406 protein-coding genes, 7 tRNA genes and 1 pseudogene (1 of these 414 running past the window's edge) are annotated in these 442176 nt (G+C 63.4%); 259 read left to right on the top strand and 155 right to left on the bottom strand.

Annotated features, from left to right (window positions below):
- The first annotated feature begins 191 nt into the window (after positions 1 to 191).
- Positions 192 to 875, top strand: a complete 684-nt coding sequence (locus I5R65_RS05935) for an ImmA/IrrE family metallo-endopeptidase (protein ID WP_231395063.1) — start codon at positions 192 to 194, stop codon at positions 873 to 875.
- Positions 876 to 925: 50 nt separating this feature from the next.
- On the opposite strand, the gene I5R65_RS05930 is transcribed toward I5R65_RS05935, so the two are convergent.
- The 5 genes from I5R65_RS05930 to I5R65_RS05905 all read right to left on the bottom strand — a co-directional run bounded on the left by I5R65_RS05930 (position 926) and on the right by I5R65_RS05905 (position 5408).
- Complete coding sequence (locus I5R65_RS05930) at positions 926 to 2140, bottom strand: integrase arm-type DNA-binding domain-containing protein (RefSeq protein WP_180667082.1); 1215 nt, start codon at positions 2138 to 2140, stop codon at positions 926 to 928.
- A 171-nt stretch (positions 2141 to 2311) separates the two neighbouring features.
- Positions 2312 to 2396, bottom strand: a tRNA-Leu gene (locus tag I5R65_RS05925).
- 78 nt (positions 2397 to 2474) lie between these two features.
- Positions 2475 to 2927 carry a surface-adhesin E family protein gene (locus I5R65_RS05920; RefSeq protein WP_102661369.1) on the bottom strand — a complete coding sequence of 151 codons (453 nt, stop codon included), beginning with the start codon at positions 2925 to 2927 and terminating at the stop codon, positions 2475 to 2477.
- 274 nt (positions 2928 to 3201) lie between these two features.
- Positions 3202 to 4281 carry a tartrate dehydrogenase gene (locus tag I5R65_RS05910; RefSeq protein WP_180667084.1) on the bottom strand — a complete coding sequence of 360 codons (1080 nt, stop codon included), beginning with the start codon at positions 4279 to 4281 and terminating at the stop codon, positions 3202 to 3204.
- A gap of 188 nt (positions 4282 to 4469) precedes the next feature.
- Positions 4470 to 5408 carry a D-hexose-6-phosphate mutarotase gene (locus tag I5R65_RS05905; protein WP_180667086.1) on the bottom strand — a complete coding sequence of 313 codons (939 nt, stop codon included), beginning with the start codon at positions 5406 to 5408 and terminating at the stop codon, positions 4470 to 4472.
- A gap of 183 nt (positions 5409 to 5591) precedes the next feature.
- Here I5R65_RS05905 and I5R65_RS05900 point away from each other — a divergent pair, with 183 nt between their 5' ends.
- Positions 5592 to 6506: a LysR family transcriptional regulator gene (locus I5R65_RS05900; RefSeq protein ID WP_180667088.1), complete on the top strand. Its 915-nt coding sequence runs from the start codon at positions 5592 to 5594 to the stop codon at positions 6504 to 6506.
- Between the two features lie 45 nt (positions 6507 to 6551).
- Here I5R65_RS05900 and I5R65_RS05895 read toward each other — a convergent pair whose 3' ends face one another.
- Positions 6552 to 7505: a LysR family transcriptional regulator gene (locus I5R65_RS05895; protein ID WP_180667090.1), complete on the bottom strand. Its 954-nt coding sequence runs from the start codon at positions 7503 to 7505 to the stop codon at positions 6552 to 6554.
- A gap of 112 nt (positions 7506 to 7617) precedes the next feature.
- On the bottom strand, positions 7618 to 8685 hold the full coding sequence (locus tag I5R65_RS05890; protein ID WP_180667092.1) for a substrate-binding domain-containing protein: 1068 nt from the start codon (positions 8683 to 8685) through the stop codon (positions 7618 to 7620).
- A 228-nt stretch (positions 8686 to 8913) separates the two neighbouring features.
- On the opposite strand from I5R65_RS05890, the gene I5R65_RS05885 reads away from it, so the two are divergent.
- The 6 genes from I5R65_RS05885 to I5R65_RS05860 all read left to right on the top strand — a co-directional run bounded on the left by I5R65_RS05885 (position 8914) and on the right by I5R65_RS05860 (position 17187).
- A complete protein-coding gene (locus I5R65_RS05885; RefSeq protein ID WP_180667094.1) occupies positions 8914 to 10560 on the top strand; it encodes an OFA family MFS transporter in 1647 nt (548 codons plus the stop codon).
- A gap of 440 nt (positions 10561 to 11000) precedes the next feature.
- Positions 11001 to 11477 carry a formate dehydrogenase subunit gamma gene (locus I5R65_RS05880; RefSeq protein ID WP_180667097.1) on the top strand — a complete coding sequence of 159 codons (477 nt, stop codon included), beginning with the start codon at positions 11001 to 11003 and terminating at the stop codon, positions 11475 to 11477.
- Complete coding sequence (locus tag I5R65_RS05875; RefSeq protein ID WP_180667099.1) at positions 11477 to 13039, top strand: NADH-quinone oxidoreductase subunit NuoF; 1563 nt, start codon at positions 11477 to 11479, stop codon at positions 13037 to 13039. The genes I5R65_RS05880 and I5R65_RS05875 overlap by 1 nt, the downstream gene beginning before the upstream one ends.
- A gap of 30 nt (positions 13040 to 13069) precedes the next feature.
- Positions 13070 to 15955, top strand: a complete 2886-nt coding sequence (gene fdhF, locus I5R65_RS05870; RefSeq protein ID WP_180667101.1) for a formate dehydrogenase subunit alpha — start codon at positions 13070 to 13072, stop codon at positions 15953 to 15955.
- Between the two features lie 81 nt (positions 15956 to 16036).
- Complete coding sequence (fdhD, locus tag I5R65_RS05865) at positions 16037 to 16897, top strand: formate dehydrogenase accessory sulfurtransferase FdhD (RefSeq protein ID WP_180667103.1); 861 nt, start codon at positions 16037 to 16039, stop codon at positions 16895 to 16897.
- A gap of 62 nt (positions 16898 to 16959) precedes the next feature.
- On the top strand, positions 16960 to 17187 hold the full coding sequence (locus tag I5R65_RS05860) for a formate dehydrogenase subunit delta (protein ID WP_180667105.1): 228 nt from the start codon (positions 16960 to 16962) through the stop codon (positions 17185 to 17187).
- Positions 17188 to 17287: 100 nt separating this feature from the next.
- Here I5R65_RS05860 and I5R65_RS05855 read toward each other — a convergent pair whose 3' ends face one another.
- On the bottom strand, positions 17288 to 17797 hold the full coding sequence (locus tag I5R65_RS05855) for a flavin reductase (RefSeq protein WP_180667107.1): 510 nt from the start codon (positions 17795 to 17797) through the stop codon (positions 17288 to 17290).
- Between the two features lie 194 nt (positions 17798 to 17991).
- On the opposite strand from I5R65_RS05855, the gene I5R65_RS05850 reads away from it, so the two are divergent.
- The 3 genes from I5R65_RS05850 to I5R65_RS05840 all read left to right on the top strand — a co-directional run bounded on the left by I5R65_RS05850 (position 17992) and on the right by I5R65_RS05840 (position 20425).
- Positions 17992 to 18918: a LysR family transcriptional regulator gene (locus I5R65_RS05850; RefSeq protein WP_180667109.1), complete on the top strand. Its 927-nt coding sequence runs from the start codon at positions 17992 to 17994 to the stop codon at positions 18916 to 18918.
- A 129-nt stretch (positions 18919 to 19047) separates the two neighbouring features.
- A complete protein-coding gene (locus I5R65_RS05845) occupies positions 19048 to 19977 on the top strand; it encodes an NADP-dependent oxidoreductase (protein WP_180667111.1) in 930 nt (309 codons plus the stop codon).
- Positions 19978 to 20101: 124 nt separating this feature from the next.
- Positions 20102 to 20425, top strand: a complete 324-nt coding sequence (locus I5R65_RS05840; protein WP_102661382.1) for an antibiotic biosynthesis monooxygenase — start codon at positions 20102 to 20104, stop codon at positions 20423 to 20425.
- 24 nt (positions 20426 to 20449) lie between these two features.
- On the opposite strand, the gene I5R65_RS05835 is transcribed toward I5R65_RS05840, so the two are convergent.
- From I5R65_RS05835 to I5R65_RS05810, 6 genes are all read right to left on the bottom strand, one after another.
- A complete protein-coding gene (locus I5R65_RS05835) occupies positions 20450 to 21262 on the bottom strand; it encodes an alpha/beta fold hydrolase (RefSeq protein WP_180667113.1) in 813 nt (270 codons plus the stop codon).
- 41 nt (positions 21263 to 21303) lie between these two features.
- Complete coding sequence (locus tag I5R65_RS05830) at positions 21304 to 21867, bottom strand: nuclear transport factor 2 family protein (RefSeq protein WP_180667115.1); 564 nt, start codon at positions 21865 to 21867, stop codon at positions 21304 to 21306.
- A 114-nt stretch (positions 21868 to 21981) separates the two neighbouring features.
- Positions 21982 to 22800, bottom strand: a complete 819-nt coding sequence (locus I5R65_RS05825; RefSeq protein WP_006462387.1) for an ABC transporter permease — start codon at positions 22798 to 22800, stop codon at positions 21982 to 21984.
- The gene (locus I5R65_RS05820; RefSeq protein WP_180667117.1) at positions 22797 to 23594 is read right to left on the bottom strand and encodes an ABC transporter ATP-binding protein; all 798 of its coding nucleotides are present in this window, start codon (positions 23592 to 23594) and stop codon (positions 22797 to 22799) included. The genes I5R65_RS05825 and I5R65_RS05820 overlap by 4 nt, the downstream gene beginning before the upstream one ends.
- 3 nt (positions 23595 to 23597) lie before the next feature.
- Positions 23598 to 24557, bottom strand: coding sequence for an ABC transporter substrate-binding protein (locus tag I5R65_RS05815; RefSeq protein WP_180667119.1), 960 nt, complete (start codon positions 24555 to 24557; stop codon positions 23598 to 23600).
- 133 nt (positions 24558 to 24690) lie between these two features.
- Positions 24691 to 25878 carry an acyl-CoA dehydrogenase family protein gene (locus I5R65_RS05810; protein ID WP_180667121.1) on the bottom strand — a complete coding sequence of 396 codons (1188 nt, stop codon included), beginning with the start codon at positions 25876 to 25878 and terminating at the stop codon, positions 24691 to 24693.
- A 942-nt stretch (positions 25879 to 26820) separates the two neighbouring features.
- On the opposite strand from I5R65_RS05810, the gene I5R65_RS05805 reads away from it, so the two are divergent.
- Positions 26821 to 28299, top strand: coding sequence for a S41 family peptidase (locus I5R65_RS05805; protein ID WP_180667123.1), 1479 nt, complete (start codon positions 26821 to 26823; stop codon positions 28297 to 28299).
- A gap of 222 nt (positions 28300 to 28521) precedes the next feature.
- Here I5R65_RS05805 and mchS3 read toward each other — a convergent pair whose 3' ends face one another.
- Positions 28522 to 28962, bottom strand: coding sequence for an MchS3 family protein (gene mchS3 / locus I5R65_RS05800; RefSeq protein ID WP_180667125.1), 441 nt, complete (start codon positions 28960 to 28962; stop codon positions 28522 to 28524).
- Between the two features lie 184 nt (positions 28963 to 29146).
- A complete protein-coding gene (locus I5R65_RS05795) occupies positions 29147 to 31267 on the bottom strand; it encodes a TonB-dependent siderophore receptor (RefSeq protein ID WP_180667128.1) in 2121 nt (706 codons plus the stop codon).
- 374 nt (positions 31268 to 31641) lie between these two features.
- Here I5R65_RS05795 and I5R65_RS05790 point away from each other — a divergent pair, with 374 nt between their 5' ends.
- The 11 genes from I5R65_RS05790 to I5R65_RS05740 all read left to right on the top strand — a co-directional run bounded on the left by I5R65_RS05790 (position 31642) and on the right by I5R65_RS05740 (position 42530).
- Positions 31642 to 32769 carry a LacI family DNA-binding transcriptional regulator gene (locus I5R65_RS05790; protein WP_180667130.1) on the top strand — a complete coding sequence of 376 codons (1128 nt, stop codon included), beginning with the start codon at positions 31642 to 31644 and terminating at the stop codon, positions 32767 to 32769.
- A gap of 262 nt (positions 32770 to 33031) precedes the next feature.
- Positions 33032 to 33835 (top strand): transporter substrate-binding domain-containing protein, encoded by an 804-nt coding sequence (locus I5R65_RS05785; RefSeq protein ID WP_006462394.1) that lies wholly within the window; start codon positions 33032 to 33034, stop codon positions 33833 to 33835.
- A 150-nt stretch (positions 33836 to 33985) separates the two neighbouring features.
- The gene (locus I5R65_RS05780; RefSeq protein ID WP_006462395.1) at positions 33986 to 34681 is read left to right on the top strand and encodes an amino acid ABC transporter permease; all 696 of its coding nucleotides are present in this window, start codon (positions 33986 to 33988) and stop codon (positions 34679 to 34681) included.
- Positions 34681 to 35331 carry an amino acid ABC transporter permease gene (locus I5R65_RS05775; protein WP_006462396.1) on the top strand — a complete coding sequence of 217 codons (651 nt, stop codon included), beginning with the start codon at positions 34681 to 34683 and terminating at the stop codon, positions 35329 to 35331. Before I5R65_RS05780 ends, I5R65_RS05775 begins: the two co-directional genes overlap by 1 nt.
- Positions 35318 to 36052 carry an amino acid ABC transporter ATP-binding protein gene (locus tag I5R65_RS05770; protein WP_180667132.1) on the top strand — a complete coding sequence of 245 codons (735 nt, stop codon included), beginning with the start codon at positions 35318 to 35320 and terminating at the stop codon, positions 36050 to 36052. The genes I5R65_RS05775 and I5R65_RS05770 overlap by 14 nt, the downstream gene beginning before the upstream one ends.
- Positions 36049 to 36792 (top strand): sugar phosphate isomerase, encoded by a 744-nt coding sequence (locus I5R65_RS05765; RefSeq protein WP_180667134.1) that lies wholly within the window; start codon positions 36049 to 36051, stop codon positions 36790 to 36792. The genes I5R65_RS05770 and I5R65_RS05765 overlap by 4 nt, the downstream gene beginning before the upstream one ends.
- 11 nt (positions 36793 to 36803) lie before the next feature.
- Entirely contained in the window at positions 36804 to 37748 is a 945-nt protein-coding gene (locus tag I5R65_RS05760; RefSeq protein WP_180667136.1) for a sugar kinase, read from the top strand.
- 35 nt (positions 37749 to 37783) lie between these two features.
- Positions 37784 to 38743, top strand: coding sequence for a D-glycerate dehydrogenase (locus I5R65_RS05755; protein WP_180667138.1), 960 nt, complete (start codon positions 37784 to 37786; stop codon positions 38741 to 38743).
- A gap of 220 nt (positions 38744 to 38963) precedes the next feature.
- On the top strand, positions 38964 to 39719 hold the full coding sequence (locus tag I5R65_RS05750; protein WP_006462401.1) for an electron transfer flavoprotein subunit beta/FixA family protein: 756 nt from the start codon (positions 38964 to 38966) through the stop codon (positions 39717 to 39719).
- A 2-nt stretch (positions 39720 to 39721) separates the two neighbouring features.
- A complete protein-coding gene (locus I5R65_RS05745; protein WP_180667140.1) occupies positions 39722 to 40651 on the top strand; it encodes an electron transfer flavoprotein subunit alpha/FixB family protein in 930 nt (309 codons plus the stop codon).
- 94 nt (positions 40652 to 40745) lie between these two features.
- A complete protein-coding gene (locus tag I5R65_RS05740; protein ID WP_180667142.1) occupies positions 40746 to 42530 on the top strand; it encodes an acyl-CoA dehydrogenase in 1785 nt (594 codons plus the stop codon).
- Between the two features lie 98 nt (positions 42531 to 42628).
- On the opposite strand, the gene I5R65_RS05735 is transcribed toward I5R65_RS05740, so the two are convergent.
- Complete coding sequence (locus I5R65_RS05735; protein WP_180667144.1) at positions 42629 to 43051, bottom strand: hypothetical protein; 423 nt, start codon at positions 43049 to 43051, stop codon at positions 42629 to 42631.
- 304 nt (positions 43052 to 43355) lie between these two features.
- Between I5R65_RS05735 and rpsP the strand changes: the two genes are divergently transcribed.
- From rpsP to trpS, 11 genes are all read left to right on the top strand, one after another.
- The gene (rpsP, locus tag I5R65_RS05730; protein WP_006462405.1) at positions 43356 to 43610 is read left to right on the top strand and encodes a 30S ribosomal protein S16; all 255 of its coding nucleotides are present in this window, start codon (positions 43356 to 43358) and stop codon (positions 43608 to 43610) included.
- A 73-nt stretch (positions 43611 to 43683) separates the two neighbouring features.
- On the top strand, positions 43684 to 44298 hold the full coding sequence (gene rimM / locus I5R65_RS05725) for a ribosome maturation factor RimM (RefSeq protein ID WP_180667146.1): 615 nt from the start codon (positions 43684 to 43686) through the stop codon (positions 44296 to 44298).
- An 84-nt stretch (positions 44299 to 44382) separates the two neighbouring features.
- Positions 44383 to 45138, top strand: a complete 756-nt coding sequence (gene trmD / locus I5R65_RS05720) for a tRNA (guanosine(37)-N1)-methyltransferase TrmD (RefSeq protein ID WP_180667148.1) — start codon at positions 44383 to 44385, stop codon at positions 45136 to 45138.
- A 177-nt stretch (positions 45139 to 45315) separates the two neighbouring features.
- The gene (gene rplS, locus I5R65_RS05715) at positions 45316 to 45699 is read left to right on the top strand and encodes a 50S ribosomal protein L19 (RefSeq protein WP_006462408.1); all 384 of its coding nucleotides are present in this window, start codon (positions 45316 to 45318) and stop codon (positions 45697 to 45699) included.
- A gap of 123 nt (positions 45700 to 45822) precedes the next feature.
- The gene (locus I5R65_RS05710; protein WP_180667150.1) at positions 45823 to 46494 is read left to right on the top strand and encodes a CoA pyrophosphatase; all 672 of its coding nucleotides are present in this window, start codon (positions 45823 to 45825) and stop codon (positions 46492 to 46494) included.
- A 180-nt stretch (positions 46495 to 46674) separates the two neighbouring features.
- Positions 46675 to 47634 carry a CobD/CbiB family protein gene (locus I5R65_RS05705; protein WP_180667152.1) on the top strand — a complete coding sequence of 320 codons (960 nt, stop codon included), beginning with the start codon at positions 46675 to 46677 and terminating at the stop codon, positions 47632 to 47634.
- 334 nt (positions 47635 to 47968) lie between these two features.
- Positions 47969 to 48319 carry a DUF3579 domain-containing protein gene (locus I5R65_RS05700; protein WP_180667154.1) on the top strand — a complete coding sequence of 117 codons (351 nt, stop codon included), beginning with the start codon at positions 47969 to 47971 and terminating at the stop codon, positions 48317 to 48319.
- Between the two features lie 199 nt (positions 48320 to 48518).
- Positions 48519 to 49907 (top strand): class II fumarate hydratase, encoded by a 1389-nt coding sequence (gene fumC / locus I5R65_RS05695; RefSeq protein WP_180667156.1) that lies wholly within the window; start codon positions 48519 to 48521, stop codon positions 49905 to 49907.
- A 378-nt stretch (positions 49908 to 50285) separates the two neighbouring features.
- Positions 50286 to 50612, top strand: a complete 327-nt coding sequence (locus I5R65_RS05690; protein WP_180667158.1) for a hypothetical protein — start codon at positions 50286 to 50288, stop codon at positions 50610 to 50612.
- 78 nt (positions 50613 to 50690) lie between these two features.
- Positions 50691 to 51251, top strand: coding sequence for a glycine zipper family protein (locus I5R65_RS05685; protein WP_180667160.1), 561 nt, complete (start codon positions 50691 to 50693; stop codon positions 51249 to 51251).
- 264 nt (positions 51252 to 51515) lie between these two features.
- Positions 51516 to 52565, top strand: a complete 1050-nt coding sequence (trpS, locus tag I5R65_RS05680; protein WP_180667162.1) for a tryptophan--tRNA ligase — start codon at positions 51516 to 51518, stop codon at positions 52563 to 52565.
- An 84-nt stretch (positions 52566 to 52649) separates the two neighbouring features.
- Here the strand turns inward: trpS and I5R65_RS05675 are convergent, their stop codons facing one another.
- Positions 52650 to 54026, bottom strand: coding sequence for an ATP-binding protein (locus tag I5R65_RS05675; RefSeq protein WP_180667164.1), 1377 nt, complete (start codon positions 54024 to 54026; stop codon positions 52650 to 52652).
- Positions 54023 to 54760, bottom strand: coding sequence for a response regulator (locus tag I5R65_RS05670; protein WP_196872126.1), 738 nt, complete (start codon positions 54758 to 54760; stop codon positions 54023 to 54025). The genes I5R65_RS05675 and I5R65_RS05670 overlap by 4 nt, the downstream gene beginning before the upstream one ends.
- A 248-nt stretch (positions 54761 to 55008) precedes the next feature.
- On the opposite strand from I5R65_RS05670, the gene I5R65_RS05665 reads away from it, so the two are divergent.
- From I5R65_RS05665 to I5R65_RS05645, 5 genes are all read left to right on the top strand, one after another.
- A complete protein-coding gene (locus tag I5R65_RS05665) occupies positions 55009 to 55545 on the top strand; it encodes a Spy/CpxP family protein refolding chaperone (RefSeq protein WP_180667168.1) in 537 nt (178 codons plus the stop codon).
- A 350-nt stretch (positions 55546 to 55895) separates the two neighbouring features.
- Positions 55896 to 57485: an MdtA/MuxA family multidrug efflux RND transporter periplasmic adaptor subunit gene (locus tag I5R65_RS05660; protein ID WP_180667170.1), complete on the top strand. Its 1590-nt coding sequence runs from the start codon at positions 55896 to 55898 to the stop codon at positions 57483 to 57485.
- A gap of 15 nt (positions 57486 to 57500) precedes the next feature.
- Entirely contained in the window at positions 57501 to 60656 is a 3156-nt protein-coding gene (locus tag I5R65_RS05655; RefSeq protein WP_180667172.1) for an MdtB/MuxB family multidrug efflux RND transporter permease subunit, read from the top strand.
- Positions 60657 to 60668: 12 nt separating this feature from the next.
- Positions 60669 to 63905 carry an efflux RND transporter permease subunit gene (locus I5R65_RS05650; RefSeq protein ID WP_180667174.1) on the top strand — a complete coding sequence of 1079 codons (3237 nt, stop codon included), beginning with the start codon at positions 60669 to 60671 and terminating at the stop codon, positions 63903 to 63905.
- Positions 63906 to 63927: 22 nt separating this feature from the next.
- On the top strand, positions 63928 to 65466 hold the full coding sequence (locus tag I5R65_RS05645) for an efflux transporter outer membrane subunit (protein WP_180667176.1): 1539 nt from the start codon (positions 63928 to 63930) through the stop codon (positions 65464 to 65466).
- A gap of 26 nt (positions 65467 to 65492) precedes the next feature.
- On the opposite strand, the gene pabB is transcribed toward I5R65_RS05645, so the two are convergent.
- Positions 65493 to 67319, bottom strand: a complete 1827-nt coding sequence (gene pabB / locus I5R65_RS05640) for an aminodeoxychorismate synthase component I (RefSeq protein ID WP_180667179.1) — start codon at positions 67317 to 67319, stop codon at positions 65493 to 65495.
- 149 nt (positions 67320 to 67468) lie between these two features.
- Between pabB and I5R65_RS05635 the strand changes: the two genes are divergently transcribed.
- The 8 genes from I5R65_RS05635 (at position 67469) to I5R65_RS05600 (ending at position 78120) form a co-directional block, all read left to right on the top strand.
- Positions 67469 to 68872, top strand: a complete 1404-nt coding sequence (locus I5R65_RS05635) for an MFS transporter (protein WP_180667181.1) — start codon at positions 67469 to 67471, stop codon at positions 68870 to 68872.
- Positions 68873 to 68897: 25 nt separating this feature from the next.
- Complete coding sequence (locus I5R65_RS05630; protein WP_180667183.1) at positions 68898 to 69800, top strand: DMT family transporter; 903 nt, start codon at positions 68898 to 68900, stop codon at positions 69798 to 69800.
- A gap of 62 nt (positions 69801 to 69862) precedes the next feature.
- On the top strand, positions 69863 to 70849 hold the full coding sequence (locus I5R65_RS05625; RefSeq protein ID WP_006462433.1) for a magnesium and cobalt transport protein CorA: 987 nt from the start codon (positions 69863 to 69865) through the stop codon (positions 70847 to 70849).
- Between the two features lie 292 nt (positions 70850 to 71141).
- Positions 71142 to 73265: a TonB-dependent siderophore receptor gene (locus I5R65_RS05620; protein WP_180667185.1), complete on the top strand. Its 2124-nt coding sequence runs from the start codon at positions 71142 to 71144 to the stop codon at positions 73263 to 73265.
- A 10-nt stretch (positions 73266 to 73275) separates the two neighbouring features.
- Positions 73276 to 74868, top strand: coding sequence for an ABC transporter substrate-binding protein (locus tag I5R65_RS05615; protein WP_180667187.1), 1593 nt, complete (start codon positions 73276 to 73278; stop codon positions 74866 to 74868).
- The gene (locus I5R65_RS05610; protein WP_180667189.1) at positions 74859 to 75833 is read left to right on the top strand and encodes an ABC transporter permease; all 975 of its coding nucleotides are present in this window, start codon (positions 74859 to 74861) and stop codon (positions 75831 to 75833) included. Before I5R65_RS05615 ends, I5R65_RS05610 begins: the two co-directional genes overlap by 10 nt.
- On the top strand, positions 75830 to 76663 hold the full coding sequence (locus I5R65_RS05605; RefSeq protein WP_180667191.1) for an ABC transporter permease: 834 nt from the start codon (positions 75830 to 75832) through the stop codon (positions 76661 to 76663). Before I5R65_RS05610 ends, I5R65_RS05605 begins: the two co-directional genes overlap by 4 nt.
- The gene (locus I5R65_RS05600; protein WP_180667193.1) at positions 76660 to 78120 is read left to right on the top strand and encodes an ABC transporter ATP-binding protein; all 1461 of its coding nucleotides are present in this window, start codon (positions 76660 to 76662) and stop codon (positions 78118 to 78120) included. Before I5R65_RS05605 ends, I5R65_RS05600 begins: the two co-directional genes overlap by 4 nt.
- Positions 78121 to 78123: 3 nt before the next feature.
- Here the strand turns inward: I5R65_RS05600 and I5R65_RS05595 are convergent, their stop codons facing one another.
- The 6 genes from I5R65_RS05595 to I5R65_RS05570 all read right to left on the bottom strand — a co-directional run bounded on the left by I5R65_RS05595 (position 78124) and on the right by I5R65_RS05570 (position 89981).
- Positions 78124 to 79629, bottom strand: a complete 1506-nt coding sequence (locus I5R65_RS05595) for a PepSY domain-containing protein (protein WP_180667195.1) — start codon at positions 79627 to 79629, stop codon at positions 78124 to 78126.
- A gap of 3 nt (positions 79630 to 79632) precedes the next feature.
- Positions 79633 to 81813 (bottom strand): TonB-dependent receptor, encoded by a 2181-nt coding sequence (locus tag I5R65_RS05590; protein ID WP_180667665.1) that lies wholly within the window; start codon positions 81811 to 81813, stop codon positions 79633 to 79635.
- A gap of 221 nt (positions 81814 to 82034) precedes the next feature.
- Entirely contained in the window at positions 82035 to 82370 is a 336-nt protein-coding gene (locus tag I5R65_RS05585; RefSeq protein WP_180667196.1) for a hypothetical protein, read from the bottom strand.
- A 2-nt stretch (positions 82371 to 82372) separates the two neighbouring features.
- Positions 82373 to 83929 carry a sensor domain-containing diguanylate cyclase gene (locus I5R65_RS05580; RefSeq protein WP_180667198.1) on the bottom strand — a complete coding sequence of 519 codons (1557 nt, stop codon included), beginning with the start codon at positions 83927 to 83929 and terminating at the stop codon, positions 82373 to 82375.
- A gap of 172 nt (positions 83930 to 84101) precedes the next feature.
- Positions 84102 to 88061: a translocation/assembly module TamB domain-containing protein gene (locus tag I5R65_RS05575; protein WP_370460933.1), complete on the bottom strand. Its 3960-nt coding sequence runs from the start codon at positions 88059 to 88061 to the stop codon at positions 84102 to 84104.
- A gap of 144 nt (positions 88062 to 88205) precedes the next feature.
- Positions 88206 to 89981, bottom strand: coding sequence for an autotransporter assembly complex family protein (locus I5R65_RS05570; protein ID WP_180667202.1), 1776 nt, complete (start codon positions 89979 to 89981; stop codon positions 88206 to 88208).
- Between the two features lie 354 nt (positions 89982 to 90335).
- Between I5R65_RS05570 and I5R65_RS05565 the strand changes: the two genes are divergently transcribed.
- Both I5R65_RS05565 and I5R65_RS05560 read left to right on the top strand, forming a co-directional pair.
- Complete coding sequence (locus I5R65_RS05565; RefSeq protein ID WP_180667205.1) at positions 90336 to 91145, top strand: ferredoxin--NADP reductase; 810 nt, start codon at positions 90336 to 90338, stop codon at positions 91143 to 91145.
- 410 nt (positions 91146 to 91555) lie between these two features.
- Positions 91556 to 92221, top strand: coding sequence for a response regulator transcription factor (locus I5R65_RS05560; protein WP_180667207.1), 666 nt, complete (start codon positions 91556 to 91558; stop codon positions 92219 to 92221).
- A gap of 160 nt (positions 92222 to 92381) precedes the next feature.
- On the opposite strand, the gene I5R65_RS05555 is transcribed toward I5R65_RS05560, so the two are convergent.
- From I5R65_RS05555 to I5R65_RS05540, 4 genes are all read right to left on the bottom strand, one after another.
- A tRNA-His gene (locus I5R65_RS05555) sits at positions 92382 to 92457 on the bottom strand.
- A gap of 126 nt (positions 92458 to 92583) precedes the next feature.
- Positions 92584 to 93477, bottom strand: a complete 894-nt coding sequence (gene murI, locus I5R65_RS05550; protein WP_180667209.1) for a glutamate racemase — start codon at positions 93475 to 93477, stop codon at positions 92584 to 92586.
- Positions 93478 to 93514: 37 nt separating this feature from the next.
- On the bottom strand, positions 93515 to 95056 hold the full coding sequence (locus I5R65_RS05545; protein WP_180667211.1) for a fumarate hydratase: 1542 nt from the start codon (positions 95054 to 95056) through the stop codon (positions 93515 to 93517).
- A gap of 32 nt (positions 95057 to 95088) precedes the next feature.
- On the bottom strand, positions 95089 to 95709 hold the full coding sequence (locus tag I5R65_RS05540) for a YqhA family protein (RefSeq protein WP_180667213.1): 621 nt from the start codon (positions 95707 to 95709) through the stop codon (positions 95089 to 95091).
- Positions 95710 to 96132: 423 nt separating this feature from the next.
- Between I5R65_RS05540 and acs the strand changes: the two genes are divergently transcribed.
- The 3 genes from acs (at position 96133) to I5R65_RS05525 (ending at position 99426) form a co-directional block, all read left to right on the top strand.
- Positions 96133 to 98115 carry an acetate--CoA ligase gene (gene acs / locus I5R65_RS05535; RefSeq protein ID WP_180667215.1) on the top strand — a complete coding sequence of 661 codons (1983 nt, stop codon included), beginning with the start codon at positions 96133 to 96135 and terminating at the stop codon, positions 98113 to 98115.
- A 184-nt stretch (positions 98116 to 98299) separates the two neighbouring features.
- Positions 98300 to 98390, top strand: a tRNA-Ser gene (locus tag I5R65_RS05530).
- Positions 98391 to 98715: 325 nt separating this feature from the next.
- Positions 98716 to 99426, top strand: a complete 711-nt coding sequence (locus tag I5R65_RS05525) for a GntR family transcriptional regulator (protein WP_219341782.1) — start codon at positions 98716 to 98718, stop codon at positions 99424 to 99426.
- A gap of 140 nt (positions 99427 to 99566) precedes the next feature.
- Here I5R65_RS05525 and I5R65_RS05520 read toward each other — a convergent pair whose 3' ends face one another.
- The 4 genes from I5R65_RS05520 to I5R65_RS05505 all read right to left on the bottom strand — a co-directional run bounded on the left by I5R65_RS05520 (position 99567) and on the right by I5R65_RS05505 (position 103086).
- On the bottom strand, positions 99567 to 100577 hold the full coding sequence (locus I5R65_RS05520) for a TRAP transporter substrate-binding protein (RefSeq protein WP_180667217.1): 1011 nt from the start codon (positions 100575 to 100577) through the stop codon (positions 99567 to 99569).
- Between the two features lie 36 nt (positions 100578 to 100613).
- Positions 100614 to 101411 carry an SDR family NAD(P)-dependent oxidoreductase gene (locus I5R65_RS05515; RefSeq protein WP_180667219.1) on the bottom strand — a complete coding sequence of 266 codons (798 nt, stop codon included), beginning with the start codon at positions 101409 to 101411 and terminating at the stop codon, positions 100614 to 100616.
- Between the two features lie 110 nt (positions 101412 to 101521).
- Positions 101522 to 102316, bottom strand: coding sequence for a phytanoyl-CoA dioxygenase family protein (locus I5R65_RS05510; RefSeq protein ID WP_180667221.1), 795 nt, complete (start codon positions 102314 to 102316; stop codon positions 101522 to 101524).
- Positions 102317 to 102399: 83 nt separating this feature from the next.
- Positions 102400 to 103086: a GntR family transcriptional regulator gene (locus I5R65_RS05505; RefSeq protein WP_180667223.1), complete on the bottom strand. Its 687-nt coding sequence runs from the start codon at positions 103084 to 103086 to the stop codon at positions 102400 to 102402.
- Between the two features lie 346 nt (positions 103087 to 103432).
- Here I5R65_RS05505 and I5R65_RS05500 point away from each other — a divergent pair, with 346 nt between their 5' ends.
- Positions 103433 to 103711 carry a hypothetical protein gene (locus I5R65_RS05500; RefSeq protein WP_180667225.1) on the top strand — a complete coding sequence of 93 codons (279 nt, stop codon included), beginning with the start codon at positions 103433 to 103435 and terminating at the stop codon, positions 103709 to 103711.
- A 225-nt stretch (positions 103712 to 103936) separates the two neighbouring features.
- Here I5R65_RS05500 and I5R65_RS05495 read toward each other — a convergent pair whose 3' ends face one another.
- Both I5R65_RS05495 and I5R65_RS05490 read right to left on the bottom strand, forming a co-directional pair.
- On the bottom strand, positions 103937 to 104350 hold the full coding sequence (locus tag I5R65_RS05495; RefSeq protein WP_180667227.1) for a response regulator: 414 nt from the start codon (positions 104348 to 104350) through the stop codon (positions 103937 to 103939).
- 87 nt (positions 104351 to 104437) lie between these two features.
- Positions 104438 to 104785: a hypothetical protein gene (locus tag I5R65_RS05490; protein WP_180667229.1), complete on the bottom strand. Its 348-nt coding sequence runs from the start codon at positions 104783 to 104785 to the stop codon at positions 104438 to 104440.
- Between the two features lie 191 nt (positions 104786 to 104976).
- On the opposite strand from I5R65_RS05490, the gene I5R65_RS05485 reads away from it, so the two are divergent.
- Positions 104977 to 106536, top strand: coding sequence for a sensor domain-containing diguanylate cyclase (locus I5R65_RS05485; RefSeq protein WP_180667231.1), 1560 nt, complete (start codon positions 104977 to 104979; stop codon positions 106534 to 106536).
- Between the two features lie 117 nt (positions 106537 to 106653).
- Entirely contained in the window at positions 106654 to 106800 is a 147-nt protein-coding gene (locus I5R65_RS05480; protein WP_180667233.1) for a hypothetical protein, read from the top strand.
- A 165-nt stretch (positions 106801 to 106965) separates the two neighbouring features.
- Here the strand turns inward: I5R65_RS05480 and dinB are convergent, their stop codons facing one another.
- On the bottom strand, positions 106966 to 108111 hold the full coding sequence (dinB, locus tag I5R65_RS05475) for a DNA polymerase IV (RefSeq protein WP_180667235.1): 1146 nt from the start codon (positions 108109 to 108111) through the stop codon (positions 106966 to 106968).
- A gap of 295 nt (positions 108112 to 108406) precedes the next feature.
- On the opposite strand from dinB, the gene I5R65_RS05470 reads away from it, so the two are divergent.
- Positions 108407 to 108829, top strand: a complete 423-nt coding sequence (locus I5R65_RS05470) for an EamA family transporter (RefSeq protein ID WP_180667669.1) — start codon at positions 108407 to 108409, stop codon at positions 108827 to 108829.
- Between the two features lie 90 nt (positions 108830 to 108919).
- Here I5R65_RS05470 and I5R65_RS05465 read toward each other — a convergent pair whose 3' ends face one another.
- Both I5R65_RS05465 and I5R65_RS05460 read right to left on the bottom strand, forming a co-directional pair.
- Positions 108920 to 109165: a hypothetical protein gene (locus I5R65_RS05465; RefSeq protein ID WP_180667237.1), complete on the bottom strand. Its 246-nt coding sequence runs from the start codon at positions 109163 to 109165 to the stop codon at positions 108920 to 108922.
- Between the two features lie 108 nt (positions 109166 to 109273).
- Positions 109274 to 109714: a MarR family winged helix-turn-helix transcriptional regulator gene (locus I5R65_RS05460; RefSeq protein WP_180667239.1), complete on the bottom strand. Its 441-nt coding sequence runs from the start codon at positions 109712 to 109714 to the stop codon at positions 109274 to 109276.
- A gap of 176 nt (positions 109715 to 109890) precedes the next feature.
- On the opposite strand from I5R65_RS05460, the gene I5R65_RS05455 reads away from it, so the two are divergent.
- On the top strand, positions 109891 to 110436 hold the full coding sequence (locus I5R65_RS05455; protein WP_180667241.1) for a VOC family protein: 546 nt from the start codon (positions 109891 to 109893) through the stop codon (positions 110434 to 110436).
- A gap of 39 nt (positions 110437 to 110475) precedes the next feature.
- Positions 110476 to 112110, top strand: coding sequence for an FAD-dependent oxidoreductase (locus I5R65_RS05450; RefSeq protein WP_180667243.1), 1635 nt, complete (start codon positions 110476 to 110478; stop codon positions 112108 to 112110).
- On the opposite strand, the gene I5R65_RS05445 is transcribed toward I5R65_RS05450, so the two are convergent.
- The 4 genes from I5R65_RS05445 to I5R65_RS05430 all read right to left on the bottom strand — a co-directional run bounded on the left by I5R65_RS05445 (position 112095) and on the right by I5R65_RS05430 (position 114471).
- On the bottom strand, positions 112095 to 112763 hold the full coding sequence (locus I5R65_RS05445; RefSeq protein WP_231395060.1) for a GGDEF domain-containing protein: 669 nt from the start codon (positions 112761 to 112763) through the stop codon (positions 112095 to 112097). The genes I5R65_RS05450 and I5R65_RS05445 overlap by 16 nt on opposite strands.
- On the bottom strand, positions 112747 to 113247 hold the full coding sequence (locus I5R65_RS05440) for a response regulator transcription factor (RefSeq protein ID WP_180667245.1): 501 nt from the start codon (positions 113245 to 113247) through the stop codon (positions 112747 to 112749). The genes I5R65_RS05445 and I5R65_RS05440 overlap by 17 nt, the downstream gene beginning before the upstream one ends.
- A gap of 583 nt (positions 113248 to 113830) precedes the next feature.
- Entirely contained in the window at positions 113831 to 114061 is a 231-nt protein-coding gene (locus tag I5R65_RS05435) for a hypothetical protein (RefSeq protein ID WP_180667247.1), read from the bottom strand.
- Between the two features lie 8 nt (positions 114062 to 114069).
- Complete coding sequence (locus I5R65_RS05430; RefSeq protein ID WP_180667249.1) at positions 114070 to 114471, bottom strand: response regulator; 402 nt, start codon at positions 114469 to 114471, stop codon at positions 114070 to 114072.
- A 553-nt stretch (positions 114472 to 115024) separates the two neighbouring features.
- On the opposite strand from I5R65_RS05430, the gene I5R65_RS05425 reads away from it, so the two are divergent.
- Positions 115025 to 116596, top strand: coding sequence for a methyl-accepting chemotaxis protein (locus I5R65_RS05425; protein ID WP_180667251.1), 1572 nt, complete (start codon positions 115025 to 115027; stop codon positions 116594 to 116596).
- Between the two features lie 253 nt (positions 116597 to 116849).
- Here I5R65_RS05425 and I5R65_RS05420 read toward each other — a convergent pair whose 3' ends face one another.
- Positions 116850 to 117068 carry a hypothetical protein gene (locus I5R65_RS05420; RefSeq protein ID WP_180667253.1) on the bottom strand — a complete coding sequence of 73 codons (219 nt, stop codon included), beginning with the start codon at positions 117066 to 117068 and terminating at the stop codon, positions 116850 to 116852.
- Positions 117069 to 117728: 660 nt separating this feature from the next.
- Between I5R65_RS05420 and I5R65_RS05415 the strand changes: the two genes are divergently transcribed.
- A complete protein-coding gene (locus I5R65_RS05415; protein WP_180667673.1) occupies positions 117729 to 118526 on the top strand; it encodes a transporter substrate-binding domain-containing protein in 798 nt (265 codons plus the stop codon).
- Positions 118527 to 118744: 218 nt separating this feature from the next.
- A complete protein-coding gene (locus I5R65_RS05410; RefSeq protein ID WP_231395059.1) occupies positions 118745 to 120397 on the top strand; it encodes a methyl-accepting chemotaxis protein in 1653 nt (550 codons plus the stop codon).
- 99 nt (positions 120398 to 120496) lie between these two features.
- Here I5R65_RS05410 and I5R65_RS05405 read toward each other — a convergent pair whose 3' ends face one another.
- A complete protein-coding gene (locus tag I5R65_RS05405) occupies positions 120497 to 121294 on the bottom strand; it encodes a transporter substrate-binding domain-containing protein (protein WP_180667257.1) in 798 nt (265 codons plus the stop codon).
- Between the two features lie 397 nt (positions 121295 to 121691).
- On the opposite strand from I5R65_RS05405, the gene I5R65_RS05400 reads away from it, so the two are divergent.
- From I5R65_RS05400 to I5R65_RS05360, 9 genes and pseudogenes are all read left to right on the top strand, one after another.
- Complete coding sequence (locus tag I5R65_RS05400; RefSeq protein ID WP_152486647.1) at positions 121692 to 121970, top strand: type II toxin-antitoxin system RelE/ParE family toxin; 279 nt, start codon at positions 121692 to 121694, stop codon at positions 121968 to 121970.
- Positions 121971 to 121979: 9 nt separating this feature from the next.
- Positions 121980 to 122285: a HigA family addiction module antitoxin gene (locus I5R65_RS05395; RefSeq protein ID WP_180667259.1), complete on the top strand. Its 306-nt coding sequence runs from the start codon at positions 121980 to 121982 to the stop codon at positions 122283 to 122285.
- 113 nt (positions 122286 to 122398) lie between these two features.
- Positions 122399 to 124699 carry a nitric-oxide reductase large subunit gene (locus I5R65_RS05390; protein WP_180667261.1) on the top strand — a complete coding sequence of 767 codons (2301 nt, stop codon included), beginning with the start codon at positions 122399 to 122401 and terminating at the stop codon, positions 124697 to 124699.
- Between the two features lie 22 nt (positions 124700 to 124721).
- Complete coding sequence (locus I5R65_RS05385; protein WP_180667263.1) at positions 124722 to 125171, top strand: Rrf2 family transcriptional regulator; 450 nt, start codon at positions 124722 to 124724, stop codon at positions 125169 to 125171.
- A gap of 34 nt (positions 125172 to 125205) precedes the next feature.
- Complete coding sequence (locus I5R65_RS05380) at positions 125206 to 125553, top strand: metal-sulfur cluster assembly factor (RefSeq protein WP_180667265.1); 348 nt, start codon at positions 125206 to 125208, stop codon at positions 125551 to 125553.
- 1 nt (position 125554) lies between these two features.
- Complete coding sequence (locus I5R65_RS05375; RefSeq protein WP_180667267.1) at positions 125555 to 126709, top strand: hypothetical protein; 1155 nt, start codon at positions 125555 to 125557, stop codon at positions 126707 to 126709.
- 68 nt (positions 126710 to 126777) lie between these two features.
- Positions 126778 to 128298, top strand: a complete 1521-nt coding sequence (gene nirK, locus I5R65_RS05370; RefSeq protein WP_196872155.1) for a copper-containing nitrite reductase — start codon at positions 126778 to 126780, stop codon at positions 128296 to 128298.
- A 20-nt stretch (positions 128299 to 128318) separates the two neighbouring features.
- Positions 128319 to 129127: pseudogene (locus tag I5R65_RS05365) on the top strand (formylglycine-generating enzyme family protein).
- Positions 129124 to 129762: an SCO family protein gene (locus I5R65_RS05360; protein WP_180667271.1), complete on the top strand. Its 639-nt coding sequence runs from the start codon at positions 129124 to 129126 to the stop codon at positions 129760 to 129762. The pseudogene I5R65_RS05365 and the gene I5R65_RS05360 overlap by 4 nt, the downstream one beginning before the upstream one ends.
- Positions 129763 to 129848: 86 nt before the next feature.
- Here I5R65_RS05360 and I5R65_RS05355 read toward each other — a convergent pair whose 3' ends face one another.
- Positions 129849 to 131048: an aminotransferase class V-fold PLP-dependent enzyme gene (locus I5R65_RS05355; RefSeq protein ID WP_180667273.1), complete on the bottom strand. Its 1200-nt coding sequence runs from the start codon at positions 131046 to 131048 to the stop codon at positions 129849 to 129851.
- A 331-nt stretch (positions 131049 to 131379) separates the two neighbouring features.
- On the opposite strand from I5R65_RS05355, the gene I5R65_RS05350 reads away from it, so the two are divergent.
- The 11 genes from I5R65_RS05350 (at position 131380) to gcvH (ending at position 142406) form a co-directional block, all read left to right on the top strand.
- Positions 131380 to 132318: a LysR family transcriptional regulator gene (locus tag I5R65_RS05350; protein WP_180667275.1), complete on the top strand. Its 939-nt coding sequence runs from the start codon at positions 131380 to 131382 to the stop codon at positions 132316 to 132318.
- Between the two features lie 137 nt (positions 132319 to 132455).
- On the top strand, positions 132456 to 133937 hold the full coding sequence (locus tag I5R65_RS05345) for an NAD(P)-binding domain-containing protein (RefSeq protein WP_180667277.1): 1482 nt from the start codon (positions 132456 to 132458) through the stop codon (positions 133935 to 133937).
- Positions 133934 to 134908, top strand: a complete 975-nt coding sequence (locus tag I5R65_RS05340; RefSeq protein WP_180667279.1) for an ABC transporter permease — start codon at positions 133934 to 133936, stop codon at positions 134906 to 134908. The genes I5R65_RS05345 and I5R65_RS05340 overlap by 4 nt, the downstream gene beginning before the upstream one ends.
- Positions 134909 to 134925: 17 nt before the next feature.
- Positions 134926 to 135870 carry an ABC transporter permease gene (locus I5R65_RS05335; RefSeq protein ID WP_370460929.1) on the top strand — a complete coding sequence of 315 codons (945 nt, stop codon included), beginning with the start codon at positions 134926 to 134928 and terminating at the stop codon, positions 135868 to 135870.
- The gene (locus I5R65_RS05330) at positions 135867 to 136859 is read left to right on the top strand and encodes an ABC transporter ATP-binding protein (RefSeq protein WP_180667283.1); all 993 of its coding nucleotides are present in this window, start codon (positions 135867 to 135869) and stop codon (positions 136857 to 136859) included. Before I5R65_RS05335 ends, I5R65_RS05330 begins: the two co-directional genes overlap by 4 nt.
- Positions 136852 to 137859, top strand: a complete 1008-nt coding sequence (locus I5R65_RS05325; RefSeq protein WP_180667681.1) for an ABC transporter ATP-binding protein — start codon at positions 136852 to 136854, stop codon at positions 137857 to 137859. Before I5R65_RS05330 ends, I5R65_RS05325 begins: the two co-directional genes overlap by 8 nt.
- 86 nt (positions 137860 to 137945) lie before the next feature.
- Entirely contained in the window at positions 137946 to 139532 is a 1587-nt protein-coding gene (locus tag I5R65_RS05320) for an ABC transporter substrate-binding protein (RefSeq protein WP_180667285.1), read from the top strand.
- A 4-nt stretch (positions 139533 to 139536) separates the two neighbouring features.
- On the top strand, positions 139537 to 140868 hold the full coding sequence (locus tag I5R65_RS05315) for an acyl-CoA thioester hydrolase/BAAT C-terminal domain-containing protein (RefSeq protein ID WP_180667287.1): 1332 nt from the start codon (positions 139537 to 139539) through the stop codon (positions 140866 to 140868).
- Complete coding sequence (locus I5R65_RS05310; RefSeq protein ID WP_180667289.1) at positions 140865 to 141386, top strand: CMD domain protein; 522 nt, start codon at positions 140865 to 140867, stop codon at positions 141384 to 141386. The genes I5R65_RS05315 and I5R65_RS05310 overlap by 4 nt, the downstream gene beginning before the upstream one ends.
- A gap of 11 nt (positions 141387 to 141397) precedes the next feature.
- Positions 141398 to 142000 carry a peroxidase-related enzyme gene (locus I5R65_RS05305; protein ID WP_180667291.1) on the top strand — a complete coding sequence of 201 codons (603 nt, stop codon included), beginning with the start codon at positions 141398 to 141400 and terminating at the stop codon, positions 141998 to 142000.
- Between the two features lie 28 nt (positions 142001 to 142028).
- Positions 142029 to 142406, top strand: a complete 378-nt coding sequence (gene gcvH / locus I5R65_RS05300; protein ID WP_180667293.1) for a glycine cleavage system protein GcvH — start codon at positions 142029 to 142031, stop codon at positions 142404 to 142406.
- 881 nt (positions 142407 to 143287) lie between these two features.
- Here gcvH and I5R65_RS05295 read toward each other — a convergent pair.
- Positions 143288 to 144184: a LysR substrate-binding domain-containing protein gene (locus I5R65_RS05295; protein ID WP_006462500.1), complete on the bottom strand. Its 897-nt coding sequence runs from the start codon at positions 144182 to 144184 to the stop codon at positions 143288 to 143290.
- Between the two features lie 76 nt (positions 144185 to 144260).
- Between I5R65_RS05295 and I5R65_RS05290 the strand changes: the two genes are divergently transcribed.
- Together I5R65_RS05290 and I5R65_RS05285 are read left to right on the top strand one after the other, a co-directional pair.
- Positions 144261 to 145406 carry an MFS transporter gene (locus I5R65_RS05290; protein WP_180667295.1) on the top strand — a complete coding sequence of 382 codons (1146 nt, stop codon included), beginning with the start codon at positions 144261 to 144263 and terminating at the stop codon, positions 145404 to 145406.
- 108 nt (positions 145407 to 145514) lie between these two features.
- Positions 145515 to 145670, top strand: a complete 156-nt coding sequence (locus I5R65_RS05285) for a hypothetical protein (protein ID WP_180667297.1) — start codon at positions 145515 to 145517, stop codon at positions 145668 to 145670.
- Positions 145671 to 145694: 24 nt separating this feature from the next.
- Here I5R65_RS05285 and epsC read toward each other — a convergent pair whose 3' ends face one another.
- Positions 145695 to 146630 (bottom strand): serine O-acetyltransferase EpsC, encoded by a 936-nt coding sequence (gene epsC / locus I5R65_RS05280; protein WP_180667299.1) that lies wholly within the window; start codon positions 146628 to 146630, stop codon positions 145695 to 145697.
- A 507-nt stretch (positions 146631 to 147137) separates the two neighbouring features.
- Here epsC and I5R65_RS05275 point away from each other — a divergent pair.
- Positions 147138 to 147638, top strand: coding sequence for a spore coat U domain-containing protein (locus tag I5R65_RS05275; RefSeq protein WP_180667301.1), 501 nt, complete (start codon positions 147138 to 147140; stop codon positions 147636 to 147638).
- A 176-nt stretch (positions 147639 to 147814) separates the two neighbouring features.
- The gene (locus tag I5R65_RS05270) at positions 147815 to 148195 is read left to right on the top strand and encodes a hypothetical protein (RefSeq protein ID WP_231395058.1); all 381 of its coding nucleotides are present in this window, start codon (positions 147815 to 147817) and stop codon (positions 148193 to 148195) included.
- Here I5R65_RS05270 and I5R65_RS05265 read toward each other — a convergent pair.
- The 3 genes from I5R65_RS05265 to I5R65_RS05255 form a co-directional block, all read right to left on the bottom strand.
- Complete coding sequence (locus I5R65_RS05265; protein WP_180667303.1) at positions 148176 to 149915, bottom strand: chloride channel protein; 1740 nt, start codon at positions 149913 to 149915, stop codon at positions 148176 to 148178. The genes I5R65_RS05270 and I5R65_RS05265 overlap by 20 nt on opposite strands.
- Before the next feature lie 256 nt (positions 149916 to 150171).
- A complete protein-coding gene (locus I5R65_RS05260) occupies positions 150172 to 151884 on the bottom strand; it encodes an acid phosphatase (RefSeq protein WP_180667305.1) in 1713 nt (570 codons plus the stop codon).
- A 441-nt stretch (positions 151885 to 152325) separates the two neighbouring features.
- The gene (locus tag I5R65_RS05255) at positions 152326 to 153042 is read right to left on the bottom strand and encodes a Pr6Pr family membrane protein (protein ID WP_180667307.1); all 717 of its coding nucleotides are present in this window, start codon (positions 153040 to 153042) and stop codon (positions 152326 to 152328) included.
- 806 nt (positions 153043 to 153848) lie between these two features.
- On the opposite strand from I5R65_RS05255, the gene I5R65_RS05250 reads away from it, so the two are divergent.
- Together I5R65_RS05250 and purU are read left to right on the top strand one after the other, a co-directional pair.
- Positions 153849 to 154382, top strand: a complete 534-nt coding sequence (locus tag I5R65_RS05250) for a polymer-forming cytoskeletal protein (RefSeq protein WP_180667309.1) — start codon at positions 153849 to 153851, stop codon at positions 154380 to 154382.
- 332 nt (positions 154383 to 154714) lie between these two features.
- Positions 154715 to 155584, top strand: a complete 870-nt coding sequence (purU, locus tag I5R65_RS05245) for a formyltetrahydrofolate deformylase (protein WP_180667311.1) — start codon at positions 154715 to 154717, stop codon at positions 155582 to 155584.
- Between the two features lie 453 nt (positions 155585 to 156037).
- On the opposite strand, the gene I5R65_RS05240 is transcribed toward purU, so the two are convergent.
- From I5R65_RS05240 to I5R65_RS05215, 6 genes are all read right to left on the bottom strand, one after another.
- A complete protein-coding gene (locus tag I5R65_RS05240; protein WP_180667313.1) occupies positions 156038 to 157684 on the bottom strand; it encodes a fatty acid--CoA ligase in 1647 nt (548 codons plus the stop codon).
- 151 nt (positions 157685 to 157835) lie between these two features.
- Positions 157836 to 158126 (bottom strand): copper-binding protein, encoded by a 291-nt coding sequence (locus I5R65_RS05235; RefSeq protein ID WP_180667315.1) that lies wholly within the window; start codon positions 158124 to 158126, stop codon positions 157836 to 157838.
- 62 nt (positions 158127 to 158188) lie between these two features.
- Positions 158189 to 159574 carry a multicopper oxidase family protein gene (locus I5R65_RS05230; protein WP_180667317.1) on the bottom strand — a complete coding sequence of 462 codons (1386 nt, stop codon included), beginning with the start codon at positions 159572 to 159574 and terminating at the stop codon, positions 158189 to 158191.
- Positions 159571 to 160965, bottom strand: coding sequence for a TolC family protein (locus tag I5R65_RS05225; RefSeq protein WP_180667318.1), 1395 nt, complete (start codon positions 160963 to 160965; stop codon positions 159571 to 159573). The genes I5R65_RS05230 and I5R65_RS05225 overlap by 4 nt, the downstream gene beginning before the upstream one ends.
- A 111-nt stretch (positions 160966 to 161076) precedes the next feature.
- On the bottom strand, positions 161077 to 161520 hold the full coding sequence (locus tag I5R65_RS05220; protein WP_231395057.1) for a hypothetical protein: 444 nt from the start codon (positions 161518 to 161520) through the stop codon (positions 161077 to 161079).
- Positions 161521 to 161556: 36 nt separating this feature from the next.
- Complete coding sequence (locus I5R65_RS05215) at positions 161557 to 163917, bottom strand: heavy metal translocating P-type ATPase (protein ID WP_180667320.1); 2361 nt, start codon at positions 163915 to 163917, stop codon at positions 161557 to 161559.
- An 80-nt stretch (positions 163918 to 163997) separates the two neighbouring features.
- On the opposite strand from I5R65_RS05215, the gene cadR reads away from it, so the two are divergent.
- Positions 163998 to 164450, top strand: a complete 453-nt coding sequence (gene cadR, locus I5R65_RS05210) for a Cd(II)/Pb(II)-responsive transcriptional regulator (protein ID WP_180667321.1) — start codon at positions 163998 to 164000, stop codon at positions 164448 to 164450.
- Between the two features lie 9 nt (positions 164451 to 164459).
- On the opposite strand, the gene I5R65_RS05205 is transcribed toward cadR, so the two are convergent.
- The 4 genes from I5R65_RS05205 to I5R65_RS05190 all read right to left on the bottom strand — a co-directional run bounded on the left by I5R65_RS05205 (position 164460) and on the right by I5R65_RS05190 (position 169149).
- A complete protein-coding gene (locus tag I5R65_RS05205; protein ID WP_180667322.1) occupies positions 164460 to 165362 on the bottom strand; it encodes an alpha/beta fold hydrolase in 903 nt (300 codons plus the stop codon).
- A 126-nt stretch (positions 165363 to 165488) separates the two neighbouring features.
- Positions 165489 to 166460 carry a Gfo/Idh/MocA family protein gene (locus I5R65_RS05200; protein ID WP_180667323.1) on the bottom strand — a complete coding sequence of 324 codons (972 nt, stop codon included), beginning with the start codon at positions 166458 to 166460 and terminating at the stop codon, positions 165489 to 165491.
- On the bottom strand, positions 166457 to 166879 hold the full coding sequence (gene cueR / locus I5R65_RS05195) for a Cu(I)-responsive transcriptional regulator (RefSeq protein WP_180667324.1): 423 nt from the start codon (positions 166877 to 166879) through the stop codon (positions 166457 to 166459). The genes I5R65_RS05200 and cueR overlap by 4 nt, the downstream gene beginning before the upstream one ends.
- Positions 166876 to 169149 carry a cation-translocating P-type ATPase gene (locus tag I5R65_RS05190; RefSeq protein ID WP_180667325.1) on the bottom strand — a complete coding sequence of 758 codons (2274 nt, stop codon included), beginning with the start codon at positions 169147 to 169149 and terminating at the stop codon, positions 166876 to 166878. Before I5R65_RS05190 ends, cueR begins: the two co-directional genes overlap by 4 nt.
- Positions 169150 to 169313: 164 nt before the next feature.
- Between I5R65_RS05190 and I5R65_RS05185 the strand changes: the two genes are divergently transcribed.
- Positions 169314 to 169520: a heavy-metal-associated domain-containing protein gene (locus I5R65_RS05185; RefSeq protein WP_102661468.1), complete on the top strand. Its 207-nt coding sequence runs from the start codon at positions 169314 to 169316 to the stop codon at positions 169518 to 169520.
- 13 nt (positions 169521 to 169533) lie between these two features.
- Here the strand turns inward: I5R65_RS05185 and I5R65_RS05180 are convergent, their stop codons facing one another.
- From I5R65_RS05180 to I5R65_RS05170, 3 genes are read right to left on the bottom strand one after another with little or no spacing between them, the layout of a single operon-like run.
- Positions 169534 to 170703, bottom strand: a complete 1170-nt coding sequence (locus I5R65_RS05180; protein WP_180667326.1) for a VWA domain-containing protein — start codon at positions 170701 to 170703, stop codon at positions 169534 to 169536.
- Between the two features lie 12 nt (positions 170704 to 170715).
- The gene (locus I5R65_RS05175; protein WP_180667327.1) at positions 170716 to 171303 is read right to left on the bottom strand and encodes a GNAT family N-acetyltransferase; all 588 of its coding nucleotides are present in this window, start codon (positions 171301 to 171303) and stop codon (positions 170716 to 170718) included.
- Between the two features lie 50 nt (positions 171304 to 171353).
- A complete protein-coding gene (locus I5R65_RS05170; RefSeq protein ID WP_180667328.1) occupies positions 171354 to 172235 on the bottom strand; it encodes a MoxR family ATPase in 882 nt (293 codons plus the stop codon).
- Between the two features lie 253 nt (positions 172236 to 172488).
- Here I5R65_RS05170 and I5R65_RS05165 point away from each other — a divergent pair, with 253 nt between their 5' ends.
- From I5R65_RS05165 to I5R65_RS05155, 3 genes are all read left to right on the top strand, one after another.
- Positions 172489 to 174726 carry a preprotein translocase subunit TatB gene (locus I5R65_RS05165; protein ID WP_180667329.1) on the top strand — a complete coding sequence of 746 codons (2238 nt, stop codon included), beginning with the start codon at positions 172489 to 172491 and terminating at the stop codon, positions 174724 to 174726.
- A 366-nt stretch (positions 174727 to 175092) separates the two neighbouring features.
- Positions 175093 to 175413, top strand: coding sequence for a cytochrome c (locus I5R65_RS05160; protein WP_039877055.1), 321 nt, complete (start codon positions 175093 to 175095; stop codon positions 175411 to 175413).
- A gap of 14 nt (positions 175414 to 175427) precedes the next feature.
- On the top strand, positions 175428 to 175781 hold the full coding sequence (locus I5R65_RS05155) for a cytochrome c (protein ID WP_006465377.1): 354 nt from the start codon (positions 175428 to 175430) through the stop codon (positions 175779 to 175781).
- Between the two features lie 22 nt (positions 175782 to 175803).
- Here the strand turns inward: I5R65_RS05155 and I5R65_RS05150 are convergent, their stop codons facing one another.
- Positions 175804 to 176235: a DUF1841 family protein gene (locus tag I5R65_RS05150; RefSeq protein WP_006465380.1), complete on the bottom strand. Its 432-nt coding sequence runs from the start codon at positions 176233 to 176235 to the stop codon at positions 175804 to 175806.
- Between the two features lie 343 nt (positions 176236 to 176578).
- Between I5R65_RS05150 and I5R65_RS05145 the strand changes: the two genes are divergently transcribed.
- Positions 176579 to 177718, top strand: a complete 1140-nt coding sequence (locus I5R65_RS05145) for a branched-chain amino acid ABC transporter substrate-binding protein (protein WP_231395056.1) — start codon at positions 176579 to 176581, stop codon at positions 177716 to 177718.
- Between the two features lie 39 nt (positions 177719 to 177757).
- On the opposite strand, the gene nth is transcribed toward I5R65_RS05145, so the two are convergent.
- The 6 genes from nth to I5R65_RS05115 form a co-directional block, all read right to left on the bottom strand.
- Positions 177758 to 178408, bottom strand: coding sequence for an endonuclease III (nth, locus tag I5R65_RS05140; protein ID WP_180667331.1), 651 nt, complete (start codon positions 178406 to 178408; stop codon positions 177758 to 177760).
- Positions 178405 to 179139, bottom strand: a complete 735-nt coding sequence (rsxB, locus tag I5R65_RS05135; protein ID WP_180667332.1) for an electron transport complex subunit RsxB — start codon at positions 179137 to 179139, stop codon at positions 178405 to 178407. The genes nth and rsxB overlap by 4 nt, the downstream gene beginning before the upstream one ends.
- A gap of 184 nt (positions 179140 to 179323) precedes the next feature.
- Entirely contained in the window at positions 179324 to 180559 is a 1236-nt protein-coding gene (locus tag I5R65_RS05130; protein WP_180667333.1) for a polyhydroxyalkanoate depolymerase, read from the bottom strand.
- Positions 180560 to 180899: 340 nt separating this feature from the next.
- A complete protein-coding gene (locus tag I5R65_RS05125) occupies positions 180900 to 181973 on the bottom strand; it encodes an NAD(P)/FAD-dependent oxidoreductase (RefSeq protein ID WP_180667334.1) in 1074 nt (357 codons plus the stop codon).
- A gap of 308 nt (positions 181974 to 182281) precedes the next feature.
- Positions 182282 to 182605: a ferredoxin FdxA gene (gene fdxA / locus I5R65_RS05120; protein WP_180667335.1), complete on the bottom strand. Its 324-nt coding sequence runs from the start codon at positions 182603 to 182605 to the stop codon at positions 182282 to 182284.
- Between the two features lie 7 nt (positions 182606 to 182612).
- A complete protein-coding gene (locus I5R65_RS05115) occupies positions 182613 to 182996 on the bottom strand; it encodes a hypothetical protein (RefSeq protein WP_180667336.1) in 384 nt (127 codons plus the stop codon).
- A 37-nt stretch (positions 182997 to 183033) separates the two neighbouring features.
- Here I5R65_RS05115 and I5R65_RS05110 point away from each other — a divergent pair, with 37 nt between their 5' ends.
- The 4 genes from I5R65_RS05110 (at position 183034) to I5R65_RS05095 (ending at position 188202) form a co-directional block, all read left to right on the top strand.
- Complete coding sequence (locus tag I5R65_RS05110) at positions 183034 to 184233, top strand: ABC transporter substrate-binding protein (RefSeq protein WP_180667685.1); 1200 nt, start codon at positions 183034 to 183036, stop codon at positions 184231 to 184233.
- 186 nt (positions 184234 to 184419) lie between these two features.
- On the top strand, positions 184420 to 185595 hold the full coding sequence (gene pncB, locus I5R65_RS05105) for a nicotinate phosphoribosyltransferase (RefSeq protein WP_180667337.1): 1176 nt from the start codon (positions 184420 to 184422) through the stop codon (positions 185593 to 185595).
- Between the two features lie 150 nt (positions 185596 to 185745).
- Complete coding sequence (locus tag I5R65_RS05100; protein WP_180667338.1) at positions 185746 to 187149, top strand: sodium:proton antiporter; 1404 nt, start codon at positions 185746 to 185748, stop codon at positions 187147 to 187149.
- A 72-nt stretch (positions 187150 to 187221) separates the two neighbouring features.
- Positions 187222 to 188202: a D-glycerate dehydrogenase gene (locus I5R65_RS05095; RefSeq protein WP_180667339.1), complete on the top strand. Its 981-nt coding sequence runs from the start codon at positions 187222 to 187224 to the stop codon at positions 188200 to 188202.
- Between the two features lie 111 nt (positions 188203 to 188313).
- Here I5R65_RS05095 and I5R65_RS05090 read toward each other — a convergent pair whose 3' ends face one another.
- The gene (locus I5R65_RS05090) at positions 188314 to 188571 is read right to left on the bottom strand and encodes an acyl-CoA-binding protein (protein WP_077235077.1); all 258 of its coding nucleotides are present in this window, start codon (positions 188569 to 188571) and stop codon (positions 188314 to 188316) included.
- A gap of 20 nt (positions 188572 to 188591) precedes the next feature.
- A complete protein-coding gene (locus I5R65_RS05085) occupies positions 188592 to 188948 on the bottom strand; it encodes an FKBP-type peptidyl-prolyl cis-trans isomerase (protein WP_180667687.1) in 357 nt (118 codons plus the stop codon).
- A gap of 312 nt (positions 188949 to 189260) precedes the next feature.
- Between I5R65_RS05085 and I5R65_RS05080 the strand changes: the two genes are divergently transcribed.
- From I5R65_RS05080 to I5R65_RS05060, 5 genes are all read left to right on the top strand, one after another.
- Positions 189261 to 190253, top strand: a complete 993-nt coding sequence (locus tag I5R65_RS05080) for a beta-propeller fold lactonase family protein (RefSeq protein ID WP_180667340.1) — start codon at positions 189261 to 189263, stop codon at positions 190251 to 190253.
- 22 nt (positions 190254 to 190275) lie between these two features.
- Positions 190276 to 191097 (top strand): polysaccharide deacetylase family protein, encoded by an 822-nt coding sequence (locus I5R65_RS05075; protein ID WP_180667341.1) that lies wholly within the window; start codon positions 190276 to 190278, stop codon positions 191095 to 191097.
- A 111-nt stretch (positions 191098 to 191208) separates the two neighbouring features.
- Positions 191209 to 192195: a sterol desaturase family protein gene (locus I5R65_RS05070; RefSeq protein WP_180667342.1), complete on the top strand. Its 987-nt coding sequence runs from the start codon at positions 191209 to 191211 to the stop codon at positions 192193 to 192195.
- Positions 192195 to 193040, top strand: a complete 846-nt coding sequence (locus I5R65_RS05065; protein ID WP_180667343.1) for an EI24 domain-containing protein — start codon at positions 192195 to 192197, stop codon at positions 193038 to 193040. The genes I5R65_RS05070 and I5R65_RS05065 overlap by 1 nt, the downstream gene beginning before the upstream one ends.
- Positions 193041 to 193162: 122 nt before the next feature.
- On the top strand, positions 193163 to 193969 hold the full coding sequence (locus tag I5R65_RS05060) for a molybdopterin-binding protein (RefSeq protein WP_180667344.1): 807 nt from the start codon (positions 193163 to 193165) through the stop codon (positions 193967 to 193969).
- A gap of 88 nt (positions 193970 to 194057) precedes the next feature.
- Here the strand turns inward: I5R65_RS05060 and I5R65_RS05055 are convergent, their stop codons facing one another.
- Positions 194058 to 194621, bottom strand: a complete 564-nt coding sequence (locus I5R65_RS05055) for a phasin family protein (RefSeq protein ID WP_180667345.1) — start codon at positions 194619 to 194621, stop codon at positions 194058 to 194060.
- A gap of 375 nt (positions 194622 to 194996) precedes the next feature.
- On the opposite strand from I5R65_RS05055, the gene I5R65_RS05050 reads away from it, so the two are divergent.
- Together I5R65_RS05050 and I5R65_RS05045 are read left to right on the top strand one after the other, a co-directional pair.
- Positions 194997 to 195905 carry a histone deacetylase gene (locus tag I5R65_RS05050; protein WP_180667346.1) on the top strand — a complete coding sequence of 303 codons (909 nt, stop codon included), beginning with the start codon at positions 194997 to 194999 and terminating at the stop codon, positions 195903 to 195905.
- A 59-nt stretch (positions 195906 to 195964) separates the two neighbouring features.
- A complete protein-coding gene (locus tag I5R65_RS05045) occupies positions 195965 to 196864 on the top strand; it encodes a DMT family transporter (RefSeq protein WP_180667347.1) in 900 nt (299 codons plus the stop codon).
- A gap of 3 nt (positions 196865 to 196867) precedes the next feature.
- On the opposite strand, the gene I5R65_RS05040 is transcribed toward I5R65_RS05045, so the two are convergent.
- A complete protein-coding gene (locus tag I5R65_RS05040; RefSeq protein WP_180667348.1) occupies positions 196868 to 197674 on the bottom strand; it encodes a helix-turn-helix transcriptional regulator in 807 nt (268 codons plus the stop codon).
- Positions 197675 to 197835: 161 nt separating this feature from the next.
- Here I5R65_RS05040 and I5R65_RS05035 point away from each other — a divergent pair, with 161 nt between their 5' ends.
- The gene (locus tag I5R65_RS05035) at positions 197836 to 198597 is read left to right on the top strand and encodes a class I SAM-dependent methyltransferase (protein WP_180667349.1); all 762 of its coding nucleotides are present in this window, start codon (positions 197836 to 197838) and stop codon (positions 198595 to 198597) included.
- Between the two features lie 426 nt (positions 198598 to 199023).
- On the top strand, positions 199024 to 200127 hold the full coding sequence (gene pbpG / locus I5R65_RS05030; protein ID WP_180667350.1) for a D-alanyl-D-alanine endopeptidase: 1104 nt from the start codon (positions 199024 to 199026) through the stop codon (positions 200125 to 200127).
- A gap of 94 nt (positions 200128 to 200221) precedes the next feature.
- On the opposite strand, the gene I5R65_RS05025 is transcribed toward pbpG, so the two are convergent.
- Entirely contained in the window at positions 200222 to 201007 is a 786-nt protein-coding gene (locus I5R65_RS05025; RefSeq protein WP_180667351.1) for an IclR family transcriptional regulator, read from the bottom strand.
- A 334-nt stretch (positions 201008 to 201341) separates the two neighbouring features.
- Here I5R65_RS05025 and I5R65_RS05020 point away from each other — a divergent pair, with 334 nt between their 5' ends.
- The 13 genes from I5R65_RS05020 (at position 201342) to I5R65_RS04960 (ending at position 212828) form a co-directional block, all read left to right on the top strand.
- Positions 201342 to 202355, top strand: a complete 1014-nt coding sequence (locus I5R65_RS05020; RefSeq protein WP_180667352.1) for a sulfate ABC transporter substrate-binding protein — start codon at positions 201342 to 201344, stop codon at positions 202353 to 202355.
- 63 nt (positions 202356 to 202418) lie between these two features.
- Positions 202419 to 203015, top strand: a complete 597-nt coding sequence (gene ssuE, locus I5R65_RS05015) for an NADPH-dependent FMN reductase (RefSeq protein WP_180667353.1) — start codon at positions 202419 to 202421, stop codon at positions 203013 to 203015.
- 108 nt (positions 203016 to 203123) lie between these two features.
- Entirely contained in the window at positions 203124 to 204107 is a 984-nt protein-coding gene (locus I5R65_RS05010) for a sulfonate ABC transporter substrate-binding protein (protein WP_180667354.1), read from the top strand.
- Between the two features lie 34 nt (positions 204108 to 204141).
- On the top strand, positions 204142 to 205308 hold the full coding sequence (gene ssuD / locus I5R65_RS05005) for an FMNH2-dependent alkanesulfonate monooxygenase (protein ID WP_180667355.1): 1167 nt from the start codon (positions 204142 to 204144) through the stop codon (positions 205306 to 205308).
- A 7-nt stretch (positions 205309 to 205315) separates the two neighbouring features.
- Complete coding sequence (gene ssuC, locus I5R65_RS05000) at positions 205316 to 206167, top strand: aliphatic sulfonate ABC transporter permease SsuC (RefSeq protein WP_180667356.1); 852 nt, start codon at positions 205316 to 205318, stop codon at positions 206165 to 206167.
- 20 nt (positions 206168 to 206187) lie between these two features.
- Positions 206188 to 207021, top strand: coding sequence for an ATP-binding cassette domain-containing protein (locus I5R65_RS04995; RefSeq protein WP_180667357.1), 834 nt, complete (start codon positions 206188 to 206190; stop codon positions 207019 to 207021).
- Between the two features lie 92 nt (positions 207022 to 207113).
- Positions 207114 to 207329 (top strand): molybdopterin-binding protein, encoded by a 216-nt coding sequence (locus I5R65_RS04990; protein ID WP_006464491.1) that lies wholly within the window; start codon positions 207114 to 207116, stop codon positions 207327 to 207329.
- 62 nt (positions 207330 to 207391) lie between these two features.
- A complete protein-coding gene (locus I5R65_RS04985; RefSeq protein ID WP_180667358.1) occupies positions 207392 to 208237 on the top strand; it encodes an EAL domain-containing protein in 846 nt (281 codons plus the stop codon).
- 40 nt (positions 208238 to 208277) lie between these two features.
- Positions 208278 to 208856 carry an alpha/beta hydrolase gene (locus I5R65_RS04980; RefSeq protein ID WP_180667359.1) on the top strand — a complete coding sequence of 193 codons (579 nt, stop codon included), beginning with the start codon at positions 208278 to 208280 and terminating at the stop codon, positions 208854 to 208856.
- Between the two features lie 159 nt (positions 208857 to 209015).
- A complete protein-coding gene (gene cysT / locus I5R65_RS04975; RefSeq protein ID WP_180667360.1) occupies positions 209016 to 209906 on the top strand; it encodes a sulfate ABC transporter permease subunit CysT in 891 nt (296 codons plus the stop codon).
- Between the two features lies 1 nt (position 209907).
- Positions 209908 to 210807 carry a sulfate ABC transporter permease subunit CysW gene (gene cysW, locus I5R65_RS04970; RefSeq protein ID WP_077235103.1) on the top strand — a complete coding sequence of 300 codons (900 nt, stop codon included), beginning with the start codon at positions 209908 to 209910 and terminating at the stop codon, positions 210805 to 210807.
- A 9-nt stretch (positions 210808 to 210816) separates the two neighbouring features.
- A complete protein-coding gene (locus tag I5R65_RS04965; RefSeq protein WP_180667361.1) occupies positions 210817 to 211896 on the top strand; it encodes a sulfate/molybdate ABC transporter ATP-binding protein in 1080 nt (359 codons plus the stop codon).
- Positions 211893 to 212828, top strand: coding sequence for a CysB family HTH-type transcriptional regulator (locus I5R65_RS04960; protein WP_180667362.1), 936 nt, complete (start codon positions 211893 to 211895; stop codon positions 212826 to 212828). The genes I5R65_RS04965 and I5R65_RS04960 overlap by 4 nt, the downstream gene beginning before the upstream one ends.
- Positions 212829 to 212855: 27 nt before the next feature.
- Here I5R65_RS04960 and I5R65_RS04955 read toward each other — a convergent pair whose 3' ends face one another.
- The 3 genes from I5R65_RS04955 to I5R65_RS04945 form a co-directional block, all read right to left on the bottom strand.
- Positions 212856 to 213332, bottom strand: a complete 477-nt coding sequence (locus I5R65_RS04955) for a GNAT family N-acetyltransferase (RefSeq protein ID WP_180667363.1) — start codon at positions 213330 to 213332, stop codon at positions 212856 to 212858.
- Between the two features lie 160 nt (positions 213333 to 213492).
- Positions 213493 to 213687: a hypothetical protein gene (locus I5R65_RS04950; RefSeq protein ID WP_180667364.1), complete on the bottom strand. Its 195-nt coding sequence runs from the start codon at positions 213685 to 213687 to the stop codon at positions 213493 to 213495.
- Positions 213688 to 213836: 149 nt separating this feature from the next.
- The gene (locus I5R65_RS04945) at positions 213837 to 214706 is read right to left on the bottom strand and encodes a M15 family metallopeptidase (RefSeq protein ID WP_180667365.1); all 870 of its coding nucleotides are present in this window, start codon (positions 214704 to 214706) and stop codon (positions 213837 to 213839) included.
- A 208-nt stretch (positions 214707 to 214914) separates the two neighbouring features.
- On the opposite strand from I5R65_RS04945, the gene I5R65_RS04940 reads away from it, so the two are divergent.
- Positions 214915 to 215196, top strand: coding sequence for a hypothetical protein (locus I5R65_RS04940; protein WP_039876100.1), 282 nt, complete (start codon positions 214915 to 214917; stop codon positions 215194 to 215196).
- A 324-nt stretch (positions 215197 to 215520) separates the two neighbouring features.
- Here the strand turns inward: I5R65_RS04940 and I5R65_RS04935 are convergent, their stop codons facing one another.
- The gene (locus tag I5R65_RS04935) at positions 215521 to 216306 is read right to left on the bottom strand and encodes a phosphodiester glycosidase family protein (RefSeq protein WP_180667366.1); all 786 of its coding nucleotides are present in this window, start codon (positions 216304 to 216306) and stop codon (positions 215521 to 215523) included.
- A gap of 413 nt (positions 216307 to 216719) precedes the next feature.
- Between I5R65_RS04935 and I5R65_RS04930 the strand changes: the two genes are divergently transcribed.
- From I5R65_RS04930 to I5R65_RS04905, 6 genes are all read left to right on the top strand, one after another.
- Positions 216720 to 217841: a branched-chain amino acid ABC transporter substrate-binding protein gene (locus I5R65_RS04930; RefSeq protein WP_180667367.1), complete on the top strand. Its 1122-nt coding sequence runs from the start codon at positions 216720 to 216722 to the stop codon at positions 217839 to 217841.
- A 103-nt stretch (positions 217842 to 217944) separates the two neighbouring features.
- The gene (gene livH, locus I5R65_RS04925; protein ID WP_006464506.1) at positions 217945 to 218871 is read left to right on the top strand and encodes a high-affinity branched-chain amino acid ABC transporter permease LivH; all 927 of its coding nucleotides are present in this window, start codon (positions 217945 to 217947) and stop codon (positions 218869 to 218871) included.
- Positions 218872 to 218914: 43 nt separating this feature from the next.
- The gene (locus I5R65_RS04920) at positions 218915 to 220141 is read left to right on the top strand and encodes a high-affinity branched-chain amino acid ABC transporter permease LivM (protein WP_180667368.1); all 1227 of its coding nucleotides are present in this window, start codon (positions 218915 to 218917) and stop codon (positions 220139 to 220141) included.
- Positions 220138 to 220914: a high-affinity branched-chain amino acid ABC transporter ATP-binding protein LivG gene (livG, locus tag I5R65_RS04915; RefSeq protein WP_180667369.1), complete on the top strand. Its 777-nt coding sequence runs from the start codon at positions 220138 to 220140 to the stop codon at positions 220912 to 220914. The genes I5R65_RS04920 and livG overlap by 4 nt, the downstream gene beginning before the upstream one ends.
- Entirely contained in the window at positions 220914 to 221618 is a 705-nt protein-coding gene (locus I5R65_RS04910; protein ID WP_180667370.1) for an ABC transporter ATP-binding protein, read from the top strand. The genes livG and I5R65_RS04910 overlap by 1 nt, the downstream gene beginning before the upstream one ends.
- A gap of 227 nt (positions 221619 to 221845) precedes the next feature.
- Entirely contained in the window at positions 221846 to 222685 is an 840-nt protein-coding gene (locus I5R65_RS04905) for an ABC transporter substrate-binding protein (protein WP_180667371.1), read from the top strand.
- 84 nt (positions 222686 to 222769) lie between these two features.
- On the opposite strand, the gene I5R65_RS04900 is transcribed toward I5R65_RS04905, so the two are convergent.
- Positions 222770 to 223579, bottom strand: a complete 810-nt coding sequence (locus tag I5R65_RS04900) for an IclR family transcriptional regulator (RefSeq protein ID WP_180667372.1) — start codon at positions 223577 to 223579, stop codon at positions 222770 to 222772.
- Between the two features lie 287 nt (positions 223580 to 223866).
- On the opposite strand from I5R65_RS04900, the gene I5R65_RS04895 reads away from it, so the two are divergent.
- From I5R65_RS04895 to I5R65_RS04860, 8 genes are all read left to right on the top strand, one after another.
- On the top strand, positions 223867 to 224670 hold the full coding sequence (locus I5R65_RS04895) for an ABC transporter substrate-binding protein (protein ID WP_231395055.1): 804 nt from the start codon (positions 223867 to 223869) through the stop codon (positions 224668 to 224670).
- Between the two features lie 133 nt (positions 224671 to 224803).
- Positions 224804 to 225502, top strand: a complete 699-nt coding sequence (locus I5R65_RS04890; protein ID WP_180667374.1) for an amino acid ABC transporter permease — start codon at positions 224804 to 224806, stop codon at positions 225500 to 225502.
- A 1-nt stretch (position 225503) separates the two neighbouring features.
- Positions 225504 to 226217 (top strand): amino acid ABC transporter permease, encoded by a 714-nt coding sequence (locus tag I5R65_RS04885; RefSeq protein WP_180667375.1) that lies wholly within the window; start codon positions 225504 to 225506, stop codon positions 226215 to 226217.
- Positions 226217 to 226945, top strand: a complete 729-nt coding sequence (locus I5R65_RS04880) for an amino acid ABC transporter ATP-binding protein (RefSeq protein ID WP_006464515.1) — start codon at positions 226217 to 226219, stop codon at positions 226943 to 226945. Before I5R65_RS04885 ends, I5R65_RS04880 begins: the two co-directional genes overlap by 1 nt.
- Positions 226946 to 226999: 54 nt before the next feature.
- Positions 227000 to 228202, top strand: coding sequence for a pyridoxal phosphate-dependent aminotransferase (locus I5R65_RS04875; protein ID WP_180667376.1), 1203 nt, complete (start codon positions 227000 to 227002; stop codon positions 228200 to 228202).
- A 34-nt stretch (positions 228203 to 228236) separates the two neighbouring features.
- A complete protein-coding gene (locus I5R65_RS04870) occupies positions 228237 to 228935 on the top strand; it encodes an RraA family protein (protein ID WP_180667377.1) in 699 nt (232 codons plus the stop codon).
- Positions 228928 to 229971: an amidohydrolase gene (locus I5R65_RS04865; RefSeq protein WP_180667379.1), complete on the top strand. Its 1044-nt coding sequence runs from the start codon at positions 228928 to 228930 to the stop codon at positions 229969 to 229971. Before I5R65_RS04870 ends, I5R65_RS04865 begins: the two co-directional genes overlap by 8 nt.
- A gap of 66 nt (positions 229972 to 230037) precedes the next feature.
- On the top strand, positions 230038 to 231405 hold the full coding sequence (locus tag I5R65_RS04860) for an MFS transporter (protein WP_180667380.1): 1368 nt from the start codon (positions 230038 to 230040) through the stop codon (positions 231403 to 231405).
- Between the two features lie 22 nt (positions 231406 to 231427).
- Here the strand turns inward: I5R65_RS04860 and I5R65_RS04855 are convergent, their stop codons facing one another.
- A complete protein-coding gene (locus I5R65_RS04855; RefSeq protein ID WP_180667382.1) occupies positions 231428 to 231778 on the bottom strand; it encodes a hypothetical protein in 351 nt (116 codons plus the stop codon).
- Between the two features lie 184 nt (positions 231779 to 231962).
- Positions 231963 to 233063 (bottom strand): 4-hydroxyphenylpyruvate dioxygenase, encoded by a 1101-nt coding sequence (gene hppD, locus I5R65_RS04850; RefSeq protein ID WP_180667383.1) that lies wholly within the window; start codon positions 233061 to 233063, stop codon positions 231963 to 231965.
- Positions 233064 to 233209: 146 nt separating this feature from the next.
- Here hppD and I5R65_RS04845 point away from each other — a divergent pair, with 146 nt between their 5' ends.
- The 4 genes from I5R65_RS04845 (at position 233210) to alkB (ending at position 236616) form a co-directional block, all read left to right on the top strand.
- Positions 233210 to 233728, top strand: coding sequence for an Lrp/AsnC family transcriptional regulator (locus I5R65_RS04845; protein WP_006464522.1), 519 nt, complete (start codon positions 233210 to 233212; stop codon positions 233726 to 233728).
- 110 nt (positions 233729 to 233838) lie between these two features.
- Complete coding sequence (gene ada / locus I5R65_RS04840) at positions 233839 to 234996, top strand: bifunctional DNA-binding transcriptional regulator/O6-methylguanine-DNA methyltransferase Ada (RefSeq protein ID WP_231395054.1); 1158 nt, start codon at positions 233839 to 233841, stop codon at positions 234994 to 234996.
- Between the two features lie 55 nt (positions 234997 to 235051).
- Positions 235052 to 235966, top strand: coding sequence for an alpha/beta hydrolase (locus I5R65_RS04835; RefSeq protein WP_180667384.1), 915 nt, complete (start codon positions 235052 to 235054; stop codon positions 235964 to 235966).
- The gene (alkB, locus tag I5R65_RS04830) at positions 235963 to 236616 is read left to right on the top strand and encodes a DNA oxidative demethylase AlkB (protein ID WP_180667386.1); all 654 of its coding nucleotides are present in this window, start codon (positions 235963 to 235965) and stop codon (positions 236614 to 236616) included. Before I5R65_RS04835 ends, alkB begins: the two co-directional genes overlap by 4 nt.
- 9 nt (positions 236617 to 236625) lie before the next feature.
- Here the strand turns inward: alkB and I5R65_RS04825 are convergent, their stop codons facing one another.
- Together I5R65_RS04825 and I5R65_RS04820 are read right to left on the bottom strand one after the other, a co-directional pair.
- A complete protein-coding gene (locus tag I5R65_RS04825) occupies positions 236626 to 237813 on the bottom strand; it encodes a DNA topoisomerase IB (RefSeq protein ID WP_180667387.1) in 1188 nt (395 codons plus the stop codon).
- Positions 237814 to 237948: 135 nt separating this feature from the next.
- Complete coding sequence (locus tag I5R65_RS04820; protein WP_370460930.1) at positions 237949 to 238347, bottom strand: ShlB/FhaC/HecB family hemolysin secretion/activation protein; 399 nt, start codon at positions 238345 to 238347, stop codon at positions 237949 to 237951.
- Between the two features lie 199 nt (positions 238348 to 238546).
- Between I5R65_RS04820 and I5R65_RS04815 the strand changes: the two genes are divergently transcribed.
- Together I5R65_RS04815 and I5R65_RS04810 are read left to right on the top strand one after the other, a co-directional pair.
- Complete coding sequence (locus I5R65_RS04815) at positions 238547 to 239047, top strand: hypothetical protein (protein ID WP_231395053.1); 501 nt, start codon at positions 238547 to 238549, stop codon at positions 239045 to 239047.
- Positions 239048 to 239242: 195 nt separating this feature from the next.
- Entirely contained in the window at positions 239243 to 241441 is a 2199-nt protein-coding gene (locus I5R65_RS04810) for a hemagglutinin repeat-containing protein (protein ID WP_370460931.1), read from the top strand.
- Positions 241442 to 241524: 83 nt separating this feature from the next.
- Here I5R65_RS04810 and I5R65_RS04805 read toward each other — a convergent pair whose 3' ends face one another.
- Entirely contained in the window at positions 241525 to 242406 is an 882-nt protein-coding gene (locus I5R65_RS04805; RefSeq protein ID WP_180667389.1) for a DMT family transporter, read from the bottom strand.
- Positions 242407 to 242523: 117 nt separating this feature from the next.
- On the opposite strand from I5R65_RS04805, the gene I5R65_RS04800 reads away from it, so the two are divergent.
- Positions 242524 to 243336, top strand: coding sequence for a helix-turn-helix domain-containing protein (locus I5R65_RS04800; protein ID WP_180667391.1), 813 nt, complete (start codon positions 242524 to 242526; stop codon positions 243334 to 243336).
- Positions 243337 to 243453: 117 nt separating this feature from the next.
- Here the strand turns inward: I5R65_RS04800 and I5R65_RS04795 are convergent, their stop codons facing one another.
- Entirely contained in the window at positions 243454 to 244755 is a 1302-nt protein-coding gene (locus tag I5R65_RS04795; RefSeq protein ID WP_180667392.1) for a D-amino acid dehydrogenase, read from the bottom strand.
- A 152-nt stretch (positions 244756 to 244907) separates the two neighbouring features.
- Here I5R65_RS04795 and I5R65_RS04790 point away from each other — a divergent pair, with 152 nt between their 5' ends.
- The 3 genes from I5R65_RS04790 (at position 244908) to I5R65_RS04780 (ending at position 248205) form a co-directional block, all read left to right on the top strand.
- Positions 244908 to 245396: an Lrp/AsnC ligand binding domain-containing protein gene (locus I5R65_RS04790; RefSeq protein ID WP_006464533.1), complete on the top strand. Its 489-nt coding sequence runs from the start codon at positions 244908 to 244910 to the stop codon at positions 245394 to 245396.
- Positions 245397 to 245581: 185 nt separating this feature from the next.
- A complete protein-coding gene (locus I5R65_RS04785) occupies positions 245582 to 247909 on the top strand; it encodes an FdhF/YdeP family oxidoreductase (RefSeq protein ID WP_180667394.1) in 2328 nt (775 codons plus the stop codon).
- 14 nt (positions 247910 to 247923) lie between these two features.
- Positions 247924 to 248205 (top strand): helix-turn-helix domain-containing protein, encoded by a 282-nt coding sequence (locus tag I5R65_RS04780; protein ID WP_180667395.1) that lies wholly within the window; start codon positions 247924 to 247926, stop codon positions 248203 to 248205.
- 69 nt (positions 248206 to 248274) lie between these two features.
- Here the strand turns inward: I5R65_RS04780 and I5R65_RS04775 are convergent, their stop codons facing one another.
- Entirely contained in the window at positions 248275 to 249714 is a 1440-nt protein-coding gene (locus tag I5R65_RS04775; RefSeq protein ID WP_180667397.1) for a PLP-dependent aminotransferase family protein, read from the bottom strand.
- A 330-nt stretch (positions 249715 to 250044) separates the two neighbouring features.
- Between I5R65_RS04775 and I5R65_RS04770 the strand changes: the two genes are divergently transcribed.
- The 8 genes from I5R65_RS04770 to I5R65_RS04735 all read left to right on the top strand — a co-directional run bounded on the left by I5R65_RS04770 (position 250045) and on the right by I5R65_RS04735 (position 257633).
- Positions 250045 to 250716, top strand: a complete 672-nt coding sequence (locus I5R65_RS04770; RefSeq protein ID WP_180667399.1) for a glutathione S-transferase family protein — start codon at positions 250045 to 250047, stop codon at positions 250714 to 250716.
- A 164-nt stretch (positions 250717 to 250880) separates the two neighbouring features.
- Positions 250881 to 251525: a PepSY-associated TM helix domain-containing protein gene (locus I5R65_RS04765; RefSeq protein ID WP_180667400.1), complete on the top strand. Its 645-nt coding sequence runs from the start codon at positions 250881 to 250883 to the stop codon at positions 251523 to 251525.
- A gap of 76 nt (positions 251526 to 251601) precedes the next feature.
- Positions 251602 to 252147, top strand: coding sequence for a DUF2271 domain-containing protein (locus tag I5R65_RS04760; protein ID WP_180667401.1), 546 nt, complete (start codon positions 251602 to 251604; stop codon positions 252145 to 252147).
- A 53-nt stretch (positions 252148 to 252200) separates the two neighbouring features.
- Entirely contained in the window at positions 252201 to 253031 is an 831-nt protein-coding gene (locus I5R65_RS04755; RefSeq protein WP_180667403.1) for a DUF4198 domain-containing protein, read from the top strand.
- An 84-nt stretch (positions 253032 to 253115) separates the two neighbouring features.
- Positions 253116 to 254123, top strand: coding sequence for an FAD:protein FMN transferase (locus tag I5R65_RS04750; protein ID WP_180667695.1), 1008 nt, complete (start codon positions 253116 to 253118; stop codon positions 254121 to 254123).
- A 2-nt stretch (positions 254124 to 254125) separates the two neighbouring features.
- On the top strand, positions 254126 to 255652 hold the full coding sequence (locus I5R65_RS04745) for a sulfite reductase subunit alpha (RefSeq protein ID WP_180667404.1): 1527 nt from the start codon (positions 254126 to 254128) through the stop codon (positions 255650 to 255652).
- 129 nt (positions 255653 to 255781) lie between these two features.
- A complete protein-coding gene (locus I5R65_RS04740; protein ID WP_180667406.1) occupies positions 255782 to 257140 on the top strand; it encodes a hemolysin family protein in 1359 nt (452 codons plus the stop codon).
- Positions 257141 to 257450: 310 nt separating this feature from the next.
- Entirely contained in the window at positions 257451 to 257633 is a 183-nt protein-coding gene (locus tag I5R65_RS04735) for a DUF1289 domain-containing protein (RefSeq protein WP_370460932.1), read from the top strand.
- A gap of 24 nt (positions 257634 to 257657) precedes the next feature.
- Here the strand turns inward: I5R65_RS04735 and I5R65_RS04730 are convergent, their stop codons facing one another.
- On the bottom strand, positions 257658 to 258056 hold the full coding sequence (locus I5R65_RS04730; protein ID WP_180667407.1) for an NINE protein: 399 nt from the start codon (positions 258054 to 258056) through the stop codon (positions 257658 to 257660).
- Between the two features lie 288 nt (positions 258057 to 258344).
- Between I5R65_RS04730 and I5R65_RS04725 the strand changes: the two genes are divergently transcribed.
- The 6 genes from I5R65_RS04725 to I5R65_RS04700 all read left to right on the top strand — a co-directional run bounded on the left by I5R65_RS04725 (position 258345) and on the right by I5R65_RS04700 (position 264552).
- Entirely contained in the window at positions 258345 to 259679 is a 1335-nt protein-coding gene (locus I5R65_RS04725) for an MFS transporter (protein WP_180667409.1), read from the top strand.
- A 73-nt stretch (positions 259680 to 259752) separates the two neighbouring features.
- A complete protein-coding gene (locus I5R65_RS04720; protein WP_006464551.1) occupies positions 259753 to 260451 on the top strand; it encodes a DUF4197 domain-containing protein in 699 nt (232 codons plus the stop codon).
- A gap of 599 nt (positions 260452 to 261050) precedes the next feature.
- Positions 261051 to 261764, top strand: a complete 714-nt coding sequence (locus I5R65_RS04715; protein ID WP_180667410.1) for an ABC transporter permease — start codon at positions 261051 to 261053, stop codon at positions 261762 to 261764.
- A gap of 82 nt (positions 261765 to 261846) precedes the next feature.
- Positions 261847 to 262761, top strand: a complete 915-nt coding sequence (locus tag I5R65_RS04710; RefSeq protein WP_180667412.1) for a glycine betaine ABC transporter substrate-binding protein — start codon at positions 261847 to 261849, stop codon at positions 262759 to 262761.
- A gap of 10 nt (positions 262762 to 262771) precedes the next feature.
- Entirely contained in the window at positions 262772 to 263422 is a 651-nt protein-coding gene (locus tag I5R65_RS04705) for an ABC transporter permease (protein ID WP_006464554.1), read from the top strand.
- Positions 263419 to 264552: an ABC transporter ATP-binding protein gene (locus tag I5R65_RS04700; protein WP_180667414.1), complete on the top strand. Its 1134-nt coding sequence runs from the start codon at positions 263419 to 263421 to the stop codon at positions 264550 to 264552. The genes I5R65_RS04705 and I5R65_RS04700 overlap by 4 nt, the downstream gene beginning before the upstream one ends.
- An 82-nt stretch (positions 264553 to 264634) precedes the next feature.
- Here I5R65_RS04700 and I5R65_RS04695 read toward each other — a convergent pair whose 3' ends face one another.
- Positions 264635 to 265528: a LysR family transcriptional regulator gene (locus I5R65_RS04695; protein ID WP_180667415.1), complete on the bottom strand. Its 894-nt coding sequence runs from the start codon at positions 265526 to 265528 to the stop codon at positions 264635 to 264637.
- 138 nt (positions 265529 to 265666) lie between these two features.
- On the opposite strand from I5R65_RS04695, the gene speB reads away from it, so the two are divergent.
- From speB to I5R65_RS04665, 6 genes are all read left to right on the top strand, one after another.
- Complete coding sequence (gene speB / locus I5R65_RS04690; RefSeq protein ID WP_180667417.1) at positions 265667 to 266620, top strand: agmatinase; 954 nt, start codon at positions 265667 to 265669, stop codon at positions 266618 to 266620.
- 63 nt (positions 266621 to 266683) lie between these two features.
- Positions 266684 to 268132, top strand: a complete 1449-nt coding sequence (gene argH / locus I5R65_RS04685) for an argininosuccinate lyase (RefSeq protein WP_180667418.1) — start codon at positions 266684 to 266686, stop codon at positions 268130 to 268132.
- The gene (locus I5R65_RS04680) at positions 268129 to 269004 is read left to right on the top strand and encodes an amino acid ABC transporter permease (protein WP_180667420.1); all 876 of its coding nucleotides are present in this window, start codon (positions 268129 to 268131) and stop codon (positions 269002 to 269004) included. Before argH ends, I5R65_RS04680 begins: the two co-directional genes overlap by 4 nt.
- The gene (locus I5R65_RS04675) at positions 269001 to 269768 is read left to right on the top strand and encodes an amino acid ABC transporter ATP-binding protein (RefSeq protein ID WP_305037732.1); all 768 of its coding nucleotides are present in this window, start codon (positions 269001 to 269003) and stop codon (positions 269766 to 269768) included. Before I5R65_RS04680 ends, I5R65_RS04675 begins: the two co-directional genes overlap by 4 nt.
- A gap of 37 nt (positions 269769 to 269805) precedes the next feature.
- On the top strand, positions 269806 to 270648 hold the full coding sequence (locus I5R65_RS04670) for an ABC transporter substrate-binding protein (protein ID WP_006464565.1): 843 nt from the start codon (positions 269806 to 269808) through the stop codon (positions 270646 to 270648).
- A gap of 3 nt (positions 270649 to 270651) precedes the next feature.
- Positions 270652 to 271461 (top strand): class II aldolase/adducin family protein, encoded by an 810-nt coding sequence (locus I5R65_RS04665; protein WP_231395051.1) that lies wholly within the window; start codon positions 270652 to 270654, stop codon positions 271459 to 271461.
- A gap of 88 nt (positions 271462 to 271549) precedes the next feature.
- On the opposite strand, the gene I5R65_RS04660 is transcribed toward I5R65_RS04665, so the two are convergent.
- The 5 genes from I5R65_RS04660 to I5R65_RS04640 form a co-directional block, all read right to left on the bottom strand.
- Complete coding sequence (locus I5R65_RS04660; RefSeq protein ID WP_180667422.1) at positions 271550 to 272035, bottom strand: N-acetyltransferase; 486 nt, start codon at positions 272033 to 272035, stop codon at positions 271550 to 271552.
- 79 nt (positions 272036 to 272114) lie between these two features.
- A complete protein-coding gene (locus tag I5R65_RS04655; protein ID WP_180667423.1) occupies positions 272115 to 273647 on the bottom strand; it encodes a DEAD/DEAH box helicase in 1533 nt (510 codons plus the stop codon).
- A gap of 171 nt (positions 273648 to 273818) precedes the next feature.
- On the bottom strand, positions 273819 to 274574 hold the full coding sequence (locus I5R65_RS04650; RefSeq protein ID WP_180667424.1) for an alpha/beta fold hydrolase: 756 nt from the start codon (positions 274572 to 274574) through the stop codon (positions 273819 to 273821).
- Positions 274575 to 274604: 30 nt separating this feature from the next.
- A complete protein-coding gene (locus tag I5R65_RS04645) occupies positions 274605 to 275138 on the bottom strand; it encodes a VOC family protein (protein WP_180667425.1) in 534 nt (177 codons plus the stop codon).
- A 100-nt stretch (positions 275139 to 275238) separates the two neighbouring features.
- Positions 275239 to 276036 (bottom strand): inositol monophosphatase family protein, encoded by a 798-nt coding sequence (locus I5R65_RS04640; RefSeq protein WP_180667427.1) that lies wholly within the window; start codon positions 276034 to 276036, stop codon positions 275239 to 275241.
- Between the two features lie 309 nt (positions 276037 to 276345).
- On the opposite strand from I5R65_RS04640, the gene I5R65_RS04635 reads away from it, so the two are divergent.
- Both I5R65_RS04635 and I5R65_RS04630 read left to right on the top strand, forming a co-directional pair.
- Positions 276346 to 277173: an RNA methyltransferase gene (locus tag I5R65_RS04635; protein ID WP_180667429.1), complete on the top strand. Its 828-nt coding sequence runs from the start codon at positions 276346 to 276348 to the stop codon at positions 277171 to 277173.
- Between the two features lies 1 nt (position 277174).
- On the top strand, positions 277175 to 277897 hold the full coding sequence (locus I5R65_RS04630; RefSeq protein WP_180667430.1) for a pseudouridine synthase: 723 nt from the start codon (positions 277175 to 277177) through the stop codon (positions 277895 to 277897).
- Positions 277898 to 277977: 80 nt separating this feature from the next.
- Here the strand turns inward: I5R65_RS04630 and hslO are convergent, their stop codons facing one another.
- The gene (hslO, locus tag I5R65_RS04625) at positions 277978 to 278907 is read right to left on the bottom strand and encodes an Hsp33 family molecular chaperone HslO (protein ID WP_180667431.1); all 930 of its coding nucleotides are present in this window, start codon (positions 278905 to 278907) and stop codon (positions 277978 to 277980) included.
- A 20-nt stretch (positions 278908 to 278927) separates the two neighbouring features.
- Positions 278928 to 279452 (bottom strand): gamma carbonic anhydrase family protein, encoded by a 525-nt coding sequence (locus I5R65_RS04620; RefSeq protein WP_180667432.1) that lies wholly within the window; start codon positions 279450 to 279452, stop codon positions 278928 to 278930.
- Between the two features lie 128 nt (positions 279453 to 279580).
- Here I5R65_RS04620 and I5R65_RS04615 point away from each other — a divergent pair, with 128 nt between their 5' ends.
- Together I5R65_RS04615 and I5R65_RS04610 are read left to right on the top strand one after the other, a co-directional pair.
- Positions 279581 to 280426 carry a ferritin-like domain-containing protein gene (locus tag I5R65_RS04615; protein ID WP_180667433.1) on the top strand — a complete coding sequence of 282 codons (846 nt, stop codon included), beginning with the start codon at positions 279581 to 279583 and terminating at the stop codon, positions 280424 to 280426.
- A 124-nt stretch (positions 280427 to 280550) separates the two neighbouring features.
- Positions 280551 to 280898 carry a hypothetical protein gene (locus I5R65_RS04610; protein WP_231395050.1) on the top strand — a complete coding sequence of 116 codons (348 nt, stop codon included), beginning with the start codon at positions 280551 to 280553 and terminating at the stop codon, positions 280896 to 280898.
- Between the two features lie 113 nt (positions 280899 to 281011).
- Here the strand turns inward: I5R65_RS04610 and I5R65_RS04605 are convergent, their stop codons facing one another.
- From I5R65_RS04605 to I5R65_RS04585, 5 genes are all read right to left on the bottom strand, one after another.
- Positions 281012 to 281941 carry an alpha/beta fold hydrolase gene (locus I5R65_RS04605; protein WP_180667435.1) on the bottom strand — a complete coding sequence of 310 codons (930 nt, stop codon included), beginning with the start codon at positions 281939 to 281941 and terminating at the stop codon, positions 281012 to 281014.
- Positions 281942 to 282037: 96 nt separating this feature from the next.
- On the bottom strand, positions 282038 to 282562 hold the full coding sequence (locus tag I5R65_RS04600; protein WP_180667436.1) for an RDD family protein: 525 nt from the start codon (positions 282560 to 282562) through the stop codon (positions 282038 to 282040).
- A gap of 268 nt (positions 282563 to 282830) precedes the next feature.
- A complete protein-coding gene (locus tag I5R65_RS04595; protein WP_180667438.1) occupies positions 282831 to 283682 on the bottom strand; it encodes a DUF3106 domain-containing protein in 852 nt (283 codons plus the stop codon).
- Between the two features lie 4 nt (positions 283683 to 283686).
- Positions 283687 to 284094: a DUF3619 family protein gene (locus I5R65_RS04590; protein WP_180667439.1), complete on the bottom strand. Its 408-nt coding sequence runs from the start codon at positions 284092 to 284094 to the stop codon at positions 283687 to 283689.
- Complete coding sequence (locus I5R65_RS04585) at positions 284091 to 284669, bottom strand: RNA polymerase sigma factor (protein WP_180667440.1); 579 nt, start codon at positions 284667 to 284669, stop codon at positions 284091 to 284093. The genes I5R65_RS04590 and I5R65_RS04585 overlap by 4 nt, the downstream gene beginning before the upstream one ends.
- 556 nt (positions 284670 to 285225) lie before the next feature.
- On the opposite strand from I5R65_RS04585, the gene I5R65_RS04580 reads away from it, so the two are divergent.
- The 8 genes from I5R65_RS04580 (at position 285226) to I5R65_RS04545 (ending at position 292688) form a co-directional block, all read left to right on the top strand.
- A complete protein-coding gene (locus I5R65_RS04580) occupies positions 285226 to 286944 on the top strand; it encodes an acetolactate synthase 3 catalytic subunit (RefSeq protein WP_180667443.1) in 1719 nt (572 codons plus the stop codon).
- A 1-nt stretch (position 286945) separates the two neighbouring features.
- On the top strand, positions 286946 to 287437 hold the full coding sequence (ilvN, locus tag I5R65_RS04575; RefSeq protein ID WP_008327594.1) for an acetolactate synthase small subunit: 492 nt from the start codon (positions 286946 to 286948) through the stop codon (positions 287435 to 287437).
- 72 nt (positions 287438 to 287509) lie between these two features.
- Positions 287510 to 288526, top strand: a complete 1017-nt coding sequence (gene ilvC, locus I5R65_RS04570; protein WP_180666437.1) for a ketol-acid reductoisomerase — start codon at positions 287510 to 287512, stop codon at positions 288524 to 288526.
- 223 nt (positions 288527 to 288749) lie between these two features.
- Entirely contained in the window at positions 288750 to 289559 is an 810-nt protein-coding gene (locus I5R65_RS04565; RefSeq protein WP_180667445.1) for an SIMPL domain-containing protein, read from the top strand.
- An 89-nt stretch (positions 289560 to 289648) separates the two neighbouring features.
- Positions 289649 to 290179, top strand: coding sequence for a vesicle formation protein (locus tag I5R65_RS04560; RefSeq protein ID WP_180667446.1), 531 nt, complete (start codon positions 289649 to 289651; stop codon positions 290177 to 290179).
- Between the two features lie 226 nt (positions 290180 to 290405).
- Entirely contained in the window at positions 290406 to 291050 is a 645-nt protein-coding gene (locus I5R65_RS04555) for a phosphatidylserine decarboxylase (RefSeq protein ID WP_006712895.1), read from the top strand.
- 76 nt (positions 291051 to 291126) lie between these two features.
- Positions 291127 to 291987: a CDP-diacylglycerol--serine O-phosphatidyltransferase gene (pssA, locus tag I5R65_RS04550; protein WP_180667447.1), complete on the top strand. Its 861-nt coding sequence runs from the start codon at positions 291127 to 291129 to the stop codon at positions 291985 to 291987.
- A gap of 197 nt (positions 291988 to 292184) precedes the next feature.
- The gene (locus tag I5R65_RS04545; RefSeq protein WP_180667448.1) at positions 292185 to 292688 is read left to right on the top strand and encodes a hypothetical protein; all 504 of its coding nucleotides are present in this window, start codon (positions 292185 to 292187) and stop codon (positions 292686 to 292688) included.
- 4 nt (positions 292689 to 292692) lie between these two features.
- Here the strand turns inward: I5R65_RS04545 and I5R65_RS04540 are convergent, their stop codons facing one another.
- The 3 genes from I5R65_RS04540 to I5R65_RS04530 form a co-directional block, all read right to left on the bottom strand.
- A complete protein-coding gene (locus tag I5R65_RS04540; protein ID WP_231395049.1) occupies positions 292693 to 293469 on the bottom strand; it encodes an alpha/beta hydrolase in 777 nt (258 codons plus the stop codon).
- Complete coding sequence (locus I5R65_RS04535; RefSeq protein WP_180667449.1) at positions 293426 to 294925, bottom strand: sensor domain-containing diguanylate cyclase; 1500 nt, start codon at positions 294923 to 294925, stop codon at positions 293426 to 293428. The genes I5R65_RS04540 and I5R65_RS04535 overlap by 44 nt, the downstream gene beginning before the upstream one ends.
- A 193-nt stretch (positions 294926 to 295118) precedes the next feature.
- Entirely contained in the window at positions 295119 to 295487 is a 369-nt protein-coding gene (locus I5R65_RS04530; RefSeq protein ID WP_180667450.1) for a hypothetical protein, read from the bottom strand.
- A 175-nt stretch (positions 295488 to 295662) separates the two neighbouring features.
- Between I5R65_RS04530 and I5R65_RS04525 the strand changes: the two genes are divergently transcribed.
- Together I5R65_RS04525 and I5R65_RS04520 are read left to right on the top strand one after the other, a co-directional pair.
- Positions 295663 to 297204 (top strand): PLP-dependent aminotransferase family protein, encoded by a 1542-nt coding sequence (locus I5R65_RS04525; protein WP_180667451.1) that lies wholly within the window; start codon positions 295663 to 295665, stop codon positions 297202 to 297204.
- 217 nt (positions 297205 to 297421) lie between these two features.
- A complete protein-coding gene (locus I5R65_RS04520) occupies positions 297422 to 298750 on the top strand; it encodes a tetratricopeptide repeat protein (RefSeq protein ID WP_180667452.1) in 1329 nt (442 codons plus the stop codon).
- A 14-nt stretch (positions 298751 to 298764) separates the two neighbouring features.
- Here I5R65_RS04520 and I5R65_RS04515 read toward each other — a convergent pair whose 3' ends face one another.
- Both I5R65_RS04515 and I5R65_RS04510 read right to left on the bottom strand, forming a co-directional pair.
- Positions 298765 to 299688 carry a sugar kinase gene (locus tag I5R65_RS04515; protein WP_180667453.1) on the bottom strand — a complete coding sequence of 308 codons (924 nt, stop codon included), beginning with the start codon at positions 299686 to 299688 and terminating at the stop codon, positions 298765 to 298767.
- Positions 299689 to 299768: 80 nt separating this feature from the next.
- Positions 299769 to 301061, bottom strand: a complete 1293-nt coding sequence (locus I5R65_RS04510; RefSeq protein ID WP_180667454.1) for an amino acid deaminase — start codon at positions 301059 to 301061, stop codon at positions 299769 to 299771.
- Positions 301062 to 301219: 158 nt separating this feature from the next.
- On the opposite strand from I5R65_RS04510, the gene I5R65_RS04505 reads away from it, so the two are divergent.
- The 4 genes from I5R65_RS04505 to I5R65_RS04490 all read left to right on the top strand — a co-directional run bounded on the left by I5R65_RS04505 (position 301220) and on the right by I5R65_RS04490 (position 305658).
- On the top strand, positions 301220 to 302104 hold the full coding sequence (locus I5R65_RS04505) for a MurR/RpiR family transcriptional regulator (protein ID WP_006712912.1): 885 nt from the start codon (positions 301220 to 301222) through the stop codon (positions 302102 to 302104).
- A gap of 1 nt (position 302105) precedes the next feature.
- The gene (locus I5R65_RS04500; RefSeq protein WP_180667455.1) at positions 302106 to 303596 is read left to right on the top strand and encodes an amidohydrolase family protein; all 1491 of its coding nucleotides are present in this window, start codon (positions 302106 to 302108) and stop codon (positions 303594 to 303596) included.
- Between the two features lie 72 nt (positions 303597 to 303668).
- Entirely contained in the window at positions 303669 to 304052 is a 384-nt protein-coding gene (locus I5R65_RS04495) for a RidA family protein (protein ID WP_006712914.1), read from the top strand.
- Positions 304053 to 304305: 253 nt separating this feature from the next.
- A complete protein-coding gene (locus I5R65_RS04490) occupies positions 304306 to 305658 on the top strand; it encodes a GntP family permease (protein WP_180667456.1) in 1353 nt (450 codons plus the stop codon).
- Positions 305659 to 305738: 80 nt separating this feature from the next.
- On the opposite strand, the gene I5R65_RS04485 is transcribed toward I5R65_RS04490, so the two are convergent.
- Positions 305739 to 306263 (bottom strand): hypothetical protein, encoded by a 525-nt coding sequence (locus I5R65_RS04485; RefSeq protein WP_180667457.1) that lies wholly within the window; start codon positions 306261 to 306263, stop codon positions 305739 to 305741.
- A gap of 212 nt (positions 306264 to 306475) precedes the next feature.
- Here I5R65_RS04485 and rpsO point away from each other — a divergent pair, with 212 nt between their 5' ends.
- From rpsO to I5R65_RS04470, 3 genes are all read left to right on the top strand, one after another.
- Positions 306476 to 306745: a 30S ribosomal protein S15 gene (rpsO, locus tag I5R65_RS04480; RefSeq protein ID WP_006712917.1), complete on the top strand. Its 270-nt coding sequence runs from the start codon at positions 306476 to 306478 to the stop codon at positions 306743 to 306745.
- A 325-nt stretch (positions 306746 to 307070) separates the two neighbouring features.
- Positions 307071 to 309209: a polyribonucleotide nucleotidyltransferase gene (gene pnp, locus I5R65_RS04475; RefSeq protein ID WP_180667458.1), complete on the top strand. Its 2139-nt coding sequence runs from the start codon at positions 307071 to 307073 to the stop codon at positions 309207 to 309209.
- A 348-nt stretch (positions 309210 to 309557) separates the two neighbouring features.
- Positions 309558 to 310850 (top strand): NAD(P)/FAD-dependent oxidoreductase, encoded by a 1293-nt coding sequence (locus tag I5R65_RS04470; protein WP_180667459.1) that lies wholly within the window; start codon positions 309558 to 309560, stop codon positions 310848 to 310850.
- 84 nt (positions 310851 to 310934) lie between these two features.
- On the opposite strand, the gene I5R65_RS04465 is transcribed toward I5R65_RS04470, so the two are convergent.
- From I5R65_RS04465 to pxpB, 6 genes are all read right to left on the bottom strand, one after another.
- A complete protein-coding gene (locus tag I5R65_RS04465; protein WP_180667461.1) occupies positions 310935 to 311939 on the bottom strand; it encodes a DUF2891 domain-containing protein in 1005 nt (334 codons plus the stop codon).
- 77 nt (positions 311940 to 312016) lie between these two features.
- A complete protein-coding gene (locus I5R65_RS04460; RefSeq protein WP_180667462.1) occupies positions 312017 to 313003 on the bottom strand; it encodes a DUF979 domain-containing protein in 987 nt (328 codons plus the stop codon).
- Positions 313000 to 313728 (bottom strand): DUF969 domain-containing protein, encoded by a 729-nt coding sequence (locus I5R65_RS04455; RefSeq protein WP_180667464.1) that lies wholly within the window; start codon positions 313726 to 313728, stop codon positions 313000 to 313002. The genes I5R65_RS04460 and I5R65_RS04455 overlap by 4 nt, the downstream gene beginning before the upstream one ends.
- A gap of 213 nt (positions 313729 to 313941) precedes the next feature.
- Complete coding sequence (gene pxpA, locus I5R65_RS04450) at positions 313942 to 314682, bottom strand: 5-oxoprolinase subunit PxpA (protein WP_180667465.1); 741 nt, start codon at positions 314680 to 314682, stop codon at positions 313942 to 313944.
- A 10-nt stretch (positions 314683 to 314692) separates the two neighbouring features.
- The gene (locus tag I5R65_RS04445; RefSeq protein WP_180667467.1) at positions 314693 to 315727 is read right to left on the bottom strand and encodes a biotin-dependent carboxyltransferase family protein; all 1035 of its coding nucleotides are present in this window, start codon (positions 315725 to 315727) and stop codon (positions 314693 to 314695) included.
- Entirely contained in the window at positions 315724 to 316377 is a 654-nt protein-coding gene (gene pxpB / locus I5R65_RS04440; RefSeq protein WP_180667469.1) for a 5-oxoprolinase subunit PxpB, read from the bottom strand. Before pxpB ends, I5R65_RS04445 begins: the two co-directional genes overlap by 4 nt.
- 211 nt (positions 316378 to 316588) lie before the next feature.
- Between pxpB and I5R65_RS04435 the strand changes: the two genes are divergently transcribed.
- The 21 genes from I5R65_RS04435 to I5R65_RS04335 all read left to right on the top strand — a co-directional run bounded on the left by I5R65_RS04435 (position 316589) and on the right by I5R65_RS04335 (position 335857).
- On the top strand, positions 316589 to 317116 hold the full coding sequence (locus tag I5R65_RS04435) for a winged helix DNA-binding protein (RefSeq protein WP_102664574.1): 528 nt from the start codon (positions 316589 to 316591) through the stop codon (positions 317114 to 317116).
- Positions 317117 to 317143: 27 nt separating this feature from the next.
- Positions 317144 to 318121: an NAD(P)H-quinone oxidoreductase gene (locus I5R65_RS04430; protein ID WP_180667470.1), complete on the top strand. Its 978-nt coding sequence runs from the start codon at positions 317144 to 317146 to the stop codon at positions 318119 to 318121.
- Positions 318122 to 318222: 101 nt separating this feature from the next.
- Positions 318223 to 318972 carry a triose-phosphate isomerase gene (tpiA, locus tag I5R65_RS04425; RefSeq protein WP_180667472.1) on the top strand — a complete coding sequence of 250 codons (750 nt, stop codon included), beginning with the start codon at positions 318223 to 318225 and terminating at the stop codon, positions 318970 to 318972.
- Between the two features lie 82 nt (positions 318973 to 319054).
- On the top strand, positions 319055 to 319438 hold the full coding sequence (secG, locus tag I5R65_RS04420) for a preprotein translocase subunit SecG (protein WP_180667473.1): 384 nt from the start codon (positions 319055 to 319057) through the stop codon (positions 319436 to 319438).
- A gap of 109 nt (positions 319439 to 319547) precedes the next feature.
- Positions 319548 to 319632: transfer RNA gene (locus I5R65_RS04415), tRNA-Leu, on the top strand.
- Between the two features lie 119 nt (positions 319633 to 319751).
- Positions 319752 to 320111: an NADH-quinone oxidoreductase subunit A gene (locus I5R65_RS04410; protein WP_006712939.1), complete on the top strand. Its 360-nt coding sequence runs from the start codon at positions 319752 to 319754 to the stop codon at positions 320109 to 320111.
- A 3-nt stretch (positions 320112 to 320114) separates the two neighbouring features.
- Positions 320115 to 320591, top strand: coding sequence for an NADH-quinone oxidoreductase subunit B family protein (locus tag I5R65_RS04405; protein WP_006712940.1), 477 nt, complete (start codon positions 320115 to 320117; stop codon positions 320589 to 320591).
- Positions 320592 to 320600: 9 nt separating this feature from the next.
- Entirely contained in the window at positions 320601 to 321197 is a 597-nt protein-coding gene (locus tag I5R65_RS04400; RefSeq protein ID WP_180667474.1) for an NADH-quinone oxidoreductase subunit C, read from the top strand.
- The gene (locus tag I5R65_RS04395) at positions 321197 to 322450 is read left to right on the top strand and encodes an NADH-quinone oxidoreductase subunit D (RefSeq protein WP_102664570.1); all 1254 of its coding nucleotides are present in this window, start codon (positions 321197 to 321199) and stop codon (positions 322448 to 322450) included. Before I5R65_RS04400 ends, I5R65_RS04395 begins: the two co-directional genes overlap by 1 nt.
- A gap of 92 nt (positions 322451 to 322542) precedes the next feature.
- Positions 322543 to 323034: an NADH-quinone oxidoreductase subunit NuoE gene (gene nuoE / locus I5R65_RS04390; protein WP_180667476.1), complete on the top strand. Its 492-nt coding sequence runs from the start codon at positions 322543 to 322545 to the stop codon at positions 323032 to 323034.
- Positions 323031 to 324326, top strand: coding sequence for an NADH-quinone oxidoreductase subunit NuoF (gene nuoF / locus I5R65_RS04385; protein WP_180667478.1), 1296 nt, complete (start codon positions 323031 to 323033; stop codon positions 324324 to 324326). Before nuoE ends, nuoF begins: the two co-directional genes overlap by 4 nt.
- An 83-nt stretch (positions 324327 to 324409) precedes the next feature.
- On the top strand, positions 324410 to 326737 hold the full coding sequence (gene nuoG, locus I5R65_RS04380) for an NADH-quinone oxidoreductase subunit NuoG (RefSeq protein ID WP_180667479.1): 2328 nt from the start codon (positions 324410 to 324412) through the stop codon (positions 326735 to 326737).
- Between the two features lie 2 nt (positions 326738 to 326739).
- Positions 326740 to 327810: an NADH-quinone oxidoreductase subunit NuoH gene (gene nuoH, locus I5R65_RS04375; protein ID WP_180667481.1), complete on the top strand. Its 1071-nt coding sequence runs from the start codon at positions 326740 to 326742 to the stop codon at positions 327808 to 327810.
- 22 nt (positions 327811 to 327832) lie between these two features.
- The gene (gene nuoI, locus I5R65_RS04370; protein WP_006712947.1) at positions 327833 to 328321 is read left to right on the top strand and encodes an NADH-quinone oxidoreductase subunit NuoI; all 489 of its coding nucleotides are present in this window, start codon (positions 327833 to 327835) and stop codon (positions 328319 to 328321) included.
- Positions 328322 to 328456: 135 nt separating this feature from the next.
- Positions 328457 to 329116, top strand: a complete 660-nt coding sequence (locus I5R65_RS04365; protein WP_180667482.1) for an NADH-quinone oxidoreductase subunit J — start codon at positions 328457 to 328459, stop codon at positions 329114 to 329116.
- 18 nt (positions 329117 to 329134) lie between these two features.
- Positions 329135 to 329443: an NADH-quinone oxidoreductase subunit NuoK gene (gene nuoK / locus I5R65_RS04360; RefSeq protein ID WP_006712949.1), complete on the top strand. Its 309-nt coding sequence runs from the start codon at positions 329135 to 329137 to the stop codon at positions 329441 to 329443.
- 114 nt (positions 329444 to 329557) lie between these two features.
- Positions 329558 to 331657 (top strand): NADH-quinone oxidoreductase subunit L, encoded by a 2100-nt coding sequence (gene nuoL, locus I5R65_RS04355; RefSeq protein ID WP_180667484.1) that lies wholly within the window; start codon positions 329558 to 329560, stop codon positions 331655 to 331657.
- 22 nt (positions 331658 to 331679) lie between these two features.
- Positions 331680 to 333170, top strand: coding sequence for an NADH-quinone oxidoreductase subunit M (locus I5R65_RS04350; RefSeq protein WP_102664567.1), 1491 nt, complete (start codon positions 331680 to 331682; stop codon positions 333168 to 333170).
- Positions 333171 to 333328: 158 nt separating this feature from the next.
- Positions 333329 to 334837 (top strand): NADH-quinone oxidoreductase subunit NuoN, encoded by a 1509-nt coding sequence (gene nuoN / locus I5R65_RS04345; RefSeq protein ID WP_039876426.1) that lies wholly within the window; start codon positions 333329 to 333331, stop codon positions 334835 to 334837.
- A 12-nt stretch (positions 334838 to 334849) separates the two neighbouring features.
- Positions 334850 to 335164, top strand: coding sequence for a DUF2818 family protein (locus I5R65_RS04340; protein ID WP_180667485.1), 315 nt, complete (start codon positions 334850 to 334852; stop codon positions 335162 to 335164).
- 117 nt (positions 335165 to 335281) lie between these two features.
- On the top strand, positions 335282 to 335857 hold the full coding sequence (locus I5R65_RS04335) for an NUDIX domain-containing protein (protein WP_180667487.1): 576 nt from the start codon (positions 335282 to 335284) through the stop codon (positions 335855 to 335857).
- 73 nt (positions 335858 to 335930) lie between these two features.
- Here the strand turns inward: I5R65_RS04335 and I5R65_RS04330 are convergent, their stop codons facing one another.
- Entirely contained in the window at positions 335931 to 337607 is a 1677-nt protein-coding gene (locus I5R65_RS04330; RefSeq protein ID WP_180667488.1) for an electron transfer flavoprotein-ubiquinone oxidoreductase, read from the bottom strand.
- A gap of 446 nt (positions 337608 to 338053) precedes the next feature.
- Here I5R65_RS04330 and I5R65_RS04325 point away from each other — a divergent pair, with 446 nt between their 5' ends.
- The 6 genes from I5R65_RS04325 to I5R65_RS04300 all read left to right on the top strand — a co-directional run bounded on the left by I5R65_RS04325 (position 338054) and on the right by I5R65_RS04300 (position 344547).
- Entirely contained in the window at positions 338054 to 338479 is a 426-nt protein-coding gene (locus I5R65_RS04325) for a thioesterase family protein (RefSeq protein ID WP_180667704.1), read from the top strand.
- A gap of 159 nt (positions 338480 to 338638) precedes the next feature.
- The gene (locus tag I5R65_RS04320) at positions 338639 to 339790 is read left to right on the top strand and encodes an ABC transporter substrate-binding protein (protein ID WP_180667490.1); all 1152 of its coding nucleotides are present in this window, start codon (positions 338639 to 338641) and stop codon (positions 339788 to 339790) included.
- 171 nt (positions 339791 to 339961) lie between these two features.
- A complete protein-coding gene (locus I5R65_RS04315; RefSeq protein ID WP_180667491.1) occupies positions 339962 to 340852 on the top strand; it encodes a branched-chain amino acid ABC transporter permease in 891 nt (296 codons plus the stop codon).
- 4 nt (positions 340853 to 340856) lie between these two features.
- Entirely contained in the window at positions 340857 to 342824 is a 1968-nt protein-coding gene (locus tag I5R65_RS04310) for an ATP-binding cassette domain-containing protein (protein WP_180667493.1), read from the top strand.
- Between the two features lie 2 nt (positions 342825 to 342826).
- The gene (locus I5R65_RS04305; RefSeq protein WP_180667495.1) at positions 342827 to 343555 is read left to right on the top strand and encodes an ABC transporter ATP-binding protein; all 729 of its coding nucleotides are present in this window, start codon (positions 342827 to 342829) and stop codon (positions 343553 to 343555) included.
- A gap of 167 nt (positions 343556 to 343722) precedes the next feature.
- On the top strand, positions 343723 to 344547 hold the full coding sequence (locus I5R65_RS04300; RefSeq protein ID WP_180667496.1) for an alpha/beta fold hydrolase: 825 nt from the start codon (positions 343723 to 343725) through the stop codon (positions 344545 to 344547).
- Positions 344548 to 344564: 17 nt separating this feature from the next.
- Here the strand turns inward: I5R65_RS04300 and I5R65_RS04295 are convergent, their stop codons facing one another.
- Positions 344565 to 344759 (bottom strand): hypothetical protein, encoded by a 195-nt coding sequence (locus tag I5R65_RS04295; RefSeq protein WP_180667498.1) that lies wholly within the window; start codon positions 344757 to 344759, stop codon positions 344565 to 344567.
- 57 nt (positions 344760 to 344816) lie between these two features.
- Here I5R65_RS04295 and I5R65_RS04290 point away from each other — a divergent pair, with 57 nt between their 5' ends.
- The gene (locus I5R65_RS04290; protein WP_231395048.1) at positions 344817 to 345308 is read left to right on the top strand and encodes a helix-turn-helix domain-containing protein; all 492 of its coding nucleotides are present in this window, start codon (positions 344817 to 344819) and stop codon (positions 345306 to 345308) included.
- A gap of 225 nt (positions 345309 to 345533) precedes the next feature.
- Here I5R65_RS04290 and I5R65_RS04285 read toward each other — a convergent pair.
- The 3 genes from I5R65_RS04285 to I5R65_RS04275 all read right to left on the bottom strand — a co-directional run bounded on the left by I5R65_RS04285 (position 345534) and on the right by I5R65_RS04275 (position 346796).
- Positions 345534 to 345609 (bottom strand) — tRNA-Lys (locus I5R65_RS04285).
- 72 nt (positions 345610 to 345681) lie between these two features.
- A tRNA-Lys gene (locus I5R65_RS04280) sits at positions 345682 to 345757 on the bottom strand.
- Positions 345758 to 345971: 214 nt separating this feature from the next.
- On the bottom strand, positions 345972 to 346796 hold the full coding sequence (locus I5R65_RS04275) for a spermidine synthase (protein ID WP_180667500.1): 825 nt from the start codon (positions 346794 to 346796) through the stop codon (positions 345972 to 345974).
- A gap of 184 nt (positions 346797 to 346980) precedes the next feature.
- Between I5R65_RS04275 and I5R65_RS04270 the strand changes: the two genes are divergently transcribed.
- Together I5R65_RS04270 and I5R65_RS04265 are read left to right on the top strand one after the other, a co-directional pair.
- Positions 346981 to 347796: a MetQ/NlpA family ABC transporter substrate-binding protein gene (locus tag I5R65_RS04270; RefSeq protein WP_180667501.1), complete on the top strand. Its 816-nt coding sequence runs from the start codon at positions 346981 to 346983 to the stop codon at positions 347794 to 347796.
- 82 nt (positions 347797 to 347878) lie between these two features.
- Positions 347879 to 348019, top strand: coding sequence for a hypothetical protein (locus tag I5R65_RS04265; RefSeq protein WP_180667503.1), 141 nt, complete (start codon positions 347879 to 347881; stop codon positions 348017 to 348019).
- A 16-nt stretch (positions 348020 to 348035) separates the two neighbouring features.
- On the opposite strand, the gene I5R65_RS04260 is transcribed toward I5R65_RS04265, so the two are convergent.
- Positions 348036 to 348620 carry a DNA-deoxyinosine glycosylase gene (locus I5R65_RS04260; protein ID WP_180667505.1) on the bottom strand — a complete coding sequence of 195 codons (585 nt, stop codon included), beginning with the start codon at positions 348618 to 348620 and terminating at the stop codon, positions 348036 to 348038.
- Positions 348621 to 348786: 166 nt separating this feature from the next.
- On the opposite strand from I5R65_RS04260, the gene I5R65_RS04255 reads away from it, so the two are divergent.
- The 3 genes from I5R65_RS04255 to I5R65_RS04245 all read left to right on the top strand — a co-directional run bounded on the left by I5R65_RS04255 (position 348787) and on the right by I5R65_RS04245 (position 350627).
- Positions 348787 to 349536 (top strand): SDR family oxidoreductase, encoded by a 750-nt coding sequence (locus I5R65_RS04255; protein ID WP_180667507.1) that lies wholly within the window; start codon positions 348787 to 348789, stop codon positions 349534 to 349536.
- Positions 349537 to 349570: 34 nt separating this feature from the next.
- Complete coding sequence (locus I5R65_RS04250) at positions 349571 to 350017, top strand: DUF962 domain-containing protein (RefSeq protein WP_180667509.1); 447 nt, start codon at positions 349571 to 349573, stop codon at positions 350015 to 350017.
- 157 nt (positions 350018 to 350174) lie between these two features.
- Complete coding sequence (locus I5R65_RS04245) at positions 350175 to 350627, top strand: glycine zipper 2TM domain-containing protein (protein WP_180667510.1); 453 nt, start codon at positions 350175 to 350177, stop codon at positions 350625 to 350627.
- Between the two features lie 61 nt (positions 350628 to 350688).
- Here the strand turns inward: I5R65_RS04245 and I5R65_RS04240 are convergent, their stop codons facing one another.
- The 3 genes from I5R65_RS04240 to htpG form a co-directional block, all read right to left on the bottom strand.
- Positions 350689 to 351267, bottom strand: a complete 579-nt coding sequence (locus I5R65_RS04240; protein WP_180667512.1) for a GNAT family N-acetyltransferase — start codon at positions 351265 to 351267, stop codon at positions 350689 to 350691.
- Entirely contained in the window at positions 351251 to 351778 is a 528-nt protein-coding gene (locus tag I5R65_RS04235) for an FUSC family protein (protein ID WP_180667707.1), read from the bottom strand. Before I5R65_RS04235 ends, I5R65_RS04240 begins: the two co-directional genes overlap by 17 nt.
- Positions 351779 to 351940: 162 nt before the next feature.
- Positions 351941 to 353851 carry a molecular chaperone HtpG gene (htpG, locus tag I5R65_RS04230; RefSeq protein WP_180667514.1) on the bottom strand — a complete coding sequence of 637 codons (1911 nt, stop codon included), beginning with the start codon at positions 353849 to 353851 and terminating at the stop codon, positions 351941 to 351943.
- 457 nt (positions 353852 to 354308) lie between these two features.
- Between htpG and I5R65_RS04225 the strand changes: the two genes are divergently transcribed.
- The 6 genes from I5R65_RS04225 to I5R65_RS04200 all read left to right on the top strand — a co-directional run bounded on the left by I5R65_RS04225 (position 354309) and on the right by I5R65_RS04200 (position 369761).
- The gene (locus I5R65_RS04225) at positions 354309 to 355946 is read left to right on the top strand and encodes a TolC family protein (protein WP_219341784.1); all 1638 of its coding nucleotides are present in this window, start codon (positions 354309 to 354311) and stop codon (positions 355944 to 355946) included.
- Positions 355947 to 355958: 12 nt separating this feature from the next.
- Entirely contained in the window at positions 355959 to 356798 is an 840-nt protein-coding gene (locus tag I5R65_RS04220; protein WP_180667516.1) for an OmpA family protein, read from the top strand.
- A complete protein-coding gene (locus I5R65_RS04215) occupies positions 356795 to 358168 on the top strand; it encodes an HlyD family type I secretion periplasmic adaptor subunit (protein WP_180667518.1) in 1374 nt (457 codons plus the stop codon). Before I5R65_RS04220 ends, I5R65_RS04215 begins: the two co-directional genes overlap by 4 nt.
- Positions 358169 to 358295: 127 nt before the next feature.
- Complete coding sequence (locus I5R65_RS04210; RefSeq protein WP_180667519.1) at positions 358296 to 359966, top strand: biopolymer transporter ExbB; 1671 nt, start codon at positions 358296 to 358298, stop codon at positions 359964 to 359966.
- Positions 359967 to 360016: 50 nt separating this feature from the next.
- Positions 360017 to 361720 carry a peptidase domain-containing ABC transporter gene (locus I5R65_RS04205; RefSeq protein WP_180667521.1) on the top strand — a complete coding sequence of 568 codons (1704 nt, stop codon included), beginning with the start codon at positions 360017 to 360019 and terminating at the stop codon, positions 361718 to 361720.
- Positions 361721 to 361775: 55 nt separating this feature from the next.
- On the top strand, positions 361776 to 369761 hold the full coding sequence (locus I5R65_RS04200; protein WP_180667523.1) for an S-layer family protein: 7986 nt from the start codon (positions 361776 to 361778) through the stop codon (positions 369759 to 369761).
- Positions 369762 to 369791: 30 nt separating this feature from the next.
- Here the strand turns inward: I5R65_RS04200 and I5R65_RS04195 are convergent, their stop codons facing one another.
- Positions 369792 to 371288, bottom strand: a complete 1497-nt coding sequence (locus tag I5R65_RS04195; protein WP_180667525.1) for a PLP-dependent aminotransferase family protein — start codon at positions 371286 to 371288, stop codon at positions 369792 to 369794.
- Between the two features lie 168 nt (positions 371289 to 371456).
- On the opposite strand from I5R65_RS04195, the gene I5R65_RS04190 reads away from it, so the two are divergent.
- From I5R65_RS04190 to I5R65_RS04165, 6 genes are all read left to right on the top strand, one after another.
- On the top strand, positions 371457 to 372548 hold the full coding sequence (locus tag I5R65_RS04190; RefSeq protein ID WP_180667526.1) for a threonine dehydratase: 1092 nt from the start codon (positions 371457 to 371459) through the stop codon (positions 372546 to 372548).
- On the top strand, positions 372545 to 373144 hold the full coding sequence (locus tag I5R65_RS04185) for a LysE family translocator (protein WP_180667528.1): 600 nt from the start codon (positions 372545 to 372547) through the stop codon (positions 373142 to 373144). Before I5R65_RS04190 ends, I5R65_RS04185 begins: the two co-directional genes overlap by 4 nt.
- A 102-nt stretch (positions 373145 to 373246) precedes the next feature.
- A complete protein-coding gene (locus I5R65_RS04180) occupies positions 373247 to 374167 on the top strand; it encodes a DMT family transporter (RefSeq protein ID WP_180667529.1) in 921 nt (306 codons plus the stop codon).
- 162 nt (positions 374168 to 374329) lie between these two features.
- Positions 374330 to 374788, top strand: coding sequence for a RidA family protein (locus I5R65_RS04175; protein WP_180667530.1), 459 nt, complete (start codon positions 374330 to 374332; stop codon positions 374786 to 374788).
- Positions 374789 to 374895: 107 nt separating this feature from the next.
- Positions 374896 to 376092, top strand: coding sequence for a PLP-dependent aminotransferase family protein (locus I5R65_RS04170; protein ID WP_180667531.1), 1197 nt, complete (start codon positions 374896 to 374898; stop codon positions 376090 to 376092).
- 19 nt (positions 376093 to 376111) lie between these two features.
- Positions 376112 to 376441, top strand: coding sequence for a DHCW motif cupin fold protein (locus tag I5R65_RS04165; protein WP_180667532.1), 330 nt, complete (start codon positions 376112 to 376114; stop codon positions 376439 to 376441).
- Positions 376442 to 376514: 73 nt separating this feature from the next.
- On the opposite strand, the gene I5R65_RS04160 is transcribed toward I5R65_RS04165, so the two are convergent.
- Together I5R65_RS04160 and I5R65_RS04155 are read right to left on the bottom strand one after the other, a co-directional pair.
- A complete protein-coding gene (locus I5R65_RS04160; RefSeq protein ID WP_231395047.1) occupies positions 376515 to 377627 on the bottom strand; it encodes an MBL fold metallo-hydrolase in 1113 nt (370 codons plus the stop codon).
- 115 nt (positions 377628 to 377742) lie between these two features.
- Positions 377743 to 378126 (bottom strand): tautomerase family protein, encoded by a 384-nt coding sequence (locus I5R65_RS04155; protein WP_180667534.1) that lies wholly within the window; start codon positions 378124 to 378126, stop codon positions 377743 to 377745.
- A 196-nt stretch (positions 378127 to 378322) separates the two neighbouring features.
- Here I5R65_RS04155 and I5R65_RS04150 point away from each other — a divergent pair, with 196 nt between their 5' ends.
- Entirely contained in the window at positions 378323 to 379168 is an 846-nt protein-coding gene (locus tag I5R65_RS04150) for a LysR family transcriptional regulator (protein WP_180667535.1), read from the top strand.
- Positions 379169 to 379186: 18 nt separating this feature from the next.
- Here I5R65_RS04150 and I5R65_RS04145 read toward each other — a convergent pair whose 3' ends face one another.
- Together I5R65_RS04145 and I5R65_RS04140 are read right to left on the bottom strand one after the other, a co-directional pair.
- A complete protein-coding gene (locus I5R65_RS04145; protein ID WP_180667537.1) occupies positions 379187 to 379639 on the bottom strand; it encodes a carboxymuconolactone decarboxylase family protein in 453 nt (150 codons plus the stop codon).
- Positions 379640 to 379738: 99 nt separating this feature from the next.
- The gene (locus tag I5R65_RS04140; protein ID WP_180667538.1) at positions 379739 to 381211 is read right to left on the bottom strand and encodes a PLP-dependent aminotransferase family protein; all 1473 of its coding nucleotides are present in this window, start codon (positions 381209 to 381211) and stop codon (positions 379739 to 379741) included.
- A gap of 96 nt (positions 381212 to 381307) precedes the next feature.
- Here I5R65_RS04140 and I5R65_RS04135 point away from each other — a divergent pair, with 96 nt between their 5' ends.
- The 9 genes from I5R65_RS04135 (at position 381308) to I5R65_RS04095 (ending at position 390473) form a co-directional block, all read left to right on the top strand.
- Positions 381308 to 381793: a GNAT family N-acetyltransferase gene (locus I5R65_RS04135; protein WP_180667540.1), complete on the top strand. Its 486-nt coding sequence runs from the start codon at positions 381308 to 381310 to the stop codon at positions 381791 to 381793.
- Positions 381790 to 382407 carry an FMN-dependent NADH-azoreductase gene (locus I5R65_RS04130; protein WP_180667542.1) on the top strand — a complete coding sequence of 206 codons (618 nt, stop codon included), beginning with the start codon at positions 381790 to 381792 and terminating at the stop codon, positions 382405 to 382407. The genes I5R65_RS04135 and I5R65_RS04130 overlap by 4 nt, the downstream gene beginning before the upstream one ends.
- A gap of 158 nt (positions 382408 to 382565) precedes the next feature.
- Positions 382566 to 383024, top strand: coding sequence for an Hsp20 family protein (locus I5R65_RS04125; protein WP_180667543.1), 459 nt, complete (start codon positions 382566 to 382568; stop codon positions 383022 to 383024).
- Positions 383025 to 383302: 278 nt separating this feature from the next.
- Positions 383303 to 383671, top strand: a complete 369-nt coding sequence (locus tag I5R65_RS04120) for an Hpt domain-containing protein (RefSeq protein ID WP_180667545.1) — start codon at positions 383303 to 383305, stop codon at positions 383669 to 383671.
- A gap of 160 nt (positions 383672 to 383831) precedes the next feature.
- Positions 383832 to 385277: an efflux transporter outer membrane subunit gene (locus I5R65_RS04115; RefSeq protein WP_180667547.1), complete on the top strand. Its 1446-nt coding sequence runs from the start codon at positions 383832 to 383834 to the stop codon at positions 385275 to 385277.
- Positions 385278 to 385279: 2 nt separating this feature from the next.
- A complete protein-coding gene (locus I5R65_RS04110; protein ID WP_180667549.1) occupies positions 385280 to 386359 on the top strand; it encodes an HlyD family secretion protein in 1080 nt (359 codons plus the stop codon).
- On the top strand, positions 386356 to 389115 hold the full coding sequence (gene rbbA / locus I5R65_RS04105; protein ID WP_180667551.1) for a ribosome-associated ATPase/putative transporter RbbA: 2760 nt from the start codon (positions 386356 to 386358) through the stop codon (positions 389113 to 389115). Before I5R65_RS04110 ends, rbbA begins: the two co-directional genes overlap by 4 nt.
- A 1-nt stretch (position 389116) precedes the next feature.
- A complete protein-coding gene (locus I5R65_RS04100) occupies positions 389117 to 390244 on the top strand; it encodes an ABC transporter permease (protein ID WP_180667553.1) in 1128 nt (375 codons plus the stop codon).
- A gap of 64 nt (positions 390245 to 390308) precedes the next feature.
- Positions 390309 to 390473, top strand: a complete 165-nt coding sequence (locus I5R65_RS04095) for a hypothetical protein (RefSeq protein ID WP_180667554.1) — start codon at positions 390309 to 390311, stop codon at positions 390471 to 390473.
- 198 nt (positions 390474 to 390671) lie between these two features.
- Here the strand turns inward: I5R65_RS04095 and I5R65_RS04090 are convergent, their stop codons facing one another.
- The 9 genes from I5R65_RS04090 to I5R65_RS04050 all read right to left on the bottom strand — a co-directional run bounded on the left by I5R65_RS04090 (position 390672) and on the right by I5R65_RS04050 (position 401745).
- The gene (locus tag I5R65_RS04090; protein ID WP_180667556.1) at positions 390672 to 391001 is read right to left on the bottom strand and encodes an addiction module antidote protein; all 330 of its coding nucleotides are present in this window, start codon (positions 390999 to 391001) and stop codon (positions 390672 to 390674) included.
- Positions 390998 to 391321, bottom strand: coding sequence for a type II toxin-antitoxin system RelE/ParE family toxin (locus tag I5R65_RS04085; protein ID WP_180667557.1), 324 nt, complete (start codon positions 391319 to 391321; stop codon positions 390998 to 391000). Before I5R65_RS04085 ends, I5R65_RS04090 begins: the two co-directional genes overlap by 4 nt.
- A 142-nt stretch (positions 391322 to 391463) precedes the next feature.
- Positions 391464 to 393779 carry a DNA topoisomerase IV subunit A gene (gene parC / locus I5R65_RS04080; RefSeq protein ID WP_180667558.1) on the bottom strand — a complete coding sequence of 772 codons (2316 nt, stop codon included), beginning with the start codon at positions 393777 to 393779 and terminating at the stop codon, positions 391464 to 391466.
- A 34-nt stretch (positions 393780 to 393813) separates the two neighbouring features.
- Positions 393814 to 394707: a lytic transglycosylase domain-containing protein gene (locus tag I5R65_RS04075; protein ID WP_180667560.1), complete on the bottom strand. Its 894-nt coding sequence runs from the start codon at positions 394705 to 394707 to the stop codon at positions 393814 to 393816.
- A gap of 1 nt (position 394708) precedes the next feature.
- Entirely contained in the window at positions 394709 to 396697 is a 1989-nt protein-coding gene (locus tag I5R65_RS04070) for a DNA topoisomerase IV subunit B (RefSeq protein ID WP_180667561.1), read from the bottom strand.
- 267 nt (positions 396698 to 396964) lie between these two features.
- On the bottom strand, positions 396965 to 398317 hold the full coding sequence (locus I5R65_RS04065; protein WP_180667563.1) for an amidase: 1353 nt from the start codon (positions 398315 to 398317) through the stop codon (positions 396965 to 396967).
- Between the two features lie 132 nt (positions 398318 to 398449).
- Positions 398450 to 399127, bottom strand: coding sequence for a DUF2848 domain-containing protein (locus tag I5R65_RS04060; protein ID WP_180667565.1), 678 nt, complete (start codon positions 399125 to 399127; stop codon positions 398450 to 398452).
- A 68-nt stretch (positions 399128 to 399195) separates the two neighbouring features.
- On the bottom strand, positions 399196 to 400509 hold the full coding sequence (locus I5R65_RS04055) for an MFS transporter (protein ID WP_180667566.1): 1314 nt from the start codon (positions 400507 to 400509) through the stop codon (positions 399196 to 399198).
- A 300-nt stretch (positions 400510 to 400809) separates the two neighbouring features.
- A complete protein-coding gene (locus I5R65_RS04050) occupies positions 400810 to 401745 on the bottom strand; it encodes a LysR family transcriptional regulator (protein WP_180667568.1) in 936 nt (311 codons plus the stop codon).
- A gap of 368 nt (positions 401746 to 402113) precedes the next feature.
- On the opposite strand from I5R65_RS04050, the gene I5R65_RS04045 reads away from it, so the two are divergent.
- The 10 genes from I5R65_RS04045 (at position 402114) to I5R65_RS04000 (ending at position 412604) form a co-directional block, all read left to right on the top strand.
- Positions 402114 to 403082 carry a MurR/RpiR family transcriptional regulator gene (locus tag I5R65_RS04045; RefSeq protein WP_180667570.1) on the top strand — a complete coding sequence of 323 codons (969 nt, stop codon included), beginning with the start codon at positions 402114 to 402116 and terminating at the stop codon, positions 403080 to 403082.
- Positions 403079 to 404092 (top strand): isoaspartyl peptidase/L-asparaginase family protein, encoded by a 1014-nt coding sequence (locus I5R65_RS04040; RefSeq protein ID WP_180667571.1) that lies wholly within the window; start codon positions 403079 to 403081, stop codon positions 404090 to 404092. Before I5R65_RS04045 ends, I5R65_RS04040 begins: the two co-directional genes overlap by 4 nt.
- A 25-nt stretch (positions 404093 to 404117) precedes the next feature.
- On the top strand, positions 404118 to 405971 hold the full coding sequence (locus tag I5R65_RS04035) for a dipeptide ABC transporter ATP-binding protein (RefSeq protein ID WP_180667573.1): 1854 nt from the start codon (positions 404118 to 404120) through the stop codon (positions 405969 to 405971).
- Between the two features lie 90 nt (positions 405972 to 406061).
- The gene (gene gsiB, locus I5R65_RS04030) at positions 406062 to 407633 is read left to right on the top strand and encodes a glutathione ABC transporter substrate-binding protein GsiB (RefSeq protein WP_180667574.1); all 1572 of its coding nucleotides are present in this window, start codon (positions 406062 to 406064) and stop codon (positions 407631 to 407633) included.
- A gap of 129 nt (positions 407634 to 407762) precedes the next feature.
- The gene (gene gsiC / locus I5R65_RS04025; protein ID WP_180667576.1) at positions 407763 to 408683 is read left to right on the top strand and encodes a glutathione ABC transporter permease GsiC; all 921 of its coding nucleotides are present in this window, start codon (positions 407763 to 407765) and stop codon (positions 408681 to 408683) included.
- Positions 408684 to 408691: 8 nt separating this feature from the next.
- A complete protein-coding gene (gene gsiD, locus I5R65_RS04020; RefSeq protein WP_231395046.1) occupies positions 408692 to 409636 on the top strand; it encodes a glutathione ABC transporter permease GsiD in 945 nt (314 codons plus the stop codon).
- A gap of 35 nt (positions 409637 to 409671) precedes the next feature.
- Positions 409672 to 410700, top strand: a complete 1029-nt coding sequence (locus I5R65_RS04015) for a P1 family peptidase (protein WP_180667578.1) — start codon at positions 409672 to 409674, stop codon at positions 410698 to 410700.
- Between the two features lie 24 nt (positions 410701 to 410724).
- Positions 410725 to 411570 (top strand): M55 family metallopeptidase, encoded by an 846-nt coding sequence (locus I5R65_RS04010; RefSeq protein ID WP_180667579.1) that lies wholly within the window; start codon positions 410725 to 410727, stop codon positions 411568 to 411570.
- A gap of 84 nt (positions 411571 to 411654) precedes the next feature.
- The gene (locus tag I5R65_RS04005) at positions 411655 to 412128 is read left to right on the top strand and encodes an antitoxin Xre/MbcA/ParS toxin-binding domain-containing protein (RefSeq protein ID WP_180667581.1); all 474 of its coding nucleotides are present in this window, start codon (positions 411655 to 411657) and stop codon (positions 412126 to 412128) included.
- Positions 412125 to 412604, top strand: a complete 480-nt coding sequence (locus tag I5R65_RS04000; protein WP_180667583.1) for an RES family NAD+ phosphorylase — start codon at positions 412125 to 412127, stop codon at positions 412602 to 412604. Before I5R65_RS04005 ends, I5R65_RS04000 begins: the two co-directional genes overlap by 4 nt.
- Before the next feature lie 26 nt (positions 412605 to 412630).
- Here the strand turns inward: I5R65_RS04000 and I5R65_RS03995 are convergent, their stop codons facing one another.
- From I5R65_RS03995 to I5R65_RS03960, 8 genes are all read right to left on the bottom strand, one after another.
- On the bottom strand, positions 412631 to 413524 hold the full coding sequence (locus I5R65_RS03995; RefSeq protein ID WP_180667585.1) for a ketopantoate reductase family protein: 894 nt from the start codon (positions 413522 to 413524) through the stop codon (positions 412631 to 412633).
- A gap of 84 nt (positions 413525 to 413608) precedes the next feature.
- Complete coding sequence (locus I5R65_RS03990) at positions 413609 to 414409, bottom strand: GntR family transcriptional regulator (protein WP_180667586.1); 801 nt, start codon at positions 414407 to 414409, stop codon at positions 413609 to 413611.
- A 13-nt stretch (positions 414410 to 414422) separates the two neighbouring features.
- The gene (locus I5R65_RS03985) at positions 414423 to 416042 is read right to left on the bottom strand and encodes a gamma-glutamyltransferase family protein (RefSeq protein ID WP_180667587.1); all 1620 of its coding nucleotides are present in this window, start codon (positions 416040 to 416042) and stop codon (positions 414423 to 414425) included.
- A gap of 33 nt (positions 416043 to 416075) precedes the next feature.
- The gene (locus tag I5R65_RS03980) at positions 416076 to 417023 is read right to left on the bottom strand and encodes an ABC transporter ATP-binding protein (RefSeq protein WP_180667588.1); all 948 of its coding nucleotides are present in this window, start codon (positions 417021 to 417023) and stop codon (positions 416076 to 416078) included.
- 16 nt (positions 417024 to 417039) lie between these two features.
- The gene (locus I5R65_RS03975) at positions 417040 to 417999 is read right to left on the bottom strand and encodes an ABC transporter ATP-binding protein (RefSeq protein WP_180667590.1); all 960 of its coding nucleotides are present in this window, start codon (positions 417997 to 417999) and stop codon (positions 417040 to 417042) included.
- 44 nt (positions 418000 to 418043) lie between these two features.
- Positions 418044 to 418925, bottom strand: a complete 882-nt coding sequence (locus tag I5R65_RS03970) for an ABC transporter permease (protein WP_180667592.1) — start codon at positions 418923 to 418925, stop codon at positions 418044 to 418046.
- 97 nt (positions 418926 to 419022) lie between these two features.
- A complete protein-coding gene (locus I5R65_RS03965) occupies positions 419023 to 419961 on the bottom strand; it encodes an ABC transporter permease (RefSeq protein ID WP_180667593.1) in 939 nt (312 codons plus the stop codon).
- Between the two features lie 65 nt (positions 419962 to 420026).
- Positions 420027 to 421526 carry an ABC transporter substrate-binding protein gene (locus I5R65_RS03960; protein ID WP_077238505.1) on the bottom strand — a complete coding sequence of 500 codons (1500 nt, stop codon included), beginning with the start codon at positions 421524 to 421526 and terminating at the stop codon, positions 420027 to 420029.
- 439 nt (positions 421527 to 421965) lie between these two features.
- On the opposite strand from I5R65_RS03960, the gene I5R65_RS03955 reads away from it, so the two are divergent.
- Positions 421966 to 422427, top strand: a complete 462-nt coding sequence (locus tag I5R65_RS03955; RefSeq protein ID WP_006463580.1) for a MarR family winged helix-turn-helix transcriptional regulator — start codon at positions 421966 to 421968, stop codon at positions 422425 to 422427.
- Between the two features lie 335 nt (positions 422428 to 422762).
- Positions 422763 to 423785: an alpha/beta hydrolase gene (locus tag I5R65_RS03950; RefSeq protein ID WP_180667595.1), complete on the top strand. Its 1023-nt coding sequence runs from the start codon at positions 422763 to 422765 to the stop codon at positions 423783 to 423785.
- A gap of 138 nt (positions 423786 to 423923) precedes the next feature.
- Here I5R65_RS03950 and I5R65_RS03945 read toward each other — a convergent pair whose 3' ends face one another.
- Complete coding sequence (locus tag I5R65_RS03945; RefSeq protein WP_180667597.1) at positions 423924 to 424592, bottom strand: alpha/beta hydrolase; 669 nt, start codon at positions 424590 to 424592, stop codon at positions 423924 to 423926.
- Between the two features lie 205 nt (positions 424593 to 424797).
- Between I5R65_RS03945 and I5R65_RS03940 the strand changes: the two genes are divergently transcribed.
- Positions 424798 to 425460: a hypothetical protein gene (locus I5R65_RS03940; protein ID WP_180667599.1), complete on the top strand. Its 663-nt coding sequence runs from the start codon at positions 424798 to 424800 to the stop codon at positions 425458 to 425460.
- A 3-nt stretch (positions 425461 to 425463) separates the two neighbouring features.
- On the opposite strand, the gene mog is transcribed toward I5R65_RS03940, so the two are convergent.
- Positions 425464 to 426090 carry a molybdopterin adenylyltransferase gene (gene mog / locus I5R65_RS03935; RefSeq protein WP_180667601.1) on the bottom strand — a complete coding sequence of 209 codons (627 nt, stop codon included), beginning with the start codon at positions 426088 to 426090 and terminating at the stop codon, positions 425464 to 425466.
- A complete protein-coding gene (gene yjgA / locus I5R65_RS03930) occupies positions 426080 to 426682 on the bottom strand; it encodes a ribosome biogenesis factor YjgA (protein ID WP_180667602.1) in 603 nt (200 codons plus the stop codon). Before yjgA ends, mog begins: the two co-directional genes overlap by 11 nt.
- Before the next feature lie 75 nt (positions 426683 to 426757).
- Here yjgA and pmbA point away from each other — a divergent pair, with 75 nt between their 5' ends.
- Together pmbA and I5R65_RS03920 are read left to right on the top strand one after the other, a co-directional pair.
- Positions 426758 to 428122: a metalloprotease PmbA gene (pmbA, locus tag I5R65_RS03925; RefSeq protein ID WP_180667604.1), complete on the top strand. Its 1365-nt coding sequence runs from the start codon at positions 426758 to 426760 to the stop codon at positions 428120 to 428122.
- A gap of 238 nt (positions 428123 to 428360) precedes the next feature.
- Positions 428361 to 429959, top strand: a complete 1599-nt coding sequence (locus I5R65_RS03920) for an MDR family MFS transporter (RefSeq protein WP_006463572.1) — start codon at positions 428361 to 428363, stop codon at positions 429957 to 429959.
- An 80-nt stretch (positions 429960 to 430039) separates the two neighbouring features.
- Here the strand turns inward: I5R65_RS03920 and I5R65_RS03915 are convergent, their stop codons facing one another.
- The gene (locus I5R65_RS03915; protein ID WP_180667606.1) at positions 430040 to 431524 is read right to left on the bottom strand and encodes a deoxyribodipyrimidine photo-lyase; all 1485 of its coding nucleotides are present in this window, start codon (positions 431522 to 431524) and stop codon (positions 430040 to 430042) included.
- Positions 431525 to 431771: 247 nt separating this feature from the next.
- On the opposite strand from I5R65_RS03915, the gene I5R65_RS24410 reads away from it, so the two are divergent.
- Positions 431772 to 433304, top strand: coding sequence for a methyl-accepting chemotaxis protein (locus I5R65_RS24410; protein WP_305037789.1), 1533 nt, complete (start codon positions 431772 to 431774; stop codon positions 433302 to 433304).
- Positions 433305 to 433408: 104 nt separating this feature from the next.
- Here I5R65_RS24410 and I5R65_RS03905 read toward each other — a convergent pair.
- Positions 433409 to 433493 (bottom strand) — tRNA-Leu (locus I5R65_RS03905).
- A 236-nt stretch (positions 433494 to 433729) separates the two neighbouring features.
- Here I5R65_RS03905 and rnr point away from each other — a divergent pair.
- The 3 genes from rnr (at position 433730) to cysE (ending at position 437923) form a co-directional block, all read left to right on the top strand.
- The gene (rnr, locus tag I5R65_RS03900) at positions 433730 to 436243 is read left to right on the top strand and encodes a ribonuclease R (RefSeq protein WP_180667610.1); all 2514 of its coding nucleotides are present in this window, start codon (positions 433730 to 433732) and stop codon (positions 436241 to 436243) included.
- A gap of 90 nt (positions 436244 to 436333) precedes the next feature.
- On the top strand, positions 436334 to 437071 hold the full coding sequence (gene rlmB, locus I5R65_RS03895) for a 23S rRNA (guanosine(2251)-2'-O)-methyltransferase RlmB (protein ID WP_006463568.1): 738 nt from the start codon (positions 436334 to 436336) through the stop codon (positions 437069 to 437071).
- Between the two features lie 99 nt (positions 437072 to 437170).
- Positions 437171 to 437923 (top strand): serine O-acetyltransferase, encoded by a 753-nt coding sequence (gene cysE / locus I5R65_RS03890; RefSeq protein WP_180667612.1) that lies wholly within the window; start codon positions 437171 to 437173, stop codon positions 437921 to 437923.
- Positions 437924 to 437983: 60 nt separating this feature from the next.
- On the opposite strand, the gene I5R65_RS03885 is transcribed toward cysE, so the two are convergent.
- The 5 genes from I5R65_RS03885 to I5R65_RS03865 all read right to left on the bottom strand — a co-directional run.
- Positions 437984 to 438775 (bottom strand): UDP-2,3-diacylglucosamine diphosphatase, encoded by a 792-nt coding sequence (locus I5R65_RS03885; protein WP_180667615.1) that lies wholly within the window; start codon positions 438773 to 438775, stop codon positions 437984 to 437986.
- A 22-nt stretch (positions 438776 to 438797) separates the two neighbouring features.
- Positions 438798 to 439286, bottom strand: coding sequence for a peptidylprolyl isomerase (locus I5R65_RS03880; RefSeq protein ID WP_077238520.1), 489 nt, complete (start codon positions 439284 to 439286; stop codon positions 438798 to 438800).
- 82 nt (positions 439287 to 439368) lie between these two features.
- Positions 439369 to 439938 carry a peptidylprolyl isomerase gene (locus I5R65_RS03875; protein WP_180667617.1) on the bottom strand — a complete coding sequence of 190 codons (570 nt, stop codon included), beginning with the start codon at positions 439936 to 439938 and terminating at the stop codon, positions 439369 to 439371.
- Positions 439935 to 441152, bottom strand: coding sequence for a L,D-transpeptidase (locus I5R65_RS03870; protein ID WP_180667713.1), 1218 nt, complete (start codon positions 441150 to 441152; stop codon positions 439935 to 439937). Before I5R65_RS03870 ends, I5R65_RS03875 begins: the two co-directional genes overlap by 4 nt.
- Before the next feature lie 36 nt (positions 441153 to 441188).
- On the bottom strand, positions 441189 to 442176 hold the 3' portion of the coding sequence (locus I5R65_RS03865) for a nuclear transport factor 2 family protein (RefSeq protein WP_180667619.1). Its footprint extends 524 nt past the window's final position; only the last 988 of its 1512 coding nucleotides appear in the window; the start codon falls outside the window, past its right edge; it ends in the stop codon at positions 441189 to 441191.

Below are 442176 nucleotides of genomic sequence, written 5' to 3'. Positions count from 1 at the left end.
CCTGAAACAGATGTTCCTGGACCTGAAAGAGCTGGGATATGAGGGGTCGTATGACCGCGTAGCTGCCTTCGGAAGGCAGTGGAAAGTGGGTCAGATGGCGAGGGTCAATTCTGCGAGCAAATCAACAGCCTGAAGAAGCAGCGGTTACATTGCGGCGTATGTGGGGGCTTGGAAACGCGCCTATACCGAATATGGTTCACTTACTGGAGTCAAAAGGTATTCGCGTTTTTTCGTTGGCGGAAGAGGTTCGAGAGGTAGATGCTTTTTGCACTTGGTATGACAGCAAGCCATTTGTCTTTCTGAATACCATGAAATCTGTAGAGCGGAGCCGTTTTGATGCGGCACATGAACTGGGGCATTTGGTTCGTGACGTGTACAGCATGTCTCACGGTGAGAGTCATAGTCCTGAGATGGAGCGTGAGGCAAACGAATTTGCTGCAGCTTTCCTGATGCCGAAGGAGAGTGTTATTGCTAACCGGCCGCCTGCTTTTACGATTCGGTATTTGATTAAGTTGAAGCGCTATTGGGGCGTGTCGTTGGCAGCTATGGCTTATCGCTATAGTTCGCTACGTCAAATAACTGAGTGGTCTTATCGCAATCTGTGTATTGAGATCGCTAAGAATGGATATCGTACAACGGAGCCTGATCCGATTGAGGAGCGCGAAACCTCTCAATTGTTTAGTAAAGTACTCGAGTTTCTGCAAAGCCAAAAAATAGGGCGAAGCGAGATAGCTAAAAAGCTGTTCATCAGCATCGATGAAGTCAATGCATTGACGTTCAATCTCACTCGGTTGTCTGTTGTCTCAGGAGTGGGATCTATTGAAGATGCTTCAGAAGCAGATTTAAAGCAGCCACCTACGCTTCGACTGGTTTAGGTAGCTAGGGCTGTACGCAATACTGCGTACAGCCCTATCGCTCTCACCAACTACGCTTCTCGTAGTTGTATCACTTCAGCCCCTTTGCGCAACTTATCCAGATAGTCAGCCCAAGCCTGCATCATCCGCTTCCGTTCCGGTAAGTGGGACGTGCGGTTGTAGGCGCGCCCGTTGGGATCGCGTACCGCATGCGCTAATTGGTGCTCAATGAGGTCAGGACGTTCTCCGAGGACTTCATCAAGAATGGTGCGGGCCATTGCTCGGAAGCCGTGGGCTGTCATCACCTCTTTAGCATAACCCATGCCCCGCAAGGCTGCATTGACCGTGTTCTCGCTCATGCAGCGTTCGCCAGTTCGGATACTTGGGAAGACGTAACGCCCATGACCACTAAGGGCATGGAGGCCTCGCAGCACCTCTACCGCTTGAGTAGGGAGAGGAACTAGATGCTCTACCCCCATCTTCATCTTGGTTGCAGGAATACGCCATTCGGCAGCGTCAAGGTCAAACTCTGACCACTCGGCAGCGCGTAGCTCGCCCGGTCTGACGAAAACCATTGGGGACAGCTTGAGCGCCGCTACGGTGTATGGGTGTCCGGTATATCCGTAGATGGCTCGCAGCAGTTCCGCTACCTGCTTGGGTTCCGTGATGGCTGCAAAGTGGCCCTTGGGGACGGCTGCCAACGCACCGCGCAGGTCTGTGGTCACGTCGCGTTCGGCTGCGCCCTCGGCCACTGCAAACCTGAAAACTTGACCGCAAATCTGTTTCACTCGATGCGCGGAGTCGATGGCGCCCCTTGCTTCCATTCTACGGACGGCCGCGAGCACGTCACGCGGCCCGATGGTTGAAATGGCTTGTTTACCGATGACCGGGAACACGTTGCTTTCCAGCCAGTTAGTGATTTTCTCTTGTGTGGTGGCAGCGCGATTTGCTGCCGTCTTGGAAAGCCATTGGCGGGCGACAATCTCAAATGTGTTTCCTGCTGCGATGATTTGTGCCTGCTTCACGTCCCGCTTGCTTTGAGCGGGATCAATGCCATCTGCCAGCAGTTCGCGAGCTTCTTCCCGACGCTTTCTGGCTTTGGCTAGAGAGACTTCAGGATAGACTCCTAAAGCCAATGTCTTACGTTTGTTTAAGTGCCGATAGTCCAAGCGCCAGTATTTCCCCGTCGCCTTAACGAGAAGATACATGCCACCGCCATCGGCGTATTTGTCGCCATTGGGTTTAATGGCCTTTACTTGCTTCACGAAGGTATCAGTCAGGGACATAGCGTGTTTGACGGTATCTGGAGTTGGAGGGGAGGGAGATACCGTCAAAAATGACGGTATTAACCGTGGATGTAATGCTACGTCCTTGGACGGACGCGGACAAGAAAAAGCCCGCTGTGTCAGCAGACACGCGGGCTTTAGAACATCGTTGGACTTCTTTGAATAATTGGTTGGTGCCGGGAGCCGGAATCGAACCGGCACGCCTTGCGGCGCGGGATTTTGAGTCCCGTGCGTCTACCTATTCCGCCATCCCGGCAACGCAAGCCCGAGATTATTGCCGATTTCGCTTCCTGGGGCAAGCCCCTGAAGCGGCCTCATCAAAGAACGATGAAAATTATTTTCCACATACCGCCTCGATGGCGCGCTCGCCGGTCGAGCCCGGGATGGGGTCCTGCAGCTTCACGTCCGAGTAGGCCAGCTGCGGGGCCAGCAGCATCTGCCCACGGCCGTCAGCCTGCGCGTACATCTTGCGGCTGCCAAAGCCGAGCTGGCGGCTGGTGCAATCGAAGTAGGCAGTCGAGACCTCCGACAGGTAATAGGTCTTGCTGCCCTGGCCCATCAACAGTTGCGGACGGCTCCAGTTCAGCAGGATCTGCGCCTGGCGCACGCTGCGGGTGACGACGATGCTGCTCTTGTCGATGAAGAAGCTGCCGATGGTGTTCTCGCCCAGTGGCGACCATTCGGCGCGCGCGGGCAGGCAGGTCGCGGCCAGGAGCAAGGCCAGCGGCGCCGCCAGCAGCAGGGCGGGGCGGGGAGCGCGCAGGCGGTGAGGGGACGGTCTATCCATATCGCAGGGCTTCGCGTCAGGTCAGCATCATGGCCAGCATGGCGACATCGTCTTCCAGCAGCAGTATCAGCGGGATGCTCCAGAAGAGCAGTTCGGCCAGTACGCGGTGTCCCGTCATGCGCAGGCTTGCAGCCATGTCCAACTCATCGATCACGAAAATTGAAAGAGCGGCAATCCTAACATGCCCTTTGCAAATCATCATGGGGCCGCCATAGGAAAATGGCCCGCACGCGGCGAGCCATCTTCTCTTTCAGTGACGAGCGGTCAGGGGCGCTCAGATCGCTGCAGCCACCGCCTTGCCGACTTCGGTGGTGTTGCTCTTGCCGCCCAGGTCCGGCGTGGTCGGTCCATTGACCAGCACTTCCTCGATGGCCGCCAGCATGGCGTCGTGGGCCTGGCGATACTTGCCTTCGCCGTTGCCCAGGAAGTCCAGCATCATGGCGCCGGACCAGATCATGGCGACCGGGTTGGCGATGTTCTTGCCGAAGATGTCCGGGGCCGAGCCGTGCACCGGTTCGAACAGCGAGGGCAGTTCACGGGTTGGGTTGATGTTGGCCGAGGGGGCGATGCCGATGGTGCCGGCGCAGGCCGGGCCGAGGTCGGAGAGGATGTCGCCGAACAGGTTGGAGGCCACCACCACGTCGAAGCGGTCCGGGTTCAGGACGAAGTGCGCGGTCAGGATGTCGATGTGGTACTTGTCGCGGCGCACGTCGGGGTACTTGGCGCCCATGGCTTCGACGCGCTCATCCCAGTAGGGCATGGTGATGGCAATGCCGTTGGACTTGGTGGCCGAGGTCAGGTGCTTCTTGGGGCGGCTTTGCGCCAGGTCGAAGGCGAACTTGAGGATGCGGTCGGTGCCCTTGCGGCTGAAGACCGATTCCTGGATCACAGTCTCGCGCTCGGTGCCTTCGAACATGCGGCCGCCGATGGAGGAATATTCGCCTTCGGTGTTTTCGCGGACCACGTAGAAATCGATGTCGCCCGGTTTGCGGTTGGCCAGTGGGCAGGGCACGCCAGGCATCAGGCGCACCGGGCGCAGGTTGACGTAGAGGTCGAAGTCGCGGCGGAACTTGAGCAGCGAACCCCACAGCGAGACGTGGTCGGGCACCGTGGCCGGCCAGCCGACGGCGCCGAAGAAGATGGCGTCGAAGCCCTTCAGTTGCTCGAACCAGTCGTCCGGCATCATCTGGCCGTGCTGGGCGTAGTAGTTGCAGTGCGCCCAGTCGAAATGGGTGAAGGCGATGTCGATGCCGAACTTCTTGCTGGCGGCCTCGACGGCGCGCAGGCCTTCGGGCATCACTTCCTGGCCGATGCCGTCACCGGCGATGACGGCGATCTTGTGGGTCTTGCTCATGTTGTGTGCTCCTATGGTCTGTTCTGGGCGGTGGAAACGGTGTCCATCATAGAACGCTTCGGGCGGGGGATCATCCACGATCTGGTGATTTTATAAAACACGATCCGTGAATGATGCGCAAAACCTCAGCCCATGAAAAAGGCACTGCCCGGACTGCGGCAGTGCCTTGGTGATGCCTTAAGAGCGGTTCAGCCGCCCAGTGCTTCGCCCCACAGGCTCACGCCCATGCTGTGCTCGGCACCCGGTTCGAGTTCCACCAGGTCGTCCATCACATTGGCGGTCTCGATGCAGAGCATGCGCTGCCAGGCGTCGTCGGCGAACTGCGACAGGCGGCGTGCCTTGCTGACCCAGGGGTTCCACACCACGGCCGAGGTCGAGCCGCTGGCTTCGATATGGATGCGGCGGTTCCAGCCTTCGTCGCGGATGGCCAGGTGCGGCGGCAGGTCGAGGTAGATGCGGTCGGTTTCGCTGCTGACCACCAGCGGGCGCTTCTGTTCGCGCTCGGCCCAGCCTTCCAGGGTTTCGATGTAGCGCTGGCCTTCCAGGCCTTCCACGGTGACGTCGTGGATGCTGCTGACGGCGAAGTAGCTGTGCAGTGCCTGGGTGAGGGCGATGTGCTGTTCGCTGCCGTTACGGGTGGTGAGCTTGAGATGCAGGCGGTCGTCGAGGAGGATTTCCAGGCGCAGTTCCAGGCCCGGGGGCAGGTGGCGCAGGGCCGGTGAATCGGTGGTGGGAGGGATGGCCAGCACCAGGCGCACGGTATCGCCTTCGATGGCGTTTTCCATCAGCAGCCAGGGGATGCCGCGTACCAGTCCGTGCGCCGGCAGGCGGCCGCCGGCATGCAGGGCCTGCACCTGCGGTGGGTTACGCATCAGGTCGCCGAACCAGGGCCAGCAGACGGGAATGCCGCCGCGCACCGAGTTGCCGGCTTCGAAGGCGGCTTCCTCGCTCATCCAGATGATGGGCTCCTGGCCGTGGACCTGGTAACGCAGGACCTGGGCGCCCTGTTCGGCGATCAGTACTTCGGCGCGCGCAGTCTGCACGCGCAGGCACTGCAGCTGGTTGACCTCGATACGCTGGATGTGGGGAAGGTCGGGTGGGACCTCCTGCTCCTCGATGATGCTCATGCCGGTGACTCCAAGAATTCGTTGCGATAGCGCAAGACTGCCACAATTCGGGCGCTTGCGGGTGGTTTGGCGCACTGGGCGAGGCGCGCCGTCTCGACTTGGCTGCCGTACTTGCCCTGCTTGTTCCGGGGGATATTGACCCGACTATAATCCACATATCGTGGATTTCAATGGCTACAGATCGTGAACAATTCTCCCCTGCTGGAAGACCTGCGCCTGTTCTGCGTGGTGGCGCGCCATAGTAACTTCGCCGAATCGGCGCGCGAGGTCGGCGCTTCACCGGCCTATATCAGCAAGCGCATTGCGCTGCTGGAACAGGCGCTGGGGGTGCGGCTGTTCCATCGCACCACGCGTAGCGTGGTCATGACCGAGGATGGCGGCAACGTCCATGAGTGGGCGCGCAAGATTCTCGAGGATGTCGAGCAGATGATGGAAACCGTCAGCAGCGCCAAGCGGGTGCCGCGCGGGCTGCTCAAGATCAGTACCAGCTTCGGGCTGGGGCGCAAGGTGGTCTCGCCCCTGCTGTCGCGCTTTGCCAGCGAACATCCGGAACTGAAGATCCAGCTGGAACTGGTGGACCGGCAGATCGACCTGGTCAACGAAGGCATCGATCTGGATATCCGGGTGGGCGCGGGGCATGAGCCACATCTGTTTTCCAAGCGCATCCTGCCTAGCCAGCGGGTGCTGTGCGCCAGTCCGGCCTATCTGAAGAAGCATGGTGCGCCGGCCGACCTGGCGGCGCTGCGCCAGCACCAGTGCCTGGTGATCCGCGAGCGCAACCAGTCCTTCGGCATCTGGCGCATGATGGGTCCGAAGGGGCAGGAGACGGTCAAGGTCTCGGGCGGGCTGGCGTCCAACCATGGCGAAATCATCCACCAGTGGGCGGTGGACGGGCACGGCATCATCCTGCGGTCGATCTGGGACGTGGCCGATAGTCTCAAGCGCGGGCGGCTGGTGCGAGTGCTGCCGCAGTATTTCCAGGAGGCCGACCTGTGCGCGGTCTATCCCGTGCAGCTGAAGAATTCGGCCAAGGTGCGCGAGTGCGTGCGCTTCCTGCAAAAGCATCTGGATCTGACGACGCCGGTGATGACGGTGTGACGGTCCGGCGGACCGGCCTGCCGTGAACCTCCGGTTCAGTGCAGCTCAACGCGCATCGAAGCGCTGGCGCACGATGCGCTCCAGCCCTTGCGCCACGTGGGCCACGGCCTGGTCCTCGGCATGGCGGCGATGATGCAGCAGGCGCAGCGGCGGCGCTTCCAGTGGCAGGGGCGGGCGCAGGCAGGCCAGTACCACCGGATGGGCAGCGGTGGCGGCCGGTACGCAGTACATGGGCATCACCGCGATCAACTCCGAGCCCTGCAGCAGGGCCGGCGCCATCAGGAAGTTGGGGATCACCATGCCGATGCGGCGGCGCAGGCCCTGGGTGGCGAGCTGATCGTCGATGCGGCGATTGAGCGTGTCATGGCAGGCTATCTGCAGATGGGGATAGTCCAGCCAGCGCGCCATGGTCAGCTGTTGCGCCGCCGGATGGTCACGCCGCATCACCACCACGCAGCGTTCCTGCAGCACTTCGCGGCCGCGCAGGGTATTGGTCGGCGTGGTCGCACCCAGCACCAGGTCGGTCTCGCCGCGCTCCAGGCGGGCAGCAGCATCGGCGTCACCTTGCCAGGTCTGGAATTCCAGGTCCAGCAGAGGGGCGGTGGCGTTCAATTCCTGATACAACGGCTGGGCTACCACCTGGGCGGGATAGTCCGGCATCAGGATGCGCACTCGGCGCGCCAGCGTGGCCAGGTCCTGCTCGTGCGGTGTAGACGCGATGTCATCGCCACCCAGCGTCTGGCGTAGCGGCTCGCGCAGGGTTTGCGCGAGGCTGGTCAGGCGCATGTGCTGGCCGCCATCTTCCAGCAGGGGATCGCGCAGCAGCTGGCGACAGCGTTCCAGTGCATTGGCGGCAGCCGGCAAGGGCCAGCCCACGCGGGCGGCGGCGCGTGCCAGGTGGACTTCATCGAGGATGGCGTCGAGCAGGCGCAGCAGACGTTGATCCATGGTGGCCAGCGCCAGCAGGGCCGGTGAAGAGGTGGGAGCAGCGGAATTCATGACGCGATCAGGCCAAAAGAAAATGGCCCGTCGCCAGGACGGCAACGAGCCAGGGGCGGGAGTGTAGCCTGATCGTCGCAGGGCTACAAGCGTCCAGAAGTGAAAGTGAAGCCTAGCCGAAGGCTTCCTTGATGGTCTGTATCTTGCCCATGTCGGTGGCGTCGTAGCCGGCCAGGTTGTTGACCACCTTGCGGAAGCTATCCGATTGCAGGATGTCGATCACGGCGCGGATCAGTGGGTCCTGCAGGGACGCCGCCGGCAGCGCGAAGAAGTAGCGCTCGCGCACCAGCGGGATGAAGCCCAGGCCGAAGCGGTGGGCCGCCGTCTGCACGCCGAAGCCGACATCGGCCATGCCGCTGGCGATGAAGGCCGCCACCGCCGAGTGGGTGAATTCGGTGTTCTCGAAGCCGTTGATCTTCTTGTGGGCGATGCCGGCGCCGGCCAGCATCAGCTCCAGCAGCATGCGCGTGCCGGAGCCGGCTTCGCGGTTGACGAAGCGCAGGTCGCTGCGAATGAGGTCGGGTAGCCCGCGCAGGCCCTTGGGGTTGTCCGGTTCGACGAACAGCCCCTGGTTGCGGATGGCCAGATGGATCAGGCAATCGCTGCGCTTGTTGAGCCACTTGGCATAGGTGGCGATGGCCGGTTTCTCGAATTCGCCCAGCGGGACGTGAAAGCCGGCCAGGTCGCACTCCTGGCGCGACAGTGCGGCCACGGCGTCGGTGCTGTGGCGGTAGCGCACTTCCACCGGCAGGCGTGCCTCGTTGATCTTGCCCAGCAGCGCCGCGACCGCAAAGCCGTGGCTGGCATTGAGCCGCACCTTCTCGGACTGGCCTTCGACCGTCTTGCCCAGTTCCACTTCCAGCTCCGAGGCCAGGCTGTCGAGGGTCGGCGACAGGCGCGCCGTCACCAGGCGGTCGGCCCATAACAGCTTGCTGGCGAAATCGGTGAGTGTGGTGCCACGGCCACGGCCGCTTTCTATCAGTGCGTTGCCAAACATCTTTTCCGCATCGCGCAATAGGCCCCAGGCGTGCCGATAGGAATAGCGCGTCAATTGCGCGGCACGCGCAATGGAGCCGCTTTGCTGGATCGCCGTGAGCAGTTGCAGCAGGTTGGCCGTGTCCAGTGCCACCTGATTGTCGTAGGCGATTTCCCAGTGCGGTTTGATGTGGACTTTGAACATTTAGGCAAAATAAAGCATATTGAAACGGCAGTTTATCGGTGATAATTTCGCGTCACTCCGCATAAATGATAAAAAATATATGCGGCGTTGTACATATATAAATAAATTAAAAGAGAAGGATAGCGCCGCAAAGATGGGTCGGTTTCACGATCCGGCCCTACCGGCTTTGCGATGCAGTCCTTCCTTCGATTTACCCACCACACACACTCAAAAATATTCGGAGGAATAATGGCTTTCGATTTCCTGAACAAGGAACATACAGTCGCCAAGCCTGGCTTCAATCGCTGGCTGGTACCGCCAGCAGCTCTCGCAATCCACCTTTGCATCGGCATGGCCTACGGTTTTTCCGTGTTCTGGCTGCCGTTGTCCAAGGCACTGGGCGTGACCGCGCCCATCGCCTGCGGCGCTGATGTCGGTTTCTTCGCCCAGGTCTTCTCGTCCTCCTGTGACTGGAAGATCTCCATGCTGGGCTGGATGTACACCATGTTCTTCGTCCTGCTGGGCATCTCCGCCGCGCTGTGGGGTGGCTGGCTGGAACACGCCGGTCCCCGCAAGGCCGGTGTGGTCGCTGCCATCTGCTGGTGCGGCGGCCTGCTGATCTCGGCCCTGGGCGTGAAGACGCACCAGATCTGGCTGATGTGGCTGGGCTCGGGCGTGATCGGCGGCGTCGGTCTGGGCCTGGGCTATATCTCGCCCGTGTCCACGCTGATCAAGTGGTTCCCCGACCGGCGCGGCATGGCCACCGGCATGGCCATCATGGGCTTCGGTGGTGGTGCGCTGGTGGGTACTCCGCTGGCCGATGCCCTGATGAAGAAGTTCGCCACCCCCACTTCCGTGGGCGTGTGGGAAACCTTCGTGGTCATGGCCATCATCTATTTCGTCTTCATGATGGCGGGTGCCTTCGGTTACCGCGTGCCGCCTTCGGGCTGGAAGCCGGCCGGCTGGACTCCGCCGGTGGCCAAGTCCTCGGCCACGATGATCACCCAGAACCACGTGCACGTCTCCAAGGTCTGGGGCATTCCCCAGTTCTGGCTGGTGTGGCTGGTGCTCTGCCTGAACGTGTCGGCCGGTATCGGCGTCATCGGTATCGCCTCGCCGATGCTGCAGGAAGTGTTCGGCGGCAAGCTGCTGGGTGTGGACATCGGTTTCAATGACCTGTCGATCGAGCAAAAGGCGGCGATTGCTGCGCTGGCTGCCGGCTTCACCGGTCTGATCTCGCTGTTCAACATCGGCGGCCGTTTTGCCTGGGCTTCGTGCTCGGACTTCTTCGGTCGCAAGATGACCTACGCCATCTTCTTCGTGCTCGGCTTCGTGCTGTACGTGAGCCTGCCGTGGTCGGCCAAGGCCGGCAACATCCCGCTGTTCGTGGGTGCGGTCTGCATCATCCTGTCGATGTACGGCGGCGGTTTCGCGACCGTGCCGGCTTACCTGGCCGACCTGTTCGGCACCCAGATGGTGGGCGCCATCCACGGCCGCCTGCTGACCGCGTGGGCGACTGCCGGCATCCTGGGCCCGGTGGTGGTGAACTACATGCGTGAATACCAGCTCTCCCTGGGCATGCCCAAGAGCCAGGTCTACAACACCACCATGTACATCCTGGCCGGCATGCTGGTACTGGGTCTGATCTGCAACCTGCTGATCCGTCCGGTCGCGGCCAAGCATTTCATGACGCCGGAAGAACTGGCCCGCGAAAAGCAGCTGGCCCACGAAAAGTCGGCTGCCGATGCGGCTGCCACCGCTGGTTCCGGCGACATGTCGCAGATCGGTTCCGGCGGCAACCCCGCTGTGATCGGTCTGGCCTGGGCGGCCGTCGGTATTCCGCTGGTCTGGGGTATCACCCTGGTGTTGCAGAAGTCGGCCGTGCTGTTCCGCTGATCGCGTAGTCCCTGTTTCAAACTCGACTGCAGGCCGGCTCCACCCGGCCTGCACGAGAGACCCCAGCGGCGAAAGCCGCTGACACAAGCTGCCCTGCAACGTGAGCAGCGGCAGCTTGTGTCAGCGACTATCAAAAAATCAGGAGCGCAGTCCGTCCACCCGGTAGGGGCAGGCCCGCATCCTCAGTGTTCACACCAACCCCGAAGGCAGGGCGAACATGCAACAACGGAGACCAGCTGTTCCACCAAGCACGACCTTGCGCGCCCATCCCCGGGCCTGCGCTTCGCTGCTGCATGCCGCTTCCCTTCGCCTGATCTGTTTCCAGCAGGCCGCCCCTCCGTAGGCGCGGTCCCACCCCTTTCATTCGTCATTTGCGCGGTCCAGAGAAGATCCTCCGGGAGAAGGACGAGGTCCGCATCAAGGCAACACAGGAGGCAACAATGAAGCGGCAACAAGTTTTCGACGTGGCGGCGGTGCGCAGCATCATCGCCGATCGCAAGGACATGGCCGGTGCCATGCTCCCCATCCTGCACGGCATCCAGGAAAAGGTGGGTTACATCCCTGCCGATGCGGTGCCCATGATCGCCGGCGAGCTCAATGTCTCGCGCGCCGAAGTACACGGGGTGATCTCGTTCTATCACTTCTTCCACCAGGAGCCGGCCGGCCAGCACGTGGTGCAGGTCTGCCGTGCCGAGGCCTGCCAGGCACGCGGCAGCGAAGCCCTGGCCGAACATGCGCAGAACGTGCTGGGCTGCGGCTTCCATGAGACCAGCGCCGACGGCAAGTTCACGCTGGAACCCGTGTATTGCCTGGGCCAGTGCGCCATCGGCCCCAACCTGACCATCAATGACGAGCTGCACGCCCGCGTCGATGCCGACAAGTTCAAGCGCCTGATCCAGGCCAAGCGGGAGGCATGATGAGCGCCAACGATATCGTCACCATCTACGTCCCCCGCGACTCCACCGCGCTGGCCCTGGGCGCCAATGAGGTGGCTGCTGCCATCGCCGCAGAGGCCGACAAGCGCGGCCAGTCCATCAGGCTGGTGCGCAATGGTTCGCGCGGCATGTTCTGGCTGGAGCCGCTGGTGGAGGTGGCTACCGCCGCCGGTCGTGTGGCCTATGGACCGGTGGCGCCGGAGGATGTGGCGGGCCTGTTCGATGCCGGCCTGCTGGCGGGCGGAAAGCATGCGCTGCATCTGGGCCCGACCGAGGACATCCCCTTCTTGAAGAACCAGGAGCGCCTGACCTTCGCCCGCGTCGGCATCATCGATCCGCTCTCGCTGGACGATTACCTGGCCCATGAAGGTTATGTCGGCCTGAAGAATGCCCTGGCCAAGACGCCCGAGGCCATCGTCGAGGAAATGATCGCCTCCGGCCTGCGCGGCCGCGGTGGTGCGGCTTTCCCCACCGGCATCAAGTGGCAGACCGTGCTGCGCGCAGCTGCCGCGCAGAAGTACGTGGTCTGCAATGCCGACGAGGGCGATTCCGGCACCTTCTCGGATCGCATGATCATGGAAGACGACCCCTTCACCCTGATCGAGGGCATGACCATCGCCGCGCTGGCCGTGGGCGCGACCGAGGGTTATGTCTACGTGCGCTCCGAATATCCGCATTCGATTGCCACGATGAACGAGGCCATCGCCATCGCCACGGCGCGTGGCTATCTTGGCGAAAACATCCTGGGCTCGGGCAAGTCCTTCCGCCTGGAAGTGCGCAAGGGGGCGGGAGCCTACATCTGCGGCGAAGAGACCGCCATGCTCGAAAGCCTGGAAGGCAAGCGCGGCGTGGTGCGCGCCAAGCCGCCGCTGCCGGCCATCGAAGGCCTGTTCGGCAAGCCCACCGTAATCAACAACCTGATCTCGCTGGCCTCGGTGCCGGTGATACTGGCGCGGGGCGCGGACTTCTACAAGAACTTTGGCGTGGGTCGTTCGCACGGCACCTTGCCATTCCAGCTGGCCGGCAACATCCGCCAGGGCGGGCTGGTGGAAAAGGCCTTCGGTCTCACCCTGCGCCAGTTGCTGGACGACTTCGGTGGCGGCAGCGCCAGCGGTCGTGCTATCCGCGCAGTGCAGATGGGCGGCCCGCTGGGCGCCTACATGCCGCAGTCGCAATTCGATACCCCGCTCGACTATGAGGCCTTTGCCGCCATCGGCGCCATGATCGGTCACGGCGGCCTGGTGGCCTTCGACGATACCGTGGACATGGCCCGCCAGGCCCGTTACGCCATGCAGTTCTGTGCCGTGGAATCCTGCGGCAAGTGCACGCCTTGCCGCATCGGCTCCACCCGGGGCGTAGAGGTGATCGACAAGATCATCGCCAACGATGAGCGGCCACAACAGATCCATCTGTTGAAGAGCCTGTGCGACACCATGGTCAATGGCTCCCTGTGCGCCATGGGCGGCATGACGCCGTTCCCGGTGCTGTCGGCGTTGAACCATTTCCCGGAAGACTTCGGCGCGCCCAGCGAACAGGCAGCCTGATCCCATCACCGAATGCAGAGGAGTTGCAACATGAACCAGCTCAATGAAACGGATTACGGCACGCCGGCGCGTGTCTCGGAAAACATGGTCACGCTGGAGATCGACGGCGTGGCCGTGACGGTCCCGGCCGGCACCTCGGTGATGCGCGCTTCAGTGGATGCTGGCATCAACGTACCCAAGCTGTGCGCCACCGACAGCCTGGAACCCTTCGGTTCCTGCCGCCTGTGCCTGGTGGAAATCGAAAAGGATGGCCGCAAGATGAAGGGCTATCCGGCCTCCTGCACCACGCCCTGCGAACCGGGCATGAAGGTGCAGACCCAGACCCCCAAGCTGGCCGAGATCCGCCGTGGCGTGATGGAGCTCTATATCTCCGACCACCCGCTGGATTGCCTGACCTGTCCCACCAACGGCAACTGCGAACTGCAGGACATGGCCGGCGTGGTCGGCCTGCGCGAAGTGCGCTACGGCTACGAGGGTGAGAACCACCTCAAGCTGAAGAAGGATGAATCCAATCCCTACTTCACCTATGACGCCTCCAAGTGCATCGTCTGCAACCGCTGCGTGCGGGCCTGCGAGGAAACGCAAGGCACCTTTGCCCTGACCATCAACGGTCGGGGCTTCGAATCGCGCGTCTCGGCCGGGCAGATGGAAAGCTTCATGGAATCCGAATGCGTCTCCTGCGGCGCCTGCGTGGAAGCCTGCCCGACCGCGACCCTGACCGAGAAGACCGTCATCATGCTGGGCCAGGCCGAGCACAGCGCCGTCACCACCTGCGCCTACTGCGGCGTGGGTTGCTCCTTCAAGGCCGAGATGAAGGGCAATGAAGTGGTGCGCATGGTGCCTTACAAGGACGGCAAGGCCAACCAGGGCCACTCCTGCGTCAAGGGCCGCTTCGCCTGGGGCTATGCGACCCACAAGGACCGCATCCTCAACCCCATGATCCGCAAGAGCATCAACGATCCCTGGCGTGAAGTCTCGTGGGAAGAGGCGCTGTCCTATGCGGCCAGCGAATTCCGCCGTATCCAGGCCAAGCATGGCAAGGATTCCATCGGCGGCATTACTTCCTCGCGCTGCACCAACGAAGAAACCTACCTGGTCCAGAAGCTGGTGCGCGCCGCCTTCGGCAACAACAACGTCGACACCTGCGCCCGCGTGTGCCACTCGCCCACCGGCTATGGCTTGAAGCAGACCCTGGGCGAATCGGCCGGCACCCAGACCTTCGAATCGGTGATGAAGTCCGACGTCATCCTCATCATGGGCGCCAACCCGGCCTCCGGCCACCCGGTGTTCGCCTCGCAGATCAAGCGTCGCGTGCGCCAGGGCGCCAAGCTGATCGTGATCGACCCGCGTACCACCGAGATGGTCAAGTCGCCGCACGTGCAGGCCGACTATCACTTGAAGCTGCGGCCCGGCACCAACACCGCCATCATCACCGCACTGGCCCATGTGATCCTGTCCGAGGGACTGCAGGACGAGAGCTACATCCAGGAACGCTGCGACCTGCAGTCGTACCAGGACTGGAAGGAGTTCGTGCTGCGCGAGGACAACTCCCCCGAAGCCATGGCCGCCATCACCGGCGTGCCGGCCGAGACCCTGCGTGGCGCGGCCCGGCTGTATGCCACCGGCGGCAATGCGGCGATCTACTACGGCCTGGGTGTGACAGAGCATGCACAGGGTTCGACCACGGTGATGGGCATCGCCAATCTGGCCATGTGTACCGGCAACGTCGGCCGTGAAGGCGTGGGCGTGAACCCGCTGCGTGGCCAGAACAATGTCCAGGGTTCCTGCGACATGGGCTCCTTCCCGCATGAGCTGCCGGGTTATCGGCATATCTCGGACTCCACCGTGCGCAGCCAGTTCGAACAGGCCTGGGGCGTGACGCTGAACCCGGAACCGGGTCTGCGCATTCCCAACATGTTCGATGCGGCGCTGGATGGCAGCTTCAAGGGCCTGTACTGCGAAGGCGAGGACATCGTCCAGTCCGACCCCAACACCCAGCACGTCGCCGCCGCCCTGCAGGCGATGGAATGCATCGTGGTGCAGGACCTGTTCCTGAACGAAACGGCCAAGTACGCGCACGTGTTCCTGCCCGGTTCCTCCTTCCTGGAAAAGGATGGCACCTTCACCAACGCCGAGCGCCGCATCTCGCGCGTGCGCAAGGTGATGCCGGCCAAGGCCGGCAAGTCCGACTGGGAAGTCACGGTGGCCCTGGCCGAAGCGCTGGGTTACCCGATGCCTTACAATCATCCCTCGGAAATCATGGACGAGATCGCCGCCCTGACCCCCAGCTTCCATGGCGTGAGCTACGACAAGCTGGAAAAACTGGGCAGCATCCAGTGGCCCTGCAACGAAGCGGCACCGGAAGGCACGCCCATCATGCACGTCGGCAGCTTCATCCGTGGCAAGGGCAAGTTCATCAACACGCAATACTTCGCCACCGACGAGAAGGTGACCCAGCGTTATCCGCTGATCCTGACCACCGGTCGCATCCTGTCGCAGTACAACGTGGGCGCGCAGACGCGCCGCACCGAGAACTCGCAATGGCATAGTGAAGACCGGCTGGAAATCCACCCGCACGATGCCGAGGATCGCGGCATCCGCGAGGGTGACTGGGTCGGCGTGGAGTCGCGGGCCGGCCAGACGGTGTTGCGCGCCACGGTGACCGAGAACGTGCAGCCGGGCGTGGTCTACACCACCTTCCACTTCCCGGAGTCCGGCGCCAATGTGATCACCACCGACAACTCCGACTGGGCCACCAACTGCCCCGAGTACAAGGTGACGGCGGTGCAGGTCTTGCCGGTATCGCAGCCGTCGGAATGGCAGCAGCACTACGAGCGCTTCAACCGCGAGCAGCTGGATTTGCTCAAGGGAGACAGGCAGGCTGCCCCGCAGGCCGAACCACTGGTGACCAAGTAAGCAGCGCAGCGATGGCGGGCTCGCGCTGCCATGATTGTTTCAGATGTGCAGACGAGCCCAACCCAAATCGCGCAGGACAGCATGAACACACGCAACAGCAGCAACCCCAGCAGCCCCAGCAGCCCCAGTATCGATGAAACCACCGGCGAGTACGCCACCTTTGCCCGCGTCCAGGTGGATCGCTGGCGGGATGGACAGCGTGAGACGGTGGAAGACGTGGTGGCCGAAGAGGTCCCCATCGCACTGGAGTACAACGGCATTTCGCACGCGGTGATGATGGCCACGCCCGCCGACCTGGAAGATTTCGCATTGGGTTTTTCGCTCACCGAAGGCATCCTTGCCAGCCCGGGCGAAATGTACGAATGCGACATCGTCCCCGGTTGCGAAGGGGTGCAGGTACAGATGCGCATCGCCACGGAGCGCTTCGTGGCGTTGAAGGAAAAGCGTCGCAACCTGACCGGCCGTACCGGTTGCGGTCTGTGCGGCGCCGAGACGCTGGAGCAGGCGGTACGCCATCCGCAGGCAGTACAGGGTGGCGCCGGCTTTATGGTGGCGCAGGTGCATGCCGCCTTCGAGCAGATGCAGGCCGGCCAGCAACTGCAGCAGGCCACCGGTGCCACCCATGCGGCGGCATGGATGGATGCAGCGGGTCGTATCGTGCTGGTGCGGGAGGATGTCGGCCGCCACAATGCGCTGGACAAGCTGATCGGCGCACTGGCCGAAGAGAAGACCGATTTCTCGCAGGGTGCGGCCATCATCACCAGCCGCGCCAGCTACGAGATGGTGCAGAAGGCGGCCACGGTCGGCATCGGCTTCATCGCCGCCGTCTCGGCCCCGACGGCACTGGCCATCCGACTGGCTGAGGAAACCGATGTCACGCTGCTGGGCTTTGTGCGCAAGCAGGGCCACGTGGTGTATGCGCGCCCGCATCGTCTGCGTTGAACCGTCCGCGCCGGGCTGCATGCCCGGGCGAACCGATTGAACAATATTGCAGGAGGAGACTCATGAATACCGAACACCTGGTCAAGATGGCCAACCAGATTGGCAGTTTCTTTTCCACCATGCCGGACCGCGACCAGGCCATGGCCGACCTCGCCAGCCATCTCAAGCGTTTCTGGGAACCGCGCATGCGCAAGGCTTTCCTGGAGCATATCGACAAGACGCAAGGGGAGGGCGTGGATGCCATCGTGCTGGAGGCGGTGAATCGGCATCTGCAGCAGTTGGCTGCCTGATTCCCGTTGAGGCCATGGTGCCGATGTCTGCATGGTATCGGTGCCAGTGCTCCGATAAGCGCCGTCCGCCCCTGTGTCGGACGGCGTTTTCATTTCCCGTTCACGCCGCCAGCGCCGCTTCCGCCACCTCCGCTGCAATCCGGTGGAACCTGCGCCCGAAATAGGCCAGGCCATCTTCTGCGGTCGAGGCCAGGCGGATGTGTCGCACTTCCACGAACAGCACGCTGTGGGTACCGGCCTGTTGCTGCAGCACGATATCCCCCTCCAGCACCGCCAGGGCATCGGGCAGGACCGGCTGGCCGTAGTCGCCGGTGATCCACTGCACCTGGCTCATCCGTTCTTCGGGCGCCACGCCGGTCATACCGGCGATCATGCGCGCCAGTTCTTCCTGGTGCGCGGCCAGGATGTTGATGCACAGGCGACCGTTGCCCACCAGGGTCGCGTGCGCGGCACTCTTGACGTTGATGCACACCAGCACGGTAGCCGGATCGTCCGAGACCGAGCTGACCGCGCTCACGGTCATCGCCGCGCGTCCGGCGGGGCCGTCGGTGGTGATGATGTTGACGGCCGCCGACAGGCGCGCCATGGCATCGCGAAAGTCTTTCTTCATGGTATGTCCATCCAAAAAAGAGATGACATCCGGCACAAGGCTTCGTTATCCTTTGCGCAATCTGCGGCAAGGGTCGGGCGGACGTCGATCAGCAGGTGAGAGGGAGAACGCATCGCTTGGCAAAGCCTGCGTCCTGGGATGAACAATAGACCCTGAGCAAATCAAGGGTCAAATGATTGTCTGGAATGTTCGGCATGAAGCAAATGAATATCGGTGCAGTGGACCTGAACCTGCTCAAGACTTTCATCGTCATCTGGGAGCTGCGCAGCCTCACCGCCGCCGCCGATCGCCTGCACCTGACGCAACCGGCGGTGAGCCATGCGCTGCGCCGCCTGCGCGAGATGTTCGACGATCCTCTGTTCGTGCGCAGTACCACCTCCATGGTGCCCACCGAGACGGCGATCCGCCTGCACGAACCGATTGCCCGTGCCCTGGGCATCATCCACGAGGCCCTGCACACCCATTCCAGTTTTGATCCGGCCACGGCCACGCGCAGCTTCCATCTGGTGATGTCGGACATGTCCTGTAGCCACGTGCTGCCGCTGCTGATGGAAGAGCTGGCCCATGCGGCACCGCATGTCTCCATCGAGGTGCAGCAGATGGCCATGGAAAACCTGGGCGCGGCCATGCGCAACGGCGACATCGACCTGGCCTTTGGTTACCTGCCGGGCTTGCCGGAGGATTGCCAGAGCCAGCTGGTGCTCAATGACGACTACATCTGCATGTTGCGCAAGGAACATCCGATGGTGGGGCAGGCCCTGACCATGGAAAACCTGCTGCAGCTGCGCTACGTCTATACCAACACCAATACCACCGGCCACCAGCTGGCCGAGGATGTGTTGCGCAATGCCGGTGTGAAGCGCGACTTCGCGCTGCGCATGCCGCATTTCACGGTGGCACCGGAGATCGTGCGCCATACCGACCTGGCGCTGTTCCTGCCACGCAGCATCGCCGAGCGCCACAATCTGGACGGCGCCTTCGTGCTGCTGGACCTGCCGCTGGAGATGCCACGCATTCCGGTGAGTCTCTATACCCACACCCGTTTCTCGGCCGACTCGGGTATCCAGTGGCTGCGCAGCCTGTTGATCGAAATGTTCGGGCGCGAAGAGATCGCGCCGTGATGCTTCGCTGAGCCCTGCCCACGGCAGCGGATGACTGCCGCAAATACAGGCCATCAGCGGCGCGGATTTGACCATGCAGCTGCCTGCAACGACACTGCAGGCTGTTCATTTTTCTGCCCCTGCCAGCCCGTGCGCGCCATTGTCTATCACCGTTACGGACCGCCGTCCGTGCTCGAACCGAGCGATCTCGATGAACTTCCCCTGGCGCCTGACCAGGTGCAGGTGGCCATGCAGGCGGCCGGCGTGGCGCCGGTCGATACCAAGCTGCGTGCCGGCCTGCTGCAGCATCTGCTGCCGCTGAACCTGCCCAAGGTTCCCGGTCGGGACGGGGCCGGGGTGATCACGGCCATCGGTGCCGAGGTGCAGGGCTTGCAGGTGGGTGACGAGGTCTGCGTCATGCCCGGCATGCTGGGGCGTGGCACCACCCTGGAGTGCGCCGTGCTGCCGCAGCAGCAGGTGGTGTGCAAGCCGGCCAGTTTGTCGATGCAGGAAGGTGCGGCCTTGTTGCAGCCGGGGGCGAGTGCCTGGATTCCGCTGCTGCGCACGGCACGCATCCAGCCCGGCATGCGGGTGCTGATCCACGCCGGCTCCGGTGCGGTGGGTAGCTTGATGGTGCAGTTGGCGGCGCATCTGGGCGCCGATGTGACGGCGACCTGTCGCAGCAGCAACGTCGATTACGTGGCTGGCCTGGGCGCCAGGCAGGTGATTGCCTATGACCGTGACGACTTTTCTGCTGTGCCTGAACAGGATGTGGTGATCGACCTGGTCGGCGGCGCCACCCATGATCGTTCCTACCCGCTGCTGCGGCGTGGCGGTCATCTGGTGTGGCTGGTGGCGGCACCCATCCGCGACAGGGGCAGCGAGTTCGGCGTGACCGTCACCCGCTCCCTGATCGAGGAAGACCAGCAGGTCCTGCAGCAGGTGGTGGACCTGGCCGCGCAAGGCGTGTGGCGTCCGGCCATCAGTGCGGTGCTGCCCATGGCGGAGATCGCCCGGGCACACCAGATGCTGGAAGAGGGCGTGGTGACGCGAGGGCGGTTGGTGCTGGCGATCCGCTGAGTCGGCCCGGACATCTCCATGGGAGCGGTCGGCGGCATCGCCATAATGCAGGCACAATGGCGCGGTCCGGCGGTTGACGCTCCCGTTCCCCGCCGTTGATCCATCCCCCCTTCAGGAGAGATTCATGTCGATCGCAGTCACCGGCGACGTTCCCTACTACGCCGTCATCTTCACTTCCTTGCGTACGCCCGGCGACCATGGCTATGGCCGCATGGCCGAGACCATGGTCGAGGCGGCATCGCGTCAGCCGGGCTTCCTGGGCGTGGAGTCGGCGCGGGAAGAGGTCGGCATCACGGTCTCCTACTGGCAGAGCCTGGAGGCCATCGCCGCCTGGAAACGCGATCTCGATCACCTGATGGCCCAGCGCCTAGGGCGGGAGCAGTGGTACCAGGCCTATCGCACGCGCATCTGCAAGGTCGAGCGCGATTACGGGTTTGTGCGGGATTAAGCTGCGGATGGAGCAGCACGCTGCTCAGCAATGCTGTTGCAGGAATTCCATCACCGCCTGCGCAAAGCGGGCGGGAATCTGGTCCGGCATGGGGACCATGCCTTCGTCCAGCGTCTGCAGGCGGCTGCCATCGATGGCAGCGGCGATAGGGTCGGCATAGGGTGCGGCATGCGGGTCGCGGCCGGCGCGCAGTACCAGCGTGGGTGCGCGCACGTGGCCGATGCGCTCTTCCATGTGGTAATTGCGCACCACGATGTGGCCGTGCGAGGCCATGGCACCAGCCTTGATGGCGTCGCCGATGAAACGCGTGAGCAGGTCGGTATCGCCCTCGGGATAGAAGGGCTGCCGGCGCTGCCACAGTTCTTGCAGGTGGCTGCCGTCGGCGCGGACGTCCACGTCGTCGATGCTGCGCTTGCCGGCGTGCGCGGTGCGGCGCGCTGCATCGTTGAAAGGGCAGGAGGACAGCACCAGCGCCGCCACCCGCTGCGGTGCCGCAGCCGCCATTTCCATGGCGGTGACGGCGCCGGTGTGGTGGCCCACGACGGCCGCCTTCTGCAATCCCAGTCCATCCATCACTTCCAGCGCCAGTTGCACCCAGCGTTCAATGCTGTGTTGTTCCAGCGGCAGCTTGCAGGAGTCGCCGAAGCCGATGGTATCGATGGCAATGGCATGAAAGCCCTGCCCCAGCAGCGGCAGCACCTCCCTGAATTCATCCCAGGAACGCGGAGTCTGGTGCAGCAACAGCACCGGAAAACCCGCCCCTGCACTGGCAACGTGAAGCGGGCCAGCGCTGGTGTCGATGAACTGGCGGCGAATGGGAGAGAGGGCGGGCTGCATCAGGCGCGTCTTTCAGGGAATAAAATAAACGATATAAAAAATTATTCCTTCATCAGTACCGAATAGGTCGGCACAGTGTTGGCCCAGCCTGAGGTCAGCGGCGCCACGAACACATTCTCGGTGCGGGTGCGGGCGATCTTCCAGACGCCATCGACCTTCTTGAACAGGTTGTTGAGCCGGCTGGAGCGCAGCAGCGAGGAACCGTCGCCGAAAATCCAGGGCTGGCAATGGACCCACTGGCCATCGGCATGGGTGCATTCGGCGTTGACGTGGATCTGTTCCGAGGTGAGGTAGTGCACGTTCAAGAGCAGTTCGGGGTCTTTCTTCTGGCCCCAGAAGGCCTGGAAGTGCTTGCGGATGGCGTCCTTGCCGACGGCCTGGCCGAACTGGCCTTCGTAGTAGGCGCCCACGCCTTCCCAGATGGCATCCTCGGCGTAGAGTTCGAGGATCTTCTCGATGCGCTCGGCGTCGTCGGCCACCGGTTCGGGGCAGGGGGTGTCGCACAGGAACATGTAGCGTGCCTGGATGCGACGGATGTCGGCTTCGGCTTCGAGCACGTCGAGACGGCGTTTGAGTTGCAGGATTTCCTGGCTGATGTCGGTCATGGTGGGAGGTCTCTGGTTGTTATGGAAAAGCCACCGTACACGCATACACGTACGGTGGGTGCCGACGATGAGCGCAGCGCTGCATCGTCGGCGGGACTTGCGGCGGCTTGCGCCTTACAGATAGCGCGCCAGCAGCTTGCGGGTGGCCACGCGCAGGACGCGGTCGAACAGGTAGCCCAGCAGGCCCAGGGCGATGATGCCCACGAACACCCATTCGGTACGGCTGAAGTTGCGTGCCGTCCAGATCAGCGCGCCCAGGCCTTCGCGGGCCGAGACGATTTCCGCCGAGACCACGGTCAGGAAGGAATTGCCCATGGCGATGCGGGCCCCGGTGACCATGAAGGGTACGGTCGAGGGCAGGATCACGGTGGTCAGGATCTTCCATTGTCCGGCACCCAGCGAGGCCGCGGCGCGCAGGCGCAGCGGGTTCACCGCCTGGACCCCGGCAATGGTGTTCAGGGTGACGATGAAGACGGTGGTATAGAAGATCAGTGCGATTTTCGACAATTCGCCCGGGCCAAGCCAGATCACGGCCAGGGTGACGAAGGCGATCGGCGGGATGAAACGGAAGAACTCGATATAGGGATCGAGCAGTTGTCGTACCGTTTCGAAGCGGCCCATGAAGATGCCCAGCGGCACGCCGATCACCACGCCTGCGCCCCAGCCGGCCAGGATGCGGCCGGAGGAGGCCAGCACCGACTGTTGCAGGGTGCCGTCGCTGATCAGTTCCAGCGCGGCGGCCCAGGTCATCGAGACCGAGGGCAGGAACAGTGGCGAGGTGGTCATCGAGACCAGTTGCCACAGGACCAGACCACCGACGATGGCAATCACCGAAATCAGGAAAGGACGGGCTGCTTTCATACGACGCCCCAGGTTGGATGGCATGGCCGACTCTTGTGCCGTCGGGGTGGCTGTCTGCGAGAGCTGCGTCATTTCACTAATTCCTCTTCGATCAATCCTTGGGCGCGCAGTACGCGGTTCACTTCGGCGCCGATATCGTCGCGGATGCGGGCGTACAGTGCCATGCAGGCCGGATCGGCCGGATCGCGTGGATGCGGCAGGTCGATGGTTTCGATGGTCTTGATATGGGCACGCGGGCCGGCGGTCATGGTCACCACACGGTCGGCCAGGAGGATGGCTTCCCAGATGTCGTGGGTGACGAAGACGATAGTGCAGCCGGTACTCTTCCAGATGCGGTCCAGTTCGCTTTGCAGCACTTCGCGGGTCTGCGCATCGAGGGCGCCGAAGGGCTCATCCATCAGCACCACCGAAGGCTCGTTGACCAGCACCCGGGCGATCTGGGCGCGCTGGCGCATGCCCCCCGACAGTTCGGCGGGAAACTTGTCGATGGCATGCTTCAGGCCCACCAGCGAGACGTAGCGCTCGGCGGCCGAACGTCGTTCGGCCGCCGGCACGCTGCGCAGCTTGAGGCCGTATTCGACGTTCTCGCGCACGCTCAGCCAGGGAAACAGCGCTTCCGAGGACTGGAACACCACGCCGCGATCCAGCCCCGGTCCCTTGACGCGCTTGCCATCGATACTGATCTCGCCGGCCACGTCCTGGAACCCGGCAATGGCATTGAGCAGCGTGGACTTGCCGCAGCCCGACGGACCCAGCAGACAGACGAATTCACCGGCGCGGATATCGAGGTCGATGCCGGCCATGATTTCATTGTTGCCGATGGTCAGGCCGACCCGCTTGATGGAAACAGAGGATCCATGTGCCATGACTTACCCCTTGTAGAAGCCGCGCTGCAGTACCTTGCTCATGTCCAACGGCGCCTTGATGGCCTGCTTGGAGAGCAGGAAGTCGCCGATGGCGTTGGCGGTCTTGAGATCGGTATCGGTGAAGTCGCGCACCACCGGTTCCATGTCCTTGAGCGAGTTCAGCGTCTGCGGCACCGGGATGCGGGTCACGGCCTGCACCGATTGCGCCGCGCGTGGTGGGTCCTTGCGGGTGATCTCGGCCGCTTCGGCCAGGGCCTTGAGAATATTGCCGGCCACTTCCTTGTTGGCGGCCAGCCAGCCGGCGGTGGCCGAGAGCCACAGCGTGCTGGTATAGCCGACGTCGCCACAGGTCATGAGCACATGGCCGCCCTGTTGCACGCCCAGTGTGGGCCACGGTTCCCAGACGAAGTAGGCGTCGATGTCGCCGCGCGCCAGCAGGGCAGGGAGCTCCGGCGGGCCGGAGCGTACCATCTCGATCTTGCTGGCGTCGAGCTTGAGTTGCTTGATGGTCAGGCCGGTGACGTATTCCGAGACCGAGCCGGCGACGATGCCGAACTTCCTGATCTTGTCGGCCGAGGCGATTTCCTTGCGGGCCACCAGCTTGAGGTAGGTCTTGGACTGGTAGGTCACCGCCAGCGGACGCAACTCGGCGCGCGACAGGCGCACGATGTGCGTGGGTTCGCCGGCGCAGCCCAGGTTGACCTGGTTGGCCACCAGCGCGTTGAGCGCCTCGCCGCCATCGGTGTAGGACTGCACCGTGACATTGGGGGCGCCGTGCTTGGCGAAGAGCTTCTCGTTGGCCGCCACGAAGAAGGCTGTGAACACGGGATCGGCGCCGACGCCGATGGTGACGGGGGCTCCCTGTGCCAGGGCTGGCAGGGCAGGGGCGGCCCCTGCGGCGAGCATCGAAGCGGCGCCGAGCAGAAGCTTGCGGCGTTGTGGCGAGACGGTGGAGTGGGTCACGAGCTTGGTCCTCTTTGTAAGGTGGGTGAAACGCCAGTGGAGTTGGCAGGCACAGCAGTAACAAAGGCAAAAACGTCACGGATGCTTGCGGCGGCGAGCGATGCGCAGGCAAGACTTGAGAAGGGAATGCGCCTTAGCGCTTGATCCCCAGCTTTGCAAAAAACGCGCCAGCGCTTTCGTAGTTCAGTTCCGATAGTGCTGCGTGCTGGGTGACCACCATCGCGTCGCGCACGATGCGTTGCATGCGGTGGGTGCGCTGGATGGCCGCCATGCCGGCCGCCTGGTAGGCGTCGTTGACCACTTCCATCGAGACCCGGGCGGCATAGGTGGCGGAGAGCTTGAGCATCATGTCGATCTCTTCGGTGATGGGATTGCCGGCCACGATCTGTTCCCAGGCCTGTTCGCAGGCGTCGTAGAAGAACATGCGGGCGCTGCGCCACTTGGCTTCGGATAGGCCCAGCTTGATCTTGTAGTAGGCGCGGTCGGCCAGTCGCAGTGCGCCGGGCATGATCTTGGCGCCGCCGGCCATGTCGGTGACGATGTCCAGCGCGGCGCGGGCCAGGCCGATGTTGACGGCGGCATGCACCTCGGCCTGGTAGGCCAGTGCCGGGTAGCGATACAGGGGTTCATCGATCAGGCCGGCGGCGCCGCGTGCGCAGGTCCATTCATGGGCGACGAACTTGTCCTTGAGGCGGGTGTCGTGGCTGCCGGTGCCTTGCATGCCGACCACGTTCCAGTTGTCGATGATCTCCACTTCCTGTGCCGGCATGACGGCCATGAGCGCCGGTTTTTGCGTGCCGTCATCGGCACCGGTGTTGTCCTTGATGCCCACGCCGATCCAGTCGGCGCCCTTGCAGCCGCTGGCGAAGTGCCAGCGTCCGGTGATTTCCCAGCCGCCGGGGACGGCCTTGGCTTCCTGCAGCGGATAGAGGCCGCCGGCATAGACCTGGTCGGGACCATCGGCGTAGATCTTGCGTTGTGTTTCAATCGGCAGGGCGGCCAGATAGGTGTTGGCCGAACCGAAGGCGGCGACCCAGCCGGCCGAGCCATCGGCCTTGGAGATGCGCTCGACCATGGCCAGGAAGGCCGCCGGTGCCAGGGCCTCACCGCCGAACTTGCGCGGCGTGCCGCTACGGAAGATGCCGGCCTTCTTCATCGTCGCGACGATGTCGCGCGGCACGTGGCCGAGCTGGTCGAATTCATCCCGACGGGCGGTCACTTCCTCGATGAGGACATCCATTTCGGGGGAGTCCGCATGCGGCGGCGCGGCGGTGACGACTTTCTTCTGGACGGGATAAACATCGAGCGTAATCGAATTCATGGCACACCACTTTGGTTGAAAGAAGGTAGCTGAGTGTCATCCTCGGTCAAAGCAGGGTCAAATTCTATTTAGGAATTGTCCCAATGAATATTAGTAATAATGAGTAGAGCGCTCCGTAATCGCGCACGGCGCCTCCGGGCGGTGCACTTGCATGAGGCGAAAAGCCGCTTCAGTCAAGGGTTTGCGGCCAGTCATGCACCAAACGCGAGAGCGCTGGCGGCACGCCGGGCAAATCATTTACGTTATTTATGGAGCTAATCCGCCGTGCGGATTTGCCTTGGGCGGGAGAGGCTGACTACCATCAGGGCCGAGATTGAAATGAACGTCGTTCAGTTTCGTCATAGGCTCCTTCTGGCCTTCTTTTCAGGCGGACTTCGCGAGGAGTTCGCCTGCTTTCTTTTCGGGCCGTTGCACGGTCCTGGGGATGTCTACTCTCTTTTCGCTAGATATCGATTCAGGCTGCCAGCGCGGCGTGAAACCATGTTGCCCTCCCAGCCGGTGTGTTATCGCGTTGGGCTAACTTCTGCGAATTTCTTCTGAGTTATGGCGATCTTAAGCAGAAGTTGTTAAACCAATTCCTATTTGCGATAGATTCTCATTCTTCATGAAAATGACGGCTACGCCAGCGATGCTCTCGCCTCAGATGTCCTTTTGAAGTAGGCATACATCCTTCCGACTTCGTAGGTCATTCCAAGTGCATACGCGCCAATTTTCTGCCTTGCCTGATGGTATGCAAGCGCTTTCCTCGCCCGAGACAAGCAGTCGCGCGGCGGACTTGGATGCAGGGGTGGCGTGCGCCAAGCATTTTCTGATCGGAATAATTTCACTTTGTTTTCGGCTTTCGTGTTTGACCTGCTGCTTGTAGAACTCAGCTACGGCTTTGATGTGATTAACCGGATGCCGTTACCAGAGATGCCTCGAACTTAATCGAAGGGGTGTTGCGTGATTGACTTGAAGTATGTGAGTAAGAAATTTTTTAAATTGTTCATCGTTGTGGTTGCAACATTGGGGGAGGGCATGGCTACAGAAAGAATACATCTACAAGAAGATAACGAGGGGACAGCATGGGCGATGGTGGCGCGCCGTGACTTGGCCTTCATGCGCCAAGCGATCGACTCTGCGCATCCCGCCATACTGGATAGGAGCGATACCGACTTTCATGCTTGGCTGGACGATGGATATGCTCAAGCTCAGGCGCTGGCCGCAACGGCATCCAATGAACGCCAAGCATTGGCTGCCTTGCGTTTTTATGCGGTGGGCTTCAGGGATGGGCATCTCGTGGTGGCGCCAGACCCAGAGCACCTGGGAAAAATTTCTTGGGCGGGATGGATTACGCAGGAGCGCGATGGTGATTTCTTCGTCGCGGAGCGGGCACGTCATTGGCCGGTTGCCTTGCCGCCTGTAGGCGCAAAAATACTGGAATGTGATGGCCTGGCAGTTTCAACACTTGTCAGAGAACACATCCTGCCATTTACGGATCGCCGCATTTTTTTGCCGAGTGTGCGGCGTAAGTTGGCCGCACATTTAACGCTGGAGATTCCGTTCGAGCCGTTATGGAAGTCTAAACGTAGCCAGTCGTGCTTGGCCGAGATGCCCGATGGAAGACACGCACGTTTCAGCATGCTCTGGCGCAAGGGAGACGAAGGCTTCCGGCGTGCATATGGAATGTTGAGCCATCCCCAAAGGTTGCATGCCATGGGCGGGGGCGTTTACTGGATCAATGTTTCTGATTTCCAGTTAGATCAATCTGGACTTGCTCAACTCGAACTCCTGCTGGAGCAGATTCGGCAGCTCGATACTGCAGATGTGGTTGTTCTGGATACGCGAGGCAATAATGGAGGCAATAGCGGTATAGGTGATCGTATCCTGCGTGCACTATTGAAACAGGATATACCGCCCGAGCCAGAGGGTGTCAGTGCTTCATGGCGGGTGTCAGACATTGCAATCAACACCTTGCAAGCGCATGTTGATCGCTTTCGAACGCTTGAAGGTGAGACAGGTCCCGATTTTCGATCCATTAGTAAGCTACTTGCGAAGATGCGGGAAGCACATGCTCGTGGCCTCAATTGGCTCGAGGACGAGTATACGGGCGCCCTCAGCGAGCAGGGCTTGCCTTTTAGGGGGCGAGTAGGACTGGTCACGGACGCGTTTTGTGCGAGTGCCTGCCTCGATTTCGCCGATGCCGTATTGCGTATTCCAGGCGCGTTACATTTTGGTGAGTCGACTAGCGCCGATACCAATTATCTTGACGTTACCCAATTGCACTTGCCTAGCGGATTGATGATGTGGTTGCCGTTGAAGGTATATCGCGGGCGAGCTCGGCGCAGTAATGAGGCCCTGGTTCCGCATTTCATCTATGCCGGAGACATGGACGATACGGCAAGTCTGCAACGGTGGGTACTGGAGCACATGCGAAAGTAAGGATGTGATATTGCGGTCCAGCTGCAATCTACCGAGATCGCATGCATTGGATTCCTGCCAAGATTGAAATGACCGTCACTTTGTTTCGTCATCGGCGCCATCGAAATTTTTTTCAGGCGGACTTCGCAAGGAGTCTGCCTGTTTTCTTTCTGGTTGTCTTTCCGCTGAGAATGCGGGTGGAGTGACTTCCTGTTTGCTCTTCTTCGATTTCCCGTCCCACGCTCATCGCCAGTAGGCGTCGTTGCAGCCGGATTCCCCAATCATGCGCAACTGATATTGCAGCGGCTCGCGCTTGAGGATGTCGGTACGCAATATGGACACTGACCTGCCGGAAAGACGCAAGGTCCTGGTGAGAGTATCGAACTCGCTCGCAGCCAGCGCACGGACGCCGCAGGCGGCGTAGAGCCTGGCTTCATCGGTGGCGCTGTCGTCATCGAGCATGCGCCGGAAATCTTCCAGCGCGGTGGGGTTTTGCAGGATGCGGCGATAACGTTGCTCGCTTTCGCTGATGTGGCCGATGAAGCCGACCTGGCCTATGGCGAAGACCGAGGTCTGTTTCAAAGCACGGATATCGTCTTCCAGCGGACCAGTGGGCCATGCCGGAGCCGTCGTGGCGATGCTGACAAATGATAGGGACAATGACAGAAGCAGGTGCGGTCTCATTGGTCTTCTTTTCCTTGATTGTCTGGGGCGGGTGAGTGCGCATGATGACGCGACCTTGCGCATCAATCGATCTACCCCAGGCATCACGTTAAAAAAGTACAGTTTCTTCAAACAATATGTAGAACGAAAAAACGGCCGCTCTTATCAAGCGGCCGTCTTCAATGCGCGGGAATGGATAACGGTCTTAGTACCGATACCCCAGCGTCAGCATCACGGTCCGATCATCCCCCAGCGCCACCGCCTTCGCCAGGCCGCCGGCATAGTAGTGGGTGTTGAAGATGTTCTTCACGTTCAGCGCGGCGCGCCAGCGTTCGGCGTTGTAGGCTACGCCGGCATCGGTGAGGACGTAGCCGGGGAGGGTGTAGCCGTTGGTGCGCATCATGCTCTGGCCATGCACTCCGCCATTCAATTCCCAACCACTGAGTTCGCCCTTGAGGCGGTAGCGGGCGCTGGCGGTGAAGTTGTGGCGCGGGACGTTGTCCAGCCACTGGCCGACCGTGGTGCTGCGTTGTCCGCCGTCGTCGGTGACGATGGCAGCAGTGTAGGAATAACCGGCATTCAGGCTCAGGCCGTTGCGCAGGTCGGAGGTGATGCTGATCTCGCCGCCTTGCGAACGTTGTTCGCCCACCGCGATGTTGAAGCCGGTATTGACCGGATCGCTCACCAGCACGTTGCGACGGCGCAGGTCGAATACGGCGACGTTGAGGCTGGTGCGGCCTTCGTCGAGATCGAACTTCACGCCTGCTTCCCATTGCTTGCCGGTCTCGGGCTCGAAGGTGCCGCCGCTGACATCGGTGCCGCTGTTGGGATAGAACGAGGTGGCATAGCTGATGTAGGGGCGCACGCCCTGCAGTACCTCGACCATCAGCGCAGCCGAGCCGGTGGTGGCGCTGGACGGGTTGTCGGTGTGGGTGCCGGTGCGCTGGTTGGTGGAATAGGTGGAGGCGTTGTCGTAGCGCAGTCCGGTCAGCAGTTGCCAGCGCTGGCCGAAGCTGATCTTGTCGCGTGCATACAGGCCGGTGTCGCGCACCGTGGTGGAGGTGTTGGTGGTGGCCGCAGTGGGGCAGGTCATGCGCGCGCCATAGACCGGGTTATACACATTGAGCGCAGCAATGCTGCAGGTGTAGGACAGGTTGTCTTCGCGGGAATTCAGGTAGTCCGTGCCGAGGGTGATCTCGTGCTTGCCCAGCACGGTGTTGAAGCTGCGCTGTACGTTGGTGTCCATCGTGAAGGTCTGGCCTTCGAAGGTCTGGTCGGTGGCCTGGCGGGTGAGGTTGCGGCTGGTGCTGGCGAGCGCGTTGTTGGTGATGACCTGTCCGCTCATCTCGAACTGCTGGTAGCGCACATTGTTGTTGAGCGTCCAGCCATCGTCGAAGCGGTGTGTCAGGGCATAGCCGATGCGGGTCTCGTTGGCGGCATAGGGGCGCGCACCCGGTTCGCCGATGAAGAGGCTGCGCGGCAGGGCGCCGTTGACGTTGGAGTTGATCGAACCGGACAGCGGCAGGCCTTGCTGGCGCACGTAGTTGCGTTCCTGGTAGCTGGTCAGGATGGTGAAGTCGGTGCGCGCACCCAGGTCCAGCGAGAGCGAAGGAGCGATGTAGCGGTTCTTGAACCAGACGTGGTCGGTAGCATCGTCCGAATTGGAAATCAGGCCATTGATGCGGAAGGCCTGCTTGCCGTTCTCCGACAGCGATTTGTTGAGATCCACCGTGGTCTGGTAGAAGTTGTGGCTGCCTGCGGTCACGTCGACGTTGGCGAAGTCCGTCCCCTGCGGGCGCTTGCTGACCATGTTGACCAGCCCGCCCGGCAGCACCAGGCCATAGAGCAGGGAGCCCGGTCCCTTGAGCACTTCCACCTGCTGCAGCCCGAACAGCTGCTCGGCCACGCGCGAGCTGGCGGTGGTGCGCAAGCCATCCAGGTAGAGCGAATCGGAGGCGACCTGGCCGCGGATGATCAGGTCGTCCCAGCCGCGTCGGCCATATTGCTGCGCCACCACGCCGGGGACGTTTTCCAGGGCGTCGGCCAGGGACACGGCTTGCTGGCTGTCCAGCATGGCGCGGGTGACCACGGAGACCGACTGCGGGGTCTGCGACAGTGGGGTGTCGGATTTGTTGACCTGGGTCCGCGTGGCCTTGAACTGGGTGTCGTTCACGCCGTCGGCAACCACGTCCACCGTGGGCAGTTGAGATGTTGCGGTAGTGGCGGTGTCATTTGGGGCCGTGACCGGGGCGACAGTCTGGGCGTAGGCACCAGCAGATGAGAATGCGAGCAGGACGGCGAGGGCGCCAGGTGAAAGCAAAGGCATATTTTCTGATAATAATGAGAATAATTATTATTCATGATATCTCATCTGTGTGCGAAGCAATAGACTTTTCCGGTCTGGAACAAGTTGGCCGTGCAGGCCTTGGTGGAACACAGGCAATGCAGTGCAGCATGGGCAAGGGTTTGCAAGGGAGAGAAGGGGCGCGGCGAGCGTTGCAATTCCGCAGCCCGCTTTTGCTGGCAGGAAATGCGGGGCGAACTTCATCTCGGTCCGTCAAATTTTTCATGTGAAATTGGTTTGACCGGAGCAATTGTCACTGCTATCTTGGAACCGGTTCCAAAAGATTCAAATAAATGAGCAGCCCGGAACCTGAAGCACAAATCAACCCACGCAGTACAACGATTTGGCGGGCAACAGTGAGACAAAGCATCAAGACCGGCACCGACCGGGTCACCATCGCAGAGGTTGCGCAGGAGGCCGGGGTGTCCAAGACCAGCGTATCGCGTTACCTGGGCGGCGAGTTCGACGCGCTGTCGGTGCGACTGCGCGACCAGATCGGCAAGACCATTGCGCGCCTGGGCTATCAGCCCAGCCAGATGGCGCGTGGTCTCAAAGGCGGACGGACGCGGCTCATCGGCATGCTGGTGGCCGATATCCTCAATCCCTATTCGGTGGCGGTGCTGCATGGCGCCGAGGCGGCCTGCCAGAAGCATGGCTATACGCTCATGCTGTGCAACACCGGTAACGACGAGGCTCGCGAGAAGCAATCGCTGGCGGCACTGCATTCCTACAGCGTGGAAGGCCTGCTGTTCAATACTCAGGGGCGCAATGTGACGCCGCTGCGTGAGCTGGGGCAGGCGGCCTTTCCGGTGGTGCTGCTGGACCGCCATGTGGAGGGTTGTGACTTCGACCTGGTGGGCCTCGATAACGTGAAGGCCGCGCAGTTGGGGACGCGCCACCTGCTGGCGCAGGGTTATACCGATATCGCGCTGGTGGTGCAGCCGCTGTATGGCGTGAGTTCGCGCCAGGGGCGGCAGGCCGGGTTCCTGCAGGCGATGTCGGAGCGGCCCGATTGCCATGGCGAGACGCTGGAAGTGGACCTGGAGCAGCCGGGCCATGTGGCCACGGTGTTGCGCGAGTTCTTCCTGCGGCGCGCGGCAGCCGGCAGCCAGGGACGGGTGGCGATCCTGGCCGGCAACGGCATGGTGTCGCTACAGATCGCGCTGGCCTTGCAGAGCATGAAGCTGCGCTTCCCCGATGACCTGGGGCTGTTGTGCTTCGATGAACTGGCCTGGTCGCCGCTGGTCGGTAGCGGCATCAGTACCATCGAACAACCGACTTACGAAATCGGCTTTACCGCCATCGAGCGCCTCTTGGTGCGTATTCAGGGCGAGCGTTCGGTGCGCATGGAACTCCTGCTGGATGGGCGACTGATCCATCGCGGGTCATCGGCCAGCCTGGACGGCCATCCAGAGCGCGCCCGGGCGGCAGGCATCAGCGAAAAAATCCACACGACGAACACGCTCCAGTACGCCACGGCTTAACGCGGCGCTGGAACCGGTACCAACGGCAGGGCGTGTATACGCGCTGCTGGTAAGACCTTAAAACAGGACGGAGGATCAAATGCCGTCGGTGTTCGTCAAGAGCAGCAATCCCGGCCTGGCGGCCGGGCCACAGACCTGGGATCGCGGGATCAAAGCAGGCAACGGTAACAAAGAGGGGCACAAGAATTCGTCCGGCGACCAGCGGGAGGGGTTCCGAGCCAAACGGACTGCCGTCACCACGGCAACTATTCAGGAGACCTACATGAGCATCAAGAAGATTTTCAACGCCAAATTCGTCGCACTGACGCTGGCAGCCGCCTGCGCGGTCGCCGGTGCCGCCAGCGCCAGCGCGCAGAGCATCGCCGAGCTGACCAAGAAGGGCAAGATCACCATCGGCGTGGTCAGCGGCACGCCGCCATTCGGTTCGGTCGATGCCAAGGGCGTACCCATCGGCTATGACGTGGATGTGGCCAACCTGATCGGCAAGTACCTGGGCCTGCCGGTGGAAATCGTGCCGCTGGTGCCGCCGGCCCGTATCCCGGCGCTGGAGTCGGGCAAGGTCGACATGCTGGCCGCGACCCTGGCGCCCACGCCTGAGCGCGCCAAGTCGGTGCTGTTCACGATCCCCTACAGCGGTTTCGAGCTGTCCATCGTTGGTCCGGTCGGTTCCAACTACAAGAAGCTGGACGACCTGGTGAAGAAGAAGGTGGGTGTCTCGCGTGGTTCGACCAACGATACCGCGCTGACCCGCCTGGCGCCTCCGGGTACCGTACTGGTGCGCTTCGAGGATGACTCCACCGTGACCCAGGCCCTGCTGTCGAACCAGGTCGATGCGATCTCGATTCCCAACACCATGGCCAATGAAATCGTGAAGTCGCGTGGCCAGGGCAAGATCGAAGTCAAGTTCCCGTACTCGGTGCAACCGAACTCGATGACCGTGCGCAAGGGTTCGTACGAACTGCAGCAGTGGCTCAACAACTTCATCTACTACGTCAAGCTCAATGGCGAACTGGATGCGATCTCGCGCAAGTGGTCCGGCCCGCTGCCGAACCTGCCGGTGTTCTGATGGCTGGTGCCGGTTGCGTCGCATTTGACGGAACCGGTCTGGCAGAAGCGGCTGCACGCAAGGCCTGGCCCTGCGGTGCAGCCTGGGTAGAACAGATCACGCGCCGGTCGGGAGGTAACCGCCGGCGCGGGTTTGTGGGAGGAGCACACGATGCATTACGATTTTCAGTTCGCGTTCATCTTCCAGCATCTTGATCAGTTGCTGGTTGGCGCGCTGCTCACCATACGCTTGAGCGCGCTGTCGATGATCTGCGGTTTGGCGGTGGGTATCTTCGGCGCCATCATTTCCATCCACGGCAGCGCGCCGGCGCGCTTTGCGGTCACGTCCTATGTGGAACTGATCCGCAGCACGCCTTTCCTGGTGCAACTGTTCATCATCTTCTTCGGCCTGCCTTCGATCGGGGTGCAGGTCGATGCCAACATTGCCGCGCTGGTGGCGATGACGGTCAACCTCGGGGCCTATTCGACCGAGATCGTGCGGGCCGGCATGATGGCCATCCATCCCTCGCAGATCGAGGCGGCGCAGGCGCTGGCCATGACGCGCGGGCAGGTGATCCGCCACGTGGTGCTCACGCCCGCGCTGGAAAAGGTCTATCCGGCCCTGGCCAGCCAGTTCACGCTGATGATGCTGGCCTCCAGTATCGTCTCGGCGATTTCGGCGGAAGAACTCACGGCCACGGCCAACCTGCTGGACGCCGAGACCTTCCGCAGCTTCGAGATCTACCTGGTGGTGATGGTGCTCTACATCCTGCTGGCATTGCTGTTCCGACTGGCCTTCTGGCTGATCGGCCTGGTGGTCTTCAAACGCCGTCGCCGTCTGGGCGTGGCGCGTCCAAGGAGAATGTAATGCTCGCCGAATTTTCCCTTGATAACTTCATCTTCCTGCTGGAAGCGGCGCAGTGGACGCTGTTGCTGTCGGTGCTGGCCTTCGTGGGCGGTGGCATCGCCGGCTTCATCGTGGCGCTGATGCGCACTTCCCATATCGGCGCGCTGCGCGTGCTCTCGACGGTCTATATCCAGATCATCCAGGGCACGCCGGTGCTGATCATCCTGTTCCTGTCCTTCTACGGGCTGGCGATCTTCGGTTACAAGCTGCCGCCGATGGTGGCGGCCACCATCGCCATGACGATCTACTCCAGCGCCTATCTGGGCGAGATCTGGCGTGGTTGCATCGAGGCCGTGCCGGTCCAGCAGTGGGAAGCCTCGACCGCGCTGGCGATGACGCGCTGGCAGCAGTTGCGCTACGTGATCCTGCCGCAGGCGGTGCGCATTTCCCTGCCGCCTACCGTGGGCTTCCTGGTGCAGATCGTCAAGAACACTTCGATCGCCTCCATCATCGGTCTGGTGGAATTGGCCCAGGCCGGCAAGCTGGTCAGCAATGCGACCTTCCAGCCCTTCCTGGTCTTCCCCATCGTGGCCGGTATCTACTTCGTTTTCTGCTATCCGCTGTCGCGCTTCAGCTTTGCCTTAGAGAGGAAATTACATGCCCATCGTTGAAATTGACAACATCACCAAGCGCTTCGGCAGCAACCAGGTGTTGAACGGCATTTCGCTGTCGGTCGAGCGCGGCCAGGTGGTGGCCATCATCGGCCGTTCCGGGTCCGGCAAGAGCACCATGCTGCGTTGTATCAACGGGCTGGAATCCATTGATGGCGGCAGCATTACGGTGGCCGGCCACAAGCTGACCAACAAGCATGAACACCTGATCGAGTTGCGCAAGGATGTGGGCATGGTGTTCCAGCATTACAATCTCTTTCCGCACCTGACCGTGGAGGAGAACATCATGCTGTCACCCCGCATCGTGAAGAAGACTGCCACCGAGACTGCCCGCGAGACCGCCATCAAGGTCTTGAAGCAGGTCGGCCTGGACCACAAGCGTGACGCCTATCCCGAGCAGCTTTCGGGTGGTCAGCAGCAGCGCGTGGCGATTGCCCGCTCGCTGGCCATGGAGCCGCAGGTGATGCTGTTCGATGAGGTGACCTCGGCGCTGGACCCGGAATTGACGGCCGAAGTGCTGAAGGTGATGGAAGAGCTGGCCCGTGGCGGCATGACCATGCTGCTGGTGACGCACGAGATGGAGTTTGCGCGCCGGGTGGCGGACCTGACGGTCTTCATGCACCAGGGCAAGGTGTGGGAGGCCCGTCCTTCCAAGGAGTTCTTCGCCGACCCGCAGACGCCGGAGGCCAAGCAGTTCATCGGCGCCGGAGCCATCAAGTGAGCCCGGTCCTGGTCGCTGCTTCGGCCTATGGCGCCGACCTGGTGCGACGGGTCGGCCATGCCGATCTGGTGCCGATGGTGGCGGCGGCCGGGGCGGCGGGTCTGGAGATACGACGCGAGCTGTTCGATGGGCCGCAGGACCTGACGGCGCTGCGTGAGCTGCTGGCGCAGCACAAGCTGTTCGCGGTGTATTCGGCACCGCTGGAGCTGTTCGGCGCCGATGGCCGTTTTGACCACGAACAGATGACCCAGGCGATGGCCGAGGCCGAAGAGGTGGGGGCGCGTTTCCTGAAGGTGTCGCTGGGGCATTTCTCGGCAGGCAGCGATCTGCAGTCGCTGTTGCGCTTCCTCTCGCACGCCCCCATCGAAGTCCTGCTGGAAAACGACCAGACTCCGCAAGGTGGCCGGCTGGAGCCCATCGTCAGCTTCCTGGCGCTGTGTACCGGCAATGGCTATGCCTTCGGCATGACCTTCGACATGGGCAACTGGCGCTGGCAGGGGGTTGATCCCGAGACCGCCGCGCGTTCACTGGCGCCGCACGTGCGTTACGTGCATTGCAAGGGCGTGCAGGAGGATCGCGGCAAGCTCAAGGCGGTGCCGCTGCAGGCGCAGGACAGCCACTGGCAGGCCATGCTGGCGCATTTCCCCACGGGCATCCTGCGGGCCATCGAATTTCCCCTGGTGGGCAGCGATCTGGAAGAGACCACGCGCCGCCATGTCGCCATGCTGGCGGCAGTCTGAGGACAACAACAATGACGATGCAACTGGATGTGGTGACCTGGGGTGAAGCCCTGGCACTGCTGGTGGCCGATGAGGTCGGCCCCTTCGAGGAAGTGGAAAAATACACGCGCCGCCTGGCCGGGGCCGAGACCAATGTGGCCATCGGGCTGGCGCGCCTGGGCCTGAAGGTGGGCTGGGCCAGCCGGGTGGGCAATGATGCCTTCGGGCGTTTCATCCGCCAGCGGGTGGCGCAGGAGGGCGTGGATGTCAGTCGTGTACTGACCGACAGTGAATTCCGTACCGCCATCCAGTTGAAGGCCAAGGCCGTGGATGGGGCCGATCCGGCCATCGAGTATTACCGCAAGGGCTCGGCGGCCAGTCATCTGTCGCTGGCTGATTTCGATGCCGACTACTTCGGCGCGGCGCGGCACTTGCATGCCACCGGCATTGCACCGGCGCTGTCGGCCAGCACCATGGCGTTTGCCCATCATGCGATGGACTTCATGCGCAACCAGGGCAAGACGATTTCCTTCGACCCCAACCTGCGGCCCATGCTATGGCCTTCGCAGGAAGTGATGGCGCAGCAGTTGAATGCGTTGGCCTTCAAGGCTGACTGGGTGTTGCCGGGCCTGGCCGAAGGCAGGATTCTGACCGGCCACTGCGAGGCGCGCGATATCGCCGCCTTCTATCTCGAACGCGGCGTGCAGATGGTGGTCATCAAGCTGGGTGCAGAAGGCGCCTACTGGCGCAATGCGCAGGGCGAGGGCAGGGTGGTCGGCGTCGCGGTCAAGGAAGTGGTCGACACCGTGGGGGCCGGTGACGGCTTTGCCGTGGGCGTGATCAGCGGCATGCTGGAAGGCTTGCCGGTGGAGCAGGCGGTGATGCGGGGCAACCGCATCGGTGCCTTCGCCATCCAGGTGGTGGGCGATATGGAAGGCCTGCCCACGCGGGCCGAGCTGGAGGCGGCTTCGGCCTAGTGCCCTCCGCCAGGTTTCAACAAACAGGAAATACGATGAAGCAGCGTGTAGTGGTCTACAAGAAATTGCCCGAAGCGTTGGCGCAGCGGCTGCAGTCGGCGTTCGACGTGAGCTGGTTCGACCGCGTCACCGAGGCCAATCGTGCCGACTTCATCGCCGCGCTCAAGACCGCGCACGGCATGATCGGGGCCAGCCTGCCAATCACCAATGCCATGCTGGAGGGCGCGCCGGAGTTGAAGATCGCCTCCACCATCTCGGTCGGGGTCGATAATTTCGACCTGGATTATTTCCGCCAGCGCGGCCTGATGCTGGCGCATACGCCCGGCGTGCTGACCGAGGCGACCGCCGACACCATCTTTGCCCTGATCCTGTCCACCGCCCGCCGGGTGGTGGAGCTGGCCGGGTACGTCAAGGCCGGTCAGTGGAAGGGCAGTATCGGCGAGGCCCAGTTCGGCGTGAACGTGCACGGCAAGACCCTAGGCCTGATCGGCATGGGACGCATCGGCAGCGCGGTGGCGCGCCGGGCGCATCATGGTTTCGGCATGCCCATCCTGTATCACAATACCCGCCCCAATCCCGAGGCCGAGCGCGAACTCGATGTGCGTTATGTCAGCAAGGAAGAGCTGCTGGCGCAGGCCGATTTCGTCTGCCTGATGCTGCCATTGACGCCCGCCACCGAGCGCATGATCGGCGCGCGCGAATTCGGGATGATGAAGCGCAGTGCCATCTTCATCAATGCCTCGCGGGGTCGTATCGTCGATGAGGCGGCGCTGATCCGGGCGCTGCAGGACAAGACCATCTACGGCGCCGGCCTGGATGTGTTCGAGGTCGAGCCGCTGCCAGTCGAGTCGCCCCTGCTGACATTGTCGAACGTGGTGGCCTTGCCCCACATCGGTTCGGCCACCCATGAAACCCGCCTGGCCATGGCCGAACTGGCCGTCACCAACCTGATTGCCGGCCTGCACGGCGAACCGGTTCCCCACCTGGCAGTCTGATCCCACGGATATTGCCCGGAGGTATGTTTCCGGGCGATTCCGCTGCATGAAGTTTTTTTCACTTATGCAGCCTTTCCTCTTCCGTTCACGTGAATCTTTGGTGTATGCTGCGAACATTAAAAAGAACGATCGTGCTAAAAAACGGTAGGCAGTTCGTTTTGCTTTTATAATCCTGCGGAAGTTTACGTTTACGTCAATTCCTTTTTGCAAGGGCCATGCGATGAAAGTATTAGTACCAGTCAAGCGCGTCGTGGATTACAACGTCAAGGTGCGCGTCAAGAGTGACGGCAGCGGCGTCGATATCGCCAACGTCAAGATGTCGATGAACCCGTTTGACGAAATCGCGGTGGAAGAAGCCGTGCGCCTCAAGGAAGGCGGCAAGGTCACCGAGGTGATCGCCGTTTCCGCCGGCGTCACCCAGTGCCAGGAAACCCTGCGCACCGCCATGGCCATTGGTGCCGATCGCGGCATCCTGGCCGAAGTCGGTGCCGATGTGGAACTGCAACCGCTGGCCGTGGCCAAGATCCTCAAGGCGCTGGCCGAGAAGGAGCAGCCGCAGCTGATCATCCTGGGCAAGCAGGCCATCGATGACGACTGCAACCAGACCGGCCAGATGCTGGCGGCCCTGCTGGGCTGGCCGCAAGCCACCTTCGCCTCCAAGGTCGTGCTGGAAGACGGCAAGGTCAGCGTGACCCGCGAAGTGGACGGCGGCCTGGAAACCCTGGCCCTGACCCTGCCGGCCATCATCACCACCGACCTGCGCCTGAACGAGCCGCGTTATGTGACGCTGCCCAACATCATGAAGGCCAAGAAGAAGCAACTGGACACCGTCAAGCCCGAGGAACTGGGCGTGGACGTCACCCCGCGCGTGAAGACGCTCAAGGTCACCGAGCCGGCCAAGCGCAGCGCCGGCGTGAAGGTGCCGGATGTCGCGACCCTGGTCGCCAAACTGAAAAATGAAGCCAAGGTGATCTGATCATGACCGCACTCGTTATTGCCGAACACGACAACGCCAGCCTCAAGGGCAGCACCCTCAACACCATCACCGCCGCCGTGCAGGCCGGTGGTGACGTCCACGTGCTGGTGGCCGGTTCCAATGCCAAGGCCGTGGCCGACGCCGTTGCGCAAGTCGCCGGTGTGGCCAAGGTCCTGTTGGCCGATGGCGCGCAATTTGCCGATGGCCTGGCCGAGAACGTGGCCGAACAGGTCCTGGCCATTGCCAAGGATTACAGCCACATCCTGGCGCCCGCTACCGCCTACGGCAAGAACATCCTGCCGCGCGTGGCCGCCCGCCTGGACGTGGGTCAGATTTCGGAGATCACCAAGGTCGACTCGCCGGATACCTTCGAGCGTCCGATCTACGCCGGCAACGCCATCGCGACCGTGCAATCGACCGATGCGATCAAGGTCATCACTGTGCGTACCACCGGTTTCGATGCGGCTGCACAAGGTGGTTCGGCGGCCGTGGAGAGCATCCCGGCGGTGGCCGATTCGGGCAAGTCCAGCTTCGTCGGCCGTGAGGTCGCCAAGTCGGATCGTCCTGAGCTGACCGCCGCCAAGATCATCGTCTCCGGTGGCCGCGGCATGGGCTCGTCGGAAAGCTTCAAGATCCTGGAACCGCTGGCCGACAAGTTGAATGCCGCCATGGGTGCCTCCCGCGCCGCTGTGGATGCGGGTTACGTGCCCAACGACTGGCAGGTCGGCCAGACCGGCAAGATCGTGGCGCCGCAGCTGTACATTGCCGTCGGTATCTCCGGCGCGATCCAGCATCTGGCCGGGATGAAGGACTCCAAGGTCATCGTCGCCATCAACAAGGACGAGGAAGCGCCGATCTTCTCGGTGGCCGATTACGGCCTGGTGGGCGACCTCTTCGAGGTCGTGCCGGAGCTGGTCAAGCAGCTCGGTTGATCACCCCGCATAGCAGTATCCGCCCCGGCTTTCGCCGGGGTGTTTTCATGCAAGCAAGGAATGCCGCAAGAGCGTTCCCTATTGGAGGTTGGAGATGAGTTACACCGCGCCCGTGAAGGATATGTTGTTCGTCATGAACGAACTGGCCGGCCTGGCTGCCGTCAATGCGCTGCCCGGCTGCGACGATGCCACGCCAGAGACGGCCGAGGCCATCCTGGAGGAAAACGCCAGGTTCTGCAGCGAAGTGATCGCCCCGCTGAATCACCCGGCCGACAAGCAACCCAGTTCCTGGGCCGATGGCAAGGTGACTACCAGCCCTGGATTCAAGGAAGCCTTCCGGCAGTTCGGCGAGGCCGGCTGGCAAGGTGTGCAGCACCCGGTGGAGTTTGGTGGACAAGGCCTGCCCAAGCTGCTGGCCACACCTTGCATCGAGATGCTGAACTCGGCCAACCTGTCCTTCGCGCTGTGCCCGCTGTTGACCGATGGCACCATCGAGGCGCTGATGACGGCCGGTACCCAGCAGCAGAAGGAAACCTTCATCGCCAACTTCATCTCCGGCAAGTGGACCGGCACCATGAACCTGACCGAGCCGCAGGCCGGCTCCGACCTGGCGCTGGTGCGTACCCGCGCCGTGCCGGAAGGGGATGGTACCTACAAGCTCTTCGGCACCAAGATCTTCATCACCTACGGTGAGCACGACATGGCCGAGAACATCGTCCATCTGGTGCTGGCCCGTACCCCCAATGCACCCGAAGGCGTGAAGGGGATTTCGCTGTTCGTCGTGCCCAAGTTCCTGGTCAATGCCGATGGTTCGCTGGGCGAGCGCAACGACGTGCATTGCGTGTCCATCGAACACAAGCTGGGCATCAAGGCCAGCCCGACGGCCGTGCTGCAGTTCGGCGACCATGGTGGCGCTATCGGCACGCTGGTGGGCGAAGAGAATCGCGGCCTGGAATACATGTTCATCATGATGAACGCGGCGCGCTTCGCCGTGGGCATCCAGGGTCTGTCGGTGTCGGAGCGCGCCTATCAACAGGCGGTGGCCTACGCCCGCGACCGCGTGCAGTCGCGGGACCTGGCAGGCTCGCCGGGGCCGGTGGCCATCATCCGCCAGCCGGACGTGCGCCGCATGCTCATGTCCATGCGCGCCCAGATCGAGGCGGCGCGTGCGCTGGCCTACGTGGCCGCGGCCACCTCGGATGCCGCCCATTTCAGCGACGACGACGCCACCCGCAAGGCCAATCAGGCTTTCTATGAATACCTGGTGCCCATCGTCAAGGGCTGGATCACCGAGCTGTCCATCGATGTCACTTCCACCGGTGTGCAGGTGCATGGCGGCATGGGCTTCATCGAAGAGACCGGCGCTGCGCAGTATTACCGCGATGCCCGCATCCTGCCGATCTACGAGGGCACTACGGCCATCCAGGCCAATGACCTGGTCGGCCGCAAGACCACCCGCGATGGTGGCGCAGTGGCCAAGGGCATCCTGGGTCAGGTGCGTCAGACCGTGTCCGAGTTGCAGGGCGATGCGCAATTGCAGCCCATCGCCACGCGGCTGGCCGAGGCCGCCGATGCGTTGGAACAGGTGGTCGATTATGTGGTGGGCAACGTCAAGGGCGACATCAAGGCGGTTTTCGCCGGCAGCGTGCCTTACCTGAAGATGGCCGGCGTGGTGCTGGGCGGCTGGCAGATGGCGCGCGCGGCGGCGGTGTCGGCCTCCAGGCTCAAGTCCGGCGAGGGTGACAGCAAGTTCTACCAAGCCAAGCTGGCCACGGCGCGTTTCTATGCCGAGCAGATCCTGCCGCAGGCGCTGGCCTATCGCACGGCCATCGTCGAGGGTGGCCAGGCGGTGATGGCGCTGGACGAAGACCAGTTCTGATCCGGCCTGTCAGTCGTCAGCCCGGAAAGCCGCACTGGCGGTTTTCCGGGCTTGTGTCTTTCTGGGGAGTGCGTTCAGGCGTTCAGGCGTACTGGCGTTCAGCCGAAGGCGCCGCCGGTGAAGAGCAGGTCGAAGCTGCGCGCCAGCAGGGCGATCACGCCCATGGCGCCCAGGCCGACGGTGAGCACCAGGATCACCGCCAGTATCCAGTGCGACTCCGAGGTCTTGCCACTGCCCGCATTGTGCCGGGCATCCCATTTCTCGTCAGGCGTGAGACCGATCACCAGCGCTTCCAGGCAGGCGATCAGCGCGGATAGCACGAAGGGCAGGGCAGTGAACAGCCAGGGAGCTTCCGGTTGCGCCGCCATCAGGCCCAGCGACAGCGGAATGGCCAGGATGTGCAGCCAGCCGAAGCGGTCGCGTCCGCCGTACAGGTAGAAGCGGTGCAGGCCGATGCTGCCGGCCACGGTGGCCAGGAAGGTCGTCAGGGTCTTGTTCTTGTGGCGGATTGCTGAAGGCATGCCTGTTGTCTCTTTGTTCTGGTTGTTGCCATGGCGCATGAGGCGTCCGGCAATGTTGTCGTCAGGGTATCGGGGCAGTATAGCCGAGGCGCTGGCACACCGGGCTTGCGTCCGGGATAGGTCATCAAGGCCCGCGGTTGCCGGTGGCGGCGCTGTTCTGATGCCATTTGGCATCAGATTCGCAGGTTTTTAGCGTGTTTCTGCGTTGGTCAACTGCACAAAAGCGCCAAGCGGCTTGCCCGAGGGTGGGGAAGTCCGTTATAATCATCGGCTTTTCCGTGTCCGTATTCTTACTGGAACCATTATGGTCGTTATTCGTTTAGCTCGTGGCGGCGCCAAGAAGCGCCCCTTCTACAACATCGTTGCAACCGACTCGCGCAATCGTCGCGATGGCCGTTTCATCGAGCGCATCGGCTTCTACAACCCGGTTGCCTCGGGCAAGGAAGAAGCAGTGCGTATCGCTGCTGACCGCCTGGCTCACTGGCAAGGCGTTGGCGCACAACTGTCGCCGACCGTTGCTCGCCTGGTTGCCCAAGCTGGTACCAAGGCTGCTGCCTGATCAAGTTTTTCCTGTCTGATCCAGCGCTGCGACCTGTCGTGGCGCAAGTGTGAAGAACAGGTCTGGCGTACTCATGACTTATCCAGCCCCGGCGGGTTTCTCCGCACCCGACGATCTCGTGACCGTCGGCCATGTGATAGGAGCCTACGGAATCCAGGGCTGGATTCGCGTGCGTCCCTATTCTTCGGAAGCGGATGCCTTGTTGAATGCCAAGACCTGGTGGCTGGAGAAATCCGGCCAGCCCAAGCAGGACGTCGATGTCATGCAGTCCAAGGGGCATAGCGGCGATATCGTCGCGCGCCTGACCGGGGTAGCCGACCGCAATGCGGCCGAAGCGATGAAGGGAACGGTGGTCTCCATCTCCCGCAAGCACTTCCCGGTGCTGGATGACAATGAATTCTACTGGGTCGATCTGATCGGCTCGGCGGTGGAAAATCTCCAGGGTGAACAGCTGGGCGTGGTGTCCGACATGATGGACAACGGCGCCCATCCCATCCTGAAGGTGACGGCTCCGACGCAGGAAACTGCGGTCGAGCCCGAAGATGCTGCCGAAGCAAAGCCCAGGAAGGGCGCCAGGGAGAAGTCCGTGGCTGCGCCTGAGATGCTGATTCCGTTCGTCGACCAGTTCGTCAAGACGGTACTGCCGAAGGACAAGAAGATTGTCGTCGACTGGGGCAAGGATTACTGAATGTTGGAGAACTACTGACCGCCAAGGTCAGTTTTTCTTTTCCGCCCTGGTCGATGTCGAGAGTTACCTGGAAATGGAGGCGTGATGCAGTTTGATGTCGTCACTCTGTTTCCCGAAATGTTTGCCGCGCTGACGCAATCCGGCATTACCCGCCGGGCGCTGGAGCAGAAGCGCTGGGGCTTGTCGCTGTGGAATCCACGTGAATTCACGACCGACAACCATCGCACCGTGGATGACCGTCCCTATGGGGGTGGTCCCGGCATGGTGATGCTGGCCAAGCCCCTGCAGGCGGCCATCGAGGCTGCCCAGGCGCGCCAGCAGACGCTGGGTCTGGACAAGCCACGGGTGATCTACCTGTCGCCGCAAGGTGCGCCACTGACGCATGAGCGTGTAGTGCGGCTGTCGCAGGATAGCGGGGCCGTGTTGCTGTGCGGCCGCTATGAAGCCATCGACCAGCGCTTGCTCGACAAGTGCGTGGACGAAGAAATCAGCATCGGTGATTTCGTGCTTTCCGGCGGCGAACTGCCAGCCATGGCGCTGATGGATGCAGTGATCCGGCTATTGCCGGGTGCGCTCAACGATAGCGCCTCGGCCGTGGAAGACAGCTTCGTCAACGGGCTGCTGGATTCGCCGCATTACACGCGTCCGGAAGTCTATGAAGGTGAGCCGGTGCCCGCCATCCTGTTGGGGGGGCACCATGCCGAGATCCAGAAATGGCGTCGGCAGCGTGCGCTGGAAGCCACCTTGACCAAGCGCCCCGATCTGATCGTCAGGGCCAGGGAGCAGGGCCTGTTGAGCAAGACCGATGAAAAGTTTCTGAGCAGCCTGCAACAGCCGTAGTCAGTATCGCCGGCATGCAGTCCGCCAAATCGAAGTCGTACCAGCAGTACCGCAGGTCCAGCGATGGACCCGCACCGTGCAGCGGCCTGGCCGCTGCGTTTGAAACCCCATCCTCTACCGGGCTACACAATCAGCCTTCGGGCAACGGCGCCGGCAAGATGGTTACAGGAGCAAAAAATGGATCTGATCCAGCAACTCGAGCAAGAAGAGATCGCGCGTCTCGCCAAGAACATTCCCGACTTCGCCCCCGGCGACACCGTGATTGTCAGCGTCAACGTGGTTGAAGGCACCCGCAAGCGCGCCCAGGCCTACGAAGGCGTGGTCATCGCCCGCCGCAACCGTGGTCTGAATTCCAACTTCATCGTGCGCAAGATTTCGTCCGGTGAAGGCGTTGAGCGTACCTTCCAGCTGTACTCGCCGCTGATCGCTTCGATCGAAGTCAAGCGTCGTGGCGACGTGCGTCGCGCCAAGCTGTACTACCTGCGCGAACGTTCGGGCAAGTCGGCACGTATCAAGGAAAAGCTGCCCAGCCGCGCTGCAAAGGCTGCTGCTGCCGAGTAATCGGTTGCATGTTGATGCGTCAGAAAAAGGGGTGTCTCGCGACACCCCTTTTTCGTTTCCGTCACCTGCATTGAGTCCTTCGTTGAATTCCTATTAACAGATCACAGATCAAGCGAGCACATCGTGGCCAGTTTCGATCCCGTCAACCTGCCGGTGGATACCGTTGCCGGCGAGAGCGCCCTGGAAGCGGCGCGCCTGAACGCCGACTGGCTGCGCCAGCGCTTTGCCGACCCGCCGCGCTGGGAGCCCGAGCACAGTGGCGACCAGATGGCACGCATGGCCGAGGCGAAGGGGCGATTCCGACTTGCTTCGGTGTTGATCCCGATCGTACTGCGGGAAGAGGGGATGACGGTACTCTTCACGCGCCGCACCGCTGACCTGAAGGATCATGCTGGCCAGATCAGCTTCCCCGGTGGTCGTCGGGAAGACTATGACGACTCGGCCATCGAGACCGCCTTGCGCGAGACCGAGGAAGAAATCGGACTGGCCCGCCAGCACATCGAGGTCATCGGCTCCTTGCCCGACTACTTCACTGGTACCGGGTATCGCGTCACGCCCGTGGCGGGGCTGATCCAGCCGCCGTTCGAGGCTGTCGGTGAGCCGCGCGAGGTGGCGGAGATCTTCGAGGTCCCGCTAGCCTTCCTGATGGACGGCGTTAACCACCAGCGCCGCTCGGTGGAACTGCCGCAGCCAGTGGGCCGTCGTAGCTTCTACACGATGCCCTATGAACGTTATTTCATCTGGGGTGCTACCGCTGGAATGTTGCGCAATCTCTTTCATTTCCTTCGCAGCTGAACTGCGTGCAGCATTTGGCTGTCAGTCTGTATCGAATAAGATACGCAAAGTCTTTGTTGATGTTCAAATACGTAAATATTGATGACATGGCGAGCTTGATTCTCGTCAACAAATCAATTGTTTGATTCCCCTCTTGCACTGCGCTATCGTACGGGCTACCGAGACACCTAAGGCTGCTTGATGACATTTCTTTCCATTCTCTTTGCGCTGTTAATCGAACAACTCAAACCACTGCGTGCGGACAATCCGGTTTATGCATCGATCAAGTCTTTCGCGGCCACGATAGAGGGCTGGTTCAACGCCGGCCACGTTCATCACGGCCGCCTGGGTTGGGTGGTGATGGTCGGTGCGCTGACCGTGCCGGTGGCGCTGGTGTACTGGTTGCTGCTGCATGTGAGCCTGGTGGCGGCATTCGCCTGGAACGTCCTGGTGGTCTACATGACCCTGGGCTTCCGTCATTACAGTCATTACTTCACTTCGATCCAATTGGCGCTGAACACCGGCGACGAGATGACTGCCCGCACCCTGTTGGCCGAATGGACCAAGCTGGATACCACCGGCATGGACGTCAGCGAGATTTCGCGCATCGCCTCCGAACGCGCCCTGATCACCACGCATCGCCATGTGTTTGGCGTGTTCTTCTGGTTCCTGATGCCGGTCGGCCCGGCGCTGGCGGTGATGTACCGGGTGGCCGAGTACCTGTCGCGGGCCTGGAACGAGCCGGATCACATGAAGTTCGAGGCCTTCGGCCGCTTTGCGGCCCAGGCGTTTTACTGGATCGACTGGATTCCGGCCCGCCTGACCGCCTCGGCCTTCGCCGTGGTGGGTAACTTCGAGGATGCCATCTATGCCTGGCGCAACTTCGCCAACCGTTGGGAGGACGAGGCCGCGGGCATCATCCTGGCCGCCGGTGGGGGCGCCATGGGCGTGCGCTTCGGCACCGAAAATCAGGCCGCCGCCGGCATCATTCTCCCGGCCGATGCTGCCACGGTCGATTCCATGCCCGAGGAAACCGACGGCCTGCCCGGCGACACACCGTCCCCGCGTACCCTGCAGAGCACCGTGGGCCTGGTCTGGCGTGCCTTGCTGCTGTGGATGTTCCTGTTGCTGCTGCTCTCGGTAGCGGTCTGGATGGGCTAGTTCTTTTGCATTGAGACGAGCGGGCGGTGGCCCGCTTCGTTTTTTGGGGGAACGCGATTCCCGCCAACCCGGTATACTTCCGGATTCACATCACCAAGATCGCATCCCGCCCGGCAGCAGCTCAGCCCGGGCCAGGAACGAGCGACGCGCAGGGCCAGGCAGGGCAGAATGGCTGGAGGCGAGGAGACCGGTAGAAGCCAAGTCTTCTATAAGATATAATACTCAACACCGCAGGCACCCACGCGACAGGTCGCGCCGGCACCGCGGAATCCAGGGCTCGGGTCTCACCAGGACCGGGGCATTCGGTTGCAAGCGCTATAGAAGAACTGCATGTATGGCTGATCCCATCAAACCCGCAAACGCACCGGCCAAAGAATTCATCATCCTTGGCAAGACCTCGGATGGCCGGCAGTTCCGCCCCAGCGACTGGGCGGAGCGCCTGTGCGGCGTGATGTCGTGTTTCCGTCCGGAAGGCAGTGGCGGGCGCAACGCGCACCTGAAGTATTCCCCCTACGTCTTGCCGACCCACATCGATGGCGTGCGCTCGGTGGTGGTCAACGAAGCCCTGCGCGAGCTGGACCCGCTGGCGTATCACTTCGTGGTCAACTTCGCCAAGGACAACGATCTGCAGGTGATCGAGGCCTGTGTCCTGCCCGACGCTCCCAAGGAAAACAAGGCGCCCTGAGCCTTGTTGCTCTTCACCGGGCGGTTCGTGCCGCCCGCGCAATATCCCGCCAGCTTCATGCCGCCGCCTGCAGGCGGCCCCGCCAGCAGTTACACTGGAACTTACCGCCTTCACTTCCCGCGCTCAGCCGGACACATCAGCCAGAGCCAGCGGAATCACCTGGCCGCACGCGGCCGCCTAATCACGGAGAAGAAGCATCATGAACCACCGCATGGAGCGCGATACCTTTGGCTTGATCGAAGTCCCGGCCGACCGCCTGTGGGGCGCGCAGACCGAACGTTCGCTGCACCACTTCCATATTTCCACCGAGCGCATGCCGGCCGAGCTGATCGTGGCCCTGGCCGCCGTCAAGCGCGCCTGTGCTGCCGTCAATCGCGACCTCGGCAAGCTGGACGGCAAGAAAGCCGAGGCCATCATCGCTGCGGCTGACGAAGTGATCGCCGGCAAGCATCCGCTGGAATTCCCGCTGTCGGTCTGGCAGACCGGCTCCGGCACCCAGAGCAACATGAACATGAACGAGGTGCTGGCCAATCGCGCCTCCGAGCTGCTGGGAGGCGTGCGTGGCGAAGACCGGCTGATCCACCCCAATGACGACGTCAATCGCAGCCAGTCGTCCAACGACATCTTCCCGACCGCCATGCACGTGGCTGCCTGCATGGCCGTGGCGACCCACCTGATTCCCTCGCTGCACAAGCTGCGCGGCACCCTGGCGGAGAAATCCACCCAGTTCGCCGACATCGTCAAGATCGGCCGCACCCACCTGCAGGACGCCACTCCGCTGACCCTGGGCCAGGAATTCTCCGGTTACGTGGCCCAGCTGGAACATGCGGAGTCGGCCATCATCGCCACCCTCAATGCCATCTCCGAACTGGCCGCCGGCGGCACCGCGGTCGGTACGGGCCTGAATGCCCATCCCGAATTCGGCGAGCGCGTTGCCGCCGAGCTGGCCAAGTTCTTCGGCTTCCCTTTCAAGACCGCCCCCAACAAGTTCGCGGCACTGGCCGGCCATGATGCCCTGGTGGCGTCGCATGGCGGTCTGAAGACGCTGGCGGCGGCGATGATGAAGATTGCCAACGACGTGCGCTGGCTGGCTTCCGGCCCGCGTTCGGGCCTGGGCGAGATCACCATCCCCGAGAACGAACCGGGCAGTTCCATCATGCCGGGCAAGGTCAATCCTACCCAATGCGAGGCCATGACCATGCTGTGCGCCCAGGTCTTCGGCAACGATGTGGCCCTCAACATCGGCGGCGCCAGCGGCAACTTCGAACTCAACGTCTTCAAGCCGGTGATCATCCACAACTTCCTGCAGAGCGTGCGTCTGCTGGCCGACGGCATGGCCAGTTTCGAAGAGCACTGCGCCCGCGGCATCGAGGCCAACCGCAGCCGCATCGGCGAGCTGATGGAAAAGTCGCTCATGCTGGTGACCGCCCTGGCACCGCACATCGGCTACGACAAGGCTGCCAAGATCGCCAAGCAGGCGCATCACGATGGCACGACCCTGAAGCAGGCCGCGCTGGCTCTGGGCTATGTCACTGAAGAGCAGTTTGTCGAGTGGATCAAGCCGGAGCAGATGACGCGGCCGGGTTGAGCCAGGTTTCAGTGTTGCCGGGGCGCTGGCATTGCTGAGTTGCCCTGGCGTGATGCGCATCAACGGCCTTGCGAAAGGCCGTTTTTGTTTTTGTGGACCTAGGCGGCAGGGCCTGGTCCAGCTTAAGTAGCGCGCTGCACATTGCTGCGGAGCACGGTGATTTGCAAAGCCTTTTCAACCCCATGTATATCAATATTGATTAGGGTTACGAATTGAAACATCTCAAGATTTAAGACCAGGCGCGGCGTATATTGCTTTCATGCGCCAGATGCGTCTGCAAGCCGCGCCCGACAAGGAGTTTCGGGCGATCGGGGAAAGCGGCGGCGATGTCATCGGCGATAATTCCAGACATTCAGAGACACTCCCAAAGGCAATAACATGAAGAAAATAGCGGCAATTGGCGTCTGCGGCGTGCTGGCGGTGGCCGGCCTGGTGGCCAGCGCGTCGGTGTATGCGCATGGGCGCTTCTATGGCGGCGTGGTGATCGGCGGGCCGATCTGGGTGCCGCCACCGGTCTACTATCCGCCGCCGGTCTATGTGGAACGGGTGCCGGCACCGGTCTACGTGGAGCCGCCGCGCCAGGACTATTGGTATTACTGCGCAGAGTCCAAGGCGTACTACCCCTACGTGCAGAACTGCCCCAGTCCCTGGATGAAGGTGGTTCCCAATACCCCGGCCGTGCCGGGCGGGGCGCCGCCGCAATAGTCTGCCGGCCGGACCGCGTCGGCAGTTGTCAGATGCTTCGGGCGCTTAAGCAATACCTTCACAGATAAAGGAATCAACGTGAAACCCATCTACAAGACCGCCGCTACCGTCACCGCTGTCGGCGCCATGCTGGCGCTTGGTGGTTGCGTGAGCGTGCCGACTGGCCCCTCGGTGATGGCGATGCCGGGCAAGGATAAGAGCTACGAGCAATTCCGTGCCGACCAGCAGCAGTGCCAGCAGTACGCCCAGGACGCCATCGGCGGGCAGGCGGCGCAGACCCAGAACAATGCGGCCAACAGCGCCGCGGTCGGTACCGCCGTGGGTGCGGTGGCCGGCGCACTGATCGGCGCGGCTTCCGGCAATGCCGGGGCAGGGGCCGCCATCGGTGCCGGTGGTGGCCTGCTGGTGGGCAGCGCCGCCGGCAGCGATGCGGCTGCGGGAGGCAACTATTCGATGCAGCAGCGCTATGACATGACCTATACCCAGTGCATGTACAGCAAGGGCAATCAGGTGCAGCAGCCGGTCCAGACCACCACGGTCTATACCTACCACCCGCGCTACTACTACGCTCCGCCGCCGCCTCCGGGCTACTATGGCCCGTCGCCGACGTATTACGGCCCGCCGCCGGGTGCTTACTGAGGCCGACCAGGCTCGGATGGAAGGCAAACCGCATCCCCGGATGCGGTTTTTTCTTATGCAACGCAACATGGCTGCCCGCCAGTGCTATACTCGCCGCCATGCTTTTCCGAACCCAACTTGCGAAAACCCAGCATTGGTGGCGCGCCTGACCCAGGCGGCCCGTTTTCACACAGCTTGACCATGTGATGCCGCCGGTTCCGGCGGCATGTTTTTTTCAGCTTCGGACCGGCGGCATTCCAGACAGATTAACGATCAGGAATGACCATGTCTTCGAACGCCACTAGTTCTGCCTCCAGCATTACCTCCGCTTCCACCTTGCCCGTGGTCCTCACCGGCGACCGTCCTACCGGTCCGCTGCATCTGGGTCACTACATCGGCTCCCTCAAGTCGCGCGTGGCGCTGCAGGAGACATCCCGCCAGTTCCTGCTGCTGGCCGACACGCAAGCCATGACCGACAACGTCGGTCGCCACCAGAAGGTCACCGACAACGTGCTGGAGGTGGCGCTGGACTATCTGGCCGTGGGCATCGATCCCGAGAAATCGACCATCTTCATCCAGTCCCAGGTGCGCGAGCTCTACGAATTGTCGATGGTGTTACTGAACCTGGTGACGGTGTCGCGCCTGGAGCGCAATCCCACCATCAAGGAAGAGATCCGCCTGCGCGGCTTCGAGCGCGATATCCCGGCCGGTTTCCTGACCTATCCGGTCAGCCAGGCGGCTGACATCACCGCCTTCAAGGGCCAACTGGTGCCGGTGGGCAGCGATCAGTTGCCGATGATCGAGCAGACCAATGAACTGGTGCGCAAATTCAACGCCACCGTCGATCGTGAGGTGCTGGTGGAATGCAAGGAAGTGCTCTCCGAAACCGGCCGCCTGCCCGGCATCGACGGCAAGGCCAAGATGAGCAAGTCCCTGGGCAATTCCATCGCACTGGGTGCCAGCCCGGCGGAGATCAAGCAGGCCGTGCACCGCATGTACACCGACCCCAATCACCTGCGCGTGGACGATCCGGGTCAGGTCGAGGGCAATGTGGTCTTCACCTTCCTGGATGCCTTCGACACCGACCGCGATGCCGTGGCCGAGTTGAAGGCCCACTACACCCGGGGTGGTCTGGGCGACAGCGTGGTCAAGCGTCGCCTGGAAGGCATTCTGCAGGAATTGCTGGAGCCCATCCGCACCCGTCGTGAAGAATTCGCCAAGGACCGCGGCGAGGTGCTGGCCATCCTCAAGCGCGGCACCGAGCGCGCCAGCGCCGTGGCCGCGCAGACCATGTCGGAAGTCAATGCCGCGCTGGGCCTGAACTATTTCGGCTAAGGCCCCCAGGCGACCGCGGGCACAAAACGAAACCGCCGCTTCCCGGCAAGGGGAGCGGCGGTTTTTTCATGCCTGCGGAGGAGTTCAGCGTGCCTTGGACGGCGTCATCTGCGGCAATTCCAGCAAGACCTCCAGCCCGCCCTCCGGCAGGTTGCGCAGGCGCAGCTGGCCGTGATGGTTTTCGGCGATATTGAGCGCGATGGTCAGGCCCAGTCCGGTGCCACCGGTATCGCGTGAACGCGAGGCTTCGAGGCGATAGAAGGGCTCGAAGACCGCCTCCAGCTCGGCATCGGGGATGCCCGGCCCCTGGTCGCGGATACGGATGGCGATCCGCTGTTGCTCCAGGGCGATGCTGACCCGTGCCTGGCGGCCGTACTTGCAGGCATTGTCGATCAGGTTGGTCAGGCAGCGCCGCAGCGCCCCCGGCTGGGCCATCACGAAGGCGCGGGTGCTGCCCTGCAGGCTCACGTCCTGGCCGGCATCGGCGGCATCGGCGCAGACGCTGTCGAGCAGGGAGTCGATATCCAGCGCCTGTACCTTTTCCGAGGAATCCATGCTGCGCGCCAGGTCCAGCCCCTCGCGCACCATGCCGTGCATCACGCCCAGGTCGTCGATCAGCTTTTGCTGCAGTTCGGCGTCGGAGACCTTTTCCAGTCGCAGGCGCATGCGTGTCAGCGGCGTCTGCAGGTCGTGGGTGATGGCCGCCAGCATGTGGGTGCGATGCTGGATCTGACGCCGGATACGGCCCTGCATGGCATTGAAGGCATGCGCCGCCTGCCGGATTTCGGTGGGGCCGGTCTCGGCCAGCGGCGCGTGGTCGATGTCGCTGCCCAGGCGCGATGCGGCCTGGGCCAGCTGGCGGATCGGGCGGGTCGCCATGCGCGCCACCAGCCAGGCCAGCATTGCGATCAGCGCCAGGAACAGCAGGATGTACTGCAGCCCGAACGGGCCACCCGGTCCGCCGCGGCCGCGCAGGGCGGGGGGCTCGCCCGGCTGATGCAGGCGCAGGCGCATCAGGGCCTGGTCGTGCAGGCTCACGTAGATCACGCGGCAGGTGTCGCGGCGCGGGGCGTGGGCATCATCGGCCCGCAACGGCGGGCATTCGCTCTCGCGCTGGACGGCGATCTTGCGATCCTCCCCCAGACGCGACTGCAACATCTCGATGATCGGACTGGTGCTGGCGTTGGGCCCGATGGCGTCATTCATGTCGTCCACCATGCGCGCCTCGAAACCGAAGTTGGTGGCGGCCTGCAGCACGATGGGACGTTGCGGCGGCGGGATGTCGTCCACCGCCTGGACGATCTGCTCGACGCGGTCAGCCAGATGCTGGAAGCGCAGTTCGCGCAAGGTGCTGCGGCGCTCGTTGCCAGACAACCAGGTGGTGGCCATGACCGCCACCACGATGCCCGCCAGCAGCAGGAAGAAGATGCGGTTGCCGATGGAACCCAGGAAGTCCTTCATGCCGGCCGGCCCGTACCTTCTGCGGTGACCGTGGTGGCCAGCACATAACCCTCGTTGCGCACGGTCTTGATGATGGTGGGCGTGCGCGCATCGTCACCCAGCTTCTGGCGCAGGCGGCTGATCTGGATATCCACCGAGCGGTCGAAGGGATCGGATTCGCGGCCCTGGGTCAGCTCCAGCAACTGGTCGCGATTGAGCACCCGGTTGGGATGATCCAGAAACACCTTCAGCAGCCGGAACTCCGCCCCCGACAGCGCCACCACCACGCCATCGCGGTTCACCAGGTGGCGCGCCGTCAGGTCCAGCATCCAGCCGGCAAAGCGCATGGCCGCCACGTCCGGCTGGGCCATGTTGGGCGGCAGTGCCTGAGTACGGCGCAGCACGCTGCGGATGCGGGCGAACAGCTCACGCGGCTCGAAGGGCTTGGCCAGGTAGTCGTCGGCGCCCATCTCCAGCCCCAGGATGCGGTCCAGCGGCTCGCCGCGCGCGGTCAGCATGATCACCGGCACCGATGAGGTGGCGCGCAGGTTGCGACACAGCGTCAGGCCGTCTTCCCCGGGCAGGGTCAGGTCCAGCACGATCAGGTCCACCCGCGATTCTTCCAGCACCCGCCGCATTTCGTTGCCATTGGTCGCGGTCAGGGTGCGCAGGCCGTTGCTGTCCAGGTATTCGGCCAGCAGGGTGCGGATGTCGCGGTCGTCGTCGACGACGAGGATGTGAGTATTTGTATCCATGGGACGCATTATGCCGAACTTGTCCGTACGTGCAGGATGGATTTGTATCGGGTCTTTACAAGGAGGGGGGTGGAAATAAAACGATACCTGGGAGGCCTGCGGATATACAAAACGATACAAATGACGGCACAGCGGAAAAATCGCCGATACACGGCGCCGGTTTAATGGGAACCGTGCCAAGACAGCACTTCGCTGTACGACAGTACAAGCGCAGTACCAAGCGCAAGACCCACTGAAAGGAGCAACACATGTTGACATTCAAGAACCGTATCCTGGCCGGCATCGCCGCCGTAAGCATCAGCGCCGTGACCCTGTCGGCCTTCGCCCAGATGCCCCCGGGCGGCCCGCAAGGCCACGCCCCGAGCCCGGAACAGATCGCCAAGTTCGAGCAGATGCGCGCCAAGCACCAGGCCCAGCTGCACGACAAGCTCAAGATCACCGCCGCCCAGGAAGCCGGCTGGAAGCTGTTCCTGGACAAGACCAAGCCGGCCCCGTTTGACCGTGCCGCCCGTCCCAACAAGGAAGAATGGGCCAAGCTGTCCACCCCGGAACGCCTGGACAAGCAGCTGGACATGATGCGCAAGCGCGAATCCTTCGCCGAACAGCGCATCGCCGCCACCAAGGAGTTCTACGCCACCCTGTCGCCGGAGCAGCAGAAGACCTTCGACGCCGAGTTCGCCAAGATGCAGCACCATCGCTGGGAACAGATGCATCACGGCCAGCGTGGCGAGCACAAGGGCCCGCCGCGTGATGGCAAGCCCGCTCCCGACGCACCGGCCGAGTAAGGCGCGCGGCAGCATTCGCCCGCAGTGGTAATCGCGGGCGTTTTCCACCCCGACAGCCTTGCGCTTGACCCGCAAGGCTGTTCTCATTGGCGCGGCCGGCAATAGCTGGGTACACTGCGTGCCAGCCAGTGCAGGTGGCATGCGTTGTTGCAGAACTGTAAGCCGGCCAGGAGAGAATAGCGGTAGGCGGCCCGATCCGGCAGGATGGGCCGCCTTCCCTTATGCTCTTGCCTGCCCGTGACCGGATAGCGGCACGGCAACGTGGTAGCAGACCGCTGCATCGACTTCCCATTAGACAAGGCTGCCTGGTAGCGGCCTGCATACGTGATCGGTTTACTGGTTTCCCTGACATGACAAATACTCCCAATCCCGGCCAGCCATCTCCCTCCCCATCTCCTTCTCCCTCACGTTCCCGTGGCAGCATCCTGCGGCGCTGGTGGTTCTGGGTACTGGTGGCCGCGCTGGCCGCCGGTGGCGGCTACAAATACTGGTCCAAGAAGAAGGCCGAACAGGAGCAGATGAGTGCCATGGGTGGTCCCGGTGGCCCCGGAGGCCGTCCAGGTGCTGGCGGTCCAGGCGCCCGCCGCCCCGGAGCCGGCGCCTTCGCCGGCCAGACCATGCCGGTTGGCGTGGCCAAGGCCCGGGTGCAGGATGTGGATGTCTTCCTCAACGGACTGGGGGCAGTCACCCCCACGGCCACGGCCACCGTGCGCGCCCGGGTCGATGGCCAGTTGATGAAGCTGCATTACAAGGAAGGCCAGGTGGTCAAGGCCGGTGATCTGCTGGCCGAGATCGACCCGCGCTCGCTGCAGGCCGCGCTGACCCAGGCCGAAGGCCAGCTGGCGCGCGACCGCGCACTGCTGAGCTCGGCCCGGCTCGACCTGAAGCGCTACCAGACCCTGCTGGCCCAGGATTCCATCGCCAGCCAGCAGGTCGACACCCAGGCTGCGCTGGTCAAGCAATACGAGGGAACGGTCAAGGCCGACGAAGGCAGTGTCGCCAGCGCCCGCCTGCAGTTGTCGTTCACCCGCGTGACGGCTCCCATCAGCGGCCGTCTGGGCCTGCGCCAGGCCGATGTCGGCAACAACGTCACCACCAGCGACACCAACGGCCTGGTCATCATCACCCAGCTGCAGCCGATCACCGCCATCTTCAGCATTCCCGAAGACAATATCCCCAAGGTCTTGCAGCAGTTGCAGAGCGGTCGCAAGCTGCCGGCCCAGGCCTGGGACCGCGAGCAGAAGAAGAAACTGGCCGACGGCGTGCTGCTGACCATCGACAACGTGGTTGATTCCACCACCGGCACGGTCAAGCTCAAGGCGCAGTTCCCCAATACCGACTACGCGCTGTTCCCCAGCCAGTTCATCAATATCCGCCTGCAGCTCAATACCGAACAAGGCGCTACCGTCATCCCGACGGCCGCCATCCAGCGCGGGGCCAAGGGTTTGTTCGTCTATGTGGTCAAGGAAGACAACACCGTCACCGTGCGCCCGGTCAAGACCGGTCCGGTGCAGGATGACCTGACCGTCATCACCGACGGCGTGGCCGCTGGCGAGACCGTGGTCATCGACGGCATCGACCGCCTGCGCGAAGGCGCCAAGGTCGAGGCCGTGGCACGCGGCGGCGCCGACGATCCGGCCAACAAGCTCACCACCGAGAACCCCGATGCACGCCGCCATGGCAAGCGTGGCCAGGGGCAGGCAGCAGGGCAGGGCGCAGAAGGCGGCCAGACCGGCATGAGCCCAGAAGAGCGCCAGAAGCGCTGGGCCGAGCTCAACAAGCGCATCGACGCCGGCGAATTCGGCGAAGAGATCAAGAAGCTGCCCGAAGACCAGCGCCGCCAGAAGATGATGGAACTGCGCCGCCAGCGCGAGGCGGGCAATGCCAATGGCAGCACTGGTGGCGCCAGCAACGCAGGCAACGCCAACGGCGCCAAGTAAGCACAAGGCTCACGCATGAATCCCTCGCGCCAGTTCATTCTGCGGCCGGTCGCCACATCCTTGCTGATGCTGGCGATCCTGCTGGTGGGCATCGTCGCCTACCGGCTCCTGCCGCTGTCGGCCCTGCCGGAAGTCGATTACCCCACCATCCAGGTGGTCACCCTCTATCCCGGGGCCAGCCCGGATGTGATGACCTCCTCGGTCACCGCGCCGCTGGAGCGCCAGTTCGGCCAGATGCCGGGCCTGAAGCAGATGTCTTCCACCAGTTCCGGCGGGGCCTCGGTGATCACGCTGCAGTTCAACCTCGACCTGAGCCTGGACGTAGCCGAGCAGGAGGTGCAGGCCGCCATCAACGCCGGCAGCAACCTGCTGCCCTCGGACCTGCCGATGCCGCCGGTCTACAGCAAGGTCAACCCGGCCGATACCCCCATCATCACCCTGGCGGTCACCTCCAAGACCATGCCCCTGCCCAAGGTCCAGGACCTGATCGACACCCGCCTGGCGCAGAAGATTTCGCAATTGTCGGGCGTGGGTCTGGTGAGCCTGTCGGGCGGTCAGCGTCCGGCCGTGCGCATGCAGTTGAACCCGCGTGCCGTGGCCGCACTGGGCCTGAACCTGGATGACGTGCGTACCGCCATCGGCAATGCCAACGTCAACCAGGCCAAGGGCAGCTTCGACGGCCCCACCCGCGCCTCCACCATCGATGCCAACGACCAGTTGCGTACGGCCGACGAATATCGCAACCTCATCATCGCCTACAAGAACGGTGCGCCGATCCGGGTGTCCGACGTGGCCGATGTGGTCGATGGCGCAGAAAATGTCCGCCTGGGTGCCTGGGCCAACCAGCAGCCAGCGGTGATCGTGAACATCCAGCGCCAGCCCGGTGCCAACGTGATCGCCGTGGTCGACAGCATCAAGAAGATCCTGCCGCAGCTGAAGGCCAGCCTGCCCGGTTCCATCGACGTCCACATCCTGACCGACCGCACCACCACCATCCGTGCCTCGGTGGCCGATGTGAAGTTCGAGCTGCTGCTGTCGGTGGCGCTGGTGGTGATGGTGATCTTCGTCTTCCTGCGCAACGTGCCGGCCACCATCATCCCCAGCGTGGCGGTACCGCTGTCGCTGGTGGGTACCTTCGCCATCATGTATCTGGCCGGTTTCTCGATCAACAACCTGACCCTGATGGCGCTGACGATTGCCACCGGTTTCGTGGTCGACGATGCCATCGTCATGATCGAGAACATCTCGCGCTACATCGAAGAAGGCATGAAGCCCATGCAGGCAGCCCTGAAGGGCGCCGAGCAGATCGGCTTCACCATCATCTCGCTGACCTTCTCGCTGATCGCGGTGCTGATCCCGCTGCTGTTCATGGGTGACGTGGTGGGGCGCCTGTTCCACGAATTCGCGGTGACCCTGGCGGTCTCCATCCTGATCTCGGCCGTGGTCTCGCTCACGCTGACCCCCATGATGTGCGCGCGCCTGCTGCGTCATCAGCCGGAAGAACAACAGGGCTGGTTCTACCACAAGAGCCAGGTCTTCTTCGACCGCATCATCGCCCGCTACGGCGTCATGCTGGAATGGGTGCTGGAGCGCCAGAAGCTGACCCTGCTGGTGGCCGTGGCCACGCTGGGCCTGACGGTGCTGCTGTACATGTTCGTGCCCAAGGGCTTCTTCCCGCTGCAGGACACCGGCGTCATCCAGGGTATCTCGGAAGCCACGCAGTCGATTTCCTTCAGTGCCATGGGCGAAAAACAGCAGCAACTGGCCAAGGTGGTGCTGCAGGACCCGGCCGTGGAGAGCCTGTCCTCCTTCATCGGCGTGGATGGCACCAATGCCACCTTGAACAGCGGACGCATGCTGATCAACCTGAAGCCGCACGAAGAACGCGACGTCTCCGCCGCCGACGTGATCCGCCGCCTGCAGCCGACGCTGGCGCGGGAAGTCCCGGGCGTCACCCTGTACATGCAGCCGGTGCAGGACCTGACCATCGAGGATAGCGTCTCCCGCACGCAATACCAGTTCACCCTGGAAGACGCCGATCCGGCCCTGCTCAGTACCTGGGTACCGAAGCTGATCGCACGCCTGCAGCAGGTGCCGGAATTGGCCGACGTGGCCACCAACCTGCAGGACCAGGGCTTGCAGGCCTACATCCTGATCGACCGCAACGCCGCCTCGCGCCTGGGCATCACCACCGCCGCCATCGACAACGCGCTCTACAACGCCTTCGGTCAGCGCCTCATTTCCACCATCTATACGCAATCGAACCTGTATCGCGTGGTGATGGAGGTCAAGCCGGAATTCCAGCGCGGTCCCGAAGCGCTGGACAGCATCTACCTGGTCACCTCCGGTGGCGGCAAGGTGCCGCTGTCGTCGATTGCCACCGTCAGCGAACGCACCGCGCCGCTGGTGGTGAACCACATCGGCCAGTTCCCGGCGGCCACCGTATCCTTCAACCTGGCCAAGGGCGCCTCGCTGGGCAAGGCGGTCGAGGCTATCAAGGCGGCCGAGGCCGAGATCGGCATGCCGGCCTCCACCGTGACCAACTTCCAGGGTGCCGCGCTGGCCTTCCAGGCCTCGCTGTCCAATACGCTGTGGCTGATCCTGGCGGCCATCATCACCATGTACATCGTGCTGGGCGTGCTCTACGAGAGCTACATCCATCCCATCACCATCCTCTCCACGCTGCCCTCGGCCGGGGTGGGCGCGCTGCTGTCGCTGATGATCTCCGGCACGGATCTTGGCATCATCGGCATCATCGGCATCATCCTGCTGATCGGCATCGTCAAGAAGAATGCCATCATGATGATCGACTTCGCGCTGGAAGCCGAACGGCACCAGGGCAAGAGCCCGCGCGAGGCGATCTACCAGGCCTGCCTGCTGCGCTTCCGACCGATTTTGATGACCACCATGGCCGCGCTGCTGGGCGCCTTGCCGCTGATGCTGGGCACCGGCGTGGGCTCTGAACTGCGCCAGCCGCTGGGCATCACCATGGTGGGCGGCCTGCTGGTGTCGCAGGTGCTCACGCTCTTCACCACGCCGGTGATCTACCTCGGCTTCGACAGCCTGGGCCGTCGCCTGCGCGCCCGCTTCGGGCAGCGCGCACCGGGGCAGGGCGGCGAGGACGATGATGGCGAAGACGGCAAGCCGGCCGCGTTGCCGCCGGCGGTGTAGGCGGATGCGCGCATGAATATCTCGCTTCCCTTCATCAAGCGGCCCATTGCCACCACGCTCCTGACCATCGGCATCGCGCTGGCGGGCATGGTGGCCTTCCGCCTGCTGCCGGTCTCGCCGTTGCCGCAGGTGGATTACCCGACCATCTCGATCTCTGCCTCGCTGCCCGGCGCCAGCCCCGAGACCATGGCCGCGACCGTGGCTACGCCGCTGGAGCGGGCCATGGGCGCCATCGCCGGGGTCACCGAGATGACCTCCACCAGTTCCCAGAACTCCACTCGCATCACCCTGCAGTTCGACCTGAGCCGCGACATCGATGGCGCCGCCCGCGACGTGCAGGCCGCGCTCAATGCCGCGCGCAGCCTGCTGCCCACCGGCATGCCGAGCAACCCGACCTATCGCAAGGTCAACCCGGCCGACGCCCCCATCCTGATCCTGGCCATGACCTCCGACACCATGACCCAGGGGCAGATGTACGACGCCGCCGACAGCATCGTGGCGCAGAAGCTGTCGCAGGTGCGCGGGGTAGGGCAGGTCAGTGTGGGCGGCAGTTCACAGCCGGCCGTGCGCATCGAACTGAACCCGACCGCCCTCAACAAGTACGGCATCGGCAGCGCCGACGTGCGCACCGCGGTGGCCGCCACCAATGCCAATCGCCCCAAGGGTTTGCTGGAAGACGATGGTCGCAACTGGCAGATCTATGCCAACGACCAGGCCAAGACCGCCGCCGAATATGCGCCGTTGATCGTGTCCTACCGCAACGGCACGCCGGTGCGGGTGCAGGACGTGGCCGAGGTGCGCGACTCGGTGGCCGATGTGCGCAACGCCGGCTCCTCCAACGGCAAGCCCTCGGTGCTGATCATCATCAACCGCCAGCCCGGCGCCAACATCATCGACACCGTCGACAACGTGCGCGAGCTCTTGCCGCAGTTGCAGGCCTCGATCCCGTCCGCCATCGACATGAAGGTCGTGCTGGATCGCACCCCCACCATCCGCGCTTCGTTGAAGGAAACCGAATTCACCCTGATCCTCTCGGTGGCGCTGGTGATCATGGTGGTATTCCTGTTCCTGCGTAACGCCCGTGCCACGCTGATCCCGGCGGTGGCCGTGCCGGTCTCGCTGATCGGCACCTTCGGCGTGATGTACCTGGCCGGCTTCAGCCTGGACAACCTGTCGCTGATGGCACTGACGATTGCCACCGGCTTCGTGGTGGACGATGCCATCGTGGTGCTGGAGAACATCTCGCGCCATATCGAGTCCGGCATGAAGCCCTACAAGGCGGCCCTGCTCGGTGCGCGCGAGGTCGGCTTCACCGTGCTGTCGATGAGCATTTCGCTGATCGCCGTGTTCATCCCCATCCTGCTGATGGAAGGCATCGTCGGCCGCCTGTTCCGCGAATTCGCCATCACCCTGTCGGTGGCCATCCTGGTCTCGCTGGTGGTATCCCTGACCACCACGCCGATGATGTGCGCGCAGTTGCTGCGCCATGACCCGGAGGCCGACGCAGCGCGTCGCCAGCGGCGCCATCCCTGGCTGCAGAAGATTTCCGACCAGACCGCCGCCATCTTCGAAGACATGCTGCTGGCCTACGAACGCACCCTGGCCTGGGCCTTGCGGGCGGCTCCCCTGATGATGCTGATCCTGCTGGCCACGATTGCCCTGAACGTGTATCTCTACAAGGCCATCCCCAAGGGCTTCTTTCCGCAGCAGGACACGGGACGCCTGATCGGCGGCATCCGCGGCGACCAGGCCATTTCCTTCCAGGCCATGCGTACCAAGCTCAACGATTTCATCGACATCGTCAAGGCCGACCCCGCCGTGTCCGATGTGGTGGCCTTTACCGGTGGGCAGCGGCGCAATGGTGGCTTCATGTACGTGACCCTGAAGCCCCTCACCGAACGCAAGGACAGCGCCGACAAGGTGGTGGCGCGGCTGCGCATGAAGACGGCCAAGGTGGCTGGCGCCCGGGTGTTCCTGGTGCCGGTGCAGGACATCCGCATCGGTGCCCGCCAGAGCGACTCGCAATATGAATACTCGCTCAAGTCCGACGATGTCGGTCTGCTGCGCATCTGGGAGCCCAAGATCCGCCTGGCCCTGTCCAACCTCAAGGAACTGGAAGACATCAGCACCGACCAGCAGGACAACGGCCTGCAGACCACCCTGACCATCGACCGCGAGACCGCCATGCGGGCCGGAGTCACGCCACAACTGATCGATTCCACGCTGTCCGACCTGTTCGGCCAGCGCCAGATCTCGACCATCTACAGCGGTATGAACCAGTACCACGTGGTGATGGAAGCCGCGCCGCAATACTGGCAGAGCCCGGAAACCCTGCGCGATACCTATGTCAGCCTGGCCGGCTCGTCCAACCTGTCGCCGACCACCTCCAGCCTGTCCACCCCACCGGCCCTGTCGGCGGCCGGCAAGCTCAATGCCAACACCGGCCTGGCGCAGACCATTTCCACCGCGCCCTCGCGCCAGATTCCGCTGGCCGCGTTCTCGCGCTTCGAGCCGACCACTACCGCGCTCTCGGTCAGCCACGAGGGGCAGTTCGTGGCCTCCACGCTGTCCTTCAACCTGGCCGAGGGGGTCTCGCTGTCGCAGGCCACGGAAGCCATCGACCGTGCCATGGCGCAACTGGGCGTGCCCACCAATGTGCTGGGCACCTTCGCCGGTACCGCCAATGCCTTCCAGTCCTCCACCTCCAGCCAGCCCATCCTGATCCTGACGGCATTGCTGGCCGTGTACATCGTGCTGGGCATTCTCTATGAGAGCCTGATCCATCCCATCACCATCATTTCCACCTTGCCCTCGGCCGGCGTGGGCGCCTTGCTGGCGCTGATGGTCACCGGTACCGACTTCAGCCTGATCGCGCTGATCGGCGTGATCCTGCTGATCGGCATCGTCAAGAAGAACGCCATCATGATGGTGGACTTCGCTATCGACGCCGAACGCAATCGTGGCCTGTCCCCGCGTGACGCCATCTTCGAAGCCTGCCGGCTACGCTTCCGCCCGATCATGATGACCACCATGGCCGCTTTGCTGGGCGCGATCCCGCTGGCCATCGGCCACGGCGACGGCGCCGAGCTGCGCCAGCCGCTGGGCATTTCCATCGTCGGCGGACTGGTGGTCAGCCAACTGCTCACCCTCTATACGACCCCGGTGGTGTACCTGTACATGGAACGCCTGCGCGCCTGGGGCCAGCGCCGCTTCGGCCGCAAGAACCAGACAGAAACCTCGGCGGCCTGAGGCTGCCGCCATGGAGAAACGCATGACGCAACAAGACCTGCTCAAACTCAAGCCCGTGCTGATGGCGCTGGCGATCAGCCTGGCGCTGACGGCCTGCGCGGTCGGCCCCGATTACGTCCGGCCGCAGATGGACGAGGCCACCATGGCCCCGGCCGTCTTCAAGGAAGGCCAGAACTGGAAGCCCGCCCAGCCGCGCGACCTGATGGCCGACGGCAAGTGGTGGGAGATGTTCAACGATGCCCAATTGAATGCGCTGGTGGCACAGGTGGACGTCTCCAACCAGAACCTGGCGCTGGCCGAAGCCAACTTCCGCAGCGCCGTGGCGCTGGTGCAGAGTTCGCGCTCGGCCTATTCGCCCACCTTGTCGGCTTCGGCCGGCGCTTCGCGAGGCCGCTCCGGCTCGGCCGGGTCTTCGACCTCGTCCGGTACCTCGTCGTCGTCCGGATCGTCCGGCGGCGTGCGCAATTCCTATACCTTCTCGCTCACCGCCGCCTGGGAAGCCGACATCTGGGGCAAGGTCCGGCGCGACGTCGAATCCAGCCAGGCCAGCGCCCAGGCCAGCGCAGCGGACCTGGCCGGCGCCCGCTTGTCGGCGCAGGCGCAAGTGGCGCAGAACTACCTGCAGCTACGCGTGCTGGACGCCCAGCAGCAGTTGCTGGATGACACCGTGCAGGCCTACCAGCGCTCGCTGGAGGTGGCGCAGAACCAGTACAACGCCGGCATGGTCGCCAAGTCCGACGTGATCCAGGCGCAGACCCAGCTGAAATCGGCCCAGGCCTCGGCCCTGGACAACGGCGTCACCCGCGCCCAGATCGAGCATGCCATCGCCCTGCTGGTGGGCAAGACGCCCGCCAGTTTCTCCCTGCCCAGGTCGCCGCTGACGGCAGTGGCGCCACCGGTCCCGCAGGGTGTGCCGTCGATGCTGCTGGAGCGTCGTCCCGACGTGGCCGCCGCCGAGCGCCGCGTGGCCTCCGCCAATGCCAAGATCGGCGTAGCCAAGGCCGCCTATTTCCCCAGCCTGACCCTGTCAGCCTCGGGCGGTTACCAGAGTTCCACCTTTGCCGACTGGTTCACACTGCCCGGCCGGGTGTGGTCGCTGGGGCCACAGCTGGCGCAGACCATCTTCGACGGCGGCGCGCGCCAGGCCGCCACCGAGCAGGCCATCGCCAGCTATGACGGCACGGTGGCCACCTACAAGCAGACGGTGCTGACCGCCTTCCAGGAGGTGGAAGACAACCTGGCCGCATTGCGCATCCTGGAGCAGGAAGCCGCGGTGCAGGGCGAGGCACTGCAGGCGGCGCGCCAGGCCGTCACGCTGGTGACCAACCAGTACAAGGCCGGCACGGTCAGCTACGTCAACGTCATCACCGCCCAGGCCACGGCCCTGTCGGCCGAACTGAATTCATTGAACATCCTCAACCGCCGCATGGCCGCCAGCGTGCTGCTGGCCAAGGCCCTGGGCGGTGGCTGGGACGGACATAGTCTGGATGACCTGGGGCCGCTGGAGCAGCAGAGTGCAGAGCGGGCCAGGGGGTTGAAGGAGAATGCGGCGCTGCGTTAGCAGGCGAGAGTGTCACTGACTGGCTATTACGTTGCCAGTCGGGCCGGCAGCACGCCCCGCAACGCATTGCACACCACCACCTCCTGCGCGCGCATCAGATCGGCGCGGGTGATGACGGCTTCGCGGGCCTGCCAGTTCGGGTCGGCCAGCAGGACGCGGCGCATCACACCCGGCAACAGGCCGGCGGACAAGGGTGGGGTGCGCCACTGCCCGTCGAGCTTGACGAAGACATTGCTGCGCCCACCCTCGGTCAATTCATCGCGCTCATTGAAGAACAGCATGTCGAAACCGCCGCGCCGTTCGGCTTCCTTCCAGGCAGCGTCGTAGCGTGCGCGCCGCGTGCTCTTGTGGCGCAGGAAAAAGTCGTCGCTGGCGCTCCGCTGTTCGGCCAGGAATACCTTCACCGGTCCCGCCAGCGGCAGCAACGGCGCATGCTGCAGGCTGATGTTGCCGCCGGCATCCAATGCCAGCCGCAGGCGCAGGACGACGTCTTTCGGCAGGCCGGCGCAGAGCGCATCGATCTGCTGGCGCATCGCCTTCTCATCGCAGGGAAAACCGAACACCGCCGCCGAGGCTTGCAGGCGCTGCAGGTGCAAGTCCAGATGGCGGCAGCCGGCGTGGCTGGCGTGCATGGTTTCGAAGAGGCTGAACTCCTGTTCCAGCCCGGTGAGGAAGGCCGATTTCAGGCGGCATTCTGCAAATTCTGAGGCAGCGTCGCTGTCGTAGACGATGCCGGCCCCCACGCCCATCACGCCCTGTCGCAGGCCATGTTCAGGCGCTTGCAGTTCCAGCGTACGAATGGGTACCGACAGGCAGAAGTCGCCGATGGTGCCGCCGCCTTCGCGTGGCGCGTCGAACCATCCGACGGCGCCGGTGTACAGGCCACGGGCCTCGGTTTCCAGCTCGTCGATGATTTCCATGGTGCGCCGCTTGGGCGCGCCGGTGATGGAGCCGCAGGGATAGAGCGCGGCGATGACGCTCGCCAGCGTGGCGTCCTCGCGCAGGCGGGCGCGGATGGTGGAGGTCATCTGCAGCACCTGCCCATAGCGGCGTACGTCGAACAGGTGCGGCACCTGGACCGAACCGGAGCGTGCCACGCGGCCCAGGTCGTTGCGCAGCAGGTCCACGATCATCAGGTTCTCGGCCCGGTTCTTTTCATCGTTGGCCAGGGCCAGGGCGCGTTGGGCATTGATTGTTTCCGCACCCTCGGTCTGCGTGTCCATGGCGCGTGCGGTACCTTTCATCGGCTTGGCTTTCAACATGCCATCCTGGTGCGCGACGAACAGTTCCGGCGAGCAGGACAACACCATGCCACCCTGCGCATCGCGCACCAGCGCGCCGTAGGGCACCGGCTGGCGTGCCCGCAGGCGGCGATAGAGCGTGATGGCGTCACCATGGACCTGGAAGTGCAGGCGATAGGTGTAATTGACCTGGTAGGTGTCACCGGCCGCGATGTAGTCGCGGATGCGTCCGATGGCGGCGTTGAAGGCGGCCTCATCGACGCTGCTGCGCAGGTTGACGATGCCGGCCGCTTCGGCGTCGCACTGGCCGGCCAGCCAGGCATCGATCTCGGCCGCCCCCAGGCGCTGGCAGCGTTCGAACAGCAGGACCCGTGCCAGCGGGCCCGCCAGCGGCCGATGCGGCAAGCCCTGCAGTGCCGCGCCCAGTTCGTAGCTCCACAGGGCGACCGCATGCTGGCCAGCGGCCAGTGCCGCCTGCATCTGCGCCAACAAAGCCGGGAAGCCGGCGGCGTCGATGCAGGCCAGCGTGCGCAGATGACCGGTGTAGAGGCGCGAGCGCGGTTCTGCCGGCGTGGCGAGATGGTCGTCGAGGAGGGCGAAGCAATCGGTCATGGAACAGTGGCGCGAGGACAGGCAAATGCAGGCAAATGTGGGCAAATGCAGGCAGGGCAGCGGAGCCCCGCCGGCAGCATGATAGCGTAAAAGGTATACTTGAAGGCTTGTCACGCTGCCAGGGCGCTGTCCCTTCATTTCCCAGTCCGATGCCCATTCCACGCACCTTCATCATTCCCCTGATCGTCGCCTGTGCGCTGTTCATGGAACAGATGGATTCCACCGTCATCTCGACCTCCCTGCCGGCGCTGGCGCTGGACATGAATGTCGATCCCATTTCGCTCAAGCTGGCGTTGACCTCCTACCTGGTCAGCCTGGCCGTCTTCATTCCCATCTCGGGCTGGATGGCCGACCGCTTCGGCTCGCTCACCATCTTCCGCACCGCCATCTGTGTCTTCATGCTGGGTTCCATCCTGTGCGGGGCTTCCTCGACCCTGCCGCAGTTCGTGGCGGCGCGTTTCCTGCAGGGCATCGGCGGCGCCATGATGGTGCCGGTGGGGCGCCTGGTGATCCTGCGCAGCGTGGAGAAGGTCAACCTGGTCAAGGCGCTGTCCTACCTGACCATTCCCGCCCTGTTCGGGCCGGTGCTGGGGCCGCCGCTGGGGGGCTTCATCACGACCTACTTCCACTGGCGCTGGATCTTCTTCATCAATATCCCGATCAGCATCCTCGGTCTCTACCTGGCCACGCGCTTCATTCCCGACCTCAAGGCCGAGCAGGTGGCGCCGCTGGATTTCAAGGGCTTCGTGCTCTCGGCGCTGGGTTGCTCGCTGCTGATGATGGGGCTGGCGACCTCCGGCCGGCATCTGGTGTCGGGCGATGTCTCGCTGGCCTGCGTGGTGGCCGGCGTGCTGTTCCTGGTCGGTTACGTGTGGCATGCGCGGCGTGCCACGGCGCCGCTGATCGACCTGGCGCTGTTGAAGATTCCCACCCTGCGCGCCGGCGTCTTCGGCGGCTCGCTCTATCGCGTGGGGATCGGCGCCATCCCCTTCCTGCTGCCGCTGATGCTGCAACTGGGTTTTGGCTACACGCCTTTCCATTCGGGCCTGTTGACCTGTGCCTCGGCGGCCGGAGCGATGTTCATGAAGACCATCGCCGCCCGCTTCCTGCGGCGCTATGGTTTTCGGCGGGTGCTGCTGGTCAATGGCGCGCTGGGCGTGCTGGGGCTGTGGGCCATCGCCGGCTTCACGCCGCAGACGCCGTATCTGCTGATGGTGCTGGTCTTGCTCATCGGTGGCTGCTTCCGTTCGCTGCAGTTCACCAGCCTCAATGCGATTTCCTACGCCGATGTCGACAAGCAGCGCCTGAGCCAGGCCACCAGCATGGCCAGCGTGGCGCAGCAGTTGTCCATCGGCATGGGTGTGGTGCTGGCTGGGTTCGCCCTGCAGATGTCCAACGACCTCCAGGGGCATGCCACGCTGGTGGCGCAGGACTTCTGGCCGGCCTTCCTGGTGGTGGGCGCGGTGGCGTCGCTGGCGCTGCTGATGCTGCGCCAGTTGCCGCATGATGCCGGGGCCGAGATGGCCGGGCAGCAACAGAACAAGTCGGCCTGACACGGCCGCCACGACGAGGAGCGCCATGCGTAGCGATCAGCCCTACAAAGCCCTGTGGTTCCCGCTGGGTGCCGTCCTGATCTGGGCCGGCAACACGGTCATCAGCAAGATGTCGGCCAGTGTCATCGCGCCGGAGGATATTTCCTTCTACCGCTGGGTGCTGGCGGCGGCGCTGATGTCGCCCTTCCTGGCGCGCTCGACCTGGGCCGCACGCGCGCAGATCCGCCCCCACCTGGGCAAGATCCTGGTGCTGGCGCTGCTGGGCATGGTGCTGTTCCAGAGCCTGGCCTATTTCGCCGCCGCCACCGCCTCGGCCACCAGCATGGGCATCATTGCCTCGCTGATGCCCTTGCTGACACTGGTGCTGAGCATCAAGCTGCTGTCCGAACCGCCCACCATCGGCACCCTGGCCGGCGGGGTGCTATCGCTGTTCGGCCTGGCGGTGCTGATCGGGCGCGGTCACCCGCAGAACCTGTTCGAGCAGGGTGTGGTCACCGGGGATCTACTGATGCTGCTGGCCACCATCGCCTATGGCCTGTATGGCGTGATGCTGCGGCGCTGGGCGCTGCCCCTGCGCACCTGGCAATTGCTGTACATGCAGGTGCTCATGGCGGTGGTGCTGCTGTTCCCGGGCTTCGTGCTGGGCCATCATTCGCCCATCACCCGCGACAACCTGCCCATCCTGCTGTATGCCGGCATTGCCGCTTCCATCCTCTCGCAGTTCCTGTGGATGCGCGGCGTGGCCTACCTGGGTGCCAGCCGCTGTTCCATTTTCGTGAACCTGATGCCGGTGTTCACTGTCATCATTGCGGTGGCGGTGCTGGGCGAGCAATTGCATGGCTATCACGCCATCGGCGGCCTGATCACGCTGGCCGGGGTGATCATGGCGCAGGTGTTCAAGCAGCGCCTGCGCTGGCGTACCAGCTGACCCAATGTCGCTGACAGAACCCGGTTGATCCGACAAGACCAGGAAGAGAACAGGAAAGAGACATGATCGATCCCACCATGATCGTCAATTGCACGGTCTACAAGAAGGGCAAGAAGCTGCGGGACATCACCCTCGATGAAATCAGTGACGTGCTGGAAGAGGAGGGGACCTTCGTCTGGCTGGGCCTGCTGGAACCCAATGTCGAGCTGATGAACAAGATCAAGGAAGAGTTCTGCCTGCACGAACTGGCAGTGGAAGACGCCTACGCCGCCCACCAGCGGCCCAAGATCGAGGAATACGGCGATACCCTTTTCGTGGTCCTGCACACGGCCCAGCTGGCCGGCGGCGAGGTGCAGTTTGGCGAGACCCACATCCTCACCGGCCCGCGCTTCGTGGTCACGGTGCGGCACGGCGCCTCGCGCAGCTACGCCAAGGTGCGCGAACATTGCGAGATGCTGCCCGAGCGCCTGGTGCGCGGTCCCAGCTTCGTGCTCTATTCCATCATGGACTTCGTGGTCGACAACTACCGACCCATCATGGATGACCTGGAAGCCAAGTTCAGCCAGTACGAGGAACAGCTCTTCAACCCAGGTGCCATCAGCGGCAAGGCCTACCTGCAGGAGCTCTACCAGTTGAAGCGGCAGCTGATCCGCCTGCGCTCGGCGGCCTCGCCGCTGCTGGATGTCTGCACCCAGCTGCTGCGTTTCCATGAAGGCCTGATCACCAAGGATGGCAAGGCCTACTTCCGCGACATCTACGACCACGTGGTGCGCTTCATCGACACCGGCGACCGCTTGCGCGAAATGGTGGAGTCGGCGGTGCAGATCAATCTGGCCCAGGTCACCATCCACCAGAACGAGATCGTGCAGACCCTGGCTGGCTGGGGTGCCATCCTGGCCATCCCGACCATGATCTTCAGCCTCTACGGCATGAACTTCGCCCATATGCCCGGCTTGTCCTGGCAGTGGAGCTTCCCGCTGGTCTTGGGCGGCATCATCACCGCCTGCACGCTGTTGTGGCGGCGCTTGCGCAAGGCCGGCTGGCTCTAGGCCGGTCTTTCCTTTCGGGCAAACCGAGGTGGGTGCGACAATTGGTCGCAGCCGCCGGCTCGCCTGCGCTTTTATACTCGCGCCTGCCTTGATCGGCGGCACGATGAGGCGTCTTCAGGCATGCGGGACCGGGACGGGGCCAGCTTGCTCGTATTCCCGGTGAACGTCTTTTTTCTTGCTAAATGCAACACTGTTGCATAAAATGCCGCCCTGACCGCGTAGCACGGTCACCACTCTCGCGGCAAGGCAGCTCAGCACCCAGCCGCAACACACAAAAAACACAAGGGAAAAGATGAAAATGACCGCACTGCGGGCGGCCGTGCTGGGCGCGCTCGCCATGAGCCAGGCCCAGAATCTGGCCTGGGGCGCCGATACCACCACCACCGTCGGCGCTGACGGTGGACTGGGGCAGGTCGTGGTGACCGGCACCGGCGAGCGCCAGCAATATCGCCAGAATACGACCTCCAGTGCCACCCGCAGCGAGACCCCCTTGCAGGAATTGCCGCAATCGGTCCAGGTGGTGTCGCGCCAGCTGATCGACGACCTGGCCGCCACGCGGCTGGATGACGTGCTGCTCTACGTGAGCGGCGTGGCCAGGCAGAACAATTTCGGCGGCCTGTGGGACAACTATTCCATCCGCGGCTTTTCCGGCAACGAAAACGGCGGCATGAATATCCTCTGGAACGGCTTCGCCTCCAATCGTGGCTATGCGCCGCCGCGTGACATGGCCAACGTCGAGAGTGTGGACTTCCTCAAGGGACCGGCAGCGGCCCTGTACGGCAATAGCGAACCGGGCGGCACCATCAACGTGGTCAGCAAGAAGCCGCAGTTCAAGTCGGCCAATGCGCTGGACCTGTCCATCGGCACCAACAACACCTATCGCAGTGCCGTCGATTCCACCGGCGCCCTCAACAGCGAAGTGGCCTACCGCATCAACGCCGCCCTGGAGCACAAGGGCAGCATGCGCGACAACATCACCGGCCAGCGCGAATTCCTGGCGCCGGCCTTCACCTGGGTGTTGTCGGATCGCACGGTACTGAACTACGAAGGTGAGTTCGTGCGGCAGAAGGCCCCGCTGGATCGCGGCATCGTTGCCGTCAATGGCAATCCGGGCGTGTTGCCGGTGTCGCGCTTCCTGGGCGAACCGAACGATGGCGACATCAAGATGGAAAACCGCAACCACCTGCTGACGCTGGAACACCGCCTCAGCGAAGATTGGCATGTGCGTACCGGCGTGTTTCACAAGGACGGCAGCCTGGACGGTTTTTCCACCGAAGCCTCCGCACTGCAGGCCGACAACGCCACCCTGCGCCGCCAGCGCCGTTATCGCGACTACAGCTGGCACGACACCTCGCTGCAGGCCGAACTGGGCGGCAAGCTGCACACCGGCGGCATCGGCCATGAAGTGTTGATCGGTACCGAGATCGACCGGCTGACGCTGGACCAGCGCATGCTGCGCATCAACCCCAGCGCCGCTGCGCCCTATGCGGTCAACATCTACGCCCCGGTTGACGGCCAGGCGCAACCCACGCCCCTGCCCAATACCGATACCAGCGAGCGCCAGATCAGCACCGCACTCTACCTGCAGGACCAGGTCAGCCTGTCGGATCGCTGGAAATTGCTGGCCGGCGTGCGTGCCGATTCCTTCCGCTCCACCCTGAACAACTGGCGCAGCGGCGCGACCACGCGCCAGGACAAGAGCGCCGTTTCGCCGCGCCTGGGCCTGACCTACCTGATCACGCCCGCCTGGTCGGTCTATGCCAGCGCCAGCAAATCCTTCCGCCCCAACACCGGCAGCGACGTCCAGGGCAATGCCTTCAGCCCCGAGACCGCACGCGCCGCCGAAGTGGGGTTGAAGTTCCAGAGCGAAGACCAGCGTAGTGGCGCCACCCTGGCGGTGTTCGATATCACCAAGCAGAATGTGCTGACCACCGATCCGTCCAATCCCTCGTTCTCGATCGCTGCCGGTGAAGTGCGCAGCAAGGGCGTGGAACTGGATGCCAATGCCAAGCTCGGACGCCACTGGCGCCTGACCGGCAACCTGGCCTATACCGACGCCTATGTCGCCAAGGACAACACCCTCACCGTCGGTGCGCGGCTGGTCAACGTGCCGCGCGTGTCGGGCAGCCTGCTGGCGGTGTTCGAGGATGTCGATGCGCACGGCTCGCCCTATGGCGTGGGTGGCGGCGCCAGCTATGTGGGGGCGCGCACCGGCGACCAGGCCGGCAGCTTCCAGCTGCCTGGCTATGCCACTGCGCGGGCGCTGGCCTACTGGCAGTTCACGCCGCGCATGAAGCTCTCGCTGGACGTCAACAATCTTTTCAACAAGCGTTACTACAGCAGTTCCTACAACAACCTGTGGATCATGCCGGGTGACGAGCGCAATGCCATGCTGGCGTTGAACGTCCGGTTCTGAGGGCCGCCCCGTGTCCCGCGACCTGAACGCAGCACGCCGCCGGGCCCTGCTGGCGGCCGCCGCCCTGGCTGCTGCCCATCCCTGGCGTAGTGCACTGGCGCATGGCGACGATGCGCCGCATGCCCATGCCATCGCCCGGGCGGATGCCAGCGTGCTGACCGTGGTCGGCCCCTGGGAAATGACCGGACTCGATCCCTCGCGCTCCGGCTACATGTTCGCCCGCATGGAAGTGGTGGAGACGCTGCTGGAGGTGGATGACAGCGGCCACTTGCGTGCGGGCCTGGCCACTACCTGGCGGGTCAGCAATGACGGTCTGCAATGGCGCTTCGCACTGCGCAGCGGGCGGCGCTACCACGACGGTAGTGCGCTCACGCCGGCCAGCGTGCTGGCCTGTCTGCAACGGGCTGCCGAGCGGCCGGGCGTATTGCGGCTGGCGTCAATCGCGACGATGCACCTGGAGGGCAGCGAACTGGTGATCAGCTTGCGCCAGCCGTTCGGTCCCTTTCCCTATCTGCTGACCCATTACACGACGCAGATCCTGGCACCGGCCTCCTTCGATGCCAAGGGCAATGTCCATGCCATCATCGGCAGCGGGCCTTATCGCATTCGCTCCCTGAGCCTGCCGCAGCAGTTCGATGTCGAACGCGTGGCCTTGATCGAGTCCGGGCAGGGCAGGCCGATCCAGCGGGCGCGCTACATCAGCGTATCGCGGGCGGAGACGCGCACCCTGCTGGTCCAGAGCGGTCAGGCCGATCTCGCCTTCTCGCTGGACCCGCCCAGCATCCGGGCGCTGCAAGACCATCCACGCGCGGCCCTGCTGTCGACCATGCTGCCGCGTACCACCATTCTCAAGCTCAACGCCGGTCATCCCTTCCTGGCCGATGTGCGCGTGCGACGCGCCATCGCTCTATGCATCGAACGCGAGGGCATCGCCCGCGCCCTGCTGCGCGACTCCGACCTCGGTGCCACGCAACTGTTTCCCCCCGCGCTGGCGCGCTGGCACGATGCCGGCCTGCCGCCCTTGCATACCGACCTGAAGCAGGCGCGCCGCTTGCTGGAAGAGGCCGGCTGGCGCCTCGGTGCCGACGGCGTGCGGCGGCGCGAGGGTCAGCGGCTTGAGTTGAGCCTGACCACCTTCGTCGATCGTCCCGAGCTGCCCCTGATCGCCACCGCGTTGCAGGAAGAGATGCGCCAAGTCGGCATCGCTGTACGGGTGCTGATCGGCAATTCCGGTGATATCCCGGCCGGTCATCGCAGCGGGCTGCTGCAGATGGCACTGGCGGCGCGCAATTACGGCAACCTGCCCGAACCGGTGGCCAGCCTGCTGCAGGATTTCGGTCCCGAGGGCGGTGACTGGGGCGCCATGGGCTGGCGCAATGCCGAGGTGCCGGCGCTGCTGGCGCAACTGGCGACCACGCCCACTGTCGACGCCGACCGGAGCCGCAGCCTGCGCCAGCGCATCGCCGCTGTGCTGCAGGAGCAGTTGCCGGTGATTCCGGTGGTCTGGTACCGCCAGACCTGCGCCGTCAGCCGGCGCCTGCGCGGTGCCAGCATCGACCCCTTTGAACGCAGTTACCGGATCTCTTCCCTGCAATGGACTTGAATCGATTATTGAGCGCTTCCATCCGGCGCCACCTGTTGCTCGCGCTGGGACAGCGCCTGCTGCAGGCCGGCCTGGTGGCGCTGCTGGTGGGCACGCTATGTTTCTTCATGACGCGCCTGCTGCCGGGCGACATGGCCTACCGCATCGCCGCCGGCCGTTATGGCTATGACATGGTCACCGCCGAGGCGGCGCTGGCCGTGCGCGAGGAGCTGGGCCTGGACCGTCCGTGGTTCATGGCCCTGAGCGAATGGTGGAGTCGCCTGTTGCACCTGGACCTGGGGATCTCCCAGGTGACTGCCTTGCCGGTGCTGGTGGAAATCGGCCATCAGCTGGGGCCGACGCTGCGCCTGTCCCTGCTGGCGATGGCGCTGTCGCTGGCCATCGGCCCCACTGCCGGCGTGTTGGCCGGACTGAATCCGGGCGGCTGGCTGGACCGTGCCACGCTGGCCGTGTCGGTGGTCTTGCGGGCCTTGCCGTCCTTCCTGCTGGGCTTGCTGCTGGTGCTGCTGTTTTCGGTGCAGTTGGGCGCCTTGCCCGCGGCCGGCCATGGTGACCAGGGCGGCATCCTGCTGCCGGCCCTGACGCTGGCGCTGGGTCTGGCGGCGGTCTCCTGCCGCGTGGCGCGGGATGCCATGGTGCAGGTCCGGCGTGCCGAATACTTCAGTTTTGCGCTGACCAAAGGTCTCACGCCCACCCAGGCGCTGGCGCGCCATGGCCTGCGCAATGTGGCCGTGCCGGTGGTGGCCTACCTGGGCGTGCAATTGGTGATGCTGGTCGAAGGCGTGGTGCTGGTGGAAACCATCTTTGCCTGGCCCGGCATCGGCCACGCGCTGGTGCACGCCATCTTCGGCCGCGACGTGCCAATGATCCAGGGCACGGCCCTGGTGCTGGGCCTGATGTTCGTCCTCTTCAATGCGCTGGTGGATGCCGCCTGCGCCTTCCTGGATCCGCGAGGCCGAGCATGAGCCGTCTTTCTCCTTCCGATAGCCTTGTCGAACTCCGCGCGCCCCGCTGGACCTGCGGCCAGTTCGCCGGACTGCTGCTGTTGCTGGCGGTGGCGCTGCTGGCGCTGGTCGGACCGGTTGCCATCGACATCGATCCGGCGCGTCAGCATCTGGAGCGCTTTCTTGAGGCGCCCAGCCTGGCGCAGCCGCTGGGTTACGACCAGCTCGGGCGCAGCATGCTGGCCCGACTGGCACATGGCGCCCGGCTATCCTTGTCGCTGGCGCTGGTGAGCGTGCTGTCGGCGGCTGTTCCTGGCTTGCTCATCGGTCTGCTGGCGGCCTGGTGCGGCGGCTGGACCGAGCGCCTGCTGGCGGCGCTGGCCGATGCCGTGCTGGCCTTGCCGGGCTTGTTGCTGGTGCTGCTGCTGGCGGCCCTGGCGCCGGGTGGTTTCTGGCCGCTGTACGTGGGCATTTCGCTGGCGCTCTGGGTGGAATATTTCCGCGTGGTGCGTGCCGCATGCCGCGTCCTGCTGGCCAGCCCCCAGGTGGAGGCCTCGCGGCTGCTGGGCTTTGGGCCTGCTTACATCATCCGCCGTCACGTATTGCCGGCCTTGCTGCCGCGCCTGCTGACGCTGATGCGCTTCGGCCTGGCCGGCGCGGTGCTGGCGATGTCGGCACTGGGCTTCGTGGGCGTGGGTCTGCAGCCGCCGACGCCGGAACTGGGCGTCATGATGATCGAACTGTTGCCCTATTACCGTGAAGCGCCCTGGCTGGTGGGTGCGCCGGTGCTGGTGCTGTTCATGACCCTGCTGGGTTTGCTGCTGCTGTCGCCGCAGAAGGAGGCCGCATGAGTGCGCTGGCGCCAGTGCCGGCGCTGTGCGTAGAAGACCTCGCGGTGCTGCACGGGGAGGACGTGCTGGTCGATGCGATCAGTTTTTCCATCCCGGCTGGTGGCGTGCTGACCCTGCTGGGCGAGAGTGGCTCCGGCAAGTCGCTGCTGGCCCAGGCCGTCATGGGTCATCTGCCGGCCAACCTGCGCTGTACCGGGCGCATCAGCATCGATGGCGAATCCGGCGAGGCTGCCGATGTCGTCCCGCGACAGGCCGGCTGGGGCCGGCGCATCGCGCTGCTGCCACAGGAACCCTGGCTGGCGCTGGACCCGACCATGACCGTGGTGCAGCAGGTGGCCGAGACCTATGAGCTGGTCAGCCGGCCCGCCGTCGATGGCCAGAACGACAGCCTGCGGGCTGCCCGCGTCAATGCCCGGACGTCGGCGCTGGATGCGCTGGCCAGCCTGGGCCTGCAGGATGCGGCGGACAAATATCCTTTCATGATCTCCGGTGGCATGGCGCAGCGGGTGGCGTTCCTGGCCACGCATGCGGCCGGCGCACCGTTGCTGATCATCGACGAACCCACCAAAGGACTGGATGCCGACCGCCGTGGCGAAGTGCTGGCCCTGCTGCAGGCGGCACGCAAGGAGGGCATGAGCCTCTTGTGCATCACCCATGACGTCTGGCTGGCGCGGGCGCTGGGCGGACAACTGGCGGTGATGCTGGAGGGACGCATGGTGGAGCGGGGCGAGGCCGAGGCGGTACTGGCCGCGCCGCGGCACACCTATACCCGGCGCCTGCTGGCGGCCGATCCGGCTTGCTGGCCAATGCCTGTGCCAGCGCAGGCCGCACCGTCTGGTCGCGCTGGCCGGGTCATCGCCGAGATCAGCGGCGTCGGCAAGGCCTTCGGCGAGCGTGTGTTGTTCAGCGATGTCAGTGCGCGCATCCACGCCGGTGAAATCCTGGCCATCAGCGGTCCCAGCGGCGCGGGCAAGACCAGTTTCGGCAATCTCCTGCTGGGCCTGCTCAAGCCCGATACGGGGACAGTTACACGCTCCCCTGGTCTGTCAGGTACGGCATTCCAGAAGATCTATCAGGACCCGGCGGCGGCCTTTGCGCCCACCGTCAGCCTGCGCCAATCCCTGCAAGACGTGGTGCGCCTGCACCAGCTGGACTGGAACCGGCTGGAAGCGCTGCTGGCGCGCATGCGCGTCGATACCGGGCTGCTGGATCGCCTGCCGCGCCAGGTATCGGGTGGCGAACTGCAGCGCATTGCATTGGCACGGGTGCTGTTGATGAAACCGACGCTGATCTTTGCCGACGAGCCCACCTCGCGGCTGGACCCGCTGACCCAGCAGGAAGTGATCAGCCTCTTGGTGGAAGAGGCCAGGGCAGCGGGGTGTGCGGTGCTGCTGGTGACGCACGATGCCGATATCGTGCGCTGCGTGGCGGACCGGCAGATACGCCTGGGCAGCTGACCCTCAGGCGCGGGCGCCGAACTTGCGGCGCAGCCGCCGCCAGCCGATCACCACGCCACTGCCGGACAAGGCCAGCCCGCCGAGGCTCAGCAGGATCAACACAGCCTCACGCAACCAGCCCGCGGCCAGCATCGGCCCCAGGTCCCAGCTATGCAGCAGGCTGAACAGCCAGCGCCCGATGCGCTGGGCGCGGTCTGCGCTCATTTCGACCTGGCCGCTTTGCAGGTTGAGGTAGACCAGGGTATGACCGGCATCGGCAAACCTCAGTCTAAGCACGGGCAACTGTCGTTGCGCGCCCCCCATCATGGCCTCGCTGTCGCGGCGATAGTAATAGGCGTCGTAATGATCCATGCGCTCCACCGCCACCAGCGGTGCGGACATCAGCCGGGTACCGGCCTGTTCCAGCGTGGCGCGAGACCAATGCTGCGCCACCAGCAGGCGCTGCCCCTGCGCATCGGCCGCCAGTACCAGGCGCGTGCCGTCATGCGCGTCGCGGGCCAGTACGAAGGGCTGGCCGGCCAGCGTCAGCCATTCCAGTTCCACCGGGCGGAACCCGCTCTCGGCCAGGCTTTGCAGGATGGCGTCGGTAGGGGCCGCCAGCAGGCCGCCTTGTGCCGGCACCGCGGCATAGCGCGCCAGGTCGGGCCGTTGCGCGGCCGAGAAGATGCCCAGCGGGTTCATCGACATCAGGCCGCTGAAGATCCAGGTCAGGGTGATGGCCGCGAAACCCAGGCCGAGCAGGTGATGCCAGCGCATCCAGCCGGGCGTGAAGGGTGAGTGCGAGCCGGACTTGTAGGGCCGGCCGAAGCGCCAGCGCCACAGTCCCACCACGATGCCGCTGCAGGCCACCAGCACGCAGCCGGCCGAGAGCGCAATCACGGTCCAGGTCCAGACCGGATCGACCGGCTGGTCCTTGAAGACGTAGAGCCAGTGCAGCCAGGCGCCGACATAGTTCCAGCCGCGTTGCAGGCGGGTCGCCTGCATCACCACTTCGCCGCTATGCGAGGAGACGTAGACCAGGGTGTGGGCGGCATCGTCCAGCATGATCTGGTGCATTGGTCGATGCGCGTCCAGCGACCGGGCATGGGTCCAGCGGTCTTCGTGCAACTGGCCCAGGTAATGGGCCTCGGCACCCGGACGGAACAGGCGTGCCGCGCGCAGCGCGGCATCGCGGTCGAATTGCGCTTGCGCCGCTCCGGAAGCTGCATCCAGCGATAGCAGGCTGCCATCCTCCCTGCGTAGCAGATAACGCGGCTGGCCACTGGCGGCGTTGAGCACCAGTGCGCCGGCACGCGCCTGCGGGGGTGGTCCCTGCAGCTTGCTGCCGGCTTCCAGCGCAGGGAGGGCCGCCAGCCTGTCCCAGGGCGTGAGCTTGGGATAGCCGACGAACAGCATCACCACGCCGCTGGCGAACCACAGGGCCATCAGCAGGCAGCCTGCCACGCCGCACCAGCGGTGGGTCAGGTAGGTCCAGCGGCGCAGGCGCGCCGGCCAGGAAGTCGCCACCATCGATCAGAAGCGGTGGTTCACGCTCAACTGCAACTCGCGTCCCGGTCCGACCAGCCACTGCGTATTGGTGTAGTAGGCGGTGGTGAAGTAGTGCTTGTCGAACACGTTGTTGGCACGCAGGGTCAGGGTGGTGGCTTGCGTGGCCTTCCAGCGCAGGGCCAGGTCGGTAGTGGTGTAGGCCGGCAGCTTGAGGGTATTGGCGTTGTCGGCATAGCGCGCGCCCACGTACTGCAGGCCGCCGCTGGCGGTCCAGGTGGGCAGGAAGTCCCAGCCCAGCCAGACGTTGGCCAGCCGTTCCGGCACGTTGGTGGGGACGTTGCCGCTGCGCGAAATAGCCACGCCCGACACCGCTTCGGCGAAGTCGTCGAAGCGCGCCCGCAGCACGGTGGCGTTGGCATCCAGCTTCACGGTATCGGTCAGTGCCAGCGACAGGCTGGCTTCGACGCCGCGCGAGGATTGTTGGCCGACCTGGATGCTCTGGCTGGCATTGGCCGGGTCGCGGGTGACCAGGTTGTTCTTGCGGATGTCGTAGAGGGCCAGGGTCCATTGGCCGCGCTTGTTCCAGAACACCTGCTTGACGCCCACTTCCACCTGGCGACCGGTGGACAAGGCGAAGCGGCTGTTGGACTGGGTCAGCATGAGCAGGCCCGACACCGGCGCGGCGGCCTTGGCGTACTGGCCATAGACGGACAGTTCCGGCGTGATGGCATACACCGAGCCCAGGCGCCAGCCGAGGTTGGCGTAGCTCTGGCTGAAGTCATTGGCGCTGTTGATCAAATCGCTGCGGGAGACGTCGGCGTGGTCGAAGCGCAAGCCGGCCAGCACGCTCAGGCGCTCGGTCAGGTCCAGCTTGTCCTCGGAGAAGACCGAATACTGCGAGGCACTGTTGCGATAGCGCGGCCGGAAGGCCGGGATGCCGGTGCCGCTGGCGTAGACGCCGGGGTCGAAGTCGTAGGGATTGACGCTGCTGAAGTTGCCCACATAGGTGTTGTTGGTGTGGGTGAAGCTGCTGGAGTTGATGTCGAAGCCGACCGAGACCTGGTTGCTCAGACCCAGCAGATGGCCCTTGAAAGTGGCGTCGGTGGTGTTGCCGGTCTGCGACTGGTCATGCCGGATCTGGGTGGCGCCGCTGCGGTCGACCAGCCCGGAGGCCGGGTTGTAGACATAGGATTCGGCGTTGCGCCAGTTGCGCTCGCTATTGATCTGGTAGAAGCGGGTGCGCACGGTGGTGTCGGCATTGGGCGTCCATTGCGCTTCCAGTTGCGCCCAACGGTCCTTGTAGTCGATGTTGCCGTCGCCGACATTGAAGTTCTTGTCACGTAGCGCATCGACCTGCTGGCCATTGATCAGCGGCGTGCCGAAATAGGCCATGGGACGCTGGTGGCCCTGGGCGTAGCTCAATTGCACGAACAGGTCGGGATTGACGTCCAGCCGCAGCGCACCGGAGAAACTGAGGTTGTTGGAATAGCCGCGGTCGACCCAGCCATCGGAGCGGTCACCGCTGATGTCCACGCGGTAGGACAGCATGTCGTTGATGGCGCCACCACTGCCCAGGCCCAGGCGCTCCGTGTTGTGGCTGCCGATGCTGGCTTCGACTTCATTTTCGATCTTGCCGCGTGAAGGTTTCTTTGGCACCACGTTGACCACGCCACCGATGGCGCCATCGCCATAGATCACCGAGGCCGGCCCGCGCAGCACTTCGATGCGCTCCACGCTCCAGGTGTCGAAGGGGAAGCTCACGCCGACGCCGCCATACTGGCGCACGCCGTCGTACAGGCGCATCACCGAGGTGGTATCGGTAAAACCGCGCACCGACAGCGAACTGCCACTGTTGCCTGGATGCGCCAGGCTGCTGTAGCCGGGGGCGCGGGTGATGGCATCGACGATGCTGGCGTCGCCGCGTTCTTCCAGCTGGCGACGGTCGATCACGCTCACGCTGGCGGGAATCTGCAGGGGCGTCAGATCAAGGTTGGAACCGGTACTCACCGGATTCTGCAAGGGCGCGGTGCTGCTGGCGCTCACCGAGATGGTGGGCAGGGCGGCGTCGTTCTGTTGTGCCGCTGTGGGCGCCACGGACTGTGCCTGAGCACCGGCTGCCAGGCATAGCAGAGGCAGTGCCAGGTGAAATTGGGAACGCTGCTGGTGGCCGGGGCTACCCCGGCGCTGTGGTGTGGTCGTGGTCATCGTCGCAGTCTGAGCGGACATGCCAGGGCATGCCTGCAGGAAGTAAAGAAATCGGAGCGCGGCCGATTCTAACAACGCACGGGGTCGGACTGGGGCTGGCGTGAATCTGGCGGAAATGCAGTGTTGAAGATGTGAAAGCCGCGCCAGTAAAGGCTTTGCGACTGGTTTTGGGAGATGTCAGAAGGGCTTGGGTGCGACAATTAGCCGCAGTCGGGCGGGTCTTAGGGGCTGACGGTCGTCGGCTCACTGCCACCCAGCAGCAGGGTCGTCCATTTCCCCTGGGCCGAGGATGCACCCTCGGGGAGGACCATGTAGGCGAGGCTTTTCAGTCCGCAATACTGTTCCAGGTAGTCACGTGCATGGGCCATGCGGTCGCGCAACTGGGTGATGCCGTCCCGGGCGCCGGGCTGCACGGGAAGGAATTCGAACATCACTTCGGGATGCAGGAACTCGGTGAGATGCTGGATCACCTGGTCGGTATCGGGGTGCTCGGCATTGAACTCATGATGGGACGGCAGTTCTTCCTCGCGCAGTTGATAGCGGATCAGGCAACGCATGATCACCTCGATCCGGTATGGTCTGAGAGCAGGGTCAGGCGTGGATACTCATGCTGGATGGCACGGTCACGGCCCTGTTCCTTGGCGCGATAGAGCGCGGCATCGGCACTGTCGATCAGGTCGCGGGCATCGACCTGCGCACCCTTGCCGCTGGCCAGACTGGCCGCCCCCACGCTGATGGTGACCTGGCCCACCGGGCTGCCCTCGTGGGGAATGCGCAATGCCCGTACGGCCTGCACCAGCCGACCGGAAATGGCGGCCGCGCTGGCGGCATTGCAGTTGGGCAGGATCAGGGCGAATTCCTCGCCGCCATAGCGGGCCACGATGTCACCCTGGCGGCGCGCTACGCCATTGAGGGCGGCAGCCACCTGCTTGAGACAGATATCACCGGCGGCATGGCCATAGGTGTCGTTGTAGCGCTTGAAATGGTCCACGTCCACCATGATCAGCGAGAGCGATTCGCCGGAGCGGTTCAGGCGTGCCAGTTCGGCCGTGAGCGCGGCATCGAAGTAGCGGCGGTTGAAGACATCGGTCAGGCCATCCTTCTGCGACTGCGCTTCCAGGGTTCGGTAGAGACGCTCCAGTTCGGTACGGGCGGTGATGGCTTCCAGCTCCGCCGTTTCGCGGCCAGCCACCTGCGCCACCAGCCGGTTGCCGCCATAGCCGATGACGATCAACAGCAACAGGACGGCAATGCCGCGTATCCAGACCCGGCGCGACCAGTCTTCCAGGATGTCGTCCTTGGCCAGCGCCACGGCCACGAACAGGGGGTACAGGTTGCAATGCTGGAAGCTGGTCAGACGCTCGATGTCATCGCGCGGTGAACGCATCTCGAAGGAGCCCTGTTCGGACTTGGTCAGGTATTGCTGTAGCAGCGACTTGGAGATGTCCAAGCCGATCGAATAGCTCAATAGCGGTTGGCGGTAGATCACCGTACCTTCGTTCAAGCCGAACAGGATGGCGCCGTTGCGGCCGATGGCAAACTGTTCGTAGTAACGCTGGAAGTGCGACAGGTCGATGTCGGCCACCACCACGCCGGCGAAGCTGCCGTCGGGGTGATTGATGCGTCGGCTCATGGTGACCACCCACTGACCACTGACGCGGCTGCGCATGGGCTTGCCGAGATAGGCGTGGTTGGTGCGCAGGCGCTGATGGTGAAGGAAGTAATCGTCCTGGATATAGCGGTGTTCCAGGGTGGCCTGGGAGGTGCCGACGGCCAGCCCGGTTTCGTCGTACACCATCAGCATGGCCAGTTGCGGTACCGCTGCAACCGAGGTGACCATGAAATCGTGGGTACGCTGCCGCCCGGCGCTCTTGGTACCGTCGTAGTCGAGATGCTCCTGCACGCCGAGCAGCACCACGTCGACTTCCTTGAAGGTCTGGTCGGCCTGCTGGGTCAGTGCCAGGGCCATGTTGGAGGCGTCGCGGGTGGCTTCGTCCAGCGCCACCTCGTAGGCGCGCCAGGCCGACCATGCTTCCAGCAGCAGGATGATCAGGCAGACCACGACCACGAACAGCTTGGCTGTTCGTGATGCGCGCTGGATTCTGTGTTCTGGCATGTCGCTTTCCCCGGAAACGGCCTTTCCCCGGTGCCATTGTTATGAAGTCCTGCTGGACCGGCTATCGGGGAATACCTGAACTTGTGAGGAGATTAACAGATTCCCCTTCCCCAAGGGGAAGCTTTGCCTGCCGGAAAGCACGCTCGGCGTGCTTTCCGTGGCTTTTGCGCTCCTAGTCGTAGCGCCGGCTGAAAAGAATGTTCAGGCCATTGATGGTGCCGGCACGGGCGACCACCGACCAGCGCCGCGAAATCTGCCAGGTGGCCTTGGCGACGCTGGCGGCGCCCTGCAGGCTTTGCTCGTAGCCCAGCGTGATCTTCTGGGTGATGGCCTTGCCCAGGTTGACCACCTGATCGTCGGTCAGCCCCGATTCGCTGGAGCCGATGCTGAACTGGTCCAGCCCGATGTCCTTGGCGATGCGCTTGCCGCCCATGTTGCCCACCAGCGCCAGGGCCTGGCTGCTGGCATTGCGCTGGCCGATGTTGGAGCTGTCGGTGCCGTGGCCGAACATCATCCAGGACAGCTTTTCATCGTCCGGGACGTTGGGTTCGGACACCAGTTGCACGCGCGGCTGGTTGGCATTGCCGGTCACCGAGACACCGGCCTCGACGTCCTGGTTGCGGCGCATGGCCAGGATGTTGATGTTGGGATTGGCGATCGGCCCCTGGAAGTTGATGATGCCCCGCTCGATGTTGAGCTTGGTGCCAAAGGCTTCATAGCTGCCCTCGGCCACGTTGATGGTACCGGTGGCGCGCAGCGGGGAGAGCGGTTCGCTGCGCACCATCATGTCGCCGCGCAGCAGCAGGTCGGCGCCACTGCCGCGGAAGCGGAAGTCATTGCCCAGGTCGACCGCCAGGTTGATGACCGGTGCGAACTTGCTGGCCGGCTTTTCGGTCGCGGCTTCCAGCTTCTGCTGCGAAGAGGCGGCCGCGCCGACGCGGTTCCTGCCGCTGCGACTGACGATGACCACGTCGTCCCCCAGCTTGGGCGCGCTGCTCTTGGGCAGGTCGAACAGCCCACGGTCGACGATGAACTTGCCGTCCACGCGCAATTGTTCGTTGACGTTGCTGATCTTGCCTTCGCCGGAGAGCATCAATTGCCGGTCGGGACTGGCGAAGAGCTCCAGGTGATCGGCGGTGAGGGTGGCGTTGAGGTCGGGATTGTCGGCGCCGAGCTGGATCTTGCCACCCGCGCGCAGGGTGCCGCGCCCGCCATGGAACTCGATCTGGCGCAGTTCGATGACATTGCTGTCCATGACGATGCGCACGATGCCGTCCTTCAACTGGATGCCCTGGTCGAATTCGGTCACGGCCAGGTTGTCGCCGTTGATGGCACCCGACAGGCTGGGCTGGCCGAGCGTACCGGCGGCGTTGAGGTCGGCTGACAGCTTGCCGTTGAGGCTGAGTTGCGGGCCGATCAGATCGCCGACCCGCTTGAGTTGCGGGACATCCAGGCGGGCCTTGAGATTCAGGGGGGACGCCGCATCCAGGGTCAGCAACTGGTCGATGCGACGCAGACCGACCTCGCCACCCAGGTCCAGGCTGCCGATGCGTGCGGCATCGACGCGGCCGCTCACGCGCATCTGTTCGCCCTGGAAATCACTGCGCAGCTTGAGTTCAGACAGGCCCAGCGTGGCCTCGCCGGCACTGGTGGTGACCCTGACATCGCCCGACTTGCGGGCGATCTGCAGGTAGCCGCTGGCGCGCTCGGCCAGCGTAAAGTCCCAGTCGCTGTCCAGCACCAGATCGGTCTTGACCGGGGCCGGCGTACCGCTGAATTGCTGCATCAGTTCCAGCACCCGGCCCAGGTCCAGCGCCCGTACCTGGCCGGCCGATGCCAGCCGGCCCTGTTGGTAGGACAGGCGTTTCAGTTCGATCGCGGTACGGTCGATCTCGATGCGGGTGCTGCCGGCCTCGATGCCGTCAGCCGAGGCGTCCAGTGCCAGCGGACTGGCCAACGCGATGCGCGGGAAGCCCTGGTTGCTGAACTGGTCGAGACTGCCGGCCCAGCCATAATGGCCCTTGGTCTTTTCGGTGACCTGGCCGTGGGCGCCCACGCTCAGGTCCAGCGTCTGCTCCTGCAGCTTGCCCTTGGCCTGCAGGGTCAGCGCGTGCTTGGCATAGGTGCCGTCCAGCTTGATCGCCAGGCGCGACAGAGTGGCCTGCGGGCCGCTGTAGCCATCGCCCTCCAGCGTCAGCGCCAGGCGGTTGTCGGGCGAGGCCACGCCGGCGGCCAGGTTGCTGTGGAGTTCGCTCTGGCCGGCCAGGTGGTGCAGCTTGTGTGCGCCGAATTGCAATTGCTCGGCCTGGAAACTGGCCACCACATCGGGGCGCTGGCGCGTGCCGCTGACGGTGCCGTCCAGGCGCAGCAGGCCGGACAAGCCATAGCCCAGGCGCGCCAGTTGCGGCGCATCGACCTTGAGCCGCAACTTGTCCCCGGCCTTGCCGAAGCTGCCGTCCAGGTCCAGCGTATTGCCGGCGACCTGCAGATTGGCTTTGGAAGGCAAGAGGCGCGTGCCAGCCAGTTGGAGGTCGCCGCGGCCGCTCATGGGCAGGTCTCCATAGCTGCTGTCATGAATGCGGAAACCGAGCTTGACCTTCAGCTCCGGCGAGAGGGCGCCGGCTGCGTCGAAGTCCATGTTGATGCGCGCGCGCACCGGTTGCGAGGGCGCGCTGCTGCTGGTGCGACGCCCCTTGTTGACTGGTGGCGGCGTGACGGCTTGCAGCACGGCCGTGGGGTCGAAGTCCAGCAGCCTGCCCTTGAAGGCGTAATCCATCGCGCCCACGGTCTGCAGGGTGCCGGCGGTTTCCAGGCGAGATTTGCCAGCGGTCAGGGAAGCCTCCCGCACCTGTACCCGTTCGGCGCCGATGACGGTATCCACGTGGAGCTTCAGGGCGCTGTCCTGCAGGGTCAGCAGCAGTTGCTGGGCGTCAGGCGCCAGCGTCACGTCGACCGGCCCGGACAGCCGGGTGGGACGTACCTGCCGATGGATCTGGCTGAGATCGAGTTCGCTCACGCGCAGCTTGAACTGGCCGGCCATGGGGGACTCCTTGCCGGGCTCCGTGCTACCGGGGCGGAACTGGCCGCCGCCTTCGATGCGGGCGTTGCGGGGCAGGCGGATATCCAGTCGCGACAGGGTCTGCTGTTGCAGGTCCAGTTGCAGATCGGCGCTGGCCGAGAGCAGGGGCAGCAGTTGCTGGTCCAGGCTGCCAGGGCGGGCATTGGTGATGTCCACCCGGCCGGCCACCTGCAGCGGGGCATTGGCGGGGAGTCCGGCCGGTGGGGCAAGGTCGGCGCGCAGGTTGAGGTCGGCTGCTGGCGCTGCGACGTTGAAGGCCTGCGGGTTGAGGTGCTGCAGATCGACCCGGGCGCGCTTGAGCGGGACTGCGGCAAAGGGCGTGGCGACGATGTCGGCATTGCCCTTGAGCTTGTCGCCCCCGGCGGTGAGGGCGATGCCCAGTTCCTCCAGCGAGCCCGACAACTGGGCGGCCAACTGGTATTGCTCCTTGAGCTCGCCTTGCTGGTAGGCGCCTGCCAGTTCCAGCCCGCCGCCGATGGCGAAGGGGCGCTTGCCGTTCAGGTGTAGCAGGGCCGTGGCCTGGCCGTAGGGGGTGACGAGGCGGTCCAGCACCAGCGTGTGTTGCACGCCATCGGAGCTGCCGTGCAGTTTCAGGTCCGACAGTTCGGTGGTGGAAGTCCCCTGGGTCAGGCTCAGGTGGCCCAGGCTGATCTCGCCGATCTCCACGGCCAGGGGGATCTCCAGCGAGCTCGGCAGGGTGGTCGGCTCGGATGGTGACGGCTGCTGTTTCAACTGCACCGAGCCGACACGCAGGTAGTCGATGCTGAACTTGCGCTGCAGCGCGGCCAGGTGCCAGCGGGCGTCGATGCTGTCGATATCCAGGATGCGCTGCTCATCCTGGTAGTGCAGGGCGCGCAGGCGCAGTCCGTCGGCCACGGTGCCGCCCAGCAACTGGCCGGAGAGCTTGCCGTCCAGCGCCTTGACCGCGCCGTTCCACAGCAGGCGCGCGCCGCTTTCGGTCTTCAGGGCGTACAGGATGGTACCGGCGGTGGCCAGCAGCAGAAGGGCGAGCGTGCCGCCGCTCCAGGCCAGGACGCGGCCCGCGCGGCGCATGCTGCCAGCGCGCTTGCGCGAGCGCCGTGAGCCCTGCGGCGGCTCCGGTGGAGAGGAAGAATCCTGCGATGCTTGTGGCTGGTCGCTCATGCGTGCCTGTCGTTCGAAATCATATAAATCGTTTGCGCGATTCTGGCGTCTGCATCAGAACGCGATGCCCAGCGAGATGTGAGGACGGATCTGGTGCTTCTGGATGCCATAGGCCAGGTCCAGGTTCAGGGTACCCACCGGACTGCGCCAGCGCGCCCCGGTGCCCACGCCGTGATAGAAGGTCTTGTTGTTCCAGTTGTCGGCAGCCGCGCCGATGTCGTAGAACACCGCCGCGCCCCATTGCTCGCTGAACCAGCGCTGGTATTCGGAGCTACCCACGGCCAGGTACTTGGTCGGGTAGACGGTGCCGTTCTGCTCGTTGCCGATGCTCTGGTAGCTATAGCCGCGCACCGAGTCGTTGCCGCCGGTGCGAAACAGCAGCGAGGGTGGCACCGCCCCGGCGCTGCCGGCCGTGAAGACGCCACCCAGCTCGGCACGCAAGACCACGATGTCGCGCTTGCCCACCGGCACGAACTGCTTGAAGCGGCCATACAGGCGACTGAAGCTCTGGTCGGTCAGCAAGCCCTTGAGCGCGAAACCGGCTTCCAGCGTCAGCAGGTTGCCCCGGCGCGGAAAGATCGGGTTGTCCACATTGCGGCGCGACCAGGCGAAGCCGGGCACCAGCGCCCGGTGCTTGCCGGGGGTGACAATGGTATTGGCGGGCAGGGTGCTGCCGTCCTCCTGGCTCAGCTCATCGCGGTAATAGGTCAGCGAATAGGTGGTGTCGTAGTTCTCGCTGTTGCGGGCGCGCTTGAGTCCGATCTGCTGGCTGCGCAGGTCGATGCCTTCCAGCTTGGTGCGGTCGTAGGAGGTATTGAGGCTGTTGACGAAGGCCTTGTCGTCCGGCGGCATGGCCAGCGACATCATGCCGTACTGGCGTTTCTGCTCCAGCCGTGCCTGGCTGTCGAAGACATAGGCCTTGTCGAATACGTTGTAATGCGAATAGCGACCTTCGACCTGGGCGCCGGTATCGGTGCTATAGCCCACGCCGGTGCGGATGCGCTGGGTCGGGAACTCGGTGACCTGCACCTTCACCGGTGTCAGGTCCGGATGTTCGGGGTCATCGTCGATGGCCACGATGGCGTTGGAAAAATAGGGCGTGTTCTGGATCTGCCGCTGCAGCGCCAGCAGGCGGTCGATGTCATACGCTTCGCCGATGTTGAGCGGATTGACGTTGCGGATGATGGTCTCGGGATAGCGGCGCGTGCCGGTGATCTGCAAGGGCCCCAGGGTGAAGGGCGGGCCGCTGTCATAGCGCACCGACACATCGGCCTGGTGTTCGTCCGGATCGACCCGGGCCTGGGAGGAGGCGATGCGGGCGGCCGCGTATTTCTTTTGCTGCAGTTGGTCCAGGCCGGCGTTCTTGGCCTTGTCCCAGTCTTCCTGGCGGAAGGGCTGGCTGGTCGGCAACGACCAGTTGTTGCGGATGGCGGCTACCCGGGCCGGGTCCTCGCTGGCGGCCGCGCCGGTGACGGTGATGTCGGTGCTGCTGATCTCGGTGCGCGGTCCCGGCTCGACGCTGAGCTTGATGCGGCGCTGCGGTGGCTGATCGGCCGCTGCCGGTTCGCTGGTCATGCTGACCTTGGTGACGGGGGCAAAATATCCCTCGGTCGAGGTCAGTTCGCGCACCTGGTCGCCGACGGTATCCATCATGAACTTGAGCTGTTCGTCGCTGATGTCGTCGCGGTCCTGGTAGCGCGAGAGGTCCAGGAAATCCTTGAGCAGCGACTGCACCGGCTTGGGCGCTTCGATTTCCACCTTGTAGGCGGCATAGGCGGTATCGGCGGCGCACCAGAGAAAGGCGATGGCCAGGTGGCGGGTCCATGTCATTGATTCACTGCATCATCGGTTATCGGTTGAGACGGCCGGCCGGCCGCCTCTTGGGGCAAGTCGGGTAGGATGAGGACTTGGCGGCGCATGCCACCAAGCCCTGACCAGCATGCGGCGCGGATAGTTCCTGGGCCGTGGTGCCGGTGGCGGGTGCTTCATTCCAGGGTCAGCCGGACTGCGCCGTCGCTGCTCCGCTGTTACGCTGGCCCGACGACCTGTGCAGGGCGATCTACCGTCTTGTTCATCCCGCTATTGTAATGTGCCTGTAGCATCGCCCGGGTGGGTATTGAGAATCAGATATGCACGTCGGCCGCTCTGCGGGCGGGCGCGCACCGTAAATCGAAGGAGAGTAGTGTGAGTAGTGTGAGTAGTGTGAATATTGATGCGTATTCGGAGAAGGCCAGTTGCGAACGCTTGTTGTCGGTACATCGTTGGACCGACAAGTTGCTCAGTTTCCGTACTACGCGGCCTGCCGGCTATCGCTTTACGGCCGGCCAGTTTGCCCGCCTGGGGCTGGAGATCGATGGCCAGATCGTCTCGCGTGCCTATTCCATCACCTCGGCCGAGCATGAGGACCAGTTGGAGTATTACGCCATCGTCGTCCCCGGCGGCCAGTTCACCACGCGCCTGGATGCCTTGCAGCCGGGCGATCCGGTGTGGGTGGAAAAGCTCAGCTATGGCTTCATGACGGCCGATCGCTTCGTCGATGGCCGCCAGTTGTGGATGCTGGCCACCGGCACCGGCCTGGGGCCCTATGTCTCGATCCTGCGGCAGCCCGACGTCTGGCAGCGCTTCGATGACCTGGTCGTGGTGCATGGCGTGCGTCAGCGCGAGGAGCTGGCCTATGCCGATCAATTCGAACAGCTGCGTCAGCAGGCCCGGCAGCAGGGCCGGCCGGCGCGCCTGCAGCTGCTGCGCTGCGTGACGCGTGACGACTCCCTGCCGGACGAGCCGGGCTGGCTGGCCGGTCGCATCACCACGCTGCTCAAGCAAGGCTCGCTGGAACAGGCCGCCGGCCTGCCACTGAACGTGGAGCAGACACGCGTCATGGTCTGCGGTAACCCCGACATGGTCACCGAGGTGCGCGAACTGCTGCGCGAGCGTGGCATGGGGCCATTGCGGCGCACCGGTGGCGGTCAGTTCGTGACTGAAGACTATTGGTGACATCTGCCTGGCCGGCAGCAGCCATGCTGCCGAGCCTTCTCCCACCTTCTCCCGCCCACCTCCTCCCATCTTCTATTCCGCATATTCTCGATATCCATCGATGGTGGGGCTCGATTGTTGTTGAAATCACCATGAAAAGTGAAGGTTGTTGACCTTTCTGGTATTGACGTCTCGTATAAATTCGATTTTGAGCTGCAATATTGCGATTTCCTTTCTATTTTCCGTGGATTTTGTCTATCTCCTATTGATGGAAGTTTTTCGATATCGCCATGATGTCGACAAACGCGGGGAGCCGACATCGATGAAAGGAAATCGAGGGCATCAAGCCACGGCACTTCATGGGAGAGCGATTTCGGGCGAAGGCCTGCGAAGTCGTCACCTGTCAGTTAATTGAACCATTTGGGGGTAGTATGAATTTGAAGAAGATCCTGCACGTAGCCATTGCCGATGACCATCCTATCGTGCTGGGCGCGCTCAGGAGCGAGCTGGCGCGCCTGCCGGAAATACGCATCGATCTGGAGGTGGACACAGGTGAAGCGCTGCTGTCGGCGCTCAAACGCGCGCCGTGCGAGATCGTCATCACCGATTTCGCGATGCCAGCCGACGATAGCGACGATTCCGACGGTTTCGCACTGGTCAAGCGGATCAAGACCGAACATCCATCGACCAAGCTGATCGTCTACACGGCAATGAACAATGGCGCGGTGATCCGGCGTCTCTACCGGATGGGGGTATTCGCCGTCATCAACAAGCGCGAGAAGACCGATGAACTGATCAATGCCTGCCTGGCCACGCAGAGCAGCAAGCAACTGTACTTCCCGGTCTCGCTGCGCGGCGAGCTGGAGATGAGCTGGGCCCAGGGAGAGGGCTTCGGGCTGGTGCGCGAGCTGACCCAGAGCGAGCTGGAGGTGGTCCGGCTGTTCGTGGAGGGGCAGTCGCTGGGTGAGATATGTGAACGTCTGTCTCGCACGCCCAGTACCATCAGCACGCACAAGAACAATGCGATGCGCAAGCTGGGTTTGAGTACCGATGCCGACCTGATCAAGTATGCGTATTCGACCGGGATGATCAACTAGGAGGGCACCGCCGGATGTCCCCGCCACAAGGGACGGGACATCCCGCAGTGAACGTGATGGGAACGAGGCAATGCGGGTGCGAGGAATGACGGCGCGCCTGATGCAGCACGATGAAAACAAAAAGCCCGGTCACCAGGACCGGGCTTTTTGCTTGAATACTTGGGGTGGCTGATGGGACTCGAACCCACGACGACAGGAATCACAATCCTGGACTCTACCAACTGAGCTACAGCCACCGTCGACTGTCAGACAGACTTGCGTCCGTCATCAAGTAAGCAAAAGATTATACAAACACTTGCCGGGAATGGCAACATAATTTCGATGCAAAAAGGAAAGTTCGACGAACATTTCTTTTTTTCCGTTCACGCGCTGCCTTGCGGCTGCAGGGCCTGTACCAGTGGCGCCAGCTGCAGCAGGCTGCCGAAGGCATTTTCCAGCGTGGACTGGCTGGCCGTGGTGTAGCCGGCCAGCGAGCCGGTGGCGGCCTGCGCCAGCAAGCCTTGCGTTTCCAGCAGGCGCGCCAGTTGCCGGGTGACGGCCTGGCCGGTATCGATGATGTCCGGTACTTCGCCTGCCAGGCGCTGGCACACGCTTTCGATGGCCGGACGTACGAAGGGGTAGTGGGTACAGCCCAGTACCAGAGTATCGGCGCCCTGATCCAGCAGCGGCTGCAGGTAGCGCTCCAGCAATTGCACCGTGGCCGGCGAGTACAGTTCACCTTTTTCGATCAGGTCCACCAGGCCGACGCAGGCTTGCGGCAGGAAGCGCACCCGATACTGGCTCTCCATCTGCTGCTGCAGCAAGGCAAAGCGCTTGCTGGCCAGCGTGCTGCGGGTCGCCAGCACGCCGACGCTGCCGCTGCGGGTCTGCTGGGCTGCCGGTTTCAGGCCGGGCTCGATGCCGACCACCACCAGCCGAGGCCACTGTGCGCGGATGGCCTGGATGGCGGCAGCGGTGGCGGTATTGCAGGCCACCACCAGTGCCTTGACCTGCTGGCCGACGAAGAACGAGGCAATGGCCAGCGACCGCTCCACGATCTGCGCCTCGGTCTTGTCGCCATAGGGGGCGTAGCCGGAGTCGGCGAAGTAGAGCAGTTTTTCGCGGGGCAGGGCGGCGTGGATGTGGCGCAGCACCGACAAGCCGCCGACGCCCGAATCAAAAATGCCGACCGCAGCATCGGCTGCGATCGGCATCAGGGTCGGGCTGGCAGCGTGTCCTGCAGAAGGCGCGGCGGCTTGCTTGACTGCTTCATTCATGGTGCTGCGCGCGCTCCTGCGGATCGTCTGGCGTGGCTCAGGCGGTGGTGACGGGGATCTTGGACAGGGAGACGCTCTGGGCGATCTTTTCCTTCCACTCGGCCGGCCCGGTGTTGTGCACCGAGATGCCATTGGCATCCACCGCCACGGTCACCGGCATGTCCTTGACGTCGAACTCGTAGATCGCTTCCATGCCCAGATCGGCAAAGCCCAGCACCTTGGCCGACTTGATCGCCTTGGACACCAGATAGGCCGAACCACCGACGGCCATCAGGTAGGCCGACTTGTGCTTCTTGATCGCCTCGATGGCGGCCGGGCCGCGTTCGGACTTGCCGATCATGGAGATCAGACCGGTCTGCTCCAGCATCATGTCGGTGAACTTGTCCATGCGGGTGGCGGTGGTCGGGCCGGCCGGGCCCACCACTTCGTCGCGCACCGGATCGACCGGGCCGACGTAGTAGATCACGCGGTTGGTGAAGTCCACCGGCAGCTTCTCGCCCTTGGCCAGCATGTCCTGGATGCGCTTGTGGGCGGCATCGCGGCCGGTCAGCATCTTGCCGTTCAGCAGCAGGGTCTGGCCCGGCTTCCAGGAGGCGACTTCTTCCTTGGTCAGGGTGTCCAGGTTGACGCGCTGGGACTTCTCGGTGTCGGCCACCCAGTGCACTTCGGGCCAGTCCGACAGCGACGGCGGTTCCATGTAGGCCGGGCCGGAGCCGTCCAGCACGAAGTGGCCGTGACGGGTGGCGGCGCAGTTGGGGATCATGGCGACCGGCTTGGAAGCAGCATGGGTCGGGTGCATCATGATCTTCACATCCAGTACCGTGGTCAGGCCGCCCAGGCCCTGTGCACCGATGCCCAGTGCGTTGACCTTCTCATAGAGCTCGATACGCAGCTCTTCAGTCTTGTTCTGCGGGCCGCGCTTCAGAAGCTCGTACATATCGATGTCTTCCATCAGCACTTGCTTGGCCATCAGCATGGCCTTCTCGGCGGTGCCGCCGATGCCGATGCCCAGCATGCCCGGCGGGCACCAGCCGGCGCCCATGGTCGGCACCGTCTTCAGGATCCAGTCCACCAGATTGTCGGAGGGGTTCAGCATGACGAACTTGGTCTTGTTTTCCGAGCCACCCCCCTTGGCGGCGATCTGCACGTCAACCGTGTTGCCCGGCACCAGTTCCATGTGGATCACGGCGGGGGTATTGTCCTTGGTGTTCTTGCGCTCGAACTGGGGGTCGGCCACGATGGAGGCGCGCAGCACGTTGTCCGGGTGCGAGTAGCCGCGACGCACGCCTTCGTTGACGGCGTCGGCGATCGAGCCCGAGAAGCCCTCGAAGCGCACGCCCATGCCGATCTTCAGGAACACGTTGACGATGCCGGTATCCTGGCAGATCGGACGCTTGCCCTCGGCGCACATGCGCGAGTTGGTCAGGATCTGCGCGATCGCATCCTTGGCTGCCGGGCTCTGCTCGGTTTCGTAGGCGCGGGCCAGATGCTGGATGTAGTCGGCCGGGTGGTAGTAGCTGATGTACTGCAGCGCAGCGGCTACCGATTCGATGAGATCGTCTTGCTTGATGATGGTCATGGCTGGTTCTCTCAGGTTTGGATGATACGGGTTCAGTGCTTGTCGGAGGGCTCGTCGTCGTGCGCGCCGGGATGCACCATCAATCGGTCGCAATAGGCAATGGCCATGGCCGAGAGCAGGAAGGCGATATGGATGCCGGTCTGCGCGATGAGCGTCTTGGCGTCATACAGGTTGGCGTTGATGAAGGTCTTCAACAGGTGGATCGAGGAAATGCCGATGATGGCCGTGGCCAGCTTGACCTTCAATACCGAGGCGTTCACGTGCGACAGCCACTCCGGCTGGTCGGGATGGCCTTCCAGGTTCATGCGCGAGACGAAGGTCTCGTAGCCGCCCACGATCACCATGATCAGCAGGTTGGAGATCATCACCACGTCGATCAGCGCCAGCACCACCAGCATGATGGTCTGCTCGTTGAGCTTGTCGGGGCGGATGGCGCCAGGGATGGCTACCGCATCGAGGATATGGTCCAGCGAACTGGCGCTGCCCATGGCCGCGCCGATCAGGTCCGACAGCTCGACCCAGAAGTGATACACGTAGACGCATTGCGCCAGGATCAGGCCCAGGTACAGCGGCAGCTGCAGCCAGCGGCTCATGAAAATCAGGTTGGGCAGGATGCCGATCTTGCGGGGAGTCTTGGGCGACGGGCTGGTCATGGTGTCAGGAGTACGCTGGATTGATTCTGGCGAGTGAGTGCGGTATCCGATTATCTCGCCGCGCGAAAGCTGCCCGCGCGGCCTCGGATTTGGGGCCGTATTTTACACGCCCTTGGGCGGAATCCGTTGTGATAGCTTCATCCAGGCATGGATCAAATGTGAGTACATGGGTGCCTGCGGGAAACACCGGCCTGTGCCAAAATGCAGAAATGTTGTTCTGAACATAAGCGCAATATGAAGGTCTTCGTCAAAGGTGGCTGGCATCCACCTGATCCGCCATGACCTGCGCAAGCCGCAGTACGGCCCGCCAGGCCTGGATGCAGGCGGCTTTGCGCGCCACGACGGCGCAGCATGTGTAAGGACTGAGTAAGTGAAACGGCCTATGTTTTGCGGAAAGCAAAAACAAACCTAGTGGAGACTACCGTGGCAGACATTGAAACTTTCAAGCAAGAGAACCGCGTATTTGCACCGCCGGCCGAGCTGGTCAAGCACGCCGCCATTTCCGGCATGGAGGCCTACCAGGCCCTGAACGCCGAATTCGCCAAGGATTACGAAGGCACCTGGGCCAGGCTGGCCAAGGACAACCTCAAGTGGCACAAGCCCTTCACCCAGACCCTGGATGAATCGAACGCACCGTTCTACAAATGGTTCGCCGATGGCCAGGTCAACGTCTCGTACAACTGCCTGGACGTGAACCTGGAGAATGGCAATGCCGACAAGACCGCCGTCATCTTCGAATCCGACGATGGCAAGGTCACCCGCGTGTCCTACCGCGAGCTGCACCAGAAGGTCTGTCAGTTCGCCAACGGCCTGAAGTCGCTGGGTATCAAGAAGGGTGACCGTGTGGTCATCTACATGCCGATGTCGGTCGAAGGCGTAGCCGCCATGCAGGCCTGCGCCCGCATCGGTGCCACCCACTCGGTGGTGTTTGGCGGCTTCTCCGCCAAGTCCCTGCATGAGCGCGTGATCGATGCCGGTGCCGTGGCCGTGCTGACCGCCGACTACCAGGTCCGCGGCGGCAAGCAGTTGCCCCTGAAGTCCATCGTCGACGAAGCCCTGGCCATGGGCGGCTGCGATACCCTCAAGCACGTGGTCGTCTACCAGCGCGCCGGTGCCGAGATCAACTGGGTCGAGGGCCGTGACCTCTGGCTCTCCGACGTGCTGGCCAACCAGTCCGATGTCTGCGAGCCGGAATGGGTGGATGCCGAGCACCCCCTGTTCATCCTCTACACCTCCGGTTCCACCGGCAAGCCCAAGGGCGTGCAGCACGCTTCGGCCGGCTACCTGCTGTGGGCCGTGCTGACCATGAAGTGGACCTTCGACATCAAGCCCGACGATGTCTACTGGTGTACCGCCGACATCGGCTGGATCACCGGCCACACCTATATCGCCTATGGCCCGCTGGCCGTGGGCGCGACCCAGATCGTCTTCGAGGGCGTGCCGACCTATCCCAACGCCGGACGCTTCTGGGACATGGTGGCGCGTCACAAGGCCACCATCTTCTACACCGCACCCACCGCCATCCGCTCGCTGATCAAGGCCGCCGATGCCGACGAGAAGGTCCATCCCAGGCAGTATGACCTGTCGTCCCTGCGCATCCTGGGCTCGGTGGGCGAGCCCATCAACCCGGAAGCCTGGATGTGGTACTACAAGAACGTCGGCCAGGAAAAATGCCCCATCGTCGATACCTTCTGGCAGACCGAGACCGGCGGTCACATGATCTCGCCCCTGCCGGGCGCCACGCCGCAGGTGCCGGGTTCGTGCACGCTGCCGCTGCCGGGTATCACCGCGGCCATCGTCGACGAGACCGGCAATGACATCCCCAATGGCAACGGCGGCATCTTGGTCGTCAAGCGCCCGTGGCCCTCGATGATCCGTACCATCTGGAACGACCCCGAGCGCTTCAAGAAGAGCTATTTCCCCGAGGAACTGGGCGGCAACATCTACCTGGCCGGCGACGGCGCGGTGCGCAACAAGGACACCGGCTACTTCACCATCACCGGCCGCATCGATGACGTGCTGAACGTCTCCGGCCACCGCATGGGCACCATGGAAATCGAATCGGCGCTGGTGGCCAACAGCATGGTGGCCGAGGCCGCCGTGGTGGGCAAGCCGGACGAGACCACCGGCGAATCGATCTGCGCCTTCGTGGTCCTGAAACGTCCGCGCCCCATCGGTGATGAAGCCAAGCAGATCGCCAAGGAGTTGCGCGACTGGGTCGCCAAGGAAATCGGCCCGATCGCCAAGCCCAAGGAAATCCGCTTCGGCGACAACCTGCCCAAGACCCGCTCCGGCAAGATCATGCGCCGCCTGCTGCGCGTGCTGGCCAAGGGCGAGGCGATCACGCAGGACGTTTCCACGCTGGAAAACCCGGCCATTCTGGATCAGTTGAAGGAAGCGCAGTAAGCAAGCCAGTACCGCGGGCGGCAGCAAGTCGCTGCCCGCAAGCCGGCAGGGCAGGGCGAGCAGGATCCGGCCCATACCTGCCGGCTTTTTTATGGTCTTTTTTGGAAAAATGTTTAGAAAAGACTTGGCTTCTTTCTGAAGCTTGCTATAATGCATGGCTTCGCTGAACGCGAACTCAAATCCAGGAGAGGTGGATGAGTGGTTTAAGTCGCACGCCTGGAAAGCGTGTATAGGTTCATAGCCTATCGGGGGTTCGAATCCCCCCTTCTCCGCCAGGTTTTACTAAGCCCTTGATTATTCAAGGGCTTTTTTATTGGCTTCACGACACGAGTGATGAGTGCACCAAGCCTGTGTCCCCCCCCCCGCATTTCCCATGTCCCTTCGTTGCGTGGAGTCCTCTTGAGATGACCGCTTCGGATGGCTTTGCGTGATGCCTGTAAGCTTGGTCCGTCGACGCGAAATCGCTTGTTACAATACCGCTGCAATCCTGAGACTCATCAAAATCGGTTTGCAAATCAGGATTTGATCCAACAAGTGGTAACCGCGCATCCTCGGGGATCTCCCGTGGGATGGCTCACTCAGCACCGATAATCAACAAGCATGGAATCAAATACAAGCCTCGAAGCAGTGGAGGACAGCCCACCGTTTATCGAGCAAGTCTTCGATGCGCTCCTCTTCGACATTGCGTTCTGCAAGCTTGAGCCGGGCGAGAGAATTCGTCAGTCGGTATTGGCGAGCCAGCTCAAGGTTTCTCGCCAACCCATCAGCCATGCCTTGCAGCTGCTCAAACATGAGGGGTTGTTGCAGGATTCTGGCCGTCAAGGGCTTCAGGTCACACCGATTGAGCCAGAGTACATGCGCTTGCTATTTCAGGCGCGCAGACCGCTGGAGGCGAGCGCAGCGGCTCTTGCGGCCCAACGTGTTGCAGATCATCGTGCGAGTGAAGAGGAGTGCGAATTCCTGCGACGCATGCTTGTCGCCGGTCAGGGTAAGGTGAGAGAACATGCGCCGGCGCCGGAGATTGCCATGGCGGAGTTCCAGTTTCACGTCGCGCTTTACAGGCTGTCGGGAAATACTGTGATTGAGCAGATGATGAATGGCCGATGGGCTCACATCATGCGGGCCTTGATCACCATCCATGCCAGCGCGGATATCCCGGTTGCATGGGAAGAGCATGCTGCCATCGCAGATTGCGTGTTGCGTGGTTCCGTTCTGGAAGCCTCTGAGCTGGTATCCGGGCACGTCCAGCGAGGTGGCATTGCGCTGTGCAAGCACCTTGAGGCGGTCCTTGTTCAGCCCTCTCATCTCTGAAAGTCTTGGTATTGGTCACCTCAGGATGATCGTCCTGGTCCGTGAAGATCGCGGAACCGCGAACATCAATCTCGCCGCTTCCTGATGGATTGGGGCGCTATTGACTGTCGTCTGGATCCGCGATCTTCATCCGCGCCTAGTTACCCGAGCTTGCCGGAATAGGTCTCCAGGACCGCCCATGCTTCCGCGCCGAACTTCTTCTTCCACTCGGTGTAAAAGCCAGCCTCCGCGAGTTTTTTCCTGAAAGGCGCCGGATCGGGTTTATTGAATTTGAGTCCTTTTTGTTCGAGCTCTTTCATGAGCGTGGTGGCCAGCTTCTCGCTGTCGGCACGCTGTGCGATCGCGGCGGCATTCATATTCTTTGCGACGATTTCGCGGAGATCTTGCGGTAGTCCCTGCCAGGCGCGACCGTTTGCCAGTAGCCAGTACCCATCCCAAACATGAGAAGTCTGCGAGCAGAATTTTTGCACCTCATATAGCTTGGCTGTAGCAACGATGGGGAGGGGGTTCTCCTGGGCTTCCACGATTCTGGTTTGGAGCGCGGAATACAACTCGCTGAAGTTGATCGGCGTAGGCGCGGCTCCCAGCGACTTGAAGAGTGATACCAGCAGCGGACTGACAGGCACACGAATGCGTGCTTTCTGCAGATCGGCGGGGCTGCTGATCGGGAATTGCGAGGTGATCTCCCGGAAGCCGTTGTCCCAGACTTTGTCCATGACCACCAGTCCGGTCGCCTTGATTTTGTCCCGGATCAGATCGCCGACACCGCCATCCATGGCCTTCCAGACAGAGGGATAATCGGAGAACGCAAAGCCTACGCTGTTCAGCGATGCCATCGGAACCATCGTCGCCAGAATCACGCCGGGCAACGTAAGGAAGTCCATTCCGCCACTGCGTACCTGGCTGAGCATTTCGGTATCACCGCCCAGCTGGCCATTGGGGAAAATGCGCATTTCCACTTTCCCGCCGGTGTCCGATTTCACCCGCTCGGCCGACTCCGTCAGGCGTAGGTAGATTGGATGGCTGACCGGTACGTTTGTCCCGACCTTGAAAGAGTAGGTGGGGCCAGCGGCGTATAAGGGTGCGGCGGTGATGCCGGAAAGCCCGAGCGCGGCGCCGGCGGCGATGATGGTGCGACGTTTTTGATCCATGATTGTCTCCGCATTATTTTAGTGGGGTGCCATTTTTCAAGTGCAGCGTGCTGTCAGCCCGCCGTCGACCACAAGACTCGTTCCCGTGATGTATTTGGATTCCTCAGAGGCGAGGAATAGTGCTGCATAAGCCGTATCCCATCCATCGCCCATCTTTCCCATTGGAACCTGCTTATCTCTTTTGTCGATCATCTCGTCGACATTGCCGCCGTAGGTTTCTTTGAGCGGTTCCTGGATCAATGGCGTATTCATGAATCCCGGCAAGATGCAATTTGCCCGTATCCCTTGTGGGGCGTACTGCACTGCCATGTTCTGGGTCATTGCAATCATTGCCGCCTTGGCGGCGCTGTATGCCAGGTAGGGGAAGCCGAGCCAGCGAATTGCAGCAATTGAGGCAATGTTCACAATCGAACCGCCACCTGCATCAAGCAGGTGCGGAATGACGTGCTTGCAGGTCAGAAAGACACTCGACTGGTTGATTGCGATCACCCGATTCCAGGACTCTTCTTCAGTCTCGATCGGCCCACCGACTTCGACGATGCCCACGTTGTTATGCAAGACATTGATGCGGCCGAATTGCCTGACGCATAGCTCTGCCATTGCTTTGACGTCTTCGGAGCTGGCGACATTGGCCCGGGCGGCGACGCACTTTCCTCCTTCGGCAGAAATCAGCTCGGCCGTCTCCAGTGCGGCTTCCATTCGATGGTCTACTGCGAACACCGATGCTCCGTGCCGGGCGTACAGTACTGCCGCGGCTTTTCCATTTCCCCACCCTGGTCCGGACGAGCCGGCTCCAGTGACAATGACCACCTTGCCCTTCATTCTTTGCGACATACAAATCCTTTGGCTCTTGCGGTTTCATAAGATGGCAAGGCGGCGTCCTGCATGCCGCTTCGCCGATATATCGAGGCATTACTCGGCCAACCCCATCGAGTCTTCCGGTATCAGGCCGCTACTTCCCTGGAGAGAAACTCCTCGAAGTCCTTCGGAGATGTTTTTTGGACAGGCGTGAAATCGCGGTGAGCAATGAAGTCGGGACGAGTCGGCTTCACGATCGCGTTAGAGAGTGCTGACAGGGTCAGATAGGCAATGCGGCGAGGGTAGGGTGTGATATTTCCGGCAGAACCATGCACGATATTGGCATGGAACATCAGCACTCCGCCCTTCTTGCCGGTCGGAGTCACGATGCCGTTTCGCTCAACCAGATCGGTAACCGTCTTGTTGTCCAGGGTCCAGAGCGGATAGGACGTGGTCTTGACGTCGTGAGACGACTCCAGTGCTCCGGCCTTGTGGCTACGGGGAACGACCATCAGGGGGCCATTGATCGGCATGACGTCATCCAGAAAGACGGCGATGTTCATCGCACGAGGTTCCGGCATTCCGTCGTCCTTATGCCATGTGGGGAAGTCTTGGTGCCATTGCCACACGTCGCCCGTGAATGCGGCTTTCGCGTTGATTTTGAATTGATGGAGATAGCAGCTCTCGCCAAACAATTGCTCTACGGGGGTGACCAGACGCTCGTCTGATGCAAGCAGCTGGCACGCTTCGCTATATTGATGGCACGCGAAGGCCATCCGGGGTGCGCCATCCTTTTCACGCCAGACTTCAGCGCGATGTTGAGCAAAGACATCGCTGGCCGCTGCACGAAGCGCTTCCACTTGCTCCACGGGGAAGCACTCCGGCAAAAAGATGTAGCCCAGTTCGTCAAACTCGGCGAGTTGTTGCTTGGTCAGTTGCATGTTGCGTCTCCATTTTTTTAAGAAAAAGCGGCCCCATGACCCGGTGCAATCGAGCCAGTCAGTCGCTACCGTGAATACCGAAACTAATCGGCGGATTCCCTGAACTTCGTAAGTCGTCGGTACATGTCGTTGCTCGCCCTCTGCATGTGACGCGCAGCCAAATCGCTTCCTTCGAGGACGTTTCCCGACAGGAGGTATTCGGTCAGTTCCTCATGTTCTTCCCAGGCTCTTCCTGGGGTTTCCGGCTCATCCAATACGATGAGCATGGATCTCATCAGGTGCGCCCAGCGCGTATTCATCATTTGCTCGATGACGTGATTTCCGGAGAGGCGATAGATGGCGCGATGGAATTCCAGATCTGCTCTCACCAGGTTCGCCAGTGGCTCGCCGGCTGCGTAGACTCTTTTTCCTTCCATGAGCGCGCCCTTCAGCGCCATGACCTGTTCGGGCGTGGCGATCCTGTCGGCCACACGTTGTGCGGCAAGCCCTGCAACGGTGACTTCCAGCGCCTTTCGGGCCTGGTACATCTGCTTCATGTAATCCGGATCGATAGGGGACACGACCAGCCCTTGCCGCCCCGAATCCTGTACCAGGCCTTCGTGTTTAAGGAGCTGTAGTGCGTGACTTATCGGCTGCCGGGATACGCTCAGTTCCGCCGCCAACTCGGCTTGCCGAATTCGTTGCCCGGGCTTCAATGTTCCGAGGGCGATCGAGGTCAGCAACTGCTCGAATACCTGATCAATGAACGGGGAGGTGTCTTCGATAGCCATGATTATTGAATTCCGTATTCCGAACTCGAATAATAGGCAGCGGTTTTTGGGCTGTCAACGATGCTTGGCGCGAAAAGCGCCATAATTATGGGATAAATGGCGGATGGGTCTTGAATTGTATTGCACGCCTCAGATGCAAAAACTTCATCAGACTCCAGTTGTATTGTTATTTTAATAAATATTTCTTGGCTATTTCGAGGAAAATATTTCAATTAATGCAATTGAGTCGCAAAAATGGAATTCTGAATTTAACGGAAATCACTCGGCGCAGCGCCTGGATTCGGCTGGCACTGTTCAAAGGTGGATATGCGAAACGGCTTAATTTTTGACAAGGAGGAGATTGAGGATGGAGAACGAAGAACAAAGGAGGGTCGTGGAACATTGCGTCGCCACGGTCATGCAGCCGGCGATCGATGCGGAAACAGTGCTGATTCAGAGGCCGATTGAGGAGGCCCAGCGGGCAGGTGATGGATGTGCAAACAATGAAAACCGAACGAGGGCGATGCTCGGAGAGTTGCTACGGGCCAAGGCGAACTTGTTGGCAGTTGCAGAGCCCGAGATCGCAGAAATGAGGATGCGGGCACATCAGGCGGCACAAATCTTGCCGGCACATCCTAATCGCTGAGGCCAAGGCCCATCCCCCGTCCCCAATCTCGATGGCGCCGTCATTGCCATCCTTGTCCCGCCGCTCTTGGTGCAATTGCGGTTTTTGTCTTTGGTCGCCCCGTCCTCAGGGCGCGACCACCAGCTGTTCCCAGGTGCGATGCACGTGGCGGCAAGCAGCGTAGGCCGCTTCGGCGGTGTGGGCTGCTTGCCCTTGGCAGCAGCTTTTTTGACCGACCCCGCCGGTCTAGGCTGCCGGCTTGCCGATATCCAGATTTCCACTCGCATCAAGCTGCACCTGGCGTACCGTGTGAATGATTTCCTCCAGCGGGCTGGGCTTCCAAAGGAACGCGGAAAACAACTTCAGCGTAGCCCGTGAGTCGATCAGCGGCGTGGCGCTCAGCAACACGATGGGAATGTGCCGATAACGGGCATCCGCCCTGACCGCCGTGGCGAACGTCAGCCCATCCATGACCGGCATGCGCAGGTCCGTCAGGATGACGTCGATCTGCTTGCCCTCCATGACCGCCAATGCTTCAGCGCCTTGTCCGGCCTGGAGCACGCTATAGCCCTCCATCTCGAACACATCGGCGAGCAGGGACCTGACATACACATTGTCTTCGATCACCAGGATGGTAGCGGCAGGCGACTTCGGGTTCATGTGGAGCCTACGAGCGAAAATGAATAAGACATATCTGTGCGGACCGAGGCATGGCTTGCCCATGTCCTTCCTGCACGATTGCGCGACTCAATGGAAAGTCGTCGCTCTGTGCGCATTGAAGCCGGCGCGTCCCGCCAGCTCATCGTGCTCTTCGATGAAGAGCAGGAATTCCATGTGATTTCTGGCATTGACCCACGTGTCCATCGCTCGCGGATCCGGAATCGCCGATGAGCTGATGTGATCGCCGATCAGGCTGCCGACACAGCGCCGGATTTCAGCGCACTCCGCTCCCGCAGCATGCATCGCGACGAGACAATTCCTTGTGGCCGCCCGGACCAGATCTCCTACGATCAGGTTGGCGCCAGCCATCTCCGCCAGTCTGGTCACGATCAACATGTACCGGCTGGCGATCTCCTGCGAATGACTATTCAGCATTTTTTCTCCCATGGGCGTCGTTATACGCCCCTGGAGAATTCATGCCATCAGGAGAATCCTTAGCTCCTGCGCAACGTCGATTCTGCCGCTTCGCCCCTTCAGATGTTGCAGCTCAGGTAATTTCTGATACTTGAGTCTTAACAGCCAGTAAATAATGGATCCATTGGACGTCACCGTTGAAAGGAGCAGTTATGGACGTTTGTGCGATCAAGGTGGCGTCGAGAGCGGCCAAGCGATTCGTCATTGTCGTGTGTCTGATCATCGTCGCTCTGGAAGGCTGGTCCAGCTGGCACGAGCGTAGAACGGTGGTCGAGGAATCGTTCCGATCGACGGCCAACATGGCCGTGGCGCTTTCGCAGCATGCGGACCAGGCGCTGGACGAAGTCGATATCGTGCTCAAGGCTGCGCTGGAACAGGCGGCAAGCACGCGCAAGACGTCAGGCGACAGGGCGCGCCTGCACAACTTCCTGGTCGAGAACGTCAGCGACGTCCCCCAATTGGCGGGCCTCTTCATCTATGACGAGAAGGGCGCCTGGATCGCTTCGTCGCAACCGGTCCTGGAAACCAGGTTCAATAACAGTGACCGCGACTACTTCATCCATCACAAGGACCAGCGCTTGAACACCGCTTTCATCGGCAAGCCTGTACGCAGTAAATCGACCGGACATTGGGTGCTGACGATGAGCAGGCGCATCAACAAGCCCGATGGCACCTTCGGCGGCGTCGCATTGGCGACGCTGGATATCAATTTCTTCGAACGCTTTTATCACCAATTCGATATCGGACGGAAGGGGGCCATTCTCTTCGGCACCAATAACGCCACCGTGTTGTATCGGCGCCCGCTGCTGGCGGATTCGATGGGTAAGGTCTTGAGCGGTTCGCCCCTGTTCCAGCAGCACGTCAAGCTTGCCGATTCGGGCTCGGTCGAAATTCATTCGACCCAGGATGGCGAGCTGCGGATCAACAGCTTCAAGCATCTGAGCAATTACCCGCTGGTCATGATTGTCGCGGTGTCGAAGGGCGAGGTCCTCCGGGCCTGGACCCGGCATGCCATCGAGAAGGCACTGGGCATCGGCTTTCTCCTGATGGCCATCTGCTACGGCGGCAGCAAGATGGTGACCCAGGTTGCCCTGCGTGAGCGCGCACAGGCCGAGGCCGTGACGGCCCAGGAGAATATGGAAAAGCTGTTCCAGCTCCTGCAGGTGCAGTCGCGCCGGGATGGGCTGACCGGCGCCATCAACCGGCGCTATTTCGACGAGTTGCTGGAGCTGGAAGTGGCGCGCTTCGGCCGCTCAGGTGGAGCGATCTCATTGCTCATGATCGATGTCGATCACTTCAAGAAATACAACGACAGCTATGGGCACGTTGCCGGGGACCAGTGTCTGCAGCAAGTGGCTGCTGCAATATCGGAAGCCGCCAGGCGCGAAGTCGATGCAGTTGCGCGGTACGGTGGCGAGGAATTCGTGGTGCTCTTGCCAGCATGCGGCCGGGCGGGCGCAACTGTCGTCGCCGAAAGGATCTGCGCCGCCGTCAGATCGCTGGCGATTGCTCACCCATTCAGTGAAGGCGCTGTGGTAAGCGTCAGCGTAGGCATCAGCTCGATCGAGTCGGGCAAGGGATTCACATTCCAGCCTCGCGAGATCGTGGAGGTAGCAGACAAGGCGCTCTATACAGCCAAGGAGGAGGGACGTGGAAGGGCCGTCTATCGTGAGTTCATTTACCGGCCGCCGGTACTGGTCTGGTCGGCGTAAGTGTGCCATCACCGCGCGTGTTTCAACTGTAACGTTTTCCCGTCCCGCTGCAATGTCGCAGTAACCAGCGCAGCCGAAGATGACTACCTATCGAAACCCCAGTCATCGGAGAACACCATGCGCTTCTACCTCTTCTACTTCGTCGCCGTCGTCAGCCTGATGGCAAGCACCTTGGCCGAAGCGGCCACTGCCGGCCAATATCACAGCCCGGATGAATGGTGGTTCTTCCAGGTCATGGGCGCCCTCGGCGGTTTCTCGTTTTAACTGATCCGACAAGGAGAACATCATGGCCGCAGTATTGCTTCGTCTCGTCAGCGAGATCTGCACCCGCTTTGCACCAGCCGTACAGGAGATGGTCGCGCATACGTTTTGAACGAGGTACAAGGCAAGTGGGAGTTCCCTGCCCCGGCGAGGACCGGACAGTCCGTATCAGATGTCCAGCTGGAACTGCACCGGTTGCGCCCGTTCGGCAGCACCTGGCTTGAGCAGGCCGCTGGCCTTGACCCCCAGCAGGCGAATGGATTGGTCGAAAGCGATGCGCTTGAGGCAATTGCCGGCTGCCTTCCTGATCTCCCGTGCATCGGCGGTCGCCGCCGCCAGGGTGGCATCGCGGGTCACGGTCGAGAAATCCTTGAAGCGCAGCTTGATCCCGACCTTGCGGCAGAGGTAGCCTTTGCGGTCGAGATCGGCCGCCACCTGCTCGCACAGTCGCGTGAAGATCGCGCCCAGTTCATTCCGGTCGCGGATGGCATCGAGATCACGTTCGAAGGTGGTCTCGCGGCTCATGGACACCGGTTCGGACTCGGTAACCACCGGCCGATCATCGATGCCATGGGAGACGCGATACAACCAGGCGCCATAGCTGCGGCCGAAATTCTCCGTCAGCCAGTCTTCCCGGCAGGCGGCCAGTTCGCCGATGGTCCTGATCGCCAGCGCATCAAGCTTCTTGGCAGACTTGGGGCCAATACCGTTGATCTTGCTCACCGGCATGGGCCAGATGCGATCAGGAATGTCATCCATCGTCACAATGGTGAATCCGTCCGGCTTCTGGATATCGGAGCACAGTTTCGCAAGCAGCTTGTTGGGGGCGATGCCGACCGAACAGGTGAGTTGTGTCGCCTCCAGGACCGAGGTCTTGAACATCGCCACAATGTCTTCCGAGGTCGCCTCGAGCGAAGAGATATCGGTATAGATTTCATCGATGCCGACATCCTGGATGATGGGGCTGATGGCCCTGATGGCATCCTTGAAGCGGCGTGAATACTGGCGGTACAGCTCGAAATTCACCGGTAACAGGATGGCCTCCGGCGCCAGCCGTGCCGCCCGCATGGTGGGCATGCCGGAATGCACGCCCAGGGCGCGGGCCTCGTAGGTCGCCGTGGTCAGCACACCCCGGCCCACGTAATCCTTGAGCTTCGCGAATTCCAGAGTGCCATCGTCCAGCGCCTTGGGGGCATGCGTCTGTCGTCCGCCGACGACCATGGGCAGGCCGCGCAGTTGTGGATAACGCGAAAGTTCGCAAGACGCAAAGAATGCATCCATGTCGATATGAGCTATGCGCCGCGCAGGGGACATGTTCTTCAGGGACCGAACTGCCAGGGTTCGTGATGGGGGAAGCCGGAAAAGGGGAGATTGTATCCACAATCCGCTGATTCCTGCGAAAGCAGGCGTATCCCGTCCCGCTCGTCCTGTTGATCGTGTCCGGGCAGGGGAGGGGGGAAGAACACAGTGAAGTCCTTGCAGCAGAAAACAGGCTCCTCATGGTAATTTGACGGTTCACACCGGGCTGTGGCGTGGGCATGCGATGACCGAGTTCGCAGGCCCACGTCATAGCCCGGGCATCAATCAACCTGCCTTGAGGGATTACAAGATGGAGCGCTGGGTCGCTTACGCATTCATTTCGATGGCCTTCGCCGGCTTCACTTCAGTCATTGCAAAGCTTGGATTGACCGGCATTTCGGGCGACTTGGGATTGGCGATACGGACCTGTTTCGTGTTCCTGTTCGTGCTGGTGTTCGCAGGCGTCGTCGTGCCGACCTCTCAGCTGGAAGCACTGACCTGGAAGAACTTCTTCTGGCTCGGCCTCTCCGGGGTGACGACCGCCGGTTCATGGATTTTCTACTACAAGGCGATCAAGATGGGTGACGTCTCCACGGTCGCGCTGATCGACAAGGGCAGCGTGATCGTTGCCGTCCTGCTGGCGTGGTGGATTCTGCACGAGGCAATCACGCCGGCCAAGCTGGCGGGGGCGGGTTTGATCGCGCTGGGGCTGGTGGTGATATCGCGGGGGTAATATTTACTCGGAGGCGTTGGACCGCAGGCGCATCCGAATGTGTGGGGGAGCGACTGCCCACCCACTCCGAATGCCCCTCCCGTCCTGGCGTCAGGGCCTGGGCGTTTCAGGCTTGCCTGCCAGGGCGCCTTCCTCGACCAGTACACCACCCCGACCGCTGCGCTGGATTCCGGCCGGGGCATGCAGCGGTGCTTGTCCGCCCAGCGTGCCTTCGTGGCCTTGCTCTTCCTTCTCGAACTGCGTTACCGTCGGCGCCTCACCGGGGCGCGCTGGTTGGTCTGTGCTCGCGTTGGCGGGATTGCGGTGATTTTCTGGCCGATTTTCAAGCTGATTCATCGCGGTTCTCCTCAAGATAGTCCAGAGCGTTCACGATAGCGCCAGCGAGCCACCGCGTGCATCAGGCAGGCTCGCAATCCTGCGTCAGCCAAGGCCTGACAAGGCTCATCATTCTGCAGCGTCCTTTTCCACGGCCCGTGCGCGTATCGTTTGCATGGCACGCAGCAGGACCTCCCGCTCACTCGCGCTCAGCGCCTGCAGCAGGAAGGCTTCGCGTTCTTCGACCATCGGCACGATCTTGCGGTAGAGCCTGCGCGCCTGGGCGGTCGGCTTGACAATGCGCGCACGCGCGTCCTCCGGGCTGGGTTCACGCAGGATCAGCCCCGCCGTTTCCATCCGACCCAATGCACGGCTGACCTGCATCTTGTCCAGTGAGGTATGTGGCACCAGGTCGCTGGCCTGCATCTGGCCCTGTTCGGCCAATGCGGCCAGGATGCGCCACTCGTCGCGACTCAGGCCGAAGCGGTCGGCGTAGACCGAGGCAACCGAGCGACTGACCGCCTCGGCCAGTTGCGCCAACTGATAGGGAAAGAATGCTTGCAGTTTCATTCCGACATGGTAACAGACGTTACCAAGCCGCCAAAGCCGGGCAGGGCTTGATGCAGATCAATTCGCGCTGCGAAGCTTGCCCTTCCGGGGCGCTTGCGCGTTGACCACTCTCCTCATGCATCCATATAGTAACAAACGTTACTAATTAGGGCCGCGCCCGTCCGAGGAGATCCACCATGCATATCGATCGTATCCACCACGTCGCCTACCGCTGCAAGGACGCCAGGCAGACCGTGGAGTGGTATGGAAAATACCTGAACATGAATTTCATCCTGGCCATTGCTGAAGACCAGGTTCCCTCGACCAAGGCGCCCGATCCCTACATGCATGTGTTCCTGGATGCCGGCCAGGGCAACGTACTGGCCTTCTTTGAGATTCCCGCATCGCCGCCCATGGGGCGCGATGCCAATACCCCCGCCTGGGTCCAGCACATTGCCTTCAAGGTCGATAGCGAAGCCACGCTGCACGACGTCATGCAGCGACTGCAGGCCGACGGCATCGACGTGGTCGGCATCACCGACCACACCATCTTCAAGTCCATCTATTTCTTCGATCCCAATGGTCATCGGGTCGAACTGGCCGCCGACTGTGCCACGCCGGAACAGTTGCAGCGGCTGGACGCGGTGAAATGGGACATGCTGGAAGAGTGGTCGCGCACCCGTCGCGCGCCCCGCCATGCCGCATGGATGCATGCGGACGAATTCAGTGAGCAGGCCCACTGAAGCAAGCCGTCGTGACAACAATAATCCAAGGAGACTTCTGTGCAGAGCACCTATACCTACCCACGCTTTACCTATCGGCAATCCGACGAGCAGCGCGACGGCAAGCCGCAGCTTCATCCCGTGGTCATCATCGGCGCCGGGCCGATCGGCCTGACCGCCGCCCTGGAATGCGCCGCGCGCGGCCTGCCGGTGGTGGTGCTGGATGACAACGACACCGTCAGCATCGGTTCACGCGCGGTCTGCTATGCGCAGCGCCCGCTGGAGATATGGGACCGGCTGGGCGTGGCCAGGCGCATGGTGGACAAGGGCGTGAGCTGGCAGGTGGGCAAGGTGTTCTTCGAGGACCGCCAGGTCTATCGCTTCGACCTGCAGCCCGAGGCGGGGTACAAGATGCCGGCCATGATCAATCTCCAGCAATACTATCTGGAGCAATACATGGTCGAAGCTTGCCAGGCCCATCCACTGATCGAGTTGCGCTGGAAGCACAAGGTGCTCAACCTGAATCAGGACGATCTCTGCGCCACGCTGTCGCTGGAGACACCGGATGGCTTCTACCACACGCAGGCGCAATGGATCATCGCCTGCGATGGCGCCAACAGCGATACCCGCAGGATGGTGGGCGCAGGATTCAGCGGGCAGTTCTTCCAGGACCGTTTCCTGATTGCCGATGTCGTCATGAAGGCGGAGTTTCCGGCCGAGCGCTGGTTCTGGTTCGATCCACCTTTCCATCGCGGCCAGAGCGTGCTGTTGCACAAGCAATGCGACAACGTCTGGCGCATCGACTTCCAGTTGGGCTGGGATGCCGATCCCGAAGTGGAAAAGAAGCCCGAAAACGTCATCCCGCGCATCCAGGCCATGCTGGGCAAGGAAGTGGAATTCGAACTGGAATGGGTATCGGTGTACCAGTTCGCCTGCCGTCGCATCGACAACATGCGCTACCAGCGCGTGCTCTTCGCCGGAGACGCTGCACACCAGGTCTCGCCCTTCGGCGCCCGCGGCGCCAATACCGGGGTTCAGGATATCGACAACCTGGTCTGGAAACTCAAGCTGGTCATCGACGGCCATGCACCCGTCAGCTTCATCGACAGCTACCATGAAGAGCGCGCCCGGGCGGCCGACGACAACTTGCGACAATCGACCCGCTCGACCGATTTCATCACGCCCAAGAGTCAGGTCAGCAGGCTCTTGCGCGATGCCGTCCTGGGCCTGGCCGAGACCGAGGAGTTCGCGCGTACGCTGGTCAACAGCGGTCGCCTGTCCACGCCCACGCCGTATCGCGACTCGTCCCTCAATACGCCCGACAGCGTATTGTTCAGCAGCCACATGGCGCCTGGTACCGCCTGCGCCGATGCACCCATCCTGCGCGATGGTCGTCCGGGCTGGTTGCTGGAGGAACTGGGGGAGGGCTTCACCGTGCTGGTGTTCGGGGCCGAGGCGCCGGATCTGGTCGTCGATATTCCCGGCGTCGAGCTCAGGATCAAGACCATCGCGGCACCTGGCTCAGGCGCCGACCTGATCGACCGCGAAGGCCTGGCAGCGCGGCGTTACGCGGCCCGCACCGGCAGCGTCTACCTGATCCGTCCCGACCAGCATGTGGCGGCCCGCTGGCATCGGGCCGATGCCGCTGCGATCACTGCGGCCGTGGCGCACTGCATCTGTCATTGCGTGGCGTAGCTGGTCGTGCTCTGGCGCTGGCGCTTGAGGTGATACATGCCCTGGTCGGCACGCGCCAGCAGTGCGTCGATGCTGTTGCCGTCGTCCGGGTAGCGGGCGTGGCCCAGGCTGGCGCTGATGCAAAGTGCATCGGCGCCGATCTGGAAGGGGTGCGACAAGGCCTGATGCAGCTTGTCGCGGATGATGCCGATGTCACCGGAGGAAACGATCTCGGTGAGCACCACGAACTCATCGCCCCCGATACGCGCAATCGTATCCGCGTGGCGCAGGCTGTCTGACAGGCGGCTGGCGATCTGCATCAGCAGCAGGTCGCCCGCCGCATGACCATAACGGTCGTTGACCGTCTTGAAACCATCCAGGTCCAGAAACAGCAGGGCGAACGCGCCCTGTTCGCGCTCGGCGCGGGTGAGGGCGGAGCTGATCCGCTCTTCCAGCAGCAGGCGGTTGGGCAGCCCGGTGAGGCCATCGTAGAGTGCTTGCCGGCGCAGGCTTTCATTGAGCGCGCAGGCCTGTCGCAACTGTTCACTGAGATGCCGACAGCGACGACGCGCATGCCGCAGCAGTCCGCCGAAGATGCCCATGGCACCCAGGCAGGCGCCGCTGACGGCCAGTTGCCCGATCAGGGCCAGTTCGCTGTTATCCATCCCAAACATAGAAGACCGCACCTTCCTTCATTGCTACGCACATGAATCCCCGGCCATAGATGTTCCTGATCTCGAACCGGGTGTGGACAAGTTGCGCCAGCTTCTTCCGGATGCGATAGATGATGGTATCGATGCGGTGAGGATCGAAAATCTCTGCCGTGATGTTGAGCGCATGCAGCAACTGTTCCGAGCTGACCGGAAAATGCGGGCTGAGAAACAGCGTGGTCAGGACCGCGCACTCCTTGTCGCTCAGCGCAAGCCGCTCGTTATGCGGACTCACCAGTGTCCCGTGGCGACGATACAGGCTCCAGGCTTCGGCAGCACCATTGGTCGGCGCATGCCGGATGTGCAGGCGACGCAGGAAAGAGCGTATCGTCGCCAGCAGCACGGAGTCCCTGATCGGCTTGTGCAGGAAATAGTCGGCGCCATCGTGCAGTGCATTTTCGTGCGCTGCTTCGCTGACATTGTCGGCGACGACGACGATTCCCAGCATCGGGAATTTCTGGCGCAGATCCGCTACCAGCGGACGGAAACTGCTGGTGAGCCGATGCGTCTCGAGAACGAGGATGGTCGGTTTTTTTTTTGAACCTCGCCCTCCAGTTGCGACAGTGCCGCTACCGCCCTGACCGGAAGTCCGCTCGCTTCAAGGACCTTCAGCACGCTCCCCGGTCCCGTGTCTGGATGCTCTACGATTAACACTGCCACGTCGACTCACATCCCCAAAATGAAACAGCCCTGATCTGTTATAGCGCTCTCAACGGATGAGTCTGATTATTGGTTACGTTATACCCGCTTTTGTAAGCGGGGAGATTCACAGAAAATCTCTTGAAAATTTCTATTTTGCAACAAATCGTCTCTGCATGATCATGCAAGGTGCAAAGGCTTACAGGCCTGACGACGCTCAAGACGGCGTAATAGACATGTGGGAGGGAGATGGAGGCGGCAGGCCGGGCGGCCCTGGCATGACGTCATGTTCGCAGGCGAGCGAGCGTGCATGCGAGCAAGAGGGAAGGGGGAGAGCTGGTACGGCAGTTGCGGCGCGGTGGCCTTGCGGACCACCGGCTGCGGTCATGCATTCATTCGATGTCCCGACCGAAATACTGGGCCACGTCACCCTCGGTCCAGTCCTTGATGACGTCGCGCTCCAGCAGCACGCGATACTCAGAACGGACCGCACCGGCGGCTAGCCGGATCGTGCGGTTTTCCAGCGTGTAGACGGTCTGGTGGATGCGGGTGGTCATCGAGACATGCGTGATGACGGCGCCGATCCCCGGCTCCTGCTGGTCGTCGTTGGCGGGAATGTCCATGGCGCCTCCTATTTCATCTGCGCGCGCCGGGACAGGATCTTCTCGATCTTTTCCTTCAGCGTGGCAGCGTTGAATGGTTTGACGATGTAGCCGTCGGCCCCTTCCTGGGCAGCCATGACGATGTTCTCCTTCTTTGCCTCGGCGGTGATCATCAGCACCGGCAGGTGCGCCAGCGAGGGTGACGAGCGAATCTTCTTGAGCAGTGTCAGACCGTCCATGACAGGCATGTTCCAGTCGGTGAGCACGAAGGTGATACTGGAGGCACCGGACTCCAGTATCTTCAGCGCCGTGGAGCCATCGTCGGCTTCCGCGATCTTGGTGTATTCCAGTTCCTTGAGCAGGCCGCTGACAATGCGGCGCATGGTCGAAAAATCGTCGACGACGAGAAAATGCTGGTCTGTATCTGCCATGTGACTTGTGCCTCGAGCGGTGACGTATCTCCCCCTCGGGTCAGCAAGATGCGTGCCGACAGGTGCGGCCGGCCGCGCGCCCGCGTCATCATGACGATTCGGGTGAGCAGTGGCGCTCGTGCCAGCCAGTGCAGACGTCGCCGTGGCCAGTGGGCCGGAGGGGGAGGGACGACGAAGCCCTTGTTATACCAGAAGTCAATTGGCCACCAAACCTGTGCGTAAGCGAGAAAGCGCCCGCTTTTTCCGCTTTGCCAATTTGTCCGCATCGGCATGTAATACAAACTGTCGCTCCATGCGCTGGGTGGTGCATATCATGAAAGACGGGGGGGAATGCAAGCTGACAGTGAAATCCGGCAGTCGCGCAAACGCGAATATCTCCCGGGCTCAGTGCTTGCCCTGCAGCGATGTTGCCGGCCGCGCGCCACGGCCATGAGCCGATAAGGTCGAACTCTACCCCTCTGTTCGGGGCAGGGTGCCGTCGGCGTCCGACGTATCATCTCCTGCGCGCCGACGTGACCCCACCGGCCTCGTTCCAATCCTCAACAAGACTCACATGAATCCTCTCCGTCGTCTCCGCCTGGGCACGCGCCTGGGTGCCGGCTTCGCGGCTCTCCTGTCGCTGCTGGTCATCATCACTCTCATCGGTATCATCCGCATGTCGTCGCTGGATACGACTGCCAGCGACCTGAGCAGTCGCATCTATCCCAAGGTCAACGCCGCCCAGAAGATGCAATACCTGATGATGAATATTGCCCGTTCGGCACGTAACATCATCATCCTGTCGGACCAGGCCCAGATGGACAGTAACAAGCAATCCATCGACAAGGACCTGGCGGAATTCCTGAAGTCCCTGGAATACCTGCGCAGCAGCGTTACCACCGAAGAGGGAAGACGCCTGGTCGGTACTGTCGATGAGGCCGGAAAGAACTACTTTGCCTTCACCGCCGATGTGGTCGCGCTTGGACTGAAGAACCAGAATGAAGAAGGCCAGCGTCTGCTGTTCGGTCCGCGCTACAAGACCCAGGGCGAGTTGCTCGAATCCCTGCGCCTGCTGGTGGGACGCTACGAGCAACAGATGAACGAGGCGACTGCCGCTGCGCATGCCACCTATGTCAACTCAGCCACCATTCTGGGCGTGTCGGCCGTCGTGGCGATTCTGATCGGCCTGATCGCTGCATTCATGATCAGCCGTTCCATCACCGTGCCAATGGCGGATGCGCTGGACGCCGCGCGCAAGGTGGCCAACGGCGACCTGACCAAGCACATCGATGATCGCGCTTCTGATGAGACCGGTGAACTGCTCGGCGCCCTGCGCGAGATGAACCGTTCGCTGGTCGATATTGTCTCCAGCGTGCGCACCGGGGCCGATACCATTGCCACTGCCTCGCAGGAGATCGCAGCCGGCAACCAGGACCTGTCGGCACGCACCGAACACCAGGCCAGTTCGCTGGAAGAAACCGCCTCCTCCATGGAAGAACTGACATCCACCGTCCAGCAGAACAGCGCCAATGCCCGCCAGGCCGCCGAGATGGCGCAGGCTGCTTCGCACATTGCCGGCCAGGGCGGCGAGATCGTCGGCGAAGTGGTCGCCACGATGGACGACATCGACGCCTCCGCCCGCAAGATCGTCGACATCATCGGCGTGATCGATGGCATCGCCTTCCAGACCAATATCCTGGCCTTGAATGCCGCGGTGGAAGCAGCCCGTGCAGGTGAACAGGGCCGTGGTTTCGCGGTGGTCGCCACCGAAGTGCGCAGCCTGGCCCAGCGTTCGGCTGCCGCTGCCAAGGAGATCAAGGTGCTCATCGGCGACTCGGTGGAGAAGGTCGATTCAGGCGCGCATCTGGTCAAGAAGGCTGGACAGACCATGCAAGAGATCGTACAGAGCGTGGCCCAGGTCAATACCATCATCGGACAGATCAGCGCCGCCGGCGAAGAGCAGCGCGCCGGTATCGAGCAGGTCCATCAGGCGGTCACGCAGATGGACGAGGTCACGCAACAGAATGCGGCGCTGGTCGAGCAGGCCGCCGCGGCTTCGCGCGCCATGCAGGGACAGGCGGCAGAACTGGCCGAACAGGTCAGCATCTTCCGTCTGCCGGTGCAGACCACTGCGCGCATGACCTGATTCGTCCTCATCGCCGGGACCGAAGTTTCCCGCGCCGGTCGTGGGAGCGCACCGAGCGGTTGCCTGAAGAACAGGCAGCCGCTTTTTTTTCGTCCTGTGCGTGAGTAATGGCGAGGATGCTGCCGGTCGCAAAGACCGGGCCGTGAAAGCCGGAGGAAGAGGGTGGGCGGCGCAGCCTGGAAGCGGTCACTCGCAGTGGAGGATGTCGCGACCGGAGCCGGTCGCGACCAGGTTTGGGCGTCTCCGCCCGGCTTTACTCCTCGCCGCGTGCGGCCAGATCGATCGCGCGCACGATGGCCACGGCTTTTTCGATCACTTCCGCCTGGCTGGTCACGCGCATGCTTTTCTTGAGATGATGGATGTCATCCCGTGTCTTGCGGCTCACCGGGACGTTGAGGAAGCCGTCCGGCTCGACCAGGAAGCGCGGCGGGGTCGCAGCAACGGGTTCAGGTGTCTTGGAACGTCTGGGCATGGGTCTCTCCCTTTTGATTGGTCTGGATGACGGCAGCGGAGTGCCTGCGGCAATATAACTGCGAACTGAAAAATATTAGAACTTATTTTTTCGATTTTACGTTTTTTCCCCATCTTCTCCTATTCTGTGGGAATGGAAAGCTGATCTATAGCGCCACCGCAACGATGTGGGGAGCCGGGAAAGATCTCCTGCCGGGACTGCGTCATGGAGATGATTTTCATTCTTCCCCGGCGCAATCCGGTCATGGTGGATCAATTAGTTTTTGGCGCGACACCCAGCTTGCCGGTGCTGAGCTGTCGCGGGTGTAGACGCCTGTAGGGGCAGCTCGTGTCAGAAATGGCGAGCCGCTTGCAGCGGTGGAGGAAAACTAATATTTTCTCCCCATTGTGCGCCGGTTTTTGTCAGGCGGCGACTTTGTTTGATTCGCCCTGTGAATCGACACCGACGGGAACAGGCGGGCATGGTAATTGCATCAGCGCGGTGGCGTCCTGTGCGCTGCCCGATAGGGGTGGATGCGCATCGCTCGGGACGGGTAATCGGGGCCATTTTTCTAAGTCGTTGTTCGACATTGCCTGCATCACCACGAGTGATACCGAAACAGGCGCCCGACGTTTGCCCGTCAGCATGGATCATCATTTCAACGACAACAAGGGAACCACCATGAAGTTCGTCAAGACCGTAATCGCTGCATCCCTGGGCCTGATGGCCGGTTTGGCCGGATCGGCCAGTGCCGACAACCTGGCCGATATCCAGAAGGCCGGGGTCGTGAAGATCGGCGTGCCCCAGGATTTCGCACCCTACGGTTCGGTCAATTCCGACCTGCAGTTGCAAGGTCTGGACATCGAGGTCGCCAAGCTGGTGGCCAAGGGCATGGGCGTCAAGGCCGAGCTGGTCCCGGTCCCCATTTCCAGTCGCATGGCCTTCCTGCAGACGCACAAGATCGACCTCATCATCTCGACCCTGGGCAAGAACGCCGAGCGCGAAAAGGTCATCGACTTCTCGCAGGGTTATGCGCCCTATAACAACAGCGTCTTTGGCGTAGCCGCCATCAAGGTGGCCGGTCCGGCTGACCTGGCGAACCAGACCGTGGGCGTGGCGCGCTCTACCTTCGAAGATCTGATGCTCACCGACAGTGTCCCCAAGAGCACCGTCATCAAGCGCTATGAAGACAACAACGGCCTGATCTCGGCCTATGTCTCGGGCCAGGTCCAGATCGTCGGCACCGGTGACTTCGTGGCCTATGCGCTGGCCGAGAAGACCCCCAACAACAAGCCGCTGCTGAAGTACATCATCAATGTCTCCACTTGCTACGTCGGCATGAACAAGGGCGAGCCGGCGCTCATGGCCAAGGTCAACGAGGCCCTGACCGCCTCCAAGAAGAGTGGCGAGCTCAATGGCATCGTCAAGAAGTGGCTCAACGTGCCGCTGCCGGAAAAGATGGCCACGACCTACCAGTAAGAAGCATGGTCCGGTCCGCGTCGCGGACCGGTACTTGCCGTCTGCACTGCGCGCCGCGTCCTGCGGCGCGACACGCCCCATTCTCCATGTCACCGCCTGCCGTTCCGCCCAAGCTCCGTCCTCGGCCGTTGCCTTCGCAGGCGGGTACGTTTCTTGCTGGAAAAATGACAAGCGGCAACCTCGGGGGCGGCCGCATGCACCATTACTGGGGAATCATCATGAAGGTCTTTGGGAACCTGCGTATCGGCAGCCGTCTGGCTGGCGGTTTCGCGCTGGTATTGGCGTTGTCCATCCTGATCATGGGCATTGGCGTCTGGCGCCTGCAGGTGGTCAGCAATGTGACGCAGGAGATGGTCAGCCAGTCGGTGCGCAAGGAGCGCCTGATCTCGGGCTGGTATGGCAACCTGCGTGCGGCCATCCTGCGCACCATCGCCATGTCGCGCAGCACCGACCCCACGCTCAATAATTATTTCCTCAACGAGGAACTGGCTTCGGTCAAGGAGAGCGCCGATCTGCAGAAGGAACTGGTGCCGATGTTCGACACCGCTACCGAAAAGGCGCTCTACGCCGAGATCGAGGCCATGCAGAAGGACTACAGGGCGATCACCCTGAAGATGATGGATCTCAAGTCCACCGGCGAACAGGATGCCGCCAACAGCGTGCTGATCCAGGAGTTCATGCCGCTGTCCAAGAAGTACCAGGCCGCCATGCGCAAACTGCAGCAGACCGAGCAGGCCGAGATTGATGACACGGCCGCCAACATCGTCGCACTGGCCGCGCGCAGCCGCATCCTGCTGATGGTGCTGGAGGCCGCCGCGCTGGTGTTCGGCGTGCTGTGTGCCTGGCTGCTCACGCGCAGCATCGTGCGTCCGCTCAAGCAGGCCGTGGGCCTCTCGCAGCGGGTGGCCGCAGGTGACCTGACGGCGCAGATCAGTGTGACTTCACGCGATGAAGTCGGCCAGTTGCTGGCCTCGCTGCAGGACATGAACGCCCGCCTGCGTGACCTCGTGGCGCGGGTGCGTCATGGCACCGACGCCATTGCCACGGCATCCGGCGAAATCGCCGAGGGCAACCAGGACCTGTCGGCCCGCACCGAGCAGCAGGCCGGTGCGCTGGAGCAGACCGCCTCGGCCATGGAAGAACTGATCTCCACCGTCCGCACCAATGCCGACAATGCCCAGCAGGCCAGTCGCCTGGCGGCCTCGGCTGCCGGCATTGCCGGCGAGGGCGGGGTGGTGGTGGGGCGCGTGGTCGATACCATGGAGGCGATCAACAGCGCGTCGCGCAAGATCGTGGACATCATCAGCGTGATCGACAGCATTGCCTTCCAGACCAATATCCTGGCCTTGAATGCCGCCGTGGAAGCCGCTCGCGCCGGCGAGCAGGGCCGTGGCTTTGCCGTGGTGGCTTCTGAAGTGCGCAGCCTGGCGCAGCGTTCGGCGGCGGCGGCCAAGGAAATCAAGTCGCTCATCGATGATTCGGTGGACAAGGTCAGTGCCGGTAGCACGTTGGTGGAACAGGCCGGCGCCACCATGTCACGCGTGGTCCAGAGCGTGGAGCAGGTCAATGCCATCGTCAACGAGATCAGCGTAGCCAGCACCGAGCAGAGTGAAGGGATCCAGCTGGTCAATGACGCCGTCGCACAACTGGATGACATGACCCAGCAGAACGCCGCACTGGTGGAGCAGGCTGCAGCTGCTGCGGCTTCCATGCGTGGTCAGGCGGGAGAATTGACGGAACTGGTCAGCGTGTTCCGGGTAGAGGGGCAGGCTGGGGGCCCGCCAGCGGGTGAGTCCGATGAGCCTGGAGCCGTTGCCGGAGGTCGCCGGCTAGCCTTGTTCTCCCGTCGTCGGCCGCTGCTTGCGGCGTGAGAGAATCAAGGCAGGGTAGAGCGGATGAAGCAAGGGATATAGAACATGGCAGGCCTGACGGGACGCCCTTGCGGTCATCCCGTCGCCTGCCGTGGTGGCTTACTGGAAGGTCGTTGCCATCTTGGTCGGCAGCGGCACATTGAGCCACTTCTGCACGATGCCATTGAGCTCGCCGCTCTTCTTGGCGGCGGTCAGCACCTCGTTGACCTTGGCCAGCAAGGCGGCTTCGCCCTTGTTGAGGCCCACGCTGCAGCTGGATTCGTTGATGATGTACTTCAGCACGGGCTTGTTGTCCGGTGCTTTTTCCGCCAGAGCATAGGCCACGAAGTCACCCGTGCCCACCAGTTGCACCTGGCCCGAGACATAGGCCGAGATCATGGCGTTGTTGTCTTCGTAGCGCTTGATGGTGGCACTCTTGGGCGCGGTGTCGGTCAGTTGCAGGTCCTGGAAGGTGCCACGCGCCACGCCCACGGTCTTGCCGGCCAGGTCGGCTGCACCGCTGACCTTCACTGCCGCCACGCCGAAGACGCTGTTGTTGTAGGGCGCATAGGCCTGCGAGAAATCGATGACCTTTTCACGCTCGGCATTCTTGCCCAGAGTGGAAATGACCAGGTCGGCCTTGTGCGTCTGCAGGTAGGCGATGCGATTGGCGCTGGCCACCGGAACCAGCTGCACCTTCACGCCCATCTTCTGCGCGATCAGTTTGGCCACGTCGATGTCCAGCCCTTGCAATTGCAGGTCGGCGTTGACCGAACCGAAGGGGGCGAAATCCTGCGGCACGGCGATGCGCAGGGTGCCCGACTTCTGGATATCGGCCAGTGCGTCGGCGTGGGCAGTATTGACGGCCAGTGACAGCAGGGCCAGGGAAACGGCCAGGGCCGGTTTTGCAAACTTCATGGAAACCCCTTGAAAAATAGATGCGTCTGGAGCTTTCCCAATTGCAATGAGCGTGCCAGACACTATGGACAGGTAATCGGCCGGAATTGAATCGGTAATCGACCCGGAAGCGGCTGATCGGGGATGATACGCCAGGATGCCCTTCCTGGGCGGGTGTTGATGGGGCATGGAAGGGACGAACTTGGGGCGGGGGTTCACCAAGTTCGGGCTTGTCTCGTTGATTGATAATCGACAGATAAGCGACCGCCAAGGGGCGGAAATCCAAAAAATTCCGAATGCCGGATGAAAATGCCCCGCTTTTGCCAGCTGCCTTGCCTGTTCGACTAGGATGGCGCCTGTTCTTTCGCGAAGTTTCTGTTTAACGGAAACTGTTTGGCGGTATAAAATCATCCTAAAAATGATCCTTTCATTTTCTTGCGCAGATACTGAATCTCTGTTCCATAGCTTGCCGGTCAAGCGCTTCAGGAATATTGAACGCGTGGCGCGCCGCAAACTTCTGATGATTCACGCTGCTTCTGCATTGTCGGTGCTACAGGTGCCTCCAGGGAATCATCTTGAATCATTGCGCGGAAACCGGAAGGGGCAATACAGCATTCGCATCAGCGGCCAGTGGCGAATTTGTTTTCGTTGGACCGCTGAAGGCGTACACGACGTTGAAATCGTCGATTACCACTAGGAGTGCACGATGACGAAGAAACTGGACGAAATTCATCCAGGTGAAATCCTGCTGGAAGAATTCATCAAACCCATGGGGATGACGGCGGCGCGCGTGGCGGCCGATATCGACGTACCGGTGTCGCGTATCAGTGAAATCGTACGTGGCAAGCGGCCTGTCACTGTTGATACGGCGGTACGCCTGGGCATCTACTTCAGGATGGATCCCAAATTCTGGCTCAACCTGCAGACCGAATACGATGTGCGGATTGCCCAACGTGAACTGCTGCCGATCATCAAGGCCCGTATCCGTCCCATGATGGTGTCCGGTGCGTGAGCCGAACACGTCGCTGCCCGCTGCGAGCGGATTTGTTTGATATGCCGCAAGGTTGACGGGCAGGGCGGCTCCTACCATAGATTCATCTGAAATGAACCTTATGGAGGAGGCGCATGAAATCAGTCCACAGGCTCTGGCGTTGGCTGGGGCTTATCTTTATCCTGTCATTCGGGATACTGGGTTTTCTCGGCTACCAGATCCATCTGCAGGCGCCACCCATTCCCAAGGCCGTGATGTCGTCCGAGGGCGAGCCGCTCTACACGGGCGAGCAAATCCAGGCCGGGCAACAGGCCTGGCTGTCCGCCGGTGGCCAGCAGATCGGTACCGTCTGGGGCCATGGCGCCTACGTGGCGCCGGACTGGTCGGCTGACTGGCTGCATCGTGAAGCGCTGGCGCTGCGGGAGTTGCTGCTTGAGCAGCGCGGTGCAGGACTGGTCGGCGCGCAGTCTGCTTCTACTGCATCCCCGTCCACTTCATCCGCAGCGGCCCTCGATGCAGCAGTGCGCGATGCAATGCGCCGTAACGGCTACGATGCGACCACCCAGGTACTGACCGTCTCCCGCCAGCGGGCGCAGGCCATCCGTGCCACGGCCGCGCATTACGAGGGCCTGTTCGGCAACGACCCGGCGCTGCAGCCACTGCGCGAACAATACGCCATGGTGGCCGGCAGCCTGCCCGAGGCCACCGATCGCCGGGCGCTGGGCGCGTTCTTCTTCTGGTCTTCCTGGGCTGCTGCGGCTGACCGCCCCGGTGAAACCGGTCTTTCCTATACCAGCAACTGGCCGCACGAGCCGCTGGTGGGCAACAAGATGAGCGTGTCCGCCGCCATGTGGTCCATGGCCAGCATCGTACTGCTCATTGCCGGGATTGCCGCCATGGTGTGGTTCCATGGCGGCCAGAAGCACGCAGAGCAGAGCGTGTTGCCCAAGGTCGATCCCTTCCTCGATGTCGTCGCCACGCCGTCCATGAAGGCCACGCGCAAATACTTCTTTGCCGTCATCGGCCTGCTCCTGCTGCAGATCGGCATGGGCGCCATCACGGCCCACTATGCGGTGGAAGGAGAGGGCTTCTTCGGCATCCCGCTGGCGCAACTGCTGCCTTATGTCGTCAGTCGCACGGTCCACACACAGGTGGGCATCTTCTGGATCGCCACGGCGTGGCTGGCCACGGGCCTGTACATCGCGCCACTGCTGTCGGGGCGGGAGCCGCGTTTCCAGAAACTCGGCGTGGATGTGCTGTTCTGGGCGCTGATCGCCATCGTGGTCGGCTCGACCGCTACCGGCTGGATCGGCAGCCTGCAGCACGCCGGTGCCGATTTCAGCTTCTGGATCGGCAACCAGGGCCTTGAATACACCAGCATGGGCCGCCTCTGGCAGATCCTGTTGTTCGCAGGTCTGCTGTTCTGGCTTCTGCTGCTGGGACGCGCGCTGTGGCCGGCATTGAAGACGCCTTCTGAAAGCCGCGGCCTGATCGCCATGGTGTTCCTCTCGGCCACCTGCATCGGCGGCTTCTACGCCAGTTCCCTGATGTGGGGGCAGCATACCCATTACTCGATGATCGAATACTGGCGCTGGTGGCTGGTCCACCTGTGGGTGGAGGGCTTCTTCGAGGTCTTCGCCACCGCCGTGGTCGCCCTGATCTTCACCCGCCTGGGCCTGGTGCAGACTGCCAGCGCCAACCGCGCCATCGTTGCCGAGACCATCGTCTTCCTGTTCGGCGGCATCCTGGGGACCCTGCATCACCTGTACTTCACCGGTACGCCGACCTCGGTGATCGCCGTGGGCGCGGTGTTTTCCGCACTTGAAGTCGTGCCGCTGGCCATGATTGGTCTTGAGGCGGTGCAGACCTATCGGCGCGCCCAGGGGGCCGCCTGGATGCGCGCCTACAAGTGGCCCATCCTGTGTTTCGTGGCGGTCGGCTTCTGGAACACCGTAGGCGCGGGCGTGCTCGGTTTCGCCATCAATCCGCCGGCCTCGCTGTACTACGTACAAGGCCTGAACATGACTCCGGCACATGGTCACGCGGCCCTGTTCGGTGTCTATGGCATGCTGGGCATCGGCCTCATGCTGTTCTGCCTGCGCGGCCTGTATGCACGGGAGCGGCACGCCGATGGCTGGCTCAAGCCCGCCTATCTGTGCCTGAACATCGGCCTGGCGATGATGGTCTTCCTGTCCTTGCTGCCGGCCGGCATCTACCAGGCCTGGGCCAGCATCGACCGGGGCATGTGGTTTGCACGCTCGCCCGAGGTGCTGCATTCCAGGGTCATGGAAACGCTGGTCTGGTTGCGCGTGCCGGGTGATATCGTCTTTGCCGCAGGCGGGCTGATGCTGGCCTGCTACGCCATCGGCCTGCTGCGTCGGCCCGGCCATCGTGGTGCCAGGGATGCCGTGGCGGCCCCTGTGAAACAAGCTTGAGACCTCATCTGGAGCATTGCCCATGAAACTGACCCAGTTCACCGACTACAGCCTGCGCGTACTGATGTACCTGGCCGCGCAGCCAGAGCGGCGCGCCACCATCGCCGAGATCGCCACCAGCTTCGACATCTCCGAAAGTCATTTGACCAAGGTCGTGCATTTCCTCGCGCAGCAGGGCTGGCTGGCTACCATCAGGGGCAAGGGCGGGGGGATGAGCCTGGCGGTGCCGCCGGCCAGGATCGTCATCGGCCAGGTCGTGCGCGCCACCGAAGGGCCGGCCATTCCGGCAGAGTGCTTCGGTCCGCACCCGGATCAATGCGTGATCGTCGACGCCTGCCGGCTCAAGGCGGCGCTCCAGAAGGCGGCCCGGGCCTTTTATGCCGTGCTGGATGAATACACTCTGGCCGACATCACGCGCAACCGCACCGTACTGGCCCAACTACTCCAACTCCCGCCGGTGCGCGCGGCCTGAGTGGCCGCGTCCGGCGTCACCTTTTTCGCTTGCCATGGCCACCATCACAGACGATTTCGTTGCATTCCCTTACGACGGCCCGCGCGAACTGCAAGGGCCGATACAGCAGGCCTTGACGCGCGTGGTGGACCCCGAGCTGTCGCTGTCCATCGTCGATGTCGGACTGATCTACAGCGTGCGCGTGGTCGACGGCGTGGCGCATGTCGAGTTGACGATGACCAGTCCGGCCTGTCCCTTGTCGGAGGTCGTGCTCGATGACGCTCGCGCCGAGTTGCACAAGGTACTCCCCGCCGGTCATGGGCTGGATATCCGACTGGTCTGGGAGCCGCCCTGGGCGCCCACCCGCATGAGCGCCAAGGCGCGCTATTTCATGGGGTGGTGAGATGCCGTCGCAGGTGAAGACGGCGCGCCTTGGTGTTGCGATCGTTCTGCTCTTCTTGCTGGCATGCGCGGGGCTTGGCGGCTTGTTACGGGCCGGCGCGCTGCCGCCATTGCCTTACGTCGACCCACTGATCGGCCGGGCTGCCGGCCAGCACGCCACCTTGATGCTGTCGGTCTTCCTGGGCAGCGTCATCGCCATCGAGCGGGCAGTGGCTGTGCGCCTTCGGTGGGCGTATCTCGCGCCGCTGTGCAGCGTGGCGCATGGCGTGCTGCTTCTGGGTGCCGATGATCAACTGGCGTTCCTGTGGGCGCCTGGGTTTGGCGTGGCGTCGTCGCTGTGTTTCGTGGCGGTCAGCGGGCTGCTGCTGGCGCGTCAGCCGATGGCGCATACGGTGCTGATGTCCATGGCTTCGCTGGCCTGGCTAGGGGGCAATATGGTGTTTGCCTGGCAGCGCGATGCCAACGTTGCGCTGCTCTGGTGGTTCGCCTTCGTGGTGTTGACCATCACGGCTGAACGTCTGGAAATGTCACGTCTCCTGCCCCGACATCCGGTATCGCGTCCTTTATTGCTCTCGACCGTGTTGTGCCTGCTGACGGCTCTGGTCGCGGCACTGGCCGACCTGCGCCAGGGATGGCTGCTCTTCGGCATGGCCTTGCTTGTCCTGGCAGGCTGGCTCGCTGCCTTCGATGTCGCCCGCCGGACTATACGCGCGGGCGGCTTGAGTCGTTACATGGCGGTGTGCCTGCTGAGCGGTTACGGGTGGCTGGCGGTCTCCGGCTTCGGCTGGGTCGGCCTCGGGCTGGCATGGGAAGCTCATCCCGCAGGTGGCCTGGCACTGCGCGATCTCGCGCTGCATGCGCTCGGGCTCGGTTTCATCTGGAGCATGGTCATGGCGCATGCGCCGGTCATCCTGCCGGCAGTCGCCCGCGTGAAGGTGCTGTATGGCCCTTGGTTCTACGGGCCGTTGCTGCTCATGCATGCCTCCTTGCTGTTGCGTTGCGCAGGTGGATGGTGGCACGCCGACCTGCGTGCGTTGGGCGCTTCGCTCAATGCGATTGCCATCACCTCGTTTGCACTGACGATGCTGGTGTCGATACCGGGACAGATGCCGTTTGACGTGCCTCAATTCAATCTCGGCTGCGCGTTCTTACTATGAAGATTCATTCCGCATGAATGTTTATAGGCGCCGACCCCCGACGCCTCATCAAGGAGAACGTCGTGAGATTGAAGATCAGGCAAACACTCATCCCCGCATTGTTCGTACTGGGCCTCGCAGTCACGCTGCCGGCTACGACCGCGACGTCAGCAACCGCGGTTTCGGCCAAGCCGGTCCAGGTCGGCAAGACTGGCAAGCCCGGCGACTTCGGGCCACCGCAGGGCGCACCCATCCGGGCCGTGCTGACCAGCCCGCCGGAAGTGCCGCCGCCTACCAACCGCCATTACCCGGCCAAGGTGATCGTCGATCTGGAAGTGGTGGAGAAGGAAATGCAGATTTCCGAGGGCGTCTCCTATACCTTCTGGACCTTCGGCGGCACCGTGCCCGGCAGCTTCATCCGCGTACGCCAGGGCGATACGGTGGAGTTCCATCTCAAGAACCATCCCGACAGCAAGATGCCGCACAACATCGACCTGCACGGCGTGACTGGTCCCGGTGGCGGCGCCGCCTCCAGCTTTACCGCACCGGGTCACGCGTCGCAGTTCAGCTTCAAGGCGCTCAACGAAGGCCTCTACGTCTATCACTGCGCCACCGCTCCGGTGGGCATGCACGTGGCCAATGGCATGTACGGTCTGATCCTGGTCGAACCCCCGCAGGGCTTGAGCAAGGTTGACCGCGAGTACTACGTCATGCAGGGCGACTTCTACACCACCGGCAAATATCGCGAGAAGGGGGCGCAGCCGTTTGACATGGAAAAGGCCATCGATGAGCGCCCGACCTACGTGCTCTTCAACGGTGCCGAAGGTGCGCTCACCGGCGACAAGGCCATCACCGCCAAGGTCAATGAAACCGTGCGCCTGTTCGTGGGCAACGGTGGTCCCAACCTGGTATCCAGCTTCCACGTGATCGGTGCCATCTTCGACAAGGTGCAATTCGAAGGTGGCTCACTGGCGCAGAAGAATGTGCAGACCACGCTGATCCCGGCCGGCGGCGCCGCCATCGTCGAGTTCCGTACCAAGGTGCCGGGTAGCTACGTGCTGGTCGATCATTCCATCTTCCGGGCCTTCAACAAGGGCGCCTTGGCCATCCTCAAGGTCAATGGCGCCGAGAACAAGGCCATCTATTCCGGCAAGGAACTGGACTCGGTCTACCTGGGCGACCGCGCCCAGCCCAATCTGACCGCCGTGACCACGGCCACCGCCAACGCCGCCAGCGGCAAGCTGACGCTGCAAGACCAGGTGCAGGCCGGCAAGGCCTTGTTCGCCGGCACCTGTTCGGTGTGCCACCAGAGCAATGGCGCAGGCCTGCCGGGCGTGTTTCCGCCGCTGGCCAAGTCCGACTACCTCACCGGTAGCTATGACCGCGCCATCAAGGCCGTGCTGCACGGGCTCAGCGGCAAGGTCGTGGTCAATGGCACTGCCTACGATTCGGTCATGCCGCCGATGAACCAGCTCAATGACGACGAGATCGCCAACATCCTGACCTACGTGGCCAATGAATGGGGTAATCCCGGTGGGCGCGTTTCCACCGAGGAGGTCAGGAAGCTGCGCGCCAGCAAGCCCGGTAGCGCGGCCAAGGCTGACCATTGAGCCACCCGGTGATCGACCCGATGGGGCAGCCGGTGTGCCACTTCATCGCAGCGGCCTGCCTGCTTGCCGCGGCGTGCAGCCTATCCCTGCAAGCCCGGGCGCAGGATGCCACCTACGTGCGGGTGCCGGTCGGCGTCCTGGTCAGTGTCCTGGCGGGGGACGCCGATCGCAGTGCGGCACCGGTGGACGCGTTTGACATGCGCGTCATGCCAGTGACCCAGGACGAATTTCGTGCTTTCGTGATCACCCACCCGCTGTGGCGACGCGGGCAGGCGGTCCGGACGTTTGTCGACGGCGGCTACCTGAAGGACTGGGCCACGCCTGAGCACCCGACGGTGGGTGCCACCAGCGCCCGGCCGGTCGTCAACGTCAGCTGGTTCGCGGCGCAGGCCTATTGCGAAGCCGAGGGCGCGCGCCTGCCGACCTGGCAGGAATGGGAATACGTGGCCGCCGCCGATGCCAGTCGCCACGATGCCCGTGACGACCCGGCGTGGCGCGCCCGCATCCTCAACTGGTACGCACGACCGGTCGCAGCGGACCTGCCGACGTCGGTGGTGCGGCCAACGTCTACGGCGTGCGTGACATGCATGGCCTGATCTGGGAATGGGTGGACGACTTCAACGCGCTGCTGGTCAGCCCGGACAGCCGCTCGGCCGACGACCCGGACAAGCTCCAGTTCTGCGGTGCCGGTGCCATCAACCTGCAGCAGCGCGACAACTACGCCGTGCTGATGCGCATCGCGCTGCTGTCATCCCTGGGCGCCGCCGACAGCACCAGTAGTCTGGGCTTTCGCTGCGTGCGCCCGATTCCATCCAAGGAGAATCCATGAAAATACCCACGTTGCCAGCAACGCTGGCGACCATGACCCTCGTCGTTGCCGCGCTCACTGGCATCACGGCGATGGCTGCTGCGCCGCAGGCCGGTCCCGCGTCAGCGTCTTCAAGCCCGCAGGGAACCGTCGCGGCGGCCTTGCCCGCTGATTCGGTCTACCAGCTCGATGCCCGCCTTACCGATCAGGATGGCAAGTCATTCAACCTGGCGCAAAGGCGCGGCCAGCCGATGCTGGTCGGCATGTTCTATACCTCGTGCGAATTCGTTTGCCCATTGCTGGTGGAGGCGCTGCGCAATACGGAGGCCAGGCTCACGGCGCAGGAGCGCGCCAGGCTGAGCGTGTTGCTGATCACCATCGATCCCGTGCGTGACACGGTGGCTGTGCTCAAGCGCACCGCCAGCCAGCGTGAGATCGAGGCGCCCCACTGGACCCTGGCCCGCAGCGACGCCGCTACCACGCGCAAGCTCGCCGCCGTGTTGGGGCTGCAGTACCGGGCCTTGCCCAATGGCGATTTCAACCACAGCACCGACCTCATCCTGCTGGATGCGGAGGGAAGCGTGGCCGCCCGCACCGCGCAGCTCAGCGGCGTCGATCCGGAATTCCTGAGGAGGGTGAAGCTGAGCGCGCAGTAGTCGCAGTAGTCCTTGGGCGATTCGTGAAAGACGGAGGTGATCAGGCTCCGGCACCATGCAAGGTCGGAGCACAGGGCAAGGCTGTGTCAGGCCGGCAGCGGTGCCGCCCGTTCGCAGGCCAGTACTTGCCGCACGGCGGCGACCACGTAATCGATCTCCGCTTCGGTGGTGCCGCGTCCCAGCGAGAAGCGTACGGCATTGCGCGCCACTTCCGGTGAACGGCCGATGGCCAGCAGCACGAAGGAAGGTGCCGAGGCGGCCGAGTTGCAGGCCGAGCCGGCCGATACCGCGATGCCCAGCAACTGGCTGCCCAGCGTGCCATAGCGCGTGGGCGGGAAGCTCACGTTCAGATTGTGCGGCACGCGCTGTTGGGCGCTGCCGTTGAGCTCTACCCCAGGCAGGTCGGCCAGCCCGGCCCACAGGCGGTCGCGCAGGGCGCGGATGCGCCCCCCTTCTTCCGCCTGCAACTGGCCCGCCAGGGCGAAGGCTTCGCCCATGCCGACGATCTGGTGCGTGGCGAGGGTGCCGGAACGCATGCCGTTTTCATGGCCACCACCATCGATCTGGGCTTCCAGCTTCAGGTCCGGATTGGTGCGCACGTAGAGCGCGCCTATGCCCTTGGGGCCATACACCTTGTGCGCGGAGAAGGACATCAGGTCCACCTTCAGTCGCGTCAGGTCGATATCGATCTTGCCGGCCGCCTGTACCGCATCGACATGGAATATCACGCCATGTTCGGCGCAGATCTCGCCCAGTTCGGCAATGGGCTGGATCACGCCGATCTCGTTGTTGACGTACATGACCGAGGCCAGCAGCGTATCGTCACGCAGGGCGGCGCGGAACTGCCCGGGGGTGACCAGGCCATCGGCGCCGGGCTGCAGATAGGTAACGTCGAAGCCGGCCTTTTCCAGCGTATGCATGGTATCGAGCACGGCCTTGTGCTCGGTGGCCACGGTGATCAGGTGCTTGCCGCGTCCACGGGCGCGCAGGGCGTGGGCGCATCCCTTCAGGGCCAGGTTGTTGGATTCGGTGGCACCGGAGGTCCAGACGATCTCCTCGGCTCGCGCGCCCACCAGATCGGCCACCTGCGCCCGCGCATGATCCACGGCGCGTCGCGCCTCCCAGCCGAAGGGATGGGAGCTGCTGGCGGCATTGCCGAACTTGTCGGTGAGGAAATCGCACATCACCCGTGCCACCTGTGGATCGACCGGCGTGGTCGCGCCGTAGTCGAGATAGATGGGGAATCGCAGATCGGCCGGCGGGCGACAGGGAGCAGGGGAGTTCATGTGGGTGTAGTCGGACTAGTCGGAATAATCGAAGCTCGGGGTTGATCCAGCCGTGCGGCCGGCACATCGTATCCATAAATTAACGCGCCTGGCCGTGCCGGGAAAAGGACTTTGAAGGTATTTGTCTATACGCTTCACGGTTTTTTCCTGGTGGCAATGCCACTGCAGCGAGCGCAATGGAGCCAGCGGCGGCGAGGATTCCCTCGCATTCCCGGTCAACCAGTGCTGGCATACATTTGCTTATACAAAATTATTATACTGAAATAGAATACAGGCAAACCTATAATTCGAAAATCATATGCAAGCACTTTGATCAAGGAAAGCGATTTCGATGGACCTGAACCAGCTGGAGGCATTTGCGGCGGTAATGACCCTGGGTAGTGTGACCGGTGCCGGTCGCAGCCTGGGTCGTTCGCAGCCGGCTGTCAGCAAGGCCGTCGGTGATCTGGAGGCCGAACTGGGCTACGCCCTGTTCGACCGCAATGGCCCGCGGGTGACACCCACCGCCAAGGCCTTCCTGCTCTATGAAGAAGTGGAGCGCTCGCTGGTGGGCCTGCGCAGCATCCGCGAACGTGCCCAGGAAATCGCCCGCGAAGAAGTCCATCCGCTGCACCTGGTAGCGACCCCCGCGCTGGCCTCGACCATTGCGCCGGCCGCCCTGCAGTTGCTGGCCGGCGACAAGGAGCGGGCCTTTCCCGAACACATCCATCTGCGCAGCGCCTCGGCCGAGCAGGTGGTGCACGCCGTCCTGCACCGCACCGTGAGCCTGGGCCTGACCTCGCTGCCGGTGGCCCATCGTGGACTGGAGCTGCACTGGATCGGCGAGGCCCCCTGCGTGGCGGTGGTGCGCGCCGACCATCCGCTGGCCGGGCGCGACAAGCTGACCCGCGCTGCCCTGCGCGGGCAGCGCGTCATCACGATGTCCAATCGCTACCGCCTGCGCCAGCGCGTGGAGAGCGCCCTGGGCGAAGACAGCCAGCTGGACGTGGCCATCGATACCAATACCTCCTTCAACGCCATCATGGCCGCCCGCGCCGGGCTGGGGGTGGCGCTGGTGGAGCCGTCCACGGCCTATGGCATGCCCATCGAGGGGATGGTGGTCAAGCGGCTGGCGGTGGATATCCCTTTCTATTTCGGCGTGGTCACGCCCTATGGCAAGCCGGTCGAGGGGGTCACGCAACGTCTGATCGACGCGGTGGAACAGGCCGCCCGTCATACCCTGCAGGGCTTCGTCAAGCGCGATGCCAGCCTGCATGACGAACTGTTGTAAATGATTTCGCAGTACGCAGTGCCGTAGCAAGCCAGCAGCAGCGTCAACCGGGAAGGGCGTTGCATCATAAAACCCGAAACGAGACGATCGCCCGCCAGTGTGCAGGCGGGGTCTTTTCATGCTTTTGACGAGGCGATATGCAAGATACCGAACCGACATCGACCCTGACCGCCGGCGCGCCCGGCCCGAGCGGGCTGGCTGCCCTGGAGGCGCGTCTGCGCCAGGACCTGGAATGGCTGGCGCTGCCCGGCAAGTCGTGGACCCCGACTCTGCAGCGCGATGGCCAGGCCGTGATCGACGTGGCCATCATCGGCGGTGGCCAGGCTGGCATGGCGGCCTCGGTGGCGCTGTCACACCTGGGCATTCCCAATGTCATCTATGACCAGTCGCCGCGTGACTTCGAAGGCCCCTGGGCCACCACGGCGCGCATGGAAACCCTGCGTTCGCCCAAGACCCTGACCGGCCCGGCCCTGGGCTTTCCCGCGCTGACCTTCCGCGCCTGGTTCGAGGCGCAGTTCGGGCTGGCGGCGTGGGACGCGCTGGACAAGATTCCGCGCCTGCAGTGGATGGATTACCTGCGCTGGTTCCGCCGCGTGATGCAACTGGATATCCGCAACGAGCACCGCGTGCTGGCCGTGCAGCCGCGCGCCGATGGCATCGTCGCATTGAAGCTGCAGTCGCCTGCGGGGGAGTCCACCGTGCTGGCGCGCCGCGTGGTATTGGCCACCGGGCGCGATGGCCTGGGTGGCGCCTACCTGCCGCCGCTGGTGGAACAACTGCCGCGCGACCGCTGGGCACATTCCTCCGACGTATTCGACTACGCCAGCCTCAAGGGCAAGCGCGTGGGCGTGGTCGGCGGCGGCTCCTCGGCCATGGACAGTGCCGCCACCGCCCTGGAAGAGGGGGCAGCCCGCGTCGACCTGCTGATCCGTCGCCGGCAACTGCCGCGCATCAACAAGGGTAAAGGTTCCGGCAATCCGGGCTTGGTCAATGGTCACCTGCACCTGCCGGATGCATGGAAATGGCGCATCCGCCATTACGTCAACGTGCAGCAGGTGCCGCCGCCTTCGGGCAGCACGCGCCGCGTCTCGCGCTTTGCCAATGCGCGCTTCCTGCTGGGCACTGCCATCGAGAAGGTGGACGTCAACAACGACGGTTCGCTGCTGCTGCAGACCAACCGTGGCCCGCTGGAACTGGATTTCCTGTTCTTTTCGACCGGCTTCAAGATCGACTGGAGCATCCGACCCGAATTCAAGGACATCGCGCCGCATATCCTCAACTGGAGTGATCGTTACACGCCGCCCGCCGGTGAGGAAGACCGGGAACTGGCCGATTCTCCCTACCTGGGTCCGGTGTTCGAGTTCCAGCAGAAGACCCCGGGCAGCCTGCCGGGGCTGGAGCGCATCCACTGCTTCTGCTACCCGGCCGCGGCCAGCCAAGGCACGGTATCCGGTGACATTCCCGCCATCAGCGACGGTGCCTATCGCCTGGCGCAGGGCATCGCCGCGCTGATGTACAGCGAAGACGTCGAGTACCACTACCGCAATATCCAGTCCTATGAAGAGCCGGAACTGGAAGGCGACGAGTGGACCGAATCGCCCTGGGAGCTGCCCGCATGAGCGCAGCGATTGCAAAGAGTGTGCTGCAGGCGCTGATGGTGGTGCTGTTGATGACGGTGATCGTCTTCTTCGGCCTGCACATGATCGGCAATCCGGTCGATATCCTGATCGGCCAGGACGTCGACCAGGTGGACCGCCTGCGCATCATCCAGGAGCTGGGGCTGGACCAGCCGGTCTGGCGCCAGTACCTGTCTTTCCTCAATGGCGCCCTGCATGGCAACCTGGGTAACAGCTTCGTCTACAACACCCCGGCCATCATCCTGATCTTCCAGCGCCTGCCGGCCACGCTGGAACTGGCCTTCGCGGCCCTGTTCCTGGCCTTGCTGGTGGGCGTGCCGCTGGGTCTGCTGGCGGGGATGAAGCCTGATCACCCGCTCTCGCGGGTGGTCATGACCACCAGCATCCTGGGCTTTTCACTGCCCACCTTCTGGATCGGCCTGATGCTCATCATGGCCTTCTCGGTCACGCTGGGCTGGCTGCCCTCCGGCGGGCGCGGCCAGACTGCCGAGCTGTTCGGGGTGCAGTGGTCGTGGCTGACGGCGGATGGCTGGCGTCACATGATCCTGCCGGCCATCAACCTGTCGCTGTTCAAGATTTCGCTGGTGATCCGCCTGACCCGCGCCAACGTGCGCGAGGTGCTGCCGATGGACTTCGTCAAGTTCGCCCGTGCCAAGGGCCTCTCGCCGGCGCGAGTGGTGCTGATGTATGTGCTGCGCAATACCCTGATCCCGCTGGTGACCGTGGTCGGCCTGGAGTTCGGTTCCACCATCGCCTTTGCGGTGGTGACCGAGAGCATCTTCGCCTGGCCCGGTGCCGGCAAGCTGATCCTCGATAGCATCAATGCCCTGGACCGGCCCGTGATCGTGGCCTACCTGATGGTGATCGTCTGCATGTTCGTCACCATCAACCTGGTGGTCGACGTGCTCTACAAGATACTGGACCCGCGCGTGCGGGTGGAGGCCAAGGCATGAGCGTGCCGCAGACCGAAATGAGCCCAATGACCCAGGAGCAGGTGCGCGCCCGCGTGGCCGAGCTGTCGGCCTTCCAGGCGCCGCGCCGCGAGTCGCCCTGGCGCCGCGTGCTGCGCCACTTCGTGGCCTCGCGCTCGGCAGTGCTGGGGCTGGTGATCGTGCTGCTCCTGATCGTTGGCGCCATTGCCGCGCCCTGGATCACGCCGCAGAACCCCTATGACCTGATGCAGCTGGACGTGCTCGATGCCCGCCTGCATCCCGGCACCATCAACGGCCTGGGCACCTATACCTACTGGCTGGGCACCGACGGCCAGGGCCGCGACCTGGTCTCGGCCATCCTCTACGGCCTGCGCATCAGCGTGGGCATCGGTGTGGGCTCGGCGCTGATCGCCGGCGTGATCGGCACGCTCGTCGGCCTGCTGGCTGCCTACGCCGGGGGCAAGGTGGACACGGTGCTGATGCGTTTTGCCGATCTGGTGCTGTCCTTTCCGTCGATTCTCGTGGCCATGCTGATCCTGGCCTATGTCGGCAAGGGCATCTTCAACGTCATGGCCACGCTGGTGGTGCTGGAATGGGCCTACTATGCCCGCACCGCCCGGGGCCAGGCGCTGGTGGAACGACGCAAGGAATACGTCGAGGCCGCACGCGGACTGAACCTGTCGTCCTGGCGCATCATGGTGCGCCACATCCTGCCCAACTGCCTGCCGCCGCTGATCGTCATCGGCACCCTGCAGGTGGCCCGTGCCATCACGCTGGAAGCCACGCTGTCCTTCCTCGGCCTGGGTGTTCCCATTACCGAGCCCTCGCTGGGCCTGCTCATCTCCAACGGTTACCAATACATGCTCTCGGGCGAATACTGGATCAGCTTCTATCCCGGCATCACGCTGTTGGTTGTGATCGTCGCCATCAACCTGGTGGGCGACCGCCTGCGCGACATCCTCAATCCAAGGTGGCAGAAATGAGCGCGCTCACGCTGGAAGTGCGCAATCTGCGCACCCATTTCTTCACGCCCGATGGTGTGCTGCCTGCGGTCGATGACGTCTCCCTGTCGGTCGCCCGCGGCCGCATCCTGGGGCTGGTGGGCGAATCGGGCTCGGGCAAGAGCGTGACCGGTTTTTCCATCCTCGGCATGGTCGATGCCCCGGGCCGCATCGTCGGTGGCGAAATCCTGTTCCAGGGACGCGACCTGGTGCGCATGGACAAGACTTCCCTGCGCGAGCTGCAGGGCAATCGTATTGCCATGATCTTCCAGGATCCGATGATGACCTTGAACCCGGTGCTCAAGGTCGAGGCGCAGATGGTCGATGCCGTGCTCGCGCACAGCAAGGTGAGCCGCCAGCAGGCCCGTGAACTGGCCCGCGACACCCTGGGCATGATGGGTATCGCCAGCCCCGAGGAGCGTCTGCAGGCCTATCCGCACCAGTTGTCGGGCGGCATGCGCCAGCGCGTGGCCATTGCCATCGCCATGCTGCACAAGCCCGACCTGATCATTGCCGACGAGCCGACTACCGCGCTGGATGTGACCATCCAGGCGCAGATCCTGTCGGAAGTGCAGAAACTGGCGCGCCAGCATGGCACGGCGCTGATCTGGATCACCCACGACCTGTCGGTAGTGGCCGGTCTGGCCGATGAAGTGGCGGTGATGTATGCCGGACGCATCGTCGAGCAGGGCAGCGTGGAGGTGGTGCTGGATGCGCCGCTGCATCCCTATACCCAGGGCCTGATCGGCAGCCTGCCCAGCAACAACCGGCGCGGTGCACGCTTGCGCCAGATTCCCGGAATGACGCCCAATCTGCTGCACCTGCCCCCGACCTGCGCCTTTGCGGCGCGCTGCGAGCGCGTTAGCCAGCACTGCCTGGAAGCCCCCGGAGTCAGCGAACCGCTGCCGGGCCACCGCGTACGCTGCTACCACCCCACCACCAGCCCAGAGGGCAATGCGCAACATGGATAAGGCCGTCATTCCCCTGATCGAAACCCGCGCCGTCAGCCGTCGCTTCGGTGAGCGCCGCCAGGGCTGGCTGGAGCGCCAGTTGCAGGCACGTGGCTGGAGCCGTCCGCCGGCCGTCACCCACGCCCTCGACCAGGTCGATCTGAAGGTGCTACCCGGCGAAGTGGTGGGGCTGGTCGGCGAGTCCGGTTGCGGCAAGTCCACCCTGGGTCGCGTGGCCTGTGGCCTGCTTGATCCTTCGAATGGACAGGTGCTGGTCAACGGTCGCCAGCGTTCCACGCTGACCAGCAAGGAAGAGGCCGAAGCCCGCCTGCAGGTGCAGATGATCTTCCAGAACCCCTATGCCAGCCTGAACCCGCGCCTGCGCATCGACCAGATCGTGGGCGAGGCCGCGCAGGTCAATGGCAAGGTCGAGGGCGACCTGGATGAGTACGTCTGCCGCCAGTTGCTGCGCGCCGGTCTCGATCCGGCGCTGCGTGACCGCTACCCGCACCAGTTTTCCGGCGGCCAGCGCCAGCGCATCGGCATCGCCCGTGCCCTGGCGGTGCAGCCGCAGATGCTGGTGTGCGATGAGGCCGTGGCGGCGCTGGATGTGTCGATCCAGGCGCAGATCCTGAACCTGTTCATGGACCTGCGCGAAGAACTGGGCCTGACCTATCTCTTCATCAGCCATGACCTGGGCGTGGTGGAGCATGTCTCCGACCGCGTGGTCATCATGTACCTGGGCCGGGTGGTGGAGAGTGCGCCGGTGGGCGAGCTCTTCGGCCAGCCCAACCATCCCTACACGCAAGCCCTGCTGGCCGAGGTGCCGCGCATGGCGGCGCGCAAGAAGGAGTTCACCGCCATCAAGGGTGAGATTCCCAGCCCGCTCAATCCACCCACGGGCTGCCATTTCAATCCGCGCTGCCCGCATGCGATGGCGCGCTGCCGTGAAGAACAACCGCTCCTGCGCGAGATCGCGCCGGGGCATAGCAGTGCCTGCCATCTCAACGATGGCCGCTGAAGCAGATGCAAGAAACTAGAACCGAGCAGTCAAGAACTTGGAAATCCCGTAGTGCCTCCACCATGACCACACAGAGGAACCCGACCATGAAGAAGACCCTCCTGACCCGCCTGCTGGCCATTGCCCTGACCGGCGTGGCCCTGGCCACCGCTGCCGATGCAGCGCGTGCGCAGAACCTCAACATCGCCTTTGCCGACCCGCTGTCGTCGCTGGACCCGCAGCTGAACAACCACGCCGGCGACCGCTCGGTGGACCTGCATTTCTGGGACCTGCTGGTCCAGAACGACTACAACAAGCTGGTCCCCGGCCTGGCCGTGAGCTGGAAGAACATCGACCCCAAGACCTGGGAATTCAAGCTGCGCCCCAACGTCAAGTGGCAGGACGGCAAGCCCTTCACCGCTGACGATGTGATCTTCTCCTACCAGCGCGCCCGCGTCGTGCCGGGCAGCGTGGCGACCTTCGCCGGCTACCTGCGCACGGTCGAATCGGTCACCGCCAAGGATCCGCTGACCCTGGTCATCAAGACCAATATCCCCAACCCCGACCTGCCGCTGAACCTGGCGTCGGTGCACATCGTCAGCAAGCACGTGGGCGAGAAGTCCACCACCGAGAACTACAACAGCGGCGCGGCCATGGTGGGTACCGGCCCCTACAAGTTCGTCGCCTACACCCCGGGCGACCGCGTGGTCATGCAGCGCAACGACGACTACTGGAACGGCAAGGCCCTCTGGGACAAGGTCAACTACCGCTACATCAACAACGGTGCGGCCCGCACGGCGGCGCTGCTCTCCGGAGATGTCGACGTGATCGACAAGGTCTCGGTGTCCGACCTGGCCAAGCTGAAGCAGTCGCCCAACGTCACGGTCTATCCCTACAACGGCCTGCGCGTACTGCTGATCCAGCCGAGCTTCCATGAAGGCCCCAGCCCCTTCATCACCGACAACAACGGCAAGCAGCTGGACAAGAACCCGCTTTTGGACGTGCGCGTGCGTCGCGCCATGTCGCTGGCCATCAACCGCAAGGCCGTGATCGACCGTATCCTGCAGGGCGCGGCCACCGAGGCCAACCAGTGGATGCCGGCCGACACCTTCGGCTATAACCCCGAGATCAAGAACATCCCCTTCGACGCCACCCAGGCCAAGAAGCTGCTGGCCGAGGCCGGTTTCCCGGACGGTTTCAAGCTGACCATCCACGTCCCCAACGACCGTTATCCGCAAGCGCCGGAAACCATGCAGGCCGTGGCCCAGTTCTGGACCCGCATCGGCATCAAGACCCAGGTCGAGGTGCTGCCATGGGCGTCGTATTCCTCGCGTGCCAACAAGAACGAGTTCGCGGTCTCGGTCCTGGCCTGGGGTAACGGCACCGGCGAAGCCAGCTATGCCCTGGTCAACGTGCTGGGCTCGGTCGATCCCAAGAAGGGCATCGGCGCCTCCAACTGGAACCACTACAGCAGCCCGGCCGTGGACAAGGCCCTGGCCGACTCCACCGCGGAATTCGATCCCGCCAAGCGTGAAGCCATCCTGCGTGGCGCCGCCAAGACGGTGTCGGAAGAAGTGGGCGTGATCCCGCTGTATCACTACCAGAACATCTGGGCCGCCAAGAAGGGCCTGAAGGTCACTCCCATCAGCAGCGATCGCACCACCGCCATGATGGTCACCCAGGACAAGAAGTAAGCCCATGCCCAACTTCTCCATCGAGGTCAGCCCGGCCGACGACCTGATCGACGTGCCACGCCGCATCATCGTGCGTGGCGCGCATCCGGGCGAGCCGGTGCGGATTTCATCGGCGACCCTGCGCAATGGCGCCCAGTGGCAGAGCAGCGCCTGCTACATCGCCGATGCGTATGGCAACGTGGATGTGAGCATGAACCCGGCCATCGATGGCGACTACTACGGCATCGATCCGATGGGCCCGCTGTGGTCGCAGCAACCGGTGCAGGCCGGGCGCCGCGACAACTTCCATTCCGATGTGATGGCGCCGCTGGTGACGACGCTGACCGTGTCGTCGCTGGACCAGCCGGGCCTGGCCCGCTGCACCCCGGCCAGCACGGAACTGGTGCAGCGCCTGGCGGCCGAGGGCGTGACCCGGCGCGAGGTGCGTGAGCAGGGGCTGGTCGGCACGCTCTTCCTGCCGGCTACGCCGGGGCCGCACCCTGCGGTGATGATCGTCAACGGTTCCGGCGGCGGCATCAACGAACCGCGCGCGGCGCTGTATGCCTCGCGCGGTTATGCTGCCTTCGCGTTGGCTTACTTCAAGGCGCCAGGGCTGTCCAACTACATCTCCAACACGCCGCTGGAATATTTCGAACGTGGCCTGGACTGGCTGCGTGCCGAGGTACAGCCGCTGCACGACTTCGTGGCCATCAGCGGCCAGTCGCGAGGTGGCGAACTGGTGCTGTTGCTGGGCGCGACCTTTCCGCAGAAGGTATCGGCCGTGCTGGCCTATGTGCCCAGCGCGCTGGTGCACAGCGGTCAGAACGCGGCCGACCCGGCCGTGGGCCGCGAAGGCCCGACCTGGCTGCTGCATGGCGAGCCGCTGCCACACCAGTGGCAGGACAACCGCAGCGCCAGCTGGGCGCCCTTCGACGAAGGCCCGGCACCGCATCGCCATGAACTGGCGATGCTGACCGCCTTGCAGGACGAGGAGGCGGTGGCCCGTGCCCGCATCCCGGTGGAAAAGATCGCCGGCCCGGTGCTGTTGCTGTCGGCCACCGACGATGGTTCCTGGCCCTCCAGCCTCTATTGCAGCATGGTGCGCGACAAGCTGGCCGAGGTGGCGCACCCCTGGCCGGTGGTATGGCGCAATTACGCCAATGCCGGCCATTCCATCCTGTTCCCGTTCGTGCCGACCACGCAGACCACCTATGCCCACCCGGTATCGGGCCGCATCAGCACCGGTGGTGGCGAGCCGGCTGCGAACGCCCGCGCCGATCTCGACTCCTGGCAGCAGGCGCAGCACTTCCTGCGCGACGCGCTGACCAGGCATTCATCCAACAAGGAGACCTCATGAGTACCCCCGCCTACGACATCAGCAAGGATGTCATCGACCAACTGTCCGGCCTCGCCGCCGGCAGCCCGCTGCACAGTCTGCGCCACCAGCGCGAGAAGGTGGCGGTGGCTTCGCAGGGCAGCTACGACACATTGTTCGATCCGGCGCTGGAAGGTATCGGCCTGGACGAGCGCCTGCTGGTGGCGCTGTACGCGTGCCGGCTGGCCGGTGCTACCGACCTGGCCGGGCATTATCGTGCGCGTGCGCAGGCGGTGTCGGCCGCGGCCGCGCAACTGGCCGTGGCCGACGGTGGCGAGCCTGAACAGTTGCCCCAGGGGCGGCTGCGCGCCATGCTGGAATTCACCCGTGCGCTGACGCAGCGCCCGGTCGACGGTGACAAGGCCGCCATCGAGAAGCTGCCGGCGGCCGGCATCAGCACCCCTGCGGTGGTGGCGCTGTCACAGCTGATCGCCTTCGTGTCCTATCAATTGCGCGTGGTCGCGGGCCTGAAGGCCATGCGTGCTGCGGCGGCTCAGTAAGGAGAATCGACATGAGCGACATCATCAAGGCCAACGGCTTTACCAATGAAACCCTGGAGTGGGATGCGTGGCTGGATGTGATCCAGCTGGACCAGGCCAGCGAAGACCAGGTGAAGGTGCTGGAGGAGAGCCATCCCAAGGCGAAGACCTCGGACTATTACCTGTTCCTGGCGCACCAGCCGGACATCCTGCGCCAGCGTTCGGCGGCCTTCAACGCCATCATGTATGCGCCGGGGGGCTTGTCGCGGGCGGAGCGTGAGCTGGGTTCGCTGGTGGTCTCGCGCATCAATGGCTGCGTGTATTGCGCGTCGGTGCATGCGCAGCGTTTCGAGCAGTTGGCCAAGCGCAATGACACGGTGAAGCAGGTGTTCGATTCGCCTTATGGCGCGGGCGTGGATGCGCGTGAGCAGGCGGTGGCGAAGTTTTCTGCGGAGTTGACGGAGGCGTCGGGCGAGGTCGGTGCGGCGCAGATCAAGGCGCTGTATGACGTGGGTCTGTCCGAGCTGGAGGTGCTGGACCTGATCCATTCGGTGGCGATCTTTGCCTGGGCCAATCGCTTGATGCTCAATCTGGGTGAGCCGGTGTTTGCGGACGGGTCCCAGGCTGAGGCCTGAGGTTCATCTTTATTTTTAGGAGGCTGTGATGCTGATTCCCGATCATCTTGTCTATGCCCAGACCCATGAGTGGGTGCGGGTGGAGGAGGACGGTTCGCTGACCATCGGTATTACCGATTTTGGGCAGGAGCAGTTGGGGCCGCTGGTCTATGTTGAGATGCCGGCTGTTGGGCGTTCTTTGGTGCGGGGGGAGGAGTCGGGGATTGTTGAGTCCAACAAGACGGCTTCGGATTTGCATGCGCCTGTTGATGGGGTCGTGCTGGCGGTCAATGAGGCCCTTGTCGAGACGCCTGATGCTGTCAATGATGTGCCCTATGAACAGTGGATCTTCAAGCTGCAGCCGGCTGTGGCGTTTTCTTCTGAGGGGTTTTTGGATGCTCAGGGGTATTTGAAGCTGGTTTCCTGATTTGTTGTTTGTTGTTTGTTGCTGGGGCTTGGGTAGTCTGCACGGAATTTCTTCCTCCGCCCTGGCTTAATTCCTATCTTTCTCCGGTCGCAGGGGAGCGCCGGGGGCGGCCCGGCAGCCGCTCACTTTCTTTGGCCCGCCAAAGAAAGTAAGCAAAGAAAACGGCCCCCAAGAGCCAGCCCTCCTGCGGAGGGTTCCCGCCGGAGTGAAGCCGCAAGTGGGAAAAATAGAGTCGCTTCGCTCCCACTATTTTTCTGATCCACTTGCGGCTTCACTCCGGCGGCTGGCTCCCAAGGGGGAAAGCGTGACCGGCTCGCCTTCGGCCTCGCGGAGGGCTCGCCTTCGGCTTCGTAGGGGGAGGCTGCACTTGCCGCTGCCGTTGGGGCGCTGCGGGTGCTTTTTCTCTCTTGATTTTCACATCTGTTCGACTGAGTAGGGCCGTATCGGGATACTCCGCCAGCATTAAGTTTTGATTAATGCACCTACCAAGATCATTAAATCCGTGGCATTCCGAAGCCGGAGGCGAGCCCTCCGCGAGGCCGAAGGCGAGCCGGATCGGCTGTCCGCTTCTGGCCCGCCGCGTTGGTCACCACGAGAACGGATCAGGAAAATAGTGGGAGCGAAGCGACTCTATTTTTCCCGTTCTCGTGGTGACCAACGTGGGGACCCTCCGAAGGAGGGCGGGGCAGTAGCGGTCGCCTTCTTTTGCTTACTTTTCTTGGCGAAGCAAGAAAAGTGAGCGGCTGCCGGGCCGCCCCCGGCGCTCCGTTCCGCCCGGAGAAAGATAGAAATTAAGCCAGGGCGGAGGAAGAAATTCCGTGCAGACTACCCAGAAGTTCGCAGACTACCCAGAAGTTAAAAGACAGAGCCGGCAAAAAAGCTCAGCCATAAAAACCAGCCATCCCCCGATACTCCCCCAACCACTTCGCAAACAGCAAAGCCTCCGCCCCCGCCTGCGGAGAAATCCCCAGGTAATAAGGCGCCAAGGCCATCCGCAAATCAGGCAGCGGACACACCAGCCGCCCCGAACGCAGATCATTGTCCGCCAGCGACACTGGCGACAACGCCAGCCCCAGCCCATCCACCACCGCCTGCAATACAAAATGCACGTGATCGAAATACAGCATCGCCTGCCCCCGCGACCGCTTCAAGCCCGCCAGCCTGCGCCAGTCCTCCCAGTCATTGCGCCGACTGCGCGACAGCAACAGCGTATGCCGCCCGATGCCCGCCACACCCTCCAGCGGCATTGACTTCAACAAAGCAGGCGAAGCCACCAGCACCAGCTCGTCCTCCATGAAACGCTGAACCTTCAAACTCTCCGGCCAATTGGTCTCACCCCGCCGCACCGCGATATCGAAGGAAGACCCGGCCCGGCCCACCGCCGCCGTGCTGGTCACCACCTGCGGCGCAATGCCCGGATAACGCTCCACGAAATCGGAAAGATGCGGAATCAGCCAGCGCACCGCAAAGGACGGCCGCACATTGATCACCACCGTGCGGGTAGGGGCGTCGCGCATCACGCGGCGCGCCGCCGTGGCCAGGATGTCCAGCGCCGGGCTGGCTTCCTCGAAGAACTGGCGGCCACGCTCGGTCAGCAATACCTGGCGCACGCGGCGCTCGAAGAGCGGCATGCCCAGGTAGTCTTCGAGATTCTTGATCTGGCGACTGATGGCGCCATGGGTGACATTGAGCTCGTGCGCGGCCAGCGTGAAACTCTGATGGCGGGCCGCCGCCAGGAAGGCCCGGATGGCGTTGAGCGGAAGGGAAAGGTCGGCCATGCGTCAGATTTTATCACGCATGTCCGGAATTAATATCGTTTGTCAGTGCCGCCGCAGGCGGCGCATCATCAGGCCCATGACCACGCCAGACCTCCGCCAGGCCGATCTCGATTCGCGCCACGCCGCCATGTCGCTGTCGGCCGCCTTGCCCTGCGACATTGTTCTCTACCTCCTGCTGCCGATGTATGCCGACCAGTTCCACGTGAGCCTGGCCGAGGCCGGGGTGCTGCTGGCGGCCAACCGGCTGGTGCGCATCGCCGGCTATCGCTGGGTGGCGGCCTTCTATGCCAGACGCGGTGATCGACCCACCTGCACCCTGGCGGTGTGCGCGGCGATCCTGTGTGCGCTGGGCTATACGGTGGCCAGCGGTTTCTGGGCGCTGCTGCCGCTGCGGCTGCTGTGGGGCATGGCGTTTGCCGGGCTCAACCTGTCGACCCAGGCCATGTCGACCGCCAATCCGCAAGGCGCGGCGCGGCGCTCCGGGCGCTCGCGCGGGGTGATCGCCATCGGCCCGATGCTGTGGTTGCCCACGGCGGCCTTGCTGGCCGCGCATGTCGGGCCGCGCACGGTGTTCCTGCTGGTGGCCTGCACTGCCGTGCTGGGCCTGCTGGCCGCGCGCCGCTTGCCGGCCCATGGTTACGCACCCCCGCAGCCACGCCGCTGGAAGCTGCCCAATGCGCTGGACTGGTGGTCTTTCCTGGAAGGGCTGACGCTGGACGGGCTGTTCATCGTCGGGCTGGCCTACATGAGCAAGCAATCCTTCGGCGCCGATGGCGAGTTGGTGGCCGGGGTGCTGATGGCGCTGCGCTATGCCGGGGAGATCGTATTGAGTCCGCTGGGCGGGTGGCTGGCCGAGCGTTTCGGTGCGGTGAAGGTGCTGGTGACGCTGTCGCTGGCGACCTGCGTGGCATTGGTGGGGTTCGGGGGCGGGCTGCTGTGGCTGTTCGCCGGGCTGATCGTGATCCTGCGCGCCTTGCAACTGCCGCTGCTGGCGCCCATCGTGGCGGCCCGCACGCCCCCGGCACAACGGGTGCATGCCCTGGCCGGGCGGGCCATCTGGCGCGATATCGGGGCCGGCATGGGGCCGATGATGGCGGGGCTGCTGTTGCCGGTGATGTCTTCGCTCTGGCTGTATGGCCTGGCGGCTGCAGCGCTGGCTGTGGCGGCGCTGGCCTGCGGCCGGGAACCGGCGCCGTTGCACAAGCCCTCGGCCGCGCCCTAGTCGGGCCGGCTTATGCGCCCAGCGGATATCGATGCGTTGATCGCTTCGTTCACAGCCGCGCAGCGCTTCGCTAGCATTGGGCTCCTTGTCCTTCGACCCGGAGTCCGCATGCAAGACCATCACATCTACCAGGAACTCGGCAGCTTCGCGCTGGAACCCCTGCAACCGGCCGAGCGCAAGCTGATCGGCACGGTCTTCCTGTTCGGCCTGGCCTTGCTGGGTGTGCTGTACCTGCTGCAGCGCTGCCTGCCACTGGGCGCTTGACGCCCACATGACCGACGGCAGGGCTCAGGACTGCTGGCAGTCGCTCAGCATTTCCGCCTGCGAGATATTGCTGGCCGGTGGCACGCTGTGGGTGAGCCAGACATTGCCGCCGATGACCGAGCCGCGGCCGATGGTGATGCGTCCCAGCAGGGTGGCACCGGCATAGACCACCACGTCGTCCTCGACGATGGGGTGGCGCGGGATCCCCTTGACCAGAGAACCATCCGGCTCCTGCGGGAAGCGCTTGGCGCCCAGCGTCACCGCCTGGTACAGGCGCACGTTGCGTCCGATGATGGTGGTTTCGCCGATCACCACGCCGGTGCCGTGGTCGATGAAGAAGCTGGGGCCGATCTGCGCCGCCGGGTGGATGTCGATGCCGGTGGCCGAGTGCGCGATGTCGGCGATCAGGCGCGCCAGCAAGGGGGCGCCCAACTGGTGCAGGGCATGGGCCAGCCGGTGGTAGATGATGGCCGTGGTGCCGGGATAGCAGAGCAGGATTTCCGAAATGCTGGAGGCCGCCGGGTCGCCGTGGTAGGCCGCCTGGATATCGCTGACCAGCACGTCGCGAATGTCGGGCAACTGGTGCGCGAACTCACGCGTGATCACGGCAGCGCGCTCGCGCAGCAGCGCGTCTTCTTCACTGTCGCTGCTGAAATAGAGGCTGCGGCGGACTTGTTCCTTCAGGATGCACAGCGCCGCATTCAATTGACTCCCGACGAAGTAATCGATGGTCTCGTCCGACAGGTCGGTGTGGCCGTAATGCGTGGGGAACAGCGCCGCCTGCAGGTGCGCCAGCAGCGTCTTCATCGCCTCGCGTGAAGGTAATTCGCGGATTTCGCCACGATAGCGGATCTTGTGGGTCACTTCGCGTGAGGTACGCAGCCCGGCCACTACGGCAGACAGGCCCATCCCGGCCGATTCGGCCAGGGCGTTCAATTCGGGGGTATGTGAAGTATCCATCCCGGCATGCTATCAAAAATGCAGGCAGCGCGTCGGCGGGCTGTTCCAGCGCGGGCGGGGAGGAAATTGTCGGATCTGCAAGGGGCTGGCACCGCATGCCGTCGGGCAGGGACCAGTGGAAGGGAGGGAGTGGGTAACCGGGAGAGCGATTCGCGGCGCCCAGTTCTATCTGAAAAGTGGCGCCGCAATTGAATTGCTCTGGGAACGTACTTTATCGGCTAATAGATGTTGATGCAAACACTCATTTGACATATCTATATGCAGGATTTGATCTGGCGCAAAGCCAGTGTGGGTGAGCCTCTCGGGCAGATCATGGACATTTTTCGTGATTTCCCGGCCTGTGACATCCCCGCATCACTCAGGGAATTCCTGACGCATTTCCCCTCCGCTCTCAGGAAGCGCCCGATACTTGGCGGTACAACAAAAACGTAAAGTTCTCTCCATACCAGCTGCACAGCGAAGTCCGAGCAAGGGGCGAGGACCAGGCAGCGATCAGGGAGAGATCACATGTTCAATGCCAAGAAAAACCGCTTCGTTGCCGCCACCGTCGCCGCCGTCGTCCTGGCCTCCAGCGCACCTGCTTCCTTCGCCGCCACCGCCAGCGGCACGCTGACCATCAGCGCCTCGGTGGTTGCCGCCTGCACCGTGGTCGGTTCGGCCATCGCCTTCGGCGCCTACACCCAGAGTGTGGTCAACCAGTCCGGCACCATCACCGTGCTTTGCACCAACGGTACCGCCTACAACGTCGGTCTGGATGCCGGCACCGGCACCGGTTCCACCGTCGGCAACCGCAAGATGAGCGCGGCCGGCGGCGGCACCCTGAACTACGCGCTGTACCGCGATGCAGCCCGCACCAGCAACTGGGGTTCGACCATCGGCACCGATACCGCTACCGGTACCGGCTCGGGCCTGACCCAGACGCTGACCGTGTATGGCCAGATCGCCGCCGCACAGACACCACTGGCAGGCGCCTATTCGGACACCGTCACCGTCACCTTGACCTACTGATTTTGTAACGGCGAGGCCGCCTGCGTTCACCGCAGCGGCCCTCGTCGCGCCACACCGGATTACCGGGTAGCCCTGAGGGGGGCTGACTTTTGGGCGTGCTTCCGCAAGGAGGTGCGCCTTTTTTTTGTTTGTGATGCAATAGCGGCCTGATTGTTTGCGAGAAGGGTAGGCAAGCCATGCGTATGGTCCGCTCCATCTGTTGCGCCCTGGTGGCATTTTCCTTGCTGAGCTTGCCCTGGGTGGCGGCGCAGGCACAGGCAGCACCCGCTACCCCGGCCGTCGTCCCGGTACCGGTGCCAGCCGGGGGCACGGCCGCGCCCACGCCGGTGGCCAGTGACATCACGCGCAGTTGCGCCGCCGGGGCCGGTTGCGTGCTCACCTGCCTGAACATGGCCGGCGAGACCGTGCTCACCGAAACCGCGACGCGGGCGGTGCGTAGCATTTCGCTCTCGAATGGCAACAGTGAGTTCCGTCTGGATAATGGCAATGCCGGCATCAACGTGGTGCTGGTCTCGCATGACAACCTGATGTGCAAGCTCAGCGGTGGGGTGCTGTAAGGCCCTGGTTGCCCAGCAGTTTTTCCCGCACCGATTCTTCCTCCGCATGGGCGGCGCTGGCGCGGGCCAGGTCGGACAGGGAAAGCATCCCCACCAGCTGCCGGCGTTCCGGGCCGGCCACCACCGGCAGTCGCGCCACGCCCAGTCGCGCCATCATGCCGGCGGCGGTGCGCGCGCTCAGGTGCGGCAGCAGATAGCCACGATCCGGTTCCAGCAGCAGGCCGCAGACCTGGGCCGGATCGGCCGCCTCCAGCGTGCGCAGGGCCAGTATGCCCAGCAGCTGACGTCCATGGGTCACCGGATAGTAGCGATGCACGTGGGCGGCAGCGCGGCAGTGCGCCAGCGCGGCGCCGGCCGGCAGGGCCGCATCCAGCGTCTGCGGGGCGGACATCAGGTCTTCCACATGCATGCGCTCCAGCGGATCGACGCCGTATTCGCGATGCACGTGCAGGCCACGCCGGGCAATCTTCTCGGTCATGATGGAGCGCTTCATCCATAGCACGTTGACCCCGTAGGCCACGGCGGTGGTGGCGATCAGGGGCAGCAGGGCGTTGCTGGCATGGGTCAGGCCGAAGGCGAAGACGATAGCGGTGAGCGGTGCGCCCAGCACGCTGCCCAGCACACCGGCCATGCACACCAGCGGCCACAGCCCGGGGGAGCCGCCCGGCAGCCACGGGGCCAGCACCAGTCCCAGGCCGGCACCCATCATCAGCAGCGGCGCCAGTACCCCGCCCGAGGTCCCTGAGCCCAGCGCCAGCAACCAGATCACCGCCTTGACCAGCAGCAGCGCCAGCGCCGCCGAGATCAGCATGTGCTGGTTCAGCAGGTCGGCGATGACGTCATAGCCCACGCCCAGCGCACGCGGCTGCAGCAGTCCGCCCAGGCCGACGGCAATGCCGCCCAGGGCCGGCCACCACATCCAGTGCAGCGGCAGGCGATGGAAACCATCCTCGATGCGATACAGCGCCAGCGTCAGCAGCGCCGCCAGGCTGCCGCTGGCCAGGCCGGCCGCCAGGCAGGAGAGCAGGGCCATCGGGGCCGGTGCGGTCACCTGCAAGGGAAACAGCACCCCCGCCTCCAGCACCCAGGGCCGCAGGAAGCCGGCGACCGCGCAGGCCAGCGTCACCGGCAAGAGGCTGCGCGGACGCAGTTCGAACAGCAGCAGCTCCACCGCCAGCAACACCGCCGCCAGCGGCGTGCCAAAGATTGCCGTCATGCCCGCGCAGGCGCCGCAGACCAGCAGGGTCTTGCGCTCGGCCGCCGTCAGGTGCAGCCATTGCCCCAGCAGCGAACCCACCGAGCCGCCGGTCATGATGATCGGCCCTTCGGCGCCAAAGGGGCCACCGCTGCCGATGACGATGCCCGAGGACAGGGGCTTGAGCACGGCCACCTTGGGCGACATGCGGCTCTTGCCGAACAGGATGGCCTCGATGGCTTCGGGGATGCCGTGACCGCGGATCTTGTCACTGCCATAACGGGCCATCAGGCCGACGATCAGGCCGCCCGCCACCGGCAGCAGCGCGGCGATCCAGCCCAGCGTATGCGAGGCCGGGGAACTGGCGGCAAAGGACAGGCGCTGGAAGTAGAACAGGTTGGTGAAGAGCGCGATGAGCTTCAGCAGCAGCCAGGCGGCGCCGGTGGAGAGGGCGCCGATCAGCAGTGCGATGACGCACAGGTAGGGTAGCCGCCGGTCGGCAGTGTAGTCGCGTTTGTGTTTCATGCCGGAGTCAGGATGAGGCGCTGCCTGCCAGACTCACTGCGAGTGAAGGCCGGCCAGCGCAAAGGGATAGGCCTGAAATATATCACACTATGATATAAGTGGTTGAAACGTGCCTGCCTGCTTGCCTCTGCTCTTTTTGATGCGCTGGTGGAACCTTGAATCCTGCAGCAACCGCCAGAACGACAACGCCGCCGCAGGTTGACCCTGGGGCGGCGTTGGCTGGCCGGCGATTAGCGAGAAACGCAGTCGCGGCGGATCAGGCCTTGAACTGCAAGGCGTTGGTCAGGTCGCCCATGGGCTGCTGGCCACGCGCGATCATGGCTTCGTCGCGTTGCTTGAGACCGTCCAGCTTTTCCAGGCCGAAGGTGCGGGTGATCAGGCGCAGGATGGAGGCGGTGTCGTAGATGGTGTGGTCCACCGTCCCCTTGCGGGCAAAGGGCGAGACCACCAGCGCCGGCACGCGGGTGCCGGGTCCCCAGCGATCGCCCTTGGGCGGGGCCACGTGATCCCACCAGCCGCCGTTTTCGTCGAAGGTGATCACCACCACCATGTTCTTCCACTGCGGGCTGGCCTGCAGGCTCTTGATGATGTGCGCGATGTGACGGTCGCCGGAGGCGATGTCGGCATAGCCGGCGTGCAGGTTGAGGTTGCCCTGGGGCTTGTAGAAGCTCACCGGCGGCAGGCGGCCAGCCTCGACATCGGCCAGGAAGCGGTTGCTGCGCGATTCGTCGCCCAGGCCACCGTCACGCAGGCGCTTGTTGCGCTCGGCCGGGTTGTCCGGCCCCAGATTCTTGAAGTAGTTGAAGGGCTGGTGGTGGTATTGGAAATTGGGAATCTTGGGAATGCCCTTGGAGTCCTTGAACTCGTCCAGCGTGGCCTGCCAGGCGCCGGCATACCAGGCCCAGTCGATGCCCTTCTTGTTGAGCTTGTCGCCGATGTGTTCGTGCACCTGCGGCACCAGCACGCTGGGCTGGTTGGGTTCGGCATAGGCCGGGTTGTTGCGGTCGCGGCTCCAGGTCGGCCAGTACGGCGGGGCCATGGTGTTGACCGCGTAGCCGTCCGGGGTGAGTGCGCTGGGGCCGAACTTGGGCGGACCTTGCAGGGCGCTGGCCGGGCTGTTTTCGGCCGGTACCAGTTGGGGCGAGAGCGGATCGTTGTTGCGGGTCTTGGCCACCTGGGTGCGCGAGACCGAATTCATCACGTCCGGATAGAAGGGCGGGGCTGCGCAGATCAGGTACTGGTGGTTCAGGAAGGAACCACCGAAGGCGCCCTGGAAGAAGTTGTCGCACAGCACGAACTCACGTGCTACGTCCCACAGGCGCAGGTTGTAGCGGGTGTCGGCGTAATGTCCCATGGTCAGGCCGCCGGAGTCGGCCCAGGCCACGAAACCGTCATTCTTGCCGCCGTTGATCTGCATCTGGTTCTGGTAGAACACGTGCCACAGGTCACGCGTGACCAGGCCCAGCGGCAGGGCTTCGCCTTGCGGTCCCTTGAGCGCGTAGGGTGCATTGGGCAAGTCGGTCTGGTATTGCTTGCCGGCCGGGTAGGTCACGCCTTCAATGCTCTGTTCCTGGATCGCCACACCGCTCCAGACCGGTGGCAATTGCTTGAGCAGGCTGCCGTCGCGGTCACGCTGCTGGTAGTCGGAGGCCTTGACCGAGGACAGCGGCTTTTCCAGGCCGGGGAAATCGGCGAAGAGATTGTTGAAGCTGCGGTTTTCGGCGTAGATGACCACGACGGTCTTGACGTTATCGCGCAGGGCGCGATCCAGCGCGGCGGCGTCGGCCGGATTGCCGCTGGGGTAAGGGGCCGGTCCCTGGCCCTCGGTGGCGCAGGCGGCCAGCGCGCTGCCGGCACCCAGCGCGGCCATGCCGCCCAGGAAGCGGCGGCGGCCAGGATGAGGGAAGGGCGTGGAGGAATCTTCGGACGCGGGCTGACTGCCGGCGATGTCGTCGTCGTGCTGGCTCATGGATGAGTTTCCTGTCGGATATTGTTGTGGGGTTGGCGCGTAGCGGGGGGGAGCTTAGCGCGACCATATGACAAGGATGTGTCGTTTTGCCTTATCGGGCAAGTTGCTAGCGAAAAATGTGAAGAAACCTACACCAAGAGACAATGAAAAATTGCGTAAAGTAAAAGGTAGGATACCGGGCGCTCGGCTGGATGCCTCTACAATGACACGACGTTATCCGGCTGCGCTCAAGGCGCAGCAGGGCCCGCCAGGCGGGCCTGACCGGGGCGACGGGCCAAGGGACGGGTCGCGGCGCCCAGGTTGCTGCGGATCAGTTTGTCGAGGGGATCATTTTGCTCAGAGCTTTTCAATACCTGTTCATCGCTGCGGGTTTTACCGTTTTCATGTTGTTCACGCTGCTGCTGGCCGTCACCGAGCCCATGGTGTAGGCGAAGCCCCGCGCTAGCGGCGCTGCAGGACCGGCTTGCCGGACCGGTTCACGGCAACGAACAAGCCCATCAGTGCAATGAAGCTGGCCAGCAGCAGGCTGGCGTTGAGCAGCACGCGCGGATAACCGAGCGCATTGACATCGATGAAGGGGTAGGGGTAGAAGCCCGACAAGGCCCCGCGCCATAGCGTGAGCACCAGGTAGCCCAGCGGATACACCAGCCACAGCAGGGACTTGCGCAGCGAGGTCCTGAACACCGGCACGAAAAAAATCCAGTAGGCAATGGCCAGCAGCGGCACCACCGTATGCAGGCTCTCATTGACCAGCGCACGGAAACCCGTCGGCGTCCACAGGTGACGCAACAAGAGGTTGTACGCAATCCCCACGAAGGCCAGATAGGCCACCACTGCCGAAATCACCGAGGGCTGCCGGAAGAAGCGGCTCAGGGGCGTCTTCAGCGAAAAAGCCAGCGAGGTAAAGCACAGTGCGCTCATCAGGATGGTGAGGTTGGTCAGGTACATGCTCAGCCGGTCCAGTCCGTCGAGCACGCCGCCGCCGCGTGCCAGCAGGCGGCCGATGGTGATGTCGGTCTGCGCCACGAAGGCAAACCAGCTGATGACGGCGATCAGCGTCGCCACCGCCCGCGCTGCGGCCGAGTCGCGGCGGGCCGGGAAAAGTTGGGCGCCAAAGGAATCCAGCGATTCCGGCAAGGGGATCTGTTCGTGGCTCATGGTGTGGTCAGGGGTGCGGGAGAACAGCGGCGCGCAGGCAGGGGCCTGGCAGCGCAACGTCAAAGAGCATCATCATAAATCGGCTGGGCCGGATGTGCTGGTGCGATGACATTCACTTTCATCGCTTACATCGGCTCACATCCTCAAGATCTTTCGCCGCGTTGCCGTATGTATTTTTGTACTCGTCCGGCGCGCCGGGATGACGGTTTTCGATGATCCTCTTCGGCCCCATGGAGCGAGAAAGGAAGAGAATGTTTGGGGCGCAAAAGACTAAGTTTTTTAAGTGTCGTTCAGCTCCTGAAAGTCCTTTGATAAAAAACGCTGATGGCCTTGCGAGGCATATCCAGAGCGGATTGCAACAGGGTTCGTGTCGCCTGCAGGCGACGCATCGTCGAAGGTAACTGTTACATTTTTTTTAGTTACAAGGCGCTTCAAAATATAAATAATTTGCTCTGTATTCACTGCGGCGAAACAGGTTCTTCGCTGTTACAAAATTGTCGTGAACTTTGCAAAAGGCATCCTGCCGAACCGCACAGGTTTCCTCCCGGACAATGCCTGACGGCATCGCTTCGAGGTGGCGCATCCTGGTCCTAGACCGTTGTCGCCACTTCGGGAGGGTTCAACCTGACGGCGTTGCGACGTGTCGCTGATCATTCGCTCGGAGATCCGCATCACATCCGGTTCCCTGCAGCGGCTCTCTCAGGGCATCGCAACGTTTTCGTGCGCACTGTTGTGCACGCTCATCTTCGCGCGTCATTTCGCGTGTAGTTTTTTTCGCCTCAGGCACCACCATTTCAGGAGATCACATGCTTCGCTCGGAATCCCTCTTCGGCAAACGCGAAACCAGCTCGACCAACTCCCCGTTCAGCAGTGCGGGCAACAGCGTCTCTTCTTCTACAGGCGGCAATGTGACCAGCGTCAATAAACCCAACCAGTATCCCTCTTCCGTTTCCAGCACCTCTGGCAGCGCGCCTGCGGCGAGTGAAGAGACCGGCAGCAAGCTCACCGTCGGCCCCAACATCAAGGTCAAGGGGGAGATCGAGGACTGCGACACCCTGGTGGTGGAAGGCAAGGTGCAGGCCACCATCAACTGCCGCGTGGTGCAGATCGCCGAACGTGGCGCCTTCAAGGGCTCGGCCGAGATCGACCTGGCCGAGATCCGTGGCGAGTTCGATGGCGACCTGACGGTGCGCCAGAAGCTGGTCATCTATGCTAGCGGCAAGGTCACCGGCAAGATCCGCTACGGCAAGCTGGTCATCGAAGAGGGCGGCCAACTGGCGGGTGATCTGCAGGTCGGTGGCGGGCACGAGCAGAAGGATCTGCTGCAGAAGACTGCCTGAGAGCCACTGCGGGTGGTGGCGGGTGCGGCGCACCGGCCGCCATCCAGGGATGGGCTGACGTAGGGGCTTAGGCGATGGTGTAGCCGGGTTTCTTTATGGAAACCTAGTTGTGCTTGGCGTCATCTGTGCACTTCGACGCTCAATTACGCTCATTTTTTCGTAATTGACGGGTTGGCTTGCGTGCATGGCGTCTCATCGTGGCGCGGGATTTGTCCGCGTCGCCCGGCCGTGCGACAATAGCGCCTTTCGTCCTTTTAGCCGGCCTGCCAGGCCGGTGGTGACGCCAGCCCGGCGTTACCTGTGGGGACGCTGGCGCTTTTCAGTACATTCTCATGGCTCACCCGGAATACATCCTTACCTTGTCCTGCCTGGACCAGCGCGGCATCGTGCATCGCGTCTCGGGCTTCCTGGCCGATCACGGCTGCAACATCATCGATTCGGCGCAGTTTGGCGATGCGCAATCCAAGCTTTTCTTCATGCGCGTGCATTTCTCTTCGGAGGACGCGGCGGTGTCGGATGCGGCGCTGCGGGCCGATTTCGGGCTGCTGGGGGATGCGCTGCAGATGAACTGGCAGTTGCATGATGCGGGCAAGAAGCCCCGCGTGATGCTGATGGTGTCCAAGATCGGGCATTGTCTGAACGATCTGCTGTTCCGCTATAAGAGTGGTCTGCTGCCGGTGGAGATTCCGGCGATCGTGTCGAACCATACGGATTTCTATCAGCTGGCGGCGAGCTATAACATTCCTTTCCATCATCTGCCGTTGGCGACCGGTGCGCCGGCTGAGGTGAAGCGGGTGCAGGAGCAGCGCATCATGGAAATCGTGGATGCGAACCAGATCGATCTGGTGGTGCTGGCGCGTTATATGCAGATTCTGTCGCCGGAGATGTGCGAGGCTTTGCGTGGGCGGGCGATCAATATCCACCATTCCTTCCTGCCGAGTTTCAAGGGGGCGAAGCCTTATTATCAGGCCCATGATCGGGGGGTGAAGCTGATCGGGGCGACGGCGCACTTTGTGACGGGTGATCTGGATGAGGGGCCGATCATCGAGCAAGGGGTGGAGCGGGTGGATCACTCCATGGGGCCGGATACGCTGACTGCCATCGGGCGGGATATCGAGTGTGTGGTGTTGGCGCGGGCTGTGAAGTGGTTTACCGAGCATCGGATTCTGCTCAATGGGCATAAGACCGTGATCTTCAACTGATCCTTGCTGTATTGAACTTGGACGCCGTCTGGCTTTGGCTGGGCGGCGTTTTTGTTTTCTTGGTTCTGTGTCGGTTTTGCTGTTGGAGGGCCGGTAGCCTGCACGGGCTGCTGTGCCGCGCTCTGGCTTAAGCTCTTTCTTTCTCCGGTCGCAAGGGAGCGCCGGGGGCGGCCCGGCAGCCGCTCACTTTCTTTGGCCCGCCAAAGAAAGTAAGCAAAGAAAACGGCCCCCAAGAGCCAGCCCTCCTGCGGAGGGTTCCCGCCGGAGTGAAGCCGCAAGTGGGAAAAATAGAGTCGCTTCGCTCCCACTATTTTTCTGATCCACTTGCGGCTTCACTCCGGCGGCTGGCTCCCAAGGGGGAAAGCGTGACCGGCTCGCCTTCGGCCTCGCGGTGCGTCGCTCGCCTTCGGCTTCGCGCTCTTGCCATCCTTGGGAATTGCTTCCGGGCTTACTTCACTTATTTTCTCTTGCCGGGTACTGCTCGCGCATGACGCGCTTGTTCAGCTTGCCTACGCTGGTGCGGGCCAGTTCGGTGACGAACTGGACGCGGTCAGGTACGCCGTAGCGGGAGATGGTGCCGGCTTCGGCGGCAGCCATGACGTGGCGGCGGATGTCTTCTTCATTCACGCCTGTGCTGTCTTTCTTCAGTACTACCAGGGCGATCGGGCGCTCTCCCCATTTGCCGTCCTGGATGCCAATGACCGCGGTTTCGGCGACGGCGGGGTGGCGGGTGATGATGTCTTCGATCTGAAGCGATGAGACCCATTCGCCTCCGGTCTTGATGACGTCCTTGATGCGGTCGGTGACCTGCAGGTAGCCTTCGGCGTCAATGTGGCCAATGTCCTGGGTGTGCAGCCAGCCACCGTGCCAGAGGTCTTCCGAGGCTTCGGGCTGGTGCAGGTAGCCCTGGGTGAGCCAGGGGGCGCGGACGACGACTTCTCCTGTGCTCTTGCCGTCATGCGGGCAGTCGTTCATCTCGCCGTCGACCGTGCGTAGCGCTACCAGGGGCAGCGGGCGGCCAGTCTTCAGGCGCAGGGTGGTTTCTCGGTCGCTGCCAAGGTCGGCGGTGGCGACCTGGGCCAGGGTCAGGACCGGGCAGGTCTCGGACATGCCGTAGCCGGTGAAGACGTCAAGTCCGCGCTCCAATGCGGCCTTGGCCAGGGCGCCGGTCATGGCGGAGCCGCCGATGATCATCTTCCAGCCGGAGAGGTCGGTCTCGCGGGCCTGTTCCGATGACAGGATCATCTGCAGGATGGTCGGTACGCAATGCGAGAAGGTGACCTTTTCTTCGCGGATCAGGCGGCAGATGGTGTCGGGGACGTAGCGGCCAGGGTAGACCTGCTTGACGCCGGCCATGGTCGCGACATACGGCAGGCCCCATGCGTGGACGTGGAACATCGGGGTCAGTGGCATGTAGACGTCGTCGCGGTGCAGGCGGCCTTGCTGCGGGGCCAGCGCCAGGCCGGCGGTGGTGCCCAGGGTGTGCAGGACCAGTTGCCGGTGGCTGAAGTAGACGCCCTTGGGCAGGCCGGTGGTGCCGGTGGTGTAGAAGGTGGTGGCGCGGGCGTTTTCGTCGAAGTCGGGGAAGCTGTAGCGGGCGTCGGCCTCGGCCAGCAGTTCTTCGTATTCGCCGGCAAAGCCAGGGCCGCGGGGGCAGGGGGTGCCGTCGTCGGTGAGCAGTACGCAGCGGGTCAGGGTGGTGAGTTCGCCCCGGATCTGCTTGAGTACCGGCATGAAATCGGAATTGACCAGCAGGACGTCGGCCTGCGCATGGTTCAGGGTGTAGGCGATCTGCTCCGGCGACAGGCGCACGTTGACCGTCTGCAGCACGCATCCCATCATCGGTACGGCAAAGAAGCATTCGAGATAGCGGTTGCTGTCCCAGTCCATCACCGCCACGGTGTTGCCGGCCTGGACGCCCATTTCCTTGAGCACGTTGGCCAGGCGCTGTACCCGCTGGTAGAAGCCGGCATAGGTGAGGCGGCGCTGGCCGTAAATGATTTCCTGGTCGGGGGCGGTGGACAGGGCGCTGTGCAGCAATTGCTTGATCAGCAGTGGATAGCCATAGGCCGAGGGCGTTTGCTGGATCACTTGGGGCATACCGGGTCTCCTCTGTTGTGTCGGCGCGATGGCCTGTTATGGAAAAAAACCGATGATACCGCCAACGCCCCAGGGGAATGGTCGTCGGGACGACGAAATTTACATCCGGCAATGTGCCTTCAGTCCGCCGCCCCGCACCCGTCGGTGCTGATCAGTTCCGGCTTTCCAGCGAGGTGACGGTGAGGGCGCCATCGATACGGTCGGCGGTGAAGCTGATCTTCTCGCCTTCGTGGGCGCGTCCGATGATCTCCGGTGTGGCCTTGAAGACCATGGTCATGCCCGACATCTGCAGGTTGGGGATGTCGCCGTGGCGGATGGTGAGCTTGCCGGCGGCGGCGTCGACCTTGCGGATTTCGCCATCGACCTTGGGGGCGGTGCCCTGGGCATGGAGGCCCAGCGCGGGCAGCGAGAGAGCCAGGGTGAGGAGGAGGGTGCGTAACATGATGCTTCCTTTCTTGATGGTGTAAAGCTGAAGTTGTCGGGGTGGCTGGTTCAGTGGCCTGGTCAGTGGCCGTGATGGCCGCCCGGCTTGACCACGTCCAGCGTGGCTGGCGTGGTATGACTGCCGACCGCGCGCCTGGCCTCGGGCATCTCTCCCCGCCATTCGCGGGCCACCGTGCCGCTGGGGGCGCGGTACCAGCCGGGGTCGCGATAATCGTCGCGGGCCAGGTGGCGGCGTACCTTGACGGTGCTGAACATGCCGCCCATTTCGATGGGACCGTAGGGGCCGGTCCCGGTCATCATCGGCAAGGTGTTCTCGGGCAGTGGCATCTCCATGCCGTCCATCGAGCCACCCTTGTCACCCATGGCCATGTAGTCGGGAATGAGCTTGCTGATCTTCTCGACCACCCGTGACTGGTCCACGCCGATCATGGTCGGGACGTCGTGACCCATGGCGTTCATGGTGTGGTGGGCCTTGTGACAGTGCAGCGCCCAGTCGCCTTCCTCGGTGGCGTCGAACTCGATGGCGCGCATCTGGCCCACGGCGATGTCGGTGGTGACCTCGGGCCAGCGTGCCGCCGGAGGCACCCAGCCACCATCGGTGCCGGTGACGCTGAATTCGTGACCGTGCAGGTGCAGGGGGTGGTTGGTCATGGTCAGGTTGCCCACGCGGATGCGCACGCGGTCGTTCTGTCGCACCACCAGCGGGTCGATGCCGGGGAAGGCGCGGCTGTTCCAGGTCCACAGATTGAAGTCCAGCATGGTGCTGACCTTGGGCACGGCCGCACCGGGTGCGATGTCGTAGGCATTCATCAGGAATACGAAGTCGCGGTCCACCCGCATTGCATTGGGGTCCTTGGGATGGGTGACCCAGAAGCCCATCATGCCCATGGCCATCTGCACCATTTCGTCGGCATGCGGGTGGTACATGAAGGTACCGGCGCGCCGGGCGGTGAATTCATAGACATAGGTCTTGCCCGGCGGGATGGCCGGTTGGGTCAGGCCGGACACACCGTCCATGCCGTTGGGCAGGCGCTGGCCGTGCCAGTGCACCGAGGTCGCCTCGGGCAGCTTGTTGGTGACGAAGATGCGCACCCGGTCGCCTTCCACCACTTCGATGGTGGGGCCGGGGCTCTGGCCGTTATAGCCCCACAGATTGGCTTTCATGCCGGGGGCGATTTCACGCACTACCGGTTCGGCCACCAGGTGGAATTCCTTGACGCCGTTCTTCATGCGCCAGGGCAAGGTCCAGCCGTTGAGCGTGACCACCGCTTGATAGGGGCGGCCAGTGGCCGGTTGCAGCGGTGGCTGGGTGGCGGCGCTGGTCTGCAGTGCGGCCTCGGGCAGGCTGGCCGCGCCGACGCGGCTGACGGCGCCGGCCGTCACGGCGGTGGCGGCCAGGGCGGCGCCGCGCAGGAAGTGGCGGCGGTCCTTATCGCTCGGGTTCATGGTTGCTTTCCTTGGGTGGGGCGGCCGTTCAGGGCCAGTTGCAGGGCTGCGTCGGCGATCCAGAAATCGCGCTGGGCGTCGATGGCGGCGTTGACGGTGCTGGCCTGTTCGCGGGCATCGGCCAGCAGCGCGAAGACGCTCAGCAGCATGCCGTTGTAGCGCAGCAGGTTTTCTTCGGCGATGCGCTGGCGCAGCGGCAGCAACTGGTCGCGATAGCGTCGTGCCAGGGCGTAGGCATCCTGTCGTTGGCGCCAGGCTAGGCGCGCCTGGGCGCGGGCGTCCAGCACGGCGCCGGCCAGCTTGTGGGCGCCTTGCAGGTAGATCGCCTCGGCCTTGGCGACGCGGGCCTCGCCCCAGTCGAAGAGCGGGATCTCGATGGAGATCTCGTAGCCGATTTCGGGCGGCTTGCTGCTTTCGGACGTGCGCAGCGCGCCCAGGTCCAGCACGTTCACCAGGCGCGTGGCGCGGGTCAGGCCCAGCGAGCCTTGCAGACCTTCCAGTTCGGTGCGGGCGGCCTGTACGTCCAGCCGCTGTTGCAATGCCTGCTGCTCGACGTCGCCCAGGGCATCCAGTTGTGCGGGCAGGGCGGGCAGTTGGGCCGGCAGGGCGAAGTCGGGCGCCAGGCCCAGCAGGCGGGCCAGGGTTTCCTTGTCCTGTGCGGCCAGGCGCTGGGCCTGTTGCAGGCTGGCTTGCGCCTGGCCGTAGAAGAACTGCTCGCGGGCGGCGTCCAGTTTGCTGATGTTGCCCAGGCGGGCCATCTGCGCGGCCAGTTCGTGCGCGGCGTCGGCGGCGTCGGCGACCTGCTGCTGGTAGGTCAGGCCCTGTTGCGCGGCCACGGCCTGGTAATAGGCTTGCCGGGTCTGTGCGGCCAGCGCCAGCACGCGTGCGGCCAGCGACAGGCGGACCTGTTCGAAACGGCGCTGTTCGATGCGGGCGGTGGCCGGCATGGTCAGCAGGCGCATCAGGCCCAGCGACAGGCTGCGTTCGATCTTGATGTCATCACCGGCATGGGTGCGGGCAAAGGAAAAGCCGGGGTTGGGCAGGCGCCCGGCCTGGACCAGATCGGCTTCTGCCACGCCGAGTTCGGCGAAGGCGGCCTGCAGTTCGGGGTTGTTGATCAGGGCGATCTGTACCGCGTCATCGGCATTGGCCAGTCGGTTGGCCGTGGGGCCAGCGCTGCCATCGGCCTGCAAGAGCCGGGTGACGCGGTCCTGGCTGGCTTGGCGTTGTTCGGGCGTGCGGTTCCAGGCAGGTGCCTGGCCCAGGCGCTCGGTGCTGGTCTGCGCGAGCCGGTCGAAGCCGGCGTCGGGCGACAGCTGCGCGCAGCCGGCCAGCATGGCGCAGGCGGCCACGGCGGCCGCCCGCAAGGGGCGTGAAACATGGGGGATCATGAAATCCTCGTCTGATGATGATCGTCATCCGTGGCGCGCAGCACCGGGAGCAAAGGATGCGACGCGCAACGGGTCCAGGCTCAGGCGCACAGGGACGTGCGCAGGGCGGGATCAGGCGAGGGCAGGGGGACGGTCGGGGTTTTCCGGCAGGTGGCCGACGAAGCCGGCAGCCGGCTGCACGAGATAGTCGTGCGAGGGAAGATCGGGCGCGGGAACGGTAGCCAGCGCCAGCGGCAGGATGGCGCCCACCGTGCAGGCGGCGCAGAAGCTGCAGGAGGCGTTGGCGTGCTGCGTGCCATGCGGGGAAGCCGGTGCAGGATCGCTATCGGCCAGGGTTTGCGCCATCGGGTGATGGTGGGCGTGATGCTGTGCAGCCTGGTCGACAGGGGCGGCTTCGGCGGTCATGGCAGTGTCGCTCACCTGGCCGGCGTGGTGTTGTCCATGATGTTGTGTCGCTTGCATCGCCGGCGCGCAGGCCTGCAGCACGGCGGCGAAACCCTGGAGGGGGATCGCCAGCGCCAGCAGCCAGAGCAGGAGGATTTTTGCGCGCAGCATCATGGGCGCCAGTATAGTCGCTGTGCCGGTCGTGGATCAACCGGCCGGTTTGCGCTGGCGCAAGCCGCGCACCAGCCGCAGGCCGTTGAAGACCACGATCAGGCTGGCGCCCATGTCGGCGAACACGGCCATCCACAGCGAGCTCATCCCCACCAGCGCCAGCACCAGGAACACCGCCTTGATGCCCAGCGCGATGCTGATGTTCTGCACCAGCACGGCATGGGCCTGGCGCGAGAGGCCGATGAAGTCGGCGATCTTGCGCAGGTCGTCGTCCATCAGGGCGACATCGGCCGTCTCCAGGGCGGTGTCGGTACCAGCGGCGCCCATGGCAAAGCCGATATCGGCGCGTGCCAGGGCCGGGGCGTCGTTGATGCCGTCGCCGACCATGCCCACGCTGCGCTCGCCATGGCGCTGGCGCAACTGCTCGATGGCCTGCAGCTTGTCTTCCGGCAGCTGGTCGCCACGGACATCGGTGATGCCGGTCTGCCCGGCAATCGCCTGGGCAGTATGGCTGTTGTCGCCGGTCAGCATGACCACCTGCACGCCCATGGCCTGCAGTTCACTCACCGCCTGGCGGCTGCTGGGGCGCACCGTGTCGGCTACCGCCATCAGCAGTTCCGGGCGGCCGTCGCGGCACAGCAGGGTGGTGGTCTTGCCCTGCTTTTCGAAGCCTTGCAGGCGCGCCTCCAGTTCCGGGCTGCACTGGCCCAGTTCATGCACCAGGCGGTGGTTGCCCAGGTGCAGCAATTGCCCGTCGATGCGGCCTTGCACGCCGCGTCCGGCCAGGGCGGCGAATTCCTGCACCTCCAGTGCCTGCCTATCCTCTTGCATCTCCTCTTGCATCTCCTCTTGCATCTCCTCCTGCACGGCGATGGCGCGCGAGACCGGGTGGTCCGAGCGTGCCGCCAGCGACACGGCCAGTTGCAGCAGGGCCTGCTGGTCAGCGCCGGCCTGCAGCGAGACCACGTCGGTCAGGCGCGGCTTGCCGAAGGTCAGGGTACCGGTCTTGTCCACCGCCAGGGCGCGCAGGCGGCGTCCCTGTTCCAGATAGACGCCACCCTTGATCAGGATGCCGTGCCGGGCCGCCGAGGCCAGCCCGCTGACGATGGTCACCGGCGTGGAAATGACCAGTGCGCAGGGGCAGGCGATGACCAGCAGCACCAGCGCCTTGTACAGCCAGGGCTGGAAGGGCGCGCCGGCCAGCAAGGGCGGCAGCAGGGCCACCAGCACGGCCATCATCACCACCGCCGGGATGTAGTAGCGCGCGAAGTTGTCCACGAAGCGCTGGGTCGGGGCGCGCTGGCCCTGGGCCTGCTGCACACTCCTGACGATGCGCGAGAGGGTGGAGTCGGCCTGGGCGGCGCTGACCTGCATCTCGAAGGCGCCCTGTTCATTGATGGTGCCGGCGAAGACCGGATCGCCGGCCTGCTTGGCCACCGGGAGGCTCTCGCCGGTGATCGGCGCCTGGTTGATGCTGGTGCTGCCGCTGACCAGCAGGCCATCGAGCGGCACGCGCTCGCCCGGGGCCACGCGCACCATGGCGTCGACGGCCACGCTGGCGGCCGGCACGCTGTTCCAGCTGCCCTCGGCGCTGCGCACGGTAGCCATGTCCGGGGTCATCGCCATCAGGCCGGCGATGGCGTTGCGGGCGCGGTCCAGCGACAGCGCCTCGATCATCTCGGCCAGGGTGAACAGCACGATCACCACCGCCGCTTCCGGCCACTGACCGATCACGGCGGCGCCGATGACGGCCAGCGACATCAGGAAATTCATGTTCAGCGAGAAGTTGCGCAGGGCGATCCAGCCCTTCTTGAGCGTGCCCAGCCCACCCAGCAAGATGGCCGCCAGCGCCAGCGCGATCACCGGCAGCGAGCGTTCGTCGCCGCTGGTCCAGGCCAGCACCTCGGCGCCCAGGGCAGCCACGCTGGCCAGGCCCAGCAGCGCCCAGCGCCGGGCCGGGATGCGGTAGGCGGCCGCCTGGTCGGGCGCGTCGCGGCCGGCGTCGGCATCCAGCGAATCGGACTTCACGGCCGGCAGCATGTCCAGCGCCGTGAGGGTCGCGACCAGCGGCGCGATGGAGGGCAACTGGTGTTGCACCGTCAGTTCGCGCTGGATCAGGTTGAATTCCAGCGTACCCACTCCCTTCATATTGGAGAGGCGTTCACGGATCAGTTTTTCTTCAGTCGGGCAGTCCATCTTCTGAATGAAGAAGACCGCCTGTTCGGTCGCGCCGTCCAGCTTGTGCGGTGCCGCCACCGTTGCAACACTGTCGCAGGCGTGGCTGCCGCAGCAGGCTTGCGGCTGGGCGTGCTGGTGCTGCCCATGATCATGATGGTGATCGTGATCGTGATGATCGTGCTGGTGGTCATGCGCGTGCTTGTGATGGGTTCCGGTCATGCCTTGCTCCTTGTGCAGCCAACGGGTTTCAGGGGTATATTAAAAACCCTGAAGTAACTACAAGGTCAAGCGAGGATCGCATGGATACGCTCAAGATAGGCGAACTGGCCGGCCAGGCCGATTGCCCGGTGGAAACCATCCGTTATTACGAGAAAGAGGCATTGCTGCCCGAGCCGACGCGTTCATCGTCGAACTACCGGCTCTACGGCGAGCGGCACGTCGAACGCCTGCAGTTCATCCGCCATTGCCGTTCGCTGGACATGACGCTGGACGAGGTGCGCGAACTGCTGCGCCTGCGCGATGCGCCCGAGCAGAACTGCGGCGAGGTCAATGCCCTGCTGGACAAGCACATCGGCCACGTGGCGCAGCGCATCGTGCAATTGCAGGCGCTGCAGGAGCAACTGCACCAGTTGCGCGCCCAGTGCGAGGTGGAACAGCCGGCGCGGGATTGCGGCATCCTGCAGGGGCTGGCCAGCCTGCCGGATGAGATGAAGCCAGCCAATCTGGGCAGCCACGGCGGTGGCTGCCACTGAGGCCGTGGATCAGGCCGGGCGGGCCAGCCAGGCCATGATTTCCTCGGTGACCTCGTCCGGCCGTTCGCGCTGCGGGAAGTGGCCGGCACCGGGGATCAGCACGCGCCGATAGTCTTTGCCGAAGAACTTGTCGCGGCCCTCGGAGGTGGCAGGAGCGTTGGCGCCATCCTCGGCGCCATGCAGCACCAGCGTGGGCACCATGATGCGTGGCGTGTCCTGCAGCCGGGCTTCCAGGGCGGCATAGGTCGGGTCACCCTCGGCGAAGCCCCAGCGATGACGGTAGGAGTGCAGGCAGATATCGACCCAGTCCGGATGGTCGAAGGAGGCGGCGGTATTGTTGAACTCGCTCTCGGCAAACTTCCACGACGGTGACCAGCTATGCCACATGAAGCGCGTGAAGGCCCGACGGTCCTCGCGCAGTTCGGCCGCGCCACGTTCGGTGGCGAAATACCAGTGGTACCAGTAATTACGCGATTGCTGCAGCGTCAGTTTCTGGTCCGGCCGGTTGGTCCCCCAGCCCACCGACAGGGCGATGCAGTGGCTGATGCGTTCGGGGGTCTGCGAGGCCGCGATATAGGCGGCGCGGGCGCCCCAGTCGTGGCCGATGAGCGCGTAACGCTGCAGGCCGAGGGCGTCGACGAAGGCCATCAGGTCACTGCCCAGCGCGGCCAGCTGGCCGCTCCTCGGGGTGCTGTCGGCGTGGAAGCGGGTCGGTCCGTAGCCGCGCAGGTAGGGGCGGATCACCTGGTAGCCGGCTGCGCGTAGCGGACGCAGCAGGGCATCCCAGGTCCGCACGTCGTCCGGCCAGCCATGCAGCAAGACCACCGGCGGGGCGTCGGGCGGGCCGCTGACCTCGAAGCCGATGCGCAACTGGTCGGTGTCGACGAAACTCAGATGATTGGTCTGGGGCATGGCAAGCAGTCTCCCTCTTCTGTGTTCTGGTGAGTGATAGCTGAGTAATGGGTGGCGTCCGAGCGCAATCATCCCGCAGCCAGCGATACCGTCGGTCCCCCCGTTGGCAACGCCGCAGACATTATGTCATTTTGGCCGCAGGATGGTTTCCATCATCCAGGCCGTATGGGCGGCGCTGTCGCCGCAGGAAGGATGGCGCGCACCGCCGTCCAGGTGAAGCTGCATGTTCCTGACGTGATGCAGCTGGATCGGGTCGGGGTTGGCGACCTCCAGGTGCAGCGTGGTATCGGCCGTGTGCAGTTGCAGGGCCGCTTCCTCGAATACCGAAAAAACGATCTTGCCGGCGCTGCCCGTGATCTCCACCCGGTCGGCGCGCTCGAAGCTGCCGAAATGCCAGCTGCCGCTGCCGGTCACGCCGCTGCGATAGCGCCAGCTTGCGGCCACCGCATCGCAGGCGCTGTACAGGCCTTGCTGATTGGTGCCGCAGCCGGATACCTCGGCCACTTCGCCGAAGAAGTACGAAAACAGGTTCAGCCCATGACTGCCGAGGTCGTCGAAATAACCCCCCGGGGCGATGCGGGCGTCGGTGCGCCAGCGGTAGCGTCGCTGCAGGTCGTCCGGCCCCGGTGGGCGCGCCAGTTGCCAGTGGATGTGGCGCGCAGTGCCGATGCGGCCTTCGGCCAGCCACTGGCGCACTTGTTCGAAGCGTGGCAGCGAGCGCCGGTAATAGGCCACGAACAAGGGCTGCTGTGCCCGTTCGAAGGCGGCCAGCATCTCCAGGCATTGCGCGTAGCTGGGGGCCATCGGCTTTTCCACGCAGCAGGGTTTGCCGGCGGCGGCGACCTTGAGTGCGTAATGGCAGTGGCTGTCGGGCGGGGTGGCGACATAGACGGCGTCGATGTCGGGGTCTTGGATCAGCGCGTCGGCGTCGTCGAACCAGCGTGCTACACCATGGCGTTGCGCATAATCGGCCGCCAGTGCGGCATCGCGTCGCATCACGCCGGCCAGCGCGAAGCTGGGTGTACGCTGATAGGCCGGACCGCTCTTGCGCTCGGTCACGGCGCCGCAGCCGATGATGCCCCAGCGCAGCATCGTCATGCCGGCGTTCCCTGGCTGGCGCAGCAATCTCCCGCGCTGCCCAGTGCATCGAGGATGGGGCAGTCGGGACGGCTGTCGCCATGGCAGTCCTGGGCCAGGCGTTCCAGCGTGGCCTTCATGGTCTGCAGTTCGCGGATGCGCTGGTCCAGTTCGCCGATGTGGGTCTGTGCCAGTTGCTTGACCTTGCGGCTGGAGCGCGACTGGTCCAGCCAGAGCCCGATCAGGTCGCTCACCTGGGCCATGGAAAACCCGAGCTGGCGCGCCTGCCGGATGAAGCGCAGCAGGTGCACGTCACGCTCGCCATAGACGCGATAACCGGCGTCGGTGCGGCCGGCACGCGGGATCAGGCCGGTCTCTTCATAGTGGCGGATCATCTTGGCCGAGACGCCCGAGGCGCTGGCGGCTTCTCCGATATTCATGGCTGGGTTCCCTCTTTGCTCAGGTTTTGCTGCACATCCTGTGGATGCGGGCGCCAGCGACGCAGCAGCAATGCATTGCTGACCACGCTGACGCTGGAAAAGGCCATCGCCGCGCCCGCCAGCATGGGGTTGAGCAGGCCGAAGGCCGCCAGCGGAATGCCGATCAGGTTGTAGATGAAGGCCCAGAACAGGTTCTGGCGGATCTTGCCGTAGGTGCGGCGGGAGATGTCGATGGCGTCCGCCGCCAGGCCGGGGTCGCCATGCATCAGGGTCACGCCGGCCGCCTGCATGGCCACGTCGGTCCCGGTGGACATGGCGATGCCGACGTCGGCGGCCGCCAGCGCCGGCGCATCGTTGATGCCGTCGCCGACCATCGCCACCACGTGGGCGCCATTCTCGCGCAAGGCCGTGACCGCTGCGGCCTTGTCGCCCGGCAGCACTTCGGCGCGCACATCCTGGATGCCCAGCACATCGGCGACCTGTTGCGCGGCGCCCCGGTTGTCGCCGCTCAGCATGGCGGTACGGATGCCCAGCGCATGCAGGGTGGCGATGGCCTGCCGGGCGCCGGGCTTGATCTGGTCACCGAAGGCCAGCAGGCCCAGCACCGTCACGCCCTCGGCGTCGCGTTGCGCCAGCCAGGACAGGGTGCGTCCCTGTGCCTGCAACTGCGTTGCGCGCGCCTGCAAGGCTGGGGCCGAGGCCTGCAGTTGTTGCATCCAGCGGCTGCTGCCCAGATACAGCGTGCGACCCTCGACCTCGCCCTCGATACCCAGTCCGGCAACGCTGCGCACGTTATTGGCCTGCAGCGTCGCCAGGCCGGGTTCCGCCGCTGCGGCGTCCAGCACCGCGCGGGCCAGCGGATGTTCGCTGCGCGCCTGCAGGGCAGCGGCCAGGGCCAGCAGCCCTGCCTTGCCGGACGGGCCGGCGCCTTCTCCTTCCTCCAGTTCGGTCAGGCGCGGCCGACCCAGGGTCAGGGTGCCGGTCTTGTCGAAGGCGATCACATCCACCCGGTGCGCGATTTCCAGTGCCTGCGCATCCTTGATGAGGATGCCGTGGCGCGCCGCCACGCCGGTACCGGCCATGATGGCGGTCGGTGTGGCCAGTCCCAGGGCGCAGGGGCAGGCGATCACCATCACCGCCACCGCATTGAGCAGGGCCTGTTCCCAGTCGCCCACCGCCAGGCCCCAGCCGAGGAAGGTCAGCAAGGACAGCAGCAGCACGGCCGGCACGAAGACCGCGCTGACCTTGTCCACCAGGCGCTGGATCGGCGCCTTGGCGGCCTGGGCCTGCTCCACCATGCGCACGATGCGCGCCAGCACGGTCTCGGCACCGATGGCGGTGGTTTCGAACACCAGTACGCCTTCGGCATTGATGGCGCCGGCTGACAGGGTGTCGCCGACTTCCTTGGCCTGCGGCTGGCTCTCACCGGTGAGCATGGCTTCGTCCAGATGGCTGCGACCCTCGCGCACCACGCCGTCTACCGGCACCCGCTCGCCGGCGCGCAGCACCACCAGGTCGCCCACCTTCACCTGGGCCAGCGGCACCTCGACATCCTGCCCGTGGCGACGCACGCGGGCACGGTCCGGGCGCAGCGCATTGAGGGCGGCGATGGCGTCGGCGGTCTGGCGCTTGGCGCGGCCTTCCAGCCATTTTCCCAGCAACACCAGGGTGATGACCACGGCCGAGCTTTCAAAGTAGAGATGCGGCATCGCCATGGCATGGCCATCCATGGCCGGCATGCGCAGCCATTGCCAGAGCGACAGGCCGTAGGCGGCGCTGGTCCCCAGCGCCACCAGCAGGTCCATGTTGCCCGAGCGGGCGCGCAGCGCGCCCCAGCCGGCGTGGTAGAAGCGCCAGCCCAGCCAGAACTGCACGGGCGTGGCCAGCAGCCATTGCCACAGCGGCGGCAGGCTCCAGCTGCTGCCCAGGGGCGCCAACAACATGGGCAGCACCAGCGGCAGCGAGAGCGCGGCCGCCAGCGCCACCGGCCACCAGGAGGGCAGGGTACGGCCGCTGGGCGGGGTGCTAGCCTGTTCGGGCAGATGTTCGCGGGCCTGGTAGCCGGCCTTTTCGATGGCGGCGATCAGGGTGGCAGGCGGGACCGCGTCGGCCGTGGCGATGCTGGCGCGTTCGGTGGCCAGGTTGACGCTGACCTCGGTCACGCCGGGGATTTTCTTCAGGGCTTTCTCGACGCGCATCACGCACGAGGCGCAGCTCATGCCTTCGATATCGAGGCTGATCTCGGCCGTGGCAGTGGAGGAATCATTCATGGCGAACTCCGGGAGGATGAATCGGATGCCTTCATCTTCATCCTTCCCATGATGGTAAGGTCAAGCCCGATTTTCGCACGGATGGCGAATTCTTGCGCTTGACCTTGCCACGGTAGGAAGGTTTAAGCTTCCCTCATTGCCATCACTTCATGAAAGGAAATGCCATGAGCACCCCCCTCACCTTTACCGTCAACGACATGACCTGCAACCACTGCGCCGGTGTCATCACCAAGGCCGTCAAGGACGTGGATGCCAATGCCCGGGTCGATATCACGGTGGCCGACAAGCGCGTGGTCATCGACAGCAGCCTGCCGGCGCAGTCCTTCGCCGAGGCGATCGAGGAAGCCGGTTATACCCCGGTGGCGGCCTGAGCCTTCATACCCTTCATTTGCTGAGCAGCCGCATCGCCCGCTCCAGCCCATCCATGGTGAGCGGGAACATGCGCTCGTTCATCAGCTGGCGGATCAGCGCGATCGACTGGCGGTATTGCCATAGCCCTTCCGGCTCGGGATTCAACCAGACGAAATGCGGGAAGGCGGCCGTGAAACGCTGCAGCCAGTCGGCGCCGGCTTCGGCATTGTTGTATTCCACCGCGCCGCCCGGCTGCACGATCTCGTAGGGGCTCATGGTGGCGTCGCCCACGAAGATGAGCTTGGTGTCCGGCGTGTACTTGCGCAGCACGTCCCAGGTCGGGAAGCGTTCGGCGTGGCGCCGCCGGTTGTTCTTCCACAGGTAGTCATAGACGCAGTTGTGGAAATAGAAGAACTCCATGTTCTTGAACTCGGTACGGGCGGCCGAGAACAGCTCTTCGGTGCGGGCGATGTGGTCGTCCATGGAGCCGCCGACGTCGAACAACATCAAGACCTTGATCTTGTTCTTGCGCTCGGGCTGCATGCGGATGTCGAGATAGCCGGCATTGCTGGCGGTGGCGCGGATGGTGTCGTCCAGCGCCAGTTCTTCCTCCAGCCCTTCGCGGGCAAAGCGGCGCAGGCGGCGCAGCGCCACCTTGATGTTGCGCGTACCCAGTTCGCGCTCGCCGTCGTAATCCTGGTACTGGCGTTCTTCCCATACCTTCACCGCGCTGCGCTGGCCACCCTTGCCACCGATGCGGATGCCTTCCGGGTTGAAACCGCCATGGCCGAAGGGCGAGACGCCACCGGTGCCGATCCACTTGCTGCCGCCTTCGTGGCGTTCCTTCTGTTCTTCCAGCAATTGCTTCAAGCGATCCATCAGCTTGTCGTAGCCAAACTTTTCGATGGCGGCCTTCTGTTCCGGGGTCAGGTCACGCTGCAGTTGCTTGACCAGCCATTCCAGCGGGATGTCGGGCCGCTTCTCGAAGAGCGTTTCCACACCCTTGAAGTAAGCCCCGAAGGCGCGGTCGAACTTGTCGAAGTGGGCTTCGTCCTTGACCAGCGTCAGCCGCGCCAGATAGTAGAACTCGTCCAGGGAAGGGTGGATGACCTGGCGGTCCATGGCTTCCAGCAGGGTCAGGAATTCCTTGATCGAGGCCGGCACCCCGGCCTGCTTCACGGTATAGAAGAAATCGATGAGCATGGGCAGGCGGGCTCAGCGCCCCAGCTTGAACTGCAGATGGCGGCGCACCGTCGGCCATTCCGATTCGATGATGGAAAACACCACCGTATCGCGATAGGACCCGTCCGGCATGCGCTGGTGATTGCGCAGGATGCCATCCTGCTTGGCGCCCAGGCGGGCGATGGCCGCACGCGATTGCTGGTTCATCCAGTGGGTGCGGAACTCGACGGCGATGCAGTGCATGTCCTCGAAGGCATGGGTCAGCATCATCAGCTTGCACTCGGTATTGATGCCGGTGCGCTGGGCACTGGCGGCATACCAGGTGGAACCGATCTCCACGCGCCGGTGGGCGACGTCGGCGTTCATGTAGGTGGTCATGCCGCACAGGGCGCCGGTGTCGTTGCGGCGGATCACGAAGGGCAGCATGCTGCCTTGCTGCTGCAGCTGCAGGCGCCGTTCGATCTCGGCGCGCATGTTTTCCGGCTTGGGAATGGCGGTGTACCAGAGCTTCCACAGCTTGCCGTCCGACACGGCGGCGATGAGCGCATCGTGATGCTCGTGATGCAGCGGCTCGACGGTGGCGAACTGGCCCTTCAAAGTGATCGGCGAGAGGAATTGCATGACGGCTCCTGGGGCGGGTGCAGCGTACTCGGTGGAGGTTCAGCGGTGGTTCAGCGATTGGTGCGGGACATGAAGACCAGCCTTTCGAACAGGTGCACATCCTGCTCGTTCTTGAGCAGGGCGCCGTGCAGCGGCGGCACCACGGCCTTGTTGTCCGGGTTGTGCAGGGCCTCGGGCGGGATGTCCTCGGCCATGAGCAGCTTGAGCCAGTCGATCAGCTCCGAGGTCGATGGCTTCTTCTTGATACCGGGCACCTCCCGCACCTGGTAGAAGGCTTCCAGCGCCTGCGCCAGCAGCTCACGTTTGATATGCGGGAAGTGCACATCGACGATGCTCTGCATGGTCGCCTTGTCGGGGAACTTGATGTAGTGGAAGAAGCAGCGGCGCAGGAAGGCGTCCGGCAATTCCTTCTCGTTGTTGGAGGTGATCACCACCAGCGGACGATGGCGGGCGCGCACCAGTTCGCGCGTCTCGTAGACGTAGAACTCCATGCGGTCGATCTCGCGCAGCAGATCGTTGGGGAATTCGATGTCGGCCTTGTCGATCTCGTCGATCAGCAGCACCACCGGTTCCTCGGCGGTGAAGGCTTGCCACAGGACACCCTTGACGATGTAGTTGTGAATATCCTTGACGCGCTCGTCACCCAGCTGCGAATCCCGCAGGCGCGATACCGCGTCATATTCATACAGGCCCTGCTGGGCCTTGGTGGTGGACTTGATGTGCCACTGCAGTAGCGGCCGGCCAAGCGCGGCCGCCACTTCCTCGGCCAGCATGGTCTTGCCGGTGCCGGGCTCGCCCTTGATCAGCAGGGGCCGTTGCAGGGTGAGGGCGGCATTGACGGCCAGCTTGAGGTCATCGGTGGCGACGTAGTTTTCGCTACCGTTGAAGCGCGCGGATTGAGGGGCGGGGGACGATGCGGAATGATCTGGCATGGATGCTGTCCTTGTCAGGTTGCTGGAGGCAAAGCGTGATTGTGTCTGGCAGAAGCGGCGGTGCAGATGCGGCAGTGCAGCGTCACGGCAGGGGGCAGTGCAGTGTAAGGGCGACTCCACCTGTTTCTTCCTGTTTCTCCGAGTATAAGGGAAAACCCATGCCATCCCGAGGGGGCTTGAATTTGGTGCAATCGTTCATATATATCTGGCTACGCATGCAACAAAATGGAAGCGCTCCCGGCGCTCAGTGCCCATGAAATTCCTGTTCTTCAAGATGCTGGTGGTGTGGAGACGAATGCGCCACGGCATGCAGGCGCGCTACATGGACCGGCAGGATGTCGGCCGCCAGCTGGAGGTGTTGATGCGTCGCATCGATCCCGCGGCGAGCTGGCATGAACGCGCCAACTGGATGATCGACGTGGCCGAGTGGCTGCGGCATCGCCCGGCGGTGTCGCTGCTGGACCGCCAGAGCTGGCACAAGGTGCGGCGCCAGCGGCTGGCGATCATGCTGGACTGGCTGGACCAGCACCGCGACGTGCGGCGCGAGGTCCAGAAGGCGCTGCAAAAGACCCTGCGCGAAGCCAACGGCCCCGAACTCTTTTCCACCACCGGTCTGCCGCACGAGCCCGGCTTCTTCGGCGAGCTCTCGGAGCGTCTGGCGCGCCTGGTGCTGCCGCGCCACCTGTCGCCGACCGACCTGTCCTCGCTGTTTACCGCCATGTTCCCCGATCCGGAGGATGCCGCCTGGCTGGTGGAGCTGGACAATGACTTGCTGGTCCGCCTGTGGAAACTGATGGCCGACGACGGCATCTCGCACATGTACTGGCAACAGATCGAGGAGGCCGTCACCTACCTCACCATGACGGTGGTGGCCGATGGCATCAGCCCGGCCTTCCGCCAGCGGCTGGAGCCCAAGATGCCGATGCGCGCCACGCCCTTCCTGGCGCTGCGGCACGAGATGGAGACCTGGCTGCGCTCGCAGCCGGGTGACCTGGGGGCGCTGCGCAGCGTGCGCATGCTGGTGGCGGTGTGCCACGCCCAGACCGACCGCATCTATGCCCACCTGGATGAATATGGCGTCTCGGTCAGCCTGGTGTACCGGGTCGAGCGCATGCGCGCGCACCTGCAACGCATCGGGCGCCTGATCGACGTGCGCTCCGGCGTACCCGGTCCGGCCATCAGCCCGGCGGTGCCAGGGTTGGCGGCCAAGGCCGGCGCCGGCCGCATGCAATTGTTGCTGTGCGACCTGATTTCCGCGCACCACCACCGTGACTCCGTCCGGGGCCTGATGCGGCGCAGTTTCGCGCTGCTGGCGCGCAAGATGGTGGAGCGCAATGCCGATCATCGCGAGCAGGCCATCGCCCGCGACGGTACCGGCTATCGCAAGGTGATGCGGGCCGGTCTGATCGGCGGGGCCGTGATCGCCGGGACCGCCCTGGTCAAGACAAGCCTGTCGTCCTTGGGCGTGGGGCACTTCGTCGATGGCGCGTTGGCCTCGCTGAACTACGCTGCCAGTTTCCTGCTGATCGCCGCCCTGGGCGGCGTGCTGGCCACGCGCCAGCCGGCCGTGACCGCACCGGCCCTGGCCTCGCGCATGGGCGAGCTGGACGGGCAGGGCATGCGCGAGCTGATCGCGGAGTCGGGCCAACTGTTGCGTTCGCAATCGGCCGGCATCTTCGGCAACCTGTTGGCGGTGGTGCCGGTCACGGCCGCGCTGTGCGCCCTGGGCTGGTTTGCGCTGGGCGGCAGGTCCATGCCGGTGGAGACGGCGCGCCAGACCCTGGCCAGCCTGTCACTGGTCGGCCCCACGCCGCTGTATGCCGCCCTGACCGGGATACTGCTGTGGCTGGCCAGCCTGGCCGCCGGCTTTGCCGACAACTGGTTTGCCCTGCGCCGGGTGCGCGAGGTGGTATCCAACCATCGTCGCCTGGTGCATGGCCTGGGGGCCATGCGCGCCCAGCGCTGTGCCGCCTGGCTGGAGCGCAATGTCGCCACCATCGCCGGCAGCCTGGCGCTGGCCGTGCTGCTGGGCATGGCGCCGGTGGTGGCGGCCTTCTTCAGCCTGCCGCTGGATATACGCCATGTCAGCCTGGCCGCCGGAGCGCTGACCGCTGCCGCCTTCAGCCTGGGCTGGGAATCCCTGATGACGCCGGCCTTCTGGCTGGCCGCCGGGGGCGTGGCCATCACCGCCCTGCTGTCGGTGGCGGTGGCCTTCGCCTGCGCCCTGGCGCTGGCGCTGCGCTCGCGTGACCTGCCACGCCGTGCGCGCAATGTGGCCATGCGGGCAGTGTTGCGCCGTTTCGTCGTCCGGCCGTGGTATTTCATTCTCCCCGAGCGTTCACATGCCGCGCTGCAAGATGAAGCGGAAGACGAGCAGGATGACGATGACGACGAGGGAGACGATGCCGGTCCAGCCGACGGGGAGCCGCACCAGGCTTCACGTGGGCAATCGCAGGATCTGCATCATCAGGCCAGGCACCATGTCGCCTGAAGCTGACATCATCCACATTCCATATCCCTGATATTGCAGCGCATATAACACCCCATCCGCCCGCCAGGCCGCAGCTGGCGGGCTGTTGCGCCTGATCGGCCGGTGCTGCGGGCAGGGATGACGCTGCCGGTTTTATTGGTTAGAATCAAAAGCGTTTTTTGCGCAAGGCAGGGGGAGTGGAGAGACAAGCTTGAGCCAAAACACCGGTTGAGCCATAGCAGAACAGCCAAACCTGCAAGACCAGCACAATCTAACAAGTACGATAAAGTTTGCCGCTGGTAGCAAAAGATGCGTTTCGTCGGGTGTCCGTTGCGCAGCCGTTACATGCGGGACGGATGGCAAGTCCAATCATCTTAGCCAGCTCACATGAAAAAACACCTCGTGTTTCTTGCCTTGACCGGCATGCTCGGCAGTGCGTCTGCGGCGGACATCGTCGGCAATGCCAAGGCCGCTGAAAACAAAGTCTCCATGTGCATCGGTTGCCATGGCATCCCCGGCTACAAAGCCAGTTTCCCCGAGGTTTATCAGGTACCGATGCTGGGCGGCCAGTCTGCCAAGTACATCGAGAACGCGCTGCGGGCCTACCAGAAGGGAGAGCGCAAGCATCCCTCCATGATGGGCATTTCGGCCAGCCTGTCGGACCAGGACATTGCCGACCTGGCCGCCTACTATTCGCAGCAGAAGTGAAGGGGAGCCACGAGATGAACAACAAGCTGATCGCTCTGGCACTGCTGGCGGCTGCCACGCTGCTGTCGCAGGCCGCCACCGCGGCCGATATCGCCAACGGCCGTGCGCTGATGGAAAAGTACAATTGCGCCTCCTGCCACGGCAAGGACTACACCTCACCCACCGACCCCGCCTATCCCAAGCTGGCCGGCCAGCACGAGGACTACATCAAGCACGCCCTGACCGCCTACCGGCGCGGCGACAGCGCCATGAACGGCCGCAACAACGCCATCATGTCGCCGCTGGCCAAGCCGCTGTCGGACCGGGATATCGCCGATATCGCGGCCTTCCTGCACAGCCTGCCGGGGACGCTGGTGTTGCGCAAGTAGACGACCTGGAAATCGCCCGGGCTCAACCCTGGGCGCGCCGCTTGATATTCTCGATATAGGCGGCCCCATCCGGGGGCAGGCCATTGCGCTGGGCGTTCCAGATCATCTCGCCCAGGGCTTCCATGATCTCGTGATGGGCCTCGTGCTCCGAGCCACGGCGCTGCGCCAGCAACTGGAAGGCGGCGCGGATGCCGGGCGGCTGGTCGATGGAGATCTGTTCCGTGATCGACAGGTGCATCGACAGGTGCAGGAAGGGATTGCTCTGGCCCTGCTCGACCGAGTAATCGGCGGCGATGGCGGCCTCGACGTCGCGCAGGCCGTCGTGATATTCCGGATGCTGCATGATCCAGTCGCGGGCGATGGCCTCCAGCGGCGTGAGGATTTCATGGCCCTGGTGCTTGCGATAGGCTTCGCAGAAGAAGCGGCGGACATCGTGCTGGGACGGCGTGAACATGGCGGTGCGCAATTCGGTGGCAAAGCGCTATTTTACGCTGGTCTGCTGGGGCTTTCAGGCGGCCCCGGCAGAGCGGCCCCGCAGCGGCCGCAGATGAAGTAATATTCTTTCCACACAACAAGCATCTGAATAATCCATCCAAGGACCAACCTGGCCGCATCGCCATATGGCGATGACAGGGGGCGCGAGGCCGGGCAGAGAGAAGGGATAGTGCATGCGTTTTGTTGGAAGCCTGATTCGACATCTCCTCCACGGGATGTCATGGCCGGGGCGCGGGTCGACTGTGCTGCTGCCATGGGCCGCCGTGGCTGTAATGGCTGTGACGGCGGCGAATACGATCAGCATGCCGGCCTGGGCAGCACCTGCCAAGGCAGCCGTGCCAGCAGCGGCCGATGCGCCCGACAGCGCGGACGATACATTGGCCATCGGCTTTGCCGGCCCCCTGAGCGGGGCATCGATGGCGGTGGGCCGCAGCATGCAGAACGGTGTGCAACTGGCGGTGGACGAAGCCAACCAGCGCGGCCTGCGCATAGCCGGTCAATCCTACCGGCTCAAGCTGGTGTCCCAGGATGACCGGGCCGATCCTGGCACGGCCGAATACGTGGCCCGCTATCTGGTGGGCCAGCGCGTCATCGGCGTGGTCGGCCACTGGACCAGCGGTACCAGCCTGGTGGCCGCGCCCGTCTATCATGCGGCCGGCGTGATCCAGGTCACCCCTTCGGCGATGAGCCGCAAGCTGACTTCCCTGTCTTATCCGCGCATCTTTCGCACCATCCCCAACAATGAAAGCGTGGGACGGCTGTCGGCCGATTATGCGATCGCCAGGCTGGGTGTCAAAACCGTGGTGACCATCGACGACCGTACTCCCTTCGGCCAGGGCCTGGCCGAGCAGTTTGCCCGCCAGGCCGAAGCGCAGGGGGCGAGGGTGCTGGGCCGCTATTCGGTCAGCGACAAGACCTCGGACTTCAACGCTCCATTGATGGAGGCGCGCAAGCAGGCGCCCGACCTGATCTTCTTCGGCGGCCTGGACTGGCAGGCGGGCATCCTGGCCAAAGCCATTCGCCGGCTCAAGCTGGAGGCCCGATTGATGGCCTCTGCTGGCACCGTCGGCTTGCCCTTCCTGATGCGTGCCGGCGCCGATGCCAATGGCGCGCTGGTGCTGGAGCCGGGTCCGCCGCAGGACAAGATGCCGGGCTGGAAAGGCTTCCGCCAGCGCTATAGCCAGAGTTTCGATTCCAATATCGATCTCTATGCCGTGTTCGCCTATGAGGCGGCGCAGGCCATCATCCAGGGCATCCGCCAGGCCGGCAGCAGTGACCCGGAGCTGGTGGCGCTGGCCATGCATCGCCTGCGCTTCGAGGGCGTCAGCGGCACGGTCGCGTTCAATGAGGAGGGGGACTTGCTCAATCCCACCTTTACCATGTATGAGGTGAAGGATCAGCGCTGGGTGCCGGTGGAGCGCTTCAGCGGACTGCCGCGCTGAAGCGGCCGCGCCGGATCAGCAAGCGGCCGACTCAGTGTTTCACACACCCTTGGCTGGAAGTGGCGTCTTCTGCTTGAATTCGCACAGGTCGGCGATGATGCAGTTCCAGCACTGGGGCTTGCGCGCCATACAGGTATAGCGGCCGTGCAGGATCAGCCAGTGGTGCGCATCCAGGCGGAATTCCGGGGCGACGAACTTGATGAGCTTGCGTTCGACCTCGTCCACATCCTTGCCCGGGGCGAGGCCGGTGCGGTTGGAGACCCGGAAGATATGCGTATCCACCGCAATGGTGGGATGACCGAAGGCCGTGTTCAGGACCACGTTGGCGGTCTTGCGGCCGACCCCCGGCAGGGCTTCCAGCGCCTCGCGCGATTCCGGCACCTGGCCGCCGTGCTGTTCGATCAGGATGCGGCAGGTCTCGATCACGTTCTTGGCCTTGGTGCGATACAGGCCAATGGTCTGGATATAGGGCATGAGCTGGTCCACCCCCATCCTGAAGATCGCTTCGGGCGTATTGGCCACCGGGTAGAGCTTGCGGGTGGCCTTGTTGACCGAGACGTCGGTAGCCTGGGCCGAGAGCAGTACGGCGATCAGCAGCTCGAACGGGGTGGAGTATTCCAGCTCGGTGGTCGGCGTGGGATTGGCCTGGCGCAGGCGTTCGAAGATTTCGCGGCGTTTGGTCGGGTTCATGCTGGCTCGCTGTCGGTCGGGTTGGCCGGCGGGGCCGGCGTGTCTTGACTGTCTTGCGCCGCCTGCAGCTTCTTTTGCCGCGCACGTTCCATGGCGGCCTGGATGATGGCCTTCTTGCGGGCCAGTTCGGCCTGCTCTTCGGGCGTGCCGGCGGCAGCCGCTTCCACTTCCTTCAATTTGGCGGCGGCCTTGGCGGCCAGGCGGGCATCGTTTTCCAGCTTGTCGCGACGCAGGCGTGCCGTGCGCCAGTCGTGGCGGGCACGGGCCTCGTCGGCCTGCTGCTGGCTCCAGGCCTGCCAGCCGGTGCGACCGGGCGTGACCTCGACCATGCTGATGCAGTCCACCGGGCAAGGCGCCACGCACAGGTCGCAACCGGTGCACAGGGCATCGATCACGGTATGCATCTGCTTGGCCGCGCCGGCAATGGCATCCACCGGGCAGGCCTGGATGCACAGGGTGCAGCCGATACAGACCTGTTCATCGATCACGGCCAGGCGACGTGGCTGTTCGCTGCCATGGACGGGATTGAGCGGGATCACCGGCCGGCCCAGCAACTGCGCCAGTCGCGCCACCCCTTCGGCACCACCGGGCGGGCACTGGTTGTACTCGGCACGTCCTTCGGCAATGGCTTCGGCATAGGGACGGCAGGCGGGGTAGCCGCACTTGGTGCACTGGGTCTGCGGCAGCAGGTCTTCGATGCGGTCGGCCAGCGAGGCTGACGAAGTTGCCAACGTAGACAAAGGGGACGAGAAGGAGGCGGATGGCGGCACGTCGGTCGGGCAGTTCTGCAGAATAAGGGCGCTATTATCCGGCCAAACCGCGCCGAAGTCATGCCGCCAGCGCAAAGCAGAACGGCGCCGCGTTTTCACGGGCGCCGTTCCGAGGGGCGTGGCGGATCAGTCGTGCCAGCGCCGATCAGGCATTGGCGCGGATGAATTCGCCGATCTTGGGACAGACGATCTCGCGCCAGCGACGGCCCGAGAAGATACCGTAGTGGCCTGCCTTGGGCACGGTGAAGTGCTGCTTGCGGGCCTTCGGGATGCTGCTACACAGTTCCTGCGCCGCCTGGGTCTGGCCGGAGCCGGAGATGTCGTCCAGTTCGCCTTCGATGGTGAAGAGGGCGACCGACTTGATGTCCTGCGGGCGCACCGGCTTGCCTTCGATTTCCCAGGTGCCACGGGCCAGGTTGAAGTCCTGGAATACCACCTTGATGGTTTCCAGGTAGAACTCGGCCGGCATGTCCAGCACGGCGTTGTACTCGTCGTAGAACTTGCGGTGTTCCTCGGCCGAGGCATCGTCGCCATCGCGCAGGTGCATGTAGAAATCCCAGTGGCTCTGGGCATGGCGGCGCGGGTTCATGGCCACGAAGCCGGCGTGCTGCAGGAAGCCCGGGTAGACCTTGCGACCGAAGCCCGGATAGTTGGCCGGGACGCTGTAGATCACCGTGTTCTCGAACCAGGAGAAGGGCTTTTCGGTGGCCAGGTCGTTCACCGAGGTGGGCGACTTGCGGGCATCGATAGGGCCGCCCATCATGGTCATGCTTTTGGGCAGCTTGGGATCGTTGGCGCTGGCCATCAGCGCGATGGCCGCCAGCACCGGCACGGTCGGCTGGCAGACCGAGATCACGTGCACGTCCGGACCCAGGGTGCGGATGAAGTCCTGCACGTAGTAGACGTAGTCATGCAGGTGGAAATCGCCCTGCTCGACGGGCACCATGCGGGCATCGGTCCAGTCGGTGATGAAAACGTCATGTTCCTGCAGCAGGGCGCGCACGGTTTCGCGCAGCAGGGTGGAGTGGTGGCCGGACAGCGGCGCTACCACCAGCACGGTAGGCTGCTTGAGGGCGGCAATCTGGCGCGCGTTGAGATCCTTCTTGAAGTGGATCAGGCGGGCGAAGGGTTTTTCCTCCACCACTTCCTCGACGATGCCGGTGGGCTTGCCATCGACCGGCACTTCGCCGATGTTGAACTGCGGCTTTTCGTATTCCTTGGACAGGCGATACAGCAACTCATAGCCGGCGGCGATGCGTTGCGAGAAAGGGGTATGGGCAAGCGGGGAAACCGGGTCCGAGAAGAGTTTGGCCGAGGTTTCGGCCCATTGCATCATCGGGTTCAGAAACGCGCGATTGAGTTCATGCAGTTGATAAAGCATAGCTGACCTTTATACAAGCACTGGCTGGCCTGCCTGCCAGGCGGATAGCCCGGACCAGGTGCGCAGCAAGCATGTGCCACAAACGTTTGGCGACGATTATCGGCTGACAAATTCATATTGTGATTAATTTGTCAACCTTTTCCTTGTTGCGACGCAGTAGCATAGCACGCTTTGCCTTACGCCCCGCTTGCTGGTCAGACCAGTGGCTTGCAGTCCACAAGTTCATGCAAAACCCTGCAGAAACAAAAAGCCCCCGTGCGGGACGGGGGCCTTGGGTGGCAGCGCGGCTGCCGTAGTGCGGGTGGTGCCGGTGGTGCAGCGCGCCGCCACCAGCGCAGGCTCAGTCGAAGACCGGGCTTTCCACACCCAGGATCTTGTGCAGCTTGGGCGAGGTGGTGGTGTACTGCATGTGGATCTTCTTTTCCGGGAAGATATAGGGCGCAGCGCCGAAGGCGGCCAGCGCGGCTTCGTGGAAGCCCGACAGGATCAGCTTCTTCTTGCCCGGATAGGTGTTGATGTCGCCCACGGCGAAGATGCCCGGGACATTGGTCTCGAACTTCTCGGTATCCATCACCTTCAGTTGCTTGCGCTCGATCTCCAGGCCCCACTCGGCGATCGGGCCCAGCTTGGGCGACAGGCCGAAGAAGACCAGCAGCATGTCCAGCGGCAGGCGGCGGGTGACGCCGTCGGCACCGGTGACCTTGACCTCGGCCAGCTTGCCGTCCTTGATCTCGGTGCCGGTGACCTGGCCGATCAGCAGTTGCATCTCGTACTGTTCGCACAGTTCCTTCATCTTGGCCACCGACGCCGGCGCGGCGCGGAATTCGTCGCGACGGTGCAGCAGGATCACCGATTCGGCCTTGCCCACGAAGTTCAGCGCCCAGTCCAGGGCGGAGTCGCCGCCGCCGCAGATGACGATGTTCTTGCCTTCGAACACGGCCGGGTCCTTGACCCGGTAGAACACCTGCGAGCCTTCGAACTGCTCGATGCCTTCGACCTTCAGGGTACGCGGCTGGAACGAACCCACGCCGGCGGCAATGAAGATGGTCTTGGTGATGAAGCGGGTGCCGGTGGAGGTCTCGACATCGAAACGTCCATCTTCGCGCTTGTTGACCAGGGTCACTTCCTGGCCCAGGTGGAAGGTGGGCGAGAAGGGCTCGATCTGCTTCAGCAGGTTGTCGGTCAGTTCCTGGCCGGTGCAGACCGGCACGGCCGGGATGTCATAGATGGGCTTGTCCGGATACAGCTCCACGCACTGGCCGCCGACGACCGGCAGCGAATCGATCACGTGCGCCTTGATTTCCAAGAGGCCGAGTTCGAACACCTGGAACAGGCCGACCGGGCCGGCGCCGATGATGACGGCATCGGCATCGATGACGCCGTTGACTGCCGCGCTCTGGACATTGTTTTCCATGATTTTCTTGATATTCCTGTTTCAGTAGATCAGATCAGTAGAGAGGCTTTTCGCACTTGCGCGTTGCGCGTCTGGCTAGCGGCGTGGGCCGCATGGCGGTGGATCGGCCAGATAAAGAAGGTGCATAAAGAGGGCACTGCAGGCCTGCACCGCTTCGACGACGCCAACCCATGAGGCTGACAGGGGCTTTGCGGAGGGCCAAATACAAACGGCTGCGCATCTGGCTGGGGCGATGGTGCTGCCAGGCTGGATGCGCAACCGCAATTCTGGGTGGGTTCGGGCCCGACCGGCTTGATCTGCCGCAGCGATCAGCGCTGCAGGTATTGCAGCTTGTCGGTCTTGTCCTTCCATTCCTCGGCGTCCGGCAGCGGTGCCTTGGTCTTGGTGATGGAGGGCCAGTTGCGGGACAGGTCGGCGTTCAGGGCAATGTATGGCTGCTGGTCGGCCGGCACGTCTTCTTCCGCGTAGATCGCATTGACCGGGCATTCGGCCACGCACACGGCGCAGTCGATGCATTCGTCCGGGTCAATCGCGAGGAAATTGGGGCCTTCGCGGAAACAATCCACCGGGCAAACATCCACGCAATCCGTGTAGCGGCAACGGACGCAGGAATCGGTGACAACGTGGGTCATAACTGTCCTATCTGTAAAATTTCTTCAAACCGATGGCTAACTGCGCCGCAATTGATGGCAATATGGCACGGTTAAAATCATGTTGCGGCTGGTCAACCTGTTGTCGAGGTCCATTTTGCGCGCATCTGGTAGCATCCTCCGCCTTGTGGGCGCCCTTGGGATGCCGCTGCGCAACCCGCCGCAAAGCCTTGTATTTTAAGGTAATTCGATTTTTCCCACAAATGAGGCTTATACAGTTTACGTATAAGTAAATAAACAAGCTCGCCACCAGACCCGCCGCCGCCAAGGTCTTCCGGATGCCGCCGCCGCGCACGGAACAAGGCCGCCAGGCGTGCCGGTCGATGCCGCGCATCAACTGATAAGGAAGTCCCGGCGTGAACGCTGAAGACACCAGACCCTCCTCCCTCCGTCGTTCCCTGCTGCCGGCCATGCTGGGCCTGCTGGCCGCGCTGGCCTTGCCGCTGGTGCCGGTCCTCCCCGCCAAGGCCGCCGAAGCCATCCGCATCGGCGAGATCAACAGCCAGGGGCGCCAGTCACTTTCCGGGCAAGCCTACCGCAATGGGCTGGCGCTGGCCCTGGAGCAGATCAATGAAGCCGGTGGTGTCCACGGCCGGCCGCTGCAGCTGGTGGTGCGTGATGACGACGGCGACGCCGACCAGGCCGCCCGCAACGCCAGGGAACTGGTCAGCAAGGAACACGTCGAGGTGCTGACCGGCACCATGCTCTCCGACGTGGCCCTGGCGGTGGCGCGCGAAGCCGCCCGCGGCAAGACTGTGCTGGTGGTGGGCGATGCCCTGTCGGACGCCATCACCCTGGACAAGGGCAACCGCTTCACCTTCCGTGTGCGACCCTCGACCTACATGCAGGCTGCCATGCTGGCCGAACAGGCCGCGCGTCTGCCCGGACGGCGCTGGGCGGTGGTGGCCCCCAACTATGAATACGGCCAGAGCGCCGTGGCCAGCTTCAAGATGCTGTTGAAGCAGGCCCGCCCGGATGTGGAATTCGTCAGCGACCAATGGCCGGCGCTGGGCAAGATCAAGGCCGACGACGTGGCGCGGGCGATCCGCCAGTCGCGCCCGGACGGCATCTTCAACGCCACCTTCGGCGACGACCTGCAGAAGTTCGTCCAGGCCGGCAATCGTCTGCAATTGTTCAATGGCGTGCAAGTGGTGTCGCTGGCCTCGGCCGGCGCGCAGAGTCTGGACCCTTCGCAGAGCGAGGCGATCCGCGACTGGCTGGCCGTCGGCTACCCCTGGGACCAGATCAACACACCCGAACACCAGCGCTTCCTGGAAGCCTATCTGAAGAAATTCAGCGAACGCCCGCAGCTGTCGTCCGTCCTGGGCTATTCCACGATGATGGCCATCGCCGCCGGCCTGAAGAAAAGTGAAGGAAATGACGGCGAGGCTCTGGTAGAGGCGCTGCGTGGCCTGCGCTGGTCTTCACCGCTGGGTGAACTCAGCTTCCGCGCCCTGGACCAGCAAGCCTCCATGGGCGCCTTCGTCGGGCTGGTCTCGCAGAAGGAGGGGCGCAGCACCATGCGCGAGTGGCGCTACCTGGATGGCAACGCCTATCTGCCCCCGGCCACCTACGTGCGCAGTCGCCGTCCGGGCTCGGCCACCAAGTGATCTCCTGGCTGTACGCTCAAAGCCCCCCTTGGAGCAGGGGGCTTTGCCATCGCCGATCTCGGTTAAGATAGCGCACGCGGTGCCCGAGGGTGCCGCCAAGGCATGGCGCGGGACCGCTCCGGGGCGACCCGCCATGCACGTGGACCATCAACATGGCAGCATGCGGCGCATCCGCATCCGGACTTCATGATCATCACTTCCTTACTCGACACCGACCTGTACAAATTCACGATGATGCAGGTGGTGCTGCATCACTTTCCCGGCGCGCAAGTCGAATATCGCTTCAAATGCCGCAACGAGCACATCGATCTGACCCCCTACGTCGAGGAAATTCGCGCCGAGATCGCCGCGCTGTGCCGCTTGCGCTTCAAGGAAGACGAACTGAACTACCTGCGCGGCCTGCGCTTCATCAAGAGTGACTTCGTCGACTTCCTCGACCTGTTCCACCTGAACGAAAAGTACATCACCGTCCAGCCCGATCCGGCTGGCAACGGCGAGATCGAGATCAGCGTCAAGGGCCCGTGGCTGCACACCATCATGTTCGAAGTGCCGGTGCTGGCCATCGTCAATGAAGTCTATTTCCGCGCCACCCAGCGCTCGCCCGACCTGGAAGAGGGCAGGGCGCGCCTGCGCCGGAAGATGTCGGTCATCACCGACGACGCCGAACTGGCCGGCTGCAAGATCGCCGACTACGGCACCCGCCGCCGCTTCTCGCGCAGCTGGCATGCCGAAGTCATCGACGAGATGAAGCAGCACATGGGCGAGCATTTCGCCGGTACCTCCAACGTGATGTACGCCATGCAGCACGACCTCACGCCCCTGGGCACCATGGCCCACGAATACCTGCAGGCCTGCCAGGCCCTCGGTCCGCGCCTGCGCGATTCACAGACCTTCGCTTTCGAGATGTGGGCGCGTGAATATCGCGGCGACCTGGGTATTACGCTCTCCGACGTCTATGGCATGGATGCCTTCCTGCGCGATTACGACATGTATTTCTGCAAGCTCTTCGACGGTGCCCGCCACGACTCGGGCGACCCCTTCGAATGGGGCGAGCGCCTGATCCAGCATTACCGCGACAATCGCGTCGATCCCTCCAGCAAGGTGCTGGTGTTCTCCGACAGCCTGGACTTCGACAAGGTGCGCGCCCTGTACCTGCGCTTCAAGGACCGCGCCAAGGTGGCCTTCGGTGTGGGCACCAACCTGACCAACGACCTGGGATATACGCCCCTGCAGGTGGTCATGAAGATGGTGCGCTGCAACGGCCAGCCGGTGGCGAAGCTCTCCGACACCCCGTCCAAGAACATGTGCGATGACCCGGCTTATGTGAACTATCTGCGCCAGGTGTTCCAGATCAAGGCCTGACCGGATTTGAGCGGATTTGGTCAATAGCTGAAAGTTTTTTCACTGGCCGGTTTTCGCGCGCCGGCGGCAAGTCGGCTGCTATAGTGTGGCTCCCCGTCGTCGGCTGTCATGGTGGCGGGGTTTTCTTCACTGCCATCTTGAGGACGACACTTGCCGCTCAACGCCATCCTCCTTGCCCTGCTGGGTTTGACGCTTCCTCTGTCCGCTCAGGCCGCCGATCTTGACGGTGCCGGGCTGTCGCTGGTCTGGGCTCTCCCATTTGCCGGCGTGCTGCTCTCCATCGCCGTGCTGCCACTGCTGGCGCCGTCGCTATGGCATCACCATTTCGGCAAGATCGCCGGTGCCTGGGCGCTGGCCCTGCTGCTGCCGCTGGCCGCCACGCAGGGCCTGCACGCCGCACTGGCCATCAGCGTGCATGCGCTGGTGGCGGAATATCTTCCCTTCATCATCCTGCTGACCGCCCTCTTCACGGTGGCCGGTGGCATCTGCGTACGCGGCAACCTGCACGGCACGCCGGCCTTGAATACCGGACTGCTGGCGCTGGGGACCCTGCTGGCCAGCATCATGGGCACCACCGGCGCGGCCATGCTGCTGATCCGCCCACTGATCCGCGCCAACGACGACCGCAAGCACTCCGTGCATGTGGTGGTGTTCTTCATCTTCCTGGTGGCCAATGCCGGCGGTTCGCTCACGCCGTTGGGTGATCCGCCCCTGTTCCTGGGCTTCCTGAAGGGGGTGGACTTCTTCTGGACCGCACGCCACCTGCTGGTGCCGATGGTCTTCCTGTGTGGCGCGCTGCTGCTGATCTTCTACCTGCTGGACCGGCACTTCTACCTCAACCGGGAAGAGCGCCGCCCGCTCGACCCCACGCCTGACTCGTCGCTGCAGCTGGAAGGCAGCGTCAACTTCCTGCTGCTGGCAGCGGTGGTCGGGCTGGTGCTCATGAGCGGCCTGTGGAAGCCCGGCGTGGCCACCGAGTTGATGGGGGCGCCGCTGGAATGGCAGAACCTGCTGCGTGATGGCGCCTTGCTGCTGGTGATTCTGCTGTCGCTGTGGCTGACCCCCGGCAGCGCCCGTGCCGGCAACGAGTTCGGCTGGGGGCCGATGCTGGAGGTGGGCAAGCTGTTCGCCGCCATCTTCCTCACCATCGCCCCGGTCATCGCCATGCTGCGCGCCGGCGAGCAGGGCGCCTTTGCCGCCGTGGTGCGCGCCGTGACCGGTCCCGACGGGCGGCCGGACGATGTGATGTATTTCTGGATGACGGGCCTGCTGTCCTCCTTCCTCGACAATGCACCGACCTATCTGGTGTTCTTCAACACCGCCTCGGGCGATGCACGCGAACTCATGGGGCCGCTGGCCTCGACGCTGGCGGCCATTTCCGCCGGTGCCGTCTTCATGGGGGCCAACAGCTATATCGGCAATGCACCCAACATGATGGTCAAGGCCATTGCCGAGGAGCGCGGCATCCGCATGCCCAGTTTCTTCGGTTACATGGCATGGTCGGTGGGCATCCTGGTACCGCTGTTCATCATCATGAGCTTTCTGTTCTTCTGATCTTCCGAATTCCTGAATTTCTGTTCAGTCACGCGAATCCAACCAGACATTTCGAGACACTACGAGCCTCCTATGAAACCAAAGATCTTCGTCGCCCGCGCCGTCTTCCCTGAAGTATTGGCGCGCCTGGAGCAGCACTTCGAGGTCGAGTCCAACCAGGACGACCGCATCTACACTGCCGATGAACTGCAGGCCAGGGCCCAGGGCAAGGTCGGCCTCTTCACCACCCCCAGCGAACCGGTCACGGCGGCGCTGTTCGCCGCCAATCCGCAACTCAAGGCGGTCTGCAACATGGCCGTGGGCTACAACAACATCGACGTGGCCGCCGCCACCCGCGCTGGCGTGATGGCCACCAACACGCCCGATGTGCTCAACGAGACCACCGCCGATTTCGGCTGGGCGCTGATGATGGCGGCCGCCCGCCGCATCACCGAATCCGAGCACTTCCTGCGCGCCGGCCAGTGGAAGAAATGGAGCTACGACAGCTTCGTCGGCCCCGACATCCATGGCGCCACCCTGGGCATCATCGGCATGGGCCGCATCGGCCAGGCCATCGCCCGCCGCTCGCTGGGCTTCGACATGCAGGTGCTGTACCACAATCGGTCGCGCCTGGCGCCGGAGCAGGAGGCGCGTGCCAACAACGCGCGCTACGTCAGCAAGGAAGATCTGCTCCGGCAGGCCGACCACGTGGTGCTGGTGCTGCCCTATTCGAAGGACACCCACCACACCATCGGCGCCACCGAGCTGGCGCTGATGAAGCCGACCGCCACCCTGACCAATATCGCCCGTGGCGGCATCGTCGATGACGCCGCCTTGATCGCGGCCTTGCGTGAAGGCCGCATCGCCGCTGCCGGCGTGGACGTGTTCGAGAACGAGCCGGCCTTCAAGCCGGAATTCCTCGATCTCAGCAATGTGGTGCTCACCCCCCACATCGCCAGCGCCTCCACCCCCACGCGCCTGGCCATGGCCAATTGCGCCGCCGGCAACCTGATTGCCGCCTTGTCCGGCCAGCGCCCGCCCAACCTGCTCAACCCGGACGTGGTCAAGGGCTGATCCTGCCACATTGCGACAAAGCAAAATGGGCGCACCCGATCAAGGGTGCGCCCATTTTTCTACGCTTTCGCTTCCGGTATGCGGCAACAGCTAACGGATGCCGCGCCCGCATCAACCCTTCAGGTCATTGAAGATATCGATGTATTCCTGCTGCGCTTCGGCTTGCGGCTTGCCCTTGAGCGCGGCCCAGGCGTCGAACTTGGCGCGGGCCACGAAATCGGTCATGCCGGGGCGCTCGCCCTGCACGTCGCCGTTGCTGCCCTGCTTGTAGAGGCCATACATCTTCAGCAGGGTCATGTTGTCGGGACGCTCGGGCAGGCTCTTGGATTCGGCCACGGCCGCTTCGAACTGTTCTTGCAGGGTGCTCATGTCTCTCTCCTCCCGTGGGCTCAGACGCCCAGCAGTTCGACTTCGAAGATCAGGGTGGCATTGGGCGGAATCACGCCGCCGGCGCCACGGGCGCCATAGCCCAGTTCCGCCGGGATGATCAGCTTGCGGGTGCCGCCGATCTTCATGCCCTGCACGCCTTCGTCCCAGCCCTTGATCACATGACCTGCGCCCAGCGGGAAGGCGAACGGGTCATTACGGTCCTTGCTGGAATCGAACTTGCTGCCGGCGCTGCCGTCTGCATTCTGCAGCCAGCCGGTGTAATGCACGGTGACATGGCTGCCGGCCTTGGCTTCGTCGCCTGCGCCTACGGTGATTTCTTCATATTGCAGCCCGGAAGCTGTGGTGATCGTGGACATCATGTTCCTTTCGGTGAGGGGATAGGGTGTGTGCGGCCTGTCTGTTCATCTTGGATGGAGCCGGACTGATGGATAGTGCTCGCAAGCAAGTTTCCTGTTGTCCGCCACCACGTGCGCGTCGGCGCCTGGCGACAGGCTTGCAGGCCGCTCCGGCTGCGGCATGCGACCGGAACGGCAGGCAGTGTAAACCAAAAATTGAATTTTTTTCATATTGCCTCAGCGCGCTGTCAGCGGGATGCTCCCGGCATGCGTTAAGAGCCCAGGACGTGCTCCGTGCACGATGAGATCAGGCATTTTTGTGTAAAGTTCGTCATGTTGCGTCGATTCAGCCAACTTTTATCCCTTTCTTCCCTTTCCCTCCGCGCAGCATGTGTGTCGGCCGTTCTCGCGGTGTCCGCCCATGCCAACGTGGTGGTGGTGCTCAACTCCGGCGACGCCTCGGTGTCGCTGCTGGACCAGAGCGGTGAGAAGGAGCTCTCCACCTTCTCGGTCGGCAAGGAGCCGCACCACCTGATGGCCACCCCGGACAACAAGTCCCTGATCGTGGCCAGCGCCACCGGCAACCAGTTGCTGTTCCTGGACCCCAAGACCGGTACCGTGCAGCGCAAGATCCGCGACATCATCGATCCCTACCAGATCGGCTTCACCCCCGACCAGAAGTGGTTCGTGGCCACCGGCCTGCGCCTGGACCGGGTCGATGTCTACAGTTATGACGGCCAGGACCTGAAGCTGTCCAAGCGCATCCCGCTGGCCAAGACGCCCAGCCACATCGCCTTCGACAACGACAGCACCATCGCCTTCATCACCCAGCAGGGCAGCGACCAGATCAGCGCCATCGACCTGGCCACCCAGCAGGTCAAGTGGACCATGCCGGTGGGCAAGCTGCCGGCCGGTATCGTCATGACCCCGGACAACAAGTACCTGCTGGTGGGCATCATGGGGTCGGACTATGTCGAGGTGATCGACTGGCGCACCCAGAAGATGGTCAAGAAGATCAAGACCGGCATCGGCGCCCACAACTTCCGTGGTCAGGGTGACAAGCGCTTCATCTATGTCTCCAACCGGGTGGCCAATACCATCAGCATCGTTGACATGACCACGCTGGAAAACGTCGGTACCATCAAGGTTCCCGGCGGCCCGGATTGCATGGAAGTCACCGCCGACGGCAAGACCATGTGGGCCACGCTGCGCTGGAGCAAGAAGGTGGCAGTGATCGACCTGGCCAGCCGTTCGGTGACCAAGGTGATCCCGGTAGGCCGTTCGCCGCACGGCATCTACCTGTACAACCGGGCGCCCGATATCTGACCCCGCCGATGACCGCTCCACGATGACGCTGTCCCTCTCGAACCAGACCCTGCGCGGCCTGTGCCTGTTCGCCGTCCTGGCGGCCGGCCAGGCCGTTGCGCAATCCACCGCGCCCGAGGCCGCCGCCTGCAAGGGGCACATCTATCTCACCTTCGATACCGGCAGCCAGTCCCAGGCCGAACTGATCGAACAGACCCTGCTGCGCCACCATATCAAGGCCACCTTCTTCCTGGCCAACGAGAAGACCATCCACGGTGACTACTCCCTGGACCCGGCCTGGGCGCCGCTGTGGAAGCGGCTGGTGGCCGAGGGCCATGCCTTTGGTACCCATACCTTCGACCATGTCTACGTGGTTCGCGACCTGCCGGACGGCAAGGTCGAGGTGCGGCCGCAATTCGGCGCGCAGGCCGGCAAGAAGCTGCAATGGACCCCGGCCCAGTATTGCCAGGAGATGCAGCGCGTGGACCAGCGCTTCCAGCAGCTGACCGGGCACAAGCTCGACCCGCTGTGGCGCGCCCCCGGCGGGCGCCTGACGCACAACCTGCTCAAGGCCGGCGAAGCCTGCGGCTATGCCCATGTGGCCTGGGCGCCGGCCGGTTTTTCCGGCGACGAACTGCCCAGCGACAAATTCCCCAACGAGATGCTGCTGAAAAAGGCGCTCGATGGCCTCAAGGATGGTGATATCTTCCTGGCCCATATGGGCATCTGGTCGCGCCAGGATCCCTGGGCGCCGGCCGTGCTGGAACCCTTGATCAGCGGGCTGGAGCAGAAGGGGTACTGCTTTGCCACCCTGCGCGAGCATCCAGCCTACCGCCACCTGTTTGGCGCCGCCAAGGAACACTGAACGCCGCTGCCAGTCGAACCGGCGCCGACGGCAGGAGGCAGGGGGCCTTCTGGACCGTCGGCCCGCAGCCCGTCCACAGCGGCATACCGTCATACCGATTCAAGCCTATCCATGATCCAGACCATTTCCGACCTCTTTGCCTCCGTCCAGGGCTGGCTGTTCGAGACCCTGATACAGCCGCTGGTGTTTTTCACCGGCATGGGCGAATTCGTCGAAGAAGCCTTCACCGGCACCGAATTCGTGCTGGTGGGCCTGTGCGAACTGGTGATCCTGTTCCTGATCCTGCGCCCGCTGGAGGCCGCGATCCCGGTCCATCCCATCACCGACCCGCGCGCGCGCTGGAACGATTTCATCTATACCGTCCTGCAGCGGCTGGGCATCATCCCCATCGTCGCTTTCCTGCTGCTCGATCCGTCCCTGTCCTATCTGTCCGAGGCATTGCACCTGGAAGGCTGGGGTACCTTCAATCTGGACCAGATCTGGCCTGGCGTGACCGACCGCGCGCTGGTCAGCTTCCTGCTCTACATGGTGGTGCTGGACCTGTGCGAGTACGTCTACCACTGGGCGCAGCACAACGTGCGCTGGATGTGGGCCCTGCACAGCCTGCACCACAGTCAGCAGAACATGAACCTGTGGAGCGATGACCGCAACCACATGCTCGACAACCTGGTGCACGACATGATCTTCGGCCTGATCGCCGTGCTGATCGGCGTGGAGCCCTCGCAATACATCCTGCTGGTCTCGCTCTCGCGCATGCTGCAAAGCCTGCAGCACGCCAATGTGCGCATCCATTTCGGCCGCATCGGCGAATACCTGCTGGTCTCGCCGCGCTTCCATCGCACCCATCACGCCATCGGCCTGGGCCATGAAAGCCGGGGCCGCAATTCGCTGGGCGGGCATAACTTCGCCGTGCTCTTCCCGATCTGGGATGTGATCTTCCGTACCGCCCACTTCAGCCAGGGTTTTGCCATGACCGGCGTGCGCGACCAGCTGCCGCCACCGGCCGGCCGTGGTCGCGACTATGGCCGCGGCTTCTGGATGCAGCAATGGCTGGGCTTGAAGCGCCTGGTTGAATTCACCCGCAGGAAGCCACGCTGATGCGCCTCTTCCTCGCCTCCTTCGGTCGCGCCCTGCTGGCGCAGCTGCACATCCGCATGCTGTGGCTGACCGTGCTGCCTTTCCTGGTTTCCCTGGCGCTGTGGGCGGTCTGTCTGTGGCTGGGCCTGCAACCCATCATCGACTGGCTGCAAGCCTATTTCGTCACCAACAGCCTGTTCGGGGAAATCGGCAGCATGCTGGCATGGTTCGGCATGGCGACCTTGAAGACGGTGCTGGTACCGCTCCTGGCGATGTGGACGCTGCTGCCGCTGATGATCATCACGGCGCTGGTCTTCGTCGGCCTGTTCACGATCCCGGCCATTTCCCGCCACATCGGTGCGCGTCACTATCCCATGCTCTCCAAGCGCCACGGCGGCAGCGTCGCCGGCAGTCTGTGGACCTCGCTGTGGTGCTTTGCGGTATTCACCCTCCTGTGGCTGGCCACGATCTGGGTGTTCCTGATCCCGCCGCTGGCCTTCGTGATCCATTCGCTGCTCTGGGGCTGGCTGACCTATCGCGTCATGGCCTACGACACCCTGGCCGACTACGCCAGCACCGAAGAGCGGCACGCCGTGCTGCGCCTGCATCGCTGGCCGCTGCTGGCGGTGGGTACCATCGCCGGCGCACTGGGCGCGGCGCCCACGCTGCTGTGGCTGGGCGGGGTGCTGTCGGTGATCCTGCTGCCGGCACTGGCCGCGCTGGCGATCTGGCTGTATGTGCTGGTGTTCGTCTTTACCGCGCTGTGGTTCCAGTTCTATTGCCTGGAAGCGCTGCTGCGCTACCGCAGCGGCCAGGCACCCGATGGTCCGGTGGATGGTGCAGTCATCGATGTGACGCCACGTTGAAGCCTGATTGACGCCAGCTGGATGCACCTGCTGTGCGGCGGGGCAGGGCGCGGCCAGCCACGTCCCTGTCGAATGGGGCATAATCGCCGCAGTGTTTCAACAACTTTCTGGCAGGTTCTCTCATGGCATTCGGACTCATCATCATCGGCGACGAGATTCTCTCCGGTCGTCGCATCGACAAGCATTTCCCCAAGGTCTTGGAGCTGCTCAGCCAGCGTGGCCTGCAATTGTCCTGGGCGGAATACCTGGGCGACGACCCGGCCCGCATCACCGCCACCCTGAAGCGCACGCTGGCCACCCAGGACGTGGTGTTCTGCACCGGCGGCATCGGCGCCACCCCGGACGACCATACCCGCCAGTGCGCTGCGGCCGCACTGGGCGTGCCGGTGGTGCTGCATCCCCAGGCCAAGGAAAAGATCCAGGAGCGTATCGCCGACATGGCCCGCGAAACCGGTGCCACACCCGACTTCGACGCGCCGGAGAACCAGCACCGCCTGAAGATGGGCGAGTTCCCGCAGGGCGCCTCCATCATCCCCAATCCCTACAACAAGATTCCCGGCTTCTCCCTGCCCAATACCAGCGGCGAGGGCGCCCATTACTTCGCGCCCGGGTTCCCGGTGATGGCCTGGCCGATGTTCGAATGGGTGCTGGAGAACCACTACGCCGACCAGTTCCACCGCAACGCCTGGGCCGAACGTTCGATGCTGGTGTACGAGGCGATGGAATCGACCCTGACTCCGCTGATGGAAGCCATCGAGGCGCAATTCCCGCTGGTGAAGGTCTTCAGCCTGCCGCACGTGGGCGACCAGCAGACCCGCCGCCATATCGACCTGGGCGTGAAGGGTGACCCGACACAAGTGGAGCCGGCCTTCGAGAAGATGCAGGAAGGCCTGCGCATCCTGCGTGCCGAGTTCCAGATCAGCGCCTGAAACACGGAGCGTCAGACGGCAAAAGGCCCCGGTCCAGCCGGGGCCTTTCAGCAATCGGCGCGAGCGCCGGATTGTTGATTACTTTTGATTACTTCTTGGCAGCGCGGGTCACCTTGGCGCCAGCCTGGGACATCTGGTCCACGGCGTTGCTGACATTGGCTTCCAGCGCTTCGGCCGCTTGCTTGGCGTTCTTGGTGAACTGTTCGTAGCCGGCGCTCATGTTGCCGATGGCCGACTTGAACATCGAGATGGCCTGTTCCGAACCGGCCGGGGCGTTCTTGGCGACTTCGTCGATCATTGCCACCACCTTGCGGTTGGCTTCGGCGATCTGCGCTTCGGCAGCCTTGGTCAGTTCCGACTGGGTGCTGGAGAAGATGCCGCTCAGGTGACGGCCGTAGGCGACCGACTTTTCCAGCGTCGGCTGGGCCTGCGCGCTGCTGAGGGCGAAGAATTCCTGCGGGTCCTTGGCAGCAAACAGCTTCTGGGCTGCAGCCTGGCTTTCTTCGAGCGAGGACTTGGTCGCCTTCAGGTTCAGCTCCACCAGTTTTTCCATGCCTTCAAAGGTCTTGCTCGCCAGCTGGCTGAACAGCGCGATCTGGGCTTCGGCATTGGCTTTGGCAGCAGCAGAAAATTGCTCGGTGTAGTTCGTCATGTTGAAACATCCTTCTCGGTGATAGGTTGATGAACAATGCTGCGACAGTGATTGCTTACGGACCAATCTGAAGGGAAAGGTGGATCTCCGCTGTAATTTCTTATTTGAATATGATGCATTGCACAAGGCGGATTCTAGTTTAATCGTGCATAAAGTCAAACGTTTCATCGCGTGAGAACTGCGAAAAGTGTTTCAAAATTGATCCACGTCTAATCAAGGACTTACGCGATCTTTGATGAGGAATTCGATTCTTTTCCAGCTTGCTGTCCAGCCAATGAAATTACGTTATCAGTATCGTGCGCGCAATCGTTTGCGCCGCATCGCAAAACGCTTGTTGCAATGCAGAAACCCGTATCAACAGGAAGGAATTTGTTCTTGAAGGCCTTTTACAGCGACCATTTCGTGCTGCCCCTGCCACCGGGCCACCGCTTCCCCATGATCAAGTACCGCATGATCCGTGAAGGGGCGGCCAGCCTGCAGCCTGCCATCGATTTCCATGAAGCCCGGGCCGCCAGCGATGGCGAGCTGGCGCTGGCGCACCATCCCGATTACATCGACCGTGCCAGCCGTGGCGAACTGAGCGCAGCCGAACAGCGCGAGATCGGTTTTCCGTGGTCGCCGCAGATGGTGGAGCGCTCGCGCCGCTCTTCCGGCGCTACCATCGCCGCCTGTCGCACTGCCTTCGAGGAGGGGGTTGCGGTCAACCTGGCCGGCGGCACCCACCACGCCTATGCCGACCATGGCGCCGGCTTCTGCGTCTTCAATGACGCTGCCATCGCCGCCCGCCTCATGCAGGCCGAGCGCCGGGCCGCCCGGGTCGCCATCGTCGACCTGGACGTGCATCAGGGCAACGGCACCGCATCGATCCTGGCGCGGGATGAATCGGTATTCACTTTGTCTCTGCACGGAGAGAATAATTACCCCTTTGAAAAGGAGCGCAGCGATCTCGACGTCGCCCTGCCCGACGGCGTCGGTGACGCCGACTATCTGGCTGCCCTGCAGGGCGCCCTGACGACGCTGCAGCAGCGCTTCGCCCCGCAGTTGCTGATCTACCTGGCCGGCGCGGATCCGCACGAGGGCGACCGCCTGGGCAAGATGAAACTGAGCATGGCCGGATTGGCGGCCCGTGACGAGACCGTGTTCGCCTATGCACGCGAGCACAAAATTCCGGTTGCGGTTACGATGGCGGGCGGCTACGGCAGAGATATCGAACAAACCGTCGCCGTCCACCTGCAAACGATAAGACTCGCCGGCCTCCACGCTGCCCGCTGGAGCGCACGGTGAAATGACCCGGGCCTATTCGCGCATGAGCATGACGCATGCGGCCCGCCCACGGAAAAGAAATGATGCAATCCTCCGCCGGCACCAGTCGGTCGCGCCAGCTTCTGATGAGCCTGGTGCCCCTGTTGTTCGTATTGATCTGGAGCACCGGCTTCATCGTCGCCAAGTTCGGCCTGCCATATGCGCCCCCGCTGACCTTCCTGCTGTTGCGCTTCACCGGCGTGCTGATCGTGCTGCTGCCGCTGGTGCTGTTGTTTCGCGCTCCCTGGCCGCATGGCCGCATCCGTCACGTGGCCGTGGCCGGCGTGTTGCTGCAGGCCGGCTACCTGGCCGGTGTCTGGTGCGCCATCAAGATCGGCATGCCGGCTGGCCTGTCGGCCCTGATCGTCGGTCTGCAACCCATCCTGACCGCCTTCGCTGCGCCCTTGCTGGGCGAATCGGTGCGTGGCCGGCAATGGGTGGGACTGGCACTAGGCCTGTGCGGGGTAGGGCTGGTGGTGGCCAACAAGATTTCGCTGATCGGCCTGTCCACGGCCAGCATCGGCCTGTGCCTGTTTGCGCTCCTGTGTATCACGATCGGTACCTTGTACCAGAAGCGCTACTGCGCCCACTTCGATCTGCGCACCGGCACCGTGATCCAGTTCGCGGCCTCCATCGTGGTGGTGCTGCCTTTTGCCGTGGCCGTGGAAGGCCTGGATTGGCATCTTGGCAAGGTCCACTGGACGCCACAATTCATCGCTGCGCTGCTGTGGTCGGTGCTGGCCCTGTCGATTGGCGCCATCTTCCTGCTGTTTGCACTGATCCGCCGCAGCGCCGCCACCAGCGTCACCAGTTTGCTCTATCTCACGCCCCCGACCACCGCCGTGATGGCCTGGCTGATGTTCGGCGAAGCCTTCAGCCTGATCGGTGCGCTCGGCATGCTGGTGGGGGTGATTGGCGTGGCCTTCGTGGTCCGCAAATGAAGATCAGCCGGGCGCGGCAGCGTCCGGCATCAGTGTCACCAGTTTCAGGTCCGGCCGGTTGGCCACGCGGAAGTTGACCTGGCGATAGCGCAGTTCCCCCGCCTGCGGGTGTCGGAAGCGGCGCTCGCCGCCTTCACGTTCCACCACATCCTGCAGATGCCAGGCCCGCTTGAACAGCGGGCTGGCGGCAGACAATTCTTCCACCAGCGCCAGCAGGTCCGGATCGTCCAGCAGGCTGGCACTGTCGGCCCGGAACTCGGCCACCAGCCGGCGCGCGCGCTGCTCCCAGTCGACTGTCAAGGCCTGCGCCGTGGTGTTGGCGAACATGAAGCGCAGCAGGCTGGGCGCGGCATGGCCCTCATCCAGCCACCCCACAAAGAGCTTGCGCGCCGCCGGGTTCCAGGCCACCGCATTCCAGTAGCGATCCAGCAGATAGGCCGGGGCGCGGAAGTTGCCGACCGCTTCCAGGATTTCCGCCGCAATCACCGCCACCGCCTGCTGCTCGGGTAGCACCGGGTCCTTCTTGCCGGCCAGTTCGAACAGGTAGGCCCGCTTGGCGCGGGGCAGGTGCAGTGCGTCGGCGATGCGCGCCAGCGCCTGCGGCGAGACGGAGTCGGTCCGCCCCTGTTCGATCCAGGTGTACCAGGTCACGCTGATGCCGCACAACTGCGCCACTTCTTCACGTCGCAAGCCGGGTGTGCGACGTCGGCCATGGGCCAGATGCGGCAGGCCGGCTTGGGACGGCGCCGTCTGTTCGCGCTGGGATTTGAGGAAAGCGCCGAGGGCGCGGCGGGCGGGATCGGGTTCCATGCGGAGGGAGAGGGTGGTGGTTGGTGTAATAGTATAAATGATGAACTTGTAACAGGATAAGGATTCGCTAGACTGGCGGCTCATCCATGGCAATCGCATCATGCGATTGCCTGCTTTGTGTTTTTCTTCACCCCACCTTACCTCGTCTCAGGAGCCCCGCCATGCGCAGCCACCAGCAAGTCGTCACCGAACAGTTCGGCAGTACCGCCGCCGCCTATCTCACCAGCGCCGTGCATGCCCAGGGGGCTGATCTGCAAGAGCTCGCCGCCATCGCCGCCACCATTCCCGGCGCCCGCGTGCTGGACTTGGGATGCGGTGGCGGGCACGCCAGCTTTGCCGTGGCGCCGGTGGTGGAAAAAGTGATTGCCTACGACATTGCCGCCGAAATGCTGGACGTGGTCGCTCGCGCCGCCCGCGAGCGCGGCCTGGACAACCTGGCCGTGCGCCAGGGCAGCGCCGACCGGCTGGAATTTCCCGATGCCAGCTTCGACCTGGTCTGCACCCGCTTTTCGGTGCACCACTGGCGCAATCTGCCGCAGGCGCTCGCTGAAGTGTTCCGGGTGCTCAAACCGGGCGGACGCTTCATCGTCATCGACACCGCCGCACCGGCCGACGTGCTGGCCGATACCTATGTGCAGGCCATCGAATTGCTGCGTGATACTTCACATGTCCGCAATATCAGCCCGAACTCCTGGCGCAAGCTGCTGCAGGCCGCCGGTTTCGCCATCGCCAGCGACAAGACCTGGAAACTGCGCCTGGAATTCGACAGCTGGGTGGCCCGCATGCGCACTCCGCAGGACAACATCACCGCCATCAAGGCACTCTGGAGGGCGGCGCCGGAAGAGGTGAAGCAGTATTTCGCGCTGGACGAGGCTTGCTCCTTCTCCATCGACGTCGCCATGCTGGATGCCCGCAAGGCCTGATCTCCCGCTGCAGTGGCCGTGCCGGCCACAGATGCACTACGCGGTCAACGGCGCCCTCCGATTGTTCGTTAGTGATGCATTCCAGATGTCTCTAAAGTGAACTAAAAAGCGCGAAAACGAGCATCTGGGGCCGGTATTACCTTCTGTTATCGTTTTCAGGACCTGAAAGGGAAGGTTAGACTGGTATCATGTCGCCTCGTTGGCGTGGATCTTGCTCAAAAATAAATCGAAGAAAATCGAGCAGGATGGTCAGGAAACTGCAGAAAATTGGCCGAAAGCAGGGGATGCTTCGGCCGGCCGCAAGATAGAAAGCCGTTTAAATAAATGCGCTAACATCTTAATTCTCTTGCGAAAATTCTGCTTTTTGCTACACTGCCAACGTTTCTCTTGTGTACTATCAGGGTAAATTCGGGGGGAGATCCACCTATGTTCAAATCAGCGCTGGCCATTTTCACATCACTACTTTTCATCCACGCTGGTTTGGCACCTGCCGCAGCCCAGACGGTCAACAACGCCGCCAAGAAGGCCCCGGCCAAGAAGGTGATCGCCAAGCGGCCGGCCGCGGCCGTGAGCAGGACGGTCGCCAAAGGCTCGCTGAACAATCGCGAAAAGCTGGTGCGCAAGGTCAGCGTGGTCAAGGGCAAGCGCCAGATCAGCTACCAGCGCGTCTCGGCCGCCCCTTCGGTGCCGGTGGTGCCACCGGTCATGACCGCCGGCGACCTGGCCGGCCTGAACCTCACGCCCGATCCCTTGGCCCTGCGCTCCAATGTCGCCCTGGTGATCGACCAGGCCAGCTCGCAGGTCCTGTTTGAAAAGAATTCCTCGGTGGCCCTGCCCATCGCCTCGGTCACCAAGCTGATGACCGCACTGGTGGTAGTGGAAGCGCGCCTGAACATGGAAGAAACCCTGACCGTCACCGATGACGACGTCGACCGCGAAAAGCACAGCAGCTCGCGCCTGCGCGTGGGTGCCACCCTGAGCCGCGACGACATGCTGCACATCGCCTTGATGAGCTCCGAGAACCGTGCTGCTTCGGCGTTGGGTCGCAACTATCCGGGCGGCCTGCCGGCCTTCGTGGCGGCCATGAACGCCAAGGCCCGCTCGCTGGGCATGACTGAAACCCACTATGTCGATTCGACCGGCCTGTCCAGCCAGAACGTGGCCAGCGCCCGCGACCTGGCCAAGCTGGTGGTGGCGGCCTACAACTACCCCATCATCCGCCAGTACTCCACCGATCCCAAGTACATGGTCGAACCCAGCGGCCACGCCATGCAGTACAACAGCTCCAACCGCCTGACCTCCAACAAGGAATGGGACATCGGCCTGCAGAAGACCGGTTTCATCAACGAAGCCGGCCACTGCCTGGTGATGTACACCCGTATCGAAGGTCGTCCCATCGTGATGGTGTTCCTGGACTCCAAGGGCCGCCTGTCGCACGTGGGCGATGCCGCCCGCATGCGCAAGTGGCTGGTGGAAGACCAGCCGAATAACCTGACCCGTGTGAAGATGGTCAGGGCCGACGAGGGTTGATCGTCGCAGGAACCTTACGGCACCAACAAAAAAGCGAACCTGATGGTTCGCTTTTTTGTTTTTCAATCGGATTGAATGCGAACAGACCCTCGCATCAGTCCCGGTCCCGGCGATGTCCCAGCGCCGACGAAATCTGGTTGGCCGTGCTGACCAGGTCATCCACCCACTCCTCCTGCAGCCGATCGGCCGGGGCCGAGATCGACAGGCCGGCCACCAGCTTGCCGCTGTCGTCGCAGATGCCGGCGGCCATGCAGCGCACGCCCAGCTCCAGTTCCTCGTTGTCGCGGGCATAACCGAGGGCGCGCACCATGGACAGTTCGCGTTCCAGCTTGGTCAGGTCGGTGATGGAATTCTTGTTATGCCCGGCCAACCCGGTGCGGGTGGCATAGGCACGCACGTTCTTGGGGTCGTCCACCGAGAGGAAAAGCTTGCCGGTGGAGGTCAGGTGCAACGGCGCGCGGCCGCCGATGGCGCGTACCACCTGCATGCCGGAGCGCTCGGAAAAGGAACGGTCGATATAGACGATTTCGTCGGCCTGCCGCACCGACAGGTTGATGGTCTGGTGGGTCTTGCGATGCAGGGCACGCATGAAGTCCAGCGCCGCCTCGCGCACCGATAGCCGGCTCTTGACGATATTGCCCAGCTCCAGCAGGCGCATGCCCAGGCGGTAGGTGCCGGGTTCCACGCGGTCCACGAAGCGCTTCACCACCAGGTCGTTGAGGATGCGGTGCGCGGTCGACGGGTGCAGGTCGGTCGCCGCCGACAATTCCTTCAGGCTGACCGGGTCCGGATAATCGGCCAGCGCATCAAGCAGCGATACCAGTCGCTCGATGACCTGGATGGAAATGTGTTCTGTCTCGCCTGCAGCTTCTTTTTTCATGGCGCAGCCTGGTGCGTTGCAATATGAGGGTTATACCACAATGTGAAAAGAACAAAAAGTTCGACCGTGCGTTTTTGATCTGCCTCAAGCCGGTCAACAGCCGTTGCAATGCACTGTAGGGCAGGGCTGATCGGCCTGCTCGACCACCGAACGCCCGTTCCCTCTTCCTGGCCCGTCCCCGCTATTTGGTTATAAAGACCGGCCGCCTTATTCCGGCGGCTTGTGCTTGCATATCTGTTTTCCGCATATCGAGAGAAGAAAGTATTCGTTCTTTTCAGGCAGCAGGCTCATTAACCTGTGTGCTCCAAAACAACTAACACTTTCGGGAACGGACATGCTGAAGAACATCATCAAATCGGTCGTCGCCACCCTGGTGCTGGCACAAGCCGCCCACGTCGCGCAGGCGGCCGATCTCTCGCTGCTCAACGTCTCCTACGACCCGACCCGCGAACTCTACGCCGACTACAACAAGGCCTTCGCCAAGTATTGGAAGGAAAAGGCCGGCGATAACGTGACCATCAAGGCCTCCCATGGCGGCTCCGGCAAGCAGGGGCGCTCGGTCATCGACGGCATCGATGCCGACGTGGTGACCCTGGCCCTGGCCTACGACATCGACGAAATCTCGGAAAAGGCCAAGCTGCTGCCGGCCGACTGGCAAAAGCGCCTGCCACACAACAGTTCGCCCTATACCTCTACCATCGTGTTCCTGGTGCGCAAGGGCAATCCCAAGGGCATCAAGGACTGGGGCGACCTGATCAAGCCGGGCGTGTCCGTCATCACCCCCAACCCCAAGACCTCGGGCGGTGCGCGCTGGAACTACCTGGCCGCCTGGGCCTATGCCAAGCAGAAGGGCGGGAGCGACGATGCCGCCCGCGACTACATCGCCAAGCTCTTCAAGAACGTGCCGGTGCTGGATTCGGGTGCCCGTGGCGCCACCATCACCTTCGTCGAACGCGGCATCGGCGATGTCCTGCTGGCCTGGGAAAACGAAGCCCTGATTTCGTTGAAGGAATGGGGGCCGGACAAGTTCGACATCGTCGCGCCCTCGATCTCCATCCTGACCGAACCCCCGGTGGCCGTGGTGGACAAGGTGGTCGACCGTCGCGGTACCCGCAAGGTGGCCGAGGAATACCTCAAGCACCTGTATTCGGAGGAGGGCCAGGAAATCATCGCCAAGAACTACTACCGCCCCATCGATCCAAAGATCGCCGCCAAGTACGCTGCGCAGTTCCCCAAGCTGAACCTGGTGACCATCGACAAGGACTTCGGCGGCTGGCAAAAGGCCCAGAAGACCCACTTCGCCGACGGCGGTACCTTCGACCAGCTCTACGCACCCAACAAGAAGTGATCTGAAACCAGGCAGGGCGCCGGCGCCGCCGGTTCCCTCCCGCTCAACGCTCAAGCACACGACATGACCATCCTGCTCCTGGCCGGCAGCCCTTCGGCGCCTTCCCGCTCCACCCGTCTGCTGCACCACGTCGGCGACAAGCTGGCCCAGCTCGGCCACCGCCATGCCCGCCTGGACGTGCGCGACCTGCCGGGCCAGGCCATCCTGCGCGCCGACTGGAACAATGCCGAGATCAAGGCGGCCCTGTCCGCCCTCGAGGAAGCCTCGGCCGTGGTGGTCGCCACCCCGGTCTACAAGGCGGCCTACAGCGGCATCCTCAAGGCCTTCCTCGACCTGCTGCCGCAGTTCGGCCTGACCAACAAGCTGGTGCTGCCGCTGGCCACCGGTGGCAGTCAGTCGCACATGCTGGCGCTGGACTATGCCTTGCGCCCGGTGCTGTCCTCGCTCAATCCCAAGCATGTGCTGCCCAGCATCTACGCCACCGAAGCCCAGGTGACCTGGAGCGAAGAGCAGGGCCTGGTGCTGGACGCCCCCATCGCCACCCGCGTCGATGAAGGCGTGGCGCAGTTGTCGGCCAGCCTCCTGGCCCTGCACAAGGCCGCACCGGAAGAGTTCCGCGAAATACCGTTCTCGCAACTGCAGTACAGCGTCTCTTATTGACGCCTCTTGCTGAACACGGCCGCAGCGATCCGGCCTAGATCAAACGCCTGACAACATCACCGGCTGATGCAGCCGAAGGCCCTCTGTACGCCCAAATCTGGAGAAAACGTGTCTGCCAACAAGAACAAGATTGTCCATTCCTCCCGTCGTCGCACGCTGGCCGGCCTGTCGGCCCTGGCGCTGGCGACCACGGCCCTCGCCCTGGGCGCCGCCGCGGTGCAGGCCCAGGAAGCCCGTGTCCTGCGCATCGGCTACCAGAAGGCGGCCAATACCCTGGTCTTGCTCAAGGCTCACGGCACGCTGGAAAAGCGCCTGCAGCCGCTGGGCGTGGAAGTGAAATGGGCCGAGTTCGCGGCCGGTCCGCAATTGCTGGAAGCGCTCAATGTCGGCTCGGTCGATTTCGGCTACGTCGGTGAGGCGCCGCCGGTGTTCGCCCAGGCTGCCGGTGCCGACTTCGTCTATACCGCCTACGAAATCCCGACCCCGGATGCCGAAGGCCTGCTGGTGCAAAAAAATTCACCTATCAAAAGCGTAGCTGAACTGAAGGGAAAGAAGATCGCCTTCAACAAGGGTTCCGACGTGCACTGGCTGGTGGTGGCCCTGCTCAAGAAGGCCGGCCTGCAATACAGCGACATCCAGCCGGTCTACCTGGCGCCGGCCGATGCCCGCGCCGCCTTCGAGCGCGGTGCCGTGGATGCCTGGGCGATCTGGGACCCGTTCCAGGCGGCCGCCGAAAAGCAGGTCGGCGCGCGGCGACTGGCCAGCGGCGTGGGCGCGGTCAGTCATCACCAGTTCTTCCTGAGCGCGCGTCCTTTCGCGGCGAAGAATCCGCAGGTGCAGAAGGTCCTGCTGGAAGAGATCACCCGTGAAGGGGAGTGGGTGCGTACCCATACCGCCGAGGCCGCGGCCCAGCTGGCCCCCATCCAGGGCCTGGATGCCGACATCATCGAAACCGGCTTGAAGCGCTATGCCCACGTCTACAAGCCGGTCGATGCTCAGGTGCTGGCCGAGCAGCAGAAGATCGCCGATGCCTTCTATGAACTGAAGCTGATCCCCAAACAACTCAAGGTCAGCGATGCCGTCCTCAAATGATGTCCACCCGGTTGCCGCAGCGCAGGAGTCAAGCATGAACGTTTTCTGGTTTATCCCCACCCATGGCGACAGCCGCTACCTCGGCACCACCGAAGGCGCGCGTCCGGTCAGTCATGACTACATGAAGCAGGTCGCCGTGGCCGCCGATACGCTGGGCTATGACGGCGTGCTGCTGCCCACCGGCCGTTCCTGCGAAGACGCCTGGGTGGCCGCCGCCAGCCTGATCGACGCCACCCGCCGCCTGAAATTCCTGGTGGCGGTGCGCCCAGGCCTGACCGCGCCGACCCTGTCGGCGCGCATGGCCGCCACCTTCGACCGTCTTTCGAACGGCCGCCTGCTGATCAACGTCGTCACCGGTGGCGATCCGGTGGAACAGGAGAGTGATGGCATCTTCGGCACCCATGCCGAGCGGTACGAGATTTCCGACGAGTTCCTCAAGATCTGGCGCGAGGTGCTGGCCAAGACCCATACCGGCGAAGAGACCCATTTCGAGGGCAAGCATCTGAGCGTCAAGGGTGCCAAGGCGCTTTATCCGCCCCTGCAGAAACCCTATCCGCCGCTGTATTTCGGCGGTTCCTCGGACGAGGCCATCGACCTGGCTGCCGAGCAGGTGGACGTCTATCTGACTTGGGGCGAGCCGCCGGCCGCCGTGGCCGAGAAGATCGCCCGCGTGCGCGAACGCGCCGCCCGCGCCGGTCGCACCCTGCGTTTCGGCATCCGCCTGCACGTGATCGTGCGCGAGACCAACGAAGCCGCCTGGCGCGCCGCCGATGAACTGATCAGCCGCCTGGACGACGAGACCATCGCCAAGGCCCAGGCCAACTTCGCCCGCATGGATTCGGAAGGGCAGCGTCGCATGGCGGCCCTGCACGGCGGCCGGCGCGACAAGCTGGAAGTGAGCCCCAACCTCTGGGCCGGGGTCGGCCTGGTGCGCGGCGGTGCCGGTACGGCGCTGGTGGGCGATGGCCCCACGGTCGCCGAACGGCTCAAGGAATATGCGGCGCTGGGCATCGATACCTTCATCCTCTCGGGCTATCCGCACCTGGAAGAATCGTATCGCTTTGCCGAGCTGGTCTTCCCGCTGTTGCCACGTCCGCAGCGCGAGACCCTGCCGGGATTCAACCTGACCGGTCCCTTCGGCGAGATCGTCGGCAATACCGAACTCCCCAAGGCCGCGCCGGTGCGCGTGTCGGCCAGCTGAGGCAGGCATGACGAGCGCATCCAATCCGCTGAACAGCGCTACCACTGGTACCACCAGCGCGCCCGCCGGCAAGGCCGCCCGTGCGGCCGGCCGCTCGCCGCGCAAGCTGCGTGGCGCCTGGGTGGGCTGGCTGTTGCCGGTGCTGCTGCTGGCGTGGTGGCAATTGGCCTCGCAGGCCGGCTGGCTGTCCAGCCGCATCCTGCCGGAACCGTTTGCGGTCCTCACGGCGGCCTGGAAACTGTCTGCCTCCGGGGAGCTATGGCGCCACCTGGCCGTCTCCAGCGGTCGTGCGGCCTCGGGCTTTGCGGTCGGTGCCGGCCTGGGTCTGGTGCTCGGCCTGCTCTCCGGCAGCCTGCGCTCGGCCGAACTGCTGCTCGATACCACCCTGCAGATGGTGCGCAATATTCCGGCCCTGGCCTTGATCCCGCTGGTGATCCTGTGGTTCGGCATCGACGAGACGGCCAAGCTGTTCCTGGTCTCGGTGGGCGTGTTCTTTCCGGTCTACCTCAATACTTTCCACGGCATCCGTTCGGTGGACCAGGGGCTCATCGAGATGGCCAGGAGCTATGGCCTGTCGGGCTGGCCGCTGTATCGCGACGTGATCCTGCCGGGCGCCTTGCCGTCCATCCTGGTCGGGCTGCGCTTCGCGCTGGGCCTGGTGTGGGTGCTGCTGATCGTGGCCGAGACCATCTCTGCCCAGGCCGGCATCGGCTACATGACCATGAATGCCCGTGAATTCCTGCAGACCGATGTGGTGCTGGTCGGCATCCTGCTCTATGCCCTGCTGGGCAAGCTGGCCGATACCGCCGCCCGTACGCTGGAGCGCTTCTGGCTGCGCTGGCATCCGGGTTACCAATGACTTCGCATCAGGAGAACGGCATGCGTCACGACCAACAGGAAAGCCAGGCACTGGGCCGCGCCGCCGGCCGCGGTGTGGGCCTGAAGCTGCGCGCCCTGTCCAAGGCCTTCAGCGGGCGTACGGTATTGCACGACATCGACCTGGACATCGCCCCCGGCGAATTCGTGGCCATCGTCGGTCGCAGTGGTTGCGGCAAGAGCACGCTGCTGCGCCTGGTGGCGCAACTGGATGCGGCCAGCGGCGGCGAGGTGGTCTATGAACACGGTGCCGGCGGTGAGCCCGAAGTGCGCATCATGTTCCAGGATGCGCGTCTGCTGCCGTGGAAGCGGGTCCAGGCCAATGTGGCGCTGGGTCTGCCGAAGCAGCAAGCGCCGCTCGCCCTGCAGGCCCTGCAGCAGGTCGGGCTGGAACAGCGCGCCGGCGAATGGCCGGCGGTGCTCTCGGGTGGCCAGCGACAGCGCGTGGCCCTGGCCCGGGCGCTGGTGCACGATCCGCAATTGCTGTTGCTGGACGAGCCGCTGGGTGCGCTTGATGCCCTGACCCGCATCGAGATGCAGGCCCTGATCGAATCGCTGTGGCGCGAGCGTGGCTTCACTGCCTTGCTGGTGACCCACGACGTGCAGGAAGCCATCGCCCTGGCCGACCGCGTGCTGCTCATCGAAGACGGCCGGGTAGCGCTGGACCGGCGCATCGTACTGGACCGCCCGCGCTCACGTGGACAGGCGCAGTTCGCTGCGCTGGAAGAGGCGATCCTGGCGCGCGTGTTGCGCCATCCCGGCAGCGATGCCGCTACCGCGCCGCTGGAGCCTGCTTTCGTTCCACGCGGCGTGCAGCAGGTGCAGTGGGCGGTCTGATCCACCGTCGAAGCAAACATTTTCCGTAGTAACGAGCATTTCAACCCATGCGGCGCGGCAGGTGCCGCCGCCGTTTCATCAAGGAGCAGAGCATGACCATTCAAGCGATCAACGTACGTAACCAGTTCAAGGGCAAGGTCAAGGCCATCATCGAAGGTTCGGTGGTGTCCGAGGTGGATGTCGAGACCCCGGCCGGCATCGTCACCTCCGTCATCACCACCCGTTCGGTCAAGGACCTGGGCCTGACCATCGGCAGCGAAGTCGTGGCGCTGGTCAAGGCCACCGAAGTGTCGATCGCCAAGCTGTGATCCTCCCCGCCGCCCATGGCTGAAACTCGCCCGGGCGGCCACTTTTTCCAGGAGCAGGCCCGATGGCATATCAGGCTTTGGATGCTTACCTGGCGCGTCTGCAAGCCACCCAGTCGACCTCCTCCAAGGTCTGGCTGGATGAGCAGGGACGCGCTGCAGGGCGTTTCTTCAATACATCGCTGACCTCGGCCTTCCAGCCGGTGCGCAGCTTCGAACAGGGCGACATCGTTGCATGTGAAGCTTTCGCCCGCAGCCATTCGGCGGTCGATGACGGACTCCACCTCTGGAAGCTGCTCGACCAGGCCGCCAGCGACGACGAATCGGTCGAGCTGGACCGCCTGTGCCGCATGCTGCATGCCATCAACTATTATCGTCAGGTCGGCCAGGCCGGCCAGGGCGGTACTGACGCCCCCGAGCTGCATCTCTCGGTGCATGCGCGCCTGCTGGCAGCGGTCAACAACAACCATGGTGTGGCCTACCGTCGCATCCTGGCGGCACTGGAACTGCCGCACGAGCGCATCGTGCTGCAATTGCCGGTGGTCACGCCCAACCAGCGCTGGCTGCTCAACTATGTGCTGGACAATTACCGTCGCAATGGCTTCCGCCTCGGGGTGTCGGCCAATAGTCCGCTGGAGGCGCTGGGCCTGCTGGACAAGATCAAGCCGGACCTGATCAAGGTCGATGCCCGCGAACTGCCCGATCCCGACAGCGTAGCCTTGCTCTTGCTGCGGGCGGCGGAGCAGGGTGTGCGCATCTTCTTCAAGCGCGTCGAGAGCCGCGAGGTCTTCGACAAGCTGAGCCAGTTCGGCCAGGCCCTGGCCCAACCCATCCTCGCCCAGGGGTACCTGTGGGATACGCCGGGCGCAAGACTGCCGGACCAGATAGCGGGTATCCGGAATGCCGCTTGAGGCATACTCGGTCTTCCCTATCCTCAACAGCGAGGCCTGCATGAGTCTGTCGTCCCACGTTTCCCCGGCCCCGGCGCGGCTGTCCGATTTCCGCGTGCTGGTGGCACCGGGCTTGTCCGATAGTGGGCCCGAGCACTGGCAATCGCGCTGGCAGCGGCTCTACCCGGCCTTCGAACGGGTGCGGCAAGACGATTGGGAAACCCCTGACCTGTCGGCCTGGTCGCAGCGCCTGGGCGAAGTGCTGGCCCGCGATGGCCGGCCCACGGTGATCGTGGCGCACAGCTTCGGCTGCCTGACCACCGTACAGCGCACCGCTGCCCTGCTGGCCGAAGGCGGCTCGGCCCATCCCATCGTGGCGGCCCTGCTGGTGGCGCCGGCCGATCCGGCCAAATTCAGCGTGAGCACGGCGGTACGCCACCGGCTGCCGTATCCGGCACTGGTGGTCGGCAGCGACAACGACCCCTGGATGCGCGCCGACCGCGCCCGCCACTGGGCCGAGGCCTGGGGCGCACAGTTCCGCTCCATCGGTCCCCGCGGGCATATCAATGCCGAGTCCGGCCTGGGTGATTGGACGCAGGGCCAGCAGTGGCTGCTGGAGCTGCTGGAACAGATTCCCTGAGGTTTTTCCCGGCGGCGGGGCAGGGCGCAAAAAGACGGTTTTCGGCCGCTCTTTATGCGCTTTCCTTCTAAAGGCATGCAAAAAACTTCGTTCTCTTTATAACCTGCGAATGCGATTATCGGTCACCTATAGTCGCATTTGTAATAAAAAGAGAACGACATGTCCGCAACCCCTGTTTCCCTGGCCGCCCCCCGGGCCGCGCCAGTGGCCGCTTCCGGCGGGACCGGCCGGCGCGTATTGCCCGGTTTCCGATTGTCGCTGGGCTTCACCATCTTTTACCTGGCGCTGATCGTCCTGATCCCGCTGTCGGCCCTGTTCCTGAAGACCTTCACGCTGACCTGGGGCGGTTTCATCGATGCCGTGACCTCGCCACGGGTGATGGCCTCCTATCGCCTGAGCTTCGGCGCTTCGCTGATCGGCGCCTTCCTCAATGTGATCTTCGGCGGCATCGTGGCCTGGGTGCTGGTGCGCTACCGCTTTCCCGGCAAACACATCATCGATGCCCTGGTGGACCTGCCGTTCGCCCTGCCCACGGCCGTGGCCGGCATCGCCCTGACGACCCTGTATTCGCAGAACGGCTGGCTGGGCAAGCTGCTCGCGCCCCTGGGCATCAAGGTCGCCTTCACCCCGTTGGGCGTGCTGGTGGCGCTGACCTTCATTGGCCTGCCGTTCGTGGTGCGCACCGTGCAGCCGGTACTGGAAGAGGCCGAGCGCGAGCTCGAAGAGGCCGCCGCCAGCCTGGGTGCGAACCGCTGGCAGACCTTCATCCGCGTGGTGTTCCCGACCATCCTGCCGGCGCTGCTGACCGGGTTTGCCCTGGCCTTTGCGCGCGCCTCCGGCGAATACGGCTCGGTGGTCTTCATCGCCGGCAACATGCCGATGGTGTCCGAGATCACGCCGCTGTTCATCGTCACCAAGCTGGAGCAGTACGACTACGCCGGCGCCACCGCGATTGCCATGGTGATGCTGCTGGTGTCCTTCGTCTTGCTGCTGACCATCAACCTGTTGCAAGCCTGGACCCGCAAGCGTGGCCGGGCAGAGAGGACCTGAGATGAGTGGCGCGCCTGTTTCCCTCGCCGGCCAGAACATCGCCCGCGGCGAGCCGCCGATCACCCCCGGAGCCACCCTGGAGCCGTTCTGGGTGCGTGCCCTGTTGATCGGCATTGCCCTGGTGTTCTTGACGCTCTTCCTGTTCGTGCCGCTGGTGGCGGTGTTCTATGAAGCCTTGCGCAAGGGCTGGGATGTCTATGTGGCCTCCATCACCGAGGCCGACGCCTGGTCGGCCATCAAGCTGACCGTGATCACGGCGGCCATCGCCGTGCCGCTGAACCTGGTGTTCGGCGTGGCGGCGGCGTGGGCCATCGCCAAGTTCGAGTTCCGTGGCAAGAACGTACTGCTGACCCTGATCGACCTGCCGTTCTCGGTCTCACCGGTGATCTCGGGCCTGATCTACGTGCTGCTGTTCGGCCTGCAAGGCTATCTGGGTCCCTGGCTGCGCGAACATGACATCAAGATCCTCTTCGCCGTGCCGGGCATCGTGCTGGCCACCATCTTCGTGACCTTCCCGTTCGTGGCGCGCGAGCTGATCCCGCTGATGCAGTCGCAGGGCAGCGAGGAAGAGGAGGCCGCGCTGGTGCTGGGCGCCTCCGGCTGGCGTACCTTCTGGCACGTGACCCTGCCCAATATCAAGTGGGGCCTGCTGTATGGCGTGATCCTCTGCAACGCCCGCGCCATGGGCGAGTTCGGCGCGGTGTCGGTGGTCTCCGGTCATATTCGGGGCGAGACCAACACCATCCCGCTGCAGGTGGAAATCCTCTACAACGAATTCAACATCACCGGCGCCTTCGCCGTGGCCTCGCTGCTGGCTTTCCTGGCCTTGGTCACGCTGGCCATCAAGAGTGTCATCGAGTGGCGACTGCATCAGCAGCACAGCGCCAGCGAGCAAGTCTAAGGAGTTCCCATGAGCATTGAAGTCCATCACATCCAAAAGCGTTTCGGCAGCTTTACCGCACTCAACGACGTGTCGCTCAACTTCCCGGCCGGCGAACTGACCGCGCTGCTGGGGCCCTCGGGCTGCGGCAAGACCACGCTGTTGCGCATCATCGCCGGGCTGGAATCACCCGATGCCGGGCAGGTACTGCTGGATGGCGAAGACGCCTCGGCACGCCATGTGCGCGAGCGCCAGGTCGGGTTCGTGTTCCAGCACTATGCGCTGTTCAAGCACATGACCGTGTTCGAGAACATCGCCTTCGGCCTGCGCGTGAAACCGCGCGCCCAGCGCCCCTCGGAAGCGGCCATCCGCGAGAAGGTCAAGAGCCTGCTGGAACTGGTGCAACTGGACTGGCTCGCCGACCGCTATCCGCCGCAACTCTCGGGCGGCCAGCGCCAGCGCATCGCCCTGGCGCGCGCACTGGCCGTGGAGCCACGCGTGCTGCTGCTGGACGAACCCTTCGGCGCACTCGATGCCAAGGTGCGCAAGGAACTGCGCCGTTGGCTGCGACGCCTGCATGATGAATTGCATGTCACCAGCATCTTCGTCACCCACGACCAGGAAGAAGCATTGGAAGTGGCCGATCAGGTGGTGCTGATGAACAAGGGTCAGGTGGAACAGATCGGCACGCCCGAAGCGGTCTACAACCATCCGGCCTCGCCCTTTGTCTACGGCTTCCTGGGCAACGTGAACCTGTTCCACGGTCGCCTGCACGAGGGCGTGCTGGACGCCGCCGGCGCCCGTTTCGAGGCACCCGGCCATGACGATACCCGCGATGCCGCCGGCGTCGGTTACGTGCGGCCGCACGATCTGGATGTGGAACGCTATGCGCCCGGTGCCCAGGGCATCGTGGTGCAACTGCGCCGCGCCCATGCCATCGGCCCGCTGGCCCAGCTGGAACTGGAACGCGACGACAACGCCGAACTGATTGAGGCCGTCATCCCCAATGAACGCTTTGCGCAGCTGGGACTGAAGAATGGCGACACCCTGGTGGTGCGCCCGCGCCGCCTGCAGGTGTTTGCCCAGCAGGACGGAGGGACGGCACGATGAACTTCCAGCAACTGCGCTCCATCCGCGAAGCCGCCCGCTGCGGCTTCAACCTGACCGAAGTGGCCAATGTGCTGTTCACCTCGCAACCCGGCGTGAGTCGCCAGATTCGCGAGCTGGAAGAAGAACTGGGCGTGGAAATCTTCGAACGCAACGGCAAGCGCCTGACCGGCCTGACCGAGCCCGGCAAGGGCATCCTGGGCATCGTCGAACGGCTGCTGCTGGAGGCCGAGAACCTGCGCCGCGCCAGCAAGGAATACGCCGGCGAGCAGAGCGGCACGCTCTCCATCGCCACCACCCACACCCAGGCCCGCTACGTGCTGCCGCGTATCGTGCAGGCCTTCCGCGACGCCTTTCCGCAGGTGCGCATTGCGCTCCAGCAGAGCGCGCCGGAACACATCGCCGAATGGGTCATCTCCGGCAAGGCCGACATCGGCATCGCCACCGAAGGCCTGTCGCAGTTCAAGGAATTGGTGTCCTTCCCCTGTTATACCTGGAGCCACGTGATCGTGGTGCCGAAGGGCCATCCGCTGCTGGGTCTGGAACAGGTGACCCTGGAAGACCTGGGGACCTGGCCGCTGATCACCTATGACGTCGGCTTCACCGGTCGTGGCCATATCGACGACGCCTTCCGCCAGGCCGGCATTGAGCCCGACATCGTCCTCACCGCGATGGATTCGGACGTGATCCAGCAATACGTGTCGCTGGGCATGGGCGTGGGCCTGGTGGCCTCGATGGCAGTGGACCAGGGCAAGCACCAGGACATGGTCGCCATCAATGCGGCGCATCTGTTCAAGGCTAACATCGCCCGACTGGCGGTGCGCCGCGGCGCCTACCTGCGCGGCTATGCGCTGGACTTCATCCAGCAGTTCGCCCCCGAGCTCAAGCGCGCCGACATTGTCGCGGCCCTCAATGAAGCCAATGCTCCGACCTGAACGGCCGCGGCATCACGGTGATTTGCATCAGAGATTCTTGCGATAGACGATGAAGCCGGAGTCGATGGCCAGCGTGTCATAGAGCCGACGCGCCGTCGCATTGCCGTGGTGGGTGTGCCAGTAGACGCGCTCGGCGCCCGCGGTGGCAGCGCGACGATAGAGTTCTTCGATCAATGCGCGCCCCACGCCCCGGCCACGTGCGGCTTCGGTGGTGAACAGGTCCTGCAGATAGCAGGTCGGGCCGATCAGGATGGTATTGCGGTGGTAGAGGTAGTGCGCCAGGCCCAGCAGTTTGCCATCGGCCTCGGCCACCAGCGCATGTACTGGCTCGCCGGCATCGTGGATGCGCGCCCAGGTGGCCTGGGTGATCGCCAGGGGCAGGGCGGTGGCGCCGCTGCGACCGTAGAAGGCATTGTAGTCATCCCACAGGATCTTCCATTGCGGGTAATCGTCGTGGTCTACGCCGCGAATCTGCAGCGCGCTGTCAGGGGCTTGCTCAGGCATCGGGTCTCCAGGGCGCCGGTCAGGCGCGTGAAGCCGCAGTATAGCCTTGCGCGGGCAAGTCAAAGGCCGGAAAGCGTATGAACACACAGACGCTTTACGGCCTTTTTTGATGGGCTGTTTGCCCGGGGTGATGCGTGAATTCCGATCTTCTCAGACCATGTCAGACCGTGCGGGTCGGCGTGGTGGTGAAGGTGTCAGTGCTATTGGGCTGGGTGCTGGCAGCCTGTGCTACCTGGGCGGATTGACCGGCCGCATTGAGCAGGTCATTGAAATTGACGGCGGGCTTCTTCGGCGTTTGCTGCGAGCTGGCGGGCGTATTACCGTGGTAGATGGCAGAAATGGAATTGATCGACATGCGTGCACTCCTCAAGTAAGGCTGTCCCCCCGGGCGAGCGCCCAGACCGATATTGCCGGGCCAGTATAGGGGCGTGACGGCTTGCTGCTGCGCCGGTTTACCCAAACTTGCGCATCTTTACCTGTGCTGGCTTGCTGCGCCGGACTGCCTCATTTGCGCAGGCGCGCCGCGCACTGGTCGCGCAGGGTGGTGTCTTCCTCAGTGTCATCGTCGCTGACTGCGGCTGCGGTTGCCTGCGCGCTGGGTGCACCCGGATGCGCACATCGGCGATAGGCCGCCACGTAGCGCTCGAACTCGGCCCGGGCCTGCGCCCTGGGCAGGCTGGCCAGCCGGACGATGAAGCCGCGGCTGCCGATCTCGAAGTGCTGGTAGTCGATCGGCTGTTTCCACTGACCGCCCCAGATCAGAAAACCGTGATCGTAGAACACGCTCACCACCTCCTCGGCCATGCCGGCTTGCGCGGGCGTGCGCTGCAGGTAGCTGCTGCCCTTGGGTGGAAGCACTTCCTGCGCACTGCTGCCGGCCTGGCTGACATAGGGGTTCTGCAGGGGATTGATGTCGATGGCCGCGCCGTAGGCATGCTTGGACCAGCTACCGCCGCCGGTCATGGGCCGACCGTTGAAGGCGGAACTGTTATTGGCGGCCATGGAGCGCTGGTCATCGCCATCGAACTCTTCCAGTGCGCGTGCGCCGGCCAGCGGGAAGGCGCGCAACAGCAGTTCGCCGAACAGCGACTCCACCTGTGGCGCCACCGCATCGAGCACCACCACCGCGCCCTGGCGGGTGGCACCGTCGAAGTCGGTGTAGTCGAAGCTGACCCGCGCCAGGCGCGCACAGGGGACCGGGTTGGCCGCCGTGATGACCTTGCCTGCCCTCATGTCGGCACACTGCGCCGGCGAGACAGGTGTGATGTCGGCATGGGCTGCAGGCACCATGGACCAGCCTGCGAGCAGGGCGGTGATCATGGCAATCCGGCGGCCAAGGCAGGGCGTCAGGAGGAGGGCGGGCAAGGTCGTCATAGGCGGCGATGATACGGGTTTTTAGGCGGGAAAGTGTTGCCTTTCATGCCACATTGCCGCCGATGGCTGACATCAAGATGCGCCATTTTCTGACATCCTGCGGCCGCCGGAGCGGGAATAATCCGTATCCAGAAGCAGTCGAACTTCGGCAAAGATGCATTTGGCCCGAATTTCGGCACATCCCATCAACAACTTTTGGAGGCAAAACATGCAGATTCGCCACACCCTCTTGGCTGCCGCCGTCTTTACTGCCGTGCTCGCCGGCTGCAACAAGCGCGACGAAGCGCCCGCCACGCCGGCTGCCACCCCGCCGGCCGCATCGGAACCGGCTCCGGCCACGACCACCCCGACTACACCGGCACCGGCTGACTCCGGCTCGACCGCGACTCCGGCCACCCCGACCCCGACCACGCCGTCGGATTCCTCGGCCACCAGCCCGAGCACGCCGCCGGCCACCACTGGCGACACTGCCGGTGGCGAGAAGAAGTAACCAGGCCCGCTCAAGCGCCAGCCTTCGATAACAAGACCCAACAAGAACGGCAGCAGCCGCCCCATCATCCCGCAGTGGGAACAGCACTGCATGCGCCGCGTCAGGTAACTGTCGCGGCGCTTTCTTTTGATGTACGGCAGTGAGACGGGCAGGGCGCGACTGGCCCGTCGGGCAAGCCGGTCTGCCCCCTTGGGAGGGCGTTGAAATCTTTCCGAACTTTTTTTTGCGGCCTGCAGTCGTACAGGTGGTTGAACTGTTCCTTCAACCTCCCTCTTGATAGGGAACTTGCCCGCAGTTTATTGGCTGCGGGCTTTTTTTCGCCGCTCACTTTGCGCCGTGCTGCTTCACCACCGCGATCATGGCGCCGAAGGCCGGGCCCATATTCGCTTCCAGGGTGGGGTACATGCGCGAGATGCTGCCGTCCAGGTAGAGCGCGTCGCTACATTTCAGTTCATCGCGCAAAAAACTGGCGAAGTCGTGGAAGCTGATCGGATTGCGCGCAATGGCCAGGGTGACTACCCCGGCCGCGTCCAGGCAGGCGGCATTGCGCACCACCGTATTGGCCGAATCCGGATCGAAGCGCGGGTTGATCTTGCCATCCACGATCAGCAGTGGTCCCGATTGCGTGGCATAGCGCGCCACCGAATTCCACAGTCCCAGCTCGGCCTCGTAGTCCGACGTCTCCACGATATAGGCCTGGCGCTCGCTCAGGACGAACACCCCATTGGGCTGCAGGTAGAAATTGCCATAGGCGTTCTTGCGCGTATTGAGCCGGCGCAGCTGCGTGCCGCCCTCGACATACAGGCCCAGCGGCTGCAGCTGCTTGTCGTAGATGCCGGCATTGGTGGCGCACACCATGTCCAGCCCCTGGCTGCGCAGATGGGCGTCCAGCCGCAGGAAATTGCCCAGCGGCGCGCCGTTGGCATCCTTCCAGTACATGCGGATGGTGTCGCTGCGGGGATCGGCGCGGCAGGTGCTGATGAAGACCTGGTGATACTGGTACTGCTTGATCTCAGCGGCCGGGACCGACGCCGGGCTGAGCAAGGAAGCTGCCAGGGCGAGCGGGGCCAGGCGGCGCGACAGGGGGAAGCGAAAGAGGTAATGAAGCATCGGAACCGGGTCTTGTTCTGCGGGAACGCGCGGGGCGAGGCGGTATTGTAATTGCGGGCAGCGCAGCCTGCCACCGGTTTCCCTGTGTCGGCTGGAAATCGGCCACCAGAAAGGCTTTGCGTCATCTGCACCGAAATCGCTCATGCTGCAGTGCGAGTTTGCACCAAATTTAGGAAAATGAATAAAAACAGCATGAAATGTGCGGAAAAACTAATTTTAAAGGGTGAAAATGACGGACTGTAGCCAATTATCAAAAAAAAGTTGCCCTTCATGACGAGGGTGTTACACTCTGGCCCCATGCTTCGGCCGGCCCCCGGAATTATCAGGGCCAGAGAACCGGAGCCCTACGCGCGCCGGCCTGCTGGCCAGGTTACGGCGCCTCTTGAATCCGTTCCATCCTGGAGGAAACGTCAATGAAATCTGCAAGCCGTCTGACCAAGATCGCCCTGGCCGCTGCCACCTTCGCCGCCTTTGCCGGCGTGGCGCATGCCGAGACCGTCAAGATCGCGATCGCCGGTCCCCTGACCGGTGCCGTGGCCCAGTACGGTGACATGGTCAAGGCCGGTGCCCTGACCGCGATCGAACAGATCAACGCCGCCGGTGGCGCCAATGGCAACAAGTTCGAAGCCGTGATGATGGACGACGCCTGCGAACCCAAGCAAGCCGTGGCCGTGGCCAACAAGATCGTCAGCCAGGGCATCAAGTACGTGATCGGTCACGTCTGCTCCGGCTCGACCATCCCGGCCTCCGACATCTATGAAAACGAAGGCGTGGTCATGATCACCCCGTCGGCCACCGCTCCCCAACTGACCGAAGCCAAGCCGCACAAGTTCATCTTCCGCACCATCGGTCGTGACGACCAGCAAGGTCCTGCCGCAGCCCGCTACGTGATCGAAAAGCTCAAGCCCAAGAAGGTCGCCGTGCTGCACGACAAGCAGTCCTACGGCCAGGGCGTGGCTTCCTCGGTCAAGGGCGCACTGGACGCCGCCAAGGTGCCGGTGGTGCTGTTCGAAGGCATCAATGCCGGTGACAGCGACTACTCCGCCATCGTCACCAAGCTCAAGTCGCAGGGCGTGGACTTCGTCTACTTCGGCGGCTACCACCCGGAAATGGGCCTGATCATGCGCCAGGCGCGTGAGCAGGGCGTCAAGGCCGTGTTCATGGGCCCCGAAGGCGTGGGCAACAAGGACATCACTGCCATCGCCGGCCCGGCTTCCGAAGGCATGCTGGTGACGCTGCCGGCCGACTTCGCCGCCGATCCGGCCAATGCCGCCCTGGTCAAGGCCTTCGCCGCCGCCAAGCGCGACCCCAACGGCCCGTTCCAGATGCCGGCCTATTCCGGCGTGAAGATCATTGCCGACGCCATCACCGGCGCCAAGTCCACCGATCCGGAAAAGGTCGCGGCCTACATCCACGCCAACAGCTTCAAGACCCCCATCGGCAACGTCGAATACGACAAGAAGGGCGACCTGAAGTCCTTCAAGTTCGTCGTCTTCACCTGGCACAAGGACGCCACCAAGACCGAAGCCAAGTGATTCCCCGCGAATCGTTGGCATGACCGTCTGACCTGACGTCAAACAGCGAAATGCCCCACCGCGAAATTCTCGGATGGGGCATTTCCACTTCTGGACCCTGCACATGAATGAATTGCTCCCTCAACTGACCCAGCAGCTCGTCAACGGGCTTTCGCTGGGCGCGATCTATGCCTTGATCGCCATCGGCTACACCATGGTCTACGGCATCATCGGCATGATCAACTTCGCCCACGGCGAGATCTACATGATCGCCTCCTACGTGGGCCTGGTGACCCTGACCGCCATCGGCGTGCAATCCGGCTACCCCTTGCCGTTGCTGCTGGGCGGTGCGCTGATCGTATCGGTACTGGTCACGGGCCTGTATGGCTGGACCGTGGAACGCGTGGCCTATCGCCCCTTGCGCGGTGGTCCGCGTCTGGTACCGCTGATCTCGGCCATCGGCATGTCCATCTTCCTGCAGAACTACGTACAGATCGGCCAGGGTGCCCGCGACATGTCGGTGCCGGTGCTGATCTCGGGCGCGCTGGAATTCCAGATGGGTAGCGACTTCACGGTCACCGTGCCGTATTCGCGCATGGTCATCGTCGGTGTCACGCTGCTGCTGATGGTGGCGCTCACGCTGTTCATCGCGCGCTCGCGCATGGGTCGCGCCTGCCGCGCCTGCGCCGAGGACATGGGCATGGCCAACCTGCTGGGTATCGACACCAACAAGGTCATTTCCTTCACCTTTGTATTGGGTGCGATGCTGGCCGCAGTGGGCGGTGTGCTCATCGCGCTGACCATCGGCAAGCTCAATCCCTACATCGGCTTCATCGCCGGCATCAAGGCCTTCACGGCGGCGGTGCTGGGTGGTATCGGCAGCATTCCCGGCGCCATGCTGGGTGGCGTCCTGCTGGGCCTGGCCGAGACCTTTGCCGCCGGCTACCTGCCGTCGGAATACAAGGACGTGGTGTCCTTCGGCCTGCTGGTGCTGATCCTGCTGTTCCGTCCCACGGGCCTGTTGGGTAAGCCCGATATCGAAAAGGTCTGAGCGCAGCGCGCCTGACGGACAACGAATTATTCAAGGAGGCGTGATGCCTGAGACTTTCAAGAATGCCGTGGCGGCGGCGCTGGTCACCGCCGTACTGACCATCCCGCTGCTGGGCATGCAGTTGCAGCTGGAAGGTTACCGCGTGGTGCTCAATACCCACTGGACCCCGGTGCTGGTGGCGGTGATCGCCGTGTTCCTGTTCCAGCTGGTCAAGCCGGCGCTGTCGCGCTCGGCCGCCGGCGTGAAGCTGCCGGCCCTGCCGCGCATGCAGCCGCGCCAGCAGCGCGCCGCCGTGATCATCCTGCTGATGGCGGCGCTGATATGGCCGTTCTTCGGTTCGCGTGGCTACGTGGACGTGATGACCCTGGCGCTGATCTACGTGGTGCTCGGCCTGGGCCTGAACATCGTGGTCGGCTTCGCCGGCCTGCTGGACCTGGGCTACGTGGGCTTCTACGCCGTGGGCGCCTATACCTATGCACTGCTGAACCAGTATGTCGGCCTCTCGTTCTGGGAGTGCCTGCCGCTGTCGGCGGCGGCCGCGGCGCTGTTCGGCTTCCTGCTGGGCTTCCCGGTGCTGCGCCTGCGCGGTGACTACCTGGCCATCGTCACGCTGGGCTTCGGCGAGATCATCCGCCTGCTGCTCAACAACATGACCAGCCTGACCGGCGGCCCCGATGGCGTCTCCGGCATCCCCAAGCCCACCGTGTTCGGCCTGGTGATGGCGCGCAATCCCCTGACCGAGGGCGGTACCACCTTCCACCAGGTGTTCGGTCTGTCGTACCAGGGTGGACACATGGTGATCTTCCTGTACTTCCTGGCCTTGCTGATGGTGTTGTTCACCTACCTGGTCACCAGCCGCCTGCTGCGCATGCCCATGGGCCGCGCCTGGGAAGCCCTGCGCGAAGACGAGATCGCCTGCCGCTCGCTGGGCATCAACCCGACCAAGGTCAAGCTCTCGGCCTTCACGCTGGGCGCCGCCTTCGCCGGCCTGGCCGGTTCCTTCTTCGCCGCCCGCCAGGGACTGGTGACACCGGAATCCTTCACCTTCATCGAATCCGCCCTGATCCTGGCCATCGTCGTGCTGGGTGGCATGGGTTCGCAGCTGGGCGTGATCCTGGCCGCCATCCTGCTGACCGTGCTGCCGGAAGTGGCGCGCAGCTTCGCCGAATACCGCATGCTCATCTTCGGTCTGGTGATGGTGCTGATGATGATGTGGCGTCCGCAAGGACTGCTGCCTGCCACCCGTCCGCATGTGGAGCTGCCGCAATGAACCAACCTGTGAACACCATGCTGGAAGTGGCCAACCTGTCGATGCGCTTCGGCGGCCTGCTGGCGGTCGATGGCGTTTCGCTGTCGGTCAAGGAAGGCGAAGTCTTCGCCATCATCGGCCCCAACGGCGCCGGCAAGACCACCGTCTTCAACTGCATCAGCGGCTTCTACCAGCCGACCTCGGGCGAGATCGCGCTCGATGGCGTCTCCATCGCCCGCCGTCCCAGCCACCAGGTGGCACAGCAGGGACTGGTGCGCACCTTTCAGAACATCCGTCTCTTCAAGTCCATGACAGTGGTGGAAAACCTGCTGGTGGCGCAACACCAGCAGGTCAATACCAACCTGCTGGCAGGCCTCTTGAAGACCCCCGGCTACCGCCGTTCCGAGCAGGAGGCGCTGCAACGCGCCGCCTTCTGGCTGGACCAGCTGGGCCTGACGGCGCTGGCCAACCGCGAAGCCGGTACGCTCTCCTACGGCCTGCAGCGCCGGGTGGAAATCGCCCGCTGCATGATCACCCGGCCGCGCCTGCTGCTGTTGGACGAACCCGCCGCCGGCCTGAACCCGCAGGAAAAGCAGGCGCTTTCGCAGCTGATCGACCGTCTGCGTCGCCAACACGGCGTGGCTGTCCTGCTGATCGAACACGACATGAGCCTCATCATGGGCATCTCCGACCGCATCCTCGTCATGGAGCACGGCAAGCCCATCGTCACCGGCACCCCGGACGAGGTGCGCAGCGACGAGCGCGTGATCAAGGCCTACCTGGGAGAAGAATGATGCTGCAGTTTGACAAGGTGCATACCCACTACGGCGCCATCGAGGCGCTGCACGGCGTGTCGCTGAATGTGGAAAAGGGCGAGATCGTCACCCTGATCGGCGCTAACGGGGCCGGCAAGACCACGCTGCTGATGACGCTATGCGGACGTCCGCGTGCCTCCAGCGGCCGCGTGCTCTTCGAGGGGCAGGACATCACCGCATTGCCGACCCACGAGATCATGCGCGGTGGCCTGGCGATCTCGCCGGAAGGCCGGCGCGTCTTCCCCAGCCTGACCGTGCTGGAAAACCTCAAGATGGGCGCCTTCTTCGCCAGCAACGAGGTCATCGAAGAGGGCATCGCGTATGTCTTCGGCCTGTTCCCGCGCCTGAAGGAACGTGCCGCCCAGCGCGCCGGCACCATGTCCGGTGGCGAGCAGCAGATGCTGGCCATCGGCCGTGCGCTGATGAGCAAGCCGCGCCTGCTGTTGCTGGACGAGCCCACGCTGGGCCTGGCACCGCTGGTGATCGCGCAGATCTTCGAGATCATCCGCACCATCCGCGCAAGCGGCGTGACGGTGTTCCTGGTCGAGCAGAACGCCAACAAGGCGCTGGGTGTGGCCGATCGCGGCTATGTGCTGGAGAACGGTCACGTGGTCATGTCCGACACCGGCGCCAACCTGCTGGCCAACAGCGACGTGCGCAAGGCGTATCTGGGACACGGTTGATCCCCTTGCAGCGCTTGCGGATGACGGCCCGGTCGCTCTCAGACCGGGCCGTTTTTTTTCGCGCTACAAGAGCGGCCAGCCGGGCTGACATGTCATACCAGATGATGACCCGTACCTGGCAGTGTGCAGATGCAGCCGGTTTTTAGGACAGGTGTGCATGCAGCCGTCTGCTGTAAGTGACATTTGGGATTGTTTCAGGCTATTCTCGATATTCAATGAGGAAAAGCATGAAAATGATTTCGCAGGATCTGAAGAAACTGGGCATGGGCAGCTTGCTGTTGGCCAGTGCCTGGCTTTTTCCGGCAGCGGCGCATGCCGACCGGTTGGCCGACATTCAGGCACGTGGCACCCTGGTCTGTGCCACGCTGGCCAATAACGAGCCACTGGGCTATCCCGATCCGCAGAGCCGGCAGGTGGTCGGCTTCGATGTCGACATGTGCGCGGCGGTGGCGCGCAAGCTGGGCGTGCAGATGCAACAGAAGAGCGTGACCGTGGAAGCGCGCCTGCCGGCGCTGATCCATGGCGAGGCCGACCTGGTCTCGGCGGCGCTGGGTTACACCCGGGAACGGGCGCACCAGATCGATTTCACCGCATCCCATTATCAGAACCCGATCAAGCTGATCGTGCAATCCGATTCGGGCCTGAATCTGGTCACCGACCTGGCCGACAAGCGCATCAGCGCCAATCGCAGCTCCACCCCGGAACAGGCAGCGCGACGCGTGCTGCCCAGGGCCACCGTGCTGACCTTTGTCGATACGCCGCAAGCCTTCCTGGCGCTGGCGCAGGGCAAGGTGGATGCACTGGCCATTTCCATGCCTTCGGGGGTGCGCTTCGTCAACGAATCCACCGGACGCTTCCGCTTCGTGGAAGGAGCACTGGCCTGGGAGCCCACCGCGCTGGGCGTCAAGAAGGGCGAGCGCCGGTTGCTGGCCGCCGTCAACCAGGGTTTGGCAGAGATGGAAAAAGAGGGCGAGATCGATGCGCTCTGGAGCCGCTGGTTCGGTCCCAAGACCAAGTTCAACATCCCCCGCGACAAGAAGCTCACGCCCATTGCCAGCCTGCGCTAGCCGCCGTTGGTGTAAGGAAGAAACGATGCCACGGCATCGTTTTTTTTATCCGTCGCCGACCGTGGCCTGGGCGGGTGGCGCCGATTATGCTGATTGTGTCGCTTGTGCCGCCAGTGTTGCCAGTGCCATCTGCGCAGCGGCTTCATCGAAGATATCCGCACTCGGCGTCTGATAGACCTGTGGCGATGCGCCCAGTCGTGCCGACAATTCCTGCGCCATCTGCAGCAGCGTGGCGCGCATGGCTCCGCTGGCGGCCGGATCGAAACGCAGGGTCAGGCCGAAGATGGTCAGCGAACCCACCAGCGCGTTGCCAGGACCGAACACCGGGGCCGACATCGATGACGACAGTGGATTGTTGATCCCCACCGAAATACAGACATAGCGCCCACCCGAACGCGCTGCATTGCCCGGCACCGAGAAGAAGCGCAGTACCTGCGCACTGGAGGTCTGGTCAATGGGGAAGAGGCTGCCCGCCTTGACGGTGGCCTTCACCGAGGCCGGTGTCTCGGCCGCATACAGGCATAGCCGCTGCTCCTGCTGGCGAATGTAGAAGGCGGTGCTTTCGCCGGTCTCGCGCACCAGCTTTTCCAGCGTGGGCATGATGAAGTCGGCATAGTCGAACCGGGCCTCGAAGGCCTTGCCCAGCTGGTAGGCGCGCGGCCCCAGCTGGTAGGAGTTGTCGGCCCGCTGCACCACATACCCCGCCTTGATGAAGGACATCAGGTAGCGGTGGATCACACTCTTGAACAATCCGGTACGGGCTTCCAGCTCGGTCAGGCCGAACGGCTCGGGGGCCTCGATGAAGGCACTCAGGATGGCCAGGCTGCGTTCGGCACCCAGCACGGTACGGTCGGGCGCCGCATCCTTTTTGTCGGGCTCATTCTCTTTTTTCATAAATCGACTTCGAATTTCGGAATGGGGCGAGGTTATCACCTTTTTCGATTGGCGCATCGCACCAAAAAAACTCTTCGACAGCGTTTTTTTGCACCGTCGCCGGGAGTCTGCACGCCCCTTTCAGGGTTTTTTGCACCGCCGCGATGCAAGTGCTAAGTGACTGAAATATAAGGACAAATTGTGCTTGTTTAAAAATCATAATGCAATTATGATTTATTTCATCGATGTTCGTTGTTCAACCTGGGAAAGGATAGAAAATGACTTTGGGGCGCTTAAACAAGACCTGTATGGCAATCGCGGCGGCGGCCGTTTCGCTGATGTTTTCGACGGCCGCGCACGCTGACCGGCTGGCCGATATCAAGGCACGCGGCACCCTGGTGTGCGCCACGCTGACCAGCAGCGAGCCCTTGGGCTTTCCCGATCCGGCCACGCGCCAGGTGGTCGGCTTCGATGTCGACATGTGCAATGCGGTCGCCAAGCAGCTGGGCGTGAAGCTGGAACACAAGGGGGTCTCGGTGGAGGCCCGCATTCCGGAGCTGACGCTGGGCCGGGTGGATCTGGTGGTGGCGGCGCTGGGCTATACCAAGGAGCGCGCCCAGCAGATCGATTTCACCGCCGCGCACTATCAGACCCCGATCAAGCTGATCGCCCACAGCAATGGCGGCTTCAACAAGATCGAGGACCTGGCCGAAAAGCGCATCAGCGCCAACAAAGGTTCCACCCCTGAGCTGTATGCCCGCCGTGTGCTGCCCAAGGCCACCATCCTGACCTTCCAGGACACCCCGGCGGCCTTCCTGGCACTGGCCCAGAACAAGGTGCAGGGACTGGCGCTGTCGCAGCCTTCGGGCATCCGCTTCGTCAACGAATCCGAGGGCAAGTACAAGTTCCTCAATGGCGAGCTGGCCTGGGAGCCGACCGCCATGGGCGTGAAGAAGGATGAGCCGGCGCTGCTGGCCGCCGTCAACGACGCCCTGGAAAAGCTGGAAAAGAGTGGCGAGACCGATGCCCTCTGGAATAAGTGGTTCGGCCCCACTACCAAGTTCAACATCCCGCGCGAGAAGAAGCTCACGCCGATCTCGGCCTTCCAGTAAGCCCTTCAGTCAAGCCGTCGTTCCCGCCGCATCAAGGATCCCGCGCACCGGCCCGGCCGGTGCGTGCGGGACCGGCTTACCCTTCGCTTGGCGATTTTCCTGCGCCAGGCTGTTCTAGCAAGGAAGCGCTCACATGCTCAATCTTGATTTCGGCGCGGTGCTGCATGGCCAGTACCTGGACTGGCTCATCGGCGGCGCCTTCACCACGCTGTGGCTGTTCGCCGCGGCCTGGGTCTGCGCTTTTCTGCTGGCGGTGCTGCTGGTCAGCCTGCGCACTCTTGCGCTGCCACCGCTGGAGTGGCTCATCGCCGGCTACGTCAACTACCACCGCAATGTGCCGGGGCTGGTGCAGATCTTCGTCTGGTATTTCGGCATCCCCGAGCTGCTGCCAGCCTCCATCACCGACTTCATCAACAACCACAACGGTGAATTCATCTTCGCCCTGATCGCGCTGTCCCTCAACAGTGCGGCCTATATGTCGGAAGACCTGCGCAGCGGTATGCGCTCGGTGGCGGCCACGCAGATGGAAGCGGCCCGCGCGCTGGGCCTGTCCTACCTGCAATCGATGCGCGACGTGCTCTTGCCGCAGGCCATCCGCATCTCGATACCGCCGCTGGTGAACCAGTCGCTGTCGCTGTTCAAGTCCACCAGCCTGGCCATGGCCATCGGCGTGGCCGAGATGACCTACTCCAGCCGTCAGATCGAAAACGAAACCTACCGCACCTTCGAAACCTTCGCCCTGGCATCGGCCTTCTACCTGCTGATGTCGTGGTCGATCATGGCCGCCGGCGCCTGGTACAACGGCCGCCATCTGAAAGTGAAGGGGCGCTGACATGCACACCATCCTCGATATCCTCGGCATCCTCCACACCTACGGCCTGCAGCTGCTGATCGGCGAATTCCCGCATGGTCCGCTGGGCGGCCTGGCCCTGACGTTGATCCTGGCCGTCAGCGGACTGGTCTGTGCCTTCCCGCTGGCGGTGCTGTTCGGCATCGCCCGTACCAGCAGCGTGCGCTGGGTGGCCTGGCCGGCCGGTGCCATCGTGCATACCCTGCGCGGCTTGCCGGTGCTGATGCTGATCTTCTGGGCCTACTTCATCGTGCCGCTGCTGACCGGCAAGTCCATCTCCGGCACGACCACGGTGATCTGTGCGCTGGTGGCCTATGAGACCGCCTTCCTGGGCGAGGTCATCAAGGCCGGCATCCAGGCCATCCCGCAGGGGCAGGTCGAGGCCTCGCGCTCGTTGGGCATGAGCTACTTCACCACGCTGCGCGAGGTGGTGCTGCCGCAGGCGCTGTTCAACATGATCCCCAGCATCCTCAACCAGCTGATCTCGCTGATCAAGAACACCTCGCTGGCCTACATCATCAGCGTCAACGAACTCACCTATGCGGCCTACCAGGTCAATGCGCAACTGCTGACCAAGCCCTTCCAGGTGTACTTCCTGCTGGCCATGACCTATTTCGTGCTGTGCTACCTGCTCAGCTCGTTGGTGGGCCTGGCCGAGCGCCGCATCAAGCAAAAACGTCAATTCAGGAGTCTCTGATGATCCGATTCAACAATGTGAACAAGTGGTACGGCGACTACCACGCCCTGCGCGGCGTCAACGAAGAAATCAAGCGCGGCGAAGTGGTCATCGTCTGCGGCCCCTCGGGCTCGGGCAAGTCGACCCTGATCCGCACCATCAACCGGCTCGAACCCATCAACGACGGTCACATCTACGTGGACGGGCAGGACGTGCACGGCAACGGGGTCGATATCAACCGCCTGCGCAGCCGCATCGGCTTCGTGTTCCAGTCCTTCAACCTGTTCCCGCACATGAGCGTGGAGCGCAATGTGATGCTGGCCACCATGCGGGTGTTGAAACTGTCCGAGAAAGCCGCCCGCGACAGCGCCATGGCCCTGCTGGAGAAGGTGGGCCTGGCCGGCAAGGCGCAGTCCTATCCCGGCCAGCTCTCGGGCGGCCAGCAGCAGCGTGTGGCGATTGCCCGCGCCCTGGCCATGAAGCCGCCGGTGATGCTGTTCGACGAGCCGACCTCGGCACTGGACCCGGAGATGGTGGGCGAGGTGCTGCAGGTGATGAAGCAGCTGGCCGCCGAGGGCATGACCATGGTGTGCGTCACCCACGAGATGGGCTTTGCCCGCGAAGTGGCCGACCGCCTCATCTTCATGGCCGATGGCCAGGTACTGGAGCGTGCCACCCCGCAGGACTTCTTCGAGCGGCCACAGCATGAACGCGCCCGCAAGTTCGTGGCCGACATCCGCCACGCCTGATTGCACCATCCCCAAGATTTCCCGGAGTTCCGGGATCAACAAGACGAGACCACCATGGCATTCATTTCCGATTCCCTCTCCCGCATCAAGGCTTCAGCCACCATCGCCGTCACCCAGAAGGCGCGCGAACTGGCCGCCCAGGGCCGCAACGTGATCGCCCTCAGTTCGGGCCAGCCCGACTTCGACACCCCCGACAACATCAAGCAGGCCGCCTACGCCGCCATCGCCCGGGGCGAGACCCGCTATACGGCGGTGGCCGGCATCACCGAACTGCGCGAGGCAGTGGTCGCCAAGTTCAAGCGCGAGAACCAGCTCGACTACAGCGTGGCCCAGACCATCGTCTCCAACGGCGGCAAGCAGGTCATCGCCAACGCCCTGATGGCCACCATCAACGCCGGCGACGAGGTGATCGTGCCGGCTCCTTACTGGGTGTCCTATCCCGAACTGGTGGCCCTGTGCGGCGGCCACGTGGTGTACGCCAAGACCACCCGCGAAGCCGGCTACAAGCTGCGCCCGGAAGCGCTGGAGGCTGCCATCACCCCGCGCACCAAGTGGCTGATGTTCAACTCGCCCTGCAACCCCAGCGGCGCGGCCTACACCCGTGCCGAGATCAGCGCCCTGGCCGAGGTGCTCAAGCGCCATCCGCAGGTCTGGATCCTCTCCGACGACATCTACGAACACCTGACCTACGGCGACTTCGAATTCACCACCCCGGCCCAGATCGCGCCCGAACTCTACGAGCGCACCCTGACCATGAACGGCGTCTCCAAGGCCTATGCCATGACCGGCTGGCGCATCGGCTATGCGGCCGGTCCGCTGGCATTGATCAAGGCCATGGAAAAGATCCAGGGCCAACTGACCTCGGGCGCCAGCTCGGTCTCGCAATGGGCCGCGCTGGAGGCCCTGAACGGTCCCCAGGATTACATCCATGAAAGCCGCAAGGTATTCCAGGGCCGTCGCGACCTGGTGGTGTCGCTGCTGAACCAGGCCGAGGGTCTGGATTGCCCGGTGCCGGAAGGCGCCTTCTATGTCTTCCCCTCCTGCGAACGCGTGATCGGCAAGCGTACCGAAGACGGCCAGGTCATCGGCAGTGACGAGGACTTCGTCTCGGCCCTGCTGCAGGCCGAGGGTGTGGCCCTGGTGCATGGCAGCGCCTTCGGCCAGGGGCCGAACTTCCGTCTGTCCTATGCCGATTCCACCGAGCGCCTGCGCGAGGCTTGCGTGCGCGTCCAGCGCTTCTGCGCAGGCTTGCGCTGAATCTTTCACTTTTTATTCTTGCAGGGAGAACACCATGTCAGCAGGATTCCGCATTCTTGAGCGCGTGCGCAAGGTCAGCGCGCAGGACGTCAAGAACTTCGCCGCCATCCCGGTGGCCAACATCAGCGATTCGATGGCACGCATGACCGCCGCCGGTGCGCGCCTGCGGCCACTGCATCGCGGCGGCAAGCTGGCCGGCGCGGCCATCACGGTGAAGTCGCGCCCGGGGGATAACCTGATGGTGCACAAGGCCCTGGACCTGGCCGAGCCAGGCGACATCGTAGTGGTCGATGCCGGGGGCGACCTGTCCAATGCCATCATCGGCGAGCTGATGGTGGCGCACGCCATCCAGCGTGGCCTGGGCGGCATCGTCATCTACGGCGCGGTGCGCGACCTGGACGCCATCCAGGGCGGCAGCTTCCCGGTGTTCGCTGCCGGTGTCACGCATCGCGGTCCCTACAAGGATGGCCCGGGCGAGATCAATGTCCCCATCGCCATCGACGGCATGGTGATTGCCCCGGGCGACCTGCTCGTGGGCGACTACGATGGCCTGCTGTGCGTGGGCTATGACGACATCGCTGCCGTCTATGCGGCGGCGAAGGCGAAGAATGATGCCGAGGTGGCGCAGATGGCTGCCATCCAGGCTGGCACCAGCGACCGCGGCTGGATCGATGCGAGCCTGAAGCGACTGGGCTGCGAACAGCCTGCCCAGGCGGTGCCGCGCCATGGCTGATGCCGCCGCCTCGCCGCACCTGCAGGTACGGCCGGACTGGCTAGCCCTGATGCAGGAAGCGGCGCTGGAGCCGGAATTGCCCATCATCGATGCCCACCACCACCTGTGGGATCGTGTCGGCAACCGCTACCTGTTCGGGGAGTGGATGGCCGATCTGTCCAGCGGTCATCGCGTCACCGAGACGGTGTTCGTGCAATGCCGCTCGATGTACCGACAGGAGGGGCCGCAGGCCATGCAGCCGGTGGGTGAGGTGGAGTTCATCAACGGCGTGGCGGCGCAATCGGCCAGCGGCCTGTATGGGCCGGTGCGCGCCTGTGCGGCCATCGTCGGCTTTGCCGACCTGATGCTCGGCGCCGAAGTGCAAGCGGTGCTGGAAGCGCTGCAGCAGGCCGGCAACGGCCGCCTGCGCGGTATCCGCAATACCACGGCCTGGCATGCCGATCCGTCCATCCGTAGCAATCCGCAGCCGCCACCGCCCGGCCTGCTGGCGCAGGACAGGTTCCGCACCGGTGCGCGCCTGCTGGCGCGCTACGATCTGTCGCTGGACATCTGGGCCTATCACACCCAGCTGGATGAAGTGCTGGCGCTGGCCCAGGCTTGCCCGGATACCCGTTTCGTCCTGGATCACTGCGGCGGCCCGCTGGGCGCCGGCCCCTACGCCGACCAGCGCGAGACAGCACGGCGCGAGTGGGAGCGCGGCATGCGCGCCATCGCCGCCTTGCCCAATGTCTGGCTCAAGCTGGGTGGCCTGGGCATGCCCGTGGGCGGCTGGGATTTCCATCGGCAGGCCGTACCTCCGGATTCGATTCAACTGGCCCAGGCCTGGCGGCCCTATATCGACACCTGCATCGATCTCTTCGGTCCGCAGCGCTGCATGTTCGAGAGCAATTTCCCGGTGGACAAGGGCATGTTCGGCTACGTCAGCCTGTGGAATGCATTCAAGCGGCTGACCGTGGACTTGTCCGCGCCCGAGCGCACTGCGCTCTTCAGTGCTACCGCCCGGGAGGTCTACCGCATGCAGGAGGCAGGGCGGTGATAGCATAACGCCCTCGTTTGGACGCCCCCGGCGTCCCTGGTTCATCTCAAGCCTTGAAAGCAGATAGTGCAAGTACAGACCCGCAGCGGTGTCCCGCATGACGCCGACGGCCTGCCGCCCCGGCAGCGCTTCCTCGCCATCGCCACCGTAGTGCTGGGCATCACCATTGCGGTCCTGGACGGTTCCATCGCCAACCTGGCGCTGCCGTCCATGGCGGCCGACCTCAAGGCCAGCGATGCCGATGCCATCTGGGTCATCAACAGCTACCAGATCGCCATGGCGGTGTGCCTGCTGCCACTGGCTTCGCTGGGGGAGGTGGTGGGCTACCGGCGCGTCTATCTGGGCGGGCTGCTCCTCTTTACGCTGGCCTCGCTGGCCTGTGCCGCCAGCAATGACATGCTGCAGCTGAGCCTGGCGCGGGTGCTGCAGGGGCTGGGCGCGGCCGGCATCCTGTCGGTCAATACCGCGTTGATCCGTTTCATCTACCCGGCGCGCCTGCTGGGCCGCGCCATTGGCTACAACGCCCTGGTGGCCGGGACCGGCAATGCCCTGGGCCCGACCGTGGCCGGCTTCATCCTGCACCTGGCGTCCTGGCACTGGCTGTTCCTGATCAATATCCCGCTTGGACTGGTGGCGCTCCTGGTGGGTAGCAAGGCGCTGCCTACCAACCCGCTGGCGGCACGTCGCTTCGACCGGCAGAGCGCGCTCCTGTGCATGTGCTTCATCGGCTTGCTGCTCTATACCATCGATGCGGTCGGCCACCTGCAGGGCGTCTGGGTGGTGGCCGGTTGCGCCGTACTGACCGCGCTGAGCCTGTTCCTGCTGCTCAAGCTGCAGTCGACCAGCGCCCCCATGCTGCCACTGGACCTGTTGCGCATTCCCTTGTTTGCGCTCTCCATCGGTACCTCCTTCTGTTCCTTTGCGGCGCAGATGGCGGTGTTCGTGATGCTGCCTTTCATGTTGCAGAACTACCTGGGCATCAGCGCCGCCCGTGCCGGGCTGTTGCTGACGGCATGGCCGATTGCGGTGGCCCTGACCGGGGTGGTGGCGGGCAAGCTGTCGGACCGCATTGCGGCCGGCTTGCTGGGCGGGATCGGGCTGGCCGTGATGTGCCTGGGCCTGCTGTCGCTGCTGACGATCGACCACGGCACGCCGGACGGCCTGATGGCGCTGCAGTTCGCGGTGTGCGGGTTCGGCTTCGGGCTGTTCCAGTCGCCCAACAACCGCACCATGATCAGCGCCGCCCCGCGTGAACGCACCGGGGGCGCCAGCGGCATGCTGGGCACGGCGCGCCTGACCGGGCAGACCGTCGGCGCCTCGGTGGTGGCTCTGCTGTTGGGGTGGTCGGACGCACCGTATGCGCTGGTGCTGTGGTGCGCCGCCGGGCTGGCCGCGGCGGCGTGTGCGGTCAGCCTGTCACGGCTGCGCTATTGAGCAATACGGGGAAGGGCGCGGCTCAGGCGGCTGCAGCCTGGGCTTCGCTCTGGGCGTGATGGTGTGCCGCGTGGGCCGCGACCGACAGGGCCATGCTGAGGTAATTCTCGCTGCGCATGCGTTGGCGCGCCTGTTGCTGCTCCAGCACGAACAGCTGCTGGTAGAGGGTGCGGATCTGCTGCTGTAGCAACTGGCGTTGCTGCTTGCCGTCGCGATTGGCCGGGAAGCGTGCCAGTGACTGTGCCTGCTGTTGCAGGATCAGGATGCGATGGCTCAGTTGCTCGATCAGTTCTGCGGGGTCATGGTCCAGCGTGTCTGCACGGACGGCCTGGCGGGCTTCGGCAGTTTTTTCTTGTTCATACGCGACGTTCATGCGAACTCCAGCCCCGGTCGAGGCGCCAGTCTTGCAGGTTCAGGCGGGTTTGCCTTTGGATACTGTTACGGCAGCTTCCCGCAAAGCTTGAGTCGCACAAGGTAAAAAAACCAAAAGGCGCAGGCCCGCGAGGGCGCTGCGCCTTGCTTGCAGGGCCGGGCCGGCAGCGATGCCGGCTTGCCCGTCAGATCACGCCGCGGCGCATCTGGTCCAGTTCGATGGATTCGAAGAGGGCCTTGAAATTGCCCTCGCCGAAGCCGTCGTTGCCCTTGCGCTGGATGATTTCATAGAACACCGGGCCGATCAGGTTCTGGGTGAAGATCTGCAGCAGCAGGCCTTGGCCGGCGGTGGGCGCGCCGTCGATCAGGATCTTCAGTTCGCGCAGGGCGGCCAGGTCTTCGCCATGGCCGGGAATGCGGCGTTCCACCAGGTCGTAATAGGTGGCGATGGTGTCCTGCAGGGGGACGCCGCGGGTGTGCAGGTCGCGCACGGTCTGGTAGATGTCATCGGTCCCCAGGGCGATGTGCTGGATGCCTTCGCCGTTGTACTGCTTGATGAATTCCTCGATCTGCGACTTGTCGTCCGCGCTCTCGTTGATGGGGATGCGGATCTTGCCGCACGGGCTGGTCATGGCGCGCGAGCGCAGGCCGGTGACCTTGCCCTCGATGTCGAAATACTTGATCTCGCGGAAGTTGAACAGCCGCGTATAGAACGATGACCAGGTATCCATCGCGCCACGCATGACGTTGTGGGTCAGGTGGTCGATATAGGTCAGGCCCACGCCCTTGGGATTGCGCTCCACGCCGGGGAAGAACTGGAAATCGACGTCATAGATGGAGCCATTGTCGCCATAGCGGTCCACCAGATACAGCAGCGAGCCGCCGATGCCGCGGATGGCCGGGATGTTGAGCTCCATCGGCCCCAGGCGGGCTTCCACGCCTTCGGCGCCCAGTTCCAGCGCGCGTTTGTAGACGAAGGCCGCATCCTTGACGCGGAAGGCCATGGCATTCACCGAGGCCCCATGCACCTGGGCGAAGGCGGCGGCGTTGCTGTCGGGTTCACCGTTGAGGATGAAGTTGATCTGGCCCTGGCGATACAGGGTCACGTTCTTGGAACGGTGACGCGCCACGGCGATAAAGCCCATCAGTTCCAGTACGCCGGCAATGGCGGCCGGGTCGGCGGCGGTATATTCGACGAACTCGAAGCCGTCGGTCCCCATGGGGTTGTCGAACAGGTCCGTGCTGGCGGGGGCGAATTGGCTGATTTGGCTGTCTGCGTGGCCCATCTGTGTCTCCTCGGATTGGAAAGGCCGGCAAGCCCGGCCCATGAGAGGAGTTTATTGCGTCATCACTGCAATTTGTGATTGTTTTTTGCGCAAATTAGGGGGTAATATGCACAAATAAATCTTAAATAAGAAAATTGGAGAGATAAATGAGCATCATCAATGTGGATCGCTACGATCTGGCCTTGCTGACCGAGCTGCAGCGTGACGGACATATTACCAATAGTGCACTGGGTCTGAAAGTTCACTTGTCCACCTCCCAGATCAGTCGTCGCGTGCAGCGCCTGGAAGAAGCCCACGTCATCGAACGCTACACCGCCGTGCTGGACCCGGCAGTGGTTGGCCTGGGCGTGACGGCCTTCACCACCGTCACCCTGGATCGCCAGGGCGAAACCCGGGGCGAGCTGTTCGAAAAAGCCGTGGAAACGATGCCAGAGGTCACCGAGTGCTTCTCCGTTACGGGGGAGGGCGATTATATCCTGCGCATCGTGGCCCCCGACCTGGCGGCGTTTTCCGAATTCATGATGAGCCGCCTGTTGCGCCTGCCCGGCGTGACCAACGTCAAATCCAACATCACCCTCAAGAAGGTCAAGCAATCGCACGAACTGCCGCTGGAACACGTCATGCAGCCGGTGAAGTCGCGCCAGCGCATTCGCTTCTCCCAGTGAGAAAGTGAACGCAAAGGGTGGGGCGGCCTGCGAATTCAAAAGCAAGCGCCCGAGTGCGACGCCGGCAGGGGGCGCCTAGAATCATCCTGACCCGATAGCAGGAGCCCCCCATGCCGAGTTTGACCTCCCCGATGATTTCCACGCCCACTCTGCCTACTCCGGATGTGACCAGCGCGTCCGCTGACCCGTCCCCCGTCGACCAGCAGCGCTGGCAGGCCGTGCAGCGCCGCGACCCGGCCTGCGATGGCTTGTTCTGGTATTCGGTCAAGAGCACGGGCGTCTACTGCAAGCCCTCCTGCGGTGCACGCACGCCCTTGCGCAAGAACGTGGCCTTCCACGCCAGTTGCGCGGCCGCCGAGGCCGCCGGTTTTCGCCCTTGCAAGCGCTGCCGGCCCGACCTGCCGCCGTTGCAGGAACGTCAGGCCGAAGCCATCGCCCAGGCCTGCCGCCTGATCGACGCTGCCGAGCAGGCGCCCGCCACCGTGGACCTGGCCCAGGCCGTGGGCTTGAGCCGCTTTCATTTTCATCGGCTCTTCAAGGTCCACACCGGCCTGACCCCCAAGGCCTATGGCGATGCCAGGCGGGCGCAGCGCCTGCGCCAGCAATTGGCCTCACGCGCCAGCGTGACCGAGGCCTTCTACGAAGCCGGCTTCAATTCCAGCGGTGGCTTCTATGCCCACCGCAATGCCGACCTGGGCATGAAGCCGGCGGCCTACCGACACGGCGGCCGTGGCGAGAAAATCCGGTTCGCGGTCGCCCAATGCTGGCTGGGCGCCTTGCTGGTGGCGGCCACCGAGCAGGGCATCTGTGCCGTCACCCTGGGCGAGGATGCCGACGCGCTGGTGCAGCAACTGCAGGACCGTTTTTCCCAGGCCGAACTGGCGCCCGGCGACGCCGCCTTCGAGCAGACGCTGGCACAGGTGCTGGCCGCCCTGGATGACCCGCAGCGCGGCGCCGCCCTGCCGCTGGATGTACGTGGCACAGCCTTCCAGCAGCGCGTGTGGCGGGCCCTGCGCGAGATACCGCCGGGAGTGACCCTGAGCTATGCCGAACTGGCCACCCGTATCGGCCAGCCGGCGGCGGTGAGGGCAGTGGCCAGCGCCTGCGCGCGCAACGAGATCGCCTTGCTGATTCCTTGTCATCGCATCGTGCGTCAGGACGGTTCGCCTTCCGGATACCGCTGGGGCATCGAGCGCAAAGCGGCCTTGCTGGCGCGTGAGGCGGTGGCGCGCCAGCAGCCCGCAGCGGCCAGTGCCGAGCCTGCCTGAAGGCGAAGGCAGAGGCGGCTACAATGGCCGTTACTTCATATTGCAGGAGTCGTGCATGCATGTTCTCGGCAAGGCCGGCCTCGCCCTCACGGGGGCGGTCCTGGTCCTGGGTGGCCTGATCGCCTGTTCGCCGCTGACGGCCATCAACGCCGTCACCCCCAGCTCGGGTTACATCAAGACCGAAGGCGTGGCCTACGCCGGCAGCGACAATCCGCGCCAAAAGCTGGACATCTACCGGCTGGCCGCCGCGACCGATGTGACCCACGCCGGACCGGGCTTGCCGGTGGTGGTCTTTTTCTACGGTGGCAGCTGGAACGAAGGCAGCCGCAAGGACTATGCCTTCGTCGGTGAAGCCTTGAGCTCACGCGGCATCATCGCCGTGCTGCCGGATTACCGCGTCTATCCCGAAGTGCGCTATCCGGATTTCCTCAAGGACAGCGCCCAGGCCCTGGCCTGGACCCTGCGCTCGCTGCGCGAACTGGGCGGCGATCCGCAACGGGTCTTCGTCATGGGACATAGCGCCGGCGCCTACAACGCGGCCATGCTGGCGCTGGATGCACGCTGGCTGCGCCAGGCCGGCGCCTCGCCGGAGGCCCTGCGCGGGTGGATCGGCCTGGCCGGGCCGTACGACTTCCTGCCCATCGAAAACCCGGACGTCAAGCCAGTCTTCTTCGCTCCCGACTCGCCGCCAGATTCGCAACCGGTGCGCCACGTCCAGGCCGGTGCGCCCCCCGCTTTGCTGATCGCCTCCCACAAGGACAAGCTGGTGTCGGCCACCCGCAATACGGCCGGGCTGGCCGCCCTGCTGCGCGCACAGCAGGTGGCGGTGGAGGAACATTACTTCGACAACACGTCGCACGCCTCGCTGGTGGGCAGCCTGGCCCGGCCGCTGCGCTTTTTGGCACCCACGCTGGAGACGGTCGCCGAGTTCATCGCCGCGCCACCCCCGCGCACCAAGGCCGCGCCGTGACCGGTGACCTCTTCGCTGCGCTGCCCCGCGAGCCGGCCATCGACCCCATCGCAGAAGGCGCGACCTTGCTGCGTGCCTTCGTCAGCGACGAGGAGGCTGCGACGCTGGTGGCTGCCATCGATACGGTGCTGGCCCAATCGCCCCTGCGCAACATGCAGACGCCGGGCGGTTTTCGCATGTCGGTGGCGATGAGCAATTGTGGGCAGTTCGGCTGGGTCACTGACCGCCGTGGCTATCGCTACCAGACGCTGGACCCGGTGACCGGGCAGGACTGGCCCGAGATGCCTGCGGCATTCGTCGCACTGGCACAGCGGGCGGCCGAGGCGGGCGGGTTTGCTCCCTTCGTGCCGGACGCCTGCCTGGTCAACCGCTACGACCCCGGCGCCCGCATGTCGCTGCACCAGGACCGTAACGAAGAAGACATGGAACAGCCCATCGTCTCGGTCTCGCTCGGCTTGCCGGCGACCTTCCTCTTTGGCGGCATGGAGCGCAGCGACAAGCCGCAACGCATGCGGCTGGAGAGTGGGGATGTGGTGGTCTGGGGCGGCCCGGCGCGGCTGGCCTTTCATGGCGTGGATGTGCTGCGCGACGGCGAGCATGCGCTTACCGGCCGCTGCCGTTATAACCTGACCTTCCGCCGCGCCCGCTGAGGGCGGTGCTCAGGCCTGCGCGGCGTGTGCGCCAGCGTGTGGCGCCTTGCGTGCCGCCGTGCTCGCCCGGCGGCCGTTCTTGCGCGCCGGCCGGCGTGCAGGGGGCGCATCGGCTTCGTGCAGACGCTGTTGCAGCAGTGCCAGCACCGCTGCCTCTTCCGGCGACAGCGCGTGCAACTCCTGCACCAGTTCGGCCTGCACCCGCTTTTCCAGTCGCTCGGCGAAACTGCCATCGAGATAGCTCTCGATCACCGCCGGGTGCACATAGCATTTACGGCAGATGGAGGGCGTATTGCCCAGCCGGCGTGCCACGTTCTCGATGGCGCGCACCACGTTCTGCTTGGCCTGGGCCTGCGAGTCCACCTGTTCGAAAGCCTGCAACGCCAGCGTGGCCAGCACCGTGCCGGCCCAGGTGCGGAAATCCTTGGCGCTGAAATCCTCGCCCGCCGCCTCGCGCAGATAGGCATTGACGTCGCCGGAGTCGATGCAATGCCGCTGCCCCTCGTCATCCACATACTGGAATAGCTCCTGCCCCGGTAACTCGCGCATCTTGCGGATGATGCGCGCCACATAGGGATCATGCAGCTTGATGTCATGCTGCACTCCGCTCTTGCCACGGAAGTGGAACAGCACATCGCTGCCATCCACCCGCACGTGGCGATGCTGTAGCGTAGTCAGTCCGAAGGACTTGTTCTGGCGGGCATATTCGTCATTGCCCACCCGCATGAAGGTGCTCTGCAGCAGGTGCACCACCGCCGCCAATACCTTCTGCCGATGCAGGCCGGGCCGCTGCAGGTCCTGCTCCACCACCTTGCGGATGGTGGGCAGGGCGCGGGCGAAGCTGATCATGCGCAGGTATTTGGCATCGTCGCGCACCAGGCGCCAGCGGGCGTGATAGCGGTACTGCTTGCGTCCCCGCGCATCGCGCCCGGTGGCCTGGATATGGCCGTTGTGATGGGGGCTGATCCACACTTCTTCCCAGGCCGGTGGAATGGCCAGCGACTTCAAGCGCACCAGCTCCTGGGCATCGCGGATCAGTTCGCCCCGGGCATCATGATAGGCAAAGCCCTTGCCATGGCGGCTGCGGCGTATGCCCGGCATCTCGTCGTTGACGTAGCGCAGCTGGTTGGCGCGGGCGATGACGACAGCCTCGTCCTGAGGACGGGCATCGGCGGGGGGCGCGGCATTGCGGTGCATGATGGTCTCCTCGGACGCAGGGCCGGGACATCCGGCAATGGTCCATGGCGGCCATTATTGAGCAAGCCGCGCCGATGGGCAGTCAGCCATTGGCCGGGGATGGTGTGGGACTTTTCCCGCACGCCCTGGCCAGACTCAGAACGACCACTGCAGGCTGAAGCCGCCGGTCAGCGCGGCCGTGGCAAAGCCGTCCGGCCTGGCCAACGGGGTGGCCAGCGATATCTCGTAGCTCATCTTCGCCAGGCTGCCGCGCAAGCCCAGCGCCGCACCGGTGAGCCGGCGCCCGGTCAGGTACTGCGTCATCGGCCCGGCGACCGCACCGGTATCGACCCCCGCAAACAGTTCTTGTCCGCTGTCTCCCAAGGCCAGTGCCAGCTCATTGCGCAGGAACCAGCCCCGTTCGGCCTGCAGGGTCAGCTCGCCATCGAAGCCGCGCACGGTATAGCGGCCGCCGATGGAAAACTGGTCCTGTGGCGGCAACTGTCCCCGGTTCCACTGCGCCCGCAGCGTGCTGCTGTATTCGAAGGGGGGCAAGAGTGGCGGCAGTGCGGTCGCGATGGCCTATATCGAAGGATGGCAGGAGGGGAGCGCTGGCGGTGATTCGTCTGGTTCAGCAAGTGGTTATTGATGTTAGAGGGCAGATAGTTACGGATGGTCAGAAAATGCAGATTATTCAAGAAATAGTACAGAAATCAAAAGGCATAATTAGTCCGACATCTATAAGGTTTAAACAATGATGAGAGTCATAGGAATTGACGGTGGGCATTCCGTTTACGAAACAGGTACCACGTCAGATTTCGTCCTGTTTTTCGAGTGCCTTGAGTATTTTGTCGCTAAGAAGAACCCCGACCAAGATTGGACTTTGTTGACTGATCGTTTATATCGCCGCTACCTCAAACTAGAGGAGTTAAATCCTGCTGCAATTTTAATGAAGGAGGTAGAGGAGATTTTTAATAAAACATCTAGCTCCGAGGTGGCTTGGAAACAGGAGCTAATTGGCGACAAAAGCAAAACATGGCTTGATCCAAGTCGTGCCAACTTGGCTGATGTATTTAGTGGATTTTTTGATAATTTCAAAAAGGCAAGGGAGTCGTCACTCTCCTTTTTTGAGGTTTTTAAAATATATCAGCCGGTCAAAATTGTGCCTGCGGATCTAGCTGGTATCGCGACAGAAAAAGTACGCTCTTTACAGGAATACGACGTGTTGGAAGGGAAGCCATTCTGGTTACGTTAATGAGTGGCCCGATGCTGGAGGTGGCTACGCGAATACGGGTGGATTGATGGCCGTAGGAGCAGTCAGCGGCATTGGCTTCTCTCTGATGTGAAGCGCCCCGACTTTCGCGGAATCTACAGCAGCAATGAAGCGTAATACCAGGCGCTGATGAATGCGGGCGTACAGGTGTAACAATCGTAGCGTTACACCGTGGGCGTGGCGCTGACCGATGCGCAGATTGCGGAACTGAAGACCGATATCGTCTGGCTGGTCAAGCAGAACGTCACGCTGGCCGACGGCAGCACACAGGAAGTGCTGATGCCACAGGTCTACCTCCATGCCTCCAATGTGGAAGTGACCGGCCAGGGCACGCTGATCGCGGGCAATGACGTGGCCTTCCAGGCGGCGCAGGATATCGTCAACAGCGGCGGTACGATTGCCGGGCGGCAGAGTGTGTCGCTGGCGGGTAACAATGTCCAGAACCTGGGCGGGCGCATCAGTGGCAGCGCCGTGACGGTCGCGGCTGCGCAGGACGTCAACAACCTCGGCGGCGCCATCGACGGCAGCAGCAGCGTCACGCTGGCAGCCGGACGCGACATCAACGTCAACAGCACCAGCGTCAGCACGGCCAATGCGGTCACCAGCGGCACCAACATCAACCAGGTCGCCAGTGTCAGCGGCAAGGACATCACGATGGCCGCAGGCCGTGACCTGACGGCCAATGCAGCCGTGGTTGCGGGCACGGGCAACGTCAGCCTGGCCGCAGGCCGCGACGTCAGCCTGGGGACGATCAACGAGAACTTCCGGCAGCAGATCAACTGGGCCAACGACAGTGGCGCCTCGAACTGGGTCGGCACGCTGACCGGCCCGAATCTGGTTGATCAATCCAACGGTGCTCATGGCATCAGCGAGAGCGGCGTGAACCGCGCCACGCTCACCGGCAGCAAGGACGTGAGCACGCAAGTCAGCGGCAACAACATCAGCATCCGCGCCGGCCAGGACGTGGTGACCAAGGGCGCGCAGATCGTGGCCGAGGGTCAACTCAGTGCAGCGGCGGGCCGGGATGTGCGCATCGAGACCGCCAACGAATCGGCCAGCGCACGGGATGAGCACCAGCACAGTTCGGGCGGACTCCTGACGGCCACGTCGGTCAAGACCGATGATTCCAGCAGCTACAGCCGGCAAGTGGGTAGCACCTTCTCGGGCAATACCGTGGTGGTGCGTGCGGGCAATGATGTGAACGTGACGGGCAGCGATGTGGTGTCCACCCAAGGTACAACGGTGGCGGCGGGCAACAACGTGAACATCGTGGCCGCGACCGATAGCAGTACGCAGCGCAACTTCCGTCAGGAGACCAAGAGCGGGGTGATGGGGTCGGGCTTTGGGGTGACGGTGGGGAGCCGCATACAGAGCCAGGACGTGGATGGGCAGAGCCAGACGGCGGCTGCTTCAACTGTGGGTAGCGTGGAGGGCAACGTCAGCATCGTGGCGGGCAATCGCTATACGCAGGTGGGTAGTGATGTGATGGCGCCGAAGGGGGATGTCGATATTGCGGCGAAGGCGGTGGAAATAAAAGCGGCAGAGCAAGCCAGCAAGACCACCACCGAAGACAAGTACAAGCAAAGCGGCGTGACCCTGTCGGTCACCAGCCCGGTGATCTCGGCGATGCAGTCGGTCGATCAGATGGCCGATGCGGCGAGCAAGACCAAGAGCGGCCGCGCAAAGGCACTGGCTGCAGCGACGGCGGGGATGTCGGTGTACAGCGCCGCAGGAGACGTGCAAAAGGCGGCCGCCAACGGCAGCGCCAACATCGGCATCAGCGTCATGCTGGGCAGTAGCCAGAACGGTAGCCGTAGCGAACAGAATACGTTGACGCAACGCGGCTCAACCGTTGCTTCGGGTGGCAACATGAGCATCCGCGCGACAGGCGATGGGGCCAACAGCAACATCACCATCGCGGGCAGCGACATCAATGCCAAGGGTAATCTGGCGCTGAAGGCGGACAACGACATCAATCTCATCGCTGCGCAAAATACGGATGAGCAGCATAGCGATCGGTCGTCGTCCTCGTGGGGCGTGGGTTTTACGGCGCAGTTTGGCACCAAGACCCAGTTCGGTTTTACGGCCAATGCTGCGGGCAGCCGGGGTAATAGCGATGGCAAGGACGTGTCCAACATCATGACACTGGTGCGTGCGGGTGGGCAGGTCAATATCGATTCAGGGCGTGATACGAATCTGGTGGGTGCCACCGTTTCAGGTGAGCAGGTGGTGGCCAATGTGGGGCGTGACCTGAACATTGCGAGTGTGCAGGACACCAGTACCTTCAAGAGTCACGATGAGAGTATTGGTGGTAGTGCCACCATCGGGTATACGCCAGACCAGATAAGGAACGATCAATTGAAGATCGCCATGTAATGACCCACTAAAAACCAGCTCACCTCAAACGGCAAAAACTCTACTCGATCGCACCAACACTCCCAAAGTATTGTCCCCACCCCTCAAAGGTTCTCTCTTCGTCTCTCCCCCCGCAACGCCATCCCCAATCCCGCTACAATCGCCACCGCCCCCACCATCATCGACACCGACAACGGCTCCTGCAGCACCCAGGCCGAGGCCGCGACGCCGAAGAGTGGCGACAGCGCATTGAGCATCAGCGCCCGCACCCCCAACCGCGCCACCACCCAGTTGAACAAGGCCACGCTGAGGATGCTCACCAGCAGGCCGTGATAGGCGCTCTGCAGCGCCAGGGCGGGCAGGGGCTTGCTGAAGGTGGTTTCGCCCAGCCAGGGCAAGGCCACCAGCGTGCAGGCCAGCGACAGTACCTGCGTCAGCGCCACCGCATCCAGCGGGGCGACCTGCCAGTTGCGGTTCAGGACCAGGTACCAGGCCCACATCAGGGCCGATAGGACGAACATCAGGTCGCCGCGCCAGGCGCCTGCCGGGGCCAGGCCGCTGGCCAGGATGCCATTGAGGCCGACCAGCACCAGCCCGGCCAGGAGCAGGAGCACGCCCCACGGCGAGATGCGCTCGTGCTGCCGGAAGACGAAGCGGCTGATCGCCATGCCGAACAGCGGGGTGAGCGCCGGATGGATCAGCGCGCCATGCGAGGCCGGGGCATAGTTCACGCCGCCGACCAGCACCAGGCTGAACAAGGGGCCGGAGAGCAGGAATAGCACCAATCCGCGCCGCCAGCCCACGCCACAGGCGCCGATGAGCCCTCGGCGCCAGGCATAGGGCAGCATCAACAGGCCGCTGGTGAGGTAGCGCACCAGGGTGGCGTCATAGGGTGTCAGCCCTTGCTGGTAGCCGTAGCGCGAGATCACGGGTTGGATGCCCCAGATCAGCGCGACCAGGATGCCGGAAAGAATGGGTGGGTTCATGTCGAAAGCCGGTTGGTTAAAGCCCTGCAGAAGTGAGCACAGTAGAGCAAAGGGGCTTTGACTGACTTTCGATCATTGGTCAATAATGTTTGAATCTACGCCATCACCGGTTGACACATGCCCAAGCCCACGCCAGCTCCGCCGACCCTGCCCATCGATCGCGTGGGGGACATTGCGCGACCGGTGGTGGTGGCGGGTGCCGATTATCCCAGCGGTTCGCTGCAGCCCCTGCACAGTCATCGGCGGGCGCAATTATTGTTCGGGCTGGCGGGCATGATGCAGGTGGTCACGCAGGATGGGGCCTGGGTGGTGCCGCCGCAGCACGCGGTGTGGATTCCGTCCGGGCGTGAGCACCTGAGTCGCATGCTGCTGCCGGTGACGACCTGCAGTGCCTTCGTGGAGCCCGAGCACGCGCCGCGTCAGGCGCAGACCTGCCAGGTGCTGGAGGTGCCGCCCTTGTTGCGTGAATTGCTGATCGAGGCGACCCGCATCGATCCGCTCTACGCACCCAACAGCCGGGAAGAAGACCTGATGCGCCTGCTCCTGGCCGAGATCGGTCGTGCCCGCGAGATTCCGGTGCACGTGCCGCTGCCGCAGGAGGAGAAGCTGGGCGCGCTGTGCCGCAGCTTCATGATGGCGCCGTCGATCCGCTCGCGTCCGGGGGAGTGGGCGGAGCAGCTGCACACGAGCGAACGCAGTTTCAATCGCCGTTTCCTGGCGCAGACGGGGATGGGTTTCCAGCAGTGGCGCTTGCGAGCCTGCATCGTCAATGCGATCTCGCGGCTGGCGCTGGGGCATTCGGTAACGGTGATCGCCTATGACCTGGGCTATGAGCGGCCGGCGGCGTTTTCCACGATGTTCAGGAAGATGACCGGGCATGTGCCGTCGGCCCACCCGGCGGCGCCGGGGGCGGCGCGTCGCAGCCGCTGAGCAGCGGCCATAAAAAAAAGGCCGGAGCACTTCGCTCCGGCCAACCATTCTGCGAGGGATGCAGAAGAGACTATCGGGATGAACGATCCAGGGCGTGAGCTCTGTCGTCAGCCCTGGTCAGGCGCCCGCCAGATGCGGCGTTTGCGCCCGGCTGCCCGATTGCATGTAGCGCTCGACCGAGAGGTCTTCATGGGCGATGGCGGGGCGGCGGCCGGAGATCAGGTCGGCCAGCAGTTGTCCCGAGCCGCAGGACATGGTCCAGCCCAGGGTACCGTGGCCGGTGTTGATGAACAGGTTCGAGACCGGGGTGGCGCCGACCACCGGCGTGCCGTCCGGGGTCATCGGGCGCAGGCCGGTCCAGAAGCTGGCCTGGCGGGTGTCACCGGCGCCGGGGAAGAGGTCGTTGACCACCAGTTCCAGCGTGGCGCGGCGCTTGGCCTTCAGCGTGGTGTCGTAGCCAACGATCTCGGCCATGCCGCCCACGCGGATGCGGTCGTCGAAGCGGGTGACGGCGATCTTGTAGGTTTCGTCCAGGATGGTCGAGACCGGGGCGGCGCTGGCGTCGGTGATGGGCACGGTGATCGAGTAACCCTTGAGCGGATAGACCGGAATGGCGGGCAGGCCCGGCACATCGTCGAGCAACTGCGGGGAGTAGGAGCCCAGGGCGACCACGTAACTGTCGGCCTGCACCAGTTCCTTGCCGCAGACGACGCCGGCGATCTTGCCGCCGGCCATGGCCAGCGCATCGATGGAGACGTCGTAGCGGAATTTCACGCCCAGTTGTTCGGCCATCTTGGCCAGGCGGGTGGTGAAGAGCTGGCAATCGCCGGTTTCGTCATTGGGCAGGCGCAGGCCGCCGGTGAGCTTGCCGCGTACCTTCTCCAGCGCCGGTTCGGCGCCGCCCAGTTGGTCCGGGCGCAGCAGTTCGAAGGGAACGCCGGCTTCCTTGAGCACGGCGATGTCCTTGGCGGCGCCGTCCAGTTGTTCCTGGGTGCGGAACAGCTGCAGCGTGCCTTGCTCGCGGCCTTCGTAGGGGATGCCGACATCGGCACGCAGCGCGCGCAGGCAGTCGCGGCTGTATTCGGCCAGGCGCACCATGCGTTCCTTGTTGACGGCATAGCTCTCGGCATTGCAGTTGCGCAGCATCTGCCACATCCAGCGCAGCTGGTTCAGTGTGCCGTCCGGGCGGATGGCCAGCGGGGCGTGTTCCTGGAACATCCACTTGATGGCCTTCAACGGAATACCGGGTGCAGCCCAGGGCGAGGCGTAGCCGGGGGAGATCTGGCCGGCATTGCCGAACGAGGTTTCCAGCGCGGCGCCGGGCTGGCGGTCCAGTACGGTCACGTCATGGCCGGCCCTGGCCAGATACCAGGCGCTGGTGACCCCGATGACACCGCTTCCAAGAATGACGACGCGCATGTTGATTCCCCGTTTTGAATGATGCCGCTGCAAAAGGCTGCTGGATTAGAAGATTCAGCTATGATATGGGCGAATAAATAGTGTTTGTTCGCGTATTTATTGATAATTTCAGGAAGAAATGATTTAAATCGCGCTGAAACAGGAAAAATCCCATGAGAACCCAGCAGCAGTCCGTCCGCACCCTCGACAAGCTTGATCACCGCATCCTGGCGGTGCTGCAGAAGGATGGCCGTATCTCCATGAAGGAGCTGGGCGAACAGGTCGGGCTGTCGGTCACGCCCTGCATCGAACGGGTCAGGCGCATGGAGCGCGATGGGGTCATCACCGGCTATTACGCGCGCGTCAATCCGGAGTCGCTGGGGGCGACCTTGCTGGTGTTCGTGGAGATCACGCTGAACCACAAGTCGGGCAACATGTTCGAGCAGTTCCGGCGCGAGGTGCTGCGCATTCCCGAGGTGCAGGAATGCCATCTGGTCTCGGGCGATTTCGACTACCTGATCAAGGCCCGCATCCGGGGCATGGCCGAATACCGCAAGCTGCTGGGCGATATCCTGCTGCAGCTGCCGGGGGCGGCGCAGTCCAAGAGCTATGTGGTGATGGAGGAAATCAAGGAAACCCTGGCCTTGCCGCTGGACGACTGAGGTGATCGGTCGCAGGGCGGCGCCAGATAAAGGAGGCAGGGGCGGGTCGCGGGCGCGAGAGATGGTTGAGCGGCTTGCTTGACCTGCACTGTACTTGAATCCGGCGTGCGTTCCTGTGCATTCCTGTTTGGTTTGGTGTGACCTAGACTTCACCTACACTGGACTCCACTCCGACCCGAGACATCATGCCTTCCAAACCAAGAATCGAGCAATACAATCAACCCGCAGGCGGCTGGGGCGCACTGAAATACGTGGCGCTGAACCTGGTCAAGGAACATGTGGCCGATGGCAAGGGGCTGCGCACCCTGCTGTCGCAGAACCAGCCGGACGGTTTTGATTGCCCCGGCTGTGCATGGCCGGACCGGGAGCATACCTCCACCTTTGAATTCTGCGAAAACGGCGTCAAGGCGGTGGCCGCCGAGGCGACCAAGAAGCGGGTAACGCCCGATTTCTTCGCGCAGCACACCGTGGCCGAGCTGATGCAGCAGTCGGACTATGAACTGGAAGAACACGGCCGCCTGACCCATCCCATGGTCTACGACGCCGCCACCGACAAGTACCGCAAGATCGAGTGGAGTGCCGCCTTCGAACTGATCGGCCAGCATCTCAATGCCTTGCCCAATCCGGACATGGCCGACTTCTACGTCTCCGGCCGCGCCAGCAACGAGGCGGCTTTCCTGTTCCAGCTGTTCGTGCGCCAGTACGGCACCAACAATTTTCCCGACTGCTCCAATATGTGCCACGAGCCCACCAGCGTGGGCCTGCCGGTGACTGTCGGCGTCGGCAAGGGCACCGTGTTGCTGGAAGACTTCGACCATTGCGACACGCTGCTGCTGTTCGGCCAGAACCCGGCCACCAACCATCCGCGCATGATGGGCGAGCTGCGTCACGCCTCCAAGCGCGGTGCCACCATCGTGGCCATCAATCCGCTCAAGGAACGCGGCCTGGAACGCTTTGCCGATCCGCAGAGCAAGGTCGAGATGCTGACCATGGGCAGCACCCGCATCAGTTCCATGTTCATCCATCCCAAGCTGGGCGGTGACCTGGCGCTGATCAAGGGCGTCATCAAGCGCACCATCGAGCTGGACGACGCTGCCCTGGCCGCAGGCACGGAGCGCGTGATCGATGTGGCCTTCATCGAGCAACATACCGCCGGCTTCGAGGCGTTCGCCGCCCAGGCGCGTGGCGAAAGCTGGGACGACATCGTCGAGGAATCTGGCGTCTCCCGCGACGACATCGAAAAGCTGGCCCAGGTCTACGTCAAGGGTAAGGCGGTCATCGCCACCTGGGGCATGGGCCTGACCCAACACAAGCATGCGGTGGCCACCATCCAGCTGCTGTCGAACATGATGATGCTGCGCGGGAACATCGGCCGCCAGGGCGCGGGCCTGTGTCCGGTGCGTGGTCACTCCAACGTGCAGGGCGACCGCACCGTGGGCATCGACGAAAAGCCGACCCCGGCCTTTCTGGATCGCCTGGAACAGGTGTTCGGCTTCAAGGCACCGCGTCACCACGGCAACGACACCGTCGGCTCGGTCATGGCCATGCTGGAAGGGCGCACCAAGGTCTTCATCGGCCTGGGCGGCAACTTCGCCATGGCCACGCCCGACACCCCGCGCACCTTCGAGGCCATGCGCTCCTGCAATCTGACGGTGCATATCACCACCAAGCTCAATCGCAGTCACCTGGTACATGGCCGTGACGCGCTGATCCTGCCGACCATGGGCCGCACCGAGATCGACATGCAGAAGTCCGGTCCGCAGGGCGTGACGGTGGAGGATTCGATGAGCATGGTGCACGTCTCCTATGGCATCAACAAGCCGGCTTCCGAGCAGCTGATGTCGGAAACCGCCATCGTGGCGCATATCGCGCAGGCCACCATGCAGTCGCGCAGCAACGGTCCGCAGATCGACTGGCTGTGGTACGCCGAGGATTATTCGCGCATCCGCGACGCCATCGAAAAGGTCTACGATGCCTTCAAGGGCTACAACGAACGCATCGCCAATCCGGGTGGCTTCCACCTGGGCGTGGCCTCGCGTGACCGGGTCTGGAAGACCAGCACCGGCAAGGCCAACTTCATGGTCCTCGACATCCCCAAGGACACGCCCATCCATCGTGCCCGGGCGATCCACGGCGAGAAGCTGCTGACCCTGATGACCACCCGTTCGCACGACCAGTACAACACCACCATCTATGGCATGGACGACCGTTATCGCGGCGTGTTCGGCCAGCGCCGGGTGGTGTTCATCCACCCGGCCGATCTGCAGATGCTGGGCTTGAAGGATGGCGAGTGGGTCGATATCACCAGCGTCTGGGACGATGGCGTGGAACGTCGCGCCGATGGTTTCCTGCTGGTGGGCTACGACATTCCCCGTGGTTGCATCGGCAGCTACTATCCCGAGACCAACCCGCTGGTACCGCTGGAAAGCTTTGCCGACCAGGCCCGCACGCCGACCTCGAAGTCGATTCCGGTGCTGCTGTCGCGTTCGGCGGTGCAGCGCGCGGCGGCGTAGATAGAGAGGCAGACATGGCAGACTCGGCGGACCCGGGCAGCGGCGACCTGCAGGAGCGGGCGCGGCAACTGGGCGTGCCGCCCGAGGTACTGCTCATCGTCGAAACCTTGCAGGCCGATGCAGAAGAGAAGGAGGGCGGCGCGCTGTCACTGGCGCGCCTGTCCAAGCGCACGCAATTGCGCATGAGTACCTTGCGGCGTCTGCTGTCGGCGCTGGAAGAGGCCGGCGTGGTGCAGGTAGCGATGAACGAGGACGGGACCGGCAGCGTCAGCTTGCTGGTGCCGCCGCCTCAGTAGGCACTGCCTGAGCGCTACTTGAGCGCGACCTAAGTACCACCGCCTTCTGCGCGAACAGACCAGAACAACTCAATCCGCCAGTTCCTGCACCAGCTTGCCCATCAGTTTGAGGGCCTGTTCGATCTCCCTCGACCAGTCATAGCTGTAGTTGAGCCGGATGAAATGGCTATAGCGATTGGTGGCCGCAAAGATGCGCCCCGGCGCCACCGTGATCCCCAGTGCCAGACTGCGGCGATACAGTTCCATCGCATCCACCTGCGGCGGCAATTCCACCCACAGCACATAACCGCCTTCGGGCGCGGAGACCCGCGTGCCTTCCGGGAAGAAGCGCAGCACGAAGTGCCGCATCAACTCGCGTTGCTGGGCAAAGGCGCGGCGTACCCGGCGCAGGTGACGCTCGTAGCCGCCCTGGGTCAGGTATTCGGCGATGGCCCGTTGCGGTGCGGTGGGCGTGGCCAGGGTGTTGAGGAACTTGAGCTTTTCCACCTGGTCGCGGTAGCGGCCGGGCATGGCCCAGCCGATGCGGTAGGCCGAGGTCAGGCTCTTGGAGAAGGACGAGCAGTGCAGCACCAGGCCCTCGCGGTCGTAGTTCTTCAGCGAGGACGGATGGGCATTGCCGTAATAGAGTTCGCTGTAGACGGCATTTTCGATCAGCGGCATCTGGTGCTGTTCGGCCAGGCGCACCAGCCTTTCCTTTTCGCTGTCCGGCATCTGGAATCCGAGTGGATTCTGGAAGTTGGGCATCACCATGCAGGCCGCCACCGCTTGCGTCTTCAGACATTCTTCCAGGGCCCCGACGTCCATCCCGCGTTCGGGGTCGGTAGGGATTTCCAGCGCTCGCATGCCCAGTCGCTCGATGGCGTGCAGCATGGCATAGAAGGTCGGGGTCTCGACCGCGATGGTGTCGCCCGGCTTGGCCACGGCTTGCAGGCAGAGGTTGATGGCCTCGGTCGCGCCGACGGTGATGACGATTTCCTCGGGGGCGACCTTGAGACCGTTTTCCAGGTAGCGTCGGGCGATCTGGCGCAGTAGTTCCGGGTGACCCGGCGGCAGGTCGTCGAACACGCTGGACTGGCTGGCATGGCGGGCGATCTTGCCGGCGTATTGTGCCAGCCGGTGCGAGGGGAAGAGCGCCGGGTTGGGGTAGGGCGACCCCAGCGGCACGGTGCCGTCCTGCTGGATGGTCCTGAGCGTGGCCAGCACCAGCCGGCTGACATCGACCTCGGTCGATTCCTGCCAGGCCGGGTGATCCTCGCGCGAGGCCTTGGCCGCCGGCATGGCGACGGTCTCGGCCTGCGCCCGCACGAAGTAGCCGGATTGCGGCTGGCTTTCGATGATGCCCTGGCTTTCCAGCAGTTCGTAGGCACGTACCACGGTCGTGACGCTGACCTTGTGTTGCTGGCTTGCAATGCGTACCGAGGCGATGCGCTCGCCCGGGCGCAGCACGCCGGCGCGGATCGAGGCCGCCAGCTGGTCGGCAAATTGTTTGTAGAGAGGCATGGCGGCCATGGAGCAGGGGTGTGGGAGAGTGGTGTTAGAGTGTTTGGGCCTGTTCATATTTAATCTGCGAGATGCGTTGGCGCCAGAAGGCGTGGTGGCAAGGCGCGCGTCAGGGCTGGTGGTGGTGCCACCAGCCCTGACGTGCAACGCCGCCAGCGCGCCTTCTGGCGCCAACCCTCCGGGAGAGGCCGCCAAGCGTCGCCTGCCGTTGTTGCAGCTCCTTGCCGTAGCACCACTACGGCGCGTCGCTGCGCCTAGGCAGTCAACGCTTGGCGACCTCTCGCACTCGTAGATTAAATATGAACAGGCCCTAAGCCCGCATTCTACAAGGACGCCGCCATGATCACCGTGCATCACCTGAACAACTCCCGCTCGCAGCGCGTACTGTGGCTGCTGGAAGAGCTGGGGCTGGATTACCAGATCAAGTTCTACCAGCGCAATCCCAAGACCATGCTGGCGCCGCCGGAACTGCTGGCGGTCCACCCTCTGGGCAAGTCGCCCGTGATTACCGATGGCGATCTGACGGTGGCCGAGTCGGGCAACATCATCGAATACCTGCTGGAGCGCTACGGCGCCGACAGTGGCCTGCTGCCGGCCGCCGGTACTGCCGAGCGCCTGCGCTATCGCTACTGGCTGCACTTCGCCGAAGGCTCGGCCATGCCCTGGCTGTTGCTGGGCCTGATCTTCGCCAAGATGCCCGGGGCCGTGCCGGTGCTGATCCGTCCGATCGCCAAGATGCTGGCGCAGGGCATGCGCAGCCGCCTGGTCGCGCCGCAGCAGGAGCGGCAGCTCAAGTTCATGGAAGCCGAACTGGGCAAGGACGGCTGGTTCGCCGGCGCGCAGTTCACGGGGGCGGACATCCAGATGAGTTTCCCGGTCGAGGGCCTGCGGGCGCGGGGCGGGCTGGATGCGCGTTATCCCAGGCTGCTCCGCTACCTGGAAGCCATCCACGCCCGGCCGGCCTACCAGCGGGCGCTGGAAAAGGGCGGGCCTTATGAGCTGTTGCGCTAGTTCCGGCAGCCGTGCTTGTATCGGCATGTATCGCAAAGTAAATGACTGACGCCAGGGCTGGCGCAGGGCGAGAGTACAGATATAATTGAGAATTATTATTGTTTGAGGCGCATCGCCCTCGTCGCCGTCCCATGAACCCTCCTGCGGCCAGCCCCGCTCATCCCATGCCTGACCAGAAGCGTCGGGCCTTCTGGCTCAAGCACCTGCACCAGTGGCACTGGATCAGTTCCGGCATCTGCCTGGTGGCGATGCTGGCTTTCGCCGTCACCGGCCTGACGCTGAACCACGCCGCGCAGATCGAAGCTAAGCCGCAGGTGGTGCATCGCACCGCCGTGCTGCCGCCCGCGCTGCTGACCCCGCTACGCCAGCAGGCCGAGGCGGCATCCGCCGGCGATACCAAAGGCGACAGCAAGGACCCCTTGCCTGCGCCGGTGCGGGACTGGGTCGCCCAGCAATGGTCGGTGGTGGTGGGCACCCAGGCGGCGGAGTGGTCGACCGACGAGGTCTATGTGGCGCTGCCGCGTCCCGGCGGCGATGCCTGGCTGCGGGTGGCACTGGAAGACGGGCAGGTCGAATACGAAAAGACCGATCGCGGCTGGATTTCCTATTTCAATGACTTGCACAAGGGCCGCAACACCGGTGCCGCCTGGAGCTGGTTCATCGATGTCTTCGCCGTGGCCTGCCTGGTGTTCTGCATCACCGGGCTGTTCCTGTTGCAGATGCATGCCGGCAAGCGCCCGGCCACCTGGCCGCTGGTCGCGCTGGGCCTGGTGGCGCCACTGTTGCTGGCGCTGCTGTTCATGAATTGAAGCTTGCGTTTTTCTCCCAGCCAGACAAGCCCGGTGGGCTTGCAGCCAGCCATCCTGTCTTATTTTGCGAGGTCACATGAAGCGTAGCCATTCCATGCTGCTCAAACCGACCGCCCTGGCGCTGGCCATGGCGGCGCTGTTCGCCACGGCCACTCCGGCTGGCGCGGCGGAGATGAACCTGAAGATCGAGATCCCCACCCTGAACGTGGCCGAATACCACCGGCCCTACCTGGCGGCCTGGATCGAGCGTGCCGACCAGAGCGTGGCGGCCAACCTGGCGGTCTGGTACGACGTCAAGAAGAAGGACAAGGAAGGTGAGAAGTGGCTCAAGGATATGCGCCAGTGGTGGCGTCGCAGCGGACGCGAACAGCAGATGCCGATCGACGGCGTCAGCGGTGCCACTCGCGCGCCGGGTGAGCAGAAGCTCAATTTCGGTTCCGCCAAGGGGCCGCTGGCCAATCTGGCCCCGGGTGACTATGTGCTGATGGTGGAAGCCGCCCGCGAAGTCGGCGGACGCGAACTGGTCAAGCTGCCATTCCAGTGGCCGCCCAAGTCGGCCCAGAGCGCCAAGGGCCAGGGCAGTAGCGAACTGGGCGCGGTGGCGCTGGAACTGAAGCCCTGAGGCCCTGAAGCAGACCATCACACCATAAAACCATCAAGAAAGAGGAACCTGTCATGACGTTTTCCCTGAAGCATTTCACCGCCCGTTCCATGAAGATCGCCGCGCTGGCCCTGGCCATCAGCCTGCCCCTGTCGGCCCATGCCCATCGCCAGTGGCTGCTGCCCTCGGCCACCGTGCTCTCCGGCAGCGAGGCCTGGGTAACGGTGGATGCGGCGGTCTCCAACGACCTGTTCTACTTCGAACACTTCCCGCTGCGCCTGGACGGGCTGGTGGTGACCGGCCCCGATGGCAAGCCGCTGCAGGCGGTCAATGCCGCCACCGGCAAGTATCGCAGTACCTTCGATGTGCAACTGAGCCAGCCCGGCACCTACAAGATCGCCGTGGTCAACAACGGCGTCTTTGCCAGCTACAAGATCGATGGTCAGCAGAAACGCTGGCGCGGTAGCGCCGATGCCCTGGCCAAGGAAATCCCGGCCAACGCCACCGAACTGAAGGTGACCCAGATGAATAGCCGGGTGGAGACCTTCGTCACCGCCGGCAAGCCGACCACGGCCGCCCTGGCGCCGACCGGCACCGGTCTGGAACTGGTCCCGGTGACCCATCCCACCGACCTGGTAGCGGGTGATACCGCGACCTTCCAGCTGCTGCTGGACGGCAAGCCGGCCGCCGGTGTCGAGGTGGAACTGGTCCCCGGCGGCATCCGCTATCGCGACAAGCTGCTCGATACCAAGCTCAAGACCGCGGCCGACGGCAAGTTCAGCGTGAAGTGGGCGGGCCCGGGCATGTACTGGATGGAAGCCAGCGCCGCCGACCAGAAGACCACGCTGCCGCAGGCCACCCAACGCCGCGCCACCTACATCGCCACTATCGAAGTGCTGCCCTGAGCACGGTTTGATCAACCTTGTTGGCGCCTGCAGTGCGGGCGCCGTTTTCTTGTTGGAGTGTTGTCTGGAGTGTGAGCGGTGACGATGTCCCATCGCGTGTTGATCCCTGTCGATCTGGCGGCCCCGCCGACGCTGTCCGCTGAGGCCGTGGGCCATCGCCTGGCCGGCGACACCATGGGCACGACCTGGAGCGTGCAAGTGCTGGCCCCGCCGGCGCTGGCCACGGTGGCCATTGCCGATGCCATCCAGGCGCAGTTGCAGCGCGTGATCGACGAGATGAGCACCTGGTCGCCGCAGTCCATCATCAGCCGCTTCAACCGGGCCGAGGCCGGTAGCTGGCATGCATTGCCGCCAGCGTTCTTTACGGTGCTCGATGCCGCGCTGACGATGGCGGCCGACAGCGACGGCGCCTTCGATCCCACGGTCGGGCCACTGGTCGATCTGTGGGGCTTCGGTGCCGGTAGCGTGGCCGCCGACCGCCTGCACCCGCCCGCACCGGAGCGCCTTGCGGCCATGCGCCAGCGCTGCGGCTGGCAGCGTATCGTGCTGGATCGCGAGCAGCGCCGGGTGCTGCAGGCCGGTGGCGTTTCTCTGGATTTTTCAGGTATCGCCAAGGGTTACGCGGTCGACCTGGTGGCGCAGGCCCTGCATGAACTTGGCTGTGCAAGCTGGCTGGTGGAAATCGGTGGCGAGCTGGCCGGGCAGGGCGTCAAGGCCGACGGCCAGCCCTGGTGGGTGGCGCTGGAACGGCCGCCGCACGATACCGCCCCGGGCATGGTGGTGGCGCTGCACGGCCTGTCGGTGGCGACCTCGGGCGACTATCGCCGCTATGTCGATCATCAGGGCCAGCGCTATGCCCACACCATCGATCCGCGTACCGGCGCACCGGTACGGCAGGCGCTGGCCTCGGTGACGGTACTGCACCGGCAGTGCATGGTGGCCGATGCACTGGCCACCGTGTTGACCGTGCTGGGCGAGGAGGCCGGCATGGCCTTCGCCCGCCGGCGCGGCATTGCGGCGCAGTTCATCAGCGCGCAGTCGCAGGGCTACCGCGAGACCATGACCCCGGCCCTGGCCGCCATGCTGGAGTGAGCATGGCACTGCAGACCCGTTATCTGCTGGCGGCACTCATCGCGCTGACCTACCTCGTCTTTTGCGTCATGACGGCGCTCACCTACCGCCGCGCGCAGCGCCGGCAGCAGGCGCAATGGGCGGGCGCGGGTGCCGGCAATAGCGATGCCGCCACCGTGCTGCTGGCCTTTGCCAGCCAGACCGGCACGGCCGAGCGCCTGGCCCTGCAGAGCGCGCAGAGCTTGCGGGCCGGCGGCATGGCGGTGCGCGTGCTGCCGCTGGACCAGTTGCGCGAGGATGACTTGCTGGGCAGCCGACTGCTCCTGTTCGTGGTCAGCACCACCGGCGAGGGCGATGCGCCCGACATGGCCGCCACCCTGGCGCAACGCATGGGAGCGGTCTCACCGGGCATGTCGCTGCCACAACTGCAATTCGGCGTGCTGGCGCTGGGCGACCGCAGCTACCAGCAATATTGCGCCTTCGGCTATGCGCTGCATGCCTGGCTGGGACGCCGCCATGCACAGCCGTTGTTCGATGTGATTGACGTGGACAATGGCGACGACGGCGCCCTGCGCCATTGGCAACATCAGTTGGGTGTCCTCAGCGGTCATAGCGACGAGACGGACTGGAGTGCGCCTGCCTATGGACGTTGGCGGCTGGCGCAACGCCGGCTACTCAATCCGGGCAGCGCGGGTGGGGCGGTGTACCACCTGCAACTCACGCCGCTGGACCTGCCCGCGCCGAGCTGGCAGGCCGGCGACATCGCCGAGATCGGCCCGCGCAACAGCGACCAGGCAGTACAGAGCTTCATACAAGCGCTGGGTTTGCAGAATGAAACGACAACGCTGGCTGCGGCGCTCGCCAGCCGCTTGCTGCCGCACGAGGCCGCAGCGCTGCAGGCCTTGCGCGGCTTGTCCGGCGCTGACCTGCTCGCCCGCCTGAAACCCTTGCCGCACCGTGCCTATTCGATTGCCTCGCTACCGGCCGATGGTGGCCTGGCGCTGATGGTGCGGCTCATGCACCAGCCCGATGGACGGGCTGGCATCGGTTCCGGCTGGCTGGGCCTGCATGCCGCGCCGGGCCAGCACATCGACCTGCGGGTGCGGGTCAATACCGCCTTCCATGGCCCGCAGGGCGACCGGCCGCTGATCCTGATCGGCAACGGCACCGGGCTGGCCGGCCTGCTTGCCCATCTGCGCCAGCGCATCGCCGCCGGGCAGCGGCGCAACTGGCTGGTCTTCGGCGAGCGTTCGCGCCAGCATGACTTCTTCCATGGCGAAGAACTGCAGGCCTGGCTGGCCGATGGCTATCTGCAGCGGCTGGATCTGGCCTTTTCGCGCGACCAGGCGCAGCGCATCTATGTGCAGGACAAGCTGCGCCAGGCTGGCGCAGAACTGCAGCACTGGGTGGAGCAGGGCGCCAGTCTGTACGTCTGCGGCAGCCTGCAGGGCATGGCGGCTGGCGTCACGCAGGCGCTGCAGGAGATTCTCGGCGAGGCGGCCCTGCAGGCGCTGGCCGAGCAGGGGCGTTACCGGCGCGACGTCTATTGACGGCAGATGTCGGGCCTCACAGCTGAACTTGACGGACAATGCCGGAAAATCCAGCGGATTTGCCGGCATTTGCTTTTTCTCCCCGTTGCGCGAGAGAATGTCACGTCAAATCAAGGAGATAAGAACAACATGAGCCTATTCGCCAGTCTGCTGCTGATCCTGCTCCTGGTGGTGGTCAGCGCCTTTCTTTCCTGCGCCGAGATTTCGATTGCGGCCTCCCGCAAGATCCGCCTGGAGATGATGTCCAAGGAAGGTATACAGAATGCCGACCGGGTGCTGTCCCTGCAGGCGCAGCCGGGCAACTTCTTCACGGTGGTGCAAATCGGCCTGAACGCGGTTGCCATCCTCGGTGGCGTGGTCGGCGAGCCTGCGCTGACACCGCACATGCGCGAGATCATCAGCACCTTCTATGTCGGCCCGCTGCTGGAGAATGTCAGCTTCGCCATGTCCTTCCTGGTGGTGACGGCCTTCTTCATCCTCTTCGCCGATCTGATGCCCAAGCGTCTGGCGATGGCCGCACCGGAGCGTGCCGCGGTGGCACTGGTCAAGCCCATGCTGTTGCTGGAGACCTTGTTCAGACCACTGGTCTGGTTCTTCAACAGCCTGTCGAAATGGCTTTTTACCCTGTTCGGCCTGCCCCAGGTGCGCCAGGACGTGATTACCCCCAACGAGATCCACGCCATGGTCGATGCGGGTGCCCAGGCTGGCGTGCTGCTCACGCAGGAACATCACCTGATCGAAAACGTGTTCGAACTGGAAAGCCGCTATGTGCCTTCGGCCATGACGCCGCGTGACAGTATTGTTTACTTTTTGCTCACCGATAGTGAAGACACGATACGCCAGAAGATCATCGAACACCCCCATTCGCGCTTCCTGGTCTGCGAGGGCCACATCGATGCCGTGCTGGGTTACATCGACAGCAAGGATGTCCTCAAGCGCCTGCTCAAGGGCGAGCAGTTTTCGCTGGCCGACAAGGGCCTGGTGCATACCCCGCTGTCCATTCCCGACAGCCTGAACCTGTGGGAAGTGCTGGAGCGCATGAAGGCCATGGACGAGGACCTGGCCATCGTGGTCAACGAATATGCACTGGTGGTGGGCATCATCAGCATCACCGATGTCACCGGGGTGTTGATGGGTAATCTGCTGGCCATCACCGTGGAAGAGCAGCAGATCGTCCGCCGCGATGAAAACTCCTGGCTGATGGATGGGCTCACACCGCTCAACGATGTCATGAACGAACTGGACATCGATGAATATCCCAATCCGGTCGGCTATGAGACCCTGTCCGGATTCATCATGTACATGCTGCGCAAGATTCCCAAGAAGACCGATTTCGTGCTGTTTTCGGAATACAAGTTCGAGGTGGTCGACATCGAGGGCAATCGCATCAACCAGTTGCTGGTCACTCGCTTCAAGCAGGATAAGTCTGACAAGTCGGATAGGAGCGATAAGGCCGATAAGGGCGACAAGGAAGCCGGTACCAACTGATGCGTTTTTTCAGACTTTTCCTATCCCAACGACGGCCTTAAAACTGGATACTTCCCCTCGGTCGTTTGCTTGAAAGACTGGTACTCGGGGAAAGCAGACGACTGTTTTACACAGTAGCAAACGCAGCAAATGAAGTAACCGTAGCAGAGGTAGTCGTGGGCAGCCCGCATCCGCAAGGATGCGGGCTTTTTTTGTCGGTCGATTTCGCCATCGCCATCGCCATCGTTGTTGATGTCGAGGGAAGTTCACATCCGCAGCAGCGCCTGCTGCATTGAAGTACAGTCAGGTCTGTGACGTATTCAAGCGGGAAGTGAAATTGGGAAAAGAGGTCAAGAGCCCTTGCGTATCCTTGTGCAAGCTCAAGCACGAAGTCTGTACCGGCTGCGGGCGCACGCGGGACGAAATCAAGGACTGGAAATCCATGAAGCACAAGGCGCAGCTGGAAACCGTCCATCTGGCCGCCAAGCGCCTGAAGGCGCTGAAGAAGAAATAGCGGCGGTGCTGTACCGCCGCCTCATTACAGGCGCTTGCCGTGGTTGCGTTCCGAAATCTGCGCGTTGAGTGTCCAGAAATCGTAAAGCACGCCCAGCAGGAAGAAGCCGCCCGTGAACAGGTAGAGGATGCCCGAAATCCATTTCCCGATATACATGCGGTGTACGCCAAACAGGCCCAGGAAGGTCAGCAGCAGCCACGCCACCGAATAATTGACCTCGCTGCCGACGAAGCGGGCATCGGCCTGGCGGTCCATCGAAGGGATCAGGAAGAGGTCGATCAGCCAGCCGATACCGGCCAGGCCGAAGGTGAAGAACCAGATCGTGCCCGTTACCGGCTTGCCATAGTAGAAGCGGTGAGCGCCGGTGAATCCGAAGATCCAGAGCAGGTAGCCCAGGGTTTTGCTGTGGGTGTCGTTGGTCATGCAGGCTCCATGAAAAGTGCAGTTCAAAACTGTAAAAAGTGTGCTGCCCTGCGCATTGTATTGCGCGGGCGGCGCGTTGCCTCACGGTAGAGCTACAAACAGAACTGAAGTTCGGGAACAGGCACCGGTCAGCCCGGGCCCGCGGGGCTTGCCCGCAAGAAAAGCTCAACTGGTATAAACTGTGAAGCTTCAGGAGGCACAGAACCTCCGCCACCTTCATTCCGCCATCTGTTGCCCATCGTGCGACCTTCGCTGCTCATTCCGCTTATTGTCGGCTGTGCGCTGTTCATGGAAAACATGGACGCCACCGTGCTGGCCACCTCGCTCCCCGCGCTGGCGCGCGATCTCAATCAGGACCCGATCACCCTCAAGCTGGCCATGACCGCCTATGTCGCGGCGCTGGGTGTGTTCATCCCGATCTCCGGCTGGATGGCCGACAAGCTGGGCGCGTGCAAGGTGTTCAGCGCGGCCATGATCGTGTTCATGACCGGTTCCATCCTGTGCGCGGTCTCCGGGTCACTCGTGACCTTCGTGGCGGCGCGCTTCCTGCAGGGTATAGGCGGCGCCATGATGGTGCCGGTGGGGCGGGTCATCATCGCCCGCTCGGTGGACAAGTCCGAACTGGTCAAGGCGGTCAGCTACCTCACCCTGCCGGCGCTGCTGGGGCCGGTGGTGGGGCCGCTGCTGGGGGGCTTCATCACCACCTACTTCCACTGGCGCTGGGTATTCCTGATCAATATCCCGTTCTGCTTCCTGGGCCTGTACCTGGCCAAGCGCTTCATCCAGAACTTCAAGGAAGACGACCCGGCACCGCTGGATGTGAAGGGTTTTGTGCTGACCTCGGTCGGCGCGGCCATGATCATGCTGGGCCTGTCGCTGTTCGGCAGCCATCTGGTCGACGGTGCCACGCCGGTGGCCATGTGCTCCATCGGCGCCATCGCGCTGGTGATGTACTACCGCCATTCCACCCAGATCGCCTTCCCGCTGCTGGACTTCCGGCTGCTGCGCATTCCCACCCTGCATGCCAGCGTGGTGGGCGGTTCGCTGTTTCGCATCGGCCTGGGTGCGGTGCCCTTCCTGCTGCCGCTGGCCTTGCAGGAAGGGTTGGGGATGACTGCCTTCCAGGCCGGCAGCATCACCTGTGCCTCGGCTTTCGGTGCGCTGTTCATCCGCCTGCTGGCCAGCCGCGTGCTGCGCCGCTATGGCTTCCGCACGGTGCTGATGGTCAATGCCGTGTTCGCCGGCATCGCCCTGGCGGCGTACGGCATCTTCAGCATCCATACGCCTTATCTGCTCATTGTCACCATCGTGTTGATGGGCGGCGTGTTCCCGGCACTGCAGTTCACCTGTCTCAATTCGATTGCCTATGCCGACATCGACAACCGCGATGCCGGTCGCGTCACCAGCCTGGCCAGCGTGATCCAGCAGCTGTCGCTGGGACTGGGCGTGACCGTGGCCGGTATCGTGCTGCAGCTGTCGAACCACCTGCAAGGCCATTCCAGCATCGTCGCTGCCGACTTCTGGCCGGCCTTCGTGGTGATCGGCCTGTTCTCGGTAGCCTCGGTGCCGATCAGCGGCAGGCTGCCGCACAACGCGGGCCTGGAGCTGTCGCGCGGCAAATGAGCCAATAGGGATGGCGCGGGCGGGCTGGTATCATGCCCGATCACCTAGTCCCAACGCCACGATGGAGTCCCGCATGTCCCTGCCTTCCTCCCCCCTGCGCCGCCTGGTAGCGGCCAGCCTGATCCTCGCCTCCTGCAGCGCGTTCGCATTTTCCCTGTCCGACCTGAGCAATCAGGACGCCAGTGCCGGTCTGAAGGCCGCCCTGGAAAAGGGCGCCAGTACCGCCGTGGCCAACCTGGGGCGTCCCAATGGTTTCCTGAACAACGACAAGGTCAAGATCCACCTGCCAGGGGCCCTGGAGCAGGCCATGCCCATCCTGCGCATGACCGGCATGGGTGGTCAGGTCGATGGTCTGGTCGCCGACATGAATCATGCGGCCGAAGCCGCCGTGCCGCTGGCCAAGCCGCTGCTGATCAACGCAGTCAAGGCGATGTCGGTGAGCGATGCCAAGAACATCCTGACAGGTGGCGACACCTCGGTGACCGACTTCTTCCGCCAGAAGACCTCGGGCGAACTGGCCGTGAAGTTCCTGCCGCTGGTCAAGCAGATCACCGACCGCAACGGGCTCTCCGGCCGCTATAACGCTGTGATGGGGCAGGTCGCCAAGTCCGGACTGGTCAGCGCCGACCAGAGCACGGTGGAGGGCTACGTCACGCAGCGCGCGCTGGATGGTCTGTTCCTGATGATCGGCGAAGAGGAAAAGGCGATCCGCAAAGACCCGGTGGGCAGTGGCAGCGCCATCATCGGCAAGGTGTTTGGTGCCATCCGCTGAAAACGCTCCAGGCCAATTTCCAACGCTGGCCGCCGCTAGCAGAGTGCATGATGAAAGATCGCCAGTCACGGCCGTGACCGGCGATTTTTTTTGACTCTTTACATCACCGCCAAGCTCGGCAGGATGCCGCTTGGGGCAAGGGATAGCGCCGGATGGGCGGTTTTCAGGTTGCACTCTTTTAACAGCATATTGACCGCTGTTGGGAACTTTTAAAAGTGCTTCAGATCTGCAAGTTATGGATTCATATTGCTACATTGCTGGACAGCATTAAGCGATTGGTTTAAACTATCGTTTGTCTTCGCGACATAACTTGTTCAACTACGACTCTTAGCAGTGTCCGATCCGCGCTTGTGCGGGTTGTCCAAATTTCCGGCTGGCAGCGCGAACGCCGATCCGTTCTCCACGGTGACCTGTTCCCATCCCTGTCCGGTGTGCATCATGCCGAGGCTGGCTACATCGCTTCGGTTTCATCGCTGCCCTTGCAGCTTTCGGTTCGCATCCAAACGATACGCCCTTCGGGCAAGCGAGCCCCTTAAAAATTGACTCTATAACCCGTCGTCGCGGCGTCATGTCGTGCCGGCTATACCAACGGGGGTAACATGACACGTGTTCGTCACGTCTTCGCCGGCGCATGCGGTATTGCGCTGGTCCTTGCAGGACTGGTCTGGTGGATCGGCCCGGACGTCATCCAGAAGTATCGCGGTGACCTGGTCTACTACACCGGCAAGCACCTGGAACTGGTCTTCTTTTCCATGGTGCTGGCCCTGGCTGCCGGCATTCCCGCCGGTATTGCGCTCTCGCGTCCCTCGATGCAGGGCAGCGCCGAGAAGTTCATCCAGATCTTCAACATCGGTAACACCATCCCATCCATCGCCGTGCTGGCGCTGGCACTGGCCTTCTTCGGCATCGGCAATGGTCCCACCATCCTGGCGCTGTGGCTGGCTTCGCTCCTGCCCATCGTGCGCAATACCTTCGAGGGCTTGAAGAACGTGCCGGCTGCCATGAAAGAGGCGGCACGCGGCATCGGCATGAAGCCGCACCAGATCCTGCTGCGGGTGGAATTGCCCAATGCGTTGCCCATCATCGTCGGTGGCGTGCGCACGGCGCTGGCGATCAACGTCGGTACCGCGCCGCTGTCGATGCTGATCGGCGGTGAGAGCCTGGGTGGCCTGATCTTCCCCGGCATCTACCTGAACAACCATGGCCAACTGCTGCTGGGTGCAGCCGCCACGGCCTTGCTGGCCCTGGTGCTGGATGCCCTGGTAACCACGCTCTCCGGCCTCTACCTGGCCCGACGCGGGCTGCGTACCTGAAGCAGCGCAAGACCCAGCATCGCACTTCCATCACAAGAACGACCGCACGCCGCCGTACCGGCAGAGCGGTAGAGAGGAAAGCATGACAAGCAAGACCATCGCAAAATACGCCCTGTGTGCCCTCGCCATGGGCCTGGCCATGTTCGGCGCGGCCCGTGCGCAGGCGCAGAACCTGGTCATCGGCGGCAAGAACTTCACCGAGCAATTGCTGCTCTCGGACATGACCGCGCAATACCTGCGCGCCAAGGGCTACGACACCGAATTGAAGAACGGCCTGGGCACCACCCTGATGCGTTCGGCCCTGGAAAGCGGGCAGCTCGACATCGTCTGGGATTACACCGGTACCGCCCTGATCGTCTACAACCACATCGAGGACAAGCTCGATCCCGACCAGATCTACCAGAAGGTCAAGGAACTGGACGCCCCGCGTGGCCTGACCTGGCTGAACCAGTCCGAATTGAACAACACCTACGCCTTCGCCATGCCGCGCGAGCTGGCCGAGAAGTATCAGATTCATTCACTGCAGGACCTGGCCAAGCGCATCAACGAGGATGACCGCGACGGCAACAAGCCCCACCTCATGGGCGTGGACTACGAGTTCGCCTCCCGTCCCGACGGCCTGGGGCCGATGCAGGCGCTCTATGGCTTCAAGCTTGATCGCAGCGAGGTCAAGCAGATGGACCCGGGACTGGTCTACACGGCCCTGAAGAACGAACAGCTGTTCGTCGGCCTGACCTATGCCTCCGACGGCCGCATCAAGGGCTTCGATCTGCAACTGCTGGAGGATGACAAGGGCTACTTCGCTGCCTACAAGGCGACCCCGGTGGTGCGCCAGGACATCCTGGAGAAGAACCCCGAGCTGGCCGGGCAATTGAACGAACTGGCCGCCAAGATCGACACGGCCACCATGACCGAACTGAACAAACGCGTCGACATCGACCAGGAACCGGTGGCCAAGGTGGCCGCCGACTTCCTCAAGCAAGCCGGCCTGATCTGAGGAGGACACCATGAACATCTTCCAATACCTGCAATCGGACTGGCCCAACATCCTTGAACTGACCCTGCAACACCTGAAGCTGGTGGGCATCGCGGTCAGCCTGGCGATCCTCTTCGGCGTGCCGCTGGGCATCCTGGTGGTGCGCGTGCGCTGGCTGGCCGGCCCGCTGATGGGCCTGGCCACCATTGTGCTGACGCTGCCTTCCATCGCCCTGTTCGGGCTGATGATCCCGGTGTTCTCCAAATTCGGCGCGGGCATCGGCCCCTTGCCGGCGATCACCGCCGTGTTCCTGTATTCGCTGTTGCCGATCATGCGCAACACCTACCTGGCGCTGGAAAACATCGAAGCCGGCGTCAAGGAGGCCGGCATCGGCATCGGCATGACTTTCTGGCAGCGCCTGCGCATGGTGGACCTGCCGCTGGCGGTGCCGGTGATCCTGGGCGGCGTGCGTACCGCCGTGGTGATGAACATCGGCGTGATGGCCATTGCCGCCGTCATCGGCGCCGGCGGCCTGGGCGTGCTGATCCTGCATGCCATCAGCCAGAGCAATATGCAAAAACTCGTGGTCGGCGCCGTGATGATCAGCGTCCTCGCCATCATCGCCGACACCCTGCTGCAACGACTGCAGAAAATCCTGACACCGAAAGGAGTTCAAAAATGATCGAACTGGACCAACTGAGCAAGACCTACACCCAAAAAGACGGCACCCAGGTCAAGGCGGTGGACGCCGTCAGCCTGAAGGTGGCCGAAGGCGAGATCTGCGTCTTCCTCGGCCCCTCGGGATGCGGCAAGACCACTACCCTGAAGATGATCAACCGGCTCATCAAGCCGACCTCGGGTCGCGTGCTGCTGGATGGCAAGGACACCTCTGGCATCGATGAAGTCGAACTGCGCCGCCATATCGGTTATGTGATCCAGCAGATCGGCCTGTTCCCCAACATGACCATCGAAGAGAACATCACCATCGTTCCGCGCCTCTTGGGCTGGGACAAGAAGCGCTGCCACGCGCGCGCCACCGAGCTGATGGCCATGGTGGCGCTGGACCCGAAGAAATTCCTCAAGCGCTATCCGCGTGAATTGTCCGGCGGCCAGCAGCAGCGCATTGGCGTGATCCGCGCATTGGCGGCGGATGCACCCGTGCTGCTGATGGACGAACCCTTCGGTGCGGTCGATCCGATCAACCGTGAATCGATCCAGAACGAGTTCTTCCAGATGCAGCGGCAGTTGAACAAGACCGTCATCATGGTCAGCCACGACATCGACGAAGCCATCAAGCTGGGTGACAAGGTGGCCGTCTTCCGCGCCGGCAAGCTGGTGCAGTTCGACAATCCCGACACCTTGCTGGCGCGCCCCAAGGATGATTTCGTGGGCGCCTTCGTCGGCCAGGATCACACCCTGAAGCGTCTGCTGCTGGTGCGGGCCGGCGAGGCCGCCACCACCCCGGCCACGGCGCAGCCGGATGTGTCCTGCGACCAGGCACTGGCGCTGATGGATGACCAGGATTCGCGCTATCTGACCATCATCGATGCCGAGAACCGCGCCCTGGGCTACCTGACCCGGCGCGATGTGCGCGGCAATACCGGCGTGGCCGAGGACATGGTGCGTCCCTTCACCATGAATGCCGCCCCGGATGAAAACCTGCGCGTGGTGCTCTCCAAGATGTACAAGCACAGCACCAGCTGGATGCCGGTGATCGCCAACGACGGCAGCTACCTGGGCGAGGTGACCCAGGATTCGATCGCCAGCTATCTCAGCTCGGGCAAGTCGCGCGGGATGGCGATGGCGGCCTGATTCTTCACGTCAGCCGTGGAAAGCAGAAGGGCAATGCGCAGGCATTGCCCTTTTTTTGTGTCCAGCTTCGCTTCAACCTGGTTTATTGCGCCGCCTTCAGGTCTTCCAGGAAGGCCGCCACGATGGGTTCGTTCACGCTGCTGCGATTGGTGACCACGCTGATGCCGACCTCATAGGACAACTGGGTCCGGTTCAGGGCCCGCATCTGCCCGCGGGCGACATACTCGCGACCCATTTCCTCGGGCAGGTAACCCAGGTGCTGGCCGGAGAGGATGAGGATGGACATGGCTTCCATATTGCCGGTCACGGCCATGATGTTGCGCCGGTGGATGGGGACATGGCCGGGTGGCACCGGGTAGTCGCGCCAGGCCCAGGCATGTTGCGCGGCTTGTTCCGGGTCGATCTCGCCGGGTTGGTCGAACAGCGGGTGGGGCGGGGCGCAGTAGGCCACCTGGCGCTCCAGCATCAGTTGCGTGTATTGCAGGGCGGTGACGCGGCGCCAGAAGTAGCCGATGGCGATCTGGATGCTGCCGTTCAAGAGCATCTCTTCCAGCTCGCTGGGCGTGCGCACCAGCAGTTCGATGCGCACTGCTTCATCACGCTGGCGGAACTGGCGGATCACGTCCGACAGCCGGGTGTTGTGATGGGCCGGGGTGTGGCCGATCAGGCCGATGGAGAGGGTACCGACCAGGCGCTTGTCGAGATTGCGGGCCTCCATGCCGAACTCGGAGAGCGCATCCATCATGCGGCGCGCCGAATCGGCAAACTTCTCGCCCTTGGCGGTCAGCTTGAAACCGGCCCGGCCGCGCTCGCAGAGGCGAAAACCCAGGCGCGTCTCCAGGGTGTTCAACTGGGCGCTGATGGTGGACTGGCCGACATTGAGCTTGGCCTGTGCGGCCGATACCCCGTGCGAATCCACCACCGCCAGGAAGACGCGGATCAGGCGCAGGTCCAGATCGAAGACATTGTTGAGCATGAGGAAGCGGTAGCGGGTGGAAACCGCATTTTTACATCGATGGATATCGATGTAAACGTCGCCACATCGATATATCTTCGCTAATCCTGGCTCGCTAGAATGCATTCAAGCTCATTGGCGATACAAGGATAAGCATCGATGGAACATGCACTATATCAACCCCTCGGGGGTAATGTGATGCCCCGTTTTGGGGGGATTGCCACCATGATGCGCCTGCCGCATGTGGAAAATCCCGCTGGCCTGGACGTGGGATTCGTCGGCGTGCCGCTGGATATCGGCACTTCCAACCGTTCCGGTACGCGCTTCGGTCCGCGCCAGATCCGCACCGAATCGGTGCTGCTGCGCCCCTACAACATGGCCACCCGGGCCGCGCCCTTCGATTCGCTGAAGGTGGCCGATCTTGGCGACGTAGCGCTCAATCCCTACAGCCTGCTGGACTCGGTACGCATGATCGAGGAGGCCTACGACGCCATCTATGCCACCGGCTGCAAGACCATCAGCCTGGGCGGCGACCACACCCTGACCCTGCCCATCCTGCGGGCCATGGCGCGCCATCGCGGCCCGGTCGGGCTGATCCACGTGGACGCCCATGCCGACGTCAACGACACCATGAACGGCGAGAAGATCGCCCACGGCACGCCCTTCCGCCGCGCCTTCGAAGAGGGCCTGCTGGACCCCAAGCGGGTGGTGCAGATCGGCCTGCGCGGTACCGGCTATCACGCCGATGACTTCGACTGGTGCCGCGCCCAGGGTTTCCGGGTGGTGCAGGCCGAGGAGTGCTGGCATCGCTCGCTGGCGCCGCTGATGGAAGAGGTGCGCGCGCAGATGGGCGATGGCCCGGTCTATCTCACCTTCGATATCGATGGACTCGATCCGGCCTTCGCGCCCGGCACCGGCACCCCGGAAATCGGCGGACTCACGGTGCAGCAGGGGATGGAAATCATCCGTGGCTGCAAGGGGCTGGACATCGTCTCGGCCGATGTGGTCGAGGTCTCGCCGCCCTATGACCAGGCCGGCACCACCGCGCTGGTGGCGGCCAACCTGGCATACGAAATGCTCTGTGTTTTCCCGGGTGTGAAATATCGTGCCTGATTGCGCCCCCGATACTGCAACCCATTGCATCACCCCGCCACTACCGTATGAGAAGGAAGCAGCATGACTGATACCCGCCTCTGGGGCGCGCGTTTCCGTTCGCCACCCGACCCGGCCCTGATGACGCTCTCGCGGGGCGGCCTGGATCATTTCCGGCTGACCCGTTTCGACATCGTCTCGTCCCAGGCCCATGCACGCCAGTTGCGCCTGGCCGGGCTGCTGACCGAGGCCGAATGCAACGCCATCGTCACCAAGCTCGGCGAACTTGATGCCGCCATCGCCAGTGGCGCCGTGCGGCCCACCGCAGGCGACGAAGACGTGCATACCTTCATGGAGCGCGTGCTGGTGGAGGCGCTCGGCCCGACCGGAGCCAAGCTGCGTGCCGGCCGTTCGCGCAATGATCAGGCGGCCAACAACCTCAAGCTCTATTTGCGCGAGCAGGCACGCGCCGTCGGCGCCTTGCTGTTGGACCTGCAGGATGCCCTGACGCACCAGGCCGGCGAGCATCTCGACACGCTGGTCCCCGGCTTCACGCATCTGCAGGCGGCGCAGCCGGTGGTGTTTGCGCACCAGTTGCTGGCCCATGCGCAGACCTTCAGTCGCGACATCTCGCGCCTGATCGACTGGGACAGGCGCGCCGCCCGTTCACCGCTGGGCGCAGCGGCCATGGCGGGCTCGGCCATCGCCCTGCATCCGGCGATCTCGGCCGCCGAGCTGGGCTATGACGGCCCTTGTGAAAACTCCATCGACGCCGTCGGCAGCCGCGATCACGTGGCTGAATTCCTGTTCGTCTGTGCCATGCTGGGGACGCATCTCTCGCGCCTGTCGGAAGAAGTCACGCTGTGGGTGTCGCGCCAGTTCCGCTGGGTGGAACTGGACGATGCCTTCTCCACCGGCAGTTCCATCATGCCGCAGAAGAAAAATCCCGATATCGCCGAACTCACCCGTGGCCGCTCGGCCCGTCTGATCTCGCTGCTGATGGACATGCTGGTGGCGTTGAAGGGTTTGCCGTTCTCCTACAATCGCGATCTGTCGGAGGACAAGTATTCGGCCTTCGAGGCCATCGACGTGCTGCATATGGTCTTGCCGGCCATGGCCGGCATGATGCGTACGCTGCAGGTGAACAAGGAGCGCATGCGTGCCGATGCCACCCAGGGTTTCACCCTTGCCACCGAAGTGGCGGACTGGCTGTCGCGTCGCGGCGTGCCGTTCGCCCAGGCGCACGAGATCACCGGTGCCATGGTGCGCGCCTGCGAAGAGCGCGGGGTGGAGCTGCATCAGTTGAGCGATGCGGAGTTGAAAGTCATTAGTTCACATCTATTGCCCGAAGTACGCACGGTTCTCACGCCCGAGGCCGCTGTGGCGGCGCGTAGCGGCCATGGCGGTACCGCGCCGCTGCAGGTGCAGGCTCAGCTGGAAAGATTGCAGGCCACCGTGGCTGCGCAGCGCCAGTGGACACAGCAGGCGGTGCTGCCGTCAGCAGTGGGAACAACAGCGGGAGCGACAGCATGAGCACCATCTCCCCCTATGCCATCGACCATCTCAAGGTGGTGCCGCGCCGCTACTACGGACGCTGGCTGTCGGCCGCGCTGATCCTGCTGGCGCTGGGCTTCGTGGTACACGCCTTCGCCCACGGCCAGATCGAGTGGGCGGTGGTGGCCAAGTTCATGACGGCCAAGGTGATCCTGCAGGGCCTCTTGAACACCATCCTCATGACCATCTATGCGATGGTGGTGGGCATCGTGCTGGGCGTGGTCTTCGCGGTGATGGTGATGTCGCCCAACAAGCTGCTCAAGGCGGTGGCGACCTTCTACATCTGGTTCTTCCGGGGCACGCCCCTGCTGCTGCAGATGCTGCTGTGGTTCAACCTGGCGCTGGTGTTCCCGACCCTGGGCATTCCTGGCTGGTTCGAGGCGCGTACGGTGGACATCATCACGCCCTTCGTGGCCAGTCTCCTGGGGCTGGGCATCGGGCAGGGCGCCTATACCGCCGAGGTGGTGCGCGGCGGCATCCTGGCGGTGGACAATGGCCAGACCGAGGCCGCCAAGGCGATTGGCATGACGCGCCTGACCGCCTTGCGCCGCATCGTGTTGCCGCAGGCCATGCGGGTGATCATTCCGCCGGTGGGTAATGAGGTGATCAGCATGATCAAGCTGACCTCGGTGGCCAGCGTGATCCAGTTTTCCGAAATCCTGCACAACGCCCAGACCATCTATTTCGCCAATGCCCGCGTGATCGAACTGCTGATCGTGGCAACCGTCTGGTACCTGGCGGTGGTGACGGTGTTTTCCATCGGCCAGCATTTCCTGGAACAGATGTTTGCCCGCGAGCGCCGCGCCAAGGCCCGCGCACGTGTGGTGGTCGCACAGGGAGCGACAGGATGAGCACACCCATGATCGTGGCCCATGAGGTCCAGAAATACTATGGCGGCTTCCACGCGCTCAAGGGCGTGAACCTGGAAGTCGAGGCCGGTGCCGTGACCTGCATCGTCGGTCCCTCGGGCTCGGGCAAGAGTACCTTCCTGCGTTGCATCAACCAGCTGGAAAGCGTCGATGGCGGGGCCATCTGGGTCGGCGGTGAATTGCTGGGTTATCGCCGCCGTGGCGACCAGTTGATCGAGCTGTCCGACGGCGAGATCGCCCGCCAGCGCCTGGCCAGCGGCATGGTGTTCCAGCGCTTCAACCTGTTTGCCCACATGACGGCGCTGCAGAACATCATGGAAGGTCCGGTGGTGGTGCAGAAGCGCCGTCGCGCCGAAGTGAAGGAAGAGGCACTGGCCCTGCTGGCCCGGGTGGGCCTGGCGGGCAAGGCCGATGCCTATCCCTCTGAACTTTCCGGTGGCCAGCAGCAGCGCGTGGCGATTGCCCGCGCACTGGCCATGCGGCCCAAGCTGATGCTGTTTGACGAACCGACCTCGGCGCTGGACCCGGAGCTGGTCGGCGAAGTGCTGGCGGTGATGAAGGATCTCGCCAGGAGCGGCATGACCATGATCGTGGTCACGCATGAGCTGGGCTTTGCACGTGAAGTGTCCAACCGGGTGGTGTTCATGGATGGTGGCCAGGTGATCGAAGCCGGCACCCCCGGTGAAGTGCTGGCGCGCCCGCAGCACCGACGTACCCAGGAATTCATCGCGGCCATCCTGGCCTGATGCGGCATTGCAGAACTCAACCAGAAAGGGGAATCCCGTGAAGCTGAAACACAAGACCATGTTGGGCCTGGCTACGTTGGCCGCCACCGTCACCCTGGCCGCCAGCGGCGCGCACGCGGCCGACCTGCCGGATCGCATCAAGAAGGCCGGCAAGCTGGTCATCGCCTCGCAGGCCAACTACCCGCCCATCGCCTACAAGGACCCGGCCACGGGCGAGCTGATGGGGCTGGACATCGACCTCGGGGCGGCCATCGCCAAGGAACTGGGCCTGAAGGTGGAGTACCAGGAAACCGCCTTCGCCCAGGTCTTTAGTTCGCTCACCACCGGCCGCGCCGACATCGCCATGGTGGCCATCAGCGACACGGCCGAACGGCAGAAGGTGGCCGACTTCATCGACTACATGAAGACCGGCCCGCAATTCTTCACGCTGCAGGCCAATGCGGCGCGTATCAAGGGCATCGCCGACGTCTGTGGCACCAAGGTCGGTGCCAGCCGCAATACCAACTGGCCGGGCCAGATCGCCGGCTGGAGCAAGGACAACTGTGAAGCCAAGGGCAAGCCGGCCATCACCGTGATCGGTACCGAAGGCTCGGTGGATGCGCGCACCCAGCTCAAGACCGGCCGTATCGATGTGGCGGTGCAGGGCAGCGAGACCCTGCCTTACTTCCAGGGCATGGAACCCAATACCTATGTCCTGCTGGGGCAGCCGCTGTTTGCGCAGGAGACCGGCATTCCGGTCTCCAAGAGCGAACCGGGCTTGCGCGACGCCGTGCTGGAGGCTTTGAAGCGCCTGCAGGCCAACGGGACCTACGACAAGCTGCTGGCCAAGTACAAGCTGCAGGGCAGCGCCATGCCGGCCGCGCTTAACCAGGGCAAGTGAGTCATGGCCGGCGTCGAGTTTGATGAAGCCGAGCAGGCCGCCGCCCGCCGGCTGGGCCTGACAGGTGCCGAGGAGGTGGAGTGGCAGGCGCGCTGTGAACTGGCGGCGCTGTACCGGCTGCTGGCGCACTTCCGTATGACCGACCTGATCGATACACACATCTCGGCGCGGGTGCCGGGGCAGCCTGGTCACTTCCTGATCAATCGCTATGGCGTGCTGTTCCACGAGATGCGCGCTTCCGATCTGGTCAAGGTGGATGCCCAGGGGCAGGCCGTGCAGATGGGCAGCACTGCCGCACCGGCGCAGCGGGTCAATCGCGCCGGCTTCGTGATCCATTCGGCGGTGCATCAGGCCCGGCCGGACCTGCATTGCGTGATCCACACGCATACCACGGCCGGGATTGCGGTCTCGGCCCAGCGTGACGGGCTGCTGCCGATCAGCCAGCATGCCCTCAAGTTCTACGGCAAGCTGGCCTATCACGAGTACGAAGGCATCGCCCTCGATACCGAAGAGCGCGAGCGGCTGGTGGCAGCGCTGGGGTCGCACAAGGCCATGATCCTGCGCAACCATGGCTTGCTGGCGGCGGGGGAGTCGGTGGCGGCGGCGTTCCATGAAATCTATTTCCTGGAGCGGGCCTGCCAGGCCCAGGTGGCGGCGCAAGCGGGTGGGGCTGCCTTGCACCTGCCGGCGGAGGAAGTGCGCCTGCGCGCCGCTGGCCAGTTCGACAACGACCAGGCCAGCGGCATCATTGACCTGGCCTGGGAGGCGGCCTTGCGGCTGGTGCAGGAGGAGGGGCCGGGGTACCGCTGCTGAGCGCGTCATCGGTTCTTCCCATCGGCGCTTCAAAAGACAACGCCCGCATCGATGATGCGGGCGTTGTCATGTGCGGCTAGCAGCAGGCTCAGTCCAGCAGTTTCTGCATGAACATCGCCTTGCCGGTCTCGGCCTTCAATTCATAGCCTGCGAAGCCGCTGGCGCGATATAGCGAACGTGCCACCGTATTGCCTTCCAGGACTTCCAGCGTCAGCTTGCAACAGCCCAGTGCGCGGGCTTGCCGTTCCACGCTGGCCAGCAATTGCCTGGCCACGCCCTGGCCGCGATAGGCCGGCATCACGGCCAGATCGTGCAGGTTCAGCAGCGGCTTGCAGGAAAAGGTCGAGAACCCTTCGATGCAGGTCGCCAGGCCAGCGGGGGTGTTGCCGTCGAAGGCCAGGAAGACATGGGCGGTGGAACGTTTCTTCAGTTCCGCCGCGAGGTTCTGACGTACGTAGTCGGACAGGGCCTGTCCGCCCCCCATGGCGTCGGATGCGTAGGCGTTGAGCGTCTCGAAGAGCGCTGCCGCATGGGCAGCGTTGTCGAGATCGGCCTTGACGATGGATACCGCCATGTCTTCCCCTGCTGGCTATGGAATCGAATTGGCTCGAAGCGAAGCAGGTCGAATCGGATCGGCCCGCTTGCCGCTTTGCTTACTTGCCGCCGCTGCGTTGTCCGCCGTGCGTGAGCGCGGACTGACGCGGACCACCCTGGCGTTGCTGGCCCTGGCTGCTGCGTGGCTGGGCGTTGCCGCTGGCCGGCTTGGGCGCGCGATTGGCGTTGTTGCCACCATTGCCACCGCCATTGCCGGCTTGGCTGCCCGGCGCACGACCCTGGCCGCGCGGTGCATTGCCATTGCCCGGATTACGTGGCTTGGCCTGCTGAGCGGCACCGGCTCCGGCTGGCTTGGCGCCGCCATTGCCATTGCCGCCGCCCGCTGCTGCCGGCTTGCGCGGTGCGCTGCGCTGGCCGCCGCGTCCGCCGCCAGGGCTCTGGTGACGACCCTGGCCGCTGCGCAGCTGGATCGGCTGCGGCTTGGCGGTGGGATCCGGTTCGAAACCGGCGATCACTTCCACCGGGATTTCGCGCTTGATGAAGCGTTCGATATCGTGCAGCAGGTCGCGCTCGTCCACGCAGACCAGCGACACGGCTTCGCCGGTGGCGCCGGCGCGGCCGGTACGGCCGATGCGGTGGACATAGTCTTCGGGGACGTTGGGCAGGTCATAGTTGACCACGTGCGGCAACTGGTCGATATCGATGCCGCGGGCAGCGATGTCGGTGGCGATCAGGGCGGTCAGCTTGCCGTCCTTGAACTCGGCCAGCGCCTTGGTACGTGCCGACTGGCTCTTGTTGCCGTGGATCGCCATGGCGGTGATGCCGTCACGCGCCAGTTGCTCGACCAGCTTGTTGGCGCCGTGCTTGGTACGGGTGAAGACCAGCACCTGCTTCCACTGGTGGGTCTTGATCAGGTGCGCCAGCATCGGGTGCTTCTTGTCGCGGTCGACCGGGTGCAGCTTTTGCGCGATCACTTCCACGGTGGAGTTGCGGCGGGCCACTTCGATCAGGGCCGGGTTGTTCAGCAGGCTGTCGGCCAGCTTCTTGATCTCGTCGGCGAAGGTGGCCGAGAACAGCAGGTTCTGGCGCTTGGGCGGCAGCGCGGCCAGCACCTTGCGGATGTCGCGGATGAAGCCCATGTCCAGCATGCGGTCGGCTTCGTCCAGCACCAGGATCTGGATGTGCTGCAGGTTCACGGTGCCTTGCTGCATGTGGTCCAGCAGGCGGCCGGGCGTGGCCACCAGGATATCGACGCCGCGCTTCAACAGGGTGATCTGCGGATTGATGCCGACACCACCGAAGATGCAGGCCGAGGTCAGCGGCAGGTACTTGCCGTACTGGCGCACGCTTTCCTCGACCTGGGCTGCCAGTTCGCGGGTGGGCGCCAGGATCAGGGCACGGATGGGCAGGTGGCCGTTGATCTTGTTGCGCGGCATGGCCGACAGGCGTTGCAGCAGCGGCAGCGTAAAGCCGGCGGTCTTGCCGGTGCCGGTCTGGGCGCCGGCCAGCAGGTCACCACCGGAGAGTACGGCGGGGACGGCTTGGGCCTGGATCGGAGTGGGGGAGGTATAGCCTTGTTCGGAAACGGCACGAACGATTTCGTCGGACAAGCCGAGCGCGGAAAATGACATGAGACTCTGAAAATGGGTTTGGCCTGTGGCCCCGTACGGGCGCCAGTCGCAGGCAAACGGGTTGGAACTGGAGGAGGGCGCGGACTTGACTGGCTATACGCCGCGCAGGCCGCAGTATAACAGCGCAGTCTGCGGGCGACGTGATTTATTTTGCATCCGGATGCGGGCAGCTCATCCGTGCTGGCGGGCCAGGAAGGATTGCACGGGAGGGAGTACCAGCGCGCTTTGCATCAATCCGCCGAAGTGCGTGACGCCGGGCAGGCTGACAAATTCTGCCTGTGGCAATAACGCCGCAGTACGCTCGACGGCAGCATGGCGCGCATCGGCGTCACCGCAGAACAGCAGGCAGGGCAGCTCCATCCGTGCCAGCAGGTCTTGCTGCGAGGGGCGCGGCTGCTGGGCGGCGGCGGCCAGGGCCACCAGGTCGTTGGCCCGGATGAGCATCTTCACCTGGGGCGATATCTGTTCGTCCAGCAGGGCTTCGAAGGTGCTGATGAAGGCCTCGGGGTCGCGTCCGTCGATGCCGTGGAAGCCGTCCCAGCTGCGGTCCTCGTACGGATGGGCAGCGCCCAGGATGAGGCTGCGCAGGCGCTGTGGCGCATGGCGTACCAGCCCGTAGCCGACCCAGCCGCCCAGCGAGTAGCCGAAGAAGTGGGCGCGCTCGATCTGCAGGGCGTCCAGCACGGCCACGGCGTCGCGGCAGCGCTGCACCTGGGTGTAGGCGGCGGTCTCGTGCGGCTTGTCGCTCTGGCCATGGCCCAGGGCATCGAACAGGATGACCTGGTAATGCTGGCGCAACACCGAGGTGAAGCCGAAGAAGCGCCAGGCTTCCAGGCTGCTGGTAAAGCCGTGGTGCAACAGCAGGGGAGGGCCTTCGCCCTCGACCTGGTAGTGGATCTTGCGGTTGTCGCTCAGGGCAAAGGGCATGGTGGGGATGGTGGGGATAGGCGGCAGGGTTCAGTTGTTGTGATCGACCAGCTTCTTGCAGCGGCGCGCCAGCAGTTCGCGCGAGCGCGCGCAGATTTCTTCGGTGCTGAGGTCTTCGACATGGGTGGCAATCGACCAGACATGGCCGAAGGGGTCGCGCAGGGTGCCGGAGCGGTCGCCATAGAACTGGTTCTGCACCGGCCGCAATTGCACGGCACCGGCGGCCATCGCCTGGCTGAAGACGGCATCGACGTCGGCCACGTAGACCAGCAGGCTCACGCCCGCGCCGCCCAGCGTCTGCGGGCTCAGGAAGCCCAGTTCGGGATGTTCGTCGGCCAGCATCACGCGGGCATCGCCGATCTGGATTTCGGCGTGCCAGACCTTGCCGTGGGGACCGTCCAGGCGCATGACTTCCACGGCGCCGAAGGCGCGAGCGTAGAAGGCGATGGCCTCGGCGGAGGCTTGCACGATCAGGTAGGGAGTGACGCTGTGGTAGCCCGCCGGCAAGGCGCAGGCGGAAGGACTGGACTGGGGCAGCGTGGCTGCGTCAGGCGGGGTGGGCATGTCGTCTCCTCGGTCATCGCCGGTAGCGGCACTATAGCAGCAATGCCTGTGCCGCCGTCCGGCGGGTGATCATGAGACGAGCTTAAGCAAAAGTGAAGGATCAGGCAAATTCGGACAACAGGTTGACTTGCTGAGCGAAGATCTTCGGGCTGCCGGCGATGACATCGCCCTTATAGAGGTAGTCGGAGTCACCCTTGAAGGTGCCGACCAGGCCTCCGGCTTCGGTCACCAGCAGCGAGCCGGCGGCGATGTCCCAGGGCTTCAGGCCCTTCTCGAAGAAGCCGTCCAGGCGGCCGGCGGCGACATAGGCCAGGTCCAGGGCGGCGGCACCCGGGCGGCGCAGGCCGGCGCTGTGTTCGGTCATGACCTTGAACATGGTGACGTATTCGTTCAGGCCGTCCAGGTCGCGGAAGGGGAAGCCGGTGCCGATCAGGGCGTCAGCGATCTTGTCGCGCTTGCCCACGCGGATGCGCTTTTCGTTCAGGTAGGCGCCCGCGCCCTTGGAGGCGGTGAACAGGTCGTTGCGGGTCGGGTCGTAGACCACTGCCTGGGTGATGATGCCGCGCTGTTGCAGGGCGATCGAGACGCAGTATTGCGGGAAGCCGTGGATGAAGTTGGTGGTGCCGTCCAGGGGATCGATGATCCAGACGTTTTCGTTTTCATCGTGCAGGTTGTCGGACGCACCGGATTCCTCGGCCAGGATGGCGTGGTCGGGGTAGGCGTTCTTGAGCACGTCGATGATGGCATCCTCGGCGGCCTTGTCCACTTCGGTCACGAAGTCGTTGTGCGACTTCTTGGAGACCTTCAGCAGCGACACGTCGAAGGACGCACGGTTGATGATGGTGGCGGCGCGGCGAGCAGCCTTGATCGCCGTATTGAGCATGGGTGGGATGAGCATTCCGATGGTTCCGTTAAAATTGCGGCCATCGTTGACGATGGCTGCGTTGCTCATCGTCGCCATGGCCGACGGACCGGCCTCCCGCGTCAAGCTTGCGGAACAGGCTGGCCAGGCGAAACCCGGCAGTCAAACCAGTGCGACGATGAAATTAATGAGCGTTGCGCCACCCGCGGCTGTTATGCTTGCGGGTTTGCCATGCAGTCCGGGGCGCAGCTTCGATCAACCTGGGCCAACCTGGGTTTGATCTGCTACTGCAATATTGACGTTTTGCCAATATCCTATCCTGGGGCGCGAATCCCGCTATTTTAAATGAACAAGCAAGTGTCAGGACAATCTCTTTTCAGCCGTTTGCGTTTCGTACTGGTCAATACCAGCAGTCCGGGCAATATCGGTTCGGCCGCACGGGCCATCAAGACCATGGGCTTTTCGGAGCTGGTGCTGGTCAATCCGCGCTTTCCGGACGCGGTCAAGGAAGATGAAGCCATTGCCTTCGCCAGCGGCGCCCTGGATGTGTTGCAAAATGCACGCATTGTCGGCAGCGTGGAAGAAGCGTTGCAAGGATGCAACTTCGCCGCCGCCGTCAGCGCCCGGTTGCGCGAGTTTTCGCCGCCCGTGGTCTCGCCCCGCGAGCTGGCCGGGCAGCTGTCACGCGATACCGGGCTCAATGCCGCGCTGCTTTTTGGCAACGAGCGCTTCGGCCTGCCCAACGAGGTGGTGCAGAAGTGCCAGGCGCTGTTGAACATCCCGGCCAACCCCGACTATTCCTCGCTGAACCTGGCGCAGGCGGTGCAGGTGCTGGCCTACGAGTGCCGCATGACGGAGCTGGAAGTGCAGGGCGGGCCGATGCAGACCAGCGGCGATGCGCGCGCGCCGGGCGAGGTTGGTTTCCAAGGCCAGAGTGCCAGCGTGGCCGAGATCGAGGGTATGTTCGCCCACCTGGAACAGGCCCTGGTGTCCATCGATTTCCTCAATCCCGACAATCCCAAGAAACTGATGCCGCGCTTGAAGCGCATGTTCTCGCGCGCCCAGCTGGAGACTGAAGAGGTCAACATCCTGCGCGGCATCGCCCGCCAGATCCTGGAACCCAAGCAGGCCAAGGCCGGCAAGTCCGCACAGAACGAACAAGGAGAAGGCTGACATGGCCAAGCTGACCCTGGACCGCATCCTGCAATCGCAGGGTTTCGGTTCGCGCAAGTATTGTCGTGAATTGATCGAGGATGGAGAAGTCTCGATCGGTGGTGAAGTGGTGGACGATTACCGGGCCACGCCCGAACCCACCGGGCTGGTGCTGACCATCTTCGAGGAAGAGTGGGAGTACCGCGAGCACGTCTACATCGCCATCAACAAGCCGCCCAACATCGAATGCTCGCGCAAGCCCAGCCATCACCCGGGCGTGCTGACCTTGCTGCCGGAGCAGTTCACCTGGCGCGACGTGCAACCGGTGGGGCGACTGGATCACGACACCACCGGGCTGTTGCTGATGTCCGACGATGGCGCCTTCATCCACGCCCAATCCTCACCCAAGCGCCACGTCCCCAAGGTGTATGCGGCGACCACCGCCGAGCCGGTGACACAGGCGCTGATCGACCAACTGAAGGCCGGCGTGCAACTGCACGACGAACCGGCCCCGCTGGCCGCCACCCGCTGCCGCCAACTGGGCGAGAACCTGCTGGAGATCGTGCTGGAGCAGGGCAAATACCACCAGGTCAAGCGCATGCTGGCTGCCGCCGGCAATCATTGCAGCGCACTGTCCCGGGTCGCCATCGGTGGCTTGCAACTGAAGGCGCTGGGACTGGAGGAGGGGGAGTGGACTTACCTGGATGCGCAGCAGATGGCGCTGCTGGTGCCGGATCAGGAATAGGCTTCACGACGTCGACGAGATGACAAGAAAAACGCCATCGGTCGCAAAACCGATGGCGTTTTCACTGGCAGGGGTTGGGCTTAATGCCGGACCTCTCCCGCCTCGCTCGCACCACTTACATCGGCCACGAACAGTTGCGCGCAATCCACCGCATCGAACTCATAGTGCTGCCCGCAGAAGTCGCAGTCGATGGCCAGCTTTTCCATCTGCGTCAGTGCTTCGGCGATTTCCTCCTGGCCCAGCATCTTCAGCATGTTGCCGACCTTCTCGCGCGAGCAGGAGCAGTGGAACTGCGGATGGACGGGGTCGAAGACACGGATGTTCTGTTCCCAGAACAGGCGGTGCATCAGCGTGGCGATGTCGGTGGAGAGCAATTCCTCGCGCCGCAAGGTGTCGCCCAGCATGACCATGTGGTTCCAGTCTTCCAGCTCGCCTTCAGGCTTGGCGGTGGGGGCGGCGGTGCCGCCGATGGTGGGTAGCTTCTGCAGCAACAGGCCGCGTGAGACGTGTTCGTCGGCGGCCAGCCACAGTTTGGTGTCCAGTTGCTCGGAACGCAGCATGTAATTCTCGATCACGGTGGCCACGTTATCGCCATCCAGCGGCACCACGCCCTGGTAGGCCTGCTGGCCTGGCAGCTTGTCCTTGGGGTCGAGGGTGATGACGAAGCGGCCATCGCCGTTGGCATTGACCAGGTCCGTCAGGGTCGCGTCGTCGGCGATTTCCGCATCCTCGGCCAGCTTGGCGGTGGCGCGCAGTTGCAGTTCGGAGTCGCACTCCACCACCAGCAGCTTGACCGGGCCATCGCCATGGATCTGCATGATGATCATGCCGTTGAACTTCAGATTGGCAGAGAGCAGGGCAGAAGCTGCCAGCATCTCGCCCAGCAGCGCGCGTACCGCTACCGGATAGGCGCGGCGGTCCTGCACCTGGCGCCAGGTGTCGGAGATTTCGACCAGTTCGCCCCGCACGGGAGCGTCATCGACCAGGAATTTCTGCAGCGTGTCTTTCATTGTTTCCTTTGCTTGGCGGCTCAGGCGATGCGCTTGAGCTTGGCCTTGAACTGTTGTGCGCGCTGGACATAGCTGTCCGTGCCGGCGTGCATGCGCGCGATATCTTCTTCACTCAACTGGCGAACCGCCTTGGCGGGGGTGCCGATGATCAGCGAGTTGTCCGGGAACTCCTTGCCTTCAGTCACCAGTGCACCGGCGCCGACCAGGCAATTCCTGCCGATCTTGGCGCCATTGAGCACCACCGCCTGGATGCCGATCAGCGCGCCTTCGCCGATGGTGCAGCCGTGCAGCATGGCCTGGTGGCCGATGGTGACATTCTTGCCGATCATCATCGGATATCCCACGTCGGTATGCAGCACAGCCCCTTCCTGCACATTGCTGTTCTCGCCGATGGTGATGAGTTCATTGTCGCCACGGATGGCAACGTTGAACCAGACGCTGGAATGCGGCTCCATCTTCACCTTGCCCACCACGGTGGACGACTCGGCCACGAAGGCGGTGTCGTGGATTTCGGGGGTGTCCTGCTCCAATTGGTAGATCGCCATAATAAAATTGTCTCCTCGTTACCTGCTGGTCGGTATGTGATGCCTTGCCTTGCGGTGAACTTGTCTTCATATGGAGACAAGTCCGGCGTCCTCAACCGCGTATTTTACCTTCCCTGAAAGTCAGTTCCTTGGATCAGTCCTCTTCCCCAGATGAAGTCTTTTCATTTACCGGCTTGCGTAGTGCCGCCCTGTCTTGCCTGAAAGAAATCCATCCGGCCGTCAAGTGCAGTACGGTGCGCAGCCTGCGGGCCGCGTGGTCGGCAGGCGAACTGCCCCTGGAGCAGGACGATCTGGCAGCGCTGGACGAGGGCCGCGGGATCCCGGGCCGTCCGGCGCGGCCGGCCCTGGTATCGCCGCTGGAGGTGAAGCATCGTTCCATGGGCACGCCCGAGGGCAGGGCGGCGCTGATCCATGCCCTGGCGCATATCGAGTTCAATGCCATCAATCTGGCACTGGACGCGGTCTGGCGCTTTCCCGGCATGCCCCGCGATTTCTACGCAGACTGGATGCAGGTTGCCGATGAGGAGGCCTATCACTTCAGCTTGCTGGCCGAGCATCTGAAGACGCTTGGACATGCCTATGGCGATTTCACCGCCCACAATGCCTTGTGGGACATGGCGGAATCGACCAAGGGCGATGTCCTGGCGCGCATTGCGCTGGTGCCGCGCACGCTGGAGGCCCGTGGACTGGATGCGGCGCCGCCGGTGCGTGCCAAGCTGGCGCAGGCGGGTGATCTGGCGGCGGCCGAGATACTGGATATCATCATGCGCGATGAAGTGGGTCATGTGCTCATCGGCAATCGCTGGTTCAACTGGTTGTGCGAACAGCGGCAACTGGACCCGATCGCCACCTTTACCCAGTTGTGCCTGCAACACAAGGCGCCACCGCTGCGCGGGCCATTCAATCTGCATGCCAGACGGGCGGCCGGTTTTTCGGACGAGGAAATGCTGATGTTCAGCGATCTTTCGCGATGATCGACGGATTTGCAAGAAATGTAAGCAATTTTCGCGAGGGTGGGGGACGGCTTGCTGTTGTGCTATCGTCTCCCCCGAATTCCGACGTTTCGGGATCACTTATATGAATGGAAAGGATGACAACATGAACAAGATGTCCAAACTGTTGGCCGGTGTGGTCGTGAGCGTTGCCGCCATTTCCCTGCTGGCAGCCTGCCAGAAGAAGGAAGAGCCGGGACCGGCCGAGGCGCTGGGCAAGAAGATCGATGGCGCGGTGCAGGATGCCGGCAAGAAGCTCGACGAAGTCACCGGCCAGGCCAAGGACCAGACCAGCGAGTCCGGCTCCAAGCTCGATGGCGCGCTGGATCAGGCCAAGGTCGACGCCAAGGAAGCCTACGAAAAGACCAAGGAAGGGGCCAAGGACCTGGCCCAGAAGACCGGCGAGAAAATGGAGCAAGCCGGTCAGAAGCTGCAGGACGCCACCAAGAAATAAGAAGAAACAAGTACCACGCTGCCGGGCTATTGCCGGTAGCCCCCACAATGCCGTCCCGCCTGCGCTGGACGGCATTGTTCCTTCAGGCTGCCCTCCGGGGCGCTTTCCCTGCGCTATTCGCGGGCGTTGTGGATCAGGTCGATCACCATCTTCTGGATGGCCGGTTCCAGTGCCAGCGCCACATGGCCGATGCCGATGACCGGGATGTTCCAGGCGCCGTCCAGGTGCGCCGAGCTCTGCGGCGAGATGATGTTGTCGTGATGGGAATAGATCGAGACGATGTGCGACAGGGCGTCCGCTTCTTCGGTGGCGGCCAGCTTTTGCAGCCATTCGCTGCTGCGGCCTTCTTCGTAGCGGCCCAGCCAGTTCATTTCACCGCAATTGATGCCGATGCCGAAGTTGGCAATCGCCGTGCCATGGTGTGGCGAACCCAGGGTGATCACGCGGGCCACGCTGTCGCAGCCGTGGTCGCGCAGATAGGCGCGGGCAGCCAGCCCGCCCATGCTGTGGGCGACGATCGCGATCTTCTTCTGGCCGGTTTCCGCCAGGACGCGTTGCACGGCGGCGTGGAGAAGGGGGGCGTAGTCGTCGATGCTGCCAAAGACCGGCTCCATGTCCAGCGCGTAGTGGGTGATGTGGGCTTCCCGCAACTCCAGGCTCATCCAGCGCCAGTAGCCGCTGTTGCAGCCATAGCCATGGACCAGCAGCACCGGCAGGGAGGTGGTGTCGGGATAGCTGAACTGATCGAAGCGCAGGAAAGGCATGGCCCACGAGGAGCAGAGCATGGTGGCCCGGAATTCGCGCAGGAAAAGGGTGCTGATCTGCAGCCAGCTGATTTCCACCGGGTTGGAGGTGCGCCCGCGATAGGGCCAGGTCAGGAAAAAGCTGTTGGCCGTGATCTGAGCGCGCAACATCAGGACGATGAGGAGGCCACCCAGAGCGGCCACCACGATAGGCCACTCGAAATGCCGAAGCAGGAAATAGAACAGGATCGCAATGCCGAACTGGACGAGGAGCAGGGTTCTGGAGATGCGTGAAATCATGCGGGCTGGCGTCCGGGGCGATCAGGTGGGTGGGCATGCAGGCGCAGGCGGTCGCCCGAGAGCATAACAGAGCGCCGCGCAGCGCTCATGTCCGCTTCATGACTTGGCGCCGGCTTGCGGGAGGGGGGCTTTCAATGCTGGGGTGATGTCGACCAGGCGCGTGCCGGCAAGGCGGTCGTGCAGGAACTGGCCTTGGCTGTCGACTCTGCTGGTCAGCGCCCAGAGGAGCAGGTTGGCAGCCGGGATCAGCACCAGCAGCCAGTGCTGTCCGCGGGCCAGGGAGGCCAGTGCCAGCCCCGGCAGTATCCATAGCCAGGCCAGGAAGAAGCGCAGGGTCGCACGCCAGAGACTCACCGGCTGGCCCAGGCGGTCGACGACCCTGAAGCGCCAGGTTTTCATCGCCAGGGTTTGCCCGCCGTGCGTCCAGAACCAGATGAAATAGACCGCCAGTACCAGGAACAGCCAGGCTTCGAGCGCGTGGCGGAGATAGAGCGCATGGCGCTGTTGCAGGAGGGTGGAGAACAGCCAGCCGGACATGAACAGCACGCCGAACAGCAGCATCGATTCATACAACATGCTACTCAAGCGGCGGCGCAGCGAGGGCGTGGCGAAATCCGTCATGGTTGTGGTTTGGTCTTTGTTCTTGATGTAGTGGTCGCTTGAAGGTTACGGCGATGGCGATGGGCTGCGACCGATATCCAACAGCAGGCCTGCATGCCGCTGGCGTGGCCCGCAGATGGTAAAGCAATCGGAGCGACTTGCCTATGATGCGACTTGAGCCAGCGCAAGGACGCAAGTGCGCATCCGCTAGCGCAAAGCGTAGAAGCAGTCCGTGAGCGGGGATGAGGGCGGGTGGGAGAGCGGTGCGAACTTGTCTGGACGGTCGGACTTACTTGCTCTCGGCCGTTGCGCTGGTCGCGGTCATCACGGCTGGAGAGGTCGCTGCGGCACTGACAGCCACCGTGGTCGGTGCGGCTGCAGTCGGTGCCAAGGCGGGCACCGGTATTGCCTGCGAGCCCGGCACCAGGGCTGGAGCCGGCGCAGCGGCTGGGGTCGGGGCAGGGACGACGGGCAGCGGTCTATCCAGTGCTTCGGCAGGCAACTGGATGGAGGGCGCAGCCGCGGCCGGCGTGGTCGGCAGCTTGGCGACGCGGCGCGGCAGCTTGGCCTCGGCCAGCTTCTTTTTCTGCTCTTCGGACAATTGCTGGTACTTGGTCCACTGCTCGTGCTTTTCTTCCGCATCGAGTTTCTTGGCGCGGGCATAGTTGGTACGGGCGGCGCTGCGCTGGGCCGGGGTCAGCTTGACCCAGTCGCGCATGCGCTCATGCAGGCGCTGCTGCTCTTCCGGCTTCATCCTGGTGTAACGCTTACCGATTTCCAGCCATTTTTCCTTTTGCAGTTCGCTCATGCGCGGCCATTCGCCGGTCAGCGGTTCCAGCGCCTCGTGCTGGGCTTGCGAGAGATTGGCCCAGGCCAGCTTGTTGTCGGGCTTGCGGACGGCGGTTTTGGTGGCGGACTTGGCGGGATGCGAAGCGCCTGCTGCTGCCGCAGGTGCCGCCGGGGTGCCAACGGTAGCGGGGTTGGCCACCGATGCCGATGTCGGGGCGGCGGCGGGGGCCACGACTTGCGTATTCTGCGCCACGGTCCAGGCGCAGCTCAATCCACCGGCCAGCACGGCCAGCGCCAGCGCAATGCGCGAGAAGCGGGCGTAGGCTTTGGGGGTACCGGTGGTGTTGCGCATCGTCTTATTGTCCCTTTTCTGCCAGGAAGGCATTGAAACCGTGATCCAGGTAGGCCGACAGCGGCAGCTCGTCGGACAGCACCGCCGCATCGATGTCGGCCAGGTAGGACACCCGCTTGGCGTTCTCGTGCTGATAGATACCGGCGAACAGGATGATGCCCACCAGCAGCGGAGCGGCCACGCCGAGGCGGTTCCACCACGACGGGCTTTCCTGATGCAGCATGCCGCCGCCGAAGGCACCGGCAAGGATCGGCTGTTCCACGCGCACGGTCATGGGCGTATGTTTCTTGCGTGCCAGGGCGACCCGGCGGGCAGCAGCCAGGCTTTGCAGGGTGTCGTCGGACAGGTTGTCCAGATTGGCGTCAAGCGCCAGCTTCACCTTGTAGGCGAATTGCATTTCCTTGTTCTTCATAATGAGATTCCTTTGGCTCTTAGGGCTTGAGCCAGCGCGTGCGTTGCGCGGGAGCAATGGGTTTTGACGCTACCTTCGGAGCAACCCATGGCGGCGGCTGTTTCCGCCACGTCCATGTCCTGCCAGTAACGCATCAGGAATGCTTCCCGTTGACGCGTAGGCAGCTTTTGTATTTCGGCATCGATCAGGTTCAGGGTCTGCTGGCGCTCGACCTTGTCGGCGCTGGATTCGGCGGCCTCGGAGCCTTCTCTTGATTCCAGGCTTTCCAGGAGGTCGAAGTCGTCCGCGCCATCACCATCGCCGCCGTTACCGCCAAAGCTGGAGAACAGGCTTACCCAGGTGTTGCGCACCTTTTCGCGGCGGAAGAAGTCATGGATGGTGTTTTGCAGGATGCGCTGGAACAGCATCGGCAATTCGTCGACGGGTTTGTCGCCGTATTTCTCGGCCAGCTTGATCATCGCATCCTGAACGATGTCCAACGCGGCTTCATCCTTGCGCACGGCATACACCGCCTGTTTGAAGGCGCGGCGTTCGACACTTTCAAGAAAATCGGAGAGTTCTTTGTCAGTTGCCATGCAATACGGTGTGCCGGATGGGTTGCCGGCCAACACGGGCAAAGATGTTCATGTTTGGCCAGCCTAGATGCGAAAAATGCAAGAAATCGTCAAAAAGCAGACCGAATGCTAGCAAAGTTGGCTCTCTTTGTCCTGAAGTTTATCCCCGCGCGACCCCACAAACGCGAGTGCCGGCAACGATTTCACCGGAATCCTGCCTGAATTAGCTTGACCAAAATGATGCAACGCATTACTGTCCTGTTTCCCGCCTCCCACATCTGGGGCGTTTTTGTTCCTTGCCGGTGCTTCACATAAGGTCGTGCCGGTGCAGGAAACGCTTTATAGGTTTAAAGCTTGTTTGTTCTAACCCGTGCCACAAGCGCGAGGAATCAGTAAGAGTCGAACTTGTACCAAGGCTGAACGAGTCGCGTTGAGCGACGTTTCAAACTCCACTACGGTTGGAGCGCAGAAACGGCGTGACCGCACAATAAAGGGATGCTGCCGGCAAGACGACGAATGCGATTCCGTCAGGAGAGAACATCCGATCAATTTCCAATGGACCTTGAAAGGAAGCAGCATGAGTGCTGAGCAATTCACCGGCGCGGATATACTCGTCCGTTGCCTGGCTGAAGAAGGTGTTGAACACGTCTTCGGCTATCCTGGTGGCGCCGTCCTCTATATCTACGACGCAATCTTCAAGCAAGACAAATTCCAGCACATCCTGGTTCGTCACGAACAGGCGGCCGTGCACGCTGCGGACGCGTATTCGCGCAGCTCGCAGAAGGTCGGCGTGGCCATCGTGACCTCCGGCCCCGGCGTGACCAATGCCGTCACCGGCCTGGCCACGGCCTACATGGATTCGATTCCCATGGTCGTGATCTCCGGCCAGGTGCCGTCCACCGCCATCGGCCAGGACGCGTTCCAGGAGTGCGACACCGTCGGTATCACCCGCCCCTGCGTGAAGCACAACTTCCTCGTGAAGGATGTGAAGGACCTGGCGGAAACCGTCAAGAAAGCCTTCTATATCGCCACCACCGGCCGTCCCGGCCCGGTCCTGGTCGATATCCCGAAGGACATCACCATGCATACCTGCGCCTACGAGTATCCGAAGGCGGTGGAAATGCGTTCCTACAAGCCGGTCGACAAGGGTCACTCGGGCCAGATCCGCAAGGCGCTGCAGCTGTTGCTGTCGGCCGAGCGTCCGATGATCTACACCGGCGGCGGCATCATCCTGGCCAATGCGGCGCCTGAGCTGAACAAGCTGGTCGATCGCCTGGGCTACCCCTGTACCAACACGCTGATGGGCCTGGGCGCCTATCGCTCGTCCAGCGACAAGTTCGTGGGCATGCCCGGCATGCACGGCACCTACGAAGCCAACATGGCCATGCAGCACAGTGATGTGCTCATCGCCATCGGCGCCCGCTTCGATGACCGCGTGATCGGCAACCCCAAGCATTTTGCCTCGAACGCCCGCAAGATCATTCATATCGATATCGACCCGTCGTCGATTTCCAAGCGCGTCAAGGTCGACATCCCCATCGTGGGCAACGTCAAGGACGTGCTGCAGGAATTGCTGGCCCAGCTCGATAGCGCCGAGACCCGCCAGAACGGTGCGGCGCTGGACGCCTGGTGGAAGCAGATCAACGAATGGCGCAAGCGCGACTGCCTCAAGTTCGCCACCTCGGACGAATTCATCAAGCCGCAGTCGGTGGTCCAGAAGGTCTGGGAAGTCACCAAGGGCGATGCCTTCATCACCTCCGACGTCGGCCAGCACCAGATGTGGGCCGCGCAATACTACGGTTTCGACAAGCCGCGCCGCTGGATCAACTCCGGTGGCCTGGGCACCATGGGCGTGGGCCTGCCGTACGCCATGGGCGTGCAGATGGCCAACCCGGATGCGACGGTGGCCTGCATCACCGGCGAAGCCTCGATCCAGATGTGCATCCAGGAGCTGGCGACCTGCAAGCAGTATCACCTGACCCCCAAGATCATCCTGTTGAACAACCGCTTCCTGGGCATGGTGCGCCAGTGGCAGCAGATCGACTACGGTTCGCGCTATTCCGAGTCCTACATGGATTCACTGCCGGACTTCAACAAGCTGGCGGAGTCCTACGGCCACGTTGGCATGAAAATCGAGAAACCGGGCGATGTGGATGGCGCGCTGCGCGAAGCCTTCGCCATGAAAGACAGATTGGTCTTCATGAACTTCATCACGGATCAAACCGAGAACGTCTGGCCGATGGTCAAGGCGGGCAAGGGTTTGACTGAAATGTTGCTGGGTTCGGAGGATCTCTAACATGCGCCATATCATTTCTGTGCTGCTGGAAAACGAAGCCGGCGCATTGTCCCGTGTCGTGGGCCTGTTCTCCGCACGCGGCTACAACATCGAAACGCTCACCGTTGCACCCACCGAAGACTCGACCCTGTCGCGCATGACCATCGTGACATCGGGCTCGGACGATGTGATCGAACAGATCACCAAACACCTGAACCGCCTGATCGAGGTGGTGAAGGTCGTCGATCTGACGGAAGGCGCGCACATCGAGCGCGAACTGATGCTGATCAAGGTGCGCGCAGTGGGCAAGGAACGGGAAGAGATGAAGCGTACTGCGGATATCTTCCGTGGCCGCATCATCGATGTCACCGAGAAGACCTACACGATCGAGCTGACCGGCGCCAAGAGCAAGCTGGACGCCTTCATCGACGCCCTGGATCGCACCGCGATCCTGGAAACGGTCCGTACCGGCGGCTCCGGCATCGGTCGCGGTGAACGGATCCTGAAGATCTGATCGACCGCGCCAGGCAGTACCCATCACACATACATACATTCAATTCGAGCTATTCGGAACATAGGAAAAATCATGAAAGTTTTCTACGACAAAGACGCAGACCTGTCCCTGATCAAGAACAAGAACGTGACCATCATCGGTTACGGTTCGCAAGGTCACGCTCACGCGCTGAACCTGAAGGATTCGGGCGTGAAGGTGACCGTCGGCCTGCGTAAGGGCGGCGCTTCCTGGTCCAAGGCCGAGAAGGCCGGCCTGAAGGTCGCTGAAGTGAACGACGCCGTCAAGGACGCCGACGTCATCATGATCCTGCTGCCCGACGAAAACATCGGCGAAGTCTATGCCGAGAACGTCGCACCGTTCGCCAAGCAAGGTGCGACCGTCGCCTTCGCCCACGGCTTCAACATCCACTATGGCCAAGTCGTGCCGCGCGCTGACCTGGACATCATCATGATCGCCCCCAAGGCTCCTGGCCACACCGTGCGTTCGACCTACAGCCAGGGTGGCGGCGTGCCGCACCTGATCGCCGTGCACCAGGACAAGTCCGGCTCGGCCCGTGACCTGGCCCTGTCGTATGCCACCGCCAATGGTGGCGGCCGTGCCGGCATCATCGAAACCAACTTCCGCGAAGAAACCGAAACCGACCTGTTCGGCGAACAGGCCGTGCTGTGCGGCGGTACCGTGGAACTGATCAAGGCCGGTTTCGAAACCCTGGTGGAAGCCGGCTACGCCCCGGAAATGGCTTACTTCGAGTGCCTGCACGAACTGAAGCTGATCGTCGACCTGATCTATGAAGGCGGTATCGCCAACATGAACTACTCGATCTCCAACAACGCCGAATACGGCGAGTACGTGACCGGCCCGCGCGTGATCAACGCCGAGAGCAAGGCCGCCATGAAGAAGGTGCTGGAAGACATCCAGACCGGCGAATACGCCAAGAGCTTCATCCTGGAAAACAAGGCCGGTGCACCGACCCTGATGTCGCGTCGTCGCATCAACGCCGAACACCAGATCGAAATCGTGGGCGAGAAGCTGCGCGCCATGATGCCCTGGATCAAGGCCAACAAGCTGGTCGATCAAAGCAAGAACTGATCTGCCGCTTGCACGAAAAAACGCCACGGTTCGCCGTGGCGTTTTTTTTCGCCCGTACGCATCGATGCGGATGACAGAGCGCCAAGCTGAAGGGGCATGTCGTTACCGCTTGTTGCATTTGCTCAAGAACCAAGCGGATGGGCTGTCGTCGAAGTGCTGGGTGAATGACTGGAATATGAAGTTATCATCACCCGTCCACGATCAAGAATAAAGAGGATCCCCTATGACACCTTCCCGCAAACTGATGCTGGGCGCCGCATTGGCGACCGCCTGCCTGGCATCGCAGGTCCAGGCGCAGACTCAGGCGCAAGCCCAGGGCAGCATGCCGGCTGCCGTCGCCACCACTGGCACCATGGTAGTGGTACCCGCCAATGGCGAAATCAGCGTACCCAACGACCAGGCCCGCGTGACCCTGCAGGTCGAAGAGCAGGACAAGGACAAGACCACCGCCGCCTCCCGCGTCAACCAGAAGATGAAGCAGGGTATCGAACTGTTGAAGCGCCAGGATCCGCAAGCCACGCTCAAGAGCTACGGCTACTACACCTACGCGGTCTATGCCGAGCCGCCCCAGGTCACGCCCCAGCAGCCGCGCCAGCCGGCCAAGGCCCGCCCAGTGGTCGGCTGGCGCGTCGGCCAGTATCTGGAGATGACCACCGGGAACCTCACTGCGTTGCCCAAAACCGTGGCCTCGGCGCAGAGCCTGATGAACCTGAACGGTCTGCAGTTCGGCCTGAGCCCGGCTGCTGCCGGCAAGCTGGATGCGGCACTGGTCAATGCCACTTATCGCAACCTGGAAGAGCGTATCGGCTTCATCGCCAACGCCATGCATCGCGCTCCGTCTGACGCCGTGATCGAGACGGTCGACTTCGAGGGCTCGGGCAACTATGCGGCTCCGGCCGCCGCCCCCATGGCCAAGGGCGTCATGATGCGTGCGGACATGGTGCAGGAAAACGCCAGCGTGGCCGAACCCAGCTTCGAGCCGGGCGAATCCACCGTCAACATGCGTCTGGTCGGCAAGGTACGCTTCAAGTAAGCACGACCACTGTCAATCATTGTCAACCTGCACGGGCTGACAGGGGAGGGAGGCTATAATCGGCCTCCTTTTCCGTTTTCAGGATCAACATGCGGAACATCGCCAAGCTCATCCTTCCCGTGGTCGCCGTCCTGCTGGCCGGCAACGCCCACGCCGACATCTGTGCCGACCTGCGCGCCATGCAGCAGCAGGCCCCCTCGCATTTCGACGGCTGGAAGAAGGATGGCCAGGACTCCATCGTCAAGGGCGACAAGCGCGGCCCCGTCTACCTGTCCAATTTCATGCTCGATGGGGCCGAGGTCTGCACCATCTCCAGCAACTCCTCCGTCTATTCCTGCGTCTGGCGCCTGGCGTCACCGGCTGATCTGGGGCGGGCCTACCAGCGCATGGTCAACGACATCAAGGCCTGTGCGCCGCTGGGCAAGGAACCTGCCGGCATCATCGCCGACGAACCTCAGCAGCGCAGCCAGGGTGACCTGCGCCAGGTCACCGAGGTGACCGGTTTCGACTATGCCGACGTCGAAGCGACCGTGCTGGTCGGCCAGATGCAGTTGACCGGGCCGAAAGGTCTGGCGCGCAATGAACTGAAGTTCAGCTTCTCGCATCCCCTGGCCCGCTAGCGGCCGCTCGTCTGCACGGCCGCCACCGCCCATCCCGGGTCGACAGCCAGCGCCGGTGTCGACCTCTCCCGCGGGCGGATTGGCAAAACCTCTCCCAGACCTTCAAATAGCGCCCGCCAAGCGCCCTGGGCGGCGCATTTCGTTGCATTTAACGGGCGCTGGACTAGAATAGGCACGCTTTTACTTTTGAACTTTCCGCGAGCACTGCGCGATCATTGGAGCAACATTGAACAATAACCACTATCCCCACCCCATTATCGCCCGCGAAGGCTGGCCCTTCCTGACCATCGCCGTGGTCGTGGCACTGCTGGCCACCTATTTCTGCGGCGCCTGGTCCTTCCCGCTGTGGATCATCGCGCTGTTCGTGCTGCAGTTCTTCCGCGATCCGCCACGCGTGATCCCGCAGGCCGCCAATGCGGTGCTGTCGCCGGCCGATGGCCGTATCGTGGTGGTGGCCCGTGCCCATGATCCCTATACCGACCGCGAAGCCCTGAAGATCAGCGTCTTCATGAACGTTTTCAACGTCCACTCCAACCGCTCCCCGGTGGATGGCAAGATCGAGAAAGTGCAGTATTTCCCCGGCAAGTTCGTCAATGCCGACCTCGACAAGGCCTCGCTGGAAAACGAACGCAATGCCCTGGCCATCACCACCACCAGCGGCCACAGCGTGACCTGCGTGCAGGTCGCCGGCCTGATCGCCCGTCGCATCCTGTGCTACGTCAAGGCCGGTGATACCCTGGCCCGTGGCCAGCGCTACGGTTTCATCCGCTTCGGCTCGCGGGTGGATGTGTACCTGCCGCTGACCGCTATCCCCAAGGTCAGCGTGGGTGAAAAGGTTTCCGCGACCGAAACCATTCTGGCCGAACTCTGATCACACCTGCATAGCCTGCGCCCGCCGCCGTATGGATGAGGCGGGTGGTTTTCTGCATAACCTCTACTGGACATCGATGCCAACACTAAGACGACGCAAGGCCAAGGCCGGCATTCCCTTCCCGAAATCCCTGCGCAAGCCCAAGGCGGCGCAACTGGACGAATCCGGGCAGGTGGTGGTGCGGCGCCGGTCGCGCGGGATCTACCTGTTGCCCAATGCCTTCACCACGGCCGCGCTGTTCTGCGGTTTCTACGCCATCGTGATGGCGATGAACCTCAAGTTCGACTATGCCGCCATCGCCATCTTCGTGGCCATGGTGCTGGACAGCCTGGACGGCCGGGTCGCCCGCATGACCAATACCCAGAGCGAGTTCGGCGCCCAGTACGACAGCCTGTCCGACATGGTCTCCTTCGGCGCCGCGCCGGCGCTGGTGGTCTACGAGTGGTCGCTGCGCGGCATGGGCAAGCTGGGCTGGCTGGCGGCCTTCGTCTATTGCGCTGGCGGCGCGCTGCGGCTGGCGCGCTTCAACACCAATATCGCGGTGGTCGACAAGCGCTACTTCCAGGGCCTGCCCAGCCCGGCGGCGGCAGCGCTGGTGGCCGGTTTCGTCTGGCTCATGGATGACCTGCGCTTTGCCGGTACCGACCTCAGCTGGTACGGCTGGGTGATCACCCTGTATGCCGGCATCACCATGGTGACCAATGTGCCGTTCTACAGCTTCAAGGACGTCAATTTCCGCAAGCCGGTGCCCTTCATCGCCGCACTGCTGGTGGTGGTGGCGCTGGTGCTCATTTCCAGCGATCCGTCCAAGGTATTGTTCGGCCTGTTCGTGCTGTATGGCCTGTCCGGCTATGGTGTCTATCTCTGGCGTCGTCTCAAGGGCCGCCCGGTCAGCATCGTGCAGACCAAGGATGAGCACGGGGACGAATCCCACTGAGTTGCCCGGGCCATGGCCCTTCGTGGTCATGGCCATGCCAGCTACGCAGACACCCGGCCCCGTGCCGGGTGTTTTGCTTCCGGGCCAGTGCGGTTTTTCGGGGTCGCCTTCACATCCGGCAAGTTTTTGCTAAACTGCGTTCAGCGTTTTATATATTTCTTCACAGTTCGCAATCGCGACATGAATGAAAATAGATCATGGCAATCGATACCACACTGACATCGCTGGGCAGTCTGAACTCCTACGGTCTTCCCGCAGAGAGTGGCGCCAGCAATCCGGTCAAGGCCAGCGACAATCCGGCGGCAGTGGCGCAGGCCATCGAGTTGTCGACCGATGCCTCGGTGATCGTGAGTCTTGGGGGTGGCAATGCTGCAGGCAGTGGTCAGGGGCAGGGCGCGCTGACCTACAACGCCGCCGGGCTGTTCGATGCCATCGTCAGCGCCGGTTCGGCCGACAATACCTCTCCCGACCTGACCCAGAGCCAGGCCAGCCAGTCCTATTACCAGGGTATCCTCGCCAGCATCACGACCCCGCCCACGAGCTCCGGCATCTATGACGGCAACGGGCAATTCAGCGGCAATAGTGGCCTGACATCCGATCTGTCGTCGCTGCTCAAATCCGACCCCGGCCTCACCAGCACCATCGTTGGCGACCTGATCAATCAGGGCATCGTCGGCGGTCTCATTTCCACCACCGCCTGAGCGCTCACGCGCTTCCTCCCGCAATCAGCCTGGCCAGTTGCTCGCGCAGGGCGGTATCGTGCTGGCTGTGTTCGCTGATGCGGTGATCGATGCCGGGCAGGTCGACGATGCGGCAGTCCGCTGCCGTGGCGTGTTGCCGCACCAGCTCCGCCACCTCGGCGGGAATCACGGCATCCTCGCTGGCCCGCACCAGCGTGATGCGTCCCCGGTAGTGCGAAATCATCTTCAATACCTCGGCCTCGCGCCAACTGCCGGGGCGGCGCAGGGCGGTGCTGAATGCCGGTCCGAACGGCAAGGCAAAGGCTGCGCCATCATAGATGGCACCCACCAGCGTGACCACGTGGGTGATCTGGTTGTCGGGTCGGCAGGCCAGGCGCAGGGCGATTTCCCCGCTCATGCTCACGCCCACCACGGTGCGTGGACCGACGGTGCAGCGCTCCAGCGCCGCCTGGGCTTCAGCGAGCCGTTTGGAAAGGGAATTGGGATGCACGGCGCTGCTGGCACCATGGCCGGAAAAATCGATGGCCGCGCTGGCGCATCCAAGCCGGGCCAGAGTCTGGCGTAGCGGCCACTGGCGCTGCCGGTGCCCTTGCCCGGCACCATGCAGCACCAGGGTATGGACGGCCTGGCCGTCCTCGGCACGGATGAGGTCGGTCGCCAGCGTTTCGGCGCCGACGGCCAGCGCCAGTTCTTCCTGCCGCAGGCCGTCAGCGAGCTGGAGGGTGGCGGTGGTGGCTTCAGTCGCCGGGATGGCGGCGCTCCAGGCTGGGGCTGGTGGCATAGAAGTGGCGTTTGGCTTCATACATCAAGGCATCGGCACGTTGCACCACGTGCTCCAGGCGCTCACCCGGGGTGGCGGTGGCCGCGCCCATCGACAGGCTCAGCGTCACGCCGGAGTAATACTGGTTGTTGATCTCCACCAGCTTCTGGATCTGGTCCATCAGCAACTGGCAGCCGCGTTCGTCGGTGGCCGGCAGCAGGATGGCGAATTCGTCGCCACCGGTGCGCGCCACGCTGCCCGGACGTTCGACCGCCTTGCCCAGCACTTCGCCCACCCGGCGCAGCAGACCGTCGCCGGTGGCATGGCCGAGCTCGTCGTTGACTTCCTTCAGGCCGTTCAGGTCGGCCACGATCACGCTGACCGGGAAGGGGCCCTTGCGCTCCAGGCGGTTCAGTTCGTCGACCATGTAGGCGCGGTTGTGCAGCTTGGTCAGCTCGTCGTGCTTGCCCAGGAATTCCAGGTAGGCCTCGGCCTTCTTGCGGGCGGTGATGTCGGTGAGCGCCACCAGCACCAAATCCCAGTTGTCTTCGTGACCGGGGAACACAGAAAACTGCAGATGCACGTGCAGCGTATCGCCGTTGAGCGCGTAATTGACCACTTCGCGGTGATGCAGCAGATTGCCGTTCCACAGTTCGATGAGTTGCTCGTTGAAGTGCGGCCGCATGTCATCGCGGAACACGTCCGACAGGCGCGAGAGCAGGGTAGCCTTGTCCGGCGCGCCGAACATGGACAGCGTCTGCAGGTTGACGTCGATGACGCGGATTTCCTGCATGCAGCGTTCCACGAACTCGGGATGGACGTCGGTGAAGGTGCGGAAATCGGTGATGCCGATGCGGTGCAGGTCGTCGAAGAGCCGCTTGACGGCGCTGAAGTCCTCCACCCACAGCGAAATGGGGGAATACTCGAACAGCCCGCGCGCATAGTTTTCGCTGCGCGAGAGCTTCTTGCGGGCGGTCTCGCGTTCGGTGACGTTCTCGATGGCCAGCAGGACGTAATCCCAGCTCTCTTCGCTACCCGGCATGATGCGGCCGGACAGCTGGATGTCCAGGCGCTTGCCGCCCAGGGTGTAGTTGACGGTATAGCTGGAGAAGGTCGAACCGCCGTTCCAGAGCTGCACCATTTCGTCGATGAAGGTGTCGATCATGTCATCCCGGAACACCTTGTGCAGGTTCGCCACCAGATGCGCCAGGTCGCGCGCCTCGTACCATTCCAGGGTACGGCGGTTGACGTCGACCACCTTGATCTGCATGGCGCAGGCCTGCGCCCGCGAGGTGTCCTGGCTCAGGTAGCTACGCAGATCGGTGACACCCTCGGCACGCCATTGGTCGAACAGGCGCTTGAGGCCACTGTAGTCCTCTTTCCATAAGGAAACCGGAGTCAGGTCGAAGGTGTCTTTTTCGGAAAGCGCCGGGATAGCGGCCGGCGCAGGGCTTGCTGGAGGCTGATCGTTCTGCATAACACTTCATCTTTTGCTGATGCTGAAGTGTAATGGTTTGCAGGGTCTCCTGCACACCTTCGCCGGCCGATTGCGTAAATTCACGCCATTGTTTGCGCTATTACCGTGAAAACCGCGGATTTGACGGTGGTTTTGTTGATTGAAAGTTAATCATCCGCATCCACCGCTTCCACCGCAGCCCTCACGCCCACGATCAGCGTACCCGGCTCGGACGCAGTACATTGCGCCAGTCGGCCAGCCGCCGCAAGAGCTTGACCCAGGGCGCGTGCCAGGGCTGGCGCGGCGTGCTGAGGCAAAGCAGCTCACCGCCTTGCGGCGCCAGGATGCCGACCCAACCCTCGCGCTCCAGCACCAGGCATTCGCCGTCGCCCAGGCGGGTCTGGCGGCTGACCAGGCGATCCAGTCGCCAGTATGCCGCCTCGGTGATGCGCAACAGCGGCGCCTGGCACAGCAGCTGGCTGCCGGCCGGCAGCCACAGTTGCAGGTGTTGCCCGCTGCCCAGTTGCAGCCTCCGAGGTGTAGGCTGGGCGGCGGGAAGAGTGGGGTGGCTCGGGGTAGGCATGGCTTGCTCCGTCGTGGTGGGGATGAGTGCAGTCTAGGGAGTCGCCAGGCAGCGCAACAGGCACAGGAAAATTCGGGCTGCTGCGTAACAGCGGCCGTTTTTTTGCTCTGTTACCGTTGCTTTTCGAATACTCTGTATCTGTTCTGGTCCTTGCCGGAAGAAGATGATGACTGTTATGGATACCAGCCTCCACCTCCCCGATCTCAAGCCCGCGCCACCGCCGGCCATTCCTGATTCCGGCGCTGATGCCGGTGCGCCCACGGTCAGCGCAGAAGGCGCCCGCCAGCCGCTGTACCGGCGCCTGGCGGAGCACTACCAGGGCGCGATCCAGTCCGGTACCCTGGTGGCCGGCGACCGCATGCCTTCGGTGCGTGACCTGATGCGCCAGCACCAGGTCAGCCTGTCCACCGCCTTGCAGACACTGCGTCATATGGAGGAAGGGGGCTGGCTGGAAGCACGGCCGCGCTCCGGCTACTTCGTGCGCCAGCCGCGCCGCTCGGCCATCCGCCCGGTGCAGGAACCCAAGAGCCTGATGGCCATCGATCCCGAGCAGTACGCCGGCATCCATGAAAAGGTGTCGCAATACATCGCCCTGCGCCAGAGCGGAGCGCCGCGCATCGACCTTTCCGGCATGACCTGTGCGCCAGAGCTGTATGCGGTGGAGACCCTGAAGCAGGCCGCCATGCGCGCCCTGCGCGACCGCCCCGAGCTGCTCACCAGCGCCATGCCGCACAACGGTAATGCCACCTTCCGCCAGGCCGTGGCGCGGCGGGCGCTACACCATGGCATGCGTATTGATCACGAAGAAGTGGTGGTCACCCACGGCTGTATCGAAGCGCTCAACCTGGCCCTGCGGGCGGTAGCCGGCCCCGGCGACACCATTGCCGTGGAGTCACCGACCTATTTCGGCCTGCTGCAGGCCCTGGAAAACCTGGGCATGAAGGCGCTGGAGATCCCGACCAGCCCGCATACCGGCATCTCGGTGGAGGCGCTGGAACTGGCGGTGCGCACCTACGGCAACATCAAGGGCGTGGTGGTGGTGCCCAACCTGCAGAACCCGCTGGGCTGCATCATGCCCGACGAGCACAAGGACAAGCTGGTGCGCCTGTGTGAAGAATTGCGCCTGCCGCTGATCGAAGACGACGCCTATACCGAGCTGGCCGACGGCAACGTGCCGCCTTCCAGTCTCAAGAGTCGCGATCGCAGCGGCAATGTGATCTATTGCGCTTCCCTGAACAAGGTGCTGGCGCCGGGCATGCGCCTGGGCTGGATGAATGGCGGGCGCTGGCATGAGCGGGTCAAGATGCTCAAGTTCACCCATACGCGCGCCAACGAGGAATGGACCCAGGTCACCGCCGCCGATTTCATCGCCAGCCCGGCCTACGACCGCCACCTGCGGCGCCTGCGCCAGTTGCTCAAGGAGCAGCGCGAACGCATGGCCGAATCGATTGCGGCCTATTTCCCCGAGGGCACGCGCCTGAATGTGCCCAATGGCGGCGTCGGCCTGTGGGTGGAGCTGCCGGTGCAGGTGTGCTCGCAGCAGATGTTCGAACGGGCGCTGGCCGAGGGCGTGGGGGTGTCGCCGGGTGCCATCTTTTCCAATTCCAACCGCTATGGGCATTTCCTGCGCATCTGCTGCGGTCATCCTTTTACCCGCGAACTGGACCAGGCGCTGCGCCGCCTGGGCAGTATCGGGCATAGCCTGGCCGGACAGTAGGACAGTCGGTAACATGAAGTTTTCGTCAGGCCGCCCCGGGTACAGTCCCGGGGCAGCCTTTTTGCATTCCGGGCCGGTGATGAGGCATGGAGGACAGAGAATCAGGCATTGCCCGAAAGGGCGGGCTGCGGCAGACTTGTAAAGAACATGTAAAGACGAAGGTTTGCATTCTCACGCGTGCCGCCTAGATCCGATGTCCTTTCCGGGAGACCAGTCCATGCCTGAACTGCAGCAGCAGACGCAGCACGCCCACCAGGTCCGTTTGCACGCGGCGATCGACGCCCACATGGCCGGGCGCCTGGACGAGGCCCGTGCCGTCTACGAGGCGGTGCTGGAAGAGGATCCCATCGAGCCGGTGGCATTGCACTTCTACGGCATCTGGCTGCATCAGGCCGGGCGCCATGAAGAGGCGCTGGACAAGCTGGAGCTCTCCAGCGCGCTGGAGCCCGATAACGCCGCCTGGCACAACGACCTGGGCAATGTGCTGTTTGCGCTGGGCCAGGTGGAACACGCCGAGCAGGCCTACGCCGACGCGCTGGCGCTGACACCGCAGGACCACACCCTCTGGAACAACCTGGGGGCAGCCCTGCTCCAGCAAGAGCGCCGGGAAGACGCCATGGCGGCCTTCGAGCGGGCGGTGGAAATTGCCCCCGAGTTTGTGCCCTCCCTGCTGCACCTGGGCAGCCTGCATGAAGCCGCGGGCGACAAGATGCAGGCCTCGCACTACCAGTGCCGCGCCTACGTGCTGCCGCCGATGGAGGGCAAGTCCTGGGAGATGGTGGGGATTTCCTTCTATTTCCTCGGCCGTCTGGAGCAGGCCGCGCAGGCCTATCGTGCCTGGCTGGAGGAGCAACCCGACAACCCGATCGCGGCCCACATGCTGGCCGCCTGTTCGCAGGACGAGGTGCCCGCACGCGCTTCGGACCGCTACATCGAATCACACTTCGACCGCTACGCCGAGACCTTCGAGGCCAACCTGCTGCAGAGCCTGGCCTATCGCGGCCCCAGCCTGATCGCCCAGGGCCTGGCCCGGCTGCTGGCGCCGGCACGCCAGTTCGCCACCGTCGACATCGGCTGCGGCACGGGTCTGTGCGCGGCCCAGGTGGCGCCGTTTTCACATCGCATCATCGGTGTTGACCTGGCCGGAAAGATGCTGGAGAAGGCCGCCGCCACCGGGCTCTACGCCCATCTGGAAAAAGCCGAGATCGGCGACTATCTGGGGCGGCATCCGCAATCCTGCGACCTCGTCACCGCCGCCGATACGATGATCTACTTCGGCGATCTGGACCAGGTCTTCGGCGCCGTCGCCGGCGCCTTGCGCAGTGGTGGCTATTTCGCCTTCACGGTCGAGGCGCTGTCCAGCGGTGATCCGGCCGACACCGGCTATTGCCTGCATGCCAGCGGCCGTTATCGCCACGGGCGCGATTACGTGCTGGAACGATTGCAGTCGCACGGCATGGAGGTGCTGCACGACAGCGATGAGGTCTTGCGCGAGGAAGTGCGGCGGCCGGTGGCGGGCATGTTGCTGGTGGCCCGCCGCCGCTGAGCCGGCCGGGATTTTCAGGCAGCCGCGTGCAGTGCGGCTTCGACCTGGCTGCGGGTGGGGACGGGTTCCACCGCACCATAGCCGGTAGTGGACAGGGCGGCGGCCACATTGGCGTAGCGCGCTGCCGCGAAGGGATCGCTGCCGCGCATCAGCTCGGCCATGAAGGCGCCGCCGAAGCAGTCACCGGCGCCGGTGGCATCCAGCGCCTGTACCGGATAGGGCGCCACCATGCGCCGCTCCTGCGGCGTGGCCACATAGCAGCCCTCCTTGCCCAGCTTGAAGGCCACCAGTTGCACGCCATGGCCCAGCAGGCGATCGACGATGGCATCGCGATCTTCCAGCCCGGTCAGCATGGACACATCTTCCCAGCTCGGCAGGCAGATATCGCACAGGCCGAAGGCCTGCTCCATCTTTTCGCGGGCGCGTTCCAGTGGCCATAGGCGCAGGCGCAGATTGGTGTCCAGCGAGGTCGGCACGCCGGCAGCGCGGGCCTGGGCCATGGCGGCCAGGCCCGCCTCGCAGGCGCTTTCACTGATGGCCAGGCTGATCCCCGACAGGTGCAGGGCGCCCGCGCCGGCGATGCTCTCCAGCGGCAGGTCGGCCGTCTGGTACTGGCTGGCCGCCGAACCGGCGCGGCGGTAGTGGAATTGGTGGCCGCTGTCGTCATGGGTGACGAAGTAGATGCCGGTGCTGGCGCCGGGGCGCACGGCCACGTGCTGCACGTCGACCTGTTCGTGCTGCCACAGGGCCAGCAGATCCTGCCCGAAATGATCGTCGCCGACGGCGCTGACATAGGCCGAGGCTGCGCCCTGGCGGGCGGCGGCGATGGCGAAGTTGGAGGTGTCGCCGCCATATCCCTGCAGGAAATTGCGCGGCGATGCGATGCTCTGGTTGAATTCCACCATGGCTTCGCCATAGGCGAGGATCTGCTTGCTCATGTTGTGCTGAAACGAAGTCGAAGTACGTGGGACGACACTGAATAAAAAGCGGGATAAAAACCGGGATAAAGCGGTCGCCCTCAGAAGAAGGTCTGCACGATGTCGGTGACATCGAAGCGCGCATCCACCACCACCAGATGACGCCACTTGTCGAAGGTCAGGCAGGGGTGCGAGATGTCGAAGGCGATCATGTCGCCCACCTTGATGTCGTCGCCTGCGGCGATCTTCAGGTAGGCGTGCTGGTCCATCATGCCGGTGACTTCCCAGTGTGCTGGCGTGGCCTGCGGCTGGGTGTCATGGCCCGGTCGGAAGCGCGTCACCGGCGCCGGCAGGCCGGCGTCGAAGGCGGCGTCGCGCTTGCCCAGGGCGATGATGGCCTTGTCGCTTTCCGGGATGGATTGCACGTAGGCCCACAACTGCAGTGCAGGCTGCAACTGGCTGCGCATGCTGTGCGCCACCGGATTGCGCACCTGGATCTGGGCCTGCGCGGCGCGGTAGATGCCCACGTCGTGGGTCAGGTAGCAGCCCGGGCGCAGCACCACGTCCAGGGCCGCACCAATGTCGGCCTGGCCGAACTCTTCGGCCACCACGTCGTACCAGGCCGAGCCGGCCCCGGTCAGCACCGCCGGACCGTGCGCCAGACGGCGCGCCAGCTTGCCCTGCGCGGCCAGTTCGCCGATGCAGGCCACGGCGCGCTGCAGGAAGCGGCGGATATCGACCTCTTCCTTGAGCACGCCTTCATACACTTCTACCCCGGCCAGGGCAAGGCTGTCCCAGCGTTCGATCTCTGCCAGCACAGCCGCCTGCTGGGCGGCATCGCGCACGCCGGTGCGACCGCCGGCCGGGCCCAGTTCCAGCAGTACGTTCAGGGTTTGCTTACGCTCGGCGAAGAAGCGGCCGAGCTGCTCCACCAGGTCGGCGGAATCGACCAGACAGAAGAATTCGAACGAGGGGTCGGCCAGCAGCTCCGAGATGATGGCCATGTTGCGCTTGCCCACCAGCTGGTTGGCCATGATCACCCGGCGCACGCCGTGATGATAGGCCGCCAGGGTCTGGTGCGCAGTGGCCAGGGTGATGCCCCAGGCGCCCGTGTCGAGCTGGCGCGCAAACAGCTTGGGCGCCATGGTGGTCTTGCCGTGCGGAGCCAGCTTGACCTGGTATTGGCCGACAAATTCCTGCATCCACTTCAGGTTGTGGGCGATCTTTTCTTCATACAACACCGCGGCCGGCAGGCTGATGTCCTCGTTGAGCAGGTTCCAGCGCACGTTGCCGGCCTGCTGCGGCGACAGGGGCTGGGGCAGGGCGCCCAGACCCTTGTTGAGCGGGTCGACGATGCCTGGTTGGTAAGGTCCGTGGTAGTTTGTATCATTCATCGTATTAATTCCTGTTAAATTAGGATTGACGTAATAATATCCTTGAATTTACTATGTTTACGCCGTGTTAGTAAATAACATAAATTATTTTCACAGTCCTTTTTTGGTGCATCCGGCATGCGCTTTTTTGGGGCTCGCCGGCCTGATCATTCCACCCCATGGCGCAGACATTGGACATCATTTCCCGCATCAGCGAACGTAGCAGCACCTTGCGACTGGCCGAACAGAAGGTGGCAGAAGCCATCCTGGGCGACCTGTCGGCCGCAGCCAGCGCCAGCATCGGTGAGCTGGCCGAGAAGGCCGGGGTATCGGTGGCCAGCGTGACGCGCTTTGCCAAGGCCATGGGTTGCCGCGACGTGCGCGAATTCAAGTTCCTGCTGGCGCAGGCGGTAGCGGTGGGGCAGCGTTTCTTCGACGGCGCCAAGACGCTGCCGTCGGAACAGCCGCCGGAACTGGCCGACGTGGTCTACCGCGACATCCATGCGGTGCTGGAACTGAACCGCGCCATGCTCAACCCCGACATGCTGATGCAGGCCGCGCACCTGCTGCAGGGTGCGCGCATGATCTACTGCTTCGGCATGGGGGGCGGCTCGACCATGATGTCCGACGAGGCGCGCTATCGCCTGGTGCGCCTGGGGCGACCGGTAGCGACCTACCACGATGCGGTGCTGCAGAAGATGGTGGCCGCCACTCTGGACAAGGAAGACGTGCTGCTGGTCTTCTCCACCACCGGTAGCGTGCCGGAACTGCTGGCCAGTTGCGAGGTGGCGCGGGAATACGGCGTCAAGCTGATTGCCATCACCGCCCTGGGTTCGCCACTGGCGCGGCTGGCCGATGTGCTCTTGCCCATCAAGACGCTGGAAACCGACCTGATTTTCAAACCGTCCTCGTCGCGCTACGCCATGATGGCGACGCTGGACATGCTGGTGCTGGAGCTGGCCCTGCTGCACAAGGAAAGCAGCCAGGAACGGCTGCGCCGCCTCAAGTACGTGCTCGATGCACATCGCGGCGGGGGCGACCTGCACCAGCCGCTGGGAGACTGACATGATATCCACCACCCATACCGAGGACGGGGAGCGTCGCTGCGACACCCTGTTCCGTCACGCCCTGGTGATCGACGGTTCCGGCGCCGAGCCCCAGGTGCTCGACGTGGCCGTCCACAAGGGACGCATCGCCGCCATCGGCCAGCTCGACCACTGGCACGCCGGGCAGGAGATCGATGCCACCGGCCGCGTACTCTCGCCGGGCTTCATCGACGTGCATACACATGACGACACCAATGTCATCCGTACCCCGGAGATGTTCCCCAAGCTCTCGCAGGGCGTGACCACGGTCGTGGTCGGCAATTGCGGCATCAGCGCCGCGCCGGTGACGCTCAAGGCCGATCCGCCGGACCCGATGAATCTGCTGGGCAAGGCCGAGGCCTTCCACTATCCGACCTTCGCCAGCTATGTCGAGGCAGTCAATGCCGCGCAACCGTCCATCAACGTGGCCGCGCTGGTCGGCCACACGGCCCTGCGCAACAACCATATGGACCGCCTGGATCGCGCTGCCACGCAGGGCGAAATCGACGGCATGCGCGCCCAGTTGCGCGAGGCACTGGAGCATGGCGCGCTGGGCCTCTCTACGGGTCTGGCCTACGGCAATGCCATCAATGCGCCCACCGAAGAGGTGCTGTCCCTGGCTGAACCGCTGGCCGAGTTCGGCGGCATGTATGCCACCCACCTGCGCAGCGAATTCGCCGACATCCTCGACGCCATGGACGAGTCCTTCCGCATCGGCAAGCAAGCCCGCGTGCCGGTGGTGATCTCGCATCTGAAGTGCGCAGGCGTGGAAAATTGGGGCCGCAGCAGCGAAGTGCTGCAGGCGCTGGAGGCAGCAGCGCGGCACCAGCACGTGGGCTGTGACTGCTATCCCTATACCGCCAGCTCGTCCACGCTGGATCTGAAGCAGGTGACGGCCGACTACGACATCCAGGTCACCTGGTCCGAGCCGCATCCGGAGCAGGGCAGCAAGATGTTGAAGCAGATCGCCGCCGAGTGGGGTGTGGACCTGAATACGGCGGCCGGGCGCCTGATGCCGGCCGGCGCGGTCTATCACTGCATGTCCGATGACGATGTCAATCGCATCCTGTCGCACCCGGCCACCGTGGTCGGTTCCGACGGTCTGCCCAACGATCCGCTGCCGCACCCGCGCCTGTGGGGTGCCTTCCCGCGCGTGCTGGGGTATTACAGCCGCGAACAGAAGCTGTTCTCGCTGGCCACCGCCGTGCACAAGATGACCGGCCTGTCGGCGCAGCGCTTCGGACTGGACCTGCGCGGCTTCGTGCGAGTGGGCTATCACGCCGACCTGGTGCTGTTCGATGCCGAGACCATCCGCGACGCGGCCAGCTTTACCGATCCGATGCAGCCGGCACACGGTATCGAGGGGGTCTGGGTCAACGGCCAGCTGGCCTATCGCGGCCAGGACAAGCAGGCCACCGCTGCGCGCTCGGGTCGCTTCCTGGCGCGCAAATTGCAGAAGGAAGCCGCCTGAACGCGTCGAGCCAGGCTTTTAAGTTTTTTCAGTTCTTTAAGTTTCAATGTGAATCAAAGTGAAGGAGCAGCAATGAGTATTCAACGATTTGGCGTGGAAGGTGGCAGCGGTACCGGTGGTCAGCATCTGCCCTTCGCACGCGCAGTGGCCGCTGACGGCTGGTTGTACGTGTCGGGCCAGGTGGCCATGGAAAACGGCGAAGTGATCGATGGCGGCATCGTGGCGCAATCGCACAAGGCCATCCAGAACGTGCTGGCAATCCTGAAGGAAGCCGGCTACGGACCGGAGCACGTGGTGCGCTGTGGCGTCTGGCTGGATGACGCACGCGACTTCCAGTCCTTCAACAAGGTCTTCAAGGAATACTTTGGCGCCAATCCACCGGCCCGCGCCTGCGTGGTGTCGAGCATGGTGGTGGATTGCAAGGTCGAGGTCGATTGCGTGGCCTTCAAGCGCTGATGATCGGGCGGGCTGGCATCGAAGGGGTCGTCAAGTATCCCGATGCAGCCTGCTGATGACACAGGTGCAGCGAATGACCTGGGTCGTATAAATCATACAAATAATCTAAATCATATAAATCATATAAATCATTTAAGTGATTTGGATGATTTCAAGGTTTCAAGAGTTCTGTTCGATTTGGCAGTTCATGTTTGCCGGCAGGGGTGTGGTATCGCCGGCGGGTGTCTTTTTACCTTCTGAAGAGGAGCAACAGATGGAGGCTGTACAAGGGAGTGCGCTACTGGTCTATGCACTGGTAGCGGTGATTGCACTGATCGTGCTGATCGCCAAATTCAAGATGAATCCGTTCATCGTCCTGATCGTGGTGTCGCTGGTGCTGGGCCTGGCTGTCGGCATGCCCATGGGCAATATCGTCAAGGCCTTCGAGACGGGTGTCGGTGGTGCGCTGGGCCACATCGCACTGGTGGTGGGGCTGGGGACCATGCTGGGCAAGATGATGGCCGAGTCCGGTGGTGCCGAGCGCATCGCCAACACCATGATCAAGGCCTTCGGTGAAAAGAACGTGCACTGGGCCATGATGACGGTAGCCTTCATCGTCGGTCTGCCGGTGTTCTTCGAAGTCGGTTTCGTGCTGCTGGTGCCGATCGCCTTCAACGTCGCCAAGCGTACCGGTACCAACATGGTGCTGGTGGGTATCCCCATGGTGGCCGGCCTGTCGGTGGTGCACGGTCTGATTCCGCCGCACCCGGCGGCGCTGCTGGCGGTGACCGCCTATAGCGCCGATATCGGTCGCACCATCCTGTTTGCGCTGATCGTGGGTATTCCTACGGCCATCATCGCCGGCCCGATCTTCGGCAAGCTGATCTCCAAGGTGGTGATTCCCGATCCGGACAACCCACTGATCTCGCAATTCGTCGACGACAGCAAGAAGGACCGTGACCTGCCGGGCTTCGGCATTACGCTGTTCACCATCCTGCTGCCGGTGGCGCTGATGCTCATCGGTAGCTGGGCCGACCTGTTCTTCGCGCCCAAGACCTTCGCCAATGACTTCCTGCGCCTGATCGGCAACTCGGTCATCGCGCTGCTGATCGCCACCCTGGTGAGCTTCTGGACCTTCGGTCGTGCCCGTGGCTTCGGTGCCGACCAGATCCTCAAGTTCACCAACGAATGTCTGGCGCCGATTGCCAGCATCACGCTGGTGGTGGGTGCGGGTGCCGGCTTCGGTCGTATCCTGATGGATGGCGGCGTTTCCAAGGCCATCGTCGGGATCGCCACCGATGCCCATCTGTCGCCGCTGATCCTGGGCTGGTTCGTGGCTGCGCTGATCCGCGTGGCCACCGGTTCGGCCACGGTGGCCATGACCACCGCCTGCGGCATCGTCGCGCCCATCGTGTCCACCGTCGGTGGCGTGCGTCCGGAACTGATGGTGCTGGCCACCGGCGCCGGTTCGCTGATCCTGTCGCACGTCAATGACGGCGGGTTCTGGCTGGTCAAGGAATATTTCAACATGACCGTGCCGCAGACCTTCAAGACCTGGACCGTGATGGAAACGCTGGTCTCGGTGCTGGCCCTGCTGTTCACGCTGGCGCTGGCCACCGTGGTCTGAGCCTGATCGACCGTCCTCGTGACAAGGCCGCCCGCTGCAGTGCAGAGCGGGCGGCCTTTTTCATGGCTGCGGCGGATGGATCAGAAGCGCGAGCGGGTGTCGTCGAAGCGCGGGTCGGGGCCGTTCTCGACCTTTTCCACGATGCCCTGGTCGGTGAAGTAGACGGTCATCTGCGAATTCCATACGCCGCTTTCCTTGAAGCCGTAGTTCCAGGCCTCGAAGGGGATGCGGGCATAGCGCGTCACTTCGGTGGGGCGGCCGACCCGGCGCAGTACGTCGAGCTTGGTGTCCTGCTTGGTACGGATGGCGCGGAAGTTTTCGATGGTCCAGACTTGCTGGTAGGAAACCAGGCGGTGATCGGGACCGATGCGAGCCATGTACTGATACTGGCCGAAGGCGCCGGCAGCGTATTCGAAGAGGCGACTGTCGCCATCCGGATACACATTGCTGGGCGCGCCCAGGCGTGCCACGACCTGTTCTTCGCTCTCGCCAGGTGAGACGGGCGGCTGGAACAGCGAGGCGCAGCCGCTCAATGCGGCGCTGGCCAGCAGGGCTGCGGCCAGCAGCGGGCGGGTGCGGCGCAGGAAGGGGGAGCGTTGCTTCATGGTCAATTTCCTCTTGTTGTCATTCCGGTATCGCATCATCGCCCCGGCGGAGGGGGCGGCCAGGCGTGATCCTGTCTGCGAATGTTGGTTGGAATGGCTTTTTGCTATATAATTTCGCGTCCGGTCGAGTTGGCCGGATTCTCATTTTTTGTTCACGGTATGCAGGGCACATCATTTGGCGCTCCGCACACCGCTTGTGAAAGGTAAAAGCAATGTCCATCGAAAAAGCAGCCAAGGCTGCCATTATCTCCGAAAACGCCCGCGGCACGAACGACACCGGTTCTCCGGAAGTGCAAGTCGCGCTGCTGACCGCACGCATCAACGACCTGAACGGCCACTTCAAGGCCCACGTCAAGGATCACCACTCCCGTCGTGGCCTGATCAAGATGGTCAACCGTCGCAAGAGCCTGCTGTCCTACCTGAAGAACAAGGACGCCGACCGTTACCGCGCCCTGATCGAGAAACTCGGTCTGCGTAAGTAATTTGACTTCGCGTCTGGGTCCCGGGGTGCATGCCCCGGACCACCATGAAATGCCTGCGTCACTCGTTGACGCGGGCATTTTGTTTTTTGCGATTCGGCAAGCTCAGGCGTGAGCCCGGGCTCAACGAAGCGCAGGGCGCCCTCCCTCAGGGCAGGAATGCATCATCGTTTCATCGCGGAAGTCGGACTGCCGCGTTCGTCGTGAGTGACCGGATTCTCCGGTCACTGTGGTGAGGTGAACGACAGCGCCTGAAAATCTGTCGGCAAAAGGAAGCCCTGCACCGCGGACACAGTCGGGGCAGGCTCCATAAAAGAAAGGAAATACCGTGTTCAATAAAGTTAGCAAGACCTTCCAGTACGGTCAGCATCAAGTCACCCTGGAAACCGGCGAAATCGCTCGCCAGGCCTCCGGTGCCGTCGTGGTCTCGGTGGAAGACACCGTGATCCTGGCGACCGTGGTGGCCCGCAAGGAAGCCAAGCCCGGCCAGGACTTCTTCCCCCTGACCGTCGACTACATCGAGAAGACCTATGCTGCCGGCCGTATCCCCGGTGGTTTCTTCAAGCGTGAAGGCAAGCCCTCCGAAAAGGAAACCCTGACCTCGCGCCTGATCGATCGTCCGATCCGCCCGCTGTTCCCGGAAGGCTACCTCAACGAAGTGCAGGTGATCATCCACGTGCTGTCGGTGAACCCTGAAATCGATCCGGACATCCCCGCCATGATCGGCGCCTCGGCTGCCCTGTCGCTGGCCGGCATCCCCTTCAACGGCCCGGTGGGCGCCGCCCGCGTGGGTTACATCGACGGCCAGTACGTCCTGAACCCGACCCAGACCCAACTGAAGTCCTCGCAACTGGACCTGGTGGTGGCCGGTACCGAAACCGCCGTGCTGATGGTGGAATCCGAAGCCGAACAGCTGTCCGAAGAAGTGATGCTGGGCGCGGTCGTGTTCGGTCACGACCAGTCCAAGGCCGTCATCGAAGCCATCCACGCGCTGGTGCGCGAAGGTGGCAAGCCGGAAGTCCAATGGACTGCCCCGGCCAAGAACGAAGCCCTGATCGCCCGCGTGTCGCAACTGGCCGAAGGCCCGCTGCGCGAAGCCTATCAGACCAAGGACAAGCAAGCCCGTACCGAGAAGCTGAAGGCGGTCTCGGCCCAGGTGAACGAAGCCCTGGTGGCCGAAGCCGTTGCCAATGGCACGGTGGCTGCCGATTCGTCTGACGTCGGTTCCATCCTGTTCGACCTGGAAGCCAAGATCGTGCGTTCGCAGATCCTGGAAGGCGAACCGCGCATCGATGGTCGCGACACCCGCACCGTGCGTCCGATCTCGATCCGTACCGGCGTGCTGCCGCGTACCCACGGCTCGGCCCTGTTCACCCGTGGCGAAACCCAGGCACTGGTCATTGCGACCCTGGGCACCGCCCGTGACGAGCAGAAGATCGACGGCCTGCTGGGCGAATACACCGACCGCTTCATGCTCCACTACAACATGCCTCCGTTCGCCACCGGCGAAACCGGTCGCGTGGGTACCCCGAAGCGTCGTGAAATCGGTCACGGCCGCCTGGCCAAGCGCGCGCTGATCGCCGCGCTGCCGGCTGCCGACGAGTTCAGCTACTCGGTGCGCCTGGTCTCGGAAATCACCGAGTCCAACGGTTCCTCCTCGATGGCGTCGGTGTGCGGCGGCTGCCTGGCACTGATGGACGCCGGCGTGCCGATGAAGGCACATGTCGCCGGTATCGCCATGGGCCTGATCAAGGAAGGCAACAAGTTCGCCGTGCTGACCGACATCCTGGGCGATGAAGATCACCTGGGTGACATGGACTTCAAGGTGGCCGGTACTGCCAATGGCATCACCGCACTGCAGATGGACATCAAGATCCAGGGCATCACCAAGGAAATCATGCAGGTCGCGCTGGAGCAGGCCAAGGAAGGTCGTCACCACATCCTGGACAAGATGCAGGAAGCTGTCCCGGCCGGTCGTGCCGAGCTGTCCGACTTCGCTCCGCGCCTGATCACCATCAAGATCAATCCCGAAAAGATCCGTGACGTGATCGGCAAGGGCGGCGCGGTGATCCGCGCGCTGACCGAAGAAACCGGTACCCAGATCGACATCAGCGACGAAGGCGTGGTCACCATCGCCTCCGTGGATGCATCGGCTGGTCAGGAAGCCAAGCGCCGTATCGAAGAACTGACCGCTTCCGTGGAAGTGGGCAAGGTCTACGAAGGTACCGTCCTGAAGCTGCTGGACTTCGGTGCCATCGTCCAGGTCCTGCCGGGCAAGGATGGTCTGCTGCACATCAGCCAGATCGCCAACGAGCGCGTCAACGCCGTGGCCGACTACCTGAAGGAAGGCCAGCAAGTTCGCGTCAAGGTTCTGGAAACCGACGATCGCGGCCGCCTGAAGCTGTCGATGAAGGCTGCCCAGGCTGAAGAAGGCGGCGAAGCGGCTGCTCCGCTGGACCCGCAGTAAGTCCTGGCTCTGCCGGCGCTGACAAGGCTGCCGGCGAGTGACCGACAGAGAAATCCCCCATGCCTCGCGGCGTGGGGGATTTTTCTTTGGGCGTACGGTCTTGCCTGCTCGCCGGGCAGGACAATCTGTCCCAGTGATTTCGAACCAAAAGTATGAGAACCTGTCCTTCTGCAATGAGGGACATCAAGCTTGGTGCGATGTCCCTGGGTGTCACGGCCGCAAGGGGCGCCGCGTGCCCGTCTGCAGGTGCATCCGAATAGAGAGTAGGGGACATCTGTGGTACCTGATCCGGTGCGAGCCGATGGGTACATACAGGCAGAACAACACATTACTTTTGAAAGGAAGGCAATGCCCCACGTCATCATCATCGGTTGTGGATTCGGCGGCCTGGCTGCCGCGCGCGAGCTGGCCAGTGCCGACCTGCGCATCACCATGATCGATCGCAGCAACCATCACCTGTTCCAGCCGCTGCTGTACCAGGTGGCGACGGCCGGGCTGTCGGCGCCGGCCATCAGCGCGCCGATCCGCGCCATCCTGGCGCACCAGAGCAACCTGACCACCCTGATGGCCGCGGTCATCGGCATTGATACTGCCGGCAAGACCGTCACGCTGGAAGACGGCATCGTGCTGTCCTATGATCATCTGATCGTCGCGGCCGGGTCCACGCACAGCTATTTCGGTCATGACGAGTGGAGCGCGCTGGCCCCCGGTCTGAAGACCCTGGAAGACGCCTTCGAGATCCGCAAGCGCATCCTGATGGCCTTCGAACGGGCCGAGCGCGAAACCGATGCGCGGTGCCGCCAGGAGTGGCTGACCTTTACCGTCATCGGCGGCGGTGCCACCGGCGTGGAAATGGCCGGGACGCTGGTGGAAATCGCCCGGCATACCTTGTCCGGCGAATTCCGCAATATCGATCCGCATTCGGCGCGGGTGGTGCTGGTGGAAGGCTCGGAGCGGGTACTCGGGGCCTATCCACCGGACCTGTCGGAAAAGGCGCGCGAGCAACTGCATAAGCTGGGCGTGGATGTGCGCACCGGCTGTCGCGTGGTGCACATCGACGAGACCTGCGTGCGCTATGCCAATTTCGACGGCGAACAGAGCCTGGCCACGCGCACCGTGATCTGGTCGGCCGGCGTGGCGGCCTCGCCGCTGGGCAAGCAGCTCGGGGTCGAGGTGGACCGCGCCGGTCGCGTACCGGTGTCGCCGGAGCTCAATATCGCCGGGCATGAGGATGTGTACGTGATCGGTGACCTGGCGGCCGCGCAGTCCGATGGCAAGCCGGTGCCGGGCGTGTCGCCGGCGGCCAAGCAGATGGGGCGGGTGGCAGCGCGCAATATCAGGCATCGCATCGCGGGCCAGAAGCCCGAGACCTTCGTCTATCAGGACTACGGTTCGCTGGCCACCATCGGGCGCAAGGCCGCCATCGCCATGGTCGGCAAGCTGAAGTTCTCGGGCTACCCGGCCTGGCTGTTCTGGCTGTTCGTGCACGTGTACTTCCTGATCGGCTTCCGCAACCGCATCATGGTGATGGCCGACTGGGCCTGGGCCTACTTCACCTTCAAGCGCAGTGCGCGGGTGATCTCGGCGACCATGCCCACGCAGGGCGAGGCGACCTCACTGCGCAAGGAAGTGGCCGAGTAGTTTTCGCCGCCTCACAGAAACAACGCCCGCGTTTCCATGGCTGGAAGCGCGGGCGTTGTGCTGTGTGGAGAAAGGGCGTCGGCCTCAGTCTTCCAGCGCCAGCATGGCGAAGCTGGCCAGCCAGTGGCCGCCGCTGTAGTGGCTGCCGACCACCTGATCGATGGAGGCGGCGATGTGACGCTGTACGGAGGTCTCCATGGCAGCCCGTGCCGCGTGGGTGGCGGGCAGGTGTCGCAGCACGGTCTTCATGCACCAGGCACGCGACAGGTTCAGGCCATCCAGGTGGGCGATCTTGGGATCGGTGGGGTCCGAGACATGCGCCGGCTGCATGATCTGCGAGACCTCGGCCACGCGGGGCAGGTAGCGGTCGAACCAGGCGGGGAAGTCCGCGCTGGAAAGAACTTTGCTCATCAGGAGCGCTTCGGTCAGCGCGCCGGAAATGTACTCGTCTCCGCCCGGTTCATAGTGAGCGGGATAGTCGGTGTCCTTGCTGAAATACCGAAGGGCACTGTCTACGATCACCGTTTCCAGTTCGCTGTCCTGCACGTGGCGTGCATAGTCCAGCGAGAGCGCCAGTGCGAAGGCGGTGTTGTAGTGGGTACCCACGCGGATGGGATAGCTGAGCGTGGAGAGATAGTCCAGCAGGCGGCTGCGGATTTCCATGGTCAGTGGTGCCATGGCGCTGCGCCAGGCAGCGGCGCGGGGCAGGGTCGATTGTGCCAGTTCCTGGTCCAGCGCCAGGATCCAGCCGAAGCCATAGGGGCGTTCGAAGGGGCCGCGACCGCCGACGCGGAAGTAATCGGTCTCGCGTTCCATCAGTTCCCGCGTGAAGTGCTCATCGAAGATGTCTTCGATGTCGCTGCGCGCCAGCAGGGCGGGGAAGCGCTGCACGCAGCGCAGCAGCAGCCAGAAGCCGTGGACTGCCGAGTGCCAGTCGTAGCAGCCGTAGAACACCGGATGCATGGCGCGCGGCGAGAGTACGTCTGCTGCGCCATGGAGCACATGCATGATGTGGTTGGGATATTCCTGGCGCAGGTAGGCCAGTGGCATGCGGGCAAACGCGTCGGCCCGTTCGAGGGTGAGTTGCATGGGGACTCCTTGAAGCTAGATGAAGCGACGCCACCTGCGCCGATGGGGCAGAGCGGCGTCTTGCCGTTTCGCGGGGATCAGCGGAAGGCGAGGAAATACATCAGGAACACGTTGACCGTCAGCAGCGTCAGGGCGGTCGGAATCTGCACCTTGATGACCTGGTACTTGTTCTTCAGTTCCAGCAGTGCGGCCGGCACGATGTTGTAGTTGGCCGCCATGGGGGTCATCAAGGTCCCGCAGTAGCCGGAGTACATGCCGATGGCCACCAGCGGCGCCGGGTCGGCATGATGGCCGACGATCAGGAAGGGCAGGGCGATGCCCGCGCTCATCACCGGGAAGGCGGCAAAGGCGTTCCCCATCACCATGGTGAACAACGCCATGCCCACGCAATAGATCACCACCACCAGGAAGCGGTTGTCCGGATTGACGAACAGACTCACCACCTGTTGCACCGAGCTACCGGTCTTGGCAGCCACGAAGACGCCCCCCAGCATGGCCAGCATCAGCGGCAGGATGGCTGCCCAGCCGATCGAGTCCACCAGCCGGCGCGACTGGCGCACCGCCTGCAGCGGCGTGCCACGGGTCAGCATGCAACCGGCGATGAGGGCGCAGATACAGGCTACGCAGAGTGCGGCCAGGGTCAGTTGCTTCTGGTCCAGCAGCATCACGCCACCGACCGATACGCCCTTGAGCAGCACGGTACAGGCCACCGTGATCACCGGGATCAGCACGGCCGGGAAGAACAGCCAGTTGCCCAGGCGCTTGGCCGAGCTCACGCGTTCTTCGTAGCTCGAGGTGGCATAGCTGCCCATGGAAAGCATGCCGGTACCGGCGATGAGCGAGATGATGATGACGGTAGCGCCGATGATGCGGTGAGCCATGGACTTGCCCAGGTTCTCCACCAGCAGGTCGCCGAACAGGAACACGGCGCCGAACAGGAACCAGAACAGTGCCGTGCTCAGGCGCTTGGGGTTGCCCTTGTCGCGCAGGGTCATCACCACCAGCATCATGACGATGATGCCGATGAGATAGTAGATGCGGTTGATGGAAATGAGCGTGTTCATGCGGTCACCTTGGCGGAGTCGGTTTGGCCGGCTTTCCAGGCATCCACGTCGCGGCGGATGGAGGCGTCCAGGCGGGTCAGGCGGAACATGTGGATCACCAGCGCCGAGAGGGCGGTGGGAATGGCCCACAGGCCGATGTGCAGCGGTTCGATGTTGGTGATGCCGTTTTCCTTGAGGAAGGCATCCATCAGCAGGACGGCGCCGAAGGCGATGAAGATGTCCTCGCCGAAGAACACGGCGATGTTGTCACAGGCGGCAGCGTGCGCCTTGATCTTGTCGCGGATGGGCTGTGGCAGGTCTTCGCCATAGGCATTGACGGCGGCACCCTCGGCCATGGGGGCCAGCAGCGGACGCACGGTCTGCGCCTGGCCACCGAGATAGATCAGGCCCAGTGCGGCAGTTCCTTCACGCAGCAGGAAATAGAGCATCAGGATGCGCGCAGAAGTGGCGCTGGCAATGCCCGAAATCCAGGCCTGTGCACGTTCCTTCAGACCGTAGTGTTCCAGCAGCCCGATGATGGGCAGGATCAGCAGGAAAGTCGCCAGCGAACGGCTGTTGACGAACTTCTCGCCGAAGGTTTCCAGCAGCATGCCGAAATCCATGCCGACCGAGAGTCCGGTCGTCAGTCCCGCGACCGTGACCACCAGCAGCGGGTTGAAACGTAGTGCAAATCCGGCCACGACGATCGGTATCCCGATCAGTGGCAATAGTGTCGTGCTCTCCATGAAGACTCCTGGTTGTGAATGAGTTGAACCAGTCGCTGCAAGGGCCATGCCAGCCTGGCCGTAGCCTCCCTGCTGATGCGCCCTGGTGGATGCAGGCATGGCGTAGCCGCGGTCACATGGTCTTCCTGCGTCGACATTTCTAATTGTTATGGGGTACTGCAATTTGCCCGGCGACCGGACAATTCCTGAGGCGCGCTAGCGCCGATAAGCTGTTCAGGCCGCGGCACGCACGGCAATGCGTTCTTCATGCAGGCGGGCGCGGATCTGGCGCGCGAAATCCAGTGCATGCGGGCCGTCACCGTGCAGACAGACGGTCTGGGCATGCACGCTGACGATGCTGCCGTCGATGGCCTTGACCTGCTTCTGCCGGACCAGCATCAGGGTCTGGGCGATGGCGTCCTGATCGTTCTCGATCATGGCGCCCGGCTTGCTGCGTGCCACCAGGCTGCCATCGGCCTCGTAGGCGCGATCGGCGAAGACTTCTTCCACCGCGTTGAGGTCGGCATGACGGGCGGCGGCAATCAGTTCGCTGCCGGCCAGGCCAACCAGGCTCAGTTCGGGATTGAAGGTGCGGATGGCGGCGCAGATGGCGTTGGCCAGCACGGCGTCCTTGGCGGCTTGGTTGTAGAGCGCACCATGCGGCTTGACGTGGCGCAGGCGGCCGCCTTCGGCGCGCACGATGGCGTCCAGCGCACCGAGTTGGTAGAGCATGCCGCTGACGATGTCTTCGGGTGGCAGGTGCATGGTGCTGCGGCCGAAGTTCTCGCGGTCGGGGAAGCTGGGGTGGGCGCCAATGGCGACGTGATTCTGGATCGCCCAGCGCACGCAGCGGCGCATGGTGGCGGCGTCGCCGGCATGCCAGCCGCAGGCGATGTTGGCCGAGCTGACCAGGGTCAACAGTTCTTCATCGGTGTCGCAGCCTTCGCCGAGATCGGCATTCAGGTCGATGTGCATGGCGTCATCCTCATTTCTTGTAGAGCGTGGCGCGCGACCAGCCTAGCGCGGCCACCGTATCGCCGATGGTATCGAGATAGCGTTGCTGCTCCTCGGCGGCGAGCAGGGCCTGGTCCAGGGTGCAGGGCTCAAGCCGCAGGGTGGCATTGAGCGGTGCCTGCGCCAGCTTCCACAGATCGGCGCCGATGACCACGCCGATCTTGGGATAGCCCCCGGTGGTCTGGGCATCACCCATCAGGATGATGGGCTGGCCCGAAGGCGGTACCTGGATCACGCCCGGTACCACGCCATGGGAGAGCATGTCGCGGGCGTGCTTGCGCTTGAGTTCCTCGCCTTCCAGCCGGTAGCCCATGCGGTTGCTGCTGGGCGTGATGCGCCAGGGCGTGGACCAGAAGGCGTCGCGTGCAGCTTTGGTGAATTCCTCGATCTCCGGACCGGGCAAGACGCGCAGCGTGACATGTCCGCCGCGCTGATGCGCTTGCCGTTCGCTGCGGTTCCAGTCGGGGGCGCGTACGCCGAAGGCCGGGCCGCTGACCGCGCGCAGGGCGGCCTGGTCGTCGCCGACGGCGAGTTTGTCGCCTCGCTTGAGGGCGCGTCCCTGATGGCCGCCGAAGCCAGCTTTCAGGTCGGTGCTGCGCGAACCCAGGACCACGGGCACATCGATGCCGCCGGCCACAGCCAGGTAGCTGCGCATGCTGTGGCGCGCGGGGTGCTGCGGCAGGTCGGATGCCACGGGAGCGAAGCGGAGCACGCTGCCGGCGCTGACCGGCAGGCTCCAGCAGGCCGATATCGGTTTGCCGTCCAGCGTGGCACCGACATCGTCACCGCCGAGTGCAATGCGGGTGGCACGGCCAAAGCGCAGTTCGCAGATACCCATGGTGATCTCGATGCCGGCGGCGCCGGGTGCGTTGCCGACCAGCAGGTTGGCGCTGGCCAGGGCCAGTGCGTTGAGGGCGCCACCGGGATGGATGCCCTGGCTGCGGTGGCCGGGGCGTCCGAGGTCTTGTACCGAGGCCAGCATGCCGGGTTGGAGGATCTCGATCATGCGTCGATCCTTTCCACCGTGAAGCGCACATGGTCACCCGGGCATAGCAACGTCGGTGGTTCCTGGGCCGGGTCGAACAGGTGCAGCGCGGTCTGGCCGATCACCTGCCAGCCGCCGGGCGAGGGCATCGGGTAGATGCCGGTCTGCTCGCCGCCGATGCCCACTGAACCGGCGGGAATGGTCATGCGCGGCGTGGTGTGGCGCGGCGTGGCCAGTTCCGGTGCCAGGCCGCCCATATAGGCAAAGCCCGGCATGAAGCCGAGGAAATAGACCACGTAGTCAGCGGCGCTATGGCGCCTGATGACTTCTTCCCGGGACAGGCCGGTATGGCGCGCCACGTTCTCCAGGTCAGGGCCCGCATCGCCGCCGTAGACCACCGGGATCTCGACCACGCGACCCTGATAGCGGCTGGCGTGCAGTCCGGGCCAGGCTTGCGTGATGCGCTCGCGCAAGAGCTCCAGGTCACGCACCGGGCGGTGCGTGAACAGGGTCAGATTGTTCATGCCGGGGACTACTTCGCTGACCTCGTCCCATTGGGCGGCCAGTTGGGCCAGGTTCCAGATGCGCTGCTGCTGGGGCAGGCTCGCAGGCGCGGGCAGGCTGCAGAGCAGTGCGCTGTCGCCTAGCGGATGAATCTTCGGGGGCTGCATGTTCTTGTTGTTGCTCGGTATGGATGAAGCGATCGGCCCGTGGTGGCGTCGGCGCGTGGATCGGCGGCAGTTCTTGTCGGCTTGTAAATTAAAGGCGACTACCTGGATGCCGATATTACCTTCCGCGCAAAATACAGACAATGTGTCGATAAATTATTTATTTTGCTTTGCGATATAGTGTTGCCATTTTGTCGTGACTGAACTTGCCCTGATGAACCAGCCCAACCCACCTTCCACCTCACCCCAGATCGTCTCTTCCCAGCATCTGGTTTCCGAGCGCAGTGCCGAGATGTCCGAGCTGGAATACGGATTGATCATGGCGGGCAACGCCTTCAACCGCTGGATGGTGCGCTGCATGTCGGCCGCCGGCGCCAAGGACATGACGGCCATCGAGGTCTCCCTGCTGCACCATGTGAACCACCGCGAGCGCAAGAAGAAGCTGGCCGACATCTGCTTCGTGTTGAACGTCGAAGACACCCACGTGGTCACCTATGCATTGAAGAAGCTGGTGAAGGCCGGCCTGGTGCAGAGCGAGAAGGCCGGCAAGGAACTGCTGTTTTCCACCACGCCCGAGGGGCAGGCGCTGTGCATGCGCTACCGCGAAGTGCGCGAGCGCTGTCTCATCGAGACCCAGGCCGAAAGCGGCGTCTCCAATCACGACATCGGCCAGGCGGCCCAGCTGTTGCGCAATGCCTCCGGGCTCTATGACACGGCTGCGCGCGCCGCAGCGTCGCTCTGAACCCACTATCGATCAAGGACAGGACCCATGCGAGCAATCGAAATCAAGGAATTTGGCGGCCCCGAGGTATTGCAACCCTGCGAGCGCCCGGTACCGGAGTTGAAGCCCGGTGAAGTATTGATCAAGGTGCACGCAGCCGGCGTGAACCGTCCGGATGTATTCCAGCGTACCGGCAACTATCCGGTGCCGCCGGGCGCGTCCGACCTGCCTGGCCTGGAAGTGGCCGGCGAGATCGTGGCCGGTGAGCTGGGCGACAGCGGCTTCAAGCTGGGCGACCTGGTCTGTGCGCTGGTGCAGGGTGGTGGCTATGCCGAATACTGTGCGGCCCCGCTGGCGCAGTGCCTGCCGGTGCCCAAGGGGTTGAGCGCCCTGGAGGCGGCCGCGCTGCCGGAAAACTACTTCACGGTCTGGAGCAATGTCTTCGACCGGGGGCAATTGTCGGGCGAGGAAACCCTGCTGGTGCAGGGCGGCTCGTCCGGGATCGGCGTGACGGCCATCCAGATCGCCCGCGCCCTGGGGCATCGTGTGTTCGCTACTGCCGGCAGCGCCGAAAAGTGCCGGGCCTGCGAAGAGCTCGGTGCGGAACGCGCCATCAACTACAAGACCGAGGACTTCGAGGCCGTGGTCAAGGAATTGACCGGTGGTCGTGGGGTGGATGTCATCCTGGATATGGTCGGTGGGGATTACCTGCCGCGCGAGATCAAGGCGCTGGCCGATGATGGTCGTCTGGTCTTCATCGCCCAACTGGGCGGCGCCAAGGGGCAGCTCGACATGGGGCAGGTGATGCGTCGCCGCCTGACCATCACCGGATCGACCCTGCGCCCGCGCCCGGTGGCGTTCAAGGCCGCCATTGCCGCCAATCTGCGTCAGCACGTCTGGCCGCTGATCGAGGCAGGCAAGATCAAGCCGGTGATCCACCAGCGTTTCCCGCTGGAACAGGCGGCCCAGGCCCACGCGATGATGGAATCGAGTGCCCACATCGGCAAGATCATGCTGGAATTGTAGGCGCGCAGGTGGGGATGGGTGGTCCGGTTTGACCGCCTTTACAGCAACCGGCTACAATACGAGGTTATCCAAATTGACACCCATCTCGTAGATCACAGCCTATGCGTCGTAAACTCGTAGCCGGTAACTGGAAAATGAACGGCAGCCTGGCTGCCAATGCGGCCCTGGTGGCCGGCATCAAGGAAGGCCTGCCGGCCACTGTCTGCGACGTCGCGGTATGCGTGCCGGCGCCTTACCTGGCGCAGGTGCAGGGCGCGGTGGCGGGTTCGTCCGTGGCGCTGGGTGCACAAGACATGTCGGCCTACGCCTCCGGTGCATACACCGGCGAGGTCTCGGCTGCGATGCTGCAGGAATTTGGTGTGCAATATGTCATCCTCGGTCACTCCGAGCGTCGCGCCTATCATGGCGAATCCGACGCGGCGGTGGCGGCCAAGACGGTGGCGGCATTGAAGGCCGGCCTGGTGCCGGTGGTCTGCGTGGGTGAAACGCTGGAGCAGCGCGAAGCCGGCCAGACCAATGAAATCGTGGGCGGTCAGCTTGATGTGGTGCTGACGGCCTTGAGTGTTGAGGATGCGGCGCGCATCGTGGTGGCTTACGAGCCTGTCTGGGCCATCGGCACCGGCAAGACGGCAACGCCGGAAATGGCGCAGGAAGTGCACGCCATGCTGCGTGCGCGACTGGGTGCCAAGAGTGCCGAAGCCGCCGCCAAGGTGTGCATCCTGTATGGCGGCAGCATGAAGCCGGACAACGCGCAGCAATTGCTGGCCATGGCCGATATCGATGGTGGTCTCATCGGCGGCGCGGCACTGAAGGCAACGGATTTTCTGGCCATCGTCAACGCGGCGGCCTGAAGGGTAGAGTAAGGGGTTTGTCAGTTGCGGAAGGGATACTTCGGCGGCGGGCAATTGAAACATCAAGAGTGGACTTGTTTAAATGAATACATTGTTTTTGGTTGTGGTTGTAGTTCAGGTGCTGGCAGCGCTGGCGATCATCGGTCTGGTGCTGTTGCAGCACGGTAAAGGCGCCGACATGGGTGCGGCCTTTGGCTCGGGTGCATCCGGCAGCCTGTTTGGTGCCACCGGCTCGTCGAACTTCCTGTCCAAGTCGACCGCGGTGGCGGCCGGTATCTTCTTCGTCGCGACCCTGGGTCTGACGTTCATCGGCAATCATCACGTGGCGCAAAGCGGCGGCGTGATGGATAATCTGCAGGCGCCGGCCGCTCCTGCCCAGCAAGCTGCACCGGCTGCACCGGCTGCTCCTGCTGCCCCGGCTGACGCTGCCAAGCCGGCTGACCAGTCGAATCAGATTCCGAAATAAGCCTTTGCGTATTCTGGAATAATCCCGGAATAAACATAGAAGAATCTTTCTTTTTAGCTGATTGTGCATTGAACAAGAGTAACAAATGAAGGTACAATAGCAGTCTCAGGCCGACGTGGTGAAATTGGTAGACACGCTATCTTGAGGGGGTAGTGGCGAAAGCTGTACGAGTTCGAGTCTCGTCGTCGGCACCATAGAAATGAAATGAAAAGCCAGCGAAGGTCCTAGTGCCTGAGCTGGCTTTTTGTCGAGGAAGTTTCTGATTGATATTGAGAATCATTCCCATCGATAAACCAACGCATAGCGGCCAATCGTGAACCTCGAAAATTACTTCCCAGTCCTCCTGTTTATTCTTGTCGGCATCGGTGTCGGTGTCGCTCCCCAGCTCCTCGGTCGTCTCCTCGGTCCGCACAAGCCGGACGCTCAAAAAACTTCTCCTTACGAATGCGGTTTCGAAGCATTCGAAGATGCGCGCATGAAATTCGATGTGCGCTACTACCTGATCGCCATCCTGTTCATCCTGTTTGATCTGGAAACCGCCTTCTTCTTCCCTTGGGGCGTGTCCATGCGTGAGCTGGGCTGGCAAGGTTTCGTCACGATGATGGTCTTCATCGCTGAATTTGTTGTCGGATTTTGGTACATCTGGAAAAAGGGTGCCCTGGATTGGGAGTAAGCCATGTCTATTGAAGGCGTATTGAATGAGGGGTTTGTTACCACCTCGCTGGATAAGGTAATCAACTGGACCCGTACCGGATCCCTGTGGCCCATGACCTTCGGTCTGGCCTGCTGCGCGGTTGAAATGATGCACGTCGGTGCTTCGCGTTACGACCTGGACCGCTTCGGTGCGGTGTTCCGTCCGTCGCCGCGCCAGTCCGACCTGATGATCGTGGCTGGTACCCTGTGCAACAAGATGGCGCCGGCGCTGCGCAAGGTCTACGACCAGATGCCGGAACCGCGCTGGGTCATTTCCATGGGCTCCTGTGCCAATGGTGGTGGCTACTATCACTACTCCTATTCGGTGGTGCGCGGTTGCGATCGCATCGTGCCGGTGGACGTGTACGTTCCGGGTTGCCCGCCGACGGCTGAGGCACTGCTGTATGGCGTGATCCAGCTGCAGAACAAGATCAAGCGCACCAACACCATCGCGCGCTAAGAGGGCAGTATGACGACTAAATTGGAAACTCTCGAAGCCGCCCTGCGTAATGCGCTTGGAGGGTATCTTCAGAATCTGACCGTGGCCCTCGGTGAAGTCACCGTGGTGGTCAAGGCGACCGACTATCTGTCGGCCATGCGCGTTCTGCGCGACCATGCCGACACCCGCTTCGAACAGCTGCTCGATCTGTGCGGTGTGGACTATTCGGCCTACGGCGATGGCGCCTGGGAGGGCCCGCGCTTTGCCGTGGTGTCGCACCTGATGTCGATTGCGCACAACTGGCGCGTGCGTGTGCGCGTGTTTGCTCCGGATGATGACCTGCCCATCGTGGCCTCGGTCGATCCGATCTGGAATTCGGCTGGCTGGTACGAACGCGAAGCCTTCGACTTCTACGGCATCCTGTTTGATGGTCACCCCGACCTGCGTCGCATCCTGACCGACTATGGCTTCATCGGCCATCCGTTCCGCAAGGACTTCCCGGTGTCGGGCTATGTCGAAATGCGCTACGACGCCGAGCAGAAACGCGTCATCTATCAACCCGTGACGATCGAGCCGCGAGAGATTACTCCGCGCATCATTCGTGAAGAAAACTACGGGATCAAATAATGGCAGAGATCAAAAACTATACGCTGAACTTCGGTCCCCAGCACCCGGCCGCGCACGGTGTGCTGCGTCTGGTGCTCGAGCTGGACGGTGAAGTCATCCAGCGCGCCGACCCCCATATCGGCCTGCTGCATCGTGGCACCGAAAAGCTGGCCGAGCAGAAGACCTTCCTGCAGTCCGTGCCCTACATGGATCGCCTGGACTACGTCTCGATGATGAGCAACGAGCACGGTTACGTGCTGGCCATCGAACGCCTGCTGGGTCTGGAAGTGCCGCTGCGCGCGCAGTACATCCGCGTGATGTTCGACGAGATCACCCGTTTGCTGAACCACCTGATGTGGATCGGCGCGCATGCGCTGGACGTGGGCGCGATGGGCGTGCTGCTGTATGCCTTCCGCGAGCGCGAAGACCTGTTCGACTGCTACGAAGCCGTCTCCGGCGCCCGTATGCACGCGGCCTACTATCGTCCGGGTGGCGTCTATCGCGACCTGCCGGACAGCATGCCGCAATACAAGGCATCGATCGTGCGTAACGACAAGGCCATCCGCGAACTGAACGAAAACCGTCAGGGCTCGCTGCTGGACTTCATCGAAGACTTCACCAACCGTTTCCCGACCTATGTCGACGAATACGAGACCCTGCTGACCGATAACCGTATCTGGAAGCAGCGTCTGGTGGGCGTGGGTGTGGTCTCGCCGGAACGCGCGCTGCAGATGGGCTTCTCCGGTCCGATGCTGCGTGGTTCGGGCATCGCCTGGGACTTGCGCAAGAAGCAGCCCTACGAAGTCTACGACCTGATGGATTTCGATATCCCCGTGGGCAAGAACGGCGACTGCTATGACCGCTACCTGGTGCGCGTGGCCGAAATGCGCCAGTCGAACCGCATCATCAAGCAGTGCGTGGAGTGGTTGCGCAACAACCCGGGGCCGGTCATCACCGACAACCACAAGATCGCTCCTCCCAAGCGCGCGGACATGAAGTCCAACATGGAAGACCTGATCCACCACTTCAAGCTGTTCACCGAAGGTTTCCGCGTGCCTGCCGGCGAAGCGTATGCCGCCGTCGAGCACCCGAAGGGCGAATTCGGCATCTACCTGGTCTCGGACGGTGCCAACAAGCCGTACCGCCTGAAGATCCGTGCCCCGGGCTTTGCCCACCTGCAGGCCCTGAACGAAATGGCCAAGGGTCACATGATTGCCGACGCGGTCACCATCATCGGTACGCAAGACATCGTGTTCGGGGAAATCGACCGGTAAGTCGAGCAAGAGTAAGAGTCAAGGCGGGCTTCGATGAGAAGCCCGTCAGGTTTGGGGAATATCCAATAACCGCGCAGTAATGATGCGCATGGATGGCCAACGATATGCTGTTAAGTCAAGAAGCCCTTAAGAAGATCGATCGCGAACTCGCGAAATACCCGGCGGACCAACGCCAGTCTGCGGTCATGTCCGCGCTGCGTATCGCCCAGGTGGAACATGGCTGGTTGCCGGCCGAGTTGCAGCAGGAAATCGCCGACTACATCGGCATGCCCGCCGTGGCTGTGCAGGAAGTCGCGACCTTCTACAACATGTTCAACACCAGCCCGGTGGGCAAGCACAAGATCACCGTGTGCACCAACCTGCCGTGTCTGCTGTCGGGGGGCGAACGTGCCGCCCATCACCTGAAGCACAAGCTGGGCATCGATTATCGCGAAACCTCGGCCGACGGCCAGTTCACGCTGATGGAAGGCGAGTGCATGGGCGCGTGCGGCGACGCACCGGTCATGCTGGTCAACAACCATCAGATGTGCAGCTGGATGTCCAACGAAAAGATCGACGCGCTGCTGGAGGAACTGAAGAAATGACCTGCCTGCACGACCGCCACATCAAACCGCTGATCCTCGCCGACTTGAATGGCGAGAACTGGCACCTCGAGGATTACGTCAAGCGCGGCGGCTACGAGTCGCTCAAGCGCATCCTCAACGACAAGATCACGCCTGAACAAGTCATCGCCGACCTCAAGGCCTCCGGCCTGCGTGGTCGCGGTGGCGCTGGTTTCCCGACCGGTCTGAAGTGGAGCTTCATGCCGCGCCAGTTCCCGGGGCAGAAGTACCTCGTCTGCAATACAGATGAAGGTGAACCCGGGACCTTCAAGGACCGTGACATCATTCGTTACAATCCGCACGCCTTGATCGAAGGCATGATCATCGGCGGCTACGCGATGGGTATCACGGTCGGCTACAACTATATCCACGGTGAAATCTTCTCCGCCTACGAGCGTTTCGAAGAAGCACTGGAGGAGGCGCGCGCCGCCGGCCTGCTGGGCAACAACATCCTGGGTACCGACTTCAGTTTCCAGCTGCATGCGCACCATGGTTATGGTGCCTACATCTGCGGCGAGGAAACCGCGCTGCTGGAATCGCTGGAAGGCAAGAAGGGCCAGCCGCGCTTCAAGCCGCCGTTCCCGGCCAGCTTCGGCCTGTACGGCAAGCCGACCACCATCAACAACACCGAGACCTTTGCGGCCGTGCCCTTCATCTTCAAGGTCGGCCCGCAGGCCTACGCCGAGATGGGCAAGCCCAACAACGGCGGCACCAAGATCTTCTCGATCTCGGGTGACGTCGAGCGTCCGGGCAACTACGAGATCCCGCTGGGTACTCCGTTCTCCACGTTGCTGGAACTGGCAGGTGGCATGCGTGGTGGCAAGAAGATCAAGGCGGTCATCCCCGGCGGCTCGTCTGCACCGGTGATCCGTGGCGATGTCATGATGGACACCACCATGGACTACGATGCCATTGCCAAGGCTGGCTCGATGCTGGGTTCGGGCGCGGTGATCGTGATGGACGAGACCCGCTGCATGGTCAAGTCGCTGCTGCGCCTGTCCTACTTCTACTACGAAGAATCCTGCGGCCAGTGCACGCCGTGCCGCGAAGGCACCGGCTGGATGTACCGCATGGTCGAACGTATCGAGAACGGTCACGGCAAGATGGAAGATCTGGATGTGCTCAACTCCGTGGCCGACAACATCCAGGGGCGCACGATCTGTGCGCTCGGTGATGCAGCGGCCATGCCGGTGCGCGCGTTCGTGAAGAATTTCCGCGAAGAGTTCGAGTACCACATCGAGCACAAACACTGCCTGGTTCCGGCTTACATCTGAACAGGGCAGGGGATGCCGGGCGGGATGCGATGAGCCTTCCGCCGGTATCGTTGGCAAAGAATATTTAGCTTGGGCAAACAGCCATGGTTGAAATCGAAATAGACGGCAAGAAGGTTGAAGTGCAGGAAGGCAGCATGGTCATGGACGCTGCCAACAAGATCGGCACGTACATCCCTCACTTCTGCTATCACAAGAAACTGTCCATCGCGGCCAACTGCCGCATGTGCCTGGTCGAGGTCGAAAAGGCCCCGAAGCCGCTGCCTGCCTGCGCCACGCCGGTGAACAACGGCATGATCGTGCGTACCGCCAGCGACAAGGCCGTCAAGGCCCAGAAGGGCGTGATGGAATTCCTCCTGATCAACCACCCGCTGGATTGCCCTATCTGCGACCAGGGTGGTGAGTGCCAGCTGCAGGATCTGGCCGTTGGTTACGGCGGTTCGTCCTCGCGCTACCAGGAAGAAAAGCGTGTCGTGGAGCCCAAGGACGTCGGTCCGCTGATCTCCATGAAGGAAATGAACCGCTGCATCCACTGCACCCGTTGCGTGCGCTTCGGCCAGGAAGTGGCCGGCGTGATGGAACTGGGCATGCTGGGTCGCGGTGAACATTCCGAGATCACCACCTTCGTCGGCAAGACCGTGGACTCCGAGCTGTCGGGCAACATGATCGATCTGTGCCCGGTCGGTGCGTTGACCTCCAAGCCGTTCCGCTACAGCGCCCGCACCTGGGAACTGTCGCGTCGCAAGTCGGTGAGTCCGCACGACAGCGTCGGCGCCAACCTGATCGTCCAGGTCAAGGGCGGCAAGGTCATGCGCGTGCTGCCCTTCGAGAACGAAGAGGTCAACGAGTGCTGGATCTCCGACAAGGACCGTTTCTCCTATGAGTCCCTGGACAGCGCCGAGCGCCTGACCAAGCCGATGCTGAAGCAGGATGGCAAGTGGCAGGAAGTGGACTGGCAGACCGCGCTGGAATACGTCGCCCACGGCCTGCGCAACATCCGTCATGAACACGGTGCCGATGCCATCGCCGCACTGGGTACCCCGTACTCCACGCTGGAAGAACTGAACCTGTTGCAGAAGGTGGTGCGCGGTGTCGGTTCGGACAACGTCGATTTCCGTCTGCGTCAGTCCGACTTCGCCCTGGATGGCCAGATCAAGCCGTGGCTGGGCATGTCCATCGTCGAGTTCTCGCAGTTGAACCGCGTCTTCGTGATCGGCTCCTTCCTGCGCAAGGATCACCCGTTGCTGTCGGCCCGCCTGCGCCAGTCCGTCAAGAGCGGTGCCAAGCTCAGCGTGCTGCACGCGACCGACGACGACCTGCTGATGCCGGTGGCCAACAAGATCATCGCCGCTCCTTCGGCATGGCTGTCCGCCCTCGCCGAAGTGGCCGTAGCCGTGGCAGAAGCCAAGGGCGTGGCCGCTCCCGCCGCCTACGCCGGCGTGAGCGCCTCGGACGCTGCCAAGGCCACTGCCGCCAGCCTGCTGTCGGGCGAAGGCCGCGCCGTGTTCCTGGGCAATGCCGCGGTCCAGCATCCGCAAGCTGCACAACTGCATGCCGCAGCCCAGTGGATCGCTGAACAGACCGGTGCCAAGCTGGGTGTGCTGACCGAAGGCGGCAACACCGTCGGTGGCTACCTGGCCAACGCCGTGCCGAGCCCGGGCAAGGGTGCCAACGCCGCTGCCGTGTTCGCACAGCCGCGCAAGGCCTACCTGCTCCTCAACGCCGAGCCGGAACTGGACAGCTACAACCCGCAAGCCGCACGTGCTGCCCTGAACCAGGCCGAGATGGTCGTGGTCATGTCGGCCTTCAAGCATGGCGCCGACTACGCCGACGTGCTGCTGCCGATCGCTCCGTTCACCGAAACCTCCGGTACCTTCGTCAACGCCGAAGGCCGTGCACAAAGCTTCAACGGTACCGTCAAGCCGGCCGGCGATGCACGTCCGGGCTGGAAGGTCCTGCGCGTGCTGGGTAACCTGCTGGAACTGGAAAACTTCGACTACGAGACTTCCGAATCCATCCGCGACGAACTGCTGGGCAAGGAAACCGACCTGTCGGCCCGCCTGAACAACATCGCCGCCGTGCAGGTGCAGGCGGTCGCTGCGACCAGCGGTGACGTGGAGCGCGTGGCTGACGTACCCATCTACTTCGCCGATGCCGTTGCCCGTCGTTCCGCACCGCTGCTGGAAACCCGTGATGGCCAGGCGCCCAAGGCATGGTTGTCCGCTGCACTGGCGGCCAAGCTGGGCGTGGCCGAAGGTGATCAGGTCAAGGTCAAGCAAGGCTCCGGCAGCGCTGCGCTGACTGCAGCCATTGATAAGAAACTGCCGGAAAACGTGGTTCGCGTCGCTGCTGCGCACGCCGCCACCGCTGCACTGGGCGGCATGTTTGGCGCAATCGTCGTGGAGAAAGCGTAAAAATGGATCACCTGATCGCCCAAATCAATAACGTAGGCCCGGCCTACCTGGGTCCGACCCTGTTCACCCTGGTGTGGACCCTGGTCAAGATCCTGGTGGTGCTGGTGCCGCTGCTGGTCTGCGTGGCCTACATGACCTACTGGGAGCGTAAGCTGATCGGCTGGATGCACGTGCGTCTGGGCCCGAACCGCGTCGGCCCGGCCGGCCTGCTGCAGCCCATCGCTGACGCCGTCAAGCTGATCTTCAAGGAAATCTCGACTCCGTCCAAGGCCAACAAGGCGCTGTTCTACCTGGCACCGGTGATGACCATCATGCCGGCGCTGGCCGCCTGGGCCGTGGTGCCGTTCTCGCCCGAGCATGTGCTGGCCAACGTCAACGCCGGCCTGCTGTATCTGATGGCAATCACCTCGATGGAAGTCTACGGCATCATCATCGCCGGCTGGGCCTCCAACTCGAAGTACGCCTTCCTGGGTGCGATGCGCGCCTCGGCACAGATGGTGTCCTACGAAATCTCCATGGGCTTCTGCCTGGTGGTGGTGCTGATGGTCTCGGGCAGCCTGAACATGACTGACATCGTCATGGGCCAGACTACCGGTCATTTCGCCAGCATGGGTCTGAACTTCCTGTCCTGGAACTGGCTGCCGCTGCTGCCGATCTTCGTGATCTACTTCGTTTCCGGCGTGGCCGAGACCAACCGTCACCCGTTCGACGTGGTGGAAGGTGAGTCCGAAATCGTGGCCGGTCACATGATCGAATACTCGGGCATGTCCTTCGCCATGTTCTTCCTGGCCGAATATGCCGCGATGATCCTGATCTCGATCCTGACCGCACTGCTGTTCTTCGGCGGCTGGTCGGCTCCGATATCGGCGCTGGACTTCATCCCGGGCTGGATCTGGCTGGGCTTGAAGACCTTCTTCTTCCTGTCGATGTACGTGTGGATCCGCGCATCGTTCCCGCGCTACCGCTATGACCAGATCATGCGTCTGGGCTGGAAAGTGTTCATTCCTCTGACCCTGGTGTGGCTGGTGGTCGTGGCGATCTGGATTCAGTCGCCCTGGAATATCTGGAAATAAGTTGGAAGGCTGAGGCTAAAAAATGGAAGCTATTAAGGATTTTTTCGGCAGCCTGATGCTCAGGGAACTGTTCAAGGGCCTGGCCCTGACCGGTCGCTACCTGTTCAAGCGCAAGATTACGGTGCAGTTTCCCGAGGAAAAGACGCCGATGTCGCCGCGTTTCCGTGGTCTGCACGCACTGCGTCGCTACCCCAACGGTGAAGAACGTTGCATCGCCTGCAAATTGTGCGAAGCGGTCTGCCCGGCGATGGCCATCACCATCGAATCCGAGCAGCGTGCCGACGGTACCCGTCGCACCAGCCGCTATGACATCGACCTGACCAAGTGCATCTTCTGCGGTTTCTGCGAAGAGTCCTGCCCGGTCGACTCGATCGTCGAAACGCACATCCTGGAATACCACGGTGAAAAGCGGGGCGACCTGTACTACACCAAGGAAATGCTGCTGGCAGTGGGCGACCGTTACGAAAACGAAATCGCCGCGGCCCGCGCCGCCGATGCCGCCTACCGTTGATCGGGACTGCCGGGCTACCAGTGGGCGGCCGGGCAGGGTGGTGGAAGGTTCGCAGGAAATTGTTGGATGTATTGCGATGGGATGGCCGCAGCTGTGGTCCCCGTGCTGATTGAATGAACCAACTTCTGGTTGATTATGGAATTTAAAACTGTCTTGTTCTACGTGTTCGCGGTGATCCTGGTGATTGCCGCCGTACGCGTCATCACGGCCCGCAACCCGGTGCATGCCGCACTGTTCCTGGTGCTGTCCTTCTTCTCGGCAGCCGGTCTCTGGATGCTGCTCAAGGCCGAGTTCCTGGCCATTGTGCTGGTGCTGGTCTACGTTGGCGCGGTCATGGTGCTGTTCCTGTTCGTGGTGATGATGCTGGATATCAACATGGACAAGTTGCGCGAAGGCTTCTGGGGTTACTTCCCGCTGGCAGCCACCATCGGCGTGATCATCGTGCTGGAGATGGCCGCGGTCCTGCTGCGCAGCTTCTGGGTTTCCGAATCGCAGGTGCCGGCCGCGTCCGACACGCTGGGCCAGACCAAGCCGCTGGGCAAACTGATCTTCACCGAATATGTGTACGCCTTTGAAATCGCTGCCGTGATCCTGCTGGTGGCCATCGTTGCCGCGGTTGCACTGACTCTGCGCAAGCGCAAGGACAGCAAGTATTTCGACCCGGCCCAGGCAGTCAAGGTCAAGGCATCGGACCGCGTGCGTCTGGTCAGCATGCCTGCCGAATCCACTCGCAACGCGCCGGCCGCTGATGCTGCCGTCGTGGCCGACAAACCGGCCGCCGGTCAACAATCTTAAGAAGGGCGAACAAGAATCATGGCAATCACGCTCTCCCACTACCTGATCATCGGCGCGATCCTGTTTGCGATCTCGATCGTCGGTATTTTCCTGAACCGCAAGAACATCATCGTGCTGCTGATGGCAATCGAACTGATGCTGCTGGCGGTCAACATGAACTTCATTGCTTTCTCGCATTACCTCGGTGACGCGGGCGGACAGATCTTCGTGTTCTTCATCCTGACCGTGGCCGCGGCTGAATCCGCGATCGGTCTGGCGATTCTGGTGGTGCTGTTCCGTAACCTGGATACCATCAACGTGGAAGACCTCGATAGCCTCAAGGGCTGAGTCGGCATCCGCAGCGTCCTGTTTTTGCGTTCTGGTTTGGATTTCATTTAAAGATGGGAGGCCCCGTGCAGCACATGGTGCAGGCGGGGCAGCCAATAAGCGATAAGGTTCATCATGGCTGGGCAACTTAACCCACATCTTCTTCTAGCTGTACCCCTGGCGCCGTTGGCAGGCTCGGCCATCGCCGGCCTGCTGGGTACCAAATTCTTCGGCAACGTGGTTGGTCGCAAGGTGTCGCATACCGTGACTATCCTCGGCGTGCTGATCGCCGCCATTATCTCCATCCAGACCCTGCTTGCAGTGCTGGACGGCGCGACCTACAACGGTACGCTGTACAACTGGATGACGGTGGCAGGTCTCAAGCTGGAGATCGGCTTCATGGTCGACAGCCTGACGGCGATGATGATGTGTGTGGTCACCTTCGTGTCGCTGATGGTGCATATCTACACCATCGGCTACATGGCCGAGGATGAAGGCTACAACCGCTTCTTCTCCTATATTTCGCTGTTCACCTTCTCCATGCTCATGCTGGTCATGAGCAACAACTTCCTGCAACTGTTCTTCGGTTGGGAAGCGGTGGGCCTGGTGTCCTACCTGCTGATCGGTTTCTGGTATACCCGTCCGACGGCCATCAAGGCCAACATGAAGGCCTTCCTGGTCAACCGTGTCGGCGACTTCGGCTTCATCCTGGGTATCGGCCTGCTGCTGGCGTATGCCGGTTCGATGAACTACAACGAAGTCTTCGCCAAGCGCGCCGAACTGGCTACGCTGACCTTGCCGGGCACCGACTGGATGCTGCTCACCGTGGCCTGCATCTGCCTGTTCGTGGGTGCGATGGGTAAATCGGCGCAGTTCCCGCTGCACGTCTGGCTGCCGGACTCGATGGAAGGCCCGACCCCGATTTCCGCGCTGATCCACGCTGCGACCATGGTGACGGCCGGTATCTTCATGGTCACCCGCATGTCGCCGCTGTTCGAGCTGTCCGATACGGCACTGTCCTTCATCCTGGTGATCGGCGCCATCACGGCGCTGTTCATGGGCTTCCTGGGCACCATGCAGAATGACATCAAGCGCGTCGTGGCTTACTCCACGCTGTCGCAGCTGGGTTACATGACCGTCGCGCTGGGTGCGTCGGCCTATTCGGTGGCGGTGTTCCACCTGATGACCCACGCTTTCTTCAAGGCTCTGCTGTTCCTGGGTGCCGGTTCGGTCATCATCGGCATGCACCACGACCAGGACATGCGCAACATGGGCGGCCTGCGCAAGTACATGCCCATCACCTGGATCACTTCGCTGCTGGGTTCGCTGGCCCTGATCGGTACGCCGTTCTTCTCCGGTTTCTACTCGAAGGATTCGATCATCGAAGCCGCGGCCGAATCGCACCTGCCGGGTTCGGGTTTCGCCTACTTCGCGGTGCTGGCCAGCGTCTTCGTGACCGCCTTCTACTCGTTCCGCATGTACTTCATGGTCTTCCATGGCAAGGAGCGTTTCGGCCAGGCCCATGCGCATGATGATCACCATGCCCCGGCTGCCGCCCACGGCGTGCATGACGACCATGCTCATGATGCGCATGATGCCCATGACGATCACGGTCACGACGAACATCACCATGGTCTGGCGCCGGGTCAGAAGCCGCACGAGTCGCCGCTGGTGGTGACCCTGCCGCTGATCCTGCTGGCCATCCCCTCGGTCATCGTCGGTTTCTTCGCGATCTCGCCGATGCTGTATGGCGACTTCTTCAAGGGCGTGATCTTCTTCGGTGAAAACCACAAGGTCATGGAAGAGCTGGCCCACGAATACCACGGCCCGGTGGCCATGGTGCTGCACGCCTTCACCAGCGCCCCGCTGTGGCTGGCCATTGCAGGTGTGGCGGTGGCCTACTACTGCTACATGATCAATCCGCGTGTTCCGGCCTGGTTCAAGGAAAAGTTCAGCGTCATCTACACCATCCTGGACAACAAGTACTACATGGACAAGTTCAACGAAGTCGTCTTTGCCGGCGGTGCTCGTCTGCTGGGCAACGGCCTGTCCACCGTGGGCGACCGCGGCCTGATCGACGGCCTGCTCGTCAACGGCAGCGCCAAGGTCGTCGGCTGGTTCTCGAAATTCACGCGTCTCTGGCAGTCCGGTTACATCTATCACTATGCATTCGTGATGATCATCGGGGTGCTGGGTTTCCTGGTGTGGTTCATGCCGTTCCCGTTCGCCAAATAAGCTGTCCGAGTCAATAACAACCATGATGCAGTCAACATTTCCCATCCTGAGCGTCGCGATCTGGGTTCCGATCGTCTTCGGCATACTCGTCCTGGCATTGGGCCGCGACAGCAATCCGGCGCTGAGCCGCTGGCTGGCGTTGTTCGGCTCGCTGGTCGGCCTGGTCGTGACTTTCCCTCTGATCCAGCATTTCGATCCGCTGGCGCACGGTTACCAGTTCGTCGAAAAGACGCCCTGGATCGACCGCTTCAATATCAGCTACTTCCTCGGCCTGGACGGTATCTCGCTGTGGTTCGTGCCGCTGACCGCCTTCATCACGGTCATCGTGGTGCTGGCCGGCTGGGTGGTGATCCAGAAGCGCGTCGCCCAGTACATGGGTGCCTTCCTGATCCTCTCGGGCATCATGATCGGCGTCTTCTCCTCGCTGGATGCGATGCTGTTCTACGCCTTCTTCGAAGCGACCCTGATCCCGATGTTCATCATCGTGGGCGTCTGGGGCGGTGACAACCGCGTGTATGCAGCCTTCAAGCTGTTCCTGTACACGCTGCTGGGTTCGCTCTTGATGCTGATCGCGCTGATCTACCTGTACTACGTGTCCGGTGGCAGCTTCGAGATCCCGACCTGGCATCAGGTGCCACTGTCGATGCTGGAGCAGAAGATCCTGTTCTTCGCCTTCCTGGCCGCCTTCGCCGTGAAGGTGCCGATGTGGCCGGTACACACCTGGCTGCCGGATGCCCACGTGCAGGCGCCGACCGGCGGCTCCATCGTGCTGGCGGCGATCATGCTGAAGCTGGGTGCCTACGGTTTCCTGCGTTTCTCGCTGCCGATCCTGCCTGACGCCAGCCATGCGCTGTCCGGCTTCATGATCTTCCTGTCGCTGGTGGCCGTGATCTACATCGGTCTGGTGGCGCTGGTGCAGCAGGACATGAAGAAGCTGGTGGCCTATTCGTCGATCGCCCACATGGGCTTCGTCACCCTGGGCTTCTTCATGTTCAACGACATGGCAGTGCAGGGCGGCATCGTGCAGATGATCTCGCACGGCTTCGTCTCCGGCGCCATGTTCATGTGTATCGGCGTGCTGTACGACCAGATGCATACCCGTGAGATTTCGCAGTACGGTGGTGTGGTCAACAAGATGCCGCGCTTCGCCTTCTTCTTCATCCTGTTCTCGCTGGCCAACTGCGGCCTACCGGCCACCTCCGGTTTCGTCGGCGAATTCATGGTGATCCTGGGTGCGGTGAAGTTCAACTTCTGGATCGGCCTGCTGGCGGCCACCGCCCTGATCCTGGGTGCGGCCTACTCGTTGTGGCTGGCCAAGCGCGTCATCTTCGGCGCCGTGACCAACCACCACGTGGCCGAGCTGGTCGATGTGAATGCCCGCGAGTTCTTCATCCTGGGTCTGCTGGCCATCGCTACCCTGGTCATGGGTATCTATCCCGGCATCATCACCGACAGCATCCAGACTTCGGTGACCGACCTGTTGAAGCACGTGGCGGTCTCCAAGATCAACTGATCTGTGCAACAAAGATGTGAAGGGCGGGGCGCTCGCGTCCCGCCAGCCAGAAAGCTGGGCAACAACGAGTAACGAGACGAGCCGGTGTGACATTGCCGGTCGGGCGGCGCGACCGGAAGTCGCGACACAAGCGGGCGAACACAAGCGGTAGTAACTAAATGAATAACATGAATCTGATCCCTGTCTATCCGGAAATATTTCTGCTGATCGCGACTTCCGCGATCCTGCTGATCGATATGTTCCTGCCGGAAAGCAAGCGCGTCATCACCTATCTGCTGTCCCTGGCGGCACTGGTGGTGTGTGCGGTATTGACCTTTGTCGATCTCAACAGCGGCGCGACGGTCTACACGTTCAACAACATGTTCGTGTCCGATCCGCTGGCCAACCTGTTGAAGCTGTTCACCTACCTGGGTGTCGGTGTGACGTTGATCTACTCGCGCCAGTACAACACCGCACGCGGCATCACCGGTGGCATGCTGGGTGGCGAATACTATGCCCTGGCGCTGTTCGCCCTGCTGGGACAGATGGTCATGATTTCCGGCAACAGTTTCCTGTCCATCTACCTGGGCCTGGAACTGATGTCGCTGTCGCTGTACGCGCTGGTGGCTCTGCGTCGTGACCACGCCGCTTCCACCGAAGCCGGCATGAAGTATTTCATCCTGGGTGCACTGGCTTCGGGCTTCCTGCTGTACGGCATGTCCATGCTCTACGGTGCGACCGGTGGCGCGCTGGAATTGAACGAAGTGTTCCGTGCCATCGTCTCCGGTACCGTCGACCGCACCCCGCTGGTGTTCGGCATCGTGTTCGTGGTGGCTGGCCTGGCCTTCAAGCTGGGTGCCGTTCCCTTCCACATGTGGGTGCCGGACGTCTACCAGGGTTCGCCGACTCCCGTGACCCTGCTGCTGGGTGCCGCGCCCAAGCTGGCCACCTTCGCCATTACCTTCCGTCTGCTGGTCGAAGGCATGCTGCCGCTGGCCGTGGACTGGCAGCAGATGCTGATGGTGCTGGCCGTGCTGTCCATCATCCTGGGTAACGTCACCGCCATCGCGCAGACCAACATCAAGCGCATGCTGGCGTACTCGACCATTTCGCACATGGGCTTCATGCTGCTGGGTATGATGTCCGGCGTGGTCGATGGCAACCTGTTCTCGGCCGTGAACGCCTACAGCTCGTCGCTGTTCTATGCGGTGACCTATGTGATCACCACCCTGGGTTCGTTCGGCGTGATCATCCTGCTGTCGCGCTCCGGTTTCGAGGCCGATACCCTGGAGGACTTCAAGGGTCTGAATCAGCGTAGCCCCTGGTTTGCTGCCGTGATGATGATCATGATGTTCTCGCTGGCAGGTATTCCTCCGCTGGTGGGCTTCTACGCCAAGCTGTCGGTGCTGCAGGCCGCCATGGCCACCGGCCAGATCTGGCTGCCGGTGCTGGCCGTGATCTTCTCGCTGATCGGTGCCTTCTACTACATCCGCGTGGTCAAGGTCATGTACTTCGATGAGCCGACCGATACCGCCAAGATCGTCGCCACACCGGAAATGCGCGTGGTGCTGAGCTTGAACGGTATCGCTGCCCTGGCCATCGGCCTGTGGCCGGGTCACCTGATGGATGCCTGCACCAATGCCATCGTCAGCACGCTGGCGACCTTCCTCAGCAAGGTTGTCGCGTAAGGAAGCGGGGAAATGAACGTTTCCCTGTTCAGCTGGATCGTGATCCTGTTGGCCGCCTTCGCGGCCAATTTGCCTTTCTTCAACCAGCAACTGTTCGGTCTGATTCCGCTCAAGCGCGAAGTCGCCTGGGTCAAGCCGGTCTGGGTGCGTCTGCTTGAACTGGTGGCGCTGTATTTCGGCGTCGGCATCGTTGCGCATTTCCTGGAAGCAGGCATCGGCAACGTGTTTTCGCAGGGCTGGGAATTCTATGCCATCACCGGCTGTCTGTTCCTGGTGTTGGCCTATCCTGGTTACGTGATGCGCTACCTGCGCAAGCAGCACGCCTGAACCTGCCAGCAAGAGGCGTCGATCCAGGATCGGCGCCTTTTTTTCATGGCCGCCGCCATCCTCGCTCGGTCAGCTACGCTGCACCCCATCCCATCACTTTCACACCACGCTCACATCATGGACGCCCATCTCAAAGAGACGCAGAAAGACAGCCACCGGGTCTACGAAGGTCATTTCCTCAAGGTCCAGAAGGACACCATCGTGCTGCCCGATGGCAAGGAAAGTACCCGCGAATACATCAAGCATCCTGGTGCCGTGACGGTGCTGCCCTTGTTCGATGACGGCAGCGTGCTGATGGAGCGCCAGTTCCGTTACCCGCTGGATCGGGTATTCATCGAAGTCCCGGCCGGGAAGATCGATCCGGGCGAAGACACGCTGGAGTGCGCCAAGCGCGAGCTCAAGGAAGAGACCGGCTACACGGCCACCGACTGGCAATACGTCTGCACCATTCACAATGCCATCGCCTATTCTGACGAACATCTGGTGCTTTATCTCGCACGTGGACTGAAGGAAGGGGAGCGCGAGCTGGATGAGGGCGAGTTCCTGGATGTCTACAAGGCGCCGCTTGCCGATTTGCTGGAACAGGTGCGCAACGGCCAGATCACCGACGTCAAGACGGTCATCGGCCTGTTCTGGCTGGAGAAGATCGTCAGCGGAAGTTGGACGCCACCCCAGCGGCCGGCCGGCATCTGACGTCGGCGACATGCAAAAAGCCGCATCCTGGGATGCGGCTTTTGTCGTTATGGGGCAGGGCGCTTACGGGCGCTTACATGCCCGAATAGTTCGGCCCGCCGCCGCCTTCAGGCGTGACCCAGACGATGTTCTGGGTCGGGTCCTTGATATCGCAGGTCTTGCAGTGCACGCAGTTCTGGGCATTGATCTGCAGTCGGTCGGTATGGTCTTCGTTCTTGACGAACTCATAGACACCTGCCGGGCAGTAGCGCGCCTCAGGGCCAGCGTATTTGGCCAGGTTGATCTGCACCGGCACGGCCTTGTCCTTCAGCGTCAGGTGCGCCGGCTGGTCTTCACCATGGTTGGTATTGGAGATGAACACCGAGGACAGACGATCAAAGGTCAGCTTGCCATCCGGCTTGGGGTAGGCGATCGGGGCAAAGTCCGAGGCCGGACGCAGGCACTCGTGGTCGGCATGTGTGTGTCGCAGGGTCCAGGGCGCCTTGCCGCCGAACACCACCTGATCGATACCCACCAGCAGCGTACCGGCCACCAGGCCCTTGCTCATCGAGGGCTTGAAGTTGCGGGCCTTGTGCAGTTCCTCCTTCAGCCACGAGGCCTCAAAGGTGGCCGGATAGGCTGCGAGTTCGTCGCCCTGGCGGTTCTCGCTCAGAGCATTGAACGCCGCATCGGCTGCCAGCATGCCGCTCTTGATCGCCGCATGGCTGCCCTTGATGCGCGAGGCATTGAGGAAGCCGGCATCGCAACCCAGTAGCGCGCCACCGGGGAAGACCAGCTTGGGCAAGGATTGCACGCCGCCGGCGGTGATGGCGCGCGCGCCGTAGGAGAGGCGTTTGCCGCCTTCCAGGAACTTGCGGATTTCAGGGTGCGTCTTGTAGCGCTGGAATTCCTCGAACGGCGACAGGTAAGGATTCTGGTAGGCCAGGCCGACCACGTAGCCCACGGCCACCTGGTTGTTGTCCAGGTGATAGAGGAAGGAGCCACCGTAGGTATCATTGGCCAGCGGCCAGCCGGCGGTGTGGATTACCAGGCCGGGCTGGTGGACTTCCGGCTTTACTTCCCACAGTTCCTTGATGCCGATGGCATAGGTCTGTGGATCGCGGCCGGCGTCCAGTTTGTACTTGGCGATCAGTTGCTTGCCCAGGTGACCGCGCGCACCTTCGGCGAAGAAGGTGTACTTGGCGTGCAACTCCATGCCCAGCTGGAATTCGGGGCCGGGTTCGCCTTCCTTGTTGATGCCCATGTTGCCGGTGGCGACGCCCTTGACCGAGCCATCGTCGTTGTAGAGGACCTCGGCAGCAGGGAAGCCCGGGAAGATTTCCACGCCCAGCGCTTCGGCCTGCTGGCCCAGCCAGCGCGTGACGTTGGACAGCGAGATCACGTAGTTGCCGTGGTTCTGGAAACAGGAGGGCAACAGCCAGTTCGGGGTCTTGTAGGCCTTGTCGGCGGAGAGGAACAGGAAGCGGTCCTCGGTCACCGGCGTGTTCAGCGGCGCGCCTTGCTCCTTCCAGTCCGGGACCAGTTCGCTCAGCGCGCGGGGATCCATGACAGCGCCTGAGAGGATGTGGGCACCGATTTCGCTGCCTTTTTCCAGTACGCAGACCGCGACTTCACGATTTTGCTGGGCGGCCAGTTGCTTGAGGCGGATCGCCGCGGACAGGCCCGCCGGGCCTCCGCCGACGATGACCACGTCGTATTCCATGGATTCGCGTGGGCCGTATTGTGCGAGCAAGTCTTGAGAAGAAGTCATGGGTGTCCCGTGTTATGTGAACTGCCTGTTTTCGAACGATCGTGCTATTGTTAAGTATTTCGCGATGAAACGCTAGAGGGACGGCGGTAATTCGTTGAATTTATTCGCATCACTGCCGTCAGGTCTGAAACAATGCGCGATGCGCGGCGCTTCATGCAGCCTAATCGCCGGCCGGCGGAGTTTTCCAGAATGCCGCGTATTTTATTGGATTTTGTCCATCTGACTCATACCGTATTGGCGCCAGCCTATAACCTGCGCTTATGTCGTCGATGGTAAGTGGCTCATCCATGGCGTAAAGCGTCTCAGGATGAATGCGTAATGACTCCGGAATGAATCGCAAATCCCGGTTTTCTGAGCAGCATTTGGCGGCGCAGAGGCGACAAGATTTGGCCGTCCTCATGAAAAAAATTTCAGTCATCGATGAATCAAACCGAAAAGGATCACCAATGAGCAGTCAGGAAAGCAGCGTAGCGAAACCCCTCTTCGTTTCGCGTCAGAGCATTCGTTGGGGCGACATGGATGCGTTCGGTCACGTCAACAATACCGTCTACTTCCGCTTCATGGAGCAATGCCGTATCGAGTGGCTGGAAGAGGTCTTCGGCCCCACCATTGCGGGCGAAGAGGGCCCGGTGATCGTCAACGCCCACTGCAATTTCCGGCGCCAGATGAAGTATCCCGCCACCATCGAGGTGCACATGCTGGGTGGACAACTGGGACGTACGAGTGTGGAAACTACGTATGTCATCCGCGACGCCGCCGATGATCAGATCATTTATGCTGACGGTGCCGCAAAAATAGTCTGGGTCGATTTCAAAAAAGAAAAGTCCACTGCCATGCCTGACAAGCTGCGACAGCTCCTGACAGGCTTGTAAGTTTGGCGCAAGGTAACTGCGACAGAATCGCCCCGACACTCCCGCAAGGAATCGCCATAGAGCGAAGGGAGCGGAGAATTCGTTTCACACGGAGCGGGTTCAAAAAGTGCTAGGCCCGTCACCGATGTGCTAGCCGACAATTACATTCTGGAGGATGACATGACATACAAGACCCAAGCCTTTGTTGCTGCCGCCCTGATGACGCTTGCGCTGTCGTCGCAGGCCGCTGATCCGATCAAGATCGGCGTTTCCGGTCCCTACACCGGTGGCTCCGCCCCGATGGGCGTGTCCATGCGCGATGGCGTGAAGCTGGCCGTGGCCGAGATCAATGCTGCCGGTGGCCTGCTGGGTCGCCAGATCCAGCTGATCGAGCGCGATGATGAAGCCAAGAACGAGCGCGGCGTGCAGATCGCCCAGGAACTGATCAACAAGGAAAAGGTGGTTGCCACCGTCGGTTTCATCAACACCGGCGTGGCCCTGGCCTCGCAACGCTTCTACCAGGAAGCCAAGATCCCCGTGATCAACAACGTGGCCACCGGCACCGTGATCACCAAGCAGTTCGAGAAGGAAAAGGATAACTACGTCTTCCGCACCTCCGCTGCCGACAAGATCCAGGCAAAGATGATCGCCGACGAGGCGGTCGACAAGCAGAAGCTGTCGAAGGTCGCCATCCTGGCCGACTCCACCAACTACGGCCAGCTCGGTCGTGAAGATCTGGAAAAGGTCCTGTCCGACAAGAAGGTCACCCCGGTGGCCGTCGAAAAGTACAACATCAAGGACGTGGACATGACAGCCCAGTTGCTCAAGTCCAAGCAGGGCGGCGCCCAGGCCGTGCTGACCTACGGCATCGGCCCCGAACTGGCGCAGATCGCCAACGGCATGGAAAAGCTGAACTGGCACGTGCCCATCATCGGCAGCTGGCCGCTGTCCATGGGTAACTTCATTGACAACTCCGGCAAGAACGGCAATGGTGCCCGCATGCCGCAAACCTTCATCCAGGACGGTACTACGCCCAAGCGCAAGGCCTTCATCGAGGCTTACCAGAAGGCCTACAAGGTCGATCGCATGCCCTCGGCCGTGTCCGCTGCCCAAGGCTACGACTCGATCCTGCTGCTGGCTGCCGCCATCAAGCAGGCCGGCACCACTGATGGCGACAAGGTCCGCGCTGCACTGGAAAGCCTCAACACCAAGGTCGAAGGCGTGGTCACCACCTACGACAAGCCGTTCACCCACGACGATCACGAAGCCATCAAGCCGGGCATGGTCGTGATGGGCGAGGTCAAGAACGGCCGCGTCATCCTCGGCAAATAAGACTCGACTCGCTTCACGCACTGTAGTCGAAGAGGCCAGTCCTTGCGATCCGGGGGCTGGCCTTTTTTACACGATCTGTTGACGAATTCCTAACGGTCCGCCCCGTCGGTGCCGCGGCTTCGTCGCAGCTCTACGCCGCCACCCGGCGGTAGCCGCTTCTTGGGAAACACAATGGACATCCTCTTACAACTGGTCTTCTCCGGGATCGCGCTCGGCATGATCTATGCCGTGATCGCCTTCGGTTACCAACTGACCTTCGCCACGTCCGGCACGCTCAACTTTGGTCAGGGTGAAGCCCTGATGCTGGGCGCGCTGGTGGGCCTGTCGGTCGTGGGCAATATCCACGGCGGACCTTATCTCAACTACTGGCTGATGATCCCCATCGTGCTGGTGTTCGGCGCGCTGCAAGGCATGTTCGTCGAATGGATTGGCGTGCGGCCGGCCATCAAGATCAAGTCCGAATTCGGCTGGATCATGTCCACCATCGCACTGGCCATCATCTTCAAGAACGTTGCTGAAAACATCTGGGGCAAGGATGACCTGCCGTTCCCCTCGCCGATCTCCGGTACGCCGTTCCAGATCATGGGCGCCAACGTGCAGCCGATGCAGGTGCTGGTGGTGGTGGGCGCATTGCTGATCATGGCTGCCGTTGAGCTCTTCAACCGCAAGTCGATCTACGGCAAGGCGGTGGTGGCCACGTCCAATGACCGCGATGCCGCGGGCCTGATGGGTATCAACACCAGCATGGTGATCACCTTCTCTTACGCGCTGTCGTCGGCCACTGCGGCCTTTGCCGGCGTATTGGTGGCACCGCTGACCTTGACCGGCGCCACCATGGGTGCAGCACTGGGCCTGAAGGCGTTTGCGGTGGCCATCATCGGTGGCCTCACCTCGGGCATGGGCGCCATCGTCGGTGGCCTCATCCTGGGCGTGGCCGAGACCTTGACCGGCTTCTACATCTCGACCGGCTACAAGGAAGTTCCGGGACTGGTACTGCTGCTGTTGGTACTGGCGGTGAAACCTGCAGGCCTGTTCGGCAAAACTGCGATCAAGAAGGTCTGAAGCGATGAACAAGAAAATCCTGCTGCTGTCCTTGCTGGGTATGGCCGCACTGGGCGGCATTCCCATGGTGGTGCACAACCCGTATTACCTGCACCTGATCGAAACCATCCTCATCTATGCCATCCTGCTGTTCGGGCTGGACATCGTGGTCGGCTACACCGGCCAGGTCTCGCTGGGGCATGCCGGCCTGTTCGGCATCGGCTCCTACGCCGCCGGCGTGCTGTTCTTCAAGCTGGGCATGCCCATCTTCGTGACCCTTCCGGCCGCCATCGGGGTGACGGCCGTGTTCGGTGCGATCCTGGCATTGCCTGCGTTGCGGGTGACCGGCCCTTACCTGGCCATGGTCACGCTGGCATTCGGCACCATCATCCAGATCCTGATCAACGAGATGACCTTCCTTACCGAAGGTCCCATGGGCATCAAGCTGCAGAAGCCCATGATCGGCGGCGAGAAGATGAGCGAAGTGCAGTTCTTCTATCTGGTGGCGATCCTGATGGTGCTGTCCATGATCGTGGTGCATCGCATTCTCAAGTCCAATCTCGGTCGTGCTTTCCAGGCATTGCGTGATAGCCCGATCGCATCGGACTGCATGGGCGTGTCGGTGTATCGCTACAAGGTCTATGCCTTCATCATCAGCGCCGCGCTGGCGGGGCTGTCGGGCGCGTTGTATGCGTATTCGGAGGAGTACATCTCACCCAATACCTACAACTTCGAGCTGACCATCCTGTTCCTGCTGGCAGTGATCATGGGCGGACGCAAGTCGCGCATCGGCTCGCTCATCGGCGCGCTGATCGTGGTGATGCTGCCGAGCCTGTTGTCCGATATTGCGCTGTTCCGCCAGATCGCTACCGTGCTTGCGGTCATCGTGGTGGTAGGCGCAGGCGCGCAGCTGGCAAAGAAGACCAAGACCTTGCGCGGCGTCGCCGTGCCGGTGGTGGCGACCATTGCCATGGCAGCCTTCTCCTACAAGCTGGAAAACATCACCGACTGGCGCCTGACGATCTTCGGCCTGATGACCCTGTTCGTCGTGTACTACCTGCAGGACGGCATTGTCGGCTTCTGCCGCAGCCTGTTTGGTCGCCTCTTGACCAAGCATGTGCCCGTGGCGCAGCAGATCGCCGGCGACAAGGAGCGTGCCGTCATCACGACCGATTCGGTCAAGGACGAGGGGGCGACGCTGTTGAAGGTCAATCAGATCCTGATGCAGTTCGGGGGCCTCAAGGCGCTCAACCGCGTGGACCTGGATGTGCGCAAAGGAACCGTGCACGGCCTGATCGGCCCCAATGGCTCCGGCAAGAGCACCATGATGAACGTGCTCACCGGCATCTATCGTCCCACCGATGGTACGGTCGAATACGACGGGCGCCAGATCTCCGGCAATACGCCCTCGATCATCGCCCTGGGTGGCGTGGCGCGGACTTTCCAGAACGTGCAGCTGTTCGGTGAAATGACGGCTACTGAAAACGTGCTGGTCGGCTTGCATCACACCTTCAACAGCAATGTGGTCGATGTGATGGTCAATACGCCCCGGTATGTGCGGGAAGAGCAGGCTGCCCGCGAGCGCGCGGCTGCCATCCTGGAGTTCGTCGGCCTGGCCAATCTGGCCAATGAAGAGGCGCGCAATCTGCCTTACGGCAAGCAGCGTCTGCTGGAAATCGGTCGTGCCCTGGGCCTCAATCCAAGTCTGTTGCTGCTGGACGAACCGGCTGCCGGCCTGACCGCGCCCGACATCAAGGAACTCATTGCCATCATCCGCAAGATCCGCGAAGCCGGCATCACCATCATCCTGATCGAACACCACATGGACGTGGTCATGTCGATCTGCGATACCGTCACCGTGCTCGACTTCGGCCAGAAGATCGCCGAAGGCAAGCCGGCCCAGGTGCAAGCTGACCCCAAGGTCATCGAAGCCTACCTCGGCAGTGGCGCAGGCGATGCCCATGACAACACATCCAGCCCCGCGGGAGCCTGAACATGCTGACTATTTCCAATCTGCACGCTGCCTACGGCAAGGTCGAGGTGCTGCATGGCATTTCGATGGACGTGCCCAAGGGCAAGGTGGTGACCTTGATCGGCTCCAACGGCGCCGGCAAGACCACCACCATGCGCGCCATCTCCGGGATGATCAAGCCCAAAGGCGGGGAGGTCACGCTGGGTGGCAAGAACATCACCGGCCTCGATTCTCACCGGATCGCCCGTTTCGGCCTGGCCCATTCGCCGGAAGGACGGCGCGTGTTCGCCACCATGAGCGTGGCCGACAACTTGCTCTTGGGTGCTTTTCCACGCTTCACCCGGGCCCGTCCCAAGGGTGATATCGCTCATGATCTGGAACGGGCGCTGGAGCTGTTCCCACGCCTGAAGGAAAGGCAGACCCAGCTGGCTGGCACGCTCTCGGGGGGGGAGCAGCAGATGCTGGCCATGGCGCGCGCCGTGATGTTGAATCCGGAGGTGATCCTGCTGGACGAGCCGTCGATGGGCCTGGCGCCTATTCTGGTCGATGAGGTTTTCCGCATCATCTCGCGACTCAAGGAGCAGGGCGTGACCATGCTGCTGGTCGAGCAGTTTGCGGCAGCCGCGCTCAATGTTGCGGATTACGGTTATGTGTTGGAGAATGGCAAGATCTCTGTCCATGGACCTGCCGACAAGCTGCAGAACGACCCGGCAGTCAAGGCCGCCTACCTGGGCGGCGGAGCGCATCATTGACAAGAGCCGCAGTGGACGCGGCATCGACGATGCGCCCATCGTGATATTTGGGCTCGCACGTCGCAATGGCTGACAGCGTGTCCGGTATATTAAGGGGGAGGCATACCTCTTGAGGGCTGATTAAGGCGCATCCTTGGGTGCGCCTTTTCTTTTGCGAGGGAAACGACGTGAACGCACCGCAACAATGCACGGTCCGGATCGACGATATCGTTCTGCAGGCCTGCCTGTGGGGTGTGCCCAAGCCGGATCGTCCAACCATCGTGTTGATGCACGAGTCGTTGGGCGGGCTGGCCTTGTGGCGGGATTTCCCGGCGCAATTGTCGGCACGCCTCGGCTGTGCTGTTGTTGCCTATGATCGTTACGGCTTCGGTCACTCGGCCGCGCGCCACGACCGCCTGTCAGCCGATTTCATCGCTACCGAGGCCCGCCCGTGGCTGGCGGCGGTGTTACAGCAGTTGGAGCTGGCAAAAGTGGTGTTATTCGGTCACAGCGTCGGCGGCGGCATGGCAATCTCGGCCGCGCCCCAGTTGCCGCGTCAGGTGGTGGCCGTCATCACGGAATCGGCGCAGGCCTTTGTGGAAGAGCGCACGTTGCAAGGCATACGCGCGGCGCGCGACAACTTTGCCGATCCGGCCCAGGTCTTGCGCCTGGCGAAGTACCATGGAAACGATCTCCAGAAAGCGCGCTGGGTACTGGATGCCTGGATCGACACCTGGCTTGATCCAGGTTTTGCTGACTGGTCCCTGGATGCGGCCCTGGCCTGCGTGCAATGCCCGATTCTGGCCCTGCATGGCGACCGCGATGAATTCGGATCGCTGGCGCATCCGCATCGCATCGCGGGCCCCACTGGGGAAGTGGGGGCAGCCCGTGAATGCCTGGTGCTATCGCAGTGTGGCCACGTCCCTCACCGGGAGCAGCCGGAGCAGGTTTTACAGGCCGTCTCCGATTTTCTCCAGCGCCGGGTGTGGGGGTGTTCCTCGCTGAGGGTGTAGCTGCCTGGAGGTCGGTGTCATTGCTCGTCCAGATCGCACTGGAACGCAATCAGGCCTCGCAAGTACATTAGCCGAATGAACAGTGCCCTGGAGCGGTAAGTTTGTGCCGCAAAGTGGTTGGCCTCGTCCAGTTCGGCCTTGGTAAGTCGAAAATTCACCAGACGTGCCGACGCATTTGCGGGCTTGCGTTCGGTTTGTTGCTTGCCTGCCATAAGATGTCTCCTGGCTTATTGATTCGAGAGAAACATTCTAGGAGAGGTCGTTTTCAGATGTCATCGAATAAAACTGAATATTTGACAATACTTGGCGATCGGTTGGCGAAAGAGCGCAGCCGCTGTGGCCACACCCAGAAATCCGTGGCCGACGAACTGGCGATCACCGCCCGCACCCAGATCAAGTACGAGATCGGTGAAACAGCGCCGGATGCCTACTACCTGCATGGTCTGGTGGCCATCGGCATTGATGTCACCTATGTGTTGACCGGCACGCGTGGCGTTCTCCCGACGCCGCAGGAGAGCGAACTGATTTCCTGCTATCGCAACGTCGACGCGGCCACCCGTAATGTGCTGGTGCAGCTACTGCAAGGAATGGCGCGCATGTCGCTGGCGACCCGGAAGAAACGTGATTTCTATGCTGTCCAGGACGTCAAGCGTGGCAAGCCCGGTCGAAGGAAATCACTTCCTTCAACTGCGCCCAAGATCGATGAGGGCGGCGATGCCGGCGTTCCGAAATCGGGGCCGGACCGGATGGATGGACGATGAAATGAAATACAAGAGGTAAATCTGTGCCGAGCGATATCGGCTTTGGGAAAGGCCTGGAATGTCTGTGGTAGCTGCAAGAACGTCGTTCACATTCATCTTCGTCAATACCGGGCTGACCTGACTTTTGGTCTTGGATTTTTATTTGAACTGCGAGCAATCAACGAAATGTGAGAAAGGAAAATAAAAAAGGGTTACGGCCTGTGATGGCTGTAACCCTTTTGAATTTGGTGGGGCGTCACAGATTCGAACTGTGGACCTACGGATTAAGAGTCCGCTGCTCTACCAGCTGAGCTAACGCCCCGCGGTGTTCCTGCCAATGCAGGTCGACCTGGAAGTGAAAAAGGCCTCGATGGAAGGAGGCCTTTTGAAATTTTGGTGGGGCGTCACAGATTCGAACTGTGGACCTACGGATTAAGAGTCCGCTGCTCTACCAACTGAGCTAACGCCCCGTTGCTGCACTTCGTTGTTGCTTCAGTGCTGCAAGAGAGAGCGCATTATAGGAGTGGGTAGGGGTGAGTGCAAGCATTTTTTGGGGAAAAGATGAAAATATTTTATCTCATCTGGCTCTGCGCCCCATCCCGGCAGCATTCCTGTGGCGAATTGCGCTCACCGCCCACGTGGTTCCAGACAATGTCAATGCAACAAGCCCCCGACCATATATTGTCATTCCCCAGACTTGATGCCATTGACCCAGGACTTTGCCGGCAGCTTGGTCTGCGTCTCGATCAGGGCCGCCCGTGCATAGAGCTCAGGGAAGTCAAACGCGATCCGACCCTTGAACGCCAGTGCCACGACGTTGCCGTCATGGACTTCGGGCAGCGAGACCACCCGATCGAAGGCGAATTCCATGGCCCGCAGGTTCTTGGCATAGCTGGGATGGTCTCCAAACAGGTTGACCGTCATCACGCCGCCCGGTGCCAGGCTGTCGTAGCAGGCCTGGTAGAACTCCGGGCTGTCCAGCACCGGTCCACGCGCCGTGGCGTCATAGAGATCGACCTGTAGCGCATCGATGATGCCGTGGCTGGCGGCATGGACGATGAAGTCCATGGCATCGCTCTCGATGATCATCAGGCGATCATCCGGCTCGGGCAGCTTGAACATGCTGTGACAGATCGCAATCACCGCCGGGTTCAATTCCACCGCCGTCACCTGTGCTTCAGGAAACTGCCGATAGCTGAACTTGGTCAGCGCACCCGTCCCCAGTCCTAGTTGCACAATGTGTCGCGGCGTACGGTTGAACAGCATCCAGCCCATCATCTGCTGCGCGTATTCCAGCTCGATCCAGTCCGGCTTGCGGATGCGCATGGCGCCTTGCACCCATTCGGTACCGAAGTGCAGGTAGCGCACGCCGTCCAGTTCGGACAGCGTGACCGGCGCGTATTTGGGCTTGCGCGGCTTGTTGCTGTCGGCATCCAGTTGTTGACGGCGGCGATTGGGGCCGGCCTTGGTATTGGCCTGGGCTTCGATGGATTTTCTTTTGATGAGCATGTTCGGTTTGAATCGGGTGCAGCATCCCGAAGAGGAGGGGATGCCGGCGGATGCCGAATGATACCTTGCCTGAACGATGCCCGACGCCTTGCCTGCAATTGCCGCATATCGACATGCGGATTCATTCCTTCTTCCGGGCATGGCTGCATGTGAGGATGCAGTCCTCATCATTTTCGGAGTCACCATGCCTTTCGCTGTACTCATCAAGCGCATCGCGGCCGTCGCCACGCTGGCCTTGGCCGTCGCGCCCCATCTCGCCCACGCCCAGGAAAAAAACAGGATCAAGGTCGGTATCTCGGTCGGCAGCGCCGAAGCCATCTTCGAAGTGGTCAAGAAAGTTGCCGCCCGTGACGGCCTGGAAATCCAGACCGTGGTCTTCAGCGACTATCTGCAACCGAATGCAGCGCTGGCGGCCGGCGATCTTGATGCCAATGCTTTCCAGCACCGTCCCTATCTGGAAAGCCAGATCGCCGCGCGCGGCTACAAGATCGTGCCGATCGGTCTGACCATCACGGCGCCCCTGGGCATCTATTCGCACAAGTTCAAGTCGATCCATCAACTGCCCAATGGCGCCCATATCGGTATCCAGAACGACCCCTCCAACGGCAATCGCGCCTTGCTGCTGTTGCAGAAGGCCGGACTGATCAAGCTCAAGCCGGGCGTGGGTGAAAACGGTGTCAACGCCACACCGCTGGACATCATTGATAATCCCCGCAAGCTCAAGTTGATCGAACTGGACGCCGCACAGCTCCCGCGTTCGCTGGACGACCTGGCCGCGGCGTCGATCAATAACGACTACGCCTACAAGGCCGGCCTGTCATTGCAGAAGGACACCATCGCCGTGGAAGACCCGCGTGGCCGCTACGCCAACATCATCGCCACCCGCGTCGAAGACAAGGACAAGCCTTGGGCCAGGAAACTGGTGCAGGCCTACCACTCCGAGGAAGTGCGCAAGTTCATCGAGACCGAATTCAAGGGCTCGCTGGTGCCGGCCTTCTGAGCCGGGTAGCGCGCAGGAACCGAACCGCCCCCCGGGGCGGTTTTTTCATGCCAATGGCGTCGGCCTCCATTACACTGCCGGCATGATCAAGAATCTCATCCTCTGCCTGAAACTGGCCATCGTCTTCTGCGCCATCGTGTTTTTCGCGAAGGCCTTGCAGTATCTGATTTTCAATGGTGGTCTATCGGGCGAGTTCTACGATTACCTGTTCTTCCGGAAGTGAAGACCAGGCGTCGCGCTCAGTCGAAGTCTCGGTCGGGCCGGGTCAGCGCTTCCCGCCAACGTTCCAGTTTCTGGGCGTAATTCAGCGCGGCGTAGGCCGGACTGCTGGATGGCAACAAGGCAATCCGATACCGCTCTGCAATCGACCCCAATGCCATGCGTCCCAGCTTGGCGGCCGTCCCGCCATTGAAGGCAATCGTATGTAGCTGCGGCAAGGTGGAGACCAAGGCTTGCAGGTCGTTCTGCGAATGATCGCGGATAGCGCTGTCCAGGCTACCTAACCGCCGCGCATTGGCGATCACGTCCCACAGGCCGACGCGATGCTCCAGCAGTTCCGCCAGCCTCGCGTGGTAGTCCATCCCGTACAGGTCCACCCCGACCACATCGCCCACCAGGCGCCAGAATGCATTGCGCGGATGGCCGTAATACTGGCGGATGGCCAGCGACGCGGCGCCCGGCAGGCTGCCCAGGATCAGTGTTTGCGTGTCCTGGGCCACCACCGGCGGAAAGCTGGCCAGCAGGGGATCGCTGGCGGTGAACGCCACCGGTGGATGCACCGGTGGCGGAACCAAGGCGGATTGGGTGGGTTTGCGGTCGGGCATGGTCTACGTCTGGATGAAAAGAATTTCAGCAAGCGCCGCATCCATCTGAACGCGGTCACAATGACCGGCGGCTGCAGACGCCGCGTGCTTGCGGCAAAATGCACATCTTAACGTAATCATCCCCTGCGCCATGGCGCCTGGGCATTTCATCCAAGGGAGACAAGACATGACAGAAAAGGTCATCATCGTCACGGGCGGCAGCCGTGGCATCGGTGCGGCAACCGCCTTGCAGGCTGGCCAGCGCGGCTATGCGGTATGCGTCAACTATGTGAGCAACCGTGATGCCGCCGAGTCGGTGGCCGAACGCATCCGCGCAGCCGGCGGTCGCGCCATCACGGTAGCCGGTGATGTGTCCCGCGAGGAGGACGTGCTGCGACTCTATGCCACGGTAGATGAGCAGCTCGGCCGGGTGAGCGCCCTGGTCAACAACGCCGGTATTCTCGGGCATCAGTCCCGCCTGGAAGACATGAGCGCCGAGCGTATCACCCGCGTGCTGGTCGCCAATGTCACCGGCAGCCTCTTGTGCGCGCGCGAAGCGGTCAAGCGCATGTCCACCCGCCATGGCGGCCAGGGCGGCGCCATCGTCAACCTGTCCTCGATGGCGGCCAAGCTGGGCGGGCCGGGCGAATACGTCGACTACGCCGCCTCCAAGGGGGCCATCGACGCTTTTACCATCGGCCTGTCCAAGGAATTGGCGGGCGAGGGCATTCGCGTCAACGCTGTGCGACCGGGCCTGATCTATACTGACATCCACGCCAGTGGCGGCGAAGCCGGTCGGGTCGACCGTCTCAAGGACGCCGTCCCCATGAAGCGCGGCGGCACTGCCGAGGAAGTCGCCAATGCCATCCTGTGGCTGCTTTCGGACGAAGCGTCCTATGCCACCGGCACCTTCATTGACGTTTCCGGCGGCCGTTGAGCCCGAACGGTTTCATTCCCAGCGGAGAACCAGCATGGACAGCACGATTTCCCCACGGCGCATCGATGAACTGCTGACCCGCTACGGCGAGCATCACCAGCATCCCATGAACGAGCTGATCCATTGCGTTTGCGTGCCCGCCATCGTGTTTGCGGTGCTGGGCCTGTGCTGGCTCATCTCCCCGGCGGTGGCACTGCTGGTCGCGGCGGCAGCGCTGGCCTATTACCTGCGCCTGTCGCCGCCGCTGTCCGTGGGTATGCTTGCCATGTCGGCCCTGATGCTGGTGGTACTGGCGCGGCTGCCCGCGGGTGCAGTGTTGCCCGTGTCGGTCGTGGTCTTCGTGCTGGCCTGGATCGGCCAGTTCGTCGGCCACAGAATAGAGGGGCGCAAGCCCTCCTTCTTCCAGGACCTGCGCTTTCTGTTGGTGGGCCCGCTGTTTGTGCTGGCCTTCGTCTATCGGCGCTGGCATATCCCGTATTGAAGCGGGCAGGGCATTTCCGGAACGGACTCGCTTTGGTTTAAGATGTGGCAGATGGACGGTATCGACCGCCGATGCGCATCATGGCGCGTTGGCGAGGATGGATGCCATCCTTACGCCGCCCGGAGACGGGCCAAAATTTCAGTCGGAGTATTTTGTTATGAAGAAATTGCTTGTGATCGCAGCCCTGGGCTCTCTGGTGGCCGGCTGCGCAGTGACACCCAACTCGGCCAGTGTCTACAATTCCCGCCAGGCACAAGGTGAACAGACCGTACGCATGGGCGTGGTCGAATCGATCCGCAATGTCACCATCGACAAGGGTTCCAGCGGCGTCGGCACCCTCGGTGGCGCCGCGCTCGGCGGCATCGCTGCCGGTTCCAGCATCGGTGGCGGCAATGGCGCACTGGCAGCCGGCATCGTCGGTGCCCTGGCTGGTGGCGTGCTGGGCAACCAGGCTGAAGCGCACCTGAACAACCGTCCCGGCCTGGAAATCACCGTGCGCCTGGACAACGGCGAACTGCGCGCCATCACCCAGGATGCCGACGAGCCGTTCCGTATCGGTGAGCGCGTGCGCCTGCTCTCCAACGGACGTACTACCCGCGTGACCCACTGATCGGCGTCATGGCACCAGAAGAAGCAGGACTGCGGTCCTGCTTTTTTTGTCCTTGCGCAGTTCACAGCGAAGCGCGCAATAACCAAGCCTGCCTCTCCATCCGATATAGCCGATGCATGCGAGATGGATGCATCATTGGCAGTCGTGGGTGCAGGAAGTCTTCTCGCACGTCTGTTCGCATTCCAAGCCTTTGCATTACCGCTAGCGAGCGCAGGTTGGCCGGGATTGTGAACGCTACGATCTGCGGTAGATGCAGTGCCTGGAACCCGAAATCGAAGGCACAATGCGCTGCCTCGCTTACATACCCCTTTCCCCATAGTGCAGGCGCCAGTCGCCAGGCGACTTCCACGGCTGGGGTGAAATGCGCCTCAAATCCCACATGCATCAAGCCGACGAGTCCCGCGAACTCTGCCACGTCCGGTATTTCCAGTGCCCATGGGCCGAAGCCGAACTCATCGAAATGGGCTTCGATACGATCCGCCAAAGCGTCGCTCTCGGAGCGCGTCAGTGGGGCCGGGAAGTGCTGCATGGCCACGGGATCGCCATTGAGATCTGCCAACGGGCCCCGGTCGGTCGGTCGCCATGGGCGTAGTAGTACGCGTGGTCCCCTGAGGAGGGCTTTTTCAGGAGCGCGCAGCATTCTCATCCTCCGGCTTTGAGCGCAACTTGAGCAGCCACATGTAGATCACCGTCTCCAGCAGCGCCACCGCGCTGCCGATGATGACTTCGCCCACCCGCATCAGCGCCAGGTGCAACTCCTGACTCAGGCCCTGACCGGTAAAGGCCGCCGACAGCAGGATCACCACGGTGGCCGGCCCCAGCCGCCAGTTGCTGGGATAGTTCTGCAGCAGCATGGCGACCACCACGGCCGCAGTCAGCGCCACCAGCATGGCCAGGAAGGTCGGGCCGAACAGTACCAGCGCGATACACGAGACGATGCAGCCCGAAATGGTATTGATCAGCCGCGCCCGGAAATTGGCCTTGGCCACCGTCATGTCCGGCTCGGTGACGATAATCAGGGAGATCATGGCCCAGTAGGGTTCGGCGATGCCCAGGGCACGCAATCCATACCACAGGATCAGGCAGCCGGAGAGGATCTTGACCAGGTAGGCCAGGGCATTCTTGCGGGGATTGATGAAGTGCAGTTCCATGGAAGCGGGCCAGAAGGAGGGGCGATGGATGGGGGCGATGTTAACCATGCACGGACAACCCGGCAAGCCTCCATGCAAAACGCCGCCGCACCCGGAGTGACCGGAGTGCTGCGGCGTCTCTAGCGATGGATGGCACCCGAGCCGGGCGCCAGCTGCTCCTGCTTACTTGCCAGCCATGGCCAGCAGCATGTCATTGGTCCGCTTGACGAAGCTGGCCGGGTCGGCCAGCGCGCCGCCTTCGGCCAGCAGGGCCTGGTCGTACAGGATGTGCGACCAGTCGTCGAAGCGCGCCTCTTCATACTTCAGGCGCTGCACCAGCGGGTGATCCGGATTGATTTCCAGGGTCGGCTTGGAATCCGGCGCGGCCTGTCCAGCTGCCTTCAACATGCGCACCAGATTGCCCGACAGCTCGTTCTCGTCGGCCACCAGGCAAGCCGGGGAGTCGGTCAGGCGGAAGGTCACGCGTACATCCTTGGCCTTGTCGGCCAGGGCGGTCTTCATCTTCTCGACCAGGTCCTTGTATTCGGCCTGCGTATCTTCATGCTGCTTCTTCTCGGCCTCGTTTTCCAGCTGGCCCAGATCCAGGCCACCCTTGGCCACCGAGGCCAGTTCCTTGCCCTCGAACTCGGTCAGGAAGGACAGCATCCATTCGTCCACGCGGTCCGTCAGCAGCAGCACTTCCACCCCCTTCTTGCGGAAGATTTCCAGGTGCGGGCTGTTCTTGGCCGCTGGGAAGGTTTCGGCGGTGACGTAATAGATCTTGTCCTGGCCTTCCTTCATGCGGCCCAGGTAATCGGCCAGCGCGACGTTCTGCACCTCGCTGTCGTTATGGGTCGAGGCGAAGCGCAGCAGCTTGGCGATGCGCTCCTTGTTGGCCGCGTCTTCGCCGATGCCTTCCTTGAGCACCTGGCCGAACTCGGTCCAGAAGCTGGCGTACTTGTCCTTCTGCGCCTGGTCCTCGCTGTTGGCCAGCTCTTCCAGCAGGCCCAGCACGCGCTTGGCCGAACCATCGCGGATGGCACGCACGTCGCGCGACTCCTGCAGGATTTCGCGCGACACGTTCAGCGGCAGGTCGGCCGAGTCGATCACGCCCTTGACGAAGCGCAGGTAGACCGGCATCAGCTGCTCGGCGTCATCCATGATGAACACGCGCTTGACGTAGAGCTTGATGCCGCCGCGCTTGTTGCGGTCCCACAGGTCGAACGGGGCGCGCGCCGGGATGTAGAGCAGCTGCGTATATTCGCTGCGACCTTCGACCCGGTTGTGGGTATAGGCCAGCGGTGCGCCGAAGTCGTGCGACACGTGCTTGTAGAACTCTTCATATTGTTCCGGCGTGATCTCGGACTTGCTGCGGCTCCAGAGCGCGCTGGCCTGGTTCACGGTCTCCAGCTCGTCCTTCTGTACGGTTTCCTTCTTTTCCTCGTCCCATTCTTCCTTGTGCATCAGGATGGGCAGGGAAATGTGATCCGAATACTTGCGGATGATGGACTTCAACTGCCAGGCCGAGAGGAACTCGTCCTCACCCTCGCGCAGGTGCAGGATGATGTCGGTGCCACGGGTCGGTTTGTCGATCTGCTCGATGGAGAAATCGCCCGCGCCTTCGGATTCCCAGCGCACGCCCTCAGCGGCCGGGGTGCCGGCACGGCGCGTCTCGACCGTGATGCGGTCGGCGATGATGAAACCGGAATAGAAGCCCACGCCGAACTGGCCGATCAGGGCCGCATCCCTTTGCTGGTCGCCCGACAGGCGGGAGAAGAATTCCTTGGTGCCCGACTTGGCGATGGTACCCAGGTGCGAAATGGCTTCGTCACGGTTCATGCCGATGCCATTGTCGGAAATGGTGATGGTGCGCGCCGCCTTGTCGAAGCTGATCCGGATCTTCAGTTCCGCGTCGTCCTCGTACAGATCGGCGTTGTTGATCGCCTCGAAGCGCAGCTTGTCGGCCGCATCGGAGGCGTTGGAGACCAGCTCGCGCAGGAAGATTTCCTTGTTCGAATACAGCGAATGGATCATCAACTGCAGCAGTTGCTTGACTTCGGCCTGGAAGCCCATGGTCTGTTTTTCGGTGGCCATGTTTGTGTCCTTATTGAAGAAATGGATGAGTTGAATAGCTTGCGGCAATCGCCTGTGGGCTGGATATAGGGAGAGACTTGTGGTTTTTCAACCGCATTTTCAAAGAGTTTTTCAGTTCGTTGGCCATCTGCGGTATTTCCTGATGGCACGGCAGCAACAAGCTCACCATAATTGCGAATATTAATTTTTATCAAGTCAATTGAAATTAAACGGTTTTTTGGCCTTATTTGTAATTGAGTTGCAATCCTCGAGTGATAGAATTGTTTTGACAAAATAGTAATAATTTTCGCTTTTCCCCAAAAGAGGGAGGCGGAAGCGGAGGGCCAGGCCGGGACTTGCAAAGAATAAGAATATGCGTCCCGTGCCTGATAACTGGAATTGCAGCGCTGGCTGGCGATTCTTTCCTAAGGGTGTTTTGGGGCAGGGGAGGCCGGTCCGGTACCGGCTGATCGCGTTGATGAGAGTTTTCAAGAGCAAACCGTTCATATTCGCAGTTTCACTCGGACTGACCGCGCCCCAGATGGCACGGTCTGCAGATAACCCGCCGCTACCGGCGGAGCCGCCGGCAGCGTCCAGAGCGGCGGTGAACGTACCGCCCCAGAACGGCGGCACCCTGGATGTACCGCCCCAGATCCGCCTGGGCGCCGATCCGGCCGGTCCGGCGCTGGCCGACTATCGCCTGCCGGCCTTGCCGGCCGATACCCCGGCGCCTTCGGCGCAGGATGAAATCCTGCTGCTGTTGCGCCAGTCCGATCCCGCCTTTTCAGGCAATCTCATCGCACTGCCCCAGATCAGCATCGTCACCGAGGGCGATGTCGTCCCCGACCTGACCCTGCGCAGCGTGCTGGACCTGGCGCTCAACAACAGCTACAGCTATGCCGCCACGGCGGCCCAGGCCGACCAGGCCCGCTATGCGTCCAAGGCCACTGCCGGGCAGATGGGGCCGACCCTGGACGTGCGGGCGCAGAAGGGCAACGAGTATTCCTCGCCTTCCTCCGTGCTCGACCCCAATACCGGCCTGGTACAGCGTGCGAACTACCACAAGCGCTGGGATGTCACGCTGATCGGCCGCCAGCCCATCTTCGCGCCCGGCTCCTACTACGACTACCGCAAGTCCAGTTCCCTGGCTGATGCCGCCGACCTGCGCCGCGACGACGCCCGCGAGACCCTGTACTACAACGCCATCAAGGCCTACTACGACGTCATGCGGGCGTATGCCTCGCTGTCCTTCGCCCGCAGCTATTCGCAGCGCATGAGCGCCTTGCTGGACTACATGAACAAGCGTCTCGAAGGCGGCGGCGCCAGTCGTATCGATTTCGAACGCGTGCGCGGCCGCTCGCTGACTGCCCAGTCCGCCGTGGCCGAGGCTGAAGGTGCCCTGGAAAGCGCCATGGTGACCCTGAACCAGGTCACCGGTCGCAAGATCGAGCAACTGGAAGTGCCCGACCACATGATGCCGGTGGTTCCCGACACCTCCAGACTGGCCCTGCAGGACGTCTATGACACCAATCCCGGCGTGCGTGCCGCCCGGCGCGATCTGGATGCGGCCAACCAGGAACTGAAGTCGGCCCGTGCCAAGTTCTCGCCCACGCTGGCGCTGGAATGGACCCAGATCAAGAGCCGTGGTGTCGGCGGCGCCATCGATACCACCACCAACGCCCTGCAGCAGACCACCGACCGCCGCCTGATGCTGGTGATGTCGATGAACCTGCTCAACGGCGGCTCCGACGTCTATTACACCAAGCAGGCCGGCGCCAAGTACGTCGAAAAGAGCAACACCGCGCTGGACCTGGAACGCAAGTTGCGTGAGCAGATCGAGATCAACTACCGCACCCTGGGCGCGGTGAGAAAGCGCATGGAAATCTCGCGCCAGGCGTACCTGACCAATGCCAACGTGGCCGATGTCTTCCTGGAACAGTTGTCCACCGGCAGCAAGCAATTGCTGGACGTGCTGGATGCCTACCAGCAGGCCTACCAGGCGCGTACCGATTTTGCCAACCTGCTGTTCCAGCAGGCCGACATCAGCTATCAGATCCTGCGCAATACGGGGCGCGCCTCGGCGCTGGAAACCCTGCCCGCGCGGGCAGCGAAATAGGACGGGGGACACATGGAGGGCGGAAGGGAACAGAATTTCTGGCCAGGCTTCGTGGACGCGCTGTCCAACGTAGTGCTGGTGATGATCTTCGTGGTGGTGGTGTTCGTGGTGACCTTGTTCTACTACTCGCAGAAGCTGGCGCAGACCAAGGTCAGCCAGTTGATCTCGCAGACGCAGAGCCACAACCAGCGCGAGGTCAAGGCATCCCGGAAAGATGTGGCGGCCGCCGAACGCAGCGGGGCCGAGCGCCAGAACGAGAATGCGCCCACTAACGCCAGCAGTGCCAGCAGCGCAGCCAACAACGCCGCATCGAGCGCTGCCGAGACCCCGGGCGAGCGCGAGAAGGCCAAGGAAATCGAACAGCTCAAGCGCGAAGTGGCGACCCTGAAAGCCAAGCTGGCCGCACCGCCGCTGCAATCGGACAATGGCAGCCTGCGTAGCAGCGCCGCGCCATCCAGCCCCAACGCGATCCAGGTCAAGACCGAACCCAACGACAAGGAAGTGGCTCCCGGCCTGCGCATTGATGCCAACGAAAAGGCCGTCACCCTGAATTTCGACGCCGACTCCACCCAGTTGAACGAGGAGGGCGGCAAGGCCCTCGACAAGAGCATCGGCGACTGGGTCCGGCGCGTCAAATCCAGCCAGGGCAAGATCGTGGTCACCGGCGTCATCGGCAGTGGCAGCTACAGTGAAAGCCGCCGCCGTGCCTACTACCGCACCGTCGCCGTGCGCAATTACCTCATCGATGCCGGGGTCGACAAGGAGCGCGTGACCAGTCGCGTGGCCACCGACCAGAACGGTAGCGGCAACGACGCCCGCGTGGTCGTGCAATATCAGGCCTCGGCAAAATGACGCTCTCGCTCAAGCCCGGCGCCGACCACGGGATTGCCTCCCGCGGCAAGGGCTTCATGCGCCGCGTGGCGCCGCGCCTGGACCGCCGCCTGGGCCAGTTGCACGCCATGCCGCGTCCGCGCCTGGCGGTTCTGGCCTGTGCGCTGTTGCTGGCCTTGCTGGTGCTGTGGTCGATCCTGGCACCGATCGACATGGTGGTGCGCGGCAGCGGGCGCATCGTCGCCTCAGAACATAACCAGGTGATCCAGCATCTGGAGGGCGGCATCGTCTCGGCCATCCTGGTGCGCGAAGGCGCGGTGGTCAAGAAGGGCCAGACCCTGATCTCCATTGCCGACGTGCGTGCCAATGCCGACCTCGGCGAAGGCCGCGTGAAAATCCTCGGCCTGCGCGCCAGGATGGCGCGGCTCTCGGCCGAATCCTCCGGCGCGGCCAGCCTGCAGATGCCGGCCGATCTGGAACGCGATGATCCGGCCGTGCAAAGCGAACAGGCTGCCTTCGCCGCCCGCGCCGCCAAGCTGACGCAGGAAATGTCGGTGCTGCGCGAACAGGCCGCCCAGCGTCAGGGCGAACTGGGCGAGGCCGTGAGCCGCCAGAAGAGCCAGGCCAGCGAAGTCGACCTGGCCCAGCGCCAGTACAAGCTGATCCACAACATGCTGGAGCGCAATGCCGCCTCCCAGCTGGAAGATATCCAGGCCGCGGCCCGCGTGCAGGATGCACAGAGCCGGCTGGCTGCCACCGACGCCATGATCCCGCGCCTGAAGGCCGCCATCGCCGAATCCCAGGCCAAGATGGGGGAAGCTTCCTCGCGCTTTCGCTCTGATGCCCGTACCGACCTGACCGCCACCGAAAACGAACTGGCGCGCCTGCAGGAAGAAATCAAGTCGCGCAATGACCGGGTTTCCCGCTCCGAAGTCAAGGCGCCCATGGATGGCGTGGTCAACCGCGTCATGATCAATACCGTGGGCGGGGTGGTGCGCCCGGGCGACCCCATCATCGAGATGACCCCCAGCGACGACAAGCTGGTCATCGAAGCCCGTATCTCCCCCACCGACCGCGCCGAACTGGTCACCGGCGCCCGTGCGCGGGTCAAGGTCTCGGCCTATGACTATGGCGTCTATGGCGCCATGGAAGGTGTGGTCACCGAGATCAGCGCCGATACCGTCCCCGACGAGAACAACCAGCGCGGCGAGCGCAGCTATCGCATCAAGATCGCCGTGCAGCGCGGCGACAGCGCCTTGCAGCGCAAGCTGGACCTGATGCCCGGCATGACCGCCAGCGCCGACATCATCGTCGGCCGCCGTACCGTCTGGCAGTACCTGATGTCGCCCCTGTCGCGCTTCGGCCAGGGTGCCCTGCGGGAGCCGCGATGACTGTCGCGCACCGCCTGCAAGCCCGGTTTCACCGGTCGCAAACGCCCACCCCGATGGGTGTTGCGACCGTTGACGTTTTCTGCACCATCCACATCCCCTGCGTTCTTTTCTCCGGAACCTCGCACGTATGAAAAACCTTCGCCAGTTCTATGCACTTGCCGCCATCCCGACGCTCCTGCTGCTGTTGGGCGCCTTCCTGTTCCGGGGCTTCGTGGGGCATGCCATCCAGATCAACCCCTTCCTGAACCTGTTCATCATCGCCGTGGCGCTGTTCGGGATCGGCCTGATCGGCTACAACCTGTACCGCGTCAACTGGGAACACACCAAGCTGATGCAGTTCTATGACCGCACCAAGGCCGGCGAATCCATGGAAAGCCTGGTCAAGGCGCCCGAGTTTGCCGGTACCGAGATCGGTCAGGTCCTGGTGAGCGTGGCCAGCACCAAGGGCCGCCTGACCTCGCGTATCGAACAGGAAACCATCGAAGGCTCCCTGCACGACCTGCGCGCCCACCTCGACGCCAAGACCGAGTTCCCGCAATTCCTGACCGGCTTCATGATCGCGCTGGGCCTGCTGGGGACCTTCATCGGCCTGCTCGAAACCCTGGTCAGCACCGCCGAACTGATCGACGGCTTCGGCAAGGCCAGTACCGGCGGCGACCTGGATGCCTCCTTCATGCACCTGGTGGCCGACCTGCAGAAACCGCTGGCCTCGATGGGCACCGCCTTCTCGGCCTCGATGTTCGGCCTGATCGGTTCGCTGGTTCTGGGCCTGACCCTGACACCGCTGCGCGCGGCCAGCAAGAAGCTGGTGGCCCGCGCCCGCGAATGCATCAGCGACATGGTGCAGCACGTGGTGCACGATGCCACCGGTCCGGCTGCCACTCAACGCCAGGGCGTGTCCGAATCATTCCTGGCCGAATTCCTGCAGGATCTGATGGTCTTGCAGCGTGAATCCATCATGGCCGCCCGCAACAGCTCGGAAGCGTCGCTGCAGGCCGGCATCAAGCTCGAAGGCCTCAATGACCGCTTGAACAACATCGTCCAGCTCTTCAACGACAGCATGGAAGAATCGCGTAGCCTGCGCCAACTGGTGGCCTTCGGCCCGCGCATGCATGAAACCGCGCAGCAGACGCTGGAAGAAATCCGTACCGTCGGCCAGTTGATCAACACCAAGATCACCTCGGCGCGCGACCTCTCCGACAGCCTGTCCTCGCTGGAAGAACGCCTCTCGGTCAACGGCGACATCGCCAACCGTACCTTCGAAGTGCTGCCGCAGATCGTCACCACCATCCAGGCCGGCCAGCTGGCGCTGTCCACCGCGCTGAGCTCGCTGCAGACGCAGCAGGGCGAAATCTCCAACATGAACGAAAAGAACGCGCAGAACATCGCGCAACTGCCGGCCCTGCTGAACCAGATTTCCGTGCGCCTGGCCGACGAGATGGGCGCCATCCAGTACCAGGGCGAACTGCAGGCCACCGTCGCGGCACGCCTGAACGAACTGGGCAACACCATCGGCGAGAACTCCAGCAACATGGCCCGCGATGCGCTGTCGGCACGCCAGCTGCAGATCGACCTGGCCAAGCACATGGCGACCCAGAACGACCGCGTCAAGAACCTGGGCGCGATCCCGCAATCGCTGACCTCCATCACCGAAGCCCTGATGCGCCAGAACATCAATTGGCAGACCGTCATCGACGAAATGCGCAGTGGCCGCCAGACCATGGTCAAGGACCTGCGCCTGGAACTGCGCGAAGCCATCCGCGAAATCACCACCGCCAACCGCGGCGGCCAGGCCTGAGCGCGGCATAACGCCACACAACGCAGCATAAGAGAATCGGCCACCGCACCATGAACGCCAGCGAACAGGTCCACATCGATCAGCCGCACGTCCTGCAGGACCTGCGGCAGGACCCCAGCTACCTGTCGCTGCTGCGCGCCTATGGCAGTCGCTTCGTGGAGATCATCGTGGCCGGGGTGCTGGTCAACCTGCTGGGCCTGCTCATGCCGCTGTATTCGCGGCTGATCTACGACAAGGTCCTGGGCAACCACATCCCGGAGACACTCTGGGCGCTGACCCTGGGCATGCTGCTGTTCATGGCGCTGGAAATGGTATTGCGCGTCATCCGCGTGTACTACACCGAACAACTGGCCGGGCGCCTGGATACCGAGTTCGACGAGGTCTCGGCACGTCGCCTCTTGACCGCCAAGGTGCAGGCCCCGGTCGGGGTGGTGCTGGCACGTTACCGCGATCTTTCGGCCGCGCGTGACCTGTTGTCCTCCAACTACATGCTGTTGCTGGTGGACTTGCCCTTCCTGCTGCTCTATCTGGTGGTGCTGGGCCTGATCGGCGGCCACATGGTGTGGGTGCTGCTGGTGGGCGGAGCCCTGCTGGTGGGACTGCAGCTCTTGCTCAAGGTGCCGGCCAACGACTATGCCAATACCGCCATGAAGGCCGGCGCCGGCAAGGTCGACAAGCTCGCCAGCATCGTCTACGGCATGGAAACCCTGAAGACCACGCCCTTGCAGGACAGGCTCCTGCGCAGTTTCCAGATCGACGCCGCCGCCAATGCCGTGGCCCAGGCCAAGAGCCGTTTCTGGATGAATACCAGCTATGCCATTTCCAGCGTTGGCTACACCTTCATCTCGGTGGCCACGCTGGTGGTGGGCGTCTATCTGGTGGAAGACAACCTCTTGACCGTGGGCGCACTGATCGCCTGTTCACTCCTGATCAGCCGTGCCGCCACGGTGCTGTCGTCGCTGGCGGCGCTGTTGGGGCGCATCGAGATGTTTCGCCGCGCCCGCGCCGAATTCGACCAGATCTTCGAGGCCCAGCCCGAGACCGCCAGCGCCGACGTGCTGCGCCAGGAAATGCGCGGCCTGATCCAGGTCGGCAACCTGCTGCTGCACCTGGACAAGAAGGAAACCCCGACCCTCAAGCATGTCTCCCTGACCGTGCAGCCGGGCGAGAAGGTCGGCATCGTTGGCCGCTCCGGTTCCGGCAAGTCCACGCTGCTGCGTGCGCTGGCCGGGCTGCATCATCCCGACGAGGGCCATGTGCTCATCGATGGCGTGGCCGTGACGGCCTATGCCCCTGAGGTCCGCATGCGCTGCATCGGCTTCAAGCCGCAGGAACCCTTCCTCTTCGATGGCACGGTGGCGGCCAATATCTTCGTTGGCGACCGCGTGCCGGGGCAGGTGTACGAGGCGGCGCTGGCGGTGTCCTCGCTGGACGACCTGATCGCCCGTGGCGAGCTGCGGCTGGACCAGGTCATCAAGGCGCCGGGCAATCTTTCCGGTGGCCAGCGCCAGATGGTGGCCCTGGCCCGGGTGGTCGCCAGCACGCCGCGCATCCTGCTGCTGGACGAGCCCACCACCGGCGTGGACCAGCAGACCGAGGCCCGCATCATCGAGCGCCTGGTTGCCTATGCCGGCCCGCGCACGCTGGTGGTGGCCACCCATAGCCCCGCGCTGTTGCAGCACATGGACCGCATCGTCGTCATCGACGGCGGCCGCATCGTGGCCGACGGGCCGCGGGCCCAGATTTTGCAGTAACGCCGTGCAGTCCACGGCGAACCTGATTCGAACCGATCTTCGATAGCGAGGAAACATGGCAACCGCAAGCTCATCACAAGCGAACTCCGCGGACAAGGTCACCGGCCCGGTACGGGTGGTGATGCCCGACCAGGCCGGCAGCTTCCAGGTCAGCGCCACCCGCGCCGCCGTTCAGCACGTCCAGGTGGTGGACGTGGACATGGTGCTGCACATGGCCGATGGCACCAAGGTGGTGCTGGCCGGTGGCGCCATCGAGGCGATGGACGACAAGTCCAAGGTCAAGTTTGCCGATACCAGCGCCGACACCGGCAAGCTGCTCGATTCGGTGGGCAAGATCGCGCTCAAGCCCAACGACCAGTCGCGCATCCTCAATTCCGATCCGGTGGCGGCCCCGACCAATGTGGCGCCGGCCCAGCAGGTCACGGTGGACCGCAATGCAGCCAGCATCGGCAACGATGGCGGCAGCCAGTTTTCCCAGATCATCAGCGAGAACTCGGCTTCGCTCACCACCAGCAGCACAGGTACCTCCAAGACTGGCGGTTCGGCCGGTGCTGTAGTGGGTGGCGACACTACCCACGCAACGGAGGGGGCCACCGCAGTTGCATCGCAGAACGCGACGGCCAATACGCCGCCGGTATTCGCACCGCCGGTCAGACCGGCCGAGCCCCAGGTCCCGCCCGAGCGACCCGGTTCGATTCCTTCGCCACCGATCCAGGTCGACCCCTCGCAGCCGGCCATGGCCATCAAGCTGGTCAACCTGGCGACCATCACCCAGACCGGCGATGTGCTCTACGGCAGTGGCGGTATTGCGCAATCGGCCACCGACGCCGGCCTGCCGTTGCAGTTCAGCACCCAGGTGATCAACGCCGGCAATGATGTGCGCACCATCTATGCCGCCGGCAACAATGCCGGCACCTTCATCAAGGTGTTCGACGTCACCATCACCGGCAACGGCAATGTGGTGTCGGTGATCGTCTCGGGCGTGCCGGCCAACATGTCCATCGTCAACGCCACCGACCTCGGTGGTGGTCGCTATGAGATGACGGTGGCGGCCGGCCAGACCGATTTCCCGATGCAGTTGCAGTACAACACGGTCGAGGCCAATGCTTCATCGCCGGTGCACCAGGCCTTCGATCTCACCTTCACCACCACGGTCTCGACCTCGCGCGGCCCGCAGACCCTGGTCGATGTGCGCCACGTCGCGGTCAAGGACGCCACCACCTATGGCGATTTGAGCTACCTCGATCCGGCCACCGGGGACCCGGTGCTGGTGTTGCCGGCCCAGGGCGAGCCGCACGAGGTACACGCCGGCAACGGTGGCGTCACCATCTACGGCAGCAATGCCAATGACCTGCTCTATGGCGGCAGCGGCAACGACATCATCTACGGCGGCAGCGGCAATACCTTCTTCCAGGGCGGTGCCGGCGCCGACCAACTGGTGGGTGGTGTCAACAGCACCGGTACCAACGTCAACACGGCCAGCTACGCCGGCTCCAGCGCCGGCGTGACGGTCAATCTGGTGACCGGCCTGGGCAGTGGCGGCGACGCCCAGGGCGACCAGCTCTCCAACATCCAGAACCTGCGCGGCAGTGCCTTCGACGATACCTTCGTCGCCAATGCCGTGGTCAACCGCCTGGATGGCGGCAGTGGGGGTTCCGATACGGTGTCCTACGTGTCCTCGAATGCGGCCGTGACGGTCAACCTGATCACCGGTACCGGGGCGGGCGGCTACGCCCAGGGCGACACCTATACCCATATCCAGAACGCCATCGGCAGCGACTACAACGATCTCTTCGTGGCCAGCAGCGATGCCAACCGCTTCGATGGCGGCTTGGGTTCGAACACCGTGTCCTACGCCAATTCCAATGCCGGCGTGAATGTGAACCTGCAAAGCGGCCTGGGGAGCGGCGGGGCAGCGGCGGGCGACAGCTACGTGCGCATCCAGAACGTCATCGGCAGCGCCTATGACGATACCTTCGTGGGCAACGTAGACGTCAATACCTTCGATGGCGGCACTGGCGGCAACGACACGGTCAGCTATGCCGGCTCCACCACCGGCGTGTCGATCAACTTCGTCTCAGGACGCGGTACCGGCGGCTATGCCGATGGCGACAGCTATAACCACATCCAGAATGCCATCGGCTCGGCCTTCGACGACGTCTTCATCGTTGGCGTGGATACGCGCCGCATCGACGGCGGCAGCGGTGGCTCCGATACCCTGAACTTCGGGGCTTCCACCGGCGCGGTCAACATCAACATGATCACCCAGGCCGGCAGCGGCGGGTATGCGCAGAACATCAGCTTCGCCAACATCCAGAACATCGTCGGCAGCTCGTATTCCGACACCTTCACCGCAAGTGCCGCCGCCAACAATTTCAATGGTGGCCTGGGTGGCTCGGATACGGTGAGCTACGAGTTTTCCACCAGTGCCGTGACGGTCGACCTGACCCACACCGACGGCACCGGCACCTCCGGCGGCTATGCCCAGGGCGACGTGCTGGCGCACATCCAGAACCTGATCGGCAGCGCCTACGACGACACCTTCATTGCCAGCGCCGACGTCAATAATTTCGACGGCAAGGGGGGCTCCAACACGGTCAGCTACCTCTACTCGACTGGCGGCGTCACGGTGGATCTGACCAATACCATCGGCACCGGTACCGGCGGCTACTATGCGGCGGGCGATTCCTTCACCAATATCCAGAACCTGATCGGCAGCGTCTACGACGATACTTTCGTCGCCAGTTCCGCCGCCAACAGCTTCGACGGCGGTGGCTCGAACCACAACCGCGTCAGCTATGCCGCCTCCAGCACCGCCGTGACGGTGGACCTGAACTACACCGATGGCACCGGCACCTCCGGTGGCTACGCGCAGGGCGACAAGCTGGTCAACATCCAGGACCTCACCGGCGGCGGCGGCAATGACCTCTTCGTGGCCAACCTGGCGGCCAACAACTTCGATGGCGGCGCCGGTTCCAATACGGTCAGCTATGCCCGTTCCAACGGCGCCGTGACGGTCGACCTGGTGCAGGGCAGTGGCAGCGGCGGCTATGCCGACAACGATACCTACGTCAATATCCAGAACGTCATCGGCAGCGACTACAACGACCTGTTCATCGCCAACCTGGCGGCCAATGCCTTCGTTGGCGGCGCCGGCAACAATACCGTCAGCTATGCCAAGGCCAGCGATGGCAACGGTGTCACGGTCGACCTGTTCCATGGCACCGGCAGTACCGGTTTTGCCGCAGGCGACACCTACAGCGGCATCCAGAACGCCATCGGCAGCGCCTATGACGACACCTTCATCGCCGACAACAACACCAACGTCTTCAATGGTGGGCTGGGTTCCAACACGGTCAGTTATGCCTTCTCGACCGGTACGGTGACGGTCAATCTGGTCACCGGCGCCGGCAGCGGCGGCTTCGCCGCCGGCGACAGCTATACCGCCATCCAGAACGTGGTGGGTTCTTCCCAGGACGACCTGATCATCGCCAGTGCCGAGGCCAACAGCATTGACGGCGGCAGCAGCACGGCCACGTCCCACAATCGGGTCAGCTATGCCAGCTCGGACGCCGCCGTCACGGTGGACCTGAGCTACACCAACGGCACCGGCACCTCGGGCGGCTACGCGGCCGGTGACAAGCTCTCCAACATCCAGGACCTGACCGGCAGCATCTACGACGACACCTTCGTGGCCAGCCTGGCGGCCAACAACTTCGACGGTGGCGGTGGCTCGCTGCACAATCGCGTCAGCTATGCGCATTCCACCAGCAGTGAAACCATCAACCTGTTTACCGGTGCCGGCAGCGGTACCTATGCCCAGAGCGACACCTATACCAACATCCAGGACGTGACCGGCGGCACCGGTGACGACCTGATCATCGCCAACGCCGCCGCCAACAACATCGACGGCGGTGCCAGCACGGCTGCCTCGCACAATCGCGTCAGTTACCAGAACTCCACCGTCTCCGAAACGGTGGACCTGTTCAACGGCGTGGGGACCGGTGGTGCCGGCAGCCTGGCCAACGGCGACACCTATGCCAACATCCAGGACGTCACCGGCGGTAGCGCGGACGACACCTTCATCGCCAGCGCCGCTGCCAACAATTTCGACGGCGGTGGTGGCACCCATAACCGCGTGAGCTACGCCAATTCCAGCGTGGACGAGACCGTCAACCTGGTCACCAGCCTGGGCAGCGGCGGCACCGGCAGCCTGGCCAATGGCGACACCTATGCCAACATCCAGGACGTCACCGGCGGCAGCGGCAACGATACCTTCTATGGCAATACCGCCGCCAACCGCTTCGATGGTGGTGGCGGGCTGCATAACCGGGTCAACTACAGCAGTTCCACGGTGTCAGAGACGGTCAACCTGTTCAACGGCACCGGCACGGGCGGCACCGGCAGCCTGGCCAACGGCGACACCTATGCCAACATCCAGGACGTCACCGGTGGCACCGCCGACGATATCTTCATCGCCAGTGCGGCTGCCAACTTCTTCGATGGCGGCACCGGCTCGCTGCATAACCGGGTGAGCTATACCAATTCCACCGTCGACGAGACCGTCAACCTGGTCACCGGCCAGGGTACGGGCGGCACCGGCAGCCTGGCCAATGGCGATACCTACATCAACATCCAGGACATCACCGGCGGTGGCGGCAACGATACCTTCTATGGCAATACCGCCGCCAACCGTTTCGACGGCGGGGGCGGCAGCCACAACCGGGTCAACTACAGCACCTCGACGGTGGCCGAGACCATCGACCTATTCGGTGGCACCGGTACCGGCGGTACCGGCAGCCTGGCCAATGGCGATACCTATACCAACATCCAGGACGCCACCGGCGGCACCGCCGACGATGTCTTCATCGCCAGTGCGGCGGCCAACTTCCTCGATGGCGGCACGGGTTCGCTGCACAACCGGGTCAGCTACACCAATTCCACCGTCGACGAAACGGTGAACCTGTTCAATGGCACGGGCAGTGGCGGCACCGGCAGCCTGGCCAATGGCGACACCTATGCCAACATCCAGGACGTGAGCGGCGGCAGCGGCAACGACACCTTCGTCGCCAGCGCGGCGGCCAACCGTTTCGATGGCGGCGGCGGTACCCACAACCGGGTCAGCTACAGCAATTCCACGGTCGATGAAACGGTCAACCTGATCAGCGGGCTGGGTAGCGGCGGCGCCAATAGCCTGGCCAATGGCGACACCTACACCAGCATCCAGGACGCCACCGGCGGCAGCGGTAACGATACCTTCTACGGCAATACCGCCGCCAACAGCTTCGATGGTGGTGGTGGCAGCCACAACCGCGTCAACTACAGCAGTTCCACGGTGTCGGAAACGGTCAACCTGTTCAACGGTACCGGCACCGGCGGCGCCGGCAGCCTGGCCAATGGCGACACCTATGCCAATATCCAGGACGTCACCGGCGGCACCGCCGATGACGTGTTCGTCGCCAGTGCCGCAGCGAACTTCTTCGATGGTGGTACCGGCTCGCTGCATAACCGCGTGAGCTACACCAATTCCAGCGTCGACGAGACCGTCAACCTGGTTACTGGCCTGGGCAGCGGCGGCACCAACAGCCTGGCCAATGGCGACACCTACATCAACATCCAGGACATCACCGGCGGCGGCGGCAACGACACCTTCTACGGCAACGCTGCCGCCAACGCCTTCGATGGCGGTGGTGGTACGCATAACCGGGTGAACTACAGCACGTCGACGGTGGCCGAAACCATTGACCTGTTCAACGGCACCGGCACGGGCGGTACCGGCAGCCTGGCCAATGGCGACACCTACACCAACATCCAGGATGCCACCGGCGGTACCGCCGATGACGTGTTCGTCGCCAGTGCCGCAGCGAACTTCTTGGACGGTGGCACTGGTTCGCCGCACAATCGCGTGAGCTATGCCAACTCCACCGTCAACGAAACCATCAACCTGCTCAGTGGCAGCGGCACGGGCGGTACCGGCAGCCTGGCCAATGGCGATACCTATGCCAACATCCAGGACGTGACCGGCGGCAGCGGCAATGACACCATCGTGGCCAATGCGGCCGCCAACTTCCTGGATGGCGGAGCCGGATCGAACACGGTCAGCTACGCCGGTTCCACCAGCAGCAACAGCGCCACTGGTGTGACGGTCAACCTCACCAGCGGCACCGGACTGGGGAACTACGCCCAGGGCGATACCTATGCCAATATCCAGAACGTCATCGGCAGCGACTGGGCCGATACCCTGACGGGCTTCTCCATGGTCGGCGTGATGTCGGTACTGACCGGCGGCAAGGGCGCCGACAGCATCACTGCCGACCTGGGCAATCGCGCCTATACCTATGCGTCCTATGCCGGGTCGTCCAACGGCGTGACCATCGACCTGAAGAACGGGACCGGTACCGGCGGCGACGCCCAGGGCGATACCCTGTTCAACATCGATAACGTCATCGGCAGCAACAACGACGATACCTTCCTGGCCAGCGCTGCAGTCAACATCCTCAATGGCGGCACTGGCGGTTCGGACACCGTCAACTATTCGCTCTCCACCAGCAGCGACGGTACCAACGGCGTGAATGTGGACCTGTCCACGGCCACCGGTACCGGCAGCGGCAACTATGCCGCCGGCGATCTCTACACCAATATCGAGAACGTGGTGGGCAGTGCCTTCAATGACGTGCTCAAGGGATTCTCCACCGCCGGTACACGCTCGGTGCTGGAAGGCGGCGCGGGTGCCGACAGCATCACCGCGGTGGTCGGTAACCGGGGTTCGACCTTCGCGTCCTACGCCGGCTCGACGCTGGGCGTGACCATCGACCTGAAGAACGGCACCGGCACTGGTGGTGACGCCCAGGGCGATACCCTGTTCAACATCGACAACGTGATCGGCAGCGGCGCCAACGACCTCTTCAAGGCCAGCACCCAGGCCAACAACTTCGATGGCGGGGCCGGCGTCGATACGGTGAGCTATGAATTCGATACCGGTGGCGTGACGGTGGACCTGACCAATACGCTGGCCGCCAGCGGTCTCTATGCGCTCGGCGACAAGTTCACCAATATTGAAAACCTGATCGGCGGTTCCGGCAACGACACCTTCTATGCCAGTGCCGCCACCAATGCCTTCGACGGTGGCGCCGGCAACAATACGGTCAACTACGCGCGTTCGGGCGGGGTCGGCGTGACGGTGGACCTGTTCCACGGCACCGGTGCCAATGGCTATGCCGCCAACGACACCTACGTCAACATCCAGAACGTCACCGGCAGTGCCGGCGACGATACCTTCTATGCCAGCAGCGCGGCCAATGTCTTCAATGGTGGCGCGGGCGGCAGCGATACCGTCAGCTACCTGTATTCCACCAGCGGCGCGATCAATGCCAGCCTGGTGAGCGGCGGCAGCAGCGGCGATGCCAACGGGGACAGCTATGTCGGCATCGCCAACCTGGAAGGCAGCAGCAGCGTCAACAGCACCCTTGCCGGCAACAGCAGCGCCAATACCCTGACCGCACGCGGCAACGGCACCACCAACGTCCTCTCGGGCGGTGGCGCCAGTTCCGGCACCGATATCTTCAACGTGGTCGAGGGCGGGCACAATTCGGTGACGGTGGGCAGCGGCACGAATCTGATCAATGTCAGCGCCGGCCTGGGCAGTACCGCCGGGGCGCAGAGCGACATGGTCAACAAGAACACCGGCACCTCCAACATCGATTCCATCAATGGCGTGGCCGGGGTGACGACGCTGCATTTCGCCGACCTGGGCAATACCCTGAACCTGAGCAATTTCTCCAGCAAGGTCAGCGGCATCACCACCCTCGATGTCAGCGCCGGCAATGGCACCAACATCATCATCACGGCCCAGGACGTGATCAACATGGGCATGGTCAGCGGCGCCACCTCGCACCTGTTGACGGTGAAGATGAGCGGCAGCGAAAGCCTGCAGATCATGGCCAATGGGTCGGACCACTATGTCTATTTCCCCGGTACCACCGACTATGCCTTCTACAATGCCAGCAACCAGGAAGTGGCGCGCATCCACCTGACCAGCTGAGGTCCCGGTGGTTCGGGCGGGCGAGGGCGTTCAGCGCGCCATCGCCCGCTCCAGGAAGCGCCAGATGCCAGGATCGGACATGCTGGCCACGTTGATGCGCATGCGCGTGGACGGCAGCTGCGAGGGCGAAAACAGGCTGCCCGGCGCCAGCAGGAAGCCCTGTTCCATCGCCTCCTCGGTCATGCCATTGGTGTCGCGCCCGGTATCGACCCACAGGAACATCCCGCAGGGCGGCGGATCGCCCACTTCCATGCCCATGCGTTCAAGCTGGCGCAGCACCTTGTCGCGCGCGCCATTGAGCCGCGCCCGCAGCCGTTCGGCATGCTTGCGGTAATGCCCCTCCGATAGCACCTTGTAGGCCACGCGTTCGCCGATCTCGCCGGTGGTGAGGGTCGAGAGCAGCTTGCGGTCGGCCAGGCTGCGCGCCAGTTCGGCCGAGGTGGCGATGAAGCCCACCCGCAGGTTGGCCGACAAGGTCTTGGAAAAACCGCCCAGGTAGATTACCCGTTGCAGTTGGTCCAGCGCGGCGATGCGGGTCGCTGGTTGTACCGCCGAGCCGGGATGCATGTCGCAGTAGATGTCATCCTCGACGATGATGAAATCATGTTCTTCGGCGATGCGCAGGACCTGGAAGGCCTTGGCCGCCGACAGCGAGGTCGAGGTCGGGTTGTGCAGCACCGAGTTGATCACGTACAGCTTGGGCTTGTGTACCGCCGCCAGCTCGCGCAGGCGGGCGATGTCAGGGCCGTCGCCCAGGCGCGGGATGCCGACGATCTTGGCCCCCAGCGCGGCAAAGGAGCCGAACATCAGGAACCAGGCCGGGTCATCGACGAAGATCACATCCCCCGGCCGCAGGAAGTGGCGCGCCACCGTATCCAGTCCCTGGGTCACGCCGGTGGTCATCACGATCTGGTCCGGTGCGGCGGCGATTTCCAGCTCGGCCAGCTTCAGCTGCAATTGCTGGCGCAGCGGCAGGAAGCCCAGCGGCGTGCCATAGCCCAGCAGCAGGGAAGGGTTGTCGCGGCTGACGGCGCGCAGGGCGTTGGCGATCAGTTCGCCATCCAGCCAGTCCGGCGGCAGCAGGCCGCCACCGGGCATCTTGTGCGGCGGCATCTGGCGGAACATGTTGCGCACCAGCCAGACCACATCCAGTTCGCGACCGGCCTCGGCCACGGCTTCGGCCTGGGCGGCCGTGTGGCCATAGCCACCGCCCAGGGGCGAGCGTTCCTTGACGTAGAAGCCGGAGCCCCGGCGCGATTCCAGATAACCCTGGGCCACCAGGCGGTCATAGGCTTCCACCACGGTAAAGCGCGAAATCTCGTTGCCATCGGCGAACTGCCGGATCGAGGGCATGCGCACGCCGCTGCGCAAAAGCTTGTCGTCGATGCGTGCGCGGATGCCGCGCACGATCTGGTCTACCAGCGATTCACCGCTCTCGCGCAACAGCAGCGGCCAGCCGGGGAGGGCGCCGTCACCCTGGGGCATATCGGGTCTGACGCTGCGCAATTGCTTGACTGTATTGGTCATTTTGCCGTGACAATGTTTGGGATTATTTGGAAAAGTGTACAGGTACTGTATCGGTATTGTCGGCTAGGATGACTTCCAATACAAGAGCAAGCGTATCGCCGGGGCAAGCAAGCCGATCCAGACCATCCCGGCAGCGCCCGCAACCTGCATTCCGATAGGAGAACCTTCATGACCCAAGCCACTTCCGCCATCCACCGCCTGTTGCCCAGCCTGACCGAGATCGAACAGGCCGCCGGTATCGTCTACGCTGGCATGGCGCCGACACCGCAACTGTCCTGGCCGCTGCTGAACCAGGCACTGGGCGCGGAGGTCTGGGTCAAGCACGAGAACCATGCGCCCACGGGGGCCTTCAAGGTGCGCGGTGGCATGGTCTATCTGCATCACCTGGCCCGGCAGCAGCCACAACTGTCCGGCGTGATCTCGGCCACCCGCGGCAATCATGGCCAGTCGGTGGGCCTGTCAGCGCGGCGTTTCGGCATTCCCGCCACCATCGTCGTGCCCGAAGGCAACAGCCGCGAAAAGAATGCCGCCATGCGCGCCCTGGGCGTGGATCTGATCGAACACGGCCGCGAATTCCAGGACAGCCGCGAATACGCCCAGCAACTGGCGCAACAGCAGCAGTTGCACATGATTCCGTCCTTCCACCGCGACCTGGTGGCGGGCGTCTCGACCTACTGGATGGAACTGTTCGCCGCCCAGCCCGAACTGGACCTGGTGCTGGTGCCGATCGGCCAGGGCTCCGGCATGTGCGGCGCGGTAGCGGCGCGCAATGCGCTGGGCCTGAAGACCCGGGTGATCGGCGTGGTGTCGGCCCATGCGCTGGCCTACAAGTTGTCCTTCGAGGCTGGTCGCAAGATCGAGGCACCGGTCAGTACCTGTATCGCCGATGGGGTGGCCTGTCGCGTCCCCGATCAGGCCTCGCTGGAAGTGATGCTGTCCGAAGTGGACGAGGTCGTCGCCGTCACCGACGATGACGTCATGGACGCCATGAAGCTGGCCTTCATCGCCACCCACAACGTCGCCGAAGGGGCCGGTGCCTGTGCCCTGGCGGCAGCCATGCAACTGCGCACGCGCTTGCCGGGCAAGAAGATCGGCATCACGCTCTCCGGCGGCAATGTCGATCACGACGTCTTCGCCCGCGTGCTGGCCCGTGACAGTGCCGTGGCCGATGCCCTGCTGGCCCCGGCGCGGGTGGTGTCGCTGGTGCATGGGCATGCTCAACCGCATGAAGGCCAGCTTGCGCAGCGGAGGTCGGCATGATCGAGGCTTTGCTACCGCTGGTGTCGTTTGCCTTCGTCTCCTCGATCACGCCGGGGCCCAACAACATCATGCTGACCTCGTCAGGGATCTGGTTCGGCTTTCGCCGCTCGGTGCCGCATATGCTGGGCATCACCTTCGGCTTCGGCGTCCTGCTGGCGGTATGCGCCTTCGGTATAGGGGAACTGGTGGTGGCGCTGCCGCAGGTGGTGCTGCTGCTCAAGGCGGCTGGCTGCGCCTATCTGCTGTACCTGGCCTGGCAATTGCGCCGCATGGGCGTGGCCGGCACGGGGGAACGGGCGCTGCAGCCGATGTCCTTCGGTGCGGCGGCGATGTTCCAGTTCGCCAATCCCAAGGCCTGGGTAATGGCCATCACCGGTGCGTCGGCCTTCATGCCGTTGCTGCATAAGCATGCCGGATGGCTGGCAATCCTGATCTACTGCCTGGTGTTCTGCGCCATCAACCTGCCTTGCGTGTCGGTCTGGGCCGGTGCCGGAGCGGTATTGCGGCGCTATCTGGAGCGCCCGCTGTGGCGCATCGGCTTTGCCACGACCATGGTGGTGCTGACCCTCTATTCGGCGCTGGCGATCTGGCTGTAATGCGGCGATAGGTTGCGGCTGCCAGGGGCGTCAACGAAAGGGCAGGGCGCAGGTCATCTTTTATATCAATAAGACAACAGCGTACGCGGACAGGGGCATTTCATGCAGACAGGCAGCAAATCCGTTCTGGGCAGTCCATCGACCGGTGTCCCGGCCCGCCACGAAAGTCGTGGCATGTGGCTGGGCCTGATCGGGGTGGCGATCTTCAGTCTCACGCTGCCCTTTACCCGTATCGCCGTGGCCGAGCTCAATCCGGCCTTCGTCGCCTTCGGCCGCGCGGTGGTGGCCGGCGTATGCGCACTGGTGTTGCTGCTCTGGATCAAGGCGCCGCGTCCCACGGCTGCGCAACTGCGCGCCCTGGTGATCACGGCACTGGGCGTGGTGGTGGGTTTCCCGCTGTTTTCCTCGATCGCCATGCGCTATGTGCCGGCTGCGCACGGTGCCGTGGTGGTCGGCCTGCTGCCGCTGGCGACCGCGCTGTTCGGGGCGCTGCGTTTCGGTGAGCGGCCTTCGACCGGCTTCTGGCTGGCGGCGCTGGTGGGCTCGGGCATCGTGATCGGGTTTGCCTTGCACGAAGGCGGTGGCAGTTTCCACCTGGCCGACTTTGCCCTCTTTGCGGCCGTGATGGCGGCGGCCATGGGCTATGCCGAGGGCGGCCGGCTGGCACAGACCATGGGCGGCCAGAACGTGATCGCCTGGGCGCTGGTGGTGGCCTTGCCGGTGATGCTGCCGGTGTCGCTGTGGCTGGGCTGGCAATATGGCATCACCGCCTCGGCCCCGGCCTGGCTGGCCTTTGCCTATGTGTCGCTGTTCTCGATGTTCATTGGCTTTTTCTTCTGGTACAAGGGGCTGGCCCTGGGCGGCATCGCCCGTGTCGGTCAGGTGCAATTGTTGCAACCTTTCATGAGCCTGCTGGGGGCCGCCGTGATCGCCAATGAAGCCCTGGATGCGAGCAATATGCTCTTCGCGCTGGCGGTGATCGTGGTGGTGGCCATCGGCAGGCGCATGGCCGTACGCCGCTGAACGGCGTGGCGGGCGCGGCTGTGGCCGGGTTTGCGAGCCGAAATAGTTCAGACTGTACCGGGCTAAAACCTCGGAATTTTGAGATAATCGTCGACTTATTTTTCTTAACGCGCAGCGCCTGCGGCCTCAGCCGCGCGGGCGCTGTCCAACAGGGAGTACCGCATGTCCGTCTATGAAAAGCTGAAAGCATTGAACATCGAACTGCCCGCCGTGGCCGCCCCGGCAGCAGCCTATGTGATGTATGCACAAACCGGCAATACCGTCTTCCTCTCCGGCCACCTGGCCAAGAAGGATGGCAAGGTATGGGTCGGCCAGCTGGGACGCGACATCGGCACCGACGACGCCAAGCTGGCCGCGCGCGGCGTGGCCATCGACCTGATCGCGACCTTGCAGGCGGCCTGTGGCGGCGACCTGACCCGCGTCAAGCGCATCGTCAAGCTGATGAGCCTGGTCAACTCTACTGGCGAATTCACCGAACACCACCTGGTGACCAACGGCGCCTCGGAACTGATCGGCGAAGTCTTCGGCGAGACCGGCAAGCATGCCCGTTCCGCCTTTGGCGTGGCGCAACTGCCCATGGGCGCCTGCGTCGAGATCGAGATGATCGCCGAGATCGGCTGATCTACCGATCGATCGAGCGACCAGCACGGCCGCAGCATCCGCAGAGGCGCGCGGCCTGATTCACTCCGAATCACCCTGAACCACACAGACACAGAACACGGTACCGTATGAAACTCGAAAATCCTGCAGCACTGCAATGGCAGTTTTCCCAGCGCGCCGAAGCCATGAAGAGCTCGGCCATCCGCGAAATCCTGAAGGTGACCATGCGTCCCGACATCACCTCCTTCGCCGGAGGCCTGCCGTCGCCGCTGACCTTCCCGGTGGAGCACATGAAGGTCGCCTTCGACCGCGTGCTCACGCAACAGGGCAAGACCGCCCTGCAATACGGCCCCACCGACGGCTACCTGCCGCTGCGTGAATGGATCGCCGCGTCGCTGTCTTCCGACGGCGCCCAGATCACGCCTGACCAGGTGCTGATGGTGTCCGGTTCGCAGCAAGGCCTGGACCTGCTGGGCAAGGTGCTCATCGACGAAGGCAGCAAGGTGCTGGTCGAGACCCCCAGCTACCTGGGCGCGCTGCAAGCCTTCGCGCTGTATGGTGCCCAGTTCGAATCGGTCCCCAGTGACGAATTCGGCCTGCAGCCCGAGACCATCGAAGCCATCGCCGGTGGCGCACGCATGCTGTATTCGCTGCCCAACTTCCAGAATCCGACCGGCCGCACCTTGCCTACCGAGCGCCGCATGAAACTGGTGGAAACCTGCGCCCGCCTGGGCCTGCCCCTGATCGAGGATGATCCGTACGGCGCCCTGAGCTATCGCAACGCCCCGCTGCCCAAGATGCTGTCGATGAACCCGGCCGGCGTGATCTACATGGGTTCCTTCTCCAAGGTCTTGACCCCCGGCATCCGCCTGGGCTACGTGGTGGCACCGCGTCCGCTGATCCTGAAGATGGAACAGGCCAAGCAGGCCACCGACCTGCACACTGCGCAACTGACGCAGATGGTGGTGTACGAGGCCATCAAGGACGGCTTCCTGGACCAGCACGTGCCGACCATCCGCCAGCTCTACGGCGACCAGTGCCAGGCCATGCTGGACGCGCTGCAGCAGTATTTCCCGGCCAGCTGCTCCTGGAGCAAGCCGGAAGGTGGCATGTTCATCTGGGTCACGCTGCCCGAGCACCTCGACGCCGGCGCGCTGTTGAACGAAGCGGTGGAGCAGGAGAAGGTCGCCTTCGTCCCGGGTGCGCCGTTCTACGCCAACGTGCCGCAGAAGAACACCCTGCGCCTGTCTTTCGTGACCGTGCCGCCGGAACAGATCCGCGCCGGCGTGGAGCGCCTGGGCAAGCTGATCGCTTCCAAGCTGTAAGCAGGCCGGACAGGCGCGCATGAAGATATCCGACCTGTCCTTCGGCACCACCGACTGGAGCCAGATCGCGGCCACCGAGCATCCCGGCGTCACCGGCACGGCCTGGTGGCGCACCTGCCGCTTCGGTGACCTGCGCGTGCGCATGGTCGAGTACACCGCCGGCTACCTGGCCGATCACTGGTGTGTGAAGGGGCATATCCTGCTCTGTCTGGAGGGTGAACTGCACACCGAGCTGGAAGACGGGCGCAGCTTCGTACTCAAGCCTGGCATGAGTTACCAGGTCGCCGATGATGCGGAACCGCATCGCTCGTCCACCTCGGTCGGGGCGAAGTTGTTCATCGTGGACTAGCCGTTCCCAGCGTATCGTTGTGCGTCCAGATGCCCGCCCTCGAAACAGGGCGGGCATTTTTCATCTGAAGGGCTTAGCGCTCAAGCTTCAGCGTCTCTCCATGCTTGAGCGTGACGAACTGCTCCGGCGGCAGAGTGGCCTGCTGCATGGCCTTGGCCAGCGCCTGCGGTGGTTCGTCCAGCGGCTCATCGGCCAGTTCGAAGGTCCCCCAGTGGATACCGATGGAGCGTGTGGCGTGCACGTCACGGTGGATCTGCACCGCCTGTGCCGGGTCCACGTGCTGGCCCTGCATGAACCAGCGCGGCGCGTAGGCCCCGATGGGGATCAGCGCCAGGTCGACATGAGGGAAGCGTGCGCCGATGTCCTGGAAGTCCTTCGAATACCCCGTGTCACCCGCGAAATACACCGTGAACGGAGCACCGCGGTCAGCCTGGGCCGGTGCGGTGGCCTGCAGCACCCAGCCACCCCATAGCGTCTCGGAACGGTCGAACAGGCTGCGCGCCGACCAGTGGGTGGCGGGTACGAAAGTGATGTCCAGCCTGTCCAGGGAGGTCTTGTCCCACCAGTCCATTTCCCGCACGTTGTCGATGCCCAGCGCCACGAACCAGTCGCGTAATCCCAGCGGCACCAGGAACAGCGGCGGTCCACCTTCCTGCCGGTTCAGCTGTTCCACGCTGGCGCGGTCCAGGTGGTCGTAGTGGTTGTGCGAGATCACCACCAGGTCGATATGCGGCAGCTCGGCGATCTGCACCGGCAGTGGCACCTTGCGGCGTGGCCCGATGAAGGAAAAGGGTGAGGCCCGCTCCGAAAACATCGGGTCGGTCAGCACATTCTTGCCGCCCAGTTGCAGTAGCGCCGTGGCATGGCCGATCCAGGTCACACTGGGCATGTCGTGGTTGGCCTTGAGCCACCCCAGGTCAGGCTTGAGTACCGGGAAGCGGTAGTCGTTGGCGGGCGGCTTGGGCAAGCCCTGGGTCAGGCGTTCCCATTGCCACTTCAGGACGGAGGCACGCTCCGGCTGCGGGTAGTTGTTGCGGAAACCGGTCTCGGTGCGATTGGACTTGCCAGGGTCGTAGTACTTGCTGGAGGAGGAACAGGCCGTCAGCCCCGCCGCCAGCAGCAGCGCGGCGGTACAGCCGAAGAAACGGCGCAGAAGCGGATGGCGGCAGGATGTCGCAGGGGGCATGTGAGAGGCGCGGCGGTTGGCCGCGCATTGGCTGGGAGGAACGACATCCTAGCAGCAGCCGGCGCAGGGCGCAGGGGACGCGCATGTCTTGCGCCCCATTGCCAGGTGCGCTGTCTCAGAGCACGTACTGCGCCAGCCCGCGTCCGAAGGACCAGTTGCCCTTGTCACCTTCAAGCAGATGGATCAGCACATCGTCAGGATGGATGCCGGGATTGGCCTGCAAGCGCTCGACGATGCGCGCAAAGAGCGCATTCTTCTGGTCCTGGTTGCGGGTATTGCTGACCGACAGCTGGATGACCACGAAGTCATCCGAGCGCTCCATTCCCATGTAGCGGCGGTCGAAGATCAGGTCCTCGGGATCGTGCTGGCTCACGATCATGAAGAGATCGTCCTTGGGGACGTTGAAACTCTCGTGCATGGCCTGGTAGACGTTGTCGACGATGGCATCACGGTAGGCGCGGGGCTTGCCGCGCAGCAGGGATAGGCGGACCAGGGGCATGGTGTTCTCCTTGAGATCAGGGGGGAAGTGCTTGAAAAGCCGTGGGTCGCTTGAGCAGGCCTGCTCGTGTGCGAACCATGCAGTGCATGCTAAGCTCCTTTAATCATTTAAAAAACTGCTCATTGGTTATTTCAGTGATTTGAAATTCGAATCATTGAGAAATCCAATCCGCTATCAGACGCCTGGAGCCCACCCCATGGACCGCCCCCTGGAACTGGATGCCGTACAAGCCTTCGTGCTGGCGGCCGACCTGCAAAGCTTCACCCGCGCCGCCGAGGCGCTGGACAGCACGCAGTCCGCAGTCAGTCTCAAGCTCAAGAAACTGGAGCAGCGCCTGGGGCGTCGCCTGCTGGAACGCACCCCGCGCCTGGTACGCCTGTCTGCGGAGGGCCAGCAATTCCTGCCGGCCGCCCGCGAATTGCTGGCCGCGCACGAACGTGCCCTGGGCCGACTGGACCAGGGGCTGGTGCGCTTTTCGGTGGGAATCAGTGATCACGTGGCCGGTGCCGGCCTGCCACGCGCTCTGGCGCAGCTGCATGCCCATGATGCCGGCGTGATGGTGGAAGTGCGGGTGGGCTCGTCGCACGACCTCATGCCGCTCTATGAACGCGGCGAACTGGACGCCGTCATCGTGCGCCGCGAGCCGCAGGACCAGGGCGGTGAACTGATCATGCAGGAACCGATCGGCTGGTTCGCCCATCCCGAGGCGCAATGCCGGGTCGGGTCTGCCTTGCGGGTAGCGACTTTTTCCTCTACCTGCCGCATCCGTGAAATGTCGCTGCGCCGACTCGATGAAGCCGGTATCGCCTGGGTCGAGGTCTTCGTCGGCGGCGGCATCCTGGCGGTCGGCGCGGCGGTCAGCGCGGGCCTGGCGGTGTCGGCGCTGCTTCATCGCAGCGCACCGCCGGGGGCGGTGGAGGTGGGCCAACGGCTGGGCCTGCCCAGCTTGCCGCTGGCCCAGGTGATGCTGCATTCCCGCCTCAAGGAGACCCGGGCGCAGGCGGCATTGCGCACGCTGGTGGCCGCACTGAAGTCAGCCTGAGCCCGGAGTCGCCCTCCATCAGGCGCGCGCCGCCTGTGGCCGCATGCGGCCCGGGATGGCCAGGCGGTTCATGGCATTCATCAGGGCAATGGCGACCGTCAGTTCGCTGTACTCCTCGGGCGTGAAGTGCTGGATCACCGCCTGGTAATCGGCATCCGGCGCCGCCGTTTCATCGATGCGCGTCACCACTTCGGCCCAGGCCAGCGCAGCCTGCTCGCGGGGTGTGAAGAGGCTGCCGGCCTCGTGCCAGACCGGGACCAGCACCAGCTTGTCGATGGTCATGCCGCTCTTGAGCAGGTCGCGCGAATGCTTGTCGATGCAATAGGCACAGCCGTTGATCAGCGACACCCGCAGAAACACCAGTTCCACCAGATCGGCCGGCAGGCTGCATTGCTTGAGATGACGGTTCACGGCCAGCAGGCCGTCGTAGGCGGCGGTGGCGTTCTGGTAGAGATCGATACGGTTTGACATGGCGACAAGGCTCCTGGGGTGGATGGAAACGAGGCGCCATCATGCGCGCCCATGGCCCAGTCGATAAGTGCCAAGAATGAGGAATCGGACTAGGCCATGTCAGGAAGGTCCCAGCAGCGCCAGGATGCGTCGCCCCAGCTCACCGGCCTGGCGCCGGCTGTCGATATTGGTGAAGCTGAGCATGATCATCGGTGCCATCCCGGGGCGCGGCGTCAGCAGGCATTCCGACAGGGCGCGGCTGAACATGCCGTGCTGGCGCATCTTCTCGGCCAGCACCCGGTCCGAGCGGCGGCCCTGCAGGCGCAGCAGCAGATGCATGCCGCCAGGCGGTGAGTCGATGCGGACGTGGGCCTTCAATACCGCCTCCAGGCCGGCGATGGTCAGGATCCGGCGCTGTGCGTACAGGCGCCGCATGCGCTGGATGTGGCGGGCGAAATGCCCCTCGCCCATGAAGTCGGCCACGATATGCTGTGTCAGTGCCGGCGCGCCCCCGGAAAACAGCCGGGCACTGTCTTCGAAACGCTGTACCTGGGAACGCGGCACCACCAGATAGGCCAGCCGGATGGCCGGGAACAGCACCTTGCTGAAGGTGCCGGCATAGAGCACGCGGTCATCCCGGTCCAGGCTCTTGAGGGCGGGCAGGGGGCGGCTGACGTAGCGGTATTCGCCATCGTAGTCGTCTTCCACGATCCAGGCCTGCTGCCGTGCCGCCCATTCCAGCAGCGCCAGCCGCCGCGGCAGCGACAGGGCCACGCAGGTGGGGCTCTGGTGCGCCGGCGTGACCACCGCCGCCCGTGCGCGTGCGGCATGCTGCAGCCCGTGTTCCACCTGCATGCCCTCGGCATCGACCGGCACCCCCACCAGCTGCATGCCGGCTGCGCGCAGCAGGGCGCCGGTGGGCGCATAGCCGGGGTCTTCCACCCAGACCTTGTCGCCGGGTTTGAGCAGGGTACGCGTGATCAGGTTGAGGCTGTCGCGATACCCGGAGGTGATGAAGACCTGTTCCGGCCGGCAGTCCAGCCCCCGTGACAGCTGCAGATAACGCGCGATCTCCACGCGCAAGGCCATCAGCCCGGCGGGAGACGGGTAGAGCATGTCCACCGCTTGCGTGGCACGCGCGGCGCGAGCCGCCAGGCGCGCCCAGATCTTGCGCGGAAAGGCGTCCAGCGCCGGGATGCCCATCTGGAACGGACGCGGTCCGCGGGACTCGGCATTGCCCTCTTCCGGGTGGGTGGGGTAGCGCGCTGCGGCAGGCGCTGGCTGGGCGGTGATGGTGGCGGGCTTGCCGGCTGCTGTCGGCACCCTGGAATGCAGTCCGGCAGCGATCACGGTGCCGGCCTGTCCGCGTGCTTCCACGTAGCCTTCGGCGGCCAATAGCGAATAGGCCGTCTCCACGGTGCCACGCGCCAGTCCCAGTTCCGCCGCCAGCGCCCGTGCCGAGGGAATGCGGTCGCCCGGACGCAGCATTCCCGCCGCCACCGCGCTGCGCAGGCGCCCGTAGATCTGGCGGTAGTAGGGCTCGTCGGCAGCGCTGTCGAGGGTAATCAGGGGAGCAGAGGACGGTGTAATCATGGACCAGTCAAAATGTCATTTCTTGGATCTCCCGATTATGCCATCGGCTGGCTAGGATGAAGCTCCTTCCATTTCGATCGCATTGAGCTTTCTCCCATGAACCAAGCTTCCAAGATTGCCCCTCCTGGCCATTGGCATATCGCCGACAGCGCCTTGCGTTACGCCGATACCGAGGCCGACCGGCTGGCCTGCTTTGCCGTGATGCACGAACTGCGCCCGCACCTGCGCGACGCCGACGAGTTCATGCAGCGCACCGGGCGCGCCCGCGAGCAGGGCTATCGCATCCTGGCAGCCTGGGAGCAGGGTACGGTGGTCGCCCTGGCCGGTTACCGTTTCCAGGAGAATCTGGTCTATGGCCCCTTCCTGTACGTCGATGATCTGGTGGCCGCCAGCACGCAACGCGGCAAGCGTTGGGGCGAGCGCCTGCTCACCGCGCTCGAAGGCGTGGCCGCCGAGGCCGGCTGTGCGCGACTGGTGCTCGATACCGGCATGGCCAACGCGCTGGCGCAGCGCTTCTACTTCCGCCAGGGCATGCTGACCGGTGCACTGCGTTTCGGCAAGGCCATAGCAGGTGCGGCATGAAGATCCTGCATCTGCTTGCCTCGCCGCGCCAGGAGGCATCCAATACCTGGTGGCTCTCGCAGCAGATCGTCACCCGCCTGCGCGCCTTGCACCCGCAGGCGCAGATCGTGGTGCGCGACCTGCATGCCAGTGCCATTGGTCACGTCGATGGCGCCTATGCCGATGCGCTGGGCTCGCCCGCCTTCGTGGAGGACGCCGGTGCCGCGCAGGGGACACTGGCCCTGTCGGATCTCCTGATTGCCGAGCTGGAGGCCGCCGATCAGGTCGTCATCGGCACCCCCATGCACAACTACACCGTCCCCTCCGTATTGAAGGCCTGGATCGACCATGTGGTGCGGGTGCGCCGCACCTTCGGCATCACGCCGGACGGCAAGGTCGGCCTGTTGCGCGACCGTCCGGTGCACCTGGCCGTGGTCTCCGGCGGCCGCTTTACCGGCACGTTGGCGCGCCAGCCGGATTTCCTCACGCCTTACCTGAAGGTGGCGCTGGGGACCATCGGCCTGCATGACCTGCGCCTGACGGTGATGGAGGGACTGGCAGCGGGCGCACAGGTGGTGCGCAGCGAGCGCGAGCGGGTCGCGATGGAGCTGGATCGGCAATTTTCAAGAGCCTGAGACCGCTTTTCCGGGAAGAAAACCGGGCGACAGGGGCGCCCGTATTTTTTCGAAAAAAATCTCTTGAAAACCCAAAATGCCATCCCTAGATCGGTACCAGCAGATGCTCGACGTTGAGGTCTGCCACGAAAACATCGCTTAACTGAAAGGATATTTTTATGCGTACTTTTGATCTCTCCCCCCTGTACCGTACCGCCATCGGTTTCGATCGCCTGGCCCAGATGTTCGACAACGCCCAGCGTACCGACCAGCCCAGCTACCCGCCGTACAACATCGAACTGGTGGCAGAAGACAAGTACCGGATCACGATGGCCGTCGCCGGCTTTGCCCGCAGCGAAATCGACATCGAGACCGAAAACGAAACTCTCAAGATTACCGGCCGCAAGCAGAAGGAAGACCAGCAGGTCAACTTCCTGCACCGCGGCATCGCCGCCCGCGATTTCGAGCAGCGTTTCCAACTGGCCAATCACATCAAGGTAGTCGGCGCCAATCTGGAAAACGGCCTGCTCAACATCGAGCTGGTGCGCGAAATCCCTGAAGCCCTGAAGCCGCGCAAGATCGAGATCGGCGCCGCGGATGGCAGCGACAACGTCCAGCGTCTGGAACGCGCTGCCTGATCGGCATCCACCACCCTGGGTGCCGGGCGCATCCGGGAGCCTGATTGAGCATGCCGCCCGCTAATTGCGGGCGGCTTTTTTGCGTCTATACCTAACACTTCTGATTGACTGTCGTAGCCGGCTTGGTTACGTTACAGGCGCGGCGAAAGAGTTTGCGTGAGTTTGCCGCACCCGCTCACGATCCGGCCCGTACCCATCGGCCCGGAGATGCTGCTCAAAAGAAATTGGCAACGAAGCAATATATTGCGTATATTGCGTCGGCCTCAGGGGAGAAACGCGTGAACGACAACCGATACCAGCACATCAATCCAGAGCCGCTGCTCGAGGCCATGGGGGGCGATGCGGCCGCCTGCCGTCACATGTTCGGCACCTTCGCCCAGAGTGCGCCGGCCACCTTCTCCCGGCTGGAGCAGGCCATCCACGCCGACGATGCGGCCCAGGTCAAGCGCGAGGCGCACAGCCTCAAGAGCATGACCGCCCTGGTGGGGGCGGGCGTGCTGACCGACATGCTCAAGAGCATCGAGACCCAGTCCCGCGCCGAACCACCAGTCAGCGCCCGGCCGCGTCTGGCAGAACTGCAGGCACTCTTCACCGACGTCGCCGCCGAGGTACGCCATTACGTGGACCAGGTCGGCGTGGCGCAGTAGGGCGGCGGGACAGCGTCTGCCTCCAAGGTCTCGATATTACTGACTCATCAGTCGGTAACCTGACGTACATCAATCAGGTTTTTGGTAAGCAACTTCATAATGTGGACACAAAAGACGAAGACTTTCGTCACCACATTTTCCGCTTCCGCCGATGCCCACGATGTGCGAGCCCCTTCCCAGAATGCGCCTGGCCGCGTTGCCGCTGTTGCTGGCATTTTTGCTGGCGGCCTGCCAGTCCATCGCGCCGGACTACCAGCGGCCCGCCGCGCCGGTGGCCTCGCACTACCCGCAGCAGCCTGACAGCACGGTGCCTGCCACGGCACCGCTGGACTGGAGGGCCACCTTCAGTGATCCTCAACTGCAGACCCTCATCAGCCTGGCCCTGGCCAACAACCGCGACCTGCGGGTGGCCGCCTTGCGGGTGGAAGAGGCCATGGCGCTCTATGGCATCCAGCGTGCGGACCTCTTTCCCACCATCGGCGCACAGGTCGGCCTGGACCGTTCGCGTACCCCGGCCGATCTCAACCTGACCGGACGACCGCTGGTCGGTAGCGCCTATCAGGCAGGGCTGGGCCTGAGCAGCTGGGAGATCGACCTGTGGGGCCGTCTGCGCAGTCTGGATGATGCGGCCCTGCACACTGCCCAGGCCAGCGAAGCCACGCGTCGCGCCACCACCCTGAGCCTGGTCACGCAAGTGGCCGATGCGTATCTGGAACTGGGCGAGCTGGACGAACGCCTGGCCATTGCCAGCGACACCATTGCCAGCCGCCAGGAGAGCTATCGCATCTACGCGCGGCGGGTGGAAGTGGGAGCAAGTTCGCGCCTGAACCTGACACAGATCGAAACCCTGCTGACCCAGGCCCAGGCCTTGGGCGCACAACTGGAGCAACTGCGCGCCCAGCGCTTGAATGCCTTGACGCTGTTGGTGGGTAGCCCACTGGCACTGGCACCGGGACAGGCGCGCAGCGTGCTGGACACGGTCTTCCCCGCTTTGCAGCCGGGCCTGCCTTCGCTGTTGTTGACGCGGCGGCCCGACGTGCTTGCTGCCGAATACCGCCTGCAGGCGGCCAATGCCAATATCGGCGCAGCGCGGGCGGCGTTCTTCCCGTCGATCTCGCTCACCGGCCAGGTCGGCAGCGCCAGTGCTGAATTGAGTGGCCTGTTTCGCGATGGCAGCCATGCCTGGAGCTTTTCGCCCAGCATCACCTTGCCGATCTTCACGGCCGGTCGTCTGCGCAACAATCTGGCGCTGTCCGAGATCCGTCGCGATATCTCGGTGGCCAATTATGAAAAGACCATCCAGGCTGCCTTCCGCGAGGTGGCCGATGCCCTGGCCGCCCGCCAGTGGTTGACGCGGCAACTGGCCATCGCCCAGACCGCCGTGACCGTGCAGGCCGAGCGGGCGCGCCTGTCCACACTGCGCTATGACAACGGCGCCGCGCCATTCCTGGATGTGCTCGATGCCCAGCGCGACCTGCTCAGCGCGCGCCAGCAACTGGTGCAGACCCGGCGCGCTGTGCTGTCGTCCTCCGTGGCGCTGTATGCGGCCCTGGGCGGTGATGCCAGCCAAGCCGGCGCTGCCACCCCTCTTCGTCCCGGACCCTGATCATGACGCTTTCTCCCGCCAAGAAAAACCTGCTGACCATCGGCCTGCTGATCGTCCTCCTCGCCGGTGGTGCCACCTATGCCTGGCAGCGCCTGCATCACAGCGGCCCGGGGGAGGGTTTCGCCAGCGGCAATGGCCGCATCGAAGCCACCGAGGTGGATGTGGCCACCAAGCTGGGGGGCAGGGTGGACGCCATCCTGGTCAACGAAGGTGATTTCGTCTCGGCCGGCCAGCCGCTGGCGCAGATGCAGATCCTGTCATTGCAGGCGCAACGTGATGAAGCCCAGGCGCGCCAGCAGCAATCGCTGTCGGCCGTGGCCAGTGCCGAGGCCCAGGTGGCGGTCCGCGAGAGCGACTACCAGGCCGCGCTGGCACAGAGTGCACAACGCGGGAGTGAACTGGACGCGGCGCGGCGCCGCCTGGCGCGCTCCGAGGTGCTGGTCAAGGAAGGGGCCTCGTCGCTGCAGGAAGTCGATGACGACCGCGCCCGGGTGCGCGGCATGGAGGCCGCCGTCACCGCTTCCCAGGCGCAGGTGACGGCAGCCAGGGCTGCCGTGGTGGCGGCGTGTACCCAGGTCAGTGGCAGCCGGGCGACGGTGACGGCGGCGGCGGCCACGGTCCAGCGCATCAAGGTCGATATCGACGACAGCACGCTCACCGCACCTCGCGCTGGGCGCGTGCAATACCGCATCGCCCAGCCAGGCGAGGTGCTGGGCGGCGGCGGCAAGCTGCTCAACCTGGTGGACCTGAGCGACGTCTACATGACCTTCTTCGTCCCCGAGGCTGTGGCCGGCAAGCTGGCACTGGGGGCGCAGGCCCGCATCGTGCTCGACGCCGCGCCGCAGTACGTGATTCCGGCCAGGATTTCCTTCGTCGCCAGCACCGCCCAGTTCACCCCCAAGACAGTGGAGACGGCCAGCGAGCGGCAGAAGCTGATGTTCCGCGTCAAGGCGCAGATCGATCCGGCCTTGTTGCAGCAACACCTGACGCTGGTCAAGACCGGCCTGCCGGGCGTGGCCTGGGTACGCACTGACCAGAGCCAGGCGTGGCCGCCGCAGCTGGTGACCAAGGTCCCGCAATGACGCCCACCCCGGACAGGTCGTGGGTGGCACGCTTGGACGGGGTGTCGCTGCGCTATGGCAGCACGCTGGCACTGGATGCGATATCGCTGCAGATTCCGGCCGGCTGCATGGTCGGCCTGATCGGCCCGGACGGCGTCGGCAAATCCAGCCTGCTCTCGCTGGTGGCCGGCGCCCGCGCCTTGCAGCAGGGCGAGGTGAGCGTGCTGGGCGGTGACATGCGCAAGCTCGCGCATCGCAGCCAGGTCTGCCCGCGCATCGCCTACATGCCGCAAGGACTGGGCAAGAATCTCTATCCCACCCTGTCGGTGGAAGAAAACCTGCAATTCTTCGGCCGCCTGTTCGGCCAGGACGGCGCCGAGCGCCGTCGTCGCATCGATGAACTCACTCGTGGTACGGGGCTGGCGCCCTTCCTGGCGCGCCCGGCCGGCAAGCTGTCCGGGGGGATGAAGCAGAAGCTGGGGCTGTGCTGCTCGCTGATCCATGATCCCGACCTGCTGATCCTGGATGAACCCACCACGGGCGTGGACCCGCTGTCACGGGCGCAGTTCTGGGACCTGATCGCGCATATCCGCCAGGAGCGTGCGGGCATGAGCGTGATCGTCGCCACTGCCTACATGGAGGAAGCGGACCGCTTCGACTGGCTGGTGGCCATGGACGACGGCAAGCTGCTGGCCACCGGCACCCCGGCCGAGCTGCACGCCCGTACCGGCACGGCAGCGCTGGAAGAGGCCTTCATCAGTCTGCTGCCGGAAGAAAAGCGGCGCCAGCACCAGACCGTTCAGGTCACCCCGCTGGACGAAAGCGTCGACGCCGGCATCGCCATCGAGGCCAAGGGACTGACCATGCGCTTCGGCGATTTCGTGGCGGTGGATCACGTGGATTTCCGCATCCGGCGGGGCGAGATATTCGGCTTCCTCGGCTCCAATGGCTGCGGCAAGTCGACCACCATGAAGATGTTGACCGGTCTGCTGCAGGCCAGCGAAGGCCAGGCCTGGTTGTTCGGCCAGGAGGTCGATCCGCACGACATGGCCACGCGGGCCAGGGTGGGCTATATGTCGCAGGCCTTTTCGCTGTACGGGGAGTTGAGCGTGCGCCAGAACCTGGTACTGCATGCCCGCCTGTATCGCATGCCGGAACCACAGATCGATGCCCGCACGGAAGAGATGGCGACCCGCTTCGGCCTGCTGGACGTGATGGACAGCCTGCCCGAGAGCCTGCCGCTGGGCATCCGCCAGCGCCTGTCGCTGGCCGTGGCAATGGTGCACAAGCCGGAGTTGCTGATCCTGGATGAACCGACTTCCGGCGTGGACCCGATCGCCCGCGACCTGTTCTGGCAACTGATGATCGACCTGGCACGCAAGGATCAGGTCACCATCTTCATCTCCACCCATTTCATGAACGAGGCCCAGCGCTGCGACCGCATCTCGCTCATGCATGCCGGTCGGGTACTGGTGAGCGCAACACCGGATGCCCTTATCCGTGAACGCGGCGCGGCAACGCTGGAGCAGGCCTTCATCGCCTATCTGGAAGAGGCAGCGGGCACGGCCAGCGCGCCGGCCACCGACGCCCGCCAGACGCCGCCCCCGGCGGTGGAGCCGGTGGCGTCCGTGGTATCCCGTCGCAGCCGGTGGCGCACCAGCCTGGGCCGTGCCCTGAGCTACAGCCAGCGCGAAAGCCTGGAGCTGCGACGCGACCCGGTGCGCGCCACGCTGGCCTTGCTGGGGACGGCTATCCTGATGTTCATCATCGGCTATGGCATCAACCTCGATGTGGAAAACCTCACCTATGCCGTGCTGGACCGCGACCAGACCGGCCTGAGCCAGAACTATGCACTGAACCTGTCGGGCTCGCGCTACTTCATCGAGAGGGCGCCCATCAGCGACTACCAGGACCTGGACCGGCGCATGCGCAGTGGCGAGATTTCGCTGGCCATCGAGATACCGCCCGGCTTTGCCCGCGACATCGGGCGCGGTAAGCCGGTCGAGGTCGGGGCCTGGGTGGATGGTGCCATGCCCACACGCGCCGAGACCGTGCGCGGTTATGTGCAGGGCATGCATCAACTGTGGCTGGCCGACATGGCCGTGCACCGTCTGGGACAGACCCTGACCACGCCCGCCACCATCGAAACGCGCTATCGCTACAACCCGGATGTGAAGAGCCTGCCGGCCATGGTGCCGGCCATCATTCCGTTGCTGCTGATGATGATTCCGGCCATGCTCACCGCCTTGTCGGTGGTGCGCGAGAAAGAATTGGGCTCCATCCTCAACCTCTACGTCACGCCGGTCACCCGTACCGAATTCCTGCTGGGCAAGCAGTTGCCCTACCTGCTGCTGGGCATGCTCAACTTCGCCATGCTCACGCTGCTGGCGGTGACGGTATTCGGCGTGCCGGTCAAGGGCAGCCTGTTCACGCTGACCCTGGCGGCGCTGGTGTTCATCATCTGCTCCACCGGTTTCGGGCTGCTGGCATCGACCTTCACCAACAGCCAGATCGCGGCGCTGTTCGTGACCATGATCGGCACCATCATTCCCTGCGTGCAGTTTGCCGGCCTGTTGAACCCGGTGTCCTCGCTGGAGGGCATGGGCGCCCTGATCGGCCAGGTCTATCCGGCCACGCATTTCCTCACCATCAGTCGCGGTGTGTTCAGCAAGGCGCTCGACGTTGGCGACCTGGGCTCGTCCTTCTGGCCGCTGGCGCTGGCCGTACCCGTGATCCTGGGACTGTCGGTGCTGCTGTTGAAGAAACAGGAGCGTTGAGATGCGCCATTCCTGGGCCAACATCTATCGCCTCGGCGTCAAGGAACTGTGGAGCCTGCTGCGCGATCCTGCCATGCTGGTACTCATCGCCTACACCTTTACGCTGTCCATCTACGTGGCCGCCACTGCCATGCCAGAGAGCCTGCATCACGCTGCCATCGCCATCGTCGATAACGACGGCTCGCCGCTGTCGGCACGCATTGCCGCGACCTTCTATCCGCCGCATTTCAAGGTGGCGCGGCTGGTCACGGCGCAAGAGGCCGACGCCGGCCTGGACGACGGCGACTACACCTTCGTATTGGACATTCCCGCCGACTTCCAGCGCGACGTGCTGGCCGGGCGCGCTCCGGCAGTACAACTAAATGTGGACGCCACCCGCATGAGCCAGGCCTTCACCGGCAACAGCTATATCCAGCAGATGATCACCACCGAGGTGACGCAATTCGTGCGCCGCACCGAGGGCAGCGCCAGCACGCCGGTGAACCTGGCCATGCGTATGCGTTTCAATCCCAACCTGGAGCAGTCCTGGTTCGGATCGCTCATGGAGATCATCAACAACGTGACCATGCTTTCCATCATCCTGACCGGCGCCGCACTGATCCGCGAGCGCGAGCACGGCACCATCGAACACCTGCTGGTGATGCCGGTCACGCCTGCCGAGATCATGCTGGCCAAGGTCTGGTCCATGGGACTGGTGGTGGCGCTGGCGGCACTGGCCTCCTTGCTGCTGATCGTGCGCGGTGCGCTGCAGGTGCCGATCGAGGGTTCGGTGGCGCTGTTCATGCTGGCCACCGTCATGCATCTTTTCGCTACCACTTCCATGGGCATCTTCATGGCCACGCTGGCCCGGTCGATGCCGCAGTTCGGCATGCTGACCGTGCTGGTGCTGCTACCGCTGCAATTGCTCTCGGGCGGCTCCACGCCGCGCGAAAGCATGCCGGTACTGGTGCAGGACATCATGCTGGCCGCGCCCACCACGCACTTTGTGGCGGCCGGGCAGGCCATTCTGTATCGGGGTGCCGGGCTGGAGGTGGTATGGCCGCAACTGCTGGCCATCTTCGCCATCGGCGCCCTGTTGTTCACGGCCGCGCTGGGCCGTTTCAGGAAGACCATCAGCCAGATGGCGTGATGGATATTTTCGTTCGCCTGCGGGGCGCCCGTGCGAACACCGACCTCACCGGGGAGTAACCACCATGGACCTGACCAGCCCTTCCGCATTGATACCCGCCATCAGCATCGCGCTGCTCCTGCTCGGCTATGGCATGCGCGCCCGACGCTGGGCGCCCTATTGCATGCTGGCCGGGGCGTTCGGCTTGCTGGGGGTGTTGTTGTATCGGGTGTCGGTGGCGATTGCTTGAGCTTGAAAGAGCGGGGCGCTTGACGCAGTCGGCACCTGCGGCCGCGCCGGATGGTGAGCAATCCGCGGAGTTCTTTGCCGGCAGTCGGATTGCCTCGTCAATGAGGCCGTCCAATGAGGCCGTCAGTGCTGCCGTGCCAGCCCTATCGTGCAAGCAGCGACCCGGTGTTCCGAGAGCGTCTGTTGCACGTCTAAAGCATCATGCGTGCGCGTGATTCTCCGGCTCGACAGACAACCGCATTCCCACGGTCTTGAGCACTGCCAGCAGGGTCTTAAGCGTCGGGTTACCTGTCGGCGATAAAGCGCGATACAGGGACTCCCGGCTGATGCCGGCTTCAGCCGCTACCGCAGCAAGTCCTCCATAAGCTTCCGCTATCGTGCGCAGTGCCAGCAGACCGGCAGCGCGATCTTCCGGATCGTCGAGCGATTCCATTGCAGCCTTCAGATATTCGACGGCCAGTGCGTGGTCAGCGCGCAATTCGGCCAGCTCTCGTTCATGATGAGAGACGGCTGCTTTCAATTTGCTCATTTTTGCCTCCCTTTCCATTCCATCCAGTACTGCCTGGCCAATTTGATGTCTGCTTGCTGTGAACGCTTGTCGCCGCCACATAACAAGATCACGACGGATTTTCCATGCCGACCGAAATAGACCCGATAACCTGCTCCAACATGGATGCGTAGTTCGGCTACCCCGTCGCCCACGGATTCACAGTCTCCGAAGTTGCCAGCTTGCACTTGACGCAATCGTATCCGGATACGTGCCTGTGCCCTCTCGTCCCGCAATCGGGAAAGCCAGTCGGAAACCGGTTCATGCCCGTCGGCGCGTTGATATCGGAGCAGTTCAATCATGTATTGATTGTAGCTTAAAAGCTACAATCGGGCCGGGTCGGAGTATGCCAGATAGTGTCTGATTTTTGTGAGATTTGAATACAAAATCGCCCCCTGCACAACATGCGCAGAGGGCGATATCTCAACAACGCCAGGCCGTGCCTCAGACTTGTGGGCGCAGCCCCGTCACCTTGATCCGCGACTCCAGCGCCTTGCCCTTGCGCGCCCGCTTGCCGATATGCACGCCCAGCGACGCGGCCGAGAGGGCGATTTCCTTGGCTTTGCCGACATTGCCGGTGCCTTCGACCACCACGCCCTTCTGGCTGATGGCTTGTGCGCCGATCAGCTTTTCGTTTTTCTCCAGCTCCATCAGGTTCACGCCACGGCCGCCGGAAGACAGGGTCTTCATCTCGTCCAGGCCAAACACCAGCAGACGGCCATTGCCCGAGACGCAGGCCACGGCGCTGGCGTCGGCAGCGACTGCGCGCGGTGCCAGGGGCAGGGCGCCTTCGTCCAGCGTGAAGAAGCTCTTGCCGCCCTTGACCCGGCCGAACATGTCGGAGGCCTTGGCGATGAAGCCGGCCGCGGCATCCGAGGCCAGCAGCAGCGTGGTGTCGGCCGGGCCGGCGAAGTAGTGCAGGATGCTGCTGCCGCTGGCCAGTTCGATCAGCGTGGTCACCGGCACGCCATCACCGCGTGCATTGGGCAGGGCGCTCACAGCGATGGTGTAGACCCGGCCGTTGGAGCCGAAGGCCAGCAGGTTGTCCACGGTGCGGCATTCGAAGGCGCCGTACAGGCTGTCGCCTGCCTTGAAGGTGAATTGCGTGGCGTCGTGGCCGTGGCCGGTGCGGGCGCGCACCCAGCCCTTCTGCGAGATGATGACGGTGACCGGTTCATCGATCACCTTCTGTTCGAAGGTGGCGCGTTCGGCTTCCTCGATGATGGTGCGACGGGCGTCGCCATAGGTCTTGGCGTCGCCTTCGATTTCCTTGATGACCAGCTTTTTCATCGACGCCGGATTGTCCAGCAGGTCTTGCAGCGAGGTCTTTTCGTTTCGCAGTTCGGCCAGTTCCTGCTGGATCTTGATGGCTTCCAGGCGGGCCAGCTGGCGCAGGCGGATTTCCAGGATATCTTCGGCCTGGCGGTCCGACAGCCTGAAGGCCTCGATCAGGGCCGGCTTGGGTTCGTCGGACTCGCGGATGATCTTGATGACCTTGTCGATGTTCAAGAGCACCGCTTCCCGGCCTTCCAGGATGTGGATGCGGTCGTTGACCTTCTGCATGCGGAATTGCGTGCGGCGGGTCACGGTCTCGAAGCGGAAACTGATCCACTCGCTGAGGATGTCGGTCAGGTTCTTCTGGCGCGGACGGCCATCGCCGCCGATCATCACCAGGTTCAGCGATGCGCTGGTTTCCAGCGAGGTCTGGGCCAGCAGCGTGTTCATGAACTCGGTCTGGTCCTGGTTCTTGGACTTGGGTTCGAACACCAGGCGTACCGGCGCCTCGCGGCCGGACTCGTCGCGCACGGCGTCGAGCAGGCCGAGGAGGGTGGCCTTCTGCGTTTGCTGCTCGGGCGTGAGCGACTTCTTGCCCAGCTTGAGCTTGGGGTTGGTGAGTTCTTCGATCTCTTCCAGCACACGCTGCGAGGACACGCCCGGCGGCAGTTCGGTGATCACCGCCTGCCACTGGCCGCGCGCCAGGTCTTCGATCTTCCAGCGGGCGCGCACCTTGAGGCTGCCCCGGCCGCTCTGGTACATCTCGGCGATGGTCGCGGCCGGGGTGATGATCTGGCCGCCACCGGGGAAGTCCGGGCCGGGGACCAGTTCCATCAGTTCGGCATGGGTGATCTTGGGGTTGCGGATCATCGCCACCGCCGCCTTGGCCACCTCGGTGAGGTTATGCGAAGGGATTTCGGTGGCCATGCCCACGGCGATGCCGGAGGCGCCGTTCAACAGCAGGAAGGGCAGGCGTGCCGGCAGCAGGCGCGGCTCTTCGGTGGACCCGTCGTAGTTGGGCTGGAATTCCACGGTGCCCATGTCGATTTCATCGAGCAGCAGCTTGCTGATGGGCGTCAGGCGCGCTTCGGTGTAGCGCATCGCCGCGGCGCCATCGCCATCGCGCGAACCGAAGTTGCCGTGGCCGTCGATGAGCGGATAGCGCAGCGAGAAATCCTGGGCCATGCGCACCAGCGCGTCGTACACCGACTGGTCGCCGTGCGGGTGCAGCTTGCCCAGCACATCGCCGACCACCGCCGCCGACTTGCGCGGCTTGGCGGCGCTGTTGAGCGAGAGCTCGTTCATCGCGTAGAGGATGCGGCGTTGCACTGGCTTCTGGCCGTCGGCCACGTCGGGCAGGGCGCGGCCCTTGACCACCGAGATCGCGTAATCGAGATAGGCGCGCTCGGCGAAGGTGGACAGCGTCAGCGATTCGCCATCGGGGGCGGCCGGGACTGGGTCAAACAGGGTCGGTTGATCGGTCATGGAACAGTTCTTGTTGTCGTCGTGGTGGACAGGGTTAATCGTTGGCGGTGGCGGGCTCGCGTGGCGGCAGCGTCACCTTGAGGTGGGCCTGGCCGGGGCTGCGCTCGCCGGCAGCCACACGCATCGCGCCGGGCGGGCGATACAGCTCATAGAAGCGCGACACCAGCCGCACATAGCCCTGGGTCTCGGGATAGGGGGGGATCTTGTTGCCGTATTTCTGCACCGTGCCTTCGCCGGCATTGTAGGAAGCGATCGCCAGTTCCACGTGCTGCGGGAACATGCCCATCAGGTCACGCAGGTAGCGTGCGGCCAGGCGGATGTTGATCTTTGGATCGACCAGCTTCTGGTGCAGGCTCTTGCGGCGGTCGCCCTGCAGGCCGTAGCGTTCTGCGGTATCGGGCATGATCTGCATCAGGCCGATGGCGCCCTTGCTGGACACGGCACCGGCATTGAAGCCGGATTCGGCCGTCATGACCGCCTTGAGCAGAGCTGCATCCAGGCCGAACTCGCCGGCCGCTTCGCTGAGCAGGCTGTCGTACTTGCGCGCATCGCGATGCGCGAGCATGGTGCGCACGAAGGGCGGATCGGCTGGTGTGATGGCTTCCTTGCTGCCCGGATGGTTCAGCAGCGAGGCGCTGCTGGCCATGAGCTTGTCGGGGTCGTCCAGGGTCTGGGCATAGAAGTGGACTGCGCCATCGGCGTCGGTGTACCGGTACACGATGGTACGGGGTTTGCGGCTGTTGCCATCCTTGCTGCCGTCCTTGTTGCCCTCGTCCGCTTCCACCCGCATGTGCTGCATGCCATCGGCATCGGTGTAGCGCACCATCTGTTGCGCCTGTGCCGTACCCGCGCTCGCGCACAGCAGCACCGTCACGCCCAGCAGGGCAGCGCGAACGGTGGGCAACAGGCGGGAGGAGCGGGCGACCATGTCAGATATCGGCTTCGGCTTCGTTGCCGTGCTCTTCGATCCAGGCGCGGCGGGAGGCGGCTTCGCCCTTGCCCATGAGCATGTTGAAACGCTCTTCCGAGGTCTGCACGCCCGGCTCGCCGAAGCCGATCGGCAACAGGCGGCGGGTGTCCGGATTCATGGTGGTTTCCCACAGCTGTTCGGCATTCATCTCGCCCAGGCCTTTGAAGCGGGAAATGCTCCAGGCGCCTTCCTTCAAGCCATCCTTGCGCAGCTTGTCTTCGATGGCTTCCAGTTCGCCATCGTCCAGGGCGTAGAGCTTCTGCACCGGCTTCTTGCCGCGTGCCGGGGCATCCACCCGATACAGCGGCGGGCGCGCCACGCAGATGTTGCCGTTCTCGATCAGCTTGGGGAAGTGGCGGAAGAACAGCGTCAAGAGCAGCACCTGGATGTGCGAGCCGTCCACGTCCGCATCCGAGAGGATGCAGATCTTGCCGTAGCGCAGGCCGGAGAGGTCGGGGCTGTCGTTGATGCCATGCGGATCGACACCGATGGCCACCGCGATGTCGTGGATTTCATTGTTGGCGAAGAGGCGGTCGCGCTCGGTCTCCCAGGCATTCAAGACCTTGCCGCGCAAGGGCAGGATGGCCTGGAATTCCTTGTCGCGGCCCATCTTGGCCGAACCGCCGGCGGAGTCGCCCTCGACCAGGAAGATTTCGTTGCGCGAGACATCCGAGGATTCGCAATCGGTCAGCTTGCCCGGCAGCACGGCCACGCCGGAAGACTTCTTCTTCTCGACCTTCTGCGCCGAACGCAGACGGCTCTGGGCTTGCTTGATGACCAGCTCGGCCAGCTTCTTGCCATACTCGACGTGCTGGTTCAGCCACAGCTCCAGCGCCGGGCGGGAATAGCCGGCCACCAGGCGCACGGCGTCGCGGGAGTTGAGGCGCTCCTTGATCTGACCCTGGAACTGCGGGTCCAGCACCTTGGCAGAAAGCACGAAGGAGACCCGGGCAAACACGTCCTCGGCCAGCAGCTTGACGCCCTTGGGCAGCAGCGAGTGCATCTCGGCGAAGCTCTTCACGGCCGAGAACAGGCCTTCGCGCAGGCCCGATTCATGGGTGCCACCATTGGAGGTGGGGATCAGGTTGACGTAGGACTCGCGCACCACCGCGCCTTCCTCGGTCCAGGCCACCACCCAGGAGGCACCTTCGCCTTCGGCAAAACCTTCGGCATCCTTGCCGGCGAACTGCTCGCCCTCGAACAGCGGGATCAGGGTCTCGCCGCTGCCGCTCTGGGCCAGCTGTTCCATCAGGTAGCCACGCAGGCCCTGGTCGTATTGCCAGCTCTGGCTGTCGCCGCTCCTGGCATTGGTGAAGGTCACCTTCACGCCTGGCAGCAGCACCGCCTTGGAACGCAAGAGGCGTTGCAGCTCGCCCAGCGGAATGGTGGGCGAGTCGAAGTACTTGGCGTCAGGCCAGACCGTGACGCGGGTGCCGGATTTCTTGTCTTCGCGGGTGGCGGGGCGCGACTGGAGCTGCTCGATGACCTCGCCGCCGGAGAAGGCCAGCGTATGCACGCCGCCTTCGCGCCAGACCGTGATTTCGAGGCGCGTGGCCAGGGCATTGGTGACCGACACGCCCACGCCGTGCAGACCACCCGAGAAGGCATAGGCGCCGCCGGAGCCCTTGTCGAACTTGCCACCCGCGTGCAGGCGGGTGAACACGATCTCGACGGTGGGGACCTTTTCTTCCGGGTGCAGACCGACCGGGATGCCGCGGCCGTCATCTTCCACGCTGACGCTGCCGTCGGCGTTCAAGGTGACGATGATGCTCTTGCCGTAGCCGCCCAGCGCTTCGTCGGAGGCGTTGTCGATCACTTCCTGGAGGATGTGCAGCGGGTTCTCGGTGCGGGTGTACATGCCCGGACGCTGCTTGACCGGCTCCAGTCCCTTGAGGACACGGATCGATGATTCACTGTAATCGGACGGGGATGTTTTTTTGGTTGCCATGCAGATGAGTGGTCGTGGCTGATGCCGGAGGGTTGTTCTATCTCTGTTTGCCCAGCGCTGCAGCCCCGTCGCAGGGGCCATCTTGCGCTGCAAAAGCGCATTCTAATGAAAATTCCAGGGATTCGGCGTCCGGGGCGTCGAAATGTTCCCTTCCGGGTAGGACTTGCGCATAACTGCGCTTAAATGCCGCTAAATTTGCATTTAAATGTGGCAACGAAAAAGGCCTGTGCATGCACAGGCCTTGTTGGATTGCAAGTTCGCCGGATTTCAGCGGGCCAGCAAACCCTCCACCGCCAGGGCGATGGACAGCAGCCGCCGGTCCTGGCCACCGGGAGCCGCCAGCGACAGGCCCACCGGTGCGCTGCCTTCGGCATGGCAGGGCAGGGAGACCGCGCAGCCATCGAGGAAGTTGATCAGCGTAGGGTTGCGCAGCATCTTGCCGTTGGCGCCGTAATAGGCGTCGTCGCTGGCCAGCAGCTCGGCAATGCGCGGTGCGACGATGGGGACGGTGGGCATCACCAGCGCATCGTAGCCGGCCAGTTGTGCCTCGACCTCGGCGATCCAGGGGGCGCGCGCGTGCAGCACATCCAGCAGGTCGGCCGCGCTCATGTCCTTGCCGCGCAGGATGCGCGAGACCACGCGCTGGTCGTAGCCGGCGGCGTTTTCGGCAATCAGGGCGCGGTGCCAGGCATAGGCCTCGGCGGCGGTGAAGCCACCCTTGCTGTTGATGGCGGCCAAGTGGTTGAAGGCGGGGACTTCTTCCTCCACCACCACCGCGCCGGCTTGCGTGAGCCGGGACAGGGCGGCACGGTAGGCCTTGGCCACGCTCTCGTCCATGCCATCGAGCACGACATTGGTGGGTGCCAGCAGACGCAGGCCGCGCAGCGGATGGGCAGGCAGCGGGCGATAGGCTTCACCGGCCAGCACGGCGTCCATGATGGCGCAGCACGCCACCGAAGCCGCCAGCGGGCCGATCGAATCCAGGTAGGCCGACAGCGGCAGCACGCCTTCCATGGAGACCCGCGCGGCGGTCGGCTTGAAGCCGGTCAGGCCATTCAGTGCCGAGGGGATGCGCACCGAACCGCCGGTGTCCGAGCCCACGGCGGCAAAGGCCATGCCATCGGTCACCGAGATGGCCGCGCCGGAGGACGAGCCGCCGGGAATGCGACCCCCTTCGACGCCGCGCTCCCACTGGTTTTGCGGGGTGCCGTAGTGCGGATTGATGCCCAGGCCGGAATAGGCGAACTCGGTCATGTTGGTCTTGCCGATGACGATGGCGCCCGCCTTGATCAGCTTCTGCACCACCTCGGCATGGGTCCTGGCGACCGGCTTGCCGCGCAGCACCACGGAGCCGGCCAGGGTGGTTTCACCGGCCACGTCGAACAGGTCCTTGACCGAGACCGGTACGCCTTCCAGCGGCGAGCGGCACAGTCCGGCGGCGCGCAAGGTGTCGGAGGCACGGGCGGCTGCACGCGCCTGGTCGGCATAGACGCTGGTGAAGACGCGCGCGCCTTCGCCGGCCGGGTCGGCGATGCGGGCCAGGGCCTGTTCGGTCAGTTGCAGGGAAGTGATGCGGCCGGCATCAAGGTCGGCGGCCAATTGGGAAAGTGTGCTCGGCATGGTGAAGTAATGAGGTGGTCGGCAGGGGCGTTGCAGCGATAAAGGCGACAAGAATAACAAGGCCAGTCAAGCCGGCAGTATCGCATTGCTTGCCGCATCAGACAAAAATGGCCAGCAAGGCTGGCCACGGGATCAGGCGACTTCGGCCAGCGACTGCGCGACATAGTGATGGCGCAGCGCACGCTGACGGCGTGGATCGTAGAGCTCCATCGTAAAGGAAGCCGCCGCACGGATGCCGCCGATGGCGCCCACCGTGCCGCAGGTCATGCCGCAGCCCTCGGGCAGGGTCGCGCTGCCGTCGGTGAAGCGGGCGATCAGGTCGGACGGGGTGCGCAGCGAGGCCAGCGGACCTTCCTGGTACAGCACGGTGGCGCCGTCTTCTTCGATCCAGGAGCGGATCACCAGCTCGTCCCAGTAGTCGGCCACGTCCGACAGCTTCCAGGCGGCAGCGCCTACCGGCTTGACGCAGGCCTGCTTGGAAAAGGCCACGCTATGGGCTTCCAGCTTGCGGTCGGTGTGGTCGGAGGCGATGGAGACATACAGTTCGCCGCCGGCATTGAAGACGAAGGTCTCGACTTCGCCGGAGGAGGCCTCGCCCAGTACCTGCACCTGTTCGGCTTGGGACAGCTGGTTGGCCGAGACGCGGTAGAACAGCGGCACCGCGCTGGGGCGGGAGATGCCCAGGGCTTCCAGTTCTTCGATGTGATGCTCGATGGCCGCCATGTCGCGGCCGGCCCAGCCGGCGATGACCAGCGTGTCGATATCGGCCTGGAGGGGGGATTGGTCGGGGAGGGTAAAGGTCAGCTTCATGATGTCTATCCTGCAGGTGATTCAAGGGTGATGCGCACTGCGCTTGGGGGAGAGGGTTCAGTAGGGTGTCAGTGCTTCCTGACGAACACCACCACCAGGAAACTGGCGAGGAATTCCAGTGCCGCCACGAAGTACAGACCCGAGGACAGCGACCCGGTGCTGGTCTTCAACGCGCCGATCATGTAGGGCGCCACGAAGCCGGCCAGGTTGCCGATGGAGTTGATCAGCGCGATGCCGCCCGCGGCTGCCGTGCCGGCCAGGAAGGCACCGGGAATCGACCAGAACACCGGGAAGGCGGCCAGGATGCCGACCGCGGCCAGTGTCAGCGAGCACAGGGCCAGGGTGGCGTTGCCCAGGGTCATGCCGGTGGCGATCAGGCCGATAGAGGCGATCAGTGTGGCGATGGCACTGTGCATGCGGCGTTCGCCGGTCTTGTCGGAGTGGAAGCCGTTCCAGATCATGGCCAGGGTGCCGGCCACGAAGGGGATGGCCGAGATCAGGCCGATCTGCAGATTACCCTTGACGCCGATTTCCTTGATGATGGACGGCGCCCAGAAGGCGATGGTGGCGTTGCCGCTGACCACGCAGAAGTACACGGCGGCGCAGATCCAGACGCGGTAGTTGCTGCAGGCGTCCTTGAAGGAGAAGTGCTTGCCCGGTGCGCTGTTTTCGGCAGCCAGTACCTGGGTGACGGCGCTTTTCTCGGCATCGCTCAACCACTTTGCGTTGGCGGGTTTTTCCGGCAGCCAGGCCAGCACGGCGAAGCCAGCCAGCAGGGAAGGGATGCCCTCGATGATGAACAGCCACTGCCAGTTCGCCAGGTGACCCACGCCTTCCATGCTGCTCATGATAAGGCCGGCAATCGGACCGCCGACCGCACCGGCGATGGCGAACGAGGTCATGAACAGGCCATTGACGCGGGCGCGGCGCTGCGCCGGGAACCAGTAGGTCAGGTACAGCACCACGCCGGGGAAGAATCCGGCCTCGAAGATGCCCAGCAAAAAGCGCAGGATGTAGAAACTGGTGGGCGTGGTGACGTAGGCCATCGCCATCGAGGCCAGGCCCCACAGGATGGTGATGCGGGCCAGCGTCTTGCGGGCGCCGATCTTTTCCAGCAACAGGTTGCTGGGGACTTCGAACAGGAAGTAGCCGATGAAGAAGATGCCCGCCCCCAGGCCGTAGACGGCTTCCGAGAACTGCAGGTCCTGCAGCATCTGGAGCTTGGCGAAGCCGACGTTGACGCGGTCGATCCAGGCCAGCACGAACAGGAAGACCAGGAACGGGATCAGGCGCCAGGCGATCTTGCGATAGGTGACATCCATGCTGGATGCCGCGCCTGCAGATACCGCCGCCGTGGCGGCGGCGGATGGGGAATAAGACATGAAAACCTCCTCAAGTGGTGCCGGCGTCCGCGTGGCGGCGCCGTGCTGTGTTCGGCATGGGATGGACTGGGTGCAAGGATGGGCAAGCAGGACCGGCCATGCTGTTGTTGTGGCCCGAAGGCACCGGTCTTAAATAAGTATGGGGATGCGGGGCGGGCGCTGTCCAACAAGAAAATCTGAACGGCTTTGATTGAAAAATCTTATGAGCAAAAGCGGGGCGGCGGCTGCTTCAGGATGGTGCTGCACCGCATGCCGTCGCTGTGGATGCTGATCCAGCTGCGGCGCGGTATTGCGCCGGACTCAGTTGAGCGGCGCCGGCAGGCGGGCGATCTCGTGGCCCCAATTGAGTGCGAAGTCGGACGCGGTTTCCTGGGCGATGCGGGCCACGGTTTCGGTCAGGGGATTCTCATGGTCCGAGCGGAAGCAGGCGATCAGTGCCAGGGCCGGGAACTCGGTATCGACCCGCAGCAGGTGCAGGCTTTCTTCGTTGAGTTCGCGCTGGATGATGGCCGGCGGCACGGCAGTGATGCCGAAGCCGTCGGTGGCCAGCCGGATCATGGTGGCCACCGAGGCGATGCAATTGATATGCAGCGTGCGTTCGCTGCGCGCGCTGCCCGAGAACAGGCGCTCGATCACCGCATGCGGGCCGGAATTGCGGGCGAAGCTGATGATCGGAAAGGCCGCCAGGTCGGCCAGCGACAGGGTCTCGCTGCCGATGTCGAGCTTGGGACTGCCGACCCAACGCATGGGGAATTCGCACAGGGCGATATTGCTGACCTGCGGACCGATCACCGGCTCGGCCTGCAGCACCAGATCCAGGTTGCTTTTGCTGAACTGCTCGTGCAGGTGGATGGTGGTATCGCTGACGATCTCGATCTGCAGGCGTGGAAAGGTCTTGTGCAGCCGTCCCAGGAAATCGGGGAACCAGCTATGGACGATGGATTCGATCACGCCGATGCGTATCACGCCGGCATAGACCTCGCGGTCGGACATGTCGTCCTTCATCTCGCGCATGAGCTTGACCATGCGCTCGGCATACACCAGCGCCTTGCTGCCGTCGGCGGTGAGTGCCACCTCGCGCGCGCTGCGATCGAACAGGCGCACGCCGAAGTCCTGTTCGAGCGAGGCGATGCGGCTGGAGACGGCGGCCTGGGTGGTATGCAGGCGTTCGGCGGTGAGCCGGAAATTGCGCAGCCGGGCCAGCCAGACGAAGGTTTCGAGGAAGCGGATATTCATGACGAGCAGGGCGTAGGGAAGAGGCGTATTTTATCGCCAGGGCGTGCCAACTCCCGTTGTCATTTTTGGTGCGCTGCGCAATAAAGCGGTTGCCGTTCGGCGCACATCTGGTGCATTTCGTGGTGCAACTCGCGTGCTTCTGGTGCGTTATATCGATATTCGGAATTTGAAAGTATTTTTTCTTTACTCCGGATTGAAATGAAAATATATTTACATTTTTCGCGCCTGGGCTGGTCGGAGTGACAAGTCCCGCGACATGATAACAATGGGTGAGGCAGCACGTCCGGCAAAAGAAATAAATCAAATAAATGATTTGGATCGTTTGCGGGGATGGGGCAGTTTCTTCAGTGAAGACGGGGTGGCGGACGGTGACACAACAACCGAAGAACATCAGCTTGCAGGGCGCCGGCGCGGTCGCGCAGGCCGTGGGCAAGCTGTATCCGCAGTTGTCCAAGTCGCACCGCAAGACCGCCGACTACGTGCTCGGCAACCCCTTCCGCGCGGCCACCATGACCATCGATGAGCTCTCCGAAGCCGCCGGTATCTCGGTGGCCACCGCCAACCGCTTTGCCCACGCACTGGGCTTTGATGGCTACGCCTCCTTCCGTGCTGCCCTGGTGGCGGACTTCGCCACCACGCTGGCGCCGGTGGAAAAGCTGCGCGACGAAGTACAACGCGCTGCCACCAGTGCCGAGATCATGGCCGCCGCCTTCGACAGCGACATCCACAATATCGATGCCACGCGCCGCATGCTCACGCCCGAGCACTGCGAGCAGGCGGTAGACATGATCCTCGCTGCCGAACGTATCTTCATCACCGGGTTCGGTGCCTCGGCCTACCTGGCCGGCCTGATGGCGCATGCGCTGGAACCCTATGTGCGCACCGTGTCCTCGGTGGCACTGGCCGGTGGGCCTTCGCAGGCGGGCCGGCAGTTCTTCAAGCTCGACAGCCGCGACCTGGTGATCCCGATGGTGTTTCCGCGCTATGCCGCCGATACCGTCTGGCTGACCCAGCGCGCAGTAGAGAAGGGCGCCCGTATCCTGGCCATCACCGATACCCCCGGCTCGCCGCTGGTACCGCTGGCCGATGTCACGATCTATGCCCAGACCGATCGCAAGCTGTCACCCACTTCGGATGCGGCTGCGCTGATCCTGATCCAGGCCCTGTGCGATGCAGTAGCCCACCGCGCCCGGCGCTCGGTGCAGGCCGCTTCGCAGATGGCCGAATTCGTCCTGCCCTGGCTGTACCTGCCGCAACAGCACCAGCGTCCGGCGATGACGCCTGTCGCCAAGCCGGCCAGGGCCGCCGCTCTCAACAAAGGAAAGACCAAAGCATGACCACTCCGGTAATTGCCATCCATGGCGGCGCTGGCACCATCACCCGCGCCTCGTTGAGCGCAGAGGACGAGGCCCGCTATCACCAGGCGCTGGCCGAGATCGTGGCCGCCGGCCAGGCCGTATTGAACGCCGGTGGCTCGGCGCTGGAAGCGGTGACCGAAGCGGTGCGCCTGCTGGAAGACTGTCCGCTGTTCAACGCCGGCCATGGCGCTGTCTATACCAGTGAAGGCCGGCACGAGCTGGATGCCTGCGTCATGAATGGCGCCGACCTGGCTTCCGGCGCGGTGGCCTGTGTCACCCATCTGCGCAACCCGGTGCTGGCCGCCCGCGCCGTGATGGAAAAGAGTGAACACGTGCTGCTGGTCGGCCCCGCAGCCGAAGCCTTTGCCGCCCGCAACGGCGTGGCTACGGTCGCGCCCGACTATTTCCATACCGATGCCCGGCACGAGCAATGGTTGCGCGTGCGCGGTCAGTCGCGGGCCATGCTGGACCATGACGCCTCCTCCTTCGCCTTCGCTGAAAAGACCGCCGCGACTGTTGCCCCTGTTGAGCCTATCGAGCCTATCGAGCCCATCGACCCCGACCACAAGTTCGGCACCGTCGGCGCGGTGGCGCTGGACCAGTTCGGCAACCTGGCTGCGGCCACTTCCACCGGCGGCATCACCAACAAGCAGCCTGGCCGGGTGGGTGATTCACCCATCATCGGTGCCGGCTGCTATGCCAACAACGCCACCGTGGCAGTCTCGGCCACCGGCACCGGTGAGGCCTTCATGCGCACCGTGGCCTGTTACGACATCGGCGCGCGCATGGCCTATGCCGGGCAGTCGCTGGAAGACGCCAGCCGCGCCGTGGTGTTCGATACCTTGCCCAAGGTCGGTGGACGCGGTGGCGTGATCGCCATCGATGCCCAGGGCAACCTGGCCCTGCCGTTCAATACCGAAGGCATGTACCGCGCCTATGGCTGCGGCGAGCTGGCGCCGGTCACCGACATTTACGCAGCACCGGCCTGAGTCGGCCGAGCAGGAGAGAATCAAGATGCAACAGTCACAACGCGTGCTCGATGTCAGCCACCTCAACGTCCGCTTCGCCACTTCCGAGCGGACGGTGGATGCGGTGCGCGACCTGTCCTTCCATGTGGACCAGGGCGAGACCCTGGCCATCGTGGGCGAATCGGGTTCGGGCAAGTCGGTGTCCTCGCTGGCGATCATGCGCCTGATCGAACACGGTGGCGGCAAGATCGTCGGCGGCAGCATGCAGTTCCTGCGCCGCAGCGGCCAGAGGCTTGATCTGGCCCAGGCCGACAATGCCACCATGCGCGGCATCCGGGGCGCCGAGATCGCCATGATCTTCCAGGAACCGATGACCTCGCTGAACCCGGTCTTCACCGTCGGTGAACAGATCGCCGAATCGATCCGCCTGCACCAGGGCATGAGCCGCGCCGCCGCCCAGGCCGAGGCGCTGCGCATGCTGGAGATGGTGCGGATCCCCGAGGCCAGGCGCGTGCTGGGCCGCCATCCGCACCAGTTGTCGGGCGGCATGCGGCAACGCGTGATGATCGCCATGGCCTTGTCCTGCAAGCCTTCGCTGTTGATCGCCGACGAACCGACCACGGCCCTGGACGTGACCATCCAGGCGCAGATCCTGCAGCTGATCCGCTCCCTGCAGGAAGAGATGCACATGGGCGTGATCTTCATCACCCACGACATGGGTGTGGTGGCCGAAGTGGCCGACCGCGTGGTGGTCATGTGCCGTGGCGAGAAGGTGGAAGAAAACGCCGTCGAGCCGCTCTTCGCCGCGCCCAGCCATCCCTATACCCGTTCCCTGCTGGCCGCCGTGCCGCGCCTGGGCTCCATGCGCGGTACCGATATGCCGCTGCGTTTCGGTATCGCGCCACAGGCCGAGGTGCGCCCCGACCTGATCGCCAGCGAGCTGCAGACCCAGCAGGAGATCGCCGCCCAGCGCCAGCCCATCCTCAAGGTGCGCGACCTGACCACCCGCTTCGATGTGAAGAGCGGCATCTTCGGTCGCGTCAAGCAGCGTGTGCATGCGGTGGAAAAGGTCAGCTTCGACCTGTTTGCCGGCGAGACCCTGGCCATCGTCGGTGAATCCGGCTGTGGCAAGTCCACCACCGGTCGCTCGCTGTTGCGCCTGGTCGATATCTCCGGTGGCCGCGTCGAATTCGGTGGCCGCGACCTGGCGCAATTGCCGCGCACCGAGCTGCGCCAGTTGCGGCGCGATATCCAGTTCATCTTCCAGGATCCGTTCGCGTCCCTCGATCCGCGCATGACGGTCGGTTACTCCATCATGGAGCCGATGTTGGTGCACGGCATGAAGGAGGGCGCCCAGGAACGCGTGGATGCACTGCTGACCCGCGTGGGCCTCACGCCGGAACATGGGCAGCGCTATCCGCATGAATTCTCGGGCGGTCAGCGCCAGCGCATCTGCATCGCCCGCGCCCTGGCCCTGAACCCCAAGATCGTCATCGCTGACGAATCGGTGTCGGCGCTGGACGTGTCGATCCAGGCCCAGATCGTCAACCTGATGCTGGACCTGCAGGCCGAGCTGGGCATCTCCTTCATCTTCATCTCGCATGACATGGCCGTGGTGGAGCGCATCAGCCACCGGGTGGCGGTGATGTACCTGGGCCAGATCGTGGAGATCGGCCCGCGTCGCGCGATCTTCGAGAATCCGCAGCATCCCTACACGCGCAAGCTGATGGCGGCCGTGCCGGTGGCCGATCCGACCTTGCGCCAGCCGGGCAAGAAACTGCTGACCGATGAAATTCCCAGCCCGATCCGGCTGGTGGGCGATGAGCCCAAGGTGGAGCCATTGAAGGAAGTGGCTCCCGGGCACTTCGTGGCCCAGCACCGTATTGCCGGCGCTTTCTGAGCGCGGGCGGGTTTCCATGTTGTAAATGCTTCAGTGCAGTAATCCCCACTACGTCGTACCAACCTCGCTTTACTGATCAGGAGAGACTACATGACTACCACAGCAGCCCGGAAGGGAATGAAGATTGCCAAATGGCTCGCCGTCGGCGCCCTGGGCACCACCCTGCAATTTGCAGCGACGCATGCGTTCGCGGCCAAGACCGTGACGCTGGCGGTGTATTCCACCTTCACCACGCTGGACCCCTACGACGCCAACGACACGCTCTCGCTGTCCATGGCCAAGTCCTTCTACCAGGGCCTGTTCGGTTTCGACAAGGACATGAAGCTCATTCCGGTGCTGGCCGAAGGCTACCTGGTGAGCAAGGACGGTCTGGAATACACCATCCGCCTCAAGCAGGGCGTGAAGTTCCAGGACGGTACCGTGTTCAAGGCCGACGCCGTGAAGGCCGTGTTCGACCGCGTCACCAACCCGGACAACAAGTTGAAGCGCTACAACCTCTTCAACCGTATCGCCAAGACCGAAATCCTGAATGACTACACCGTCAAGATCGTGCTCAAGGAGCCGTTCTCGGCCTTCATCAACGTGCTGGCCCACCCGTCGGCGGTGATGATTTCGCCGGCTGCGCTGAAGCAGTACGGCAACAAGGACATCGCCTTCCACCCGGTCGGCACCGGTCCCTTCAAGTTCGTCGAGTGGAAGCAGACCGACTACGTCAAGGTCGAGAAATTCGATGGTTACTGGAAGCCGGGCTACCCCAAGGTTGACGAGATCATCTGGAAGCCGGTGGTCGACAACAACGCCCGCTCGGCCATGATGCAGACCGGCGAGGCGCAATTCACCTATCCGCTGCCCTACGAGCAGGCCGATCTGTTGAAGAGCAAGTCCAACCTGGATGTGGTGGCTGCACCGTCCATCATCCAGCGTTACATGTCGATGAATACCAAGCAGAAGCCCTTCGACAACCCGAAGGTGCGCGAAGCCATCAACTACGCCATCAACAAGCAGGCACTGGTGAAGGTAGCCTTCAACGGCTATGCCTCGCCGATGGAAGGCGTGGTACCGCAGGGCGTGGACTATGCCTTCAAGACCGGTCCCTGGCCCTATGACGTGAAGAAGGCCAAGGCCCTGCTGGCCGAAGCCGGTTATCCAAATGGTTTCGAGACCGAACTGTGGTCGGCCTACACGCACAGCACGGCACTGAAGATCATCCAGTTCCTGCAGCAGCAACTGGCGCAGGTCGGCATCAAGGCCAAGATCCAGGCCCTGGAGTCCGGCCAGCGCGTGGAACGCGTGGAAAGCTGGCAAGATCCGGCCACCGCGCCGGTGCGTCTGCTCTACATCGGCTGGTCGTCCTCGACCGGTGAAGCCGACTGGGCACTGCGTCCGCTGCTGGCTTCCGAAGCCATGCCGCCGCGCCTGTACAACACCGCCTACTACAAGAACGACAAGGTCGACGCCGACATCGCCAAGGCCCTGACCCTGACCGATCGCAAGGAAAAGGAAGCCCTGTACAAGGATGCCCAGCAGGAAATCTGGAAGGATGCACCGTGGGCCTTCCTGGTGACCGAAAAGCTGCTGTACGCGCGCAACAAGAACCTCAAGGGCGTCTATGTGATGCCTGACCAGGCGATTGAATTCGAGAACATCGAACTGACGAAGTAAGCAGGCAGCACCAAGCGGCGGCGCAGCAGGAGCGCGCCGCCGCTTGCATTCTTCGATGGACGCCTGGTCCATCGCGCAACAAGAAGGGTCCGATCCATCGGCGACGAGCGGCCTTATTCAGAGAGCATCATGTTTTCCTTTGTCATCAAACGCCTGTTAGGCCTGATTCCCACGCTGCTGCTGGTGGCGGTCCTGGTATTCCTGTTCGTGCACTTGTTGCCGGGCGATCCGGCACGCCTGGCGGCCGGCCCCGAAGCCGACGACAAGACGGTTGCGCTGGTGCGCGCCGACCTCGGCCTGGACAAGCCCTTGCCCGAGCAGTTCGTGAATTTCTTCGTCAATGCCGCCAAGGGCGACTTCGGCACCTCCATCCGCAGCAAGCGCCCGGTTTCCGAAGAGATCGGCGCGCGCTTCTGGCCGACGCTGTGGCTGACCATCGTGGCCATGATCTGGGCCGTGATCTTCGGCCTGGTCATCGGCATTTCCTCGGCGGTATGGCGCAACAAGTGGCCGGATCGCTTGGGCATGACGCTGGCGGTATCCGGCATTTCCTTCCCGGCCTTCTCGCTGGGCATCCTGCTGATGCAGGTGTTCTCGGTGGAACTGGGCTGGCTGCCCACCGTGGGCGACGACACCTGGCGCCACTACATCCTGCCCTCGATCACGCTGGGCGCAGCGGTGGCGGCGGTGATGGCGCGCTTTACCCGCTCCTCCTTCATCGAGATCCTGCAGGAAGACTTCGTCCGCACCGCCCGCGCCAAGGGCCTGACCGAGACGGTGGTGGTCATCAAGCACTGCCTGCGCAATGCCTTGATTCCGGTGGTGACCATGATGGGCCTGCAGTTCGGCTTCCTGCTGGGTGGCTCGATCCTGGTCGAGGTGGTCTTCAACTGGCCGGGCATGGGACGCCTGCTGGTGGACGCGGTCGAAATGCGTGACTACCCCATCATCCAGGCCGAGATCCTGTTGTTCTCGCTGGAATTCATTTTCATCAACCTGGTGGTGGACGTGCTGTATGCCGTGATCAACCCCAGCATCCGTTTCAAGTGAGGGGAATCATGTCGCTCTCCAATTCGCCTCTGGCAAGCACCTCCGAAACCGGCGCGCCCCTGTCGCCGCCCGATCCCGCCGCGGTCACGGCCTCCGGCCAGAAGATCCGCACTCCGTGGCGCGAATTCTGGCGCAAGTTCAAGAAGCAGCGCCTGGCTGTCTATGCCGGCGTGTTCATCCTGCTGCTGATCCTGGTCGCCATCCTGGCGCCCTGGATCGTGCCGTTCGATGCCGAGAACTTCTTCGACTACGATGCGCTGAACTCGCCACCGACCTGGACCCACTGGTTCGGCGTCGACTCGCTGGGTCGCGACATCTTCAGCCGCATCCTGATGGGCGCACGCATCTCGCTGGCCTCGGGTTTCTTCTCGGTGGCCATCGGTGCCGTGATCGGTACCGTCTTCGGCCTGCTGGCCGGCTACTACGAGGGCTGGTGGGACCGCATCACCATGCGCATCTGCGACGTGCTGTTCGCCTTCCCCGGCATCCTGCTGGCCATCGGCATCGTCGCCATCCTGGGGGGCGGCATGATCAACGTCATCATCTCGGTGTCGGTGTTCAGCATCCCGGCCTTTGCCCGCCTGGTGCGCGGCAATACCCTGCAATTGAAGAACCTGACCTATATCGAGGCTACCCGCAGCATCGGTGCGTCCGATACCACCATCATGTGGAAGCACATCTTCCCCGGCACCATCTCGGCCATCGTGGTGTATTTCACCATGCGCATCGGCACCTCCATCATCACCGCCGCAGGGCTATCCTTCCTCGGCCTGGGTGCGCAATCGCCCACGCCGGAGTGGGGCCTGATGTTGAACGAAGCCCGCGCCGACATGGTGACCTCGCCGCACGTGGCGCTGGTGCCCAGCATCGCCATCTTCCTCACCGTGCTGGCTTTCAACCTGCTGGGCGATGGCCTGCGTGACGCGCTCGATCCCAAGATCGATCAGCGTTGATGGCGCTGGGCCTGCCGCTTGTGACGAGGTCGCCTATGTCGCCCCTGCCGCACATTGGCCGGCTTGCTGCTGGCCCACGTAACAGCATCACCGACGTGGCCGGGGTGACCGTCGGTCATTGCACCCTCGATGACGGCCCGGTGCAGACCGGCGTGACCGTGATTGCGCCGCATGGTGGCAACCTGTTCACCCACCGCTTGCCGGCGGCCGCGGCGGTCATCAACGGCTTCGGCAAGAGTGCCGGACTGGTGCAACTGGAAGAACTGGGCCTGCTGGAGACGCCGATTGCGCTGTCCAATACCTTCGCCGTCGGCACGCTGCTCAACGCCCAGATCGCCCACACCCTGCGCGCCAACCCGCAATGCGGGCGCAGCCTGCCCACGGTCAATCCGTTGGTGCTGGAATGCAATGACGGTTATCTCAACGACCTGCAGGCGATGGCAGTGCAGCCGGCGCATTTCGATGCGGCCCTGCAGGCAGTTTCATCTGAGGTGGCACAAGGTTCGGTGGGCGCCGGGCGCGGCATGTCCAGCTTCGGCCTGAAGGGCGGGATCGGGACGGCTTCCCGCCTGGCGGCGGTCGGCACGGCCGGGCAGGGCTTCACCGTGGGAGCACTGGTGCTGTCCAACTTCGGTCGCCTGTCCGAGCTGATCCTGGCCGGCGATCTGCTGGGTGCGCGCCTGGCCGCCGCAGAGCCGCCGGATGCCGCCCCCGAGAAGGGCTCCATCATCATCCTCCTGGCCACCGATGCGCCGCTGGATGCGCGTCAGTTGAAGCGCCTGGCCGTACGGGCCGGCGCCGGGCTGGCGCGTACCGGATCGGCCTATGGGCACGGCAGCGGCGACATCGCCCTGGCGTTTTCGACCGCGCAGCAGATCGAGGCCGAGGCCGAGTGCGTGCACCTGGCGCTGCTGGCCGATCATCTGCTGGATCCGCTGTTCCATGCCGCTGCCGACAGCGTGGAGCAGGCCATCGTCCATGCGCTCTTTGCCGCCGAGACCGTGTACGGGCGCGACGGCCATGTGCGCGTCAGCCTGCGCGAGCGGCTGGCGGCATTGAACTGAACGACTTACCGTAGCGAGATTTTCATGACTGGCAAACGCGCCAACATTCTGCTTTCCGTCGATATCGAAGGTATCGCCGGGGTTTTCCACGTCGAGCAGACCCGTGCCGGCAACGGCGAATATGAACGCGCCCGGCGCTGGATGACCGAAGAAGCCAACGCCGTCATCCGCGGCGCCCTGGCGGCCGGCGCCACCGGCATCAAGGTCAACGATTCCCATGGCGGCTTCCGCAATCTGCTGCCCGACCTGCTGCATCCTCAGGCCCGCATGGTGCTGGGCAAGCCACGCGTGCTGGGCATGATGGGTGGCGTGGACCAGGAGATCGATGCCGTGATGCTGGTGGGTTACCACTCACGCGCCCAGGGACGCGGCATCCTCGCGCACACCACCAACAGCTTTGCCTTTGCCCGGGTCTGGCTGGGCGGGCAGGAGATGGGCGAGGCCGGTCTCTATGGTGCACTGGCCGCCGAGCACGGCGTACCGGTCATCTTCGGTAGCGGCGACGATGCCTTCATCGAGGAAAACCAGCCTCTGTATCCCCACGCGGTCTTTGCCGAGACCAAGAAGGCCTATGGCGCCAACAGCGGTGATTCGCTGACCCCTCAACAATCTTGCGTGTTGCTGGAGGAGCGCGCCCGGCAGGCGGTGGCCAGCCTGCTGGCGCAACCGGCATCGATGCCGGTACTGCCCCTGCACGGACCGCTGCGGTGTCGCCTGCAGGTGCAGTCCGTGGCGCTGGCCGACCTGTTCAGCCAGTTGCCCATCCTGGAGCGCAGCGACAACGTCACCGTGGAGTTCGATGCCCCCACGGCGGAATATGCGGTGCGCGTGCTCAACAGTTTGTCGGCGATGTCGGCCATGCTGCGCTAGACTTTCTCATTTGGTAGTTTGTTGACTCTCATTTGGGAAGGTTCTAAGATGAGAGAGTGAAACTGACCAAATGAGAGGTTGACTATGGCAACACGATCCGCCGCCGTCCATGCATCCGCTTCCGCGAAAGTGACGCATGGCCTGGGTGCCAGGCCGCATGATTTCGAACGTTTCGCCAGCATGGACCCGATCAGCCAGGGTCGGACTATCCGCGATGGCATGGAGGCCATCATCGCCGAGCGCGTTGCCAAGGAACTGTTGCAGGTTCCCCTGCAGACGCTGCTGGCCGGGCTGGGCCTGCCAAGTTCGACCATTCTGCGCAAGATTTCACGCAAGGAACGCCTCTCGGGGCCTGAATCGGACCGCATCGCACGCGTGCTCTACGTCCGCGAACAGGCAGCCGATGTCTTCGAGGATGAAGCGCTGGCGGCGGAGTGGATGTGTCGTCCCAATGCCACCCTGGGCGGCATGACGCCGCTGGAGGTACTCGATACGCAGCCGGGCTATGACCGGGTCCGCGATATCCTGAGCCGTATCGCCTTCGGGGTGGCGGCTTGAGTGTCACCCGTGTTTACCGGCTCGCCAAGGAAAAACCGGGGGATTATGCGGCCGATGATCTTTCCGGCAATGGCGCGGCCTTGAGTGGCGGTCGCTGGAATCCACGTGGCCTGCGGGTGCTCTATACCTGCTGCAGTGCTTCAACGGCGCTGCTGCAATCCCTGGTCCACATGGCCGGACTGATGCCACGCGCCAACTTCTACCTGATCGTGCTGGAGTTGCCACAGGCCGAGGTGCGCAAGGCCTATGTTCCGGAGCTGCCACCGGACTGGTCCGACATCACCCGCGATCCGGCCAGCACGACGGCCATCGGGAAGCACTGGATCGAGCAGGGGAAGCAGCTTGTCATGAAGGTGCCATCGGTGGTCAGTCCCACTGATTTCAACCTCCTGCTCAATCCCCTGCATCCGCAGATGGCCGGTGTCAGGGTCGTGGAAAAGCAGCTCTTCCAGTTCGACGCCCGGCTATTCGGCTGAAATCTTGCTCCTGGTTTCCCTCGTGGTCACTTCACCTTGCTCTCGATCAGCTTGACCAGCGCATGCACGGTCAGGTTGACCGGTGTGGACAGCCCATGGGTCTGGCCGCGCTGGACGATGAAGCCGTTGAGATGGTCGATTTCGCTGGGCTTGCCGCGTGCCAGGTCCTGCGCGGTCGAGGAGAACTGGGAGGGCATGGTCTCGATGATCTTGCGTACGGCGGTGTCGACGTCGCCGGCCAGGGTCACGCCTTCGGCAGCGGCCACGGCCTTGCATTCGGCCACCAGGTGGGCCATCACCTCCGGCACGCCCACGCCTTCCACCAGCTTGCCGTAGGGTAGTTGCGTGATGGCGGAGAGGGCGTTGTAGGCGCAGTTGATGATCAGCTTCAGCCACAGGGCGCCACGCACGTTGTCGGAAATCTCGGTAGGCACGCCGGCGGCGATCAGGGCATCGGCCGCTGCACGGCTGCGGGCAGCCGGTTCGATCACCAGTTCGCCGCGTCCGTGGTGCTTGACGTGGCCGGGGCCGGCCATTTCGGTAGCGACGTAGACCACCGCCGCCGACACCGGTTGCGGGATCACGGTGCGCAGACGCTCGGCATTGTCGGTACCGTTCTGCAGCGTCAGCACCAGTGTGTCGGCACCCAGGTAGGGACGCAGCTGCGCGCCGGCAGTTTCGGTATCGGGGGACTTGACGCAGAACAGCACCAGCTCGGCACCGGCGACAATGGCGGGATCAGTGCTGGCCTTGACGGGGATGGTCTCATCGAAGGTCTTGGCTTCCAGCCGCAGGCCACGGGTATTGAAGGCCTCCACGTGCTGGGGGCGGCCCACCAGGACCACTTCATGTCCGGCGCGTGCCAGCATCCCGGCGAAATAACAGCCCACTGCTCCCGCGCCCATCACTGCAACTTTCATGCGTGTCTCCCCGCTCGGTAGATTGATGACGAAGCGGAAAGCCTAACACAGCGCCGTCGTCTTTTCAGGCAGGGGCAGCAGTGGTCAGAACGAACGCCGCACCCGCACCGATACATAGGCCGGTGGTTTGGTGGTGGCAGTCGCCCGGGCGCTGTGCAGGCGGTGCAGGGTGATCTGATTGACCTCGGCATGGCTGCCGTCGATGTGATCTCCCATCAGTCGTTGCGCCGCATCGCCATCGCCGGCAGCGATGCAGTCGAGGATGGCGGCATGTTCTTCGTAGGTCGAGTGCAGGCAATCGCCATAGAGGAAATCCAGGCGGCGCACGATGCGGATGCGGTCAGTGAGGCGGTCGAAGGTATCGGCCATCTCCTGATTGCCGGCTGCGCGTACCAGGGTCTGGTGGAACACTTCATCGAGCTGCGCGGCCTTGGGTCCATCCAGTTCGCGGGCCTGCTGCGGCACGCACCAGGAGGCGCGCAGGCCGGCCAGCACGCTCTGGTCGCCGGCCTGGGCGCACAGGCGGTGCACGGCGTGGGTCTCGATGAGCTTGCGCATTTCATAGAGGTCGGAAAAGCGCTTGAAATCGATCGGCACGATCTCCCAGCCACCGCGCACGTAGCCCTGCATCAGGCCATCGTTCTGCAGGCGCTGCAGGGCTTGCCGTACCGGCGTACGGGAGACCTTGAAGTAGGCGGCGATTTCGGTCTCGGTGATCTGGTCGCCGGGCAGCAGCCGCATGTCGAAGATGTCCTGCCGTAGCTGGGCATAGACATACTCGGGCAGGGAGCCGCTGCGCACCAGGGCATCGTCGCCGTCGGGCTCGGCCACGTCGATGGCCTCGGCCGACAGCGGCATGGGGGAGGGGGCAGCCACGCTCTTCACGATGGTCGCATCCTCACCAGGCCGCCACGCAGCCATCGGTACGCGGTTCGGTACCGCCGCACAGGACGCCTTCGTCATTGCGCCAGATGATCTGGCCACGGCCGAAGCCCAACTGGTTGCCCGACCAAGAAACCTCGTGACCAAGCCCGCCCAGGCCGCGGAACAGGTGTTCGGCGGTGCTGTGTTCGATGGAGACCTTGTTGCCCTTTTCCCATTCCCAGCGCGGCGCGTCCAGCGATGCCTGCGGGTTGAGGCCGAAGTCCACCGTGTTCATCACCATCTGCACGTGGCCCTGGGGCTGCATGAAGCCGCCCATCACGCCGAAGGGGCCGACCGCCTGGCCGTTGCGCGTCATGAAGCCGGGGATGATGGTGTGATACGGGCGCTTGCCCGGCGCCAGCACGTTGGGATGGCCGGCTTCCAGGGTGAAGTTGTTGCCTCGGTTGTGCAGGGCGATGCCGGTACCCGGCACGACCAGGCCGGAGCCAAAGCCCATGTAGTTGCTCTGGATGAAGGACACCATGTTGCCCTCGGCGTCGGCGGTGCACAGGTAGACCGTGCCACCGCGTGACGGGTCGCCGGCCACCGGCAGGGTGGCGCGTTCGCCGATGAGTTTGCGGCGCTCGTCGGCATAGGCGTCGGAGAGCAACTGCTCCACCGTCACCTTCATGTGGGCCGGGTCGGCGATGTGCGCCAGGCCATCGGCGTAGGCCAGCTTGATGGCTTCGATCTGGCGGTGGTAGGTGGCCAGGGTGTCGCGCTCGGAGAAGTCGTAGGTCTTCAGCAGGTTCAGCGCCATCAGGGCCACCATGCCGTGGCCATTGGGCGGGATTTCCCAGACGTCGTAGCCGCGATAGTTCACGCCGATGGGGTCCACCCATTCCGGCTGGAAGGCGGCCAGGTCGGAGGCTTGCATGTAGCCGCCGGCTTGCTGGATGAAGGCGGCGATCCGGCCAGCCAGTTCACCGCGATAGAAACCTTCGGCGCCGTCCTCGGCGATGGATTGCAGGGTTGCGGCATGGCCGGCGGAGCGCCATAGCTGGCCGGCTTGCGGCGCCTTGCCATCGATGCAGAAGGTGTCGAACCAGGACTGGAAATGGGCGTCCTTGAATTCGCGCTGGAAGTTCTGTTGTGCCACCTGCCAGGCGTGCGCCACCATCGGCGAGACCGGGAATCCTTCTTGCGCCAGGGTGATGGCGCCGGCCATCGAATCGGTGAGGGCCAGCTTGCCGAAGCGCTTGGCCATGGCGGCCCAGGCGCTGGGCGTGCCGGGTACCGTCACCGGCAGGGCGCCGTATTTGGGGACTTCCTTCAGGCCGGCGCCGGTGAGCTTGTCGGCCGAGATCGATTGCGGTGCCGGGCCGCTGGCGTTGAGGCCATGCAGCTTGCCGCCATGCCAGACCAGGGCAAAGGCATCGCCGCCGATGCCGTTGGCGGTCGGCTCCACCACCGTCAGCGCGGCGGCCGCGGCGATGGCAGCGTCGATGGCATTGCCGCCACGCTGCAGGACTTCCAGCCCGGCTTGCGCGGCCAGCGGCTGCGAGGTGGCGACCATGCCGCGCCGGGCATAGACGGCGCTGCGGCGCGAGAGGTAGGGATAGTGGTTGCTGCTGAAGTCGGGGAAGGCGGGCATGGCGGTCTCTCGTTCTTGGGTCAGGTTCGTATTTTAGCGATACAGGTGGCAGGCCACGGTATGGGTGGGGCTGAGCTTGATCGGGGTCGGCGCTTCGCGCTGGCAGACATCCATGCAGGACGGGCAGCGTGGATGGAAGTGGCAGCCGGCGGGCGGCGCGGCCGGATTGGGGATGCTTCCCTGCAGTACGATGCGCTGGCGCTGCTCGCGGGGGTGTTCACGCGGGATGGCCGAGAGCAGGGCTTGGGTATAGGGGTGGCTGGGCCGGGCGTAGATGTCTTCGCGCGCGCCCAGCTCCACCATGCGGCCCAGGTACATGACGCCGATGGTGTCGCTCACATGCCGGATCACGGCCAGGTCGTGGGAGACGAAGAGATAGGTCAGTCCCAGTTCCTGCTGCAGTTCACGCAGCAGGTTGAGGATCTGGGCCTGGATCGAGACATCCAGTGCCGAGACGGCTTCGTCGGCCACCACCAGCCTGGGGCGGGTGATGATGGCGCGGGCGATGCCCACGCGCTGCCGCTGACCGCCGGAGAATTCGTGCGGATGGCGCGCCGCATAGGCGGGGTTCAGACCCACCATGTCCAGTGCCTCGGCTACCTTGCGCTTGCGGGTGGCGCGGTCGTGCAGGCCATGCACGATGAGTGGTTCTTCCAGCACTTCACCGATGCTCATGCGCGGGTTCAGCGAGGCGTAGGGGTCCTGGAACACCATCTGCATGTGGCGGCGCATGGCGCGCAAGGCGGCCTCCGGCAGCAGGGTGATTTCCTGGCCCATGAAGCGCACGCTGCCTTCGGTGGGCTCGATCAGGCGCAGCACGCTGCGTCCGGTGGTGGACTTGCCGCAGCCGGACTCGCCGACCAGGCCCAGGGTCTGGCCTTCGGCAATGCTGAAGGAGACGTCGTCAACGGCCTTGACGGTGGTGCTACCGGCGGCGAAATGTTTTTTCAGTCCGTGGACTTCGAGCAGGGGGGGATTCATCGTCATTAGCCTTGCTTCAATGCGGATACCAGCAACGCACATGATGGCCGTCGCCCAGGTCTTCCAGTGGCGGCATTTCCTGGCGGCAGATGTCCTGCGCGCGGGCGCAGCGGGCGGCGAAGCGGCAGCCGCTCTTGACGGTGCCGGGCGGCGGCACGCTGCCGGGAATGGCGTTCAGGGGCGCGCCGGGCGTGGCGTCCAGCGCCGGGCGGGCGCGCATCAGGGCGTGGGTGTAGGGGTGGGCGGGGCGGTCGAAGAGATCCACCACGCTGCTCTGTTCCACCACCTGCCCGGCATACATCACCACCACCCGTTCGCACATCTCGGCCACCACGCCCAGATCGTGGGTGATCAACAGGATGGAGGTCTGCTGCTCGCGCTTGAGGTCGCGCATCAGGTCCAGGATCTGGGCCTGGATGGTGACGTCCAGGGCGGTGGTGGGTTCGTCGCAGATGAGCAGCTTGGGCTTGCACAGCAGCGCCATGGCGATCATCACGCGCTGGCGCATGCCGCCGGAGAGGCTGTGCGGGTATTCGTCCACCAGTTGCGCGGCCCGTGCCAGGCCCACGCGTTCCAGCATGGCCAGCACGCGGGCATCGATCTCCTGGCGCGCCAGGCCGGTGTGGATACGCAGCATCTCGGCCAGTTGTTCGCCGATGCGGTGCAAGGGGTTCAGGGAAGTCATCGGTTCCTGGAAGATCATGGCGATCTCCTTGCCCCGGATGCCGCGCAGTGTTGCATCGTCGGCCTGCAGCAGGTCGCGCCCGTCGAAACGGATCGCCCCCGACAGGCGGGCCTGGCTGGCCATGGGGAACAGGCGCAGGATGGACAGCGCGGTCACGCTCTTGCCGCAGCCCGATTCTCCCAGCAGGCCGACCGTTTCATCGCTGCCCAGCGAGAAGGAGACGCCATCGACCGGCGCCACGCGCCGGCCGTGGCTCAGGAATTCTATTTTCAGATTGTCGATATCCAGCATGGGTATTCCTTGGCGGCTCGCTTGGTGACTCACTTGGTGATTCATCAGCGGCTCAGTTTTGGATCGAAGACTTCGCGGATGCCGTCGCCCAGCAGGTTGAAGCCCAGCACCACCAGGAAGATCGCCAGACCTGGCCACATGGCCAGCATCGGTGTGGTGTTCAGGTAGCCCTGGGCGATGTGCAGCATGGAGCCCCAGCTCGGATCTTCCGGCTTGGCGCCCAGGCCCAGGTAGGACAGACCGGCTTCGGCGATGATCGCGGTGCCCATGGCGAAGGTGGCCTGGATCACCAGCGGTGCCAGCGAATTGGGCAGGATGTAGCGCCACATGATGCGCAGGTGGCCGGCGCCGATGGAGCGGGCGGCCATCACGTAATCCAGGTTGCGGATGGTCATGGCCTGGCCACGCGCCAGGCGCACGAAGGAAGAGGTGAAGCCGATGCCCACGGCCACCATGGCATTGTAGAAGCCGCCACCCAGCGCGGCCGCCAGTGCCAGCGCCAGGATCAGCGAGGGGAAGGCCTGCAGCGCATCGACCACGCGCATGACGATGGCATCGACCGCGCCACGGTAGTAGCCGCTGATGATGCCGATGGGCACGCCCAGGGAAAACGCCAGCCCCACCGAGATCAGCGCCGCCTGCAGCGAGATGCGCGAGCCGAAGAGCATGCGGGTGTAGATGTCGCGGCCGAGGTCGTCGGTGCCCAGCCAGTGTTCGGCGCTGGGGCCGGCCAGCAGGTTGCCGTAGTCCTGGTCGAAGATCGGGTCGTAGTGCGCCAGCAGTGGCGCGGCCAGCGCCAGCACGATCAGCAGCCCGATGATGAGGGCGCCGATCAGCGCCAGCCGGTTGCCGGCGAAGCGGCGCAGCGTGCGCCAGCGCGGCAGTTCCGGCAGGGCCTGGGGGGGCGTGTTGGAGGAGGAATTCATGGTCGGGTCTGGCGGGGTGGGCGGGATTGGCGGCGCATCGGAATCATCGTGCTCATGGTGCTCATCGTGCTCATCGTGCTCATCGTGCTCATCGTGCTCATCGTGAAATACGCGGATCGATCACGCTGTAGAGCAGGTCCACGCCCAGGTTGACGATCACCACCATGACAGTGGCGGCCAGCACGCCGGCCTGCACGGTCACGTAGTCGCGCTGGAAGATGGCGTCCACGATCATCTTGCCCATGCCGGGAATGCCGAAGATGCTCTCGGTGATCACCAGTCCGCCCAGCATGCCCGAGACCATCAGGCCGCTGGCGGTCAGCACCGGAATCATGGCGTTGCGCAGGGCGTGGCCCAGCACCACCTGCCAGTCGCGCAGGCCCTTGGAAAAGGCGGTGCGGATGTAGTCTTCGTTGAGCACTTCCAGCAGGCTGCTGCGCACCATGCGCATGAGGATGGCCGATTCGCGCAGGCCGGTCACCACCATGGGCATGATCATGGCGATCAGGTTGGCGTGCCAGTCCACGCTCAGTGGCACGAAGCCCGAGGCCGGCAGCCAGCCCAGCTTGACCGCAAAGAGGATGATGAACAGCATGCCCAGCCAGAAGTGCGGCACCGACATGCCGAACAGCGCGATCAGGGTGCCGACGGCATTGGCCCAGCCACGCGGTCGTGCGGCCGAGAGGATGCCGGCCGGCACGGCGATGATCACCGCCACCAGGAAGCTGCCGACGGCCAGTTCGATGGTCACCGGCAGGCGTTGCCACAGGGCTTCGGCCACCGGGGTGTTGTCGATGAAGGAGCGGCCCAGGTCGCCATGCAGCACGGCCCACAGCCAACGCCCGTACTGCACCAGCAGCGGATCATCCAGGCCCAGTTTCAGGCGCAGGGCGGCCGCCGCTTCGGGCGTGGCTTCCATGCCGAGGATGGCGGACACCGGATCGCCCGGTAGCACCGCCAGCAGGGAAAACACCACCATGCTTACCAGCAGCAAGGTGGGGAGGGACAGCAAGAGACGCTTGAGCAGCTTGGGCATGGCTTGTTTTCGAAACGACTTGAGACGACTTGAGACGACTTGAGGCGGCCTGCGATGGCGTGCGACTACTTGGACACGGTGGCAGTGCGGATCACGCCGTCGGGCACGTACTGGAAGCCCTTGACCGACTTGGCGATGCCGAACAGCACGTTGTCGTGCACGGTGTAGATGTAGGGTACCTCCTTGACCAGGATGGCCATGGCCTGGTCGTAGAAGCCCTTGCGCTTGGCCTGGTCGCCTTCCACCCGGGCCTGCTGCAGCAGGTCGTCCACTTCCTTGGCGCCGAAGTGGGAATAGTTCAGCGAGCCATTGGTGGTGACGAAGTCATAGATGTTCTGGTCCGGATCGGGACGTCCGCTCCAGCCCACGAAGAGGCCTTCGAAATTGCCGGCCTTGCCGGCCTCGATCTGGGTGGCCAGTTCGGTCTTTTCCAGCGTGACGCTGATGCCGGCGGGACGCAGCATGCCCTGGATCATCTGACCGACCTGCAATTCATCCGGGGTGGTGGGCAGGGTCAGCTTGAAGCTGAAGCCGCCTTCCTTGCCGGCCGCCTTCAGCAGCGCCTTGGCTCGCGCCACATCGACCTTGGGCGGGACGTCGCTGGGACCGTTGGCGAATTGCGCCTTGGAGAAGGGCGAGTGGCCGGCGGCGACGGCGTTGTTGTAGACCACCTTGGCGATGGCGTTGCGGTCGATCAGGATGTCGACGGCTTCGCGCACTTCCTTCTTGTCGAAGGGAGGCTTGCCGGTATTCATGTAGAAGCCACGGAAGCCCAGCGAGGGCTTGTTGAGCACGGTGTAGCTGGCGTTGGCCGGGACGTTGGTGATTTCCTTGTAGGGGAAGCGATTGGTGATGTCCACCTGGCCGCTGCGCAGGTTGTTGAAGGCCACGTTGACGTCCGGCATGATCTTGTAGACCACCTCGTCCACCTTGGGCAGGCCGGCGCGCCAGTAGTCGGGATTCTTCTTCAGGGTGATGGTGGCACCCTTGAGCCGGCCTTCATAGCTGAAGGGGCCGGTACCGACCGGATGGTTGACGTAGTCGTCGCCGTATTTCTTCACGGCCGCCGGCGAGGACATCATGCCGGCCCGGTCGGTGAGGATGGAGAGGAAGGGCGCGAAGGGCGTGGAGAGATCCAGCTTGATGGTGTGCTCGTCCACCACCGTGATCTTGCTGACGTACTTCAGCTCGTTGCGACGCAGGGAGGTCTTTTCCTGGCCGCGCAGCAGGTTGAATTCCACCGCCTTGGCATCGAAGGGCGTGCCGTCCTGGAACTTGACGCCCTTGCGCAAAAAGAGGGTATAGGTCTTCTGGTCCTCCGAGACCGTCCAGCGCTCGGCCAGCATCGGCACGATCTTGCCTTCGCCATCCAGGTCCACCAGCTTGTCGAAGATGCTCTGGTAGACGATGCGTTCATTGAGCATCGAGGACTGGGTCGGATCGAGCTTGCCGGGATCGGCGTCCAGCGAGATGTTCAGGGTCACTGCCAGGGCCGGCAGGGAACAGGCGGCAAGTACCGCCGAGGACATCGTGGACAACAGGAAACGGGAGACGCGCTGGTTCATTCGGTATTCCTTTCATGGGTCATCACGGACTGATCGCAGCCGGCTTGCGGTTCCTTCATGCGACGTCCGGGCAAGACGCCGGAGAGCATGGCACCGACCATCGCCGCAGCTTAGGCGATGGCGATGTTGAAGGCAAGCACGGATACGTCAATGTATACAACGAAGAAGACATGCATGAAGCATGCCATCCCCCGGCCGCTCGGCGCTGACCTGGCCGCTTTCCAACCAGCGAGAATGCCGCCCGCCCTGGCTGGACGGAATGGATCAGGATAGGGCGACCCCATCTCGTACATGGGGCAGCCTGCCCAATGCCGGTGCGCGCATTGCGGAGTGCAGGAGCGGCGCCACAGGGTGTGGCAGGACGGCGCGGCCAATGACGAATAAAAGAGTTTTCATTAAATCGCTTGCTATTTAATTTTGGCCTCGCTAAACTGCGTCCATGAATTCGAAAACAGACAAACGCAAGACGGCCCCGCTACTGGATGCCCAGTTGTGCTTTGCCCTGTATTCGACGTCGCTGTCGATGAGCAAGCTCTATCGCAAGCTCTTGCGCAACATGGGCATCACCTATTCGCAGTATCTGGTGCTGATGGTGTTGTGGGAGCAGGACCAGTTGACGGTCTCCGAGATTGGCGAGCGCCTGGTGCTGGATTCGGCCACGCTCACGCCCTTGCTCAAGCGCATGGAGGCGCAGGGATTGCTGACCCGCGAACGTGCAGCCAGCGATGAGCGCCAGGTGGTCATTTCCCTGACGCCCGAAGGTGATGCGCTGCGCGAGCAGGCCGTGGAGCTCCCCAGGGAAGTGTTGAGGGCGACCGAGTCCACCGCCGCCGAACTGATGGCGATGAAGGAAGAATTGATGGAGCTGCGTGCCCGCTTGCACAAGAATACGGGCGAGTGAGCGAGAGGGATGTAATGGCCATGCCGACGTCCCTTTTTTAAGGCGAAATAAGTAGTGCGCTATATGATAGCGTGGCGAGTTGATTGCATTGGCAGTCTCGGTGGCGATCGATAGTGAGCAAGGTCAATGTCGCTCAGGTTTGCAGGCCGCGCTGTTATACGCAGAGCCAATAGTTTTAATAAGTAGTTTGCTATTTAATAGTGATTTAGTTGTGTGCTTTCCATGCAGTTTTCGACCCTTGGGGTCAGTGTTTCGAAGTAGCTGGTTGTTGTTCCCTTGTTGAAATTTCCCGGTGCAGATGCACCAATCCGACCATAGAGAAAAGGAAGAAGATCATGAAATCGTTCAAGCAACTCGCCGCCGTCGCCGCCATCGGTCTGGTATTCGGCAACGCCTACGCAGCTGGTGGCGCCGGTGTCGAGCCGACCACCCAGTCCTTCCTGCAGGCCCTGGAAGCGGGCGGTGGCAAGCCCCTGGAACAGCTCTCCCCGAAGGATGCGCGTGCCGTGCTGGTGGGGGCGCAAGCCGGCGTGAAGCTGGAATTGCCCAAGGCGGATGTGTCGGAAAAGACCATCACTGCCGACGGCCAGGAAATCAAGCTGACCATCGTGCGTCCGGCCGGTTCGGCCAAGAAGACGCTGCCGGCCTTCATGTTCTTCCACGGCGGTGGCTGGGTGCTGGGCGACTTCCCGACCCACGAACGCCTGGTGCGTGACCTGGTGGCCAACTCCGGTGCCGTGGCCGTCTTCGTGAACTACACTCCGTCGCCGGAAGCCGGTTATGGTGTGGCGATCAACCAGGCCTACGCCGCCACCAAGTGGGTGGCCGCACATGGCAAGGAAATCAACGTCGATGGCAAGCGCCTGGCGGTGGCTGGCAACAGCGTCGGCGGCAACATGGCCGCCGTCGTGGCCCTGATGGCCAAGGACAAGGGTGGCCCCGCACTGCGTTCGGAAGTGCTGATGTGGCCGGTGACCGATGCCAACTTCGAGACCGGTTCCTACAACCAGTTTGCTGATGGCTACTTCCTCACCAAGAACATGATGAAGTGGTTCTGGGACAGCTACACCACCGACGCCGCCAAGCGCAAGGAAATCTACGCTTCGCCGCTCAACGCTTCCCAGGCTGAGTTGAGCGGCCTGCCGCCGACCCTGATCCAGACCGCCGAAAACGACGTGCTGCGTGACGAAGGCGAAGCCTACGGTCGCAAGCTGCAAGCCGCCGGCGTGGCCGTGACCAGCGTGCGCTACAACGGCATGATCCACGACTTCGGCCTGCTGAACGTGCTGGCCAAGGTGCCTGCCGTGCAGACCGCAATGCGTCAGGCTGGCGAGGAACTGAAGTTCCGCCTGAAGTAATCGCCTGACCAGAAGTGCCGGATCGCTGCTTAGGCCGCGGCCAGCTTCAGGCACAACGCCCCCGAACGACAGCGTCGTCCGGGGGCGTTGTGTTTTCCGTCGCCGTCGCGTTCAGCGCGGCATCAGGGGCTCAGGACTTCAGGCCAGGACCTTGGTCAGCCAGGTGCCGATATCGGCCACTTCTTCGCCGCACACCGAATGCTGCATGGGGTAGTCATGCCATTCGACCTTGTGCCCCAGTTGCGTGAGCAGATCGCGTGACTTCACGGCGCGTTCCAGCACCACCACCGGGTCCATGGTGCCGTGCGCCATGAAGATCGGCGTGTCGTGGTTGGCGCCGTGGCGTTCGGCCTCGATGGTGGCTGCCAGCGGCAGGTAGCCAGACAGGCACATCAGGCCGGCCAGTCGCTCCGGATGGCGCAGGCCGGCCTGCAGGGTCATGGCACAGCCTTGCGAGAAACCGGCCAGCACGATGCGCTCGACCGGGATGCCGCGCGCCTTTTCGTTGGCGATCAGCGCTTCGATGGCGGCCTGCGAGGCACGCAGGCCGGGTTCGTCTTCGCGGCGTACCAGGTCGGGGGCGTAGATGTCGTACCAGGCGCGCATCACGTAGCCGCCGTTGATGGTCACCGGCATGGTGGGCGCGGTGGGGAAGATGAAGCGGATCGGCGGGCAGCCGGAGAGGTCCAGCTCGCGCACGATGGGCACGAAGTCCGAACCGTCGGCGCCCAGGCCGTGCAGCCAGATGACGGCGGCGGTGGGGTTGGGGGCGGTTTCGATCTGTATCGTTTCGAGTTGAGCGGCCATGGGCGAGATTTCCTGATTGCTTGTGAGTTGAAGATTGGCGCTTGACGGCCGAGAGCAGGCGGCGGATTTGTGTCTGCCGCCAGGGCGGCGCACAATACGGTGTTGTCCGTCGTCCAGTGTCGCTGCGAGCCAGTCATATTGCGATGGGCTCACATCATACGATGAACACCGCGCAAATGCTGCCGCGCCGAACGAGGATGCTTCCATGAATTGCCGACCATTGATCCGCCATCTGCTGGCCACCTGCGCCGCGTTGCTGATGCTGACCCCCATGCCCAGCCACGCCGAGGCCGAGGGACGGCTGTTCCAGCCCGTGGGCGAAAACCTGATGATCGCGCCGCCGCCAGGTTGGCGGCTGGCCTACATGAATGGCGACCCCGAGGGGGATTACATGGTCGACTTCCTGCCGGCCAACGAGGCGCACGATTCCTGGCGCGAGGGTTATATGGGGGTGCAGCGCCGCAGCTTTCCCGATGCCGGCCTGCTGGCCAACATCCGGGCACGCAATCTGAGCGTGCCGCAGGTGGCCCTGAGCGAGGTGATGCAGGGTGCCCAGCGCAATTGTCCGGGGCGCTTCGTGCCGATGTCGCAGAAGGATGGCAGCACCAACAATATCCCGCTGTCGGTCAGCGGTGGCTTCTGTGACCGCGTCGGTCCCTCGGCCCCCTATGGCGAGGGCACGGTGTTGGCGGTCTATCAGGGCAAGGAGCGGCTGTTCGTGGTGCAGTTCAGCTGGCGGCCGCCGACCGAGAACGCACTGAAGCAATACCCTTACCGGATCAGCCCGGCGGGCCTGCAGCAGTTCCTGGATCTGTTGAATGCGGCCACGCTGTGTGGCGGGCCGGATGAGGGAAAGTGCCCGAACTAGCGCTCAGGCGGGCTTGACCGCCGGCCGGATTGCCGACTTGGGACGGAAGGCCTTGCAGACGGTTTCGTCGGTCTCGACGTACGGGCCGCCGATGAGGTCGATGCAGTAGGGGATGGCGGCGAAGATGCCCGGCACCTTGACCTTGCCATCGGCATCCTTCAGGCCTTCCAGTGTTTCGCGGATGGACTTGGGCTGGCCCGGCAGGTTCAGCACCAGCGCGGCGTGGCGCTCGGTCTCGCGGATCACCGCTACCTGGCGCGAGAGGATGGCCGTCGGCACGAACTGCAGGCTGATCTGCCGCATCTGTTCGCCGAAGCCCGGCATTTCCTTGGTGCCGATGGCCAGCGTGGCTTCGGGCGTGACATCGCGCCGCGAGGGGCCGGTGCCGCCGGTGGTGAGCACCAGGTCACAGGCGCTGACATCGACCAGCTCCATCAGCGTCTGTTCGATCTGGGCCCGTTCGTCCGGGATCAGGCGGGTTTCGATCTGGAACGGGGTGGTCAGCGCGCTGCCCAGCCATTCCTGCAGGGCCGGGATGCCCTGGTCCTGGTAGACCCCACCGGAGGCGCGATCCGAAATCGAGACCAGCCCGACCCGCAGGACCTCGCCCTTGCCGGCTTCAACGCTCATCGTCGTCCTGTTCATCCGCTTCCTCGACCGCCTCGCCCTTGGCCAGGGCGGCCTGGGTCTGCAACTGCTTGAGGATCTGGAAGATTTCGCGGTAGGCCTTGGGTGGCTTGTGCTCGGCCTGCTCCTTGCGGGCATTGCGGATGAGCGTGCGCATGTGCTGCACGTCGACCTCGGGATGGCGGTCCAGCAGTTCGGTCAGCGCCTGGTCGTCGGCCAGCAGCTTTTCGCGGCGGCGTTCGAGGGCGTGCATGGCGGCGGTTTCCGCCTTGGAGGCGCCGTGCCAGCTGTCGATGGTCTTCTGGATGATGGCCAGTTCATCGGCTTCCAGCGTGCGCATTTTCTTGCCTACGTACTGCATCTGGCGGCGTCGGCCTTCGTGGTCCTTGATCTGCTGGCATTCGAGGATGGCGTCACGCACGTCTTCGGGCATGGGGACGCGCTTGACGCGGTCGCGCGGTTCGGCGACCAGGGATTCGCCCAGTTTTTGCAGGGCATCCATCTCGCGCTTGAGTTGGGACTTGGAGGGGCGGTCGTATTCCTGTTCGAATTCGCTGGATTGGAATCCGACAGCACCGCGGTTGGCATTGGGCATATCGTGACTTCGAGAAATAAAGCTTAACGACTGCTATGATAACCGTTTTACCCGCATTTCAGAGAAAACAGGCTCATGAGCGATACCCCATTTACGCACAGTCAGGATCAGTTGAAGCAGTTGGCGCAGGATGTCCTGCGTTATGCCCGTGACAAGGGCGCCTCGGATGCCGCCGTCGATATCAGCGAAGGCAGTGGCCTGTCGGTAGCGGTGCGCAAGGGCAAGATCGAAACCATCGAGCAGAACAAGGACAAGGGCATCGGCGTGACGGTGTTCCTCGGAGAAGGCCGCCAGGTGCGGCGCGGCAACGCCAGCACCTCGGATTTCTCGCAGCAGGCCTTGCAGGAAACGGTGGAAGCGGCCTACAACATCGCCCGCTTTACCTCCATCGATGATTGCGCCGGCCTGCCCGAGGCCGAGATGCTGGAAATGGCACCGCGCGACCTGAAACTGTTTTCGCCGTGGAATATTTCCACTGAAGAAGCTGTGGCATTGGCCCAACGCTGCGAATCGGCAGCCCTGGAGACCGACCCCCGCATCAGCAACAGCGAAGGCGCCGGTGTCTACGTGCAACACTCGCATTTCATCGCGGCCAACAGCCGTGGCTTCATGGGCGGCTACCCGTTCTCGCGCCATACCATCTCGGTGGCGCCGATCGCCGGCAAGGGCGCGGGCATGCAGCGCGACGACTGGTATTCCTCCAAGCGCGATCCGAAGCTGCTGGCCAAGCCTGAAGCCATCGGCCGCTATGCCGCCGAGCGCGCGCTGGCGCGCCTGAATGCGCGCAAGCTGAGCACCCGCAAGTGCCCGGTGCTGTTCGAGGCACCGCTGGCGGCCGGTTTGCTGGGCGCCTTCGTACAGGCGGTCTCGGGCGGTGCGCTGTACCGCAAGTCGACCTTCCTGCTGGATTCGCTGGGCCAGCAGGTCTTCCCCGAGCACATCCAGATCCTGGAAGATCCGCACGTGATCGGCGCCGTCGGCTCCGCCCCCTTCGATGAAGAAGGCGTGCGCACCGTCAAGCGCGAGGTGGTCAAGGATGGCGTGGTGCAGGGCTATTTCCTGTCCACCTATTCGGCCCGCAAGCTGGGTATGCAGACCACCGGCAACTCCGGTGGATCGCACAACCTGACGCTGCGCTCGGGTCTGACCACCAAGGCCGATACCTTCAAGGGCATGTTGAAGAAGATGGGCAGCGGCCTGCTGGTGACCGAACTGATGGGGCAGGGCGTGAACTACGTCACCGGCGATTATTCGCGTGGCGCCTCCGGTTACTGGGTCGAGAATGGCGTGATCCAGTACCCGGTGGAGGAGATCACCATCGCCGGCAACATGAAGGAGATGCTGCGCCAGATCGTCGCCGTGGGGAATGACACGCTGGTGCGCGGGACCAAGGAGACCGGTTCCATCCTGCTGGAAAACATGACCATCGCTGGCGACTGAGTCCGGTGCAGGCCGCAGCGTCCTCCGGGGCGTTGCGGCGCCACAGCTGCAGCCGCCCTGACCGCGCCAGGCCCGGGACGACATCCACCTCCGGCATGGCGATCTGCCAGGCCGTTCAGGTGGCTGGCCGGGCGATCTGAGGCCACGCCATAGCGAGGGCGCCGGCAAGCCGCCCGCTGCGGCGCTAGAATGGCGGATTGGCGCACTTGCGCAACTTCCGGATTGCATCCCTCGCCATATGGCCCAACACACCGCCGCCGCCCATTCCAGCGGCCAAGTCCTGCCGTTCCGCGAATCCTTGCTGGCCACGCTCGGCATCTGCTTCGTCATCATGCTGGTCGCCCTGGACCAGACCATTGTCGGTACCGCGCTGCCCACCATCGTGGCTGAACTCAAGGGCTTCGAGCTCTACGCCTGGGTAGCTACGGCCTACCTGCTGACCTCGGTGATCACCGTGCCCATCTTCGGGCGGCTGGGCGATTACTTCGGTCGCAAGCCCTTCGTGATTGCTTCCATTGTCGTCTTCGTCGGTGCCTCGGCACTGTGCGGCATGGCCGACAGCATGCTGTTCCTGGTGCTGGCGCGCGGCCTGCAGGGCATCGGTGGGGGCATGCTGGTGGGGACCTGCTTCGCGTCCATCGCCGACCTGTTTCCCGATCCGCGCGTGCGGCTGCGCTGGCAGATCATCCTGTCGGCCTCGTTCGGCATTGCTACCGCCGTGGGGCCATCGCTGGGCGGTTTTCTCACGCAGGGGCTGGGCTGGCGCTGGGTGTTCTATTGCAACCTGCCCATCGGCGTGATCTCGTTGTTCTTCGTCTGGCGCTTCGTGCCGCATATCCGGCACATGCAGCATGCCGGCAAGATGCGGCTGGACTGGCCGGGCGCATTGCTGATCTCGTTGTCGCTGGGTAGCCTGCAATTGCTGGTGGAACTGCTGCCCAAGCGCGGCATCACCGGCGGCATGCTGGCCCTGCTGCTGCTCTCGGTGGCAGCCTTCTATGCCTTGTGGAAGTGGGAGCAGCGCGCCGCGCAACCCATCCTGCCTTTCGAGATGCTGCGCGACCGGGCGCTGGCCAGCCTGTTCCTGTTGTCGGTGCTGGCCGGCTTTGCCATGTTCTCGCTACTGATGTATGCGCCCTTGCTATTCCAGGGCGGTTTCGGCCTGAGCCCGCGGGAAGCGGGGCTGCTGATCACGCCGCTGGTGGCCTGCATCACCGTGGCCAGCATCGTCAACGGTCGCATCATCACCCGCATCCCCAACCCCAACCTGATGATGAACCTGGGCTTCGCCCTGATCGCCGCCGCTTGCCTGGGGGTGGTGCTGTGCGACCGCAATACCGGCAACGGCTTCCTGCTGGCGGTGATGCTGGCCGGCGGTTTCGGGCTGGGGCTGGTCTTGCCCAACCTGACGGTGTTCGCCCAGCAGGCTGCGGCCCGCGAGCACCTGGGTATTGCCACCGCCTTGCTGCAGTCCCTGCGCATGATCGGCGGGATGCTGGGGACCGCCATCACCGGCACGCTGGTCAGCCAGATGTATGGTGCCGGCGTGCAGAAGGCGCTGGAGGGCGATCATGCCGCCCAATGGCTCAAGGATTTCAGCGACCCGGAAGTGCTGGTCAACCACGACATCCAGTCGGTGCTGCTGGCCCAGCTGATGCAGGCCGGCCACAATGGCTCGGCCTTGCTGGATGCGGCCCGTGACGCGCTGGTCGGGGCCATCCATATGGGCATCGCCATTGCCATCGTGGCCGCGCTGGTGGGCTTGTGGATGGTGCGGCGGGTGCCACCGATCCGCTTCGATCAGGACAAGAAAGTGGAGCCTGTCATGTCGGAGTGATCCTCCCGGCGAAATGAACAACGGACTGCAATGTGAGTTGCAGTCCGTTTTTTCTTGCCCATCCAGATCGGTCGATGGGCTTATTCGGCCTTCTTCACCACTGCATAACGTTCTAGCGTGCGCTCGCGCGCCTGGGCGTGGTCCACGATGGGGCGCGGATAGTTCTGGCCCAGCGTCACGCCCGCGTCCATGCGCTCGTCCGGCGTGGCCGTCCATGGTGCGTGGATGCGCTTGTCGGACAGCTTGGCCAGTTGCGGCAGGTAGCGCCGGATGAACTTGCCGTCGGGGTCGAACTTCTCCGACTGCGTGACCGGGTTGAAGATGCGGAAATAGGGTTGGGCATCGCAACCCGAGGAAGAGGCCCATTGCCAGCCGCCATTGTTGGCGGACAGGTCGAAGTCATTGAGGTGGATGGCGAAATAGCGCTCGCCCCGGCGCCAGTCGATGCCCAGGTCCTTGGTCAGGAAGCTGGCCACCACCATGCGCAGGCGATTGTGCATGTAGCCGGTCTGGTTGATCTGGGCCATGGCCGCGTCCACCAGCGGGTAGCCGGTGCGGCCCTCGCACCAGGCGGCGAACAATTCATCGGCATGCGGGCCCTGTTCCCAGCGGATGGCGTCGTACTCTGGCTTGAAGGCTTTTTCAGTCACACGCGGATGATGGTGAAGGATCATGAAGTAGAAATCGCGCCAGGTCAGCTCCGACAGCCATACCGCGGCCCCGGCCGCACCCTGGCCGGCGTGCATGGCCTGCATCGCCGTGCGCGCCAGGGTACGGATGGACACCGTGCCGAAGCGCAGGTGGACCGACAGGTAGGACGGCCCCTTCACCGCCGGGAAATCACGCGCCGTGCCGTAGGCGCCGATGCGGCCGAGGAAGTCATCCAGCAGCGCCTGGCCGCCGGACATGCCGGTGGGGATCTTCAGTTCCTGCAGATTGCTGGGCGCAAAGCCGAGTTGCTCGTGGCTGGGCAGGGCGTGGGCCAGCCTGGCGGGCGGCCTGGCCAGCGCTTTGAGGTATTTTTCCACCGGATAGGGTTTGAGGTAGAAATCGCCACCGGCGGCGGCCAGCTTGGCCATCCAGGCGTTCTTGTAGGGCGTGAAGACCGAGAAGGGCTTGGCCGACTGGGTCAGCACTTCCTCTTTCTCGAAGATGACCTGATCCTTGTAGCTCAGCAGCTGCGTTCCTTGTTGCTTCAGTTGTCGTGCCACCCACTGGTCACGCGCGATGGCCGCCGGTTCATAGTCGGCATTGGTGAAGACCGCCTGCACCTTCAGTTCGGCCGCCAGCTCGGTAATGCGCTGCGCCGCTGCGCCATGCAGCACGATCAGGCCGCCACCGGCCTCGCGCAAGGCGGCATCCAGTTCAGCCACGCTGGCCAGCAGGAAGTCGATGCGGCGGTCGCGGGTGACGCCTTCGGCCTTGAGGGCGTCCAGGATGTCGGTATCGAAGACGAATGCGCACCAGACCTTGGCGCTCTGAGAGAGCGCATGGTACAGGGCGGCGTGGTCGGTGTGACGCAGGTCGCGGCGGAACCAGACCAGGGAATTCTCGAAGTGGGGCATTGCGTTTGCAGGTTGGGGTTGCTCAGGATCGCGTTCGGAAAGAAAAGCTCGCTTTCCGATGCTGGCTACTGATTGGTAGCGTCTGTCCCGGATGATAAAAGATTTCTGCCGATTTGACGCGAAGCATCTCAAGTGCGACATCAGCTGACCGATAATGACTCATCCGTATGAGGATGCGAGTGCGGGCAGCGGCGCAGGTGCAATGGCTGCGTCTCACACAATGGGAGATGGGGAAGCAATGAAGAATATGACAATTGGTGTCCGTCTGGGGTTGGCATTTGCGGCGGTTCTGGTGTTGATGGCAATGATTACCGGCATCGGCGTCTGGCGCCTGCAGGCCGTAAGCAAACTCAACGACATGATGGTCAACGATGCGCTGGTCAAGGAGCGGCTGGTCAACACCTTCTACAAGTCCATCGAAATCAACATCGGGCGCATCGTGGCGGCGGCCAAGAATGCGGACCCCGAGCAGCAGAAGTTCTACAAGCAGGAAATCGGTGCCACCATCAGCAAGAACAATGAGCTGGTCAAGCGCATGGAAGAGCTGATCACCGACGATGCCGGTCGGGCCGGTCTGAACGAGATCAACGAGCGGCGCAAGGTGGTGCTGGCGGCCAATGCCGCCGTCTTCAAGGAAAAGGATGCCGGCAACGAGGAAGCCGCGCGCAAGGCGGTTGACGAACAGCTGTTGCCCAGCACGCGGGTCTACCTGGCCGCCATCGAAAAGCTGGCGAACCTGCAGACCGAGCGCATCCAGAGCCTGACGGTGGAGATCGACGGCCTGTTCCGGACGGCGCGCATCGTGATGATGACGCTGGGGGTGATCGCCATCCTGTTGGGAATCGTGCTGGCGCTGGTCATCACGCGCTCCATCACGACGCCGCTGAACAAGGCGGTCGATGTCGCCAGTCGCGTGGCCAAGGGGCAGCTGGACAACCAGATCGAGGTCAGTCGCGGCGATGAGACCGGGCAACTGATGCGCGCGCTCAAGGAAATGAACGACAACCTGGTGGGCATCGTCAGTCGCGTGCGCCAGGGTACCGACACCATTGCCACGGCCTCTACCGAAATCGCCGACGGCAATCTGGACCTGTCCAATCGCACCGAACAGCAGGCCAGTTCGCTGGAAGAGACTGCCTCGGCGATGGAAGAACTGACCTCCACGGTCAAGCAGAACGCCGACAATGCGCGCCAGGCCAACCAACTGGCGGCGTCTGCGTCCGAGGTGGCGGTGCAGGGCGGCTCGGTGGTGTCGGAGGTGGTGGCGACGATGGGCTCGATCAACGATTCCTCGCGCAAGATCGTGGACATCATCGCAGTGATCGATGGCATCGCTTTCCAGACCAACATCCTGGCCTTGAACGCCGCGGTGGAAGCGGCCCGTGCCGGTGAACAGGGGCGTGGCTTCGCGGTGGTGGCCTCGGAAGTGCGCACCCTGGCCCAGCGGTCGGCCAGTGCGGCCAAGGAAATCAAGGAGCTGATCGGCGATTCGGTAGGCAAGGTCGAGGCCGGCAGCAAGCTGGTCGAGCAGGCCGGTACGACCATGGAGGAAGTGGTGGCCAGCGTACGCCGGGTGACCGACATCGTGGGCGAGATCACGTCCGCCTCGCAGGAGCAGAGTGATGGCATCGAGCAGGTCAACCAGGCCATCAACCTGATGGACGAGGCGACCCAGCAGAATGCGGCACTGGTCGAGCAGGCCGCCGCCGCGGCGCGCCAGATGCAGGAACAGGCTGCTTCCCTGAGCGAGACGGTGAGCGTGTTCCGGCTGCGCGGATAGGTAGGGAAGGGGGGCAAGGCGCGCAGGCGCTTTGCGCGTGGTCCCCAAGGAAGGTCAAAAACGCAAAAGGCCGATTGATTTTCATCAATCGACCTTTTTTGTTTTGGTGCCCACGGAGGGACTCGAACCCCCACACCTCGCGGCACATGGACCTGAACCATGCGCGTCTACCAATTCCGCCACGTGGGCTGCGCTGTAAAGCGAAGACCGTGATTATAGATGGTCTGTGAATGCTGTCAATGGTTTTTTTGCTGCGATGAAGGTTTTTTCGTTGCATTACGATGCTTTAACCGGTCAGCACGCTATTATTGCGGTTAGGTAAATGGATGCAACTCCGTTACACTAGGCACTCCATCCGCCGGTGCCCGTATTTTTTCGCTATTTTCCTGCTCCGGCCTTGTCAACAATTGCGCGAAACGAAACTTTTGAGCCAATTCCCCTATTCCATTCCCAGCCGGGAAGAAATCCTCGGCATCCTGCGTACTTCCTCCGGCGCGCAAAACGCTGCCGCACTGGCAGCCGCGCTTGGCGTCAAGCCTGAAGAAATGGATGGTCTGACGCGCCGCCTCAACGCCATGGAGCGTGACGGCCAGATCAAGCCGGATCGCGCTGGTCACTACAAGCTGACCCATTCACCGGACTTCATCCTGGGCCGCGTCTCCAGCCATCGCGACGGTTTCGGCTTCCTGCTGCCCGATGATGGCAGCGCCGACCTGTTCCTGCCCGAGAAGGAAATGCAGAAGGTCATGCACGGTGACCGCGTCCAGGCCCGCATCGTCGGCACCGACCGTCGCGGCCGCCCGGAGGGGACCATCGTCGAAGTGGTGGATCGCGCCAATACCCATGTGATCGGTCGCCTGCTCAACGAGAACGGCGTCTGGGTGGTCGCCCCCGAAGACAAGCGTATCGGCCATGACGTGCTGTTGGCCGGTTCGCCAGGCAAGGCCAAGGCAGGACAGGTGGTCAGCGTGGAATTGACCGAGCATCCCTCGCGCTATACCCAGCCCGTGGGCAAGATCGTCGAAATCCTCGGCGATATCGACGACCCCGGCATGGAAATCGAAATCGCCGTGCGCAAGTACGGCGTGCCCCATGAATTCTCGGACGCGGCCAAGAAGCTCTCCGCCAAGCTGCCCAGCGAAGTCAAGGCGGCCGACCTGAAGGACCGTGTCGATCTGCGCGATGTGCCGATGGTCACCATCGACGGCGAAGACGCCCGCGACTTCGACGACGCGGTCTATTGCGAACCGGTCAAGATCGGTCGCACCAAGGGTTACCGCCTGATCGTGGCGATCGCCGACGTCAGCCACTACGTCAAGCCCAACGACGCCCTGGATACCGACGCGCTGGAACGCAGCACCTCGGTCTATTTCCCGCGCCGGGTCATCCCGATGCTGCCGGAAAAGCTCTCCAACGGCCTGTGCTCGTTGAACCCCGATGTCGATCGCCTGACCCTGGTATGCGATGCCGTGATCACCGCCAAGGGCGAGATCAAGGCCTACCAGTTCTACCCCGCCGTGATCCACTCGGCGGCCCGCCTGACCTATACCGAAGTGGCCTCGATCCTGGGCAATACCAAGGGACCGGAAGCGGCGCGTCGCATCGGCCTGGTGCCGCACCTGACGCATCTCTACGAAGTCTTCCAGGCGCTGCTGACGGCGCGCCAGGCGCGTGGCGCCATCGACTTCGAGACCACCGAGACCTACATCGTCTGCAATGCCGCCGGCAAGATCGAGAAGATCCTGCCGCGTACCCGCAACGATGCGCACCGCCTGATCGAAGAGTGCATGCTGGCGGCCAACGTCTGCGCCGCCGACCTGTTGAAGCGCCACGATCATCCGGCGCTGTACCGTATCCACGCCGGCCCGACCAAGGAAAAACTGACCCAGCTGCGGACCTTCCTCAAGCAGGTCGGCCTCACGCTGGGTGGTGGCGACACCCCCAGCGCGTCCGACTATGCGGAACTGATGCCGAAGGTCAAGGCGCGTCCGGATGCCATCCTGATCCAGACCATGCTGCTGCGCTCGATGCAGCAGGCGGTCTACAGTCCGGACAACATCGGTCACTTCGGTCTGTCCTACGAGTCCTACGCGCACTTCACCAGCCCGATCCGCCGCTATCCCGACCTGCTGACCCATCGTGCCATCAAGGCCGTGCTGCAGGGCAAGCGCTACGAGCCCAAGGGTATCGACAGCAGCGTGCTCAATACCTCGATCTCGCCGGCTGCCCGCAAGGCCCAGGCACTGCAGCGCGCCACCGACAAGGCGGCCGGCAAGAAGCCGCGCGGCGAAAGCGCGCTGGCGATCTGGGAAGCGCTGGGCTTGCACTGCTCGGCCAACGAACGTCGCGCTGACGAGGCCTCGCGTGATGTGGAAGCATGGCTGAAGTGCTACTTCATCCGCGACAAGCTGGGCGAGGAATTCACCGGCACCATCGCCGGCGTGGCGACCTTCGGTATCTTCGTGCAGCTCGATGCGCTCTATATCGAAGGCCTGGTGCACGTCACCGAACTGGGCGCCGACTACTTCCAGTACGACGAAGCACGCCACGAACTGCGCGGCGAACGCACCGGCATCCGTTACCAGCTGACCGATCGCGTGACCGTGCAGGTCAGCCGGGTCGATCTGGATGCGCGCAAGATCGATCTGTCGCTGGTCAACGAGCCGGGCATCCGTACCCTGATCAAGAACGAAGCCAAGCGCGCCGAAAGCGCCGCGCGCGGCAAGTCAGGAACGGCCAGGAACAATGCCGACAGCGATGCCGCCCAGCCGCCAGCACGCGGCAAGAGAAATGCCGCTGCCAAGCCCGCGGTCGCAGCCGGCAAGGGCAAACCGGCCCAGGCCAAGGCGGGTGCCGGCGGCCATGCCCGATCCGGCGAAGCCGACCGCAAGCGCGCCGCCAACAAGGGTTTCAGCAAGGGCAGCAAGAAGAAGCGATGAGCATGTCCCCGGCGGCCGATTGCCAAGGCAGCGTGCGGCCGGGTTTGATGGAATGATTTGACCGCAAGACGAAAGACACAAGCAGGATCTATGAAGAGCAAAATGATTTTCGGCTTCCATGCCGTGACCTCCCGCATCCGTCACGAGGCCTCCTCGGTGGACGAGATCTACGTGGATGCAGAGCGCCGCGACCGCCGCATGCTGGATATGCTGCATGCCGCCAAGGAAGCCAACGTACGCATCATCCAGGCCGATGACCAGCGCCTCTCGGCCATGGTCGGGACGCGCCGCCACCAGGGTGTGGTCGCCAAGGCTGCCACACTGTCGCTGGCGCGCACCCTGGATGAGTTGCTGGACGCCGTGGTCGGCCCGCCGCTGCTGCTGATCCTGGACGGCATCACCGATCCGCACAACCTGGGGGCCTGCCTGCGCGTGGCCGATGGTGCCGGCGCGCATGCCGTGATCGCTCCCAAGGACCGCGCCGTGGGCCTGAACGCCACCGCCATGAAGGTCTCCAGCGGTGCTTCCGACACCGTGCCCTACATCACCGTCACCAACCTGGCGCGCACCATGCGCGACCTGAAGGAGCGTGGCGTCTGGATCATCGGCACCACCGACGACGCCGAGAAGGGCCTCTACGAGGGCGACTTCACCGGCCCCACCGCACTGGTCATGGGTTCCGAAGGCGAGGGCATGCGCCGCCTGACCCGCGAGACCTGCGACGTGCTGGTCAACATCCCCATGTTCGGCTCGGTCGAGAGCCTGAACGTGTCGGTGGCATCGGGCGTGTGTCTGTACGAGGCGCGACGCCAGCGCTTGCCCAGGTAAGTCCGGTCATCCCCGCATGACAACATCGCCGGACTTTGTGTCCGGCGATTTTTTTTGTCGTTCCACCCCGCAGTTCGTTCAACGTTTCAGGAAACCACCATGTTCAGCCGACTCAGAGAAGACATCGCCAGCATCCGTGAGCGCGACCCCGCCGCACGCAATAGCTGGGAGGTGCTGACCTGTTATCCCGGCCTGCATGCGGTGATCCTGCACCGCTGGGCCAAGGCCTGCTGGCACGCCGACCTGAAGTGGCTGGGACGCTTCATCTCGCAACTGGGGCGCACGCTGACCGGTATCGAGATCCATCCCGGCGCCACCATCGGCCGCCGTGTCTTCATCGACCACGGCATGGGCGTGGTCATCGGCGAGACCGCTGTGGTCGGCGATGATTCGACCATCTACCAGGGCGTGACCCTGGGGGGGACGTCGCTGTCCAAGGGCGCCAAGCGCCATCCTACCCTGGGACGCGGCGTCATCATCGGTGCCGGCGCCAAGGTCCTGGGCGGCTTTACGGTGGGTGATGGCGCCAAGGTCGGCTCCAATGCGGTGGTGACCAAGGAAGTGCCAGCGGGCGCCACGGCGGTCGGCAACCCGGCCCGCATCGTCGAACGCAATCCCGGGCCGGTCGAGCGCGACCAGGCGGCCGCTCGCCTGTTCGCGGCCTACGGCGTCATGCCCAATGGCGATGACCCGCTCTCCAAGGCGCTGCATGGCCTGATCAACCAGGTGGCGGCACAGGAGCAGCAGCTTGAGGTGGTGCTGGCAGCCTTGAAGGGCGCGGGGATAGGGTGTCGACGACTGGAAGAAACAACCCACTTCGACGCCGCCCGGTTGAACCGGCTGGTGGACTGAAGTGAGGCCGGAGTCCGCAGCCGGAACCAAGCCGGCTGCGGTGCACGGTGGCGCCGGGATTCAGGCGATCTCGTCGCCTTGGGTGTCATGCCGATGCAGCATGCCGTCGGCGCTCAGGCTGATCCAGCCACCGCGCGGCGTCTCGACGTCGTATTCCCAGTCCGGCAGGACGTAGCGCAGCCGGCGGGTCTCACCGTCATCCAGCCGATGCAGGGCAGGGCGGTGCGTATGACCGTGGATCAGTACGTCGCTGCCGGTCTGCGCGAAGAGCGCAGCGATGGCGTCGGCATTGACATCCATGATGGCCATTTCCTTGCTCTGGTTGGCGTCCTGGCTGTTCTTGCGGATGCCTTCGATGATGGCCTTGCGCTGCGCCAGCGGCATGGCCAGGAACTGCTGCTGGTAGGCCGGCTGCCGCACCTGGGCGCGAAAGGCCATGTAGGCGTGGTCATCGGTGCACTGGGCATCGCCATGGGCCAGCGCCAGCTTGCGCCCGGCGACGGTGATCACCGTCGGATCGTCCAGCAGCGTCAGTCCGGCGGCGTCCGCAAAGCCCTGGCCCACCAGGAAATCACGGTTGCCGGCCATCCAGAACAGTTGAACGCCGTGCGCCTGCACGGCCTTCAGGGCGTCGGCGATCTGCTGGTTGTAGGGGGTGACCAGGTCGTCGTCGCCAGCCCAGTATTCGAAGATGTCGCCCAGCAGGTAGAGCTGCTGCGTGCGCGCGGCGTGGTTCTGCAGGAAGGACAGGAAGGCCGCCGTGGTACGCGGCAGGGAGGCTTGTAGATGGAGGTCGGAAACAAAAAGCGCAACCGTCGGTTGCGCTTTTTGCATGAACTGGAAATCAGTCATGGTCGGGTGAAGAGGGTCTGGCTCAGACCACTTCGGCCTTCTCGATCACCACATCTTCCGCCGGGACGTCGGCGAACATGCCGGAGCGGGTGGTCTTGACGCCCTTGATCTTGTCGACCACTTCAGTGCCTTCGACGACCTTGCCGAAGACGCAGTAGCCCCAACCGTCCTGGCCCGGGAAATCCAGGAAGCTGTTGTTCTTGACGTTGATGAAGAACTGCGCCGAGGCCGAGTGCGGGGCGGCGGTGCGGGCCATGGCCAGGGTGTAGGGCTCGTTCTTTAGGCCATTCTTGGCTTCGTTCTCGATGGGTTCTTTGGTTTCCTTCTGCTTCATGCCGGGTTCGAAGCCGCCGCCCTGGATCATGAAACCGTCGATGACGCGGTGGAAGATGGTGCCGTTGTAGTGACCTGCATTGACGTAAGCCAGGAAGTTTTCAACGGTCTTCGGCGCTTTTTCCGCGTCCAGTTCGATCTTGATGTTGCCGTGGTTGGTGGTGAGCAGAACTGCCATGTTGAATCCTTTGCTTGAGGGTAAAAATAAAAAAACGAGGCGGGCAACGCTGGCCCGCCTGGCATGCCGGTGCGGTCCAGACTTACTTGACGATGCTGGCCGATTCGATCACCACCGGAGTGGTCGGGACATCACCGCCACCGGTGCGCACCTGCTTGATCTTGTCGACCACGTCGGTGCCGGCGATCACCTTGCCGAACACCGCATAACCCCAACCATCCTGACCCGGATAGTCCAGGAAGCGGTTGTTGGCGACGTTGATGAAGAATTGCGCGGTGGCCGAATGCGGCGCCGAGGTGCGCGCCATGGCCACAGTATAAACCTCGTTCTTCAAACCGTTATTGGCCTCGTTCTTGATGGGCGCATCGGTGGGCTTTTCGCGCAGGTTCTGGTCCATGCCGCCGCCCTGGATCATGAAACCGTTGATGATGCGGTGGAACACGGTGCCGTTGTACTGGCCCTTCTTGACGTACTTGAGGAAGTTGTCGACCGAGACCGGCGCTTTTTCCGGATTCAGCTCGAGGGTGATGTCGCCCATGTTGGTCTTGAGCAGCACGCGGGGGGCGTCGGCGGCCAGCGCCGGGGAGGCCAGCGTAGCCGACAGGGAGAGGGCTGCTGCCACATGCAGCAGTTGACGACGAGAAATGATCATGCGTTGCCTTCGTAAATGATTTTCCATTGCGACCCTTCTCGCACCCAGTACTGGCGCTTGCGGATCGCGTTCTTGCTCTTGCCGACGGCACTTTCCTGGGTGAAGGTGCTGACGATCATGTCTTCCGGTGTGCCGGGATAGCGGAACAGGCTGACATCGCGCAGTTTGACACTGGTATAGCGCGCGCCGTTCAGGCTCTTTTGCTGGCGGCCGAACCAGGTGCTCAGGTTTTCGCCCTGGGCCGAGCGGAATTCGGGGGAATAGTACGACAGGACCTTGTCGGCATCGGCGTTTTCCAGCGACTGGCCCCAGTCTTCCAGCATGGCGTTGGCGGCATCGCGCTGTTTGGCCCATTCGCCCTTGTCCACGAACTGCACGTGCTGGCTGATCACCACCACCGTCCTGCCGACCTCGGCCGTGGAATACAGGCTCTGCAGGTCGGGATTGGCCAATACCACGCAGCCGTCGGAAGACAGGGGTGGGCGGCTGAAGTTGTCCGAGGGCGTACCGTGCAGCCAGATGCCATAGCCGCTGCGGCCATTGCGCTTATCCCATTCGTTGGGGTAGGACAGCGGCAGGGCGCCGGTACCATAGAAATCGGGCAGCTTGGGGCCGGGGATGCGGTTGTTGACGTAGTACACGCCGATGGGTGTGCGCTGGTCGCCGGACTTGGTCTTGTTGGCGCCAAAGCGGCCCTGCGAGACGTAGTAGTCGGTCAGGTACTTCAGTTCGCCGCCCTGGTTCTCATACACGTACAGCCGCGAACGGGTGGTGTCGACCACCAGCACGTTTTTCTGGTCGTCGCCGACCTGCAGCACGGCCTTGGGGATCAGGTGGGGATCTGGTTTTTCCTGCAGTGACCGTATGCGCACCATGGCTTCGTCACGCAGTTCCTTGAGCTTGTCGGTCGGGCCGTCGGCCATGGCGCCAAAGTTGCGTACCGGACGCGCGTGCATCAGCAGCAGGTCGCCCCGCACCAGATGGCCCAGGCGGAAGGTCGGATAGGCCGCCACCAAGGCGTCGGCCTTGACCTGGGCCTCGCGCAGGCGATTGGCCCCGAGGTCCTTGTAGATGTCGATCAGCAAGGCTTCCGGATCAGGCTTGGCCTCGGCCGCGCCGGCCGGACTGCTCTGCGGCGGAATGGAAGAAGAAGAGGCCACGCTGCCCATCGAGGGCAGACCTGCCAGACATAACATCAGCAGGCGTCCCAGCATGCGCATGGAACGCCCTTGCAAAGCGCTAGCCACCAATTACCCTCCCGATCGTTCCTGTTTGATCAGCCATCGATTGCCCTGTTTGACGAAAATCAGGGTCTTGCGGCTGTCCACCGTCAGCCGATCCGAATTATATATCTGGCGATAGCGCACGGTGGCGGTGTTGCCATTGATGCTGACCGTGGCATTGCTGACCTTGACGCTGATGCGGCCCTTGTCCTCGATACGGGCGCGGCGTTCTTCGGCCCATTCCTTGCGGGACGCGCCCTTGGGGGTATCGAAATCGCTGGCATAGTGGCCCAGGTAGCTGCGCACATCCTTGTCGCTCCACGACTTGGCCCAGCCGTTGAGGGCCGCCAGGATCGCTGTCTTCTCCTGTTCGGCACCGGCTTCGGCCTTGGCCTTTTCCTTGTCGGCGCGGGCCTTGTCAGCCTTGGCCTTCTCGGCGGCCGCCAGCTTGTCGGCACGGGCCTTCTCGGCGGCGGCCTGGGCGGCTTTTTCCTTCTCGGCGCGGGCGGCCTGTTCCTTGGCCAGCTTGTCGGACTTGTCCTTTTCCTTCTGAGCCAGCAGTTCGGCCTGCTTCTGATCGGCGGCGGCCTTGTCGGCGGCGGCCTTTTGCGCGCGCGCCTGTTCGGCGGCCAGTTGCTCGGCACGTGCCTTGTCGGAGCGGGCCTTGTCGGCAGCAGCCTTGTCCGCGGCAGCCTTTTCTGCCGCTGCCTTATCCGAAGCAGCCTTGTCGGCGGCTGCCTTGTCTGCAGCGGCCTTGTCGGCCTGAGCCTTTTCCTTGTCGGCAGTAGCCTGGGCAATGGCAGTCTTTTCCGCTTCGGCCTTGTCGGCGGCAGCCTGCTGGGCCGCTTTTTCCGCCGCCAGGGCCTTGACGCGCTGCTGCTGTTCGGCGGCGCTGGCGTCGGCCTTGGCTTTGGCGTCGCGCTGAGCGCTGGCCGCGGAGGCCAGGCGCGGCACGGTGCCGCCGGTGGTATTGCCGTTCAGGGAGCGCAGCAGGGTCAGCTTGGGTTGCGGCACG

This window comes from Herbaspirillum sp. AP02, from assembly GCF_015767275.1.
GTDB lineage: Bacteria > Pseudomonadota > Gammaproteobacteria > Burkholderiales > Burkholderiaceae_D > Herbaspirillum.
The sequence above is the reverse complement of the archived record's forward strand: the minus strand, read 5'-3'. Positions and strand labels throughout refer to the sequence as shown.

What these genes read in the sequence shown, in the direction of transcription:
- I5R65_RS05935 (WP_231395063.1), top strand. Translation starts at nt 192, where the DNA reads ATGGTTCACTTACTGGAGTCAAAAGGTATTCGCGTTTTTTCGTTGGCG.
- I5R65_RS05930 (WP_180667082.1), bottom strand. Translation starts at nt 2,140, where the DNA reads ATGTCCCTGACTGATACCTTCGTGAAGCAAGTAAAGGCCATTAAACCC.
- I5R65_RS05920 (WP_102661369.1), bottom strand. Translation starts at nt 2,927, where the DNA reads ATGGATAGACCGTCCCCTCACCGCCTGCGCGCTCCCCGCCCCGCCCTG.
- I5R65_RS05910 (WP_180667084.1), bottom strand. Translation starts at nt 4,281, where the DNA reads ATGAGCAAGACCCACAAGATCGCCGTCATCGCCGGTGACGGCATCGGC.
- I5R65_RS05905 (WP_180667086.1), bottom strand. Translation starts at nt 5,408, where the DNA reads ATGAGCATCATCGAGGAGCAGGAGGTCCCACCCGACCTTCCCCACATC.
- I5R65_RS05895 (WP_180667090.1), bottom strand. Translation starts at nt 7,505, where the DNA reads ATGAATTCCGCTGCTCCCACCTCTTCACCGGCCCTGCTGGCGCTGGCC.
- I5R65_RS05890 (WP_180667092.1), bottom strand. Translation starts at nt 8,685, where the DNA reads ATGTTCAAAGTCCACATCAAACCGCACTGGGAAATCGCCTACGACAAT.
- I5R65_RS05885 (WP_180667094.1), top strand. Translation starts at nt 8,914, where the DNA reads ATGGCTTTCGATTTCCTGAACAAGGAACATACAGTCGCCAAGCCTGGC.
- I5R65_RS05880 (WP_180667097.1), top strand. Translation starts at nt 11,001, where the DNA reads ATGAAGCGGCAACAAGTTTTCGACGTGGCGGCGGTGCGCAGCATCATC.
- I5R65_RS05875 (WP_180667099.1), top strand. Translation starts at nt 11,477, where the DNA reads ATGAGCGCCAACGATATCGTCACCATCTACGTCCCCCGCGACTCCACC.
- fdhF (WP_180667101.1), top strand. Translation starts at nt 13,070, where the DNA reads ATGAACCAGCTCAATGAAACGGATTACGGCACGCCGGCGCGTGTCTCG.
- fdhD (WP_180667103.1), top strand. Translation starts at nt 16,037, where the DNA reads ATGAACACACGCAACAGCAGCAACCCCAGCAGCCCCAGCAGCCCCAGT.
- I5R65_RS05860 (WP_180667105.1), top strand. Translation starts at nt 16,960, where the DNA reads ATGAATACCGAACACCTGGTCAAGATGGCCAACCAGATTGGCAGTTTC.
- I5R65_RS05855 (WP_180667107.1), bottom strand. Translation starts at nt 17,797, where the DNA reads ATGAAGAAAGACTTTCGCGATGCCATGGCGCGCCTGTCGGCGGCCGTC.
- I5R65_RS05850 (WP_180667109.1), top strand. Translation starts at nt 17,992, where the DNA reads ATGAAGCAAATGAATATCGGTGCAGTGGACCTGAACCTGCTCAAGACT.
- I5R65_RS05840 (WP_102661382.1), top strand. Translation starts at nt 20,102, where the DNA reads ATGTCGATCGCAGTCACCGGCGACGTTCCCTACTACGCCGTCATCTTC.
- I5R65_RS05835 (WP_180667113.1), bottom strand. Translation starts at nt 21,262, where the DNA reads ATGCAGCCCGCCCTCTCTCCCATTCGCCGCCAGTTCATCGACACCAGC.
- I5R65_RS05830 (WP_180667115.1), bottom strand. Translation starts at nt 21,867, where the DNA reads ATGACCGACATCAGCCAGGAAATCCTGCAACTCAAACGCCGTCTCGAC.
- I5R65_RS05825 (WP_006462387.1), bottom strand. Translation starts at nt 22,800, where the DNA reads ATGACGCAGCTCTCGCAGACAGCCACCCCGACGGCACAAGAGTCGGCC.
- I5R65_RS05820 (WP_180667117.1), bottom strand. Translation starts at nt 23,594, where the DNA reads ATGGCACATGGATCCTCTGTTTCCATCAAGCGGGTCGGCCTGACCATC.
- I5R65_RS05810 (WP_180667121.1), bottom strand. Translation starts at nt 25,878, where the DNA reads ATGAATTCGATTACGCTCGATGTTTATCCCGTCCAGAAGAAAGTCGTC.
- mchS3 (WP_180667125.1), bottom strand. Translation starts at nt 28,962, where the DNA reads ATGAGACCGCACCTGCTTCTGTCATTGTCCCTATCATTTGTCAGCATC.
- I5R65_RS05795 (WP_180667128.1), bottom strand. Translation starts at nt 31,267, where the DNA reads ATGCCTTTGCTTTCACCTGGCGCCCTCGCCGTCCTGCTCGCATTCTCA.
- I5R65_RS05785 (WP_006462394.1), top strand. Translation starts at nt 33,032, where the DNA reads ATGAGCATCAAGAAGATTTTCAACGCCAAATTCGTCGCACTGACGCTG.
- I5R65_RS05780 (WP_006462395.1), top strand. Translation starts at nt 33,986, where the DNA reads ATGCATTACGATTTTCAGTTCGCGTTCATCTTCCAGCATCTTGATCAG.
- I5R65_RS05775 (WP_006462396.1), top strand. Translation starts at nt 34,681, where the DNA reads ATGCTCGCCGAATTTTCCCTTGATAACTTCATCTTCCTGCTGGAAGCG.
- I5R65_RS05770 (WP_180667132.1), top strand. Translation starts at nt 35,318, where the DNA reads ATGCCCATCGTTGAAATTGACAACATCACCAAGCGCTTCGGCAGCAAC.
- I5R65_RS05760 (WP_180667136.1), top strand. Translation starts at nt 36,804, where the DNA reads ATGACGATGCAACTGGATGTGGTGACCTGGGGTGAAGCCCTGGCACTG.
- I5R65_RS05755 (WP_180667138.1), top strand. Translation starts at nt 37,784, where the DNA reads ATGAAGCAGCGTGTAGTGGTCTACAAGAAATTGCCCGAAGCGTTGGCG.
- I5R65_RS05750 (WP_006462401.1), top strand. Translation starts at nt 38,964, where the DNA reads ATGAAAGTATTAGTACCAGTCAAGCGCGTCGTGGATTACAACGTCAAG.
- I5R65_RS05745 (WP_180667140.1), top strand. Translation starts at nt 39,722, where the DNA reads ATGACCGCACTCGTTATTGCCGAACACGACAACGCCAGCCTCAAGGGC.
- I5R65_RS05740 (WP_180667142.1), top strand. Translation starts at nt 40,746, where the DNA reads ATGAGTTACACCGCGCCCGTGAAGGATATGTTGTTCGTCATGAACGAA.
- I5R65_RS05735 (WP_180667144.1), bottom strand. Translation starts at nt 43,051, where the DNA reads ATGCCTTCAGCAATCCGCCACAAGAACAAGACCCTGACGACCTTCCTG.
- rpsP (WP_006462405.1), top strand. Translation starts at nt 43,356, where the DNA reads ATGGTCGTTATTCGTTTAGCTCGTGGCGGCGCCAAGAAGCGCCCCTTC.
- rimM (WP_180667146.1), top strand. Translation starts at nt 43,684, where the DNA reads ATGACTTATCCAGCCCCGGCGGGTTTCTCCGCACCCGACGATCTCGTG.
- trmD (WP_180667148.1), top strand. Translation starts at nt 44,383, where the DNA reads ATGCAGTTTGATGTCGTCACTCTGTTTCCCGAAATGTTTGCCGCGCTG.
- rplS (WP_006462408.1), top strand. Translation starts at nt 45,316, where the DNA reads ATGGATCTGATCCAGCAACTCGAGCAAGAAGAGATCGCGCGTCTCGCC.
- I5R65_RS05705 (WP_180667152.1), top strand. Translation starts at nt 46,675, where the DNA reads ATGACATTTCTTTCCATTCTCTTTGCGCTGTTAATCGAACAACTCAAA.
- I5R65_RS05700 (WP_180667154.1), top strand. Translation starts at nt 47,969, where the DNA reads ATGGCTGATCCCATCAAACCCGCAAACGCACCGGCCAAAGAATTCATC.
- fumC (WP_180667156.1), top strand. Translation starts at nt 48,519, where the DNA reads ATGAACCACCGCATGGAGCGCGATACCTTTGGCTTGATCGAAGTCCCG.
- I5R65_RS05690 (WP_180667158.1), top strand. Translation starts at nt 50,286, where the DNA reads ATGAAGAAAATAGCGGCAATTGGCGTCTGCGGCGTGCTGGCGGTGGCC.
- trpS (WP_180667162.1), top strand. Translation starts at nt 51,516, where the DNA reads ATGTCTTCGAACGCCACTAGTTCTGCCTCCAGCATTACCTCCGCTTCC.
- I5R65_RS05675 (WP_180667164.1), bottom strand. Translation starts at nt 54,026, where the DNA reads ATGAAGGACTTCCTGGGTTCCATCGGCAACCGCATCTTCTTCCTGCTG.
- I5R65_RS05670 (WP_196872126.1), bottom strand. Translation starts at nt 54,760, where the DNA reads ATGGATACAAATACTCACATCCTCGTCGTCGACGACGACCGCGACATC.
- I5R65_RS05665 (WP_180667168.1), top strand. Translation starts at nt 55,009, where the DNA reads ATGTTGACATTCAAGAACCGTATCCTGGCCGGCATCGCCGCCGTAAGC.
- I5R65_RS05660 (WP_180667170.1), top strand. Translation starts at nt 55,896, where the DNA reads ATGACAAATACTCCCAATCCCGGCCAGCCATCTCCCTCCCCATCTCCT.
- I5R65_RS05655 (WP_180667172.1), top strand. Translation starts at nt 57,501, where the DNA reads ATGAATCCCTCGCGCCAGTTCATTCTGCGGCCGGTCGCCACATCCTTG.
- I5R65_RS05650 (WP_180667174.1), top strand. Translation starts at nt 60,669, where the DNA reads ATGAATATCTCGCTTCCCTTCATCAAGCGGCCCATTGCCACCACGCTC.
- I5R65_RS05645 (WP_180667176.1), top strand. Translation starts at nt 63,928, where the DNA reads ATGACGCAACAAGACCTGCTCAAACTCAAGCCCGTGCTGATGGCGCTG.
- pabB (WP_180667179.1), bottom strand. Translation starts at nt 67,319, where the DNA reads ATGACCGATTGCTTCGCCCTCCTCGACGACCATCTCGCCACGCCGGCA.
- I5R65_RS05635 (WP_180667181.1), top strand. Translation starts at nt 67,469, where the DNA reads ATGCCCATTCCACGCACCTTCATCATTCCCCTGATCGTCGCCTGTGCG.
- I5R65_RS05630 (WP_180667183.1), top strand. Translation starts at nt 68,898, where the DNA reads ATGCGTAGCGATCAGCCCTACAAAGCCCTGTGGTTCCCGCTGGGTGCC.
- I5R65_RS05625 (WP_006462433.1), top strand. Translation starts at nt 69,863, where the DNA reads ATGATCGATCCCACCATGATCGTCAATTGCACGGTCTACAAGAAGGGC.
- I5R65_RS05620 (WP_180667185.1), top strand. Translation starts at nt 71,142, where the DNA reads ATGAAAATGACCGCACTGCGGGCGGCCGTGCTGGGCGCGCTCGCCATG.
- I5R65_RS05610 (WP_180667189.1), top strand. Translation starts at nt 74,859, where the DNA reads ATGGACTTGAATCGATTATTGAGCGCTTCCATCCGGCGCCACCTGTTG.
- I5R65_RS05605 (WP_180667191.1), top strand. Translation starts at nt 75,830, where the DNA reads ATGAGCCGTCTTTCTCCTTCCGATAGCCTTGTCGAACTCCGCGCGCCC.
- I5R65_RS05600 (WP_180667193.1), top strand. Translation starts at nt 76,660, where the DNA reads ATGAGTGCGCTGGCGCCAGTGCCGGCGCTGTGCGTAGAAGACCTCGCG.
- I5R65_RS05595 (WP_180667195.1), bottom strand. Translation starts at nt 79,629, where the DNA reads ATGGTGGCGACTTCCTGGCCGGCGCGCCTGCGCCGCTGGACCTACCTG.
- I5R65_RS05590 (WP_180667665.1), bottom strand. Translation starts at nt 81,813, where the DNA reads ATGACCACGACCACACCACAGCGCCGGGGTAGCCCCGGCCACCAGCAG.
- I5R65_RS05585 (WP_180667196.1), bottom strand. Translation starts at nt 82,370, where the DNA reads ATGCGTTGCCTGATCCGCTATCAACTGCGCGAGGAAGAACTGCCGTCC.
- I5R65_RS05580 (WP_180667198.1), bottom strand. Translation starts at nt 83,929, where the DNA reads ATGCCAGAACACAGAATCCAGCGCGCATCACGAACAGCCAAGCTGTTC.
- I5R65_RS05575 (WP_370460933.1), bottom strand. Translation starts at nt 88,061, where the DNA reads ATGCGCCGCGCGGGCCGCGTCCTGGCCTGGAGCGGCGGCACGCTCGCC.
- I5R65_RS05570 (WP_180667202.1), bottom strand. Translation starts at nt 89,981, where the DNA reads ATGACATGGACCCGCCACCTGGCCATCGCCTTTCTCTGGTGCGCCGCC.
- I5R65_RS05560 (WP_180667207.1), top strand. Translation starts at nt 91,556, where the DNA reads ATGAATTTGAAGAAGATCCTGCACGTAGCCATTGCCGATGACCATCCT.
- murI (WP_180667209.1), bottom strand. Translation starts at nt 93,477, where the DNA reads ATGAATGAAGCAGTCAAGCAAGCCGCCGCGCCTTCTGCAGGACACGCT.
- I5R65_RS05545 (WP_180667211.1), bottom strand. Translation starts at nt 95,056, where the DNA reads ATGACCATCATCAAGCAAGACGATCTCATCGAATCGGTAGCCGCTGCG.
- I5R65_RS05540 (WP_180667213.1), bottom strand. Translation starts at nt 95,709, where the DNA reads ATGACCAGCCCGTCGCCCAAGACTCCCCGCAAGATCGGCATCCTGCCC.
- I5R65_RS05525 (WP_219341782.1), top strand. Translation starts at nt 98,716, where the DNA reads ATGGAATCAAATACAAGCCTCGAAGCAGTGGAGGACAGCCCACCGTTT.
- I5R65_RS05520 (WP_180667217.1), bottom strand. Translation starts at nt 100,577, where the DNA reads ATGGATCAAAAACGTCGCACCATCATCGCCGCCGGCGCCGCGCTCGGG.
- I5R65_RS05515 (WP_180667219.1), bottom strand. Translation starts at nt 101,411, where the DNA reads ATGTCGCAAAGAATGAAGGGCAAGGTGGTCATTGTCACTGGAGCCGGC.
- I5R65_RS05510 (WP_180667221.1), bottom strand. Translation starts at nt 102,316, where the DNA reads ATGCAACTGACCAAGCAACAACTCGCCGAGTTTGACGAACTGGGCTAC.
- I5R65_RS05505 (WP_180667223.1), bottom strand. Translation starts at nt 103,086, where the DNA reads ATGGCTATCGAAGACACCTCCCCGTTCATTGATCAGGTATTCGAGCAG.
- I5R65_RS05500 (WP_180667225.1), top strand. Translation starts at nt 103,433, where the DNA reads ATGGAGAACGAAGAACAAAGGAGGGTCGTGGAACATTGCGTCGCCACG.
- I5R65_RS05495 (WP_180667227.1), bottom strand. Translation starts at nt 104,350, where the DNA reads ATGAACCCGAAGTCGCCTGCCGCTACCATCCTGGTGATCGAAGACAAT.
- I5R65_RS05490 (WP_180667229.1), bottom strand. Translation starts at nt 104,785, where the DNA reads ATGCTGAATAGTCATTCGCAGGAGATCGCCAGCCGGTACATGTTGATC.
- I5R65_RS05485 (WP_180667231.1), top strand. Translation starts at nt 104,977, where the DNA reads ATGGACGTTTGTGCGATCAAGGTGGCGTCGAGAGCGGCCAAGCGATTC.
- I5R65_RS05480 (WP_180667233.1), top strand. Translation starts at nt 106,654, where the DNA reads ATGCGCTTCTACCTCTTCTACTTCGTCGCCGTCGTCAGCCTGATGGCA.
- dinB (WP_180667235.1), bottom strand. Translation starts at nt 108,111, where the DNA reads ATGTCCCCTGCGCGGCGCATAGCTCATATCGACATGGATGCATTCTTT.
- I5R65_RS05470 (WP_180667669.1), top strand. Translation starts at nt 108,407, where the DNA reads ATGGAGCGCTGGGTCGCTTACGCATTCATTTCGATGGCCTTCGCCGGC.
- I5R65_RS05465 (WP_180667237.1), bottom strand. Translation starts at nt 109,165, where the DNA reads ATGAATCAGCTTGAAAATCGGCCAGAAAATCACCGCAATCCCGCCAAC.
- I5R65_RS05460 (WP_180667239.1), bottom strand. Translation starts at nt 109,714, where the DNA reads ATGAAACTGCAAGCATTCTTTCCCTATCAGTTGGCGCAACTGGCCGAG.
- I5R65_RS05455 (WP_180667241.1), top strand. Translation starts at nt 109,891, where the DNA reads ATGCATATCGATCGTATCCACCACGTCGCCTACCGCTGCAAGGACGCC.
- I5R65_RS05445 (WP_231395060.1), bottom strand. Translation starts at nt 112,763, where the DNA reads ATGTTTGGGATGGATAACAGCGAACTGGCCCTGATCGGGCAACTGGCC.
- I5R65_RS05440 (WP_180667245.1), bottom strand. Translation starts at nt 113,247, where the DNA reads ATGCTGGGAATCGTCGTCGTCGCCGACAATGTCAGCGAAGCAGCGCAC.
- I5R65_RS05435 (WP_180667247.1), bottom strand. Translation starts at nt 114,061, where the DNA reads ATGGACATTCCCGCCAACGACGACCAGCAGGAGCCGGGGATCGGCGCC.
- I5R65_RS05430 (WP_180667249.1), bottom strand. Translation starts at nt 114,471, where the DNA reads ATGGCAGATACAGACCAGCATTTTCTCGTCGTCGACGATTTTTCGACC.
- I5R65_RS05425 (WP_180667251.1), top strand. Translation starts at nt 115,025, where the DNA reads ATGAATCCTCTCCGTCGTCTCCGCCTGGGCACGCGCCTGGGTGCCGGC.
- I5R65_RS05420 (WP_180667253.1), bottom strand. Translation starts at nt 117,068, where the DNA reads ATGCCCAGACGTTCCAAGACACCTGAACCCGTTGCTGCGACCCCGCCG.
- I5R65_RS05415 (WP_180667673.1), top strand. Translation starts at nt 117,729, where the DNA reads ATGAAGTTCGTCAAGACCGTAATCGCTGCATCCCTGGGCCTGATGGCC.
- I5R65_RS05410 (WP_231395059.1), top strand. Translation starts at nt 118,745, where the DNA reads ATGAAGGTCTTTGGGAACCTGCGTATCGGCAGCCGTCTGGCTGGCGGT.
- I5R65_RS05405 (WP_180667257.1), bottom strand. Translation starts at nt 121,294, where the DNA reads ATGAAGTTTGCAAAACCGGCCCTGGCCGTTTCCCTGGCCCTGCTGTCA.
- I5R65_RS05400 (WP_152486647.1), top strand. Translation starts at nt 121,692, where the DNA reads ATGATCCTTTCATTTTCTTGCGCAGATACTGAATCTCTGTTCCATAGC.
- I5R65_RS05395 (WP_180667259.1), top strand. Translation starts at nt 121,980, where the DNA reads ATGACGAAGAAACTGGACGAAATTCATCCAGGTGAAATCCTGCTGGAA.
- I5R65_RS05390 (WP_180667261.1), top strand. Translation starts at nt 122,399, where the DNA reads ATGAAATCAGTCCACAGGCTCTGGCGTTGGCTGGGGCTTATCTTTATC.
- I5R65_RS05385 (WP_180667263.1), top strand. Translation starts at nt 124,722, where the DNA reads ATGAAACTGACCCAGTTCACCGACTACAGCCTGCGCGTACTGATGTAC.
- I5R65_RS05380 (WP_180667265.1), top strand. Translation starts at nt 125,206, where the DNA reads ATGGCCACCATCACAGACGATTTCGTTGCATTCCCTTACGACGGCCCG.
- I5R65_RS05375 (WP_180667267.1), top strand. Translation starts at nt 125,555, where the DNA reads ATGCCGTCGCAGGTGAAGACGGCGCGCCTTGGTGTTGCGATCGTTCTG.
- I5R65_RS05360 (WP_180667271.1), top strand. Translation starts at nt 129,124, where the DNA reads ATGAAAATACCCACGTTGCCAGCAACGCTGGCGACCATGACCCTCGTC.
- I5R65_RS05355 (WP_180667273.1), bottom strand. Translation starts at nt 131,048, where the DNA reads ATGAACTCCCCTGCTCCCTGTCGCCCGCCGGCCGATCTGCGATTCCCC.
- I5R65_RS05350 (WP_180667275.1), top strand. Translation starts at nt 131,380, where the DNA reads ATGGACCTGAACCAGCTGGAGGCATTTGCGGCGGTAATGACCCTGGGT.
- I5R65_RS05345 (WP_180667277.1), top strand. Translation starts at nt 132,456, where the DNA reads ATGCAAGATACCGAACCGACATCGACCCTGACCGCCGGCGCGCCCGGC.
- I5R65_RS05340 (WP_180667279.1), top strand. Translation starts at nt 133,934, where the DNA reads ATGAGCGCAGCGATTGCAAAGAGTGTGCTGCAGGCGCTGATGGTGGTG.
- I5R65_RS05335 (WP_370460929.1), top strand. Translation starts at nt 134,926, where the DNA reads ATGAGCCCAATGACCCAGGAGCAGGTGCGCGCCCGCGTGGCCGAGCTG.
- I5R65_RS05330 (WP_180667283.1), top strand. Translation starts at nt 135,867, where the DNA reads ATGAGCGCGCTCACGCTGGAAGTGCGCAATCTGCGCACCCATTTCTTC.
- I5R65_RS05325 (WP_180667681.1), top strand. Translation starts at nt 136,852, where the DNA reads ATGGATAAGGCCGTCATTCCCCTGATCGAAACCCGCGCCGTCAGCCGT.
- I5R65_RS05320 (WP_180667285.1), top strand. Translation starts at nt 137,946, where the DNA reads ATGAAGAAGACCCTCCTGACCCGCCTGCTGGCCATTGCCCTGACCGGC.
- I5R65_RS05315 (WP_180667287.1), top strand. Translation starts at nt 139,537, where the DNA reads ATGCCCAACTTCTCCATCGAGGTCAGCCCGGCCGACGACCTGATCGAC.
- I5R65_RS05310 (WP_180667289.1), top strand. Translation starts at nt 140,865, where the DNA reads ATGAGTACCCCCGCCTACGACATCAGCAAGGATGTCATCGACCAACTG.
- I5R65_RS05305 (WP_180667291.1), top strand. Translation starts at nt 141,398, where the DNA reads ATGAGCGACATCATCAAGGCCAACGGCTTTACCAATGAAACCCTGGAG.
- gcvH (WP_180667293.1), top strand. Translation starts at nt 142,029, where the DNA reads ATGCTGATTCCCGATCATCTTGTCTATGCCCAGACCCATGAGTGGGTG.
- I5R65_RS05295 (WP_006462500.1), bottom strand. Translation starts at nt 144,184, where the DNA reads ATGGCCGACCTTTCCCTTCCGCTCAACGCCATCCGGGCCTTCCTGGCG.
- I5R65_RS05290 (WP_180667295.1), top strand. Translation starts at nt 144,261, where the DNA reads ATGACCACGCCAGACCTCCGCCAGGCCGATCTCGATTCGCGCCACGCC.
- I5R65_RS05285 (WP_180667297.1), top strand. Translation starts at nt 145,515, where the DNA reads ATGCAAGACCATCACATCTACCAGGAACTCGGCAGCTTCGCGCTGGAA.
- epsC (WP_180667299.1), bottom strand. Translation starts at nt 146,630, where the DNA reads ATGGATACTTCACATACCCCCGAATTGAACGCCCTGGCCGAATCGGCC.
- I5R65_RS05275 (WP_180667301.1), top strand. Translation starts at nt 147,138, where the DNA reads ATGTTCAATGCCAAGAAAAACCGCTTCGTTGCCGCCACCGTCGCCGCC.
- I5R65_RS05270 (WP_231395058.1), top strand. Translation starts at nt 147,815, where the DNA reads ATGCGTATGGTCCGCTCCATCTGTTGCGCCCTGGTGGCATTTTCCTTG.
- I5R65_RS05265 (WP_180667303.1), bottom strand. Translation starts at nt 149,915, where the DNA reads ATGAAACACAAACGCGACTACACTGCCGACCGGCGGCTACCCTACCTG.
- I5R65_RS05260 (WP_180667305.1), bottom strand. Translation starts at nt 151,884, where the DNA reads ATGAGCCAGCACGACGACGACATCGCCGGCAGTCAGCCCGCGTCCGAA.
- I5R65_RS05255 (WP_180667307.1), bottom strand. Translation starts at nt 153,042, where the DNA reads ATGAGCCACGAACAGATCCCCTTGCCGGAATCGCTGGATTCCTTTGGC.
- I5R65_RS05250 (WP_180667309.1), top strand. Translation starts at nt 153,849, where the DNA reads ATGCTTCGCTCGGAATCCCTCTTCGGCAAACGCGAAACCAGCTCGACC.
- purU (WP_180667311.1), top strand. Translation starts at nt 154,715, where the DNA reads ATGGCTCACCCGGAATACATCCTTACCTTGTCCTGCCTGGACCAGCGC.
- I5R65_RS05240 (WP_180667313.1), bottom strand. Translation starts at nt 157,684, where the DNA reads ATGCCCCAAGTGATCCAGCAAACGCCCTCGGCCTATGGCTATCCACTG.
- I5R65_RS05235 (WP_180667315.1), bottom strand. Translation starts at nt 158,126, where the DNA reads ATGTTACGCACCCTCCTCCTCACCCTGGCTCTCTCGCTGCCCGCGCTG.
- I5R65_RS05230 (WP_180667317.1), bottom strand. Translation starts at nt 159,574, where the DNA reads ATGAACCCGAGCGATAAGGACCGCCGCCACTTCCTGCGCGGCGCCGCC.
- I5R65_RS05225 (WP_180667318.1), bottom strand. Translation starts at nt 160,965, where the DNA reads ATGATCCCCCATGTTTCACGCCCCTTGCGGGCGGCCGCCGTGGCCGCC.
- I5R65_RS05220 (WP_231395057.1), bottom strand. Translation starts at nt 161,520, where the DNA reads ATGCTGCGCGCAAAAATCCTCCTGCTCTGGCTGCTGGCGCTGGCGATC.
- I5R65_RS05215 (WP_180667320.1), bottom strand. Translation starts at nt 163,917, where the DNA reads ATGACCGGAACCCATCACAAGCACGCGCATGACCACCAGCACGATCAT.
- cadR (WP_180667321.1), top strand. Translation starts at nt 163,998, where the DNA reads ATGGATACGCTCAAGATAGGCGAACTGGCCGGCCAGGCCGATTGCCCG.
- I5R65_RS05205 (WP_180667322.1), bottom strand. Translation starts at nt 165,362, where the DNA reads ATGCCCCAGACCAATCATCTGAGTTTCGTCGACACCGACCAGTTGCGC.
- I5R65_RS05200 (WP_180667323.1), bottom strand. Translation starts at nt 166,460, where the DNA reads ATGACGATGCTGCGCTGGGGCATCATCGGCTGCGGCGCCGTGACCGAG.
- cueR (WP_180667324.1), bottom strand. Translation starts at nt 166,879, where the DNA reads ATGAATATCGGAGAAGCCGCCAGCGCCTCGGGCGTCTCGGCCAAGATG.
- I5R65_RS05190 (WP_180667325.1), bottom strand. Translation starts at nt 169,149, where the DNA reads ATGAATGATTCCTCCACTGCCACGGCCGAGATCAGCCTCGATATCGAA.
- I5R65_RS05185 (WP_102661468.1), top strand. Translation starts at nt 169,314, where the DNA reads ATGAGCACCCCCCTCACCTTTACCGTCAACGACATGACCTGCAACCAC.
- I5R65_RS05180 (WP_180667326.1), bottom strand. Translation starts at nt 170,703, where the DNA reads ATGCTCATCGATTTCTTCTATACCGTGAAGCAGGCCGGGGTGCCGGCC.
- I5R65_RS05175 (WP_180667327.1), bottom strand. Translation starts at nt 171,303, where the DNA reads ATGCAATTCCTCTCGCCGATCACTTTGAAGGGCCAGTTCGCCACCGTC.
- I5R65_RS05170 (WP_180667328.1), bottom strand. Translation starts at nt 172,235, where the DNA reads ATGCCAGATCATTCCGCATCGTCCCCCGCCCCTCAATCCGCGCGCTTC.
- I5R65_RS05165 (WP_180667329.1), top strand. Translation starts at nt 172,489, where the DNA reads ATGAAATTCCTGTTCTTCAAGATGCTGGTGGTGTGGAGACGAATGCGC.
- I5R65_RS05160 (WP_039877055.1), top strand. Translation starts at nt 175,093, where the DNA reads ATGAAAAAACACCTCGTGTTTCTTGCCTTGACCGGCATGCTCGGCAGT.
- I5R65_RS05155 (WP_006465377.1), top strand. Translation starts at nt 175,428, where the DNA reads ATGAACAACAAGCTGATCGCTCTGGCACTGCTGGCGGCTGCCACGCTG.
- I5R65_RS05150 (WP_006465380.1), bottom strand. Translation starts at nt 176,235, where the DNA reads ATGTTCACGCCGTCCCAGCACGATGTCCGCCGCTTCTTCTGCGAAGCC.
- I5R65_RS05145 (WP_231395056.1), top strand. Translation starts at nt 176,579, where the DNA reads ATGCCGGCCTGGGCAGCACCTGCCAAGGCAGCCGTGCCAGCAGCGGCC.
- nth (WP_180667331.1), bottom strand. Translation starts at nt 178,408, where the DNA reads ATGAACCCGACCAAACGCCGCGAAATCTTCGAACGCCTGCGCCAGGCC.
- I5R65_RS05130 (WP_180667333.1), bottom strand. Translation starts at nt 180,559, where the DNA reads ATGCTTTATCAACTGCATGAACTCAATCGCGCGTTTCTGAACCCGATG.
- I5R65_RS05125 (WP_180667334.1), bottom strand. Translation starts at nt 181,973, where the DNA reads ATGGAAAACAATGTCCAGAGCGCGGCAGTCAACGGCGTCATCGATGCC.
- fdxA (WP_180667335.1), bottom strand. Translation starts at nt 182,605, where the DNA reads ATGACCCACGTTGTCACCGATTCCTGCGTCCGTTGCCGCTACACGGAT.
- I5R65_RS05110 (WP_180667685.1), top strand. Translation starts at nt 183,034, where the DNA reads ATGCTGGGCCTGCTGGCCGCGCTGGCCTTGCCGCTGGTGCCGGTCCTC.
- pncB (WP_180667337.1), top strand. Translation starts at nt 184,420, where the DNA reads ATGATCATCACTTCCTTACTCGACACCGACCTGTACAAATTCACGATG.
- I5R65_RS05095 (WP_180667339.1), top strand. Translation starts at nt 187,222, where the DNA reads ATGAAACCAAAGATCTTCGTCGCCCGCGCCGTCTTCCCTGAAGTATTG.
- I5R65_RS05090 (WP_077235077.1), bottom strand. Translation starts at nt 188,571, where the DNA reads ATGAGCACCCTGCAAGAACAGTTCGAAGCGGCCGTGGCCGAATCCAAG.
- I5R65_RS05085 (WP_180667687.1), bottom strand. Translation starts at nt 188,948, where the DNA reads ATGTCCACGATCACCACAGCTTCCGGGCTGCAATATGAAGAAATCACC.
- I5R65_RS05080 (WP_180667340.1), top strand. Translation starts at nt 189,261, where the DNA reads ATGTTGCGTCGATTCAGCCAACTTTTATCCCTTTCTTCCCTTTCCCTC.
- I5R65_RS05075 (WP_180667341.1), top strand. Translation starts at nt 190,276, where the DNA reads ATGACGCTGTCCCTCTCGAACCAGACCCTGCGCGGCCTGTGCCTGTTC.
- I5R65_RS05070 (WP_180667342.1), top strand. Translation starts at nt 191,209, where the DNA reads ATGATCCAGACCATTTCCGACCTCTTTGCCTCCGTCCAGGGCTGGCTG.
- I5R65_RS05065 (WP_180667343.1), top strand. Translation starts at nt 192,195, where the DNA reads ATGCGCCTCTTCCTCGCCTCCTTCGGTCGCGCCCTGCTGGCGCAGCTG.
- I5R65_RS05060 (WP_180667344.1), top strand. Translation starts at nt 193,163, where the DNA reads ATGGCATTCGGACTCATCATCATCGGCGACGAGATTCTCTCCGGTCGT.
- I5R65_RS05055 (WP_180667345.1), bottom strand. Translation starts at nt 194,621, where the DNA reads ATGACGAACTACACCGAGCAATTTTCTGCTGCTGCCAAAGCCAATGCC.
- I5R65_RS05045 (WP_180667347.1), top strand. Translation starts at nt 195,965, where the DNA reads ATGATGCAATCCTCCGCCGGCACCAGTCGGTCGCGCCAGCTTCTGATG.
- I5R65_RS05040 (WP_180667348.1), bottom strand. Translation starts at nt 197,674, where the DNA reads ATGGAACCCGATCCCGCCCGCCGCGCCCTCGGCGCTTTCCTCAAATCC.
- I5R65_RS05035 (WP_180667349.1), top strand. Translation starts at nt 197,836, where the DNA reads ATGCGCAGCCACCAGCAAGTCGTCACCGAACAGTTCGGCAGTACCGCC.
- pbpG (WP_180667350.1), top strand. Translation starts at nt 199,024, where the DNA reads ATGTTCAAATCAGCGCTGGCCATTTTCACATCACTACTTTTCATCCAC.
- I5R65_RS05025 (WP_180667351.1), bottom strand. Translation starts at nt 201,007, where the DNA reads ATGAAAAAAGAAGCTGCAGGCGAGACAGAACACATTTCCATCCAGGTC.
- I5R65_RS05020 (WP_180667352.1), top strand. Translation starts at nt 201,342, where the DNA reads ATGCTGAAGAACATCATCAAATCGGTCGTCGCCACCCTGGTGCTGGCA.
- ssuE (WP_180667353.1), top strand. Translation starts at nt 202,419, where the DNA reads ATGACCATCCTGCTCCTGGCCGGCAGCCCTTCGGCGCCTTCCCGCTCC.
- ssuD (WP_180667355.1), top strand. Translation starts at nt 204,142, where the DNA reads ATGAACGTTTTCTGGTTTATCCCCACCCATGGCGACAGCCGCTACCTC.
- ssuC (WP_180667356.1), top strand. Translation starts at nt 205,316, where the DNA reads ATGACGAGCGCATCCAATCCGCTGAACAGCGCTACCACTGGTACCACC.
- I5R65_RS04995 (WP_180667357.1), top strand. Translation starts at nt 206,188, where the DNA reads ATGCGTCACGACCAACAGGAAAGCCAGGCACTGGGCCGCGCCGCCGGC.
- I5R65_RS04990 (WP_006464491.1), top strand. Translation starts at nt 207,114, where the DNA reads ATGACCATTCAAGCGATCAACGTACGTAACCAGTTCAAGGGCAAGGTC.
- I5R65_RS04985 (WP_180667358.1), top strand. Translation starts at nt 207,392, where the DNA reads ATGGCATATCAGGCTTTGGATGCTTACCTGGCGCGTCTGCAAGCCACC.
- I5R65_RS04980 (WP_180667359.1), top strand. Translation starts at nt 208,278, where the DNA reads ATGAGTCTGTCGTCCCACGTTTCCCCGGCCCCGGCGCGGCTGTCCGAT.
- cysT (WP_180667360.1), top strand. Translation starts at nt 209,016, where the DNA reads ATGTCCGCAACCCCTGTTTCCCTGGCCGCCCCCCGGGCCGCGCCAGTG.
- cysW (WP_077235103.1), top strand. Translation starts at nt 209,908, where the DNA reads ATGAGTGGCGCGCCTGTTTCCCTCGCCGGCCAGAACATCGCCCGCGGC.
- I5R65_RS04965 (WP_180667361.1), top strand. Translation starts at nt 210,817, where the DNA reads ATGAGCATTGAAGTCCATCACATCCAAAAGCGTTTCGGCAGCTTTACC.
- I5R65_RS04960 (WP_180667362.1), top strand. Translation starts at nt 211,893, where the DNA reads ATGAACTTCCAGCAACTGCGCTCCATCCGCGAAGCCGCCCGCTGCGGC.
- I5R65_RS04955 (WP_180667363.1), bottom strand. Translation starts at nt 213,332, where the DNA reads ATGCCTGAGCAAGCCCCTGACAGCGCGCTGCAGATTCGCGGCGTAGAC.
- I5R65_RS04950 (WP_180667364.1), bottom strand. Translation starts at nt 213,687, where the DNA reads ATGTCGATCAATTCCATTTCTGCCATCTACCACGGTAATACGCCCGCC.
- I5R65_RS04945 (WP_180667365.1), bottom strand. Translation starts at nt 214,706, where the DNA reads ATGACGACCTTGCCCGCCCTCCTCCTGACGCCCTGCCTTGGCCGCCGG.
- I5R65_RS04940 (WP_039876100.1), top strand. Translation starts at nt 214,915, where the DNA reads ATGCAGATTCGCCACACCCTCTTGGCTGCCGCCGTCTTTACTGCCGTG.
- I5R65_RS04935 (WP_180667366.1), bottom strand. Translation starts at nt 216,306, where the DNA reads ATGCTTCATTACCTCTTTCGCTTCCCCCTGTCGCGCCGCCTGGCCCCG.
- I5R65_RS04930 (WP_180667367.1), top strand. Translation starts at nt 216,720, where the DNA reads ATGAAATCTGCAAGCCGTCTGACCAAGATCGCCCTGGCCGCTGCCACC.
- livH (WP_006464506.1), top strand. Translation starts at nt 217,945, where the DNA reads ATGAATGAATTGCTCCCTCAACTGACCCAGCAGCTCGTCAACGGGCTT.
- I5R65_RS04920 (WP_180667368.1), top strand. Translation starts at nt 218,915, where the DNA reads ATGCCTGAGACTTTCAAGAATGCCGTGGCGGCGGCGCTGGTCACCGCC.
- livG (WP_180667369.1), top strand. Translation starts at nt 220,138, where the DNA reads ATGAACCAACCTGTGAACACCATGCTGGAAGTGGCCAACCTGTCGATG.
- I5R65_RS04910 (WP_180667370.1), top strand. Translation starts at nt 220,914, where the DNA reads ATGCTGCAGTTTGACAAGGTGCATACCCACTACGGCGCCATCGAGGCG.
- I5R65_RS04905 (WP_180667371.1), top strand. Translation starts at nt 221,846, where the DNA reads ATGAAAATGATTTCGCAGGATCTGAAGAAACTGGGCATGGGCAGCTTG.
- I5R65_RS04900 (WP_180667372.1), bottom strand. Translation starts at nt 223,579, where the DNA reads ATGAAAAAAGAGAATGAGCCCGACAAAAAGGATGCGGCGCCCGACCGT.
- I5R65_RS04895 (WP_231395055.1), top strand. Translation starts at nt 223,867, where the DNA reads ATGGCAATCGCGGCGGCGGCCGTTTCGCTGATGTTTTCGACGGCCGCG.
- I5R65_RS04890 (WP_180667374.1), top strand. Translation starts at nt 224,804, where the DNA reads ATGCTCAATCTTGATTTCGGCGCGGTGCTGCATGGCCAGTACCTGGAC.
- I5R65_RS04885 (WP_180667375.1), top strand. Translation starts at nt 225,504, where the DNA reads ATGCACACCATCCTCGATATCCTCGGCATCCTCCACACCTACGGCCTG.
- I5R65_RS04880 (WP_006464515.1), top strand. Translation starts at nt 226,217, where the DNA reads ATGATCCGATTCAACAATGTGAACAAGTGGTACGGCGACTACCACGCC.
- I5R65_RS04875 (WP_180667376.1), top strand. Translation starts at nt 227,000, where the DNA reads ATGGCATTCATTTCCGATTCCCTCTCCCGCATCAAGGCTTCAGCCACC.
- I5R65_RS04870 (WP_180667377.1), top strand. Translation starts at nt 228,237, where the DNA reads ATGTCAGCAGGATTCCGCATTCTTGAGCGCGTGCGCAAGGTCAGCGCG.
- I5R65_RS04865 (WP_180667379.1), top strand. Translation starts at nt 228,928, where the DNA reads ATGGCTGATGCCGCCGCCTCGCCGCACCTGCAGGTACGGCCGGACTGG.
- I5R65_RS04855 (WP_180667382.1), bottom strand. Translation starts at nt 231,778, where the DNA reads ATGAACGTCGCGTATGAACAAGAAAAAACTGCCGAAGCCCGCCAGGCC.
- hppD (WP_180667383.1), bottom strand. Translation starts at nt 233,063, where the DNA reads ATGGGCCACGCAGACAGCCAAATCAGCCAATTCGCCCCCGCCAGCACG.
- I5R65_RS04845 (WP_006464522.1), top strand. Translation starts at nt 233,210, where the DNA reads ATGAGCATCATCAATGTGGATCGCTACGATCTGGCCTTGCTGACCGAG.
- ada (WP_231395054.1), top strand. Translation starts at nt 233,839, where the DNA reads ATGCCGAGTTTGACCTCCCCGATGATTTCCACGCCCACTCTGCCTACT.
- I5R65_RS04835 (WP_180667384.1), top strand. Translation starts at nt 235,052, where the DNA reads ATGCATGTTCTCGGCAAGGCCGGCCTCGCCCTCACGGGGGCGGTCCTG.
- I5R65_RS04825 (WP_180667387.1), bottom strand. Translation starts at nt 237,813, where the DNA reads ATGCACCGCAATGCCGCGCCCCCCGCCGATGCCCGTCCTCAGGACGAG.
- I5R65_RS04815 (WP_231395053.1), top strand. Translation starts at nt 238,547, where the DNA reads ATGATGAGAGTCATAGGAATTGACGGTGGGCATTCCGTTTACGAAACA.
- I5R65_RS04805 (WP_180667389.1), bottom strand. Translation starts at nt 242,406, where the DNA reads ATGAACCCACCCATTCTTTCCGGCATCCTGGTCGCGCTGATCTGGGGC.
- I5R65_RS04800 (WP_180667391.1), top strand. Translation starts at nt 242,524, where the DNA reads ATGCCCAAGCCCACGCCAGCTCCGCCGACCCTGCCCATCGATCGCGTG.
- I5R65_RS04795 (WP_180667392.1), bottom strand. Translation starts at nt 244,755, where the DNA reads ATGCGCGTCGTCATTCTTGGAAGCGGTGTCATCGGGGTCACCAGCGCC.
- I5R65_RS04790 (WP_006464533.1), top strand. Translation starts at nt 244,908, where the DNA reads ATGAGAACCCAGCAGCAGTCCGTCCGCACCCTCGACAAGCTTGATCAC.
- I5R65_RS04785 (WP_180667394.1), top strand. Translation starts at nt 245,582, where the DNA reads ATGCCTTCCAAACCAAGAATCGAGCAATACAATCAACCCGCAGGCGGC.
- I5R65_RS04780 (WP_180667395.1), top strand. Translation starts at nt 247,924, where the DNA reads ATGGCAGACTCGGCGGACCCGGGCAGCGGCGACCTGCAGGAGCGGGCG.
- I5R65_RS04775 (WP_180667397.1), bottom strand. Translation starts at nt 249,714, where the DNA reads ATGGCCGCCATGCCTCTCTACAAACAATTTGCCGACCAGCTGGCGGCC.
- I5R65_RS04770 (WP_180667399.1), top strand. Translation starts at nt 250,045, where the DNA reads ATGATCACCGTGCATCACCTGAACAACTCCCGCTCGCAGCGCGTACTG.
- I5R65_RS04765 (WP_180667400.1), top strand. Translation starts at nt 250,881, where the DNA reads ATGCCTGACCAGAAGCGTCGGGCCTTCTGGCTCAAGCACCTGCACCAG.
- I5R65_RS04760 (WP_180667401.1), top strand. Translation starts at nt 251,602, where the DNA reads ATGAAGCGTAGCCATTCCATGCTGCTCAAACCGACCGCCCTGGCGCTG.
- I5R65_RS04755 (WP_180667403.1), top strand. Translation starts at nt 252,201, where the DNA reads ATGACGTTTTCCCTGAAGCATTTCACCGCCCGTTCCATGAAGATCGCC.
- I5R65_RS04750 (WP_180667695.1), top strand. Translation starts at nt 253,116, where the DNA reads ATGTCCCATCGCGTGTTGATCCCTGTCGATCTGGCGGCCCCGCCGACG.
- I5R65_RS04745 (WP_180667404.1), top strand. Translation starts at nt 254,126, where the DNA reads ATGGCACTGCAGACCCGTTATCTGCTGGCGGCACTCATCGCGCTGACC.
- I5R65_RS04740 (WP_180667406.1), top strand. Translation starts at nt 255,782, where the DNA reads ATGAGCCTATTCGCCAGTCTGCTGCTGATCCTGCTCCTGGTGGTGGTC.
- I5R65_RS04730 (WP_180667407.1), bottom strand. Translation starts at nt 258,056, where the DNA reads ATGACCAACGACACCCACAGCAAAACCCTGGGCTACCTGCTCTGGATC.
- I5R65_RS04725 (WP_180667409.1), top strand. Translation starts at nt 258,345, where the DNA reads ATGGAAAACATGGACGCCACCGTGCTGGCCACCTCGCTCCCCGCGCTG.
- I5R65_RS04720 (WP_006464551.1), top strand. Translation starts at nt 259,753, where the DNA reads ATGTCCCTGCCTTCCTCCCCCCTGCGCCGCCTGGTAGCGGCCAGCCTG.
- I5R65_RS04715 (WP_180667410.1), top strand. Translation starts at nt 261,051, where the DNA reads ATGACACGTGTTCGTCACGTCTTCGCCGGCGCATGCGGTATTGCGCTG.
- I5R65_RS04710 (WP_180667412.1), top strand. Translation starts at nt 261,847, where the DNA reads ATGACAAGCAAGACCATCGCAAAATACGCCCTGTGTGCCCTCGCCATG.
- I5R65_RS04705 (WP_006464554.1), top strand. Translation starts at nt 262,772, where the DNA reads ATGAACATCTTCCAATACCTGCAATCGGACTGGCCCAACATCCTTGAA.
- I5R65_RS04700 (WP_180667414.1), top strand. Translation starts at nt 263,419, where the DNA reads ATGATCGAACTGGACCAACTGAGCAAGACCTACACCCAAAAAGACGGC.
- I5R65_RS04695 (WP_180667415.1), bottom strand. Translation starts at nt 265,528, where the DNA reads ATGCTCAACAATGTCTTCGATCTGGACCTGCGCCTGATCCGCGTCTTC.
- speB (WP_180667417.1), top strand. Translation starts at nt 265,667, where the DNA reads ATGGAACATGCACTATATCAACCCCTCGGGGGTAATGTGATGCCCCGT.
- argH (WP_180667418.1), top strand. Translation starts at nt 266,684, where the DNA reads ATGACTGATACCCGCCTCTGGGGCGCGCGTTTCCGTTCGCCACCCGAC.
- I5R65_RS04680 (WP_180667420.1), top strand. Translation starts at nt 268,129, where the DNA reads ATGAGCACCATCTCCCCCTATGCCATCGACCATCTCAAGGTGGTGCCG.
- I5R65_RS04675 (WP_305037732.1), top strand. Translation starts at nt 269,001, where the DNA reads ATGAGCACACCCATGATCGTGGCCCATGAGGTCCAGAAATACTATGGC.
- I5R65_RS04665 (WP_231395051.1), top strand. Translation starts at nt 270,652, where the DNA reads ATGGCCGGCGTCGAGTTTGATGAAGCCGAGCAGGCCGCCGCCCGCCGG.
- I5R65_RS04660 (WP_180667422.1), bottom strand. Translation starts at nt 272,035, where the DNA reads ATGGCGGTATCCATCGTCAAGGCCGATCTCGACAACGCTGCCCATGCG.
- I5R65_RS04655 (WP_180667423.1), bottom strand. Translation starts at nt 273,647, where the DNA reads ATGTCATTTTCCGCGCTCGGCTTGTCCGACGAAATCGTTCGTGCCGTT.
- I5R65_RS04650 (WP_180667424.1), bottom strand. Translation starts at nt 274,574, where the DNA reads ATGCCCTTTGCCCTGAGCGACAACCGCAAGATCCACTACCAGGTCGAG.
- I5R65_RS04645 (WP_180667425.1), bottom strand. Translation starts at nt 275,138, where the DNA reads ATGCCCACCCCGCCTGACGCAGCCACGCTGCCCCAGTCCAGTCCTTCC.
- I5R65_RS04640 (WP_180667427.1), bottom strand. Translation starts at nt 276,036, where the DNA reads ATGCTCATCCCACCCATGCTCAATACGGCGATCAAGGCTGCTCGCCGC.
- I5R65_RS04635 (WP_180667429.1), top strand. Translation starts at nt 276,346, where the DNA reads ATGAACAAGCAAGTGTCAGGACAATCTCTTTTCAGCCGTTTGCGTTTC.
- I5R65_RS04630 (WP_180667430.1), top strand. Translation starts at nt 277,175, where the DNA reads ATGGCCAAGCTGACCCTGGACCGCATCCTGCAATCGCAGGGTTTCGGT.
- hslO (WP_180667431.1), bottom strand. Translation starts at nt 278,907, where the DNA reads ATGAAAGACACGCTGCAGAAATTCCTGGTCGATGACGCTCCCGTGCGG.
- I5R65_RS04620 (WP_180667432.1), bottom strand. Translation starts at nt 279,452, where the DNA reads ATGGCGATCTACCAATTGGAGCAGGACACCCCCGAAATCCACGACACC.
- I5R65_RS04610 (WP_231395050.1), top strand. Translation starts at nt 280,551, where the DNA reads ATGAACAAGATGTCCAAACTGTTGGCCGGTGTGGTCGTGAGCGTTGCC.
- I5R65_RS04605 (WP_180667435.1), bottom strand. Translation starts at nt 281,941, where the DNA reads ATGATTTCACGCATCTCCAGAACCCTGCTCCTCGTCCAGTTCGGCATT.
- I5R65_RS04600 (WP_180667436.1), bottom strand. Translation starts at nt 282,562, where the DNA reads ATGACGGATTTCGCCACGCCCTCGCTGCGCCGCCGCTTGAGTAGCATG.
- I5R65_RS04595 (WP_180667438.1), bottom strand. Translation starts at nt 283,682, where the DNA reads ATGCGCAACACCACCGGTACCCCCAAAGCCTACGCCCGCTTCTCGCGC.
- I5R65_RS04590 (WP_180667439.1), bottom strand. Translation starts at nt 284,094, where the DNA reads ATGAAGAACAAGGAAATGCAATTCGCCTACAAGGTGAAGCTGGCGCTT.
- I5R65_RS04585 (WP_180667440.1), bottom strand. Translation starts at nt 284,669, where the DNA reads ATGGCAACTGACAAAGAACTCTCCGATTTTCTTGAAAGTGTCGAACGC.
- I5R65_RS04580 (WP_180667443.1), top strand. Translation starts at nt 285,226, where the DNA reads ATGAGTGCTGAGCAATTCACCGGCGCGGATATACTCGTCCGTTGCCTG.
- ilvN (WP_008327594.1), top strand. Translation starts at nt 286,946, where the DNA reads ATGCGCCATATCATTTCTGTGCTGCTGGAAAACGAAGCCGGCGCATTG.
- ilvC (WP_180666437.1), top strand. Translation starts at nt 287,510, where the DNA reads ATGAAAGTTTTCTACGACAAAGACGCAGACCTGTCCCTGATCAAGAAC.
- I5R65_RS04565 (WP_180667445.1), top strand. Translation starts at nt 288,750, where the DNA reads ATGACACCTTCCCGCAAACTGATGCTGGGCGCCGCATTGGCGACCGCC.
- I5R65_RS04560 (WP_180667446.1), top strand. Translation starts at nt 289,649, where the DNA reads ATGCGGAACATCGCCAAGCTCATCCTTCCCGTGGTCGCCGTCCTGCTG.
- pssA (WP_180667447.1), top strand. Translation starts at nt 291,127, where the DNA reads ATGCCAACACTAAGACGACGCAAGGCCAAGGCCGGCATTCCCTTCCCG.
- I5R65_RS04545 (WP_180667448.1), top strand. Translation starts at nt 292,185, where the DNA reads ATGGCAATCGATACCACACTGACATCGCTGGGCAGTCTGAACTCCTAC.
- I5R65_RS04540 (WP_231395049.1), bottom strand. Translation starts at nt 293,469, where the DNA reads ATGCCACCAGCCCCAGCCTGGAGCGCCGCCATCCCGGCGACTGAAGCC.
- I5R65_RS04535 (WP_180667449.1), bottom strand. Translation starts at nt 294,925, where the DNA reads ATGCAGAACGATCAGCCTCCAGCAAGCCCTGCGCCGGCCGCTATCCCG.
- I5R65_RS04530 (WP_180667450.1), bottom strand. Translation starts at nt 295,487, where the DNA reads ATGCCTACCCCGAGCCACCCCACTCTTCCCGCCGCCCAGCCTACACCT.
- I5R65_RS04525 (WP_180667451.1), top strand. Translation starts at nt 295,663, where the DNA reads ATGGATACCAGCCTCCACCTCCCCGATCTCAAGCCCGCGCCACCGCCG.
- I5R65_RS04520 (WP_180667452.1), top strand. Translation starts at nt 297,422, where the DNA reads ATGCCTGAACTGCAGCAGCAGACGCAGCACGCCCACCAGGTCCGTTTG.
- I5R65_RS04515 (WP_180667453.1), bottom strand. Translation starts at nt 299,688, where the DNA reads ATGAGCAAGCAGATCCTCGCCTATGGCGAAGCCATGGTGGAATTCAAC.
- I5R65_RS04510 (WP_180667454.1), bottom strand. Translation starts at nt 301,061, where the DNA reads ATGAATGATACAAACTACCACGGACCTTACCAACCAGGCATCGTCGAC.
- I5R65_RS04505 (WP_006712912.1), top strand. Translation starts at nt 301,220, where the DNA reads ATGGCGCAGACATTGGACATCATTTCCCGCATCAGCGAACGTAGCAGC.
- I5R65_RS04500 (WP_180667455.1), top strand. Translation starts at nt 302,106, where the DNA reads ATGATATCCACCACCCATACCGAGGACGGGGAGCGTCGCTGCGACACC.
- I5R65_RS04495 (WP_006712914.1), top strand. Translation starts at nt 303,669, where the DNA reads ATGAGTATTCAACGATTTGGCGTGGAAGGTGGCAGCGGTACCGGTGGT.
- I5R65_RS04490 (WP_180667456.1), top strand. Translation starts at nt 304,306, where the DNA reads ATGGAGGCTGTACAAGGGAGTGCGCTACTGGTCTATGCACTGGTAGCG.
- I5R65_RS04485 (WP_180667457.1), bottom strand. Translation starts at nt 306,263, where the DNA reads ATGAAGCAACGCTCCCCCTTCCTGCGCCGCACCCGCCCGCTGCTGGCC.
- rpsO (WP_006712917.1), top strand. Translation starts at nt 306,476, where the DNA reads ATGTCCATCGAAAAAGCAGCCAAGGCTGCCATTATCTCCGAAAACGCC.
- I5R65_RS04470 (WP_180667459.1), top strand. Translation starts at nt 309,558, where the DNA reads ATGCCCCACGTCATCATCATCGGTTGTGGATTCGGCGGCCTGGCTGCC.
- I5R65_RS04465 (WP_180667461.1), bottom strand. Translation starts at nt 311,939, where the DNA reads ATGCAACTCACCCTCGAACGGGCCGACGCGTTTGCCCGCATGCCACTG.
- I5R65_RS04460 (WP_180667462.1), bottom strand. Translation starts at nt 313,003, where the DNA reads ATGAACACGCTCATTTCCATCAACCGCATCTACTATCTCATCGGCATC.
- I5R65_RS04455 (WP_180667464.1), bottom strand. Translation starts at nt 313,728, where the DNA reads ATGGAGAGCACGACACTATTGCCACTGATCGGGATACCGATCGTCGTG.
- pxpA (WP_180667465.1), bottom strand. Translation starts at nt 314,682, where the DNA reads ATGCACATCGACCTGAATGCCGATCTCGGCGAAGGCTGCGACACCGAT.
- I5R65_RS04445 (WP_180667467.1), bottom strand. Translation starts at nt 315,727, where the DNA reads ATGATCGAGATCCTCCAACCCGGCATGCTGGCCTCGGTACAAGACCTC.
- pxpB (WP_180667469.1), bottom strand. Translation starts at nt 316,377, where the DNA reads ATGCAGCCCCCGAAGATTCATCCGCTAGGCGACAGCGCACTGCTCTGC.
- I5R65_RS04435 (WP_102664574.1), top strand. Translation starts at nt 316,589, where the DNA reads ATGAACCAGCCCAACCCACCTTCCACCTCACCCCAGATCGTCTCTTCC.
- I5R65_RS04430 (WP_180667470.1), top strand. Translation starts at nt 317,144, where the DNA reads ATGCGAGCAATCGAAATCAAGGAATTTGGCGGCCCCGAGGTATTGCAA.
- tpiA (WP_180667472.1), top strand. Translation starts at nt 318,223, where the DNA reads ATGCGTCGTAAACTCGTAGCCGGTAACTGGAAAATGAACGGCAGCCTG.
- secG (WP_180667473.1), top strand. Translation starts at nt 319,055, where the DNA reads ATGAATACATTGTTTTTGGTTGTGGTTGTAGTTCAGGTGCTGGCAGCG.
- I5R65_RS04405 (WP_006712940.1), top strand. Translation starts at nt 320,115, where the DNA reads ATGTCTATTGAAGGCGTATTGAATGAGGGGTTTGTTACCACCTCGCTG.
- I5R65_RS04400 (WP_180667474.1), top strand. Translation starts at nt 320,601, where the DNA reads ATGACGACTAAATTGGAAACTCTCGAAGCCGCCCTGCGTAATGCGCTT.
- I5R65_RS04395 (WP_102664570.1), top strand. Translation starts at nt 321,197, where the DNA reads ATGGCAGAGATCAAAAACTATACGCTGAACTTCGGTCCCCAGCACCCG.
- nuoE (WP_180667476.1), top strand. Translation starts at nt 322,543, where the DNA reads ATGGCCAACGATATGCTGTTAAGTCAAGAAGCCCTTAAGAAGATCGAT.
- nuoF (WP_180667478.1), top strand. Translation starts at nt 323,031, where the DNA reads ATGACCTGCCTGCACGACCGCCACATCAAACCGCTGATCCTCGCCGAC.
- nuoG (WP_180667479.1), top strand. Translation starts at nt 324,410, where the DNA reads ATGGTTGAAATCGAAATAGACGGCAAGAAGGTTGAAGTGCAGGAAGGC.
- nuoH (WP_180667481.1), top strand. Translation starts at nt 326,740, where the DNA reads ATGGATCACCTGATCGCCCAAATCAATAACGTAGGCCCGGCCTACCTG.
- nuoI (WP_006712947.1), top strand. Translation starts at nt 327,833, where the DNA reads ATGGAAGCTATTAAGGATTTTTTCGGCAGCCTGATGCTCAGGGAACTG.
- I5R65_RS04365 (WP_180667482.1), top strand. Translation starts at nt 328,457, where the DNA reads ATGGAATTTAAAACTGTCTTGTTCTACGTGTTCGCGGTGATCCTGGTG.
- nuoK (WP_006712949.1), top strand. Translation starts at nt 329,135, where the DNA reads ATGGCAATCACGCTCTCCCACTACCTGATCATCGGCGCGATCCTGTTT.
- nuoL (WP_180667484.1), top strand. Translation starts at nt 329,558, where the DNA reads ATGGCTGGGCAACTTAACCCACATCTTCTTCTAGCTGTACCCCTGGCG.
- I5R65_RS04350 (WP_102664567.1), top strand. Translation starts at nt 331,680, where the DNA reads ATGATGCAGTCAACATTTCCCATCCTGAGCGTCGCGATCTGGGTTCCG.
- nuoN (WP_039876426.1), top strand. Translation starts at nt 333,329, where the DNA reads ATGAATAACATGAATCTGATCCCTGTCTATCCGGAAATATTTCTGCTG.
- I5R65_RS04340 (WP_180667485.1), top strand. Translation starts at nt 334,850, where the DNA reads ATGAACGTTTCCCTGTTCAGCTGGATCGTGATCCTGTTGGCCGCCTTC.
- I5R65_RS04335 (WP_180667487.1), top strand. Translation starts at nt 335,282, where the DNA reads ATGGACGCCCATCTCAAAGAGACGCAGAAAGACAGCCACCGGGTCTAC.
- I5R65_RS04330 (WP_180667488.1), bottom strand. Translation starts at nt 337,607, where the DNA reads ATGACTTCTTCTCAAGACTTGCTCGCACAATACGGCCCACGCGAATCC.
- I5R65_RS04325 (WP_180667704.1), top strand. Translation starts at nt 338,054, where the DNA reads ATGAGCAGTCAGGAAAGCAGCGTAGCGAAACCCCTCTTCGTTTCGCGT.
- I5R65_RS04320 (WP_180667490.1), top strand. Translation starts at nt 338,639, where the DNA reads ATGACATACAAGACCCAAGCCTTTGTTGCTGCCGCCCTGATGACGCTT.
- I5R65_RS04315 (WP_180667491.1), top strand. Translation starts at nt 339,962, where the DNA reads ATGGACATCCTCTTACAACTGGTCTTCTCCGGGATCGCGCTCGGCATG.
- I5R65_RS04310 (WP_180667493.1), top strand. Translation starts at nt 340,857, where the DNA reads ATGAACAAGAAAATCCTGCTGCTGTCCTTGCTGGGTATGGCCGCACTG.
- I5R65_RS04305 (WP_180667495.1), top strand. Translation starts at nt 342,827, where the DNA reads ATGCTGACTATTTCCAATCTGCACGCTGCCTACGGCAAGGTCGAGGTG.
- I5R65_RS04295 (WP_180667498.1), bottom strand. Translation starts at nt 344,759, where the DNA reads ATGGCAGGCAAGCAACAAACCGAACGCAAGCCCGCAAATGCGTCGGCA.
- I5R65_RS04290 (WP_231395048.1), top strand. Translation starts at nt 344,817, where the DNA reads ATGTCATCGAATAAAACTGAATATTTGACAATACTTGGCGATCGGTTG.
- I5R65_RS04275 (WP_180667500.1), bottom strand. Translation starts at nt 346,796, where the DNA reads ATGCTCATCAAAAGAAAATCCATCGAAGCCCAGGCCAATACCAAGGCC.
- I5R65_RS04270 (WP_180667501.1), top strand. Translation starts at nt 346,981, where the DNA reads ATGCCTTTCGCTGTACTCATCAAGCGCATCGCGGCCGTCGCCACGCTG.
- I5R65_RS04265 (WP_180667503.1), top strand. Translation starts at nt 347,879, where the DNA reads ATGATCAAGAATCTCATCCTCTGCCTGAAACTGGCCATCGTCTTCTGC.
- I5R65_RS04260 (WP_180667505.1), bottom strand. Translation starts at nt 348,620, where the DNA reads ATGCCCGACCGCAAACCCACCCAATCCGCCTTGGTTCCGCCACCGGTG.
- I5R65_RS04255 (WP_180667507.1), top strand. Translation starts at nt 348,787, where the DNA reads ATGACAGAAAAGGTCATCATCGTCACGGGCGGCAGCCGTGGCATCGGT.
- I5R65_RS04250 (WP_180667509.1), top strand. Translation starts at nt 349,571, where the DNA reads ATGGACAGCACGATTTCCCCACGGCGCATCGATGAACTGCTGACCCGC.
- I5R65_RS04245 (WP_180667510.1), top strand. Translation starts at nt 350,175, where the DNA reads ATGAAGAAATTGCTTGTGATCGCAGCCCTGGGCTCTCTGGTGGCCGGC.
- I5R65_RS04240 (WP_180667512.1), bottom strand. Translation starts at nt 351,267, where the DNA reads ATGCTGCGCGCTCCTGAAAAAGCCCTCCTCAGGGGACCACGCGTACTA.
- I5R65_RS04235 (WP_180667707.1), bottom strand. Translation starts at nt 351,778, where the DNA reads ATGGAACTGCACTTCATCAATCCCCGCAAGAATGCCCTGGCCTACCTG.
- htpG (WP_180667514.1), bottom strand. Translation starts at nt 353,851, where the DNA reads ATGGCCACCGAAAAACAGACCATGGGCTTCCAGGCCGAAGTCAAGCAA.
- I5R65_RS04225 (WP_219341784.1), top strand. Translation starts at nt 354,309, where the DNA reads ATGAGAGTTTTCAAGAGCAAACCGTTCATATTCGCAGTTTCACTCGGA.
- I5R65_RS04220 (WP_180667516.1), top strand. Translation starts at nt 355,959, where the DNA reads ATGGAGGGCGGAAGGGAACAGAATTTCTGGCCAGGCTTCGTGGACGCG.
- I5R65_RS04215 (WP_180667518.1), top strand. Translation starts at nt 356,795, where the DNA reads ATGACGCTCTCGCTCAAGCCCGGCGCCGACCACGGGATTGCCTCCCGC.
- I5R65_RS04210 (WP_180667519.1), top strand. Translation starts at nt 358,296, where the DNA reads ATGAAAAACCTTCGCCAGTTCTATGCACTTGCCGCCATCCCGACGCTC.
- I5R65_RS04205 (WP_180667521.1), top strand. Translation starts at nt 360,017, where the DNA reads ATGAACGCCAGCGAACAGGTCCACATCGATCAGCCGCACGTCCTGCAG.
- I5R65_RS04200 (WP_180667523.1), top strand. Translation starts at nt 361,776, where the DNA reads ATGGCAACCGCAAGCTCATCACAAGCGAACTCCGCGGACAAGGTCACC.
- I5R65_RS04195 (WP_180667525.1), bottom strand. Translation starts at nt 371,288, where the DNA reads ATGACCAATACAGTCAAGCAATTGCGCAGCGTCAGACCCGATATGCCC.
- I5R65_RS04190 (WP_180667526.1), top strand. Translation starts at nt 371,457, where the DNA reads ATGACCCAAGCCACTTCCGCCATCCACCGCCTGTTGCCCAGCCTGACC.
- I5R65_RS04185 (WP_180667528.1), top strand. Translation starts at nt 372,545, where the DNA reads ATGATCGAGGCTTTGCTACCGCTGGTGTCGTTTGCCTTCGTCTCCTCG.
- I5R65_RS04180 (WP_180667529.1), top strand. Translation starts at nt 373,247, where the DNA reads ATGCAGACAGGCAGCAAATCCGTTCTGGGCAGTCCATCGACCGGTGTC.
- I5R65_RS04175 (WP_180667530.1), top strand. Translation starts at nt 374,330, where the DNA reads ATGTCCGTCTATGAAAAGCTGAAAGCATTGAACATCGAACTGCCCGCC.
- I5R65_RS04170 (WP_180667531.1), top strand. Translation starts at nt 374,896, where the DNA reads ATGAAACTCGAAAATCCTGCAGCACTGCAATGGCAGTTTTCCCAGCGC.
- I5R65_RS04165 (WP_180667532.1), top strand. Translation starts at nt 376,112, where the DNA reads ATGAAGATATCCGACCTGTCCTTCGGCACCACCGACTGGAGCCAGATC.
- I5R65_RS04160 (WP_231395047.1), bottom strand. Translation starts at nt 377,627, where the DNA reads ATGCCCCCTGCGACATCCTGCCGCCATCCGCTTCTGCGCCGTTTCTTC.
- I5R65_RS04155 (WP_180667534.1), bottom strand. Translation starts at nt 378,126, where the DNA reads ATGCCCCTGGTCCGCCTATCCCTGCTGCGCGGCAAGCCCCGCGCCTAC.
- I5R65_RS04150 (WP_180667535.1), top strand. Translation starts at nt 378,323, where the DNA reads ATGGACCGCCCCCTGGAACTGGATGCCGTACAAGCCTTCGTGCTGGCG.
- I5R65_RS04145 (WP_180667537.1), bottom strand. Translation starts at nt 379,639, where the DNA reads ATGTCAAACCGTATCGATCTCTACCAGAACGCCACCGCCGCCTACGAC.
- I5R65_RS04140 (WP_180667538.1), bottom strand. Translation starts at nt 381,211, where the DNA reads ATGATTACACCGTCCTCTGCTCCCCTGATTACCCTCGACAGCGCTGCC.
- I5R65_RS04135 (WP_180667540.1), top strand. Translation starts at nt 381,308, where the DNA reads ATGAACCAAGCTTCCAAGATTGCCCCTCCTGGCCATTGGCATATCGCC.
- I5R65_RS04130 (WP_180667542.1), top strand. Translation starts at nt 381,790, where the DNA reads ATGAAGATCCTGCATCTGCTTGCCTCGCCGCGCCAGGAGGCATCCAAT.
- I5R65_RS04125 (WP_180667543.1), top strand. Translation starts at nt 382,566, where the DNA reads ATGCGTACTTTTGATCTCTCCCCCCTGTACCGTACCGCCATCGGTTTC.
- I5R65_RS04115 (WP_180667547.1), top strand. Translation starts at nt 383,832, where the DNA reads ATGTGCGAGCCCCTTCCCAGAATGCGCCTGGCCGCGTTGCCGCTGTTG.
- I5R65_RS04110 (WP_180667549.1), top strand. Translation starts at nt 385,280, where the DNA reads ATGACGCTTTCTCCCGCCAAGAAAAACCTGCTGACCATCGGCCTGCTG.
- rbbA (WP_180667551.1), top strand. Translation starts at nt 386,356, where the DNA reads ATGACGCCCACCCCGGACAGGTCGTGGGTGGCACGCTTGGACGGGGTG.
- I5R65_RS04100 (WP_180667553.1), top strand. Translation starts at nt 389,117, where the DNA reads ATGCGCCATTCCTGGGCCAACATCTATCGCCTCGGCGTCAAGGAACTG.
- I5R65_RS04095 (WP_180667554.1), top strand. Translation starts at nt 390,309, where the DNA reads ATGGACCTGACCAGCCCTTCCGCATTGATACCCGCCATCAGCATCGCG.
- I5R65_RS04090 (WP_180667556.1), bottom strand. Translation starts at nt 391,001, where the DNA reads ATGAGCAAATTGAAAGCAGCCGTCTCTCATCATGAACGAGAGCTGGCC.
- I5R65_RS04085 (WP_180667557.1), bottom strand. Translation starts at nt 391,321, where the DNA reads ATGATTGAACTGCTCCGATATCAACGCGCCGACGGGCATGAACCGGTT.
- parC (WP_180667558.1), bottom strand. Translation starts at nt 393,779, where the DNA reads ATGACCGATCAACCGACCCTGTTTGACCCAGTCCCGGCCGCCCCCGAT.
- I5R65_RS04075 (WP_180667560.1), bottom strand. Translation starts at nt 394,707, where the DNA reads ATGGTCGCCCGCTCCTCCCGCCTGTTGCCCACCGTTCGCGCTGCCCTG.
- I5R65_RS04070 (WP_180667561.1), bottom strand. Translation starts at nt 396,697, where the DNA reads ATGGCAACCAAAAAAACATCCCCGTCCGATTACAGTGAATCATCGATC.
- I5R65_RS04065 (WP_180667563.1), bottom strand. Translation starts at nt 398,317, where the DNA reads ATGCCGAGCACACTTTCCCAATTGGCCGCCGACCTTGATGCCGGCCGC.
- I5R65_RS04060 (WP_180667565.1), bottom strand. Translation starts at nt 399,127, where the DNA reads ATGAAGCTGACCTTTACCCTCCCCGACCAATCCCCCCTCCAGGCCGAT.
- I5R65_RS04055 (WP_180667566.1), bottom strand. Translation starts at nt 400,509, where the DNA reads ATGTCTTATTCCCCATCCGCCGCCGCCACGGCGGCGGTATCTGCAGGC.
- I5R65_RS04050 (WP_180667568.1), bottom strand. Translation starts at nt 401,745, where the DNA reads ATGAATATCCGCTTCCTCGAAACCTTCGTCTGGCTGGCCCGGCTGCGC.
- I5R65_RS04040 (WP_180667571.1), top strand. Translation starts at nt 403,079, where the DNA reads ATGACCACTCCGGTAATTGCCATCCATGGCGGCGCTGGCACCATCACC.
- I5R65_RS04035 (WP_180667573.1), top strand. Translation starts at nt 404,118, where the DNA reads ATGCAACAGTCACAACGCGTGCTCGATGTCAGCCACCTCAACGTCCGC.
- gsiB (WP_180667574.1), top strand. Translation starts at nt 406,062, where the DNA reads ATGACTACCACAGCAGCCCGGAAGGGAATGAAGATTGCCAAATGGCTC.
- gsiC (WP_180667576.1), top strand. Translation starts at nt 407,763, where the DNA reads ATGTTTTCCTTTGTCATCAAACGCCTGTTAGGCCTGATTCCCACGCTG.
- gsiD (WP_231395046.1), top strand. Translation starts at nt 408,692, where the DNA reads ATGTCGCTCTCCAATTCGCCTCTGGCAAGCACCTCCGAAACCGGCGCG.
- I5R65_RS04015 (WP_180667578.1), top strand. Translation starts at nt 409,672, where the DNA reads ATGTCGCCCCTGCCGCACATTGGCCGGCTTGCTGCTGGCCCACGTAAC.
- I5R65_RS04010 (WP_180667579.1), top strand. Translation starts at nt 410,725, where the DNA reads ATGACTGGCAAACGCGCCAACATTCTGCTTTCCGTCGATATCGAAGGT.
- I5R65_RS04005 (WP_180667581.1), top strand. Translation starts at nt 411,655, where the DNA reads ATGGCAACACGATCCGCCGCCGTCCATGCATCCGCTTCCGCGAAAGTG.
- I5R65_RS03995 (WP_180667585.1), bottom strand. Translation starts at nt 413,524, where the DNA reads ATGAAAGTTGCAGTGATGGGCGCGGGAGCAGTGGGCTGTTATTTCGCC.
- I5R65_RS03985 (WP_180667587.1), bottom strand. Translation starts at nt 416,042, where the DNA reads ATGCCCGCCTTCCCCGACTTCAGCAGCAACCACTATCCCTACCTCTCG.
- I5R65_RS03980 (WP_180667588.1), bottom strand. Translation starts at nt 417,023, where the DNA reads ATGAATCCCCCCCTGCTCGAAGTCCACGGACTGAAAAAACATTTCGCC.
- I5R65_RS03975 (WP_180667590.1), bottom strand. Translation starts at nt 417,999, where the DNA reads ATGCTGGATATCGACAATCTGAAAATAGAATTCCTGAGCCACGGCCGG.
- I5R65_RS03970 (WP_180667592.1), bottom strand. Translation starts at nt 418,925, where the DNA reads ATGAATTCCTCCTCCAACACGCCCCCCCAGGCCCTGCCGGAACTGCCG.
- I5R65_RS03965 (WP_180667593.1), bottom strand. Translation starts at nt 419,961, where the DNA reads ATGCCCAAGCTGCTCAAGCGTCTCTTGCTGTCCCTCCCCACCTTGCTG.
- I5R65_RS03960 (WP_077238505.1), bottom strand. Translation starts at nt 421,526, where the DNA reads ATGAACCAGCGCGTCTCCCGTTTCCTGTTGTCCACGATGTCCTCGGCG.
- I5R65_RS03955 (WP_006463580.1), top strand. Translation starts at nt 421,966, where the DNA reads ATGAATTCGAAAACAGACAAACGCAAGACGGCCCCGCTACTGGATGCC.
- I5R65_RS03950 (WP_180667595.1), top strand. Translation starts at nt 422,763, where the DNA reads ATGAAATCGTTCAAGCAACTCGCCGCCGTCGCCGCCATCGGTCTGGTA.
- I5R65_RS03945 (WP_180667597.1), bottom strand. Translation starts at nt 424,592, where the DNA reads ATGGCCGCTCAACTCGAAACGATACAGATCGAAACCGCCCCCAACCCC.
- I5R65_RS03940 (WP_180667599.1), top strand. Translation starts at nt 424,798, where the DNA reads ATGAATTGCCGACCATTGATCCGCCATCTGCTGGCCACCTGCGCCGCG.
- mog (WP_180667601.1), bottom strand. Translation starts at nt 426,090, where the DNA reads ATGAGCGTTGAAGCCGGCAAGGGCGAGGTCCTGCGGGTCGGGCTGGTC.
- yjgA (WP_180667602.1), bottom strand. Translation starts at nt 426,682, where the DNA reads ATGCCCAATGCCAACCGCGGTGCTGTCGGATTCCAATCCAGCGAATTC.
- pmbA (WP_180667604.1), top strand. Translation starts at nt 426,758, where the DNA reads ATGAGCGATACCCCATTTACGCACAGTCAGGATCAGTTGAAGCAGTTG.
- I5R65_RS03920 (WP_006463572.1), top strand. Translation starts at nt 428,361, where the DNA reads ATGGCCCAACACACCGCCGCCGCCCATTCCAGCGGCCAAGTCCTGCCG.
- I5R65_RS03915 (WP_180667606.1), bottom strand. Translation starts at nt 431,524, where the DNA reads ATGCCCCACTTCGAGAATTCCCTGGTCTGGTTCCGCCGCGACCTGCGT.
- I5R65_RS24410 (WP_305037789.1), top strand. Translation starts at nt 431,772, where the DNA reads ATGACAATTGGTGTCCGTCTGGGGTTGGCATTTGCGGCGGTTCTGGTG.
- rlmB (WP_006463568.1), top strand. Translation starts at nt 436,334, where the DNA reads ATGAAGAGCAAAATGATTTTCGGCTTCCATGCCGTGACCTCCCGCATC.
- cysE (WP_180667612.1), top strand. Translation starts at nt 437,171, where the DNA reads ATGTTCAGCCGACTCAGAGAAGACATCGCCAGCATCCGTGAGCGCGAC.
- I5R65_RS03885 (WP_180667615.1), bottom strand. Translation starts at nt 438,775, where the DNA reads ATGACTGATTTCCAGTTCATGCAAAAAGCGCAACCGACGGTTGCGCTT.
- I5R65_RS03880 (WP_077238520.1), bottom strand. Translation starts at nt 439,286, where the DNA reads ATGGCAGTTCTGCTCACCACCAACCACGGCAACATCAAGATCGAACTG.
- I5R65_RS03875 (WP_180667617.1), bottom strand. Translation starts at nt 439,938, where the DNA reads ATGATCATTTCTCGTCGTCAACTGCTGCATGTGGCAGCAGCCCTCTCC.
- I5R65_RS03870 (WP_180667713.1), bottom strand. Translation starts at nt 441,152, where the DNA reads ATGCTGGGACGCCTGCTGATGTTATGTCTGGCAGGTCTGCCCTCGATG.